This window comes from Pontibacter burrus (assembly GCF_010686685.1).
Taxonomy (GTDB): Bacteria; Bacteroidota; Bacteroidia; order Cytophagales; family Hymenobacteraceae; genus Pontibacter; species Pontibacter burrus.
Map to the genome: position 1 here is coordinate 230,687 of NZ_JAAGWD010000002.1, position 402,754 is coordinate 633,440.

At 45.3% G+C, this 402,754-nt stretch carries 346 protein-coding genes, 3 tRNA genes, 1 pseudogene and 1 riboswitch; of the genes and pseudogenes, 162 read left to right on the forward strand and 188 right to left on the reverse strand.

What is annotated here, in order from left to right:
- Nucleotides 1–36: 36 nt before the first annotated feature.
- Nucleotides 37–110 (forward strand) — tRNA-Arg (locus tag GXP69_RS05685).
- 211 nt (nucleotides 111–321) lie between these two features.
- Here GXP69_RS05685 and GXP69_RS05690 read toward each other — a convergent pair.
- The 5 genes from GXP69_RS05690 to GXP69_RS05710 form a co-directional block, all read right to left on the reverse strand.
- Nucleotides 322–1,218, reverse strand: a complete 897-nt coding sequence (locus tag GXP69_RS05690; protein WP_163913330.1) for a hypothetical protein — start codon at nucleotides 1,216–1,218, stop codon at nucleotides 322–324.
- A complete protein-coding gene (locus GXP69_RS05695; protein WP_163913331.1) occupies nucleotides 1,208–2,461 on the reverse strand; it encodes an MFS transporter in 1,254 nt (417 codons plus the stop codon). The genes GXP69_RS05690 and GXP69_RS05695 overlap by 11 nt, the downstream gene beginning before the upstream one ends.
- Nucleotides 2,462–2,463: 2 nt before the next feature.
- Nucleotides 2,464–2,868: a hypothetical protein gene (locus GXP69_RS05700; protein ID WP_163913333.1), complete on the reverse strand. Its 405-nt coding sequence runs from the start codon at nucleotides 2,866–2,868 to the stop codon at nucleotides 2,464–2,466.
- 412 nt (nucleotides 2,869–3,280) lie between these two features.
- A complete protein-coding gene (locus tag GXP69_RS05705) occupies nucleotides 3,281–3,967 on the reverse strand; it encodes a M48 family metallopeptidase (protein WP_163913335.1) in 687 nt (228 codons plus the stop codon).
- Complete coding sequence (locus GXP69_RS05710) at nucleotides 3,930–7,205, reverse strand: type I restriction endonuclease subunit R (protein WP_163913337.1); 3,276 nt, start codon at nucleotides 7,203–7,205, stop codon at nucleotides 3,930–3,932. Before GXP69_RS05710 ends, GXP69_RS05705 begins: the two co-directional genes overlap by 38 nt.
- A 143-nt stretch (nucleotides 7,206–7,348) precedes the next feature.
- Between GXP69_RS05710 and GXP69_RS05715 the strand changes: the two genes are divergently transcribed.
- On the forward strand, nucleotides 7,349–7,687 hold the full coding sequence (locus tag GXP69_RS05715; protein ID WP_163913339.1) for a hypothetical protein: 339 nt from the start codon (nucleotides 7,349–7,351) through the stop codon (nucleotides 7,685–7,687).
- Between the two features lie 60 nt (nucleotides 7,688–7,747).
- Here GXP69_RS05715 and GXP69_RS05720 read toward each other — a convergent pair whose 3' ends face one another.
- The 7 genes from GXP69_RS05720 to GXP69_RS05750 all read right to left on the reverse strand — a co-directional run bounded on the left by GXP69_RS05720 (nucleotide 7,748) and on the right by GXP69_RS05750 (nucleotide 24,147).
- Nucleotides 7,748–9,046 (reverse strand): restriction endonuclease subunit S, encoded by a 1,299-nt coding sequence (locus GXP69_RS05720; RefSeq protein ID WP_163913341.1) that lies wholly within the window; start codon nucleotides 9,044–9,046, stop codon nucleotides 7,748–7,750.
- Nucleotides 9,039–11,432 (reverse strand): type I restriction-modification system subunit M, encoded by a 2,394-nt coding sequence (locus tag GXP69_RS05725; protein WP_163913344.1) that lies wholly within the window; start codon nucleotides 11,430–11,432, stop codon nucleotides 9,039–9,041. The genes GXP69_RS05720 and GXP69_RS05725 overlap by 8 nt, the downstream gene beginning before the upstream one ends.
- 94 nt (nucleotides 11,433–11,526) lie before the next feature.
- Entirely contained in the window at nucleotides 11,527–12,363 is an 837-nt protein-coding gene (locus GXP69_RS05730) for a hypothetical protein (protein WP_163913346.1), read from the reverse strand.
- Between the two features lie 29 nt (nucleotides 12,364–12,392).
- Nucleotides 12,393–13,610, reverse strand: coding sequence for a PDDEXK-like family protein (locus GXP69_RS05735; RefSeq protein ID WP_163913348.1), 1,218 nt, complete (start codon nucleotides 13,608–13,610; stop codon nucleotides 12,393–12,395).
- Nucleotides 13,591–16,506 (reverse strand): phospholipase D-like domain-containing protein, encoded by a 2,916-nt coding sequence (locus GXP69_RS05740; protein ID WP_163913350.1) that lies wholly within the window; start codon nucleotides 16,504–16,506, stop codon nucleotides 13,591–13,593. The genes GXP69_RS05735 and GXP69_RS05740 overlap by 20 nt, the downstream gene beginning before the upstream one ends.
- The gene (locus GXP69_RS05745) at nucleotides 16,506–18,107 is read right to left on the reverse strand and encodes a hypothetical protein (protein ID WP_163913352.1); all 1,602 of its coding nucleotides are present in this window, start codon (nucleotides 18,105–18,107) and stop codon (nucleotides 16,506–16,508) included. Before GXP69_RS05745 ends, GXP69_RS05740 begins: the two co-directional genes overlap by 1 nt.
- 169 nt (nucleotides 18,108–18,276) lie before the next feature.
- Nucleotides 18,277–24,147, reverse strand: coding sequence for a DUF3320 domain-containing protein (locus GXP69_RS05750; protein WP_163913353.1), 5,871 nt, complete (start codon nucleotides 24,145–24,147; stop codon nucleotides 18,277–18,279).
- 285 nt (nucleotides 24,148–24,432) lie between these two features.
- Between GXP69_RS05750 and GXP69_RS05755 the strand changes: the two genes are divergently transcribed.
- The gene (locus tag GXP69_RS05755; RefSeq protein WP_163913355.1) at nucleotides 24,433–24,843 is read left to right on the forward strand and encodes a helix-turn-helix domain-containing protein; all 411 of its coding nucleotides are present in this window, start codon (nucleotides 24,433–24,435) and stop codon (nucleotides 24,841–24,843) included.
- 89 nt (nucleotides 24,844–24,932) lie between these two features.
- On the opposite strand, the gene GXP69_RS05760 is transcribed toward GXP69_RS05755, so the two are convergent.
- The 3 genes from GXP69_RS05760 to GXP69_RS19135 form a co-directional block, all read right to left on the reverse strand.
- Nucleotides 24,933–25,334: a hypothetical protein gene (locus GXP69_RS05760; RefSeq protein WP_163913357.1), complete on the reverse strand. Its 402-nt coding sequence runs from the start codon at nucleotides 25,332–25,334 to the stop codon at nucleotides 24,933–24,935.
- Nucleotides 25,327–25,608: a plasmid mobilization protein gene (locus tag GXP69_RS19335; RefSeq protein WP_394367356.1), complete on the reverse strand. Its 282-nt coding sequence runs from the start codon at nucleotides 25,606–25,608 to the stop codon at nucleotides 25,327–25,329. Before GXP69_RS19335 ends, GXP69_RS05760 begins: the two co-directional genes overlap by 8 nt.
- Nucleotides 25,609–25,706: 98 nt before the next feature.
- A complete protein-coding gene (locus GXP69_RS19135; protein ID WP_262887405.1) occupies nucleotides 25,707–25,838 on the reverse strand; it encodes a hypothetical protein in 132 nt (43 codons plus the stop codon).
- A gap of 391 nt (nucleotides 25,839–26,229) precedes the next feature.
- Between GXP69_RS19135 and GXP69_RS05765 the strand changes: the two genes are divergently transcribed.
- Complete coding sequence (locus tag GXP69_RS05765) at nucleotides 26,230–26,754, forward strand: hypothetical protein (protein WP_163913359.1); 525 nt, start codon at nucleotides 26,230–26,232, stop codon at nucleotides 26,752–26,754.
- A gap of 237 nt (nucleotides 26,755–26,991) precedes the next feature.
- Here GXP69_RS05765 and GXP69_RS05770 read toward each other — a convergent pair whose 3' ends face one another.
- Complete coding sequence (locus tag GXP69_RS05770) at nucleotides 26,992–27,834, reverse strand: hypothetical protein (RefSeq protein ID WP_163913361.1); 843 nt, start codon at nucleotides 27,832–27,834, stop codon at nucleotides 26,992–26,994.
- Between the two features lie 134 nt (nucleotides 27,835–27,968).
- On the opposite strand from GXP69_RS05770, the gene GXP69_RS05775 reads away from it, so the two are divergent.
- The 3 genes from GXP69_RS05775 (at nucleotide 27,969) to GXP69_RS05785 (ending at nucleotide 28,975) form a co-directional block, all read left to right on the forward strand.
- Nucleotides 27,969–28,250, forward strand: a complete 282-nt coding sequence (locus tag GXP69_RS05775) for a phage holin family protein (protein ID WP_163913363.1) — start codon at nucleotides 27,969–27,971, stop codon at nucleotides 28,248–28,250.
- 18 nt (nucleotides 28,251–28,268) lie between these two features.
- Nucleotides 28,269–28,439, forward strand: a complete 171-nt coding sequence (locus tag GXP69_RS05780; RefSeq protein ID WP_163913365.1) for a hypothetical protein — start codon at nucleotides 28,269–28,271, stop codon at nucleotides 28,437–28,439.
- Between the two features lie 149 nt (nucleotides 28,440–28,588).
- On the forward strand, nucleotides 28,589–28,975 hold the full coding sequence (locus tag GXP69_RS05785; protein ID WP_163913367.1) for a hypothetical protein: 387 nt from the start codon (nucleotides 28,589–28,591) through the stop codon (nucleotides 28,973–28,975).
- A 393-nt stretch (nucleotides 28,976–29,368) separates the two neighbouring features.
- On the opposite strand, the gene GXP69_RS05790 is transcribed toward GXP69_RS05785, so the two are convergent.
- Nucleotides 29,369–30,403, reverse strand: a complete 1,035-nt coding sequence (locus GXP69_RS05790; RefSeq protein ID WP_163913369.1) for a hypothetical protein — start codon at nucleotides 30,401–30,403, stop codon at nucleotides 29,369–29,371.
- A gap of 57 nt (nucleotides 30,404–30,460) precedes the next feature.
- A complete protein-coding gene (locus tag GXP69_RS05795) occupies nucleotides 30,461–30,637 on the reverse strand; it encodes a hypothetical protein (protein ID WP_163913371.1) in 177 nt (58 codons plus the stop codon).
- A 108-nt stretch (nucleotides 30,638–30,745) separates the two neighbouring features.
- Between GXP69_RS05795 and GXP69_RS05800 the strand changes: the two genes are divergently transcribed.
- From GXP69_RS05800 to GXP69_RS05810, 3 genes are read left to right on the forward strand one after another with little or no spacing between them, the layout of a single operon-like run.
- Entirely contained in the window at nucleotides 30,746–30,979 is a 234-nt protein-coding gene (locus GXP69_RS05800; RefSeq protein WP_163913373.1) for a phage antirepressor N-terminal domain-containing protein, read from the forward strand.
- Nucleotides 30,976–31,104, forward strand: coding sequence for a phage antirepressor N-terminal domain-containing protein (locus tag GXP69_RS19140; protein WP_163913375.1), 129 nt, complete (start codon nucleotides 30,976–30,978; stop codon nucleotides 31,102–31,104). Before GXP69_RS05800 ends, GXP69_RS19140 begins: the two co-directional genes overlap by 4 nt.
- Before the next feature lie 24 nt (nucleotides 31,105–31,128).
- Complete coding sequence (locus tag GXP69_RS05810) at nucleotides 31,129–31,329, forward strand: hypothetical protein (RefSeq protein ID WP_163913377.1); 201 nt, start codon at nucleotides 31,129–31,131, stop codon at nucleotides 31,327–31,329.
- A gap of 557 nt (nucleotides 31,330–31,886) precedes the next feature.
- Here GXP69_RS05810 and GXP69_RS05815 read toward each other — a convergent pair.
- Nucleotides 31,887–32,798: a hypothetical protein gene (locus tag GXP69_RS05815; RefSeq protein ID WP_163913379.1), complete on the reverse strand. Its 912-nt coding sequence runs from the start codon at nucleotides 32,796–32,798 to the stop codon at nucleotides 31,887–31,889.
- A 150-nt stretch (nucleotides 32,799–32,948) separates the two neighbouring features.
- On the opposite strand from GXP69_RS05815, the gene GXP69_RS05820 reads away from it, so the two are divergent.
- The 3 genes from GXP69_RS05820 to GXP69_RS05830 all read left to right on the forward strand — a co-directional run bounded on the left by GXP69_RS05820 (nucleotide 32,949) and on the right by GXP69_RS05830 (nucleotide 35,525).
- Complete coding sequence (locus GXP69_RS05820) at nucleotides 32,949–33,374, forward strand: hypothetical protein (RefSeq protein WP_163913381.1); 426 nt, start codon at nucleotides 32,949–32,951, stop codon at nucleotides 33,372–33,374.
- Between the two features lie 131 nt (nucleotides 33,375–33,505).
- Complete coding sequence (locus GXP69_RS05825; protein WP_394367357.1) at nucleotides 33,506–33,940, forward strand: phytanoyl-CoA dioxygenase family protein; 435 nt, start codon at nucleotides 33,506–33,508, stop codon at nucleotides 33,938–33,940.
- Between the two features lie 481 nt (nucleotides 33,941–34,421).
- Nucleotides 34,422–35,525, forward strand: coding sequence for a Fic family protein (locus tag GXP69_RS05830; RefSeq protein WP_163913382.1), 1,104 nt, complete (start codon nucleotides 34,422–34,424; stop codon nucleotides 35,523–35,525).
- A gap of 129 nt (nucleotides 35,526–35,654) precedes the next feature.
- On the opposite strand, the gene GXP69_RS05835 is transcribed toward GXP69_RS05830, so the two are convergent.
- From GXP69_RS05835 to GXP69_RS05850, 4 genes are all read right to left on the reverse strand, one after another.
- On the reverse strand, nucleotides 35,655–36,374 hold the full coding sequence (locus GXP69_RS05835; protein WP_163913384.1) for a hypothetical protein: 720 nt from the start codon (nucleotides 36,372–36,374) through the stop codon (nucleotides 35,655–35,657).
- 525 nt (nucleotides 36,375–36,899) lie between these two features.
- Nucleotides 36,900–38,180, reverse strand: a complete 1,281-nt coding sequence (locus GXP69_RS05840) for a type II toxin-antitoxin system HipA family toxin (protein ID WP_204281930.1) — start codon at nucleotides 38,178–38,180, stop codon at nucleotides 36,900–36,902.
- Nucleotides 38,180–38,500, reverse strand: a complete 321-nt coding sequence (locus tag GXP69_RS05845; protein WP_163913386.1) for a helix-turn-helix transcriptional regulator — start codon at nucleotides 38,498–38,500, stop codon at nucleotides 38,180–38,182. Before GXP69_RS05845 ends, GXP69_RS05840 begins: the two co-directional genes overlap by 1 nt.
- A 192-nt stretch (nucleotides 38,501–38,692) precedes the next feature.
- Nucleotides 38,693–39,163 carry a JAB domain-containing protein gene (locus GXP69_RS05850; RefSeq protein ID WP_163913388.1) on the reverse strand — a complete coding sequence of 157 codons (471 nt, stop codon included), beginning with the start codon at nucleotides 39,161–39,163 and terminating at the stop codon, nucleotides 38,693–38,695.
- 960 nt (nucleotides 39,164–40,123) lie between these two features.
- Between GXP69_RS05850 and GXP69_RS05855 the strand changes: the two genes are divergently transcribed.
- Complete coding sequence (locus GXP69_RS05855; RefSeq protein ID WP_163913390.1) at nucleotides 40,124–40,849, forward strand: DUF6088 family protein; 726 nt, start codon at nucleotides 40,124–40,126, stop codon at nucleotides 40,847–40,849.
- Nucleotides 40,850–41,830, forward strand: a complete 981-nt coding sequence (locus GXP69_RS05860; RefSeq protein WP_163913391.1) for a nucleotidyl transferase AbiEii/AbiGii toxin family protein — start codon at nucleotides 40,850–40,852, stop codon at nucleotides 41,828–41,830.
- Nucleotides 41,831–41,903: 73 nt separating this feature from the next.
- On the opposite strand, the gene GXP69_RS05865 is transcribed toward GXP69_RS05860, so the two are convergent.
- Together GXP69_RS05865 and GXP69_RS05870 are read right to left on the reverse strand one after the other, a co-directional pair.
- Nucleotides 41,904–42,113 (reverse strand): helix-turn-helix domain-containing protein, encoded by a 210-nt coding sequence (locus GXP69_RS05865; RefSeq protein WP_163913392.1) that lies wholly within the window; start codon nucleotides 42,111–42,113, stop codon nucleotides 41,904–41,906.
- Between the two features lie 3 nt (nucleotides 42,114–42,116).
- Nucleotides 42,117–43,595, reverse strand: a complete 1,479-nt coding sequence (locus GXP69_RS05870) for a site-specific integrase (RefSeq protein WP_235925571.1) — start codon at nucleotides 43,593–43,595, stop codon at nucleotides 42,117–42,119.
- 468 nt (nucleotides 43,596–44,063) lie between these two features.
- On the opposite strand from GXP69_RS05870, the gene GXP69_RS05875 reads away from it, so the two are divergent.
- The gene (locus GXP69_RS05875; protein ID WP_163913394.1) at nucleotides 44,064–44,945 is read left to right on the forward strand and encodes a carboxypeptidase-like regulatory domain-containing protein; all 882 of its coding nucleotides are present in this window, start codon (nucleotides 44,064–44,066) and stop codon (nucleotides 44,943–44,945) included.
- Between the two features lie 8 nt (nucleotides 44,946–44,953).
- On the opposite strand, the gene GXP69_RS05880 is transcribed toward GXP69_RS05875, so the two are convergent.
- The 4 genes from GXP69_RS05880 to GXP69_RS05895 form a co-directional block, all read right to left on the reverse strand.
- Nucleotides 44,954–45,376, reverse strand: coding sequence for a c-type cytochrome (locus GXP69_RS05880; RefSeq protein WP_163913395.1), 423 nt, complete (start codon nucleotides 45,374–45,376; stop codon nucleotides 44,954–44,956).
- Nucleotides 45,363–46,043 carry an SCO family protein gene (locus GXP69_RS05885; RefSeq protein ID WP_163913396.1) on the reverse strand — a complete coding sequence of 227 codons (681 nt, stop codon included), beginning with the start codon at nucleotides 46,041–46,043 and terminating at the stop codon, nucleotides 45,363–45,365. The genes GXP69_RS05880 and GXP69_RS05885 overlap by 14 nt, the downstream gene beginning before the upstream one ends.
- Complete coding sequence (locus tag GXP69_RS05890) at nucleotides 46,030–46,461, reverse strand: hypothetical protein (protein WP_163913397.1); 432 nt, start codon at nucleotides 46,459–46,461, stop codon at nucleotides 46,030–46,032. Before GXP69_RS05890 ends, GXP69_RS05885 begins: the two co-directional genes overlap by 14 nt.
- Nucleotides 46,462–46,609: 148 nt before the next feature.
- Nucleotides 46,610–46,939 (reverse strand): DMT family protein, encoded by a 330-nt coding sequence (locus GXP69_RS05895; protein ID WP_163913398.1) that lies wholly within the window; start codon nucleotides 46,937–46,939, stop codon nucleotides 46,610–46,612.
- A gap of 109 nt (nucleotides 46,940–47,048) precedes the next feature.
- Here GXP69_RS05895 and GXP69_RS05900 point away from each other — a divergent pair, with 109 nt between their 5' ends.
- The 10 genes from GXP69_RS05900 (at nucleotide 47,049) to GXP69_RS05945 (ending at nucleotide 58,479) form a co-directional block, all read left to right on the forward strand.
- Nucleotides 47,049–47,693: an SIMPL domain-containing protein gene (locus GXP69_RS05900; protein WP_163913399.1), complete on the forward strand. Its 645-nt coding sequence runs from the start codon at nucleotides 47,049–47,051 to the stop codon at nucleotides 47,691–47,693.
- 248 nt (nucleotides 47,694–47,941) lie between these two features.
- On the forward strand, nucleotides 47,942–49,897 hold the full coding sequence (gene gyrB, locus GXP69_RS05905) for a DNA topoisomerase (ATP-hydrolyzing) subunit B (protein ID WP_163913400.1): 1,956 nt from the start codon (nucleotides 47,942–47,944) through the stop codon (nucleotides 49,895–49,897).
- Nucleotides 49,898–50,067: 170 nt separating this feature from the next.
- Nucleotides 50,068–50,994, forward strand: a complete 927-nt coding sequence (gene lepB, locus GXP69_RS05910) for a signal peptidase I (RefSeq protein ID WP_163913401.1) — start codon at nucleotides 50,068–50,070, stop codon at nucleotides 50,992–50,994.
- Between the two features lie 38 nt (nucleotides 50,995–51,032).
- Complete coding sequence (locus GXP69_RS05915) at nucleotides 51,033–51,542, forward strand: GNAT family N-acetyltransferase (RefSeq protein ID WP_163913402.1); 510 nt, start codon at nucleotides 51,033–51,035, stop codon at nucleotides 51,540–51,542.
- A 102-nt stretch (nucleotides 51,543–51,644) separates the two neighbouring features.
- Nucleotides 51,645–52,286: a hypothetical protein gene (locus GXP69_RS05920; protein ID WP_163913403.1), complete on the forward strand. Its 642-nt coding sequence runs from the start codon at nucleotides 51,645–51,647 to the stop codon at nucleotides 52,284–52,286.
- A 135-nt stretch (nucleotides 52,287–52,421) separates the two neighbouring features.
- A complete protein-coding gene (ppk1, locus tag GXP69_RS05925) occupies nucleotides 52,422–54,524 on the forward strand; it encodes a polyphosphate kinase 1 (protein ID WP_163913404.1) in 2,103 nt (700 codons plus the stop codon).
- A gap of 392 nt (nucleotides 54,525–54,916) precedes the next feature.
- The gene (locus tag GXP69_RS05930) at nucleotides 54,917–55,711 is read left to right on the forward strand and encodes a nucleotidyltransferase (RefSeq protein ID WP_163913405.1); all 795 of its coding nucleotides are present in this window, start codon (nucleotides 54,917–54,919) and stop codon (nucleotides 55,709–55,711) included.
- Between the two features lie 3 nt (nucleotides 55,712–55,714).
- On the forward strand, nucleotides 55,715–56,455 hold the full coding sequence (locus GXP69_RS05935) for a metallophosphoesterase family protein (protein ID WP_163913406.1): 741 nt from the start codon (nucleotides 55,715–55,717) through the stop codon (nucleotides 56,453–56,455).
- 97 nt (nucleotides 56,456–56,552) lie between these two features.
- Nucleotides 56,553–57,737: a serine hydrolase domain-containing protein gene (locus tag GXP69_RS05940; RefSeq protein WP_163913407.1), complete on the forward strand. Its 1,185-nt coding sequence runs from the start codon at nucleotides 56,553–56,555 to the stop codon at nucleotides 57,735–57,737.
- Nucleotides 57,738–57,741: 4 nt separating this feature from the next.
- On the forward strand, nucleotides 57,742–58,479 hold the full coding sequence (locus tag GXP69_RS05945) for a class I SAM-dependent methyltransferase (RefSeq protein WP_163913409.1): 738 nt from the start codon (nucleotides 57,742–57,744) through the stop codon (nucleotides 58,477–58,479).
- On the opposite strand, the gene GXP69_RS05950 is transcribed toward GXP69_RS05945, so the two are convergent.
- From GXP69_RS05950 to GXP69_RS05975, 6 genes are all read right to left on the reverse strand, one after another.
- The gene (locus GXP69_RS05950; RefSeq protein ID WP_163913411.1) at nucleotides 58,480–59,340 is read right to left on the reverse strand and encodes a DUF4846 domain-containing protein; all 861 of its coding nucleotides are present in this window, start codon (nucleotides 59,338–59,340) and stop codon (nucleotides 58,480–58,482) included.
- Between the two features lie 67 nt (nucleotides 59,341–59,407).
- Nucleotides 59,408–60,073: a hypothetical protein gene (locus GXP69_RS05955; RefSeq protein WP_163913413.1), complete on the reverse strand. Its 666-nt coding sequence runs from the start codon at nucleotides 60,071–60,073 to the stop codon at nucleotides 59,408–59,410.
- A 105-nt stretch (nucleotides 60,074–60,178) separates the two neighbouring features.
- Nucleotides 60,179–63,478: an amidohydrolase family protein gene (locus GXP69_RS05960; RefSeq protein ID WP_235925572.1), complete on the reverse strand. Its 3,300-nt coding sequence runs from the start codon at nucleotides 63,476–63,478 to the stop codon at nucleotides 60,179–60,181.
- Nucleotides 63,479–63,641: 163 nt separating this feature from the next.
- Nucleotides 63,642–65,075 carry a hypothetical protein gene (locus GXP69_RS05965; RefSeq protein ID WP_163913415.1) on the reverse strand — a complete coding sequence of 478 codons (1,434 nt, stop codon included), beginning with the start codon at nucleotides 65,073–65,075 and terminating at the stop codon, nucleotides 63,642–63,644.
- Between the two features lie 121 nt (nucleotides 65,076–65,196).
- Nucleotides 65,197–65,646 (reverse strand): hypothetical protein, encoded by a 450-nt coding sequence (locus tag GXP69_RS05970; protein WP_163913417.1) that lies wholly within the window; start codon nucleotides 65,644–65,646, stop codon nucleotides 65,197–65,199.
- Between the two features lie 40 nt (nucleotides 65,647–65,686).
- On the reverse strand, nucleotides 65,687–66,988 hold the full coding sequence (locus GXP69_RS05975) for a M20/M25/M40 family metallo-hydrolase (RefSeq protein WP_163913419.1): 1,302 nt from the start codon (nucleotides 66,986–66,988) through the stop codon (nucleotides 65,687–65,689).
- 84 nt (nucleotides 66,989–67,072) lie between these two features.
- Here GXP69_RS05975 and GXP69_RS05980 point away from each other — a divergent pair, with 84 nt between their 5' ends.
- Nucleotides 67,073–68,128, forward strand: coding sequence for an AI-2E family transporter (locus GXP69_RS05980; protein WP_163913421.1), 1,056 nt, complete (start codon nucleotides 67,073–67,075; stop codon nucleotides 68,126–68,128).
- On the opposite strand, the gene GXP69_RS05985 is transcribed toward GXP69_RS05980, so the two are convergent.
- The gene (locus GXP69_RS05985) at nucleotides 68,125–68,691 is read right to left on the reverse strand and encodes a GNAT family N-acetyltransferase (protein ID WP_204281931.1); all 567 of its coding nucleotides are present in this window, start codon (nucleotides 68,689–68,691) and stop codon (nucleotides 68,125–68,127) included. The two genes, GXP69_RS05980 and GXP69_RS05985, sit on opposite strands and share 4 nt — an antisense overlap.
- 139 nt (nucleotides 68,692–68,830) lie before the next feature.
- Between GXP69_RS05985 and GXP69_RS05990 the strand changes: the two genes are divergently transcribed.
- Nucleotides 68,831–69,409, forward strand: a complete 579-nt coding sequence (locus GXP69_RS05990) for a porin family protein (protein ID WP_163913422.1) — start codon at nucleotides 68,831–68,833, stop codon at nucleotides 69,407–69,409.
- An 81-nt stretch (nucleotides 69,410–69,490) separates the two neighbouring features.
- Here the strand turns inward: GXP69_RS05990 and GXP69_RS05995 are convergent, their stop codons facing one another.
- Nucleotides 69,491–69,691: a helix-turn-helix transcriptional regulator gene (locus tag GXP69_RS05995; RefSeq protein WP_163913424.1), complete on the reverse strand. Its 201-nt coding sequence runs from the start codon at nucleotides 69,689–69,691 to the stop codon at nucleotides 69,491–69,493.
- Entirely contained in the window at nucleotides 69,688–70,158 is a 471-nt protein-coding gene (locus GXP69_RS06000) for a hypothetical protein (protein ID WP_235925573.1), read from the reverse strand. The genes GXP69_RS05995 and GXP69_RS06000 overlap by 4 nt, the downstream gene beginning before the upstream one ends.
- A 218-nt stretch (nucleotides 70,159–70,376) precedes the next feature.
- Here GXP69_RS06000 and GXP69_RS06005 point away from each other — a divergent pair, with 218 nt between their 5' ends.
- Nucleotides 70,377–71,345 (forward strand): YpdA family putative bacillithiol disulfide reductase, encoded by a 969-nt coding sequence (locus GXP69_RS06005; RefSeq protein ID WP_163913425.1) that lies wholly within the window; start codon nucleotides 70,377–70,379, stop codon nucleotides 71,343–71,345.
- Nucleotides 71,346–71,566: 221 nt separating this feature from the next.
- On the opposite strand, the gene GXP69_RS06010 is transcribed toward GXP69_RS06005, so the two are convergent.
- From GXP69_RS06010 to GXP69_RS06060, 11 genes are all read right to left on the reverse strand, one after another.
- Nucleotides 71,567–72,241: a pseudouridine synthase gene (locus tag GXP69_RS06010; RefSeq protein ID WP_163913427.1), complete on the reverse strand. Its 675-nt coding sequence runs from the start codon at nucleotides 72,239–72,241 to the stop codon at nucleotides 71,567–71,569.
- 28 nt (nucleotides 72,242–72,269) lie between these two features.
- Nucleotides 72,270–72,878: a GNAT family N-acetyltransferase gene (locus GXP69_RS06015; protein WP_163913429.1), complete on the reverse strand. Its 609-nt coding sequence runs from the start codon at nucleotides 72,876–72,878 to the stop codon at nucleotides 72,270–72,272.
- Between the two features lie 859 nt (nucleotides 72,879–73,737).
- On the reverse strand, nucleotides 73,738–74,181 hold the full coding sequence (locus tag GXP69_RS06020) for a hypothetical protein (RefSeq protein ID WP_163913431.1): 444 nt from the start codon (nucleotides 74,179–74,181) through the stop codon (nucleotides 73,738–73,740).
- A gap of 12 nt (nucleotides 74,182–74,193) precedes the next feature.
- On the reverse strand, nucleotides 74,194–74,631 hold the full coding sequence (locus tag GXP69_RS06025) for a hypothetical protein (protein ID WP_163913433.1): 438 nt from the start codon (nucleotides 74,629–74,631) through the stop codon (nucleotides 74,194–74,196).
- Nucleotides 74,632–74,666: 35 nt separating this feature from the next.
- A complete protein-coding gene (locus tag GXP69_RS06030; RefSeq protein ID WP_163913435.1) occupies nucleotides 74,667–75,206 on the reverse strand; it encodes an RNA polymerase sigma factor in 540 nt (179 codons plus the stop codon).
- A 549-nt stretch (nucleotides 75,207–75,755) separates the two neighbouring features.
- Nucleotides 75,756–76,715, reverse strand: a complete 960-nt coding sequence (locus GXP69_RS06035) for a transketolase family protein (RefSeq protein ID WP_163913437.1) — start codon at nucleotides 76,713–76,715, stop codon at nucleotides 75,756–75,758.
- Between the two features lie 56 nt (nucleotides 76,716–76,771).
- Entirely contained in the window at nucleotides 76,772–78,166 is a 1,395-nt protein-coding gene (locus tag GXP69_RS06040; RefSeq protein WP_163913439.1) for a vWA domain-containing protein, read from the reverse strand.
- Nucleotides 78,167–78,204: 38 nt separating this feature from the next.
- On the reverse strand, nucleotides 78,205–79,062 hold the full coding sequence (locus GXP69_RS06045; protein WP_163913441.1) for a transketolase: 858 nt from the start codon (nucleotides 79,060–79,062) through the stop codon (nucleotides 78,205–78,207).
- Between the two features lie 93 nt (nucleotides 79,063–79,155).
- Nucleotides 79,156–79,605, reverse strand: coding sequence for a thioredoxin-dependent thiol peroxidase (gene bcp / locus GXP69_RS06050; protein ID WP_163913443.1), 450 nt, complete (start codon nucleotides 79,603–79,605; stop codon nucleotides 79,156–79,158).
- Between the two features lie 99 nt (nucleotides 79,606–79,704).
- Nucleotides 79,705–81,597, reverse strand: a complete 1,893-nt coding sequence (locus GXP69_RS06055) for a M23 family metallopeptidase (protein ID WP_235925574.1) — start codon at nucleotides 81,595–81,597, stop codon at nucleotides 79,705–79,707.
- Nucleotides 81,584–82,195 (reverse strand): fumarylacetoacetate hydrolase family protein, encoded by a 612-nt coding sequence (locus GXP69_RS06060; RefSeq protein WP_163913445.1) that lies wholly within the window; start codon nucleotides 82,193–82,195, stop codon nucleotides 81,584–81,586. The genes GXP69_RS06055 and GXP69_RS06060 overlap by 14 nt, the downstream gene beginning before the upstream one ends.
- Before the next feature lie 365 nt (nucleotides 82,196–82,560).
- On the opposite strand from GXP69_RS06060, the gene GXP69_RS06065 reads away from it, so the two are divergent.
- Entirely contained in the window at nucleotides 82,561–83,355 is a 795-nt protein-coding gene (locus tag GXP69_RS06065; RefSeq protein ID WP_163913447.1) for a M48 family metallopeptidase, read from the forward strand.
- Between the two features lie 25 nt (nucleotides 83,356–83,380).
- A complete protein-coding gene (locus GXP69_RS06070) occupies nucleotides 83,381–84,028 on the forward strand; it encodes a hypothetical protein (RefSeq protein WP_163913449.1) in 648 nt (215 codons plus the stop codon).
- 900 nt (nucleotides 84,029–84,928) lie between these two features.
- Here the strand turns inward: GXP69_RS06070 and GXP69_RS06075 are convergent.
- Both GXP69_RS06075 and GXP69_RS06080 read right to left on the reverse strand, forming a co-directional pair.
- On the reverse strand, nucleotides 84,929–85,741 hold the full coding sequence (locus GXP69_RS06075) for a 3'-5' exonuclease (RefSeq protein ID WP_163913451.1): 813 nt from the start codon (nucleotides 85,739–85,741) through the stop codon (nucleotides 84,929–84,931).
- A gap of 3 nt (nucleotides 85,742–85,744) precedes the next feature.
- Nucleotides 85,745–87,130 (reverse strand): UDP-N-acetylmuramate--L-alanine ligase, encoded by a 1,386-nt coding sequence (locus GXP69_RS06080; RefSeq protein WP_163913453.1) that lies wholly within the window; start codon nucleotides 87,128–87,130, stop codon nucleotides 85,745–85,747.
- Between the two features lie 216 nt (nucleotides 87,131–87,346).
- On the opposite strand from GXP69_RS06080, the gene dnaB reads away from it, so the two are divergent.
- The 13 genes from dnaB to GXP69_RS06140 all read left to right on the forward strand — a co-directional run bounded on the left by dnaB (nucleotide 87,347) and on the right by GXP69_RS06140 (nucleotide 102,882).
- Complete coding sequence (gene dnaB, locus GXP69_RS06085) at nucleotides 87,347–88,927, forward strand: replicative DNA helicase (protein WP_163913455.1); 1,581 nt, start codon at nucleotides 87,347–87,349, stop codon at nucleotides 88,925–88,927.
- 767 nt (nucleotides 88,928–89,694) lie between these two features.
- Nucleotides 89,695–90,486, forward strand: coding sequence for a polysaccharide biosynthesis/export family protein (locus GXP69_RS06090; RefSeq protein ID WP_163913457.1), 792 nt, complete (start codon nucleotides 89,695–89,697; stop codon nucleotides 90,484–90,486).
- Nucleotides 90,487–90,499: 13 nt separating this feature from the next.
- Nucleotides 90,500–92,893: a GumC family protein gene (locus tag GXP69_RS06095; RefSeq protein ID WP_163913459.1), complete on the forward strand. Its 2,394-nt coding sequence runs from the start codon at nucleotides 90,500–90,502 to the stop codon at nucleotides 92,891–92,893.
- A 318-nt stretch (nucleotides 92,894–93,211) separates the two neighbouring features.
- Complete coding sequence (locus GXP69_RS06100; protein WP_163913461.1) at nucleotides 93,212–94,597, forward strand: lipopolysaccharide biosynthesis protein; 1,386 nt, start codon at nucleotides 93,212–93,214, stop codon at nucleotides 94,595–94,597.
- A gap of 68 nt (nucleotides 94,598–94,665) precedes the next feature.
- Nucleotides 94,666–95,919 carry a glycosyltransferase family 4 protein gene (locus GXP69_RS06105; protein WP_163913463.1) on the forward strand — a complete coding sequence of 418 codons (1,254 nt, stop codon included), beginning with the start codon at nucleotides 94,666–94,668 and terminating at the stop codon, nucleotides 95,917–95,919.
- Nucleotides 95,912–96,514: an acyltransferase gene (locus GXP69_RS06110; protein ID WP_204281932.1), complete on the forward strand. Its 603-nt coding sequence runs from the start codon at nucleotides 95,912–95,914 to the stop codon at nucleotides 96,512–96,514. Before GXP69_RS06105 ends, GXP69_RS06110 begins: the two co-directional genes overlap by 8 nt.
- A complete protein-coding gene (locus GXP69_RS06115; RefSeq protein ID WP_163913466.1) occupies nucleotides 96,507–97,724 on the forward strand; it encodes a hypothetical protein in 1,218 nt (405 codons plus the stop codon). Before GXP69_RS06110 ends, GXP69_RS06115 begins: the two co-directional genes overlap by 8 nt.
- A gap of 424 nt (nucleotides 97,725–98,148) precedes the next feature.
- The gene (locus GXP69_RS06120; protein ID WP_163913468.1) at nucleotides 98,149–98,943 is read left to right on the forward strand and encodes a glycosyltransferase family 2 protein; all 795 of its coding nucleotides are present in this window, start codon (nucleotides 98,149–98,151) and stop codon (nucleotides 98,941–98,943) included.
- Nucleotides 98,944–99,031: 88 nt separating this feature from the next.
- Nucleotides 99,032–100,147, forward strand: a complete 1,116-nt coding sequence (locus GXP69_RS06125) for a glycosyltransferase (RefSeq protein ID WP_163913470.1) — start codon at nucleotides 99,032–99,034, stop codon at nucleotides 100,145–100,147.
- A gap of 251 nt (nucleotides 100,148–100,398) precedes the next feature.
- Nucleotides 100,399–101,541 (forward strand): glycosyltransferase, encoded by a 1,143-nt coding sequence (locus GXP69_RS06130; protein ID WP_163913472.1) that lies wholly within the window; start codon nucleotides 100,399–100,401, stop codon nucleotides 101,539–101,541.
- 159 nt (nucleotides 101,542–101,700) lie between these two features.
- A complete protein-coding gene (locus GXP69_RS06135) occupies nucleotides 101,701–102,489 on the forward strand; it encodes a WecB/TagA/CpsF family glycosyltransferase (RefSeq protein WP_235925575.1) in 789 nt (262 codons plus the stop codon).
- A gap of 88 nt (nucleotides 102,490–102,577) precedes the next feature.
- On the forward strand, nucleotides 102,578–102,667 hold the full coding sequence (locus tag GXP69_RS19145) for a sugar transferase (RefSeq protein ID WP_262887414.1): 90 nt from the start codon (nucleotides 102,578–102,580) through the stop codon (nucleotides 102,665–102,667).
- Between the two features lie 11 nt (nucleotides 102,668–102,678).
- Nucleotides 102,679–102,882, forward strand: coding sequence for a sugar transferase (locus tag GXP69_RS06140; protein ID WP_262887406.1), 204 nt, complete (start codon nucleotides 102,679–102,681; stop codon nucleotides 102,880–102,882).
- Nucleotides 102,883–102,939: 57 nt separating this feature from the next.
- Here the strand turns inward: GXP69_RS06140 and GXP69_RS06145 are convergent, their stop codons facing one another.
- From GXP69_RS06145 to hppD, 4 genes are all read right to left on the reverse strand, one after another.
- Nucleotides 102,940–103,524, reverse strand: a complete 585-nt coding sequence (locus GXP69_RS06145) for a nitroreductase family protein (RefSeq protein ID WP_163913474.1) — start codon at nucleotides 103,522–103,524, stop codon at nucleotides 102,940–102,942.
- A gap of 3 nt (nucleotides 103,525–103,527) precedes the next feature.
- On the reverse strand, nucleotides 103,528–103,968 hold the full coding sequence (locus GXP69_RS06150; RefSeq protein WP_163913476.1) for a hypothetical protein: 441 nt from the start codon (nucleotides 103,966–103,968) through the stop codon (nucleotides 103,528–103,530).
- Between the two features lie 152 nt (nucleotides 103,969–104,120).
- Entirely contained in the window at nucleotides 104,121–105,878 is a 1,758-nt protein-coding gene (locus tag GXP69_RS06155; protein WP_235925577.1) for a phospho-sugar mutase, read from the reverse strand.
- 135 nt (nucleotides 105,879–106,013) lie between these two features.
- The gene (hppD, locus tag GXP69_RS06160) at nucleotides 106,014–107,108 is read right to left on the reverse strand and encodes a 4-hydroxyphenylpyruvate dioxygenase (protein ID WP_163913959.1); all 1,095 of its coding nucleotides are present in this window, start codon (nucleotides 107,106–107,108) and stop codon (nucleotides 106,014–106,016) included.
- A gap of 179 nt (nucleotides 107,109–107,287) precedes the next feature.
- Here hppD and GXP69_RS06165 point away from each other — a divergent pair, with 179 nt between their 5' ends.
- The 6 genes from GXP69_RS06165 (at nucleotide 107,288) to GXP69_RS06190 (ending at nucleotide 111,163) form a co-directional block, all read left to right on the forward strand.
- Complete coding sequence (locus tag GXP69_RS06165) at nucleotides 107,288–107,686, forward strand: hypothetical protein (RefSeq protein ID WP_163913478.1); 399 nt, start codon at nucleotides 107,288–107,290, stop codon at nucleotides 107,684–107,686.
- A gap of 164 nt (nucleotides 107,687–107,850) precedes the next feature.
- Complete coding sequence (locus tag GXP69_RS06170) at nucleotides 107,851–108,243, forward strand: DUF1801 domain-containing protein (RefSeq protein ID WP_163913480.1); 393 nt, start codon at nucleotides 107,851–107,853, stop codon at nucleotides 108,241–108,243.
- Nucleotide 108,244: 1 nt separating this feature from the next.
- Nucleotides 108,245–108,619, forward strand: coding sequence for a DUF2200 domain-containing protein (locus tag GXP69_RS06175; protein ID WP_163913482.1), 375 nt, complete (start codon nucleotides 108,245–108,247; stop codon nucleotides 108,617–108,619).
- 162 nt (nucleotides 108,620–108,781) lie between these two features.
- Nucleotides 108,782–109,501 carry an SIMPL domain-containing protein gene (locus tag GXP69_RS06180; protein ID WP_163913485.1) on the forward strand — a complete coding sequence of 240 codons (720 nt, stop codon included), beginning with the start codon at nucleotides 108,782–108,784 and terminating at the stop codon, nucleotides 109,499–109,501.
- Nucleotides 109,502–109,742: 241 nt separating this feature from the next.
- Nucleotides 109,743–110,660, forward strand: coding sequence for a hypothetical protein (locus GXP69_RS06185; protein ID WP_163913486.1), 918 nt, complete (start codon nucleotides 109,743–109,745; stop codon nucleotides 110,658–110,660).
- 137 nt (nucleotides 110,661–110,797) lie between these two features.
- Complete coding sequence (locus tag GXP69_RS06190; protein ID WP_163913488.1) at nucleotides 110,798–111,163, forward strand: hypothetical protein; 366 nt, start codon at nucleotides 110,798–110,800, stop codon at nucleotides 111,161–111,163.
- A 79-nt stretch (nucleotides 111,164–111,242) separates the two neighbouring features.
- Here GXP69_RS06190 and trpS read toward each other — a convergent pair whose 3' ends face one another.
- The 10 genes from trpS to GXP69_RS06240 all read right to left on the reverse strand — a co-directional run bounded on the left by trpS (nucleotide 111,243) and on the right by GXP69_RS06240 (nucleotide 121,009).
- Nucleotides 111,243–112,217 (reverse strand): tryptophan--tRNA ligase, encoded by a 975-nt coding sequence (trpS, locus tag GXP69_RS06195; RefSeq protein WP_163913490.1) that lies wholly within the window; start codon nucleotides 112,215–112,217, stop codon nucleotides 111,243–111,245.
- 99 nt (nucleotides 112,218–112,316) lie between these two features.
- Nucleotides 112,317–113,231 (reverse strand): EamA family transporter, encoded by a 915-nt coding sequence (locus GXP69_RS06200; protein WP_163913492.1) that lies wholly within the window; start codon nucleotides 113,229–113,231, stop codon nucleotides 112,317–112,319.
- 239 nt (nucleotides 113,232–113,470) lie between these two features.
- Nucleotides 113,471–114,391, reverse strand: coding sequence for a ketopantoate reductase family protein (locus GXP69_RS06205; protein ID WP_163913494.1), 921 nt, complete (start codon nucleotides 114,389–114,391; stop codon nucleotides 113,471–113,473).
- A gap of 25 nt (nucleotides 114,392–114,416) precedes the next feature.
- Nucleotides 114,417–115,211 (reverse strand): queuosine precursor transporter, encoded by a 795-nt coding sequence (locus GXP69_RS06210; protein ID WP_163913496.1) that lies wholly within the window; start codon nucleotides 115,209–115,211, stop codon nucleotides 114,417–114,419.
- A 67-nt stretch (nucleotides 115,212–115,278) separates the two neighbouring features.
- Entirely contained in the window at nucleotides 115,279–116,355 is a 1,077-nt protein-coding gene (locus GXP69_RS06215) for a hypothetical protein (protein ID WP_163913498.1), read from the reverse strand.
- 60 nt (nucleotides 116,356–116,415) lie between these two features.
- Nucleotides 116,416–117,348: a ribonuclease Z gene (locus GXP69_RS06220; RefSeq protein WP_163913500.1), complete on the reverse strand. Its 933-nt coding sequence runs from the start codon at nucleotides 117,346–117,348 to the stop codon at nucleotides 116,416–116,418.
- A gap of 15 nt (nucleotides 117,349–117,363) precedes the next feature.
- The gene (locus GXP69_RS06225; RefSeq protein ID WP_163913502.1) at nucleotides 117,364–117,741 is read right to left on the reverse strand and encodes an STAS domain-containing protein; all 378 of its coding nucleotides are present in this window, start codon (nucleotides 117,739–117,741) and stop codon (nucleotides 117,364–117,366) included.
- Between the two features lie 54 nt (nucleotides 117,742–117,795).
- The gene (locus GXP69_RS06230) at nucleotides 117,796–118,743 is read right to left on the reverse strand and encodes a phosphoribosylaminoimidazolesuccinocarboxamide synthase (protein WP_163913504.1); all 948 of its coding nucleotides are present in this window, start codon (nucleotides 118,741–118,743) and stop codon (nucleotides 117,796–117,798) included.
- Between the two features lie 217 nt (nucleotides 118,744–118,960).
- On the reverse strand, nucleotides 118,961–120,406 hold the full coding sequence (locus GXP69_RS06235) for an SDR family oxidoreductase (RefSeq protein ID WP_163913506.1): 1,446 nt from the start codon (nucleotides 120,404–120,406) through the stop codon (nucleotides 118,961–118,963).
- Between the two features lie 265 nt (nucleotides 120,407–120,671).
- A riboswitch (SAM riboswitch) is annotated at nucleotides 120,672–120,778 on the forward strand.
- Nucleotides 120,779–120,862: 84 nt separating this feature from the next.
- Nucleotides 120,863–121,009: a hypothetical protein gene (locus tag GXP69_RS06240; RefSeq protein WP_163913508.1), complete on the reverse strand. Its 147-nt coding sequence runs from the start codon at nucleotides 121,007–121,009 to the stop codon at nucleotides 120,863–120,865.
- Between the two features lie 36 nt (nucleotides 121,010–121,045).
- Here GXP69_RS06240 and GXP69_RS06245 point away from each other — a divergent pair, with 36 nt between their 5' ends.
- The 4 genes from GXP69_RS06245 (at nucleotide 121,046) to GXP69_RS06260 (ending at nucleotide 125,645) form a co-directional block, all read left to right on the forward strand.
- Nucleotides 121,046–122,374, forward strand: a complete 1,329-nt coding sequence (locus GXP69_RS06245; protein WP_163913510.1) for an O-acetylhomoserine aminocarboxypropyltransferase/cysteine synthase family protein — start codon at nucleotides 121,046–121,048, stop codon at nucleotides 122,372–122,374.
- Nucleotides 122,375–122,516: 142 nt separating this feature from the next.
- Nucleotides 122,517–123,578, forward strand: coding sequence for a homoserine O-acetyltransferase MetX (metX, locus tag GXP69_RS06250; RefSeq protein WP_163913512.1), 1,062 nt, complete (start codon nucleotides 122,517–122,519; stop codon nucleotides 123,576–123,578).
- Nucleotides 123,559–124,806, forward strand: a complete 1,248-nt coding sequence (locus tag GXP69_RS06255; protein WP_163913514.1) for a homoserine dehydrogenase — start codon at nucleotides 123,559–123,561, stop codon at nucleotides 124,804–124,806. Before metX ends, GXP69_RS06255 begins: the two co-directional genes overlap by 20 nt.
- Before the next feature lie 170 nt (nucleotides 124,807–124,976).
- Nucleotides 124,977–125,645, forward strand: coding sequence for a hypothetical protein (locus tag GXP69_RS06260; RefSeq protein WP_163913516.1), 669 nt, complete (start codon nucleotides 124,977–124,979; stop codon nucleotides 125,643–125,645).
- An 85-nt stretch (nucleotides 125,646–125,730) separates the two neighbouring features.
- On the opposite strand, the gene lysA is transcribed toward GXP69_RS06260, so the two are convergent.
- The 10 genes from lysA to bioB form a co-directional block, all read right to left on the reverse strand.
- The gene (gene lysA / locus GXP69_RS06265; protein ID WP_163913518.1) at nucleotides 125,731–126,873 is read right to left on the reverse strand and encodes a diaminopimelate decarboxylase; all 1,143 of its coding nucleotides are present in this window, start codon (nucleotides 126,871–126,873) and stop codon (nucleotides 125,731–125,733) included.
- Between the two features lie 11 nt (nucleotides 126,874–126,884).
- Nucleotides 126,885–128,195: an aspartate kinase gene (locus GXP69_RS06270; RefSeq protein WP_163913520.1), complete on the reverse strand. Its 1,311-nt coding sequence runs from the start codon at nucleotides 128,193–128,195 to the stop codon at nucleotides 126,885–126,887.
- A gap of 141 nt (nucleotides 128,196–128,336) precedes the next feature.
- Nucleotides 128,337–132,536 carry a T9SS type A sorting domain-containing protein gene (locus tag GXP69_RS06275; protein ID WP_163913521.1) on the reverse strand — a complete coding sequence of 1,400 codons (4,200 nt, stop codon included), beginning with the start codon at nucleotides 132,534–132,536 and terminating at the stop codon, nucleotides 128,337–128,339.
- Between the two features lie 609 nt (nucleotides 132,537–133,145).
- Nucleotides 133,146–135,521 (reverse strand): Ig-like domain-containing protein, encoded by a 2,376-nt coding sequence (locus GXP69_RS06280; protein ID WP_163913523.1) that lies wholly within the window; start codon nucleotides 135,519–135,521, stop codon nucleotides 133,146–133,148.
- A 402-nt stretch (nucleotides 135,522–135,923) separates the two neighbouring features.
- Nucleotides 135,924–137,132, reverse strand: coding sequence for a beta-ketoacyl synthase N-terminal-like domain-containing protein (locus GXP69_RS06285; protein ID WP_163913525.1), 1,209 nt, complete (start codon nucleotides 137,130–137,132; stop codon nucleotides 135,924–135,926).
- Between the two features lie 83 nt (nucleotides 137,133–137,215).
- Nucleotides 137,216–138,514: an adenosylmethionine--8-amino-7-oxononanoate transaminase gene (gene bioA / locus GXP69_RS06290; protein WP_163913527.1), complete on the reverse strand. Its 1,299-nt coding sequence runs from the start codon at nucleotides 138,512–138,514 to the stop codon at nucleotides 137,216–137,218.
- 8 nt (nucleotides 138,515–138,522) lie between these two features.
- Entirely contained in the window at nucleotides 138,523–139,095 is a 573-nt protein-coding gene (locus tag GXP69_RS06295; protein ID WP_163913529.1) for a hypothetical protein, read from the reverse strand.
- Nucleotides 139,096–139,173: 78 nt separating this feature from the next.
- Entirely contained in the window at nucleotides 139,174–139,788 is a 615-nt protein-coding gene (gene bioD / locus GXP69_RS06300) for a dethiobiotin synthase (RefSeq protein WP_163913531.1), read from the reverse strand.
- Nucleotides 139,785–140,906 carry an aminotransferase class I/II-fold pyridoxal phosphate-dependent enzyme gene (locus GXP69_RS06305; RefSeq protein WP_163913533.1) on the reverse strand — a complete coding sequence of 374 codons (1,122 nt, stop codon included), beginning with the start codon at nucleotides 140,904–140,906 and terminating at the stop codon, nucleotides 139,785–139,787. Before GXP69_RS06305 ends, bioD begins: the two co-directional genes overlap by 4 nt.
- A gap of 94 nt (nucleotides 140,907–141,000) precedes the next feature.
- Nucleotides 141,001–141,999, reverse strand: a complete 999-nt coding sequence (bioB, locus tag GXP69_RS06310; protein WP_163913535.1) for a biotin synthase BioB — start codon at nucleotides 141,997–141,999, stop codon at nucleotides 141,001–141,003.
- 624 nt (nucleotides 142,000–142,623) lie between these two features.
- On the opposite strand from bioB, the gene GXP69_RS06315 reads away from it, so the two are divergent.
- The gene (locus GXP69_RS06315; protein WP_163913537.1) at nucleotides 142,624–142,797 is read left to right on the forward strand and encodes a hypothetical protein; all 174 of its coding nucleotides are present in this window, start codon (nucleotides 142,624–142,626) and stop codon (nucleotides 142,795–142,797) included.
- Between the two features lie 146 nt (nucleotides 142,798–142,943).
- On the forward strand, nucleotides 142,944–143,792 hold the full coding sequence (locus GXP69_RS06320; RefSeq protein ID WP_163913539.1) for a T9SS type A sorting domain-containing protein: 849 nt from the start codon (nucleotides 142,944–142,946) through the stop codon (nucleotides 143,790–143,792).
- A 75-nt stretch (nucleotides 143,793–143,867) separates the two neighbouring features.
- Here the strand turns inward: GXP69_RS06320 and GXP69_RS06325 are convergent, their stop codons facing one another.
- The 4 genes from GXP69_RS06325 to GXP69_RS06340 form a co-directional block, all read right to left on the reverse strand.
- On the reverse strand, nucleotides 143,868–144,194 hold the full coding sequence (locus GXP69_RS06325; protein WP_163913540.1) for a HesB/IscA family protein: 327 nt from the start codon (nucleotides 144,192–144,194) through the stop codon (nucleotides 143,868–143,870).
- Nucleotides 144,195–144,206: 12 nt separating this feature from the next.
- Nucleotides 144,207–144,614 (reverse strand): hypothetical protein, encoded by a 408-nt coding sequence (locus GXP69_RS06330; RefSeq protein WP_163913542.1) that lies wholly within the window; start codon nucleotides 144,612–144,614, stop codon nucleotides 144,207–144,209.
- A gap of 12 nt (nucleotides 144,615–144,626) precedes the next feature.
- Nucleotides 144,627–145,040 carry a Fe-S cluster assembly scaffold IscU gene (iscU, locus tag GXP69_RS06335; RefSeq protein WP_163913544.1) on the reverse strand — a complete coding sequence of 138 codons (414 nt, stop codon included), beginning with the start codon at nucleotides 145,038–145,040 and terminating at the stop codon, nucleotides 144,627–144,629.
- A gap of 117 nt (nucleotides 145,041–145,157) precedes the next feature.
- A complete protein-coding gene (locus tag GXP69_RS06340; protein WP_163913546.1) occupies nucleotides 145,158–146,372 on the reverse strand; it encodes an IscS subfamily cysteine desulfurase in 1,215 nt (404 codons plus the stop codon).
- Nucleotides 146,373–146,487: 115 nt separating this feature from the next.
- Between GXP69_RS06340 and mce the strand changes: the two genes are divergently transcribed.
- From mce to GXP69_RS06355, 3 genes are all read left to right on the forward strand, one after another.
- Nucleotides 146,488–146,889 (forward strand): methylmalonyl-CoA epimerase, encoded by a 402-nt coding sequence (gene mce, locus GXP69_RS06345; protein WP_163913548.1) that lies wholly within the window; start codon nucleotides 146,488–146,490, stop codon nucleotides 146,887–146,889.
- 99 nt (nucleotides 146,890–146,988) lie between these two features.
- The gene (locus GXP69_RS06350; RefSeq protein ID WP_163913550.1) at nucleotides 146,989–147,561 is read left to right on the forward strand and encodes an L-threonylcarbamoyladenylate synthase; all 573 of its coding nucleotides are present in this window, start codon (nucleotides 146,989–146,991) and stop codon (nucleotides 147,559–147,561) included.
- Nucleotides 147,562–147,842: 281 nt separating this feature from the next.
- Nucleotides 147,843–149,270, forward strand: coding sequence for a CCA tRNA nucleotidyltransferase (locus GXP69_RS06355; RefSeq protein ID WP_163913961.1), 1,428 nt, complete (start codon nucleotides 147,843–147,845; stop codon nucleotides 149,268–149,270).
- A gap of 204 nt (nucleotides 149,271–149,474) precedes the next feature.
- Here GXP69_RS06355 and GXP69_RS06360 read toward each other — a convergent pair whose 3' ends face one another.
- Together GXP69_RS06360 and GXP69_RS06365 are read right to left on the reverse strand one after the other, a co-directional pair.
- On the reverse strand, nucleotides 149,475–151,979 hold the full coding sequence (locus GXP69_RS06360; RefSeq protein ID WP_163913552.1) for a GIN domain-containing protein: 2,505 nt from the start codon (nucleotides 151,977–151,979) through the stop codon (nucleotides 149,475–149,477).
- A complete protein-coding gene (locus GXP69_RS06365) occupies nucleotides 151,976–152,320 on the reverse strand; it encodes a PadR family transcriptional regulator (RefSeq protein WP_163913554.1) in 345 nt (114 codons plus the stop codon). The genes GXP69_RS06360 and GXP69_RS06365 overlap by 4 nt, the downstream gene beginning before the upstream one ends.
- Before the next feature lie 256 nt (nucleotides 152,321–152,576).
- Here GXP69_RS06365 and GXP69_RS06370 point away from each other — a divergent pair, with 256 nt between their 5' ends.
- Nucleotides 152,577–153,674, forward strand: coding sequence for a putative type IX sorting system protein PorV2 (locus tag GXP69_RS06370; protein ID WP_235925578.1), 1,098 nt, complete (start codon nucleotides 152,577–152,579; stop codon nucleotides 153,672–153,674).
- A 1-nt stretch (nucleotide 153,675) separates the two neighbouring features.
- On the forward strand, nucleotides 153,676–158,742 hold the full coding sequence (gene porU2 / locus GXP69_RS06375; protein ID WP_163913556.1) for a putative type IX secretion system sortase PorU2: 5,067 nt from the start codon (nucleotides 153,676–153,678) through the stop codon (nucleotides 158,740–158,742).
- Between the two features lie 60 nt (nucleotides 158,743–158,802).
- On the opposite strand, the gene GXP69_RS06380 is transcribed toward porU2, so the two are convergent.
- The 3 genes from GXP69_RS06380 to GXP69_RS06390 form a co-directional block, all read right to left on the reverse strand.
- On the reverse strand, nucleotides 158,803–159,291 hold the full coding sequence (locus tag GXP69_RS06380) for a dihydrofolate reductase (protein WP_163913558.1): 489 nt from the start codon (nucleotides 159,289–159,291) through the stop codon (nucleotides 158,803–158,805).
- Nucleotides 159,292–159,458: 167 nt separating this feature from the next.
- Nucleotides 159,459–160,388 (reverse strand): methionyl-tRNA formyltransferase, encoded by a 930-nt coding sequence (gene fmt, locus GXP69_RS06385; RefSeq protein ID WP_163913560.1) that lies wholly within the window; start codon nucleotides 160,386–160,388, stop codon nucleotides 159,459–159,461.
- 4 nt (nucleotides 160,389–160,392) lie between these two features.
- On the reverse strand, nucleotides 160,393–161,640 hold the full coding sequence (locus tag GXP69_RS06390) for an exo-beta-N-acetylmuramidase NamZ family protein (protein ID WP_394367358.1): 1,248 nt from the start codon (nucleotides 161,638–161,640) through the stop codon (nucleotides 160,393–160,395).
- Nucleotides 161,641–161,675: 35 nt separating this feature from the next.
- Here GXP69_RS06390 and GXP69_RS19270 point away from each other — a divergent pair, with 35 nt between their 5' ends.
- Nucleotides 161,676–162,890: an ABC transporter permease gene (locus GXP69_RS19270; RefSeq protein WP_163913562.1), complete on the forward strand. Its 1,215-nt coding sequence runs from the start codon at nucleotides 161,676–161,678 to the stop codon at nucleotides 162,888–162,890.
- Nucleotides 162,891–163,055: 165 nt separating this feature from the next.
- Here GXP69_RS19270 and GXP69_RS06400 read toward each other — a convergent pair whose 3' ends face one another.
- Together GXP69_RS06400 and GXP69_RS06405 are read right to left on the reverse strand one after the other, a co-directional pair.
- Nucleotides 163,056–163,757, reverse strand: coding sequence for a peptidoglycan DD-metalloendopeptidase family protein (locus GXP69_RS06400; RefSeq protein WP_163913564.1), 702 nt, complete (start codon nucleotides 163,755–163,757; stop codon nucleotides 163,056–163,058).
- A gap of 49 nt (nucleotides 163,758–163,806) precedes the next feature.
- Complete coding sequence (locus GXP69_RS06405; protein WP_163913566.1) at nucleotides 163,807–164,361, reverse strand: HNH endonuclease; 555 nt, start codon at nucleotides 164,359–164,361, stop codon at nucleotides 163,807–163,809.
- A gap of 268 nt (nucleotides 164,362–164,629) precedes the next feature.
- Between GXP69_RS06405 and GXP69_RS06410 the strand changes: the two genes are divergently transcribed.
- The 3 genes from GXP69_RS06410 (at nucleotide 164,630) to GXP69_RS06420 (ending at nucleotide 168,446) form a co-directional block, all read left to right on the forward strand.
- A complete protein-coding gene (locus tag GXP69_RS06410) occupies nucleotides 164,630–165,712 on the forward strand; it encodes a ferredoxin--NADP reductase (RefSeq protein WP_163913568.1) in 1,083 nt (360 codons plus the stop codon).
- Nucleotides 165,713–165,817: 105 nt separating this feature from the next.
- On the forward strand, nucleotides 165,818–167,548 hold the full coding sequence (locus GXP69_RS06415) for a M3 family oligoendopeptidase (RefSeq protein ID WP_163913570.1): 1,731 nt from the start codon (nucleotides 165,818–165,820) through the stop codon (nucleotides 167,546–167,548).
- Nucleotides 167,549–167,651: 103 nt separating this feature from the next.
- Nucleotides 167,652–168,446 (forward strand): copper resistance protein NlpE N-terminal domain-containing protein, encoded by a 795-nt coding sequence (locus GXP69_RS06420; RefSeq protein WP_163913572.1) that lies wholly within the window; start codon nucleotides 167,652–167,654, stop codon nucleotides 168,444–168,446.
- A gap of 77 nt (nucleotides 168,447–168,523) precedes the next feature.
- On the opposite strand, the gene paaD is transcribed toward GXP69_RS06420, so the two are convergent.
- The 5 genes from paaD to GXP69_RS06445 form a co-directional block, all read right to left on the reverse strand.
- Nucleotides 168,524–169,009, reverse strand: coding sequence for a 1,2-phenylacetyl-CoA epoxidase subunit PaaD (paaD, locus tag GXP69_RS06425; protein WP_163913574.1), 486 nt, complete (start codon nucleotides 169,007–169,009; stop codon nucleotides 168,524–168,526).
- Between the two features lie 107 nt (nucleotides 169,010–169,116).
- Nucleotides 169,117–169,872 (reverse strand): 1,2-phenylacetyl-CoA epoxidase subunit PaaC, encoded by a 756-nt coding sequence (gene paaC, locus GXP69_RS06430; RefSeq protein WP_163913576.1) that lies wholly within the window; start codon nucleotides 169,870–169,872, stop codon nucleotides 169,117–169,119.
- Nucleotides 169,872–170,510: a phenylacetic acid degradation b gene (locus GXP69_RS06435; RefSeq protein ID WP_163913578.1), complete on the reverse strand. Its 639-nt coding sequence runs from the start codon at nucleotides 170,508–170,510 to the stop codon at nucleotides 169,872–169,874. The genes paaC and GXP69_RS06435 overlap by 1 nt, the downstream gene beginning before the upstream one ends.
- A 112-nt stretch (nucleotides 170,511–170,622) precedes the next feature.
- On the reverse strand, nucleotides 170,623–171,609 hold the full coding sequence (gene paaA / locus GXP69_RS06440; RefSeq protein WP_163913580.1) for a 1,2-phenylacetyl-CoA epoxidase subunit PaaA: 987 nt from the start codon (nucleotides 171,607–171,609) through the stop codon (nucleotides 170,623–170,625).
- 83 nt (nucleotides 171,610–171,692) lie between these two features.
- A complete protein-coding gene (locus GXP69_RS06445; protein WP_204281935.1) occupies nucleotides 171,693–172,259 on the reverse strand; it encodes a TetR/AcrR family transcriptional regulator in 567 nt (188 codons plus the stop codon).
- 907 nt (nucleotides 172,260–173,166) lie between these two features.
- Between GXP69_RS06445 and GXP69_RS06450 the strand changes: the two genes are divergently transcribed.
- The 11 genes from GXP69_RS06450 (at nucleotide 173,167) to GXP69_RS06500 (ending at nucleotide 182,119) form a co-directional block, all read left to right on the forward strand.
- Entirely contained in the window at nucleotides 173,167–173,940 is a 774-nt protein-coding gene (locus tag GXP69_RS06450) for an enoyl-CoA hydratase/isomerase family protein (RefSeq protein WP_163913967.1), read from the forward strand.
- Nucleotides 173,941–173,995: 55 nt separating this feature from the next.
- Entirely contained in the window at nucleotides 173,996–174,481 is a 486-nt protein-coding gene (locus GXP69_RS06455; RefSeq protein ID WP_235925579.1) for a sterol desaturase family protein, read from the forward strand.
- On the forward strand, nucleotides 174,462–175,337 hold the full coding sequence (locus GXP69_RS06460; RefSeq protein WP_163913584.1) for a MerR family transcriptional regulator: 876 nt from the start codon (nucleotides 174,462–174,464) through the stop codon (nucleotides 175,335–175,337). The genes GXP69_RS06455 and GXP69_RS06460 overlap by 20 nt, the downstream gene beginning before the upstream one ends.
- 220 nt (nucleotides 175,338–175,557) lie before the next feature.
- On the forward strand, nucleotides 175,558–176,073 hold the full coding sequence (locus tag GXP69_RS06465; protein ID WP_163913586.1) for an RNA polymerase sigma factor: 516 nt from the start codon (nucleotides 175,558–175,560) through the stop codon (nucleotides 176,071–176,073).
- Between the two features lie 29 nt (nucleotides 176,074–176,102).
- Nucleotides 176,103–177,593, forward strand: a complete 1,491-nt coding sequence (locus GXP69_RS06470; RefSeq protein WP_163913588.1) for a phytoene desaturase family protein — start codon at nucleotides 176,103–176,105, stop codon at nucleotides 177,591–177,593.
- Between the two features lie 24 nt (nucleotides 177,594–177,617).
- On the forward strand, nucleotides 177,618–178,451 hold the full coding sequence (locus GXP69_RS06475) for a phytoene/squalene synthase family protein (RefSeq protein WP_163913590.1): 834 nt from the start codon (nucleotides 177,618–177,620) through the stop codon (nucleotides 178,449–178,451).
- Nucleotides 178,452–178,985, forward strand: a complete 534-nt coding sequence (locus GXP69_RS06480) for a hypothetical protein (protein WP_163913592.1) — start codon at nucleotides 178,452–178,454, stop codon at nucleotides 178,983–178,985.
- 71 nt (nucleotides 178,986–179,056) lie between these two features.
- Nucleotides 179,057–179,755 (forward strand): lycopene cyclase domain-containing protein, encoded by a 699-nt coding sequence (locus GXP69_RS06485; protein ID WP_163913593.1) that lies wholly within the window; start codon nucleotides 179,057–179,059, stop codon nucleotides 179,753–179,755.
- Between the two features lie 7 nt (nucleotides 179,756–179,762).
- On the forward strand, nucleotides 179,763–180,608 hold the full coding sequence (locus GXP69_RS06490) for a 4-hydroxy-3-methylbut-2-enyl diphosphate reductase (protein WP_163913595.1): 846 nt from the start codon (nucleotides 179,763–179,765) through the stop codon (nucleotides 180,606–180,608).
- 98 nt (nucleotides 180,609–180,706) lie between these two features.
- Nucleotides 180,707–181,396, forward strand: a complete 690-nt coding sequence (locus tag GXP69_RS06495; RefSeq protein ID WP_163913597.1) for a fatty acid desaturase — start codon at nucleotides 180,707–180,709, stop codon at nucleotides 181,394–181,396.
- A 126-nt stretch (nucleotides 181,397–181,522) separates the two neighbouring features.
- Entirely contained in the window at nucleotides 181,523–182,119 is a 597-nt protein-coding gene (locus tag GXP69_RS06500; RefSeq protein ID WP_163913599.1) for a hypothetical protein, read from the forward strand.
- Between the two features lie 56 nt (nucleotides 182,120–182,175).
- Here the strand turns inward: GXP69_RS06500 and GXP69_RS06505 are convergent, their stop codons facing one another.
- The 3 genes from GXP69_RS06505 to GXP69_RS06515 form a co-directional block, all read right to left on the reverse strand.
- On the reverse strand, nucleotides 182,176–182,526 hold the full coding sequence (locus tag GXP69_RS06505) for a heavy-metal-associated domain-containing protein (RefSeq protein ID WP_163913601.1): 351 nt from the start codon (nucleotides 182,524–182,526) through the stop codon (nucleotides 182,176–182,178).
- A gap of 26 nt (nucleotides 182,527–182,552) precedes the next feature.
- Nucleotides 182,553–184,757, reverse strand: a complete 2,205-nt coding sequence (locus GXP69_RS06510; RefSeq protein WP_163913603.1) for a TonB-dependent receptor plug domain-containing protein — start codon at nucleotides 184,755–184,757, stop codon at nucleotides 182,553–182,555.
- A 79-nt stretch (nucleotides 184,758–184,836) separates the two neighbouring features.
- The gene (locus GXP69_RS06515; protein ID WP_163913605.1) at nucleotides 184,837–185,232 is read right to left on the reverse strand and encodes a hypothetical protein; all 396 of its coding nucleotides are present in this window, start codon (nucleotides 185,230–185,232) and stop codon (nucleotides 184,837–184,839) included.
- A gap of 354 nt (nucleotides 185,233–185,586) precedes the next feature.
- Here GXP69_RS06515 and mraZ point away from each other — a divergent pair, with 354 nt between their 5' ends.
- The 13 genes from mraZ (at nucleotide 185,587) to ftsZ (ending at nucleotide 200,942) form a co-directional block, all read left to right on the forward strand.
- Nucleotides 185,587–186,054 carry a division/cell wall cluster transcriptional repressor MraZ gene (gene mraZ / locus GXP69_RS06520; RefSeq protein ID WP_163913607.1) on the forward strand — a complete coding sequence of 156 codons (468 nt, stop codon included), beginning with the start codon at nucleotides 185,587–185,589 and terminating at the stop codon, nucleotides 186,052–186,054.
- Entirely contained in the window at nucleotides 186,054–186,968 is a 915-nt protein-coding gene (gene rsmH, locus GXP69_RS06525) for a 16S rRNA (cytosine(1402)-N(4))-methyltransferase RsmH (protein ID WP_163913609.1), read from the forward strand. Before mraZ ends, rsmH begins: the two co-directional genes overlap by 1 nt.
- A gap of 41 nt (nucleotides 186,969–187,009) precedes the next feature.
- Entirely contained in the window at nucleotides 187,010–187,441 is a 432-nt protein-coding gene (locus tag GXP69_RS06530) for an FtsL-like putative cell division protein (protein WP_163913611.1), read from the forward strand.
- Complete coding sequence (locus GXP69_RS06535) at nucleotides 187,431–189,530, forward strand: penicillin-binding protein (protein ID WP_163913613.1); 2,100 nt, start codon at nucleotides 187,431–187,433, stop codon at nucleotides 189,528–189,530. The genes GXP69_RS06530 and GXP69_RS06535 overlap by 11 nt, the downstream gene beginning before the upstream one ends.
- Nucleotides 189,530–190,993, forward strand: coding sequence for a UDP-N-acetylmuramoyl-L-alanyl-D-glutamate--2,6-diaminopimelate ligase (locus tag GXP69_RS06540; protein WP_163913615.1), 1,464 nt, complete (start codon nucleotides 189,530–189,532; stop codon nucleotides 190,991–190,993). Before GXP69_RS06535 ends, GXP69_RS06540 begins: the two co-directional genes overlap by 1 nt.
- 42 nt (nucleotides 190,994–191,035) lie before the next feature.
- A complete protein-coding gene (gene mraY / locus GXP69_RS06545; RefSeq protein WP_163913617.1) occupies nucleotides 191,036–192,256 on the forward strand; it encodes a phospho-N-acetylmuramoyl-pentapeptide-transferase in 1,221 nt (406 codons plus the stop codon).
- A gap of 19 nt (nucleotides 192,257–192,275) precedes the next feature.
- Nucleotides 192,276–193,619 (forward strand): UDP-N-acetylmuramoyl-L-alanine--D-glutamate ligase, encoded by a 1,344-nt coding sequence (gene murD, locus GXP69_RS06550; protein WP_163913619.1) that lies wholly within the window; start codon nucleotides 192,276–192,278, stop codon nucleotides 193,617–193,619.
- Nucleotides 193,620–193,643: 24 nt separating this feature from the next.
- Complete coding sequence (locus GXP69_RS06555; RefSeq protein WP_163913621.1) at nucleotides 193,644–194,807, forward strand: FtsW/RodA/SpoVE family cell cycle protein; 1,164 nt, start codon at nucleotides 193,644–193,646, stop codon at nucleotides 194,805–194,807.
- A complete protein-coding gene (gene murG / locus GXP69_RS06560; RefSeq protein ID WP_163913622.1) occupies nucleotides 194,800–195,912 on the forward strand; it encodes an undecaprenyldiphospho-muramoylpentapeptide beta-N-acetylglucosaminyltransferase in 1,113 nt (370 codons plus the stop codon). The genes GXP69_RS06555 and murG overlap by 8 nt, the downstream gene beginning before the upstream one ends.
- Nucleotides 195,909–197,303 carry a UDP-N-acetylmuramate--L-alanine ligase gene (gene murC / locus GXP69_RS06565; RefSeq protein WP_163913624.1) on the forward strand — a complete coding sequence of 465 codons (1,395 nt, stop codon included), beginning with the start codon at nucleotides 195,909–195,911 and terminating at the stop codon, nucleotides 197,301–197,303. Before murG ends, murC begins: the two co-directional genes overlap by 4 nt.
- 115 nt (nucleotides 197,304–197,418) lie before the next feature.
- The gene (locus GXP69_RS06570) at nucleotides 197,419–198,066 is read left to right on the forward strand and encodes a cell division protein FtsQ/DivIB (protein ID WP_317164568.1); all 648 of its coding nucleotides are present in this window, start codon (nucleotides 197,419–197,421) and stop codon (nucleotides 198,064–198,066) included.
- Between the two features lie 10 nt (nucleotides 198,067–198,076).
- Nucleotides 198,077–199,384, forward strand: coding sequence for a cell division protein FtsA (gene ftsA / locus GXP69_RS06575; RefSeq protein WP_163913627.1), 1,308 nt, complete (start codon nucleotides 198,077–198,079; stop codon nucleotides 199,382–199,384).
- A 31-nt stretch (nucleotides 199,385–199,415) separates the two neighbouring features.
- Complete coding sequence (gene ftsZ / locus GXP69_RS06580) at nucleotides 199,416–200,942, forward strand: cell division protein FtsZ (RefSeq protein WP_163913971.1); 1,527 nt, start codon at nucleotides 199,416–199,418, stop codon at nucleotides 200,940–200,942.
- Nucleotides 200,943–201,271: 329 nt separating this feature from the next.
- Here ftsZ and GXP69_RS06585 read toward each other — a convergent pair whose 3' ends face one another.
- The 4 genes from GXP69_RS06585 to GXP69_RS06600 form a co-directional block, all read right to left on the reverse strand.
- Nucleotides 201,272–201,796: an NADPH-dependent FMN reductase gene (locus GXP69_RS06585; RefSeq protein ID WP_163913629.1), complete on the reverse strand. Its 525-nt coding sequence runs from the start codon at nucleotides 201,794–201,796 to the stop codon at nucleotides 201,272–201,274.
- Between the two features lie 135 nt (nucleotides 201,797–201,931).
- Entirely contained in the window at nucleotides 201,932–202,687 is a 756-nt protein-coding gene (locus tag GXP69_RS06590) for a succinate dehydrogenase/fumarate reductase iron-sulfur subunit (protein WP_163913973.1), read from the reverse strand.
- A 110-nt stretch (nucleotides 202,688–202,797) separates the two neighbouring features.
- Nucleotides 202,798–204,732, reverse strand: coding sequence for a fumarate reductase/succinate dehydrogenase flavoprotein subunit (locus GXP69_RS06595; RefSeq protein ID WP_163913631.1), 1,935 nt, complete (start codon nucleotides 204,730–204,732; stop codon nucleotides 202,798–202,800).
- A 21-nt stretch (nucleotides 204,733–204,753) separates the two neighbouring features.
- Nucleotides 204,754–205,428, reverse strand: coding sequence for a succinate dehydrogenase cytochrome b subunit (locus GXP69_RS06600; RefSeq protein WP_163913633.1), 675 nt, complete (start codon nucleotides 205,426–205,428; stop codon nucleotides 204,754–204,756).
- Nucleotides 205,429–205,651: 223 nt separating this feature from the next.
- Here GXP69_RS06600 and GXP69_RS06605 point away from each other — a divergent pair, with 223 nt between their 5' ends.
- From GXP69_RS06605 to fabD, 3 genes are all read left to right on the forward strand, one after another.
- Nucleotides 205,652–208,432 (forward strand): T9SS type B sorting domain-containing protein, encoded by a 2,781-nt coding sequence (locus GXP69_RS06605; protein ID WP_235925580.1) that lies wholly within the window; start codon nucleotides 205,652–205,654, stop codon nucleotides 208,430–208,432.
- A complete protein-coding gene (locus tag GXP69_RS06610; RefSeq protein WP_163913635.1) occupies nucleotides 208,432–208,854 on the forward strand; it encodes a thiol-disulfide oxidoreductase DCC family protein in 423 nt (140 codons plus the stop codon). The genes GXP69_RS06605 and GXP69_RS06610 overlap by 1 nt, the downstream gene beginning before the upstream one ends.
- Before the next feature lie 132 nt (nucleotides 208,855–208,986).
- A complete protein-coding gene (gene fabD, locus GXP69_RS06615) occupies nucleotides 208,987–209,865 on the forward strand; it encodes an ACP S-malonyltransferase (RefSeq protein WP_163913637.1) in 879 nt (292 codons plus the stop codon).
- Between the two features lie 72 nt (nucleotides 209,866–209,937).
- Here the strand turns inward: fabD and GXP69_RS06620 are convergent, their stop codons facing one another.
- Entirely contained in the window at nucleotides 209,938–212,391 is a 2,454-nt protein-coding gene (locus tag GXP69_RS06620) for a T9SS type A sorting domain-containing protein (protein ID WP_163913640.1), read from the reverse strand.
- 229 nt (nucleotides 212,392–212,620) lie between these two features.
- On the opposite strand from GXP69_RS06620, the gene GXP69_RS06625 reads away from it, so the two are divergent.
- Both GXP69_RS06625 and GXP69_RS06630 read left to right on the forward strand, forming a co-directional pair.
- Nucleotides 212,621–213,430 (forward strand): CPBP family intramembrane glutamic endopeptidase, encoded by an 810-nt coding sequence (locus tag GXP69_RS06625; protein WP_204281936.1) that lies wholly within the window; start codon nucleotides 212,621–212,623, stop codon nucleotides 213,428–213,430.
- Between the two features lie 20 nt (nucleotides 213,431–213,450).
- On the forward strand, nucleotides 213,451–213,753 hold the full coding sequence (locus GXP69_RS06630; protein ID WP_204281937.1) for a hypothetical protein: 303 nt from the start codon (nucleotides 213,451–213,453) through the stop codon (nucleotides 213,751–213,753).
- Between the two features lie 11 nt (nucleotides 213,754–213,764).
- Here GXP69_RS06630 and chrA read toward each other — a convergent pair whose 3' ends face one another.
- From chrA to GXP69_RS06655, 5 genes are all read right to left on the reverse strand, one after another.
- Entirely contained in the window at nucleotides 213,765–214,892 is a 1,128-nt protein-coding gene (gene chrA / locus GXP69_RS06635) for a chromate efflux transporter (RefSeq protein WP_163913642.1), read from the reverse strand.
- A gap of 5 nt (nucleotides 214,893–214,897) precedes the next feature.
- Nucleotides 214,898–215,737, reverse strand: a complete 840-nt coding sequence (locus GXP69_RS06640; protein ID WP_163913644.1) for a sulfurtransferase — start codon at nucleotides 215,735–215,737, stop codon at nucleotides 214,898–214,900.
- 56 nt (nucleotides 215,738–215,793) lie between these two features.
- Nucleotides 215,794–216,396, reverse strand: a complete 603-nt coding sequence (locus GXP69_RS06645) for a helix-turn-helix domain-containing protein (RefSeq protein ID WP_163913646.1) — start codon at nucleotides 216,394–216,396, stop codon at nucleotides 215,794–215,796.
- A 147-nt stretch (nucleotides 216,397–216,543) separates the two neighbouring features.
- Nucleotides 216,544–217,377, reverse strand: coding sequence for a M23 family metallopeptidase (locus GXP69_RS06650; protein WP_163913648.1), 834 nt, complete (start codon nucleotides 217,375–217,377; stop codon nucleotides 216,544–216,546).
- A gap of 35 nt (nucleotides 217,378–217,412) precedes the next feature.
- Nucleotides 217,413–217,868, reverse strand: coding sequence for a YhcH/YjgK/YiaL family protein (locus GXP69_RS06655; RefSeq protein WP_163913650.1), 456 nt, complete (start codon nucleotides 217,866–217,868; stop codon nucleotides 217,413–217,415).
- Between the two features lie 205 nt (nucleotides 217,869–218,073).
- Between GXP69_RS06655 and GXP69_RS06660 the strand changes: the two genes are divergently transcribed.
- Nucleotides 218,074–220,461: an endonuclease MutS2 gene (locus GXP69_RS06660; RefSeq protein WP_163913652.1), complete on the forward strand. Its 2,388-nt coding sequence runs from the start codon at nucleotides 218,074–218,076 to the stop codon at nucleotides 220,459–220,461.
- Between the two features lie 62 nt (nucleotides 220,462–220,523).
- Here the strand turns inward: GXP69_RS06660 and GXP69_RS06665 are convergent, their stop codons facing one another.
- On the reverse strand, nucleotides 220,524–220,988 hold the full coding sequence (locus GXP69_RS06665) for a lipocalin family protein (protein WP_163913654.1): 465 nt from the start codon (nucleotides 220,986–220,988) through the stop codon (nucleotides 220,524–220,526).
- A gap of 157 nt (nucleotides 220,989–221,145) precedes the next feature.
- Nucleotides 221,146–222,162 (reverse strand): UDP-N-acetylmuramate dehydrogenase, encoded by a 1,017-nt coding sequence (gene murB, locus GXP69_RS06670; RefSeq protein ID WP_163913656.1) that lies wholly within the window; start codon nucleotides 222,160–222,162, stop codon nucleotides 221,146–221,148.
- A 478-nt stretch (nucleotides 222,163–222,640) separates the two neighbouring features.
- On the opposite strand from murB, the gene GXP69_RS06675 reads away from it, so the two are divergent.
- On the forward strand, nucleotides 222,641–223,840 hold the full coding sequence (locus GXP69_RS06675) for a THUMP domain-containing class I SAM-dependent RNA methyltransferase (protein WP_163913659.1): 1,200 nt from the start codon (nucleotides 222,641–222,643) through the stop codon (nucleotides 223,838–223,840).
- A 103-nt stretch (nucleotides 223,841–223,943) separates the two neighbouring features.
- Here GXP69_RS06675 and GXP69_RS06680 read toward each other — a convergent pair whose 3' ends face one another.
- The 5 genes from GXP69_RS06680 to GXP69_RS06700 form a co-directional block, all read right to left on the reverse strand.
- Nucleotides 223,944–224,258, reverse strand: coding sequence for a hypothetical protein (locus GXP69_RS06680; RefSeq protein WP_163913661.1), 315 nt, complete (start codon nucleotides 224,256–224,258; stop codon nucleotides 223,944–223,946).
- Between the two features lie 123 nt (nucleotides 224,259–224,381).
- Complete coding sequence (locus GXP69_RS06685; protein ID WP_163913663.1) at nucleotides 224,382–225,188, reverse strand: DUF4349 domain-containing protein; 807 nt, start codon at nucleotides 225,186–225,188, stop codon at nucleotides 224,382–224,384.
- A 132-nt stretch (nucleotides 225,189–225,320) separates the two neighbouring features.
- A complete protein-coding gene (murA, locus tag GXP69_RS06690; protein WP_163913665.1) occupies nucleotides 225,321–226,628 on the reverse strand; it encodes a UDP-N-acetylglucosamine 1-carboxyvinyltransferase in 1,308 nt (435 codons plus the stop codon).
- A 3-nt stretch (nucleotides 226,629–226,631) separates the two neighbouring features.
- Nucleotides 226,632–227,300 (reverse strand): DUF4290 domain-containing protein, encoded by a 669-nt coding sequence (locus GXP69_RS06695; protein ID WP_163913667.1) that lies wholly within the window; start codon nucleotides 227,298–227,300, stop codon nucleotides 226,632–226,634.
- A gap of 176 nt (nucleotides 227,301–227,476) precedes the next feature.
- Nucleotides 227,477–229,729 (reverse strand): ATP-dependent helicase, encoded by a 2,253-nt coding sequence (locus GXP69_RS06700; RefSeq protein WP_163913668.1) that lies wholly within the window; start codon nucleotides 229,727–229,729, stop codon nucleotides 227,477–227,479.
- 248 nt (nucleotides 229,730–229,977) lie between these two features.
- Between GXP69_RS06700 and GXP69_RS06705 the strand changes: the two genes are divergently transcribed.
- Entirely contained in the window at nucleotides 229,978–231,657 is a 1,680-nt protein-coding gene (locus tag GXP69_RS06705; RefSeq protein WP_163913670.1) for an ankyrin repeat domain-containing protein, read from the forward strand.
- Between the two features lie 891 nt (nucleotides 231,658–232,548).
- Nucleotides 232,549–233,124 (forward strand): DUF3109 family protein, encoded by a 576-nt coding sequence (locus GXP69_RS06710; protein WP_163913672.1) that lies wholly within the window; start codon nucleotides 232,549–232,551, stop codon nucleotides 233,122–233,124.
- 162 nt (nucleotides 233,125–233,286) lie between these two features.
- On the opposite strand, the gene accC is transcribed toward GXP69_RS06710, so the two are convergent.
- The 9 genes from accC to GXP69_RS06755 all read right to left on the reverse strand — a co-directional run bounded on the left by accC (nucleotide 233,287) and on the right by GXP69_RS06755 (nucleotide 241,489).
- Nucleotides 233,287–234,633 (reverse strand): acetyl-CoA carboxylase biotin carboxylase subunit, encoded by a 1,347-nt coding sequence (gene accC, locus GXP69_RS06715; RefSeq protein WP_163913674.1) that lies wholly within the window; start codon nucleotides 234,631–234,633, stop codon nucleotides 233,287–233,289.
- Between the two features lie 123 nt (nucleotides 234,634–234,756).
- Entirely contained in the window at nucleotides 234,757–235,245 is a 489-nt protein-coding gene (gene accB, locus GXP69_RS06720; RefSeq protein ID WP_163913676.1) for an acetyl-CoA carboxylase biotin carboxyl carrier protein, read from the reverse strand.
- A 3-nt stretch (nucleotides 235,246–235,248) separates the two neighbouring features.
- Nucleotides 235,249–235,812: an elongation factor P gene (gene efp, locus GXP69_RS06725; RefSeq protein ID WP_163913678.1), complete on the reverse strand. Its 564-nt coding sequence runs from the start codon at nucleotides 235,810–235,812 to the stop codon at nucleotides 235,249–235,251.
- A 235-nt stretch (nucleotides 235,813–236,047) separates the two neighbouring features.
- On the reverse strand, nucleotides 236,048–237,046 hold the full coding sequence (locus GXP69_RS06730; RefSeq protein WP_163913681.1) for a beta-ketoacyl-ACP synthase III: 999 nt from the start codon (nucleotides 237,044–237,046) through the stop codon (nucleotides 236,048–236,050).
- Between the two features lie 130 nt (nucleotides 237,047–237,176).
- Nucleotides 237,177–238,118 (reverse strand): phosphate acyltransferase PlsX, encoded by a 942-nt coding sequence (gene plsX, locus GXP69_RS06735; protein WP_163913683.1) that lies wholly within the window; start codon nucleotides 238,116–238,118, stop codon nucleotides 237,177–237,179.
- Between the two features lie 48 nt (nucleotides 238,119–238,166).
- Nucleotides 238,167–238,364, reverse strand: a complete 198-nt coding sequence (gene rpmF, locus GXP69_RS06740; protein ID WP_163913685.1) for a 50S ribosomal protein L32 — start codon at nucleotides 238,362–238,364, stop codon at nucleotides 238,167–238,169.
- A 50-nt stretch (nucleotides 238,365–238,414) separates the two neighbouring features.
- Entirely contained in the window at nucleotides 238,415–238,963 is a 549-nt protein-coding gene (locus GXP69_RS06745; protein ID WP_163913687.1) for a YceD family protein, read from the reverse strand.
- Nucleotides 238,964–239,026: 63 nt separating this feature from the next.
- On the reverse strand, nucleotides 239,027–240,049 hold the full coding sequence (pdxA, locus tag GXP69_RS06750) for a 4-hydroxythreonine-4-phosphate dehydrogenase PdxA (RefSeq protein ID WP_163913689.1): 1,023 nt from the start codon (nucleotides 240,047–240,049) through the stop codon (nucleotides 239,027–239,029).
- A gap of 6 nt (nucleotides 240,050–240,055) precedes the next feature.
- Nucleotides 240,056–241,489 carry a leucyl aminopeptidase family protein gene (locus tag GXP69_RS06755; RefSeq protein WP_163913691.1) on the reverse strand — a complete coding sequence of 478 codons (1,434 nt, stop codon included), beginning with the start codon at nucleotides 241,487–241,489 and terminating at the stop codon, nucleotides 240,056–240,058.
- A 162-nt stretch (nucleotides 241,490–241,651) separates the two neighbouring features.
- Here GXP69_RS06755 and rsmA point away from each other — a divergent pair, with 162 nt between their 5' ends.
- The 5 genes from rsmA to GXP69_RS06780 all read left to right on the forward strand — a co-directional run bounded on the left by rsmA (nucleotide 241,652) and on the right by GXP69_RS06780 (nucleotide 245,954).
- Entirely contained in the window at nucleotides 241,652–242,431 is a 780-nt protein-coding gene (rsmA, locus tag GXP69_RS06760) for a 16S rRNA (adenine(1518)-N(6)/adenine(1519)-N(6))-dimethyltransferase RsmA (RefSeq protein WP_163913693.1), read from the forward strand.
- A 4-nt stretch (nucleotides 242,432–242,435) separates the two neighbouring features.
- Complete coding sequence (gene mgtE / locus GXP69_RS06765) at nucleotides 242,436–243,788, forward strand: magnesium transporter (protein ID WP_163913695.1); 1,353 nt, start codon at nucleotides 242,436–242,438, stop codon at nucleotides 243,786–243,788.
- A 113-nt stretch (nucleotides 243,789–243,901) separates the two neighbouring features.
- Nucleotides 243,902–244,840, forward strand: coding sequence for an NAD(P)-dependent oxidoreductase (locus GXP69_RS06770; protein ID WP_163913697.1), 939 nt, complete (start codon nucleotides 243,902–243,904; stop codon nucleotides 244,838–244,840).
- A gap of 238 nt (nucleotides 244,841–245,078) precedes the next feature.
- Nucleotides 245,079–245,552: a transcription elongation factor GreA gene (gene greA / locus GXP69_RS06775; protein ID WP_163913699.1), complete on the forward strand. Its 474-nt coding sequence runs from the start codon at nucleotides 245,079–245,081 to the stop codon at nucleotides 245,550–245,552.
- Between the two features lie 3 nt (nucleotides 245,553–245,555).
- On the forward strand, nucleotides 245,556–245,954 hold the full coding sequence (locus GXP69_RS06780; protein ID WP_163913701.1) for an HIT family protein: 399 nt from the start codon (nucleotides 245,556–245,558) through the stop codon (nucleotides 245,952–245,954).
- A 909-nt stretch (nucleotides 245,955–246,863) separates the two neighbouring features.
- Here the strand turns inward: GXP69_RS06780 and GXP69_RS06785 are convergent.
- The 4 genes from GXP69_RS06785 to ruvC form a co-directional block, all read right to left on the reverse strand.
- A complete protein-coding gene (locus tag GXP69_RS06785) occupies nucleotides 246,864–247,880 on the reverse strand; it encodes an MlaD family protein (RefSeq protein WP_163913703.1) in 1,017 nt (338 codons plus the stop codon).
- A complete protein-coding gene (locus GXP69_RS06790; RefSeq protein WP_163913705.1) occupies nucleotides 247,880–248,653 on the reverse strand; it encodes an ABC transporter ATP-binding protein in 774 nt (257 codons plus the stop codon). The genes GXP69_RS06785 and GXP69_RS06790 overlap by 1 nt, the downstream gene beginning before the upstream one ends.
- 17 nt (nucleotides 248,654–248,670) lie before the next feature.
- Nucleotides 248,671–249,480, reverse strand: a complete 810-nt coding sequence (locus GXP69_RS06795; RefSeq protein WP_163913707.1) for an MlaE family ABC transporter permease — start codon at nucleotides 249,478–249,480, stop codon at nucleotides 248,671–248,673.
- A gap of 925 nt (nucleotides 249,481–250,405) precedes the next feature.
- Nucleotides 250,406–250,978 carry a crossover junction endodeoxyribonuclease RuvC gene (gene ruvC, locus GXP69_RS06800; protein ID WP_163913709.1) on the reverse strand — a complete coding sequence of 191 codons (573 nt, stop codon included), beginning with the start codon at nucleotides 250,976–250,978 and terminating at the stop codon, nucleotides 250,406–250,408.
- 61 nt (nucleotides 250,979–251,039) lie between these two features.
- On the opposite strand from ruvC, the gene GXP69_RS06805 reads away from it, so the two are divergent.
- The 14 genes from GXP69_RS06805 (at nucleotide 251,040) to GXP69_RS06870 (ending at nucleotide 266,615) form a co-directional block, all read left to right on the forward strand.
- Nucleotides 251,040–251,993 carry a lysylphosphatidylglycerol synthase domain-containing protein gene (locus GXP69_RS06805; RefSeq protein WP_235925581.1) on the forward strand — a complete coding sequence of 318 codons (954 nt, stop codon included), beginning with the start codon at nucleotides 251,040–251,042 and terminating at the stop codon, nucleotides 251,991–251,993.
- Entirely contained in the window at nucleotides 251,990–253,123 is a 1,134-nt protein-coding gene (locus GXP69_RS06810) for a glycosyltransferase family 2 protein (protein WP_163913712.1), read from the forward strand. The genes GXP69_RS06805 and GXP69_RS06810 overlap by 4 nt, the downstream gene beginning before the upstream one ends.
- Entirely contained in the window at nucleotides 253,120–253,377 is a 258-nt protein-coding gene (locus GXP69_RS06815; protein WP_163913715.1) for a hypothetical protein, read from the forward strand. The genes GXP69_RS06810 and GXP69_RS06815 overlap by 4 nt, the downstream gene beginning before the upstream one ends.
- On the forward strand, nucleotides 253,378–254,553 hold the full coding sequence (locus GXP69_RS06820; protein WP_163913717.1) for an ABC transporter permease: 1,176 nt from the start codon (nucleotides 253,378–253,380) through the stop codon (nucleotides 254,551–254,553).
- Complete coding sequence (locus tag GXP69_RS06825; RefSeq protein ID WP_163913719.1) at nucleotides 254,546–255,769, forward strand: PP2C family protein-serine/threonine phosphatase; 1,224 nt, start codon at nucleotides 254,546–254,548, stop codon at nucleotides 255,767–255,769. Before GXP69_RS06820 ends, GXP69_RS06825 begins: the two co-directional genes overlap by 8 nt.
- A gap of 146 nt (nucleotides 255,770–255,915) precedes the next feature.
- Nucleotides 255,916–256,554 carry a polysaccharide deacetylase family protein gene (locus GXP69_RS06830; protein ID WP_317164569.1) on the forward strand — a complete coding sequence of 213 codons (639 nt, stop codon included), beginning with the start codon at nucleotides 255,916–255,918 and terminating at the stop codon, nucleotides 256,552–256,554.
- On the forward strand, nucleotides 256,551–257,642 hold the full coding sequence (locus GXP69_RS06835) for a glycosyltransferase (protein ID WP_163913721.1): 1,092 nt from the start codon (nucleotides 256,551–256,553) through the stop codon (nucleotides 257,640–257,642). Before GXP69_RS06830 ends, GXP69_RS06835 begins: the two co-directional genes overlap by 4 nt.
- Before the next feature lie 258 nt (nucleotides 257,643–257,900).
- Complete coding sequence (locus GXP69_RS06840; RefSeq protein ID WP_163913723.1) at nucleotides 257,901–258,671, forward strand: TatD family hydrolase; 771 nt, start codon at nucleotides 257,901–257,903, stop codon at nucleotides 258,669–258,671.
- A 2-nt stretch (nucleotides 258,672–258,673) separates the two neighbouring features.
- Entirely contained in the window at nucleotides 258,674–259,750 is a 1,077-nt protein-coding gene (locus GXP69_RS06845) for an asparaginase (RefSeq protein ID WP_163913724.1), read from the forward strand.
- Between the two features lie 61 nt (nucleotides 259,751–259,811).
- Nucleotides 259,812–259,899, forward strand: a tRNA-Ser gene (locus GXP69_RS06850).
- 251 nt (nucleotides 259,900–260,150) lie between these two features.
- Nucleotides 260,151–261,365, forward strand: a complete 1,215-nt coding sequence (locus tag GXP69_RS06855; RefSeq protein ID WP_163913726.1) for a site-specific integrase — start codon at nucleotides 260,151–260,153, stop codon at nucleotides 261,363–261,365.
- Nucleotides 261,366–262,928: 1,563 nt separating this feature from the next.
- Entirely contained in the window at nucleotides 262,929–263,378 is a 450-nt protein-coding gene (locus GXP69_RS06860; RefSeq protein ID WP_163913728.1) for a DUF6252 family protein, read from the forward strand.
- A gap of 35 nt (nucleotides 263,379–263,413) precedes the next feature.
- A complete protein-coding gene (locus GXP69_RS06865) occupies nucleotides 263,414–264,931 on the forward strand; it encodes an esterase/lipase family protein (RefSeq protein WP_163913730.1) in 1,518 nt (505 codons plus the stop codon).
- Nucleotides 264,932–264,935: 4 nt separating this feature from the next.
- Nucleotides 264,936–266,615, forward strand: coding sequence for a T9SS type A sorting domain-containing protein (locus tag GXP69_RS06870; RefSeq protein WP_163913732.1), 1,680 nt, complete (start codon nucleotides 264,936–264,938; stop codon nucleotides 266,613–266,615).
- A 156-nt stretch (nucleotides 266,616–266,771) separates the two neighbouring features.
- Here GXP69_RS06870 and GXP69_RS19340 read toward each other — a convergent pair whose 3' ends face one another.
- Complete coding sequence (locus tag GXP69_RS19340) at nucleotides 266,772–267,041, reverse strand: JAB domain-containing protein (RefSeq protein ID WP_163913733.1); 270 nt, start codon at nucleotides 267,039–267,041, stop codon at nucleotides 266,772–266,774.
- A gap of 942 nt (nucleotides 267,042–267,983) precedes the next feature.
- Here GXP69_RS19340 and GXP69_RS06880 point away from each other — a divergent pair.
- From GXP69_RS06880 to GXP69_RS06905, 6 genes are all read left to right on the forward strand, one after another.
- A complete protein-coding gene (locus GXP69_RS06880) occupies nucleotides 267,984–270,998 on the forward strand; it encodes a SpvB/TcaC N-terminal domain-containing protein (protein WP_163913735.1) in 3,015 nt (1,004 codons plus the stop codon).
- Between the two features lie 1,468 nt (nucleotides 270,999–272,466).
- Nucleotides 272,467–276,732: a DUF6443 domain-containing protein gene (locus GXP69_RS06885; RefSeq protein WP_235925598.1), complete on the forward strand. Its 4,266-nt coding sequence runs from the start codon at nucleotides 272,467–272,469 to the stop codon at nucleotides 276,730–276,732.
- Nucleotides 276,729–277,247, forward strand: coding sequence for a hypothetical protein (locus GXP69_RS06890; RefSeq protein WP_163913738.1), 519 nt, complete (start codon nucleotides 276,729–276,731; stop codon nucleotides 277,245–277,247). Before GXP69_RS06885 ends, GXP69_RS06890 begins: the two co-directional genes overlap by 4 nt.
- 382 nt (nucleotides 277,248–277,629) lie before the next feature.
- Entirely contained in the window at nucleotides 277,630–278,589 is a 960-nt protein-coding gene (locus GXP69_RS06895; protein WP_317164570.1) for an RHS repeat-associated core domain-containing protein, read from the forward strand.
- Nucleotides 278,579–278,989 (forward strand): hypothetical protein, encoded by a 411-nt coding sequence (locus GXP69_RS06900; protein ID WP_163913739.1) that lies wholly within the window; start codon nucleotides 278,579–278,581, stop codon nucleotides 278,987–278,989. The genes GXP69_RS06895 and GXP69_RS06900 overlap by 11 nt, the downstream gene beginning before the upstream one ends.
- 1,273 nt (nucleotides 278,990–280,262) lie before the next feature.
- Nucleotides 280,263–281,456: a hypothetical protein gene (locus GXP69_RS06905; protein ID WP_163913741.1), complete on the forward strand. Its 1,194-nt coding sequence runs from the start codon at nucleotides 280,263–280,265 to the stop codon at nucleotides 281,454–281,456.
- Nucleotides 281,457–282,022: 566 nt separating this feature from the next.
- Here GXP69_RS06905 and GXP69_RS06910 read toward each other — a convergent pair.
- A complete protein-coding gene (locus GXP69_RS06910; protein ID WP_163913744.1) occupies nucleotides 282,023–282,493 on the reverse strand; it encodes a JAB domain-containing protein in 471 nt (156 codons plus the stop codon).
- A gap of 910 nt (nucleotides 282,494–283,403) precedes the next feature.
- On the opposite strand from GXP69_RS06910, the gene GXP69_RS06915 reads away from it, so the two are divergent.
- Together GXP69_RS06915 and GXP69_RS19160 are read left to right on the forward strand one after the other, a co-directional pair.
- On the forward strand, nucleotides 283,404–283,643 hold the full coding sequence (locus GXP69_RS06915) for an Arm DNA-binding domain-containing protein (RefSeq protein ID WP_163913746.1): 240 nt from the start codon (nucleotides 283,404–283,406) through the stop codon (nucleotides 283,641–283,643).
- A 173-nt stretch (nucleotides 283,644–283,816) separates the two neighbouring features.
- Nucleotides 283,817–283,885: pseudogene (locus GXP69_RS19160) on the forward strand (Fic family protein); the annotation flags it as partial.
- A 243-nt stretch (nucleotides 283,886–284,128) separates the two neighbouring features.
- Here GXP69_RS19160 and GXP69_RS06925 read toward each other — a convergent pair.
- The 5 genes from GXP69_RS06925 to GXP69_RS06945 all read right to left on the reverse strand — a co-directional run bounded on the left by GXP69_RS06925 (nucleotide 284,129) and on the right by GXP69_RS06945 (nucleotide 291,579).
- Entirely contained in the window at nucleotides 284,129–284,572 is a 444-nt protein-coding gene (locus GXP69_RS06925; RefSeq protein WP_163913748.1) for a YybH family protein, read from the reverse strand.
- Between the two features lie 60 nt (nucleotides 284,573–284,632).
- Nucleotides 284,633–287,047 (reverse strand): TonB-dependent receptor, encoded by a 2,415-nt coding sequence (locus GXP69_RS06930; protein ID WP_163913749.1) that lies wholly within the window; start codon nucleotides 287,045–287,047, stop codon nucleotides 284,633–284,635.
- 115 nt (nucleotides 287,048–287,162) lie between these two features.
- Complete coding sequence (locus tag GXP69_RS06935) at nucleotides 287,163–288,329, reverse strand: serine hydrolase domain-containing protein (RefSeq protein ID WP_163913751.1); 1,167 nt, start codon at nucleotides 288,327–288,329, stop codon at nucleotides 287,163–287,165.
- 20 nt (nucleotides 288,330–288,349) lie between these two features.
- Complete coding sequence (locus GXP69_RS06940; RefSeq protein ID WP_163913753.1) at nucleotides 288,350–289,552, reverse strand: C45 family autoproteolytic acyltransferase/hydolase; 1,203 nt, start codon at nucleotides 289,550–289,552, stop codon at nucleotides 288,350–288,352.
- A 635-nt stretch (nucleotides 289,553–290,187) separates the two neighbouring features.
- Nucleotides 290,188–291,579, reverse strand: coding sequence for an alpha/beta fold hydrolase (locus tag GXP69_RS06945; RefSeq protein ID WP_163913755.1), 1,392 nt, complete (start codon nucleotides 291,577–291,579; stop codon nucleotides 290,188–290,190).
- Between the two features lie 195 nt (nucleotides 291,580–291,774).
- Between GXP69_RS06945 and GXP69_RS06950 the strand changes: the two genes are divergently transcribed.
- Nucleotides 291,775–292,716: a helix-turn-helix domain-containing protein gene (locus GXP69_RS06950; RefSeq protein ID WP_163913757.1), complete on the forward strand. Its 942-nt coding sequence runs from the start codon at nucleotides 291,775–291,777 to the stop codon at nucleotides 292,714–292,716.
- A gap of 196 nt (nucleotides 292,717–292,912) precedes the next feature.
- On the opposite strand, the gene GXP69_RS06955 is transcribed toward GXP69_RS06950, so the two are convergent.
- Complete coding sequence (locus GXP69_RS06955) at nucleotides 292,913–293,923, reverse strand: LLM class flavin-dependent oxidoreductase (RefSeq protein ID WP_163913759.1); 1,011 nt, start codon at nucleotides 293,921–293,923, stop codon at nucleotides 292,913–292,915.
- A 1,046-nt stretch (nucleotides 293,924–294,969) separates the two neighbouring features.
- Here GXP69_RS06955 and GXP69_RS06960 point away from each other — a divergent pair.
- A complete protein-coding gene (locus tag GXP69_RS06960; protein ID WP_163913761.1) occupies nucleotides 294,970–298,071 on the forward strand; it encodes a SusC/RagA family TonB-linked outer membrane protein in 3,102 nt (1,033 codons plus the stop codon).
- A gap of 14 nt (nucleotides 298,072–298,085) precedes the next feature.
- Nucleotides 298,086–299,504 (forward strand): RagB/SusD family nutrient uptake outer membrane protein, encoded by a 1,419-nt coding sequence (locus GXP69_RS06965; protein ID WP_163913763.1) that lies wholly within the window; start codon nucleotides 298,086–298,088, stop codon nucleotides 299,502–299,504.
- Nucleotides 299,505–299,606: 102 nt separating this feature from the next.
- Here the strand turns inward: GXP69_RS06965 and GXP69_RS06970 are convergent, their stop codons facing one another.
- Nucleotides 299,607–300,065, reverse strand: a complete 459-nt coding sequence (locus tag GXP69_RS06970; RefSeq protein WP_163913765.1) for a carcinine hydrolase/isopenicillin-N N-acyltransferase family protein — start codon at nucleotides 300,063–300,065, stop codon at nucleotides 299,607–299,609.
- Nucleotides 300,066–300,482: 417 nt separating this feature from the next.
- Here GXP69_RS06970 and GXP69_RS06975 point away from each other — a divergent pair, with 417 nt between their 5' ends.
- The gene (locus tag GXP69_RS06975; RefSeq protein ID WP_163913767.1) at nucleotides 300,483–301,526 is read left to right on the forward strand and encodes a carboxypeptidase-like regulatory domain-containing protein; all 1,044 of its coding nucleotides are present in this window, start codon (nucleotides 300,483–300,485) and stop codon (nucleotides 301,524–301,526) included.
- A gap of 559 nt (nucleotides 301,527–302,085) precedes the next feature.
- Here the strand turns inward: GXP69_RS06975 and GXP69_RS06980 are convergent.
- The 4 genes from GXP69_RS06980 to GXP69_RS06990 are packed head-to-tail and all read right to left on the reverse strand — an operon-like array spanning nucleotide 302,086 to nucleotide 304,244.
- Nucleotides 302,086–302,481 (reverse strand): cupin domain-containing protein, encoded by a 396-nt coding sequence (locus GXP69_RS06980; RefSeq protein ID WP_204281940.1) that lies wholly within the window; start codon nucleotides 302,479–302,481, stop codon nucleotides 302,086–302,088.
- Nucleotides 302,459–302,590, reverse strand: coding sequence for a hypothetical protein (locus GXP69_RS19165; RefSeq protein ID WP_262887409.1), 132 nt, complete (start codon nucleotides 302,588–302,590; stop codon nucleotides 302,459–302,461). Before GXP69_RS19165 ends, GXP69_RS06980 begins: the two co-directional genes overlap by 23 nt.
- 36 nt (nucleotides 302,591–302,626) lie before the next feature.
- Complete coding sequence (locus tag GXP69_RS06985) at nucleotides 302,627–303,394, reverse strand: alpha/beta fold hydrolase (RefSeq protein ID WP_163913770.1); 768 nt, start codon at nucleotides 303,392–303,394, stop codon at nucleotides 302,627–302,629.
- A gap of 34 nt (nucleotides 303,395–303,428) precedes the next feature.
- A complete protein-coding gene (locus tag GXP69_RS06990; RefSeq protein WP_163913772.1) occupies nucleotides 303,429–304,244 on the reverse strand; it encodes an SDR family NAD(P)-dependent oxidoreductase in 816 nt (271 codons plus the stop codon).
- A 655-nt stretch (nucleotides 304,245–304,899) separates the two neighbouring features.
- On the opposite strand from GXP69_RS06990, the gene GXP69_RS06995 reads away from it, so the two are divergent.
- The 4 genes from GXP69_RS06995 (at nucleotide 304,900) to GXP69_RS07010 (ending at nucleotide 308,660) form a co-directional block, all read left to right on the forward strand.
- Nucleotides 304,900–305,676, forward strand: a complete 777-nt coding sequence (locus GXP69_RS06995; protein WP_235925582.1) for a helix-turn-helix domain-containing protein — start codon at nucleotides 304,900–304,902, stop codon at nucleotides 305,674–305,676.
- Nucleotides 305,677–305,737: 61 nt separating this feature from the next.
- Nucleotides 305,738–307,099 carry an amidohydrolase family protein gene (locus tag GXP69_RS07000; protein ID WP_317164571.1) on the forward strand — a complete coding sequence of 454 codons (1,362 nt, stop codon included), beginning with the start codon at nucleotides 305,738–305,740 and terminating at the stop codon, nucleotides 307,097–307,099.
- Between the two features lie 12 nt (nucleotides 307,100–307,111).
- Nucleotides 307,112–307,780, forward strand: coding sequence for an ankyrin repeat domain-containing protein (locus GXP69_RS07005; protein ID WP_163913776.1), 669 nt, complete (start codon nucleotides 307,112–307,114; stop codon nucleotides 307,778–307,780).
- A gap of 223 nt (nucleotides 307,781–308,003) precedes the next feature.
- Nucleotides 308,004–308,660, forward strand: a complete 657-nt coding sequence (locus tag GXP69_RS07010; RefSeq protein ID WP_163913778.1) for a DUF998 domain-containing protein — start codon at nucleotides 308,004–308,006, stop codon at nucleotides 308,658–308,660.
- Here GXP69_RS07010 and GXP69_RS07015 read toward each other — a convergent pair.
- From GXP69_RS07015 to GXP69_RS07025, 3 genes are read right to left on the reverse strand one after another with little or no spacing between them, the layout of a single operon-like run.
- Complete coding sequence (locus GXP69_RS07015) at nucleotides 308,657–311,269, reverse strand: phosphatidylglycerol lysyltransferase domain-containing protein (RefSeq protein ID WP_163913780.1); 2,613 nt, start codon at nucleotides 311,267–311,269, stop codon at nucleotides 308,657–308,659. The genes GXP69_RS07010 and GXP69_RS07015 overlap by 4 nt on opposite strands.
- A gap of 25 nt (nucleotides 311,270–311,294) precedes the next feature.
- Nucleotides 311,295–312,365 carry an AI-2E family transporter gene (locus GXP69_RS07020; protein ID WP_163913782.1) on the reverse strand — a complete coding sequence of 357 codons (1,071 nt, stop codon included), beginning with the start codon at nucleotides 312,363–312,365 and terminating at the stop codon, nucleotides 311,295–311,297.
- Entirely contained in the window at nucleotides 312,366–313,250 is an 885-nt protein-coding gene (locus GXP69_RS07025; RefSeq protein WP_163913784.1) for a cyanophycinase, read from the reverse strand.
- Between the two features lie 261 nt (nucleotides 313,251–313,511).
- Between GXP69_RS07025 and GXP69_RS07030 the strand changes: the two genes are divergently transcribed.
- Nucleotides 313,512–314,030, forward strand: a complete 519-nt coding sequence (locus GXP69_RS07030) for an HdeD family acid-resistance protein (RefSeq protein WP_163913785.1) — start codon at nucleotides 313,512–313,514, stop codon at nucleotides 314,028–314,030.
- A 341-nt stretch (nucleotides 314,031–314,371) separates the two neighbouring features.
- Here GXP69_RS07030 and GXP69_RS07035 read toward each other — a convergent pair whose 3' ends face one another.
- The 3 genes from GXP69_RS07035 to GXP69_RS07045 all read right to left on the reverse strand — a co-directional run bounded on the left by GXP69_RS07035 (nucleotide 314,372) and on the right by GXP69_RS07045 (nucleotide 320,176).
- Nucleotides 314,372–315,325 (reverse strand): isoaspartyl peptidase/L-asparaginase family protein, encoded by a 954-nt coding sequence (locus GXP69_RS07035; RefSeq protein WP_163913787.1) that lies wholly within the window; start codon nucleotides 315,323–315,325, stop codon nucleotides 314,372–314,374.
- 508 nt (nucleotides 315,326–315,833) lie between these two features.
- Complete coding sequence (cphA, locus tag GXP69_RS07040) at nucleotides 315,834–318,464, reverse strand: cyanophycin synthetase (protein WP_163913789.1); 2,631 nt, start codon at nucleotides 318,462–318,464, stop codon at nucleotides 315,834–315,836.
- A gap of 479 nt (nucleotides 318,465–318,943) precedes the next feature.
- Nucleotides 318,944–320,176 (reverse strand): PAS domain-containing sensor histidine kinase, encoded by a 1,233-nt coding sequence (locus tag GXP69_RS07045; RefSeq protein ID WP_163913790.1) that lies wholly within the window; start codon nucleotides 320,174–320,176, stop codon nucleotides 318,944–318,946.
- A gap of 509 nt (nucleotides 320,177–320,685) precedes the next feature.
- On the opposite strand from GXP69_RS07045, the gene GXP69_RS19055 reads away from it, so the two are divergent.
- Both GXP69_RS19055 and GXP69_RS19060 read left to right on the forward strand, forming a co-directional pair.
- A complete protein-coding gene (locus GXP69_RS19055; protein ID WP_235925584.1) occupies nucleotides 320,686–321,165 on the forward strand; it encodes a cyanophycinase in 480 nt (159 codons plus the stop codon).
- Nucleotides 321,095–321,592 (forward strand): cyanophycinase, encoded by a 498-nt coding sequence (locus GXP69_RS19060; RefSeq protein WP_235925585.1) that lies wholly within the window; start codon nucleotides 321,095–321,097, stop codon nucleotides 321,590–321,592. Before GXP69_RS19055 ends, GXP69_RS19060 begins: the two co-directional genes overlap by 71 nt.
- Before the next feature lie 111 nt (nucleotides 321,593–321,703).
- Here the strand turns inward: GXP69_RS19060 and GXP69_RS07055 are convergent, their stop codons facing one another.
- Nucleotides 321,704–323,635 carry a KUP/HAK/KT family potassium transporter gene (locus GXP69_RS07055; protein ID WP_163913792.1) on the reverse strand — a complete coding sequence of 644 codons (1,932 nt, stop codon included), beginning with the start codon at nucleotides 323,633–323,635 and terminating at the stop codon, nucleotides 321,704–321,706.
- 527 nt (nucleotides 323,636–324,162) lie between these two features.
- Here GXP69_RS07055 and GXP69_RS07060 point away from each other — a divergent pair.
- A complete protein-coding gene (locus GXP69_RS07060; protein ID WP_163913794.1) occupies nucleotides 324,163–324,594 on the forward strand; it encodes a hypothetical protein in 432 nt (143 codons plus the stop codon).
- A gap of 88 nt (nucleotides 324,595–324,682) precedes the next feature.
- On the opposite strand, the gene GXP69_RS07065 is transcribed toward GXP69_RS07060, so the two are convergent.
- The 5 genes from GXP69_RS07065 to GXP69_RS07085 all read right to left on the reverse strand — a co-directional run bounded on the left by GXP69_RS07065 (nucleotide 324,683) and on the right by GXP69_RS07085 (nucleotide 329,310).
- Nucleotides 324,683–324,931: a hypothetical protein gene (locus tag GXP69_RS07065; RefSeq protein WP_163913796.1), complete on the reverse strand. Its 249-nt coding sequence runs from the start codon at nucleotides 324,929–324,931 to the stop codon at nucleotides 324,683–324,685.
- A gap of 243 nt (nucleotides 324,932–325,174) precedes the next feature.
- Nucleotides 325,175–326,239 (reverse strand): ABC transporter permease, encoded by a 1,065-nt coding sequence (locus GXP69_RS07070; RefSeq protein WP_163913798.1) that lies wholly within the window; start codon nucleotides 326,237–326,239, stop codon nucleotides 325,175–325,177.
- On the reverse strand, nucleotides 326,236–327,324 hold the full coding sequence (locus tag GXP69_RS07075; RefSeq protein WP_163913800.1) for an ABC transporter permease: 1,089 nt from the start codon (nucleotides 327,322–327,324) through the stop codon (nucleotides 326,236–326,238). Before GXP69_RS07075 ends, GXP69_RS07070 begins: the two co-directional genes overlap by 4 nt.
- 7 nt (nucleotides 327,325–327,331) lie before the next feature.
- Nucleotides 327,332–328,954: an ABC transporter substrate-binding protein gene (locus GXP69_RS07080; RefSeq protein ID WP_163913802.1), complete on the reverse strand. Its 1,623-nt coding sequence runs from the start codon at nucleotides 328,952–328,954 to the stop codon at nucleotides 327,332–327,334.
- Nucleotides 328,955–329,121: 167 nt separating this feature from the next.
- Nucleotides 329,122–329,310, reverse strand: coding sequence for a hypothetical protein (locus GXP69_RS07085; protein WP_163913804.1), 189 nt, complete (start codon nucleotides 329,308–329,310; stop codon nucleotides 329,122–329,124).
- A gap of 319 nt (nucleotides 329,311–329,629) precedes the next feature.
- On the opposite strand from GXP69_RS07085, the gene GXP69_RS07090 reads away from it, so the two are divergent.
- From GXP69_RS07090 to GXP69_RS07100, 3 genes are read left to right on the forward strand one after another with little or no spacing between them, the layout of a single operon-like run.
- Entirely contained in the window at nucleotides 329,630–331,111 is a 1,482-nt protein-coding gene (locus tag GXP69_RS07090) for a hypothetical protein (protein WP_163913806.1), read from the forward strand.
- Nucleotides 331,069–332,589 carry a hypothetical protein gene (locus tag GXP69_RS07095; protein WP_204281941.1) on the forward strand — a complete coding sequence of 507 codons (1,521 nt, stop codon included), beginning with the start codon at nucleotides 331,069–331,071 and terminating at the stop codon, nucleotides 332,587–332,589. Before GXP69_RS07090 ends, GXP69_RS07095 begins: the two co-directional genes overlap by 43 nt.
- A 49-nt stretch (nucleotides 332,590–332,638) precedes the next feature.
- The gene (locus GXP69_RS07100) at nucleotides 332,639–333,970 is read left to right on the forward strand and encodes an MFS transporter (protein WP_163913811.1); all 1,332 of its coding nucleotides are present in this window, start codon (nucleotides 332,639–332,641) and stop codon (nucleotides 333,968–333,970) included.
- Between the two features lie 465 nt (nucleotides 333,971–334,435).
- Here the strand turns inward: GXP69_RS07100 and GXP69_RS07105 are convergent, their stop codons facing one another.
- Together GXP69_RS07105 and GXP69_RS07110 are read right to left on the reverse strand one after the other, a co-directional pair.
- Complete coding sequence (locus GXP69_RS07105) at nucleotides 334,436–336,097, reverse strand: amidohydrolase (RefSeq protein ID WP_163913813.1); 1,662 nt, start codon at nucleotides 336,095–336,097, stop codon at nucleotides 334,436–334,438.
- Between the two features lie 9 nt (nucleotides 336,098–336,106).
- Entirely contained in the window at nucleotides 336,107–336,880 is a 774-nt protein-coding gene (locus GXP69_RS07110; protein WP_163913814.1) for an AMP nucleosidase, read from the reverse strand.
- An 89-nt stretch (nucleotides 336,881–336,969) separates the two neighbouring features.
- Here GXP69_RS07110 and GXP69_RS07115 point away from each other — a divergent pair, with 89 nt between their 5' ends.
- A complete protein-coding gene (locus GXP69_RS07115; RefSeq protein WP_163913816.1) occupies nucleotides 336,970–337,419 on the forward strand; it encodes a type I restriction enzyme HsdR N-terminal domain-containing protein in 450 nt (149 codons plus the stop codon).
- Between the two features lie 607 nt (nucleotides 337,420–338,026).
- Here GXP69_RS07115 and GXP69_RS07120 read toward each other — a convergent pair.
- The gene (locus tag GXP69_RS07120) at nucleotides 338,027–339,346 is read right to left on the reverse strand and encodes a glycosyltransferase family 4 protein (protein WP_163913818.1); all 1,320 of its coding nucleotides are present in this window, start codon (nucleotides 339,344–339,346) and stop codon (nucleotides 338,027–338,029) included.
- A gap of 279 nt (nucleotides 339,347–339,625) precedes the next feature.
- On the opposite strand from GXP69_RS07120, the gene ffh reads away from it, so the two are divergent.
- Nucleotides 339,626–340,966, forward strand: a complete 1,341-nt coding sequence (ffh, locus tag GXP69_RS07125) for a signal recognition particle protein (protein WP_163913820.1) — start codon at nucleotides 339,626–339,628, stop codon at nucleotides 340,964–340,966.
- Nucleotides 340,967–341,030: 64 nt separating this feature from the next.
- Here ffh and GXP69_RS07130 read toward each other — a convergent pair whose 3' ends face one another.
- Nucleotides 341,031–343,778, reverse strand: coding sequence for a cation-translocating P-type ATPase (locus GXP69_RS07130; RefSeq protein WP_163913822.1), 2,748 nt, complete (start codon nucleotides 343,776–343,778; stop codon nucleotides 341,031–341,033).
- Nucleotides 343,779–344,209: 431 nt separating this feature from the next.
- On the opposite strand from GXP69_RS07130, the gene GXP69_RS07135 reads away from it, so the two are divergent.
- On the forward strand, nucleotides 344,210–345,061 hold the full coding sequence (locus tag GXP69_RS07135; protein ID WP_163913823.1) for a universal stress protein: 852 nt from the start codon (nucleotides 344,210–344,212) through the stop codon (nucleotides 345,059–345,061).
- Nucleotides 345,062–345,168: 107 nt separating this feature from the next.
- Here GXP69_RS07135 and GXP69_RS07140 read toward each other — a convergent pair whose 3' ends face one another.
- Complete coding sequence (locus GXP69_RS07140) at nucleotides 345,169–345,642, reverse strand: nucleoside deaminase (RefSeq protein WP_163913825.1); 474 nt, start codon at nucleotides 345,640–345,642, stop codon at nucleotides 345,169–345,171.
- Between the two features lie 201 nt (nucleotides 345,643–345,843).
- Here GXP69_RS07140 and GXP69_RS07145 point away from each other — a divergent pair, with 201 nt between their 5' ends.
- Both GXP69_RS07145 and GXP69_RS07150 read left to right on the forward strand, forming a co-directional pair.
- Nucleotides 345,844–347,019, forward strand: a complete 1,176-nt coding sequence (locus GXP69_RS07145; protein WP_163913827.1) for a thioredoxin family protein — start codon at nucleotides 345,844–345,846, stop codon at nucleotides 347,017–347,019.
- A gap of 369 nt (nucleotides 347,020–347,388) precedes the next feature.
- Nucleotides 347,389–347,991 (forward strand): hypothetical protein, encoded by a 603-nt coding sequence (locus GXP69_RS07150; protein WP_163913829.1) that lies wholly within the window; start codon nucleotides 347,389–347,391, stop codon nucleotides 347,989–347,991.
- Here the strand turns inward: GXP69_RS07150 and GXP69_RS07155 are convergent.
- The gene (locus GXP69_RS07155) at nucleotides 347,988–348,593 is read right to left on the reverse strand and encodes a DUF429 domain-containing protein (RefSeq protein ID WP_163913831.1); all 606 of its coding nucleotides are present in this window, start codon (nucleotides 348,591–348,593) and stop codon (nucleotides 347,988–347,990) included. The genes GXP69_RS07150 and GXP69_RS07155 overlap by 4 nt on opposite strands.
- Nucleotides 348,594–348,650: 57 nt before the next feature.
- Nucleotides 348,651–349,184: a DinB family protein gene (locus GXP69_RS07160; RefSeq protein ID WP_163913833.1), complete on the reverse strand. Its 534-nt coding sequence runs from the start codon at nucleotides 349,182–349,184 to the stop codon at nucleotides 348,651–348,653.
- A 231-nt stretch (nucleotides 349,185–349,415) separates the two neighbouring features.
- On the opposite strand from GXP69_RS07160, the gene GXP69_RS07165 reads away from it, so the two are divergent.
- The gene (locus GXP69_RS07165) at nucleotides 349,416–350,132 is read left to right on the forward strand and encodes a class I SAM-dependent methyltransferase (RefSeq protein ID WP_163913835.1); all 717 of its coding nucleotides are present in this window, start codon (nucleotides 349,416–349,418) and stop codon (nucleotides 350,130–350,132) included.
- 145 nt (nucleotides 350,133–350,277) lie between these two features.
- Here GXP69_RS07165 and GXP69_RS07170 read toward each other — a convergent pair whose 3' ends face one another.
- A complete protein-coding gene (locus GXP69_RS07170; protein WP_163913837.1) occupies nucleotides 350,278–350,541 on the reverse strand; it encodes a hypothetical protein in 264 nt (87 codons plus the stop codon).
- 256 nt (nucleotides 350,542–350,797) lie between these two features.
- Here GXP69_RS07170 and GXP69_RS07175 point away from each other — a divergent pair, with 256 nt between their 5' ends.
- The gene (locus tag GXP69_RS07175; protein WP_163913839.1) at nucleotides 350,798–351,754 is read left to right on the forward strand and encodes a YihY/virulence factor BrkB family protein; all 957 of its coding nucleotides are present in this window, start codon (nucleotides 350,798–350,800) and stop codon (nucleotides 351,752–351,754) included.
- Between the two features lie 31 nt (nucleotides 351,755–351,785).
- Here GXP69_RS07175 and GXP69_RS07180 read toward each other — a convergent pair whose 3' ends face one another.
- Nucleotides 351,786–352,769 (reverse strand): pyruvate dehydrogenase complex E1 component subunit beta, encoded by a 984-nt coding sequence (locus GXP69_RS07180; RefSeq protein ID WP_163913841.1) that lies wholly within the window; start codon nucleotides 352,767–352,769, stop codon nucleotides 351,786–351,788.
- 74 nt (nucleotides 352,770–352,843) lie between these two features.
- Complete coding sequence (locus tag GXP69_RS07185; RefSeq protein ID WP_163913843.1) at nucleotides 352,844–354,619, reverse strand: tetratricopeptide repeat protein; 1,776 nt, start codon at nucleotides 354,617–354,619, stop codon at nucleotides 352,844–352,846.
- A 134-nt stretch (nucleotides 354,620–354,753) separates the two neighbouring features.
- Here GXP69_RS07185 and GXP69_RS07190 point away from each other — a divergent pair, with 134 nt between their 5' ends.
- Nucleotides 354,754–354,972: a PspC domain-containing protein gene (locus GXP69_RS07190; RefSeq protein WP_163913846.1), complete on the forward strand. Its 219-nt coding sequence runs from the start codon at nucleotides 354,754–354,756 to the stop codon at nucleotides 354,970–354,972.
- Here GXP69_RS07190 and GXP69_RS07195 read toward each other — a convergent pair.
- The 6 genes from GXP69_RS07195 to GXP69_RS07220 form a co-directional block, all read right to left on the reverse strand.
- On the reverse strand, nucleotides 354,967–355,989 hold the full coding sequence (locus GXP69_RS07195) for a glycosyltransferase family 2 protein (protein ID WP_163913847.1): 1,023 nt from the start codon (nucleotides 355,987–355,989) through the stop codon (nucleotides 354,967–354,969). The two genes, GXP69_RS07190 and GXP69_RS07195, sit on opposite strands and share 6 nt — an antisense overlap.
- Nucleotides 355,979–356,314 (reverse strand): YbaB/EbfC family nucleoid-associated protein, encoded by a 336-nt coding sequence (locus GXP69_RS07200; protein ID WP_163913849.1) that lies wholly within the window; start codon nucleotides 356,312–356,314, stop codon nucleotides 355,979–355,981. Before GXP69_RS07200 ends, GXP69_RS07195 begins: the two co-directional genes overlap by 11 nt.
- 183 nt (nucleotides 356,315–356,497) lie before the next feature.
- Nucleotides 356,498–358,414 (reverse strand): gliding motility-associated C-terminal domain-containing protein, encoded by a 1,917-nt coding sequence (locus GXP69_RS07205; RefSeq protein ID WP_163913851.1) that lies wholly within the window; start codon nucleotides 358,412–358,414, stop codon nucleotides 356,498–356,500.
- Nucleotides 358,415–358,562: 148 nt separating this feature from the next.
- A complete protein-coding gene (gene hutH, locus GXP69_RS07210; RefSeq protein WP_163913852.1) occupies nucleotides 358,563–360,056 on the reverse strand; it encodes a histidine ammonia-lyase in 1,494 nt (497 codons plus the stop codon).
- Nucleotide 360,057: 1 nt separating this feature from the next.
- Complete coding sequence (hisS, locus tag GXP69_RS07215) at nucleotides 360,058–361,461, reverse strand: histidine--tRNA ligase (protein WP_163913854.1); 1,404 nt, start codon at nucleotides 361,459–361,461, stop codon at nucleotides 360,058–360,060.
- 140 nt (nucleotides 361,462–361,601) lie between these two features.
- The gene (locus GXP69_RS07220) at nucleotides 361,602–362,981 is read right to left on the reverse strand and encodes an undecaprenyl-phosphate glucose phosphotransferase (RefSeq protein ID WP_163913856.1); all 1,380 of its coding nucleotides are present in this window, start codon (nucleotides 362,979–362,981) and stop codon (nucleotides 361,602–361,604) included.
- Nucleotides 362,982–363,280: 299 nt separating this feature from the next.
- Here GXP69_RS07220 and GXP69_RS07225 point away from each other — a divergent pair, with 299 nt between their 5' ends.
- The gene (locus GXP69_RS07225; protein ID WP_163913858.1) at nucleotides 363,281–364,249 is read left to right on the forward strand and encodes an alpha/beta fold hydrolase; all 969 of its coding nucleotides are present in this window, start codon (nucleotides 363,281–363,283) and stop codon (nucleotides 364,247–364,249) included.
- Nucleotides 364,250–364,368: 119 nt separating this feature from the next.
- Here GXP69_RS07225 and GXP69_RS07230 read toward each other — a convergent pair whose 3' ends face one another.
- From GXP69_RS07230 to GXP69_RS07270, 9 genes are all read right to left on the reverse strand, one after another.
- Nucleotides 364,369–365,928: a carbon-nitrogen hydrolase family protein gene (locus GXP69_RS07230; RefSeq protein WP_163913860.1), complete on the reverse strand. Its 1,560-nt coding sequence runs from the start codon at nucleotides 365,926–365,928 to the stop codon at nucleotides 364,369–364,371.
- A 191-nt stretch (nucleotides 365,929–366,119) separates the two neighbouring features.
- Nucleotides 366,120–366,776, reverse strand: coding sequence for a CoA transferase subunit B (locus tag GXP69_RS07235; RefSeq protein WP_163913862.1), 657 nt, complete (start codon nucleotides 366,774–366,776; stop codon nucleotides 366,120–366,122).
- Nucleotides 366,777–366,788: 12 nt separating this feature from the next.
- Complete coding sequence (locus GXP69_RS07240) at nucleotides 366,789–367,487, reverse strand: CoA transferase subunit A (protein ID WP_163913864.1); 699 nt, start codon at nucleotides 367,485–367,487, stop codon at nucleotides 366,789–366,791.
- Nucleotides 367,488–368,446: 959 nt separating this feature from the next.
- The gene (locus GXP69_RS07245) at nucleotides 368,447–369,376 is read right to left on the reverse strand and encodes a bifunctional riboflavin kinase/FAD synthetase (protein WP_163913866.1); all 930 of its coding nucleotides are present in this window, start codon (nucleotides 369,374–369,376) and stop codon (nucleotides 368,447–368,449) included.
- Nucleotides 369,360–370,055 (reverse strand): tRNA pseudouridine(55) synthase TruB, encoded by a 696-nt coding sequence (truB, locus tag GXP69_RS07250; protein ID WP_163913868.1) that lies wholly within the window; start codon nucleotides 370,053–370,055, stop codon nucleotides 369,360–369,362. The genes GXP69_RS07245 and truB overlap by 17 nt, the downstream gene beginning before the upstream one ends.
- Before the next feature lies 1 nt (nucleotide 370,056).
- A complete protein-coding gene (locus GXP69_RS07255; protein WP_163913870.1) occupies nucleotides 370,057–370,890 on the reverse strand; it encodes an undecaprenyl-diphosphate phosphatase in 834 nt (277 codons plus the stop codon).
- Nucleotides 370,891–371,106, reverse strand: a complete 216-nt coding sequence (locus tag GXP69_RS07260) for a DUF3098 domain-containing protein (protein ID WP_163913872.1) — start codon at nucleotides 371,104–371,106, stop codon at nucleotides 370,891–370,893.
- A gap of 2 nt (nucleotides 371,107–371,108) precedes the next feature.
- Nucleotides 371,109–372,008, reverse strand: a complete 900-nt coding sequence (locus GXP69_RS07265; protein ID WP_163913874.1) for a cell division protein FtsX — start codon at nucleotides 372,006–372,008, stop codon at nucleotides 371,109–371,111.
- 93 nt (nucleotides 372,009–372,101) lie between these two features.
- On the reverse strand, nucleotides 372,102–376,634 hold the full coding sequence (locus GXP69_RS07270; RefSeq protein ID WP_163913876.1) for a translocation/assembly module TamB: 4,533 nt from the start codon (nucleotides 376,632–376,634) through the stop codon (nucleotides 372,102–372,104).
- 3 nt (nucleotides 376,635–376,637) lie between these two features.
- Between GXP69_RS07270 and tsaD the strand changes: the two genes are divergently transcribed.
- The 9 genes from tsaD (at nucleotide 376,638) to cphA (GXP69_RS07315) (ending at nucleotide 386,994) form a co-directional block, all read left to right on the forward strand.
- Nucleotides 376,638–377,645: a tRNA (adenosine(37)-N6)-threonylcarbamoyltransferase complex transferase subunit TsaD gene (tsaD, locus tag GXP69_RS07275; RefSeq protein WP_163913878.1), complete on the forward strand. Its 1,008-nt coding sequence runs from the start codon at nucleotides 376,638–376,640 to the stop codon at nucleotides 377,643–377,645.
- A gap of 98 nt (nucleotides 377,646–377,743) precedes the next feature.
- On the forward strand, nucleotides 377,744–378,163 hold the full coding sequence (locus tag GXP69_RS07280) for a thioesterase family protein (RefSeq protein ID WP_163913880.1): 420 nt from the start codon (nucleotides 377,744–377,746) through the stop codon (nucleotides 378,161–378,163).
- Nucleotides 378,163–378,630 (forward strand): SsrA-binding protein SmpB, encoded by a 468-nt coding sequence (gene smpB, locus GXP69_RS07285; RefSeq protein WP_163913882.1) that lies wholly within the window; start codon nucleotides 378,163–378,165, stop codon nucleotides 378,628–378,630. The genes GXP69_RS07280 and smpB overlap by 1 nt, the downstream gene beginning before the upstream one ends.
- Before the next feature lie 130 nt (nucleotides 378,631–378,760).
- Nucleotides 378,761–379,540 (forward strand): C40 family peptidase, encoded by a 780-nt coding sequence (locus GXP69_RS07290; protein ID WP_317164572.1) that lies wholly within the window; start codon nucleotides 378,761–378,763, stop codon nucleotides 379,538–379,540.
- A 79-nt stretch (nucleotides 379,541–379,619) separates the two neighbouring features.
- Nucleotides 379,620–380,123 (forward strand): HNH endonuclease, encoded by a 504-nt coding sequence (locus GXP69_RS07295; protein WP_163913884.1) that lies wholly within the window; start codon nucleotides 379,620–379,622, stop codon nucleotides 380,121–380,123.
- A gap of 840 nt (nucleotides 380,124–380,963) precedes the next feature.
- Nucleotides 380,964–382,856, forward strand: a complete 1,893-nt coding sequence (rpsA, locus tag GXP69_RS07300; RefSeq protein ID WP_163913886.1) for a 30S ribosomal protein S1 — start codon at nucleotides 380,964–380,966, stop codon at nucleotides 382,854–382,856.
- Between the two features lie 228 nt (nucleotides 382,857–383,084).
- Entirely contained in the window at nucleotides 383,085–383,591 is a 507-nt protein-coding gene (locus GXP69_RS07305) for a cupin domain-containing protein (protein ID WP_204281943.1), read from the forward strand.
- 279 nt (nucleotides 383,592–383,870) lie between these two features.
- Nucleotides 383,871–383,941, forward strand: a tRNA-Cys gene (locus GXP69_RS07310).
- A 425-nt stretch (nucleotides 383,942–384,366) separates the two neighbouring features.
- Complete coding sequence (gene cphA / locus GXP69_RS07315; protein WP_163913890.1) at nucleotides 384,367–386,994, forward strand: cyanophycin synthetase; 2,628 nt, start codon at nucleotides 384,367–384,369, stop codon at nucleotides 386,992–386,994.
- A gap of 184 nt (nucleotides 386,995–387,178) precedes the next feature.
- Here cphA (GXP69_RS07315) and GXP69_RS07320 read toward each other — a convergent pair whose 3' ends face one another.
- Nucleotides 387,179–388,120 (reverse strand): hypothetical protein, encoded by a 942-nt coding sequence (locus tag GXP69_RS07320; RefSeq protein ID WP_163913893.1) that lies wholly within the window; start codon nucleotides 388,118–388,120, stop codon nucleotides 387,179–387,181.
- A 94-nt stretch (nucleotides 388,121–388,214) separates the two neighbouring features.
- Here GXP69_RS07320 and GXP69_RS07325 point away from each other — a divergent pair, with 94 nt between their 5' ends.
- On the forward strand, nucleotides 388,215–388,802 hold the full coding sequence (locus GXP69_RS07325) for a methyltransferase (RefSeq protein ID WP_163913895.1): 588 nt from the start codon (nucleotides 388,215–388,217) through the stop codon (nucleotides 388,800–388,802).
- Nucleotides 388,803–388,927: 125 nt separating this feature from the next.
- Nucleotides 388,928–389,737 (forward strand): 3-deoxy-8-phosphooctulonate synthase, encoded by an 810-nt coding sequence (gene kdsA / locus GXP69_RS07330; RefSeq protein ID WP_163913896.1) that lies wholly within the window; start codon nucleotides 388,928–388,930, stop codon nucleotides 389,735–389,737.
- A 143-nt stretch (nucleotides 389,738–389,880) separates the two neighbouring features.
- Here kdsA and GXP69_RS07335 read toward each other — a convergent pair whose 3' ends face one another.
- Nucleotides 389,881–390,666 (reverse strand): O-methyltransferase, encoded by a 786-nt coding sequence (locus tag GXP69_RS07335; protein ID WP_317164573.1) that lies wholly within the window; start codon nucleotides 390,664–390,666, stop codon nucleotides 389,881–389,883.
- Between the two features lie 130 nt (nucleotides 390,667–390,796).
- Complete coding sequence (gene apaG / locus GXP69_RS07340) at nucleotides 390,797–391,183, reverse strand: Co2+/Mg2+ efflux protein ApaG (protein ID WP_163913898.1); 387 nt, start codon at nucleotides 391,181–391,183, stop codon at nucleotides 390,797–390,799.
- Between the two features lie 100 nt (nucleotides 391,184–391,283).
- Here apaG and ung point away from each other — a divergent pair, with 100 nt between their 5' ends.
- Nucleotides 391,284–391,946 (forward strand): uracil-DNA glycosylase, encoded by a 663-nt coding sequence (gene ung, locus GXP69_RS07345; protein ID WP_163913900.1) that lies wholly within the window; start codon nucleotides 391,284–391,286, stop codon nucleotides 391,944–391,946.
- A 193-nt stretch (nucleotides 391,947–392,139) separates the two neighbouring features.
- Here the strand turns inward: ung and lepB (GXP69_RS07350) are convergent, their stop codons facing one another.
- The 6 genes from lepB (GXP69_RS07350) to GXP69_RS07375 are packed head-to-tail and all read right to left on the reverse strand — an operon-like array spanning nucleotide 392,140 to nucleotide 397,017.
- Entirely contained in the window at nucleotides 392,140–393,240 is a 1,101-nt protein-coding gene (gene lepB / locus GXP69_RS07350; protein ID WP_163913902.1) for a signal peptidase I, read from the reverse strand.
- A 20-nt stretch (nucleotides 393,241–393,260) separates the two neighbouring features.
- Nucleotides 393,261–393,974 (reverse strand): 4-hydroxy-tetrahydrodipicolinate reductase, encoded by a 714-nt coding sequence (dapB, locus tag GXP69_RS07355; RefSeq protein WP_163913904.1) that lies wholly within the window; start codon nucleotides 393,972–393,974, stop codon nucleotides 393,261–393,263.
- Entirely contained in the window at nucleotides 393,974–394,609 is a 636-nt protein-coding gene (locus tag GXP69_RS07360; protein ID WP_163913906.1) for a DUF5683 domain-containing protein, read from the reverse strand. The genes dapB and GXP69_RS07360 overlap by 1 nt, the downstream gene beginning before the upstream one ends.
- Before the next feature lie 10 nt (nucleotides 394,610–394,619).
- Nucleotides 394,620–395,534, reverse strand: coding sequence for a ParB/RepB/Spo0J family partition protein (locus GXP69_RS07365; RefSeq protein ID WP_163913908.1), 915 nt, complete (start codon nucleotides 395,532–395,534; stop codon nucleotides 394,620–394,622).
- A gap of 12 nt (nucleotides 395,535–395,546) precedes the next feature.
- Nucleotides 395,547–396,329 (reverse strand): ParA family protein, encoded by a 783-nt coding sequence (locus GXP69_RS07370; protein ID WP_163913910.1) that lies wholly within the window; start codon nucleotides 396,327–396,329, stop codon nucleotides 395,547–395,549.
- 7 nt (nucleotides 396,330–396,336) lie between these two features.
- Entirely contained in the window at nucleotides 396,337–397,017 is a 681-nt protein-coding gene (locus GXP69_RS07375; protein WP_163913912.1) for a metal-dependent hydrolase, read from the reverse strand.
- An 81-nt stretch (nucleotides 397,018–397,098) separates the two neighbouring features.
- Here GXP69_RS07375 and GXP69_RS07380 point away from each other — a divergent pair, with 81 nt between their 5' ends.
- The gene (locus tag GXP69_RS07380; protein ID WP_163913914.1) at nucleotides 397,099–398,775 is read left to right on the forward strand and encodes an ABC transporter substrate-binding protein; all 1,677 of its coding nucleotides are present in this window, start codon (nucleotides 397,099–397,101) and stop codon (nucleotides 398,773–398,775) included.
- A gap of 69 nt (nucleotides 398,776–398,844) precedes the next feature.
- Here GXP69_RS07380 and GXP69_RS07385 read toward each other — a convergent pair whose 3' ends face one another.
- The 5 genes from GXP69_RS07385 to GXP69_RS07405 form a co-directional block, all read right to left on the reverse strand.
- Entirely contained in the window at nucleotides 398,845–399,687 is an 843-nt protein-coding gene (locus GXP69_RS07385; protein WP_163913916.1) for a YsnF/AvaK domain-containing protein, read from the reverse strand.
- Nucleotides 399,688–399,740: 53 nt separating this feature from the next.
- Nucleotides 399,741–400,256: a YsnF/AvaK domain-containing protein gene (locus GXP69_RS07390; protein WP_163913918.1), complete on the reverse strand. Its 516-nt coding sequence runs from the start codon at nucleotides 400,254–400,256 to the stop codon at nucleotides 399,741–399,743.
- A gap of 376 nt (nucleotides 400,257–400,632) precedes the next feature.
- Nucleotides 400,633–401,382, reverse strand: a complete 750-nt coding sequence (locus GXP69_RS07395) for an arylamine N-acetyltransferase family protein (protein WP_163913920.1) — start codon at nucleotides 401,380–401,382, stop codon at nucleotides 400,633–400,635.
- Nucleotides 401,383–401,609: 227 nt separating this feature from the next.
- Nucleotides 401,610–401,867 (reverse strand): hypothetical protein, encoded by a 258-nt coding sequence (locus tag GXP69_RS07400; RefSeq protein WP_163913922.1) that lies wholly within the window; start codon nucleotides 401,865–401,867, stop codon nucleotides 401,610–401,612.
- Nucleotides 401,868–401,977: 110 nt separating this feature from the next.
- Nucleotides 401,978–402,754: hypothetical protein (locus tag GXP69_RS07405; protein WP_163913924.1), on the reverse strand; the 777-nt coding region annotated here is incomplete at its 5' end.

Sequence of the window (402,754 nt, forward strand, 5' to 3'; positions counted from 1 at the left end):
TTTTGTTTAAAGGATACAGTAACTAACTGTAACCATGGTCTCGTAGCTCAGCTGGATAGAGCAACTGCCTTCTAAGCAGTAGGTCTTTGGTTCGAATCCAAACGGGATCACTTGATAATCAAGCACTTATAAGGTAAAACTTGTAAGTGCTTTTTTTATGTGCACACAATTTGCACACAGCTTTTTTGAAGGTATTTTCTAATAATTGATCATTTAAAGTTCAAGAAATTTTTAACTTGAACTCCTCCAAAACAAAAGTCCTTCAATTTTTATTGAAGGACTTTTGTTTTAAATAACCTGTTTCGGAAGAACCCTTAAAGTTTATTTACTCCTGAAAAAGCTTTCAATTCGCTTCTCTGTATTTGACGGTAGATCAGTATTATATAAGGCTTTATCTTCAACTTTCATTTCATCAAACCATTTTCCTAGATAAGTGCGAATGATGTCTTCATCGTTCTTGTGAGCAGGAGATGGGTTAATTTCTAAGACCATTACATCTAAATTCTCATAACTCTGATCAGAAGCAATTAAGCCGTAATTTTCATTCTCGAATTTTTCCTTCCAGTTTGAGTTATTTCTGAAACCTTCCTTTTGAAAAAAGTTGGCAGTAATGAACGCAGTCTTGTTTGCTTGCCTGTCTTTGGACTGCGAGTGATATAAATAGCCGTCTGTTACTATAACCAGAACATTTCTGTACTGAGGGTCTGGATCAATGCATAGCTCTTTTGCATCATACTTAAAAAAGCGCCAAATATCAGATCCTGGCCAATTCTTAGTACTAATGGCTTGTGCATAGATTTCTTCAAGACCTTGTGTGAAAGTAGTGGTGATGTTGTCGTAAACTTCTTTCTTACCTTTGTTGTCCAGTTTTGTCAAATCAACTGACAAACTGTTAGCAATGTTATTTATGTTGGGGTCTTTCGGAGTAGGAGTGAACAATACTCTTATTTTATCCTTGGCTTGAAAAGCTCCCTTAGCCTTCATATTGTTTTTAAAGATTTCAGTAATCTTGCTTACTATCTGAATATCTCTTTCACTTTGTGACGGCTGCATTGGTTGTACTACTCTATCAGAAAGATCTAAAACAATACTGATATTAAGTAAATCTGGCTGAACAGTACTAGTTGATTTACCGGCAGAAGTTTCTACCTTATCTGTTTCTGTTTGGCAACCAAAAAGAAGTAAAGCAACAATGAAGATTGCTAGTCTATTTTTCATTTTCTTGAGTTAAGGCTTCTAAAGGTTTTACATTCAAGTTGATAAAGTCACACACAATGTTGTGCGCATTCTGCCTGTGTGTCTCATCCCTGCTATTAAAATTCAGGAACTCAAGCCAACCATCTAAGAATCTCATAAGAGAGTGTTCCAACTCTTTTGGCTTAATAACATCAGAGTGTTCAAGTATAGTCTTAAGCTTCTCTATTTCTGTGTTATTGGTTCCGATTAAGTAGGTGAGCTTGTTTATTTCTTCATCCAGTTTATGAACTTGCTCCTCTTTTTTCTGGATTTCTTCCTTCTTCGCATTAATTAATACACTTAGCTGGTCCAGTTTGCCATAAGCTTCCATTACAAAGTCGAAAACAAATCCCCAGATCAGGTATACAATAAATCCGGCAAAGATGATAAGCCAGAAATTTACAGACTGGAATGCCATTGCTACTGTATAAGGGGGCAAACTATCGAAACTATTTTCAGCTTTTATGTTGTAGATTTTTTCCGTGATCTCATAGGCTAGTATACAGTCAAAAATGAAGGTCACTAAAATCAGCATGGCTATTTTAGGATATTTTCCCCATCCTTTTACCTCCTGGAATTTGTGAATCAGGTAGCCTAGTCCTAAGAAAACAAAAGGGATTGTGAGGATCAGTACAAGCTCAGTAAAGCCATCATTGAACGCTATTGTAAGAGCATTGGGGTCGAAGATGGAGCTGGCAACTCCAATTTCATTTAAAGTAAACTCTTTGAAGAAAGCTGAAAAAGAGGCAGAGCTATAAAAAATAAATAGGTAAACAGTTAAGAATGTCAAGATAATGCACCCTACTATAAAGCCGGCTTTGCCCACTTTGTCACCTATAAATTGATCAGGATTCCTTTTGATTTCTCTTATCTCTTCCTGTAAATATTCTATTTTGTTGTCCAACTTTGGGAGCTCTTCACTCTTGATTTTGTCTATCCGTTCCTGAAAGAACTCATTTTTTTTGATGTATTCTTTAAGCTTTACCCTATAAGGTTGTTTAGCTTTCTCCTGCTCTATCTCATCATTCCGTAAAATCTCTTTATGGTTATGATAAATCTTTCCTATACAAGTTTTTAAGCCTGTCTCAGAGGCACCATGATTCTGAGCTTTTGCTTTACCTTCATCATACCAATCAACCAGGACAAACTCTTGATAAGAAGGCGTACGCTCAATAGTATCAGTCTGACTGGCATTATCGAAGATTCCTTTAAACAACTTAACCATAGTTAAAGAGCTTGTTTTACTTGTCCAATAATCAATTTCTTCTCTGTACCTTTTGTTGCTTCCTCAATTAGATATTGCATGATGGCTGGTATGTTCTGCTCCTCAAAGCCGAACTTTTTACAGAACTTTCTGAGCGTTAACTCTTCATGTTCATCTACCCTTCCGTCTGCTAGTATCATCGTTACATAATCATACAAATACTCTATTTTAGTTAAAGTATCTTGGGGAATGGTAAATTTAATGCTATCAGGGCGGAGTATGATTTTTTCAATTTCCTCTCGTTCTATCCCCCTGTTCTGTCCCAGCTGGAACAGCATTTCAAGTTCTTCAGAGTCGATCTGAGTATCAGAAAGTGCGAGAAAGTACAGGTTTAGAAAGTGGCTTTTCAGTTCCTGGTCAAGTATCATTGTTTGCATAACTTGTAATTAATTTATTTCTGGAGTATAAATGAGGCATATCAAAAGTGCAGCACTTGTATCTAAGTATAGAGTCTCTTGTTTAACTCTTGGGAGTTGACTGAACTTCTCTTTGCTTATAGATGGATACTGTTACATTTACTTTGTCTCTTTTGATGCAAAAGGACAAAGTTGGTCAATGGCTTAGTCTCGGTAAAAGAAAAGTATTAAGCTATAAAGTTCTAATATAGTTAAAATATATTATAGTCCTAATGTTTAAGCTGTTTTTACTATAATTTTATCAGAAGCTTTAACTGTTGTTATGTTGCCGTTGCTGATAGAATCTTATAATTTCAAAAAATGACAGTACTCCTGATTGGACAATTATGAAGGATTCATTAGTTCTATGTACAAAGGGTAATGATTACAAATCCATCCCCGCCCCATTTACCCGTAGCCAGTTCTTCCGCTCCCGGTAATCCGGCAGCACTTTATCTACTTCGTTCCAGAAGGCTTCTGAGTGATTGGCGTGGATCAGGTGGGCCAGTTCGTGCACGATGATGTAATCCAGCACCTTGAGCGGAGCCATCATACATTTCCAGTGGAAGTTGAGGTCGCCTTTGGTGTTGCAGCTGGCCCAGCGGTTCTGCAGGTCCATAATCCGGATTTCGCTGGTGGTGAGGCCCATCAGCTTTTCATAATAGCGCACACGCTCAGGTATGCGCTTGGCGCCTTTCTCCTTGTAATACTGTTTGAAGATCTGATCGGCTTTAGGGGCATGCTTCTTCTGTAGCAGGAAATAACCATCCTTCAGCTTAAGCGGGGTTTCCTGCTTTTCTACCAGCTCCAATCTGTAATTACGGCCCAAGTAAAGGTAGCTTTCCCCATTAACGGCTTCGCGTGTTTTCTTTACCTGGTTCAGTTCTTCCAGCTCTGCCTGGTGCTTAAAGATGGAAGCCGCTTTACTATCTACAAGTTCATCAATAGCAGTGTCAGACAGCTCTTTGGGAGCCATCACCATAACCTCGCCATCACGCTCTACATAGATACTGACTGTTTTGCGCTGGCTTCGTTTAAGATTGTACTGGATCAGGTGCTTGCTGCTCTTCATGTATCAACTCGTTGTGTCTGCGCCTTGCTAGGTCCAGCAGGTCATTTATGATCTTGTTCTCGTGCTCAATCAAGGCCTCTACATCCGAAGAAATCAGGATGTCAGATAGGTCGCCTTTAAGCAGGTCTATCTCGCTGCCCTTTTCCCAGAAGCTGGTAAACTTTATGGTCGCCCTCATCTGCTTTACAGCTTCTTTTAAAGTGGCTTTCGCTTTTTCTTCCTCTTCAGCTGAAGGAGCTTTGCTCTTGAAGGCGGTTTGCATCATCAGGTCGTAAAAAGGGGCTTCGGTGGCAGATAGACCGGCTATACCTTCCTGACGACCGGCTGCGGCTTCGTTACGCAGGTTTTCCAGCGCTTTTACCATCGCATCCCAATCATCGTGGTGCTGTTGCAGGAGTTTCTCCAGTCGCTCGCTCAGTTTGGTGTAAAAGGCAGGGTCATCGTCAACATTCACTTTGATGTGCTTACGTATGGCGTGCTCCATCTCGGAGGCCACGGCTTTCAGATTGCTGTTCTTCTTGGCTTCTTTCATGAAGTCCTTAGAGAGCAGCTCTACAGGCGGGATCTTCGGGTTAATGCCCAGGCTGACCAGGTGCTCGTTGATGAGTTGGCGGATCTTCTCGCCAGCACCTTCTATATTGATGGTGTCGTCTTTGTAGCGGTTGCGGATAAGGATCTGCAGGTGTCCCAGTTGCTTTGCCGGTATGCGGTACGGCGAAGCGGCGGGACGCGGAAGCACGATATCCATGCTTTCCATTAACTGCTTCAGGTATACATCAAAGCTGGAGCGGAACTTGATGTCTGCGGCCAGATCTATGCATTGCTCCTGTATCTTGAGCAGGGTAGGGATGTCCTTTATATGCTGGGTCAGGTACTTCTCAAAGTTAGCCACGCCTTTACCTTCGAAGAGCTGCACCAGCCTGCGGTAACGCGACTCCAGTACGGGTATCTCTGTCTCTACACCCTTCAGGTTCTCCATGATCTCTTGCACTTCGTCGGAGCCGTAAATGCTGAGGGCGGTTTGCAGGTTTTGGGTGTTGGTGGCGTAGTCTATCACATAGCCACGTGTTTTGCCTTTGTAGGTACGGTTCACACGGGCAATAGCCTGCAGCAGGTTGTGCTCCTTCAGCTTTTTATCCAGGTACATCACCTGCTCAATCGGGGCATCAAAGCCGGTCAGCAGCATGTCGCATACTACCAGAAAGGCAATACCTGTTTCCGGAACATCGTAGTTGAAGGCTTTCTTGAAATTGTCTACGGCGTTGGCTGCAGAAGCTTCTTTTCGAGCCTGGGTGATAATAGCCTCTTCGTTCGTACCTTGCCCGGAAACTACGGCGTATACCTGCAGGAACTCCAGCTTTTTGATTAGTTCTTCATCTGGCGTGGCTTCAGCCTTTAGCGCAGTTACTTTTTCTTGCAGCGTCTTTAGCAGGGCATCTTTGTAGCGCACAGCTGCCAGCACCGAGCTGGTTACCACCTGTGCCTTAAAGCCGTTAGGAAGAATGTTTTCGGTGTAGTGGTTTACTATGTCCCTTGCAACGGCTGCAATGTGTTCTTCTGCTTCGCGCAGGTCGCTGCCGATGGCGTACTTGCGCTTAATAAGCTCTTTCTCTTTCTGCTCTTTACTGCCGAATGCCTCCTCAAACTTCTGGTCCAGCCCGCTTTTGTCATTGATAGCGTTGTCGGGTTCACGGCCCTCGTAGAGGATAGGGATGGTGGCCCCGTCGTTTACGGCATCGCGCAGGCGGTACTGGTCTATGTAGCCGCCGAAGCGGTCGTGTGTCTTTTTCTTATGGCGCTCCGTGATAAGCGGCGTTCCGGTAAAGGCAATTTTGGTGGCGTTCGGGAAAGCCTCGAATAAGTTGTTGCCCAAATCGCTACTTTGGGTGCGGTGCGCCTCGTCTATCAGGATCAGGATCTTCTCGGATGGGTTAACCTCTCCGAATACATTGTACTGCTTTAGTGGCTCTGCTGCCTGGCTTAGTATCTCGCCGGCTATACCTGTCAGCTTATACTCCTTTGCCTGGAACTTGTGCATCATCACCATCACCGCGTTGCTGGTAGGGGTGGAGAGCTTCGGCTTTACGTCTTTTATACTTTCTATAAAGTCTATCTTCTCGCCGGTGAGCGTAGCGGTGTCGCTGAGCTGGTCTTCCAGATCGGTGCGATCGTTTACGAGCAGCACTTTGTAGTCGGCAAGCTTGGACTCGGTGCGCAGTTTTTTAATTAGCATAACCATGGTTAAGCTTTTGCCGGAGCCTTGCGTGTGCCATACTACACCAGATCGCTCCATGGGGGTCTGACCTGCCTTCAGGCGCTCTACTATCTTGCCCACGGCACGGTACTGCTGATAGCGGCACACGATCTTGGCTTCTTTGCCACCGCCTACCGGCATAAACAAGGTAAAGCTGCGGACAATATCCAGCAGGGTGTGCGGGGGTAGAATGCCCTGTACCAGCCGCTCCTGGCTGCGCTCCACATCCAGCGGCTTAATGTAGTTTTGGAAAGCTTCGGGGTAGATGTACTTCCACTCTGCAAAGAACTGTTCATTGAGGCTGGTGATGGTGCCGTAGCAGGCTTTGTCGCCGTAGGTGGCTACGCAGATCTGGTTGTACCAGAACAGGCTTTCTTCGCCTTCCTTCAGGCCGGCGGCATGAGTGGAAGGACGCTGGTTGCTGTAGCGCTGTAGTTGCTTCAGGGCCTCGTGCAGTGGGTTGGTGGTATAGGCATTGGTGTTCTTACACTCCACCACTACCAGCGGCAGACCGTTCACGAACAGCACCACATCGGGTATGATACAGGCTTTTGCCAGCCCCGGCGTATCCACCTTAAACTGGTTGATGGCAATGAAGCTGTTGCGCTCGGGATGGTCAAAATCTATGAGCTTGACAGGGCGCGGATCGGCGGGGTCGTCGTGGTAATCGGCGCGGAGGCTGTTGTTGAGAAGCGTATGCGTGAAGCTTTTGTTGGCCTCCAGCAGGTGCATGCGCCCGAAGTCGCTGATCTCATTGTAGAGCTCATCTACCTGCTTCTCGCTGAGCCAGGGCTGTCTGTTCTCATCCAGGTTTATACTTTGTAGAGCTTGCTTCAGCACACTGGGTAGCACCACTTCTTTAAAGTTGGTGCGCAGCGAAAGCGTAGCATCTGTAGGTATACCAGCAGACTGCTCGTATACTTGCCAGCCTAGGTTCTCCAGTTGCTTCAGGAAGGGTTGCTCTACTAAAGTATGTTCTGTCATAGCTTATGTGGTGATGATTTATATCGCTTTATTTTATTTTGGATAAATATTATTTTAAATATAAAAATTTTACTTAATTTAATAAGTACTATTGTTTAATACAATCCATATGAATCTAAATATTTTACTTAAAATTATAAAGTATGAATCAAACTACAACATTAGTAAACATTGGCACATGGTCTGCCAAAACTCTGTCTGACGAAAAGGGTTTCTCTTTGCGAGTAGAGGGTGAGTTCCCCACAAATGGTGAAAAGCCATTGTTCGAGCTAACTAAGGAATACCCACAAGGGCCAAATGAGACAGAATTAATTTTAACACTAAGTTTCTTCCATTGTATAGATCCTAATGGTAAGGAATTTGGACATGCATCTGATAAATTCCCATTGGAGCGAGAAGACCAGTATAAAACTGTTATGATTATTGGCAGCCACGAAGGTGAAACAATCGCAACCAATATTGAGGTTATAATACCAAAGTAGTCTACATTTACTTTACAATAGTACAGCTGGCTGCATAATTTGTAGCCAGCTGTACTTTATTTAACAGACAGCTTCCTCATCAATCTGCACTCGTACTTTGCCTGAAAGCAAATCAGACATCATGCCTTTCTTAATTTGTTGAATCTTGTGTCTATGATCCATTTCCTCTTCCAGAAGCTTATCTGCTCTTTCTAATCTTGACGCTATTAGTTCTTGCTCCTTTCTATCTTTAGGAGTTGGAAACTTTATTTTCCTAATGTCTGATAAGACTAGACGTTTAAGAGCACTTCCACTTTGAAGCTGATACAGTTGCACATCAAAATAACTTGTCTTGAATAGATAGCCTAAATATGTAGAATTGATGTGCTCGTAAGGGGTAAGTATTGCGATAGAGGACAATAGTACTAGTTGTTCATCATCATTGAAAACAATAACTCTACCTATCGTACCATCCTTAGATAGTAAGACATCTCCCTTTTTAGGAGAGCAGTTCTGCCTAGCGAGCTCTTTAAAATCATTCTGACTGATTTTGGTCATGCCTTCATAGTCAAAGCCATAATCAGTCATATCCTTTACGTTACCGATTCTGTAGCCATAGTCTAAAGGCTTTGGGCTGAAATGAGCTCCATCGGTGACTTTAGAACATAAGTTTTGAACAGCATCAATATCCCAATCCTTCGGAATCATACCCAGCGAAGAGGGTTTGTATAGTTCAGGAGCGTCCTGGTAGCGGGGGCGGAGTTTGCCTGTGGACACGTCTATACCTCTGGTGAAGAGGTCTTGCATAAGCCCTTGCTTAATGGCTTTATACTTGGCAATAATAGCCTCCGTCTTCTCTATCTGCCCATCAATCGTCCGCAGGATTTTGGCTATTCTTTGTTGTGCAGGTATGGAAGGATACTTTACAGTAAGCTTCTCAATCCTATATAAAGCTAACTTCGGTACACCTCCACCTACACCAATTTCCCTATAAAGCTGCTCTTCTAGGAAGATAGAATTGAGGTAGTACTTAAGATACTCCTTATCTAATTCATTAAAATCTATGGTTGTAAGCTTTGCAGCATTTTCTGTTAGTTGTGCATTGTCTAAATGATCGGGTATAGTACCAAATAGACCGAGAGTACCTGCAATTGTCACATAAATATCATTTTTAGAAATCTTATAGTTTCTAATGAATTTTTCTATTTCTGGCGTGACATATACTAAAGCGGAGTCATCTATAGAAGCATTAACCATATCAGTTACTCTAAGATATGGGTACGGCGTTTTGCCATTAGCAAATTCACTTCCTGCAGGTAATCTTTTGCCTCCTTTAACTCGGCAAAACTTACCAATTTGCTTTTGTTTCCAATTACTCATACCCCAGCTCCACTAAAAATTCCTGTAAAATAGCCTGCTCTTCCTCTCTGCTGCTCAAAAGCTCCTTCAGGTTCACCTGGTACTTCTCGAAAAGGTTATCCAGTTGTGCCAGCACGTCCATCTGGTTCTGCTTCAGGTGCGTTTGCAAGCCAACCCATAGAGCGTTTTGCCAGCGTTGTAGTATCAACTCTTCGGCATCGGCAGGCGTTATTTTCTGGCGGGCTGCTTCTACCAGCTCGTCTTTCTTCTTCTCTATTGTGCTGATGTCGGCTTTTAGCGTCTTCAGTTCTTTGGTTAGGGCCTCGTGCTTAGCCACCAGCGCTTTTATACTTTTGTCGGATTTAGCTTTTTCCTTCAGGTCTTTCAGCTGGTTTTTAGGTAAGGCACCGCTTTCGCTGTTTTCCCAGTCATAGTCTTCGCCTTCTGCTTCTTCCAAAGCGGCTTCTATTTCGGCTATGCGTGCCTTATACTGCTCTATCTTCTCCAATTGCTCAGGAAACTGCGAGGCCAGTATGTCAGCATCCGGTATAAGCTCCGGACCCCAGCCGCTGGCCGCCACCGATTTCAGGTCGCTGTTCAGGTCGCTCCAGAAGCCGGCAAAAGCACCACGCAGCTGCGAGTCGCTGAGCATCGGCAAAGGCTGGAAGAACTCCACCAGCGAAGTATAACCCTGCTGCTTTACCTCGTGCAAAGGCTTACCATTAGGCAGCTGCTGTAGCACCTGCTGGTACTGGCTCCACCACAGGCCAAACATGCTGTTGTACTGCTGCAGCACCTCGGCTACACCCGTATGCGCCTCCACCAGCGGCTTTATACTTTCTTTCTCGCTCATGTGCGGGTGGAACTGCAGGTAGTTTGGTTTAAGGTCGCAGAACAGATCCTCTTTCAGTCCTTTGTAATATGCCATCCCGTTCTGTTGCAGTGTCTCCACTTCGCTGGCAGGTATGCCGCCGTTCAGGTGCGCATGCACGTCATGCGGCTCAGGTACAGGAGAGTTGTCTACGTAGCGGCGGATGTTCAGGTTAAATTCTTCCTTCTTAAGGTCTTCATGTTTCACCAGCTTTGCGTATTTCTCCACCGGCAGGCGGTTGTGGTACACGTAGCTGATCTTCTCGATGTCTTCAGGGCGCAGCTTGTTCTGGTTCTTGCCCTCTTTGTATTCTTTGTCGGCGTTGATGAACAGCACCTCTTTGCGGTCGGCGGCATTCTGCTTGTTTACCACCAGCACGCAGGCAGGTATACCGGTGCCATAGAACAGTCCCGGCGGCAGTCCGATCACCGCCTCCAGCAGTCCGCTTTGTACCAGCCAGGTACGGCAGGCTTTCTCCTCACCGCCACGGAATAACACGCCATGTGGCATCACCACCGCCATACGGCCCGTAGTTTTGAGCGTGCTTACCATGTGCTGCACAAACATAAAATCGCCTTTCTTGCCGCTCTCTGGCATCCAGTACTTAAAGCGGTCTTTGTGCAGCATCTCCTTAGCGCTATAGTTCTGGCTGAACGGTGGGTTAGCGATCACGCGGTCGTAGCGGCGCAATTCTCCGTTCTCCTGCAGGTGCTGCGGGTTTTTCAGAGTGTCTTCATTGCGGATGTCTGCAGAGTAGAAGCCGTGCAGCAGCATATTCATGCGGCACAGCGCCCATGTAGTACCGTTCATCTCCTGGCCGTACAGCGCCAGGTCGCGGGTATTGCCGCCCATCTCCTCCACAAAGTTCTTACTCTGGATCAGCATACCACCCGAGCCCACCGTAGGGTCGTAAATGCTCATGCCCTGTGCCGGCTCCAGTATCGTTACCAGCAGGCGCACCACCTCGGCAGGCGTATAGAACTCGCCGCCTTTCTTGCCCGCGCTGTCGGCAAAGTACTTGATCAGGTATTCGTAGGCAGCGCCCAGCAGGTCCGGGAACTCAAAGTCAGAATCCTTCAGCGGGATGTTTTCGAAGTGCTGGATAAACTCCACCAGCTTCGCATCGTCCATCGCTTTCTGGCCGATCTTCTTGTTGTAGTTAATTCCTTTCAGCACGTCCTGCAGGGTGTTCGGATTGGCATCCTCAATGGCAGCCAGCGCCTTATTCAGCGCTGTACCCACGTCCTTCTTCAGGTGGCGGATGTTCTTCCAGAGCGACTGCTCAGGTATGTAGAAGTTATACTTGTTCGGGTTATCGAGCTGCTTCTGTATCAGCTCCTCGCTCCAGCCCTTCGCCTCGTACTCTTTCTTCAGGTTGGCTCTGTCCTCCTCAAACTTATCAGACAGACGCTTCAGGAACAGCATCCCGAAGATATGCTCCTTAAAATCAGAGGCATCCATGTTGCCACGCAGAATGTCGCATGCCTTGAGTAATAGGGATTCTAATTTAGGTAAGGTAAGTTTATGTTTGGTCATTTTACTTTCACGCTTTATAGCGTGAAAGTAATGTAAATATACTTAAACTAATAATTGATATTTTAATAATTTGTTGTATTATGAAGGGGCGTTGTTATGTTATTGAGCTAAACCTATCTGGGTTTTTCTGATGTCTCAGTCTAAACAACAAATCATCAATTTGGTCTAGTTTTGACTGAAGGAATTCGATGGTCTGATCTTTATTTATAAGGCTTTTAGAAGGATGGGCGACTGAATTTCTTAATTTATTCATTGAATATAGTTCTTCCCATTCTTCATTTGAGCTGTAACCTAAGAGTATATGGAGATTAAATTCTTTAACAATTTCAAAAAACTGTTTAAAGTATAAGTTTTCAGTTATACTATTTTCAAAATCTTCAGATAGTAACTTATTATAATTTTTAACTAATGATCTGATTTTATTATCAGTTTTAGCTTTCTCCTTCAAGTTTTGTAAGAGCACTTCTTCTTCTACATTATCCCGAATGAATTCACTTAATGTTCTTTCTAACTCGCATACTAGACTAAAAATATACACTTGTGCGCTCCTTGTATTTAGATTACTTAATGAAACTAAACCAGAAACTTTCCCATTTAAGGTTAAAAAAAAGTGGCTTCTAAACATGGAGCCAAACTTAAATATGAGTTCTTTTATTCCTGTATCTAGTGCTATAGTGTCTTTGTACGTAATGATTTCGCGAGTAGCAGCACTGTAGTCGTTTAGGGATACTGATTTAAAGTACTCATATGCCTGACCATCAGATGAAATTATTGGAAGAATGTTAAATCTGTTCTCCTGCATGATAGTAAGATAATTGTTCCCATCAATTTCACTTTCTCTAATTGCTACCCACTTGTTTTTGCTAACACCAATTGTTGCAGCGGTAATGTTTGGATTTATAACATCATGATAGTACAGTTCTTCAATCATAGCTTTCGCTGTGTAATTTAGCATAAGTCTTAGTTAGCAACTCTTGTTCTTAAAAAGTCCTCAATTTTACATTCTGCCAAATAAGCTTTTGCTTCATTCCAAAGATCGGCTATGTATTTTTTTCTGATAGAAGGGTCTGCTAGTAGTAAGGTTCTCTTATCAGAGAATGTCTCAAAATTTACAGGTTTACTAAAATACTTTTTTGCAATCCAACGTTCGTCTTTTCTTTCTATAGTTGACTTACACATGAAGGCCAATTGATCGTACTCAGAACTGCTGCTTTTGAGTCTGTCTTTACCGTTGCCTAGCACAGTTATGCCGCAATATATATTTCCAGTACCCCGTCTGATGTACAAGCAGATAATATCTTCCTTATGGTGCCCTAACTCAATCATAATTCCGAACCAAGGGTTACGGTTTCTGTTTTTGTGAATTACACTATTTAGCTTTTGTACATCAAATTTCTCATTCGGGAGTATATTGAAGCCGTCATTACTAATCCCAGCTTCAAGTTCATTCCAAAAATCCCACTCCGTGTACCATTTAATATGTTTCCAGTTCTTTACTATTTTAGAAGCTTTCAAAATGTTATCATTAACTGAAAGCAAATCTTTTATTTCATTTCGTTCTTCTGCAGGCATGGAGTTACCAGTTAATTCTTCGATTAGTTTTTTGTATTGGACTAAAGTTTCTCGGAGAGTAGGCTTTGTAGAAACCTCCTTTAAGCATGAATCCAGCCAAGGAAGAATATCATTGCCATAAGAACATAGATAAAGGTAAGTATAAAGTTTCGGATCATTTTTTAAGGTACCTAGACTGAACTCACTCGGCTCTTTTCCATCTAGTGTGAGGTAAATAATCTTTATTTCCTGTGCCCCTTCGGCTTTCATAATTTCGTAATACCTATCAAGCTGTCTTTTCTGATCTCTGGCCCAGATTTTATTTTCAATAATAATTGCCTTGGTACCACTTCTTATTAGGATATCGATGTCCTTATATTCTTTGTGTACTTGTGGGTTCGGGTATAGTAATACCGGCAAACTAGACATTTCGAGAAAGCTTTCTAAGAAGGTGCCATTCAGCCGATGGCTACCTTTTGGATTAAGTAACTCTGCAATGAATCTTGAGTGAACTCGTACTTCATCAGTTTTACTTCTGAGTATGCCGAATATATTAAAATCATCTTGCTCTCGCAGCTTTTTATACTTGAAATCAATGACCCCGATTTTATCTAATAGTGTCTGCAATGGTTTCTTCTTCTGAAGGTGTATGAATATTTATTTGCTTGTAAGCGGTAATTTTAGTCTGAGGGTAGGAGACTTTCATTAGTAATTCCCCCATACTTTCATCCCACAACAATCCTGGCTTTTTCAATACAAGGAAATCCTTGCCAGCCTGTCTTAGTGCAGCGAAGCCCAAACTACTACTACAAACCAATGAGCCTAATCGAATTGTAGAAGTTTCCTTTATTAATTGCTGCCTGTTTTCCTCAAAATTCTGTCGCCAAAGGTTGTAATTCGGAAGTTTCTCACGCTTGAAATAATCAAGGTTTTGATGAAAGTGGGTTCCTTTATGGGCTGCTCTTTCATAGAATGCATGTATGCTTTTGATGGCTGATTTAGCTTCATTCTTCTTCAAAATCTTAGGACATACAAAATGCAAAAGATCCAGTAAGAGTATGTCCCTATAGACCTCTTCATCTTCCTTCCAATTTACATTTAAGATCAGAAAAGTAGCAGTTTCAAATATATCCATCCGATATGCCGATACTTTGTCATCATAAACTTCATAACCGTAGTGCTGATACCCTGCATTTGCACAAATCAGGAAACTGCCTAACACTTCAATTAGAACCGCTTTTAATCCGGAACCATCTGTTGCATAAAAATGACCTTCTATTATGTAGGGTATTTTATGTGGAATAGGGGAGAACTCTTCCTGCTGAATTAGGAGTGTTTGGTTTATTGCCTGCAAGTCAGTTTTTAAACTTAAAAACAAACCAGAGTCAACTTCATAATAAACTATATTGAAATTAGTTGGGTCTGTTTTTTTGAGTCTTGTCAGCTTGTACTTCTTCTCTATGTCTGCAAGTTGATTACCGAACTTTTTACTGAATAGCACACCAAGCTCTGTCTTATAGATAGTATAGGTCTTTCCATAAAAAATATAGAGAAGATCTAGCATGATAGACATGTTTGAAAGATCTTTTAACTTAATAAGCCTTTTGGGTGAATCTCTTAGTGTTTTTTTATCATATAAAGAGCTTAACTCATTTCTATAAAATTTATAAAGAGTTTCAATGTGCCTGTAAATTGCTCTTTGCTCTTTCTCTCCTCTAAATCTGATTTTTGGGAGCGCTACAACCTCTTTTCCTTGTCCAGACTGTAATTCTAGATCTTCGATGGCAAGAGCCTCTTCCTCGTTTTCCTGTATTTCATTTTGCTGAGAGGCTAGTCCTTTAGAGACAAGTTTTAAAATATCAGCAATCTGGATGTTAGGGTTACTCATCAGTTCAATTTCCAATGACTGTACAGATGGTAACTGGTTTAACTGCTCTTCTGAGAGAGCTCCATATTGTTTGGGTGCTTGCAGGTTGGGCCCTTTTTTAGAAAATCCACCGCCTGATAAATTAGTATCATCAGCCAGTTCATCGTCTACCCAATTATAATCTGCATGTTTCAGAAGTTCTATGTAAAGATCATTATCAGGATCATATGATAGACCTTCGATAATTTGACTCAGTTCAGCTTGGTTAGGGTCTGGGTTACATTTAGCCTGATAAGCCACATTATGGATGAGGACAAAATTAGATTCGCGTTTTCCATGATAGAGCAAACACAATCTAAAAGCATCATTAGGAAATAGGAGATTAACTATAGCTTCTCTAGTTCCAGCTTCTATTGTATGCTTTTCAACTTCTGTATTATGTACATCAAGCACTTGCAGTTCCAGTACCTCTGAGGATGACCGCTGAAGATGAACCGTCAGTTTAGATCCATTTCTTTCTGAGTATATGATTCTGTACTCCCATTTCGCTGCCGTAATACTGTCCCCTCTGTTTGCTGCTAGTCTGTCATATATGCTAATGTTTAGTGGTGTCGCTTTTAATGTGCCTATACCGAGATCTGTAAGTAGGTTATTTCCTTTTTTTTGTCTTTTCAGTAGTAGGGCAGCTTCTCCATTTTTAGCTGATGAAGTTGGGCCGCCAAAGGCTTGGATAGTGGCATTAGGGCTGCCTAGCAACAAGTACTCCTCGTCATCATAATCGAAATGAAGCATCTTAGCATGCAGCCTGTTATACCTTTTGTCAAAGTTCTCCAAACAATCCTTCCAGTCATAGAACATAATTTGTTCTAGCAGGTCAGTACTGGCCTTAGTAGGTAAGAGTCCGAATTGACTGTCAGTAATACATTGTATTTCATTGATCGAGTAATCACTTCTGAACAGATCTAGCAGTTTAGCCTTATCATCAAAATAGGGGGAAATTACTGTTAGCTTCTTTATCCTATTCTGTGGTAGCCAGTCTTTCAGAGTTTGGTAAATAGAACTGTTTGGGTTATTGGCTAAGAACTTTACTTCCTGCTCCTTATTAATCTTTATGAAGGATGTGGGGGAAGTATTATCGAGCTCATTTATCCAGGCAGCGTACTGGTTAATCCAGCTTATTTTCTGCTTATTAAACCCTTTGGCTTGTTGTAAGTATGGCTGCAGGTACTGCCATACATCCGCAAAGATTGGGGCATTTAAACTCTCTAAAGAATTTAAATGAAAGGCTGCCCACACTTCATCATTCGTGCTTAGACCCGAAGATGTCAGGTTACCCGAACCGATGATGAGGAGTCCGTGCTTTACACCAGTTAACAGCATGATCTTTGGGTGAAAGATCCCGGTTTCGTAAACAGGCGTGAGGCTATATGTTTTGTGTGTCTTAAACTCATCACCTGTCACATTTTCTAATGTCTGCTCCAGGTGCTTTCCATCAAGAAAAACATTGATATTCTTGATGTTTGAAAGACGTAGAGTGGGAATGACGCGCTCTTCAAAGAAGGTAAAATCGAAGGTGTAGCATGTGATAATACACGAAGAGTATTTGTGCTTGTTTTTGCCAATCAGGTCTAAAACATTCTGTCTATCTATAACCATCAGTTGTTTTCAATTAGCACTAATTCACCATATTCTGTTAATTGCCGGGAGGAATCCAAAAGGTGTAGGTCCTGAAGGAAAGCAATGAGATTTCCTACTCTTGGACCTGTAAAACCCGGACCAAAATTTCCGATCTTTCGAATATAATTCTCCTCTATAATAAATTTCTGAGTTGACTGAGACCCATTACCCATCTTGTGATAAGCTACCTTTTGGTGTCTCTGTATAATCCTCTTAAGTAGGAAATCATCTAGAAAGCTTTTTATGGAAAAGTTTTTATACCTATCATAACCGAGATAAAAGGACAAGACATCATTTCCTCCACCGATTTCTCTTTTCTTGGTATAATCCTTTAGCCATATTAGATTTTCCTTATTCTCGTCATGCATCTTCCAGATTAGGAGAAAGCCTAAAATCACTCTTTCAATGCCTTGGAATGCTTCAATTTCAGAATACAACTCACTTTCAGGTAAAATTGCAGACGTGTTAATAGATGATATGGTGGCTGAGGTGGCTTCCTGCATACCTTCATTAACTAAAATCTCGATAATGGTATCTGAAGCTTGCTGAATTAACTCATGCACCGGCTTCCAACCCGGACCAGCTAACTCATCAAGAAAATCAAGAAGACCATTAAAGATGGCTGTGCAGGAGAACTGCCAGTACTCATTGAATTGGTAATAATACCAGCCGCTTAAACACGCATCAGTTGCGTTCTCATGTCGTCCTTTTACCTCATAGGCATACATAGTAAATAATCGTGACCCTACTGGCTTGTTATGGTTTTTCGAAAAGCGCAGCACATGCAGCAAAGTTTCATTGCGCATGCTCTCAGGGGGTTCCTTTACTGTTAATGGTTCATCAACATCTAGGAGTAGCATCAAAAGGAGCTGTGCTTCCTCTGTATCTGGCCTGATTTGAGCCATGTTGAAATCTGGCGTTAGATCAATTAACTGATCATGATCAATTGTTCCCTTCTCTAAGCAGTTAAAGAATAATTGCTTATTAGGGGCTGATATGTTTTTATCGAAAGCAGTTGCAAGTTCCTCCCCACTTACTTTTTGATTCTCCCGCTTTGCAGTTCTTCTATAAATACCCATTGGCTGCCCCTTGTCATTGATGGGTTCTTCAATCAAACCAATCTGACGTAATGAGCCTATATAATACTGGCCAAAGACTCCAGAATCATATTGCCAGTAGGTGCCTACAGTAGAGCCATCTGCATTGTATGTACCTGTATTCAGGTTAAACTCGGCTAAGTTCTCATTTAATCTGTGAGTGGCGTATAGGCTTCCGGATATACCAAGAATTTCGGACTTAGCTGCAATAAGGGCAATGATGTATTCTGCCTTGCGTATAAAAGCTTTCTGCTCCTTAGGGTCGGAGCTCTTAATTCGTTTTGCGTACTCAGCCAGAAGCCAGCAATAGAAGCTGTAGTTTCTAATCCGACCGGTAACATTGTTAAGTCCAGGAAGGAGGTATGAATAAGCTTGAGCAGAAGGGTTTTGTAATCCTAAAGGGTCTAAGCCTATAACAAAGCTCATTTTGTCTCCGAAAAATGGGAGCCTAGCCTCGTTCTTATCTAGTACTTTTGTAGCCATAAGTATGTTTTCTTGTTTGCTGATATCCAGTAAGCTTTAACATCATTTTGATCTACTGAACAGGTTATTCATGCATTCAATTTTATGTAATAACTACTTGAGAGCTGAAGGATCCTTCAGCTCTCAAGTAGTTATTGGACAGTCATATGTAGATTAAAATTTGAGGGTATCAATCCGCCAAAATCAGTCTTTCATTATCCTCAAGGGCGTATCCTAGCCTTACAGCATGCTCAATGCCAGAGGTCATGGCCATTTCCACATTGGTACCTAAACGGGCATAGCCAAAAAGTTTAGAGGTTTCGCGTATTAAGTCACTTTTTGGCAGACTTATCTGGTTGATTAGAATTTCCCTGATACCATTAGCAATTTCTTCAGGAGGCAAATCATCGGCTTCTCTCTTCTGAGTTTCCTGAACACTTACTCTAAAAGATGCATACGACTCAGGACTTTGCTCTTCTGTCCATAGAATTACACTTTTGCCCAGCTGTGTCTTATTAATAGGTAACTCTGAAAACAAGCTCTCTAAATGAGCATTTACTCTTGATCCATTTCGTGAAATACCCCAGGCCGCCAGCACACGCTTACACAACAGATTTTGGCTTATAGGGGATTCTGTGGTTAACACTTGCATAATCTGCTGTGCTATTTTATCACGGTTCCAAGGCTGCAGGAAGTCATCAGAAGAACTGGTTAGGACAGACTCAAGTTGACAAACTTCATAGGGAAGTGCAGCCGTAGCACAAGAAACTTCAGTAACAACATCAACATCCCCAACCTCCTCCATGAGGGGAGATGAGCCGAAGTTGATGCTTTTGAGCATCGGCTCACTATAGGAATGGGTAGTAGTGCTACTAGTTTCAACCTTTGGGTTGAAGAGCGTGTCTCTTTGTTCTTCAGCCTGTTTAACTGCCAAAAGAATATCACTGACTGTCTTTTGTGGGTTTTCCCACCAATCAATTGACCACACTTTATGTATGTTCCAGCCAAGTAGACGTAGTACATCAGCTTGCACAATTTCACGATCCCTTGATGTTTTGGCGCTAAAGTAATTATGCCCATCACAGAGTACTCCCAGTATATATTCAGCAGGGTTTGCCGGATTAATTATTCCGATATCGATTTTATAGTCAGAGCATCCGATGGCTGTGTGAACTTCGTATCCACACTTCCTGATCTCTTCAGCTATAGCATGCTCAAACGATAGCTCCTTACCGGCTGTGAGTACTGAGCGACCAGGTAGAGCTGACTTTCCTTTTTCTGCGTAGGCCAGGAAACCTTTCAGGCCGGCTACTCCTTCCGAAGCCGTGCGGGTAATGTCTATTTGGTCTGAGCGTAGGGTAGAGAAGACTTTCATTTCATAACGTGCCCTGGAGACAGCCACATTCAACCTGCGCCAGCCGCCTTCACGGTTAATAGGACCGAAGTTAAGACTTACCTTACCGTGTTTATCGGGGCCATATCCGATAGAGAATAGTATTACATCGCGTTCGTCACCCTGAACATTCTCCAAATTTTTGATGAACAACGGCTCTTCGCTTTCCAAGGCAATTGACTCCAGCTCAGGTCTTGCTTTGAATACCTCATTGAGTAAATCTTCAATTAGGTTTTGCTGTACCACGCTGAAAGTGACGATGCCGATACTTTTTTGCGCTAATACCGGGTCTGACAGGCGCTGAATGACTTCATCGATAATGGCTTTTGCCTCCTCTAGGTTTTGACGGGTCTTACCTTTGTCATAGTACCCTTCAACTGCTACATGCTGTACTTTGGTAGTAATGTCATCTGTTGAAGGGAAAGTGAGTAGCTGATTGTCATAGTACTTAGCATTACTAAAAGCAATAAGGCTTTCGTGCTTGCTTCTGTAATGCCACAATAAATAGTGAGATGGCATAGACAAAGCCAGGCAATCATCGAGGATACTCTCCAGATCTTCCAGTTCTATATTGTCCTCATCAATGGCGTTGGACCCGAAGAAGCTGGTAGGCGGCATTTGTTTAGGATCTCCGACCACAATAACGTTTGTGCCTCGGGCTATTGCTCCAACCGCTTCACAGGTTGGCATCTGTGAGGCTTCGTCAAAAATGACTAAGTCAAACTTAGTGGAGTTGACATCGAAGTACTGGGCTACAGAGATAGGGCTCATCAGCATGCACGGGCAAAGGCGAGGCAATAAATTAGGAATGGAGTCGAAAAGCTTTCGTATGGAGGTAGCCCGACCATTGTTCCTGATATTTCGCTGTAGGATACCTATCTCAGAACTCTGAGAGGCCTCCTGTGCAAAGGAAGGTATTTTGGCAGCTAGACGGGCATAAAGTTCTTCTTTAGTCAATTGTTCAAAGCTCTTGCTCAATTCTTTGAACTTCTTGATTTTCTCTTCAAACAGTTTTCCGTTGAAAGCTGAAAGCTGTGGTTCTTGATCGATGATATATTCTGAGCAGGCGCGGTAAAGGCTTTTCTTGAAACAAAGCCCTACTTCTTCGGTAGCTATGCTACCGTTTTCATAAAAGGTAATGAGAGGCTCCAAACCAATCGCTATTGCCTTCTCCCTTATCTGAAGCCAGTTAATCCAATCCCGAACCTCGTCGATGGCACTCATCCATCTATCAACATAAACTAAGTTATTCGTTACCCAATGAGCATCTTGTACTTTAAGCCCCTTAAAGTCGATCCCCAAAAGCCGTTGTAGCTCGCTCTCTTTTTGCCCAATCTCGTGGAAGAGTTGCTGCAAGCTTGTTAATTTTCTTTCATGGAAGGTAAAGTAAACCTTACTTCCCTCTCCAAATTCGCCAGCCAGGGCATTTCGCCATTCTTTAGATTTGGATGCTGTGTTGAGCGTGATTCCTTTTCGGTTGATCTCGATTAGAATATTGCAAATTTCAATCAGGCTGTCCCAGTTGCAGGTCTCATTCTGCCAAAGAAAGCCTAACAGTTGTGGCAGGTGGGTTGCCTTCTCAATTGATTCGTGCTCGGCCTGATACGCTATAATTTGTTTTAGAATATCGGGTACTTCCTGCTTTGCTAAGGTTCCTGTTGAGCTATGCTTCTTCAAATCCTTGGCAATAGAAGCTTGTTTCAGAAACTTAGGGAGAAACCACTGCTGATTGGCTATCGTCCAGCACTGTAAAGCCTGTTCCGCGGAAAACTCAAGAACTGACTTGCTGAACTTTTGGAGTAACTGTTGCTTTAAGGCATCTCTTTGCTTGCCATGAGCAGCCAACCCTATTACCTGGGACAAGCTCTGCTCCACATTTTCTACATTCAGAAGGGATGCAGGAATATCAGGCAGGCGGAGGAAAAGTGCAGTCAATTGAACCAGGTCTTCAGCCTCTTCTCGGCTTTTAAGTTGAGGATTTACTTTTAGAATACCACATATGGAGGTCATCTCTTCCTGGTATCGGAGAAGCAGATTTTTGTAGCTATCGATAATCTGACGTGCATCGCCCTTTAACTGTTGGGCATACTGCTTTACCTGCACCGCCTCCAGTGGGTGCTGGTAGGGGTGTCCACATACAGAGCCAATCACCTGTATCTGATCAACGATATCCTGCCACTCTGTGAGCTTAGATGGATTCAGGTGTTCTAACTGTGCTGGAGTAAATGTGAGGTTATCCTGTGCCTGGCCCAGTTGGCTGTATTGAGAGAAAGCATCGAAGAGTGAGAATCCAAACCTGTGCTTTTTGTGGAGAGCTTGTACATAATCATTCAGTTCCGATCGAGTAGCCAAAAGCCGTTCAGCTTCCGATTCAAAGTTCTGAGGCGATGTTTTACGATTTATTTCCGATGCCCTCTTCAATTGTTCCAGAACGGCAGACTTCTTTGATTTGTTGGAGTGGAGTTCCAGACAAAATGCACCTATGCCAATAGACTCTAAACGATTTTCTACAACCTCCAGAGCTGCTTTTTTGGCGGAAACAAAAAGCACTTTTTTGCCTGCATATAAAGCATTTGCAATAATGTTGGTGATAGTCTGGGACTTTCCCGTGCCAGGAGGGCCATGCAGTACAAAACTTTTACCCTGTGCTGAGTTCAGTATAGCCTCAAGCTGTGAGGAATCTGTACTAATTGGCAGGGCAACTTCAGTAGGATGCAATTCAGTATCGAGGACTTTTACTTCATGAGTTGTTTCCGGTTGCCACTCCAGCATTCCTGAGATAAGGCTCTTTACAATTTTGTTTTCACTTAGTTTATCGGCATTGTAGTGAATGTCATTCCAAAGGATAAACTTGCTAAAAGAAAAAGTACCCAAGAGTGCCTGTTCTTCCACATCCCATCGTGAATGGGACATAATACCTTTTCTGATAGTATTGAAGACGAGCTTCACATCTACGCCACTTTCGTCTTTAGGGAGATTTTCCAATCCTCCGATATTGATCCCGAAGTCCTGGCGAAGCATTTCCAAAAGTGTAATGTTCATCATTGTTTCCTCCTCCCGGCTGCGTATCACATAGCCCTTTTGTGCAGACTTTCGAATGATCTCTACTGGCAATAGCAGGATAGGGGCGTAACGCGGACGCTCGCTGGCCGGAGTTTCATACCATTTCAGGAGTCCTAGGGCAATGTAGAGCGTATTGGCTCCGTTCTCTTCGATAGCTTGGCGTGAACTTCGATAAATGCTGGTAATACTGTGCTGTAACTCTGTTTCGGTGAGATAGGAGCGAAGTCTCTTTTGTGTAAACTCATACTTTACTAGGTCAACAATTGGATCGGACTGATGTAGTGCCTGGTAAATGCCAGTATTACGAAGGGGGGGTTCCCAATCAGCTGGCTTTGAAAGAATCTGAAACTCCTTACCATCGGCCAGGCTGTCTTCGAACTGGCTAAGGTTAATTGTTATTAACTGAAGGGTGCTCTTTGTTAGCCTGATATTCAATAGATTGTTTCGAAGCGTCAGGTCCAGGAGCTTTCTTTCCCAAAGACGTTGTTTAGAGACTTTAATCTGTTCCACCTCAGGCACCTCAACACCAGCTGTTAAAGCTTCGGGTGCATCGTTCTTGCGTTCTTTCAGAGGTTCTACCTCCACAATTTCCCAGCCATCAGAGGTGTGAACTCTGAGAGGCAAAGGCCTGATGCCGCTAAAGCGGGTGCGATGAATGTCAACAAACAAGCCAAATTCATCATCTTTCTTCATATGATGGTTGGCAGCTGCTGACGCTGCGTCGAACGAAACAGGCCTTCCTGCATTCATACTGGTCGCCTCTACCAAGACTATTTCATTGATGCCGTCTGCAGTTCGCTTTGTTAGCAGAGAAGGATCATCATTGACAGGATCTGCAAAAGACTCTTCGATAAGCCACCCACCGACAAAGGCATGGCCTTTGGTAAATATCAACAGAGGATAAATACCAACCGCCTCCAGACAAGCGGCATAGAGTAAGGAGATATCCAGGCAGTTAGCGAGCTTATGGGTGAAAATGGTGTCACACATTCTGATGCGCTGGCCGTTTTCCTCAAAGCTGGCAGGAACACTGCAATAGACAATTTCTAAACTGGCAATAGCTTCATATAGTGCCGCCATCTGCTTTCGCACCCTGTCTGGGTTTCTGCTTTGATATTCATCAAATGAAGGGCTTCCTGTCCACCTTTCAAGAATGGTAGCGGCCTTTGAAATGATTTTCGAGATCTGCGCATGGTTGGGAGTGACAAAAGCGGCTATCATTTCAGGTAGTATAGCCGCGCCGCTCCATTGGTCATATGCCAAAACAGAAACAGGATAACTACCTGTGAATAGAATATTACTTTCTGATGTAATATTGAGCGTGAAGTTCCCTAATATTTTCTCAGAAAGATTAGACAAATAGGAGGATGACACTTTTAAATGAACAGCATCGAGCTCAAAACTCTCTCCTGCCTTCAATACATCAACTCGGTGCTCCCATGCTGTAATGAAATCCGGATCACTTGTTAGTTTAATGGAAATATTTCTAATGTCGAGCTCACTAGTGTTCTTTATCAATATCTTGCGAACAACCGATACGTGGTTTTGTTGCATGGCATAATTGATGAAAGGTGAGTATATAAACTCAATTTCTAAAGATGTCATTTAGTATGTAGAATATTAGTTGTAGATCTTGGATTACTTTATTGATAATTTTAATTATTTTATATCTTAATTACAACAATTTATATATCTATTTTAACATATTTAATAGTTGGAATTGAGGTTTGTGAGGAGGAGGGGATAGTTTTTTAGCGAGAAGAAATAACTCTATATTTATGCTTTATTTCTTATTAATAGCTTATTGAATTTGTGAAAAACCTTTACAATATTGTTTTATACAATATCGTGATTATTGCAGTAGAGAATAAAATTTAGTATATTAAGTATATGGAAACAGCAGACAGAAAACGACCGATCCACCTGGGGGACCACGTGCGAAGAATGCGTACAGCTTTGGGAGTGAAGCAATCCGCATTGGCCAATGAACTGGGCACCACTCAGCAGAACATTTCGCGAATCGAGCAAGAGGAGGAGGTGGATGATGCGATGCTGAATAAAATTGCTAGCGCTCTTGGAGTAACAGCAGAAGCTATTAAAAATTTTAGTGAAGATGGGGACGTGTTTAACATCCAGCATATGCAGGGACATGCTTCTGCTGGTAGTAGTTTCAACCAATGTACCTTCAATCCATTGGATAAGTTAATTGAGGTAATGGATGAAAATAAAAAGCTCTACGAGCGCTTACTGGCAAGCGAACGGGAGAAAATCGAAATCTTGAAACAGCAGAAGAACTCTTAGCTGTTAATGCATAATAAAGGTAGATAAGTAGTCCATACTAAACCACTTTTCTACTTTATACAGGACCATACTCAACGCTTATACTGCAGTTACAGATCAGAATCTTTAGCCTCTAATTGCCTGATTCTTCTATCTTTCTCATTTGGGTCAAGATGATAAACGGAATCTACCCAACGGCCTGTGTTTGGGTAAGTTTGCCGGATCATCCAGTACCTGACATCGCTTTCCCGCAACCTGCTGTTCTCCCGGTGCAGGCTTATGCAAAGTCCTTCTGAAATAGCAGTTACCAGCAAACACACAATTCCCCCGATCACAAAGCTCTTAGACTTATCCTCGAAATGGTGGTGCCGGACGGGCAGCACCTTCGGCAGCTTGGTGATCGTCTCCCGGAAGGAGGCGATCTGGGCATAGATCTGCAAGGCCTGCGCGCTCAGCTCATGCAGTTTAAAGAGTGCCTTCAGCTCCTCAAACTTGCTGCTGCAATCAGGCACCGGTGCTGCCTGTGGCGGAGTCGGTGCAGTCCCTTCTTCGAGTTTTTCCAGCCGCCGCCCGGAACCAGGCCGACAGGCTCATGCCTGCTTCCCGAGCCTTGCCTGTCACCAGCAGCCGTTCGGTTTCCGTAACCCGCACCACGAGCGTGCAGCTGCGCTTTACCGGTTTGGGGGGCGCCCGCCCTTTCTTTTTTCCTGGCTTTGTTGCCTGGCCTGTCCTGTTTCCATCTGCTTGCTTCTTTACTAAATAAGAAGGAATTCCTGCTGCGACCACCGGGAGTTGGAGGGGAGGCCCAGGGCAGGGAAGAGGTTTTTGTATGACAAAAACACAAACTTGCTCCCTGCACCTACGAGCATTCCCCGGCAGCGCCCTTACAGGCGTAGCCGGTGGCGATTTGCCTGCCGCTGCCCCGACAACAGGTATGCGTTCACGTCTTTGTAACCACAGTAGAGGGCAGAGACATCCTGGAATTTCAGCTCCGAGCGTAGAAGCCGCTCGGTCACCTTTCGGCCGGGTCATAGTTTAGGAACAGCAGCACCTGCCTGTGCCCGCCTAGCACCTCCAGACCCTTGCCCAACTAGGTGAGGGAGTTAAGAACCAGAAAGCTGGCGTTATCCTTCAGGTGAGGCCAGAGCTTCAGGAGGGACAAAAATCCATGAACCCTCCAGCAGGCAGATGGTGTTAGTGCCGCGGTCGATGAAGGTGACTTCCTTAGGGGATGAGGAGCCCTTGAACCAGGCGTTGCGCAACTCGCAACCCCCGAGTGGTTCCCGAATCCCACGGCCGTATACTGCCTGGCGTTGATGGAGAAGCTTATTTCCTCCCGAACCGGCAATAACATGCTGTTTGTATAGTTGGCTCTGAGGCAACAAAAAAGCCCTTATAATTAATCCGATGCTCAACATGAAGAGCCATGCCAATGATTGCAACAACAACGACTACATCATTGGCCTGGACTTTAACCTAAAAAAGCTATTAAAGCGTGACTCAAGGATGGATAGTGACTGTATTACCACCATGCCCATACGTAGTGCCGCGGACTGGGGCTCCATCAGTGCTATCCCTGGCGCAGCAGCACCAGACATAATACCGCTTCCTGAAGGTCATGTAGTAAAGCACCCGAAACTGATCAACGGCCTGGCTGATCAGTTCATCGAGTATTATGAGCACCACCTGAATAAGACCTTTATCTTTATCCAAGACTCAGAGTGGGGGAATGCCCGCAGGCCTGACGCAGATCTTACCTATAACGAACAGTTTGCTGAGCGTCTGAGCAAGGCCCGATGGACTGTGCAGATCGTGAACATGGGCAGAGTGCCACGGCACCAGACCAGGTACCACCTGGCGCATGAGTTCCTGGGGGAGAAGGATAAGGGCACAAAAAAACAGCGTACCGGTTGGAAACGCTGTTTTTGGTGAAAAACTTTGAGACTAGGTTTTACCGAGGTTATTAAATGTAACGGACGTGTCTTGCCAAAGGCAGAGGGGATTGCGAACTGATGGCAATGGTTGATTAAAATGTAGAGGTAACCTATAGCAAAAATGACAAGGTTTTGGTAAAGTTATGTAAAATGACATTTCCGTTCATTCTTTGCTTACAGCTAATCAACTTATGAATAACAAAATAGGAATTTGCTTGTTAAGGTGGGTTTTATATTAATTCCTGATTTTTAATCTACGCCATTTATCTTTTAAGTCGTATTCTTCAATTGCTTTGTCATAAGTAAAGCCAACTGGGTCTTCAGCAGAAATATTAACATTGAAGAAAACATATTCAGGTTCATACTGTAAGTAAATTTCTTCAATATCTTTTGTCTTAATATAGAAGGCTAATTTCTCTTGCGGTTTCCAAGGTTTTGATTTTGTAACCTGTCTCTTAAAGCCTGATTCCCAGTCTTTTGAACTCTCAAGAGCTTTATCCTTAAAGATAACTTGTAGTTTACCTACTATTTCAGCACTAGTTAAGGTCTTATCAGTATTATTGATAACATTCCCCTTCATAACATAGACTATATCTTTAGATTTGTCTCTCATATAGTAGCTTTTTTTACTTTCGAGTTTCAAGGTGTCTATTGTGATGTCAGTTATTTTAAATTTTCCGTCATTATCTAGACGAGAAAAACCATACTTTCTACTTAAGTACGGATTGACATTAATATGTCTAACTATTTGTTGATCAAGTGTTACTTCCCATTTGTGTCCCCAACCACTCTGGTCAGCAAATGATACTATATAGATACCTTCTTCTTCTGTCTTCTTAGAGGACCAATCATACTTTGTATTCGAGTCCTCCTTTGCTATCATATTTGCAAAGTCAAGCCAAGTTGCATCTGCAGTCAACCCTGCCAAAGAAAGACTCAATTGTCCCCAAATATTTGTTGCGTCAAGTTGAACCTTTGCTGATTTGCAGGTTTCAATAGCTTTACTTTCCTTGCTTATGAGCAGGTCACAAGAAGTTAATAGGGTTACTAGCACGAAGGTTTGTATTAATTGTCTCATTTTTGATAGGTTAATTAAATGTTGCATAATTACTGTACAAACGTAACTCACATAACGAATATACTATATATTATTAATTCTATACTAAGCCCCACAACGTAATTTTACTGTCTTTTTATTACCCCTATCATCTGATGAAATTCGCTTCAGATAAGCAAGCGCATTATCAGGTTGAAGGAAGCTTTAGAGCTGATGGTGAAGCCAACAGAGCCGTTTTTTATCCGCTTGCTGCCTGCGATTGGAAGCGGGAGGAGGGTGGGTACTGGAGCACCTATGAGTTCGACGGCTGGCAGATGATCAACTTCCTGCTGGTGCTTATCATGGTGGATACCGTGACAGGCGTGTATGCTGCCTGGAAAACTTCTACATCCGGGGTTTACTCCTTTAAGCTGCACTCCATATTCGAGAAGCTCTAGTGCTACTTTGTAGGCTTTGTGGTGGTGCATGTGCTCTCCAACCATTTAGTGGATGGCCAGCCGAACCCTGCCATGATCCAGGTGGTGCCTTACTTTAAGGGGCTGATCTACTTCTTGATGCTGGGTGCCGAAGCCCTGAGCATAGACGAGAATGCCGCCATGGTAGGCCGTGGCTTTCTGCCTGCCTAGTTCTGGAAGAGGTACGAGAAAGTGAAGGAAGATGGCCCTGAGGCTTTTAAAGAAACTACAGTTGCGCCATACCCGGAGCAAACCGAAACTATAACCGAACAACTATAGCCAAACCTTATGAGATCACTTTTATACCTGCTGCTGGCCCTGTGCCTTTTTCCTGCAACCGCCACTTGCAACTGCAGGAAACTGTTGTGCCATTGGATAGCCTGCACATTACGCCTGAAGCCGAAACCGAACTGGCCAAGTATAAAATTAAACTTACGTCCATTAAAGATACGCATGTGCTGCTTACTCAGCCAAGCCCGAAGAAGGGGAAGACCAAGTATAAAAACATAGGCAATACCGATATAAAGCAGAAGGATGTAGGTAATGTGGATGTTGGTAAGAAAGCCGGCCAGCAGCATGATGTTGGGAATACTGTGATAAAGGATGTTGGGAAGGTAGAACCAACAAGCCAGAGCTATTGGTGGCTCTGGCTTATTGGTGCTTTAATTATTATAATCTACAAAGCAATTAAGTATTTGCGGATTTGAGTTTTAATATCTTTATTTACTATAAATACCTACTAAATGGTAATTAAACTAAACCATTAAATGCTAACTTTTACAAAACAATGGAGCTACAAATCTGTTATATAAACAAACAAAAAGCCTAATTAATAGTATAAAAGGTTAACATTTTAAATGTTAGTAAGCTATTGAGTAAAGTTTTTACCTTTGTAGAAAAATGACAACAGCTTTAGTAATATTCTTCATTTGTGTACTGTTAATAGAAATGGCTATTATTTATAGTCCTCTCTATTATCTTTCTTACTCAGTACTTAAGCTGGATAAGAAAATAGGAGATTCTACATTAGTAGCAATCTTGATTGTGTTAACTCTTATCCTATCTGCACTTTTATTGAACAAGGCTTCTACACTAGCTTATCAATTATTTTTCTGATAAGTAGTGTCTACAGGAGTAGAAGTCTGAATAGTAGTTTCTTCAATTGGCTTTACTTTTAGACGCTCCATACTATCTTTAAAAATCTCGTACTTTATCTGCCTTTCTTGATTTCTGTCTAAGAAATCGCTTACAGATTCTAGAAACCCATCGCCCTTTCCAGATACTTTTCCCACATTTTCTATTTCGACAGATAACTCATTGTTGTTAGATAAGACCATAAGACCAGCAATACCCATGATTGCGCCAATCGCCCCAGCTTGTAATGCCATTTTACCTCTTGACTGGAGCTTGATCTTTATATAAAGGTCTTCATTATTTTTGAAACCATTCTCCTTACAAAATTCATCATAAAAGAAAGTAAGGCTGCTTAAAAATCTATTAAGCTCAAATGCATTTATATCCTCATCCTGGTTGATTTGAATCGTCAAATAAATACGCTCACCCTTGATGTACACGCTAGATAGATTACCTTCAATTATCTCACTATATGATCTTGCATTTGTTACTGCCTGATGTGAAGAGAGTAAACCACGTATCTCTGCTTGCAACACTTCCTTCTTAAAGGTTTTAATCCAATTTACTTTCTTACGCTTTTCTGGCAGAGCTTCGTACCTACCGTTAAATTTAAACGCACCAGGATTTTTATCTAAATAAGTATTACTCTCAACTATGCCAATAGCTAAAATGTCGGAATTTCGGCTGGGTGTAATTACTATATCATTGATTTTAACACCGTATTCAAAGTTCAATAATTGGTTTGCCCATTTTGTGGCTTCACCCTTGGTATACTCTGTATTGTTATCAATGAACCTTTGAAGATCTTTAAATGCATCCTTCTTTGGATCAGCAGAATCAAGAATTAGCTTATACGGTACATTATTCAGCCCTAAACCAACAAAACTATTATTGAAAAACGTATCGAAGAGTTCACCGCCATAAGATCTGATAAACCAGTAATCTCTGTTTGGGTCTACTGCTCTAACGTCTTCTATTCCGTGTTCTAAAAAAATATCCATCGTGACTTTTAAGTTTGCTAAAAATTGAAGTGAAATAATATTTATAAAGCCCCGATCTTACTTATTAGGGTTGTCTTTTTGTGCCGCCTTCTTGCCTGCTAAACAGTCTTGCAAAACATCACTTGCGATTTCAACTATAGTTGTTCTAGGCTGTCCATTTACCTTTCTTTCAAGTTGTATTTTAAGCAATTCTGCGTGTGCTTCAGCCGAGATTTGTATCTGCAATTTCTTCATAGCTCAAATATAATAAATGTTAGTTATAAAATATATTTTTAATAACTCCTAGTTATTGGTTGTAGATTATAAATATTTTACAACCATTTATAACTAATTATAAATTATATGGAAGCTCAAACCGAAATAGTTGCCAAGATCAACAAAGTTGAAATACTAGTCATTGAGAATGGGCAAAAGCTGGTGCCTATCAAGCCCATTTGTGAAGCATTTGGGATTGACGATAAAGCCCAGCGGCAGAAAATTCAGGATGATGAAATCTTGGGTTCAATTGGGGTGCTCAGCACCTCGGTTGGAGCTGATGGAAAGTCGTGGGAAATGCTCTGCACCCCTTACAAGTGAATGCCTTCGGTTGGCTCTTTTCTATCAACCCAAAAAACGTGAAGCCGGAAACGCAGAATGCGGTGCGCCGCTACAAGTCGCTCTGCTACGATATCCTGTACCAGAACTTCTCTGACCACACTTAGTTCCTAGAGCAGAAGCAGGCCGCTATGCAGCAGCAACTGGATAGGGTGCAGGAGATGCGCTCCAAGTTCCGCAACACGCAGTACTCCCTGAAGTATGAATCCGAAAAGCTGAATGGAATTAAAGACCTGACCTTTAAGAAATTGCTGGCCAACAACCGCCAGATGCAGTTTGAGTTTATGGAAGGCCAACCACAGGAAGATACCATCTCGAAGCTGGTAAAATAAAAAAGCCCGGAGGATGTTGGAGCATCCGGGCCCGTTCAACAAAATAATTGTCAAACAATATAGAGACGCAAAGTTATGCAAATAGCTGCTAAAAGAAACTTGCCCCGGTAGGGGTGTGGTACCTGCCTGCCAAGACCTTAAAGCCATCTGCCTCCGTTAACCTGCCGCGCTATGCAAGCAATAAACTATCAGAGCCGCAGCTGGTGCTAAACCCCTTCAGTCAGCGCTACATCAATATACAGCCCGCTGTTCCAGTACCTAAACGAGGTATGCCGCGATAGCCCGGCACAGGTAGAAGAAAGGCTGGAAGCCACCATCCGCTTCGTATCTCTCTACCACGATACCGAAGAAACAGACAGCATTGAGCTGAAGAACAGCCTAGGCTTACTGTTCGAAATGAAAGACGTGTTCAGCAAACTGGCAGAGTATAAAAGCTCATGAGTATTTCCAGGAGAATAGCGGATGGCCAGAAAGAGCTAACACCGGTAAAGTAGTGACACTATAGAAATATAGCATCCATTTCTAGGTGAAAATAGATGCTATATTATATTTCCTTTTTACTTATCAACTGACATTTCAACTGGTGTTTTAAATTCGACCCATTCAGGTAATCTCACCATAGCATTTGCAACTTCACCATCATTTGATTTATTGCTACTGATTGTAGCAGGCTTAATTTTGTTGAATTTAAGATATGTTACATCCCTAGAAATTCCTTTAAGCACGACTTCGAAATTATTTTGCTCGGATCCATTTTCTACAAAAATATCAGAGCCAGATTGAAATGCTAAACCATTGGCCTGTACATTACCTGTTACCTTAGTAAAGGTATTGTAGCTAAAAGAATTAAGGTTAGCAGACCTAACTATAAAGTATCCATAAATTGTAGTGTCGCCTCTTGCAGTTAGCTTAGAAATAATGCTGTCAGCTTTCTCCATATCGAGTTCATCAGGATTAAGAATACTCACCTGTATAGTTTTATATTCTATAAATGAACGATCATTAGCACTTAAGGTCGCTGCCACACTACTCATCGTTTCAATATTAGATGAAAAGCTTTTATCAATAAATCTTCTGAAAAACGGTTTGTCAAATTTAATTTCAATTTTAGGTACTACTTTAGGCTTTCTTACATAGTATCCTGTTTCTTCAATTTTAAATGCCCCTTTAGTCCTTCTAATCTGCATTATCATCCCAGGTAGCACATAGAGCTCATCTTTCATATTATCACCAGGAATAAAAATATTGTTGCTCTCTGGCCTCTCAAAACTTGTAGCAAGTTTAATATTACCCAGCTTTAGTCTGAGTAAACTATCTACTTTTACTTGGGCCAGACTATCTATATTTAGCCTTTGCTTGGAAGGTTTTCCATTAGATATTAGATCCGATTTAACAGGATTTACGCCTTCATTGCAGCCCATCCCAAAAGTGATAGCAGCTATGGCAATTAAGTTTAAAAAGAATTTCATAGGTGAGATAAATTTTAGGGATAATTTAATGGTATGTGTGACACAAAATTTATACATAAATATAACTAAAAATGTTTTAAATATTATTTATTTAATAAATTTAAATTAACAGATTATGGTGTTTTGGCTTTTTTATTACCAACATAACTAATGATTTTCGTGCAACAAATGCCACGAATGCACGAAGTCAGCTTAAAATTTGAAGTTAAACACCGGCCTTTCCCTTATCTCCGGAAGAAGGTTAAAAAGGTAGTTTTAGAACTGAAAGTACCAGGGAGGTGGAACGAGCTCACCAAAGAGCAGCTGCTAGAGATCATCAAGATCCAATTAAACTATAAGCCTGACCACTTGCAGAAACTCTTATTGCTGAAAGTACTGCTTGGTGTCCCGATGCCCCTGCTGCTATTATTTACCGATGCGCAGAAGATCGGACTTTACCCAACGCTCCGTTTCCTCAATTGCTTAGGGCTCACCAGGCAACTGTTTCCCACACTCCGGGCCTGCGCAAAACGCTGTACGCTCCGCTGGAGCGCTTCCGCAACCTCGATGACCTGTTTGCCATCAGGAGTTTACTAAAGTAGATCCCTAACCTAAAGCAGCATATCTTCAACGAGAACCTGTGCAAGATCATCCGGGAAGGATTTGGGGAAGGCTATTTTCTGACCAAAGCCATTTACTTTGATAAGCCACCAAAGTCGAACTGGTATGTGACTTGGCAACAGGATGTGCCGATTAATGTGGTCGAGAAAAAAGAAGTAAATGGCTTTAGTGGCTGGACCAACAAAGCAGGACTAGTGAGTGTGCGGCCACCGCTAGAGTACCTGCAGAGTGTCTTTACTGTGCGCATACATCTGGAAAACACAGACGAAAAGAATGGGGCTCTGAAGGTGATACCGAAAACACATTTTAACATTCTTTCAGATGCAGAGATCGCTGAATTAAGGGATTCTTCCGAAAGCAAATGCTGCAAAGTGCAGAAGGGTGGCGTGCACCTGATGAAACCGCTGACCTTACACGCTTCTTCGAAAACATTGAACGAAAAGCACCGACGTGTAATCCACCTGGAATTTAATAATCGGAGTTGCCGGCAAGGTTGGGATGGCTGGAGCGAGGAGAGGTGTGAACCTCTTTTTATGAAATAAGGCGTAGTAGGCAGAATGTGAGCTGACATTCTCTATCACTGAACAATATCTTACCGGGCATTTCTCACTTAATATTTAATCCTCTTTCACAAAGCCATGGAGGGGTTGCGAAAGAAAAATGTACATCTGTTGCCTTTTGGTGTTATATTCAGTCGTAAGTCATATAGTGGCAATTACTTTTAAGCCAAGTAGTAATTAATAAAGTAATATGTTAGCTAAATTATTTTAATGAGCAAGAAAGGAGTTATAAAAGCCCTTCACTACCATAGAATAATACGTATTGCTCCTCAGGATTAAGTAGTTCATCAGGACCATATCTAGTAGCTCAACATTTTTTCATCTTATGGGTCAGTTGCAGGTTCGCCATACCGGACTTTAAGGTATTTTTCTTAGTAAATTAAAATCTATGTGAGTCGATTAAATCTATTATTCGGCTCAAAGTATTCTGGTATTTGAGCCGAATAAATATTATATTCGGCTCATGATCTACAATTGGCAACAACCCGACTGGCCTGAATTCAGGTATGATGTAAGCAAAGTAGAGGATATGCTTTTCGAGTTCGCAGCGCTGGCGGGCCATGTCGGAGGGATGTTGAAAGCCTTGCCTGAAGCGGTCCGGTTGGAAGCTGTGCTTGATACGATGGTGGCCGAGGCTATCAAAACGTCAGAAATCGAGGGCGAATACCTCAGCCGTCAGGACGTGGTTTCGTCTATTCGCAATAACCTCGGCCTTAACCAGACCCCTGAAGCAACAAAAGACAAAATGGCGCAAGGGGCTGGTGAACTGATGGCCGATGCCCGTAAAACCTATGCGGGGGCATTGACAGTGGAAAAGCTCTTCCAATGGCACACGATGCTTTTAAAGGAACAAAAACGCATCCATGTCGGCATGTGGCGCAGCCATGAGGAACCCATGCAGGTTGTCTCAGGTGCGCTCGGCAAAGAAAAGGTGCATTTTGAGGCACCTCCCTCTGCCCGTATACCGGATGAAATGAGCAGGTTTATCCAATGGTTCAACCAGACAGCGCCGGGAGGAGACAAGGAGATCAGGAAAGGCCCGGTGAGGTCGGCAGTGGCACATTTGTATTTCGAGACTCTGCACCCGTTTGAGGATGGCAATGGCAGGATCGGGCGTGCCATTGCAGAAAAAGCTTTGTCGCAAACCTTAGGCCGGCCGGTGTTGCTGAGCCTTTCTAGGACCATAGAGGCAGACAAGCAGGCGTATTACAACGCCCTGGAGCAGGCCCAGAAAAATAACGACATCACCTCCTGGGTTATATACTTTGTTAGCGTTATATTAACCTCACAGCAACAGGCGATCAGCCTGATTGATTATATTCTGAAGAAATCGATGTTCTTTGACCAGTTCAGGGACGCGCTGAATGAACGGCAGACAAAGGCTGTAAGAAGGATGTTTGACGCAGGGCCGGAGGGTTTTGAGGGAGGTATGAATGCCAGGAAGTATATGGGGATCACCAAGACTTCCAAGGCAACGGCAACAAGGGATCTGCAGCAGTTGCTGGAACTGGGGGCGTTCATACAGGAAGGGGGCGGCCGGAGTACCTGCTATGTTTTAAATATTTAAGCTTATAAATCTGGTGAAATCACCTTGCCCTTTTACGTCAGCGAACAACTAGCACCTACGGGGAATATTCCAGGAATTTAGTAGCAAGAAGCTGCCGTGCGGGGAGTGACTGGAGCGTAAAATATTAATTTAATAGGCTGCGTAATGGGCCAAAACTCTTCTTAGTTTAATATCCAGCAGGAATATACCAATCTTGTCAAATTCTGGTGAAGTCACCGTCGGCCGGAAGAGAAAACACTCTTCGTTCAATACCTTTCCGATGACTTTGTCGATCGGGGCAGCTTCGTAATAGAAGGCAGACAAATCGAGTGAATCTAGTTTTGCCTCCTGGTCCCCTGCATGGAAGCGGAAGAAGTTTCCGGCTCGCGTGACGCTTATGGTGTCTGCCGTCTGGAGCAGTTTTTTTGCTTCTGCCTCAGTTGGGTAAACACCGGCATAGGCGCCACGCTGGTAGCTAAATAGGGTGGTCCATAATGCAACGGCCACGTTGTTGCCCTTGTTTACAAAGGGCTCACATCCTACTGCGATGCAGCCGGATGTGGTGACCGCTGCCCTGGTTTCCCGGTCTGTGCCGTGGTATAACTGGGGGCTACCGACTCCTTTGAGTGTGGCTGAACCTGTAAAGTAATTGAAAGAGCCTGTTACAAAACTGCAGGACGGTACAAATACCCAGGCAGATAAAAGCACATACTTCCAAAGGCTGACCTTTTTGTTGAAGAGGTAGAAGCATATTCCCGTCCATAGCAAGATGCCAGATGAAAGTAACAGGAAAAGCCAGAACGTGGTCCAGGAGATGAGAACGCCTGTCTTCGCCCACGCTTTTGCTTTATTGTCAGCTTTTCGGGTCATGTCAGTTTAATAATGTTGGGCTTCCAATCCTCTTGTCCAAAAGGATGCGCAGTCTTTAACGGTCCCCTTTCTTAATGCCAGGAATGCAGGAAGTGCCGACAAATTGTATGTGGAGTATGCCATTGAGGCCCTTAAGCGTTACAAAGGTCCGGAGGTTACTAACACCAAAGCTATAGACTGTTCCATCAAGTGGGCATCGTGATGTTCCACTTATTTGTTACCGGCCATCCCCTGTGATGGCCTTTTTTATGGAGCAGGTACGGTTCGAGTTTCGGTGCGCCAGGCGCCGCCACCCACTTTACTGCGATAAGTTTACATTTTTTCAAGCCATGTTCGTTTATGGTTTGATATACTATCGGTAAAATAGGTAACACAAATCTGTTGTGTGTATACTAATGTTTATTAGAATTTTGTTTAAAACCTCTTGATCAGGGATGACTACGGGCGCTAATAATAATGCCTCTACCTTATTTAGCCCCGGTTTTCTGTTTAGTAGTAATAGCCAACTGTCTCATTAAAATCGAATTAAACATCTTCTGCTCGCTGAAATGCGAGAGCTTTCAATTCCTGCTGTGCTTTTGAGATCCCGTACTTGGTTGCAATATCCCTCCAGCATCTGACAGCAGCTTTTACTTCTTCCTTAACTTCTTTGGCTCTTTCTTCCGTCAATCGAAAGTACTCGCTTACTTCCATTGCAAGGTCAAGGTCCAGCGCATTGTCATTATCAGATATGTTTAATTTCAATCCGCTACCATTTTCAACTGGGTTTATATCGTATGCTGGTGACAGTACCCAACCTCCCTCTGTTAACATAAATCCATGATTCCGAAGGTGATCATCCGTATTGGAAACACATATATGAAAGACTATTCTGCGCCAGAGCTCCTCAAGATCTCGATCTACGTTTGCGCCATTTGCTATAAGGAATTCAACCATTTCCAGATAGCTTGCCCCATCCTCATGGTCCTGGCCGTCTTTGTACCCTAACAATGTGATAGCCGAAGCAAAATGTATTCTTTCCCCGTTACTTGTTCGGTCGAATCTCTTCGTTAAAAATGTGTAGTTGTCAGAAGAGAATTTTTGAGCTTTGGACTCGGCCATGTCTATACCGGCTGCAATGGCCAGTTCATAGGTGACAATTTCCCACCCTCCAATATCTTCTTGATCGTTTCGACTTGGGAATTTTGCTATCCATAAGCCTCCGTCCTTATCTACAATGCTTGCTTTTGGCCGGGCTCCACCTAGCGATGCTCCTGGCGCCACCAATATACTCAGCCATTTTAGATATTCTGGATCCTCGATCACGTCATCTTCTTCTAATCGTAAGCTGATCTGTTCTAACTCGCGAAGAGAGGTCCAAGGAGGACTGGCCATTTCTCTGTTGTTGCTCATAAATGGACCATCTTCAGCTAATTTAAATCTGAGCGCACCCATCCTGTGGCCATCAAAAACACCTAAAAGATAATCTGTTTCAAACAGCTTCTGTTCGGGCCTTCTTTCTTTTCTAGCCATTGCTGCCTCACGTCTGCGCATCAATATCCGGCCCCATCTGTCCGGAGAAGAGTCTAGAAACATCCCGAAGTTTTCCTGTTCCTCATTTAAATAATGAAGACCCGCATACATTTTCAGGTTCGGATCCAGTAGCTGTGAAGGGCCGTTCTTTAGCCAGTCTTTATCATATTCGAAAGAGAATATCTCCTTTCCCTTCAATCTTTCAGAATGTAGCATTCCCATCAGCATGGGGTCGTTCAATCCTTGCCAGTGGGCATATACAAGTAGTGACCTTTTATTTTCCTGCTTTGCCATTACTTATCTATTCTTTTAGGAGCTCGCTCGCTAGTGATGATCTCAGCATCCTGTAACTTTCTTCCTAATAGATCATCCTTTGCAACTGAAAGCAAATCCTTTTCCAAGCCTAACACTTGTAACACGAGTAAATAAGAACCAATGCTAACAGTTGGAGAGCCTTTTTCAATTGCTACCAAGGTTGGTCGGCTGATATTTGCCCGTTCTGCCACTTGTTCTGAACTAAGTTTTCTTCTCAATCGGGCGAGTTTTATATTTTCACCCATTTCAGTTAGAATACGCTTTGTTTTAGGTAATATTATTATTTTCTTTTTGGTCATAATGTTAAATATAATTTGCAAATATACGTCTTTTTGTAAGTTATATTTAACATTATTAGGAATAAAGTACTTGTTGCAAATTTATAATCCATTCACACGACAAGATATGTCCAAGGGGTGCATGCTGCTGTGGTTTCTCCATATGAATTATGTGGTACAGAAAAGAATCACATGTGTATGAACATAAAGGGGCTATAAAAGCCCCTCATCTGCCATGGAATAATACGTTTCGCTCGTCAGGATCAGGTGGTCCAACAGGGCCATGTCCAGCAGCTCGGCTCCTTTTTTCATCTTCTGGGTCAGCTGCAGGTCTGCTGCACTGGGCTTGAGGTTACCGGAGGGGTGGTTGTGGCAGAGGATGATGCCGCTGGCGCAGGCTTTCAATGCGGCTACGAAGATGAGCTTGGGGTCTGCTACTGTTCCTGCTACACCGCCAGTGGATACTTCGAAGATGCCCAGTACCCGGTTGGCGCGGTTTAGCAGCAGCACCTTGAACTGTTCGACAAACTCTATCTTGCCGGTATCCCAGCTCGCTTTCAGCACCTTGTAGGAATCTGTCGAACAGGTAACCTGCGGTCTTTCAGAGGGCTTGACGCGGTTGCGGTAGGTGAGCTTTACTTCGGCTACTTTGGCGTGGGCAGAGGTTGTAACGATCTTTTCCATAATCTCAAATCTTTTAATGTGAGGAAATTGATTATGGTGCCCCCGCTGCCTTCGGCGCCGGATTAAGGGCATAGGTGGAGCCAAAGAAAATGTGGAGGGTCCCGGAAAAGGGATACCCATTTTGTTTGGACGACCTTGTCCCGTGTCCGGACCGTAAGGCTACCTTTGCCCCAAAATGAATGACGTTGGATTTTTGCTTTGAAGTGGCCTGTATGGTGCTGCTTACTGGGGTCAGGCGATTCTTTAACTATCACCTTTACTGTTATGCTGTTGAGATGTGGGAAACCCGGAGGTGTTTTCCACATCTCAACAGCGCTCTTGTGTTGCGGGACTATTGAAATCCTATAATGGTTATGTGTATAGTTGTTTTACATGTTTTACTAGAAGGTATATGCATAAATTTAAATAAGCTGTATCTCCTCTATACTCGTCTTGTCATGATAAGGAAGTCTCCTGAGTTGAATTTTGGAGGATAAGAGAAGGGAAGTTTATTCTTATTGCAGCCGTAGTGTTATTGATTTACTAATGCGTTTTTTGTTCGCGTTTTATTCTTGTTCGTCTTTTGCGAACACCGTCTATTTGCGAACATAGAAGGGAGTTGTTTCATGCTATTATCAGAAAACTAGAGAAAATTCCTGCTCTTGGTAATACAGTTAGGGTAGAATCACAACCCAACAATATATTATCTGATAGTATGCTGCACATTAGGAGGCGGACTTGGTACGTGGAAATAAGACTGGAATTGAGGGCTGGCATGGACCAGCGCCTGCTTCAGCAGCTTTGGTACGTTAAGCCACCCTTGCTAATAATTACCAATAGGTTGAATTATACTTGTCAAGTTAATTGCGCAGTAAACTTGACAACTTTATAGTCAAACTGTCAAGTTTTCCGTACACAAAACTTGACAATTAATAATCTTAGAGTTTTATTTGTGGTGTACTAATTGTAATTCATTGCTTTATGAACGTTGCAGAGAAGATAGAGAAGAAAATAGGTAGAATGGAGGAAGGACTTACTTTTAAGTATGAACAGCTCGGTATCTCCAAAGAAGAGTATAGTGCTGCCACTAAAGCAACAGAAAGGCTTATTCGCAAGGGGCTTATTAAACGGGTATCCAAAGGAGTGTTTTATAAGCCTAAGAAGTCCCGCTTTGGTGAACTCAAACCCCGGGAAGAGGAGTTGCTTAAACCCTACCTGTTTGAAGGTAACAAGCGTGTAGGTTATATTACGGGTAACAGCCTGTACAATCGAATGGGTTTGACTACACAAGTGTCAAACACCATAAAAATTGCTAGTAGATCAAAAAGAATATCAACTAAGCTGGGGAAAGTCGAAGTAAAGCCTTTAAAGAGTTATGTAGATATAAATGATAAAAATTATTATTTATTAGAAATTCTTGACGCCCTAAAGGATTTCAAAATCATACCTGATTTAGACAAGAAATCAGGTATAAAGCTTATGCAAAGCAGAATTCAGAAGCTGGATCCGAAAGAGAAAAAGACGCTGATTAAGTATGCACTGGAGTACCCTCCTCGCGTAAGGGCATTTCTTGGAGCAATCATGAGCGTTAATTCAAAAGGAGAGGACATATTGTCTTTGAAGGAAAGTCTAAATCCATTAACATCCTATAACTTAGGCATAGATGATGCTATACTTCCAACAGCTTCCCAATGGTTTATTGAATAAATGAGACTTCACGAAAACAAAGAGCTACTGCAGGATGCCATCCAGGCAGCATCACAGCAATTCGAAATAAGAGAGATCTATGTAGAAAAGGATTATTGGGTGACCGTAGCCTTATATCATATCTTTCACTCAGAATTTGCCAGTCAAGCAGTTTTTAAAGGTGGAACAGCGCTATCCAAATGCCATAAGTTAGTTGAACGCTTTTCAGAAGATATCGATCTGGTTGTATTAAAGAACCAAGGTGAAACAGATAATCAACTGAAAAGGAAAATTCGCTCTGTAAGTAAATCGGTTGAAAAAGTACTGCCGGAAATCCAGGTTGATGGGCTTACTAATAAATTAGGGCAGATCCGTAAAACGGTGCATCGATATGATAAAATATTTGAAGGTGATTTCGGACAGGCCCGGGAGCATATTGTCTTGGAGGCAACTTGGTTAGGAAACGCTGATCCCTATACGAATAAGCCCGTCAGTTGCTATATAACCGAAATGCTGAAGAGCAGAGGGGAAGAGGTTGTAATAGCAGAATATAAAATGGCTCCTTTCGAAGTTCAAGTACTTAGCGAAGAAAGAACTTTTTGCGAAAAAATAATGAGCTTAGTTCGTTTCTCCAGAACCGAAACGGCAATTGAGGATCTGAAAAAGAAAATAAGGCATGTGTATGATTTGCATTTGATGTTAAATGACGAGACAATAGCAAACTTTATAGAGGGAGATGGCTTTGAGGCAATGTTAGTACAAGTAGGAAAGGATGATATTGTTAGTTTTAAAAATAATAATGATTGGGTGTATGCTCATCCTTCTGAAGCCATAATTTTCGCAGAGCCAGAAAAAACCTGGGAAAGTATAAAGGTAACTTATCAAACATCATTTAAAGAGTTTGTTACAGGAGAGCTGCCGAAGGAAGAAGCGGTAATAAAATCACTACAGACTTTAAGCGATCGCATAAAGAAAGTTAAATGGGGGTTGGATAACGAATAAATCTTTAGTGATAGAATAGGTGGTAAAACTGAGTTAATTAATATATATGTACATGGCACCTTGCCAATACCCACTATACAAGCATGTGGCGAGGTATCGGTATAGGGCCAACCTGGTGACCGAAGAGCCGCAGCACCTGGTTTACCTTATCCAGACGCAGGGTCTGCTTCCCCTGATCCAGATCTCTTAAAAACCGAAGGCCAACCCCTGCCTTTAATGCCAGTTCCGGTTGTGTCAGGTTTGCTTGCTTGCGTCTTTCCTTTACAAATTCATTTAACTGCATGTCCTATACCTTATCGGGTATAAAAATAACATATGCGGCATTGCTTATACCCGATGAGGTATAGGATCTTGTTAAGCTTTGTAGGTTAAGCTGGTTATTATCTATAGGAACTGAAAGGCTCTCTTTATAAAGGGGGTAATCCCTTTTAGTCTTTTGCTGAGCGCTGGTCATTTTTAAGTGCTTCTGTTCCGGCCTCTTTTTTTCTGCTTGCTTTTTAAATGCTGTCAGATGGGCTGCATAGTGCCGTTTCACATCATCTTCAAAACTGTCAAGGTAGAACTCAGTAGTTTTAAGGTTGCTGTGACCCAGTGACTCTGATATGAATTCAGTTGGTGCACCAGCGCGCTTGAGGACGGTGGAGAAGGTGTGCCTGGCTGTGTATGTGGTTACGTTATGCTCAATGCCCACTTCGGCAGCGACACGCTTGATGTAGAGGTTAATGGTTTTGACTGTCTGCCTGACATAGGCCAGCTCCTGCTCAGGAGTGATGTCCTCCCTCAGTATAGGAAAGACGTAAGTATCTGGAGAGATTGGTTTGTTGCCCCACCGCTTAATGATGCGGTTTATCTCAGGTGTGCGCATAGCCACAATAGGCTTAAGGGCATGGCGGGTGGTACGTTCTGTTTTTGCCCGAATAAAAGTGATGCTCTCCCGGCTCAGCTGCTTGTACTTTAATCGAGCGATATCCTTGACATTGATGCCATTGCACAGGTAGGAGAAGATCCAAAAGTCTCGGGCCTTCGCCTGGCTATCGTGCTCGGGGTGGTAGTTGTATATTTTCTCAACGTCAGCAAGGGTCAAGGCTTTTTTAATATTCTTGCTTGCTGGCATTCTGTACTTCCTTCTCCCGAAAGGATAGAGATCCCTGCTTAAATCGCCTGCGTCTATGAGATCATTAAAGAGGGTGCGAAGTGTGCGCAGGTACATGCTTACAGTGGTGAGCGTTTTTTTACGGCTGAGCATCCACTTTTCATAGCTGTTGAGAAAGTCTACGGTGACATCGGTAAAGGGCAGCGGCTTTTTTCTCTTCACCAGGTCCTGTTTCCTTTCCTTAGATTTTTGAATAGAGAGTCTCCTTCGGTTGATGGGAGGCTCCTTAAGCATAAAAGAGATGAGGGAGATATAGGCGTTTTCGTAGAAGTTAGCATTCGCTGCCTGTCCATTCTCGCTCATCTGCTTAATACACTGCTCATAAGCGGCAAACACATCCTTTCTTGCATGCAATTCAAGAAACTTTCTGTCGAAGGCTTCAAACGTGAAGAAGGGCATCTTCTCAAGAATACGGACCGCCTTCTGTTCCAAAGCCTGCAGGGACAACTGGATTTCTTTATACCTTCCCCTTGGCTTATCCCCTTGTACCTTAGAAAAGTCTTCCTCAGAAAGAGAGTATTGGGTGCCATAATATTTTCGCTGCCTTTGGAAGGTAATCCTTAATTTTACCCGGAACGTCCCGTCTTTTAGTGGGCGTCTGGTGTCCAACATGATAGAGGTTGATGCGGTAATCATAGCTGTTTTCGTAGAGGTTTTGTGCACACAATTTGCACACAAAGGGTTAAAATAGCAATAATTACTTAAAATTAATTTTTTTACAAAAAGCTGTTTATCAGATAATTGTAAAAAATGTAAAAGTATATAAAATTAGAAAAATACCATTATTTGTCGCTTCTAAGCAGTAGGTCTTTGGTTCGAATCCAAACGGGATCACTGAAAACCCCTTCTAACTTGTTTAGAAGGGGTTTTTTGTTTTATAAGTGCCAGTTTTTCAATAGGGTTGGCACTTGTGCTTTCAGCCTTTTCCCTACCCTATGAGCGGCCTCAGTTTATACCGAAATGGTTGGTAAATTGCTCTCTAACGTCACACCCTGCGACATGCCCTACGACATAAGTTGTGCTAATTTATACTAAAGTTGCTGCCATGCTAGTTATATAGCAAATTCGTAATATTATGGTATGGGAAGAATCTTTGTTCTGGTAGTGTTCCTTTGTTGTCCGTTTATCTTACTGGCACAAACTATAGTTGTAAAAGGTAAAATAAGCAATGAAGTTACCGGCGAGCCTATTGCGTATGCTTCTGTTGGAATAGTAGGAAAAGAATATGGAACTGTTGCGGACGGCGAAGGGAAATTTAGCTTTAGTGTACCCTCAGCTGGTCTTAGGGCGTCAGACAGCGTGATAATATCCAGTCTTGGGTTTGAACGATTTGCACTAAGGGTATCCGGCCTGGATAGTAAGAGCCTGGATGTGAAACTGAAGCCGTCATCCATAGAACTAAGCGAAGTAGCAGTACGGCCTGTGAAGCTAAAATCGAAAGTGCTCGGTAAAAACGACAGAGAATATTTTACTCACGCAGTTTTCTTTAGCCGCAACGATAAGTTAGATGATAAACTGGGAGGAGAGATTGGTAACATCATCAACCTGAATGGAGCTTGCTTTCTGAACGATTTTAATTTCTACGTCACTTTTAATGAGTTTGAAAGTGTAAAACTCCGGTTAAACATTTATGCCGTACGGGACGACCTGCCAGCTGAATCACTTTTACAAGACAATATTATTATTGAAGTTAAGAAAGGGCAAAAGAAATGGATACAGCAGGACCTGCGAGAGTATAATATCCATGTGGACCATCTGGAAAAGGTAGGTGTAACCCTGCAGTGGATTGAAAGCAAGGTTACAACCGAAGAGAGTAAATTCTTTGGCTTCTCTACAGCTATTTCTGCAACGAAGCGTGGTATAAGAAGAGATAAAAGCGAGTCATCCTGGATTAAAGATAATGCCTATCACAGCATGTTCTTTAATGCAGATTGTTACAAACCAGCAACACAGAAACTATAGTTCTGGCACTAATGAGCTTCGTAAGGTACGGGGCAGGCCTCTAGCATCTGGGTTACCTCAGTTAAAGTATAGCGGGGGTTATTGTTGCCAAAGCTGGTCTGTATGTAGTTGAGCAGGTTAGTTATCTCATCCGGGCCAAGCTGGTGAGCACCTGGCATTTCCTTGTTATACTCAATTCCGTTCACAATCATAGGACCATCTGCACCATGTCGAATCAGGCAGGCCAGCTCGTCACGGTGGGTTTGCAGGTAATCAGCTTTGGCAATTGGCGGGATGAGTCCGCGCAGGCCCGAACCATCGTCCATGTGGCAGCTCTGGCAGTTCTGTGCGTATAGTTTCTGTCCCTGGTTCTGTTTATCTGTAAAGCACTGCGTCAGGGTGGTAAGCGCCATCAGCCCCAGAAAGCCTGTAACTAATCTACTTTTTTTCATCTTGTAATTCCTTCAGCAAAATGTCCATATCCTGCATCAAACGGTCTACATCTTCCTGCTCGGTACCATGGTAATGGCCACGAATATGGCGGTTATGATCTACTAGCATAAAGTCGCCGCTGTGTGCAAATCCACCTTCGGCCTCACTGTCTTCCTGCACGCCAATAAAGTACTTCAGGGCCATGTCGTAAATGCTGTCGCGGTCGCCGGTTAAGAAGTGCCACTTTGCAGCCGTTACATTCATGCGCTCTGCATAATCTTTTAGCACAGCTACCGTGTCGTGCTCCGGATCTATAGTATGGGACAGGATCACTACGTTCGGGTTGTCTTTGTATTTCTCGTATATGCGCAGCATCTGGTTTTTCATTTTAGGGCAGATGCTCGGGCAGGTAGTAAAAAAGAAATCGGTTACATAGATTTTTCCGGCTACCGTTTCCTGCGTTACCTGCTGGCTGTCCTGGTCCACAAAGGCGAAGTCCGGGATCTGGTGGTATACGGTATCAACTATAGTTTTGCCATCTACGCTGCGCTCTACAGGTTCGCGCGATCCTAAAATAGGTAGCTTTTGTTCGGCTGGGCTGCTCTGGCAACTATAGATAAGGGTAGAAAAAAGAACGAAGGCAGTGCCGGTCAGTAGTTGCTTCAAACTATAGTTACTTAATTTCATGTTGCTGGTAAACGTTACGGGCAGCATCTATAGTGCTGTCCATGGTTATTTTAACTTTCTCAATTTTCTGTAGTTCCTGGTTCAGGTACTGCATGGCTTGTTCGTGCTGCAGGGTATCTGTTGCCTTGTAGTTGCGCATCCAGTTCATCATGGCTTCATCGGCTTTGTTCAGGCTGGTAATGTTTTCCTGGAGCTGAAGTAAGAGGGTGCTGTCTGTTTGCTGTGTAGCCAGGGTATCGCGTAGTGCACGCAGGTCGCGGCGCAGTTTAAAGATACTCCCCAAGTCGGCCATGGCGCTGTCGTGCACGGCCATCACATGTTGCTCCAGTTCTGTTTTAAGTTCAGCCTGTGTCGGGCCTGTGTTACAGCCGCTAAGTAAGAGGGTAACAAAGGCCAGGTGCAGGATCGGCTTTTTCATGATGCCTTTAAATAAATTTGTGTTGTTTACACGAAGGTACACCCTAAAGCAGGAATGAAAAAATTAAATTGCCTTAACTCGCCGGAAAGCAAATACATAATGACTAATGACGAACGAGTAATGATTAAACTTATTAGTCATTAATTAACTACCATTCCTTAAACACGAAGAATACGGCAGCGAGAATAAGTACAAAGCCGACGATGTAATTCCACTTTATTTCTTCGCGCAGATAAAGCACCGAAAAGCCGATGAACACGACCAGGGTAATCACTTCCTGAATGGTTTTAAGCTGAAAGGCTGTGAACTGCCCATGCCCGATGCGGTTGGCCGGCACCTGAAAGCAGTACTCAAAAAAGGCAATGAGCCAGCTGATGAGTATAACTTTCCAAAGCGATACGTCTTTAAACTTCAGGTGACCATAACAGGCAAAGGTCATGAAGATGTTGGAGATGAGCAGCAGGACGATGGTTTTCATAAGATACAAACTATTGCCGGATTAACAATTAACAATACAGCAATTTAGCAATCAAATCAACTGGCACGGTTCTCGCTATAAAAATACTATATATAACAACTATACCACTATGAGAAAAACCTACCTGTGGCTGCTGACTCTTGCGGGCAGCGCCACACTTTTAGCCGGTTGCCAGCAACGCACTACTGCTGAAGACGAACATTACCTGGAAGTTATAGGAGAGTACGAACAGGTAACACCAGATGCAGGGTATCGCCTGAACCTGTCTTACAACGGCCCAATGGAGATGCGGCAGAAATTTGATGTATGGATTGATTCGCTGCAGAAAGAGTTGCCAGGTCTTGTTAAAACCAGCGACAATATTTACCTGAACTATATGCCCGAGCAAATGGGTAAACGCCCGACCCGCGACATGTACCAGGTTGGTGTATCGTATATGGTTAGCGTTACCGACAGTGCTACATACAACAGGCTTGCTCAGGACCTGCTGAAACGCAATATTCCGTTTGGGCTGAACATGATGGGTACCTTCATTAGCCCTGATAAGAAAGCCGAACTACAACAGCAGATGCTGGGCAAAGCAGTAGATAACGCCAAAAGCAAATTAAACTTCCTGAAGGCAGACAATAACCAGGCCTACGAAATAGTTAATATAGAGGAACTGGACAACCTGCTGCCCTTCGGGCACGACTACTATGAAGTTAACCGCCGTATGGTAACACGGGTAAAAGTAAAAGCCCGTCTTATCGAATAACCTTTCCTGTTTTTATTCTGTCAGCGAGCTGCCTGCAATAGTGGGCGGCTCGTTGCATTTTTATAGGGCAAAGCATTGTAAAACAGGCACTAAACCAACTATAATTTTGTTATTATTTAGTTGTGGTTGTGCCAAGGCAGGCAGTGCATTTCAGCGCTTTCGGAGGCCTGCTTTTTTAGGTACAACTTGTATAGCAAAAACGAAATAAAAGTGGTAATTTTACCTATTAATCTACCTTATTGACACACATGAGTGAAGTAGAAGCACAAAAAGCGAATAACTATTCAGCAGATAGCATACAGGTATTGGAAGGACTGGAAGCAGTTCGTAAACGTCCTGCCATGTACATCGGCGATATTGGTATCAAAGGCCTGCACCACCTGGTTTGGGAGGTAGTAGATAACTCTATTGACGAGGCCCTTGCCGGCCACTGCGATGAGATTAATGTAACTATAAACGAAGACAATTCCATCACGGTATCGGATAACGGCCGTGGTATCCCTACAGATTTTCACCATAAGGAAGGCCGCTCTGCCCTGGAGGTAGTAATGACGGTACTGCACGCAGGTGGTAAGTTTGATAAAGATACGTACAAAGTTTCCGGTGGTCTGCATGGCGTGGGTGTATCCTGCGTTAACGCGCTCTCTACGGATATGCACGTAACTGTACACCGCAACGGTAAGGTATTTGAGCAACATTATAACATTGGCGTACCTGCCTACCCGGTGCGTGAAATAGGTACAACAGATATAACGGGTACAACGGTGCACTTTAAGCCGGATGCATCCATTTTTGCTGTTACCGAATACAAATACGATACAGTTGCCAGCCGTCTGCGCGAGCTTTCCTTCCTTAACAAAGGAATCCGCATAAATCTGAAGGATCTGCGTGAGATGAATGAGCAGGGCGAACCGTTGAACGATACGTTTTACTCTGAAGGTGGCCTGAAGGAATTTGTAGCTTACCTGGATGAAACACGCGAGAACCTGATTCCGGAGCCGATCCACATTGAAAGCGAGAAGAACGGAGTGCCTGTTGAGATTGCGCTGCAGTACAACACGTCGTACAACGAGAACATCTTCTCTTATGTGAACAACATCAACACCATTGAAGGTGGTACACACGTGGCTGGTTTCCGTCGTGCGCTTACCCGTACCCTGAAGGCTTATGCCGATAAATCTGGTATGCTGGATAAGCTGAAGATTGATATTGCTGGTGATGACTTCAGGGAAGGTTTAACAGCCGTTATTTCTGTTAAAGTACAGGAACCACAGTTCGAAGGCCAGACCAAAACCAAACTGGGTAACTCCGAAGTATCAGGAGCGGTAGATGTAGCTGTTGGCGAAATGCTGAACCAGTTCCTGGAAGAGAATCCGAAAGAGGCCCGTATTATAGTTCAGAAGGTGATACTTGCTGCACAGGCCCGTAATGCTGCCCGCAAGGCGCGCGAAATGGTACAGCGCAAGAACGTACTGTCCAGCACCAGCTTACCTGGTAAACTGGCCGACTGCTCTGATAACAACCCGGAAAATTGCGAAATCTACCTGGTAGAGGGTGACTCGGCAGGTGGATCGGCCAAACAGGGCCGTAACCGTATGTTCCAGGCTATTCTGCCGTTGCGTGGTAAGATTCTGAACGTAGAAAAAGCACAGGAGCACCGCATATACGAAAACGAAGAGATCAAGAACATGATCCAGGCGTTTGGTGTGAGCTTTGGTACAGCAGATGGCGAGAAAGCCCTGAACCTGGAGAGACTTCGCTACCACCGCATCATCATCATGACGGATGCTGACGTGGACGGATCACACATTCGTACACTTATCCTGACGTTCTTCTTCCGCTACATGAAAGAGCTGATCGAGAAAGGATACATTTACATTGCTCTGCCACCGCTTTACCTGGTTAAAAAAGGTAAGGAAGAGCGCTATTGCTGGAGCGAGCAGGATCGTATGGATGCAATTGCTGAACTAGGCAAAGGCAAAGACGAAAGCGTGAACGTACAGCGCTACAAAGGTCTTGGTGAAATGAACCCGGAACAGCTTTGGACTACTACCATGAACCCGGAAGTAAGAAGCCTGAAGCAGGTAACTATAGAGTCTGCTGCCGAGGCCGATCACCTGTTCTCGATGCTGATGGGCGACGAAGTAGGCCCACGCCGCGACTTTATTGAGCGTAACTCGAAGTATGCACGTGTAGACGTGTAAACTATAGTTGAACTATAAATCTAAAAGCCGGCTGTACTGCTAAAGTACAGCCGGCTTTTTTTGTTGCAGTGATGATGGGGGCTTAATATTTAAAAATTAGAATATTTTACTGTATCTTTTCTCTGCAACAAAAGAATCTGCTAAGCAAACAAGTCTTCTTATGGATAAGCATGAGCTTTCTGATATTAATCCATGAGCTTTCTGATATTAATCAAAAGATGATATGCCAAAGAAAACCAATCATAGCATCTCTACTTTCAGTGATTCCTGGATTAGGGCAAATTTATAATGGTGAATTAGGTAAAGCAGTTCTTTTTTTGATGCTCGACTTACTAGTTCCTATCGTATTTGGTCTAACCGGTTTGCTCACCAAGTTCTATGGATATGTAGTGCTAGCAGTCTTTTCAATTTGTTTCATTCTTTACCGGGTTATAGATGGATTTCTGGCAGCAAAAAAACTTAATTCCTATCAACTGAAACCATTTAACAAGTTGCATATCTACTTGGCATATGTGGCAGTGATAGTAGTTTTCAGAATGATTTGGGATTTTTCTGACTTTAGTGGGGTTCAAACTTATAATATCCCAACACCCTCTATGCAGCCAACTTTACAACCAGGAGACAGAATAGCAGCTGATTTGAATTATTACAATCATAATCATATTGAGGCAGGTGACATTGTTGTATTTAATTCACCACAGGGAGGTGTCTGGACATTCAGAGTAATTGGTATACCTCGTGACTCGATTGAAATAAAAGATGGAAAAGTTATTGTAAATAATATTCTTATAGAGACAATGCCTACCAAAGAATATATTGCTGATGGTGTAGAAGCAATTGAGTATGAAGAAAAAATTCACCCTAATAAAACAATCAAGACTTTACGATATAAAGAGAAAAGAGATGATAATACTCTGTCGTATGGAAAAATGAAAGTACCGGATGATGAGTACTTTCTGATGGGTGATAACAGAGATAATGCACTTGACAGCAGGTTTATTGGTACTGTTAAAAAAGAAGATATTCTAGGCAGAGTCGTCTATAGTTACTGGGGAAATACAGTAGAAAGAATAAATATTAATTTCCTAAATAAATAATTACTAACTATAGCTGATTCATTTAACCTCATCACCACATGCCCACCCACATCCTACAAACCGAACGACTAAACCTGAGAGAGCTTACACTTCAGGATGCTGCTTTTATAGTGGAGTTGCTGAACAGTCCGGGTTGGTTGAAGTATATCGGGGACCGAAACATCAGAACCAGGGCAGAAGCGGAGTTGTACCTGCAAAGTGGCCCGATCAAGAGTTACAGAGTGAACGGTTACGGCCTATGGCTGGTAAAAACTAAATCGGAAGGTAAGGCAATTGGACTATGTGGCATCATTAAACGCGACATACTCGATCACCCCGATATTGGCTTTGCTTTTCTGCCTGAAGCAAACGGAAAGGGCTATGCACACGAAGCTGCGGCAGCTACTTTAGCTTATGCACAAACTCAGCTGAGGCTACCAACTATAGAAGCCATTACGCTGCCCGAAAACGACAGGTCGATCAGGTTGCTGCTGAAGATCGGGTTAAACTATAGCCGTACCATTATCTACCCTGATACGCAGGAAGAACTGCACCTTTATACCACCTAAAACAATAGCTATAGTTGGATTAAATAATTGTAGGATACCTCAGTAGCAGTCAGCCAGATTTTTAGTAGCATTGCACCAAATTTATAGTTTAGTCTGATTTTAATGAAAGTATTAAAGATTGCCACGCTGCTTATAGTTTCTGTTCTGGCACTTCCTGTCACGCTTTTGGCCCAAGAGGCAAGTATTTCCCTTAAAGGGCGGGTTTCAGGTTTTACAGGCACGTTTGGAGATACTTATTCTGCTATTGGTTATGAGCCTTCGGTAACTATAAAGCCAACTGCCAAACCATGGGCAGGTGGTATAAGCTACTCGCGCAACCTGCTTGTTTTTGAAGACCACTCGGATATGAAAGTGGATATGAGCCTGCTGACCTTTCATGCCGGGGTAAAAGGTACGGTAGCAAAATACTTTCATCCATTTGCCTATGCCTTGCTTGGGCTCAGGTTCGCGAGCTACGAAAACGAAGACCTGCCTGCTGAAAGCGATCCGGTGTTTAATTCCCTGTCGCTGAGTTACGGTGCCCGTACTGGTTTACAGATAGGCGGACCAAAGTGGCGTTTCGAGACAACTATAGAATACCTGAGCGGTACCAATGCACGCTATCTTACCCCGGAAACCTTCCGCAAAGCTACCCAGGAAGGCAGAAATTACCGCGATTTTACCGCATGCTCTCCTATGAGCGCCATTACAGTAGGAGTAGGGGTAACCCATGTTATCAGTTGGGCTGATGACACTATAGACTAGGTGAAGATATTAATGCCGAATAGCACGCCAAAAACTGTTTAATATCCGTTACAAGCTATATATTAGCATTTACGACCGTATAAAGACTATTGGCTGGCATTAAAAGTAGACCGCCTCTTAAATCACCCCGAAAGCATGCTTGTAAATAAGGTTTCTGACCAGATAAAGAAAAGTAAATACATTAGCCGCGACCTGAGCTGGCTACGCTTTAATTACCGCGTACTCGATCAGGCCCGCGACACCAGTCGCTCAATTTTCGACAAACTTAAGTTTCTGGCCATTACCTCTTCTAACCTGGATGAGTTCTTCATGATCCGGGTGGGCAGCTTGTACAACTACATCGACTATGGCAAGGAGCGACTAGATTACTCGGGCCTTCGCGAACTGCCGTTCCGCAAAAAGCTGTTAGACTATTCGCACCGTTTTGTAAACGACCAGTACCTGACGTACAATAACGAACTAAAGCCTGATTTTGAAAAGTATGGCTTTGATGTGCTGATGGTGGGCGAGCTGACTGAGATTGAGCAGAAAAAAGTGGATTCTTACTTTAAGAATACCATATTCCCGCTGCTTACGCCCATGGTGTTCGATAACTACCACGGTTTTCCGTTGCTTATGAACCAGCTGCTCACCTTTGGCGTGGTTACCCGCACCGAAGAAGAGCAGAAAGCTCAGGACCGCCTTACTTTTGTACAGATACCGCAGAACCTGGCGCGTTTTTACGAGATCAACCGCAAGGATAAGATCGTGTTTGTGCCGATTGAAGAGATCGTACGCTGGAAGATAAAAAAGCTTTTCCGCAACGTCGAGATCGTATCGGTAAACCTGTTCCGCATTACCCGTAACGGCGATTTTACCCTGGAAGAGTCGGATGATATTGATGCGGATTTTGTGCAGGAGATCAAGTCGAAGCTGAAAACGCGCAAGAAGGGCCGTGTAGTGCGCCTGGAAGTAGAGCGTAATCCGTCAGCGTTCATGATGAAGATCCTGAAAGAGCGCTGGACGATAGATAATGCTAACGTTTTTACGATCAATAGTTTAATGGACCTGCGCGGGTTGTGGCAGATCATCAACCACCGTCAGTTCCGCGATAAGTGCTTTAAACATCCTTCGTCGGTAATGCCGCCAAGCCTGCCTTCAGATGGTGTGGACCTTTTCCAGTACCTGAAAGACCACGATGTGCTGTTGCATCACCCTTACAACAGCATGGAGCCGGTGGTGAATTTGCTGGAACGCGCCGCCGAAGACCCGTATGTGCTGGGGATCAAACAAACCATTTACCGCCTCGCCGACCAGAGCCGTGTTACAGCTGCCCTGCTGAAAGCAGCCGAAAACGGAAAGCACGTATCGGTGTTGTTTGAGGTAAAGGCCCGGTTTGATGAAGAGCGTAACCTGAAGGAGGGCGACCGCCTGGAGAAAGCCGGCTGCTTTGTGATCTATGGCATCAGCAAGTATAAAACGCATACCAAAATGCTGATGATCATCCGGAAGGAAGGCGAGAAGGTAACGCGCTACGTGCATATTGGCAGCGGTAACTATAACGAGCAAACTGCCCGCCTTTACTCCGATGTAAGCTTGCTGACAACAGATGAAGTTTACGCGCACGACGTTTCGGAATTCTTTAATGTAATAACCGGCCACTCGCGCCCGAACGAGTATAAATCGCTTCTTACTTCTCCGAAGGCCATGCGCAACCAGCTGATAGAGCTTATTCGCAACGAGGCCCGCAATGCCAAAAAGGGGCTGAAGAGCGGTATCGTGATCAAGATAAACTCGCTGGAAGATAAAGAGGTGATGGATGAGTTTTATAAGGCATCAAAAGCAGGTGTTCCTATTAAGCTTATAGTGCGGGGAATCTGCTGCCTGCGCCCTGGCCGCGAAGACCTGAGCGAAAACATCTTTGTGAAATCTATAGTTGGCGAATACCTGGAGCACAGCCGCATCTATTATTTCCACAACTCCGGCGATCCGAAAGTATTCAGTGGCAGTGCTGATATTATGGTGCGCAGTTTCGATAGAAGGATAGAAGCTTTGTTTCTGATTCTGAACGAAGACCTGAAGCGGGAGGCCATGACAATCCTGCACTATAACCTACTGGATAACCAGAACTCATACATCATGCGCGAAGACGGTACCTACATCAAGAGTCGTCCGGCAGCCAGCGAAGCAGCGATAGACATCCACAAAGTCTTCTATAACCGGCAGATATTCGAGAATACAGATTTTGAGCTGGTGTAGATTTTAATGACTTCCAAGTTATAAACCCCATCTTCTCTGAGCAGGAGGTGGGGTTTATAGTTACCTTTCAGTTTAAAACTATAGTTTTAGTCACAACTACAGCGCTGTTTCATAACTATAGTTGCTTGCCGGTAGTTTTATTCAGGCGAGGTGCCAGATCATGCTCTAAACTATAGTTTCTGCCAGCTATAGTGGAGTGTTATGTTTCCTTTTAATGGAGAGCCGCGCCGAAAAATTGCATTATTTTTTGCACTAAACAGGGTAGAAATTGCCAAACAGGTTACAACCATTCTTCGTGAAATAAGTACATAATCTACCCCCTTGTTGTGCCTTCCTGCCTTATTTGTGACCAGACAAATACAACAAGACCTGATTTTTAGTACTGACTTAACATGAAAAAAATAAAAGAAGAGAAACCTGTGCTGAATGGCAAAAAAGTGCCTGCTGCCAATAACCCGCAGACGCAGCAGGAAATTGCCAATGAATTTTATAAGCAAACCCTTACACTACTGAAAGACAGCCCGACCCCATATTTGCTGGGCGGCGGTTATGCCATGTTTGAATATACCGGCATTGTGCGCGACATGAAGGACCTGGATATTTTCTGTAAACCAAGCGAATATCAGTATCACTTAAAATACCTGAACGATAAAGGCTACCAGACAGAAATTACAGATGCACGCTGGCTGGCAAAAGTGTTTCAGAACGGCCATTACATCGACATTATTTTTAATACGGTAAACAACATCTGTACCGTAGATGACAGCTGGTACGAGTATGCCGTGAAAGGAAAAGTATTTGGTATTCCTGTTAAATTCCTGGCACCCGAAGAGCTGATCTGGTGTAAGATTTATGTGCAGAACCGTGAACGTTACGATGGGGCTGACGTGAACCATTTGTTTCTGCGCTACGGAAAACAACTGGATTGGAAGCGCCTTTTCAGCAGGCTGGACCAGCATTGGGAGCTATTACTGAGCCAGGTTGTAAATTTCCAGTTTGTGTACCCAGCCGACCGTGACATCATACCGAAATGGCTTTTCGATGAACTGATTCAGCGTGCGCAGCACCAGTATGAGCTGCCAGCCTCGATAGAAAAAGTTTGCCGTGGCCCCATTATAGACCAGACCCAGTACAAAACCGATATTACGGAATGGGAGTACAAGGTGGTAACTATAAAAACCATTTAACGGATGGATAAAAAAAGGAAGAAAACCCGCATTGCAGCGGTTGGCGATATACACGTTCGGGAAACAGACAAAGGCAAGTGGACAGACTATTTTAAGGATGTATCGGCAGATGCGGATGTGCTGCTGATCTGCGGCGACCTGACCGACCACGGCCGTGCCTCGGAAGCCGAGGTGCTGAGCCAGGAGCTACGTGCCTGTTCAATACCTGTAGTGGCAGTGTTGGGCAACCATGACTACGATCAGAATGAACATACCGAGATCAGAAAAATTCTGGCAGAGGCCGGCGTGAACATGCTGGATGGTGATATGATTGTGCTAGAGGATGTGGGCTTTGCTGGAGTAAAAGGCTTTGGTGGCGGTTTTAACCGTGCCATGCTGGCCATGTTCGGAGAGCCGATGATGAAGCAGTTTGTACAGGAAGCTGTGGACGAATCGCTGAAACTGGATGGCGCCCTGTCGCGGCTGGAAACGGAACATCCTGATCTGCCAAAAATTGCTGTGCTGCACTATGCGCCTATTTCAGCAACTATAAAAGGTGAGCCCGAAGCCATTTACCCTTTCCTTGGGTCGTCGCGTTTAGCGGAGCCTTTGGAGCGGCGGCAGGTGTTGGCCGCTTTTCACGGGCATGCGCACGTGGGCACTCTGCAAGGCGAAACAGCCAAGGGGGTAAAGGTGTTTAACGTAGCCAGGCCATTGTTGCAAAAGCTGGATAAACCGCTTCCGTATTATGTACTGGAGGTGTAAACTATAAAATTTAAAAGCGGCCACTTGTATACACAGGTGGCCGCTTTTGCTTTCGGCAATTCTTGCCTACATTTAGTATCTAAACCGGATACAAACTATGCTCTTCAGAAATACCGCGCTCGTGGTTATGCTGATGCTTGGCTTTACAGCATGCCAGCAGCCACAGCAAACCACAACCCCAACTGCTCAAACACAAGCTGCCGAAAATAAATACTATTACCCGGGCAAAGGCGATAACTGGGAAAAGAAGAACCCAGAAGAACTTGGCTTAGATGCCACGCTTCTGCAACAGGCCGTGGAATGGGCCAAAACCCAGGAAACCACCCAGATCGAAAAAGACTTCTCTACCCAGAAAGAAATATTCGGAGAACCGCTTGGGCCACTACCAGCCAGCAGAGCCAACACCAACGGCATTATCCTGAAAAACGGCTACATTGTGGCAGAGTGGGGCGATACCGAAGCTGTAGATCCGACCTACAGTGTGGCTAAAAGTTTTTTGTCTACCATACTTGGCCTGACGATAGATCGGGGCATGATCAAAAGCATAAACGACCCGGTAGCAAACTATGTAAACGACGGCGGCTATAGTTCGGAGCAGAACAGTAAGGTTACCTGGGAGCAACATGCCCGCCAGACCAGCGAATGGGAAGGCGAACTATGGGGCAAAAAGCATGACTTTGTTGGTAAAGAAGCCTTCGGGCGCGGAGAGCGCAAGTCACGTGAGCTGCAGGCGCCGGGCAGCTACTATGAGTATAATGATGTACGCATAAACCGCTTTGCCCTCTCGCTGCTGCGCCTGTGGGAGAAACCACTTCCGGAAGTGCTAAAAAATGAAATAATGAACCCGATTGGAGCCTCTGAAACCTGGCAGTGGGTGCCTTACCGCAATTCTATAGTTGAGATAAACGGCAAGCAAATGCCATCGGTAAGTGGCGGTACGCGCTGGGGCGGTGGCCTCTGGATAAACACCCGCGACGAAGCCCGTTTCGGATACCTGTTCCTGCGCAACGGCCGCTGGAAAGACAAGCAACTGCTCTCTGAGAAATGGGTTAGGGAAGCTACTACCCGCGGCTCCGTTGGCCCGGATTATGGCTACCTGTGGTGGCTGAACACCGAAGGCAAAGCCTGGCCCGATGCCCCAACCACCAGCTACGCAGCCCTGGGCGCCGGCCAAAATACAGTATGGATTGACCCCGAGCACGACATTGTTCTAGTTTGGCGCTGGCACAATGGCAACCCAAATGAGCTGATAAAACGGGTACTTGCTGCGGTAAAGGAGTAGCCTGATGGAAAGGGATATCAAACCCCAAAAAGCTAAAGCAGATGACATCTATTCGAAAGACTTTGTTTCTGGTCTTTTTGATAGCATGGCAGCAACTTATGGTGTTACCAATTACTTCGCATCTTTTGGGTTTGCAGAGCGTTGGCGTCACCAGTTTATCAAACAGCTGCCGGATCACCCTTACCTGGAAGTCGGATATGATATGATGACGGGCATGGGAGAAGTCTGGGCATCGTTCGATAACAGATTTAAAGGAGCTGAAATAATTGCGCTTGATATTTCACCTGTAATGCTGGCCAAAGCTGAAAAGCGACTTCATAAGTATGAATTAACCATTACAGTTGATCAGGTTGATGTACTTGCTAACTCCATTCCTGATAATTCAGCAGACTTCATTGTCTCATCTTTCGGGCTGAAGACTTTTAACAAAGTCCAGTTAGGTATGCTGGCTGATGAAGTGGCGCGTATACTCAGGCCGGATGGGGTTTTCTCTTTTGTAGAGATTTCTGTGCCTCAAAATGTACTAAAGCCCTTTTACATGTTCTACCTGAAGCATGCTATCCCGGTTATCGGCAAACTGTTTCAGGGCAATGCAGAAAATTACCGGATGCTGGGGAAATATACAGCTAAGTTCAAAGACTGCAGGCTCTTCCACGATCTGCTTTCCGAACGTGGATTAGATGTGAAGTACAACAGTTACTTCTATGGATGCGCTACAGGCGTATCAGGAAGAAAGCTATAGTTACTTAAACCGCTTTAAGTGGCTTTTCTGAAAGGTCCACTCCGGTGTTAATAAAGGGCCGTTAAACTTTGTGCTATACCAGGGGCTAAGCTCCGGGTTCATGGAGTTCTGGAGTATTTGTATTTCCTGAGCGGGCATGTAGCTTTGGGCTAGTAGAAAGAGCTTTTCGCCGGTTTGTGTGTTTACAGCCATATCCATAATTATAACGGCATGCCCCGGACTTCCGCCTTTTATAAACACATCACCGATCTGTATCTCATCTATAGTTACAGGCTTCATTTCCTTTTCTAAAGAGAGCGTGCCGGCATAGGTAAACACAATTTTCAGGTAATCCCTAAACGAACTATAGTTTGTAGCCGGAGCTGCCTTTTTAAACCAGTTTACATCATTGCCTTTCACGTTTATTCTGTAGCCCTGCTGCCATTTGCTATAGTTTGCCGTAAAGCTGCTAGTAAAGTTGAAGTGTATAGAATCGTAGCTTTTCTGGCTGTACAGGTACTCCGCTCGCAAACGCATAATCGCATCTGCGCACTGTTGCAGGTCATAGTTACCTACATCAATATCCAGCACGGCATCATACACTCCATCGTTAGGTTTTACTTTGCCATTGTAGTAATGCACCACCGCACCATGTGGTTTCAGCTTGAAGTTCTGCAGATAAGCCTGGAAAGAATTTGCCTGTGCTCTAACCCGGGTAAAGCCAGTCGGAGCCGGATACCTTTCTGTTATCGTTTCACCAGACGGATTAACCTTTACTTGTGGTGCCGTCACTTCTTCCGTGGAGATATCCTTTACTTGTTCAGCATTGGAGTTGCAGGCAGTGAGCAATAGTAAAAGGAGAGAGGTGAGGCAGCGCGTCATAAGTTTGTCGTTTTATGGAAGATAATATAACCAGATAGCTTCAGTGTAATTAGAGCGTTTGTAATTGCTAATTCTTGCTCGTATTAAGTTCTTTTCTTAGATGATTTATTTCTTTCTGCAATGATTCGAGGTGGTCAGGAATACTCTGCAGCTTATTATGAGTAATACTTACATCAGTTTCGTTAACAAGCCTTCTAAAAGAAGTGAGGGAAAAGTTAAAATATTGGTGCTGTTTTCTACTAGATTTTAATTTTTCTGTAAACGATATTACTCCCGAATACTCTAAATCTGAATCTTTAAATTTATTATAAAAGCTAGCAACTCCATCTAAAAGAGTAGAAACACTTTCATTTTTCCCAAGCACAAGGATATCATATTTTTTAGTGCCTTTACTAAAAGCAAATGTCTCTTCTTTAGAATTAATAATTGGATTATGCCACTCAACAGAAATATTATAAGCGGGATTTTCTCCATGATTTTTAATAGTTATCAAGATCAACCCTGATCTATCTATAAAATTAGGCTGTATCACTAACTGGGGTCTTTGAGCCAATGTTTGATGGTAAAAAGTATCATAGGCAATCCATGCAGATATAACTGCAATTGTTAAGGATATAGTTGCTACCACTGTTTCCCAATCTTGATTTAGAATTCTATAGATTGTTAGTGTTAATGATGCAACAATTACAATCATAAAACTCAATCGGATCAAACTTGCTTTGTTAATGTTCATTTGGAACTTATTAATTTTATATAATAATGCTAATTAATTGTTATATAAACAAAACAGGCTGCTCCAGATGGGGCAGCCTGTTTGCTATAGTTTGAAATTTAATTCTTAGTGGCGGCAGGTGCAGTGCTCACCGGCTATGCCTTCGAAGCGGGTGTTGGTGCCTTCGTGCCAGTCAAATGCAGTGGCGGTACGGCTGTTTTCCCACCAGAACTTGCCTGGCTGCTTGTTATAGTTGCCGATCTCAGCCATAGTAGCTGCATCGTATAGACGGCCATTCACCATCGTATATTTCACGTGCTCGGTGTTCTGGATGTTCTCCAGCGGGTTCTGGTCCAGCACGATCAGGTCGGCCAGTTTGCCTTCTTCCAGCGAGCCCAGTTCCTTGCCCATGCCAATGTACTCAGCACCGTTCAGGGTTGCTGCGCGAAGTGCTTCCAGGTTGGTCATGCCGCCTTGCTGCAGCATCCATAGTTCCCAGTGTGCTCCTAAGCCTTGTAGCTGCCCATGAGCACCCAGGTTTACTTTCACACCTGACTTAGCCAATTTTGTAGTTGCTTCTGATGTCAGGATATGGCCATTTTCGTATTCCTCATCTGGTACCAATGTAACGCGGCGTGAGCGGCCATCGATTACAGAACGAGGTGAGAATTTCAATAAACGCTCTTTCTCCCAAACGTTTGTTTTCTGGTACCAGTAGTACTCACCTGAGTTACCAGCATAGTTCACGATCAGAGTAGGCGTGTAGCCTGTCTCAGATGCCTTCCATACATCAACCACGTCTTTGTAAAGCGGGGCAACCGGAATGTTGTGCTCAATACCTGAGTGACCATCCAGGATCATACTCATGTTGTGGAAGAACGTAGAACCACCTTCCGGTACCACGGTCATATCCAGTTCGCGGGCGGCCTGAATTACCTGCTGGCGCTGCTCACGGCGTGGCTGGTTGTAGCTCTTCACCGAGAAACCACCAACTGCCTTAATACGGCGCAGGTGTGAACGGGCATCGTCCAGGCTATTGATCACGGCTTTAAAGTTACCGTCGGCACCATAAAGGATGGTACCAGTAGAGTAAATGCGCGGCCCGATCATGTTACCGGCTTTCACAGCTTCAGACTGGCTGAACACCATTTCTGTAGTCGATGACGGGTCGTGCGTTGTGGTAACGCCGTAAGCCAGGTTCGTGTAGTACGACCACTGCTTCTGCGGGCTCATGCCGTTACGGAACGTGCCTAAGTGCGCGTGTACGTCCACTATACCAGGCATAATGGTTTTGCCAGCAGCGTCAATCACTTTCGCATCTTTCGGAACGGCTACGTTTTTGCCAACTGAAACTATACGGTTGCCTTCCACAACTATAGTACCGCCTTCAATCACTTCGTCGCCTTTCATGGTAATGATGCGTGCGTTCGTGAAAGCTACTTTACCTTCCGGTGTATCTGTTTTCAGCACAAGGCCAATTTTAGTACCAGTCGTATCGATTGCAGGAAGTTTATCAGGAGCACCTTCTACAAACGAGAAACGGTTTTTGATGTCGTTTGAGAAGTACTCATCGCCCAGCACCCAGTTTATTTTCTTGCTATCGCCAGACCAGTGCAGGCTTGTACCGGCGTCGCGGGTAAAGCGGGCAACCGGAACAGCTTTGGAATCAGCGCTTAGGTCCATACCAGAACCGTTTGCAGTAAACGGAACTACGTAGCCATTAAACAACTCTACAAACGCCAGCCATTTGTTGTCCGGGCTTGGGTAAAATTGGTCTGTATACTTCGAGGTGTAGTGTGTCTGCTCTTCTTTTCCGTTCAGGTCCACACTCTTGAAAGCAGATTTGCCAGCTTCATAACCTGTAAAGAAAATGCGGTCAGAAGTAGCGTTGAACTGTGGGTTCGACCCGCTTCGCTGTACAAAAGTAGGGTTCTTGCCTTCAGCGGTCATGTAGTAAATACCACGCTCGTTACCGTGCGCAAAACCCATGTGGTTGTTACCGCCTTCTTTGTTATAAACTATAAACTTACCGTTTGGCGAGAACGAAGCATTGGTGTAGAACCCTTTCTCAGCAGTAAGCTTAGTTGGCTTGGCATTCTTTTTACGGATATCCAGCTTCATCAGCGCGCTATAGTTGTCGTCGTTCCAGGTAGAGTAAACGATGTGCTTACCATCTGGCGAGAAAGCTGGGTAGAACTCGAAATCAGTGCCTTTGGTGATGCGCTCCGGCTTGCCGTTTGGCAATTCCTTTTTATAGATGTGGCCGGCGGCGTTGAATACCAAAATTTTTCCGTCTGGAGAAGTTACCGCATGGCGGATAGCTTTAGCTGTAAACTCTTTCGGAGATACGCCCCCGTTCTTGCTGAAATCATGACGCACTGCATCAGCAATGTAATGCGTGGCAGTAGCCTCAAACGGGATGTTGGTTACTTTCTGGTTGGCTACATCTACTTTGTTGATCTTGCCTTGTGCCCAGTATACTATGCTCTTGTTATCTGGTGTCCAAGAGAAAGACGGATACAGGCCGAAAATAGCCCATGCTTCCTGCTGGTCTTTGCTCAGGTTATCAACTATAGGCCACTGCTCTCCGGTTTTCAGATCCTGAATAAACAGCACTGATTTGGTACGCACGCGACGTACAAAAGCAATGTGCTTGCCATCCGGGGAAATAGTTGGGCGAACAGAACCACCGTTGCCGGTAACTATATTTTCGATCTGGCCTGTGTTGCGGTCCACTCTGCGGATCACATAAATCTGGCCGTTCGGGTCTTTGTTGTATTCAAACGTAGTACCACCGCTCATGTCTTCAGAGAAGTACACGTACTTACCGTCTGGCGATACAAATGGCTCACCAGCGTCCTGCTGGTCGTTTTTACGTTTGGTTAGCTGCACGCCTGCGCCGCCTGTGCGGTGGTACATCCACATCTCACCGGCACCCAGCGAGCGGGTATTGGTAAAGTGCTTTCTGGCGATCAGGTACTGGCCATCCGGCGTCCATACAGCGTTGTTCAAAAGCCTGAAGCTCTCTTTTGTGATCTGCTTCGCATCCGAACCGTCGCGCTTCATGATCCAGATGTTGTCGCCGCCACCTGCATCCGAAGTAAAGGAAATAAACTTGCCATCCGGGCTGAAACGTGGCTGCACTTCGTACGCGCGTCCGCTGCGCAACAGTTTTGCTTTGCCACCCGAAATCGGCATAATGTAGATATCGCCGAGCATGTCGAACACGATCTCTTTGCCATCCGGACTTACGTCCAGGCTCATCCAGGTGCCTTCGTCGGTGGTTACGGTTACTTCTTTCTCTGAACTATGAGGGGTATCCACAGTCCACTTCTTGTCATCTTTTTTGTCCTGAGCCAGGGTAGTGCTTACAGGTAAAGCAAGCGCGGCAGCCAGGAACATACTCAGATAAGTACGTTTATTCATGGTAGGGTGAAATTGGTTAGATTGTCGTTTACCAAAGATACTAAATAACACCAGTGAATAAAGAGCTTTAGCTGATTATGTATGATTTCGGGCCTGGGGTACCTTTGTAAACCTTCGCGCACTTAGTGGTTAAGTTTTACCGCAAGGTGCGCGAAGCTATAGTTCAGAATTTGAGCTTGCCGAATTTATAGTAGCCTATGCCTGACCCCAGCACTATAAACTCTTTGTTGTTGATTTTGTAGGCTGATGTTGGCACCAGGTAGAAGTCCTGGTGGCGGCCGGTTTGGGTATTGCGCAGCGGTCTTACGGTAATCTTCCCGTCAGGAGCCACTTTTGCCAATACAGGAGTTTTAAGAACAGCTCTTGAGGTTGCGATCATGATCTCGTCCTGCTCGTTATAGTTGTATTCAAAATCGAGGTATATGAGTTTTACCGTATCCTGGGCAGTGGTTGCAATGTATGAGCCCAGCCTCACCTGGTTTACATCACCTGTCTGGTGTTTGTTAGCGCTTGCAGTGTATAAAGCCTCACCATTCTGGTCAAAAGCAAAGAGCAGCACGTCATCGGTATGATGTTGATTTCTGTCTAAAGTGTAAACCTCTCCGAGCAGTACGGTATGGTTGCTGTTTAGCGGCAACAGATGTTGTAGTTGCAGGTAACGTAGGCGCTGGCTATGATCTTTGTCTGGTTTATAGGCTTTATAATCGTGCAGAAAAAGGCTGTCGATGGGAGCATAGTGGTGTATATAGTTGCGGAAGCGGCCTTTGGGGAAACGGTAGTAAAAAGTGCCTGTTGGCTCCGGAGCTAAACTGGCTACAAAAGGTGCCGGTACAGTTAAGCCTGCAACTATAAGGTCCTCATTCATAATTTCCATTTTGGCCTGTAGCGGGCGCAAAGCGGTGCTGCCCACGGGTTGTATGGTATTTCTGCCGCTTCTGCCATCGAACCGATACAGGAAAAAAGCTGCCTCGGGGGAATTGGAGGCCGGAAGTTCAGAGAGCACAAATATGTTTCCGGTTGCGGAGATTTGCATTTCCTTTATGAGACCTTTCAGGTGCAACTCAGCGGTCCAGCTTGGCTTAAATGAACCCTGATAGAGCATGACATCTGTTTGTTGTGGTTCTGCCTTTTGTTGCAGAATAAGCAGCAAACGGGTTTCTCTGGTTTGGGCGTGTATAGTTGCATCAGGGGTGGTACTGGCCAGGGTGTGAATGGCGGGCATGTAGTTGCCTTTTGCATCAATCTGCTGGGCGTAAATGATTTTTCTATAGTTTTCCGTAACCGATGATAAGAGGTATATCTGGTGGTTCAGCACTACCAGTTCTTCGAAGGCTGCACGCTTGCCTTCTGGGCTTAGCGGGGCAATGGCAATTGACCAGACACGTTGGTTGCTTCGGTTATAACGCTCCAGGGTAATTTGCCTGTTTTCGGTGTAGCGGGTATAAAAGGAGTTTTCGGAGCCGGTGCCAATTACCTGTAGCTGGTTCAGATTGCGGCTGTTGTGTGGTATTTCAGGTCCCCAGGCTATAGTTGGCTCCTGCGCCAGAGCCGGACACATGCAGAGGACCAGTACTAAAACGCGTAAAAATCTCACCATACAGCCAACAAAATGTTAACGCCAACTTATGTTGTACGCACCAGCAAATAAGGAGATTAAAAGTTGTACAGGTTTGTGGCTAACGGTATTAAATAAAGAGACACAACTTAGTGCTGCGTCTCTATTTGTTTTGGAATATCTTCTGAATAGCTGCTTCTAATTTTGGAAGGTCGGCTTGGTTAGTATGGAATCTGGTTTCGTAGGTGAACTCACCTTTATACATGACTAACTTCGAGTAACTGATAGGAATGAAACTATCAGCTTTCCACCACACATCTTTAAGCATTTTATCAGGTGTTTCCTTTATAATCTCAGCGTAGTCCAGGTTGTTTAATCTGTACTCTTCCTTAAAGAAAAATGGTCTGATAAAGTAAAAAGTAAGTGTATCGCCCTTTAGTTGAACAATACTATCGTGATAGTTGGTAAATACATGGATCAGAGTACCAGAAACTATACCAAGCAAAATTGGGAGCAGGAGATTATCAATTAGATAAGAAAACAGGATTACACAAACTATAACCTTCAGGAATAAACTATAGAAGTTAGCCGGTAATCCTGTTCTTAAAATCATCTGTGATATAATGATCTTTAAATTACCTTAATCACTGGCCTTATTGTACCTGTGCCTTGTCCACACGGGTAGGTGTTTCCTTACCGAAAACTACGTCGTAAGAACCCAGCGCAATGCCTTTTATCATGCTGGTCAGGTGGGCCATGTCCAGCATCTCAAATTCGTCGTTTACGGTGTGGTAAGTTTTATCCTGGTCTATCTGCACTGATGAAATGGTGTGTGCCGGAACACCCAATCGTGCCAGCGTGGCGTTGTCTGATCGGTAGAACAGGTTCTGGGTTGGGTAAGGGTCCTGGTGGATGCTGTAACCAGAGCCATTGAGGCGTTTCTGCATCAGCTCCCCTAAATTCGATTTATCAAATCCGGTCATGTAGGCGCTGTTCGGGCCGAACTTTGATGGTTTTCCTACCATTTCGATGTTGAACATCGCCACGATCTGGTCTGGGTTAAGCTGTTCTGAAAAGTACCTGGAACCGAAGCCGCCCATTTCTTCAGCTGCAAAGGCAACAAAAAGGATGGTGCGCTCAGGTTTACGCTGTTTTTTGTAAAAGTCGGCCAGCATCATCATGGCTGATGTTCCGGAAGCATTATCGTCGGCACCGTTGGCAATAGAGTCGCCATCTATCGGTTTCTGAATGCCGATGTGGTCGTAGTGACCGGAGAACACGACAAACTCGTCTTTACGCTTACCCTCGATCATGCCCACCAGGTTGGTAAGCTTCAGATCTTCAACCTTATTTTCCAGTTCTACAGCATAATCCTGAAGGTGCGTCTGTTCAGTCAGTACAAACACTTTGCTGGCCCCTCTGCCCATTTCCTGTACTATATTTCCGCGCGTAATGTAGCGCTGATAGTTTGCAAAAGTAGCGGCATGTTTCGGGTGGATCAGTACTAGAGCATCTTCCTGCAAACGGATGGCATGCATCAGGGCGTCGCGACTATTTTCGTTTTCTCCGATCGGGATGATGCGACGCTCACTGTTTGCTTTCCAGCTTAGCTGTTTGTGTGTACTTGAGGCAAAAACCTGCTCAGCAGCTATCGTTGCGCCGTTCAGTTTTACTTCCAGCTGGTGCGGGGTAAGGCGGTATAAGGTAAAGGTCTGTTTAAAGCTATCTGTACCAGGCAATGGCTTTAGTTTAGACTTTTTAAACTCTGAGGCTATAAAATCTGCGGCTTTATCGGCGCCTGGCGTAAAAGAAGCACGCCCCAGCATATCGTCGTCGCTAAGCGTTTTAACTAAACGGGTTGTTTTTTCTTGGGTAATGGATTTAAGGTTTTGGGCCACTACGCTCCCGGAAAGGCAAAAAAGCAATGCAGGCAGCGCTATAAAATGTTTATTCATAGTACAGGTTTGGTTATAGTTTAGTAGTTGAAGGTTGTTATATTAGGGTGTTGCTATACAACAGGACAACAAGATAAGAGTTTTATGGATACTGGCACCAAAGTGAACTGGCTAAAATTACTGCAATTCATTGTATTGGGTGGTGTAGTGCTTTATGTTGGCCGTTCGCTGTTTGTGCCGCTCAGCTTTTCGTTGCTGATCAGTTTTGTACTGTACCCGATTTGCCGCTGGCTGGAAAGCAAAGGCTGGCCGCGCTGGATAGCCATTGGACTGTGCCTGCTGGTACTGCTGGTTATTTTTGTGGGGTTGGGCTGGTTGTTGTTTAACCAGTTGCTGCGCCTGATAGATGAATGGCCTAACCTGCAACACAAACTACTGAACGCTTACCAGGACCTGAGCCTGTACCTCGAGCAAACAGTTGGCATAAAAGTTAGCCGGCAGGCTGTGTGGCTGGAGGGGCTGAGCAATAACCTGGGTGCTAACCTGCTGGGGATGCTGCGCGATGTGGTGTATACTTCGGCAGTATCGGTGGTGTTGGTCGTGCTCATTCCGTTGTATGTTGCCCTGATCCTGTTTAACCGCGAGCAACTGGCAAAGGCGCTTTTTTCACTTTTCCCGGCATCAGAGTACAACAAAATCAGAACTATCCTGCACGAAACGATCACTACCTACTATAACTTTATAAAGGGAATGGCTATCGTTTATGTTATAGTTGGGACACTGAACACTCTTGGGCTGCTGATTCTGGGAGTACCGCATGCGCTGTTCTTCGGAGTGGTAGCCTCAATTCTTACCTTTATCCCGTATGTGGGCATTACAATTGGCGCAATTCTACCCATGACGGTAGCCTGGATAACCTACGACTCTGCCTGGTACCCGATGGGCGTGGTGATTGTGTTTGCGGTGGTGCAGTACCTGGAAGCGAACCTGATTTTTCCGTGGGCGGTGAGTTACCGGCTACAGGTAAATATGCTGTTTACGTTGCTGGCTATAGTTGCGGGTGGCATACTCTGGGGCGCATCGGGCATGATTTTGTTCATCCCGTTCCTGGCAATACTTAAGCTCATTGCCGACAAGCACGAAAGCATGAAACCTATTTCCATATTACTGGGCGCAAACGAGAGGCCACGCAAAAGTTAATTCATTTGCTGTTGTGCCTGCCACTCTCTTTTAAGTAAACTATACACGCGCAGGTCGTGAAAATGCCCGTTCAGCAATTCGCCTTCGCGCTCAATACCTTCCAGGGTAAAGCCCAGCTTTTCAGGGATGTTGCTGCTGCGGTGGTTACCTATGGCCACTTTTAGCTGCACACGGTTCATGTTCATATGCTCAAAAGCGTGTTGCAGCAGGCGGCTGCAGCTGCGGCGCATAATGCCTTTGCCCTGCTGGTGCTCGCTCAGCCAGTATCCGATCTCCAGTTTGTGGTTAAAATATTCAATCGCCTTAAACCCGATCAGGCCCACCACCGCTTCTTCAAAAATTATCACGAAAACCTTATCTGCAGGGTTGGAAACGATTGATTGCAGATACAGGGCAGTATCACTTTGCTGCCGGGTAAGGTCCACGAAAGGGAGCCATTCGCGCAGGTAAGTGCGCTGGGAATCGATGATCTTATAAAGCGCAGTAGCATCATCAACTGTAACCGGGCGCAGGTACAGGTCAGGAGCAATTGTAAGGATGTTGGATTTAAAAGGCTTTTCCATAGTTTGATTCGTATAAATGAAGGTCAGGTGCATGCATTAAGCCGAAGCGGAAGAACTGAACATTTGCTTTGGCTTATAGTTTAATTTAAAGAAGCATAACTATACAAATATGAAAAAAAATATACAATACTGGCTAATAATGACTTTTCTATTACTAGCCTTTCAGCCTTTACAGGCACAGGATGAAGGCCCTGAGCTGCGATGGGGAGCCAAAATAGGTGTAAACCTTGCCAGAATATCAGACGACCCCGGCCTGCAGGACATGGATACCGGGCTTGGAACGGAGTTTGGTATTTATGGGCGTATCGGAGACCGGTTTTACATACAGCCCGGCCTCGACTTTATAACCTATAAATCACACATCATCAGAACAGTGCAGCCACGCCCCGGTGAGCGCGATGCTTTTGTTACCCATTACCTGCGTGTTCCGGTATTAGTTGGTTACCGCACCAATTATGAAGGCAGCGTACTCTCGCACCTAAGGTTTTTTGCCGGACCGGCTTTCGCTTATAATGTGGGAGTTAAAGACAATAACCTGAATGTACGGCGCCGCGATGTACGGAATGCCCAGTTTAGTTTGAATGGTGGTGTTGGTTTCGATATCCGTTTCCTGAATTTTGATGTTACCTACCACCACGGCTTAAGGACCATGTTTAATGATAATAATGCCGAAGGAAAAACAAGAGCTTTTTCGCTTACGGCAGGAATTGCATTTTAAGGCAGCTTATAGTTTGATTTGGTACAGTTAAACCAGAGGTATCCGTGCTAAACCTATAGTTAACACGGATACCTGCACGGTTCAATCTGTTTCTTCCAGGGTAAAAATGTCTTCTACTTTCCGATCGAAAACGCGGGCAATTTTTAAGGCCAGCACCGTGGAGGGCACATATTTACTGAGCTCCATGGCATTTATAGTTTGCCGGCTCACGCCTATCTTTTTGGCTAGTTCTTCCTGGGTAAGGTTATGGATGGCCCGCTGCACTTTTAGCGTATTTTTCATGCGTAAGAGGCTTTTGCTGAACGATAAAGCAGGAAGTTGAACCTGACAAGAAAAATAAGCAGCAAGGTAAGCATGTTGAGCAGCAACACCTGGTAAAACGCCAGTCCGTAAATAAACAGCACCGAAAAGATCAGGAAGCCATAGTTTATGTAAGTGGCCCAAAGCAACGACTCCAGCCTGATCTGTGAAATATACTCGTCTTCGTCTTTCTCTCTCGAAAAAGCTGCCAGCAAGCCGCCAATTATAGCCGTAATAGCTACTACCTCATCAAAAATGTTATTCTCAATAAGCCGGAATGCTTTTGCAGGCTCAAAAATGCCACCATCGTAAAGGGCAAAAACGGTGGTTTCTAACTCAAAAAGCGCGTTGTCGGATAAAATAGCCAGGAAGCCAGCTATCAGCGAAGGTACCAGCATAATCCAGCCCAGCATCTTATACCGGTGCGGAAATAGGAAACGTGTTTTCATGGTTTTATTTTGTGATGTAAAGAATACTTTACAAATGTAAAGCTTGTTTTACAAAAGTCAAGTTCATTTTACATTTTGTTTAATTTTTTTACAAGGTATTCTGTAAAGCCTGGGAATTTAGAGGCGAGTGAACTATGGGTACTGGCGGAAAAATTAACAAACTATAGCTGGATGTATAAACTTAGGGCGCGTATAGTTGTTGAACAAGAAAAGTAAAATTGGAGACATACGATATTCTAATAATAGGGGGAGGCCCCATTGGACTGGCCTGCGGACTCGAAGCTAAAAAAGCCGGCCTGACATACTTAATTGTAGAGAAAGGTTGCCTTGTAAATTCGCTGTTCAATTACCCGCTCAACATGACCTTTTTCTCTACTGCCGACAGACTAGAGATTGGTGGTTACCCGTTCCCGAGCATCTACCCAAAACCTAACCGCGCCGAAGCACTGGAATATTACCGCAAAGTAGCTGAAACCGGAGAGCTTGACATTCGCCTGTTCGAAGAAGTACTGGCTGTAACTACAGAAACGGATGAACTGTACCAGGTAAGCACCAGCAAAGCAAACTATAAGGCAAAGTATATCATTGTAGCTACCGGCTTTTACGACATTCCTAACCTGTTAGGGATAAAAGGAGAGGAGTTGCCCAAAGTACGTCATTATTACTACGACCCACATTATTACTATAAGCAAAAGATGTTGGTAGTAGGGGCCAACAACTCTGCCGCCGATGTTGCCCTGGAAACCTACCGCAAAGGCGCTGAGGTAACTATAGTTGTGCGGGAGCCGGAACTAGGGAGCATTAAATACTGGACAAAGCCGGACTTGGAAAACCGCATTTCCGAAGGAGCCGTGAAAGCATATTTCAGTTCCAGGTTACTGGAGATACGGGAAAACGTGGTAGATATACAAACTCCTGAAGGTGTGGTAACTATAGCAAACGATTTCGTAATGGCCATGACCGGTTATCAGCCCAATTTCAATTTCCTGAAAAAGCTGGGCATTACGCTGAGCCACGATGCACTGAAACACCCCACACATAACCCCGAAACCATGGAAACCAACATGCCGCGCATTTACCTGGCCGGCGTAGTTTGTGGCGGCATGGACACCCGTGTCTGGTTCATCGAAAACTCAAGAGTACACGCCGAAAAAATTGTGCAGCATATTATAGGGGCAAAGGTATAACTATAGAATTGCATTAATGCTGTCAAAACTACAGTCGCCACTATACTATAATACTATAGTAATGTCAAAAATCCCCTCTTGGGAGGGGTAGGGGTGGGTAATATAGCCAGCACTATTACAAGCTCTGTCTCTTCGAGCCAGTTGAGTTACAAACTCAACTTCATAAGTAGGCAAGAGTTACAAAACCGCGCCAGCAGAAGAGTGAAGCATTCAACCTACAGTTATCCCTTATTTGGCTTACGGAAGGGGCGGCTGGAGTTCTGGCGGCTATCGTAATGGCGGCCACCAGTGGATTTCTTGTTAAGCGGCCTGGAATAACTGCTACCTGCTACAAGGCTTTTCAGTTTACTTACTTCTTCAGAAGTGAGCTCCCGGTACTCACCAGGCTGCAGATCGCCTAATGTTAATGGGCCAATACTTGGGCGGATCAGGCGTAAGGTTGGGTAGCCTATAGCAGCTGTCATGCGGCGCACCTGCCGGTTCATGCCCTGCGATATCTTAATCTCTACCCAGGTAGCAGGTATATTCTTCCGAAAACGGATAGGAGTGGAGCGTTCCCAAACCTGAGGTTCCATTTCCAGAATGCTAGCTTTGGCTGGCGCCGTTTTAGTACCTTTTATAGTTACGCCACGTCTCAATTCTTCCAGAGCTTCTTCAGTTGGCACGCCATCTACCTGCACCCAATAGGTTTTCTCAATCTTAAATTTAGGGTCTGACAACCGATGTTGTAAGGCCTTGTCATCCGTCAGCAACACCATGCCCTCGCTGTCGTAATCCAGGCGCCCAACCGGGTAAATGTCATGTACTTTAACGTAGTCTTTCAGGGTAGCTCTTCCGGTTTCGTCAGTAAACTGCGTGAGCACCTCGTAAGGCTTATTCAGAATGATGTACTTCAAGTTGTAATTATGTATTATAAATTAAGAATTATGAATTAGATGTTGCAACCTGGCTTTTAATTTGAGCTGCCTGTAACTTCTCAAACTCAGGGAGCAGTAAAGATAGGGAGAGTGAATCTTCGTTGATGCCATCTACAACATAATGGCCGCGCGCGTTTCCTTCCACAGTAAAGCCGTAATGTTTCAGGAGTTTAGCCGATGGAATGTTATACTCCGCTATGTAAGCTTCAATGCGGTACAGGTTCATCTGCTCAAAACCATATTTCAGAATAGCTCCTAAGGCTTCCTTCATGTAGCCTTTGTTCTTGTCTGCGTCTGAAAATAACTCATAGCCAACTTCGGCGCGGCGGTGTGTGGGCACCCACGTATGGTAGCCACATTTCCCTAGCACGCGACCTGTTGCCTTCTCCAGTAAATGGAAAGACTTGAACGTGGCAAAATACGTCACCATACCCAGCGCATACTTTTCGCGTTCCACCTCTACTTCTTTGCTGGTAGTAAAACCCAGGTACTCGGCAATGCGCGAATTATTGAACTCCGTAAACAGGTACTGATACACCTCCGGGTTCAGTTCGCGCAGGTAGAGCCGTGGAGTTTCCAGGCAGGTTTGATTCGGTAAAAGCAGCTGTCTTTTCATAGCGCAAGGGGTTAGTAAACAAATATACTCAGATTAAGCCGGTGTTGGTTGTAGAGTAGGTGATAAGTTGTATTTATTGCTCTCCAGACCAGTGATTGAGATCTAGTCTGAACCGCATATTAAAGGGGAAGTGGATGAATTTATTTGATTAGGGCTATTGCTATAGTTGAGGCTATAGTTCCATAGTTAAGGATGTCTAACCACCCCTCAGAGCTACGCTCGCTACCTTCGAAATCGCTTCTTGGTAGTCTAAGGCGGGGAATTCCTTCTGCTATTACTATAGTTATCGATATCGTTCTATAGTTGGCAATTAACCCACCCCTACCCCTCCCAAGAGGGGAATTCTGCCTATGGTATAGTTGCTCTATCAATCTATATTTCCAGACCACGAGCAGGCAGGCGCAGCCTGCCCTAAGAAACTATAACCACGGAAAGACTACGAGCTATAGTTGATCAATTAAACTATAGATGAGCTATCGATTGATTTCAGTCTTTGGGTTGAGCGCCTTGTAGATTTCTGGTGGCGTAGCCATTGTGACGATAGGAGCAAAAGAAAGGTACACCGCGCGATGCCCGAAGACGAGGCCCCGCGGCCGTGAGCGCACGAAGCCAACTATAAAACAGTAGGCTGGTAGAGCTCCCAGGATTAGTGGTAACTATAGCATTAACTGCTTGTTCACGAGTTGCAACTATAGTTTGCTACGGGACATATAAGATGTCTCGACTAACGCTCGACATGACATACCGGTTAACTATAGGCAAAAGTTAAGATACAAATCTGTTATAAAAACAAAAGGCATCACCTTTTAAAGCGACGCCTAATGCCTTTTCAACTTAGCCAAAAATCTTATCTAAAATTTTATTTAGAAGCCCGGTTATCGTCCAGGCGTTTTAAAAGCAGTTTTGTGAAGTCACGCTCACCACGGTATAGTTTGATGAGCTGCTTGTATGAAATAACCCGAAGGTACTTGGCAGCATATTCCTGCTCCAGGGCAAGCTCTTTTTCGCGTGTTGCAAACATGCCATCAATACGGGCTTTTGCTTCCTGGTCTGAGAGGGCATCCACATCCTGGCGGTAGCCACTACGATACGACTTCATCAGGTCGCGACGTCTGCTTTCGTACTCGTTATACAGCGGCCAGAATTTTTGTGCCTGATCCGCAGTAAGCTCCATTTTATCGGTTAAGAAGGCAACCTTGGCAGCTTCCACACGCTCATTCGACTGACGGTTGTCCTGGGCCAATGCGGTAGTGCCGGCAAAGGTAAGGGCACAGAAAATCAGTAGAAAAAAATAACGCTTCATACGCTGGGTGAATTAGTAATCGGTATCTCTTAAGTGGTAGTATTCTAGTTCTGCTTCGGCATCGGCGGCACTAACATTCAGGAAATCTGCTGTCAGTTCCTGGCGTTTTAGTGCGTTTAGCTCGGCCAGATCAGCGCTTTCCACGGTGCTGTAGGCAGTCAGGTAATTTACTATGTCGGCATCCGGTACGTTGGCCAGGTTAAATTGCTGCTCCGTCTGCGACTTATCAGCAAGATAGAAAACACCAACAAAAAGCACCAGCAACACAAGCGGAGCCATTGCTACACGAACCGTTTGCCACACCTGTACCGGCAACCACTGACGCGTAGGCGCAGCAACTGTACGAGACATAATGCGGGTCGGCAACCGGTCAAAATAATCTTCCGGCACCTGGTACACATTGTGTTTGGGCAAGTCGCTCAGGTTAAAATCTTTATGCTTAATATTCATAATCTTCCTGTTAGATGGAGTTTGCTTCCAATAGTTTAATCCTGCTTCAGGAAATCTTCAATTTTTTTTACGGCCAGGTGGTAAGATGCCTTTAAGGCCCCTACCGAAGTACCCAGAATTTCCGAAATCTCTTCGTATTTCAGGTCGTCGTAATACTTCATGTTAAACACCAGACGCTGCTTGTCAGGCAGTTTGAGCAAAGCTTTCTGTAGTTTCAGCTGTATTTCGTCGCCGCTGATCTGTGGCGACGAATCTATTTTCTCGGATAGCTCGGCGGCTACGTCGTTGATAGGTAAAAAGAACTTTTTCTTTTTGTTCGACAAAAAGGTAAGACACTCGTTGGTGGCAATACGGTAAAGCCAGGTATAAAGCTGCGCATCCTGCCTGAAATTCTCCAGGTTCTTCCACACCTTCAGGAAAACTTCCTGGGTCAGGTCGTCGGCGTCGTCGTGGTCTATCACCATCTTGCGGATGTGCCAGTACACTTTTTGCTGGTACTTGCGCACAAGTTGGTTAAAAGCCAGGTTTCGGCTGTCAGGGTTGGCAAACTTTTCTAATATCTCTTTGTCTTCCACTTTTACAGGGAGCAGGGAACAGTAAGCAGTTACTGGCTTTTGTGTGTTGTTATTACAGTAGCTTTAAAATTAACTGATTTCAGTTAGAGTTTATAGTTGGGTGTGCAATTTTATGGCTTGTTTTAGAGTAGTTTATTGTAGAGAAGCAGTTGATGAGCGAATTGTTGTGCAGTTTTAACTATAGTTTAGGATTTAACTGTTCAGAATGTTGGTAAAGGGTAGGAGTGACGGAGTTTATAGTTTAGGCGAGAACTATAGTTGGTAGATCAGCTGGGGTTCAAACTATAGTAAGGTTAAGCTATAGTTTGAACTAATGTGATGAGTAATGCTATAGTTATAGTTTGGGCGTGCCGGCAAGCCGTCGGGCTCTCGCGGCTCGCTTTTTGGTTCGTACCTCACCAAAAGAGCTCAAACAACCGCTCCATCCCTCACGCTTTCTCAGTGAGCAGTAAACAGTTATCGGTTAACAAGTCACATATAAAAAAAACAGGCTGCACTACAAAAGCACAGCCTGTTTACTGATTATTGTTAACTGCTAACTGCTATATGTTAACCGTTTTTTCTGCTGATAACGCGCTCTACGGCAGCTACAATGTCATTCTCCGTCAGGCCATATTTCTCCATCAGTTGGTCTGGAGTACCAGACTCGCCAAAGGTATCGTTTACAGCAACATACTCCTGCGGAACAGGGTTGTTGGCAACCAGCACTTGTGCAACAGCATCGCCAAGGCCACCGAAACGGTTGTGCTCTTCTGCAGTTACCACGCAGCCTGTTTTAGCAGCAGATTTCAGGATAGCTTCTGCATCAATTGGCTTGATAGTATGGATGTTGATGATCTCAGCATTGATGCCTTTCTCAGCCAGGATATGGCCGGCCAGGATAGCTTTCCAAACCAGGTGACCTGTAGCGAAAATACTTACATCCGTACCTTCGTTCAGCATCACGGCTTTACCAATCTCAAATTTCTGATCGGCAGGGGTAAAGTTAGGAACCGTAGGGCGGCCGAAACGCAGGTAAACCGGACCTTCGTGCTCGGCTATAGCTATAGTTGCTGCTTTGGTTTGGTTAAAGTCGCATGGGTTAATTACGGTCATGTGTGGCAGCATGCGCATCATACCAATATCTTCCAGAATCTGGTGGGTGGCACCGTCTTCGCCCAGCGTAAGCCCGGCATGCGAAGCACAGATCTTTACGTTTTTGCCAGAGTAAGCCACCGACTGACGGATCTGGTCGTACACGCGGCCCGTAGAGAAGTTAGCAAACGTACCGGTAAACGGAATCTTACCACCGATGGTCATACCGGCAGCAAGACCGATCATGTTGGCTTCGGCAATACCTACCTGGAAGAAACGCTCCGGAAACTCTTTCTGGAAGGCATCCATTTTAAGCGAGCCGGTAAGGTCGGCGCAAAGGCCAACTATATTTGGGTTGGTGCGGCCAAGCTCCAGCAAACCAGCACCGAAACCAGAACGTGTGTCTTTTTTCTCTGTGTATGGAAAATCTTTCATTGTATGGTTCTTTCTAAAAAGTCTTTATAATGTAGCAAACTATAGTTTGCTGCTGTTTATCTGTTAAAAATCCTTAGGTTGGTTGTAGCCCCGGGACGTATCTCAAAATCCTGCACATCGGTAAATTTGCTCGATTGTGCGGTCTTCATGCGGTACACCAGTTTATACTTACCGGGCTGTAATGGTACGGTTACTTTACTGTTATTTTCAGGTATGTTCAGGAGCCAGTGCTGTGTGCCATGTTCATCTACGCTATACACGCTGCCGTAGCCTTGCATCTGCGATGTGATAGCAAGTTGTCCCGGAATCGGGATCGTCACCGTTCTGGTCTGTCCTTGCTTTACTTCCACATCATTCAGGTAAATGCGTGGCGTAGTCAGTACTTCCAGGTCGTAGGTGCCGGTCAGGTATTTGTGTCGCTCACCAAAAGGTTGCACGTTCAGCGTGCGGGTTTCGCCGTTTTGCCGAACTATAGTTTGCAACTGCCCATACGGCGATGGCCCATCCTGACGCAGATACAAAATGCCCTGCGGCGCTTTTACCTTGATGACGTTATGACGGCCCGGTTTTATAGTTACGCTGCGGTCTACAACAGCTGGTGTAGTATTTACCACCAGGTCATAAGGCATCAGCGCGTCTATTTCCAGCATGTCGGGCTTTCCTTTGTCATTCAGGTAATGCACAAAATTGTACTCCGGCGAACCTGTCAGCGAGTTCAGGAAGGTCATGTTCACGTTGGTTTCCACCGACCGGCCGTTCTCATCCTGCAACTCCACACTAACCGTAGTTTCGCTCAGCGTCTGCGTCACAATCTCGGTCAGTACGTTCTCGAACGTTTTTACATCGGCTGCATTAAAGTACTGGCCAATGCAATTTAGCTGTTGTTCGTACTCTGGAGCAATACCAATGCCGATCACGAAAGGGCGCAAAAAGATGCGCTTCTTCTGCAAAGCCAGCGACACCGCACATGGGTCTCCGTTACACGATTCCAAGCCATCTGTTATCAGAATGACCACATTTCGAGAACGCGGATCATCGGGAAAATCTCCGGCTGCCTGCTCTAAAGAGTAGGTAATGGGCGTATTCCCGCGCGGAACGATCTGGCTGAGCTTCTTCTTAACAGACTCAGCGTTTTTAACGGCAAACGGCACTTCCAGGCGTGTGTCTTTGCAGTCGTTACGCTCGCGGCCGTACTGGTGGCCATACGCGCGTAAGGCAACTTCCACGTTATCAAAGCGCTCCAGCGAGTCAACCAGCCCGGCCAGCAGGTTTTTAGCAACCGTCATGCGGTCGCTGCTTTCCCATTTGGCCAGCATACTTCCGGAAGCGTCCAGCAGAAACAGAATGCGCGTTTTAGGCTTTGGCTTTTTATCCTGGGCAATAGTGGTTATAGTTGCTGATAAAACCAGCAACAGCAGGAGTAAACCTGTTTTTCTTAACCAAGCACCCATGCGCAGCACGAACTATAAATTTTACCTGAAACTATAGTTTAGTAATCCGAAGCGTGTTTTACCATCAGCTGCTGCAGCGCAATTTCCAGCTGCTCGTCGTTTGGCGCTACACCGTGCCATTTGTGCGACCCCATCATAAAGTCTACACCATAGCCCATTTCGGTGTGCATCAGTAACATAACTGGTTTGCCTTTGCCGGTCTCAGCTTTGGCCTGCTCCAGTCCCGGAATCAAGGTTTCGAAGTTGTTACCGTCTGCTTCCAGCACCGTCCAGCCAAAGGCTTCGAATTTAGCGCGCAGGCTGCCCAGGCTCATTACTTCGTCTGTAGAGCCATCAATCTGCTGGCCGTTCAGGTCTATAGTTGCAATCAGGTTATCTACTTTATGGTGTGCAGCATACATAGCTGCTTCCCAAACCTGGCCTTCTTCCACTTCACCATCGCCCATCAGCACATATACCAGGTTGTTATCGCCGTTCAGTTTTTTGATCTGGGCAGCACCAGTAGCTACTGATAAGCCCTGGCCCAGTGAGCCCGAAGCGATACGAATACCTGGCAGACCTTCTTCGGTAGCAGGGTGGCCCTGTAACCTCGAGTTCAGCTTGCGGAATGTTGCCAGCTCAGCCACATCAAAGAAGCCGGAGCGGGCCAACGTGCTGTACCAAACCGGCGAAATGTGGCCGTTGGAAAGGAAGAACAGATCTTCGCCTTTGCCATCCATGTTAAAGTCGGTGCTATAGTTCATGATCTTGAAATACAGCGATACAAAGTAATCGGTGCAGCCAAGCGATCCGCCCGGGTGGCCGGAGTTAACGGCATGTACCATACGCACGATGTCGCGGCGTACCTGTGCGGCAATGTCCTTCAGCTCTTCGATGCTCTTGTTGTGTGGGTTCACGGTTTATTTGATTATGAATTAAGAATTAAAAATTGGTAGTCAAAGATACAAAAAGCGCAGCCACTTTTAGAGTAGCTGCGCCCGCGTTATGTTTTACTTCAGTATTTGAGCCGTATGGTCGGCGGTCTTTACTTTCGTGATGATATCCTGTATCACACCGTTCTCGTCTATCACAAAGGTGTAGCGCATGGTGCCCATATACTTCCGGCCGTACATCGATTTTTCTTGCCACACTCCGTACTGCTCTACAATCTGTTTCTCAGTATCGGCGATCAGGGTAAACGGCAGCTCATATTTGCCGATAAACTTCTGGTGCGATTTCTCGCTGTCGATGCTCACGCCTATTACTTCGTAGCCTTCTTTTTGCAGGTGGCTATAGTTATCGCGGAGGTTGCAGGCCTGTGCAGTACAGCCGCTGGTGTCGTCTTTCGGGTAGAAGTACAGGATTACTTTTTTGCCGCGGTAGTCGCTCAGCTTTACCGTATTTCCGTTCTGGTCTTTGCCTTCAAACTCCGGAGCCTTGTCGCCGATGTTGAGTGTCATAGTTATGTTGATGTTTTGACTGTGTGACAAAAGACAAAGGACTTTCCATTATTTCTGAAACAGTCTTTTGTCCTTTGTCAAACGGTCTTTTGTCAAGAATTAAATCTTCGTTGTGAAAGTGGCTTCGTTGCCGGCAATGTCTCTTACCTTCAGAAGCACTTCTCCAGACAAAGGTACACTTTTATCGAGTTTTTCGGAGTATATCAGCGCTTCTTTGTGTTCGTACTTCATCAGGATCCACTGGCCGTTTACCCATGCGTTAAAAGAATGGATGCCAGATAGATCGTCGCTGATCTTGAACCTGATCTGTGCCGGGCTTTTGCTAAGCAATTTTATAGTTGGCGGCTTTATGTCCTGCATTACTTTAAACTTGCCCATGTTGCGAGTGTTGAAAGTAATGGTGTTGCCATCCCATTTACCACCTGCATAGCCACGCCCACGGCCTGTACCCAGGAAGTAAACAGCTGCTCTGCTTTTATCAATACCGGTTGTGTCCACTTTCATAGTAACTTTCATGGTTTTGTGAAGAGGGGTAAAGTAATCGCCTATAGTTACTACATCGCCCACTTTGCTGGTGTGCAGGTAAAGCGTGTCGTATAGTGTCTCTTTATCGAAAGTAAGGTTCAGGTAATCTGTTTTATAGTTTACTTCACGGCCAGGTGGTATCATGGTTTTAAAGGCAAAGGGCTTACCCACATCACAAAAGCCGATCGAATCTGGCAAGCCGCCGCGCAGATCGTATAGTGCCACAGAAGCTGAGTTATCCATATAGCTTGGCACCAGGTCGAAACGCTTGCCTGCTACAAACAGCTCTACGTTGCGAGGGGTACGGCTGGTGTCGATAGCGCTTACTTTCAGCACGTTTCCTATGATCTCGTAATCCATTTCCGGCTGCTTCACGCTTTTAGCCAGCGTTTGTGTAAAGACCGGTTTCTGCCCTTTCACGATAAAGCTAAGCGTAGAGGTGTTGTTGTAAGAGTCGCGGGCGACCAGTTTTACCTGGTAAGTAGAGTCGGGGTGCACACTAAAGCGGCCCTGTTTGCCATTGGTTGTGTATAGCGGCAGGTCATTGCCATAGTCTACATACGCTTTCTGGAACGTACGCCCATATCTGCGGAAAACATTATAGTTTATGTGCTGCGATACCTGGCGCGACAACTCAAAAGGCACCTGCTCGATGTGATGGTTGTACACCGGCTTGTTGTTTACATACAGGGTTACTTCCTGCGTACCGTTGCGGTTAGTGGCACCATCCAGTCGGTCGGTTGTCTGCAGTTCCAGTGCGATCAGTCCGTGCGCAAAAACTGTATCAGCCAGACTATAGTTGGAGCCTGCTTTTTTAGGGCTGAACTCGGTGCGGCCAAAGGTATTGTTAATGCGTGAATGAATATTCAAAGGCAGCACAGCCAGCCCGAAAATATCTGGCGGGGTGGTGTCAATGATTTCTGTAAAGTTGTAGCGGAGCGGGTTGTATAGTCTGTCCTGCGCATCACGAATCTCGAAGTGCAGGTGCGGCCCGCCCGATCCACCTGTGTTGCCGGATAGGGCAATTATATCGCCCCGTTTTACCGGGAACTGGTCTTTCTCAAAAAACAGCTCAATTTCAAACGTCTGCTTTTCGTACTGTTTCTGTAACAGATAACTGCCCAGCGGATCGACAAAGCTCAGCAGGTGCGAGTAAGTGGTGGTAAGGCCGTTGGGGTGCGTAATGTAAATAATGTTGCCGTACCCGAATGTAGACTGCTTTACCCTGGAAATGTAGCCATCGGCTGCGGCATGCACATTCAGGCCAACGCGCTGGTCGGTTTTAATATCAAGCCCACCATGGAAGTGCGTAGCCCGTATCTCGCCCATCGTGCCCGACAGGTAATTGCGCTCGCCGGGTTTTATCGGGAACAGGAAATAGCCGGGTGTTGGCTGGTATTGTGCCGCCAGGTTAAGGGTGGAAAATACGGTAACTATAAAAAGCGGTAATATCTTATTTAATTTCAAAATCGAGCAGTTTTCTATCTTCAACATAGCCTTCTAGTCTGTCGCCAATTTTAACCGGGCCTACGCCCTCGGGTGTACCTGTAAATATAATATCGCCTTTTTTTAGCGTAATAAAGCGCGAGATATAGGCAATGATGTCGTCGAAGTTGTTCATCATCAGCTGCGAATTGCCTTTCTGTTTTGTTTCGCCGTTCACATCCAGCCTGAAGTTGATATTTTGCAGGTCAGGAAACTGGTCCAGTGGCAGAAATTCCGAGACAGGAGCGGAACCGTTAAAACCTTTTGCCAGCGTCCAGGGCAGGCCTTTTGCTTTGGCTTTGCTTTGCAGGTCGCGAGCCGTAAAATCTATGCCCAGGCCAATGGCATCATAGTATTTGTGGGCAAATTTCTTCTCGATGTTCTTGCCCTCGCGGCTAATTCGCAGGATCAATTCTACTTCGTGGTGAATGTCGTTGCTATAGTCCGGGTAATAGAATGGTTCGTTGTTGCGGAGTATAGCGGTGTCAGGCTTAAAGAAAATGACAGGTTCGTCGGGTACTTCGTTTTTCAGTTCGGCTATATGGTCGGCGTAATTACGCCCTATGGCTAAAATTTTCATGTAGTCTGGAATCGGTGTAAAGGGTTCTGTATTCCAAAAATAAGGTTTCTAACGAATTGTACAGAAAAAAGTAAGAGATTTATTGTGAACGGAACTATAGTTTCAGCTTATACTGCTACAGCATATCTAAAATCCACAAATCGACTATTGTTGCGTGTGAGCAGTTTACAACTATAGTATATATCCGGAACGTATAATTGTACAGGTAATTGTCTTTTAGCAGGAGTGCCTGATACTGAGCAGGTAACAGTAAATAGCCTGAAGTATAGCAATTTTCCTATTTATTTATCGTTGAATCCACTGGCTATGTTTATTTTTGGTTCAGATTTTGAACAAGTGAGTTTAGCCATTAAAATTTTAAAACTATGTACAAGAAAATTATTGCTTTTACAGCAGCTGTGGTGATGATGGTAGCCTGTACCACGGTGCCAATTACCGGTCGCCGACAGCTGAACCTGGTATCGGATGCGCAAATGCAGTCGCTTAGTTATGATGCCTACGCCCAGTTTCTGAAAGAAAATAAATTATCGAGAGATGCACAGGCCACCGCTATGGTAAAACGTGCCGGGCAGCGTATTCAGCGGGCCGTGGAGCAGTATATGGCGCAGCAGGGCTTATCGCAGGAATTACAGGGTTTTCAGTGGGAATTTAACCTGATCGAAGACGACCAGGTGAACGCCTGGGCTATGGCCGGAGGTAAAACTGTGGTTTACACCGGAATTTTACCAGTTGCGCAAAACGAAACCGGGCTTGCTGTCGTAATGGGGCATGAGATTGCGCACGCCATAGCCAAACACGGTAACGAACGTATGAGCCAGCAATTGGCACAACAGTTTGGTGGCGTAACACTGCAGGCACTGGCCGGAACACAGCCAGGTACAGCACAGAACTTAATTATGACTGTTTATGGAGCCGGCTCTACGCTTGGCTTATTAAAATACGGTCGTACCCAAGAAACTGAAGCTGACCGTTTAGGACTGATCTTTATGGCAATGGCCGGTTATGATCCGGCTGCAGCTATACCGTTCTGGGAGCGTATGGAAGCAAAAGCAGGTGGACAGGCGCCGCCGGAGTTTTTATCAACTCACCCAAGCGCTGGTACCCGAATCAGCAACCTGCAGAAATTTATACCCGAGGCACGGAAATATTATAAGAAATAAGCCTTAAACTATAGCTAAACCCTCTATGTCCGAGAACACCCTTATGCGCTTTTGGCAACAGTTGCCTACCGGCGCACGCCTGATTGCTGTGTTAGCAGTTGTAGTAATTCTGGCCGGGGCCTGTACCCGCCGCGAAGCGTTTCCGGAGGACAGCGATGAACCTTCTGAAATGGCTGAGGGAGATTCTGTAGCGTACGACGGGCAGTTACTGGCACAGGTGGTGTTCGATAGCATAGACTATATTGTCCCGCCTCTGGATCTGATGCAACCTTTTATTCAGGAGTTTGGAGATGGAACTGTAGTAGATAAGGTGATGATACATAAGGTGCAGGAATCCAGAAAAGATAAAGCCGGCTATTACCTGGTAGGCATGGGCATCCGGAATGGGTCTTATCGTGCGATGGCTTTACAACTGGATGTAGCTTCTGATAACAGCTTGTACCTAAGCAGCAAGAGTAAGAAATTTATTTGTGCTGCCACGGCAGGTTGTACTTTCTGCTTCTTCACCTTCTCAGGTAGCCAGATAACAGGTTGTGAATGCGAGAGCAGGGCAGCAGGCAGTTTCTGCGAACAGAAGTTCTCAGACTCCAACCAGCTCCTGAAAAATGCCAAGCTCCGTAACTTACGGGATGGAGAAACGAGAATTATAGAACCATTGAGAACTGCAAATTAAGATTTAAACAAGGCTGTCGTAAATGACAGCCTTGTTTGTTTTAGTTGTTTTATAGTTTCCTTTTTGTCATCCTGAGCATTCTTGAGACGTGAGTAGAAGAGAGCCAGCGCAGCTATGAAGGATCTTATATGTTCTATAGTTTCTCATCTGTCATTTCGAGCCGTAGCGAGAAATCTATCTCGGCTTATAGTTGCTAAACAGCTAGCATTCTATAGTTACTCCTCGACACGAGCAGTTTGTGCTATAGTTCTTGCTGATCCTGGGAGCTCTACCAGCCTATTGTGCTATAGTTACTTTGGTGCGCTCCCGGCCGCGAGGCCCCGTCTTGGGGGTAGGGGCCCTCGAAAGGGCATCGCGCTGCTGCCTTCTTGCTACCCTCGCTGCGCTCGGGTTGCCTTACGGCACCGCAACAAGTCAAAGGCGCTCAACCCAAAGACTGTGATCGCTCGATAGCTATAACTAAAGTTAGTTGAAGAGCTATAGTTGCTTGGCTTTTTCGTGGTTGTAGTTTCTTGTTCCGGGCTGTGCCTGCCTGTTCTGTAACTATAGAACATAGCCTCAACTATTGCAAAGACAGCAGAATTCCCCTCTCGGGAGGGGCAGGGGTGGGTTAAAAGAGAAACTATAGAACTATAACTTAACTATAGCAAGGGTAGAAAGTCCCCCTTTGAGGGAGTAGAGGGATGATTGACAGTAACTATATTACTATAGCTAATACTATAGCAGTAGTAGTAAATTTCCTGCCTTAGACAGGGAGGGGTAAGGGGTGGTTGGACAAAGTCAACTATAAAACTATAGCACCAACGATAGCCACAATCCTGTAAATCCTGTAAATCTGATTCAGACAAAAAGGCTCTCCTTCATCAAGAGAGCCTTTCATGCTTTATCAAACTATAAACCCTACGACACACTACTCTGCATACTGCGCAGCCTGATTCTTGTTAAGATCTTCTTGGTATAAAGCGGGAAGTCACCTTTCATCATCCAGTCGTAGTAGGTTGGTTCCTTTTGCAGTACTTCCTCCACAGCAATGTTCTTATGTTTTCCGAAGTTAAATACCTCTTGTCCGGCATTATTGTAAACAATGCGCCCGGCAAGATCGGCGGTTTTCTGAAACGTGAACTTGTGCAGCTGTGCCATGTCGTTCTGCACCGGAAACTCTTCTATACCTTCGGTAATTTCAACAGGCGTGTTCTGGTAGCGGTCCAGCTGCGCCATTAAAATATGGTAGGTAGCAACCGTGTCGGCTTCGGCGCTGTGGGCGTTGTCTAATGTTTTGTCGCAGTAATATTTGTAAGCGGCAGATAAGGTGCGCTGCTCCATCATATGGAAAATACGGCAGGCATCCACTACGTTGCGGTTATCCAGATCAAAGTCGATACCGGCACGCAGAAACTCCTCAGCCAGTAGTGGAATATCAAACCGGATCAGGTTATAGCCACCCAGATCGCAACCTTTCATGAACTGGTCCAGGTCTTTGGCGATCTGCGCAAACGTAGGGCAGTCCTTTACATCTTCGTCGTAGATCTTGTGTATCAAGCTCGACTCCAGTGGGATGGGAATGGTCGGGTTGATCTTACGGGTTTTCAGGATCTCTTCGCCGTCCGGTTTTACTTTCAGCACGCTAATTTCTACAATGCGGTCTTTGCAGATGTCGGTGCCGGTAGTTTCCAGGTCGAAGAAAACGATGGGACGTTTCAGGTTCAGTTTCATAGGTTATGCTTTTAGAACCGCCTGCGTTAGCGCCTCCATGTTAATGTTGTTATAGTTGCCCGAGCTCATCAGCAGTAGGTTAGCATGCTGCCAGCTATAGTTTAGCAGGTGTTGCTGCAGCGCTTCCGAGTCGGTGTACACTTTCAGGTTGGGGTTTTTAAAAGCTGCCTTCAGTTCATCTTCCGATAGCATTTCCATGCGCTTGTGCTCAATTGTCTTCGGATTAAAGTATACTATAGCTTCATCGGCCTTATCCAAAGCATCGGCATATTGCGGAATAAAATTCTTGTTCAGGCTGCTGAAAGTATGCAGTTCCAGGACAGCTACTAACTGGCGCTGTGGAAACTGTACTTTCACCGCTTCAGTCGTAGCTTTTACTTTTGATGGCGCATGCGCAAAATCGCGGTAAATAACCGTTGTGTCGGTCTCTCCTAATTTCTCCAAGCGCTTGGCGGCTCCTTTAAAGGTTTTCAGGGCGTTATAAAAATCATGGGCTTTGATGCCGATCTGCTTACACACTTCCTTGGCTGCGTTTATGTTGCGCAGGTTGTGCTCGCCGAACAGCTGTATCTCTACATCGCCATCCTTTTTAGTATGCAGTATAGTTCTGCCGTTTTTTATAGTATGGTCGTGCACGCCATACCCGATATAGTTGATATCAGCTGGGTTGCGTGGAACCGCCACTAACTGCACCTGCTCGTCGTCTTTGTTATAGATCAGCGTGCCGGCTTTTGGTGTCATCTCGGCAAAAATGCGGAACTGGTCGCGGTACATTTCCGGGTCCGGAAACACGTTGATATGGTCCCAGCTGATGCCACTGATCACGCCAATGTGGTGATGGTATAAATGGAATTTCGGAACGCGTTTGATCGGGTCAGAAAGGTATTCGTCGCCTTCGATAATGATGATCGGGGCATCTTCAGTCAGCTTCACCATGCGGTCAAAACCTTCCAGTTGCGCACCTACGGCATAATCAAACTTGCGGTTATTTTCCTTCAGCACATGCATGATGATGGACGTGATGGACGTTTTGCCATGGCTGCCACCAATTACGATGCGCTGTTTATCACGGCTCTGCTCGTAAATAAATTCCGGGAAAGAGTAGATCGGTAAACCTAACTCCTGTGCTCTCAACAACTCTGGATTATCCGGGCGGGCATGCATCCCTAGTATAACGGCATCTATAGTTGCATCCAGTTTCTCAGGGAACCAGCCTTCCTGCTTAGGTAACAAACCGGCTGCCGCCAGTCTGCTTTTAGCAGGCTCAAAAATCTCGTCATCCGATCCTGTTACCTGCAGGCCTTTGTCGTGCAGGGCCAGTGCCAGGTTGTGCATAATGCTGCCACCCGTTGCTATCAGGTGTATGCGTTGTAGTTCCTTCTTCTCCATAAATGCCGGGCAAATACTATTGTAAGCAGACAAAGTTAGAAGACCTTGGCTAAATAAAAATAGCTATACACTAATATGTGGATATTTTGTGGATATGTGTATGGAAATCTCCTTATCTTGTTGACAGGCCCGGGTAAAAATGTGGATAGCAGCGTGCGCAATTTTTAACAACTATTTACCTGCGCTGGCTATATAAGAAGCTATATATTTGTGCTTATGGAGGAAATGCAAATGAATGTGCGCCCGGCGGGACAACGCAACGGATGGCAGAAGAAAACGACTGCTATTTCGGAGCTTGGCAAAAAGCCACCGCAGGCGCTGGACCTGGAAGAGGCCGTGTTAGGCGCTCTGATGTTAGAAAAAGATGCCCTTACAACGGTAATCGATATTCTGCGTCCGCAGAGTTTTTACAAAGAAGCACACCAACGCATCTTTAAGGCTATACTTGCCCTTTTCGATAAGTCGGAGCCGATCGATATCCTGACCGTAACACACCAGTTGCGCGAGCAGGGTGAACTGGAACTGGCTGGCGGTGCTTATTATGTAACGCAGCTTACCACCCGTGTAAACTCGGCGGCCAACATCGAGTACCACGCACGTATCATTACAGAAAACTCCATTAAACGCGATTTGATCTCTATTTCTTCGGAAGTACTGGCCAACGCATATGAAGATACCACCGACGTATTTGAGCTGCTGGATAAAACCGAAGCCAAACTATACGAAGTATCGGAATCCAACATCCGCAAAAACTTCGACGACATGCGCTCGTTGATGCACGCAGCTATTAAGGATCTGGAAGAGAAGCGCAAGCAAACCGACGGCTTAACAGGTGTACCAACCGGCCTTACTGCCCTGGACCGTGTAACATCGGGCTGGCAGCCATCCGACCTTATCATCCTGGCGGCACGTCCGGCAATGGGTAAAACAGCCTTCGTACTTTCGGTAATGCGAAATGCAGCTGTAGATTTTAAAAAACCAGTAGCCATATTCTCTCTCGAGATGTCGTCGTTGCAGCTGGTTAACCGTTTGATTTCTTCTGAAGCCGAGCTTGATTCTGAAAAGATCAAGAAAGGCAGCCTGGAAGAATACGAGTGGGCACAGCTGAACCATAAAATCTCTAAACTGACCGAAGCGCCTATTTTTATCGACGATACGCCGGGTCTTTCCATCCGTGAGTTGCGTACCAAGTGCCGCCGCCTGAAAGCGCAGTATGACATCCAGATGATCATTATTGACTACCTGCAGCTGATGAGCGGCAACGCCGACGGCAAAGGGGGCGGTAACCGTGAACAGGAAATCGCGTCGATCTCGCGTGCACTTAAAATGCTGGCTAAGGAACTTAGCGTTCCGGTTATTGCGTTGTCGCAGCTCAGCCGTGCCGTAGAAACACGTGGTGGCGATAAACGTCCGCAGCTATCCGACCTTCGTGAATCTGGTTCGATTGAGCAGGATGCCGACATGGTTTGCTTCCTGTACCGCCCAGAGTACTATGGTATTACAGAAGACGAAATGGGCAACCCAACAGCCGGTGTAGGTGAAGTAATTATAGCCAAACACCGTAACGGTTCGCTGGAAAACGTACAGCTGAAGTTTATTGGTAAGTACACCAAATTTACTAACTTGGATGGTGATTTTGGAGGTGACGGATTTGGTGGAGGCTTCAACGCCCTGCCGAACAGTACCTTCGATGCTGAAGCGCCAGGCTCTATTCGTTTAGGCAGTCGCATGAATGATGGCGGTGGAAGTGGGGGAGGTTTCCCGGGTTCTAAGTTCGACGAAGAGCCACCTTTTTAAAGATTAGACAATATACAACCCATGTTAGCGTTTTAGCTGCATTGGTTTACGATATAGCCAAAGGAAGATTAGCCGCTGTGCCCAAAAGCCAGCGGCTTTTCGTTTTTTACCCCTTCCCATCCTTCCCCTAAAAACAGGCAAAGGAGCTAAGTTATAGTTCTATAGTTCCCCTTGTCATTTCGAACGCAGTAAGAAATCTATTTTAGACTATATTTTAATGAACAACTTGTAACATACGCAGCTCTTACGAGCGTCTTCCAGTTGTCTGCTGGCTATTGTAATGGCTGTAACAGGTATTATTTAGATGCTAATCATCCCAAGTGCTCTACGCTATAATGTAGGCAGCAAAACCGAATAGAGATTATAACTTTAGATGTTTGGAGTTGAAGTATGTTTCAGGTACCAAGTCTTTATATTACAATTTTAAATTAACAGTATTTGCCACTTTCTGATACTCTAAATTCAGTTAAATTTTTATTTTTTTCCTTATTTTATGTTTTAAAAATTGTAAATAGTATATAACAATCTAAAGTTGATTTAAACGCCGTAGTTAGAATTTTATTTAAAAAAAGATGGTTCTGGTACATGTAATTAGCTATTCTGGTTATTCTTTCCTGATATTTGAAATGTGAATTTTATTGTATTTTCGGCAAAGCGTTTTATTTTATAGAGGTAATTAAGTAGCTTTGTGAGATTTTATTTTTTGCCTTATACACTGGACTTTAAAGTGATGTATAAGTTCTGCGTGATTTGTTATACCATTTAATATGAAATCCAAACTTTTAGCCTTTTTTACCCTCATTTATCTTACATCCTGCACGCCGCGAAACTTAGCCTATTTTAGTGATCTTCAACAGCAGACAGAAAAAGCTGAAGAAATTAAAAATAGTAGAATTCCTAAAATTCAGCCGGATGATATTTTAAGCATCACCGTTACGAGTATCAGTCCGGAAGCAAATGCTATTTTTAACAGAGGTGAGGTAGTTGAGACATCTAATGCTATCCCAAACTACAACAATGCGGGTAATACTCCCCCTAGCAACCTATACCGGGAAGGATACCTTGTGAACGAAGATGGCTATGTGAACTTCCCTGTTTTAGGAAAGATAAAAGTAGCCGGGCTTACTAATTCTGAAGCAACTGAGAAGTTTACTTCTGAGCTGAACGCACATGTCAAGGATCCTATTGTAAACATCAGGCATCTTAATTTTAAAGTAACAGTGGTGGGGGAAGTTAACCGCCCATCAACTTTTACTATCCCCACTCAGAAACTTAACATACTAGAGGCGCTTGGTATGGCTGGCGACATGACTGCCTTTGGAAAACGGGAAAATGTTCTAGTAATCCGTGAAGTAGATGGCGTAAGAAAAATGATACGCCTTAACCTGAATAGTAGTGAAGTATTAAATTCTCCATACTTCTATTTGCAGCAAAACGATGTGGTATATGTTGAGCCTGACCGAATGAAGGAGGTACAGGCGAGCGCAAACACCAGATCCCTCTCTATTATAGCGGCTGCCGCTTCAATTGCATCTATATTCATTGCTAGATTATTTTAATACCTAAAGGGTTATGGCGGAGAAAGAAATGTCCGAACTTCAGAAAGTTCTGCTTGGACTTGAGTCTGAAGAAACAAATAAGGTTAATTTTAAAGAGTTAGCGCTAAAGTGCGCGCGTCTATGGTACCTTTTCGTGCTGGGCATTGTGCTTACATCAGGACTAGGGTTCTTTTACCTCAAGTATGCTTCACCTGTTTATTTAGTTAAAAGTAAAATACTGATAAAAGATGAAGAGAAAGGTGCCAGCTTATTAGGTGGTGGAGACTTAGATGCACTTGATATTTTTGGCGGTGCTAAAAATGTTGATAATGAGATAGAAGTATTAAACTCCATAAGTTTAATGGAGCGCGTACTAACAGAACTTTCGCTAAATACCACATATTACACTCCGGTCTTCTTTAAAAATCGGGAAATCTACGGGAAACAACTACCAATCAAAGTAGTAGTCGATAAGGTCGATTCTACGGCCTATGAAATGGATGTTACAGTCTTCATTAAAGACAATAATAGATTTGAACTTGTTACGGAAGATGAAGAAGGATCGGTAGAGAGATCTGAACATGAATTTGGAAAAAAAATTGTGAAGCCTTTCGGGATGTTCACAGTTTTAGCCTTACCCAAGATTACTGATCCTGAAGGTCCTAAAGAGGTTCATGTTAAGTTTAATGACATTCATGAATTAGCAGAGTATTACAACGAAGAAATTACCATAGAGGCTGTTAATAAAAAAGCTAGTGTGCTTTGGCTTAGCCTCGAAATTCCAATCAGAGATAAGGGAAAAGATATTATAAACAAGCTGGTAGAAGTTTATAATATTGAGGCTTTGGAAGATAAAAATGAAGTAGCCTCCAACACCATTCAGTTTATTGATGAAAGACTAACTTTCCTGACTACTGAACTCTCAAATGTTGAGAAGGATGTAGAAAACTACAAAAAACGAAATCAACTGACTGATGTAAGTTCTGATGCCCAGCTATTTCTCGAAAATGCAAGTGAGTATAATAAGCAGCTAGGAGAATTAGAGATTCAACTTGATGTACTAGGTTCAATTGAAAAGTATCTCCGTGAGAGTGGTACACAATTTAAGCTAGTGCCTAGTACATTAAGTATTAAGGATATTACCTTAATGAGCCTGATTGAAAGGTTTAATGCTTTGCAGCTTGAACGTGAGCGATTAGTAAGTACAACCAAATCAAATAGTTTACTTGTTCAAAATATAGAAGATCAGCTTACTAACCTGCGCGGTAATATTCTTGAAAACCTACAGAACATAAAGCAGGGACTAACCATTACCCGTAATAATCTTCGGGGCAATATGGCCGGATTTAAGTCAAGAATAGAGCAAATACCGGCAATAGAACGAGAGCTTCTGGAAATAAAAAGGCAACAAGGTATAAAGGAAGGTTTATACTTATATCTTCTGCAGAAGCGCGAAGAATCCTCGTTGTCTCTGGCCGCTGCTGTATCAAATACACGCATTATCGATTCTGCAATGGTTAGTAAAAAACCAGTTAGCCCAAAGAAAGGTCTTGTGCTGAGTGTGTGCGTGTTAGCTGGTTTAATTTTACCATTTATAGGTATCTATATCAGTTATATTCTTGATAATAAAGTTAAACTGAGAAAAGATATTGAGGATGCTACTGATACACCTATAATTGGAGAACTAGGGCATAATGATTCTGGTGAGACATTAATTGTCAGCAAAGGAAATAGGAGTCCGGTAGCTGAGCTGTTTAGCCTTGTTCGATCTAACCTGCAGTTTTCAACAATGGGTAGAGAAAATAAGGTTGTCTTGATCACTTCAAGTATGAGTGGTGAAGGTAAAACGTTTTTCAGCATCAACCTGTCTGCGAGTCTTGCCATGACTGGAAAGAAGGTTGTAATTCTAGGTTTAGACCTGCGCAAGCCGAGGCTTATGCACGACCTTAACTTACCTACAGAATTTGGTATAACTAACTATCTGGTTTCTGAAAAGATAACTATTGATGAAATTACTGTTCCTATAGAAGGTCACCCTGGCTTATCTGTAATTGGTTCTGGCCCGATTCCTCCAAATCCAGTGGAATTGATGACAAGCCCGAAATTAGGTTACTTGATTGAAGAGCTTAAATCTACCTACGATTACGTTATTTTAGATACTGCTCCTGTCGGCCAGGTAGCTGATACTTTTAACCTTGCTCCTTATATTGATTCTACTATTTATGTAGTTCGTTGTGGTTATACCTTAAAAGAGCAGCTAATTATAGTAGATGATATTTACCGAAATAAGAAGCTTAAGTCGCCGATGGTAGTATTAAACGATGCTGTTACAAGTAATGTAAAGGGGTATGGCTATGGCTACGGTATTGGTTATGAGCAGGCAGGGCAGAAGAAACGAAAGTCTAAAGTAGGTGCTCAGACTTCATAACCTATCTAGCAGGAAAGTATCAGGTATCACTGTACCGCTGAGTTGATAAAAACCATATGATCTGCCGAAACCAGAATTGATGTTACTTACATCAGATATGGTAAGCGGAAAACATAGACTCAGTAAATAGGTATGTTGCCGATCTACAAGCTAATCTTTAATACTCCGAAGGTGCTTATCTTATTGCGGTTTCCGTGTGAGATAATATTAATGCTAGAGAAAGTAAATAAATTTTAAGAAGGGCATTATATTATCATACCGGAAACTATGATAATAGGTGACTAGTTACATTCTGCAAGAATATTTTAGATAAAGCGTATGCTAATTAAAGGTATAAGAAGATTGCTTATTCCAAAAAGAATTGAATCCCGACTATTTGATGGACATGAAAGAAGTACTCTCGTCACAAAGAATATTTTTTTGTCTTTCTTTTATAAAGGAATCAATATATTAACTCAATTAGCTTTAGTTCCTTTAACTATTAATTATTTAGACGAAAGTCTATACGGAATATGGTTAACTCTTGCGGCAATTATAGGGTGGTTTAGTTTTTTTGATGTAGGACTAGGAAATGGTCTGAGAAATAAATTAGCAGAGGCTGTTGCGAGTGAAAAGTTTCATTTGGCCCGCATCTATATAAGTACCTCTTATGCTGTCATAACAGGAATATTCTTGGTAATTATTCTTTTGGTTTGGATATTAAATCCACTATTAAGTTGGGACTTATATCTTAATGCTCCATCATCCATGAGTGGTGAATTAAGCCAACTGGCTTTGGTTACATTTTCCTGTTTTTGTTTACGCTTCATTTTCGGTTTAATTAATAATGTTCTGTTTGCACTACAAGAATCAGCAATTAATAACCTGATTACTACTGCAAGTAATATACTTACTTTACTAGCGATTTACATTCTGACATTAATTATACCTGGCTCTCTTTTGTGGGTAGGTATAATTTATAGTTCTGTACCAGTATTAATATTGTTTATTGTAAGTGTAGTACTGTTCTTGAGTAAGTATAAGCATGTATGCCCTTCTATATCTTTAGTGAAATTACGTTATTCGAAAGACCTTCTGGGTCTAGGCTACAAGTTTTTTGTGATACAAGTAGCAGCCATAATTTTGTTCTCTTCCACTAATATAATTCTTGCTCAATTATTTGGTCCCAGTAGTGTAACTACATATAACATAGCATTCAGATATTTTTCTTTGCTAACAATGGTAGGAAGTATAATATCAACCCCATTGTGGAGTGCCTTCACTGATGCATATGTGAAAAGAGATAATGAATGGATTAAGGCAACCATGCAGAAGTTAAATAAGGTAACAATTGGGTTCATTGTAGTCGCAATTATAATGGCAGCAGTATCTAATGAAGTTTACAAAATCTGGATTGGTGAGACAGTACAAGTACCGTTATCTATTTCTATCATAATTTGTGTTTATGTGATTTTTAGTATGATCTCTTTGCCCTATAATACTTTTGTGAATGGGGTTGGTAAAGTTAAGTTACAGTATTACACTGCTATAGCGACAATAATAGTAACGGTTCCGTTGGCAATTCTTTTCGGAAAATATTTTGACTGGGGAGTTCCAGGTGTAGTTGCTGCAACTCTATGTACTACAATACCATGTACTTTACTTTGGAGGATACAGTTCGATAAAATTACTTCAGGTAAAGCAAATGGAATTTGGAACCAATAAAATAGTACATTAAGAAATACTTATAAGTTTGTTACTGAACTAATGAAGGTTCAATAATCTGGATTGAAATGAGAGTTTTGTGGTTTACAAATACTCCATCACTTTATAAAAAACCTAGTACGGGTTATAATGGAGGAGGATGGATTGAATCGCTTGAAGAACTTATTGGTAAAGAAAATGATATCGAACTAGGTATTGGTTTCTTTCATAATGATAGCTGTTTTAAAAGTAAAATTGGAAAAACAACTTACTATCCAATATCACTATACAGCACCAGAACACAAAAAGTCTTACACAATCTCTTCTATAGCAGATATGATAAAGATGAGGTTGAATCATTTTTAAAAATTATTAATGATTTCAAGCCTGATATCATACACATATTCGGTAGCGAAAGAAGCTTCGGACTCGTTTCATTATATACAGATATACCCGTAGTCCTACATATACAGGGTGTTCTGAACCCTTATTTAAATGCCTATTTTGCTCCAGGTAGTAGCATACTTGACTCAGCTTACCAGTATATTTTTAAACCTAAGAAAATGCTGGATTTGCTACGGAGCTACTCATTCTTTACATATAATGCGAAGAGAGAAGTAACAATTTTAAGGAATTGTAAATACTTTATGGGGCGTACTGCTTGGGATAAAAATGTGATTTCCCTATATGCGCCAAAAGCCAATTATTTTTATTGTGGAGAGATTTTAAGAAATGTGTTTTATAGTGCAACTTCTTGGAACATACATAATAGGAAGAAACTTATTATCTCTTCTACAATTTCTAAAACAGATTATAAAGGGTTTGACACAATACTAAAAACAGCTAGGCTATTGAAAGATTTGTCCGACCTGGATTTTGTGTGGAATATATTTGGAATAACTGAATACCGTGAATGGGAGAAGAAGTTAGGGATATTATGTAAAGAAGTAGGTCTGAATTTACAAGGTGTTGTAAGCGCCGATGAACTAGTTGAACAATTATTAAACTCTGATATATATATACATCCTTCATATATTGATAATAGTCCCAATAGTGTTTGTGAAGCTCAAATATTAGGCTTACCAACTATTGCTACAAATGTAGGAGGAGTTTCAAGTTTAATTACGGATGATGAAACAGGTATATTAGTTCCAGCTAATGACCCCTATAGTATTGCAAGTAATATATTAAAGCTAAGTAAGGATAAGGACAAAGCTTTGGATTTAAGTGAGAATGCTAGAAGAGTAGCATTAGCAAGACATAATAAAGAAAATATCTTATCGGAATTGTTGCAAGTCTATAATAGAATAACGAATGCAAAAGCTCTTAATAAGATTGTATAAAGCATTAAAAATGCTTAAGTATTTAATTTTAGTAAAAGTTCATACTAAGTGGTCTGCTTTAGTTTTCTGGTTAAATGGAGTAAAGTTTAACTCGTTTGTAACACAAGGTGTTCCTTATGTACATGTATCACTTGATGCTATTTGCATATTTGGTAAACGATTAACGATGAATAATGGAGTAATCTTTTCGAACTCTGGTGGAAATGGTAAATGCAGAATAGAAGTAAGGCAGGGAGCGGTGTTACTGATAGGTGAAGATGTGGGCATGAGTGATGTTACTATAACTTGCCATAACAAAATAACTATTGGTAATAACGTACTTCTAGGAGTGGGAGCGCAAATAAGAGATACAGATAATCACTCGCTGAACCCACAGGATTGGATTAATGGAAAGGATTGGGAAAATAAAAAAACAGCACCAATCATAATAGGGAATAATGTGTTTATTGGTGCATATTCACATATTTTAAAAGGCGTATCAATCGGTAATAATTCAGTGGTAGGTGCTGGTAGTGTTGTAACAAAAAATATTCCAGCCAGAGAGATATGGGCGGGGAACCCTGCTAAGTATATTAAAAAAATGGAAGATGAGTAACTTTAAAGCTCTATTTCAATATAGCTTAGCAATCCTTTTGGTGTTTGGAATTGTTGAGACACTTTATGATCCTAGTAATGGGAGCCTTGGTAAACTATTAATTAATATCTGTATATATATATCCCTTTTGTTTATTCCTTTTGAGAAAACGAGAGGGCTGACGCAAGATTTTAGCAAAGGCATAACAATAATAATTTACCTCTTAATTGGCTATGGTCTAATTAATATTTGCCGAAACTTAGATGATGGTCAATTCCTTTCCTTGTTTGGTAACCCTTATTATGGTCCATCATTTTTAATTCCTGTTTTTATTTTATGGGCGACTAAGAAAAATGCTTTATACTGGTTAAATAGGCTAAGTTTAATTTCTGTACAAATAGGTATAATACTATTATTTATTTCTCTTTCTTTTGATTTACCATTACCTGTACTTTGTTTCCTGCCTACGTTTTTTTTATTACTTAATTATCCATATGTTTCTAAAAATGATAAGGTATGGATCATTTTAAGTACTTTTTTAGGTGCTTTCGTATTCTGGCAAAGTGATATGAGAATAGGAATTGTGAGAATTATTCTGTGTTTCGGGATTTTTATCATATCACAACTAGATATAAAATGGTTTTACAAATTTTCTGCTATTGTAATGTTGTCTATAGTAGTTTTTGGGGCTACATTAGGTGTGATTACAGGTAAAAGTCTTTTCATAGAAATTTCTTCTGTGATTGAAAGTAATTTTAATGTCACTGATTTAGCAACTGATACTAGAACCTTCCTTTATACAGAAGTTTTTTCAGACTTAGATAAAACCGATTCTTTTATACTCGGAAAAGGTCCAATTGGCACTTATTACAGCGATTACTTTTACTTTTTAAATGATGAAGATGGTACAGGAGACCATCACATCAGGCATAATGTAGAGGTTGGTGTTCTGCATTACTTACTGAAAGGGGGAGTAATCTATTTGATATTAATCGCAATTATAAATATTTATGCCATATATAATGCTTTAAGCAAGGTTAGAAATAGATATGTAAGGTCATTGGGCTTACTTACTGCTGCCAACGTAATGGTTTTATTTATAGAAAACATACCATCTTATTCCATATTATTCGCACTAATCTGGATTATAACTGGGGTCTGTACTTCTAAGTGGTTTAAAAAATTAAATGATCGACAAATAAAACTTTTAACCCAAAGACTATTAAACTAACACAGGAATGTTACATTATACTATCGTCTCATAACTCAGGATGATAGAATGAAAGCTTGGAAATTATAATTAGTGGTAATTAACAGTTATATAACACTATACTCATTCAACTTGGATTTCCGAATTGGGAAAGAAGAAATCTATACCATACTATTAAATAGAGGTATCAAAATGGAATAACTAAATGAATTTGCTTCTTAAAATTGGACGTTATAGTACTGTTTATAGAGATTGATACATTCAATATGTGTTTAATACACCTATTTTTAAGATTTATTCAAAAGGTGAAACTATAGCTTTCTTCCTCTTACAATACTTGCTTATTAAATACAACTTTATAGTAAATGATAGTATGGCAATACTGGCAGAATGAACTAAGTACATTACCAGTTTAAGAAGCAGTATTTCTAAATAAAAATATTTTATGTCTTCACTACCTCTAGTAAGTATTATTACTGTTGTATATAACGGTGAAAAGTATTTAGAACAGACTATTAAGAGTGTTTTAAATCAAACGTATAAAAACTTAGAGTACATTATAATTGATGGAGGGTCTAAAGACGGCACTTTAGACATCATCAATAAGTATGAAGCTCAACTAGCATATTGGGTAAGCGAACCTGATAAAGGACTTTATGATGCCATGAATAAAGGTATTAAGTTAGCCAAAGGAGAACTAGTTGGTTTGATAAACAGTGATGACTGGTATGAAGAAAACGCTATAGAACTTATAGTAAGTGCATATGTGAATAATCCAGATAAAAGGATTTTTCATGGGGATAGATATGATGTTTTGGAAAGTGGCGAGAAAAGAATTAGGAAATTTAATCCTTCTAGGTATAAGTTCCTCTATTATGGAATGACTTACAATCATCCTTCGATGTTCGTCCACAAAGATGTGTATGCGAAAGAGACTTATGATATTAAGTTACGGGCACTGTCTGACTATGAATTTGTTCTGAAAAATTATCTAACTAACTCAGCGGCATTCTTTTATCTCCCTCAACCATATGTTAATTACAGGCTTGATGGTATAAGTGCTAATATGGCTTTTGGCGAAAGAATTAAAGAAGGTCTTGCTTCAAGAAGAAGTGCAGGCTTGGATTTTTTCCGCACCATGTTTTTTTTGGCATTTTACTCCTTGGTGAATCCATCTCATTTCTTGCTTAAAGAAGTAAAAGGATACATTCTTCCCAAAAGTTCTGATAGAAGTAAATAGGGAGCTGATGAGCACTTCAGCTATATTTCAAAAAGTGCTTCAACAAATACTAAGAATCAAGTAAGATTTATATAGCCAGGGACATAAAGTGAATAAGATCAAAGTATATCAACTTATCACATCTGTTAACCTAGGAGGCGCTGAAAATGTAGCCTTTAACATAGTACAAAGTAACGATGCAAGAATTGAGTTTACAATTGTAGAACTGTATCGCTCTCATAACAAATATGCTATCAGCAAAAGAAATGAGCTAAATCAAAAGGGGATTCAAATAAAGACTTTATTTCCTGGTCCAAAGAAAATAAGTTTACTTTTTGCTCCGCTTATGCTGTTTGTTTTCTTAGTAAAGGATAAGCCACTTGTTGTTCATTCACATACCGATCTTCCAGATTTTGTTTTAGGACTTACACTAAGGTTATTTGGCATATTAAGATTAAAAAAGCCTAGAATAATTAGAACAATTCATAATACAAAACTATGGCATACGCATAATACTATTGGGAAACTTACAGAAGCAGCCTTCTTGAATGATCATGTAATTGGGGTGTCTTTAGGTGCACTTAATGCTTACAAAGAGTTAAGAAGAAATTATAGATTACTTGAATCTAGTAGACTTGGAATTATTTATAATGGATGTGATATTCCATCTAATGCAAGTCTTAATTTTAACTTTAGGAGGGATAAAATTAATATTGCTTTTTGTGGAAGATTTGAATATCAGAAAGGTGTTGATATATTAATAAAGTGTATCGATAGTTTAAAAAGTAACTATTCTAACAAAATTGACTTCTATTTTATAGGTGATGGCTCCTTGAGAGATGATCTTTTTTCCCTAAAGAACCGTCAGCATAATATCTTTATCCATCCACCAATAGAAAATATCAATAACTATTTATGGGCATTTGACTATGTTGTAATGCCATCAAGATTTGAAGGATTAGGTTTAATCTCAGTTGAAGCTTCTTATGCCAATGTACCAGTTATTGCGACCAACGTTCCTGGGTTGAATGAAACTCTACCTCATGATTGGCCTCTTCTTTATGAACCTAATGACTTGTCATCATTAATACTTTTATTCGAAAGAATTGTAAGGCAAGAGTTTGATCTCCCTTTATTAAAAGGGAGCGCTTTTAATTTCGTAACTTCTAGGTTCGAATTTAAAAAGATGAAAGACTCTTATTTACAGATTTATAAGCAAAGTTAATTATACTTATTATTCCCTATTGAATATAAAGAGATATAGTTATCCTGTAAAGATTCATATTTGCATATCGCATGATTCTTTTTCTTGCCATAAATCTTAACCTACAAGGGTTAGTATGAGGATAATGGTTTATGGATTTACAATGCTTAAAGATACTGCTAGCTTAGAGTAGGCAACAAATTATGGTCTATAAGGAATCAAAAAAAACAACATTTCATTTTAAAGATGTTTTAACTAGTTTTTTTCTATGAATGGCAACTACAAATAAAATACTGTTTATTCTGCATACTCCGCCTCCCGTTAATGGTGCAGCAATGGTCGGGCAGTTTATCAAAGAAAGTGAAGTAATCAATTCGACGTTTGATAGTGATTATATTAATTTAACAACCTCCTTTAGCTTAGATAAAATTGGTAAAAGTGGGATAAGTAAGTACTTAACTGTTTTACAAATTCAGTTTAAAATCATTAAAGCATTGATTAGTAGAAAGTATGATCTTTGCTATATGAGCTTTACTGCTAAAGGTGCTGGTTTCTATAAGGACTTGTTTGTCGTTGCAATTCTTAAGCTTTTCCAACAAAATATAATATACCACTTCCATAATAAAGGTATTGCTAAAAGCAGCAAGAGTAGATTAAATAATATATTATATCGAATTGCTTTCCGGAATACAAAAAGCATTTTGTTATCTCCCCATCTGTACCATGATGTGGCAGGTTATGTATCTGAAAAGGATGTGTATTTTTGCGCAAATGGTATCCCAGAAACTGAGAGCGAGAAGAATTTAATAAAAGTAACTAAGCATCCCTGTAGACTACTGTTTCTCTCGAATATGATGGAGGAGAAAGGTGTGCTTGTTCTGCTGGAGGCCTGTAAATTATTAAAAGAGAAAGGACTTGATTTTGAATGCCACTTTGTAGGTGCTTGGTCTGATGTTTCGGAGGAGATGTTTACAACAACAGTACAAAAATATAACATCCAAGAAAATATTTTTGCACATGGTAAAAAATATAATGAAGAGAAAATAGCTTTCTTAAATCAGTCAGACATCTTTGTATTTCCTACTTTTTATCATAATGAATGTTTCCCTCTCGTCCTTCTAGAGGCGATGGAGAATGGGTTACCCATTATATCAACGCCAGAAGGAGGAATTGCAGACATTGTTGTAGATGGCGGAACTGGCTTTCTGGTGCCCCAGCAGAGTACTGAAATTCTTGTTGAAAAACTGAGCATCTTGATTCAGGAACCAGACTTAAGAGCGAAAATGGGCGCTGCAGGTCGTAAAAGGTATAAAGAACTTTTCACGCTTGAAAAGTTTGAACAAAAAATGGCGGAAATATTAGAAGATGCCATCGCTCATAAAAAACTCAAATCACCAGTATATTCAGCACTCTAAATAAGTTTGTGAGGCTTTCTTATTTAATATTACAAGGCCTATCTATAGTAACCATTCTTTTAGGCTTATAACTAGATTAAAAATCTCTGATATATAATTATCTTTACAAGCTTTTTAGCACATAATATTAGATAAACTTTTACTTTCCCTCTACCTTTAATGAAACAAGCTTTAACAGTAGATTGTATGGGCTACCCTGTGTTTGCAGCTAGCTTACATGCCTTACCTAGTTCTCAGAAAGTCCTTGTAAATACAATTAATCAATACTCTTATTGTATAGCAGAAAGAGATACAGATTTCAAAAGATCTCTTGTAGAATCTGATGTTTTGTTACCTGATGGAGTAGGTATAGTGGCAGCAGCTAATTTTATAGGAGGAAATAAGATTTCTAAAGTTGCTGGAGCTGATTTGCATTTACATTTATTAAAAAGATTGGAGAAGATTGGGGGGAGATGTTTCTATTTAGGTTCTTCTGAAGAAACTCTTACTAAAATTAAAAATCGGTTAGCAGCAGATTTCCCTGCCATTACAGTAGGCACATATTCACCTCCTTACAAACCTGATTTTTCTGATGAGGATAATGAGGAGATGCTTTTTAGAATTAATGTATTCAAACCAGATATACTGTTTGTAGGCATGACAGCCCCAAAACAAGAAAAATGGGCTCACAAACACAAAGAAGTTCTGGATACTAACATGATTTGTTCAATAGGTGCGGTATTTGACTTTTATGCTGGGACAATTGATAGACCAGGTAAATATTGGATAAAATTTGGTTTAGAGTGGCTGGGGAGGCTACTGAAAGAGCCTAAGCGCATGTGGAAACGATATCTCTATTATGGGGTGATTTTTGGCTACTATCTACTATTGCAGAAATATAAACAACTCATTGGCACACCTGCAGCTAAACCCACACAAGAGGAAAGAAGAATTCTACAAAATAATTAGGTGGGGACTCTGACAAAGAGCAGGCCTGTAAGGTCAATACGCGTATAACACGTGTGGGAGCTTTTATCAGAAAACCAGTATTGATGAACTGCCACAATTCTTTAATGTGCTTATGGGTGATATGTCAGTAGTTGGGCCAAGACCACATATTCTTAAAGATACTAAAGATTACTCCTGATTGATAAATTTATGGTACGCCACTTCCTGACACCAGGTATAACTGGTTGGGCCCAGGTAAATAGTTTTAGAGGCGAAACTACTAATCCGGATAGCATAGAACAAAGAGTTAAAGCGGATATTTGGTACCTGGAAAATTGGTCATTCCTACTTGATTTGAAAATCGTGGTACTAACTACCTGGAATGCGATTAAAGGAGAAGAAAATGCCTTCTAAATAAACTATAAGATGTTCAAAACAAAAGCTCCTGCAACTATAGCAGGAGCTTTTGTTTTAAACCCACTCAACTTTCTCACTTAGCGGTGTATTTCGCTTTCCTTCACCGGCATGGTTTTCAGCGTAGCCTAAATAAAGAATGCCCAACACAATATCTTCTTCTCGTAAGCTAAGCATCTCTTTCATGGCGGGGTGGTAAGCCATGCCGCCGGAACCCCAGTAACTGGCAATACCTAAGGCAGTAGCGCCAAGCAGCAGGTTTTGAATGGCGCAGGAGGTAGCAGCTATTTCTTCCAGAACCGGAATCTTGGGCAGGTCGCCGCGGCGCATATAGGCAACTATAACATGCGACGCCTTATCGCCCATGTGCAGCAGTTTCTCATATTTTTCAGGCTGATACTTGTCTTCCGGAGTTTTCTGTTGATACAGGTCGGCGTGCTGTTGGCAGAATTGCGCCACGTTGTTTCCGGCATAAACTATAAAGCGCCAGGGCTCCGTATGGCCGTGGGTAGGAGCCCAGTCAGCAAGTTCTAATAGTCGGTTTATCTGCTCATCGGGTACTTTCTGCCCATTCATTTTAGGCGGCTTGGTAGTACGCCGGAGCTTTATAAGGGTAGCAAGTTGAGAAAAATCCACATTCATTGGTTAATTATGCAGCACAGTGCTTTTGTTCGGTTCAGGTAAGCTGGTCAGCCAGTCGATCGCTTCTTTTTCGTTTTCAAAGATCTTTATTTCGAGCAGATTGCCGATGTGCTGGTGCAGCTGATGAAAGGACATTTGCCCATACACACCGGGTGCCAATACCTGTGCCATGTAGCGTAAACCCAATGTTACAGCAGCCGGCGTCCAGTACGTCGAGATCCAGTCGGTCGCGATATCCCATGGTCCGATCAGCTCTTTGTGGCTGTTCAATAACTTTGCGCACGCTTGCTCCTTCATCATATCCAGGTAAGCATAGCCACCTCTTCGCACGGTATCAAGGTCCTGCCTGCCAACCCAATGGGCAAAAATGTAAGCATTCTCAGGTACGCGTTCGTAGTAAAGGAAAACGTCGCCGTTGCTTTTCTTTAAATTATGTGTGAGCATTAGACTATAGTTTTGCTTTTAAAAACCGGAGCAAAGTTATATTTGGCTTTTGCAACGTTGTAACTATAACCGGAACAAGAGCAGAAGGTTATTGCTAAAAACAAAAACGCCCGATCCATAAATATGTTGAATCGGGCGTTTTGCAGCTGTTGTTATTTCAACTTCAGGTCGACCAGTATCTGCTGGATCTTGGCATCCAGTTTCTGCTCTACGGTATAAAAATCTTCTTTAGATTTTAACGGCTCGTTTACGCTGATGTAGAACTTGATCTTCGGTTCTGTACCGGATGGACGGGCTGATATTTTGCTACCATCTTCGGTCAGATACTGCAGCACGTTAGAACTCTCTAAACCCAGCTGACTCACTTCGCCGGTCACCACATTTCGACGGGCACTAATCTTATAGTCGCTGATTTCTACCACTTTGGAACCGGCTATAGTTTGCGGTGGGTTGCTGCGCATGTCGGCCATCATCTGCTGAATTTCTTCGGCACCGCGCTGTCCCTTTTTCGTGAACGATACCAGCTCTTCTTTGTAGAAGTTGTACTTGATATACATCTCTACCATCATCTCGAACAGGCTCTGGCCGTTGTCTTTTGCCACGGCAGCCATTTCCGCGATCAGGGCGCAGGCCGAAATGCCATCTTTGTCGCGAACGAAATCACCAATCATGTAGCCGTAGCTTTCTTCGCCACCGCCAATGTATACTTCCCTGCCTTCCAGTTCACGGATCTTCTCGGCGATGTACTTGAAGCCGGTCAAGGTTTCGTAGTGCTTTACGCCGTAGCTTTTGGCAATGTCGTTTATCAGGTCGGTGGTAACTATAGTTTTAACAATGAACTCTTTGCCTGTTAACTTACCGGCTTTCTGCCATGCCTGCAGCAGGTAGTTTATCAGCAAAGCGCCGGTCTGGTTACCATTCAGAAGTATAAATTCGCCTTTATCGTTTTTAACGGCTATGCCTACACGGTCTGAGTCTGGGTCGGTGGCGAAAACGATGTCCGCATCAATTTCCTTAGCCTTGTTCAGTGCCAGTGTCATGGCTTCCTTTTCTTCCGGGTTTGGGTAAACCACCGTCGGGAAGTTGCCATTTGGTTCGGCTTGCTCTTCTACCACATGCACATTACTAAAACCAAAACGCTTCAGCACTTCCGGTACCAGCGTAATGCCTGTGCCGTGAATAGAGGAGTACACAATCTTCAGGTCATGCTGGCGTTTGATGGCATCCTGCGAAATAGAAAGACCAAGCACTTTTGTAATGTAGGCTTCGTCCATTTCCGGGCCCAGCAGGTGAATGTTGTTTGGCTTCGGCTCAAACTTTACTTCATCAATGCTAGTGATCTTGTTTACTTCGGCTATGATGTTCTTGTCGTGTGGAGCAGTTACCTGTGCGCCATCGTTCCAGTATACTTTATAACCATTGTATTCTTTCGGATTATGCGATGCCGTAACTACCACACCGCTCTGGCAACCCAAATGACGGATAGCGAACGAAAGCTGCGGGGTAGGGCGCAGCGCCTGGAACAAGTACACTTCAATATCATTTGCCGAGAAAATATCAGCAGCAATGCGGGCAAACACATCGGAGTTGTTGCGGCAGTCGTGAGCAATAGCCACTTTTACGCGCTCCCCCGGGAAGTTCTGCTTCAGGTAATTGCATAGGCCTTGTGTTGCCATGCCTAGTGTGTAGCGGTTCATGCGGTTGCTGCCTGCACCCATAATGCCGCGCAGTCCGCCGGTACCAAATTCCAGGTCGCGGTAAAAAGCATCAGACAGCGCTTCGTGCTCGTTGCGCTCCAGTAATCCGTTTATTTCTGCTTTGGTGGCTTCATCATAGTTGCCGCTAAGCCAGGCGTTTATTTTTTGCTGTATAGCTGGTTCGATCATAGTTGGTTGTTGTGTTGTATTCATGGTAATGGTGGGGACAAAAAATCACACCAGCCCTTACAGTAACAGCGTACTTCGGGAAGAACTGGTGTGATATAGTTATATCAAGATAAAGTAATTTTAGCTCGGTTTTACACCGGGCTATACTTTAAAATTCGCTTAAAGGTTACCACGCAGGGCCTGCTCACGCTCGATGGCTTCGAACAAGGCTTTGAAGTTGCCTTTACCAAACGACTTGGCTCCTTTGCGCTGGATGATCTCATAGAATACAGTCGGTCTGTCTTCCACCGGCTTGGTAAAGATCTGAAGCAAATAGCCTTCGTCATCACGGTCAACCAGGATGTTGAGTTTACGCAGGTCTGCCATGTCTTCATCGATATGGCCAATGCGCTCTATCAGGTCTTCGTAATAAACTTCCGGTACTTTCAGGAATTCTACGCCACGGCGGCGCAGTTCAGCTACCGTATGCAGAATATCGTTGGTAGCAACGGCAATGTGCTGTACACCCGGGCCACGGTAAAACTCCAGGTACTCGTCAATCTGCGACTTTTTCTTGCCTTCAGCTGGTTCGTTTATCGGGAATTTAATGTAACCGTTTCCGTTCGATACTACCTTAGACATAAGTGCCGAGTATTCAGTGCTGATGTCTTCGTCGTCGAAAGTAAGGAGGAGTTTAAAGCCCATCACATCTTCATAGAACTTCACCCAGTCGTTCATGCGGCCCAGCTCCACGTTACCAACGCAATGGTCTACATACTTCAGGCCAACCGGCTCTACCTGCAACTCTGATGTACGCGCCACATAACCCGGCATAAACACACCGTTATAGTTTTTGCGCTCAACAAACGTATGGATGGTATCGCCATAGGTGTGGATAGAAGCTACTTTTACTTCACCAAACTCATCGGTTATAGTTTTAGGCTCCATGGCTGGTTTGGCGCCACGCGCCACCGTACCGCGGAAAGATTCTTCGGCATCATCTACCCAAAGTGCCAATACTTTTACGCCATCGCCGTGCTGGTGCACGTGCTGGGCAATTTCAGAATCCGGGTAAATGGCGGTGGTAAGCACCAGGCGGATTTTCTCCTGCTGCACTACATAAGATGCTCTGTCGCGCACGCCTGTTTCGGGACCGGCATAGGCTACCAGTTTAAAACCGAAGGCAGTCTGGTAAAAATGCGCTGCCTGTATGGCGTTGCCTACATAAAACTCAATATGGTCGGTACCATTCAGAGGAAGGATATCTTTAGCTATAGTTTCGGTGGTTAATGTGTTGGTATTCATAGTCTGCTGTAAATATTTAATAAAGTATTACGTAAAAATACAGCTTTTAACGGTTTATCAAAACCTGAACGGCATCTGGTAAATTATCAACGGTAATGTTTGCAATTGCTGCAGCATGTTTTCAACTTTGTAGAAATCAAACAGAAGCTATGGACGCGAATACGCTGAACAAAGACCTTGTTGCTATCTTACAGAAGAAAGAAGAGCTGAACAAGCTGGACTATAACGATGCCCGTTACGACGATGTAGAAGAAGAACTGCACGACCTGGAAGATGATTTTAATGAAACGTACGGCGATTACCTGGAGGATGTGCTGGAAGATGTGCACGGCAAAATAAAGTCGGATGCTGATATTTTACTGCCAACCGCTTACATTGCCAGCTCGCTGGATGGTAAAGAACTGGAAGAAGGCGAAGAATCAGAAGGCGTTTGGGTTGAGTCGGATAAGTTCCCGGGAGTAGAGATGCGTTTGGTGCTGGTAGCTAACCCGCCGCGCGTATTGCTTATTCTGTCAGACCAGGAGCGCGTACTCTGGACAGCTGAATAAAACAATAAACTATAGTTTATACTGCCGCACTTGCGAAGGCTTTATGCCTGGGTGAGTGCGGCATTTTTTTATAGTTGATTTACAGGTATTTTGGTATATTGTGTGAAGCAAACTATAGCAGTACAACTATAGTTTGTGGCTGCATAGCACGTACTACATACCTTATGAAAGAAACCATTCAAGCATACAACAACAAACAGTCATCTGCCGACCAAGAAATCTGCGATCTGCTTACAACGGAAATAGACCGAGAACTGACCGAAGCAGAAAGCAAGATATGGCACGCGCATCCTGTCTGGTTTTTGGATGGTAATCCTATAGTTGGGTACAGCAAGTTAAAGGATGGTGTGCGGCTTATGTTCTGGAGCGGTGCAGATTTTATGGAAGAAAAGCTCACTGTAGGAACTGGCAAATTTAAAGACGCATCCATTCGTTACACTACAGCAAACCAGGTTGATAGTGCCGATTTAAAAAGGTGGTTACAGAAATCCAGAGAAATACAGTGGGACTATAAGAACCTGGTTAAAAGAAAAGGCCGATTAGAAAGATTGAAATAACTTGAAAACGACACCCGAACACGATGCAAAAATCGCCAAGATGACATTTGCATCGGTATATCCGCACTACGTTACAAAAGTTGAAAGAAAAGGCAGAACAACAGAAGAACTGCACCAGGTGATTACCTGGCTGACCGGTTTTGATAACCAAAAACTGCAGAAACTGATCGAAACCAAGGCGACTTTTGAAACCTTCTTTAGCACTGCTGATCTTAACCCGAATGCGCACCTTATCACAGGTTCTATTTGCGGTTACCGGATTGAAGAGATCGAGAATCCTCTAACAAAACAGGTAAGGTTTTTAGACAAGTTGGTAGATGAATTGGCGAAAGGCCGCAAGATGGAAAAGATCCTTCGACAGGAACAGGTCAAATAATCTGGCCAAAGTACTTTTCAATCTAAACCAATAGTTTACAGCTGGTACAATTTTCCTATAGCCAAGCAAAGTTTGCCTGAAGTATAATCTGCTAGGTACCCCAGTTTAGAATGCTATAGTTTATAGCACTTTTATAAAGCGTTGACTTAAAGTTACTCCACCATGAAAAACATCTTTTGGGTTTTGATCGCAGTTTTACTGGTAAGTTGCCAGACCGATTCTACACTTGCACCAGCAAAATTCAAAACCATCATGATCAAATCGGTCGGGGAGGTGGAAACGCTGCCTGATATGGCTACTTTTCATATCAACCTGAACTGCCTGCAAAAATCTGTGAAAGGATCGAAACAATGCCTTGTCGAAAAATCAAACGAGCTGAACAGCAAGCTGCTGTCTTTCGGAATCAAGCAGGACGACATCCTGACCACTTCTGTTAACATGAACAAAAGCTACTCCTGGAAAAATAACTCCCAGGTGTTTGAGGGCTATAACAGTTCAACTTCTATTTATATCAAACTCCGAAACATCAGCAAATTAGACCAGATCTACACCGAACTGCTGGAGAACAGGAACCTTGAATTAAGCGGGCTAACTTATGCTCATTCCAAAATCGACAGTTTAAAGAACGAAGCTTATGTTGATGCTTTGAAAAAGGCTAATGCGTTGGCAGATAAACTTTTAACGGAATTGCCGGCTTCTGAAAAAGAAATCCTCAAAATCGGGAACGTTGAGATTTCAGCTTCGATGCCTGAAGCTAATCAATCAGGAGCGGCTGACGGTTACGCAGTAGCGGAAGTTGCTGCGCAAAACAGAGCTGTCAATATCAGCAAAGGCACTGTACTTGTAAATGCTACTTTGTTTGTGGAGTATCAGATAAAGTAAGTGCATATTATTTAAGCACATGCTGTACGAGGAAATCAGCTCAGGATCAGATTTTGGGTATACCCGTATTGTTGATTTGGGGAAGTATAACTATAGTTTTAGCTATTCGAAATCTTTCAGCAGTAGTGCAAACTATACTGTCAAGCCAATTTCAGCCGAACTCTAAGTTGTATTATTATAATTTTAGCACTCCTTAACGTAATTTGCTGATTCTATAGAATGATCTGATTTTTACCTTCTTATGAAGCAATTTTTACTTTTAGCCCTCACGCTTTTTATATCAATTACAACTTACGCTCAGCTCAATATGCAGGATTCTACCATGCAGGTAATTGGGTACTGGGACAAAAACGAAACGCAGACTTATATTATCACCCACGAGAAGTATAGAGTTACTGGTACCGATACGGCCAAAAGGGAGTTCTCGAAATACGAAGTAGATGTAACTATAAAAGACTCTACGGCTAATTCTTACACCATAGAGTGGGCATATCGTGGCATTAATACGAGTACCGATAATGAGTTCACAAATGAACTGGCCAAAATTTCAGAAAACTTAAAAGTGATCATCAAAACAGATGAGATGGGTGCTTTTAAAGAAGTGGTAAACTGGGAACAAATCAGGGATGAAGTGAATCGCAGTTTAGCACATCTTAAAATAAAATTTAAACACATTCCTAATATTTCAGCTATAACAGACCAAGTAGCAGCCATGCTCGGTACCAAAAAAGCCATTGAGTCCGCTGCTATAAAAGATATCCATCAGTTTTATACCTACCACGGGGGCAAATACAAATTAGGCCGGGAATTAACCGGGCAACTGGAAGTACCTAACCTGTATGGTAGCAAGCCTTTTGTTGCTGATGTCTCAATCATGATGGATGAGATGAATGAGGAAGACAACAACGCAATTATCCGGATGTGGCAAACTATAGACAGCGACCAACTTACTGCATCTACTGTAAATTATCTGCAACAAATAGGGAAATCTGTAAACGGGAAATCTCCAGATTTAAATGAAATACCAGCGCTGCAGAACGAAACCAGAGTTGCTGCCCGCATCCACGGGTCTGGGTGGATTATCTATAGTATGGAAACCAAGGAAGTTTGGGCTGATAATGTTTTAGCTTTTGAAGAACGAATTATTGAGATAAAATAAACGTTGGGGTAGAAGTATCGGGTTGATACAGTGAAATTTAGTTAGATAAGCCGTATATTCGTTCTTATAACTTTATTACATTTATATTATTTATACGTAAGGTGCAAATACGTATACTGCACTTAAAACCATACACCATGAAAATTACATCGCAGATTGCAGCAGCAGCTTTACTTTTTGGTTTAATGAGTTGCGCTGACTCCGGTAAAACGGATAACACAACAGCAACTACAACAGCTCCGGCTCCTACGGCGCCAGCTGCCACCCAAAACCAGGCTGCTACGCCATCATCAACGGTAGCGCTTAATCCGCCACACGGCGAACCAGGCCACCGCTGCGATATTGAGGTTGGTGCCCCGCTTGATGGTACTCCAAAACCAAACCTGAATGTTCCGTCATTTACGCCATCTACCAGCACAGTAGCGCCAGGTTTAAATCCGCCGCACGGCCAGCCTGGTCACGATTGCGGTATTCCGGTTGGAGCGCCGTTAACACAAAAATAATCCGGGAACGATAAACCGGTCCAAATAAAAAAGGTCAGCTGAATTAATTCGGCTGACCTTTTTAACTATAGGCTATAGTTTAGTATCCTAATTTCTGACGAACGCGCTGCAATACAGGTGTTGCAATGGCTTTCGCTTTCTCAGCTCCTTCCTGAAGCTTTTTGTCTATCTCAGGCAGGTTGTTCATGTAGTAGTTAAACAGCTCACGCTCTTTTGCATACTTAGTAATGATAAGGTCGTAAAGCGCCTGCTTTGCGTGCCCGTAGCCGTAACCGCCTGCCTCATAGTTCTGGCGCATGGTGGCTATCTGCTCTGGTGTGGCCAGCAAACTATAGATTTTAAACGTAGTGTCATCGTCCGGATTTTTAGGCTCTTCCAATGGCGTGCTGTCCGTAACAATACTCATTATAGTTTTGCGCAATGGCTTGTCAGCTTCAAAAATATCGATGATGTTGCCGTACGACTTGCTCATTTTCTCACCGTTGATGCCCGGTACAGTCATTACCGCCTCATCGGTTTTTGCTTCCGGCAGCACAAACGTTTCGCCGTAGATGTGGTTGAACGTGCTGGCAATATCGCGTGTAATTTCCAGGTGTTGTATCTGGTCTTTCCCTACGGGTACAAAGTTGGCATCATACATTAAAATGTCGGCAGCCATTAGTACAGGGTAAGTAAATAAGCCGGCATTAACATCAGCCAGGCCGCGGCGGCTCGACTTATCTTTAAAAGAGTGTGCATTTGCCAGCATCGGGAACGGTGCAAAGCAATTCAGATACCAGCTAAGTTCTGTCACCATCGGCACATCTGACTGGCGATAGAAAACGTGTCTTTCAGTATCAAATCCGAACGCCAGCCAGGCAGCAGCTACCGAGTACGTATTATGTTTCAAAACTTCCGCATCGCGGATAGTAGTTAGCGAGTGTAGGTCAGCAATAAAATACAAAGATGCTTCCTCTGATTTTTTAGAGAACTCCACAGCAGGGATGATCGCGCCCAGCAAATTACCCAGGTGCGGTCTGCCGGTGCTTTGTATGCCTGTAAGGTATCGTGCCATAGTTAGTATATGTGTTAAAGCTGCAAATTAATGCAAATAGCCGAAAAAGCCATTAAAATTGCAGTTACCACTATAGCATTATGCTAGGCTTAAAAGTGCTTAAGCGGCGGTCAGCTTTTGTGCAGGCTTGCCTTTTTTGCGAATCGAATTTAGGTTGGAAAGTACGATGGCTGCCAGGATAAGCAGCACGCCAAACCACTGCACAGGCACCACTTCTTCCTGCAGTATCAGGCTCGACATAAGCACAGCTACCGGAAGCTCAGCGGAACTAAGTATGGCACTCAGCCCAAGCCCGATGCGCGGTATGCCATAAGCAAAAAACAGCGGCGGAATTACGGTGCCAAAAACAGAAAGCACCAGCCCCCACTTAAACAGGCCATTCAGCAAAGACCCGTTTATCAGGAAAATAGGTGGGAAAATCAGGAAAATAAGGATACAGGCACCGGTAATCAACAGAGCACTTTTAGTAGCCGGGTGCATGTTATTGCCCGCAGCACCGTTTATCATCAGGAAACAGGTATAACACAAGGCAGCCAGTATTCCGAAGCCGATACCGGTTAAGCTGATGTCCTGAAAAGAACTTGAAAATACATTGCCGGCAAAGGCGGTACCTAGTAGAACAAGTAAAACAGTACCGATTTGAAGTGGCGTAGGAAGTTTGCGTTTTAGAATGGAATCGAGGACCAGGCTCATCCAGGTAAACTGCATCAGCAGCAGAATAGCGATAGAGGCAGGTACCAATTGCACGCATTTGTAATAAAACATACTCACCATGCCGGTGCTGGTTCCCATTGCTACCAGTTGGAGGGCTTCCTTAAGCGATGCACTGTTGCCGCGACTACTAAACAGCCTGCGCAACAGCACGATCACCCAAAGAATAATCAACCCAAAAAATACCTGGGTGCCAGTTACATCACCCAAAGTAAAGCCTTCGTTATAAGCTAATTTTACGAACGTCGAAAGTATACCGAAACTGCATGCGCCTAACAGCACAAAAGCGATTCCTCTGAACATGGAGGTGCCTTTTTAATTTAAATTGAACAAAAATTTATTTGAAAAAGAGAGGGCAGGAGTGCCCAAAAGCGGGTAAACCGGGTACTCTTACAGGTCGTGCAGTACGTATCCTGTGATAAAAATTTGTGTATGTGCTAAATGTGCATTCATTCGGGGTGCAAACATAACCCAAGATTATTTAGAAACAAAAAATAGTCGGTAATTTTTATCCTGTGTTATAGGTTAACCCCTTTACGAAGCTATTTGTTTTTAAGTTCTGTGTATAGTTTCTCGTAAGTAGGAGTAGGTATATTCAACTGCTTCCCAAGCTTCACAATATATCCCGTCAGCGAGTCGACTTCGGTGGCTTTTCCTTTCTGATAATCTGTGTGCATCGAAGAAGTGGTTTCGTAAGGCAACTTCCCCATTCTGTCGGTAATGGCGCTCAGACTGTTTTCAGAAAATACGATTCCTTTTGCTTTGGCAACCTGCTTAAACTCAGCTAAAAGGGCATACAGCAACTCCATGTTTTCAGGTTTAGCCAATATACCGCCTATGCTTGTATCAAGGTAAGAAGTGAGCGTGGCTATAGTTGATATAAACAGGTATTTCTCCCAGATCGTTTGTTGTATGTTTTGTGATAAAGTGGCGTTTATGCCGGCGTCTGTAAAAATACGCAGCGCTTCATCAAGCCTGGCCGAAGTGCCGTTAGTTGAGCCGAAGAACAATGCGTTGTTCTCGCCGGTTACGGTTACAAGGCCCGGTTCTGTAAGTCTGGAAACGATATACACGCAGCCTTCCCAAACTTCATTTTTTGGGTAAATGCTCTTTATTCTTTCATAGCTGTCGATGCCGTTCAACAGCGGAAGTATGATCGTGTTTTTGCCGATGCAGGGTTTAAGCTGCGTAATACTTTGCTCCAGGTCATAGCTTTTTGTGCTGCAGATCAGATAATCTACTTCACCGATTAGGGAAGAGTTAGAAGTAACCAGCTTTGGGTACGCGGTAAAAGTTGAGCCAGGAGTTTCTACTTTTAAGCCATGCTGCCGGATGGCGGTCTCGTTTTCACCTCTTGCAATAAAGTACACTTCTACTTCATCAGAGGTATGATAATGCCTGGCCAGGCGACCGCCAAAATAGCCACCAACACCACCAATACCTGCTACCGCTATCTTAATCATGCTTACTTTCTTTATAGTTTATAATTTAAGTTTCACTCTCTATCGCAGCTTCTTCTATCAGCTCTTCGGCATTATTATGCCCCAGGTAACGATCTATCACATAATGTGCAATGTAGAGCACGGGCGTAAGTAAAATGGCTACACAAAATTTGTAGATATAGTTGATAGCCGCCACAGAGAGCACCAGTTCCATAGACCAGTTGCCGAAGACATAAAAGGCAATGAACAGAACTACCACACTATCTATCAGTTGCGAAACCAGTGTAGAACCGGTCGCCCTGAGCCAGATCTTTTTACTGCCGGTGTACTTTCGCAGCCAATGGAAAACCGTCGCATCCAGAAACTGGGAAACCAGGAAGGCAACCAACGAGCCGATGATAATTCCCAGGCCCTGCCGGTAAATAGAGTTAAAAGCAAAGTCGATGTTAAATGGGTTGCCCTGCGGATCGGTGTTGTTTAACTGAATCCAGAATTGTGCTGGTGGCAGGCCGGTAACTATAGTTATAACCAGAAACGCATAAAGGATCAGTAGAACTGTAAGAAGGGTTATTTTCTTTACACCCTGCTTCCCGAAATACTCATTTATAATGTCCGTAGTAACAAACACGACCGGCCAGATTATTACACCGGCAGTCAGGTTAAAATCGAGTTTGCTGCCCAGTATGTTCAGTTGTGCGCCCGGCAAGTCGAACAAAGCTTCGCCCGAGAAGATCTTTACCCCGATAAGCTCTGCCAGCAATGCATTGGAAATAAATATACCGCTCAGTACTAAAAACAGATTGGTGCGTTTTTTCGACAGCGAGTAGGCGGTCACGTTCATGGGCTATAGTTTAGCGGGTGAAAAGTCAGAGTAAATTTAACTTTTATCGTGCGTTTACCAAAGCCTGCTATGGCAGGTTATAGAGCCGCGAAGTGCTCTGTCCGGTTTTGTGGTTTGTAATTTTTATTTCTATTTGGGTAAGATTCAGCTTTCTGAAGTGACTGGTGGCAACCATAATACTTGGGTTCTTTTTGCTGTAGGTGAGTTGGGTCGTTTTCAGGATTTGCTTGCTAAATGGGTGCAATACGTAAATACTAAGTGGGGTGCCCTCTCTATAGTTTAGCTGCAGCGAGATATGATTTTGGGTTGATTTACGCGGGAGTTGGTCCGGCCTGATCGTTACGGAGTATTCCCCGACCTGCGACTGCGAATCATCTTGGTGCTGTGCAATCACCTTGTAGTGGTATGTGCCTGGACTGCTGATACTGTCTTGTATGCTATAGTTGAGTACCGGTTGAGAGTAAGTATCGCGGACAAATGGGAGCTGCTCTTTTTGCGTAAACCGCTGTTCAGCTGCTGTTCGCTTTAAAACCTGGTAGTTAACTATAGTTTGTGCTTCGTGTGCGGCCGCTACCCAGTTAAGCTGAATTACACCATTGGCAAAGCTGGAAACAAGTTTGTTATCTTCTGCTATCGTTTTGGCAGGCAAACCCTTCGGCTCTGAGCTGAATTGTATGTTAAAATCGCAGAAATCATGCAGGTAACCATCCACATTTAAGAGATAGCTATAGTTTGATTTCAGAGAGTCGAGTTGCAGGTAGATGTCGTCCTGCGAGGCCAGCGAAACACATGAAATCAGCTTGTAGGTTTCAGTCTGACAGGGCACCCCATCAATAACCATCAATTGCACGCCCAGTATATCACGGCAATCCTGCCCGCTTACATTAAGGTAGTAGGTTCCAGCTTCTGCGGTTTTAAACCAGAACCACTGGTCGTTATGAAACTTTACACAGTTGCCTTCCAGGGCTTCGTTGATGCAGGCTTTATCAACAGTACAGTTGGTTGTGTTTGAGTTAAAAGGATCAGTATCCAGTATTAGCTCAATCCGGTTCTCTATTTTATCGTTGAGCACCTGCCCAAAACTATAGTTGCAGGTTAGCATCAGGCAGAAAAACAGGGCTGATACAAATAGCAGTGATTTCATTAGGTTATACACTAGAAGTTCTGCACTCAAAAGCTAATTGCTTTAAAGAGGTTATAGCATCTATAGTTCTGGTAACCGCTCCTGTACGCTAAATATGCTCCCTTCAATAGCCAGTTCTGTTCTCGGGAAAACTTCGCGGGCTTCGTTCAGCAGGGGAGTAAGGTCTTTGTATCGGGCCGAAAAATGGCCTAGCAGTAGTTGCTTTACCTCTGCAGATGCTGCCATCTGGGCAGCTTGTTTTGTTGTGCTATGGAAAGTTTGGCTGGCTCGTTCTGCCAGGTCGTGGGTAAAAGTAGCTTCGTGGTAGAGCAGGTCTACATGGCGTAGGTAAGGCAACAGGTCGGGTTTGTATTTGCTGTCGGAGCAATAGGCGTAACTACGGCTGCGCTTGGGCTCCAGCGTTACCTCTTTGTTAGCTAACAGCAGGTTGCCTTGCTCATCCATAATGTCTTCGCCCCATTTCAGGCGTACCAGTTGAGGCGGTGTCAGGTAGGAGGGGAGCCTCTCTTTTATAAGTGGCCGGGGTTTCTGTTTTTCTCTGAAAATAAAGCCACAGGTAGGAACCCTATGCTCCATTGGTATGGTGTGCACTGTTATCTGCTTGTCTTCATAAATCTTTTTATAGCAGCCAGTATCCAGCTCATGGAAAATAAGCTTGTAGCTCAGGTTGGTGCCGGAGTACTTGAATTGCAGGCTTAAAATTTCGGAAAGGCCAGGCGGGCCGAAAAGATGGAGTGGTGACAGCCTACCCTGTAAGTGCATGGTAGAGAGTAGTCCGGCAAGCCCAAAGTAATGGTCGCCATGCAGGTGGCTAATGTAGATATTGCAAATGCGCTGATGCTTAATTTTATATTGCATCAGCTGCATTTGCGTACCTTCACCGCAGTCAATCAGGTGTAATTGGTTACCAATGGTAAGTACCTGCGCGGTATGATGTCTGTTTGCCAGAGGCGTGGCCGACGAACTACCTAGTATCCTGAGTTCGAAATCCACGATCGGCGGGTGTTTTTAGTCTTCTTTATTTGTCAGGTCCTGCTCAATTTCGTGCAGGAAAACACGGTCAATAGCTTCTTCTACAGTAGGCAGAATGTTCAGCACAGACTCCAGTTTAGAGATAGAGATCAACTTCATAACGTGGTCCTGCAGGCTTGTCAGAATCAGCAAACCATTCGATGAATTGCAAAGGCGGTTTGCGATCAGGATAGAACTAAGTCCTGAAGAGTCAGTGTATTTTACGTTGTTCAGGTCCAGAATCAGGTTGTTAATCCCTTCGGCATTCAACTTCACGAACTCAGACTTCAGATCCGGAGCTATTGAAGTATCCAGCTTCTTCTCATCTATTGTAATTATAGTATAGTTCTCTTTCTTATCAATCGTGTACTTCATAGATCTACCAATATGGATTTATATGCGAATGTACCAAAATATACATTAAAAATTCTAATCTTTTAAGCTAAAAATGTTTTGCTCCACGCTTTGGGCAATGCGCTGAAGTACCTGGCTGTAATCGCTTTTCACGAATTGCTGGCCTGTAAATACTTCAAAAAGCTCAATGTATCGCTCCGAAATTTTCAGCACTACGTCATCGGTCATCTCAGGTATGGCCTGGCCATCTTTCCCCTGGAAACCGTTCTCAATCAGCCACTGGCGCACAAACTCTTTTGAAAGCTGCTTCTGCGCTTCGCCCTTCTGCTGTCGGTCACTATAGCCTTCGCTATAAAAGTAACGCGACGAGTCGGGCGTGTGTATTTCATCAATAAGATAAATCTGGCCATTATGTTTACCAAATTCATACTTTGTGTCCACCAGAATCAGGCCTTGTTTTGCTGCCAGTTCGGTGCCACGGGCGTAAAGTGCTCGTGTATAACGTTCTAAATTAAGGTAATCTTGTTCATTAACAATGCCTTTTGCCAGAATTTCTTCCCTGGAGATATCTTCGTCGTGCCCCTGGTCTGCTTTGGTGGTTGGGGTGATAACAGGTTCCGGCAACTTATCGTTCTCTCTTAATCCGTCCGGCAACGTAACACCACAAACCGTGCGTTTGCCAGCTTTGTACTCGCGCCACGCATGGCCCGCCAGGTACCCGCGAATAACCATCTCAACCTTAAAAGGTTCGCAACGAAGGCCTACCGTAACATTAGGATCAGGAGAAGAAAGTACCCAGTTCGGAACTATATCAGCTGTAGCTTTCAAGTTAAGGCTGGCTATCTGATTCAGCACTTGTCCTTTGTAAGGAATTGCGCGCGGCAACACCACATCAAAGGCAGAGATGCGATCGGTAGCAACTATAGCAAGCTTGTTGTCGAAGAAATAGACATCGCGAACTTTACCTCTGTAAAATCCGGTTTGGCCGGCAAAGGTGAAGTTGGTTTCTTTAATAACCTCCATTCGTGCGTTTAGTTTATCGGAGAGCAAAGTTAGCTATATTTTTAGAGGGCAAAAATTTTTACAACTGTACTTGTGGCTTTATGCAGCTTAAAAGCAAACTATAGCTGCATAACAACACCTGCATATACTGCCAAGTATAGGAATAGTTTTATATTATAAAATCTATAGTTTGCATTATTCAATGTATTTGAAGTTTCCGGATTTAAACTGCAGGATTTTACCCTGGCTTATATTGTGCAATATTAGTTACCATGCCCCTGAAAATGATAAAGTGAAATGGAAGCATAACATACCAGTAAAGTCTGCCGGATATACCGTTTGGCCTGAAGGCGGCGAGCTGTTCCAGGTAATCCCCATCAGGCATTGAAATAATGCGAAACTGAAGCCAGGCCTCGCCGGGTACTTTCATTTCTGCATATAATAAGAGTCGCCTGTGTGCCTTGTCAGCCACCAATACGCGCCAGAAATCGAGTGTATCGCCGGCCTGTATTTCGGTCGGATGCCGGCGGCCCCGGTTCAGCCCCACACCACCTGCCATTTTATCTAAAAGTCCGCGCATTCTCCAAAGGAAATCTGTTTTGTACCAGCCTCGTTCGCCACCAATGCTCCAAATGTTCTGCAGCACCTGTTCAGGGTCTTGTTCAATTTTAATCAGCTGTTTATCAGTAACTATACCATTCTGAGGCATTTGTACAAAATCCATATAGTTCAACTGCATGGTGCCACTTGCCAGGGCATCTTTCCAACTGGAGACAACCATGTGCTGCTCAATTTTGGTATAGGCCAGCTGTATGGCTTCATCATAAGTTAAATTCTGGTGCGGGATGAGCTTTTGTATGCTGTTATCAAGCACAATGGTATGGTTGCGCAAACTTTCTACTAAACTTCGGGCAATGGCAAAGCTGGTGCTGGTTACAAAATAAAGCCAGTAAGAAGATAGTCTTGGCGTAAGCACAGGCACAGTAAAAATAAAGCGTTTAAGGTGACGCGCTTTTGCCAGCCGCTGGAGCATCTGCTTATATGTAAGCACATCTGGGCCACCAATTTCAAAGCGCTGGTCATAACAGGCTGTGTTGCCAAGTACAGTAGTCAGGTAAAAAATAACATCGCGGATGGCAATGGGCTGACACTTTGAATTTAGCCAGCGCGGGGTGAGCATAACAGGAAGTTTCTCTACCAGGTCGCGGATGATCTCAAAAGAAGCACTGCCTGAACCAATAATAATAGAAGCCCGAAGTACGGTGAGGCTTGCCTTTGCCTGATCCAGAATATCTTCCACATGCCTTCTTGATGCCAGGTGCTCCGATAGTTGTGCCGCATTTGAAATGCCGCTTAGGTAAATGATCTGCCGGGCAGTTGTAGTGTTCAGGTAAGCGACAAAGTTTGCTGCTGATTCCTGTTCTGCTTTTGTAAAATCATTACCCCACGCTCCCATAGAATGAACCAGGTAATATGCTGCGTCTATAGTTTTGGGCAGCACCTTCAACGAGTCAGGTTGCAGTAAATCGCCTTTTGAAATTTGTACTTTATCTTTAAGGGTGTCGGGTAGTTCAAAGCGGCGGGGGTCGCGCACCATACAGATTACCTCATGGCCCTGCTCTACCAGAACTGGTAGAATCCGCTTGCCAATGTAGCCGTTTGCTCCTGTTAAAAGTATCCTCATAGTGGCTGTCTTTATTGCCGTGTCGCTTATGTAAAACAGCAAAGTTACAGCTATGTTCTGACCAAAACGAGAGATAGTTTCATGTAAAGGGTATAGTATAGAAGGCTTTGTTTTACAGATGCTATAGTTGTGTAAGTTGTTGGTTTATAGTTGATATAATAGGGGTTTGAAAAATAACTTTAAAAAATTTTCATCCATAATTTTGTTTCTTGAGTAAACCTATTCTAAGTTTGCATCATCAAGTCAATGATCCCTTGCGGTTATTGATTTATAAAGAAGCGTGGAGAGACAGGCTCTGTGAAACGCTAGCAACCTAACAACTCGGTTAAGGTGCTAATTCCTGAATCCGGAAGTACCGGATGAATATAAATTGATAAGAACATGAAAAAGGGAATTAAGCCAACACATCACAGTTTTGTATTTTATCCGGTAGGTCAACTACTCGGACTCTCTCATTTATTTGCCTTCAGGTTCATGCGAATGCAAACCTGTTGTTGCTGTCGCTAATCTTTTAGCTTCCCGAATTTTTTGTGCCCCGCAGGCTGCTGCAGGTTTATACCTGTAAGCCAACTGCTGTATCTGCACATCTATTTTGCCTTTCACAAATAACTCATTTTATACTTTTTAACCAGCATAATCATGTCTAATACACACCGATTCGAAACATTACAGCTACACGCAGGCCAGGAAATAGATCCAACTACACGTTCCCGCGCTGTTCCTATTTACCAGACCTCTTCGTACGCTTTTAAGGATGCCGCTCATGGTGCCAACTTGTTTGCGCTAAAAGAGTTTGGTAACATCTACACTCGCATCCAGAACCCGACAACCGATGTTTTTGAGAAACGCGTGGCTGCCCTGGAAGGTGGCGTGGCGGCAGTAGCAGTGGCATCGGGTCAGGCAGCACAGTTCATTGCACTTACCAATATTCTGCAGGCTGGCGATAATTTTGTTACTACAAGCTTCCTGTATGGGGGTACTTATAACCAGTTTAAGGTTTCGTTTAAGCGCCTGGGCATAGAGGTGCGCTTTGCGGCGGACGACGAATCGCAGACCTATGAGAAGCTCATCGATGAAAACACCAAAGCGATTTACCTGGAAACGATAGGCAACCCGCGCTTTAACATTCCGGATTTTGAAACTATAGCTGCATTGGCCAGGAAGCATGACCTGCCACTAATTGTGGACAATACATTTGGTGCAGGCGGTTACCTGTTCAGGCCGCTGGAACATGGCGCGAACGTGGTGGTAGAATCTGCTACTAAATGGATTGGCGGACACGGTACAAGCATTGGCGGGGTTATAGTTGATGGTGGTAATTTTAACTGGGGCAACGGTAAATTTCCGCAGTTCTCAGAACCATCCGAAGGCTACCATGGGCTTAACTTCTGGGAAGTATTTGGTGCAGACGGGCCGTTTGGCAATATCGCTTTCGCAATTAGAGCTAGGGTAGAAGGTTTGCGCGATTTTGGTCCTGCCATTTCTCCGTTTAACTCTTTCCAATTGTTGCAGGGCCTTGAAACACTCTCGCTGCGAGTAGAAAGAACGGTACAAAATGCACAGGCACTGGCCGAATGGCTGGAACAGCACGAACTAGTAGAAAGCGTGAACTATCCGGGGCTTGAGTCGAGCAGATACCACGAGTTAGCAAAGAAGTACCTGAAGCGCGGTTTCGGTGGCGTGTTGTCTTTTAAACTGAAAGGCGACAAGAAACAAGCCGAAACGTTCGTGAATAACCTGCAGCTGGTAAGTCACCTGGCTAACGTAGGCGATGCTAAAACGCTGATCATACATCCGGCATCAACCACACACCAGCAACTATCGGAAACAGAACAAATCAGTGCCGGTGTAGAGCCAACGTTGCTGCGTGTATCGTTAGGCATCGAACACATCGAAGATATAAAAGCAGATTTTGAGCTGGCTTTTGCTGCAGTTAAAACTGCTGTGGCCGAGCCGGTGCTTTATTAAGATAACATTTGCTGGCGCGAGTTTGCAACTCATGCTACATATAGTGTCGGATTTGTAATCCGGCTGGGCGGGACGCTCAACTATAGTTCGACACGAGCGAGGACGCTCGCGCCAGCATGATAAAGAGTAAAATATATTTCCAATGTCCGCACAACAACAAATTTTCCATTACCAACAGGAGTTCAGGTTGGAATCAGGCGCAGTATTGCCGGGGTTTCAGCTTGCTTATACAACCTATGGCAAACTGAGTCCGCAACGCGATAATGTAGTGTGGGTTTGCCATGCCCTAACCGGAAGTGCCGACTTTACAGCATGGTGGAGCGGCTTGTTCGGTGAAGGCAAACTATACGACCCGGAAGACTGGTTTATAGTTTGCGCCAACACGCTGGGCGGTTGCTATGGTTCCACAGGGCCACTATCTGTTAATCCCGATACGCTGAAGACTTATTTCCATAGTTTCCCGCAGTTAACCAACCGCGACATAGTGGCTGCATTTGAGTTGCTACGACAGGAGCTGGAACTGGAGCAGGTGCATACCCTGATTGGTGGTTCGTTGGGCGGACAGCAGGCATTAGAGTGGGCATTGCAGCAACCGGATGCGTTCCAGCGGTTGGTGCATGTGGCATCTAACGCACGCCACTCAGCCTGGGGGATTGCCTTTAACGAAAGCCAGCGCATGGCCATACGCCAGGACCCGACCTGGATAGAAAATAGTGAAACAGCAGGTCGGGAAGGTTTGAAAACGGCAAGAGCCATCGCTATGCTTTCGTACCGGCATTATAAGGGATATGAGCTTAGCCAGCAGGAGCCAGGCAACAGCATCACCGATAACTATAGAGCCGCCAGCTACCAAGTATATCAGGGCGAGAAACTGGCAACCCGCTTTAACGCCTATACCTACTGGCTGCTATCAAAAGCAATGGACTCCCACAACATAGGGCGTGGGCGCGGCGGAGTAGAAAATGCATTGCAGCGCCTGAAAGCAAAAACCCTTTTTGTAGGGGTTGATACCGACCTGCTTTTTCCGGTGGAGGAGCAGCGTTTTCTGCATGAGCAGGTACCGGGGTCGAGCTTCGCGTTGCTGCGCTCCGACTATGGCCACGACGGTTTTCTGGTGGAAACTGAACAGCTGGCAGATGCAATTAACAGGTTTTATCAAGCAGAAACTATAAATCAGGAATACTATGAAAAACAGGCAGTCTAACATCAGGCTTGGAATCTTTGGGTTTGGTTGTGTGGGGCAGGGGCTCTACAATGTGGTACAAACTATAGCGCAGGCAGGTATAGAGGTGGCCAAGATCTGTGTAAAAGACAGAGAGAAGCCACGCACTTTGCCGACAAGTGCTTTCACATACGATCCGCAGGAGCTGTTGCAGGATACCAGCATAAACATTCTGGCCGAACTCATCAGCGATGCAGACGAGGCCTATCATATTGTAAAGCAAGCCTTGCTGGCCGGAAGAACTATAGTTTCGGCTAATAAGAAAATGCTGGCCCGACACCTGCCTGAACTCATAACACTGCAGCAGAACTATGGCGGTACCCTGCTTTATGAGGCAGCCGTTGGAGGCAGTATTCCGATCATCCGTACCCTGGAGAGCTACTACAGTGCAGAGCCGCTAACAAAAGTGAGGGGCATCCTGAATGGGTCGTCCAACTATATACTCACCAAAATGGAAGCCGAAAGTTTGAGCTATAGTTTAGCGCTACAGCAGGCGCAGGAGCTTGGGTTTGCCGAAGCCATTCCTACCCTGGATGTTGGTGGTTACGATACAGTTAACAAACTGAGCCTTATTGCTGCACATGGTTTCGGAGCTACCGTGCAGCCGGAAGACGTACTACGCTTTGGCATTAATACCGTTACCGAAGCAGATCTGACTATAGCCCAAACTATAAACAGCAGGATAAGATTAGTAGCTACTGCAGCTGTAGATGAGGATAATAAGTTAACCCTGCGCGTACTGCCAACTTTTGTTACAGAAGCCGATGAACTGTACTATGTGCAGAACGAAACAAACGGCGTATCCATTGACCCTGTTTTTGCCGGGGAACAGTTCCTGAAAGGCAGCGGGGCAGGCAGTTTTCCTACTGGTTCTGCGGTCTGGGCGGATGTGTCTGCAGCCATAGCAGGCTACCGGTACACCTACCCAAAAGCAGCTAAAAAGACCGTAGCAATAAATCAGGAAAGCGAACTTTTTTTATACCTGCGTTGCACCGAAGAGGTAGAGTTAGCCCCAGCACTGAAACTTCGTCTGAATTTACTGCAAACCACCGCTGGAGATAGCATTTATAGTTTGCTTATCAAAGAAAGGGAATTACTTCGGTTACACTCGTATTTGTCAGATCAACAGGTTTTTGTAGCAGAAATCACCGCGGAACAGGCTAAGTTAATTGCATTACAGTCTGGGGTTGCTGAGGCAATGATTTACTAAAGTCTTCCATGTAGATTAACTGTGAGAATTTAGGAGTTGTTTTAATTGTATTATATAAAGGGGGTTGAGTTAGTAGGATAGTCTAAATAGTAAGTGAGGATTGTAGCTATAAATTGTAACTGCACGTACAACAAGTAATTACAGGTATCCAATTCTCAACGTTAGAAACTATGAAGACTATTCTACCCTTGCTCATTATTATACTCACTGTGTTTGCTGGTACCGGTTGCAGGCAGGAAAACGTCTCTCCGATACGCAACGTGCGCTTCGATCCGAAGCTGCTGAACCCACTTAAAATTGCGAACAATTGCACCAACTATAGTTATAAAGCCGGACGTTCACTTCGCCACCTGGGCACCGTACATACCGGCCAGGTAGTAGTAGCATTCCGTGATGGCATGACAGATGCACAGCGTACCGAAGCCCTATCAAAACATGGTTTCGTTACAGGTATTTTAAGCCAGCGCGCCAGCCAGTCGGGCATGATGTATACACTTGGTTTGGTAAGCGGCCTTAATTGCGCCCAGGCCGAACAGGCTGTACGCGAACTAACTAAGGATAAAGCTATAGTTTATGCAGGCCCAATGTTTTTGGTTGAAGGCGGTCAAGCTGTAGGGTTAAGCAACGAAGTATTAGTGCGTGCTGATGCTACTGGTATTGCTGTTTTGCAGCAGAAAGTAAAGGATTTTAATGGCAAAATTAGCGGCCCATTAGGTGCCGATACGTATATGGTGCAGCTCAACAAGCAAGCGAAAGGCAATGCACTGGATTTTGTGAATGTGCTGAACCAGGAGGCTGGCATACTGAATGCCTCACCTGACTTTATGCTGGCTCCATAGTTATAGTTTGATTTAGGATCAATAAAAAAGCCTGCTTCTATAGTTCGGAAGCAGGCTTTTTTTGCGCATTTAGCTTTTAGTTAAACTATAGGTAGATAGCATTTACCCGGTCGCGCAGGTTATAGCCCGATGCCATTACCTCGCCGTAAGCACCGGCTGTTCTGATGGCAACCAGGTCTCCGCGGTTGGTTTCGGGTAGCATCACAGCCTTGCCAAAGCAGTCACTAGACTCGCAGATCGGGCCTACCACATCGTAGCGTTCTTCCTGCTTATCGCTGGTCAGGTTCTCAATTTTGTGGTACGACTGGTAAAGTGCCGGACGGATCAGCTCGGTCATGCCAGCATCCAGAATGGCAAAATTAGTTGAGATCCCTTTCTTGATGTACAGTACTTTAGAAATCAGCGTACCGCACTGAGCTACCAGCGCACGGCCCAGCTCAAAGTGCACCTGTTGTCCTGGGCGCAGCTCCAGAAACTGATTGAATAAACCAAAATAAGCAGCGAAATCAGGAATCAGGTTTGCATCCGGATTATAGTAATCCACCCCAAGACCACCGCCTACGTTTATATGTTGTAGTGTAATGTTACGGGCAATAAACCACTCCTGGAATTCATTCACTCTTGTGCATAGGTTCTTGAACACATTCAGGTCTGTTATCTGAGAACCAATGTGGAAGTGAATACCGATCAGCTCTATGTTCTCAAGCGTCTTCAGCAGGTCTAGCACACTTTCGAGCTCCCAGGCATTAATGCCAAACTTGTTCTCTTCCAGGCCGGTGGTAATATACTTGTGCGTGTTGGCATTTACATTTGGGTTAATGCGCAGCGCTATTCTTGCCTTGGTGCCTTTGGCGGTTGCCAGCTCGTTCAGTACTTCCAGTTCGTGGCTCGACTCGCAGTTGAAGCAAAAAATATCCTGCTCCAGTGCGTAGTTTATTTCTTCATCCGATTTACCAACACCTGCAAATACCACATGTTCCGGCTTAAAACCGTTTTCGATGGCGCATTTTACTTCATTTCCGCTTACGCAGTCAGCCCCGAATCCAGCCTGCAGCATTTCGGCAAGGATAGGTGCATTTGCATTTGCCTTTAAGGCATAGTGTACGTGGTAGTTATATTTGGCTGCTTCGGCACTTGCATTTTGCAGGGTTTGCCTGAGCAGGTCTATATTATATACATAAAAAGGAGTGGTCTGCAGCTGCAGCTCCTGTAAATGTTGTTTCAGCATGGTCGCGTTTCTTAAAAAATCCCTTCGTTCAGCTTTGTTAGCGCCTCTACTTTATCTTTTGTGTTTATCAGCAAGGTAATGTTGTTTTTGCTGCCGCCATACGAGATCATGCGCAATGGTATGTTCTTCAGCGACTCGAAAATACGAAGACCGGCTCCGCTCTTTTCAGCAATAAAATCACCTACTACGCAGATAATAGTCTGGTCAAGGTCCGTTTCTACCTGGCCAAACTCTTTCAGCTCAGCTACAATCTCGTTCAGGAATTTATTATTGTCTATAGTTAGAGAAACAGCAACTTCTGACGTGGTGATCATGTCGATCGGGGTTTTGTAGCGCTCAAATACTTCGAAAACGCTGCGCAGGAAGCCATAGGCTAACAGCATTCTGCCCGATTTAATTTTGATTGCCGTGATGCCATCTTTTGCAGCTACAGCTTTTATACCACCACCTGCAGTTTCAGATTTAATGATCGTGCCATGTGCTTCGGGCTTCATGGTGTTGAGCAGGCGTACTGGTATGTTTTGCTGTTTTGCCGGCAACACACTGCTTGGGTGCAGAATCTTGGCGCCAAAGTAGGCAAGCTCGGCTGCTTCATCAAAAGAAAGCTCTGCAATCGGGCGCGTGTTTTTAACTATGCGCGGGTCGTTGTTGTGCATTCCGTCAATGTCGGTCCATATCTGGATCTCCGATGCGCCCACAGCGGCACCGATCAGCGATGCAGAATAGTCTGAGCCACCACGCTTCAGGTTATCTATCTCGCCAAAAGCGTTGCGACAGATATAACCCTGCGTTATGAAAAGCTTTGTATCCGGATATTTCTCCAGCTCTGTTTTGATGTTCTTGGCAATATAAGCGGCATCTGGCTCTTCGTTCTCATCGATCTTCATGAAGTTAAGAGCTGGCAGCAATACAGAGGTAATGCCCTGCTCTTCCAGGAAGAACTGAAACAGTGCCGTTGAAAGCAGTTCACCTTGTGCAAGTACTGCTCGCTCTTCATGAATCGTGAATAGGTCCTGTGTATAGGCCCTGATATTATCAAAATGATGATCGATCAGCTCGTTTGCCTGTTTCTTTTTATCGGAAGTGTTGTAGAGCGATTCTACAACCTGTTTATAGTTATCATGGAGCGCATCAATCAGCGCATTCGCGTTTTCGTTCTTGTTCTGGTACAGCGTTTCAGCTATTTCTACCAGCTTGTTGGTTGTGCCCGACATAGCAGACAGCACCACAATTTTACTGTCGCCGTTCTGAATCAGGTTCGCGACATCTCTCATTCTATCAGCAGACCCCACAGAGGTGCCGCCGAATTTCATTACTTTCATCTAAAAGCTATAGTTGTATTTTAAGGTAGCTGCAAAATTAACAAAAAGCGGGCAGCTTTCGGGTATTGGCAGGTGCGCAAAAATACAAAAAAGGCCAGCTTTTTTAGCTGGCCTTTTTCAGGTTATTATAGTTGCTCTAACTTATTGCTTCATTAGTTTAGTTGAAAGGTTATTTTGCGTCCCTCTCACTTTCAGAATGTAGATACCTGCAGGCAGGTTGCTCGGAAGAACCTGGTATGTATTGGCGCCGGCCTGTAATTTTATAATTGTGCTGTAAACTTCGCGGCCCTGCAAGTTATATAATTTAAGTGTTGCTGGTTCTGCTGCCTGGGTAACTATAGTTACAGTAAGGTTTTCGGAGAACGGGTTAGGATAAGCCTGTAGTTTACTGTCAGATAATAATTCGTTATTACTTAAAGCAATGGTTTTACTATAGTCGCTGGTGCCATCAAAATCTACCTGTTTCAGCCTGTAAAATGCCATACCCGGCAACGGTGACTCGTCAGTGAACTTGTATTTTATTGTCCGGTTGGTGGTGCCATTCCCGTTTACACTGCCAATTTTAACAAAAGTCTTGTTGTTGGTACTGCGTTCTACATCAAAACGCTTGTTATTCAGTTCCGAAGCGGTAGTCCATTGCAGTACTACTTTATAGTTTGAGTAAGAAGCTGTAAAATTCACTAATTCAACAGGAAGCGGGGTAATATCGCCCGGGCGTATAGATGGGCTGTAAAACCTGATGTATAACGGAAGGTCTGTTACCCGGCCTGTCATATCAGTTATGCGGATCGTAAAGTTATAATCCCGGTTTGCCATCAAACGCTCAACATTATCTACAGAAATGTTTCCGTTAGTAGTATTCAATACCGTACCGGAAGGTAAAGATCCTAATATCAGCTGAGCGGATTGTATACCCTCTGTGTCTGAAGCACTTGCAATAACTTCGCGGTAAGCATATTCAGTTACCAGCTTATTGGTTCTAACACTGTATTCTGAAGGGCAGTTAACTGTTATAATCACCTCGCTGTTTGTTGTGCCTGTGCACGAGGTAACAGCCCAGTTAAAAACATATTTTCCTGATTCAAGACCAATCACCTCAGTGTTATATCGGGTAGCATCTTTAAATTTAGGGTCTGCAGTAGCTGTTGCAGGTTTCGATACAAGAGTCCATCTGCCTGTTCCCGTGCCAGGGTCGTTACCCGCTAAGTACGTAAAGGCACAAGCTGTTTGAGCTGACCCGGCATTAGCAATTGTCCCACTTGTAACCTGTACCGTTACTTCCTGGGTCAGATATGGATTACAAGTGCCATTGTTTATTACCTGAACCTGATAAGTATAGATTCCGGCAGGGAGTGCCGCAGTAGTTACTGTCTGTACTCCGTTATTTCCAGTAATGTTAGAGCCCACCTGAGCGCCATTATCTTTTCTGACTACTTTGTAAGTATAACCAGTTTGGGTAGCTACAGAAATAGTTACTGTATTATTAACACAGATGGTGGTATTGCTTATAGTTACCGCTCTTGATACATCTGGGCCACCATTTACTGTTACCGTTCTAAGAAACGTGTTTTCGGTAGAGCAGCCGGTAGCCAGACTCTTGATCACAACACCAAACTCTGTAGTACGGGCAACTGGTTGTGCAGGAAAACTTAGATCGCCGGTGGCAGTAGGTACTATTACAGTAGAAAGTGCAGCCTTTGTAACGTTATTGATTAGCTGGTAGGAGTGCTGGGCATCTGCTGCCTGTACTGTTATAGTTACAGGAGTATTGGGGCAGGCAACATCTGTAGCTGAAGCTACTACAGAGAATGTTTTTGGTACCGTCGGGTGTAGTTCAACCGTCATCTCGCCTCCAATCGGGTCAGAGCAGTCAGCACCTACTTTTATAGTTCTTATCTGCACTATAGTGCCTGGAGTGTTTACTGGGTCTGATTGCAGCGTGATTGCAGAACCCGTACCCAGAACCGAAGGGCCAAATTGTGTGTATGCTCCGTTAGTTTCTTTTCTGTAAATATTGTAGATAACGCCACCCTGAGTTGATGGAATTCTGATAAATGCCGGAGTGCCCGGGCAGAATTTAGGCTCAGTAAACGTTGGTATAACTGTTGAGCTGACCGGATTACACTTTATAGTTACTGGCTGTGAGTGCGCACTGGTACAAGCGTCCTGGCCACCATTCGGGTCTTTTGCAGTAACAGTTAGTTTTGCCCCGGCATAAATTTCGAATGGAGAGATGTTGCTGAACAGGAAGCGGCCATTGGAATCTGCAATCTGAGTAATCGCAGCCCCGTCCTTATCTACATAAACAGAACCATTGATAAAGAGTGTAATAAGTGCTCCTGCAGGTGCAGTGCCTCTCACACTGGTGTTCCCTTCGAAAATATCATTACTGTTTTCAGTGCCAAGTACTGCAAGGTTGCTGGCATTATATAGGGTGCTAATACCTATGCTATTTGAAGTAACGCTCTCTGATTTACTAGGAGCAGTTGCCCTTGCTGTAATTGTACCTGAACTGCTCTGTGAGATAGTAGCCGTCCATGTGCCATGTGAGTTAACAGTTGTGCTGCCTACTTCCACATTATTAACATAAACCAGTATTGTTGTTCCCGCTACCTCTGTTGATATACCCGAAACGGTTGTTGTAGGGCCACAATAAATACCTGTAACTATAGGAGCTGACGTAACAGCCTGTACAATTAGTACATTCGAAGTTTCAGCTTGATTACATCTATTTACATCAGGTGTGGCTGTAATAGAAATCCGATCTCCAACAGCTAGTGTAACACCGCTTAAATTAATTGTCCAATTAGGATTTGTTGCTGTGGTATTTGCTGTTTTATTTGAAACGGCAACACCATTCCTAAAAAGTTGAATGATACCAGAAGCTGCGAAAGTGCCAGTGAGCTGAGTTGTATTTACTGAAAGCGTTGCGGTTGTAATTTTAGGTATCGGATTTATTATTCCATCATTCTTATTATAGCATACAGTATTTGATGGTCCAGACTCGCATCCACCTGTAGGGGTTACTCTAATCAGGTAAACTCCAGTATCAAAACATTGGCCCGTTTGACATGCGTAGCTATCTGAAAAAGGAGCAGTTGCAGGCGATATGGTTTTAGAAAATTCTAACACACCATTTTTATAAATTCTTACAACCTGTTCACCTGCAACAAAAGTTGTAAAGTTAATGCCTTTACCACCTGAAATGACGGATGTTATTTGCGGAGGTTGGGTATAGCAGCTACCCGTACCAACAGTTATTTCGTTGGAAAATTCGGAGATAAATTCATTGTCTGGCTTTACAGTGGCTTTAATTTTATCGCCAGTTAGTAGTAATGCAGCAGAAATTCCTTCTAGTCGCCAAGACCCATCTACTCTTACAGTAGTAATTCCAATATTAACATTATTTCTGTAAACAGTGATAAGTGATCCCTCTACTTCCTCTGAAAAGCCCGAAATTATAGTGCTGTTACTATAGATTGGGGAATTGATGGTTGGCGGAGTAGCCTTACTCGGTGTAAAGCCTGTATCCTTAATGTCAGTAGGAGTGGTTAGCGGTGTATTATTGATGATAGATTTCCATGCATCCACTATGGTACCTTTTATAACCCGGTCATCTATTCCGCCTAGATCGGATGCTACGCCAAAAATGCCACTTTTGGCACTGGTAATTGTCACCCCCGTCATGCGCAATAGAGAGGATTCGCTAATCGCCCCTCTGAAAGCAGTTAAAGGTACATAAAAGTCGTAGAAATAATCCGGGTCGCCGCCACCGGTCGAACCAGCAATAGACTTCTGGGAGTACTGATCTACCGAACCATTGAAGATGATGTCCCCTCCGGTGGTATTGGTGCGATGGTCGTAAACACGCACATCAAAGTTTGTTGCCAGCAATACCTCAAACTCAAAGCCGGGGTTGGGTGCATTTCCGTCTAACTTGTTATCTATATCAATCAGAATGCTGTAACCCTTGGAAGCTGTAGATTGGCCGGCAAGCCTGATTCGGAAGAGGAAGTTTTTACCATCAAAGTAAGAGGCCATTGGGGAGCCTACTATTTTGCCATTTGCATATACTCTGGGAGCAAAGTCAGTGTGGCCGTAACCGCCACCTGTTTTCAGGTCGGCTAGAGGCTCATCCATAAATACCGGAAACGGACGGAAAGGAATTTCACTATACTGAGGACCTTCGTCTAGTCTGTTGCCACCGACAAGCTGAAAACCTAGTGCTGTTTTAGAAACGTAACCATCACCGTTAGGGTCGAGTACCTTGTTGCCGCCATTAACGGCAATCTTATAGATGAGTCCCGGTGTCTGTGCCTGAGCTGTAGTAAAGATGCTCAAAATACACCACAGTAGTAGACTACTCTTTAGAGTAATCAGATAATTGCTTCTCATTTGGCTAAAAGTACACCGGTAATAATAGTTATAGGTTCTGCTTGCTTTATAGGTTGCCAGATAAGCCTGAACATACAAGCACCTTACTTGTTGTTTTAGATTGTTCTAATAATTCCATTGAACAATTTTAGTTTAAAGTCCATAAAGATTATTAGAAAAAGCTAAAGTTGCAACATGGATGCAAAGGTATGTTGAAAATTTCTAAAGTTAAATAGTAATATTTTGCTTTATTATTCTGGCTTTGTTTGATAAACTATAATATAGAGCTTCCTATATATTTGGTTGGATAAAGAATTTAAGCTGTTTAGTTAAAAGGTAATTTGTGAAGGTGAATTTGACTTTACCGGGAAAATATTTGTGAAAATAAAATAGCTCAGTCCGATATAGAAACTATAAGTAATAAGAAATCAGTGGTTTATAGGTTGTGATGATGTGGCAGGTGGTAGACTCATAAATTATACTGCTATGTTCTGTGAGGTCTGTCATAGTTCAATTCGCTCTGGCGCAGTAGGATTAAAAATAATAGTGCCGGCTCCATGGCCGGCACTATTATTTTTAATCCTTTAAGATTCGGGTTGTGTGATTGGTTTCAGGTGATGTAACCCGAAGCAGGTAAACACCACTCTCTAAATTGCTCATAGGCAAACTATAGGTATTCAGGCCTTCATCTAGCGTTATCGTTTCAGTTTTCAAGATCCTGCCCTGCATACAATAGAGCGCGAGCGTGGCCTGTGTTGTGGCTGGCGCTGTTATGTGTGCCACTGCGTCTGTCTTTACAGGGTTTGGGTAAGCCTGGATGCTGGTGTTATAGTTAAAGTTCCGGTTTTTGAGCGCAACCGTTTTGCTGTAAATGTAAGTCCCGTCGTAGTCGACCTGTTTTAATCTGTAGTAACTTTTGCTCTCTTTAAACCTGGCATCGTGGTACGAGTAGGATAGTTTAACAGAGCTGTTTCCAGCACCTTTTACTCTCCCTATTTCTTCAAAGGATTTCCCATCAGCACTTTTCTCAATCACAAAGTAGTCGTTGTTAAGCTCGGTAGCCGTAGTCCAGGTCAGGAACGCTCCATCGTTAACGGCTCTTGCAGAGAAACTGACAAGGGTAATAGGTAAAGGTATTATGGCGCCTGACAGTATGGTGTAAGTTGCATTTGTCAGCGCCTTTATTCCATAGTTATCTGTTGCTGTGTAAGTAAAAAAGGCTGGACTCACATAGGTGTCAAACATTTCAAAATGGAGCAACTCTGCCTGAGCAGGAGTCAGGACCTGGCCCGGTACCACACTAGAACCGTTTAAGGTTAGTCTTCCCTGAGAACCTCGTGGCACACTTAAAATTGTAAAGCTGGAAATACTTCCGTCAGGGTCTGAAGCCAGCAGAGGAGCGAGTAATTGAGCATTCTTGTTATCAGGGTCAATTGTAAAGCTTACATCTGTTACAGTAGGTGGTGCGGCTACCGGTATTATATAAGTGCCTGCGTTAGAACTTGCGCCATTGTTATCTATAGCTCTGAAGGTGATCAGCACATTGCCGCTATAGTTTGAAGCAGGCAGAAACGATAGGCCATTTAGTATCCCGCTCTCTGTTTGGTAGGTGTTGTTGCCGGTTATAGCTTTGCCGTTCAGATAAAGTGTGCCCGCCTGAGTTGGCGAAACCTGATCTATCTGGTAAGCTGTGATATAACCATCAACATCGGTACCAGCCAGTGGCGGCAGGTTTACATGCTGCTGAGCTGCATTTGATACTGCGGGAATGGTTTTGCTTTCAATAACCGGGATCTGGTTAACCGGAACCACCTCTATATTAAGAAAATAGTTTGCCGTCCCGGATGTAACGCCTTTGTTATCGGTAACGGTGTAAGTGAAGCTTGTTCTGATTGCTCCTTTGCCGCTCTGATTTGGGTTGTAGTATAGCTGACTTGTGTTAACTACACTGCCAACTCCTAAAACCGGAGATCCCGAAGCATTCGCAGAAAGCCAACCTGTGCTGGGCAGGCTTGTAATCGTGTACCTTTCTATAGTTCCGTCGAAGTCGACAGCATTGAGCGGGAATGGGAGTAAGCTGTAAGATTTGCCGGATGAGATGAGGTTTGATGTAACATTACGGGCGATGGGAGCACCGTTTATAGGTATGATGTACAAAACAACAGATGAACTGGCAGTACCTCCCTTGTTTATAGTTTGGTAAGTGAAAGTAGCATTGCCATAAAACGACAATTCCGGATCGAACGATAATTGGGCCGCATCTGCCGGTGAAATCTCCTGGCCTTTTAATACTTCATTACCTCTCATGTATAGTCTGCCTTGCACAGGATCGGGAATGGTTAAAATTTTGTAGCGCTCTATATCTGCTGCAGTTTCGGGGGCGATAGGTTGCAAGGAGTTAATTGGCATGGCAGGGTCGTTGCTCGAGATCAGCCCGATATGTTTAAGTGTGGTAAAGCTAACACCTTCCACTTTGGCCTCCACTTGTGCACGCGGTCCTTCGCAACCAGCCGGACTAACTGCAGACACATAGTAGAAGGTATTCGTACTTATTGGAGGTGTTGTGAAAGTACTGCTCGTGGCACCATCTATAGGTATTCCGCCGGCTTTCACAGCGTACCATCGGAATGTATGGTTTGCAGGCGCACTTGCAGTAAGTGTTACTGAGCCTATGCCTTGTGTTACACCATCTTTTACGGTTGGGACAGCTGGAACACTTTGTAGTAAGATCCGGAAAGCCTCACTTGAGTTGGGCTGGTTACCACCAGCGTTAGTGAAAAGTACTCTGAAATATTTGTTATGATGTTCCGAAGTTGTCGTGAAACTATATGCTAAACCTGTAGCCCCTGCAATATTAGTGTAAGGACCATTCTGTGCATTACTCACTTGCCACTGGCGGTTATCAGCATGATTAGAAGGTAAGTCGACCTGTAGGTTAATAACGCTGTTCAAGCAGGCCTCTACATTTACGACTTTAGGTGGGTTGTTTTGAGCATGAGCTATGACACTAAAAAATACAGACCACAATAATAAACTACCTCTGCAAATAGTGAAGAATTGTTTTTCCATTTTCAGCTAATAGTAAATACAACTTAAGTGTTTAGGGTATCGGATTTTGCTTACCTGTGCATCAACAATAAGGCCTTTGCTTTTAAAACAGGATATATTTTATATTTTCATTGTGTATGCCAAGTAAGGCGTTATATGAAATAGTTGAAATAAGATAATTATTTTGAATTGCGAATATAGTGCCCAGGCTTTATATAAAAAAACCTATTTTTCTTGTATTATGTCGGTAAGGCCCTTTTGGGGTTAAAAAAGAAGGGAATTTAAGTGTGGTATATTCGTGATCAACTACCTGATCGTGAGTATGATGCTGGAAGCATTTCCTCCAAATCCGGCAGCATTAACCAAGACACGTTTACAAGCAGTAAATTTTGTTCCGGCAGGCAGAATATTAGAGTAGGGGAAAGAATTTGATTTGTACTTTTTTAATGTTTTTAATAAATAAATTGCAAGCTGCAGACTTAAAGCACCAGACGCGCCTAACGTGTGCCCCAGTAAATGTTTGTTTGTAGTAATATTAGGAAGGCTACAGCCAAACACGCTTTTGATGGCATTTAATTCAGCTGTATCGCCGGCAAAGGTACCTGGGGTATGCGTTATGATTACATCAACCTGTTGGTCATTTTTCGGCAACTGTTGCAATGCATGGCGCATACTTTGCTGAAAATTCAGCCCTTCAGCAGAAATCCCGGTCTTACTTTTAATAGGCTCAAACCCGAGACCGATAGCCTCTACAACTATAGTTCCTGCTTCCAGCTTCTCTTCTGACTGTAGCTCTAAGGCCAGTACCGCAGCTCCTTCGCCTAATACAAACGTATTCTGCTTAACAGCGGCATACGGCTGACAAGGATATGGCTGATTATATAGCTTGGAATAAATACCAACCGCTTTCATCTGGGCGATGGTAAAGTCGGTGAGGGGGGCTTCGGTGCCGCCGGCTAAAAAGCGTTTTGCCATGCCCGCCTTTAGCCACGCAGTCGCATTGGCAACCGCCATAAGCGCCGTACTGCAGGTTATAGAATGACTGATCTGAGTGCCGCCCGCATTTACAGCATGTGCCACCCAGCTTGATAAGTTGCCTAATGTTGTAGTCGGTGAAGATGAAGAAGCCAACCGTCCATCCTGAAGATCCTGGAAATGCTGCTCCAGTAAACCTGTTGCACCGCGTGAAGAACCAATATTTACGCCCAGGTCATGGTCTGTATAGTTACTTTGCAGCCATCCTGCTTCTGCTGCTGCCTGTCGTGCAGCATTTACCGCCATCAGTACAGAACGGTCGAGGTGCTTATAGTTTGGGTTCTGCTTAATTAACTGTTGAAGCTGTTGTTCCGAAGCTTCTGAGAGAGCTGCAACCGGTGTAGGTTGGCCCTGGTGTAGTATCTTTTTAAAAGCTGGAACACCTGATGCATAAGCTGCAGCTATAGTTTCAGCGTCGTGCCCCAACGCCGAGATAGCGCCAATGCCTTTAAGTACGATATGTTGTTTGTCTGTTTGCAAACCGATGCAAAGGTAATGTGCCTGAACCGCAGGTTAATGAGAATTAGAGGATTTTAGATGTTGTCTGAAAAATCAACTATAGTTCAGTTGTTACTAACCAGCTGCTGCATGCCTTTTATAGTCTGATAAACTTTAGCTAACTGTTCGTCTGTAATGCAGTAGGGTGGAATGATGTAAATAATGTTGCCCAACGGTCGGAGGATCACACCTTGTTCCAGGGCATAGTTATAGAAGGTATCGCGCAGGTTGCTAAAGTAGGAGGTACTTTCATCGGCAAACTCTATGGCTATAATCGTTCCGCGCTGACGGACTTCTTTAATGCCCGGCAATGGTGCCAGTTCTGTTGCAAAAGCCTGGTGTCGCGCTGCTATGTGAGCAATGCGCTGTTCTGTTTCCGGGCTTGTAGTTAGCTCGAGGCTGGCAATACCGGCTGCGCAGGCCACAGGGTTAGCTGTATAGCTATGGCCATGGAATAAGGTTTTGCTTTTATCGTTTGCCAGAAAAGCCTCGTAAATGCGGTTGCTGCAGGTGGTTACACCTAGCGCCATCGTGCCGCCCGTAAGTCCTTTTGATAAGCACACCATATCAGGTTTTTGCTGCAGGTAATGGCTGGCAAACAATTTTCCTGTACGCCCAAAACCGGTCATTACTTCGTCGGCTATAGTTAGGATGTCATGCTGCTGGCAGATCGTTAGCAAGTTGTCCAGTACTGCTGGTTCATACATCACCATGCCTGCTGTACCCAATACCAGTGGCTCGTAAATAAAGGCAGCTATATCTCCGGAAGCTGCATGGGCTTCAAGCTGGACTATTGTTTCGTTCTCATTTCCGGGAATAGGCACATCTATAAATGCCACCTCAAAAAGGTAAGACCAGAACGGGGCTGTAAAAGCACTGCGGCTGCTCACCGACATGGCGCCAAATGTATCGCCGTGGTAAGAGTCTCGGAAAGCGATGATCTTTCGTTTAGGCGTGCCTTGATTTGCCCAGTATTGTATGGCCATTTTCAGGGCGACTTCTACGGCAGTAGAGCCATTGTCAGAATAAAACACACGACTTTGGCCTTCCGGCAGAATGCGAAGTAGGCCTTCAGCAAGTTCTACGGCAGGCTGGTGCGTAAATCCGGCAAAAATTACGTGTTCTAAAGTTTGCAGCTGCTCCGATACCTTTTTTGCAATATGTGGGTGGGAGTGACCGTGCAGGTTTACCCACCACGAGGCCACAGCATCAATATATTCCTTCCCCCTCTCGTCATAAAGCAACGCACCTTCACCGCGAACTATAGGCACAGGCAAAGCAGCAGTTTTCATTTGCGTGTAAGGGTGCCAGATAACCTGATTGTCGCGGGTAGCTAAGTTTTGTGAATTGCCTGTCGTGCTCATAATCCGGATTAGTTACTATAGTTGTATTTTAATCGTTTCAGAATTTTGCGGCCACGGCTCTGCATAGCCGGCGATCCATCCTTTAAATAAAACTCGGTCTGCTCTCTGAGCTCTTCCTTTATCCACTCAAATTCTGTTGAAAGGAAAAGTAGTATTTCCAGGCAATTTACCCGCACCGCAATGGGTGTTTCAGGTAGTATCAGCCATTCAAAAACTGTTTCAACAACCTGTTCGCGGTCGGCTATAGTTGCCCATGCTTCACGGCGTGGTGTGCTGGCTTTAGGATTGGTATAGCGCAGCAAAATATTTGTGAAATGGCGGCGACAGCTGGCGTTTTGCTGTTGGGGCAGGGAACGGATAAATGCCGGAAGGTGAGGCAGGAATACCTCAGGATGTTCAGTCTCTACATTTTCCAGCACCCAGGCCGCCCTGAATGCAACCGAGGTATTAGCTGTTTCAAAACAAAGCTCCAGCAACTCCGAAATGCTTATATTGCCTTTATAAGCTAAGGATGCAAGTTGCTGCACATCAGCCTTTGTTAAAGTTTGAGAAAGCGCTTTTTGTAATTGCTGGTTATTCATTGGCTGCGTACGTTACCTGTGCCGCCTGTTATGCTGAGTAAACAATGCTATAGTAGAGTTGTTTCGATATCGTAATATTTAAAGGTAATTCTTAAACTGTGCTGCGTATTCGGCTATAGTTTCCGGGCAGAAATCGGCTTCCTGGCGGATAGATGGCAACCTACGAAGCCCAGTGTATTTCACTATAAAATCTTCGGTAGAGCTGTTTTCTTCGCCGTTAAAAATAATGCCTGCTACCGGTACTTTTCGGTAACGCAGCACTTCAGCGGTTAGCAACGTGTGGTTGATACTTCCAAGGTAGTTTCTGGATACCAACACTACTTCCAGGCCAAGCTGCTGTACCAGGTCCAGGATCAGGTAGCGTTTGTTGAGTGGCACCATCAGTCCGCCTGCACCTTCCACAATCAGGTTATTGCTTGTTTCTGGCAGGCTGATATTGCGAACGTCTATCTCAATACCCTCGGCAGCTGCAGCCATGTGTGGCGATGCGGCCATTTTAAGACGGTAAGCTTCGGGGTGGAAAACAGAAACAGGGTTGGAAACCAGGCTTTTTACCGTGTCTGTGTCTGTAAAGTCGAGTCCGCCAGCCTGTACTGGTTTCCAGTAATCAGCCTGCAGTGCTTCGGTTAAAATGGCGGCAGCAACGGTTTTTCCCACTTCCGTACCGATGCCTGTTACAAAATAGCGTTTCATATAAAGTTAGCAATGGCCTGCGCGAGGCCCACAATTTCTTCTTCTGTATTAAATGCATGTACTATTATACGCAGCCGCTCGCTGCCTTTGGGCACCGTTGGCGATAGCACAGGCCGTATATCAAAGCCCTGTTGTTGCAGCAATAAAGCCATTGGCTTTAACTGCGTAGCATCCTGCAGCATCACAGAAAGTATAACACTATCTGCAGGTGTGCAACGGATGCCTTTTATGTTGTTTAATTGTCCGTATAGTTGCCTTGCCAGTTTATTTACCAGTTGCCTCTCGGCTTGCAACTGCGGAAGCAAACTATAGGCACATTTTAGTGCAAGCAATGTATGTGTTGGCAGACCTGTGGTATAAATAAATGCCCGGCTATAGTTTACCAGGTAGTCCCGTAGCACCTTTGGCCCAACTATAGCTGCACCGTGGTTACCGAATGCTTTTCCATACGTTATTACCTGCGCAAAAACCTTATCCTCTAACCCCAAGGCAACGGTAAGTCCTTCGCCTTTTTCCCCGTACAAGCCTACAGCATGTGCTTCGTCAACTATAAGGGCGGCGTTATGTTCCTGGCAAACTATAGCCAGTTCTGTAAGCGGCGCTTGGTCACCATCCATCGAGTAGACCGACTCCACCACCACGTAAACCTGACCATCAGCCCGCTGTAGTTTGTGGCGTAGATCCTGCACATCGTTATGCCTGAAACTATAGCTTTTGGCAAAGCTCAGCCGCAGACCGTCTTTCATAGATGCATGACTGGCCTCGTCGTAAAAAACGGTGTCGCCGCGTTGGGGCAGGGCTGATAGGAGACCCACATTTGCCATATAACCGGAGTTATATAGCAATGCCGATTCACCTTTATGGTAAGCCGCAACTATAGTTTCCAGCTCTTCGAAAAGCGGATGATTACCGGATAAAAGCCGGGAGCCTGTCGCGCCCAGTGGCAGGTAACTATAGTTGGCTTGTTCCTGCTGTATCAGTTCCTGCAGCCTCTCAGATCTGGCAAGACCCAGGTAATCATTAGAGCAAAAGTCAGCGAGGCCGGTGGTGGTTTTCAGTTCGCGCAAGGTGCCCTGCGCTGCCCGTTCCGCCAGCTTTAGCTGCAGTTTTTTTGACAAAGGACTAGTTGACAAAAGACAAAGGATTTAAAAGTAAGCAATATGTTAACTCAAAAGTCCATTGTCTTTTGTCAAGCAGTCTTTCGTCAAAAACTTAGCACACGTGCTGAACTTCTTCTTTAAATGATTTGCGTGGGGTTAAGCCAAGCAGCTCGAACATGGCTTTGTCTTGGTCAAAATCAGGGTTAGGAGTAGTTAACAGTTTCTCACCAGTGAAAATAGAGTTCGCACCAGCTAGGAAGCAAAGTGCCTGATCGGTTACGCTCATGCGCTCACGGCCAGCAGAGAGACGAACCATCGTTTTCGGCATCAGGATACGGGCAGTAGCGATCATGCGTACCATTTCCCAGACTGTTACCAACGGTTGGTTTTCCAGTGGTGTACCTTTTACCGGCACAAGCGCATTTACAGGCACCGATTCAGGGTGCTGCACAAGTGTAGATAAAGTATGCAACATGCCAATGCGGTCTTCATCGGTTTCGCCTAAACCAATAATACCGCCCGAGCAAACAGAGATACCAGCCTTGCGCACATTCTCTATAGTATCGAGACGGTCGTCGTAAGTGCGGGTTGTAATAATGTTGCTATAGTTCTCTTCTGATGTATCCAGGTTGTGGTTGTAAGCATACAAGCCTGCTTCTTTCAGCTTTTCAGCCTGGTACTCGTTTACCATACCTAATGTACAGCAAACTTCAAGGCCCATTTCGTTTACGCCTTTTACCATGTCCAGCACCTTATCAAAGTCGCGGTTGTCGCGTACTTCGCGCCAGGCAGCACCCATGCAGAAACGGGTAGAACCGCCATCTTTGGCACGTTGCGCAGCAGCCAGAACCTGATCCTGGCTTAGCAGTTTGTGTACATCTACTCCCGTATGGAAGCGGGCAGCCTGCGGGCAATAAGAACAGTCTTCGGGGCAGCCACCTGTTTTTACCGAAAGCAGGGTACAAACCTGCACTTCACCGGTTGCCTGGTGTTGCTTGTGCACATTGGCTGCTTCTACAATCAGTTCAAGTATTGGCTTATAGTATATGGCTTTAATTTCGTCCAGTGTCCAGTCAGTGCGGATGTCTGCGTTATTTCCGAATTGAGTCATGATAATACAGGTTTAAGCTGCTAAGGTAAGCTGTAGATTCAGGAATTAAAAATGAAGAATTAGGGGTAATTTATAAGAAAATTTGCTAATAAGAGCGAGCTGCGCGGCTTTTGTGCTAAATAATTTTTATCAGATGCCAAGCTTGGTGATTTTATAAGAGAATAGGTTTATAGCTGCCCATGTACCTTGTCAAAGTGCTACTTAATTAAAGAAAAACCTTTATCAAACCGAATAAAAAATTACAGTGTTGTGTGTAACCGAAGACAGGTCTAGTCATGTCAATTTGGGTATAATCTATAAACTATAGTAACGTGGTGGTAGACAGTGATTGACAAGACGCTGGGATATCTGCTTTGTGTATTACATTGTTTAAACATTGAATAAATTTCAGGTGCGAATTGAACTATAGTGAGATACTGAAAGTTAAGCTGGAAAATTTTAACGGCGTAAAAAGCCGCTATCGTTTTCATTGAAAGTTTAAGTAACAGTACATTATGGTAAAACCCTCTACCCGATTTGTTAGAATTTTGTGTGGATGCATTTTTGCACTGCTTTTTGCTTCAACAGAGGTTTTCGCTCAGGTTAGCCTGCACCCTTATTTATCAAGCTATTCCCAAAACTTTAATGGCTTACCTGCCTCCGAACATGGAACGTGGGCGCATGGTACACAGTATTTTCCTGGTTGGTACCTTTTCCGGACGGCACCCGAAACCACGACCATTACAGCCGGTACAGGCTCTCATAATGCAGGGGGCTTGTATAGTTTTGGCTCAGCCGGAAGCACAGACAGAGCTTTAGGTTCCATTGCATCAGCCACAAAAACCGTTGGGGAGTTTGCATGGGGTTTACTTGTACAGAATAATACAGGGCATACTATAACATCGCTAAGTATAACTTACACAGGAGAACAGTGGAGGAGTTCCCGACCAGCAAGCCCTCAGCATATGCTTTCGTTCTGGTATGCAACGGGTACGAGTGCTTCATCCTTTAATCTATCTCCCAAAACGGATACAGGCTGGAAAAACGTAAAAGAACTCGATTTTTATGGTCCGGTGTATTATGCTGCGGGCAGTGCATTGGATGGAAATAACCCAGCCAACCGAAAACAACTATCAGCAACTATAGAAGTGAATGTGCCTAACGGCCATTATGTGATGTTGCGTTGGAAGGACCTGGATGAATTTGAAAACGACCATGGCTTGGCTATAGATGACTTTAGCATGACCTGGAGAACAAATGCGCCAACAGACCCTATCCCAATGCCAGTGGAACTAGTTGAGTTTACTGCCCGCAACAGCGAACAACAGGTGCAGTTACACTGGGCTACAGCTTCAGAAAAAGATAATAGCCACTTTATAGTTGAGCGCAGCCAGTCTGGTAAAAATTTTATAGGTATAGCCACGGTGCCAGGCAATGGCAATACAAGTATGCGCACAAACTATAGCTTCACTGATGAACAGCCTGTCTCCGGAACACAGCATTACCGCCTGAAACAAGTAGATTACGATGGTTCTTCTACTTACTCTAAAGCAGTAGCTGTGCATGTTAAAGCACTTTCCAAAGCATTACTTTACCCAACTATAACTTCTGATGCCTTATACTTAGACCTTCCTGAAACAGCATTGTTGTTAACAATATATGATCGGATGGGTAAACGTGTGCATCAGGAAGAGCTCCCTTTCCAGGCTAGAAAACACCGCTTAAATGTAAGCCAGCTTGTGGCAGGTAACTATAGTTTGTTATTGCTGAATGGCGACGGCGAAAGGCAGGTACTACGTTTTGTAAAAAGATAGTAACTGACTTGTATAAAACAAAAAAGGCAGCTAACTATAGCTGCCTTTTTTTGCTCTGTATAAGCTGCAATATTGTTACACCGAGAAGCTGTCTCCGCAACCACATGTACGGCTGGCATTCGGGTTGTTAAAGAAGAAACCTTTACCATTCAGTCCGTCAGAGAAATCGAGTTCTGTGCCGGCCAGATATAAGAAGCTTTTCATGTCTACTACCACCTTAACGCCTTTATCCTCAAATTCTTGGTCCATCGGCTTTACTTCATCATCGAAGTCGAGCTGATAGGAGAGGCCGGAACAGCCACCGCCTGCAACAGATGCACGCAAACGGAAGGTATCATCCAGCTGCGCATCCTGCTTCAGCTTAATAACTTTCTCTTTTGCTTTGTCTGATACTGTTATCATAACTATAGTTCTTTAAGATACCGGGTTCATTACAACACTAAAAACAGTGATAGTGTTCATGTCGCGGCCAAAGTATAATTTATCAAGCGCCTCATACATATTACGTGCCCGGAAGTAGGAGGTGTTAAGTTCCTTGTCACCACGGGCCATCCATTGCACGGTATAAGAGCTTTCCTTATCGCGGTAATTCTGCACATAGTCCAGCATTTTGCGGAGTGCATCCACTTTGTCGTAACTGGTTTCTGTATGAAACAGGAACGACTGGTTGTGGCGCGGGTTTACCGTAATCAGGTCTAGGCGCGTTTTGTTATCAATCTGCCGGTATTCAAAAAGCAGACTGCTGCCGCCTATACCTAAGTGGCTCTCAATCTGCTTCTGAATGCGTGCACTTTCTACATGCACATCTGTTCTTGACTCCATCGAGTCTGTGTCTTAGTGGTGAGACTTAGGCAGCTCAAGAGCCGGTAAACCGTTCTTTACTCTGTAGTCGTTGATGGCAGATTTAATAGCATCTTCAGCCAGAACAGAGCAGTGAATTTTAACCGGAGGCAATGCTAGTTCTTCCACAATGTCCATGTTGTCGATAGCCAGTGCTTCGTCTACAGTCTTACCTTTTAGCCACTCAGTTGCCAGTGATGAAGAAGCGATAGCAGAACCACAACCGAAAGTCTTGAACTTCGCATCAGTGATTACTTGGTTATCATCAACTTCAATCTGAAGGCGCATTACGTCGCCGCACTCAGGCGCACCTACAAGGCCAGTACCCACGTTATTCTTCGCTTTATCAAGCGTACCAACGTTTCGTGGGTTGTTATAATGGTCGATTACTTTATCTGAATAAGCCATAGCTAATGTTAATTACGAATTATGAATTATTAATTATGAATTGAATCAGAAACTATGAACTATAGTGTTTGTTTTCGCAAGCCATTTATAATTCATAATTTCTAATTCATAATTATCTTAGTGTTCTGCCCACTCAATTGAGTTCAGGTCGATGCCCTCTTTGAACATCTCCCAAAGCGGAGACATAGAGCGAAGTTTGGCAACTGCCTCTTTCACGTGGTCAATGGCAAAATCTACTTCCTCATCGGTAGTAAAACGGCTCAGACCGAAACGCAGCGAAGAGTGTGCCAGGTCATCGCTCAGGCCCAATGCTTTCAGCACGTAAGATGGCTCCAAAGAAGCGGAAGTACAGGCAGATCCAGAAGAAACTGCAATATCTTTCACACCCATCATCAGGCCTTCACCTTCTACATACTTAAACGAAATATTTGATACGTGTGGTAAGCGGTGCTCTACAGAACCGTTTACATAAGACTCTTCTATAGTTAAAAGCTCCTTTTCTAAACGGTCGCGCATGGCGGAAATACGGGCTGTATCAGCTTCCATTTCCTGCTTAGCAAGCTCAGCAGCTTTACCCAGACCAACTATACCAGGTACGTTAAGTGTACCGGAACGCATGCCACGCTCGTGTCCGCCACCATCCATCTGGGCAGTAACTTTAACACGCGGGTTTTTACGACGCACATATAGCGCACCAACACCCTTCGGGCCATACATTTTGTGGCCAGAGAATGCCATCAGGTCAATACCATCTGCTTCCACGTCTACCGGAATTTTACCTACTGCCTGTGTAGCGTCGGTAAAGAACAGGATGCCACGCTTTTTAGCGATAGCTGAAATCTCTTTAATAGGCTGTATTACACCAACTTCGTTGTTGGCATACATGATCGAGATAAGAATTGTCTTATCTGTAATGGCTTCTTCCAGTTGCTTCAGGTCGATTAAGCCTTTATCATTTACTGGCAGGTATGTAACCTTACCACCAATTTTTTCGATGTGCTTGCAGGCATCCAGTACAGCTTTGTGCTCGGTGGTAGCTGTAATAATGTGGTCTCCCTTAGAAGCATACATTTCGAATACACCTTTGATAGCCAGGTTATCAGACTCTGTAGCGCCGGAAGTAAAGATGATCTCTTTTGAAGAGCAGTTAATAAGCGAAGCGATCTGCTCGCGGGCATAATCAACAGCCTCTTCTGCATGCCAGCCAAAAGCGTGGTTACGAGAAGCCGCATTACCAAACTTGTTTGTCAGGTAAGGCATCATGGCATCCAGCACACGTGGGTCCAGTGGCGTTGTTGCGTTGTTATCTAAATATATCGGAAATGTTAGCATAGCACTTTTATATCTCTTTTTATCTCTGAGTACTTAACAGTTTACAGAAATGATTAGTTTTGATTCAGTGCAAAAATACGAAATTTTACTTACTTAGACTAATTACAAATTCAAAATGAAAAAGGTAGAACATATTGGGATAGCTGTAAAAAATTTTAGTGAAGCAAACGGCCTGTATTACAAATTGCTGGGCGCAGAACCGTATAAGACAGAGTACGTGGATTCGGAGGGAGTTAATACATCTTTCTTTAAGGTGGGCGATACCAAGATTGAGTTACTGGAAGCTACAAATCCGGATTCTGCAATAGCCAAGTTTATAGAAAAGCGTGGCGAAGGCATCCATCATATTGCATTTGAAGTAGAAGACATTATAGCGGAAATGGAGCGCCTGAAGCAGGAAGGATTTACATTGCTGAACGAACAACCTAAAAATGGTGCTGATAATAAACTGGTTTGCTTTGTGCACCCCAAAAGTGCCCACGGCGTGCTGGTAGAACTAACGCAGGAGATAAAGTAAATTGTTGGATTGCTGGATTGTTAAATTGTTAACTCAACTATAGTTAAGCAATAGCAATACAGCAATTAAGCCATTTAACAATTTAACAACTATAAAACTATGAAAGACCTGGTAAGAGAAGTGCAGGCGGCGGAAGAAGAACTGCTGATGGGTAATGTGATTCTGTACCCGACCGATACAGTGTGGGGTATTGGCTGCGATGCGACTGATGCAAAGGCGGTAAAAAAGATTTTTAAGATCAAAGACCGTGATACGTCCAAAGCCTTGATTATACTGGTGGCCGATGAAAAAATGCTGTTGGATTACGTGGAAGATGTACCGAAATCTTTTGCAAAACTCCTGAAAGAGCATTCGCAACCAACTACATATATCTTTCCAAAAGCAAAAAATCTGCCCGAAACCCTTATTGCAGAAGACGGTAGCATAGCCATTCGTATCGTTAAAGATGAATTCTGCCATCGCCTGATCCGGCAGATCGACCATCCGCTTGTGTCTACATCTGCTAACCTGAGCGGCGGTAAATCACCGGCCACATTTGCTGAGATTGATGAAGAGTTAAAGAAGCGGGTAGACCATGTAGTGCGCTGGCGACAGGATGAGGCTGAACCTGCCAAACCTTCCCGCATTATTAAGATAAACGCTGACGGCAAAACAGAAACGATAAGAGAGTAGCTATAGACAATTTGACAAAGGACTTTATGACAAAGGACTTTTTGGTATAAGATATTGGTGCCAAAAGAAAGCTTATAGTTTGATATTGAATTGATAGAAGTATTAAACTATAGTTTGAGAACAGGTTAATTCTCTTTTGTCCTTTGTCAATCTGTCTTTTGTCAAAAGTTAATTAAAGCTGTCTTTTGTCTAAATGTCTTTTGTCATACTAAAATGCTTTCGATATAAAGTTTTAATTTTGTGCCTCAGGTGTGACACAACATCTGAGGCTTTACTTTTTAATGGAAACTATAAAACTTCCGGATAATCCTGTTTTTGATGTGGTAGCTTCTGCAGCGGCAGAGCTTGGGGTAGATGCATACGTAATTGGCGGTTTTGTGCGCGACCTGGTGCTCAAAAGGCCATCTAAAGACATAGACGTGGTTTGCATTGGTGACGGAATAGCGCTGGCAGAGTTGGTTTCTGAAAAGTTGCCGCATAAGCCGAAGGTTTCTGTATTCAAGAATTTTGGTACAGCCATGCTCCGTTCCGGCGATTGGGAAGTGGAGTTTGTAGGTGCCCGCAAAGAGTCTTACCGCGAGCACTCGCGCAAACCGGAAGTAGAACAGGGCACACTGGATGATGACCTGAAACGTCGAGACTTTACGATTAACGCACTGGGAATAAGCCTGAACAAGGAAAACTATGGCGAACTGATCGATGAGTTTGATGGCCTGAAGGACATGAAACGTAAGATTATCCGCACGCCCCTGGAGCCCGGCATTACCTTTTCTGACGATCCGCTGCGCATGATGCGCGCCATTCGTTTTGCAACCCAATTAGGGTTCGATATAGACCCTGATACATTTGATGCTATAGTTGATAATAAAGAACGCATTAAAATAGTATCGCAGGAGCGTATCACAGACGAGCTGAACAAGATCATATTGGCCAAAGTGCCTAGCTATGGTTTTAAGCTGCTGTTTACGTCCGGTTTACTGCACCTGATCTTCCCGAAAATGGTGGAGTTACAGGGCGTAGAGACTAAAAACGGCAACTCGCATAAAGATAATTTTTACCACACACTGCAGGTGCTGGATAATGTAGCCGAAGTATCAGATGATTTGTGGTTGCGCTGGGCTGCTATCCTGCACGACATTGCCAAACCGGACACCAAACGTTACCACACAAAAGCCGGCTGGACCTTTCATGGGCACGAAGACCGTGGCGCACGCATGGTACCCAAGCTATTTAAAGACCTGAAACTGCCGCTGAACGAGCATATGAAGTTTGTGCAGAAACTGGTAAAGCTACACCTGCGCCCGATTGCTCTGGTAAAAGATACCGTTACTGATTCGGCTATCAGAAGGTTGTTGTTTGAAACCGGCGACGACATAGATGCCCTGATGAAACTATGCCGTGCTGATATTACCTCTAAAAATGACAGCAAAGTAAAGCGCTATCTGCAGAACTTTGATAAAGTTGAAAAGCGCCTGGTTGAGGTAGAAGAGAGTGATAAGTTGCGCAATTTTCAGCCTGTTATTACTGGCGAGATCATTATGGAAACCTTTGACCTGAAACCTTCTAAAACAGTAGGGGAGTTGAAAGATATGTTAACCGATGCAGTTCTGGAAGGCAAAGTGAAAAACGAATTCGACGAAGCTTATAGTTACCTATTGCAACTCGGAGAAGAAAAAGGGCTGGCTATAGTTAAGAACATGCTTGTCTGAAAAGAAAATCTGCTTAAACCCCCTTATGTAAATAAGAGGGCCTGCAGATTCATCAAACAACTAAACAAAGGGTGTTGCACATTAAACGCGCAACGCAATACTTAAAATATATAGTTTTATTTTGTGCTAACTTTTGGCAGGAGCGGGCTAATCTTCTACAGATTAGCCCGCTTTGATTTTTAGGGTGATTAGCTATAGTTCAGGCTATTTACGTTTTACCTTGCTGGCACCGTTTGCATTAACCTGTGTGCTTTTCGGGCTTCCTGCATATGTTATGGTGCTGGCTCCCGAGGCATCGGCACGAAGTGAATTGTTCGCATAAACAGATGCTACAGTCATGCCGCTGGCATCTATAATTACATTTGAAGCACGAAGTCTGTCTGCGTTTATACTGCAGGCACCTGCAGCTTCTATTTCAAACCTGTCTGTAGTGCCGCTAAAGTGCGTGCTGGATGCGCCTGCAATATCAGCACGAATGGTTTTGGCTCTTGCCTGAATGGCTGCTTCAGTTGCGCCGCTCAGTTCAATATCCAGTTGGTTGGTATTAATGCCTATAACATCAGCTTTAATGGCTCCGCTCAGATCAAGTTCTCTTAGGTTTGGCACTGTAACTACAATCAACACAGGCTCTCTGTCATCAAACAGGTTTATCGTTTTGCGTTTCGATCTTATAGTTAGCTCGCCGCCGTTACTTTCAACTTCCATGCGTTCGATTTCGCGCTCTTGACCATGCACATTTACACTATGGCGGTTTCCTTGTTTTATCTGCACATGGAATGGGCCACCAATGCTGATGCGGTCGAAGTCTGATACCTGGAACGATTTGCTGTTGCTGCCATAAGAACGTAAGCTGTTCAGTACGCTTTCTCTTTCGCTGCCTTCCGAATCAGCAGTAAATTCATTGTTATTGTTAAATTCTGCGCCTACTTCTTCTGTATCCAGGGTATCTGTTGCACAGGTTATGCACTCCAGCATGTCTCCTTTGGCACGCCAGGTGTTACGTTCTATCTTTTCATAGCTATAGTCCCTGTCAAATGTAGCGTTAGGCAGTAAATAAGCAAACTCGCGCGTTAACCTGAAAGGCTTGTCTTTAGGTAATCTCAGAACAATGTTCAGGTCCTGTGAGCGGAAAGCAGCCCCTTCTTTAAAGTCAAAACTGTCATCGAAGCGCAGCACAGAATCCTGTTGTACTACACGGTATGATACCATGCGGGCATTCTCTTTGGCCTCTTCCTCGGTGCGTCCTTTCGCTTCAATATGCTGGATGATCTCGATATCTGGTCCGTTATGCTCGCGCACATCAATGTACAGGTTACCATATTCAAAGTCAGCATCATATGCATCCAGCATGGTAATGCCGGCTGCAGGTACTGTTTTGCTTATCGTTATCTCACCGGATCTTCTGAAGTTACCGGCAAATGCAACAGAAGATGCTACCAGAACTATAATGGCGGCTACCCACACCCCAAACATTGACCAGCCAACAGTAGCACGCATAAAGAAACGCTTGGTAAGTAAACCAAAGGCCAGCATTACCAGGAAAATCAGCGGAATAAGAATGGCAATAAGGCCGGCAACTAAACCGAAAGTAGGGAAGCCTGCCAACCATACAGAAGGAGTAAATGGCCCCATCTCAACAAAATCCGGATTTTGTGCCCAACCAATGCTATAGAAGAATGCGCCGAATAAAGCTACAATCATGCTTATAGATACAATTAAAAGCACAATGCCAGCAGCCACACGGATAAGCACAATCAGGAAAGCAAGTATAGGACCTAAAGCTCTGCCCAGCCAGTTAAAGATCTGAGAAATAAGTCTGATAGGAAGCAGGATAATTCTGGCGAGTGTACTTTCATTGCCATCCTGGTCCTTCATGTTCAAGCTGTCTTTTAAGGTTTGCTCAATACCCGCCAGTGTAACGGGGTTGCCCTGCATCTGCATGCGCTCGGTTAGCGTTACCGCTTCGGGTACCGCTATCCAGAGCACGATGTAGAGTATCAGACCAAAACCACCCAGAAAAAGCGAGATAATGAATAGGATGCGTACTACGGCCACATCTACACCAAAATATTTGGCGAGGCCGCTTGCTACACCACCCAGCTTTTTGTCTTCCGGGTCACGGTAAAGCTTTCTGACTTTTGTTTCAGGCAGATCTGTGCTCTCCGGCATTGCTACCCAAAGCACGACATAGAGAATAATTGCAGCCAGCGCAGATATACCTGCCGATAAAATGCCCAGCACAAAGAACATGATGAAGAACAGGCGAATCCAGACTACATCTACATTGCTATAGTTGGCCAGGCCGGCGCAAACACCACTTATTACTTTGCGGTTTATATCACGGAAAAGCTTTTTAGCGCCTGGGGCTGTATAGGCCTCCGATGCTGGTCCGCTACCTGTGTTACCGCTGGTTCTGCTATAGTTTGGAGCTTCTTCAACCGGCTCTTCTACTTCAAATTCGGTAACATTTCCCATTCTGCTGATCAGGTACTGCACATCTTCCTGTGTAATTACCTGCTTAACAGGAGAAAGCTTTGTCGAAAAAATTTCCGCAATTCGCAGTTCTATGTCAGCTACGATTTCCTCGTGGCCTTCATAGTTTGAGAAATACGAACGAACAGAAGCTAAATACCTGCTCAGCTGCTCATAGCCATCTTCTTCTATATAAAAGATGATGCCCTGTAGGTTGATGCTTATATTCTTTTTCATGACTGTTTGGCTTTCTTGTTTTGAATGATGAATTCGGTAGATTCTACCAGTTCCCGCCAGGTTTCGCGCAGCTGCTCCAGAAATTCGCGGCCAGAGTCGGTTAAGGTGTAGTATTTGCGCGGTGGCCCTGATGTGGACTCAACCCAGCTATAGTCGAGAAGTGCAGCGTTCTTGAGGCGGGTTAGCAACGGGTAAAGGGTGCCTTCCACAACGATCATTTTAGCTGCTGTTAACTCTTCCAGCATGTCAGACGCATATACTTCACCACGAGAGATAATCTCCAGTATGCAGAATTCCAGAATTCCCTTCCGCATCTGCACTTGTGTGTTTTCTACTTTCATGATGATGGGGTTATGATGTTGATGCAAATATAATATAAGGTACTATGTAAAGCAAGGTACTGTTTAGAATTTATTACGTAACTTTTAAATGCGGGTTTAATAGATGGGGCGATTTATACTATAATGTTGTATTTTTGACTTAAAAATATATTTACCGGAAATACAACTTATTAAATAAAGGCTGTGTTTAAGTGAGAAAAATGCCAGATTAGCTGTGCAGTTCCCGGTATTTAGCTGTAAATTCTTTTTTTTATTTATGCATAGATTTATACTCAAGTGCCTGTTGGCCATGGCGCTGCTTGCGTTCTGCCTGCCAGTGGCAGCTCAGGTATCTGCACCAAAGTATAGCAATGAGTTTCTGAATGTGGGAGTGGGAGCACGTGCCATAGGTATGGGCAATGTGCAGGTGGCTATTACCAGCGATGCCACTTCCGGCTACTGGAACCCGGCCGGCCTGCTTCGTTTGCCCGACAAGTATAACATCGCCCTGATGCACTCGGAGTTGTTTGCAGGGATTGCCAAAACCGATTTTGGAAGTTTTGCCATGCCAATTGATACAAATAGTGCGCTTGCAGTTTCTGTGATCCGGCTTGGTGTAGATGATATTGCTGATACTCGCCGCCTCCAGAATGAGTTCGGACATATCCAGTACGACAGTATAAAATTCTTCTCTGTAGCTGACTATGCTGTTTTCTTATCCTATGCCCGCCGCAGTAACCTGATAGAAGGCCTGATGTTAGGTGCAAGTGCCAAAATTATTTACCGTAACGTGGGTGATTTTGCAAACGCATGGGGCTTTGGTATTGATGCAGGAGCACAACTACAGCGTGGTAACTGGCAGTTTGGCCTTATGGCAAAAGATATTACCACTACTTTTACCGCCTGGACTCATAATGTAGAGGAACTGGAAGAGGCATATGAGCAAACCGGCAACGACCTTCCGGAGAACACTGCCGAACTTACGTTGCCACGTATAATACTCGGTGCTGCCCGCAACTTTCAGATCAACGATAAATTTACTGCCCTTGTCTCTGCTGATGTGGATCTGACATTTGACGGCAAGCGAAATGTGCTGCTCAAATCTGATGTAATGTCTGTTGACCCACATCTTGGGTTAGAACTGACTTATGCAAATTCTGTTTTTGTACGTGCCGGATTAAGCAATTACCAGCAAACTACCCGATTCGATGGTAGCAAAGCTTCACAGGTACAACCTAATTTTGGGGTTGGCTTTACTTCCAACGGCTTCAACCTGGACCTGGCCCTCTCGCGCATGGGTGACCACGAGAAGAATTCAATCACGAATGCCAATACATCTTCCGTTATAATTTCATTGGGTTATTCCTTCAGATAAGATGTTTGTAACTATACCACCTTTCAAGGCGCTCAGGTTTACTTTTTTACTTTTCTTTCTGTTGCTAGGGGCTGCTGCGCAGGCGCAAACCAACTATGGCAACGAATGGATCAACTATGAGCAGACCTATCATAAAATCAAAGTAACCCAAACCGGCATTCACCAACTGGACTACGCTTATCTTAGTCAGCTTGGATTAGCAGATGTAAATCCCCAAAACCTTCAGTTGTTCCGGAGAGGGAAGGAAGTTGCCATTTATGTTGCAGGAGAGCAGGACGGTAAACTGGATTCGCAGGATTACCTGGAGTTTTATGGCGAGCGCAATGATGGCGCGCTGGATAGAGAACTATACAAAGACCCGACACATCAGCATCATCAGTCCTTTAGCCTTTATACTGATACCGCATCTTATTTTCTGACAGTTGCGCCGAGCAGAGGTAAACGTGTACAACAGAAAAATACTGTGGCAACCGGACTAACTCCAGAGCCCTATTTTATGCAGAAGGCACTGCAGCTTTTTACGACCTGGTATTACCAGGAAAAGCAGTACAGCACAATTGCCAGAATGCCATGGATAGACGAAGGAGAAGGGTATACTTCGGCAAGAACTATAGCTGTAGCCAACCATAAAATTACAGGTATCACTAACGTTTATACTACCGGGCCCACACCCTTTGTAGATTTTAAAACAGTAGGTGCCTATAAAGAATATCACAAGTTAGCTGTAAATATTGTAGTGCCTGGTGGCGCCATCAGGAACCTTGGCCGGTACGAATATGACTTTTACGCCAGTGCCCGCGATATAAAGCCAATTAATTTCAATGAAATCAACAGCGATGGTAGTATAACTCTGCAGATAGCTCCGGATGCTACAGACACCCGAGGTAATGCGATCGTTATGTCATATGGGCAGGTGACTTATCCTCAGCGGTTTAACTTTAACAATAACCAGCATATTTTTTATACCGACTCCTTAAAGACTGGCAACTTTTACTATGAGTTTCCGAATGCAACGACCAGCTTAATTGCATACGATGCGACAGACCCCTTAAATGTGGTGCGTGTTGAAGTAATTACAAATACAAATGGCCGAAGAGGAATTGTAGTAGAGAATAATGGCCTTACTAAAAAGATAGTTGTCGCCAACGCTACCAGAATTTACAGACCGGCAGCTCTCGAAAAGAGCATCCGTTTTAGAAAAATAACGCCGGAGGCCCACAATTATATTATTCTAACTAACAAGCGCCTGATGAAAAAAGCGCTTAGCTCTGAGTTGAATGCTCCTGTGCAGTACGCGGCTTACCGGGCCTCCCAGGCTGGTGGTGGTTATGATACCCTTGTCGTACACCTGGATCAGGTAATCGACCAGTTCCATTATGGAGAATTCTCTTCTAACTCTATCAGGCGGTTCATGAAGTTCATGGCAACTTCACCACGCCAGAAACAACTGTTTATAATCGGGAAGGGGCTTAAATATGCGGCAGATGATTACAGGGTAATCTATAGTAACAGGTTCAGTTATTATCATATCGGGGCAAGGCACCCGAAAGTATATGAAATGGACCTGGTGCCTACGGGTATTACACCGGGGTCCGACTTATTTTTCACCATCGACTTCCATAATAACTCTGTTCTGTCTGATGTACCTACCGGCAGGCTCTCTGCAACAAAGCCGGAGGATGTGATCAATTACCTGAACAAAGTAAAAGAACACGAAAGCCTACCAGATGGCCTGCCCTGGAGAAAGAATATTCTACAGCTAAGTGGCGGAAGTTCACCTGGTCAGATCAGTAGGATGTCGAACTACATGAGTAACTATAAACGCATTGCCGAGGGACCATTATTGGGGGCGCATGTAATTGAAAAATACCGCCGGAATGTAAGTCAAGTAACGGAGCCTGTAAATGTAGTGAATGAAGTAAATGAAGGTGTTTCGCTTATAACTTTCTTTGGCCATAGTTCTACCAGCACAACCGACCTGGATATTGGGTTTGCTTCGAGCCCGGTGATGGGGTATAAGAACAAAGGAAAGTATCCTTTTATATTAATGAATGGTTGTGGAGCTGGGGATGCTTTTACAACCCAGCGATCTTTCGGGGAAGACTGGACCACAACGCCAGATAAAGGATCAATCGGATTTATTTCTCATATAGATTCCGGCGAAGAAACCAGGTTAAATGAGTTTTCTTATGCCTTCTATCATACCGCTTTCAGAGATGAGAATTTCTATGGAAAGCCTATAGGCGAAATACAGAGACAAGTAAACAAGACTTTGCTTAATAACGGCAGTGCTTTCTATTCTGAAATTGTGAAAGCAATGGTGTTGGAGATGGTATTGCAAGCTGATCCAGCGCTCATACTTTACTCACCTGCCAAACCTGATTATGCAGCGCTTGAGAACGGAGCCGATGTGGTGAGTGCTACAGAAGGGGAAATGCTTACTGCTTCTTCCGAGTCTTTCAATATTTTAGTGGACGTACGCAACTGGGGCAAGGCGATCACAGACTCTGTAACGGTTTCGGTAAAACGTACTTTAGCTGATAACACAGAGTTGGAGCCATTAACGATAAAGGTAGCTCCGATCATGTACAGCGATACGCTGGTTATACCTGTAGATAACCGTGGGATTGTGGCACAGGGCATGAACAGGTTTGAAGTTACCCTAGACGGAAATTTTGAAGTGGACGAACTGGACGAATCCAACAATACAGTCCGTTTTCAGCACTTCTTTCCGGCAGGTGGCCTGGTTGCACTTACTCCTTCTAAGTACAGTATAGTTAACAGTAAGAATGTGAAAGTGATGGTGCAAACCACACAGGTTGAAGATGACCGACAAGGTTTTTACCTGGAAGTAGATACCACGCATCATTTCAACAGTAAAGTAAAAAAGGCTTTTACGCAACCGGCAGGCCTGCTGCCTACCTGGGATCTTAACCTGGCGGTTTTAGGCGACTTGCCGGACAGCACTGTGTATTACTGGCGCGTTCGTTTTCAGAACTATAGCGAAGGAGAAGATACACTTTATGCAGGCAGCTCTTTCAGGGTGATTAATGGGGCAAAGGCAGGTTGGTCGCAAAGCCATGCCGGACAGTTTAAGGAAACAGAACTTAACGCGGTAGCTCTGAAAGACAAAAAACCACTGTGGGAATTTACTCCAATTAAGAGCGATGTAGAGATCAGGACCACCGGCGGAAGCAAACGATTTGTAACACCAGATTATAACCTGATAATAGACGGCAGACCGACTATTCATATGGGCTGTAGTAGTCCGGCTAGTAGCGCGACTCCACGCCTGATTATGGTGGTGATCAACAACAAGACGCTGAAATTAGTTGAAAACATTGTGCCGGCCTATGCCTGTACAGCAGAGCCATTTATGTATGAGTTTGGGGACTTGCGTACTGCTGCTAACCGTGTAAAGCTTGAGACTTTTATAAATGCTATTCCTGATAATTATTATGTAGCCGCCATCAGTATCAATAATGTTCATTTCAATGATTTTACTGCCGCACAAAAAGCAGCACTTGGCAAGATAGGTTCTGAGCTTATCGATAAGCTTAAAACCGGCGATCCGTTTGCGATAGTGGGGCAGAAGGGTGCTGCAAAAGGTTCAGCAGTTGAAGTTACTGCTGTTGGAGATGATATACCGGCAAACCAGCAGGATGTGGTGTTAACAACACGGATATTCTCTAACCAGGAAGCCGGCGAAATCACGTCTTCACTGATCGGGCCTGCGCTAAGCTGGGGTTCGTTGCACTATAATATTGAGAAGTACAAAGCCGGAGACGACCAATTTGCGGTGACTATAGTTGGTGTAGATGCTGAAGGAAATGAGACTGTGTTAACAGATGAAATCACTTCTAAATCATTCGACCTATCTAACATAGATGCGAAAGCCTACCCGTACCTGCAATTAAAGGCATCCCTTTCTGATGCAATAGATCGAACTGCACCGCAACTTGACCAATGGCTGGTATTTTATGATGTGGCCCCGGAAGGGATCATACGTCCTGATCTGGTACAGGTAAGCGAGGCTATATTGACAGAGCAGGCTAATAAAGGCAGAATTACAATGCCTATGATATTCCAGAATATTACCCCATATGCTTTCCGCGACTCGCTGGCAGTGGATGTAACCGTAACCGGAGATGGAATACAGCCTATCGAGAAACGCCTGAAACTTGCTCCGCTGGCAGGTAATGCCAATGCAACTTTCAATTTTGAACTGAACACGCTGGCGCTGGATGGTAACTATAAAATTACCATGTATGTGAACCCACGTCTGCAACCAGAACAGCATTACTTTAATAACATCTATGTAGTGCCGTTTAAAGTGCAGACCAAGCTGCATCCGATTATGGATGTGGCCTTTGATGGGGTGCATATTATGGACGGGGAACTAATCTCCCCGAGCCCACTGATCAGCGTGACGTTGAAGGATGAAAACAAGTTTGCGTACCTGGAGGATGCATCTGGTATGACCGTAGTGCTTGTTGATGGAATGGGAACAGAGCGGGAGCTTTCTCTGGATAAAACGTCGGAAGACATGGAGTATGTAGAGATTTTCCCGGCTACTGAAAAGAGTGACTTCAGAGTTGAATTTAAGCCAAAACGCTTGGAGGATGGCAAGTATACGATGGAAGTTAGAGGAAGGGATGTTTCCGGCAAACAATCCGGTATTTCGCCTTACCGCATCAATTTTGAGGTAGAGAATCGCTCGTCTATTACCAACTTCTATCCATTCCCGAACCCGTTCTCCAGCAAAACGCAGTTTATATTTACCTTAACCGGTGCCACCATTCCAGACCATATCAAGATCCAGATTTTGACGGTAACAGGTAAGGTGGTGAAGGAAATTATGAAAGAGGAACTTGGCCCGCTGCGTATTGGCAACAACAAAACCGAATATGCCTGGGATGGAACCGATATGTATGGCGATAAACTGGCCAACGGTGTGTACCTGTACCGTGTGGTGGTAAGCCAGAGCGAGGAACGGATGTTCCACAAACAGAAATTCGGCGATAAGGCCTTCAAGAACGGCTACGGCAAGATCTACATCCTGCGCTAACCGGGACAGACTAACTATAAAACAGAAAAGGAGCAACTATCAAGCTGCTCCTTTTCTGTTTTATAGTTTCCGTTTCAGTGTTACGAAACTATAGCTATACTTGTTTTTCTCGTCTGGTTCGTGTTTTTCTTCTGAGGTAACTTCCCATTGGCTTTCCACTATCTCCGGGAAAAAAGTATCGCCTTCAAAGGCATGGTGTACCTGAGTGAGGTAAATCGTATCCACTTTGTTTAAAGCCTGCTTGTAAATTTCAGCGCCGCCAATGATGTACACATCCTGATCTATAGTTTGGGCCTGGGTAATAGCCTCATCAATAGAATTCACAACAATACAGCCGGGAGCTTCAAAATCGTGCTGGCGCGTAATGATAACTGTTGTGCGCCCCGGCAATGGTTTGCCAATAGACTCATATGTTTTGCGGCCCATCACGATGGGGTGGCCCATGGTCAGGTTCTTGAAAAAGCGCATGTCGGCAGGCAAGTGCCAGATCAACTGATTATCTTTCCCGATCACGTTATTTTCGGCAACGGCTACAACTATAGCGATCATAGTTTTAAAGTACTGGTGGAATAATTTGTTTTAGACTAATGTGATGGTATGCTGTTTGTGTTTAGCCAATTTGGGCGTGCCGGCTGGGCCGTTGGGCTCTCGCGGCTTGCTCTGTAGTTTGTACCAAACTATAGGAACTCAAACAACCGCTCCATCCCTCACGCAAACTATAGACTAAAACTATAGCCACGTAGCAGGTCGGCCAGCGGCATGCGTTTTTTACCTTCCATCTGCAAATCAACTATAGCTACGGTGCTGTCGGCAGTTTTTATGTGGAGGTAGGTTTTGTTATCTGTAAATATGGTACCTGATGCGCCTTCATAAGCTGCATTATTCAGCACTTCTATTTTAAAAATCTTGAATGTCTTGTCACCTATGCGTGTCCAGGCAGTTGGGTAAGGGGAAAGACCTCTCACAAAATTGCGAACCTGAACTGCTGGTTGGTCCCAGTTGATCTCGCAGGTTTCTTTGAAGATCTTCGGTGCATGCTTCAGCTCGCCGGACTGCGGTTGTGGCATGGGCTTTACATTGTCATGTTCAATTGCTTGTACCGTTTGCAAAGCCAGCTTAGCGCCTTCGTGCTTCAGTTTTTCATACATCGAACCGAAGTCATCTTCTTCCAGTACAGGCACGCGGGTTTGCAGTAACAGGTCACCGGTATCAATCTCGTGTTTCAGGAAGAAGGACGTAACACCGGTTTCTTTTTCGCCATTAATGATCGCCCAGTTAATAGGCGCCGCGCCACGATACTGAGGCAGCAACGAACCATGAATGTTAAACGAACCCAGCGGTGGCATGCTCCATACCACTTCCGGCAGCATTCTGAACGCAACTATAATCTGCAGGTCGGCCTGGTAGCTTCGCAGCTCTTCCAGAAAAGCTTCTGACTTTAAGTTGGTTGGCTGTAGTACCGGTATGTTTTGCGAAACGGCATACTCCTTTACCGGCGACTGCTGTATTTTCTGACCACGGCCTGCTGGCTTATCCGGTGCAGTAATTACGGCAACCACGTTATAGTTGTGCTCAACCAATATTTGTAGCGTAGGCACCGCAAAATCGGGAGTGCCCATAAATATGATGCGTAAGTCTTTTGGCATAGTATTATTCTGCGTCGGGGTAGAGCAGGTATTTTTTTCGTAAGGTTTTATAGTTTGACAGGGCAGGCTCCCAGCTGGCACGAATCTCGGCTTCTGTTTTTCCGGCTATGATCTGCTTTCTTAACTCACTGGTACCGGCCAGTTTTTCGAAAAAGTTGTTGAAAAACTTATCCTGCTGCGTTGAGTTCTTATAAAAATCGATAAGGTAAGCTAAGGTGAATGGTTGTGCTGCGGCGGGATCGGTTAAGTTCTTTCCATAGCAAACCTGGTTCTTATGAGGCGGATCGGTAGCGCCCGGCATACTTACCGGCGTAAACGAAAACTCCTTAAACTTATAGTTCGGGCTGCCAATAACCTGGAAAGGAGTAGGCGTGCCGCGACCAACACTTACGTTTGTACCTTCAAACAGGCAAAGCGAAGGATAAAGCAAAATAGCCTGCTGGTTAGGCAGGTTTGGTGATGGCTTCACCGGCAAACTATAAGGCATGCTGTGGTTATAGTTTGCAACCTGTATAACTGTAATTTTCGCTTGTCGCTTGCCTTCCAGCCATTTCTCTCCATTTATCATGTTTGCCAGTTCGCCTACCGTAAGCCCATGAACGATTGGAATAGGGTGCATACCAACAAACGACTTATGCTCTGGCTCCAGCACCGGGCCATCTACATAGTTCCCGTTCGGATTCGGACGGTCCAGTATCAGTACTTCTTTGCCATTTTCGGCGGCCGCTTCCATTACATAGTGCATTGTGCTGATGTAGGTATAAAAGCGTGTTCCCACATCCTGGATATCAAAAACCAATACATCTACATTGGTGAGCTGCTCCGGCAATGGCTTTTTGTTTTTACCGTAAAGCGAAATGATAGGCAGGTTAGTCTTTGTATCTTTAGCATCCTTTACATAAGCACCAGCATCGGCCTCGCCCCGGAAACCATGTTCCGGCGCAAAAATGGTCGTAATTTTAACGCCATGGCTTAGCAGGGTATCCACTAAATGCGCATTACCAACTATAGAAGTCTGGTTCACAACCATGCCTACGCGCTTGCCTTGCAGCTTCGGCAGGTATAGTTTGAGTTGCTCTGCGCCGGTCTGCATCAATTCATCTTTCGATAGCTCAATTACTACAGGTGGCTCTTCGGCTTGCTGAGATTGCTCAGGCGTTTGCTGTGGCGTACAACTGCCCATAGCCAGCAACAACGAAGTATAAAGTAAAAACAGTGGCTGTATCATAATTGAGAAGAAGTCAAATTTCATACCTATCTTTAAGGCAGTTTATTCTGTTTTAACGCGTGAACATATCCAAGTATATATCCGAGAAAATCTCTGGCGTAAAATCCGGTTCGTTTACGGCGTCGGTTACAAAAATAGCAATTATAAGCATAGCTGCCGGCATCGCCATCATGATTGTATCATTTGCGATACTGGAGGGTTTCCGTGATGAGATTCGCAACAAGATTTTCAGTTTCGGAGCACACCTGCAGATAAGCAGGTACGATACCAACAACTCTTACGAGGGCGCGCCCATTAGTGTAAACATCGGTATTTCGGAAGATGACTCGATACCCGGCGTAAAACAGATACAGGCGTATGCCCGCAAAACGGCTATAGTTAAGTCGGAAGATGAGGTACTGGGTGTGGTGCTGAAAGGGGTAGGCAAAGACTACGACCTGAGCTCGATGAAGCAGAACCTGGACGACGGGCAACTGCTAAGCTACAACGATACAGCCTCCTCTAAAGAGGTAATGCTGAGCCGCCGGGTGGCCGAAAAGCTTAAGTTAAAAGTAGGCGACGAAGCCATTTTCTACTTTATACAGAACCCGCCCCGCGCCCGCAAACTGAAGGTATCCGGCATTTTTAACACGGGCCTGGAAGAGTTCGACGAAGTGTTTGTGATCGGTGATATAAAACTGATACGTGAGCTGAACAACTGGCCCGATTCTATTGCCGGTGGCATGGAGGTAATGCTGACCGACTATAACAAGATTGACCAGGTGGCAGATGAGGTGTTCGAAAAAATGAACTATGATCTGCAGCTGGAAAAGATAACCGACCGCCACGCCCAGCTGTTTGATTGGTTACAACTGCTCCGTAAAAATGTAGTTATTTTTCTGGTGCTCATTGTGTTTGTAGCTACATTCAACATGGTATCTACGGTGTTTATCATGATCATTGAGCGGATAAACATGATCGGGGTACTGAAAGCGGTAGGAGCTACGGATGCCCAGATCCGGAAAGTATTTTACTTCCGGGGCCTGCACTTAACGCTGCGCGGCATGCTATGGGGTAACATTATTGGTATCGGTTTCTGCGCAATACAATACTACTTCAAAATCATCCCGCTCGATCCTGAAAACTACTACATGGACACGGTTCCGATCAGCTGGAACTTCGGGATGATAGTGGTGCTCAACCTCATTACCCTTGCCATGACAATGCTGGCCATTCTAATACCAGCCGCTATGGTAGCACGCATTAAACCGGTTAAAGCTATTAAGTTTGATTAAACTATAGTTGTTCTAAAACAGAAAAGCCATACCCGCAAGTATGGCTTTTCTGTTTTATAGTTGGCAGTGACCTCACAGTGTGCGCAGCTCCTGTGAGCGTCAAATTTGCTTCGTAGCCTGACACTCACAGGTCCTCCAGACGCTGTGAGGTCTTACTTTTATAACTTACATCGGCAGCAGCGGGCACTGCAGTATCAGGTTCGGGTTAATGCAGATCTGCTCATAGTGTGCTCTGTCTGATGCAGCTGCTACGCCCGGAAAATCGCCAGTGCGGCCTTCCATCGTTGTCATGACCTGGAAATGCAGGTGTGGTGGCCAGTCGCCGTTTTCAGGGTAGTTGCCAAGCCAGGCAATTTGGTCGCCTTTCTTAAATTCCTTTCCAACTTCCATCCCTTCCAGCGACCGGCGGCTCAGGTGACCATACAGGGTATAAAACGTAACACCTTCCAGCTCGTGCTGCAGTATTATAGTTGGGCCATAGTCGCCAAAGTTGTTGTTGTCCTGGAAACTATGGACCGTGGCATCCAGCGGCGTGTGAATTGGTGTTTCGGCCTCCATCCATATATCTATTCCTAAATGCAGGTTACGGCTTTCGGCAGCAGCATCAAAGTGTGTACTGCGTCTGTAGATGGACCGGTCTTCAAAATAACCGCCTACGCCTATAGTTGCGTTTTGCTCAGCCAGCATCTGGTTTACAGCCTCGTTAAATGTTGCAGTATCAACTAAGTCGGTTTGCTGCAGTAGGGTGTTGGCAGCTGTAAAATCAAGACGGCACACTGCGTTGCTTTGCATATCGGCTTTAATTACCGGGGCAAAGGCAGCAGTGTGCCGTCTCAGCAGTTCGCTAAGTTCTTTCGTTGTTTTCATTCACTCTATCGTGCAGCTAATTTATAGCTGCGGGCGCAAGTATAAGAAGTTAATTCACTTCTTCCACAAACTTAGAGAGTGTTTTTAAACTTTTAGTTTTACCAAACAGCTCTTCCGATTTTTTGCTGTAAGCCAGGGCAGCTTCCTGCAAGGTCTCGAAAGTTCCCAGGTTAATGCGCTGCTTGTTATGATGGATAATGGCGCGGTATTTCTGGGCTTCTTTATGCACACCACGCACCCCAAGTTTATTCTCGGTTTTGGTGGTGTTGCGCACAATTTTGCAGAGCGGTGCCCACTCCAGGTTCTCGCGGCGGCAGTCCAGTTTGTTGCCGTTTTTGAAATGCACGTACAACTTAATGTTGCTTTCTGGTTTCTCCAGCAGCTGCTCGCCAATAAGCTTGTGCAGGTAAATCGTTTCGTTGCGGTACTTGCCATTCTTTAACGGCCAGTTCTTCTGGAAGAAGGCGTAGCCGTTGGAATGGATGCGCAGGTGCTTTAAGAATTCGATCTGCTGCAGGTACGTGTTCTTCTGAATGTACTCGTAGGTGTGGTCATCTACCACTACGGTTTTTTCACAGTTTTTTAGCGTGAGTTTATAAAGCATCACAGTTTTATTGTAGTAAGGTGTTAGAACGGTTTGTTGAGAGGGAGTTTATACGTCCCTTTTGCTTCTGAAGCTGCTCAACTGCACAAAGTTGCAGCTTTTTTTTAAATCTGCATGCAGCGCATTTTCAGATTTGCTCTTGTACGTATACTTAATAGAAAAACGTTATGTTTTGGCAAAAACTTTCTCACAACATGTAAGTTTATTGTAACTTTCAGTTTCAAATCAGGTTCTAATCCGAAATCAGAATTTCATAAAACAAGATAAAATGAGTAGCTCTTACCACACGCTGAAAATAGCGGACATCACCCGCGAAACTTCAGATGCTGTTACCCTCCATTTTGAACAACCCGCAAACCAAACTATAAACTATAAACCAGGCCAGTTTCTCACGCTCATCATCCCTTTTGAGGGCAAGAAAGAACGCCGGTCTTACTCCCTGAGCAGCACCCCGCACGAGCAAACGCTGTCGGTAACTATAAAGCGCGTACCCGGTGGAAAAGTCTCTAATTACCTGCTCGATAACGCACAGGTAGGGCAGGAGATAGAAGTGATGGAACCGCTTGGTAATTTCTGTATTACCTGCAGTGCTTCCGAAAACCGCAACGTAATTTTATTAGGTGCAGGCAGCGGTATAACGCCGCTTATGTCTATCCTGAAAGGCGTGCTGCGCGAAGAGCCAGACAGCAAAGTAACACTACTTTATGGCAACCGCGATGAAGACTCTGTGATCTTTAAAGAGCAACTGGAGCAACTGCGTGCTGAAAATCCGGACCGTTTACAGATTGCTTACATCTATAGTCAGCCGAAGCACGATTGCGAGCACCGCGGGCGCATGAACCAGAGCCTGATCATTAAAATTCTGGAGCGCTTGCAGCTTACAAAAATCAACAACGGGTTGTACTTTATGTGCGGACCTGAAGGCATGATGGATGAAGTGCGTAAAGCCCTCAACGTGTTGCATGTACCTGCTGATAAAATGTTCAGAGAAAGCTTTGTGAGCAACAAACTGATAGAACAGCAGCAGGAAGCAGACCAGCATGGCAGCGTAAGCGACACAGACAGCGACGAGATTACAACGCAGACTGTAACCATAATTTATGAAGGCGCAGAGTATAGCGTTGTAGTTAACCCGGACCAGACAATTTTAGAGGCTGCGCTGGATCAGGATGTGGACCTGCCGTACTCCTGCCAGGCGGGCTTATGTACTGCCTGTCGTGGCAAATGCCTGAGCGGAAAAGTGCACCTGGATGAGCGCGAAGGTTTATCGGATGCGGAGATGGATGAAGGTTATGTATTGAACTGCGTAGGCCATCCACTTACCAGCGATGTTGTCATCGAAATCGGATAACCGGTTTTTACGTATAAATTTAAAGCCATATCTTTTGTAGATATGGCTTTTTTTGTACTTTCAGGTGGAGTACTATAGTACACTCTTAGATTATATGGTAATAATATGACAAACATAAAGGCAAACTTAATTATACCTGAGCGCAAAACCCGGACTTACCTGCCAGAAAACTTTAAGGTAGAAACCTGGGAGGCACTTCAGCCTTACTTTGAAGAACTTAATAGCCGACAGATACATAATGTACAGGAACTGGAAAAATGGATGTCCGATCGCAGCGAGCTGGAAAGCATGCTTTCGGAAGATATGGGCTGGCGCTATATCCGGATGACCTGCGACACACAGAACGAAGAAAGCACGAAAGCCTTCCAATATTTTGTTTCTGAGATCGATCCGAAGATCGCACCTTATGACCATGAGCTGAACAAGAAGCTGATACAGTCGCTGTATGTAAAGGAGCTGGATGAAGAGAAATACAGAATTTACCTGCGTGGTGTAAAGCGCGCACTGGAGATTTTCAGGGAAGAGAACATTCCGCTTAACACCGAAATCAGCACCAAACAACAGCAATACGCCGCCATCACCGGTGCCATGACAGTAACGCTAGACGGCGAAGAAATGACCCTGCAACGTGCGGCAGATCGCATGAAGCAAAACGACCGAGCCGTGCGTGAGAATGCGTGGAAGACAATACAGGAACGCCGCTTTCAGGATAAAGACAAGCTGGATGAGCTGTTTAACGAGCTGTTAACCCTCCGCACCCAGGTTGCCAAAAATGCCGGCTTCGGTAATTTTCGCGACTACATGTTTGCTGCCATGGGGCGCTTCGACTATACCCCGCAGGACTGCTTCGATTTCCATACTTCGATAAAGGAAACTATAGTTCCGCTACTTACCAAGATAGACGAAGAACGCAAGCAGAAACTGAACGTGGACGAACTTCGCCCATGGGACCTGGATGTAGATCCGTCGGGTAAAAAACCGCTGGAGCCATTTAAGTCAGGGGAGGAACTGCTGGAGAAAACGGTGCAGGTATTCTATAAACTTGATACCTACCTGGGCGATTGCCTGGCTACGATGCGTGCTATGGGCCACCTGGACCTGGAGTCAAGAAAAGGAAAAGCTCCGGGCGGTTACAACTATCCGCTTGATGAGATTGGAGTACCTTTCATTTTTATGAATGCGACTTCGAGTCTTCGCGATGTGATCACGATGTTGCACGAAGGTGGCCACGCCGTACATTCCTTCCTGACCCGAGAGCTGGAACTGAACTCCTTTAAACATCCGCCTTCAGAAGTAGCAGAACTTGCTTCCATGTCGATGGAGCTGATCTCGATGGATTACTGGGATACGTTTTTTGAAGATGAAGACGAGCTGCGCCGAGCCAAGAAAACGCACCTCGAAAGTGTATTGGAGACCTTCCCGTGGGTTGCTACCGTTGATAAGTTTCAGCACTGGATTTATGAGCATCCGGAGCAGACAACAGCGCAACGCCACCAGGAATGGGTAACTATATTTGAGCAGTTCAACCACCTTATAGTTAACTGGAAAGGACTGGAGAAGTATAAGCCTATCATGTGGCAGAAGCAGCTGCATATTTATGAAGTGCCGTTCTATTACGTAGAGTATGCTATGGCACAGCTTGGGGCGATTGCCGTCTGGAAGAACTATAAGGAGAACCCTGCAGAAGGCCTGGCCGCTTACAAACGGGCTCTTAGCCTGGGCTATACCGTATCCATTGGCGAAGTGTACGAAGCAGCCGGCATTAAATTCGATTTCAGTACGGAGTACATTCGCAGCCTGGCCGATTTTGTGCAGCATGAAATGGATCAACTATAGTTTAGAGTCTTCATAAAGAATAGGGGACCCTGCTAGCAGTAGCAGGGTTTCTTTTTAGTTAAATTGCGAGACCTGTGGCGGTATTAGGCCGTAAGGTATAAGTATGAAAAGTGTATTTACAATAGGAGTGTTGGGGCTGCTGTTGGGGATTTCAGCCTGTACAACCAGCGATATCAGAACAGAACCTGTTGATGTAACAGTAGGAGAGGACAGGCTAACGAGTAGTTTGATAGGAACATGGCGTGGCGTAATACCCTGTGCTGATTGCCCTGGTATTAACTATAACCTGAGCCTGAAAAACGACAACACCTTTGAGGAAACCATGATTTATCAGGAGCGGGATGTAACACCTTACACCCGTAGCGGAACCTGGCAGATTCGCAATGGCATACTGCAGCTATCCGGTGCAGCTGCAGATACAAGCCAGACACAGTTTGATATGTCGGTAGGTGGCGAACTGCACTTGCTGGATCGGGAAGGAAAAAGGATTACGACCAACCTGGCTGATCATTACGTTTTAAGGAGAGACCTGAAGTTTGAAGAAGACAGTCCGGGGCTATGGGATGAGAAACGAAGACTAGGAATTGACTTTGTGGCAACCGGCAATGAACCCGGCTGGGCGCTGGAAATTGACCTTGAAAAAGGCATGTATTTCAGAACGCTTCCTACCGAAACTATAGTATTGGATACACCGGTGTCTGATCCGGAAGTGCGGGGCAGGACAACTATATATCGTGGAAATTCAGAGGGCAACGAGTTAACAGTAGAGTTTACTGAGCAGGATTGCAAAGATACCATGTCTGGGAAAGTGTCGCCTTACTCGGTGCGGGTTACTGCCAAGGGCATTCAGTTTAATGGTTGTGGCATTCACTTAGGTCAGAAGAATTCGGAAAGATAAACTATAGTCATAAACCAGAAACGCCAGCTAACTATAGCTGGCGTTTCTGGTTTATAGGAAAATGAATTCTAAAGCAATTAAAGCGGCTTGAACTGTTCGAACATTTGCTTACAGTTGTTACAGTAATGCATAGAGCGGCATAGCGTCGGCCCGAAAGGAGTTCTCAGATCTGTATTCTCGCTGTCGCAATAAGGGCATTTCACATGCTCCAGTATGTCCAGGTCCAGGATCAGGTCGTACTTGGGTGGCGGAGCCAGGCCAAACTCTTTTAAATGCTGACGTCCTTTTTCGCTGAGTTTATTACTATCCCAGGGCTTGTCGAAAGTCATATTAACCGTATAGTTAGCGATACCGTGCTTTTCCAGCGTACGCTCTACATCTTTTTTCATGTAGTCCATCGCAGGGCAACCAGCAAAAGTAGGCGTCATGTTCACGGTTACGTGGTCATCTTCCGAAACTTCCACACCCGTAATCACACCCAAATCTACCAGCGATAATACCGGTATCTCAGGGTCTTTTACCTCCTCCAACAGGGTTAATATGTGTTCCTTAGTCAGGTCCATTGTTGCTATAGTTAGACAAAGGACATTATGACAAAAGACAAAAGAGATACATCATTTATAAACCAAGTCAATTGTCTTTTGTCAAAAAATCTTTTGTCATAAAAGAACTACCACTCAGCAGTTGGGTCAATCTTAAATACTTCGGCCATTTCGTCCAGTAGCGGCTGCAGGTGTTCTGTATGTTCACCGTAGCGTCCGCCAAACTTAGGTTCTATAGTTGCCAGGTCTGGCAGTTTCAGGTCTGTTTTTTCGATCACTGCAGAGATTCGCTTTAGCCATTCTGCTTTCACTGCCTCTTCGCCAGCATACACACCAGTATCGACCAGTTCCTGCTCATACTTCGATTTTTCGAACATGCCCAGCGCATAAGGCAGCGCCTCATTCAGGGATGATTGCAAACGCAGGATAGCTTCTTCTGTAGAAGAACCCAGGTTTTTGATCCAGGTATTGGCGTGCAGCACGTGGTATTTTACTTCCCCTTTCAGTTTCGTGGCCACCTTAGCAATTGGCTCGTAGCTCGACTGTGACAGCATCTCAAAACGGATGATTTCAGCATTGTCGTACAGGAAGTGACGGATCAGGCTGAAATCATACTCACCGTTTGGCAGCTCCACTAACTGGCTGTTATGAAATTGGTTGGCGTTACGAGTGAAGGCTACGGTATCCGGGTCAGCTTCTCCAAGCTCCTGCAGCAGCGTGTAAAAAGCTAAACTATGGCCGATCTTATCCTGCGCCATTGACGAGAAAGCAATGTCCTCTTCCAATATCGGGCCGAAGCCGGTCCACTCAGAGTTGCGGTGGCCAAGTATCAACTGGTCGTCTGCCAGTTTGTATAGCAGGTCTTTTATCGCTAGCTCGTTCATTATTGCGCAGTTGTCGTTTTATTTTCTTCTTTATACTTCGTGATCTTGTCCATCACCTTGTAAGCAATGGCTTCGCGGTACTTTTTCTCCGGAATAGTGGTCCACATATCCTTATCCTCTTCCGCAGATTGCAAAACATCTTTTGATTTCACTACCCACACATTCACGATAGGGCCTTTCTCACCAAATGCTTTCTTAGCTTCTGCCAGTGCTTCCGGGTAGGATGTTGCCATTACACGACCAGCATGCGCATGTGCCTTGCCACGCTTTTTCAGGTGGAATATCTCATAAGGTTCCGCCTGCTCATTGCGCTCGGTCGGCTCATCTATAGTTATAGTTTCATACACATTTTCCTGGTCGCCCACATAAGGAGTTACCTGGATGTTCTCGGTACGCGCGATCCATAGTCCAACACACGGAAAACGGCGGCTATACTGCTCTTTTGCAAACAGGAAAGCTACATCTTCGTTAGGCGCGTGAACAGGGCCAACATAAGTATGGGCAGTGCCTTCTTTCTTTTGGTGGAAGGCTTCGTATGTTTCAAACTGATCCAGTTCCGGCTTCGGCTCCATGGCAGGAACTTCACCTTCCGGCAAATTCAGTCGCGTTACTCTCGGGTCAAGTGACTTTAAGCTCATCTTTCTTAATTATGAATTAAAAATTAGAAATTAGAAATGGGTGGTTCAAACTATAGTTCGGCTCTCCAGATCAATTTCTAATTCATAATTTTGAATTTCTAATTGCCACAGGCTATGCCAGTGGCTTCACGTATTTCGCTTTCGGGTTAAGCAGGGCTCTGCGAACCCAGGCACCGCGCTCTTCGGCAGTACGACGTACGGCAAGGCGTTCGGCGTTGCAAGGGCCATCGCCGTTAATTACGCGCTTAAACTCGTCCCAATCCGGCTCGGTGTATTCCCACTGGCCGGTTTCCATGTTCTTCTTCAGTTTCGGATCCGGAACAGTTAAGCCAAGCTCCCAGATTTTGGGCACATACATATCCAGGAACTGCTGACGGCATTCGTCATTAGAAGCCATCTTCACTTTCCAGCGCATCAGCGTTTCGGTGTGTGTACTCATCTTATCAGATGGACCGAAGAAGGTCATGATCGGAGGCCACCAACGGTTAAGCGCAGCCTGAATCATTTCGCGCTGCTTTGGTGTACCGGTTGCCATATGTACCACGGCATCGTGGCCATACTTCAGGTGGAAAGCTTCCTCAGCACAGATACGCTCCAAAGCTCTTGAGTAAGGGCCGTAAGAACCTTTGGCATTCGCCATCTGGTTAACGATAGCACCCGCATCAATCAGCCAGGAAATAATGTTAGAATCTGCCCAGGTAAAAGCAGGGTAGTTGAATACGTTCGAGTATTTTGATTTACCGTTGATCAGGTCAGTCAGCATCTGCTCGCGCGACTTACCCAGTGTTTCGGCGGCAGAGTAGAGTAACTGAGCGTGACCTACTTCGTCCTGCACTTTTGCCATCTGTGCCATTTTTCTGCGGAAGCCAGGAGCACGAGTGATCCAGGTTCCCTCGGGCAGGGCGCCGATGATTTCCGAGTGAGCGTGCTGCTCGATCATGCGGATCAGCTGCTTGCGGTATAGTTCGGGCATCCAGTCGGTTGGCTCGATCTTCTCGCCACGGGCGATGCGCGCTTCAAATTCTTCTAATTTTACAGGATCTTCGACCTGTACATCGTCGAACTTGGTAGCTTCAAAAACGTTTCCTCCTCCGTACATAATATCTATAGTTTAAAGGTTCAGTAAAGGTGCCGGACTGTAGGTAGCAGCCCGGCGATTAGTTAGTTTGTGTTTGGCGCGTATTAAGTTTGTTTCAGTCCGTTTAGTAACATAGTTGCCAGGTTAGCGGCAATTTCTTCTGCGTTCATTTTTCCATCGGGCTTGTACCAGGTATGTATCCAGTTCAGTCCGGAAAGTATCGTTAAAACAGCAAATTTCTCGTCAGGTACTTTAAACTCGCCTATGCTGATACCTGCTTTTATAATCTCCCTGAAATGCTTTTCGTAACGGTCTCGTAGGGTCAGGAACTCAGCGTGGTACGGTTCGCTCAGGTGGCGCCACTCGTACAGAAAAACTGCCGATGCCTCGGTATTTTTGGTTAGTACCTGCACGTGTGCGGTAATAGCAGCCTGCAATCGCGCAGAGGCGGTTGCCTCCGGATCATCTACTTTATCTATCGCCTCAAAAAACTCATTTGCCATCCGGAAGCAGACACGTTGCAGAATCTCTTCCTTGGAGCGGATATGGGAGTAGATGCTGGCAGCCTCGATACCCAGTTCATTCGCCAGGTCGCGCATAGAGGTGGCCGAAAAGCCCCTTTTTCTGAAAAGTGCTGTTGCGGTTTTTTCTATCTGTTCTTTTCTGCTCAAAGTTACTTCCATATATAACTAACAAATGTAAACAACCTAACGTTCGTTAGCAAATTTTTAAACGGAGAATTATGGCTGCGGGTTTTTTGTCAGAATCAGGATTTTCAGGATTAGAGGATTTACAGGATCAGGGCTTTTCCTATAGTTTTACCTCACCCCAGCCCTCTCCTTTTATCGAGAGCCCCTACCCCCAGAACAGAAGAGGGAGCTTTTAGTAGTTGCTATAGTTTGCGTTATAGTTCTATAGTTGGCAATTAACCCACCCCAACCCCTCCCAGGAGGGGAATTTCGGCTGCTGCTATTGTTTGTCTTATAGTTTTATAGTTACAAAACATGAGTAGGCAGGCGCAGCCTGCCACAAGGAACTACCACCACTAAAAGGCGATGCAACTATAGCCATTCAACAAACTATAGTTTAGCTATCGATTGATTTCAGTCTTTGGGTTGAGCGCCTTGTAGATTTCTGGTGGCGTAGCCATTGCGAGGAATGAGCAAAAGAAAGGTACACCGCGCGATGCCCGAAGACGGGGCCCCGCGGCCGTGAGCGCACCAAAACATCTATAAAATGATAGGTAAGTAAAGCTCACAGGATTACAGGAAGTTTGAAACTATAGCTTGGTGCCGGTTGGAAGAATCTTCAACTAAAGGACATATAAGATGTCTCGACTGCGCTCGACATGACAAAAAGCAACTATAGAACTAAAGTGCTTTAATACCAACAATAAGCTGGGATTGCTTTAAAGCTACACGCGAAATACAGTTACTCTACACAAGGCAAAGACTTTCTTTATAAACTCCCGAGCATTACATCAAGTCTTACGTATATTTGAACTCCAGCCTGTTTTACAATCAAACTATAAACTATACCGATATGAACGATACAGCAACATCTGCTGAAAAACTGGAAATGGACTTTGTACACTATAAAGTGCATGAACGGGTCGGCTACATCACCCTGGCCAGAGCAGAAAAGCGGAATGCCTTGAACTATGAAGTCGTGTCTGAACTGAAGCGCGCTTTTGCCGCTGCTGAGGAAGATGATGTCTGCAAAGTGATTGTGCTGCGCGCTGAAGGAAAAGTATTTTGTGCCGGTGCCGACCTGGAATATATTCAGAAACTACAGAGCAACGATTACCAGGAGAACCTGCTTGACTCTACACACCTGATGGAGCTTTTCCGGATGATCTATACTTTAAAGAAAGTGGTGATCGCGCAAATACACGGACATGCCATAGCTGGCGGTTGCGGACTGGCCGCGATCTGCGATTTTGGCTTTACTGTGCCGGAAGCCAGGTTTGGCTATACCGAAGTAAAGATCGGTTTTATACCTGCTATAGTTAAAGTGTTTCTGTTGCGCAAAATAGGAGAGGCCAGAGCCAAACAGTTATTGCTCACCGGTGATTTGATCTCAGCTGCCGAAGCGGCTAACTATGGCCTCGTAAACTATGTGGTGCCTGCTGAGGAATTGGAGCAGCGTGTAGAGGATTTCGCTCAGAAACTATGTGCCGAAAATTCACGGCAAAGCATGGAAGTAACCAAAGAGATGATTGCGCGTGTGCAGGAAATGACGCTTGAAGAAGGTCTGCAATATGCTGCCGAAATGAATGCCGTAGCCCGCAGCTCCGAAGATTGCCAGCGCGGCATTGCTGCTTTTCTTAATAAAGAGATCATCAGTTGGTGATTTCTGTTTAACTTTTAAAACTATTTCTTAAACTTGCTGTTCTTTGGGTATGCTGATGGGTGTCGGAATCATGTTCTTGACCTTTATTGGAATGGAAGCTATAGCCTGGGCGATGCACAAATACGTGCTGCACGGGTTTCTATGGTTCCTGCATAAGTCGCATCACACCCGGCACCAGCACACATTCGAGTGGAACGACCTGTTTTTTGCCTGGTATGGTTCGCTGGCAATGCTGTTTTTTATTTTTGGCAGCGAGCCACTGGATTACAGGTTTTGGATAGGTGCTGGTATAACCTTGTATGGCGTTGCCTATTTTCTGATCCATGATGTGTTCATCCACCGACGCATCAAAATGTTTGGCCGAACTTCTAACGTGTACCTGAAGGCGCTTAATATGGCGCACAGGGTGCATCATAAGGTAAAAGGCAAACATGGCTCAGAGTCGTTTGGCATGTTGTGGGTAGCGCCAAGGTATTTTAAGGCAGCAAGTGAAGTAGTTAATAAACAAGAACAGGATAAAAGTGGCGCAGTACACCATTAAAGAACTGGAACATCTTTCGGGCATTAAAGCCCATACTATCCGGATTTGGGAACAGCGGTATAACATCCTGTGCCCCAAACGGACGGAAACAAACATCAGGTATTACGATGACAAAGACCTGAAAACCTTGCTAAATGTATCGTTGCTGAACGAGAAAGGGTACAAGATCTCGAAGATCGCGCAAATGGACCCGGAGCAACTGGTGCAGGAAGTGCAGCAGATTTGTGAGGTGCCGGGCGAGTGCTCCAAGCCCATCAATGATATGATGGCAGCCATGCTGGACCTGGATGAGGATGCATTTGACAAGGCTATTTCGACAGTAACCCTGCAACTGGGCTTTGCTGAAGCGATGAACCGGCTCATTTATCCTTTCCTGCATAAGATCGGGATTCTGTGGCAGACAGGGAACATTACACCGGCACACGAGCACTTTGTAAGCAACCTGATACGGCAGAAACTCATAGTTGCCATTGACGGGCAGGTAACGCGCCGGCAGCCCGGCACTCCGTCTTACCTGTTGTACCTGCCGGAAGGAGAGCTGCACGAGCTGGGCTTGCTGTATATGAACTATATCGTAAGGCTGCACAACCTGCCGGTGATCTATATGGGCCAGAATCTGCCCTTTTGTGACCTGGAGCTTACCTATGAGCACTGTAAGCCAAAGTTTATATGCTCAGTGCTTACATCTATGCCGGAGCGCGATCAGGTGCAGAACTATATCCATAAACTGGGTAACAGGTTTCCGGACTGCACAATTTACCTGTATGGTTTGCTTGTGCAGCAGGAGCAACTGGTATTCCCGGAAAACGTTATCCGACTGAAGTGTATGCGGGAGTTTTACCAGTTATTTAGTTAAAAAAGAATTAAACTATAGTTAAAAGCCTGTCTGTAACGTAAGCGTACAGACAGGCTTTTCTTTTTTTGTTTCTTAACCAGCTCATTTTTATTTGGTTACTATTTAAAAGTCAATGTTTACACTTTGTTTAACGTTGTTGATAAAAAAATAAACAAAATAATTTTTTTTTCCTGAATCTTGCGTATATTTGTTTATAGTTTTAAAGTAAAGTGTAAACAAAATGACAGCCATAGAATTCAGCAACCTGATAGAGCGCGTTACCCAGTCCTTACGGCCGGTAGCATTTAACCTTACCCGCGATGTAGATGATGCAAAGGACCTGGTACAGGAAACGATGTTAAAAGCATTATCCAACAAGGATAAGTTTAAGGCAGGCACAAACCTAAAAGCCTGGCTCTATACCATCATGCGTAACACGTTCATCAACAACTATAACAAAATCACAAAACGCAGCAGCAACATCGACAGCACCGAGTATCTGCAGTACCTCAACACCAACGAAAACTACATTACGCAGAACAAAGGAACGGCAACTTTCGTCATGAACGATATTAACGAAGCAATTGCCGGCCTGAATGAAGAGCATCGCACCCCTTTTATGATGTATTACATCGGGTATAAGTATACAGAGATCGCTGAAAAACTACAGATCCCGATCGGTACGGTAAAAAACAGAATACACATTGCACGCAAAGAGCTCAAGCAATCGCTGAAAGTGTACCAGCAGGATGCTTGATAGGCTGTGCGGGCGCCAGAACTTACTGAATGGATGGAAAAGAAGTAATTGTAATTGGCTCCGGCTTTTCTGGTTTAGCAGCAGCTACCAGCCTTGCCGATCTAGGGTATAAGGTAACTGTACTGGAAAAGAACAGTACGCCCGGTGGCCGCGCGCGCAGCTTCAGCGCAGAAGGTTTTACTTTTGATATGGGCCCCAGCTGGTACTGGATGCCCGACGTATTCGAAACATATTTCCGTAAGTTTGGCAAATCCACTGCCGACTATTATGACCTGAAACGTCTGGACCCGTCTTATACCGTGGTCTTTGGCGATAATGATTTTGTGGATGTACCTGCCTCGCTAGATGCGCTTAAGACGCTTTTCGAGAAATGGGAGCCAGGCGGTGCATCCGCTTTAGATAAGTTTTTAACGCAGGCTGCTTACAAATACGAAGTAGGCATAAACCAGTTGGTTTACAAACCCGGGCGTTCACTCTCGGAGTTTATGAGCCTGCGTTTGCTGTTGGACGTGCTCCGGATGGATGTTTTCCAATCTTTTCATAAGCACATCCGCCGTTATTTCAGCCACCCGCGCATTATCAAACTCATGGAGTTCCCGATCCTGTTTCTGGGAGCTCTACCCGAAAATACGCCTGCTCTTTATAGTTTAATGAACTATGCTGATATCAGCCTTGGTACCTGGTACCCGATGGGGGGCATGCACAAAATAATTGAAGGCATGGTGCAGCTGGCAGAAGAAAAGGGCGTAACGTTTAAGTATAACCAGGGTGTACAGCAGATTGAGGTAGCTCAGGGTGTCGCTACAACTATAGTTACCAGTTCCACCGCCTTTGAAGCCGATGTTATAGTTGCCAGCGCCGATTATCACCATGTAGAAAAACAACTGTTGCCGCCGCAGTATCAAAGTTACTCCGATACGTACTGGGATACCCGCGTAATGGCGCCTTCATCATTGATCTTTTACCTGGGTATCAGTAAGCGCTTAAACAACCTGCGGCATCATAACCTGTTTTTTGATGAAGATTTCGGACCGCATGCCCGCGAGATTTACTCGAACCCGCAGTGGCCCACCAAACCTTTATTCTACGTTTCGGCGCCATCTGTAACCGACCCAAGCGTGGCTCCGGATGGCTGTGAGAACTTGTTTATACTGATACCTGTAGCTCCTGGCCTGCAGGATACCGAAGAAATTCGGGAGAAATACTATAACCTGGTAATGGACCGGCTGGAGAAGCTGACCAACCAGGAAATCCGCTCAAGTGTGGTGTACAAGCGCAGCTACGCGCACAACGACTTTATACACGATTACAATGCCTTTAAGGGCAATGCTTATGGATTAGCAAACACCCTGCTGCAAACCGCATTGCTGAAACCTGCCTTAAAGAGCAAAAAAGTAAAGAACCTTTTCTATACCGGTCAGCTTACCGTGCCCGGTCCTGGAGTGCCGCCTTCTCTTATATCGGGGCAGGTAGTGGCTACAGAGATAGCCAAGGAATATAGGTTTCCCGTAACAGTTTGATCAGCACCTACTACAGTTAAAACTATGGATTTATTTAAACAGACCTGCCTGAAGTGTAGCAAAGTAATTACAGAGGCATACAGCACTTCGTTTACCTTAGGTATCAAAACGCTGGACGCAAAATTCCATTTTCCGATCTATGCTATTTATGGTTTTGTGCGTTGTGCCGACGAGATTGTAGATACCTTCCATGAACATGACAAACAGGCGTTGTTGCAGGAGTTTAAAGAACAGACCTATAAAGCCATACAAACAGGCATAAGCCTGAACCCGGTGCTGCACGCGTTCCAGAGCGTGGTAAACGAGTATAAAATCGATTTAGTATACATAGAGGCCTTTCTGAAAAGCATGGAAATGGACCTGGACGAGCAGCAGTACGACCACCAGCTGTATGGCGATTATATTTATGGCTCAGCCGAAGTAGTAGGGTTGATGTGTTTGAAAGTTTTCTGCGAAGGCAATGATGAGCTTTTTGAAAAGCTGAAGAAACCAGCCTGCAGTTTGGGAGCCGCCTTTCAGAAAGTAAACTTTTTGCGCGACATGCAGAGCGATTACCTGGAGCGTGGTCGGGTTTATTTTCCTAAAGTAGAGTTTAAGCAGTTCGATAACATCAGCAAAGCTGAAATAGAAGCAGACATCTGCAAAGACTTTGAGGATGCATACAAAGGGATCATGCAGCTGCCCCGCTCAGCCAGGCTGGGCGTGTACCTGGCATACAAATACTACATGAAGCTATTCCGGAAGCTACAGGACCTACCTGCAACCCATATTCTAAGCAATCGCGTAAGAGTACCTGATAACACAAAGCTGGCCTTGCTTGTCAGTTCTTATGTAAGGTACCGGTTAAACGCGATCTGAATGAATAAATTTACTTTACTTTTCCTGTTTCTGCTTTGTGCTATTATGGCGCAAGGGCTTAATGTTACAAACTATAAACTGCCTGCGTTGCGTGCTGAGTACCTCGCTGCTAGTAAGGACGAAGATGCTGCCCGCGACTTTTATGCAAAAATGGAGAAGTACACTGGCAAAGAGGCAGTGGTGCTCGGTTATAAAGCGGCATCCGAGGCTGTAATGGCTAAATATGTCTGGAACCCTTACTCCAAATTAAAGCACCTGAATGCTGCTACAGACCTGTTTTCAAAAGCTGTAGCGCTGAATGAGCAGAATCCGGAGATCCGTTTTCTGCGCTTTGTAGTGGAATCGCATGTGCCGGCTTACCTGAAGAAGAGCAACAACCTGGAGGAGGATAAAGCGATTGTGATAGAAAGCCTGAAGGATTACAAAACTGCAGGATTGCAGCCATCGCTGGCGCGTATTATGCGCGATTTTTTAGTGGCTAAAGACCGCTGCACCCCCGAAGAAAAGGCAATGCTGCAGAATCTGAGAATATAATGACTAATGATTAGGTGTCAACCTGCCACCTATTCATAATTTTTAATTTTTAATTCATAATTAAAAAACCTGTGTACATCTATCTGTATCTGAACATTTTCACGATCCTGTTTCCATTGTTGCTGTCGTTCGACAGGAAAGTTTCGTTCTATAGAAACTGGCCTGCTCTGCTGCCGGCTATAGTTGTAAACGGCTTGTTCTTTATAGTTTGGGATTCGCTGTTCACAGAGAAAGGAGTGTGGGGATTTAACGATGAATGGCTGACAGGTATTTACATTGCTAACCTGCCATTAGAGGAAGTGCTGTTTTTTATAACGGTGCCTTATGCCTGCGTTTTTATTTACGATGTGCTGAACGCATATATCACCAAAGATCTGTTGCAGCCATATGCCAAAAGTATTGCCTTTATGCTGATTATGGTGTTGCCGGTTATAGCTGTTTTTAACATGGAGCGCTGGTACACTTCCGTTACATTTATGCTACTGGCTATCCTGCACCTGGTGCACCTGCGCTTTTTTGATACCCGCTATCTTGGACGGTTTTATCTGGCTTATTTAGTGCACCTGGTGCCGTTTTTACTGGTAAATGGTGTGCTCACTTATCTGCCTGTAGTATGGTATAACAACGACTACAACCTCGGGCTGCGCATCGTGTCTATACCAATAGAAGATAGCATGTATTCGATGCTGATGTTGCTGCTAACTATTTCAGTATATGAGGGGTTACGGCAACGGTTTAGTATAAAACAATATCAGCCCACAGTTGTATAACTTGTATATGCAGCGCCTGAACGTAACTATAGATGCCAACTCCGGATTTTGCTTTGGAGTAGTGTATGCCATCCAGATGGCAGAAGACATACTGGCGGAGCAGGGCTATCTGTATTGCCTCGGCGACATTGTGCATAACGATGTGGAAGTGGAGAGGCTGCAGCAGCGCGGCCTGCGCATTATAGATCATCAGCAGTTGCGTGAACTGCACCACGAAGCCGTACTGATACGTGCACACGGCGAACCTCCCGAGACTTACCAGGTTGCGATGCAGAATAACCTGACCCTGATCGATGCCAGCTGCCCGGTGGTGCTCAAGCTGCAGAACCGTATCAAATCATCTTACGACAAGAGCGAGCAGATTTATATTTATGGCAAGCACGGCCATGCAGAAGTACTCGGTTTGCTAGGACAGACAAGCAACAATGCCGTAGTTTTCGAGAACATGGAAGAACTGCTGCAACACGAGCTGCCACCAAAAATTACACTCTACAGCCAGACAACGAAAAGCACCGACAGTTTCTATAACATCAAAAATCAGTTAGAGGCCAAAGGATTTGAAGTAGATGCCAACGACACCATTTGCCGCCAAGTCTCGAACAGGGATAAAGAGCTACGTAGCTTTGCTGCTAAATTCGATAAAGTGATTTTTGTTTCAGGTACCAAATCGTCGAATGGCAGGGTGCTGTACGAGGTGTGTAAAAACACGAACCCGAATACCTATTTTATTTCCAAAGCTGAAGAACTGCAGCCGGAGTGGTTTGCTACAGGTGATACGGTCGGCATTTGCGGGGCAACCTCCACACCCATGTGGCTGATGGAACAGGTGCGTGATGAACTCGTGAAACTATAGTTTATAGTTGCTTCTGGTAAGATTCAGCTCCGGAATTAACAATACATATCACGATCGTAGTGCTACCTGATACGAAATACGTTAAAAGCAAAACCAACATGGCAATTGTGCGGAAAGACATACGCGGCATTCTGATTGCAGCAACTATAGTTGTCTGCTGGGCCGGCTTGTTGGCTTATCTCTTAACTTCCTATCCGGTAAACTATAGTTCTCCGTTTACTTACATGTTTATGCTGGTGCAAACGCACTTATACACAGGGTTATTTATAACTGCACACGATGCCATGCATGGCGTAGCTGCACCCGGCAGACCCAAGTTAAATAAAACGATAGGTACTGTTACTGCACTACTTTTTGCTTATAACTGGTATCCTCGACTGCTGCCGCGTCACCATCAGCACCATAAGTTTGTAGCCACCAGTCAGGATCCTGATTACCATCATGGTTCTTTCTGGCCCTGGTATTTCAGTTTCCTGAAACAATACATTACCTGGTGGCAACTGCTGCTGATGGCGTTAACGTTTAATGTGCTGCAACTTTTCTTCCCCACAGAAAATGTGATCCTGTTCTGGATGTTGCCAGCTATAGTTGCTACGTTCCAGCTTTTCTATTTTGGTACGTACCAACCTCACCGCGGCGAGCACACTGCTGATAATCCGCATAAGTCCACAACGCAGTCTAAAAACCATGTGTGGGCGTTTGTGAGCTGCTACTTTTTCGGGTATCACTACGAGCACCACGATAAGCCTTACCTGCCTTGGTGGCAGCTTTACAAAGCCAAACTATAGTTACGCGAATTTGTATTTTGTTTTTAAATTATTGCATGCAACAGTAGCTAAAGGGTGTGCGTAATAGGGTAGAACTTTCTCATAAATTCTACATCAATACACACTTCACCCTGTTACTGCATCCCTATGCGTTTATCTAAACTAACTATAGTTCTTTTGCTGTTGCTGTGCCTTTTTTCGGGCAGTAATAGTTTTGCCAATGGCTACGATCGCTTTCAGAACGGAGCCAATAAAGACCCCAATAACTTTAAAGCAGGCATTAGCTTTGTCTGGCTATCAGACTATGACAGCCAGGGCCTGATGTTCAGCAACAAGTTCGGGCATTACTTTGGAGAGCGTTTCTCGCTTGGCTTAAATGTAGGCATGCTGACAGCCTCCCGCTATGATGAAGGAAAGCAGATCTTCTCCATCAAGAACACCTTTTACATGGGTACCCTGGAAGCCGGTTTTGATGTGATCAGCAACGAAATGGTAACGCTGCGTCTGGGAGCAGGCGGCACAGCACGCCGTCGGAACGAAATTAACTCTGAGCCCGAAGACCAGGGAACTGTGGATGGCTCTGTGGTGCACATCAAAACATCGGACGTCGGCTTTAACGGCTTCTTGGAAAACGACTTCAGTTTTCTGCGCAGCGGTATAGTTGGCGGCCGTATCGATTACTTTTACTACTCCAGCGGCACGCCGGTCTTTGCAATAGGCCTGCATGTCGGCTTTAAGTTTTAGAACAAGACAAATAAAAAAGGGAGCTCCAGGGCTCCCTTTTTTATTTTATAGTTGGCTTACTGATGTGCGCCTTTTTTGCAGCAATCATCCAGCTTGTTATATGCGCGATCCTGAGCAGGTAATTCATCAGCATCATATCCTACCGCCGTTACGGCCTTTTTAATCTTGTTTGCATCCGTTTTACGGGCATCAAAAGTTACGGTCAGCATTTTGGAGTCAACATCCAAAGAAGATGACTTAACACCTTTTTCGTAGGCCATTGCCTTCTCCAGTGTAGTTTTGCACATGTCGCATACAGCCGAAGTTTTGATCTTGATGGTCTGCTGGTTGTTATTCTGCGCTTGTGTTGCAACGATACTTACCAGTGCAAGCACCATGGAGAGCAGGAGTACTTTTAACTTGTTCATGTTTTAGTTTGAGATTATAGTTAGGTTTAATTTATTCTGAATCTAAGGCCGGCATATATCACTCTGCCAGCAATCGGGCCCCATACCATGCTGGCATCAAAATCAGGGCCAAACGGGTTAGAGGCACCAACTATAGGCGACGGTTGCCTGTAATTTAGTAAATTCTCTACGCCGCTGTATAGTTCCCAACGTTTGAATGCACGCGATATTTGGCCGTTCACCACAAAAAATGCATCCGATTTTTCGGCTAGCTCCGCACTGTGGTGGGTGCCGGCATGCGCCAGCGGCATTATACCGAAATACTGGGTAGTAAGGTCAGCGCGCCATTTATCAAACGGTGTGGCAAAGCCCAGATTCACAAAAAAGCGGTGTTCCGGTATCATTGGTTTACGGCGCAGGTCGCCGTTGTAGGTTGCCTGCACATCGTAGTACTTGTAAGCTGCTTTTACATCAAAACCTTTCAGCACCTCGTACTGCAGTTCTGCCTGAAAGCTGCTTGCAAATGATCTGCCATCCAGGTTGTAAAATCTCACCTGGTTAGGAGTGGAGTACATATCGGCTACTACCTGGTTCCGGAATGTGGTATAGTAGTAGTCTGTGATAAAGGCGCCAGGTCTGCCGCCCAGTTCGAAATATTGGGTAAATGAGCCACCAATGTTCCAGGCTTCTTCTGGCTGCAGCTGTTCTGTAAACACAAAGTTGCGGGAGCTTACCAGGCTGGCAGTGTTCTCGGCAATCGGGTTGGCCACTCTAAAGCCTTTACCGGCGGCCAGTCTGAAGATGGTATTCTGGGTTGCATCGAACTTCACATTCAGGCGAGGGGAGAAAACAGTGCCGTACAGGTTATGAAAATCGGCGCGGCCACCAGCAACTATAGTTAAGTTGCTAAGATTGTTGTAGATGTACTCCAGGAAAGCGCCTGGTACATGTTCGGTGCGCTTAAATACTGCTCCTGCCAGTTCTTCCTCAACATCATCATAAGTATAGCTCAAGCCGGCTTTGTAAGTATGGCCTGTGTGCCCGATGATGGATTGGAAAATCAACCGGAGGTTTGCATTCTGTTGGCTGCCATCGTACTCCCGTCTGCCATATTTCGAGTCGAATTCATGATGGGATGCTGAACTGATTAACCCGATGCTCTGGTAAGGCTTGCCATCAAAAGTGTAGGATGTTTTATTGTAGCCTGAGATGCGCTCCGTCTCGGATGTGGTGCCATAGTATAGTTCAGATCCTTTCTCAAAATCCATTTGCCCGCCCAAGCGGTCTTCTCGTAGCGCGTTCACTCCAAACTCCGACACCCAGTTGCCGTTGCTGTATTTCCATTTGTTGTACACGTTGTACTGGCTGTTCAGCGGCAGATCCATAAAACCATCGTTGTTGCGGTCGGAGCGGTGGTGCAGTTGCGCGGTATGTAGCAGCAGGGCAGTAGACCACTGCTTGTTTACTTGCACCCCAATATTCACATTGGCATCGAACTTAGCCTGGCTGTTGCCATACAGGTTTACATACAGGCGCTCTGCTTTCTCCGGGTCTTTCAGTTTCACATTCACCTGTCCTGAAATCGACTCATAGCCATTCAGCACAGAACCCATACCTTTTATGATGTCAATCGACTCTATAAAAGTGCCCGATAAATAATTAAGCCTGAATGGAGTAGCCAGGCCCTGTAGCGCTGGCACGTTATCAGTGGTTAGCAGGGTGTAAGCGCCATCCAGCCCCAACATCTGTATCTGTTTGGCTCCGGAAACGGCATCGGTAGTGGAGACCTCTACAGAAGCATTCGTCTCAAAACTCTCCGCCAGGTTGCAGCATGCCGATTTTTCCAGGTCGCGGGTGGTGATGATCTGAGAATTGGTGGTGGTAAGTGCTGAGTAGCGTGTTTGTTGGCCTTCTACTACCACTTCCTTTAAATTGCTGTTAGGCTGCAGGGTAACTATAACCGACTGCTTGCCGGCCACATTTATTATTTGCTGCACATAGCCCACATAGCTCACTACAATCTCGGAGGTTAGGGAATCCGGGAAAGTAAGTGTGAAATTGCCATTCGCATTGGTTGTAGTGGCGTGTGTGGTGCCTTTCCAGGCTATGCTGGCACCGATAATGGGCTGGCCCGGGTTAGCAGCATCGGTAACCTGGCCTGTAAGCTGCTGCGCTGCCGCAGGAATAGCTGCAACTATAAACAGCAGCAAGGGCAGTAAATAAAAACTATAGTTTCTGAAATGGGATTTCATGGGAAATATAAACCTGAAAGTTTGAACACAAGGGAGCAACAGCTGCCGTCGGGGCAACTATTAAAGTGTAAAACCAGGTTTATACCTGCAGGCTGCGTTTCAGGAGCAATATGGTGCGCCCGCTTAGTGGTGGCGAACTATCGGAATAAGAGAGAACCTGTGCCGCTATAGTTGGGGCAGGAAGGTTGTATAGCGGTTGAGGAACTATAGGCGGAACTATAACATATAGTTTGTTCAGGAAATCCGCTTTTGCAGTTGAGATCAGGTCTAGCTTTTTGTAGGTAACTTCCAGCTTGCAGCAATCATCTTCCGTGCCGGAAGTTTCTGATTCAGAGCAGCAACCTTTTATTTCGGTGCTGGCGCTCTGCACCATTACCATCTGGCAGAGTTGCTGGCCCAGGGCAATGCCTACCGATCCCAGCGCTATAGTTAGCGCCAGCAGCAACAGTATGCCATGCCGGATTAGGTTGTTCATCAGCACAAAGATACGTAATCTCTGCCACTTTCTTCCACTTGCCCCACTTTCATCCACTTTTCATGTGGAAATCCGCTCCACTTTGCCTGTAAAACTCAGCTTTTTCGTAACTAATTGATAGTCATTGTGTTGACTACTGGTTGCCTCGTATTATAGTAGATTATATTCAAAAATTAAAATATAGTTATGCTCATTTGGAGTTGATAGGTATGTGGATAATGTGGATAAGTGGTGTGGATTACCATAATTTATCCACAAAGTGGTAAAAAGTGGGAGATTGTGGTTGTGGAGTATGCTTGAATCATTACATTTGTATACTCCGAGAACCACGCGGACGAAACCCTTATAAAAGACATGAACTTCCTGTCAGGCGAATTTGAATGCAAGATCGATCCGAAGGGAAGGTTGGTTTTACCTGCGAAGATAAAAGCCAACCTGCCGGAGGCGTCTGGCAATCATGTGGTGCTGATGCGTGGTTTTGAGCCTTGCCTGGTGTTGTATCCGAAGGCAGAATGGAAAGTGATCTACGATAAGGTAGCTGGCCTTAATGAGTTTAACGAGGAGTACCGTCACTTTCAGCGTAACTTTTTCCGTGGCAACACTGAGATTGAGCTGGATAGTGCTGGCCGTTTTATAGTTCCGAAAACAATGGCTCGCTTTGCCGACCTGGATAAGGAAGCTATAGTTGTAGGCCTGGGCAACCGTGTCGAGATCTGGAACCCGGAGAAGTATGACGAGTTCCTGATTAAGGATCAGCAGAATTTCTCGCAGCTGGCGCAGAAGTTCTTGGGAGATAAAGAAGAAAAGGAGCCGTTGCTGTAATGGAATACCATCGCCCAGTAATGTTAGAAGAATCGGTTGATGCGCTTGCGATAAAACCGGACGGTGTGTATGTGGATGTGACCTTTGGTGGTGGCGGACACTCCGCACTTATAGTTAGTAAGCTTACAACCGGTAAGCTGTATAGTTTCGATCAGGATAAGGATGCCGAAGAGCAAAGCAAGAAACTGGAGGGACCGAACTTTCAGTTTGTGCGTGCCAACTTCCGCGACCTGAAAAAGTACCTGCGCCTGTATGGTGTAAGGCAGGTCGATGGCATTCTGGCTGACCTGGGTGTTTCGTCGCATCAGTTTAACGAAGGTAGCCGTGGTTTTTCTACCCGCTTTGACGGTCCGCTGGATATGCGCATGAACTATGAGCATGGCGAGTCTGCGGCTGATGTGGTGGCAAACTATAGCGAAGAGCAGTTGCACCGCATTTTCGGAATCTATGGCGAAGTGAAAAACGCCAAAACGCTGGCCCGAACTATAGTTGAGCAGCGCTCGCGCAGGCCCATTGAAACGATAAACGATTTTAAGCAGGCAATACGCTCCTGTACGCCAAAAGGGAAAGAGAATAAGTACCTGGCCCAGGTTTTCCAGGCGCTCCGCATCGAAGTGAATGACGAGATGAAAGCCCTGGAAGAGATGCTGGTGCAGGCAGCCGAAGTGCTGAAGCCCGGTGGGCGGCTCTCGGTAATCTCTTACCACTCGCTGGAGGATAGGATGGTGAAGAATTTTATTGCGAAGGGTAAATTCTTCGGGGAGGTAGAGAAAGACCTTTTCGGAAACGAAATAAAACCATTAGATGCGGTAAGCCGCAAACCGATAGTGCCCTCAGAAGAGGAATTACTGATTAACAGTCGCTCTAGAAGCGCAAAGCTTAGAATAGCAGAGAAAAGAGAACTTGATGATTAAACCCCTGGCCTGAAAGGCTGCAAATTTGTAAAAGAGTAACTATGGCTTCTAACCTTATGACTAAGAGACCAAGCGCACCGAAAGCAAACACGGTGCGTCCGAAGCCAGAACAGGAGGCTCCAAAGCCAAAAAGACGTAAAGGTTTCAGTATCTTTGGGTTGCTGAGTAAATACACCAATGTTGATGCTCTTTTTGAAGAGGGCGTTCCGCTAAAATACCTTCCCCGCATTTTATTTCTTACGCTGCTGACGTTGTTCTACATTGGCAACAACCACTATGCTACCAAAACTATCCGCAAAATAGATAAGGTTAAGATAGAGACAGAAGACCTGCGTGCCGACTATACCACCTTGAAGTCGGATTACATGGGTGCCAGCAAGCAGTCGGAAGTGGCCCGTAATGTTGCGCCGCTTGGCCTGGAAGAAAGTTCAACTCCACCATATCAGGTTATAGTGCCGGCAGATGAATATTAAAAAGTCCATAGTGATACGTGTGCGGTTAGCCTATCTGGTTATCTGTGTTTTTGCGTGCGCTATTGTGTACAAGATCTGCATGATCCAATTTGTGGATGGAGAGAAATGGAAAGCTATTTCCAACGAGCGCCGCATCTTCTATAAGCCGGTATTTGCCACCCGCGGCAATATCTACTCTGATAATGAAAGCATTCTGGCGACCTCGCTGCCATTTTACCGCGTTGCCTTCGACCCAACTATAGCCGAAACCAAAGCTTTTAATTCCGGCATAGACTCGCTGGCTATGCTGCTTTCCCGTTTTTACGGAGACCGCTCAGAAGATTACTATCGACGTAAAATTAAAAATGCACGCCTGGCTGGGCGTCAATACATCCGTCTGAATAGCCGCCAGATCAACTATCAGGATAAAAAAAGGATGTCGGGCTGGCCGATCTTCCGGGAAGGTAAAAACAAAGGCGGGGTGATTTTTGAGAAAGTTGAGAAACGCTTTAAGCCATTTGGTTTGCTTGCTGAGCGAACCATTGGCTTTATAAACGAAGATAAGAACGGCGCCGGTCTGGAATATAGCTTCAACAACAACCTGTCTGGTACCGATGGCGAAGCACTTTTTGAGCGTATAGCGGGTGGTAGCAAACCTATTTACGACGGCACCGAGATAGAGCCGCAGAATGGCCTTGATATCAAAACAACTATAGATATCAACCTGCAGGACGTGGCCGAGAATGCCTTATACAAGGCACTTGAGAAAACAGATGCGGCCTATGGAACGGTGATTCTGATGGAAGTTAAGACCGGCGAGATAAAAGCAATGGCTAACCTCGGGAAAACCAAAGGCGGTTACATTGAAGACTATAACTATGCAGTTGGGGCGCAGGGCCGTACGGAGCCGGGTTCTACGTTTAAGCTGGCTTCGATGATGGCTTTGTTTGAGCAGTCGCCGGGAGTGAATTTAACGGATACCATCGACACCGGAAACGGCCGGTATAAGATCAAAAATACCTACATGACGGATGCCAAGCATGGCGGTTATGGCAAAATTACGGTGCAGGAAGTGTTCGAAAAATCTTCCAACATTGGTATTGCAAAGCTGATGGAAGCGCATTTCAGCAACAACCAGCAGGCCTTTGTGGATTACCTGGATAAGTTTGGTCTAGGCAATACACTTGGCTTTCAGATGGAAGGCGAGGCACGCCCGTTTATTAAGAGCCCGCAGGACAGAGCCTGGTACGGTACTACGCTTACCTCCATGTCAATTGGTTATGAGACAAAGCTTTCGCCTCTACAAACCCTGGCTTACTATAATGCAGTGGCCAACAATGGGAAAAAGATACAGCCGATCATTGTAAAGGAAATCCGCAAATCAGATAAAGTAATTCAAAGCTTTAAGACCCGCACGCTGGTAGAGAAGGTATGCTCCGATGAGACCCTGAAGAAAGTAAAAACTATGCTGGAAGGCGTGGTGGAGCATGGAACGGCCAGGAGTATCAGGAGTGCAGAATATAAAATAGCAGGTAAAACAGGTACGGCCCGTAAAGTAAAAGACGGGAAATATGTACGTGAATACTCCACATCATTTGCAGGCTACTTTCCGGCTGATAATCCGAAATACAGCTGCATCGTGATCATTGACAGTCCACAGGGTGTAAATGTGTATGGCTCGGATGTGGCAGCACCTGTATTTAAGGAACTGGCTGATAAAGCGTATGCCCGCGACCTGGAGATGCATAAGCCGCTGCACGCCCGCGTTACCCCGGAAAAATATACACTTCCACAGGTAACCGCCGGTAGCCTGGATGACCTCTCCACAATCTGCAACCGATTGGGTATAAGCAGCCATCCGAAAACCAACGACGAAGAGTGGGTAAAGGTAAAGACAAATGCCCGTTCACTGGATTTTGTGCCTAACCCGGTGATGGAAGGCAAAGTGCCTGATGTGACTGGTCTGACGTTGCGCGATGCCTTGTTCATACTGGGAAATCAGCAACTGAAGGTAAATGTGCAGGGGGTAGGCAAACGCGTACAAAAACAGTCTCTGGAGGCTGGTACGCAAATAAATAAAGTAAAACAGATAACGATTGTATTAAGCTAATGGCTTTGCTGCAGGATATATTACGAAATGTGCAGGTGCTAAACACCCAGGGGCCGCTTGATGTGCAGGTCGAGAGTATCACTTTTGACTCACGAAAAGTACAGGCTGGGGTGTTGTTTGTGGCTGTGCGTGGCGTGCAGGCCGATGGGCATGCATATATAGCCAGGGCCACCGAGGCAAATGCTGTTGCTATAGTTTGTGAAGAGCTTCCGGCTGAGATACAAGAGGGATTAACCTACGTTATAGTTAAAGACAGTGCTGAAGCGCTGGGGCAGATGGCCTCAACCTTTTATGGAAACCCATCGGCCAAATTACAGTTGGTTGGCGTGACGGGTACTAATGGTAAAACCACCTCTGTAACGCTTTTGCATAAGCTTTTCAGAGAACTGGGCTACCACGTTGGCCTGCTTTCTACAGTGCAGAACCAGATAGACGAGGAAGTTATTCCTGCGACACATACTACACCCGATGCGGTAACACTGAATGAGTTGCTTTCCAAGATGGTGCAGGCAGGCTGTACGCATTGCTTTATGGAAGTAAGCTCGCATGCCATGGTGCAGCAGCGTGTGGCCGGTTTAACCTTTGCGGGTGGTGTTTTTACCAACATTACCCACGACCACCTGGACTACCATGGCAGCTTCGATGAGTACATCAAGGCAAAGAAATCTTTCTTTGACATGTTGCCAAAAGGTGCTTTTGCATTGGTAAACGCTGATGATAAGCGTGGTGCTGTAATGGTGCAGAACACTAAAGCCAGTGTACATGAGTTCTCGCTTCGCAAAGCCACAGAGTTTAAGGCACGCATCATCGACAATACCATTCAGGGGCTGCATCTGGAGATTGATGGAAACGAGATCTGGTGCAAACTGATAGGAGACTTTAACGCTTATAACCTCCTAGGTGCTTATGGCGTGGCTGTGTTGCTGGGCGAAGATCCAACCGAGACACTAACAGTACTTTCTGCCCTCGATTCTGCTGCCGGCCGTTTTGATTATGTAGTGTCGGACACGCAGATAACCGGTATAGTTGACTATGCACATACCCCGGATGCGCTTGAAAATGTGCTTAACACCATTCAGCAGATCAGAACGCCACTGCAGAAAGTGATAACTATAGTTGGTTGTGGCGGAAACCGTGATGCAGCCAAGCGACCTGTTATGGCTGATATAGCTTGCCGCCTGAGCGATAAGGTAATTCTGACCTCAGACAATCCGCGCTTTGAGGAGCCACAAATGATACTGGCCGATATGCAGAAAGGAGTAAAGCCGCTGGACTATAAGAAAACGCTATCGGTGCTGGACAGGAAAGAAGCTATAAAAACAGCTTGTATGCTGGCAGAATCCAACGACATTGTGCTGGTAGCTGGCAAAGGCCACGAAACTTACCAGGAAATACAGGGAGTAAAATATCCTTTTGATGACAAGCAGGTGCTGCAGGAAACTTTTCAGCAACTGGGTAAATAAATCATATTAAAACTTTTAGCCAAGAGTAAAGAATTAGATTAAATGCTATATCACCTTTTTACATACCTCGATCGTGAGTATGATCTGTTAGGAGCAGGTGTGTTCCAATACATTTCCTTCCGTGCAGGTATGGCTGTACTGGTTTCGCTGCTGATCGCCATGATCTTTGGTGGCAAGCTGATAAGAGTGCTGCAGCGCAAGCAGGTAGGCGAGAGCATCCGCGACCTTGGTCTGGAAGGACAGATGGAGAAGAAAGGAACGCCAACTATGGGGGGGCTGATCATTCTGCTGGCTATTCTGGTGCCAACACTTCTGTTTGCCCGTCTCGATAATATCTACATTATCCTGATGCTGGTATCTACCGTTTGGTTAGGCGCAATTGGCTTTCTGGATGATTACATCAAGGTTTTCAGAAAGAATAAGGAAGGTTTGGCCGGCCGATTTAAAATCCTGGGGCAGGTTGGCCTGGGGCTTATAGTTGGTCTTACGCTGTACTTTAACGATGATGTAGTGGTGCGCCAGTACATTTTTGCTGATGGCAGCACCTCGGCGGTAAATGCTTCGCGCCATTATGTGGATGTACACAGCATGATCACCACTATCCCGTTCCGCAAAAACAACGAGCTGGACTACTGCAACCTGTTTGCATTCGCCGGCCCGCTTTTCCAGAACTGGTCCTGCTACCTATACATCCCATTCGTGATTCTTGTGATCACAGCCGTGTCGAACGGAGCAAACATAACAGATGGTATCGATGGTCTGGCAGCCGGTACATCGGCCATTATTGGTTTAACACTGGCCATTTTTGCCTGGGTATCCGGTAACACCATTTTCGCCGATTACCTGGACATTATGTTCATTCCGAACTCAGGCGAGCTGACCATTTTCTGTCTGGCCTTTGTGGGAGCGTGTGTGGGTTTCCTGTGGTACAACACGTATCCGGCGCAGGTGTTTATGGGCGATACAGGAAGTTTGGCTATCGGTGGTATTATTGCCGTGTTGGCACTTATAGTTAGAAAAGAACTGCTTATTCCAATCCTGTGCGGTATTTTCCTGATCGAGAATCTATCGGTGATGCTGCAGGTAAGCTACTTTAAATACACTAAAAAGAAGTATGGCGAAGGTCGTCGCATCTTTAAAATGTCGCCGCTGCACCACCATTACCAGATGCTGGGTTACCACGAGTCTAAGATTGTGGGCCGTTTCTGGATTGTAGGTATCATGCTGGCCATTTTAACATTGGCAACTTTAAAACTTCGCTAACGAGCAACGAATAACAATAATGAAGATAGCAATACTTGGAGCGGGAGAAAGTGGCGTAGGAGCCGCATTACTGGCACAGGCTAAAGGGCTTGATGTATTTGTGTCAGATATGGGGCAGATAAAAGACGAGTATAAAGCCAAACTGGCGACAGCTGCTATTCCATTTGAAGAAGGAACCCACACCCTAACCAAGATACTAGATGCTAACGAAATCATTAAAAGTCCTGGCATTCCTGATAAAGCTGCAGTTATACAAGAAGCAGCCAAAAAGCAGATACCGGTCATCTCTGAGATAGAGTTTGCAGGCAGGTATACAGATGCAAAATTCATTTGCATCACAGGCACAAATGGCAAGACTACTACCACACTGCTTACCTACCACCTGCTGAAAAGCGCAGGACTGAACGTAGGGCTGGCAGGTAACATCGGCGAAAGCCTTGCAGAGAAAGTAATCGACGATAAGCACGATTATTATGTGGTGGAGCTGAGTAGTTTTCAGCTGGACAACATGTACCAGTTTAAAGCGCACATAGCTGTTCTGCTGAACATTACGCCCGACCATTTAGACCGCTACGGCTATAGTATGGATAATTATGCGGCCTCAAAAATGCGCGTAGCGCAGAATATGACCGGAAGCGATTATTTCATCTATAACGCAGATGATCAGAATATTAAAAAAGCGTTCGATTCAGCTGCCTTTGGTGGTACAACTATACCGTTTTCACTGGAAGGGGCTGAAGGTGCCAAAGTAACTTACACAGGATCAACTATAGATGTAGCTATAATAAACCATACAGGAACTATAGATGCTTCAAAGTCGAGCCTGATCGGAAAGCACAACCAGTACAATACAATGGCAGCCGTAGCTGTAGCCAAGTTGCTCCAGGTGCCCGATGAAACTATAGTAAAGTCGCTGGAGACATTCCAAAACGCTGACCACAGGCTGCAGTTAGTAGGAGTGGCCAGAGATGTGAGTTACATCAACGACTCGAAGGCAACCAATGTGGAAGCCGTTTGGTACGCGCTGGAGGGCATTAAACAACCCATCATATGGATTGCCGGCGGTGTAGATAAAGGTAATGACTATAGTACACTGGAAGCATTAGCCCGCGAAAAAGTGAAGGTGCTGATCTGTCTGGGTAAGGATAATAAAAAACTGGAGCGCTCCTTTAACAAGGTGGTTCCGATCATTGCTGAGACGGATTCTATTGAATATGCCGTGCGTATGGCCAAATTGCTGGCTGTGCCTGGCGATGTGGTACTACTGTCGCCGGCTTGTGCTAGCTTTGATTTGTTCAACAACTATGAGCACCGCGGCGAACGCTTTAAGGAGGCCGTAGAGAAAATAGTTTTAAAAAAGTAAGAGATACAATTTTTAGCCAAAGGTATGGTAAAGCAGTGGTTACAGAAAAACCTGCAGGGTGATCCTATTCTATGGGCCATCGTCCTGATGTTCTCGCTGATAAGCGTGGCAGTGGTGTATTCTGCCACCGGCACACTTGCCTATAAATCACGGGAAGGGAATACTGAATATTTCCTGCTGAAGCACTCTTCGCTCATTTTCATGGGCCTTGCCTGTATGTGGGCAGCGCATAAGATCAACTATAGATATTACTCCAGGTTGTCTTTAGTGGCATTAGTTCTTTCTGTGCCTCTGTTGCTGTTTGCTTTTGTCTGGGGTTCAAACATTAACGATGCATCCCGCTGGATCACGATTCCGGTAATTAACCAGACTTTCCAGCCTTCGGATTTGGCTAAGCTGGCGCTTATTTCTTACCTGGCCAGCATGTTGGCAAAGGTGCAGCTGCAGGTAAAAGACTGGCGCAAAACGCTGGTGCCAATGCTGATCTGGACGGTAGCTATCTGTGCGCTTATTGCCCTAACCAATACATCTACCGCCATCCTGCTGTTTGCTACCTGCATGCTGCTCATGTTTATCGGGCGTGTGCCTTTCAAGTACCTGATGACGGTATTTTTCATCGTGATTATAGTTGGTGGCGGAGCACTGGCAATAGGGCAGCGTTTGGGTACAGCGGTAAGTCGTGTAGAGGCTTTTCTTGATAAGACCGAAACGCCTTTCCAGTTAGAGCAGTCTTACATTGCTATTGCAACAGGTGGTGTTGTGGGCAAGGGCCCGGGCAACAGCGACCAGCGCGACATACTGCCTCACCCTTACTCTGACTTTATCTTTGCCATTATTATAGAAGAATATGGCTTGTGGGGAGGTGCTGCTGTGCTTTTCCTTTACCTGGCTTTACTATACAGGGGCATGGTAACTGTAGTGAACAGTACAGGCGCCTTTGGAGGACTACTATCTGCCGGGCTAAGTTTCAGTCTTGTTATCCAGGGAATGATCAATATGGGGGTTGCTGTTGGGTTAGGGCCGATTACCGGTCTGCCACTGCCGCTTTTAAGTATGGGTGGTACATCCTTTATTTTTACAGGTATCTCGCTGGGAATTATACTTAGTGTGAGCCGAACTGATAATGAAGTGACGCGTGCAGCTGTGGGTGCGCAGGATATTAACGCCAAAATACCGGTACATGCCTAATACACACAAACCATATCGCATCATTATCAGCGGTGGTGGCACAGGCGGGCATATTTATCCTGCAGTAGCTATTGCTAACCAGATCAAGGCGATCAGTCCTGCATCGGAGATACTGTTTGTGGGTGCCAAAGGCCGCATGGAAATGACGCGTGTGCCGGAAGTAGGATACAAAATTGTAGGTCTTTGGATAAGCGGTTTACAGCGCAGGCTTACCTTAGATAACCTGTCGTTCCCGCTGAAAGTGCTTTCGAGTGTGCGAGCATCGCATAAGATCATAAAAGAGTTTAAGCCGGATGCCGTGGTAGGTGTAGGAGGATATGCCAGTGGCCCGTTGTTGTACGCAGCTACAGCAAAAGGCATTCCGTCGCTTATTCAGGAACAGAACTCTTATGCTGGTATTACAAATAAACTTCTGGCTAAGCGCGTGGGTAAAGTTTGCGTGGCTTACGAGAACATGGAAAAGTTCTTCCCGGCAGAGAAGCTGGTGTTAACCGGGAACCCGGTGCGTCAGGATTTACTGGATGTGTCGGAGAAAAGGAGAGAAGCGCTTCTACACTTCGGACTAACTTCAGAAAAGAAAACAATACTGGTGATCGGGGGTAGCCTTGGTGCCAGAACAATAAACAAAAGTATAGCATCCGGACTTAATAAATTTGCTGAGGGTGAATACCAGCTTATCTGGCAAACCGGAAAAGCATTTTATTCTGAAGCAAAAGAGCTGGAGCAAAACTATAGTGATAATGGCATCCGTGTTTTTGATTTTATCAAGCGTATGGATCTGGCTTATGCTGCTGCCGATGTGGTAGTGTCGAGAGCGGGCGCGCTGTCGATTTCAGAACTTTGCCTGGCTGCTAAACCAAGCATACTGGTACCGTCACCTAACGTGGCCGAAGATCACCAGACCAAAAATGCGATGGCGCTGGTGCAACAGCATGCTGCTATACTGGTGCGTGATGCGGATGCATTGCAGGAACTGGTTCCGGCAGCTCTACAATTGGTACAGGATGAGCAGGAGCAGCAAAGGCTTGCAGCCAACATTAGAAAAATGGCTCGTCCGAATGCAGCTTCTGAAATTGTGAATGAACTTTTAAAGTTGATAAAGTGAGACTGGAAGACTATAAGTATATCTACTTCTTAGGCATTGGCGGTATTGGAATGAGTGCCATTGCCCGGTGGTTCCATGCGAAAGGTTTTCCGGTTTGGGGCTACGACAGAACCCGTACCCCACTTACCCAGGCGCTAGAGCAGGAAGGAATAAAAGTGCATTATCAGGATGATGTAGCTAACCTGCCACAGGAAATTCAGCAGGACAAAGACAACACGCTGGTTGTTTTGACTCCTGCAATACCAGCCGAGCATGCTGAGTGGAATTACCTGAAAGGAGAAGGCTATACTATAAAAAAGCGTTCTGAAGTGTTGGGTATCATTACAGCTAATGCCTATACCATTGCCGTAGCTGGTACGCATGGCAAAACCACTACGTCGTCTATGGTAACGCATTTGCTGCACCATGCCGGTGTAGATGCTTCAGCGTTCTTAGGTGGAATTGCTACAAACATCAATTCAAACCTGCTCATCAGCAAAGGACAGCGCGAGCAGGAAGTAGTAGTGGTGGAAGCGGACGAGTACGATCGTTCTTTCCTGACGCTGTTCCCGGATATAGCTATAGTTACATCTGCTGACCCGGACCACCTGGACATTTATGGAGATGGAGAAGAACTGATCCGTACATTCCAGAAATTTATCAGCCAGATAAAACCCGGAGGATACCTGTTTATTAATAGCAAACTTAGTACAGGTTTAACAGCTTATGTGCAAGCGGGTGTACAGGTAATCAACTATAGTTTTGAGGATGGAGATGCTCATATTCAGGGGCTTAACATCGAGGGTAGGTGGTTTAAATTTGATGCTGTTAGCCCGTTCGGTAACATAGGTTCGCTGGAGTTGGGGGTGCCTGGTTTCCATAATGCCGAGAATGCATTGGCAGCTGTTTTGGTGGCGCAGGTGTTGCAAATTGAGGAACAGAAAATACGCAGTGGTGTACAGAGCTATAGTGGTGTAAAACGCCGGTTCGAGTTTGTGTATGAAGGGAACGGCAGAGTATACATCGACGACTATGCCCACCACCCGAAAGAGATCGACGCGTTCATGAATTCAGTGCGTGCGCTGTACCCTGAGAAACGAATTAAAGTGATATTTCAGCCACACCTGTTTACCCGTACCCGCGACTTCGCAGATGGGTTTGCAGAGAGCTTAAGCAAGGCAGATGAAGTGGTTTTGCTGGACATTTACCCGGCTCGGGAGAAACCAATACCAGGTGTTACTTCAGAAATGCTTCTGGAGCGGATTTCGTGCCCGGCAAAATCGTTGATAAACAAGAGCGAAATTGTGGATAATTTAGCCCTAAACCTTGATTTTGACGTGCTGGCAACCGTTGGGGCCGGTGATATTGATACCTTAGTGCAGCCTATCAAAAATATTTTAGAAAAAGTGTAGTATGGGCTTGAATAGTAAAATAAAATCTTTAATTTTTGCAGGTTGTAGCATTGTTACAATCGGCACACTTGCAAGCTTTGCTGCATCAAGGCAAAATGAAAAAGTTTGTAAAAAAGTGTCAATAAATATTGATAATGAGTACAATAATTACTTTATTGGTGATAAGGAAATAAAGGACCTGCTGACCCGCGAAGGGGAGCGTCATTTAGAGGGCTTACCCAATAAAAACATAGACCTGAAGAACCTGGAAAAACGCATTGAAGCGCATAAATTTGTAGCAGATGCAGATGTGTACCGGGACCTGAATGGCAATATCAAAGTAGAAGTAAAACAAAACAGGCCTATTGCAAGAATTATACAAGCTAATCAAGATGTTTACGTTGATGTTGAAGGGCGCATTCTGCCCCTCTCAGACAGATACACCGCTCGTGTAATCCCAATAACCAAGTCGGCAAATTTAAAGCCCCTTAACCAGGAGTTTTTTCAGGATTCGACCGGACAGGCTTATCTTTCTTTGCTGCAGTTTATCGAGAACGACAGGTTCTGGAAAGCGCAGTTAGCCCAGATGCACATTGATGGCAAGGGTAAGGTTTCTTTTTTGCCGCAGGTTGGCGACCATACCATTGAGTTTGGTAAACCTGTTAATACAGAACAAAAATTTAAAAAACTAATGATCTTTTATAAAGAAGTACTGCCTCTGATGGGGTGGGACAGATATAAGAGAGTTAATGTAGAGTACAAAGATCAGATCATTTGCGAATAAATATACAGATATGCAGAACGACAAAATAGTAGTAGGCTTGGATATTGGCACAACCAAAGTTTGCGCACTTGTAGGTCGGAAGAACGAATTCGGGAAGCTGGAAATCTTGGGGATGGGTAAGGCTGCATCGGAAGGTGTAGTACGAGGCATGGTCAGCAATATCGATAAAACGGTAGAAGCGATCACGAAAGCAGTGAAGCAGGCGGAAGATCAGGCACAGATTAACATCGGTGTCGTGAATGTGGGTATTGCCGGTCAGCATATCAAAAGCCTTCAGCACAATGGCAGCATTACGCGCCAGGTGACGGATAACGAAATAACCGTTGACGATGTAAAGCGTTTGACTAACGATATGTATCGTCTGGTTATACCGCCGGGGAGCGAAATCATCCATGTGATGCCGCAGGAGTACAAAGTAGACTACGAAGAGGGTATTACTGACCCTGTTGGGATGTCAGGCGTGCGCCTGGAAGGTAATTTCCACATCATTACAGCACAGTCCAACGCCATTAACAACATCAGCAAGTGCATTCAGCGTGCCGGTCTGGTAATGGATCAGCTTATTCTGGAGCCGCTGGCATCATGTATGTCGGTGCTTAGCGAAGAAGAGAAAGAAGCTGGTGTTGCTTTAGTGGATATTGGCGGTGGTACAACTGATATTGCGATCTTCAAAGACAATATTATCCGACATACAGCAGTTTTACCTTTCGGCGGCAACATTATCACCTCTGATATTAAGCAGGGCTGCCTGGTAATGCAGAATCAGGCTGAGCAGCTGAAAGTGAAATTCGGTAAAGCTATAGCCGACGAAGCTTCTGAAAACGAGATTGTATCGATCCCTGGATTGCGTGACAGAACGCCAAAAGAGATATCTTTGAAAAATCTTGCCTATATTATTGAGGCAAGAATGGAAGAGATTGTGGAACTGGTATATGCAGAGATCGTTCGCAGTGGTTATGCAAATAGCCTGGCTGCCGGTATTGTAATTACGGGTGGTGGCGCACAGCTGCAGAATTTAGTGCAGCTTGTAGAGTATATTTCGGGCATGGATACCCGCATAGGTTACCCGAACGAGCACCTGGGCAAATCGAAGATAGATGCTGTGAAGAGCCCGATGTATGCAACAAGCGTGGGACTGGTACTGGCAGGCTTCCACTCTATTGACCAGAATGGCCTGGAGCGCGACGAAGAGGTTCCGGAAAGAAAAGAATACCATAAACCGGCGGCGAAAACCGGCGGAAAAGAAGGTGGCGGCCTTATCAGCATGATTAAAGGCCTACTTTCAGATGATATTGACAACAACAAACAAAGTTATTAACCCATACAGAGCAGGAGAAATAAGCATGAGCATGTACACTTTCGACTTACCGTCAAGCAGTAAGTCTATCATTAAGGTGATTGGTGTCGGGGGCGGTGGAAGCAACGCTGTAAACCATATGTATAACCAAGGCATTAAAGATGTTGAGTTTATCATATGTAATACCGATGCGCAAGCCCTTAAAAGCAGCAGCGTTCCTACAAGACTTGCACTTGGTCAAAACCTGACGGAAGGTCTTGGTGCAGGAGCTAACCCTGAAAAAGGCAAACAAGCCGCTCTTGAGAGCAAGGAAGAAATTCGCGAAATGCTGAGCAACGACACCAAAATGGTGTTTATTACAGCTGGAATGGGCGGTGGTACCGGTACTGGTGCAGCGCCTGTGATTGCTAAAGTTGCGAAAGAGCTTGGTATCCTTACAGTAGGTATCGTTACAGCTCCTTTCGGTTTCGAAGGCCGTAAAAAGAAACAGGCTGCTGAAGAAGGTGTGCGCGAATTAAGCGAAAACTGCGATACCATTCTGGTGATCCTGAACGATAAGCTACGTGAGATGTTTGGCAACCTGACCATCCGCGAAGCATTTGCTAAAGCTGATAACGTACTGACAACCGCTGCAAAATCTATTGCAGAGATTATAACAGTTACAGCAGAGGTAAACGTTGACTTTGAAGACGTTAAAACGGTTATGAAAGATTCTGGTGCCGCAGTGATGGGTTCTGCGATCACGGAAGGCGAAGGCCGTGCCCTGCGCGCTGCTGAAGAAGCACTTTCATCGCCATTACTGAACAACACAGATATTCATGGTGCTCAGAAAATTCTTCTTTCTATTATGTCTGGTGAGCAGGCAGAACTGGAAATGGATGAACTGACTGAGATCACAGAATACATCCAGGACAAAGCCGGCCAGGAAGCTGAAGTGATTTTCGGCCATGGTATCGATTCATCACTGGGCCAGAGCATCCGCGTAACGGTAATTGCTACCGGTTTTGCCAGCAGCGAAAACCTGATGGAACCTAAAAAAACAGTTTTTGACCTGGAAAGCCAGAAGCCTATAGTTACAGAACAGGCAAAACCAGAAGTAGTAGAAGTTACTACTTTTGTGCCAAAGCAAGTGGTAGCACCTGCTCCTGTAGTACAGCCAGTTCCGGCGCCTGCTCCAATGCCTGCACCTGCTCCAGCACCTCAGCAGTACGATGCTGTTCGCAGACCAGTAGAGCAGCCACAGCAACAGCCAAACCGCATTGTATTTGATCTGGGATCTACAGACAACTCAGACGGTTTTTTCGCCCCTAAGGTAGATGATCGTGCTGCCAGGGAAATAGAAGAGCGTGAGCTGATGAAGCGCAGACAGGAAGAACGCCGCGAGCGCCTGCGCAGACTGAGCACAGAAATCACCTCAGAAGCGATCAAAGAAAAGCTGGAAGTACCAGCATACCTGCGTCGTAATGTTGCCCTGGAAAATGTAGCTCATTCCTCAGAGCGCAGCATTTCACGCTTTAACCTGAACGACGATAACGAAATATTAGGCGACAATCGTTTCCTGCACGATAACGTTGACTAACTATAATCTCCTGCTAAAAAAGGCTGCCAATAATGGCAGCCTTTTTGCTTTTAGACCCTACCTATAGTTTAGCGTGCAATTCTGTTAATAGAGTTATCTTTTGGTAGCCTTTCAAATAGAAGTAAACAAGCCACTTGCTTCAGACAACTATAGTTTGCTTGAACAACCGCTAGGTTATTGCAAGCAGGAATAGCTATAGTTTAACAGTAAAGTTGTAGGTTATATAGCCTGATAGATAAGTTAGCTAAACTATAGTTGTTCCTATAGTTTAGTCCTAAGCTTTCCGGAAGCGGGGTAGAGATTAACTATAGCTATAGTTTACAATAGTGTTAGAACTTGAGGAACTGCTCTACATGCTGCTCCAGCAGCTCCTGGTATAGTTTGTTCGTGAGCTGACTGCCATCGAAGTTTTTTTCAATATGAGCCAGTTTAAGGCGCATTGCCATCACGTGCATGCCCAGGTAATTCAGTACATCAGTTAAATGACTGAGTGCTGGCCCGCTGCCCTGCATCCCTGACGATAAACCAATTAAAGCACCCTTCTTGTGCCTGAATGAATTTGGGTAAGCCAGGCCGTCAATAAAGGCTTTTAACACGCCAGGGAAGGAAGAATTATATTCAGGTACCACAAACACAAACTTTTCAGAATCGGCGATCATAGAAGCCAGCTTATTAAACTGCTCGTTTTTGCCCGTGTTTCCGTATAGGGCCGAAACTATAAAATCAGCGGGGAGCTGTGCCAGGTCCAGTATCTGGTAAGGCTCGTTGTGCTGTTCCAGAAGGTTAGCATATAGTTTTGCAATCGCTAAACTGTTGGATTCAGGCCGGTTTGTACCTGAAATAAGTGTGATCATGTGCTGTAATGTTTATTCCTTTAACAGGAAAATAGAGGCAAGGTTATTCCGGAAAACGGCAATAATAACAACAAACAACTATAAAACAAAAAGGCGGGACATTTCTGTCCCGCCTCTTTTATGCTAACTATAGTATTAAGCAACGTGCTCAGAAGTTGCTTTTGCACTCAGGTACTCTCTGTTTAGGATTGCAATGTTCTCAAGCGAGATACCAACCGGGCATTCTGCCGCGCAGGCACCTGTGTTGGAGCAAGCACCAAAGCCTTCCACGTCGTGCTGTGCCAGCATGTTCTCAACGCGGGTCTTAGCTTCTACTTTACCTTGCGGCAACATAGCCAGCTGAGATACTTTTGCGCTCAGGAACAGCATAGCAGACGCGTTCTTACAGGCAGCCACACAAGCACCACACTGGATACAGGTAGCAGCATCAAACGCTTTGTCAGCTATAGTTTTCGGAATTGGAATAGCATTGGCATCTGGCACACCACCTGTGTTAACAGAAACGTAACCACCAGCCTGCTGAATTCTGTCAAGTGCAGAACGGTCAACAACAAGGTCTTTGTGTACCGGGAAAGCTGCAGCTCTCCAAGGCTCTATCGTGATCGTATCACCATCGTTGAAGTGACGCATGTGCAGCTGGCATGTAGTTGTGCCACGCTCCGGCCCATGCGGACGGCCATTGATGTACAAGCTACACATACCGCAGATACCTTCACGGCAATCGTGGTCGAAAGCGATCGGGTCCTGGCCGTTACGTAGCAGGTCTTCGTTCAGTACATCCAGCATTTCCAGGAAAGACATATCCGGAGAAATACCTTTAACAGGGTATGTTACCATAGCACCTGCTGATTCTCTATTTTTTTGGCGCCAAACCTTTAGTGTCAGGTCCATTGGTTTAGCATTTGGATTACTTCCAGCCATTTTCTTTCAATTATGAATTTCGAATTATGAATTACGAATGAAACTATAGATTTTATTCATTCATAATTATTCATTATCAATTACTTATAGCTACGCTGTGTTAGCTTCACGTTCTCGAACTTCAGCTCTTCCTTGTGCAGCACCGGCTCATTGCCAACGCCTGTAAACTCCCAGGCAGCTACATAAGCAAAGTTCTCATCGTCACGAAGGGCCTCGTTTTCAGGAGTCTGGTATTCTTCACGGAAGTGACCACCGCAGGATTCGTTTCTCTGCAGGGCATCTTCTACCATCAGTTCACCCAGTTCCAGGAAGTCTGCAACGCGGTTGGCTTTTTCCAAAGTGATGTTTAGTTCTTCGTTCACCCCGATCACTTTCACATCTCTCCAGAATTCTTCGCGCAGTTTACGGATTTCCTGTTTCGCAAACTGAAGACCTTCAGCATTACGGGCCATACCGCAGTAATCCCACATAATCTGGCCAAGTGCCTTATGGAAATCATCAACCGTGCGGTTACCGTTTATAGAAAGCAGTTGCTGGTTTTTATCGATTACAGCCTGTTCTGCTTCTTTAAATGCCGGATGGTCTGTGCCTATTTTGGCATATGGGGTCTGAGCCAGGTAGTCACCTATAGTATACGGAATTACAAAGTAACCATCGGCAAGACCCTGCATCAGGGCAGATGCACCTAGACGGTTAGCACCGTGGTCTGAGAAGTTACACTCGCCGGTAGCATACAGGCCAGGGATGTTGGTCATCAGGTTATAGTCAACCCAAAGGCCACCCATGGTGTAATGCACGGCAGGGTAAATACGCATTGGCTTCTCGTATGGGTTCTCGTCCGTGATCTTCTGATACATGTCGAACAGGTTACCATATTTCGCTGCAATGGCAGGCTGGCCTTCGCGCTTGATAGCATCAGCAAAATCCAGGAATACGGCAAGACCAGATGAGCCTACGCCACGGCCTTCGTCGCAAACCAGCTTGGCATTACGTGATGCCACGTCGCGCGGTACCAGGTTACCGAAAGCAGGGTATTTACGCTCCAGGTAATAATCACGGTCTTCTTCTTTAATGTCGTTTACTGTGATCTCGCCTTTGCGCAGACGCTGGGCTGTCTCTACAGTTTTAGGTACCCATACACGGCCATCGTTACGCAGCGATTCTGACATCAGTGTCAGTTTCGACTGGTAATCGCCAGAAACCGGAATACAGGTAGGGTGGATCTGTGTAAAGCAAGGGTTTGCAAACAGAGCACCTTTTTTATATGCTCTCCAGGCTGCTGTTGCGTTAGAGCCCATTGCGTTGGTTGAAAGGAAGAATACGTTGCCGTAACCACCTGTAGCCAGTACAACCGCATGCGCACTATGCGACTCAATTTTACCAGTAATCAGGTTACGCACAACTATACCACGTGCTTTGCCATCTACCATTACCAGGTCAAGCATTTCGGTACGTGGGTACATTTTTACTTTACCATAGGCAATCTGGCGGTTAAGTGCTGAGTAGGCACCTAATAACAACTGCTGTCCGGTCTGGCCACGGGCGTAGAACGTACGCGATACCTGCGCACCACCAAACGAACGGTTAGCCAGCAGACCTCCGTACTCACGTGCGAAAGGAACACCCTGCGCCACGCACTGGTCAATGATATCAACAGAAACCTGGGCCAAACGGTAAACGTTTGCTTCACGCGCGCGGTAGTCACCACCTTTAATCGTATCGTAGAAAAGACGGAAAATAGAGTCACCGTCGTTCTGGTAGTTTTTAGCAGCGTTAATACCACCCTGCGCTGCAATAGAGTGCGCACGGCGTGGAGAATCCTGGAAGCAGAATGCTTTTACATTGTATCCCAGCTCTCCAAGTGTTGCAGCAGCAGAAGCACCTGCAAGACCTGTACCTACTACTATAATATCGTATTTACGTTTGTTAGCCGGGTTAACCAGCTTCACGTTAAATTTATGCTTGTCCCATTTTTCGGCTAAAGGGCCTTCCGGGATTTTAGAATCTAGTATCATATCAACTATAGAATCTTGATGTTACACGAAGAAAAAGAAGTAGAGCGGGATAAGTGCAAAGCCCAGGCAGATAATAACCGAGAAAGCGTATCCAAACTTTTGGATGAACGGCGTATACTTCTTATGATTCAGGCCCAGCGACTGGAAAGCACTCTGGAAGCCGTGGATCAGGTGGTAAGCCAGTGCCACCATCGAAATTACATACAACGCTACGTAGATCGGGTTTTTAAATGCTAAAACCACTTCGCTGTACAGGTTCAGGTAATCTTTATCCGGCACACCTTCTAACTCGCCAAAGCGGGCAGGAACAAAGAAATTCCACAGGTGCACAAGCAGGAACACCAGGATAATAGTACCCAGCAGACCCATGTTACGGGAAGACCATGTACTGTTCTCTTCCGGGCGGCTGTTGTTGTAACCTACCGGGCGCGCAGCCTTGTTGCGGCGGGTTAGTACAATCGCATCGTAGATGTGGAACAGGAAGCCCAGTACCAACACTATTTCCATAGTACGGATAACAGGGTTGTTAGCCATAAAATGAGAATAGATGTTGAAAGCCTCACCGCCATCCTGGTAAAAAAGCGTAAGGTTACCTACAAGGTGTACCACCAGGAAAGAGCAGAGGAACAACCCCGTGATCGACATGATGATCTTACGCCCGATTGTACTGGAAAACGTTTTAGTAAACCAATTCATCTGTATTTGTTATAAGTTAGTAATTAAGCTTTTTTTAATTCTCAAAGGTAGCAGAGGGGCGGATACAAAACAATTTTAATAATGTATTTTGAATCAATCTAAATTGCAATGCGTAGGACAGAAAGTCTTACCTTAATAACCTGCTTTCGCTCCGATTGTTAACAATAAAAAGAGAGTTTTTGAGTTAAAGTTATACCTTTGTTTACTGCCTAACCCTACCTATATGCCAAAATTTTTACGCTTAAGGTACCTGTTGCCGGGTAGTTTGTTGTGGGGATTGATATTGCTGTTGGGTTTACTTACGGAGGCACAGGCTACACACATCAGGGCCGGAGACATTACGGCCAAACGCGATACGACTTCTAACCCTAATCCGCGTCGCTTCTTTTTTACCATGATCATCTATATGGATGCCACATCTACTGCCGACCATGCCCAGGTGGAAATGTCGATGGGAGATGGCAATACTATTACAGTTGACAGAGAAACAGGCACAAGCAGAGGACCAAACATCGGAAACGATACAGACCGGAACGTATATAAATGGGAGTATACCTATAGTGCCGATGGTAACTATACCGTTTCCTGGAACGGGATAAACCGGAATGGAGGTATCCTGAACATGACACCCCCGACAGATCAGCATTCCTTTCTGATCTCGACAACTATAAGCATCAACTCGCTTCGTGGCTTTAACAGTACACCTGTACTAACTGTAGCACCTATCGACAGGGCAGCAATTGGAAAGCGGTTCGTACATAACCCCGGCGCTTTCGACCGTGATGGGGATAGCCTTGCTTTTAAACTGCGCGTGCCAATGCGAAAAGATGCCGCTGGTAATATTGTGCCTGTGCCGGGCTATAGTTTGCCAAACCGTACCTTCGACTGCCGCAACTCTGCTGACTCGGGTGGTGCCATTTTTACGCTGGACCTGGAAACCGGGCAAATGGTATGGGATGCACCCTGCCGGGTAGGGGAATATAACGTTGCTTTTGTGGTGGAAGAATGGCGCGTATCACCAAATGGCGGAGCAGTGAAGCTCGGAGAAGTGGTGCGTGACATGCAGATAACGGTGGTGAATACAGAAAACAACCCGCCTGTGCTGGAGCCGCTAGATACCTGCGTAATTGCCGGAACTACCTTCTCGCACCTGGTGCGCGCCACAGATAAGGACGGCGACCTGATTAACCTGACAGCCACAAGCGGTATTATTCCGCCAGCCACCTTCACACGGGTTTCGCGCACACCTGGCGTATCAACCGGTCGTATTGTCTGGAATACACAGTGCACCGATGTGCGCGAAAGACCTTACCAGATCATCGTAAAAGCTGAAGATAACCTGCCGGTTGGCTCCAAACTAGCTGACCTGCAACCACTGAACATTCGGGTAGTAGGCCCGCCGCCTCAGAACCTGACTGCCGAAGGCAACAATGGCTCTGTTGTCCTGAACTGGGACCGGTATGTTTGCCAGAATGCCCAGACTATGCGTATTTACAGGCGTGAAGGCCCATCTAACTTTGTGCCGGATCATTGCCAGACTGGTGTTCCTTCCAGTACAGGCTATGTGCTGATAGGGGAGGTATCCAAACAGGCAAACGGAACCTGGGCTACTACCTTTACAGACAATAACAAGGGCGCTGGATTACCGGCGGGTGTGCAATACTGTTACATCATTTATGCTACCTTCCCGTCACCGGGTAGGGGCGAAAGTATAGCTAGCCAGGAGGTATGTGTAATGGTTGACCAGGACATTCCGTACATTACCAATGTAAGCGTAACCAGAACAAGTACAACCAACGGAGCCATACAGGTTAAATGGACGCAGCCACGCGAACTGGATGATCTTACGCCTCCATTCGAATATCGCCTGCTGCGCAAGGAAGGCCAGCAAAATGCAACTACAGGTTACGTACAGGTATTTAGTACACGAAGACTGTCAGACACTACCTTCCTGGACCAGGGACTGAACACGCTGGAGAAATCCTACAGATATAAACTGGAGTTTTACCAGTCTGCCACTGCGGGTGGCCAGCCAACTGTTTTAAGGGATACCACATCAGCATCGAGCGTATTCCTAACTGTTACGCCATCTGATAATGAGAACACCAACATTACGTTGAACTGGACATACAATGTACCGTGGCGCAACAATATACAGCAGCATACGGTTTACAGACGCGAAGGTACAACCGGTACCTACACCGAAATTGCAAAGGTTACTGCTTCAGCTTCAGGTGGAACTTACGTGGATAGTGGTTCTGGAACTGCCCCATTAGAGCGCGGCAAAACCTACTGCTATTATGTGCAGACCAGTGGTACATACCAGCTCGCCGAAATTGAAGATCCGTTGCTGAACAACAGCCAGGAAATATGTGCTGAATTGCCAAAGCTGGTTTGTCCACCGGTGCTAACGCTGGATGAGCTGAACTGCGATGCCTTCCTGGCCAATCCGACTGACCCGCCTTACCAGAATGTGTTAACCTGGCAGCCACAGATTACCGGCGACTGTACAGATGAGATCCAGTTCTATACAGTGTATTTTAAAGGACCTGGGCAGACAGAGTATACCGAGCTGGCCCAGGTGCCGCCTACCCAGACAACCTATACCCATACCGGGCTGGAGTCTTTTGCGGGTTGCTATGTTGTAACGGCCACCGATGTGAATGGCACAGAAAGCGAGTTCAGTAACGAAGAATGTAAAGACAACTGCTTCTTCTTTATGCTGCCTAACATTATCACGCCTAACGGTGATAACCTGAACGATGTGTTCAGACCGGACCCGCGTTCCCGCTTTATCCGCTCTATCAAGTTTATGGTATTCAACCGTTGGGGAGTGAAGGTATTTGAAGGCAACGATAAGAATATCAACTGGCCAGGCACCGATTCAGACGGCAAACGCCTGACAGATGGTGTTTACTACTACGAGGCACAGGTAGAATTCTTCACGATAGATCCGGCGAATGCTTCTAAAAAGTATAAAGGCTGGGTTGAGATAGTACATTAATGCAAACTGACCGGAAAAAGCTGCAGGATAAGGCTATTGTGTTTTATGATGGCTCCTGCGGCTTTTGCCAGGCCAGCGTACAGCTGGTCTTAAAATATAATATGCAGCAGAATCTATACTTTGCTGCTTTGCAGAGCGGCGTGTTAGAACAGGTTGCTCCTGCGGCCCAGGTGCCAGATCCGTTACCCGATGCCGTGTTGTTTTACGAGCATGGCAAACTATATTCCGCCTCCGAAGCAGCCCTGCGCATTACCCGTCATCTTAAGTTTCCGTGGTCGCTGTTTTCTTATTTCAGGTTTATTCCAGTATCTTTCCGCGATAAAATCTATAGTTTTATAGCCCGGCACCGCTACAAAATTGCCGGCCGCCGCGAAGCCTGTATGCTTCCGGAGCCGCACCAGCGGGCAAGGTTTATAAATTAGATTGCTAAATTGTTGATTGTTGAATTGTTGTTCTGGTATAGTACAAACTATAGTTTAAAACACCATTTAACAATTTAGCCTTTAACAATTTAACCTTAGAACGATCAACGAATAACGATTAACGAATTAAGAATGAAGAAAGCATACGTTTTCCCGGGACAGGGTTCTCAGTTTGTGGGTATGGGCAAAGACCTGTACGAGCAGCACGAAGTAGCAAAGCAACTGTTTGACAAAGCAAACGAGATCCTGGGCTTCAACATCACCGAGATCATGTTTAACGGCACCGACGAAGAACTGAAGCAGACCAAAGTAACGCAACCGGCTATTTTCCTGCATTCGGTAGCGCAGGCAGCAGTTGCCAAAGACTTTGCCCCGGACATGGTGGCTGGTCACTCGTTGGGTGAATTTTCGGCGCTGGTGGCAAGCAAGGTATTGAGCTTTGAAGATGGTCTTAGACTGGTGTCTAAAAGAGCACTGGCTATGCAGGCTGCTTGCGAAGCAAACCCGTCAACTATGGCCGCTATCCTTGGCCTGGAAGATGAGAAAGTAGAAGAGATCTGCGCTTCAATTGATGAGGTTGTAGTTGCTGCCAACTATAACTGTCCGGGTCAGCTGGTTATTTCCGGTTCTAACAAAGGCATTGAAGTGGCCTGCGAGAAGATGAAGGAAGCAGGAGCGAAGCGTGCGTTACCGTTGCCAGTAGGTGGTGCTTTCCACTCGCCGCTGATGAAACCAGCCGAAGAAGAACTGGCTAAAGCCATTAACGAAACCACTTTCAGCAAAGGGATCTGCCCGGTTTATCAGAACGTGGATGCCATGCCGCACACTGACCCAAGTGAGATCAAAGAAAACCTGATCAAGCAATTAACAGCTCCGGTTCGCTGGACACAGTCGGTGCAGCAGATGATTGCCGACGGTGCGACGCATTTCGTGGAGTGTGGACCGGGTAAAGTGTTACAAGGACTGGTGAAGAAGATTGACCGTAACGCGGAAGTAAGCTCTGCTGAGTAAACTATAGATTAATAAAACTATAAAGGCTCCCTTAACCAGGAGCCTTTATAGTTTTATTAATCTATAGTTGGGTTAGTTCTTGATGAATTTATAACTCTTTTTACCGGCCGCGGACTCAATCTGCAATATGTATAAACCAGTTGGAAGCGATTTGATATTTATCGTTTCAGGTCCGGACGTGCGTATTTTGCTGCGCTGTACTTCTCTGCCTCTGCTATCTACAATGCGCCAGGTACCGGTTGCTTCGTTCGCATCAGCCACAAAGCTGATCTGGCTGCTGGCAGGGTTAGGGTATACAAAGGCTTTACTAGCCTGCTTCTTAAGCAATTCCGAAGTGCTGGCTGTAAAAGGATCCTGGTCGCCGAAAGTAAAGGTCATCAGGTCGTCGTGTTCCAGCATAAAGCCATAGCCAATAACGTGTACACTAATTCCGATCTGTTCGCCTGGTTGCAGGTCGAGGCCGTACTGGCTCAGCCGGTTCAGGGCAAACTGAAAACTACTCCAGCCAACTTCGTGGCGTACAGTGGTGGCATAATTGTACGTAATATCCGGTATCCTGATATAGTCTTCGTGGCTGCCCACAGGCACGGCATTTACATCCAGTAAGTTAAGTTCCTGCACCAGGTCTCTGTCAAACACTATTTCAATGTTGTCGCTGCCGTAAAAAACACCGTCGTTGTTGGCATCTATAATAATTCTGATCTCGTGCCAGGCTGTGGGTAGTTTAGCACCTATAAACAAGCGTTCGGATGAGTAAGCGAGGTAAAAGGAGGCATCGCCGCTTACTTCGCGCTGGAAGAAATAAGTACCAGCCAGGGGCCAATCTGTTATATCTTCTGTTAACGGGAAATTCTCTGTGAACGGTATAGTAGCGTTAATAGGGTAAAGCGGTTCGGTATCCTGGGCATCAGGTATGCCATCCCCATCGCTGTCAGCACTGAGAGGGTTTAAGGTCAAAAAGATACCGGCCATAGCTTCTTCCAGATCCGGAAGTCCATCGCCATCTGTATCGGCAGTAGTAGGGCTGCTGCCAAACCTGGCTTCGTCAAAAGGTACGTTGGGCTCATTATCCGGAAAGCCATCCTGTTCGTTATCTACAGCCTGCAGTATAGATCCCCAGTTGCCTTTATAAAACAGCTCATACCATTGGTTTTTGTCCCAGTGCTGTATTATTTGTGCATTCAGGTCCCAGGAGTGGCTGCTGTTAGGTATAAATTCACCAAAAACGCGCGCCGAACCGGGGTGGTTAGAAGGGTATTCGGGGAGGCCTGCGTTATGGAACATGGCATCTACCACGTGGTTGAATTCATGCATAAGAAACGCCGAAAGTTGGTAGTGCTCTTCCCACCAGGGTACCTGAAAATAGGCACCTTTGCCCAATACCTGGTTTACACCCCAGGCATACGCACCGCCACCAACAACAAATGCGCCTACTGCATCATAGGTATCAACCGGGAAATTCCTGCTCCGGAGGTCTGCGTCTACTTCATGCGGGTAAACATAGCCGTTTTCGTGTACGCGCTCCAAGTACTCATCGATCACAAGCACCGTCCAATTCAGGTTGAGGGTCATGTGAGAGTGGCGCCAGTAGAACATATTCAGCTCTTCCAGAGCCTTGGCCAGCACATCGGCATAGTTGGCGGGCAGCGTGCCCCCGTTAGTATTAGTATACACTACCATCAGGTTATTTAGCTCCACGTAATCCCGGTAAGCATAATTCGGTTCCCCTTCGTCGCGGTTTACAGTAAACGATATGGTTTTGGTTGCTCCTGCCCGGCCATCAGCATTATCCTGACTATAGGCAGTAGCCATAAGGGTGTAAATACCTTCCGTAGGAGCCCAGCCATCTGCATCTTCCGCAAGCAAGGTATAAGGTGCGTCGTTATCGGTTCTGCTTGCCGGTACAATACCGGTCAGGTCCATGGTTACGCTTTCAGTTAAATTCCAGTCTACATCAGCCCGTATGTTCAGCTTTATGCCGCGCACCTGGGCAAGGTTCAACTCGGTCATATCGGTTAGTACCATCAGGTCCTGGTTCGTTTCGGCATTTATCAGCGTAAACGTTATATTGGGTGGGCTAACAGGTAACACGGTTAGCTGCATGGTAACGGTAGTTCCTTCTTTGCCGCGGGCACGGGTGTTGTTGTAAGGGGTAGCGCTTATAGTGTAAACCCCCGGCTCGGGCAGCCAGGCTCTGTAATCGCCATTTTGGTCTCCGGCTACACTATAGGGTTCGTCGTTGTCTATGCGGGTATCACCGTTGCTGATCGTTATCAGCATGCTTCTTACTTTGCCTTCGGTATTTACCCTGATGTTTATTGGAGTGCCGGCATTTATTACGTCATTCTGGGCTAAGGTTCGTATGTCACTGTCCGTGTCGGGGTCAATTAGCGTGAACGATTGGATGTAGCCTACCGCTTTGGGATTGTGCTCGAGCGGAGGAGCATTTTTTTTAGGTTCGGGTTGTGCAAAGCACTGAATGCTAAGGAAAAGCATCCATAAAGTTGCTGTAATAAGTGTTTTCATAAGTATGGAGTAAAGTTGGTGTCATAACATTTAAAAGTATAAGTAAATTGGTATTAATTTACGATCGTTTATTGTAAAAGTAATTTATATTTGGCGGGATCATCTGAGAATAGTGTAAACAGGATGATTGGAAAGGGCGGGAAGTTGCAGATGATCTGCTTCTAAAAAATATCTGACTACAAGTAATTTAAACTCATACATTTGCTATAAAACTGCTAACCAAACAACTATGAAAAATAAGGGCCATCTGTTGCTCTGGATCGTCGGCTTCCTGCTGCTCGATCTGTACTTCAATCTCATTCCAAGACTAATTACCCTGGATGTGTTGCCCTGGCTGGCCTATGCCTTCGGGTTTTATGCCGTGGCGCACCTGTTTGCCAGGTATGTTTTAAAGCTGAAAGGAGTAACCGATTTTGGCTTGCAGCTACATAAAGGCTGGTTTAAGTTTCTGATGCTCGGCTTTGTAATTGGTTTATTGAACTGGTGTGTGAAGTACCTGGCATTTTACCAGATGGGTAAGTTTGAGGTAACCGGCATGATGGAGACTGGTTACATCGTACCTATGTTAGCGCAGGCGTTGGTTGGCATGTTGCTGGCCTCAGCGATGAATGATGTGATCTGCAGAGGGTACTGGTTGCCTTATTTCAGGAGAAACAACCTGATGGCTTTTTACATCCTTTTCACAACTATAGTTTATGCGCTGGACGACTCCTGGAACGAAGGCATAACTATAACCAATTTCATTTTCTCGGCAGTATTAGGTATTTCGTTAGCTTATACGGTAGTAAAGACCGGAGCAATCTGGATGGCAATTGGCATACACTGGGGTGCTAACATGATGTACCGGGCCATGTTCGGCTTTAACGGGCAGGGCATGTGGCAGGTAAATCAGTTACAGGATGGTGTGGTGTACGAATGGGTAAGCATTGGTATTACAGCACTGATTTTCCCGGTAGTTTACCTGCTGCTCCGGAACAAAAAGCCGGCACAAGCCCCGGCTGATTTGCAATTAAAACCCTCCACCGGAGTAGCTGTTTAACACGGACTAAACTATAGACAATGAACCTGGGTAAACGCAAAGCAGTGCTGAAACTGGTAGATGACGCGCACGCAAAACTAGAGTCTTTCTACCCGGAAGAAGCTGTGTACAAAAACACGCCCGAGTGGATCGAAAAGCGACGTTTGCTCTTAGCCGATCTGGCTTTGCATCTGGCTCAGGACGCGCTGAAAGGAGAAACGATAAACCAGGAAAAGCTGAAACACCACCTGTTTGCCATACTCAAGATAAGCAAAGAATTCTTTCCGGAAGAGAACTATGGAGAAGCTGCTCTTCAGCTTGATAAGCCGGTTGAAATACGATAACTATAGTTTGATCAGATCAGGGTTAGCAGATAACCCAGCAAAGCACCGCCTATTACAATCAGCGCACTGTTTACTTTCCGGAAACCAAAGGTGATGGCAATGCTGAGGATGACAATAACTATAGTTCGCCAATCAGTTATAGTATCGCGGCCCATTTCCACACAAACAGCAACTATAACGGCCACCGAAGCTACATTTACCGCATCCAGGAATGCAGCCATCAGTGCGGAGTTTCGCATGTACTTTACAATGGGCTTGAGAAAGGCTACAAATACAAACGATGGCAGAAAGATACCTATAGTTGCCACTGCCGCACCAGTCCATCCATTTAACTGGTAGCCCACAAACGTAACCGACGAGAAGACCGGCCCCGGCGTAAACTGCCCTACCGCAATGGCATCTATCAATTGCTGTCTCGTCAACAGGCCGGTTGCTACCAGTTCAGTATCCAGGAATGCGAAAAGCACATAACCGCTGCCGTAAAGTATTGCGCCAATCTTCAGAAAAATCAGGAAAAGCTTGGTATTGCTTACCGCCTGTAGCACAGTGCCAGTAGCCTGAACAAGAGAGAGAAGTGAAAAACTATGGACTGGTACCGATCTGTTTTTATTCCGGATATAGGCCACCGCCAATGCCACAAAACCTGCTCCGAACATGACATAGATTTCGCTTACGCCAACTATAGCCAGTGCCAGGGCTACTGCTCCAATCACACCCAGCCAAACCGACTTCAGCGATTTCTTAGCCAGCGGAAAAACGGCGGCTAGTATAATGGCAATAATGGCAGGTTTAATGCCGTAGAGACAAGGCTGTAGTTGTGGTAGCTGCCCATAGGTTTTGTAGAGCCAGGCAAAACAGCCGGTTATAAAAACAGCCGGAAGGATGAAGCAAAGACCAGCCACCAGCAAACCCCTCCATCCAGCACGGTCGTAACCAATATGGATGGCCAGTTCGGTGCTGTTAGGGCCAGGGATCAGGTTAGTAGCGCCGATCAGGTCCAGGAAGTGCTGCTCGCTCATCCATTTTCGTTTCACCACCACTTCATCCTGCATCATGGCAATATGTGCGGCAGGTCCGCCAAAGGCTATAAAACCCAGCTTCAGGAAAAGCTTTGTAAGCTCTCTTAATTCTGTGCTCATTTAAACTATTGTTCGGTAGCTATTGGCCTGTCATTTCGCGACCATTCGCTCCAGGAGCCTACGTATAATTTGGGAATGCCCAGCCCGGCCTGCTCCATAGCAACTATAGTATGGCAGGCTGTAACCCCGGAGCCACAATGCACGATCACATCAGCAGCGGTGCGGTTGCCAAATGCCTGTTTATAGTTGTGTTTCAGGACTTCGGAAGGCAGAAAAGTACCGTCAGCTGCAAGATTTCCTGCAAACGGGATGTTAACCGCACCCGGAATATGGCCGGCAACAAGATCTATTGGTTCGGTTTCGCCACGGTAGCGGGTTGCCTCGCGCACATCAATCACCAGAGCATCGGGGCTCTGAGCGGCCTGCGCTACTTCGACTATAGTTGCGATAGGTAATTGCCAGGTGGTATGCGGATAAGGCGGTTGTTTTATAGTTTCTTCTGAACCTGAGTTTACAGGTATGCCGATAGCCAGTGCAGCAGCATAGCCACCATCCAGCACCTGCACTTTTGTGTGGCCCATAGCTCGCAGCATCCACCAGAATCGCGCAGCAGCATTAGCCCCATTTTTATCATCATACACCACCACATGGCTCTCCGGAATTATGCCTAGCTCGCCGACCAGCTTCGCAAACTCACTGATATCTGGCAACGGATGACGACCACCAATGGCGGGGTTTGTTGTTTTTTGCGCTAAGTCAGCATCCAGATCAACAAAAAGTGCTCCGGCCAGGTGTTCCGAACTATAGTTTTGTCTTGCCTGAGGGCCAGTTCGGGCATCAATCAGTATTAACTTCGCGTCTGAAAAGATAGTGGCCAGTTCCTGAGGTTTGATTAATGGGAGCATTGGCTATAATTAAACAGTGAGTTGTATTTGATACCTTAAAACAGATGTGATCATTTTTATCTCAGAAATGGGATAGAAAGGAAGTAGCTACTTTTCAGCCCTTTTCGGGTTCTCATTACATTAAAAAATATTAAACCTGTACTATATAAGTAGAGCAAGGTAATAACCAATGCTTCTATGGTAAATATGCTGATCAGATTTGCTAAAATATTGATCGCCGATATATCGAATGTAATATAGCTGCCTTTGTTAAGAATAAAGGTTAACGTATAGAGCACAAGCGCAAAAGTTAGCTGATAGTTAAGTAGCTTTTTCCCGGAATCATTCACTAGTATGATCTTGTCTTTCTTCAGAATCCAGACTAACAATGGCATAATAATCCCCAGCATTGGGTGAAAAATGAGAGCTAAACCTGTCAGATGTAATACAGTCAGGTACCCTTTGTCATCTACCGGAGCCCATTCCAGAATATCATCCGGAGTGACACTTAACGCAGCTGTTAATTTCCTTAAAGAATCTCCGTGTGGTACGGTTTCGCCTTTCTCAATTCGTTGCACAGTCCGCAAACTTAACATCGACTCTTCGGCTAATTGCTCCTGCGTAAAGCCCTTTCTTTTTCTGAGCACCCTGACCTTTGCTGCTAAATCTTCTCTGTTCATTTGTATCTCAATAAAGTTCAGCAGTAAAGATGACTAATAGTTTGTGTTGCTCTTGCGACACCTGTGCGACATGTTTATGCCAGTTCTGCCAAATCACTTTATTTACTTAAACTATAGGTTGTATGGTAACCGACATTAAACAAGTTCTCAGTTGTTTTCCAGATAATCACCATTCTTAAGTTCCTGGCTTTTGTATCCTCCTAAAAACTCAAAAGGTACTGATTTTAAACCATCATTTGTATTTGCCGGTACCAAACAGTTGAAGTGTAAGTGCGGCGCATTTGTTTGCCCGGTATTACCAGATAAAGCGATGGGTTGACCGCTCTCTATTATATCACCTATTTTTACCAGGCTCCCTTTGTAAACAAGGTGCACATACTGTGTAAATAGCCCGGAATTAGGTTCGTAAATGGTTATGTAGTTTGCATAAGGTTTCCATTCAGCTCCGGTGCCTCCCAGTTTATAGTCATCTATCACGCCCACCACAAACCCCCTGGTGGCAGCGCAAATGGTATCGTTAACAGCCATGTCAAAATCAACGGCATACCTGGCCCAGTCGCTGTTATGCGTATAGTTTGTGTTATTGGCTTGTATAACTCGGTACGCTTTGTTTTTAGGGAATGGTAATGCAAGTGCAATGGGTTTAATTTCCTTAGAAGTATCACCCAGGCGTGACGCAAAGGAAATGCTATAGTTGGTGTTACCAGCGACAGGGAAATACAACACAGTATCCTGTTGAGCTTTTATTACCACCGGATTGATCGCATCAAACACAGTTTGCATTTCCTTGTCCGGGCTCTTAACCCAGACCCTTAGAGGGCAATGCAGTGGGTTTTGAAGGTTGATTTGTAACTGGTTATTTTCTGTTTTATAAGATTTGTAATAGGAGTATTGGGTATGCACCACAGCAGGCAGTTTCCGGGTTTGGCAACCTGAAAAGCTAACGGTAACTAAAAGAAGTAACAGGAACAGTTTCTGCATGCTGTACTAACTAAGCGCTGGGAATACAACCATAGCTAAGCCTCTACCGCGATCTTCAATACCACCTTTCTCACTATACGCTCCCCTGTAACCATAGCAGCATGTGCATCATCCGGGTAAAAAATGGTGAAAGAACCGGCGGGCACATCAAACCAGTTTTCGGTCTTGTCGGGGAAAAAAGCAGCTTCTCGTTCTTCGTTGTAAGGGTCGTTGGGCTCGTCACAAAGGGCCAGGTCTTTCCAGCCCATGTGGTCGGTGCCCGAGATTACGTACTGTATGTCGATGTACTTGCGGTGCACTTCCAGTTTATATTTGTCTTTGGTTACACCGGCCGCTTCCGAAACAATCGCGAACAGTATTTTGCCTTCAATTTCGTGAACGCCGGTGGTTATAGTTGCCAGGTCGGTTTCCTGTAAGAATTTAAACGCCTGCGCAAAAAGTGGGTGCATGCAAACGTAACGGTCGGCATTGGCAAGTTTATCGAGAACCATTTATAGTTAGAAAGTTAAAAAGTTTGGAAGTTTGAAAGTTAATAATTTGACTTTGTGACAAAGGACAAAAGATTCATTCGGCTAAAACTTAAAGTCCTATGTCCTTTGTCAAAATTTCCTTTGTCATAATCGCATTCCATCGAACGAAACACCCGTTTATACTTGTTATAAAATGCTAAATTTGCCTTAAATTAAGAGATATCCATTGATCTATCCAGAAAATTTTGAAATAAAGATCGGGTTTGCGCAAGTGCGTGAAATGCTGGCTGAGCTTTGCTTAAGTCCGCTGGGCTGCCAGTTCGTAAACCGCATGCAGTTTCTGAACCGCCACGACCTGGTGCAGCGACTGTTACAACAAACCAACGAATTTAAACAACTGCTGGAGTCCGATGCCGAGATTCCGCTGAGCCATTATTTTGACGTAACGGCGGCGCTCGACAGAGCCGCCATTCCGGGCACGTTCCTGGATGTGGTGCAGTTCTTCGAGATAAAAATGTCGTTGCGTACCATCCGCGATTCGCAGCGCTTTATTTCGGGCACCGAAGAAGGAAAATTTGAAGCCTTAAAAGCCCTTGGTGCCGATGTAATCGTAGAGAGAACACTCATTGCTGCGTTGGATAAAGTGGTAGATGATGCCGGCGCCGTGCGCGACGATGCTACACCAGAACTACAACGCCTGAAACGCGATCTGATTTCGCAGCAGGGTGCCCTTCGTAAAACGATAAGCTCCATCATCCGCCACGCCAAAAACGAAGGCTGGACACCCGATGATGCAGAGCCAACTATACGCGGCGGTCGTTTGGTAATTCCTGTTATTGCCGAGCACAAACGCAGGGTAAAAGGTCTGATCCACGATGAGTCGAACACCGGGCAGACAGTTTACATCGAACCGGAATCTATTTTTGGGCTGAACAACGACATCAAAGACCTGGAGAACGCTTATCACCGCGAGCTGATCCGTATTCTGACAGGCCTGACCAATACGCTGCGCCATCACATTCCGGAGCTGCGCAAGGCCTACCAGTATTTAGGGTTGCTGGACTTTATCCGTGCCAAAGCAGCTTTTGCGCGTCGCGTAGAGGCTACCATGCCAACGCTGCACAAGCATCCACATATCGCCTGGAAACAAGCTGTGCACCCATTACTTTACTTGTCGCACCGCCAGCTGGGTAAACCTACTGTGCCCATGGATTTAGAGTTGAACCGCGACCAGCGTATTCTTCTGATATCAGGACCAAACGCCGGCGGTAAATCGGTAAGCCTAAAAACGGTAGGCCTGGTGCAATATATGCTGCAAACGGGTATGCTGATTCCGGTAGAAGATGGCTCCGAAGCGGGTATTTTCCACGACATCTTTATCGACATCGGGGATGAGCAATCGATAGAGAACGACCTGAGTACCTATAGTTCGCACCTGACCAACATGAAGAAATTTGTGACGGTAGCGGACAGCAAAAGCCTGGTGCTGATAGATGAATTTGGAACAGGTACTGAGCCGGTATTAGGCGGCGCAATTGCCGAAGCCGTGCTACAGACGCTTAACAACAGCAAAGTGTATGGTGTGATAACGACACACTATACCAACCTGAAAAACTTTGCCGAGAAAACGCCTGGCATTGTAAACGGAGCCATGCGCTACGACCATAAAAACCTGGCACCACTTTACCAGCTCGAGATCGGGAAACCAGGTTCGTCTTTTGCCATTGAGATTGCCCGTAAAATTGGTTTGCCGAAAGCTATAGTTGACAAAGCCAGCAGCCTGGTTGGTAAAGACAAAATTCGCTACGACCGCTTGCTGGAAGAACTCGAAACCGAAAAGCAGGAACTGGAAAAGAAACTGGCCGAAGCAACCAAACTGGAGCAGAAGCTGAAGCGCAATGTAAAAGAGTACAACGACCTGAAAAACTTCCTGGAGGAGAGCAAGCAGGATGTGATGCGCGAAGCCAAAGGCAAAGCGAAGCTGCTGTTAAAAGATGCCAACCAGAAAATAGAAGCAACCATACAGCAGATCAAACAAAGCCAGGCCGAGAAAGAGAAAACCAAAGAAGCCCGCCGTGAGCTGGAAACCTTTGCCAACGAGCAGGTGCGTAAAGAAGAACCGCGCCCGGCACATAAACGCATTGCAACAGGCGGCCCATTAAAAGAAGGCGACACTGTGGCGTTGGTTGGTCAGGACTCGGTAGGGCAGATTGTAAGTATAAAGGGCAAAACAGCTGAAGTACTTTTCGGTGGCCTTAAAACTATAGTTAAAATCGGAAACCTGGAGCGTGCCGAGGCCCAGACCAAAAAGCAGAAGAAAGCCGAAGAAGGCTATACCCGTGGCATGAACATTACGCAGCGCATGGCTGATTTCGGAAGCACGTTGGATGTTCGCGGAGAGTATGCTGAAGATGCGCTGACCAAAGTAATGAATTTCACTGACGAAGCCATTATGCTGGGCATCCCGGAAATCAAGATCATACACGGCCGCGGCAACGGTATTTTGCGCCAAGTAGTGCGCGATTACCTGTACTCTGTGCCGGAAGTAGCCAGCCTGGGCAGCGAAGCCGAAGAACGCGGCGGCGATGGTGCAACACTAGCTGTTCTGAAATAGCAACTACAAACTATAGCATTAAAAAAGGCTCCCATCATCAGGAGCCTTTTTTAATGCTATAGTTATTCTTTCACAAACCGGAATTCTATTGCCTGGCCCGTTCCGGAAAAATCACCTTCCAGCCATAGTTCAGTTGCTGTAAGCCGGTTAACAGTTAGAATAATATCATCGTCATCATCACTGCTGTTATCGTCATCATCGGTTAAGGTAAGCTTTGTGCCATCACTTGATAAAGTCCAGCGGCCTGAGTCTGTATCGTTCGAATTATCGTCATCAACCAGTGTTCCTGTAAATGTACCGTCGGCTTTAAACACAATGTTGATGGTCGTTACGTCAACCCCGCCTGGTTTTGTAGCTGTAAGATCCACACCATTTACAAAGATTTTGTCGCCACGCCATGTTTTACCAACCAGCAACCCCTCGCGGTCAGGTGTCACATTATCGTTATCGTCGTCGTCATTGCAGCTAACCATAGTTACCATAAACAGGGCTGCAAACAAATAGCTGAGAAGCTGTAGTTTTTTCATAGTTCAAAATATAAAGTGATACACATAGCAACTAAACGCTGAATTTTAGCCAACAGTATAATTTACCAGAGCCAGTATAGTTGCTGCGCAGGAAAAAATACGCCGCGCTACCTGAAATGTTCTACTAAATATCTGATGCCTTTGCGCGGACCCTTGGCTACATAATGTTCACTTCAGGCGTTAATCTGATCCCGAACTTTTCTTCTACAGACTGGATAATATCGAAGGCGAGTTGCTGTACATCGTGGCCGGATGCCCCGCCATAATTTACAAGTACCAGCGCCTGGTTCTTATGCACGCCATAGTTACCGATCACTTTTCCTTTCCAGCCGCATTGTTCTATCAGCCAGCCAGCCGGTACTTTTACCGTTAATTCCGATACAGGGTAAGCAGGCATTTCCGGGTACTGCGCTTTCAGCACATCAAACAATACAACAGGTATCTCCGGGTTTTTAAAGAAGCTGCCGGCATTGCCAATCTGTTTCGGGTCAGGTAGCTTACTCTGGCGGATGTGGCATACGGCGGCGCTTACATCCTGTATGGTTGGCTGCGTAATGTGCATTTCCTCCAGAGTGGTTTTAATAGCGCCGTAGCTAGTGTTTAGTTGGTGTGTTCTGTGCAGCTTGAAAACTACAGACGTAACAATGAACTTACCCTTCAGTTCGTTTTTGAAAACACTTTCGCGATAGCCAAACCGGCAATCCTGGTTGGTGAATACTTGTGTCTGACCTGTTTCGATGTGTGCGGCTTCCAGTTCGTGAAATACGTCTTTCAGTTCTACTCCATAGGCGCCTATGTTCTGCAAAGGTGCAGCGCCCACGGTGCCTGGTATTAGCGAAAGGTTCTCTACACCACCCAGGTTATGCTCCAGCGTGTAAAGTACAAACGCATGCCATACTTCGCCGCCACCTGCTTTTACGTAACTATAGTTCTCATCTTCCCGGATAATTTCGATGCCTTTTATGCCATTCTGAAGCACTACACCATCGAAATCCTTGGTAAACAGCAGGTTGCTGCCGCCACCCAGTATCAGTTTCTGTTCCTGCTTCAGCTCCGGCATTTGCAATAGCTCCTGTAGTTCCTGCACGCTGTCGAAGCGGGCAAAAAGCTTGGCTTTTACATCGATGCCAAACGTATTATAAGGCTTAAGCGGAAAATCAGACTGCAGTTTCATAAGCGGATTATTTGCTGTAAAGATAAAGCATTGAAGTTAGAAAGTCAGAAAGTTTGGAAGTTAGAAAGGTATGATGAACTATAGATGTTTTTGATTTTGTCTGAACCGGGATTAATGAGGATTTTATGGATTAAACAGATTGTAAAGACGCAAGATGTTGTGTCTCCGCTATGGAACGATTGATTTGACTGTAGTTCAGCGTCGTTTTGCAACTATAGCCTAGCGAGTCTGAAGACTCACGCGCACCCTGCGTCAGAGGTTAGATACCGGCGCCAGATTAAACTATAGTTTATATCACAGGTACTTTTTGAAATCCTGTTCATCCTAAAATCCTGATTCAGACAATAAAACGCAATTACGTAAATTGACATCCATCAAATCCTGATTAATCTGCTGTTTAAACAATCACTTTCTAACTTTTTAACTTCCAGACTTTCTAACTGCAATGTGTATCTTTGCAGAATTACAACTATAGATTATGGCGAAAACGAGTTTTAAACCGAAGCAGAAGCAAAAACCTACCGAGAACTTTAACATTATAGCCACCACGCTGGCCGGGCTGGAAGAAGTACTGGCCGAAGAGCTGCGTGCCCTGGAAATGGAATATGTGAAAGTCGGGAACCGGGTGGTAACCTGCTCTGGTAACTTGCGCCAACTATACGAAGCCAATTTGTGGTGTCGTACTGCTATTCGTATTCTAAAGCCGATCCGTAACTTTAAGGCCCGCAACGAAGACGATCTGTACGAACAGGTACAGAAAACAGACTGGAGCGAATACTTTGGGCTGGACCAGACTTTTGCTATAGATTCAGTAGTAAGCCACTCCACGTTTGAGCACTCGCTGTTTGTGGCCCAACTTACCAAAGATGCTATAGTTGACCAGTTCCGCAAAAAGACCGGAGAGCGCCCTTCGGTAGATAAAGTTCGCCCGGATGTTCGCCTGAACCTGCACATGCACGAAAACATGGTAACGCTGTCCCTGGATTCGTCAGGAGATTCGCTGCACCGCCGTGGCTATCGTTTGCAGACTAACGTAGCTCCGCTTAACGAGGTACTGGCTGCTGGCATTATTTCATTGAGTGGTTGGGATAAGAAATCTACATTTGTGGACCCGATGGCTGGTTCTGGTACCTTTCTGATTGAAGCCGCTATGATGGCACAGAACATTGCACCCGGCCTGTTTCATCGTGACCCGTTTGGCTTTGAGAAGTGGAACGACTACAATGAAGAACTTTTTGAAATGGTCTGGAAAACTGCTGAAGCCAAGGAAAAACGTGAGCCGCAAGCCGAGATCATTGGCTACGATATAGACGAAGATTACGTAGCAGCTGCCCGTACCAACATCAATAACGCTGGCCTCGAGCACGTGATTAGAGTAGAGCAGGCTGATTTCTTTAAAACCCAGGCTCCATCGGAGCAGGGGGTAGTGGTGATGAACCCGCCTTATAATGAGCGAATTCTTTCCGACGACATCTTTGAACTATACAAGAACATCGGCGATACCTTGAAGCAAAACTACCAGGGCTACGACGCCTTTGTATTTACCGGTAACCTGGAAGCTGCCAAAACCATAGGCCTGCGCGCCTCGCGCCGCATTCCGCTTTACAATGGTGCTATAGACTGTCGCTTGCTTAAGTATGAGCTGTATAGTGGCAGCAGGAGAGAAGGGAAGGAGTAGGTAGCTATAGTTTGACAGGAGCTTATGATTACTTTAATTTATCAGATTTAAAAGTAATCATAAGCTCCTGTTTTCATCTTTACAGCTAGTTACTTTTCTATTATCAGCCAGGTACAGCAGGAACCTCAATTTTTAGATTACCTGTTCCCTTGTTGAATGTAATATTCAGGAAGACCACTCTCTCTTTTTTACTGTTTGAGTCCAAGTGTTCAAATTTGTCAATCCCTACTATAGTTCTCAACGCATCATACAAATTATCAATTCTTGATTCCTCTATTTCGATCTTTATATTCAATGAGATGTCAGAGAAAAACGTAGTATCTACAATATCACCATAAGCTGAAACAACATGCTGTAATTTATTTATCGCAGCATGTCTTTCGTCATTACTATAGGCTGTCCAGAATATACTATCCATTCATATAGCTTTTAATTGCTTTTATTGTCTGCCCTCAGTGACTGGTATAAAGTCAACGAGGTTTGCCCTGAGTAGGATTCCTATTCTCCTTTAGATGCCAAAAAGAAAGATGAAACGCTCCTTCTAAACTACGCTTCTCTGCCTGTTCTTGTACCAGCGGAGTAAGGTAATAATAGCTATAGTTAAAACCAGCAGCGGCCAAAGGTAAACTGCTCCGACTAATAGCGTTTTGAACAACTGCCACCCACCACCAATCGCAGAAGTAATTCGGGAGCCAAAGCTGGTGCGATCAGTATAAGAGGCTGGCACTAACTGGTACATGGTCAGGTTTATGGTGCTGTAACTGGTTTGTTGTTGAAGTGCCTTCAGCTGGGCCTGCACCGACTCTAGTTCTTCCTGTACTTTATTTAACTCCACTTCAATAGCCAATACATCTTCCACCTTCTTTGCCTGCTGTAGCAATTCCAGGTACCTGTCTCTGGCAGCCTGTTTCGCTTTCACACGCGCTTCCACGTCCACATACTGCATTGTTACATCATCTGCAGTAACTGATTTGTTATCCAGAAATATACTTTCACTTTGTATATCTTTTACCAGCTTATCTAATTTAGCAGGCAAAACCTTTATCGTATAGTTGGATTCTATACGTTCTTCCTGGCTATAGCTTTGGTTGTTCGTGATAGTGCCACCATACTTAGCTACAAGCGCTTCTATTCTGTTGCTGCTAGCCTCTAAATTCTCCACCTGAAAATGCAGTAAAGCCTGCCTTATAATTTTTCTGTCTGCTATAGTTGAGGTTTCAGAATTTGGAGAGACCAGGGAATACTCAGCTCTTTCTGATGCATCCATTTGTTCAGCATCCATGTTTTTCTGGCAACCGAAACTGATCAGTAACAGCAGGATAACTATAGTATTCAGGAGATTGCGCATGATAGTATAGGTTTTACTGCTTTATACAGACACTTAAGAAAAGTAACCTATCAGCTTAAAAGTGCTAAAATAAAAGAGCATCACTCCAAACTATGGAATGATGCTCTTTTGGGTTAAACTATAAACTATAGTTTACTGTATTCGTCTTATCTGTGCGCCAATGGCGTTTAAGCGGCCGTCGATGTTTTGGTAACCGCGGTCAATCTGTTCTACGTTGTCTATGATGCTGGTACCTTCGGCGGAAAGTGCTGCAATAAGCAGGGCTACGCCGGCGCGAATATCCGGGGAAGTCATGCGGATGCCGCGTAACGGAATGTTGTTGTTATGGCCGATAACGGTTGCACGGTGCGGATCGCAAAGAATGATCTGTGCACCCATGTCGATCAGTTTATCTACAAAGAACAAGCGGCTCTCGAACATTTTCTGATGAATCAGCGCCGTTCCTTTCGCCTGTGTAGCTACCACAAGCGCCACGCTTAGCAGGTCAGGCGTTAAGCCCGGCCAGGTGTGGTCCGAAATGTTCAGAATGCTGCCGTCAATGTAAGTGTCAATCTCGTAATGGTCCTGTGCCGGAATGTAAATATCGTCGCCACGGAATTCCATTTTAATACCTAAACGCTGGAAGGTATCTGGTATCAGACCAAGCTCCGGAATCTGGCAGTCTTTTATAGTTATCTCAGAGCCCGTCATAGCGGCAAGGCCAATAAACGAACCGATTTCGATCATATCCGGCAGCATGCGGTGTTCGGTGCCACCCAGTTTCTCCACGCCTTCAATTACCAGCAGGTTAGAGCCAATGCCGCTGATTTTAGCGCCCATACGGTTCAGCATGCGGCAAAGCTGCTGCACGTAAGGCTCGCAGGCAGCGTTGTAAATAGTGGTTGTACCTTCGGCCAGCACGGCAGCCATCAGAATGTTAGCTGTACCCGTTACTGAGGCTTCATCCAGCAGCATGTAAGCGCCTTTCAGCCTATCAGCCGTTACACTGAAGAAGTTGTCAGAAGCATTGTACTTAAACTTCGCTCCAAGCTTTTCAAAACCTTCGAAGTGGGTATCCAGACGGCGGCGGCCTATTTTATCGCCACCTGGCTTTGGCATTTTAGATTTACCGAAACGTGCCAGCATCGGTCCCACGATCATCACCGAACCACGGATGGCACGGCCCTGCGCTACAAATGCTTCCGTATCCAGGTAGTCCAGGTCTACGTTATCTGCCTTAAAACTATAGGTATCCGCAGAAAGTCTTTCTACTTTAACACCTAAGCCCTGCAGCAATTCAATGAGTTTATTTACGTCCCGGATGTCAGGAATATTGGAAATGGTAACGGTTTCAGGTGTAAGCAACACAGCACAAAGTATCTGCAATGCTTCGTTTTTAGCTCCCTGAGGGATGATCTCGCCCTTTAGTTTATTACCACCTATTACTTCAAAAGAAGCCATGTACTATTTATTTCGTTGGTTGGATGATCGGGTATTCTTATTTCTGTTGCGGTTGTCGCCTCCGCGGTTTTGCTGCTGGTTACGCTGCTGGTTATCCTGACGGTTACTGCCGCCTACATTAGACTCAAACAGGTTGTTGCTCTCAATGTAAGCCAGGTCCATGTTCAGTTTGCCTTTCGATAACTGTCGGATATCGTTGAGGATCACATCGTCGGTTATACTGTCCTTGTTATAAGAGCGGTACAGCGTTTTCATCAGTTTACCGATGGAGATGATGGCCGCTTCACGTTCTTTTTCGTCTTCCAGCTCGGTTGCACGCTTTATCAGCAGCTCCACATTCTGGCCATAGTGTTTGTACTTTGGCGTTTCGAGCGGGTAGGTCATGCGCTGCGGCTTGTCGTTCAGGTACTCCATCGCGCTGAGCGGGTAAGGAGCATCCACATCCAACTGCGAGCCCGACATCACAAACAGGTGGTTCCATAGTTTCTGCTGGTAGTCCTGTGTGTCGCGGAGCTGTGGGTTTAGCTTGGCCATCAGGTTTATCAGCAACTGCGACAAGCGCGTACGCTCGGCTCTGTCCTGTATGGTCAATATATGATTTACAAGGTCCTGCACATTGCGGCCATATTCGCGCAACAGCAGTTCTTGTTTAAAGGAGGTACTTGCTTCCATTAGATTTTATATAAATTCAAAATTATGAATTAGAAATTAGAAATGGTAAATAATGCACCGGGTGCACCTATGAATTACGAAATTCGAGTCAGAAGTTTTGAGTCATGTCGTGTGTTCAGGGTAGGGCTGACAAAACTCAAGGCATCAATTTCTAATTTTTAATCCATAATTTCTAATTATTCATGTATTCGTAGTTTGGCAAAGCTCAGGAGAAGGGTTTTTTCGCCTACTTCGTCAAAGTTTATAGTTGCTTTAGAGCTGTTGCCTTGTGTATCCATTTTGGTTACTACGCCAAAACCGAATTTAGGGTGCTCTACCTTCATGCCGGCTGCCAGGTTGCTGGTGTCGCTTGGGGTGAAGTCGGCAGGGGCGGTGTAGGCTGTAGCGGCTTGTTTGCGCGGTGCCGGCTGCACTAAGCTGCTGATGCTGCTCTTGCGCTGTAGTACGCGTTCAAACACACTATTGGTTGCCGTGTTGCCCGAGTCGCCATACTTAAAGTTCAGGTACTTCGGATCAATTTCATCCAGGAAACGGCTTTTTTCGCAGGCACGCAGGTTGCCCCACTGGTAGCGGCTGGTCGCGTAAGTTAAGTATAGTTTCTTTTCGGCACGCGTAATGGCTACATAAAACAGGCGGCGCTCTTCTTCCAGGTCAGCACGGGAGTTCAGCATCATCTGGCTCGGGAAAAGGTTCTCTTCCATGCCAACTATAAACACGTTTTTAAACTCCAGACCTTTGGCTGAGTGAATGGTCATCAGAGTAACGTGTTCACCTTGTTCATCTGCCTTGGTATCGGCATCGGTAATAAGAGCAATATCCTGAAGAAACGCAGAAAGGCTTTTATCTTCCTTCTCCGGGTCATCTACATACTCCTTGATACCGTTTAGTAATTCCTGTATGTTCTCGTAGCGGGCAAGGCCTTCTACCGTCTTATCCTGGTACAGATCATCTACGATACCTGAGCGCTTGGCTACGTGTTTGGCCACTTCAAAAGCATCGTTCTGCTCAGCCATAATAGCGAATTCGCGGATCATCAAAGAGAAGTTCTCTATAGCCGTTCCAACGCGATTGCCCATGAACTCTGTTGCGTTCTGCACTACTTCCCAAACACTGTGGTTAGCCTCGTCGGCAGTAACAAATATCCTGGATTCAGTGGTCTCACCAATACCGCGTTTCGGGTAGTTTATGACACGACGCAATGCCTGCTCATCGTTATGATTAACCGTTAAGCGAAGGTACGCGATCAGGTCCTTTATTTCCTTGCGCTGATAGAAGGACAGGCCGCCTACAATTTTGTACTTGATGTTCATGCGGCGAAGGGCTTCTTCCATGGCCCTGGACTGCGCGTTGGTACGGTATAGAATAGCGAAGTCGTCGTAGGAGAGGTGGTTGTTCATCTTCTCCTCGAAAATGGTAGTAGCCACCAGTTTTCCTTCTTCGTTATCCGAATTCGCTTTTATTACTTCAATCAGCGGGCCCTGCTCGTTATCGGTAAAAACATCTTTCTTCAGCTGTGCCGAGTTGTTTTTGATAACTGAGTTAGCCGCGTTAACGATGTTTTTGGTTGATCTATAGTTCTGCTCCAGTTTGAATACTTCCAATTCCGGGTAGTCGCGCTCAAAATTCAGGATGTTCTGGATATCAGCTCCACGGAAGGCATAGATAGACTGGGCATCATCACCTACCACCACAATGTTACGGTTCTGGGCAGCCAGTTTACGCGTGATCAGGTACTGCGAGTAGTTGGTATCCTGGTACTCATCCACCATCACAAACTTGAAGATGTTCTGGTACTTATTCAGCGCATCCGGATGGTCGCGGAAAAGCACGTTGGTCTGGAACAACAGGTCGTCGAAGTCCATGGCGCCAGCCTTAAAGCAACGGTTCTGGTACTGCTCGTATATCTTGCCAATCTTCGGGCGCATGGCAGCATCGTCGTCGGCCTGTATTACCGGGTCGCTCATGTACTGCTTGTGCGATATCAGTTTGTTTTTGGCTGATGAGATACGGCCCAACACCACGTTTGGTTTGTATAGTTTGTCGTCCAGGTTCATCTCTTTCACAATATTGCGAATGAGCGTTTTGGAGTCGTCGGTATCGTAAATGGTAAAGCTCTTTGGGTAGCCAATTTTGTCGGCTTCGGCGCGAAGGATGCGTGAGAATACCGAGTGAAACGTACCCATCCAGATGTTTTTGGCTTCGTTGCCGATCACTTTCTCGATACGGTGGCGCATTTCTTTGGCCGCCTTGTTGGTAAAGGTAAGGGCCAGTATGTTAAATGGATCCACTCCCTGGCTAATGAGGTGAGCGATCCGGTAAGTAAGTACTCTTGTTTTTCCAGAGCCGGCACCCGCAATAATCATGGCTGGGCCATCGGTGTGCAATACTGCTTTGCGCTGCGACTCGTTCAATAAACTAATATAATCCATTTGTTCTCCTGGGCGTGCTAATAATCTTCGCAATTTACGAATACTAATCCGTATTCTGAACCGCCATTGCAAATTGGTGCTAACGGCATCCTATGAACAATAACTAAATCAAAAGCGTTTTATAACAGGTCTTTATTCAGGCCCGGAAATTGCAGGTAGAAGACAGCACCTGCATTCCATTTTGAATTAGAAGCTGTTAATGGCTATTTTTGCCTGAAACCTAACTTCTGCAGAAGAGTTTTTAACGAATGATATTTATACAACACCGCACCCTTACCCTTACAAAAAAGAACCTGTTGCTACTGGTCCTGTTCTTTTTAGCCGCCCAGCTTAGCATTGCGCAAAGCAAAACAGGATCTACTAAAGCTAAAGCCCCAGTTGGCAAAACCAGCACTGCAAAGCCGGCTTCGACTGCCACTAAACCAGCAACACAGCAGGCAGCTACTCCCGCTGCCCCAAAACCTGCCGAAAAACTGATCTGGCAAACTCCGGCTATGCAGGAGGCTATGGCATTTTATATTTCGCAGCAATACCAGCAGGCACAGCAGAAGTTCAGAGAAGCAGCTGCACAAGGCGAGAGCGACGCCTTATACTTTTTAGGCCGCATGCACCAGTATCGTGAGTTGAAATACGATACGGTACAGATCGACACGCTTATAGAGATCCAGAACCGTAGCAGGTTCTTTTCTGCCAATACAGACTCGGCGCGTTATTATTATGAGATGGCTCTGGAGCAAAACAGCCCATTGGGCCACCTGGGTATGGCCGAATTAATGGTGCTGCGCTCTGACGAAGACAAGCAAAATTTTTTGCAGAAAATGCGCGCTGCTGCTGTGCGTATCCGTGAAAAGGCAGTAGAAGGCGACGCTTTCAGTAACCGTATGCTGGGCAGCATGTACTACACTGGCTATGGCGAAATGAAAGACCTGGGCTATGCCTTTAATTACCTGAACCGCGCTGCCAACAAAGGCGACATTGTAGCTTATACAAACCTGGCAAACCTTTACCTGGATGGGGAAGGAGTAGAGAAGAATAGGGAAAAGGCGATTTTCTGGCTTAAGAAGGGCGTAGAATCCGGCGACCGCGAAGCGCTTTATACTTTAGGATTGCTATATGAAGAGGGAACAATGGGAGAACCGAACTTTGATGATGCCCGCAAACTATACCGACAGGCCATTTCGAAGGGTAGTGTAAGCGCATATGAGCAGCTGCGCTACATGAACCAGACAGCTGATCAAAAATTGGTAATTGCGTCTATTAATCGTAATCCGGACATGCTGGAGCGCGCTCTTAAAAGTAAGGCAAACGTAAATACTACTGCCATACCAGACGATTATGAAGCAGAGGAGTTGCATGGCCGCACACCCCTGATGAACACGCTTTATATACCGTTGCTTTTAGAAGACTATGGTGTGATTTATCAACCCGAAGTACGCCCGTTAATGGCTGGTATATTACTAAGAAATGGTGCCAACGTAAATGCTCAGGACTCAGATGGACGTACTGCGCTACACCACACGGTAGCTGGTGCCCGTATTAACAACTCGCAGTTATTTGAGCAGGAGCAGGTACAACTGCTGGATACCCTGATCAAATATAAGGCAGACCTGAACATAAAAGATAAAGAAGGCAATACGGCCCTTACTGCAGCGCTGCACTCTACCAGCGGACAGCACCTGGGTATTATGGAGCTGGAAAAATTACTTGCCTCTGGTGCTAATCCCAATATCCAGAACAACGAAGGGAAAACGCCACTTATACTTGCTTGTGAACTTAACTCCAATTTCGAGATCATTCTGGCACTGATACAGGCCGGAGCCGATCCAAAGCTGCGGGATCAGTCCGGTAAAGCAGCTATAGACTATACCAGCCACGAGAATGTGCAGAATATTCTGATGGCGGCAGGTTCTCCGACTAAACAGCAGTAATCTTTCCAGCTTTCCCCTAAAAACAGGTGAAGGAGTATAGCTATTGCTATAGTTGCTGCAGTAAAACATTCTGCTGGCGCGGGTTTGTAACCCGTGCTAACTATAGAGTTGAGTTTGTAACGCAACTGGTCCGGCAGGGACAGGTATTTGTCTGAATTGGGATTAGGGCTTTTGCTTTAGTTGACAACTATGGTTCTATTGTCAGCATGCAACACCCCTATAGTTCCCTCAAGGGGACATTCCTGCTATAGTTACAACTTGAGTTGTAGTTCTATAGTTGGCAATTAACCCACCCCTGCCCCTCCCAAGAGGGGAATTTTAACTGCTGCTAACTCATCGACTATAGTTTTATAGTTGCATACCATGAGCAGGACAGGTTTACCTGTTCCTTTAGAACTATCACCACGAAAAGCCAAGCAACTATAGTTACTTAATCAAACTATAGTGGTAGCTATCGAGTAATTTCAGTCTTTGGGTTGAGCGCCTTTGACTTGTTGCGGTGCCGGCAGGCAACCCGAGCGCAGCGAGGGTAGCAAGAAGGCAGCAGCGCGATGCCCAAAGACGAGGCCTCGCGGCCGTGAGCGCACCAAAGCTGGCTTGAAACGATAGATAAGTAAAGCTCCCAGGATCAAAAGCAACTATAGCACGAACTGCTTATGTCCAGTGGCAACTACAGCTAACTATAGAAAGATAACTTTAACTATAGTTTGGGATAGATTTCTCACGTCGTTCGAAATGACAATGCAGAAAAGGACATAAAAGATGTCTCGACTAACGCTCGAAATAACAAGTGATAAACTATATCCCACTATAACATAGAACCCTTCTAAACTATTTTCTCCTTACCTTTGTCTTTCTTAAGTGCACTTAAAGTACGTTTATAGTAGAATCATGATAGTCCTTCAGAATACCGTTATCAGCGACGACATCCGCGATAATTTCTTTGTTTGTAACCTCGAGAAGTGCAAAGGCGCCTGCTGCGTAGAAGGCGACCTGGGAGCCCCTCTGGAAGAAGATGAACTAAAAATACTGGCCGACAACTACGAGCACATTAAGCCTTACATGACAGGTGCCGGCAAACTGGCCGTAGAAGAGCAGGGGCTTTACATCACAGATTTTGAAGGTGATTACTCAACACCAACTATAGAAAACCGTGAGTGTGCCTACGCCTTGTACGATGAGCGGGGGATTTTAAAGTGCGCCATAGAACAGGCCTATTATGATGGCAAGATCAGCTGGAAAAAGCCAATCTCATGTCACCTGTACCCGATCCGAATCACGAAATATGATGACTTTGAGGCGTTGAACTACGACCGCTGGAGTATTTGTGCATCTGCCTGCAACTTTGGTCAAGACTTAGGCGTGAAAGTATACCAGTTTTTGAAAGAGCCGCTTATTCGCAAGTATGGTGAGGGCTGGTATAACGAGTTAACACAGTTGATGGAAGAAAAGCCTGAGAAAGTTTAAGGCAAACTATAGTTTATAACTTGGAAAGGGATGTAGCTACAAACTACATCCCTTTTTTATTTTGCAAACTATATTTGGTTGTTTTAATATGTTAAGTAGAGGGACGATTAATAAAAAAAGCCGGTACAAATGCACCGGCTTTTTATTTATAGTTTAACCTACTTAGTCAAGCGCTTTAAAATCGAAATTCTCTAAGTAAGCAGTTGTAAAGTTACCTTCTTTAAAGCCTTTGTCGTCCATCAGCTTCAGGTGGAAAGGAATCGTTGTTTTAATGCCTTCGATCACGAACTCGCTCAGGGCACGCTTCATTTTCACCAACGCTTCTTCGCGGGTCTGTGCGCTTACGATCAGCTTTGCGATCATAGAGTCGTAGTTAGCCGGAATGGTATAGCCTGAGTACACGTGAGAGTCTACGCGAACGCCGTGGCCACCTGGTACATGCAGGTTTGTAATTCTGCCCGGGCTAGGGCGGAAGCCGTTCTTCGGATCTTCGGCATTGATACGGCACTCGATGGCGTGCATCTTAGGGTAATAGTTCTTACCAGTGATCTTCTCGCCGGCAGCTACCTTAATCTGCTCCTTAATCAGGTCGTAATCGATCACTTCTTCCGTAATTGGGTGCTCCACCTGGATACGGGTGTTCATCTCCATAAAGTAGAAATCACGGTTTTTGTCTACCAGGAATTCTATCGTTCCAACACCTTCGTAGTTAATGGCTTTGGCACCAGCGATTGCAGCCTGGCCCATTTTGTCACGAAGCTCATCGGTAATGAATGGGGATGGTGTTTCCTCCACCAGTTTCTGGTGACGGCGCTGGATAGAGCAGTCACGTTCTGAAAGGTGCGCGGCATTACCATACTGGTCACCGATCAGCTGAATCTCGATGTGGCGTGGTTCTTCGATGTATTTCTCCAGGTAAATACCGTCGTTACCGAAAGCAGCAGCTGCTTCTGTACGGGCATCGTTCCAGGCTTTCTCGAACTCAGACTCTTCTTTGATGATACGCATACCACGACCACCACCACCAGCCGTAGCTTTGATGATTACCGGGTACTTTATCTTTTTAGCCAGTTTCATACCTTCTTCCACGTTCTTCAGAAGTCCTTCAGAACCTGGTATAGTTGGTACGCCCGCTTTTTTCATGGTGTCTTTCGCAGAGGCTTTGTCACCCATCTGGTTGATCATCTCAGGCGAGGCTCCAATAAATTTGATGTTATTTTCAGCACAAATGCGCGAGAACTCAGCGTTCTCAGACAGGAAACCATAGCCTGGGTGAATTGCGTCGGCGTTGGTGATCTCGGCAGCAGCAATAATGTGCGGGATGTTCAGGTAAGACTGTGAGCTTGGCGCCGGGCCGATGCAAACAGCTTCGTCAGCAAAGCGAACGTGCAGGCTTTCTTTGTCGGCGGTAGAGTAAACGGCCACCGTTTTAATGCCCATCTCTTTGCACGTACGAATAATACGCAGCGCAATCTCGCCCCGGTTGGCAATTAATATTTTCTTAAACATGATTTCAGATTAGAATATTTGAAGATTTGTAGATTTGAAAATTATGAACAATGAAAATGGAGAGGTTTATAAGACCATCTCCATCTCCAAATTTTCTCATTTCCAAATTTTCAAATTTGAATATTAGCTAGGATCTACCAGGAACAATGGCTGATCGTACTCAACTGGCGTGGCGTTATCTACCAGCACTTTCACGATCTTACCTGATACTTCAGACTCGATCTCGTTGAACAGCTTCATAGCCTCGATGATACAGATCACCTGGCCTTTTTTCACTTCATCACCCACATTCACGAAAATAGGAGATTCCGGGCTGGCGGCGCGGTAGAATGTACCGATCATTGGCGCTTTGATGGCTACATATTTGCTGTCATCAGAGGCTGGTGCCGGAGCGGCGGCAGGAGCAGCAGGCGCTGCCGGAGCAGCCTGTGGTACAGGAGCAACAGGAGCCGGAGCAGCAGGAGCAGCTTGTATTGGCTCGCTTACATACTTCACTTTCTGGTTTGGCTCACGCTGTACCGAAATTTTAAACTCTTCTGTTTCGATGTTGACTTTGTTCAGGCCGGATTTGGCGATGAAGTCGATAAGGTCCTGGATTTCTTTAGCTTTCATGTGTTATTTTACTCTTTCTGCGTAAGAATAAGTACGAGTGTCTACTTTTATTTTTTCGTCCTGGCCAATAAACAATGGCACCTGTATAGTTGCGCCTGTTTCTACAATGGCTGGTTTTGATGCGTTTGTGGCAGTGTCGCCTTTAATTCCTGGCTCAGTATAAGTTATCGTTAACTCTACAAACGGAGGAATTTCGCAGGTAAGCGGTGTTTCCGTTTCGGCATGGAACAGGATGGTTACTTCCTGGCCTTCTTTCATCAGGTCGGCAAATGGCACCATTACCTCTGGCAGGGCAACCTGCTCAAAAGTATTCATGTCCATAAAGTTGTAGCCCATGTCATCTTTGTAAATGTACTGGTGCGGACGCTGCTCTACACGCGCGGTTGTGATTTTATGACCAGCCGGGAAGGTGTTGTCCAGGGTTTTGCCGGTTTTTACGTTGCGCATTCTTGTTCTAACGAATGCTGGGCCTTTACCTGGCTTTACGTGCTGGAATTCTATAACCTGGTAAAGGTCGTTGTTGAATTCAATCACAACGCCGTTTTTTATATCAGCTGTGGTTGCCATATTCTATTCTGAGTCGTTTTACTTAAATGAAACGTTAAAAGTATAGCGCAAATCTATGTTCTGCAAACAAAGTTAGTCAATCTGCCGGAAATCTTATCAAAAACCCGTTGTTTTCGTGCTGATAAGAAACAGATTTAAACACTGATAGCTTGCTTTGTTTATTGTTTCTGCGCCTGATTGTTCAGGTTTATGGGTATTAAAAAAGCGGCTGTTGCGCCGCTTTTTAAGTGAATTCTTATTTCGGATCGTATGCCCATTTCAGGTAAATGGCACCCCAGGTAAAGCCGCCACCAAAGGCTGCAAGTACCAGATTATCACCTTTTTTAAGCTGGCTCTCATACTCCCACAGGCAAAGCGGAATAGTGCCACTGGTTGTGTTGCCATATTTGTGGATGTTAAGCATTACTTTCTCGTTGCTCAGGCCCATACGGTTTGCTGTTGCTTCAATAATGCGCTTGTTTGCCTGGTGCGGTACCAGCCAGGCTACATCATCGCCTGTCAGGTGGTTGCGCTCCATTACTTCGGCAGATACATCGGCCATGCCTTTCACAGCAAACTTAAATACAGCCTGGCCTTCCTGGTAAGCGTAATGTTCACGGGCCTGTACTGTTTCTATAGTTGCCGGCTTACGGCTGCCACCCGCTTTCATGTGCAGGTATTGTGCACCCGTTCCGTCAGACTTCAGTACAGAATCAAGTATGCCATAACCTTCTGTGTTTGGTTCCAGCATCACGGCTCCGCCACCATCACCAAAAATAATACAGGTTGCGCGGTCTGTATAGTCGATGATAGAAGACATCTTATCAGCACCAACTACAATTACTTTTTTGTACTGACCAGATTCTATAAACTTAGAGCCTGTTACCAGTGCATACAGGAAACCTGAGCAGGCAGCCTGCAGGTCATAACCAAAAGCATTCACAGCACCGACTTCAGCAGTAATCAGGTTAGCCGTTGCCGGGAAAACCATATCCGGGGTAGTGGTTGCACAAATCAGCAGGTCAACTTCTTCCGGTTTAGTATTTGTTTTCTTTAACAGTTCAAGTACTGCAGGTACAGCAATATGCGATGTGCCTTTGCCTTCGCCTTTTAAAATGCGCCTTTCCTTAATGCCGGTGCGGGAGGTTATCCATTCATCATTGGTTTCCACCATTGTTTCAAGTTCCTTGTTGGTTAGCACGTATTCGGGTACGTAGCCTGCTACACCAGTAATTGCGGCAGTAATTTTACTCATCTTAAAAGGTATTAGGTTGTTAGATTAAGGCGGACAAGATACAAAAAAACTTGGCACGTGCTCTCAGTTCTGTAAAAAGATAACTGAAACAGCCTGTGCCAAGTTCAAGAGGTGGATATAACCACCGATATTATTCGTTATAGTTCCTTCTGAAACGCTCTGAAAGGTTTGTGGCTACCATTTTCTGAGCTTGCTTTACCATGTTGCAAATAGCGATAGGAGTAGAAACCCCATGGCCAATTACAGCATTACCGTTTATTCCAAGGATCGGGCTTCCGCCTTCAGCTTCATAGTTAAACTTATCGAAGAACGGATCGCGGATGGCTTTCTCATTCAGGATATCATAGATCGACTCTGCCATTTTCAGGATGATATTACCGGTATAACCGTCGCAAACGATAACATCTGCTTTATCATTGAAAAGGTCGCGGCCTTCTATGTTGCCTATAAAGTTTATTGTCTGGTTTACCTTAAGGCGCTGGTGGGCGGCCTGTGTGTTCACAGTACCTTTGCCTTCCTCTTCGCCAAGGTTCATCAAACCTACCTTCGGGTTTTTAATGTCGAGTACATACTTGGCATAGATCGCGCCAAGCTCTGCAAACTGCTCCAGTACTTCTGGCTTGCAATCTGCGTTTGCCCCAACATCCAGCATAATGCCGTAACCACCACTTAATTTAGGCACTAGCCCTGCTATAGATGGTCTTAAAATTCCTTCTATGGCTTTAACGCTGAACATGGCTCCTACAAGCATAGCTCCGGTGTTTCCGGCGCTGCAGAAAGCATCTGCTTTCCCAAGCTTCAGAAGACCGTAACCAACAGCTATACTGGAGTCAGGTTTTTGAGTAAGTGCTTTTGTGGGGTGTTCCCCCATCTCAATAACCTGGGTGGCATTAACCACTTTTATGCCTGTACCAGTGTATCCATATTCTTGTAACAAGGCCTGTACAACATCTTCTTTGCCTATAAGCAAAATTTCAGATTGTTCAGGAAGCTGTTTCTCGGCAAGTATAGCACCTTTAACTACTGCCTCCGGTGCATAATCGCCACCCATTGCGTCTAAGGCGATCCTCATGTAGTGGTTGATGTTAAATTATACAGAACTAAAACAGAAAGCTAATGCTTATTGGGCGTTAGTTGTATAATTTTTGATTGCTAGTTTGCCTTTATGATACAGGTCGCCTTCCACTACATATGCGTGGTGGAACAGGTGTGGAGTATCTGTAGTAGGGCAGATCGCAATGGCCTTCTCAGAAAGTTTATAATGAGTTCTTCTCTTATCTCTTCTGGTCTTCGAGATCTTACGTTTAGGATGTGCCATTTTTTAGTTAAAAATTTATTTACTATTGTTTATAATTCATTTAAATACTTCTAGTTCAGGTTCCTGAGCGCGTCCCAGCGTGGGTCGATGTCCCCGTTGTCGTCATCATCGTCGCCACTGTCATCGTCCGCTCCTGATTTCTTGGATGAATAGATCAGGATATCTTCGTCACTATCCTCATCCATTTCTTCCAGGAACCGCGGGTGCAGCTTCTTCATCGGCAGCGACAGGCCTATATAATCATACAGGTGTTGCGCCAGGTTAATCTGCTGCGTTTCGAACGCTATCTGCCACAGGTCTTCATCCAGCTCTTTATCTTCAGGGCCAAATTTCATCCTGAACGTTTCCTGCACATCTACCGGCTGATCAAACTCTTCCAGGCTTCTGTCACAGGTAATGCGTACGGTACCTTTAATATTAAAATGCAGTGTGAGAATCGATTCCGTCTTCTCCAGCTCTACATCAGCGTGTAGTTTGCCGCCATGAATGATCTCTCCGCTAAAAAGGTCAAAGAAAGAATCATCCATGTCAAACTCGTACTGGTGCGTTTTATTGCTGAGTTTGGCAATGTTGATCTCGTATTCTTTTAACTTCTTCACTACCTTTTTTTATTGCAAGTTGCAAAATTAGAACATAATTCTGAGAAATAAAACACCTGTTTGCTAAACAACAGGCATTTGTTCTGCAGTTCTCTTTTTTATTATATCGCATGCCAGAAACAACGCTTCTCTGAAAGACGTTTCACTGGCTACATGTTTTGCCGCAATATCGTAGGCGGTGCCATGGTCGGGAGAGGTGCGAACTATAGGTAAACCGGCCGTATAATTAACGCCACTCTCAAAGGCAAGGGTTTTAAATGGTATCAGGCCCTGGTCATGGTACATCGATACAACAGCATCTACCTGCTTGTATAGTTGCTTCCCGAAGAAGCCATCAGCAGGGTAGGGGCCAAATATTAAATGGCCTTTTTCTTTCAAATGCATGATGGCCGGACGTATGATTTCCTGCTCCTCGGTACCCAGCAAACCGTTTTCGCCGGCATGCGGGTTCAGGCCTAGTACAGCAATACGCGGCTTCAGAATGCCAAAATCCTTGCGAAGCGACTCCAGCAGTATCGTTACTTTCCGGATGATCAGGTCGAAGCTTAATTTGCTCGGTACATCTTTAAGCGCCATATGGCCTGTTATAGTTGCCACGCGCAGGTCGCCGCTAACCAGCAACATCAGACTTTCCGGTGCATCGAAGTATGATGTAAGAAATTCAGTGTGCCCTGGGAAATTAAACTCTTCCGTTTGGATGTTCTCTTTATCGATTGGCGCCGTCACAATTCCATCCAGCAAACCAGCTTTCAGGTCTCTGCTTGCAGCCATCAGAGAATCCAGGGATGCTTTTCCGGACTCAGGAGACGGATGGCCTAGGTTTGTTTCCAGGGCTTCATCGAGGCAAGTAACCAGGTTTACCTTACGCGGAACTATAGCTTGTGCCGACTGTACCTGCTGATAATGGAAATGTTCTGCGCTCAGGGCCTTGCGCACTTTATTAAGCACACTAGCAGAAGCATAGATCACAGGTGTACAATAATTGAGTACACGCTGGTCTGATAATGTTTTGATGATCACTTCCGGACCGATGCCGTTGGTGTCGCCTATAGTTAAGCCTAGTCTGGCTTTAAATCTGTTGTCCATCGTTTACTAGTTTGCCTGCTCGCGAAGGTAGTTATATACTAAGCGCACGCCTGTGCCGGTAGCAAGTTTGCCTCGGTACGAATCTTCGGCGTGCAGGTAAGCTGTACCGGCAATATCAAAGTGTACCCAAGGGTAATCAGTAAAAGCTTCCAGAAACTTGCCAGCTGTAATATGGCCTGCTTCTGCACCGCCAATGTTTTTCAGGTCGGCAATATCAGACTCCAGTTGCTTGCCATATTCTTCGTAAAGCGGGAAATCTACAATGCGCTCATGCACCTTGTTACCCACCTTCTTCAACTCGTTCATTATTTCGTCGCCGGCAGTGCCCATGGCAGCTATCGCTTCTTTACCTAAAGCGCGCTGTGCAGCACCGGTAAGCGTAGCCAGGTCGATTACCAGTTCCGGGTTATATTTTTTAGCAAAGCTCAGGGCATCGGCTAATATCAGGCGGCCTTCTGCATCGGTGTTCAACACTTCTACTGTCATGCCGTTATGCATAGTGATCACATCGCCTGGGGCAACTGCCTGTCCGCCCGGGCGGTTATCGGTAGCCGGAATCAGACCAATGATATGAAGTGGTAAGTTGTTTTTAGCAGCAGCATATAGTACGCCTGTAACTGCAGCAGCACCCGCCATATCCGACTTCATATAGTCCATCGACATAGGAGTTGGCTTTAAGCTAAGTCCGCCGGTATCGTATACCACGCCTTTGCCAACCAGCACGTAAGGTTTGCTGTTTTTAGCGTTTGCGGGCTTCCACTCTAATATATTAAAGGTAGCAGGCTCTTCGCTGCCTTGGTTTACGGCTAACAGGCCGCCCATTTTCAGCGACTGGATCTTCAGTTCATCAAGCACATCTATGCTGAACCCGGCTTCGTTGGCCAGTTCAGTCAATTGCTCGCTAAACTGCGGTGCCGATTGGTGGCTGTGCGGCTCGTTTATCAGGTTGCGGGTTTTGTGAACGGCCTCCAGTACATTTGCCAGTTCCTGCACCTGCGCGGTATCTATAGTTTCATCAGCTATAGTTATAGTTTGCAGGGTGCTTGGCTTTGTGTCTTTGGTCTTGTGCTTAAAATACTGGTAGTTGCCCAGGTACAGGCCTTCTGCTAAAAACAGGCTGGCGTTGCTGTTGGTTTTATCAACTATAGTTATGCTCTCAGATTTATCGGTGCGGAGTTGCTTTAACAAAGTATGGCCGGCCACGCGAAGCGTTTCATTTCGCTGGTCTTCGGTTTTGGCCTGCGGGTTTACAACTATATACACGCGGTGCGAATAGCGGTTCAGGTAGATAAACTTGGCTTCCTGTTGCACCTGCTGCTGCACATAGTTCTGCTCTTCTGGCTGTAGTTCTGTCAGCTCATTTATCCTGTCCGGGGCAATAATCAGAGCCAGATCAGTATTTTTAGTAAAGCTTGTGTCGTATTTAAGTTGTGTTGGCATTTGTCGTTCGTATCTTTGAAGGCTGTAAATATAAGGCTGTAAATATAGTAACTATAAAACGTAATGCGAAAAGAGCTGCTGCAGCCACTTTCGCACAATAGAGTTATAACGGGTTTCAGGTAAAAAGTATATTACTGCCCTGCAAACTATAAAGTATATATCGTGAGCAAAGTAAGTCCGAAGAAACATTTAGGCCAGCACTTCCTGGTAGATCAGAACATAGCCCAGAAGATTGTGGACCAGCTGACCATGCCCGAGGGCGTGCAGGATGTGCTGGAAATTGGCCCGGGCATGGGTGTGCTCACGCAGTACCTGCTGCAGCACCAGGAGTACAGAACCACTGTGGTGGATATCGACCGCGAATCTATAGTTTATTTAAAAGAGCATTTCCCGGCGCTGCAGGATCGTATCATTTCAGCCGACTTTCTGAAGACTGACCTGAGCAAGCTGTTTCCCGGTAAGTTTGCCATCATCGGTAACTTTCCTTATAACATTTCGAGCCAGATATTCTTTAAAGTACTGGAGCAGCGCGATGTGGTGCCGGAAGTGGTTTGTATGATACAAAAAGAAGTGGCTGAGCGCATAGCAGCACCTCCGGGTTCTAAAACCTATGGCATTCTGAGCGTGTTGTTGCAGGCCTTCTATACAATAGACTATAAGTTTACTGTGCACGAGCACGTGTTCCATCCGCCGCCAAAAGTAAAGTCTGGTGTTATCAGTTTGGTACGGAACGAGGTGAAGGAATTGCCTTGTAACGAGAAGCTGTTTTTTGAGGTGGTTAAACTGAGTTTTGGAACACGGCGCAAAACACTGCGTAACTGTCTCAAAAGTTATAACTTGCCGCCTGAAATACAGGCGCAACCCGTTTTCGATAAGCGTGCCGAGCAACTTTCGGTGCAGGATTTTATAGCATTAACACAGCTGGTAGAGCAGAACAAATAAGCGTATGCAGGTAGAGATCACAAGAGAATATATTGACCAGGTAGAGGAAGCCATTGAACGTAAAGACTCGGAATTTATTCTGAGTACGATGGCCGACATGTACCCGGCCGATATCACGACGGTGCTCTACGAACTGGATGCGAACGAATCCAAATACGTGATGGACCTGCTGCCGCCTGAAGCGGGAGCCGAGATTCTGAGCGACCTGGATTACGATATCCGCACTGATTTTCTGCATTACTTTACCAGCGCCGAGATTGCCCGCTACATTAACCTGATGCACTCCGATGATGCCGTGGATATACTCAACGAGCAGTCGGTGCAGCGGCGCGAAGAAGTAATTGCCTTAATCGAGAACGAAGAAAAAGCCAAAGACATTCTGGACCTGCTGCATTACGAAGAAGATTGTGCCGGCGGTCTGATGGCTAAGGAACTTATAAAAGTTAACCTGAACTGGCGTGTTAGGCAGTGTATTGAGGAGATTCGCAGGCAGGCCGAAGATGTGGAACGCATCTACACGGTGTATGTAGTTGATAATAAAGATATACTGGTTGGCCGAGTAAGCGTAAAAGCGCTGCTGCTCTCAAAAGACGACGTGCTGGTAAAGGATATCTATAGTACCGATGTGATCTCGATCGAGTCATTCAGGGATGAGAATGAGGTGGTAAGCGTGATGCAAAAGTATGACCTGGAAGCGATACCTGTGGTTAACATACAAGGCCGATTGCTGGGACGCATCACCATTGACGACGTGGTAGACGTAATGCAGGAGCAGGCCGAATTAAGCCGTCAGCTCATGACCGGTATTACCGAGAACGTGGAAGAAGATGACAGTGTGTTCCGCATTTCGCGCTCGCGTATTCCGTGGCTGATCATAGGCATGGTGGGCGGCTTGCTGGCAGCGCAGTTCATGGGCCTGTTTGAAGAAGATATTGCGATACTTCCGGCGCTGGCGCTCTTTGTGCCGCTCATAACGGCTACGGGTGGTAATGTAGGCATTCAATCTTCTTCTATTATTATCCAGACGTTATCATCCAACGCGGTGATGTTCGAGAACTTTGCCCAGCGTATTTTTAAGCTTGTTATGGTAGCGCTGCTCAATGCACTCATCATTTCTATTCTTGTATTCTCCTTCACGTACCTGTTCCGGGCAGATTTTACGCTGGCAACTGTTGTGTCGGTAGCCTTGTTTTCGGTGGTGATGCTGGCCTCGCTGATGGGAACTATAACCCCTATGGTGCTCGATAAGTTTGGTATTAACCCGGCTGTTGCCGCTGGTCCGTTTATTACTACAGCCAACGACTTACTCGGTTTGGCCATATATTTTGGCGTAGCGCATCTGCTGTATAATCTATAGTTGATCACGAACTATAGATTATGTAAAACTATAGTTCATGCCTGGAGTTCTATAGGTAGCATTTCGTAAACTATAACTCTTAAACTCCCAAACCCATTAACTCTCAAACTTCCATGCGTGTTCTTATCATAGACGAAATGCACCCGAGTATTTTCCCGATGCTGGAGCGTATTGGTGTGCAGGCGGATTACAGACCAACTATAAAACCGATAGATGTTTGTGAAGCGCTGGCTGGTTTCGACGGGCTTATAGTTCGGAGCAAAATGCGCATAACAGCCGAAACTATAAAGTTTGCTGATAAGCTGAAATTTGTAGCCCGCGCCGGAGCTGGTGTAGATAATATAGATGCAGATGCGTTGGATACCCGTGGTATAGTTTTAATTGCAGCCAATGAGGGGAACAGGCAGGCGGTAGGGGAGTTTACGCTCGGATTACTGCTCTCACTAACACGCAACATAGCACGCGGCGACCGCGAAGTACGCAACAAAGTGTGGCTCCGTGAAGAGAACAGGGGCGAGGAGATCAGCGGGAAAACGATCGGCATTTTTGGCTACGGTAACATGGGGCAAAGCTTCGCACGCCTGCTGCAAGCTTTCGGCTGTCGTATTTTGGCTTACGATAAATTTGCTCCTGAAAAAGTAACGGTGCCAGCAGAGCAAGTGCCAATGGAAGTGATTCAGGCTGAAGCCGATGTTGTTAGTCTGCACATTCCTTACATACCTGAGAACTATAACTTTGCCGGTGATGCGTTTTTCAGTGGTTTCAAAAAGCCGGTCTGGTTCTTGAATACCTCGCGCGGCGAAGTGGTAGACCAGGATGCACTTGTGGAGCATCTGAAGAAAGGAACTATAAAAGGCGCTGCGCTGGATGTACTGGAGAATGAGAAGCTGAATACCCTTACCGAGAAGCAGTTATCCTCTTACAACTACCTGGCAAAAGCGCAAAATGTAGTGCTCACGCCGCACATCGGAGGCTGGACGCATGAATCGTACATCAAGATAAACGAAGTGCTGGTGCAGAAGATTGAAGCACTGCGTTTAGAAAAATTTTAATTGTACCGCTAAAGCGCTTGTAAATAAAAAATTCTTATATTTGCCTTAATAGCATGTAAGCGGAGTAGCTGCTTACCGTATAAACAAGACTACCAGCGTATGGTATAAATGGCAATGCTCGGCAAGGGTGTTGCTCCCAAAAGTAGAACTAATATAATTACATAGTTGGCAAAGAGAACGGTTATGGTTTACATAACCGTTCTCTTTGTTTTTGTGTTTTAAACGAAAGAACAAACGTATGAGCAAATTATCGTATTACACCGCCGAAGGACTGCAAAAGCTGAAAGAAGAGCTACACGACCTGAAAACAAAAGGACGCGCAGAAGTTGCCCGCCAGCTTGCTGAGGCACGTGATAAAGGAGACCTGAGCGAAAACGCCGAGTACGACGCAGCCAAAGATGCACAGGGCCACCTGGAGTTAAAGATTGCTAAAATGGAAGAGGTTGTGGGCAATGCCCGCCTGATAGACGAGTCGAGCCTGGATACAAGTAAGGCCCTGATCCTGTCTACAGTAAAGATCAAAAACCTGAAGAACAATATGGTAGTAGACTATACTCTGGTAGCTGAAGAAGAAGCCGATCTGGCTGCAGGTAAGATCTCTGTAAAGTCTCCGATTGGAAAAGGCTTACTGGGTAAGTCGGTAGGGGAGATAGCCGAGATAACCGTGCCAGCTGGCAAACTTCAGTTTGAGATTTTAGACATTAGCCGATAAACTATGGAAGCTTCGATATTTACCAAGATTGTTAATGGCGACATACCTGCTTACAAAATAGCAGAAGATGAGCGCTACCTTGCCTTTCTGGATGTGTTTCCGACAACCAAAGGGCACACCTTAGTAATACCGAAGCAGCAGATCGATTACATTTTTGATCTAGACGACGAACTGTATATCGGCCTGATGGCCTTTGCTAAAAAAGTAGCCGCCGCTATTGAAAAGGCGGTTCCCTGTAAGCGCATAGGTATAGCCGTTGTCGGGCTGGAAGTGCCGCATGCACACGTACACCTGATTCCGCTGAACAGCATGCAGGACATGAATTTTGCAAATAAAAAGCAGTTCAGCCAGCAGGAATTTGAAGAAACCCTTGAAAAGATAAAAGCTGCCTACCAGGCCTAGTTCACAAGTTTTAAAGTGCTATAGCAGCCGGAATGAAGTATAGCTTTGTTCCGGCTGTTTTTGTCTGTGCGGCAGATTAATGGGGATTTGATGGATTTGCAGGATTAGGGTTTGGCTATAGCTTGTAGCTATAGTTCTATAGTTACTGCTTATCCAACCACCCCTAACCCCTCCTTGTCTAAGGCGAGGAATTTATTCTGTTATAGTTGGATCTATAGTTTTATAGTTACGTTTTCAAACCACCCCTGCCCCTCCTTATTCAAGGAGGGGAACTCTGCTACTACTATAGCTTCAACAATAGTTCTATAGTTTCAGTCCACGAGCAGGCAGGCGCAGCCTGACACAAGGAACTACTACCACGGAAAGGCAATGCAACTATAACCATAGATCAAACTATAGTGGTAGCTATCGAAGGATCTCAGTCTTTGGGTGGAGCGCCTTTGACTTGTTGCGGTGCCGTCAGGCAACCCGAGCGCAGCGAGGGTAGCAAGAAGGCAGCAGCGCGATGCCCAAAGACGGGGCCTCGCGGCCGTGAGCGCACCAAAGCGGGAGATGAAACGATAGGCCAGTAAAGCTCCCAGGATCAAAAGCAACTATAGCATAAACTGCTTGTGTCCAGTTGCAACTATAGCTAACTATAGCATTAGACGCTCACAGGAGCTGCGCACACTGTGAGGTCTTCTCCAACTATAGAACATATAAGATGTCTCGATTAACGCTCGACATGACAAAGAATCTACTGTAGGCTGAAATAGATTTCTCACGCTGTTTGAAATGACAGAAGGAGTGAACTATAGGCATATGAGGTCACACAAGCTTCCACTCAGGATAGCAACAGCATACTACAAGGCATAAAAAAAGTGCAGCAAGTAAAACCTGCTGCACTTTTTTTGTTAGTTTGTATTAAGCTTAATTCGTTGTGCTATCCTGCTGCTGTTCCTGAAGCTGCTTCTGCTGTTTCTCCTGTTCTTTTGCCTGTTTTTTAAAGAAGCCTCGGAGCAGGAAATTGCTTTGCAGTGCTTCCATGTTCTGATCGAACTTCTGACTGCTGGTTTCCAGGTTCTGCATGGTTTTCTGCAGGTTACGTGCAAATTCCGGGTCATTCAGCAAGACGCCCATGGCATTGTTCTGGTTGTTCAGGTTGGTGCTGGCTTCTTGCAGGTTTTGCGTAAGTGTTGCTGCCGAAGTTGATGCCTCACGTAGCTGTGCCATCGAGGAGCGAAGCTGGTTAAATACTGTTGTATCAGTCAGCAATTCATTAGCAAGGCCGCCAGGAGTATTTAACTGAGCAGTAAAGCGGTTCAGGTCGTTTGAGGCGCGCATGGTGTTCTGCGATACGCGTTGCAGGTTGTTTACCATAGCCCTTAAATTATTCGCCAGAACAGAATCAGTGAGCAGCGCACCAACTGTGCCTTCGCCATCAACCAACTTGGACGATAGCTGCTTAAAATCACCAGTAATAGCTACCAGGTTTTTGTTGTTCTGCTGCAGGGTTTCCATCAGGTCATCAGTGTTCAGCGGGTTTACTGCGGCGAGTCTGTCGCCGTTTTCTACAGGCGGAGATTGCGGGCTGCCACTCTCGATGATGATGTTTTTGTTACCTATAAAGCTTTCGGAACTGATGCGGGCTACGGCATCTTTACGGATGTATTGCTGCACGCTCTCCTCAATGTTCATGATCACTTCAACCTGGGAATCGCCGTATAGTTTGATCGATTTTATTGTACCGATCTTTACCCCGGAAAACCACACGTTGTTGCCTTGCTTCAGACCTGCCACATCATCAAAAACAGCTTTAACAGAGATTGTGCTGATAAAGCGCTTCTGCTGGCCACCTAATGTAAAAATACCAACGATCAGGATGACCAGGGCGAGTAGTACAAAAATGCCAACGATGATAGCTCGTTTATTGTCTGCCGTATTCATTATTCAGTAAAGTTGTAGTTATAAAAAGCTTTCACACGTTCATCATTGGTATCAAATACCTCTTCAAAAGTACCTTGCCGCTGAAACTGCCCGTCCAGGAGCATAACAACGCGGTCGCCTACGGCTTTGGCGCAGGTAAGGTCGTGGGTAATGATAATGGATGACGTATTAAAGCGTCGTTGTACTTCGTTTATCAGCGTATTGATATCCTGGCTTGTAATGGGGTCCAGACCAGCAGTTGGCTCGTCGTAAAGCATGACCTCGGGACGCAGAATAAGGGTGCGTGCAATACCTATACGTTTACGCTGGCCACCCGATAATTCGGACGGCATCTGGTTTATTGTCTGGCTCAGCCCAACGGCTTCCAGCACAATATCAATGATACGGTCACGGTCACGGGCAGTCATTTCCTTGGAGTGCCTTATCAGCGGAAATTCCAGATTTTCCTTTACCGTCATACTATCGTACAGGGCACTGTTCTGGAACGAGAAACCAATCTTCAGGCGCAGAGCGTCCAGTTGCTTCGGCGTTAATTTATCTACTTCCTGACCCAGCACGTTTACCAGACCGCTATCCGGGCGCAGCAATCCTGATATGATCTTGATCAATACAGATTTACCTGTACCTGATCGGCCAAGCACTACCAGGTTTTCTCCTTTATACAGATCCAGGTCTACACCTTTCAGTACATCAAAATCATCAAAAGACTTGTAAAGCCCCTGTATGGTGATGACCTTTTCGTTATAATCTATTCTAGAGTTCGGTTTCTTCATCAGTACAAGTTATTACGTTACCTGATCGCGTTAATGACCTGCATGGTAAGAAGTTCCTCAATAAAGATCAGGAACATGGCCGTTACCACCGATGAGTTTGCCGCTTTACCTACGCCTTCTGTACCTTTAGAAGAATAGTAGCCTTTGTAGCAGCCAACCATGCCAATAGTAAAGCCGAACAGCACCGATTTTACAGCTGATGCAATGATGTCCAGGAAAGTAATGGCATCAAATACCTGTGTAAAGAAAGTGGTAAGTGTAGTAAGCTCATTCTGGTGTACATTTAGGTAGCCGCCTAACAAGGACACCAAAGTTGTATACATGGTTAGTGCCGGAATCATCAGAGTCGTTGCCAATACACGGCTCACTACCAGGAATTTATACGGGTTGGTGGCCGAAACTTCCATGGCATCGATCTGCTCTGTAACGCGCATAGAACCCAGCTCTGCACCTATACTGGAGCCAACTTTACCGGACGCAATAATGGCAGTTACCAACGGACCCATAGCTCGAACTATAGCTACAGATATAAGAGCTGGTAACCACGAGGTTGCACCGAATTCGGCAAGCGAAGGGCGCGACTGGTTGGTAAAAACGATACCGATAATAAAAGCTGTGATAGAAATAAGCGGCAACGATTTTACACCAACTTCATAGCATTGCCTGATGATCTCGCGGCCCTCGTAAGGTGGTACAAAAACTTCGCGGAAAAAACGGGCAACGAAGGAGTAGATCTGGTATAGCTCCAGGAAGAGGCGGTCTAACCTTTTGGTGATAAAGTATTTGCGGCGACGTGTGGTATTGTTATCTCTGTTACTATGATCCATTAGCTCTCTGCTGGTGCCGATTTTTGCTCAAGTTTACTACAAAAATGTGAAATTGGGTCTGTTTGTTTTCAAATAATAACTCCTACTACGTGCCACGGCAATTGAGGGGTGTACTTGGTGCAAAGGTACTCTAAAAGCTTACGGATACCTAACGTAGTAAAGCTTTAATATTGTTTAACCAGATAGGTTTTACGCTACAGTTGTCTGAACCGGGATGAAGAAAGAATGTTTGGATTTACCTCACCCCAGCCCTCTCCTAAAAACAGGAGTGGGAGCTTTGATGCTATTGCTATAGTTAAGGTTATAGTTTTATAGTTCTATAGCGGTCCAACCACCCCTAATCCCTCCTTGTCTAGGGAGGGGAACTCTGTCTTTACTATAGTAGGTTCTTACAGTTTTATAGTTAGCATTTTAACCTACCCCAACCCCTCCCAAGAGGGGAATTCCGACTAGGGCTATAGTTGGGCTATTATGTTATAGTTACTAGACCATGAGTAGGGCAGGTTTACCTGGCCCCTTGGAACTACTACCACGAAAAGCCACAGCACTATAGCTCATCAAAGCAAACTATAGTTGTAGCTATCGAAAGATCACAGTCTTTGGGTTGAGCGCCTTGTAGATTTCTGGTGGCGTAGCCATTGCGAGGAACGAGCAAAAGAAATGTACACCGCGCGATGCCTGAAGACGAGGCCCCGCGGCCGTGAGCGCACCAAAGCAAACTATAGCACTATAGGCCGATAGAGCTCCCAGGATAAGTAGTAACTATATCGAACTGCTTGTATCGAGTTGTCAACTATAGTTAGCTATAGAACGATAGTCTGAGATAGATTTCTCGTTACATTCGAAATGACAAAAAAGAAATTATTGGACATATAAGATGTCTCGACTGCACTCGACATGACAGAAAAAAATAATCCTACTCAACTTACTTCGTCGCTAAACGATCTGGATTCTCCGTTAAGAAACCTTTCCAGGACTTAGCACCCGACTTGGCATTGTTTCCCTTCTGGTAATGGTGACAGAGCGCAACCGACAAGGCGTCGGTGGCATCAAACATTTTCGGGTCTGACTGAATTTTCAGGATTTGTACCAGCATGGCAGCAACCTGTTCTTTAGAGGCATTACCATTACCGGTAACTGATTGCTTCACTTTTTTTGGAGCGTATTCTACGTAAGGTATGTCGCGGGAAAGGGCGGCGGCAATGGCAACTCCCTGGGCACGACCCAGTTTGAGCATACTTTGCACGTTGGTGCCGTAAAAAGGTGCTTCAATGGCCAACTCATCGGGCAGGTACTCGTCGATGAGCTGTATCATACGGTCGAAAATTTTCTTTAACTTGATGGCGTGGTTGCTGTAGCTTTTCAGGTGAATAACGCCATACTGCACCACCTTAACCTTGGAACCGGTTACTTCGATAAGTCCGTAGCCCATCACCTGGGTGCCGGGGTCGATGCCAAGAATTAATTTATTAGGCGGAAGCGCAGAAGAGTAAACCATAAGGCTACAAAAATAAGACAATATCTTGAACATTGCTGCTAACAGAAGGTTCCTTTTGCTCTTGGCTAAGTTGCTGGTGGTAGCGCTTACCCTTTACCTGCTCTACCAGGCCATTTTCACTGCACCCGTTACCTTCCTGAGCTGGCAAACTATAGTTGAAAATGCTTTGCAAAGCCCTGCCCGCTGGCTGTTTATAGTTACCGCACTACTCATTCCGGCGAACTGGGGCTTCGAAGCAAAAAAGTGGCAGCTATTGGGTCAGAAACTGGAATCAATCTCGTATTGGCGCGCCTACAGGGCCGTAATGGTCGGCCTTACCCTTGGCTTCATCACCCCAAACCGCTTAGGAGATTATGCCGGCCGCGTACTGGAGCTGAAAAGTAAACAACGCCTGGAAGCCATAGGTGCTATTTTTATAGGCCGTTTTTGCCAGTTGGTAGCTACGGTTATAGTTGGCTCTGTGGGGCTGTTATACTTTATAGTTACTTTTTTCTGGGCTGATTATCCCGGTGTTTCGCTGAGTCTGGTGTTTCTGCTGCTAACTATAGTTGCGGCTACGTTGCTGTTGTTATACAATGCACAGGCGCTTGTAGCAGTAATTTCAGCTATTAAGCCTTTAAAAAAACTGGTGTCGTATATGGCCATCATGGCAAACTATAATTCTGCTGAGATCTCAAAACTGCTGTTACTCTCACTTGGCCGTTATACTGTTTTCCTGGTGCAGTTTATTCTGCTTTTGATTCTGTTTGACGTGAAGCTGAGTGCGCTGCAATATGTGAGCGGTGTGGCTGGTACGTTTTTCATTAAATCTATCGTTCCGTCGGTTAGCTTGCTTTCTGACCTAGGTGTGCGGGAACTGTCGGCGATGTATTTGTTTGGCTTGCTGGGGCAGGAACGATTGCAGGTGCTGAGCGCCAGCCTGAGCTTATGGTTGCTGAACATTGCAGTGCCGAGCCTGATCGGGTTATACTTTGTGCTGCGCCTGCGTTTCTCACGGAAAGGAGTAGCGGCATGATGTGGCTTCTCATAGTTTCGCTGGCAAGCTATAGTTGGGTAATTATCCGCCGCTGGTTAGCCTGGGGCAAACTGCCTGAAACAAACATCCCTGAAAACTGGCAGCCAACTATAAAACTATCGGTCATTATCCCTGTCCGTAACGAAGGGGCTAATATTCTGCATTTACTTCAGGATGTGGAAAGACAGACCTACCCGAAGCACCTTTTCGAAGTGATTGTGGTAGATGATCATTCCGAAGACGCTACAATAACTATAGTTACCGATTTTGCCAATATATCAACTCTAACTATAAAATGTATTGAGTTGAATAATTATGTTAACTACATTGGTAAAAAAGCAGCTGTTCAAAAAGGAGTAGAACTGGCAGCAGGGGAGTTGCTGGTATTTACGGACGGCGATTGCCGTGTTGAACCGGAGTGGCTGCAACTATATGCCTATAGTTTCCAAGCGCATCAACCCAAATTCATCAGCGGACCAGTCAGTTTTTACAATACCTATAGTTTGCTCGAGCGGATGCAGTTAGTGGAGTTTGCAAGCCTGATCGGTATTGGCGGTGCATCTATAGGCTTAGGTAAGCCCAATATGTGCAACGGCGCTAACCTGGCTTATACCAAACGGGCTTTCGAAGAAGTCAACGGCTTTGCTGGTAACGAAACCATAGCCAGCGGCGACGATGAATTTCTGCTGCACAAGATCAGCCAGAAGCATCCGGAGAAGGTGTTTTTTCTGAAGCACAAACAAGCTATAGTCTACACCGAAGCCCGAAAAACCATCGGCAGTTTCCTGAGTCAGCGCATCAGGTGGGCGAGTAAATGGCGGGCGTACCAGCAGTGGCACGTAAAATTGCTGGCGCTTATCGTGTTTACCGTTAACCTGTTATTGTTTGTGGCACTGCTGCTGGCTATAGCTGGCGCGCTGCCTGCTTCGGTTTTTATTGGGGCTATAGTTGCCAAGTTCGCCGTAGATTTCTTATTTTTATCTCGTATTCTCAGTTTTTTAGGCCGAAGGCAGTACATCTGGTACATGCTTCCGCTGCAACTAGTATACATTCCGTATGTGGTGGTAACCGCCGTTTTAGGCTTAACCGGGCGCTACCGCTGGAAAGGCAGAACCATACAGAACCGATGACAGATATAGAGTTCGACATACTCGATGAATTATACTTTGTAGCGTCTTACCCGGACCTGCGCAGCACGCTTTCCTTAAGTGATGAAGAGCTGTGCCAGGGCCTGCAGTCGCTATTAGCCAAAGGCTACATCCGCATTATGTACCCCGACCAGGACACCGAGCACGCGTATGATCCGGGAGTTTTTGGGAAGCACTGCCAGGATTATTTTTACCTTGCTACCAAAGCAGGTTTGGTAGTGCATAACTCAATTTAAATGGCCGTACTTCAGAAAGATAAACCTGCAAATCGTCCGCCTTCCTATTACATCCGGCAGCGCCTGTTGCAGAACAAGCCAGCCATGGCTGGGCTGGGCATTATTGTACTGGCTATACTTGTGGCTATACTGGGTTACGCCATCATGCCCGACAGCACACCAAACGCCAACAACGGCCTGGTTCAGATCCAGAAGAAAACGCCCGGCTTCTCAACAAAAGTGCTGCGCATCTCCAAAGTAAATCCTGCTGCCGATGTTAATCCTGTGGAGTTCGTGCTATTCGGCGCACCCGAAGATAACAGTGAGGTCCCGATCGAAAGCTATCGTTTTAAAGGAGACAGCCTGCAAGTGCAACCACTGCGCAGCAACAATGCTATGGCCGACCAACCCCGTACATTTGGCCTAAACGAAATTGTATCTGAGCCCGGAAACTATAGTTCAACCGAACTTCAGAAACTGATTGAAGGGGACCACATCCGGAACAAAACCTTTTGGCTGGGCACCGATAAAGCCGGTCGCGATGTGCTGAGCCGTTTAATTCTGGGTACACGTATTTCGCTGGGCATTGGCTTTGTAGCGGTGCTTATATCGTTGATAGTAGGTATTGCAGTTGGCGCGGCAGGCGGTTATTTTGGAGGTTGGGTAGATAAACTGATGACCTTCCTGATGACGGTGGTGTGGTCGGTGCCGAGTATTATGCTGGTAATTGCCATTAGCCTGGCCCTGGATAGCAAAGGTGTTTGGGTAGCTTTTGTAGCTGTGGGCTTAACCATGTGGGTAGAAGTTGCCCGTGTGGTACGTGGCCAGATACTCGGTTTAAAAGAAAAGACCTACATCGAAGCTGCTCAGGTTCTGGGAGTTCCGGAAAGATTGATTATATTAAGGCATCTGCTGCCAAACATGATAGGCCCCTTAATCGTTATTGCCACAGCAAACTTTGCATCGGCAATTCTGATAGAGGCGGGCCTTAGCTTTTTGGGGCTGGGCGTACAACCGCCGGCACCAAGTTGGGGCATGATGGTGAATGAAGGTTTTCAGCTGATAGGGGCGAAGGCTGGTTTATACTTAGTACTTTTACCAAGTTTGTGCATTAGTGTGCTGGTGCTGGCATTTAACCTGTTGGGAAATGGCCTGCGCGATGCATACGATCCAAAAATACCGTTGACGAATGGCTGAGAGTAGTACACCAAATATACAACAGGAGCTTAACCTTAAAAAGCTGGAGCTCTCTGCTTTACTAGAGATAACAAAGGCGATAAACGACAACCTGCCGGAAGCGGCCTTGTATAAAATTTATCGTTTTACCTTGCTGGCCCAGCTGCATATCAGCCGCCTGGTGCTGTACGTGCACGACGAGCAATGGGAGTGTAAAGCCGATTTCGGTACGCAGCAGGATTTCAAAAAACAGGATCTTCCGGAAGCTATCACTTCGCTGAAAGAGATCACTTATATGAGTAAGCTGCAGGTAGATAAAAAGTGGCGTGCTTTCGAGATCGTGATCCCGGTACTGCACAACGGCAAAGTGCTTGCTTTTGTGATGATAGGCAAGATGCAGCCATTTTACACCAACCTGGAAGCTCTGAACTTTGTGCAGACGGTGAGTAACATTATGCTGGTTGCCATCGAAAACCACAAAATGGCCCGCCAGCGACTGGCGCAGGAGTCTATCCGCCGCGAAATAGAAATTGCCCGCGAAGTACAGAACATGCTTTTTCCGAAGGCCCTGCCCAACGACAAAGACATTGCCATACACGCCAGTTATATTCCACATTCATCCATCGGCGGCGATTATTACGATTACATTGAAATAGACCAGGACCGGTTCCTGTTTTGTGTGGCCGACGTATCGGGTAAAGGAGTGCCAGCTTCCTTGCTAATGTCTAACTTCCAGGCAGGCCTCAGAACGATTCTTCGACAAACATCTGACCTGAACACAGTAGTAGCTGAGCTGAATAACCTGATCTATAGAAACGCGATCGCAGAGAAGTTTATCACGACTTTTCTGGCGCTGTATAATCGCAAGACCCGCGAGCTGTGTTATGTAAATGCCGGCCATAACTCACCCATTCTGCTGCACGAGAACAACACGCACCAACTGCTGAATGAAGGCTGTACTATGCTGGGTGTTTTCGATGTGCTGCCGTTTATGGCGGTTACCAGCATTACAGTACCTAAAAACTCCGTGCTGCTTTGCTACACCGACGGCCTTACCGAAGTGTTTGACGAAGACGACTCGGAATTTGGTATTGAGCGAACTATAAACTTCCTGCAGACGCACCGCTACCTGAGCTCCAAAATGCTGCACCTGCAACTGCTCCGTGAAATAAACCTCTACAACGAAGACGCCACCCTGAACGACGATATTACCTTGCTCTCGTGCAGGTTCAAATAGTTTAAGAGTTAGCGAGTTTAGGAGTTTGTGAGTTAGAAATATGCTGTAGTCTTATGACTTACGAAGCTATAGTTTGAATATCGTAACGCAGTATTTAAGACGCACAAAACCATTCAACAATCAACAATTAGCCATCAACAATTAACGTGTTTCGCCTCTATAAAACGCCTTACCTGATGAAGAAGCTGTTGCCTGGCTATACCTGGCACCGTGATGTGGCGGATAAGAAGCTATTCCTGACATTTGATGATGGGCCGATTCCGGAAGTAACCCCGTGGGTGCTGGAGCAGTTGGGAAAGTATAAAGCGAAGGCTACATTCTTTTGTGTTGGGGACAACGTGGCAAAGCACCCGGATGTGGCACAACTGGTGCTGGCGGGCGGACATAAACTGGCAAACCACACTTTTAACCACTTAAAAGGCTGGCAGACATCGCTGGAACTATACCTGCAAAATGTGCAGCAGTGCCAGGATGCGTTGGAAACTATAGTTTCTGCTACTTCAGGTGAGAAATTGCTGTTCCGTCCTCCTTATGGGCGCATTACATCAGCACAGGCAAAAGCACTCAGGCCAACTTATGAGCTAATCATGTGGGATGTACTGACCAACGACTATGATGGTACATTAGCCCCGGAAGAATGCCTGAAGCACAGCATAGATAAAACCCAATCCGGCAGCATCATCGTATTCCACGACAGCCTGAAAGCGGAACGAAACATGCGCTATGCCCTGCCCCGTTTTCTGGAACATTTCACCGGGCTGGGCTATACCTTTGAGACCTTATGATCGTATCGGTCATCTACTTTATAGTTTACTTTTCCATTTTCCTGGGGCTGCTGTACCTGCTGTTTTACAACCGTAAAAGCTATACTTCTGCCTTCACAGAGCAACCCCGCATCAGCATTTTAATAGCCGCCCGCAACGAAGAACATTCAATACTGCGCTGCCTTACTGCCATCGATGCGCTGAATTACCCGAAAGACAAAATTGAAGTACTGATCGGTAACGATGCCTCAACAGACAACACTTGTGCTATAGTTAACGACTTCATTAAAGACAAGCCAAACTATAGTTGCTTTACCATTACTCAGACTATAGGCAACACACGCGGCAAAGCTAATGTGCTGGCACAACTCGCGCACCGCGCCACCACCGACTACTTTTTTTATACCGATGCCGACATTGCCGTGCCTAAAAACTGGGTGCAAATGATGCTCTCTGCGCTGGATGAAAGAGTGGGCGTGGTTACAGGCATTACTACTATAACCGGCAACCATTTTTTCCATCAAATGCAGGCACTGGACTGGCTTTATGCGCTCGGCCTGATACAAGTAGTTGCCGATGTAAAGTTGCCGGTAACTACGATGGGTAACAACATGCTTTTGCGCCGGCAGGCTTACGAAAGTGTAGGTGGCTTTGAAGGCATAAAGTTCTCCATTACAGAAGACATTGCCATTTTTAACGAGATATTAAGCAAAGGCTGGGAGTTCCGGAATATTTATAGCCGGGATACACTGGCCTTGTCATTGCCGGCGGATACGTTCTGGCAGTATTTGCATCAACGCAAACGCTGGATGAGCGGCTCCATGCATCTGCCCTGGTATATGGTTATTATTTTTATCCTGCATTCAGCTTACTATCCGGTGCTTATCCCATTCTGGGTTCATAGTTCGGTGGCCATTATGCTGGGCATTTTTGTGCTCAAACTTATCTTTCAAAGCATTTTTGTGCGTGAGTGCCTGCGCCGGGTGAACATGACCGTGCCCTGGTACTACTACATCCTCTTCGAACTATACCTCGTCGTATCATCCGTTATCCTCATTATTTTCTTCTTTATACCAGTTAAAACCGTCTGGAAGGGAAGGCGCTATTAGAAGTTAGAAGGTTTAGAAGTTAGAAAGTTAGAAAGGTATTGGAATTGTAGAGACGCAATACCTTGCGCCTCGGCAACCACGGAGCTATAGTTGCTCTGAATCTCATTAATCCTTCTAATCCCCATTAATCCCGGTTCAGACAAAATCCCGCTAATTCAGATCAACAATCAGCAAATAACAATCAGCAATTAAAGCTAACTTGCAGCTTTAAACTATAGTACCGCTTTGGTTACTGATTACTGTTAACTGCTAACTGAAATGTTGAGATTAGTTGATTCGCACGCGCATATTTATTCGGAAGAGTTTAAGGATGACCTGGCTGCAGCCGTAGCAAAAGCCACGGACGCAGGAGTAGAGAAGATTTACATGCCCAACATCGACCATACCAGTATAGATGCGATGCTGGAAGCTGAAGCTGCTTTCCCTGGAATATGCATACCGATGATGGGACTGCACCCTGCTTATGTGAAGAAGGATTTTGAGCGCGAACTGTACCTGGTGGAAGAGTGGCTGGATAAGCGAAAGTTTGCAGCAGTAGGGGAGTGTGGTATTGATCTGTATTGGGATAAAACGTTTTTCCCGCAGCAGCAGGAAGCCTTGAAGGTACAGCTCGAACTGGCAAAGAAGCACAACCTGCCTATCATCCTGCACACCCGCGATTCGTTTGACGAAACCTACGAATTAGTTGCTGCTGCCCAGGATGGTACCCTTCGCGGAATCTTTCATTGCTTTTCGGGTACGGTAGAGCAGGCTGCTAAAGTAAAAGAGCTTAACTTTTTGATGGGCATTGGTGGTGTTGCAACCTTTAAAAACGGTGGACTGGATAAAGTACTTCCGCATGTGTCGCTGGATAGCCTGGTGCTGGAAACAGATTGCCCTTACCTGGCACCGGTGCCGTACCGTGGCAAACGCAACGAGCCTGCTTACATTCCGCTGGTACTGAAACGTGTAGCTGAATTAATGCAGAAAACCGAAGAAGAAGTAGCGGAAGTAACTACCAAAAACGCCCTGAACCTGTTTAAACTATAGTTATGCAAACAGTAAAAGTCCACATCGATACAGCCGCACCCGACGACCCGGAAGCATCCATCCTGATCATTTACACCGGCGGAACGATAGGTATGGTGTTCGATGAAAAAGCGCAGCACCTGATACCGTTCAACTTTTCGAAGATACCGGATAGAGTGCCGGAACTGAAGCAATTCAATTACCTGCTTACTGTAATCAGCATCGAGCCGGTTATCGATTCGTCAGACATAACTATAAATGACTGGCTGATGCTGGCAAAGCTGATTGAAGAGAACTATAACGATTACGATGGCTTTGTGGTGCTGCACGGTACTGATACCATGGGCTATAGTGCGTCGGCGCTGAGTTATTTGCTGGAGAACCTGCAGAAGCCGGTGATCTTTACCGGAGCTCAAGTGCCAATTGGGCTGATACGCACAGATGCGCGTGAAAACCTGATCACAGCCTTACAGATTGCCGGAACCAAAGCGCATGTTAAGTGCAGAGTGCCGGAAGTGAGCATTTTCTTCCATAACCTGCTGTTGCGCGGTAACCGGGCTAAAAAAGTAGAGAGCAGCCATTTCGATGCCTTTAAATCCGAAAACTACCCACCTTTGGCCGAAGCCGGAATTGACATTGATTTTTACGACGAGCACATTCTGCCTTGCCCGCTGCTGCCGTTAAAAGTGCATCATCAACTGGAGCCGAATGTGGTTATCCTAAAGCTATTCCCTGGTATTACCGAGCAGGTGGTGCAGAGTATACTGCAGCTGCCAAACATAAAAGGCGTGGTGATGGAAACATTCGGTTCAGGCAACGCGCCTACAACACCATGGTTCCTTGATTTGCTAAAAGAAACTATCGACCGTGGCGTATACATCCTGAACGTGAGCCAGTGCGACGAAGGCCGCGTAGACCAGGGGCGTTATGAAACCAGCAAGTACCTGCTGAACATGGGCGTAATTGGTGGAGCAGATATCACTACCGAAGCGGCTATTACCAAACTGATGTTTGTACTAGGCCTTAACCTGGGGAAAGAGGAAACGATAAAGCTGCTGTCGGGGAACCTGCGTGGTGAAATTACCTTGCAAAGCAGCTAAACTATAGTTATGCGCTGTTTGCAACTATAGAATTTATTAGCGTATCTTTGCAGCCACAATTAGAGAGTTGTCCGAGTGGTTGAAGGAGCACGCCTGGAAAGTGTGTATACCTCTAAAGGGTATCGAGGGTTCGAATCCCTCACTCTCTGCTGGTAGAGATACCAAAATCAGCTAAAAGCCTGCAAATAAAGAGTTTGCAGGCTTTTCTGTTTTAACCCGCCTTCTAAATTTTGCATCTTTTCCTATAGTTTAGGTGAGTTGTCCGGTGAGTTCATTCAAAGATTCTATTGACTCACCGAATTGAGGTGTAACTTATTGATACACAAGGTGTACAAGGTGTTTACATCTTGACTGCGGTTGACTGCAAGGCTACTTTTGTTTAACCTTTAAAGTCACTGTTATGAGCATCAATTTCAGTCTTCTCTTCTACCTGAAGAAACCAAAGAATTACCAGATAGGCCCCGTTCCAATCTACCTGCGTGTCACGGTGGCCGGCAAGCGGGCCGAATTAACCACTAGCAGGTCCGTTGAGCCGGAGAGGTGGATTTCCTCAGCAGGTCGCGCCATGGGCACGAAAGCGACAGCAAAGTCTCTGAATATTTACCTGGACAACCTGCAGGCGAAGGTGTACGAGGCACACCGGCAGCTGGTGGAGGCAGGGTTGCCGCTAACGGCAGAGGCTATCAAGAACAGGTTCCTGGGGAAAGTGGAGAAGGGCAGGACGCTGTTGGAGGTCTTCTCAGAGCACAACAGCAAAGTGGAAGCCCTGGTCGGGGACGGGTTTGCCCCCGGCACCCTGGAGCGCTACATCACCTCGCTCAGGCACACGCAAGAGTTCATGAAGTGGAAATATGGTGTGGAGGATATGGAGGTCAGGGAAATCAACCATGCTTTCATCACAGACTTTGAGTTCTACCTGCGGAGTGTGCGCAAGTGCTCTAACAATACGGCCGTCAAATATATCAAGAACTTCGGCAAGATCATCCGTATCTGCCAAGCTAACGGGTGGATTTCCTCGAATCCATTCGCAAATTACAAGTTGAAGGTAAAGACCGTGGAGCGGGTGTTCCTCTCAGAGGAAGAGCTGCAGCGGCTGGCTGAAAAAGAGTTCCCTACAGAACGCTTGGCGCTGGTGCGGGATATCTTCCTGTTTAGCTGCTTTACGGGATTAGCTTATGTGGACGTGAAGCAGCTAAGGCACTTTGATTTGCATAAGGGGATTGACGGGGAGCAGTGGATCTACAGGAAGAGACAGAAAACTGACACCCCTTCCCGTATTCCCCTGCTGCCAACAGCGCTTCACATCATTGACAAGTATAGTCAGCACCCGCAATGCCTGCATGAAGGGAGGTTGCTGCCGGTGCCGAGCAACCAGAAGATGAACGCATATCTGAAAGAAATTGCCGACCTATGCGGGATTCAAAAGCAGATGACCTTCCATAACGCCCGCCATACCTTTGCCACTACTGTTACGCTTCTTAATGGGGTGCCTATGGAGAGCGTGTCGAAGATGCTCGGGCATACAAATTTGAGAACTACTCAGCATTATGCTAAGATATTGGATGTAAAGGTAGGAGAGGATATGCAGAAACTCCGGGAACGTCTAAAATTGTGATCTTATTTCTTGGGGAGTGGCCTCTATATCATAACTAGTGAGGGATTGTCCTGTTTTAGTTATATGTGCTTGTTAGGCAATTGATTGTAAATAAAAGTAAGCAAACATTTTTTGTTTGCCTACTTTTCCATGTAGATTCTATTTATATGACAACCTGATTAGGAGGGAGAGCAAGGGGATTTCTTGTAGAGTCTACGGGCATTTACATTAAGTCAGACACCTATTATTAGGGCCACAACTGTAGTATTATGTTTTTAGCCTAATAGCTCTTCCTTAGTTTCATCAATTATTGATTAAATGTTAGTAAACATTGTCAAAAGCCAGAATAGTTAGATTTTTCTTTTCAGCCGTGTGAAATAAATTCTAAATGTAGTTTTCTCAACAACAATTGTCTTACAGAAAACTAGCGCTACCTATAATAATTTCGAAAAAAGTGAGGGAATGATCTCTGAGCGGCTAAGCCAAGTCAGGGACACCTTCCTGTTCCGCCGCCTGATAGGGCCTGTTTACACCGACATATAGCAACACACCCAGGCAAACATCATTAAAGGCATTGACAGGGAGGCGACTCTCCTTTAGAATGCAGAAGTCCGGCATCACCCACTCGGCTTCCGCTGCTGTCTGCAGCCAAGCTCCTGCTCGATAAGTATACATATCACCCGAAGTGTTTGTATAAGTACCGCCTGATATCCGTGCTCAGCAACCAGAAGATGAACGAGTATCTGAAGGGGCCTTGGATGTGTGCGGCATCCAGAAATCAGCCACCTTCCACACTGCTCGCCATACCTTTGCTACTACATTCATGCTGTTGAACGGGGGTAGCGTTGTAGAGCATGTTCAAGATGCTCGGGTATACATCCATCAAAACAACAAAGCATTTATGCCAAGACACCTGACCTTAAACTTTGCCAGGACATGATGCTAGTAAAGCACAGGTACAGAGCAGAGGTGGAAACATCTAAATGACATAACTTCATTTTCTTTGCACTATGACAATGAGAATGCCTAATACAAGACCTCCAATTTCCATTTAACTATTGTATAAGGGTATTTTCTAAAATAGACTTTAGACAAATAATCATATTAAATTAAGTTATAAACTATAAGGCTAGATTAACAAGATTGACATGCGGTATAACCTGCTTTACTGCCTTGAGCCTGCATGCGTCACAAGAGCGGATGGAAATTTCACATTCATCATTTCAGACAACAGGAGTTGGGTTAGTGGCTTGATGAAACAGTAGTATTTAAAATACACCCAAGCAGATCAGTGACTAACTGTTAAGTTTTACTTTACTTCATTCGAAGAATAAGGTCCCCTAGAGCTGCCGATAATTCTAGGTTTATAATCTATGGAAATAACTGCATGTGAATATTTTATCATTATTCAATTGCTTATATCAAGCATTCTCTATATATTTATTAGATATAAATATTCACGCTATGAAACCCCTGAACTTAATCCTGCTTCTGTTCCTACTCTCAACCTTTATTTCCTGCAAGAAAAAGGACATATCACCAGCAAACCCTATCGATCAACTTCCCGCTGCCTCCACAAGTGGTATGAACACCATCGGCTGCCTGGTGAATGGAAAGGCACTTGTGCCTAAAGCAGATAAGTGGGGAAACATTACCTACAGTTGTTATTATCAGTACCTGGATGACAGCTTCGGTAAAGGCTATTACTTTAATGTATCAGTGATTAACAACAAAGACAAGCCTGTAACAGGGGTTTATGTTCAAACCAATAAATTAGAAGTTGAAGAGGGTAAGACCTACCCACTTGTTTCAGAAGATGAGGAGGGCAATGCCTATGGTTTTTTATGGACGAATAACGGCACCAAGTCCACCTACTACTTTACTAATGAGACTAACAAGGGCGAACTGACCATCACCAAACTCGACAGGTATAATCAGATCATCTCAGGCACCTTCTGGTTTGATGCCGTGGATGAGAAAGGGAATGTAGTGGAAGTACGGGAAGGACGTTTCGATATGAAGTACATGAAATAATGCCCTTTTATATATTTCACCCTTAACCCTTTTTCATGAAAAACAACTTGTACGCCCTACGGCGCACCATGCTATTGGTGTGCCTAACTTTGCTGTGTCTTCCCACAAGCATATACGCCCAGCAGCCCGATTACTACTACCCCAAGTATAATCTCACTTCCCCCATGCCTGCAGGCACGGAGCTCGACACCACCTTTCACAACCGCATGCGTCATATATTTGGCCTGCTGGAAACAAATAGAGTCCCAAAGGGAATTTTGCTAGATTATGCCATGGAGTTCACCAACATGAGCAACTACAATGGGAATGCCTTGACCGACACCAATTTCGTAGACCAAGCAGCCTACTGGGATATTTACCGTACGCTTTACACAGCCCGTATTCACACCAGTGCCGCAACTCTAGACCTTAACAACCTGGACAGTGAGTGGTATAACAACAGGCAACCCGGACGAATCACCCTAGCCGGTATGTATTTCCAATATGCCCGCTTTCGCAATGATGCCGTGAGTGCCAACAAACTTACCATATCCAACGAAAAATTAGTTGATAAATATGTGTCGGGCGCATGGCAAAATCCTTATCAAGTAGAAAGTGTTTTTGCCATGGCACCTGCCACCAAAGTGTATGAAGGCCTTACTCAGCAGCTATTGCTCCCCACAGCACTCTGGGAGAGCAATGAGATCGGGTCTGTAAGCAGCTTGGAGGTAGATGCCGGGGATGGTATGGGCTTCCGAATCATGAGCGCCGGACAAGCACTGAGCGTAGTATATCCGGACACAGGACGAAAGGAGTTAAAATATAGGTTAAACCTAATTAACGGCACCTCGTTAATAAGCCATTCAGAAATTGATATCAGGTCTGCGGATGATGACCTACTGACATTGCTTTCAGGCGATAACCCATGTCACCTGTGCCAGGTGACAGCAACAGAACCCTACCTTGGGCAATATGCACAAGGGTACATCAGGATCAAATACGCAAACCCAGACAACAAATTAAGAAACCCCCTGATTGTCGTGGAAGGTTTTGACCCCTACCACATATTAGAACCTGAGTCAAAGTTTGGGGATGATCTGATGGTAAACTTTGAAGCAAATCTAAATAATTCTGTGAATTTAAGGAGTCTAGTAAATAGTTCATACGATGTGATCTATGTGGACTGGAAAAATGGGACAGATGACATCAGGAGAAATGCTATGCTTGTGAAAGAAATCATACGCCTGGTAAATAGTAAAAAAGTAGCACTTGCAAATGGTTTGAAAGCAGACAACGTGATTATTGGCATAAGCATGGGAGGACTTGCCGTTAGGTGGGCGCTCAAAGACATGGAAGATAAAAATGAAATCCATGACACCCGTCTTTTTGTCAGCTTTGATACGCCGCATCAGGGCGCAACTGTTCCAATAGGCTACCAGCACTTGGCACGTCATGTAAAAGGACTTTACCTCAGAACCGGTCTCACCGCTTCCACCGCAGAAGCAATACAGTTTTTCAGGGGGGGGGATGAGTCCGCGCAGAGCCCTCAGCCTTGCAGACAGACCAGCAGCTAGGCAAATGCTCATCAACCGCATAAATGATTACGGTGTGCTGGATAACACAGCCCACCACCAGTGGCAAAGCGAACTACGCACCAAGGGGTATCCTGTTGGCAATGGCAACACCGCCTTTAGGAAAGTCGCTTTAAGCAATGGTGCTGAGTGTGGTTCTTTACAGGCTTTCCTACCAGGCGATCTACTTTTTGCCTTAATAGGCAAGGGTAATACTAGGTTCCTGGGAGACATTGCAGGGATGGTTGCCTTTCCGGTTGCTGGTAATCTACTTAATAGCACACCACTGTCAATGGGGATTATCCCAGGACGTAATGAGATCAATATAGATGTGAGGGTCTATGCTATTAATGTCAACGGAGGCAATATGGTGTATTATAACAAGATCACTTATAAGAAGAATATTCTTTATGTTATTCCCGTTACTAGCAACCTTACGAATGTCAGTAAATATGCACCAAGTGGGCTTCAGGCTTACGACAGCTATCCCGGCGGTTTCTACCGAGTGGGTTTGGACACCAGGAACATTTCTTCAGAGACGAATAATGACCTAGCTAAGTCACTTGCCAAGTATAATATCAACTTATCAGTTAGGTCCACATTTAACTTTGTGCCGACTACCAGCGCGCTGGACATTGGTGGCGGCGCAGTGGCTCTAACTTCCACCGATCATATAGCAACATATATCGGCTCATTACCACCTTTTGCTCCAAAAAGTACACCCTTTGATAATTTTACCACAGCTTTTGAGGACTCAAGGGTAAACGAAGAACATATGGTTTTAACAGCTAGGAGCGGGAACTGGATTGTTGCGGAGCTTAATAATGCGCCTGATCTTTCCCCGGACTGCACTTTCGTGTGTGGGTTAAACCCAGTAACAGGGCCTGCGATTTTATGCAGTTCTTCCACTTATACCTTACCTAATGTGCCTGCAGGAACAATCGTAAAGTGGTCTGCAGTACCAGCCCATCTGTTTGTAAATAGTTCAGGTTCTGGGTCTTCTGCGTTTATAGAACCTGTCTTTGGTGCTGGAGGACAAGCCAGGATAACATTTACAGTGGAAGGTGTATGTGATGTTGATGTAGTTAAAAATATACAGATTGGAAGTAGTCTCCCACAGATAAGCTTAGCTTATGATCCAAACTGCAACTGTTCTCTGGAAGGGAATCTCAACACCGGCAAAGCTTATGACTTTTACATGTTGACAGACAATCCTTCTACATATAATGGAGACTATATGTGGGTGATTACCCCGCCAATGGATTCTCAGAACCCTTTCCCAATGATCTTTGAAGGGAAGAAGCTGACCTTTACAGCTATGGAGCCTGGTTATTACAGGTTTCAGGCAAGGCAGAACTATGAGTGCGGCTGGAGCCACTTTTCTGAAAAGACATTTTATTTTACCGGGCAATATTTGAACACTTTTATGGTAACGGTATATCCGAACCCTACATCTGAAGAGCTTAATGTGACAGTAGATGATAGCACCTATTCAGAAGGTACAGCAGGGGATGCATATCAAGTAGTCCTCTACAACAGCCAACAGAAAGTCGTGTATGAAACAAGGAGCAGATCTAAGAATTTAAAAATAAGTGTCGACGAGTTAAGAGAAGGTTTCTACTATCTAAAGTTTATCTTCAAAGAGACTGTAATCACAAAGAGAATACAGATCAGCCGCAGAATATAATCCAGTTCGTAGTGTCAAGTTAAAATGACGAATGGGGCTTGTATAAGCCCCATTCGTCATTTAAGGGCTGAATCGATGCGCTGATATGTCCGCTATTCTTATACTCTTTTAATCATGAAATGATTACTTGCTAGCCACAAATAACCTAGGGATGACTTATAATATAAATAGTGTGTTTAAAGATGAACGAAGAAAGGGCTTCAGAAGCCTTTCATCTGCTAAAGAGTAATAGCTTTCTGTGATCCAATATGGCGAGACAAGCAATTCCCTGCCTGCTTTCATCTTCTTAGTGAACTGCAGGTCTGTTGTGCTGGGTTTGGTATAGCCTGAGAGATGGTGGTGACGCAAAACGATAGCTGAAGCACGGGCTATGAGTGCTGAAACGATTGGCCACCGTGCTTGCCATCCTGCAGGCGGAGAGCTCATGGAGGCCTAGTACCCGGTTGACCCTATTCAGGAGCAATACCTCGAACTGCTCGACAAACTCAAGTTTGCTAGTTTCTCAGCTGTTTTTCAGGCTGTGGTAGCTGTCATAGAAGTTTGGTACAAGAAAGGTATTTAGGCCAGTTGTGAGCAATAATGAGTCTTATTTAATGTCCTACTAATCATGTGAAATTAGCATAAGAATTCTAATGAGTAGATCTGCTGTAACACAGGGTGTTCGTCTTTTGTTTTTAAATGTTAGCTATAATTCAACCAAACTCTACAAATATTGGGAAGCTACTCTTAAGAAACCACTTGTCTACGTTATAGCTGTTCTAGTAAAAGTTATGAACAGGTTCCGCTTTAAATTTCTCAATTCAAAAAAACTGTTGTTGGAATTGTATTAGCTAAATTATATTTTGGAATTTGTGGATAATGTTTGCTTTTCAATGCCATTCACTAAAAAAAGGTTTGTAAAATAGCATAGTACTCCTACATTTGCCCGCACTTATGTATGACCCTATTCCGACCAACTATGTGACAAACTTTACCTCCCCGATTTTCATTTCCTAGAAATTGGCGTAGCCGCATTAGTGTGTATATTACATATTCACATGTGAATATGCTTGTGAGCTAACGCCTTTCATACCCTGCATACACTAGCTCCCTGTTTTGCTTTCAGCTGAATGAAGGAGATGGGCTTTTCGAAAAGCACGTATGTGCTATTTCCCGAACTATATGATAAGTTATTGCCACTTGTGCTGCGCTTTCTGAAAAGTGGCAGGATGGCAGAACTGTGTCCTCTTGTAATAATACTAACTACTTGTTTTTTCTATTGTGATAGCAAAACGTTTACTACTATTAATTTTACTGTCTTCTTTTTTCGCTTATCCTCAGGTACACGCGCAGAGCCAGCAGCCGTCTACCCCGCTGTACCGCCAGGAGATGGTCCCGCTTTCTCCAACGGCAGCGGCCCTGGGAAAGTATGTGGATATTCCGGTAAGCCTGTCCACAGGCACACCGGAAATTAGCATCCCGCTCTACGAGGTGAATGGGCGGGATCTGAGCCTGCCGATTTCCCTGAACTATCACGCAGGCGGCTTCAAGGTCGGGGAACTGGCCAGCTGGGTAGGCCTAGGCTGGTCGCTCAATGCAGGGGGGATGGTTGGACGCACCATTCGCGGTTTGCCTGACGATGGATCTTACTTGACACACTTTGCTACTCGGTCGGGACACCTGAATGAGGTTGGTGATTATTCCTTGTTGTCCTTTTTAACAAAAGGGACAGTTGACGGGCAGCCTGATGTATACTTTTACAACTTTGATGGTTACAGCGGGAAGTTTATACAGACAGACCGGGAATACCTCATGCCCAAACAGCCTTTACGGGTAACAGGAAGCGTGATCGCCGGATGGGAGATCACGAATCCAAAGGGGGATACCTACTTTTTTAAAGAAACCGAGAAAAGCCTGGTCAGAGGGGAAAACACAGCAGAAGCAAACGTGACCAGCTGGCTCCTGTCAAAGATTGTGTCTGCCAATGGAACGGATACAATCTATTTTGACTACAAGCAGGCCACATACCGGGAGAACCTGACGCTCTCTGAAACTAAAGTTTTTGACCAGGAAACATATATTCTCGGGGCAACCCCCCAGGTTCGGTATACCGATGTGAATGCCTCCTTAACTACTATGTACTCTAAGCAGTTAGAGCGAATTCGTTTCTCTCAGGGGCGTGTAGAATTTATTTCAAGTGCCAGCAGAGAGGATCTCCGACCGAGGGACAACCTCGATCCTCATCAGCCGCTGAGGCTGGATGCCATTAAAGTGTATGACAAACAGGATAAGCTTATCAAGCACTATAGTTTTCATTACGACTATTTTAGCGTAGGTACTACTCCTGAAGACAAACGTTTGCGGTTGAATACATTACTTGAAATGCCTGTGGGGAACGATGTCCTGTTCCAATCGCCCCGAACACATGCTTTTACCTATAACATGGACCAACAATTGCCCAGACGCACATCTAAGGCTATGGATCATTGGGGGTATTTTAATAAGGCTACCGGCAACACCAGTTTAATACCGAAGCATACCTTCAGCAACGGGACGGTTGCGCAAGGTGCAAACCGTGACCCTAACATGTCTGCACCATTGGCAAACCTGTTGACAAGAATTACCTACCCGACCGGCGGCTTTGCGCAGTATGAATATGAAGCGCACGACTATAGCTTTATAGAGAACAGGCCTGTTGAAGAAACCCTTTTAAAGACAACCCCTCATACCTACTATGCGGAGGCCTGGTATTATGATCCGAAAAAGTCCCCAGCGGAGAACACCCGTGCCACTTCTGCTACCTTCTATGTAGCCACAGCACAGGATGTGACCATAAGCACCAGCGTTTACACCCAGACAGCTCCATCTGCGATGAAAGCAAGTACTTTCTCTACCATGACAGCCAATGGTTTCCTGGGGGCTATGGTGCAGGTATTTGACAGCAAGGGTAGCCAAGTTGCGGTATTCGACCATGATGATAATAAAAGCCACACCCTCCGCCTGCAACCCGGACATTACTATGTAACAGCTACTGCTACCGATGCCAGTACTTATGCTTCCATTTACTTTACTTATTACTCTTATTCCAGTGAGATTCTGAAGCTTAAGCTGGCCGGAGGAGTACGTGTTCGCAAGACGGTCTTGCACGATGGCATGGATCCCCAAAAAGATATCGTAAAAACTTATCATTACCGGCTTTCCGAAGATAGTACCTTGTCCAGCGGTAGTTTGAATGCTGCCCCCAGCTATGACTATACCTATACGAACTGGGAATATGTTTGGCAGCACGAAAATCTGCCTGAACCTGATTTTGATGAGGGGGTACCTAAACACGAATACAGCTACATGGCCTTAACTTCCAGCGCTCCGAATGCAAGTGGTTCCAGCGCACCAGTTATGTACCGTGAGGTGACGGTCGTGCAAGGTAGCGGAGCCGGGAAAAGTACCTATGCCTTTACCAGCCACTTCGAGAGCCCGGATGGACAGGGGGGCAGGGCATATCCATTTTCGCCACCGACAGACAAAAGTTGGCAGCGGGGGCGTCTGCTTTCACAGACAGATTATGACATTAAAGGTAATATTGTCCGTAAGCTCCTAAATAGTTATACGGTGGATGGGGCAACCAGGAACGTACTGAGTGGTTACAAGGCTGTGTATGCCTCCAAACACCCCGATGCTGCATCAGAAACTTACAACGCGAACTGGTTCAACAACACTTTCTACCAGGAAGAATACCAGATGCTCTCAGAGTTCCAATACTTGGACCGTTCCGAGGAGCGAATATACACGCAGGATAATTCTGGCCAATATGTAGCACAAGTGACTACCTTCCATTATGACCGCTTGCCGGTGCATACCCAGCTCACGCGCCAGGAACAATCACTGGAAAACGGGATGACTAGGGTAACCAGGTACACCTATCCATCTGACTACGACTTTCCTGCTGGAGCACTCCTGACGCCTGCAGCTCAGGCGCTGCAGCAGATGAAGACCAACCATATCATCAGTCCGGTAATAGAAAAGACGACCTGGCAGCGAACCGTAGCCGGCATGGCCCTTGTTGGCGGAGAACTGACCGAGTTCAATACCTTCCATGTCGGTACCAGGCCATTGGTGCTACCACACAAGGTGTATTTGCTGGAACAGGCGGCTCCTGTCGCCGAAACGGCATTCACTCCTTTGAGCGTTGCTACTGAAGGCGGTAGTTACAGTGTGCGCCATGACAGCCGCTATGCACTGCGAACAACCCTGCTAGCTTACAATAGTTCGGGCAGGCTCCAGGAGCTTCTGGATGCAGACGGTCGCCGGTTTGTCTACCTATGGGGGTACCGAAATCAGTTCCCTGTCGCCGAGATCGAGAATGCAACCCTTGCCGGAGTGGAAACGGCGGATGACATCCTATGAGTACGACGGGATGGGCAGGCTACGCCTGGTTCGGGACCACGAAGGGAACGTGCTCAAAGCGTATGAATACCACTACAAGAATTAATACCTCAGGCATACAACGACGATGAAAAACATATACCCTTATTTCACTGCCTTTGGCCTTTGGCTGCTGGCATTCTTCTTCATGCCGGTTGCTTCCCTGGCACAAAAAACAGAAGAAGCCCAGATCACCCCCATGATCCTGTTGCCCGGGGACGGAGCTTCCCTGAAAATTGAAGGCCCTACCTCGGTCTGTGTTGGTAAATCCTACTCCTATTGGGTTTCGGGCGGGACCTGCTTTAATTATGAATGGAGCGTAACGGGGGGCACGTTCTGGTCCAGCGGGAGCGGGATCAATGTGACCTGGACCTCCACCCGCGGGAGTATCACCCTGGAGGGATACAGCTGCAAGGACAGCAGGGGGAAAACCATCGTGGGGCTGGCCGGCTTGTCGGTTGCGCCGGCTAACGCCCCGGAAATCGCCATCTCTTCCACGGCGACCACCATCTGTGCCGGCACAGCGGTTACGCTGACAGCCTCGGGTGCCAACAGTTACAACTGGGATAACGGGCTTGGCTCCGGGGCATCCAAGACGGTTTCCCCCCAGGTGACGACCACGTATACGGTGCGGGGACCAAACACGGCGGGCTGCTTTGGTGAGCAGCGCATCACCATCATCGTGGAGCAGCCGACCAACCCGGTAGAGGTAACCTTAAACAAGGGGTGTGGTTACACAGATCTGTTGCGAAGCTCCGGTACCTTTTACTGGCAGGGGACCAACCCGGACGGTACCAGCCTGAATGGAGCCACTTCCTACCGCGCCTACACCAGCGGCACCTATTACATCCGGGAGCGCACGCCGGCCGGGTGCTGGGGTACGGCCACGGCAATCGCAGTAACCGTGAATACGCCGCCAGCTACTTTTTCAGTAACGGGGGGCGGGTCGTTTTGTGCCGGGGGCGCCGGTGTTTCCGTCGCACTCAGCGGCAGCGAAAGCGGAGTAAGCTATCAGCTTTTGCGGGACGGCATAGCTGTGGGGGAACCAGTGGCGGGAACGGGGGCAGCCTTGCACTTCGGTCTGCAGGCACATTCCGGCAGCTATACCGTGACGGCCAGCCAGGCGTCAACCGGCTGTTCGCGTACCATGACGGGTAGTGCGGCCGTCACTGCGCTGGGCCCTGCAGCGGCTACTATTACAGCTGGCGGGACTACTGCCCTTTGCCCAGGGGGCAGCGTGACCCTGACTGCCAATGCGGGCAGGGCTTACAAATGGAGTACCGGCCAGACGACCCAAAGCATCACAGTGGCTGACCCGGGAAACTACAGCGTTGAAGTGACGAATGACGCAGGCTGTAAAGCGGTTTCCCAGCCTGTGCAGGTAACCAGGTTTGAGGCGCCTGCTGTTACGGTGACACAGCATACAGGCGTCGGCACAAAACCTGGGCTGATGCTGGAAGCCAGGGGCGGGGAGGGGGCTGTCTTCAGCTGGTCCCCGGCCAACGGACTGGACAGGCTGGTAGGCCCCCGAGTCAAAGTCACGGAGCCTACTGCTGGCAGGACCTATACGGTGACGGCAACGTACCCTTCCGGCTGCACAAGCACCGCATCCGTTGCCGTGGCTGTGGCAGCCAATAACCAGAATTACGTGATCGAAAACAGTATCCAGGTAGCAGGCATCACCGGAGAAACGCAGCTTGACTACCTGACCAGCGAGGAGCGCCAGCAAAGCATCAGCTACTTCGATGGGCTTGGTCGCCCTATACAGACGGTGCTCACGCAAGCCAGTCCCAAAATACAGGATATCGTCACGCCTGTAACCTATGACCGATACGGGAGAACGGATAAGACGTGGCTGCGCTATGTAATGGGCAGCACGGGCACTTACCGGCCGGAGGCGATTGCAGAACAGGGAACTTTCTACCTGCCCGATCCGTCCAAGAACTATAGCACCGATGCCGCCCCGTATGCTGTGCCGGTGTATGAGCCTTCGCCCCTGGGCCGGGTGCTCAAGCAGGGGGCGCCGGGTATTGCCTGGCAGCCGGACGCGCTGCCGGCAGGGCAGAGCCAGGACTATACCATCAAAACCACTTTTCGGGCCAACCTGGCCGGAGAAGTGCGCAGGTGGCAGTACGAGCATGTTTCCAATGCCTTCAGCAGCTCGGACCATTACGAACCGGGCCAGCTGTATGTGACCGAAGTACGGGACGAGCAGGGTTCGGTGACGGTGGAATACCAGGACAAGCAGGGAAGGGTAGTCTTAAAGAAAGTGCAGGAAGACGAGACAGGCGCTACCCCTGCCGCCACTTCAGGTTACCTGCTTACCTATTACGTCTATGATGCGCTGGGCAACCTGGTGCTGGTGCTCCAGCCCGAGGGTTACCGCCAGCTGCCGCCGGCCATGGACGGGACAATTACACTGGAGCGGGCTTTTACGGAGCGCTGGTGCTTCCGCTACCGCTACGACGGGCGAAGGCGCCTGGTGGAAAAGCAGGTGCCGGGTGCGGAGGCCGTGCTGCTGGTCTACAACTCGCGTGACCAGGTGGTGCTCACCCAGGATGCGGTGCAGCGACGGCAGGGAAAGTGGACCTTTGCCAAGTACGACGTGCTGGGCCGCTCAATCCTATCTGGGCAGCTTTCAGACGCCAGGGGTCAGGCTGCGCTGCAGGCACTGGCCGATGGCAGTGCGGTGCCGTATGAAACCAGGGATGCTTCCACGGCTGGGTACACCCTGACTCAGTCTTTCCCCGCCGTAACGGCTGACGACCTGCTGTCCATTACCTATTACGATGACTACGCGTATACGGCCCTGGATAGCTTTGGCTTTATACCAGAATTAGGACAGGGGGCTTTTAGCACCCAGGTGCTGGATCAGGTGACGGGTACCCGCACACGTGTGCTGGGGACCAATGACTGGCTGGTGAGCGTGAGTTACTACGATGAGAAGTACCGCCCGATCCAGGTCCTGGCCCAAAACCACCTGGGCGGGGTGGACCGGACCACCAACCGCTACGACTTCACGGGCAATGTACTGGCAAGCAGTACCACCCACCATGCAGGCACCCAGAGCTACGTGATTGCCAACACCATGCGCTACGACCACATGGGACGCCTGCTGGAGACAAAACAGCAGACGGGTAGCGGCCCGGAAGTGGTGCTCTCCTCCCTGGAGTACAATGCGCTGGGGCAGCTGGTGGACAAGAAGCTGCACAGCAGGCAGGTAAGTATGGCAGAAGAGCAGCGCACTTACCTGCAAAGTGTGGACATGCGCTACAACATCCGCGGCTGGCTGACAAGCATCAACAACGGCACGCTCACGGTCGATGCCCGCAACAACGAGGCCGGTGACCTGTTTGGCCTGGAGCTTGGCTACAACCAGAAACCGGAGCTGGGCCTTTCGGCCGGGCAGTTTAACGGCAATATCTCGGAAATGCGTTGGACAACGGCTAGCGACAGGGTACAGCGTGGCTATGGCTATGGCTACGACAAGGCCAACCGCCTGACCTCGGGCCTGTACCGGGCTAAGGGTGCAGCAGGGGGCTGGCATGCCGAAACGGGCAACTACGATGTGAAGGGGCTCAGTTATGATGGCAACGGCAACATCCGCAGCCTGGAGCGCTACGGCCTCACCGAAGGCAACGCCAATGACAAGAGCAGCTTTACCCAGGCCAGCTTCGGGCGTGTCGACAGCCTTTCCTACTTCTACCAGGGCAACCGCCTGGTAGGGGTGGACGATGCGTCCCCAGCTGCCGGGCCGGCCGGGGACTTCAGGGACAACGGCCGTAAGTACTCGGCGTCCGTGCCTGAATACCACTACGATGTAAACGGCAATATGACCCGGGATGAGAATAAAGGCATTACAGTTACCTACAATCCCCTGAACCTGGTGGAGCGGGTGGATGTGGCCGGAAAAGGGTATCTTGCCTATACCTATGCGGCAGACGGCCGCAAGCTGCGTAAGCAGGTCTATGAACTGGCAGAAGGCGCTGCTGAGCCCAAACTCAAAGCCACTACCGATTACGTGGGCCAGTTTGTCCACCAGCAGGACACACTCTTTGCCCATACGGCGGAAGGCCGCGTGCTGCTGGATGGAAACCAGTGGCGCTATGAGTACCACTTAAAAGACCACCTGGGCAACCTGCGGGTCGCCTTTGCCGAGCCGGACACGAGCCTGTACCTGGCCACGATGGAGGAAAACCGCCGCGCCGAAGAGGAAAACACCTTTGCCGGTTTTGTGGCACCGGGCAAGCCAGACGTGCGGGTTGGGGTGGTAGCAGCACTGGATCACACCCATAAAACCGCCCATGCACCGGATACCCAGCCGAAAGCGGTGCGCCTGAACGCGGGCCAGGGCACTACGGCCCGTCCGGGTCTCCTGCTGAAGGTGATGCCCGGGGATAAAGTCACGGCCAGGGTGCACGCCAAGTACGTGGACCTGCGGCGCAGCTCGCTGGATGCCTCGGTGCTCATGGCGGCCCTGTTGGGTACAGCCTCGGGCTATACGGTCATGCCCGACGGAACCGGCGCCACACTGATCAAAAACAGCGCCGGCACCACGCTGGCCACGCTGGGGGGCAGCCAAAGCGGGGGAGCACCTACCGCCAGCCTGAGCTATTATGTGCTGGATGAAAAGAAAGTGCCAGTACCGGGGGCTATGGGCTATGCGTCCGTGACCACAGCAGCTGCGGTGACGGACCAGGCCTCGCTACTGGCCCCGCACCAGGTGCTGGAGGTAAGCGTGCCGGCGATGGCCAAAGCCGGCTACGTGCTGATCGAGCTGGCCCACGAGGCGCCGGAGAACGTGGACATCTACTTTGATGACCTGTCAGTGGAGCACCAGCAAGGGATTATGGTGCAGGAGAACCACTACGACCCGTGGGGCCTGAACCTGGCCGGGCTGGAGCAGCAGCAAACCCCTGACCACCTCTTCCAGTACAACGGGAAGGAGAAACAGACCGAGCTGGGTTTGAACTGGATGGACTACGGAGCCCGGATGTACGACGCCCAACTGGGCAGGTGGCATGTGGTAGATCCTTTGGCGGATCAGATGCGTCGCCATTCACCTTACAATTACGCTTTCGACAATCCAATCAGGTTTATTGACCCGGATGGTATGGCGCCTGATGATTACTTTAATAGGAATGGTCAATATTTAGGTTCAGATGAAGCTACTAGCGACATTGTAAGAGTTGTAGACCAAAAGGTTTGGGATGAAAATAAGCAGGTAAGTGATAAAGGAGTAGAGAGCATTGATAATAAAAAGGGCGTTGAAATTTCGAATAAAGCATCTCAAGCTAATTTAACTGATCAAGCTTCTCTTGCTATATATGAACATTATAACCCAACAGATTTAAAATTAACAAAGGGGGATAGTGATAAAGGGGGTATGACATTTCAATATCAAAGAGCTAATGGAGAAACATCAGAAGAGATAGCAGTAAATATAGATGCAAATAAAAGAACTGAGATTTCAGACCACTCGAATGAAATAAGGAGCCTATTTAGCCATGAGGAAAGACATTATGATGACTACAAAGCTGCAGGAATCGATGCCTATCACTCATTATCTAAAGATTTTAAAGAGCAAAGGGGGTATATTAAACAAATGAGTGATTCAACTTTTTTAAAAACAAGAAGTAGCTTTCAGAAATCAATTATTAAATCCGCTATAGAGCATAATGTAATATTGCCACTTAAAACAAGGTCAGCCTTATGACACAAAAATTTTCTACCTGCTTCTTAGTTATACTTTTGATAAGTGTAATTAATGTCAATGCTCAAGTAAAACTGAGTATCAGTGAGATAGTACTGTCTAATTATAAGATAATTAGCAATAAAAATATAGTTAGCAATAAACACGATACTGATGGACCTTATGCTCTAATCTATTGTAAATTGACAAATGAATCAAATAGTAATGTAATCCTAAATCCTAGCAGTTCAAATATTTATTTGACTTACAATCTTAAAGGAGTTACATACAAGAAGGAATTGATAGCTATGCCTTTTGTTGATCAAAACAAAATATGTCTTCGAGAAAAAGAAGAAGCTTCATTTTCAGCAGGAGATCATTTACTACTTAGTACATCTTTATTAGCAGAATATGAGAATGTTGGTTTCAATGAAATATTACTGCAAATACTACCAACAATTAGAGTAGTTTATAATGAAGAAGACAATGGCTTATCAATTTCTTCAGATTTAATCGAAAAAGTAACATTAAAGAAATAGCAAACTTTGGTGGTATTACTTCTTATGCATACCAAATATTCCATAAGTTATAATGAACCAAAACTTGTGGTAAATATTATTTAAAGGACATTAACTTAATTTAGAAGGCCCCTCACGGATAAGGGGCCTTTACTTTTTAAATTCTTATATCGATAATTAAAAGTCTGAATAGAAGCATCATAGTTCTATAATTATACTCCGGGTTATGACAGGTACCTGTTAGAGATTAAATATAAATGTTTGAACCCTACGTTCTACATAAAATACTAGATTGCTATCTCATTTGGCCTCTATTTAATAGTATGATTAGTTAGTTACTTACTTGTCTCAATGCTTCCTAATCAAATTAGTATTTTCATCTAAGTAAAGCTACATCAGCCGGGTGCAGCTTTGTATAAAAGAACATTACGATCCGTGGGGCCTGAACCTGGCCGGGTTGGAGCAGCAGCAAACACCCGACCACCTCTTCCAGTACAACGGCAAGGAGCGTCAGACGGAGCTGGGACTCAATTGGATGGACTATGGTGCCAGGATGTATGACGCCCAGATCGGCAGGTGGCACGTGGTGGATCCACTGGCGGATGTTTCTCCAAGTTTAACACCTTACAGATACGGTTTCAATAATCCAGTCAGATTCATAGACCCTGATGGGATGTATGAAGGTGAAGCAGGTACTTATAATAATGGAGATGAAGACTTTGATGATGTCTTAAAGTATTTTGGTATAGGCCAGTCTCAAAGCAAAGATAGCCCTCGTAAAACTGCACATGATCTATATAAATCCAACACTCAAGTTCTACCAGCTTTGCCAGGGCAAGATAGTTTTTGGGGAAGAGTAAAGAATTCATTTAGCAGTGATAGAACAATAATTATTGGTGGTAGTGAATTTGAGGTTAATGCGGATGGGCATATCTCGAGGGAAAACTTTATGGATGTAGCAGTATTTCCAGAAGAAGCCATGCTCTTTACTCCTGGAGGCCAAATAAGTAGAGGGTTTTCGTTCTCAAGTAAAGCTGCCGCATTTAGACACTATGCGAAACACGTAAAGAATATTGAATTTATATGGAAAACAGGTGATTGGAAAGCTGCTAGTAAATTTGGAAGCTTATCAAATTATAAAAGCTTAACTGAATATACAAAAGCTGCTTCCGAATTTTTTATGAAAGCCCCAAGCACATCTATGACTTTTGTCTCACGCCAAGGAACAATTTTTAGATATGATCTAACAAGTGGTAATTTTGGTACAGCTACAGTTGATGGGGCAATCCAAACTTTTTATAGGCTAGACAAAGAGAAAGGTTTACAATATTTTATCAAACAAATAGAAATATATGGTAAATAGTAGCTTTTTAGATGCTTTTGAAAAAGCTTTAAGTAAGAATAAAATAAATAAAAATAATGGGCCTAATTATTTTATAGAAGGTTGGGGAGACTTAATTTCAGCTTGTAATAGTGGATTTCAGTTTTCATCTTCAGAATTTGATTATGAACTATTAATAAGAGATGAAATTGAAAAGATCCTACAATCGAAAGAGTTAGAAAAATATGCAGAGTTTCAATTGTTTAAAGATAAAATTAAAGAGCTGGATGATGAGTTTAGGAAATGTACACACCCTCAGTACAAACTTCCCATAAAGACTAATAATTGGTGGCAGAATAGCGTCTTAAAGTATTCTGGGGAATTATATGCAGAACAAATAAAAAAGCATTTCGGGTTTGATATCCAAGTTTTGAAAGATTAGAATTGCAACCGATAGAACTAATTCACTCAACCCACCTACATATTCAATTATAATAACAAAAGCCTTTTCCACTCTGGATTGGGCTTTTGCTTTTACCCCCCATCTAAAGTGCTAAAGCCATATTACCACTTGACAACCATTGACAGGTTAAGCGGGGTTTGTCTGCGTCCTCGGCCAGTCTTCACTGTAGCAAAGAAAAGTTGTACAAGCTCCTTTTGATTGGCCTTGCTTTTGCCTGCGTTCGCCAGCCTGTGGTACTATTGATGATAATATTTAATGCGTTTTATCTTACTGCCATGTTTGATGATTTTGTTAATGGCGTTTATGAGTTAGTTTCTTGTCTATCAGGTAGAAGAACTATAGGCAGTTATTGATCAGTATCATCAGTTCTAAACGCGTAATTTTGAGAAATAGCAAGCTCAATGGATACCATTTTAGGCTTTCTAAAAATCGAGGAACTAGAGCATCTTTTCGGTCTGTTTGAGAACGGTACGTGTATATGAACATGCTGGATTATTGTAGAAAAATTAACGATGCTTCTTTCCGTGGTGGTCCAAATGAGGGGGCAATCAATTTGACTGATATCAGAAGTGAAGCCACTCTTAACAGTTAATATAACAGGAATAGAGTGCAGTAATGAGTGAATTTATACTGCTGACAGAGTACATTCACTCATAGACCGATCGACTTTACCAAAGTGATCGATGCATAAGAAGTAAGAACATGCAAACTAAGACGAAAGCTGTACAAATGACTTATGATCTTAGATCAAATTTGAAGTAAATGGTATATCAGTTATCAAAACAAAGATATTGTATACTCGAGTAGTAGCTATTTTAAAGACCTTCCAACTTTTAACAGAGTAGGTACAGTTAGTAACCAACTGTATCACGCTGCTGGTAGCAGGTAGTTATCATTCACAGTTTAAATTATGGATACAGGGGAGGCTTTTGACTTTAATTGGTAAGACCCAATTGCATTTGCTTAATTTTTGAGCCCTGGTGTTGCGGCGAATAGCTTTTCCTAGTCTCATACTTGAATAATAAATCCCTCTCATAGTTAATTATTGCTGCAGCTTACCTTTAAGCTTGTAATCTTTTTTACTTCTGCTCACTGTCGGGATTATCTGCCTTATTCAATCTTTTAATGAAAAGTGGCTTTCTGATCAGGCAATTGTTGAATGGATTACTTACAAGGAAATTGGAAGAATTTAGTTAATGGCATGAAATACAGGTGACTTGTGCCTATCTTGCGGCTTTTAAATTTGCATTTCATGTCTATTAGATTCTACCTGCTGCTACTTTCCTTTGGCTTTGTACTTTCCATGCCAACTCAGGCCCAGCAACTGCCCGAGCAGGTAGAGCATTTAAAAGCTGAACTGGTAAAAGCCAAAGCCCTGCTACAGGAGATTGAAGAGCAGCGGGACAGCCTGCAGTCTCTTTCCGGTGCCCTGCAGGACTCCGCCTCATTTGAGGCAGCCTTAGACAGCCTACAGGCCCGGTATGAAGATCCGCTTTTATTCCAATCAAAAGCAGATAGCCTGACGCAGGCCTTCTCTAGCCGTCAGGCCACGCTCCTTGAACTCTCACAGGCCGAAGAGCAGCTCCAGGCAGCAATTGCAAAAGCCACCGCTGCCCTGGCCCGGGAACTGCTGGCCGGGGAAGCGGAGGCCGTGCTGGCTTCCCTGCAACAGGCCGGAAGTGCCGGCGCCCAGGCTTTGCCTACCCCGATTGGCCTGCCTTCAGGTGGGGCATTACCTCCTGGCCCCCAGGAACTGCAGGGGCTGGCCAAAGCACGGGCTATGAAAGCGGCGGGTAACCACCTCGCAGGTCAACAGGCCGAATTGAACAAAGCCCGCCGGGAACTGGACAAGTACAAAGGCCGCTTTGAAAAGGTGGAAAGCGTGCGGGATATGCCAAAGGGCTTTTTGAAGCTCAACCCCCTGAAGGGCAGGCCCTGGCAGGAGCGGGTGATTGTAGGGAGCCTGTGGCAGTTTGGCAGCCGGGAACGCTTTGTGGTGGACATGGCCCCCTATGCTGCCTGGCGCTGGACAGACAAACTCTCCACCGGTGCGGGCGGGCAGTACCGGCTGAGTTTGAGCCTGAAGGAGAAGCCCTGGGTAAGCGGGCAGGATAAGGTGGCTGGTGTGTTTGTCTTCACGGATGTGGACGTGTACAAAGGCCTCTTTGCCCGCCTTCACTATGAACACCTCTCTGCGCCGGTGCCAGTGAAAACTGCCCCGGGGCTGGCAGAGGCTCAGACGCAGGCCTGGGTGCCGGGCCTGTCACTTGGGGCCGGCAAGCGGTATACCTTCTACAAAGCCATTCAAGGCTATGCCTTGGTGGAGTATAACCTGTTGCACGAGCATGGAGTGACGCCCTACTTGCAGCCCCTGCAGGCCCGTATTGGTTTTTTTCTTTTGGCAAGTCAGCTGGGAGGAAAAAAGGAAAGGGGGGCTAGTCAATAGGATACGAGAAAAAGGGTCCATAATAGCTGCTTATCAAGTCTTACGAAGGCTGCCTGATACCAAACTATCATCTAACTTCTAGAGCTTTTTGAAAACCAGTTATTTGCTTGATCATGTTAGCTGTAAACAACGATGCTTGTAATATTAGAAGACGTATTAGAAGTGAATCCGCCGATGATTCGGGACGAAACTTACCTTGCAACTCGATTCTTTTCCAAAACAGCTTTACTATGGTAGTGGCTACACTCAAATTCAACCAATTGTATCCATTCAAATGATAGCACCCCCGAGCAAAGAAAGTCTATCCTTTAAAAACACAATCAATCGACAGGCAACGAAGATCTGTAGAATAGAGACAGTGCTAACTGGAGTTTTCTGTACTGCACATCGAAGCAACAATGATCAGTAATTAATTAAGCAAGAGGATGTGTTACAGTCTTCTTTCACCGTGTACGAGCTTAAACGGCAAACTTAGCTTAGATAAATGAAGAATGACTATTATGTAAACGATTGGTTTCCCCACAAGAAATTGGCTAGTTAAATAATTTGAATGAGCAGGAAAGGGGCTATAAAAGCCCCTCATCTGCCATGGAATAATATGTCTCGCTTGTCAGGATCAGGTGGTCCAACAGGGCTATGTCCAGTAGCTCGGCCCCTTTTTTCATCTTCTGGGTCAGCTGCAGGTCTGCTGCACTGGGCTTGAGGTTACCGGAGGGGTGGTTGTGGCAGAGGATAATGCCGGAGGCGCAGGCTTTCAATGCGGCTACGAAGATGAGCTTCGGGTCTGCTACCGTTCCGGCTACACCGCCAGTGGATACTTCGAAGATGCCCAGTACCCGGTTGGCGCGGTTTAGCAGCAGCACCTTGAACTGTTCGACAAATTCTATCTTGCCGGTATCCCAGCTCGCTTTCAGCACCTTGTAGGAATCTGCCGAGCAGGTAACCTGCGGTCTTTCAGAGGGCTTGACGCGGTTGCGGTAGGTGAGCTTTACTTCGGCCACTTTGGCGTGGGCGGAGGTTGTAACGATCTTTTCCATAATCTCAAATCTTTTAATGTGAGGAAATTGATTATGGTGCCCCGTCTGCCTTCGGCGCCGGAGGAAGGGCATAGGTGGAGCCAAAGAAAATGTGGAGGGTCCCGGAAAGGGATACCCATTTTGTTTGGACGACCTTGTCCCGTGTCCGGACCGCAAGGCTATTTTTGCCCCAAAATGAATGACGTTGGATTTTTGCTTTGAAGTAACTTTAGCAATTGGGCCTTTACGAATGTTACTGCTTCTATATTTAAAGCACTAGTGTTGTGCTTTATGCAATTTCAAAGATCGGTTAAGAGTAGCAGGTCTATGTAGCCCTAATCATGGAGGAGCCTAAGAAACCTTTGGGGCAGAATCAGATTAGAAGAATAAGTACCACTAATTGACCTATTGAAAAGATAGGCCTCTATAAATTGCAAAAGGCTTAGTTAAGCAATAGTTAAGATATTCATTGAGTGAAGATAAGTTTATCATTATTACAGTCAATCTAAAAACTATAATCCCGTGTAAAGTTGTTAAAATGGAAATCCTTATGTATTTTTAATACATAGCTTTTGAAGTTAATTATGCGGTGAGCGATTCGGTGAGCTGTGGTCTATGCAGGTTTATAAAATGTTGATTTTCAGTTAATATGTGAGCCGCGTAAAATCCCTCACTCTCTGCAGATAATATTGCCAAGAGATCAAAAAAGCCCTTAGATCATAGATTTAAGGGCTCTTTTGTTTCATCTCCTCTCCTGAATCATTCAGTTTTTCTTAATCCTTAGGGGATAATTCGGGTATCCGGAGTTAAAAATATTCTGGGTGATTGAATTCCTTTTAAGGTGTTGATTATCATTTAGATGTACAGGGTTTGTGCATCTAGTGGAGTCATGGTTTGATGTTTAATTTTAACCATATAAGGAGGAAATGTAATGGACACGAGGATTAGTATTCTTTTCTATGACAAGGAGTCAAAGCTTACAAGAAACGGATTTTTGCCGATTTACCTGCGCGTGACAATCAGTGGGCAGCGGTTTGAGACCATCACCCACCGCCATGTTCGACCTGTAAACTGGCTGGCAGAAGCAGGCAAGGTTAAAGGCAACTCAGAGCACGCACGTAGTGTTAATGCCTACCTGGATACACTCCGGGCGCAAGTTTATTCTTATTAACGGGAACTGCTTCAAGATGGCAAGCCGCTTACCACTGATACGTTCAGGGAAAAATGGCTGGGTTTGGGTAAGAAGTCCATCCTCTTACTTGACATTTTCAGCCAGTACCCGGGGGAGACAAGGAGATCAGGAAAGTCTCTGTCAGGTCGGCAGTGGCGCCTTTATAATTCGGGACCCTTCACCCATTTGAAGATGGCAACGGTAGAATCGGGCGTGCCCTAGCAGAAAAAGCGTTGTCGTAAACCTTAAGCCATCCGGTGTTGCTTAGCCTTTCCAGGAAAATAGAGGCAGATAAGCAGACATACTACAATATTGACGTCAGAGAGCTTGACTCTGGTTTTATCTCTGGCTATGAATTCTGGCTCAAAACTACTCGTGGCTGCGCGCACGATGTTATTTAATCTTTAAATAGCTATGTTGTCACTAATGCAATAAGGGGTCCTTTGCAAAGGGTCCCTTATTGCATTAGTTTTGATTTAATATCTCTATTGCGGTATAGAAAGATGCTCGTGTGCTATTTTCCAGTTGCCATTCTCTTTTACAAGTATAGTTGTACCACGCCCTTTGCCCTGTATGGATTTGCCGTTATGGGTACCCTGGTAGGTATAGGTATAAATGCAGGTAGCAATGCGCTTGTCTATTGATAACCATGTAATGTCCTCAATTCCGTATACCTCGTCTGGCAGGTAATTCCAGCTTTCGTTAAAACTTGCTTCTATTTCAGGTAATCCCCTGCTCTCTTTTTTATTGAACCAGTATACAGCATCGGGTTGCAAAAGCGGTTGTACATTGGCAAAATTGTGTGAGTTAGTGGCTGTCACATACTGTTGCATAAAGGTAGCAAGTTCCTGTTTGGTTTCCGGGTCTACCTTGCCTGCAAACCCAAGTACGGGAATGCTACATAAGAGGCAAAGAAATAGTTTAAACATGTTATTCAACATCGTTTTAGGATTGAGGTTAGGGAGTAGATAAAACTATAGATTAGACTTTTACTGTCCGCCAGCGCGGTTTAATTCCTCCAGTTTTATACTTCGGTTGCGGGCTTTAAAATTCTGGCCGTGCTGGAAGTTGTACCGCAGGTTCAGCTTTATACTTCTAACCATAAAGTAGTTCACAAACCGGAACACATCGCCGTTATAGCTGGCATCACCGCGCATATCTCTTGTCCTGAAAATGTCTGTAGCACCCAGGGTAACGTCCAGCTTATCTTTCATAAAAGATCTTTTAAGACCGGCATCGAGCCACCACTGGCGCTTAAACTGGTAAACGCCGTGGTTTGATGGGGAATTATACCCGGCCGTAGCCTGCAGTTGCAAATCCAAGGGCAGCAGCACGTTATGGGTGGATTGAAGCATCCAGTAGAGCTGGCTATTTTGTATCGCTTCCTCTTTTAAAAATATTTTGTTTTTCTGGTAACCAGCCACCAGGTTGTTGCTCACATCCCAACCCGATAGAAGCTTGACAGGTGCAATTAGTGTGGCGCTATAGTTTTCGGCTTTATCAATATTTCGTTCTTTGTAGACGGTGGTATTATCTTCTGAATTTTGCTCAGGCACTTCTGCAAAGAAGTCTTTTGTATAAGCATAGCCAAGCTGCAAACTATAGGTGTTGTGCAACAGCTGGTTTACCTGGAAAACACTGGTAAATTGCGGTCTTAAATCGGGATTGCCTTCTGCCCAGCTGTAAGGGTCCTGGTAAAAGATGAACGGGTTAAGCGAGCGGTAATTTGGCCTGTCGATGCGACGGCTGTAACTATAGGTTACCTGGTATTGCTGGCTTACCTGCTGCGTTAAAAACACACTTGGAAACAGGTTCAGGTAACGCTTGCGGATGGCATCTGAAGCCTCGGGTTTACCTTTGCCCAGGGTCTGCTCACCGCGCAGGCCGGCCTGCAATTTCCATGTATCACTAAGGTTGGTGTTCAGGTTTACATAACCTGCCAGTATACTTTCGGTGTAGCGGTACTGGTTACTTCTGTTCTCATCAAGCTCTTCCTGTTCCCCTTTCACTTCATAAAAACTGAGCTCATTATCCGATACCACATGGCTTGCTTTCAGACCTGCCTCCAGTTTTGCTTTTTGCCAGGCTTTCATACTATAGTCGGCGTTGGCAGAATAAATATGGTAGTAGCCGGGATTATAGGTGCGCAGCAACTCGTCTGTTATTGTGTTGTCGTTAAGGTTCTGGTATTGGTTCTCGTAGCGGGCGTTGGCTTTATTCTGTAGCTGAATGTAATCTATACTTAGCGCCAGGGTGGTTCCAACCGTATCGAGCTGACCGTTGTAATGCAGGTTAAAAGTATGGTTGGTGCTGCGGTTGTCGTTAAAGTTACCGGCCTCTATAAACGTATGTTTTCCGGTTTTACGGTCATTCATGTCGGTGCCTGAGTAAAAAGCACGGTCCATGGTATTCATGCTCAGGTTCACAACAGCTCCCAGACTATGGCGTGCGTTCAGGTCGTAATCAGTACCAAAACGCAGGGCAGGAGTATGCATTGTTAACGTTTCATCGCGCAGCTGGTGAAAATGGGCATCGGCCCCGTTGGCGTGGAATTCGCGGATCATGACTCCTTCGCGCAGGCGCGGCCGCTCGGCCATATCCAGGTTCAGAAAAGAATTCCAGTTGCCTGCTTTATAGTTCAGGTTCATCCCTGCAGTGTATCCTGAAGCGCCGTTATACTGGTAACCGGCATTTAAGCTCCCATTCAGGCCCAGGCGGGTGTTTTGTTTCAGTTTAATATTGATGATACCGGAACTGCCAGCCGCTTCATACTTTGCCGACGGATTCGAGATCACTTCAATCTCCTTTATATTTTCGGCAGACATGGCTTCCAGGTAACTTTGTAGTTCCTTACCTGTAAAATAAGTGAGCCTGCCATCCACCATCACGTTTGCACCCGCTTTTCCATTCAGTTGAATATTGCCATCCTGATCTACAAATACACCCGGTGCTTTCTCCAGCATTTCAAACGCAGTGCTGCCTGCTGCTAAAGCGGTACCTGCCACACTCACCACCATTTTATCAGCTTCAACGGTAATAGCGGGTCGTGTAGTTTTTACCGTTATTTCACGCAGTGTCCTCGCATCTTGTTTTAAAATAACTACGCCAACGTCTTTCTTAAACGAACTGTCTCCTACCCGGAATGCAGCAGTATACAGTTGGGTATAACCTATCGTGCTGATCCGTAAAATATAGCTGCCAGGTGTTGGCGTTGGAATTAAAAACGAACCGTCTACATTGGTCATCGCACCTGTTATGCCCGTGGAATCAGGTAGTTGCAGAACGGCTACATTGGCGTAGGGCAGGGCAGCGCCTTTCTCATCTTTTAATGTACCTGTTAGCTGTGCAAACGCATTGGTGGCAAGTATAAAGCACAGGCCTGTAGTAAGCAGCGGAAATTTCATAAATAAAGTTATAGTTTGGATATAGGTATAGAAGGGCACCGCGTAAACGGTGCCCTTCATGATGTATTCCTGAAATATGCTTATAGAAGTATAGCGTGCCGAACTGAGCTATACTTTATAGGGTCTGCAGGGCAGGGGTAATGATTTTTGCCATATCCAGCAGGTAAGCGTGTGGTGTTCTTTTCAGTAACCGGAAATTATCTGTATTAAACTGTATGGCCATTGCCAGGTCCAGTTCAGGGAAATATTCTGCATCCGTCAGGTAACCCGGAAACCAGCCGCTATGCCCGTATCCCATACCCGCAGCACCACCCGGCCTGATCTGCATGCCCAAACCATACAGGTGGTCTTTGCCGGTGTTGGCAGCCACGCCCTGGCGCATTTGCCCGCGTAAAGCCGGTGATATACTTTTAAGGTGATAGTAAGCTTTAGCCCAGGTTGCCAGGTCCGCAGCGCTCGAAACAAAGCCACCACCTGTCCACTCAAACTGTGGGTTTAAAGCAAGCTGCCCAGCTTTTACGTAAGCACCTTTCACCGGGAAGGGGCCAGCCGGGTTTACGTAGCCAACCACCAGGTTTTTATACTGCATTTTTACAGATGGTTCTGTTGCTTTCAGCTTGTAAGGTTTTACTACATACTTATCTGCCAGGTCATACATCTTTTTTCCACTGATTTTTTCGATGATGTACCCGAAAAGAATGTAGTTGGTATCGGCGTAGCCAAAGGCTGTTCCGGCTTCAAACAATGGTTCCCTGTCAAAAACATAAGCCAGAATTTCTACCGGGGTCCAGGTGTGGTTGGCCTGCAAACGCTGCATAAAATCGCCAAGCTCATAGTATTCCTCAATCCCTGAAGTATGGTTCAGGAGCATACGCATGGTTATACTGCTGGCATTCGGAATTCTGTTGAACCATACTTCTTTACCGATATGCTTTTCTATCTTATCGTCCAGGTGAAACATACCCTGTTCTGCCAGCACCATAGCCGAGGCTGCAAACAAGGTTTTGCCATTACTTCCTGAAAACATGCGGTTAGCAGGGCGCATCGGGGTGTTGTTTACAGAGTCTGCAAGGCCGGTAGCTATCGTTAGTTGTTCCCCGGATGGTAATACTACACTAAATGTAGCTCCCGGAAAGCCATTGGCTTTTTGCAGGGAGTCAAGTTTTGCCTGTAAGCGCTTTGTAAGGTCCGAAGTTTTTGCAGATTGCTGTGCCAGTACAGGCAGGTACGCGCAGCAGAAAAGGATAAGAATAACATAGCGCAGTTGGGGCAATCTTTTCATAGTAAATAGAGCGGTTAGCGTTAGATGATCTGTTCGAAAAAATATTCCTGGTAGTCGGCTGTGTCAGGTGAACCATAGGTAACCTGCACCGATGGTTTTCTGCCGAACGTGAAGAGTACAGAACTGAATGTAAAGGATGACGCTTTTTTGTTATAGGTAACACAAACAGGGCCTTGTGGATCGTCCTTCGAGCGCAGCGTTGCCTGTATTACTTCCGGAGAAAGTATTGTTTCGGGGTTTGCCAGGCGTGCTTGGAGGGCATTAAAACGTTTCTGGCTGTTGGTATGCGGGGTGGTGCCTGCCAGGATGCGGGCGTGATATTCCTGCTTCCAGGGTTTTACATCGTGGTTTGCCAGTGCGTGGTTGGTATGGTACACAACCTGCCTGCTGGCAACAGGATAAAAAGGCACGACCGTTGTTGCGGATGCTTCCAGGTTCACCACTTCCTTGTTGGTGCCGATCAGGTAGTTCTGGCCGGTGGCGTGTTTTACATTTTGAACAAAATCCAGCGCCTTTTCCCCGGAATTCTGATTCAGGATCCCTCGCGTTACAAAGGCAACCGGCAGGCCTTCGGGCTGGCTGCTCAGCTCGGTTAAAGCGTTGATGACTACGCCCACCCCATCGTAATTCATCCCGGCAAAACCAAGAAAACCGGCACAAGACATAATATACTGCTCGGGCACATCCTCTGCCGCTACAATGTGCAGGAGTACCTGATATCCTTGCATGAAGGTGTCAATATCAATGTTTTGAGCGATATAAGTAGGAGAGGATTTGGTGGCTGCCACCCCGATGGCACTGCAATGCTCTTTTGCCACGGAACCATTTTTCAGGCGGTCCAGGTATCCCCAGTATTCATCAATCAACTGAAAGGCAAGCACATCCTCTTCTTTTTGGCCAGAACCGGCTGCCATGCCCTGTATTTCCTGCCAGAGCGCAGGGGTATACTTTAGGATCGCGGCTTTGTAGTCGGAGGTATACAGGAAGTCGGCAATCACGGCATCGGGGTCTTTACCCGTGTCTTTGTTTATGGAAGCTTTCCATTTCTTGTATACTTCTGCAATTGCAGACCGCAGTTGCACCCCATGTTGAAAACCCCGCTGATATGGTGTTCCGCTTAGGGAAAGAACCGGTACTTTTTTCTGAGGTTTGCCAGCGGCAGATGTAACGGTGGCTGTTGCCAGTGCGCAACATAGTAAAAGTAAAAAGGTAATTTTTTTCATAATGGCAGGTTATATAGATGATAGGGAATGCTGTGAAATCAAAGTGTACAATCATTAAGATTTTAGCAGCTGCATCAAAGCTAGTTTAAAGGCAACAAACAGCTGTTGTCAAATCCTGCCAATTTTGCTGTCTCCCAGGTATATACTGCAAAGTTTAAGCTCAGCCAGTTGCATATAAAAGCCCACCATAGCCGATGGACTCAGACTTCGTAAATGTCTCAACTTATAAAGTGGTTATCCTTTACTCTATGCCGGGGGCGAGGTGCTGTAAAAGGAGAGAAATTAGCGCTGATGAAACTCCGCGAACTGTAACAAGTGTCACTTAATCACTCAGTTTTACCTGAAGTGTGCAACAAGACAGGTGAAGCAGCGAAATCTAAAAAATTATACATGGCAATTGGCAACCTTCTTTCAGAAATGAACGGCCTGAACAGCTGTAACCTCTTTGTGAAGTTTGAGGAATAATGTTAAAAGCTATGTCCGGAAGTATAAACTGAAGTTATACTAGGAGGAAGGTCCCATTTGCTGATTACCTACTTTTATACGCTTCTGTAGTTGGATCATCAACAAAAAAGTAAGCCCTGTTTGCGTTATCTTATGCAAACAGGGCTTATACTTAAAGAGCTATAGTACCTTTATTTTTTCATTACCCGCTTCATCCAGGTGTCCGTTTCTGTAATCAGGTTTTTGTTAAAGTTTGCTTTGTTATACGCCAGGTCGCGTTTATTCATTTGAGCTACGCCTTCGGCCATGCCCGGCACAAGAATCAGCGAGTGGTTTGTCTTCGGCATGGTCAGGAAAGTGGCGTGGCCGGGATGATAATGGTTTACCACTTCTACAATCCGTTTATGGTCTTCCGCGTTTACGATCTCAAAGTCATATTCGCCCCAGATAGAAAGTACATGTTCGTCGGTTTCTGCCCATGCTTTTGTTAGGTTCAGCTCGTCAATTTCCTGCCAGTAACGGTAATCCCTTGACCAGAAAATATCGCCGCCCATATGCTGAAATTCTTCCTGTAAGATCTTTTTATAGGCAGGGTCTGCTGCGGCTATGGTATCAGGGTGCTGGCCAAGTACAAAGAACCTGTACATCACATGGTGCAGCTGGCGCATGGTTTCTTCGTGGGCTACATAGTCTTTACCGGTTGCGGGTGCCTGGAACCTGAACATTTCTGTTGCAAATTCAAACCACGGGCGGTAAGGGCTGCCATAGACCATAACACCGTTCAGGCTATGTTTCTGGCTAAGGATAGGTGCCACTATTCCACCCATCGAGTGGCCAAAAATGAAAACATTCTCAGGGTTTACCTGCGGCAGTTGCTTGAGTTTTAGCAGACCCTGCTCAAACGCTTCTATCTCTGTGGAAAGGTCTATGTCGAAGCAGGAGGGTGTATTCACATTGTCGCCCAAACCCGGTTTTTCAACCAGCATTACTACATAGCCCAGATCGCTCCAGCCTTTTATAAGCTGGTTATAAGGAGAGGTCCCATAATCGTCAATGGATTGGCACGGAAAGCCAGGTATAAAAAGTATAGCCGGGTGGTTACCGGCTGCTTTGGGAGTATACGTAATGGTGCGTAACTGCCCGTTCCGAAAATCCACCTGGTCATAAACGACATTGGTACTTTCAGCTGTTTCCAAAGGCTTTGCAACTACTTTCCCTTTTAAACTTTTCTTTTTGCCATCCCGCAAAAGCTGCAAAGTTATAGTTTGGCCCGGGGTTAATAGCTGGTTTATACTGGCAACATCTGCCGGAGCTTGCACCGCCTGTTTGTTTACTGATAGTATAATATCGCCCTGCTTAATACCCAGTACCTCTGCTGTAGAATGTGAGCTGACCCGTGTAACAACTATACCTGATTTAAGTTGATGCACCCTGGCCAGCGAATCCGGAAGGATAGAAGTGCGTAGCCCGAGTGTGGCCTTGCGTTTCAGTTGTTGTGCTTCTGCCTGGCCGGCTATGAGTATAGCTAGTATAAAAAACAGTTTACCGAGTTGTTTCAGGTTGTCGGATAGAAAGGTGTTCATACAATATGATTTGGTTTATGCGTTAATGTTATGTTTTCAGTTAACATGAAAAAGGCCACGAGATATCAAAGTACAAAAGAAGGAGCTTTTTGATGTGGAGACTTGTAAAATCCTGCCTTTTTTATTCCTGTTAGGGCAGCCCTATAATCTTTCATAATATATGTTTTTATATTTAGGCTTTAAATACAATTGCAAATGGAAAGAGTGGAGGGAAGTCCTTCTAAGCAGCATACTTTAGGCTATAGCAATAGCTGTGAGATTGTGCATGTAACCGATAAAAATTACCATGCATTAAAAGGCAGGAAAAGTAAGAACCGGATCATGAGTTCGTGTCTTACCTCACTGGAGGATGAGGTAAAGCCGCTGGGACTGGGGATAAAGTTTGTGGCACAGGGTGAGGAAAGTTATTGGGTAAAGGATAAACGTTTTTGCGTTTCAAACGGCAAATATCTATTAGTGAACGAAACGTTTCCGACTGTTGATATTGCTATTAAAAAGGAGACAACCCGGGCTGTTTGTGTGGATATTGATGCCGCACTTGTAAATGATTTACTGCTACAGACCATTTACCCAAATGACCTGGATAACTATAACAGTACTGCCCAGTACCTGCTTACACCAGAGCTGTTTGTAAATGAGGCTGTTGCTGAAAAGCCCATGCAGGAGCTTTTGAACTTTATTTTATTCTCGTCAGCCTCCCAGGCGCTTGACAGGCCAGGCATCGAGCTGATTTACGAACTTACCTCACTGGTTGTTAAGAACAACGAAGAAACCATAAAATCCTACTACAACCTCGAAGCCGCAAAACTATCTACCCGTCAGGAGTTATTCAGACGCTTATTAGTCGGCAAAGAAGTGCTTGATGACAGCCTTTTCTCGAATCTGAGTATAAAACAGGTTGCTGAAACCTGCTGCTTATCTGAATTCAGGTTCTACAGGTTATTCAAACAATGCTTTGGTGATAGCCCTTATAATTACCTGTATAAAAAGCGAATTGAAAAAAGTGTAGAGTTAAAAAAGGACGGTCTTTCATGGGTAGAAATTGCCACACAGTTGAATTTTACTGATCTGGCAGCTTTTAGTAAAAGTTTTAAGAAGGTCAAAGGTGTAGCTCCATCCAAAGCTTTTATTCATTGAGCTTATAAAGACATAGCGTTCTAATTGATTAGATCTAAATAAATGGTAATAAGCAAGCTATAAGTCATAGTCTTAATTTTAAGCTACATCCTAGGGTGTTTTCTGGAGTAGGATAGGAGCAGTAAGATAACAGTTCTTAATAAAGCTTTAACTATTACAACAGCTCACTTTTCTATAAATGGTACCTACTCTCCTTTTACCCTTTTTCATTTAGCTCCTTCATAATTTCTGCAAATAACCGGGTAGATTTTAAGCGTTTATCCAGGTTGTACATAGTGGAGACCGTGATCAGTTCATTCACGCCAGTTTCTTCCAGGAATTCCTGAATCTGCGTTTTTACCGTCTGTTTACTGCCTACAAAGGAATACCGGAGCATTTGCTGCAGCGTTGGATGCTGCAGTATATCCTTCAACTCTTGAGTCATCTCGGTTGGTGGCTCTAACGGGGCTCTGGATCCGGTTAATACCCCTACAAACATCCTGATCAGAGAAGTGAACAGCTTTTGGGCTTCTTCATCAGTGTCAGCAACAATAACATTCACCCCGGCCATGGTATAGGATTTTTCTAAAAACTGGGAAGGTTGAAACTCCTGTTCATAAATGCGCAGGGCATTATGTAAATGTGTGGATGCAAAATGACTGGCAAAAGCATAGGGCAATCCCTTCTCTGCTGCAATATGGGAGCTATCAGTCGTCGAGCCTAATACATAAATAGGAACATCGGTTCCTTCTGCAATGGGTGCCCTCACCTTTGCAGTTTTATTGTATATGGAAAAATACTGCTGAATCTTTTCTATTTCCCGCGGAAAAGAATGAGCTGCTTCCATAAAATCTGACCGGATAGCACGCGCAGTGGCCTGGTCGGTGCCAGGCGCTCTTCCCAGGCCCAGATCAATGCGCCCAGGGTATAAATGGGCCAAGGTCCCAAACTGCTCGGCTACAATCAAGGGCGAATGATTGGGAAGCATCACACCACCTGAACCTACCCGGATGGTAGTGGTGTTTTCGGCCACGTAACCCATGAGCAGTGATGTGGCGCTGCTGCCAATATTATCGGAGTTATGGTGTTCGGCAAACCAAATGCGTTTGTAGTTGTGTGCTTCTGCTTCTTTTGCCAATGCCAGTGAATTGTGCAGGGTACGCTGTATGGTTTCTCCCTGTGATACAACGGCAAGCTCTAAAATGGAATAAGCAATTTTATGTTTCATGGTATTCAATTCTTATTTGCTTCTGGTAATTGGGTACAGTTGATTCCTACTGAAAATCAGAAAGGCCTGTTATTGGTTTCCTGCATGAGCGGTTCGGTAAATGGCCATTATTTATTCATATCAATGAAAATTTGCTGTATGTATTGATGCAGGCTTTAGTAACAGGAATGAAGGTACATAGTTTACATTACTATAACCTGATCTCAGAGAAGTATCCCAAGTATGAAAAATAAAGTGACCAACCATCTGGTGAACTATAAGGAAACGGAATGTAGAAAAACACCATCACATTCCTACTGGCTATAGAGACATAACATCTTCTGTTAAACACTTTCTTTAGTAAGCTGTAAGGCATTTGTTCACCATCTATGTTATCCCAGGAAGAATAATTATAAAGAGCTCCTTTATTACTGTCTGGCTGTTATTGTTGTAAAAGTTTAAAATGCCAGAGGTTCGATAACTCACCTTAGTAAACGTAGCTTAGTTTGTAAAAAGGCCCATCCCACCAAGATGGGCTTTTCTTTTGTATTGAGTAGTCGGGGCCTCCCAGCCGGAATACCAGGCAACCTACGTGAGTTTTTGGCCGGAAAATATCCTCGTATAACCCTGGCATTGTTGTCACCCGTGTAAAGACGAAACGCCTGACCTTTCAGACCTGGGTTCAGGCCCGGACTATAGGGCCGCAGTAATTGGCAGGATATTACAACTAATCTGCAGAAAAGTCTGCACTAATTTGCATAAGCAATAAACTAAATCAGCTGCAAGAAACTCAGCAATCCGGTCCTTACCAAGAGCTGGGCCTGTATATAATCATGCGCTGTAGGGGTTACAGGGGCAACTTGTGCATGGAGGTTGATACCTGCATTGAACAGTGAAATCCATTCCCTTTTCAGGGCAATATGGTTACCAATCTCTCTGAACAAAATCTGTAGTCATGTGCAACTGGTAAAAACAGGCAGCAGGGGTAAGATGAGGTTTGGTGTTGTGACATTGATAGCATATCACCTTTTTAACTATTAATAACCAATCTATTAACCAACCAATTTATGAGAAAAGTCATACTTATGAAATTGGCTCTGTTTCTTACGCTTGTTAGCCAGGCGTGGGCTCAGAGTCGGACTGTTTCCGGGACAGTTACGGATGCAGCCAATGGGCAACCGTTACCTGGAGTAGCAGTGATTGTGAAAGGTACTTCTATAGGTATCACCACGGGCTACGATGGCACGTACTCCCTCAACGTGCCGGAAAGCGGAAATACATTGCAATTCCGCTTTATTGGTTATGTCACTATGGAGCGTCCGATAACAGGCAATGTGTTAAACGTAGCACTTGCAGTAGATAGCAAACAGCTGCAGGAAGTCGTTGTTGTGGGCTATGGTGTTCAGGATGTCAAAGATGTAACCGGATCGATTACCAGCATTTCAGCTGCTAAAATTGAGAATCAACCAGTACAAAGCTTTGACCAGGCATTAAGCGGAAGAGCAGCCGGTGTGCAAATCACGAACTCATCCGGTATGCTGGCAGATGGGGTTACCGTGAGAATCCGCGGTGTCGGATCCATATCCAACAGCTCCCAGCCTCTTTATGTAATAGATGGCGTGCCAATGGCCCAGGTAAGTAACCTGAACACATTTAACGGGGGAAACGGTACCCGCTATAACCCACTGGCTGACCTGAACCCGAATGATATTGAATCGATTGAAGTTCTGAAAGATGCCGCCGCCGCCGCGCTCTATGGTAGCAGGGCAGCTAATGGTGTTATCCTGGTAACGACAAAAAGAGGTAAAACTGGAACCACCAAAATTACCTATGATTTCTACACAGGTTATAATGAAATTGTCAGACGTCCCGACCTGCTGAATGGGGATGACTTTATAACGATCCAGAATGAAAAAGCTTCCAATCGCTTTGGTGTGGATGACCCGAAGAGTGTGATTACCGGGAACGTAGACATCAACGGTGATGGAAAACCAGACAGAACAAACTGGGTTGATGAGGTTTTCAGAAAAGGTAAGGTGCATAGTCATCAGCTTTCGATGTCCGGAGGGAATGAAAAAACCTCTTATTACGGCTCTGTTTCCTATTCGGATCAAAGTGGTGTAGTGGTAGCTAACCGCCTAAGAAGGGGGGCAGCACGTTTAAACTTGGATGTAACTCCGAAGAACTGGCTGAAAGCGGGCATTAGTACGAGCTTCACAAAAACGTTGAATAACGGCGTGCTGGCGGAGGGATATCTGGCCGGTGTTGGTGTTGCAGGCCTGAATGCCCCTTCAAACTTGCCTGTTTATGGCAATGATGGCTTCTATTACCTGAATTCAACCGGTTATTTAGGCAATGGCGCCAACGACCAGACTTACCTGCTCAACAGGTTCTATCATCCCAGAGCAACCCTTGATCTGCAGCGAAATCAAAATACTTCCCAGCGAATGCTGGGTAATGCGTACATTGAAGTCCAGCCAGTCAGGAACTTAAAGGTTACTTCCAAGTTCGGTATTGACTATATTCAGAACTTCGAAGACCAGTACAGTGATCCCCGTATTGCAGGTTTGGGATGGAGTTACAACGGACTTGTACAGACCAACAATCTTAGCCGTAATCAATGGAACTGGTCAAATTATGCTACCTATAGCTTCTTAGTGGGTGAGCAGCATAATTTCGCAGCAACCGGGGGTATTGAATACCAGGAAGTAGTTCAAAACTCCATTGGCGCATACGCCGGAGATTTTGCAGATCCTTTCTTCAAAGATATCATTACTGGCACATTTGCAGAACAGATTGGTTCCGACGGAGCAAGGACGCATAACGGTTTTGATTCTTACTTTGGCCGCCTATCATATGATTTTGGTAATAAATATTATGCTGAAGTAGCCTTCCGTGCTGATGCATTTTCCGGCTTCGGTATGAACAACAAACGAGGCTATTTTCCCGCCGGTTCAGTTGGCTGGAGAATCTCTGAGGAAAGCTTCCTGGATGGGGTTGACTTCCTGAATGACCTGAAACTCCGTGCCAGCTATGGTATTGTGGGAAACTCTAATATCGCTGATTTTGCGTCCCGTACGTTGTATGGTGGCGGGTTATATGTGGAGCAGAACGGGCTAAGTCCGGTGCAGGTCGGAAACACCAATCTGAAGTGGGAGACTTCGAATAAACTGGACATCGGCTTTGACCTGTCCGTGTTGCAGGACCGTGTGGGGCTGACGTTCGATTATTTCAATACTTCCATTACCGACCTTGTCCTGAATGCACCGGTACTGAGAACGACCGGTATTCCGGGTGCTTCCGTAAGCACAAACATCGGCTCAATGAATAACAAGGGCTTTGAACTTGCCTTAAATACTGTAAATATTGAAAAGAACGACTTTTCCTGGTCGACCAACTTCAACTTTAGCAAAGTCAAGAACGAAGTCACAAGCCTTTATAATGATGTGCCGGTCGTAAGTGGCTCCAGCCAGGCAGCAGTAGGGTATGCCATAGGAGAATTCAAATTAATTCGTTGGGCTGGTGTGAATCCGGATAACGGAATGGCCATGTTCCTGTCTAAAGATGGTGTCGTAAAGCAGTACGATCCTGCGACTCAGAAGTATTATCTGTTGGACGGTTCTGAAACAACCCAGATCACCGGGGATGACGCTGTGTTTGCCGGTAATCCATACCCGAAGTGGTTTGGCGGTGTAGACAATACCTTCAGGTACAAAGACTTTGATATTGGCGTTTTCTTCCAGTTCAGCGGCGGAAATAAAATACTGAATCAAACCCGCGCCGGTTTGATGACAAACTACATGAACAATAACCTTAACGAGATTAAGGACAGATGGCAGAAGCCAGGTGATATTACAGATGTACCAAGACTGTACCTGCAGGATAACGTTTCAACCCGTCTATCTACCCGTTGGTTAGAGGATGGAGATTTTCTGCGACTACGCCAACTGAGCATAGGATATAATGTCCCATCTGAACTGACCGATAAAGCCGGTATAAGTACTCTCCGTCTTTATGCCCAAGCGCAGAATGTTTTTGTATTAACCGCTTATAAAGGGTTTGACCCGGAAGTTAACACCAACAGAAACGTGAATATTGCATATGGTGTTGACAACAGATCAATTCCACAGGCGCGTAGTTTTACATTTGGGGTGAATATTGGCCTTTAATTTTAATTTCAATCATGATTAAACCAGTTAGAAAAACGATTTCGACATCACTGCTGCTTGGCGCACTGGCTTTTGCCGCACCTTCATGTGACATAATTGAAAAGGAGCCGATTGAGAACCTGTCTCCCGATTCAGCATTTACGACACCTCAGAGAATTGAAAAGGCTGTTGTCGGCATGTACGATGATACTCAGAATGCAGAGTTTCTGGGAGGGCGTGCCCTGATTTATTCAGATATCCGGGGAGCAGATACGGACCCAGCTACATACTTTGGGAACATTGGCTTATTCAATACCTTATCAAGTGATGGTACGGTAACCAATGCCTGGACGGGAGGATACCGGGCCATTTACACGACAAATTTATTTTTACAGGCATTGGAGGCAAACCGGGCAAAGGTTCCTACTGAAGTTTTAGCAAAACAGTATGAAGCTGAAGCGAAATTTTTGAGAGCATTAAACCATTGGTATTTAGTGAACCTGTTTGCACAGCCTTATACCTTTACAACAGATGGGTCACATTTGGGTATTCCAATAGCACTCAAAGCGTTTGATGCCTCAACTGCTTTCACACCTGAGGCGCAGCTTGCCAGAAGCTCGGTTGCCCAGGTTTATGCACAGATAGAGAAGGACCTTCAGTTTGCCGCACAAAATCTGCCAACCAGGACCGGAGTAATGTTTTCAGATGTTGCCCGGGCAACCAAGGGTGCTGCAGAAGCACTGCTGATGCGTTTATACCTCTACAAAGGGGACAATGTTAAAGCTTTGGAGCAGGCGACAAAGGTGGATGCGATGGGATATAAATTAAATTCCTCACCAGTAACGGTATTCTCGAATTACACAACCTGGGAATCCATTTTCTCTGTCGCCCATAACCTTAACGATAACCCGAATACGAACCATGCTTTAGGACAGCATTATGGTAGACGTCGGGATATTTCAGTTGATCCTTACCTGAGTCTTTTTCCAGCAAACAGTACGGATCTTCGCGTTTATACATTAACGAAGAAAGAGGACGGTAAAACCTATACACTGAAGTACACAGATAATTCGCAGTGGGTACCGGTTATCCGATATGCAGAAGTTGTGTTAACTAAAGCTGAAGCATTAGCCAAACAATCGTTAGCAAATGGAACAGTGAATGAAACAGCGGTAGCATTTCTGAACGAAATCAGAACTAGAGCGAATGCCTCCACTTTTCAATCGTCCGACTTTTCAAACAATAGCGAACTTCTGGAAGCTGTGCTTCTTGAAAGAAGAAGAGAGCTGGCATTTGAAGGGCACGGGATGTTTGATTTGTTAAGAAATAAGAAGGACATTCCTGCTAACGGGAATAATAAGCTGCAAGTGTATGGATCCGATAAGACGATCCTCCCTATACCGCTGGTAGAGACTCAAGCTAATCCTAACCTGAAGCAGAATCCCGGTTATTAGTATTTTCATAAAAAAGAAGGCCCTCTATAGAGGGCCTTCTTTTTTATGAATGCTTTGTTGTATACGCCTCCGTTGTTCACCTACTGCTCATGGTAGCGGGGGCTACCGGAAGGCATTCCTTTGCCTGCATTTCAAATGTTGAATGTTTACGGTATCATGTCTTGTACTTGCCAGGCGTGCTTGGAGGGCATTAAAACGTTTCTGGCTGTTGGTATGCGGGGTGGTGCCTGCCAGGATGCGGGCGTGATATTCCTGCTTCCAGGGTTTTACATCGTGGTTTGCCAGTGCGTGGTTGGTATGGTACACAACCTGCCTGCTGGCAACAGGATAAAAAGGCACGACCGTTGTTGCGGATGCTTCCAGGTTCACCACTTCCTTGTTGGTGCCGATCAGGTAGTTCTGGCCGGTGGCGTGTTTTACATTTTGAACAAAATCCAGCGCCTTTTCCCCGGAATTCTGATTCAGGATCCCTCGCGTTACAAAGGCAACCGGCAGGCCTTCCGGCTCGCTGTGCAGGTCGGTTAAGGCGTTTATGACCACGCCAACCCCATCGTTATTCATCCCAGCAAAACCAAGAAAACCAGCACAAGACATAATATACTTTACTATTCTATACGGTAGTATTAAAGCTTAGCCAGGTGTATAGAAAAAGCCCACCATAGCTGATGGGCTTTAGCACAAACTAATGAAGGTTGAGTGTACTGCGTCAGGAATTTACTTTCTCCCCAACTTTAACTGTTTTCTTATCTGCTACAAAATTAGGTGAGACTTCGAGAGATATAGTTGTAGTTTCCTGCCATTTTAACTTGTTCCAGATTCCTCTTAGCAAGTGTTTGTAGTTATTTTTTCTGTTGTCTTCTCTACTTAGCTCAACTTTTGAATAAATTAATAATACCTGAAGATCTGAGCTCAATTCTGAAGTCAACTGAATATATTAATTGAATAATGTAAAATAGAGAGAGCCATGTTATGAGTAGAATGGCGCAGGTATCACGAAATGCAGTGTCTAAAGAATACAGGTGTATCTATCAAGGAAGAATAATATTTTATGGTGTATTAAGTTATATAGCAATAGTTAACCTAAAGCACATACCATTCTTGGCCATGTTGTCAATTGTCCCAAAAAGACTTATCGGAACATTGCTCTTCATGTTACCCTGTGTCATGTTGTATGCACAGACTTACTCAATAGAGGGAACAGTTAAAAGTGCAGAAAATGGCCAAAGTATACCTTTTGTAGCAGTAGGTTTAAAGAACAGCAGCACAGGCATTACAGCAGATGGAAGAGGCAAGTTTAAGTTATCGTTAAAGGCACAAAATTTAACGGATACATTATATTTTTCAGCTATAGGTTATAGCAATCTCTTGATTCCGGTAAAGAAGCTCATAGGTAGGGAATTTAAAAAGGAAATCTATGATTCTAACCAAAACTCCTATAACAAAGCATTCTACCTTTCTCCAAAGCCTGTAGCACTTGGGACCGTAGAAGTTAAGGCAAGCTCTGTGAAATGGAAAGAAGTTAGGGTTGGCTATAATATAAGCAAAGGGGCCTCTTCATGGCACGAATTTGAGCCGTTGGATACTTTATTAAGCGGAGTCACTGGGCAGGAAATAGGCAACAATTTTCGGACAAAAAAGTACCCGGTATACCTGAAGGATTTTAATTTCGGTTTACATGGTTCCGGGAATTTAGCAGTGACAATCAGACTTCGCATCTACTCCATTAGAAACAACCTACCCCATGAAAGCCTGCTTGACAGGGATATCGTGGTAAAGATACCGCGACACCACACAGGCTGGATTAAGGTCAATCTAGAGCAATACAATATTAAACTGGATCAGGATTTTGCTGTAGCACTGGAATGGATTAACGAGGCAAACAGCTTGAACAGGAACTCTTTAATGACTTTTGCAAAAATACCTAAAGATCAGATTACTTTTTATAGGGACGCTAAAACTTCACTCTGGAGAAAGCTTCATGCTACAAGCATTGGCATGTATGTCTCCTTGTTATATGAGTAATTGTGAAGTGCCTGAATAGTTGAGTTTTTATCAGCAAACAAGCTGGGATATGAAGCCTGTATCCTGGATTATGCCACTAATTTAAATGAGATCTTTCTCTGCGAGTTTCAGGGAATGTACTTTTGTATGAAGTACGAAGCATATTTCAATAGTCGGTATGCTTATATATGCATTAGCTAACATGCTGGTAGTTAATAGTTAATGATTGAAATTTCGACTTGTTATTCTTACCTTTACAAAAGAAATTTCTGAAGCTTAAGCGAGGGTGCAAATTAGGGATCTAAGAAAAAGCTTTTATGTTTTATATTGATAATTAGTAGGTAATGGTCTGGGTTCGAATCCCTTCCTCTCTGCAGATAATATTGCCAATAGATCAAAAAGCCCTTAATTTACTGATTTAAGGGCTTTTTTGTTTCATTCCTTTTTCTAAATTATTTAATTTTTCCTAATCCCTAAGAAGCTTATTCGGGTACCTGAAGCAAGGAGTATCTACCTATTAGTAATATACTTTTTAAGAGTGTCAGACGGCTGGTTCTAAACATGTGCTGTCTATGGTTGTTCAGGAAAAGTCGCCTGGTTTCGCATCATTCCATTTGGCATCAGTGAGCTGCACGATCATCAACACTGCGGGCTGTTCACCTACCGTTCCCGATAAATGCCCTTTACGGCCTTTGTCGTCTTTCTTTGTGTTTTGATCGCCCCCAAAAGATAAGTCACCCGCCCCCATTTCCACCCGCTGACCGTCCATCGTTTCCACGTACCAGCGTCCCGACAATGGGATGATCCATTGTGGTTTGGGGTTTTCGTGCCAGTTACCTACCCAACCGACAGGCAACTCTGTTAACAGGACCTTGGCACCGGAAGTTAGCAGATGATCGTTCCATTGCGGATCTGCACCGCCGCCCACACTTTCTTTAACAAAGGCAGTCAGCTCACAGTGTGTCTGCCGGCTCACACCATTCGCATCTGTCCAGACGTGCCAGTAGGAGAGTGCGGGCTTCTTTTCCTCTGCGTGTTTGCTTGCTGCCATAGTTTCGTTGCTTATAGTTCTCTACTTTTACCAAACTTTAATGCTGGTCCTATCATCTAATCTTCCGTGTTCATTCCTGATGCTTTTGTTGGGAAATTATCTTTCTGATCTGTTCTGCTACCCAGTCGGGAGCTTCCAAAGGGCTCAGGTGTCCGACTTCTTTCGTAGTAATAAGTTTTGCATGCTTTAGCACGTTCATTACCTGTTCCTGTATTACCCTGGCAAGTATAACCGGATCATCTTCAGAGGCGAGTACTGTTATCGGTACCTGTAGTTCCTTCAGGTTTTCGGCAATGGAGTGTGCCATCCCTTCCATCAGCCACCAGCGCCAGGTAGCTGGGTCGGTGGAGAGCTGCGTTTCGATGGCCACGTCATGCTGTTCTTTTGTCAGGGGGCGTTTTATGGCATTGGCTACATTTGTTTCGGCTTCTTGCCGGTCGGGGTGATGCAACATGCGCTTTTTCTCTTTCTCAGGCATGGGTTCTATAGTGGGAGGGGAGGGTGCAACTAAGATCAGCTGCCGAACTGTTCCTTCTAGTACATCGGCTGCTGCCTGCAAAGCAATTTTACAACCCATAGAATGTCCGATAAGACTATAGTTTTCAAGTTCCAGCTTATCCAGCTCTTCCCGAACAAAATCTGCAAAGCCTTTGATAGATGGCGGATGAAGCGCAGGCGTGTTTCCGAACCCCGGAAAATTCAGGGCAACGCAGCGGTATGTATCGGAGAGCTTTTCAGTTACCCACTTCCAGCTCCGAACCGATCCACCGAAGTAATGCAGGAATATCAGTATATCTCCCTTGTTTCTCCATTCCAGAACTGTATTTGTATCTGCCATAACCTATAGTTTGTGAAGGTGATAAGAGCTTGTTCTAACCAAAAGCTGTTGCTACCGAACCACCATCTACGCGGTAATTGCTGCCGGTAATATAGCTGGCGTGCTCTGAGCATAGAAACGCGATCACAGCTGCTACTTCACTGGCTTTGCCTCGCCGGTCAACCACAATGTTCTCACGCTTATTTTTCAAAAACCAGGTGACGGCTTCGTCCACAGAAGTTTTTCTTTTTTCTGCCAGCTCCTCCATCATGGCATCGGTCATAGGAGTAGCCACGTAAGCCGGCGACACACAGTTGATCAGGATGCCTTCCGGGGAATAAGCTTTGGACAGACACTTGGTCAGGTTGATGATGCCGGCTTTGCAAGCATTGTAAGGACTTTCTTCTTCATAAGGTTGCATAGCATTTTCAGATGCGATCAACACAATCCGGCCCCAGCCTTTTACTTGCATCTGTGGAATAAAAGCCCGGCATACCCGGACGGCTCCCATCAAATCAATGTCGATGGTATTATACCAATCTTCGTCGCTGAGTGTAAGGAAATCGCCGGCAGCGCCACGTATACCGGCACAGTTCACTAAGATGTCCGTACCACCAAATGCATCTTTAACTTGATAAGCCAGTTGCTGAACTTCATCAAACCTTGTCAGGTCTGCTGTAATGGCCATTACCTTTGCATCATCTTTAGCCTGGGCGCGAACCTCCTCCGCAGCCTTTTCCAGCCCCTCAGTTGTCTTATCACTCAGGATAATATTGACGCCTTCAGCTACCAGCATTTTAGCCGTAGCCAGCCCTATACCAGAGTCGGCACCTGTTACTACTGCCGTTCGGCCGCTTATTCTCAGGTCCATAATCAATTTTTTTTACTGCTGTGTTCTTTAGTTAGACACCTGTAATCGTAAAAGGTTACAGGGCTTAAAAATCGCTTTGAGATAGGCTTACTAAGGAGTGAGTTGCGAGATGGGACATTACAAGATGCTAACTGGATGAAATCTCATATAGTAGAAGGCGCTTCGAACAGAGGGATTGTTCTATTAAACATGTTTAAGTAACGAAAGGAGTAAGGGAATTTCCTTTGGGCTTTCTATAAAAACGGTTTAAATGTTATTTTGATAAATAACCATACCTATAATCTTAAAAATGGCTCAAGTGGTTTTCTACTGTGCAGCATTCTAATACCCCGCGCTTATGCGAATACCTTTGTACTTGTATAGATTATTTAGGATAGGGCTCTTAAGATAAGTAGCTTACCTTTCCTTCAACGATTTATGATTTTCAGATGCCTTGAAAATTCCAGGGCGGAATAGGGTAATAGGCATTACCTAACTATAGGTAAAGTCCATCGGGAATGATACATAACTGTTATCTTTCAGAAAAGAACTGAAAGAAGGTGGAAGCCCCGCTTAAGTGTTTCTGGTTTTTATATCTTATATCGTGAGTATGACAGGTCACTTTCCAATACTTGGCATAGAGAAGTTTCAGCCGGCGCTGCAAGCAAATCAAAGCTTGCAGTACATACAAGTGCAGGGGGAACAGCATATTGATAAACCTCACAAACACGATTTTTTAATGCTGCTTTTGTTCGAAGAGGGAAGTGGCACCCACACGATTGACTTTGAAGAATATGCCGTAGAGAGTGGCCAGTTGCACCTGTTGCTGCCCGGACAAGTGCATCGCTGGAGCCTCGGGCAAAATACATTGGCTTATCAGCTCATGATTAGCCGGCCTGTCTTTGAAATCTTTTCTTCTTCGCTGGAGCTTTCTTTTGTGCTTTACCAGAAGCAACCTGTTATCAGCCTTTCCTCTGAAGCTTTCCGTAAGCTGCGCTACGAGTTTCAGGCTGTGCGGGACGAGCTAAACTCAAAACCAATCGACTGGATTATAATCAAACTAAGGAGCCAGATAATAGCTCAACTAGTTAGCCATGAGGCAGAAAGCAGGAATGAGCTCTTCTCCGTGTACCGGGCTGCCCCTGCGCTTGTTAAGTATCATAACCTGATAGACAGGTACTTTCAGGAACAAAAAACTGTGGCATTCTATGCGGAAAAACTACATATTTCAGCTAATTACCTGAACATACTTTGTAAGAGGCACCTACAGGTATCGGCTATGTACCTCATTCAGAACCGCGTTATGTTGGAAGCCAAACGTCTCCTCCGTGCTACCGAATTATCAGTGAAGGAGATTGCGTTCGAACTTGGTTTCAGCGACCTGGCTTATTTCTCCAACTTCTTTAAACGCCAGACCGGCAGCTCACCGCGTTCATTCCGGGCTAAGTTATAAAATTCACAAGTTTTGACAGAAATCGTACATCCGGGCAAGTTTTAGGTGAGTTACCTTTGTTGTGACAAAATTAAATAAAATGGCCCTGCAACGCATTACACGTAAAGACTTTATCAAAAACTCATCCATCCTTCTTGCTGGCAGCAGTATGCTTTCCTGCAGTAGTTTGTTTGCTGGCAGCCAGTCAGAGCGCAACGATAATAACAAGTCAACAGCTATCGGTGATGCTTTTATGCTAAAGAACGTGCGGCTGGAAACAGGTTTTGAGTATGAGGAAGGTGAGGTAATTGCCACCAGAACCGGCTTGTTCCTAATTGAGATCAGCAATGGGAAAATAAAAGCTATCCAGCCTAATAATCCAAACGCCAATGCCATCGATGCGAAAGGATTGCTTCTGTTACCTGCTTTTAAGGACATGCACATCCACCTGGATAAAACCTTCTACGGCGGTCCCTGGCAGGCACGTCGCAAAAAGAACCGGACTGTGGGGGACATGATTACCTACGAGCAGCAAATTCTTCCTGCTATGCTCAGCACCTCTACCGAGCGGGCCGAAAGTCTTATCGAACTTTTGCAAACACATGGCTCCAGTTTTGCCAGAAGCCATGTCAATATCGAGCCTACTTCCAAGCTTGACTCCCTGAAAAACCTGCAGCAGGCTCTGGAAAACAAGAAGGATAGCTTTGCTGCAGAGCTGGTTGCTTTCCCTCAGCACGGTATCCTGCGTTCCAGGTCGCAGCACCTGATGCAGGAGGCTGCTAAAATGGGCATCGACTTTATCGGCGGCCTGGACCCGCAAGCGATTGATGGTGATATGGAAAAAAGCATGGACTTTGTGTTGCAGCTGGCCTTAGACCATCACAAAGGTATAGACATACACCTGCACGAGGGGGGAGAGAATGGTCTCAAAACCGTGAACTATCTCATTGACCGGGTAAATGAAAACCCTGCCCTGAAAGGTAAGACTTTCATCAGCCACGCTTTTGTGCTTGCCCGGCTCGACAAATCAAAACAGGAAGAAATAGCTGAGAAGCTGGCGAATGCACGCATTGGTATCATCTCTACTATACCTTTTGGAAGCATGATCATGCCTATCCCGACGCTTTACAACTATGGCGTAGACGTACGCACCGGCAATGACTCCATTGTAGACCATTGGGACACCTTCGGGACTGGCAGCGTGCTGCAAAAAGCGAATCTGATGGCACAGCTCTATGGCTACTCCACCGAGCTGGAACTTTCCCGGTGCCTGAAACTGGCCACACATAACATATTGCCACTGGATGAAAAAGGTAACCAACAATGGCCGAAAGCTGGCGACACAGCGGACCTAGTGCTGGTAGATGCCAGCTGCTCAGCGGAGGCTGTTTCCCGTATTTCACCAGTAAAATCACTCATTCATAAAGGAAGAATTGTGTATTAAACCCTGTTTCAGATGCGTTTCTTATTGCTATTTCATTTTCTCTTAACTTTTACCACCTGTAACACCGAAACAACTATGCAAACTACGGTTGCTCAAAACTCAATTATAAAAGCTGTTATAAAAGGAGAAGCACAAATGGTAGAATCGGCTTTAGAACGAGGTGCCGATGTGAATACTATAGATGCTCAGAAAAGATCTCTGCTGTTGTTAGCCACCCAGAACAGGGACCTGAAAATGGCACAACTGCTGGTAGCGCATGGGGCGGGTGTGAATCAGCAGGACATCATGAAAGACAGCCCGTTTCTGTATGCGGGAGCGACAGGGCAAACCGAATTGGTTAAGCTGTTTCTGGAAAATGGTGCCCGATTTGATGTATTTAACCGATACAACGGAACTGCGCTTATTCCTGCCTGTGAGAGAGGGCATCTGGAAGTAGTAAAATTGCTGGTTAACACCAAGGATTTTCCTATCGATCACGTGAACCGCCTGGGCTGGACTGCCTTGATGGAAGCTGTAGTACTGGGTGATGGCAGTGATACTTATGTTAAAGTGGTGAAAACGTTAGTAGATGCAGGGTGCGACATTAACATTCCGGATAATGAGGGAGTAACCGCACTGCAGCACGCCCGCAACCGAGGTTATACAGGTATTGTGGAGATGCTGGAAAAACCTGCTAAGTAAGTTCATTCCGGTTTTAGTCTGAAAGTAATTCTATCGCTCTTGAAGTGATATATTTGCTCATGAAATGCATGGCTATACCTAAACCAGGTGCGTACGTATGAATTAAAAACCCCTGGTGCGCATTAATGATGGAAAAGCTGCAATCCCTGCGTCTGATTCTATTACTGATATCACTAAAGAACTATAATCTGGTAGGTGTAGCTGGTCAAGGGAGGAGGCAACCATGCAAACAACCGCACAAAATCGAATCGTAATCATAGGAGTCATTAGCTGCTACATCGCCTGCATCGGAGATTTTGCCGTCACCTCGCTGTTAGCCACGCTTTACCCCGGCTATGATCCCCTGCAGCAGTCCGAAAGCTTGCTGAGCATTACCGGTAGTCCGATTGCCCATTGGATCACCATCTGGTGCATTTTCTTTACCTTTTTGTTTATCCTGTTTTCCCTGGGTGTAGAAGCCGCTTTCGGGAAAAGCCACCGGGGCATTACCTTACTGTGCTGGCTGATCGTGATCTATGGCATTGGAGAAGGGGCCATTTCCGGGCTGTTTCCCTATGATTTTGTCGACGGAGAACTTACTGTTCCGGGGCATATTCATGCGGTGGCAGGTATGGTGGGACAGGCTTGTTTATACTTTGTGCCGGTAGTTGCCTGGTATGCCTTGCACCGGGATTACCCAAGTATAAAAGTGCTTTCCATCCTGGTGCTGGCGGCAGGCAGCATTTTCCTCTTGCTCTACGGTGCAACAAAGTTAAATTTGATCGATTACCGGGGGCTGTGGCAACGGCTTTTCATGGGCGTATTCTTTGTGTACCTCATGTACCTGGCCTGGCTGAGCTACAGGCAGGTGGGTCGTATGTCCTCGATAGGGAGTACCTAAACAGAGGCTTCCGACACTTTTTTCAGGGCAACAGGCACCTGCAGCAACTGGTAATCGTCTTCATACACAAGGTATTTTTTCTCCCAGGTGGGCGAGAACTTCTCTTTATACTTTCGGAGACCTTTAAAATGCCCGAAAGCCCGCAGGTTTTCATAGGCATAGCGGATCGTCTTCTGTGGAATGTTCTTGCCATCAATGCCCGACATCGGCGCAAGCCCCATATTCACTTTTTCAAACCCTTTGGCTTTAAAGTATAAAAAGGTCTGGCAGAGCAGCATATCCAGGATGCCGTTGGGAGCGTCGGGTAGTTGCCGGATCAGATCGTACACGGCCATACCCGGTATGCCGGAAGGAACCACGTCCAGGAAGGCGTATACTTTTTCATCTGCTTTTTCAATTGTCAGGATTGGGTGGTTTATCAGAATAGCCGGATCAAAAACCCCTTCTGTAAACGACAGCTCCGCCTTTCCCTTTTCCTGTAGCCAGAGCGTGGAAACCTGTTCCAGTTTTTGCAACAGACCCGCTTTAATAGGAGGATCGTATACTTTAAAGATAAACCCCTCGGCGGTGAGTTTGCGCACAGCGTTCCGGTTGGCATGCATTTTACTTCCTTCCAGCGAGAAAGAAGGGAGGTCCACGATGGCTTCTTCTCCGATCGGAAAGCTTTTCTTGCCCAGCGAAGTATAAAGCGGCAGGTTTTCTTCGGGTACACGGTAATAAGCAGAGATAAACCCGTTTTCGGTACAGTATTCGTCAAAGGCCCGGATGGCCGCCTTTATAGTCTCCGAATTAGCGGCTACAGGGTCTTCCAAGGCAATGGCCACGTGCTGCCATACTTTAAAAGAGACAAATGCCTGCTTGTCCGGGGTGAAGAAGAAAAGCTTGTCGGGATAGGTCTTAAAGTAATTAAGGGAGGAGTGGCCATACTTGCCGGTTAGTTCGGTGGCCAGGGCTTTCTCTTCGGCGGAGTTAAAAGGCTGCTCAAAGTAGGGGCGCAGCAACCCATAGAGCACAAATACTAGGTACGCGGCCCCTGCCGTGTAGAGTGAAAAAATAAACCAGTGGGCAAAAGGGGTAAGGGGATTTATCCCGGCATTATCGAAGGTAAAAAAGAGCCGCAGCACTTGCCGCATCGACAGGTCGAGGCTGAAGTCCACGCCAAAATGCACCTTATCCATGAAGTAGAAACCAATGACCCCATACAGCAGGACCAGGAGCAGCCCGTAAACCAGTACCAGAATACTCAACCGGGTGTAGAGCGGGTGCGACCTTAAAATATAAGCTGAGCGAGTATAAAGCAGGCTGATCAGGGTAAAAGCAGCAAACAATGCTTCTTCATAATCAATGGCTTTGGTCAGGTGCCCGACGATGGAGAGCGAGACCAGTACAACCGCCAATACCCAAGCACGCCGGGAGCCCTGCAACAAGTATACGGCCAGCAACAAAAGTATAATGCCGGCCACCATCACCAACCCATTGGAAGCCGAAATAACCTGGTGCGGAAAGATCCCCTGGACAAACTGCAGACGGGCCGGCACGGCAGGCGCAATAACTGAGAGTATGTTCACGATGCCTGTTAAAAAGAGCAGCAGGACCGGAAACACCCGCAGCAGGAAGCTGTCTTTCCGGATAAAAAAGCTACCTACACCAGCCAGAAGTAGTAACCAGAAATCGAACAAGCGAAAAAGCAGGGTAACAGAGGCTGCGGCCACGACCGGCAAGCCATATTGGTTTAAGATAAAGGTCAAAGCAACCTCGATGGCCCCCAGGCCCCGCAGCACCGGCGAGGCAATCAGCAAGATCATCATGACCACATAGCCAATAAAAGCCGCCGGCCAGGAGGCGGGATAGTCCAGTGCCAGCATGGCGATGTATAGATGCGACACGCCAATGCATTCAATTCCTACAGAGGCCGCTAGAGCAGCCCATAACTGCGTTCGGTCCAGGGGCTCCCTGGTAATCTCGTCAAGCATGGTAGCCCATTGCGGCAGCCTTTTGTGAAGCAGCCCGTAAGCCCAGCCTTGCCGGAGGAACGAAACCAGCGCCGCGACCATGGCCGTTGTCAGTAACACCAGGAAGACAAAACCCAGTACTGCTGGCGTCTGTAGCTGGCCCCGCAACAGGGCAAAGCCCAGTGCCGGCACCGCAATGATGATTACCGACAACATGCCGCAGGTACCGTAGAGCGAGGAAGCCAGGTAAACGTGCGTTTTATTTACCTGCTCCGATTCGATCGGGCGGGAAAAAAAGGCGAGGGAGGAGAAGCCACCGGCCGGCAACAACACGCTGATCAAATTGCGTTTCAGGAACAAAAGTATAGTTTGAGACCGGGGTATGGTTTTACCCAATGCCCTGAAACTGCGAAAGTACATCTCGCCCTGCAGCAGGATGTGGCCGCAAACAAGCAGTCCCCCCAAGAGCAGGTAGAGCGTCTTGGCCTTCTGCAGTTGCTGTCGTATCGAGACCAGTTCTATTTGCTCATGCTGCACAAAGTATACGGCCATGGCCAGCAGAAACAAAGCAAACAAGCCCTGCCAGAAATACAGGTTGTGCAGCAGGCGGGGAAGTAAGGCTATCCCCTTGGATTTAAGCTCCGAAATGTTGTTCATACTTCATATCCTGTTCCTAAATACATTATGCCTGCTCTTTTCGGTTGCCCAGCAGCAGCCCCCAGGGCTTGAGAACGTCGATTCGATCGAAGAAAAGTTTAATGATGCCTGTCAAGGGTATAGACAGGATCATGCCGGCAATACCCCAGAGGGCATGCCCGGCAAGAACTACCGTGATGGCAACCAGGGCGTTAATTTGCACCTTGGAGGCGACCAGCTTGGGTATGATAAAGGTGTTGTCGATGAAGTGAATCAGGACCGCAAGCGCCAGGACCAGCAGGGAAGAAGTCATGGTGTCTTTGGTGATGAAGGTAACCATGAGCATGAGTGAAAGTGCAACCGCCCCGCCAATGTAGGGGATCACATTGAGAAAGGCAGCGATAACGCCAAGAAGTAAAGCAAATTCTATCCCGATCAGGTAGAGCCCTACCGCATACATTGAAGCCACGATGGCAGCCTCTAGTACCAGCCCCGTCAGATACTTTTGGACTAGGGCTCTGGTTTCTGTAAAAATCTCCGCCATCGCTTTTGTTCTTCTCTCGAAAAGTTTGTAGAGAAAGGTGACAATCAGCGGCTCGTAGAAAAGGAGGAGCACGATATAGATGCATGCCAGTAGGGTTTTTTCCAACGTATAACTAAGAGTAATAAAAATCTGGCCGATGGACGCGCTGGTGCTGAGGATGAGGCGGTCTTCGGTCTCTGTCGCCCACTTGGTTACCTGTAGTGCGTTTGTATGAAACAAACCCGAAATCCACAAAAGCAACTGGTGAAGTAATACCTGCATTTTGAGCAGAATTTTCGGGAAAAGGCTGCTCAGCAGCCCTGCCTGTGTGGTGATAAAGAACAGGATTATGCCTGTGAGCAAAATAACGGGTGCCAGCGTGATCAGGATGGCCAAGCCTCTGCTGATCCTTCTTTGGACCAACCAGTTAACGATCGGGTGGAGGACGATGGAAATAATCACCCCAAAAAGGAAAGGCACCAGTATAGCCTGCGTAATGGAGAGGATAGCGACAAATACATAAATGCCCACGAGCACCAAGGCCAGCTTGGCGTAGAAGACTAAGGGCAGAGAAGGGGGCTTTTTTTCCAGCATTTATGAAATTCGAAAGTTTGTTCCGTGCTGTTCTTTCAGAAACCTGCCAGAGCGTACCATAAAGCTTTTTCCTTTGGGCAGCACGTGCAGGAGCAGGTGTTCCAGGCACAGCGCCTCGCCATTAGGGATGGCAGGGAAGTTGTTTTCATACAGATGCCGTCCATCCATAAGGATGACCAGGCCAGAGCCGATGGTTTCAATCATATTCCCATTTCTGATCAGCACACCCGTATCTTCACCCAACCCGATACCGATCCGGTCAGGGTAAGCCGCGATCGATTCCATAAGGCGTGGCATGCGACGACGGTTGATAAAATGGGTATCAATAAGCATGTTGGGTAGCAAAGCGAGGCCTTCAGCTAGTCGTACCGTTCCTTTTGCCAGGATGCGCCGGTGCTCGGCCCTTTGGATCATGATGCTGCACAGTGCCATGGCCCCTGCACTAGTTCCAGAGATCAGGAATTTTTCTTCCTGCTGATAGCGCTCCTGAAGTATAGAGAGCGCCTGTGTCTGTAGAAAGGCTGCTGCTATTCTGCTCTGATCGCCACCCGTAAACAAAACACCATGGGCCTGGCGCAGGCGCTCCAGGTTTTCCGGCCTGTCTGCCTCCTCCCGCGTCTGGATGTGCATCACCCCTACATTGTGACTATCGAGCAGGTGAAAAGCCTGGACGTAGGCAGCGCCCATCTCCGCAGGTATAAGCGAGGCCGAGGTCACTACTTCCAGCCTGGATTCGGTGCCGTAAAGCTCCAAATGGATTCTCTCCAGAATACCCTGCTGAAAGAAGTTGATCTTCCTTCTCAGGTTAGGTAGAGTAGGCATTGGATAAGTGCCCTTATCCACGTTTCCACCAATGGCGATGATTAAACCTTTTGGAGTATGCATAATGAGTTTACTAAAGCCAAAACTGCACAGGAGAAAGTTGTTGCTGTTTGTATTTAATACGGTTAAAAGATAAACTAAACAATGTTTCTGGAGTAAAAATAAAGAGTGAGACTGCCCATCGCAGCTTTACTGATTTCCCGTTGCCTGCAGAATTTCCAGGCTTTTCGATGATTTTAATAAACTATAGCAACTGTTATTTTCTGGTAGATGGAACATGTTTTTTATAGACACTGGTGGCTACTGAGCTTAAAAGGTGTCGCAATGATTATTCTGGGGATTCTGGCCTTTGTGTATCCAATCAGTGTCATCATTGGTCTGGCATTCTACATTGGGTTGCTACTGGCCATTGTGGGTGTTTTATGGATGGTGACCGCATTTTCTAATAAGGATAAGAGTCAATGGGGATGGATTCTGGCTGTGGGGCTTTTTGATATGGTATTAGGGGCGGTACTGCTGTTTTTTCCGTTGCAGACAGTGATGGTTTTTGCTATCCTAACCGGCTTTTGGGCCATCTTTACAGGTATGCTTCAGATAATCGCTTTTTTCTCTGTACGTAAAGTACATTCTTCTACCTGGGGACTTATGCTGCTAATGGGAGTGTTGGCGATAGTACTGGGTATGTTCCTGATTTGGAGTCCGTTCGCCGGTGCGGTAGCTTTAACCTATGTATTAGGCATTGAGGCGTTCCTGATAGGCATCATGAGCCTTGTGTATTCGTTCCGGTTGAGAAAGATCGCTTCTCCTTCGGCAGGAGAAGGCCCCTACCAGTTTTCGCATTGAGGTAACAAAGCATTAACAGCTGAGACTCGAACTTTTATAAACGGTTGCAAAATCAACTGCAGCTTTTTACCTGATAGTCAATCTTCGAGATGTAAGACAACTGAAGGTATTAAGAAAAGCTCTTCAACTGAGTATGGTTGAGATCTCTTCTTCTCTGCTGATAATACTATAAGAATAAGTGAACCCCTGCAATTAGAAAATTACAGGGATTTTGGTTCGTCTATAGTTGGTTGATATTCAACATCCCTTAGAACGAACGCTGATAGAGACATCAACCAATTTTCAATAAATAGATTAGCTCTGAATAACCTCAATCTAAATTTAATACAAGAGGCTATAGTTTACTTTTGTTTCTTTTGATAGATCTCTATTCCCTGCTGCTTGGTGTTTGTTTTCCAACCCCTGTGCATTCGTTCGCTATTAAATACCAGCGCGATATTCCCCTGCGTATCAACCCCAATCACTCCAACATCCCCTTGATCTGGGTTTATCCGATCCAAAACAACTGTTTCGCAGGCTTTCTGCAGCGGCATATCTTTGTATTCCATTAAGGCAGATACATCATAGGCGACAATATTCTTCATTAATAGCTCACCATCGCCAGTACCTGATATAGCACAGGTTTTATTTTTGGCATAACAACCTACGCCAATGATGCAGCTATCGCCAATGCGTCCCATTTTTTTGTTTTCAACGCCACCCGTAGAGGTTGCTGCTGCTACATTACCATCCTGATCTAAGGCAACTGCTCCAACAGTACCATGCATGCGGGCATTTAGCTCATCCAGCCCAATACGGTCGCTGCTGGTAAATTCTTCTTCACGCTTTTTTGAGAAAGCATCGTACTGATGTTCAGTAATAAAATAAGAAGATGGCTCCATACGAATGTCTATCTTTTTAGCATATTCGAGTGCGCCCATATCTCCCAAAAATCTATATTTTGTATTCAGCATCACGGCTTTAGCTAGCGAAATAGGATTGCGGATGTTTCTGATCAGTGCTACCGCACCTGAAGCCTGATCTTCACCGCGCATGATGGCGGCATCCATTTCCACTTCGCCGTTTGCATTCAGAGCCGACCCTCTGCCGGCATTAAAAAGCGGATTGTCTTCCAGTGTCTTAACGGCAGTTTCCACAGCATTTACTGCCGACCCGCCTTCTTCCAATAGCTTGTACCCGGCATCAACTGCGTCCTGCAAGCCTTTCTGGTAGCCTTGCTTATTTTCTTTTATATGGTCTGAATCTGGTCCTGCACCTCCATGTACTACAATTGCAATTGGTTTCTTCTTGGCCATAAAAAATCTGTTCGTTTGTTAATGATGATTTAGCAATCCTGTGCAATGCTTCAGGACAGCATAGCGTATCTGCACCGGAAAACGCAATAAGTTGGTTAAAGTTAAGTGTCTGCTGCTACCCCTTTCAGTCTATTTTAGAGGGCAGCCTTGGTATTGGTTTTTCATGTTCATTGCCAACCTTCCGGCAATGCTACTGGTTTGTTAAGGCTGCTGCCTTACCTATAATTTGAAATGAATTTCCAATCAATCCGGGGTTCCCTGGCAGCAAATCATACTTTCCCTAATTTTCCTTTGCAGACCACTATAAGAAAGTGGATGGACAACTATAAGTCTTTTCTGGTGTGGGAATTTAATACCTGTTTCGTCTGCGTATCAGAAAAGTAGTAGTGCACTATGCATGGTGCATTTCTGAAGCCAGATTATTGATTAGTACTTTGCAGCCCCCGGGTCAACCTATAGTTGTCACCAAAATAATCTGTCAGAAACTATAGACTTCAGATGCCATCCGTTACTTATCAGCGTTTAATTCCCTGTGCTGGATAATCCTGAAATTCTCAACTAGTTTTACTGCTTCCTGAATGTTCTCTGAAAAAAGTGTGATAAAGGCATTTTGCGGGGCATACTCAATGGCATAGGCCAGTGCGCTGGACTCCTGCTTGATCTCGATAGGTTCCAGGTTGGGTTTTACGGCAAATATACCTTGTTTCAACAAGTCGTTGATTTCGCTGCCTTTGCGACCCCGCAGGTCTTTATCCTGCCTGATGATGATCTCGTCAAAGATTTCTGCTGCGATCTTGCCTACTTCTATCATGTCCTGGTCCCGCCTGTCGCCAACACCTGCAATGATGCCGATCTTGGTGGGCGCTTCTATGTTCCGGATAAAGTCTCCGATGGCCAGCATACTGGCAATGTTGTGGGCATAATCAATCAGTACCTCTACTTTAGGCAGCTTAAACAGGTTCATGCGGCCCGGCATGGTTTCGGCGGAAGGAATGAAGGTACGCAGAGCCGTTTTTATCTCGTTCAGTTCCAGATGCGACACATAAGCAGCCAACGTTGCGGCAAGCACATTATAGATATTGAACTTGGCTTTGCCACCGAAGGTAACTGGTATGTCGGCTACCCGATCGACACGGATTTTGTAGGTGTTTTTGAAGATGGAAACAAAGCCCTCTTCATAAACTGCAGCCAATCCGCCTTTTGAAATGTGCTCTGTTATACGTGGATTATGTTCCTGTAAACTAAAAAAAGCAACCTTGCAGTTCAGGCCGCTTGCCATGTCAAATACCAGGTCATCATCGGCATTTAAAATGGCATATCCCTCAGGGCATACAGTTTTAGGAACCACAGCTTTCACCCGCGCCATCTCTTCTACCGTATTAATGTCGCCCAGCCCCAGGTGGTCTTCAGATACGTTGGTTACGATCCCGATGTCGCATTGCCTGAAGGCCAGACCAGAACGTAACATTCCCCCGCGGGCAACTTCCAGCACGGCATAGTTTACAGTAGGGTCTGTCAGCACAAACTCGCTGCTAAACGAGCCCGTCGTATCGCCTTTAATGATCTTTTTGCCTTGTATATAGATTCCGTCTGTTGTAGTAAAGCCAACTTTATAACCTTTAAAGTTCAGGATATGCGATATGAGCCGCGAGGTAGTGGTTTTGCCGTTTGTACCGGTTATGGCAACTATAGGAATACGTGAGGGCGAACCATACGGGAAAAGCATGTCTATGATCGGTTCGGTCACATTTCTGCGTAGCCCTTCAGTAGGAGCGATGTGCATTCTCAGGCCAGGTGCCGCATTGACTTCTATTACGGCGCCCCTGGTATCGGGTAACGGTATGGCAATGTCATTGGTCATTACATCAATACCGCAGATATCGAGGCCAATAATGCCCGCAATACGCTCTGCCATCAGCACATTATAAGGGTCAACTATATCTGTTACATCGGTGGCTGTACCGCCAGTGCTCAGATTTGCTGTTTTCTTTAAGTACAGGATTTCGCCTTTCGGAAGAACAGTTTGCAGGGTCATGTCCTTTTCCCTTAATATGCCGCGGGTAATGCGGTCTACCTTTATGTGGGTGAGTTCTTTTTCGTGCCCGACACCCCTGCGTGGGTCTTTGTTAACTTTGTTTATCAGTTGCCTTATAGTTGAGCTGCCATCTCCGGTTACCATGGCTGGGGTGCGGCGGGCCGCGGCTATAAACTTGCCGTTAATCACAAGTAAACGGTAATCTTCGCCCTGTATAAACTGCTCTACCATCACTGCCTGGGAGTAGCGCTGTGCTTCGGCAAAACCCCGGGTTGCCTCTTTCCAGGTTTGTATGTTGATGCTTGCTCCTTTGCCCTGGTTACTGTCCAAGGGTTTGGTTACGATTGGGTAGTCCAGCTCGTCGATGGCATCTTCCAGTTCCCGATGATTAAACACAGTTCTGCCTTTTGGTACAGGTATGCCTGCTTCTTCTAGAATCCTTTTGGTCAGGTTTTTATCTCCGGCATTCTCGACAGCAAAAAATGAGGTGTTGCTGCTTAGGGCAGCCTGTATGCGCTTCTGGTAAATGCCATAACCCAGATGGATGTGACTGGTTTGCCTGTTCTGGATATAAGGGATGTTGCGGTTTACGGCTTCCCTTACAATGGCTTCTGTGGTCGGGCCAAAGTATTCGTCTTCCCTGATCTGGTGTAGTTTTGCCACATCCTGGATGATGCTTACTTTCTGGCCCCTGGCCAGCGCTTCTGTAATGCGCACCGCAGCTTCGGCAGCATACATCCCTGCACGTTCTTCCTGGTACGAGAATATAACTGTATCTACACCAGGCTGAGAAGTGGCATAACGCCTGCCGTAACCACTGTCCATACCGGCTATAGTTTGCAGCTCGAGCGCAATATGTTGTACCACCTTGCTGAGTGTTGTTCCTTCTTCAACTAACCGTAAAAAGCCTCCTTGTGTACCCTTTTGAGAGCGGTGCTTGTACATTCCCGGGAACAGTTTCTGAATCTTTTGTGAGAAGTTTGTAAGCTGGTTTGTCTCTACATCCTGCAAATCTTCCAGGTCGAGTTTAAGCACTATAATCTTGGGATGCTTGATGGACCAGTAATTTGGCCCACGCATTATTTTCAGTTCGAGGATCTTCATAAAACCGGGAATGGGTACCTATTGTAAACTTGGTATTAGGTAATTACTTAAAGCAAAAAGGAACAGGCTGTAGCGCGTCTTATTACTATACGAGTAATCAGGAACAGCCGGGCGGAAGAGGGAAATAATTACGTAATAGCACTTCAGAACTTAGTAGTTTAAATAAATTAGTAAGTATTTACACGCTCAGCTATAGTTTCTGAAGCTGATCTGATCATGCCATCTAATGCGAATGCGGTTTGCTGAGATCGGGTTGATATAGTTGGAAGGGAAGAGGTAAGGATGAGTGAATTAACTTTGAGATCATTTGCTGGTCTGGAAACCAAAAAACCCGCTTATCATTTAAAATAAGCGGGTTTTAGCTTTTATTGTTAGTAGCATCTAATTGCCTGACCGTGATTGAGGAAGCTGCTGGCTCAAAACTATAGTTCTTGCTGTGAGCATGGCATTATCGATTTAGTCAGCTTGTCTGGCTCATATTAAACCAGCTCAACATAAAAAGTGGTGCCTTTATTCTCCTTGCTTTCTACCCAAACTCTTCCCTGGTATTTCTGTACAATTTGCTTCACAATGTATAGGCCCAAACCTGTAGTTGTTTCACCTGAGGTACCAGTTCGGCGGGCTTTTGTGAACTTATCAAATATGTTTTCCTGTAATTCTTCTGGAATGCCTATGCCATTGTCGTGCACCTGCAACACGGCTTTATCATTTTCTTTTTTGAGGGTAATGGTTACCTGTTCTCCGGCCCTGGAAAACTTAACAGCATTCGAGAGCAGGTTTTCCAAAAGGCGCATAAACTTTTCCTTCTCAATGTGTGCAAATACAGGCTCATCTGAACTATGGAAAACTATTTTGATGCTTTTTTTTGTAGCGTCTGCATGATGCGTATGGAGGTAATGCCGGATAAGATCTCCTAAATTGATTTCTTCTGCCACCGTAGCCGATGACTCCACTTCACCAATAAGCAGCAAGTCCTGTACAATTTCGAAAGTGCGGTCGGAGGTAGCCATGATCAGGTTGATATATTCGAAAGCCTCCTTATTGCGCTCCGAAACTGCATTGTTACTGTTCTCCAGCGTGTCCTTCAGCAATTCGGCAGCCAGCTTGATATTGTATAGCGGGTTTTTCAGGTCGTGGGCTATCAGGTGCATTATAGTTTCCTGCTTCTCGTATTGCTTCTTCAGCTCCTGCTCCAGCGTCTTGCGGGTATTTATATCTTCAACTATAGTATAGCCCAGAACTTCATTCTGATTCTGAAAAAGAATAGAGGTTACCCGGCACCAAATGATAGCGCCGTCTTTCTTTATCATGCAAACTTCTATCTGGAAAGCGGGAATTTTTTTTGACCAAAGGTGGTCCTGCAGTTCCTTCCAGTGGCCAATAAAATCAGGGTGAGAGAAAGCGGTGATCTTGGTTCCGATCAATTCCTCCTGGTTGTAGCCTAACATATTCTCTAGTGCCTTATTAACACGGATGATTTTCAGGTCTGGAGCAATGATTTTGTTTCCAAGGATAGATTTGTCAAATATAGTTTCGAAAGGGGTCAGCTCGATTATATCCCTCTTTCCGGCTTCTACCTGGTTTTCAAGTCTGTTAGTGTCTGAAGTATTCTCTGCCTGTAAAAGCTTAATTTGCTTGCGAAGTGCAAGCACTTCCTTCTCGAGTTGTGCTACTTTATCATTTGGGCGTAACGTGCCTTTTGTGCTCTCCATAGTTTAAGCAATGTATTAATAAATAAAGATAGTTATAGTTAGCTGCCAAAAGCAAGTGCCAACCCGGCTTCTTTATGCTGTGTTATTTCTTTATCAGCCATCACAAAACCATCTTTTACGAAACTGTTTGCTAGAGCCTTCTGCCAAATTGCTCATACGCAAACTGAAGCTCCTGCTCTAATAAGTTAACTGAATAAATTTTTTGTCATTTTGTAATTTCCCCGTCTACGAACCGAAGGTATTTTAAGGTTGACTAAACATGCGTTTTGACATAAAAGCAATCAACATTTACTAGATCTTCCACCATACGCTAACTGTAAGCATTTGCTCATTTATGCGCTCCCGATGAAGGAAAATATGGATGCTGCAAAGAACAAATCACAGGAATCGTTTTTCCGTTTTACCAGTAGTAATTGTAGCTATAGCGAGGTAAGCAACCCAAACCATTAATCCTGTGTAGTAGCTTTTAGTATAACTATAGTTGTACCACGCAACAAAACTTCAAAAGTATGGCAGCTCAACATAAATCTTCTAAAGCAAAACCGCAGCACCTGGGGCTGCCTGTACCCAAAAGTATACTGCTGGCCATTGGCGGCAAAGAAAGTAAAAGTGAAGACGAACGCCCCGAGTCGCAGAAAGAGAATAACAGCTTTATAAGTGAGGAAATACTGAAGCGATTTGTAAAGGAACTGAAAGGCACTAAGCCGATGATCCTGGTTGTGCCGGCTGCTTCCAGCGATCCTGTTCCGGTTACCCGAGAGTATAAAAAATTATTTAAGAGCCTGAGAGTTGATAACATAAAAGTAGCAGACATAGCCACCCGCGAAGATGCCAAAGCCCCTGAGTTAATAGAACTTGTAGATAAAGCTGCCGGCATTATGCTAACCGGCGGCGACCAGCTACGGCTTACTTCTATACTTGGAGGTAGCCCGTTTCTGGAACGCATTAAAACGCTATACCAAAGAGAAGTTGGTAGTGGCAGGAACTAGTGCCGGAGCGGCAGTAATGTCTGCAAACATGATTTACAAAGTAGAAGCACAGGGAGGTATGCTGAAAGATCAGGTAAGCGCCACTGCAGGACTTGATTTGCTTAAGAATGTAGCTATTGATACCCATTTTATAGACCGGGGGCGCATTGTGCGTATGGCGCAGACTGTAGCGCAAAACCCGGGGTGCATTGGCATTGGCCTGGAAGAAGATACTGCGATACTAGTAAAAGACGGGCGGGAGATTGAAGTGATAGGCAGTGGCCTGGTTACGATCCTGAATGGAATGGATATAAGCAGTACCAATATTTATGAGATAGAAGAGGGAGAGCCTTTTACGATTTACGACCTGAAAATGCACTTACTGGGAAGCGGTAAAACCTATACCATCCCGACCTTTAATGCCGACCTGGATAAGAAGAGTAAATGAGTTTTCATTTGGCTGTTTTGATCTTCTAAAACATATTTATAATGAGAAAGCAAAATGTAGTTCCGTTTGTGGTACCGAGGAGATGAATACTTTGATGAGCAGCACAAACAATTATTTAAGGCGTTTTAGCTCCGGCAAACTGACAGGTTTTATCACCATCGGTACTTTTTCTACTTCCACATTGCTGGTATCAAGCCCGAACCATTCTACTTCTGATGGAATAAACTGCTTGATAAAGAAATACCATTCCATGATCTTTCTTTCCTTAAAAGGCAGGTCGTTTTCTTTGGATAAGAACTTTTCCATCACAACAAATCTGAAATCCCCCATAACATTATACCGGTTCAGCGACTCGTAGCGGCTCCGTATATCTATTTCTCCGTTATGAACCATTTCTTCTACCACTTTCCTGAAAAAGAGATTAATGCGCTGTTCTACCCTGAATCCCAGTTTAAAGTCAATGCGCACTATATCGTCCTTCTCAATAATTCTTACTTTATAGGCCATCGTGTAAGGGCTGTCGGTAGTAGAGACGTGTATAAACCAGTATATATCAGCCCGTTTGGGTCGCTTCTGAAATATAGAGTATATAATTTTTGATTCAATTTCACGGGGATGCTGGGCGCCCGTCATAAAAACCAGGTGTGTCGCATATTTCGGAATACTATAGTCATTGCTCAGCTCTTTCAGTGCCGGGAGGTATTCTTTAAACTTTACTTCATCATTCAATCTTCTCTTAATCTCAAACGCCTTTATCCAGATATACATGATTGTAATCAGTAAACCAGCAATAACTAGCGACACCCAACCTCCATGCTGAAATTTTTCGAGGTTGGCGATCATAAATCCACCTTCGATCAGTAAATAGAAGCTGAACAAACTACCTGCTATGGCAACAGATTTATACTTGAAGAACAGATAGAAGCTCAGCAAAGTAGTGGTAGACAGCATTGCCAGTGTAATAGCTAAGCCATAGGCGGCTTCCATGTTGGCAGATTCCCTGAAATAGAGTACAATGCCCACGCAACCTAACCACAAAAGCCGGTTGATGCTGGGGACATAAAGCTGGCCTCTTAAGTTGGTAGGGAACTCAATTTTAACTTTAGGCCATAAATTAAGCCTGGTTGCCTCGCTGATAAGCGTAAAAGATCCGCTGATAAGCGCCTGGCTGGCAATAATAGCAGCTATAGTTGCAATAGTGATTCCTATCAGTAAAAACCAGGAAGGCATGATCCCATAAAATGGATTTGTGTTAAGCTGTTCTCCTTCCTGCAGCATAAGCCAGGCACCCTGGCCAAAGTAATTCAGCAACAGGCAAGTCTTAACAAAGATCCAGCTTATCCGGATATTTGGTCTGCCGCAATGCCCTAAGTCAGAATATAAAGCCTCGGCGCCGGTTGTACACAGAAAAACCGCACCGAGCAACCAGAACCCGGAAGGATAATTGACAAGCAGGTTATAGGCATGAACCGGGTTTAACGCAGCTAATATTTCAGGATGATGCGCCAGCGATAAAAAGCCTAATAACCCCAGCATTGAAAACCAGATGAGCATTATGGGGCCGAATATTTTGCCAACAATTTCGGTTCCGAAGCTTTGTAGTAAAAATATGCCCGTGATGATGGCAAGTATGATGGGTATAGTAGGAAGTTCAGGGTAAAGAATGCGAAGCCCTTCTATAGCTGAGGACACCGAAATAGGTGGTGTAATGATGCCGTCTGCCAGTAGTGCAGCCCCGCCTAGTATAGCAGGTATTACAAGCCAGGTCGCCCTTTTCCGGACCAGGGTGTAAAGTGAGAATATGCCACCCTCCCCGTTGTTATCAGCCTGCAAAGTCAGGATCACATATTTTAGTGTAGTCTGAAGTGACAGGGTCCAGAAAACACAGGAAATACCTCCATAAATCAAGTGCTGGCTGATTGGTCTGTCGCCAACTATAGCTTTCATCACATAAAGCGGGGAAGTACCAATATCACCGTAAATGATACCCAATGCTACTAGCAAACCTGCCCCGGTTACATGCCTGGTACTAACACTGCTCATATGATTTTGTCATAGTATATAGAACAATGTGTTTACGGTAATGGCAATTTTTCGGGCTAATCCTGGTACACAGATGGTTTCAGTGATTTGGTTGCCCGCAGAACTATAGTGTAAGGTACTTTTGCCGTAGGATGTGGTATGAAGTACATGCGCACTGCTGCCTTCTAATTATCCGGGAGCCGGGGATAAACTATAGTATGGAGGAAGAAAATTAACTGGTTCGCATTATCATAATACCTACCAGTTATGTATTGCTTTCGATGAGTTGGGATGTACAGAGAGTATGTTTGACAAACTTAGATAGCAAGAACTATTTTATACACTTCGTGTCAAATCTGCTTTCGTTTGCTTCCATTTTTAAAGGCACCCGTATATTGCATCAAATCAGAACAAGCTTGATATGGCAGCTCATCCTATCCAATTGGTTAACTGCTTTATAGCCTTTAGCAAAAAAAATACTTTATGGATAACTATATATTCATGTTTAAGTGCAAGTATTTGCCAATTGTTATACGTATTTACGTTTTATGAATCTGCAAATCACCTCAACTACTAAATCGGTAGATACTACTAACCGACCGTACGCTATCCGTTTTAGTGAACCTCTAAGTCTGATCGAGATCCAATGGGAAAAAGCGGTGGGTTCTGAAGAGCTTCATGAATCATTAGCGCATCTTTTACAGGAAATTGACGAAAAGGAGCCTCGTTTTCTAATCGCTGATACCCGCCTTTTAAGTAGTTTGGGAGCTGATGACCAGAACTGGATCAGGAATTCATTTTTACCTGCTTTAAATACATCTACTGTTACAAAGTTTGGTCGGGTTACAGAGCCGGACGTATTCACACAGGCAGTTCTGGATAGTATCCTGGATTATGTTCAGTTTGAGAGATTCTTCGGTTGTAGCATGCGGTCATTTCCCGATCGTGAGTCGGCCCTGGAATGGATTTATGCTTTTTAAAAAATACAAAAGCCCTGCAGAAGACGCTACAGGGCTAAATGTATAACACAAACAACCAACAACTTTTGTATCACCAAACGGTGAGTGATTACTTAGACATAAATGTTTGCTGCTCATAGCACTGCGAAAATTCTGTAACTCCTACAAAATATCCGCCTATGAAAATACCAGCACCCCTGCTCACAGCCTGTTCGCAGGCATAATAATCTATAACACCTCCATCTATCGTCGCAAAGTCTACCACGTCAGCGGGCATTTCTACTGCCTGATATACCGGAGCAGCTACTTTTCCTTTCGGTTGGTTAGCTTTGTTCGCGAGGCTATAAGTAGATTCCATAGAGGGTGTCATTATGTTTTCCTTAACAATATTAGTTCATGGCAACTTCAGGGAATAGGAAATGTGTTGCGGGTTTTTAACTAGGATTAAACATATAAACCATTGTATAGTAATTTATATATAGCTCAATAACTATATTATGGCAATAAACTATAGGATGTGGTTTATGTAAAAAGTAACAAGCAACTAAATGATGTTAGTCAAAAAGGTGGGGTATATGGCAAAAAGTAACTTTTTGTACTTTTACCTAGCCTGATAAAGCCTTATTAAGTGATAGCTTATAGTCTGTAAAGCCAATACAGTAAGAGCCAGAAAGGCACCTGGAAAGGCCAGAAGCCACCATGCAGACAGGTTTTGCCTGATACTTCCGATCAGTCTGCCCCAACTGGCAAAGTCTGCCGGGAACCCGATGCCCAGAAACGAAAGGGTAGATTCGATAGCTAACAGGCTTGCAACTCCAAAAACAAAAGATACTACAACCGGTGTTACCATGTTGGGCAAAGCCTCTCTTATGATAACGTGACGGTGCCTCATGCCTGTACTGAGGGCCGCTTCTATGTAAGGTAACTGTACAATACGTAACATCTCGGCACGTGCAAGGCGGGCAGTGCCTGTCCAGTAAGTGCAGATAAAAACAACAGAAAGTAACAAAACCGAAGGACTTGCAAAGGCCGCAATACCTATAAGTAACATCATGCGCGGCAGGCTGGCAAGCAACTCAGTTAGGCGCAACATAAAGCTGTCGACCGGTATGGCTATAGTATAGCTGGAAGGCAAGAACCGTTTAAGAACAGGATAGAGTACAAGCCATAGAGCAAACCAGATTCCCAGTCCGGTGGCTATAGTTGTATAGGTAATATGAATAGGTAATGCTTGTATACTCGCCTGCACAGGCACATACCCCAGGTAATATAATCCAGAGACTATAGTGCAGCTAACTATAAAAGCTTTCAGGTAGCTTATTCTTAACTTATAGTTGCCATAGTAGCCAGCTACAACACCTATAGTTGTACCCAGAAATGCCGAAAGTAACATTACCGGTATGGCAACAGATAAGCCGTTTCGGGCGCCGTGCAGCAGGTTCGCCAGCACATCACGCCCTAGTTGATCGGTGCCAAGCAAATGCTGGCTGTTTATGAAAGGTTTCTGGAAGGTATGTTGCAGGTCCAACTCGTTTGGCAAATAAGGCAAAGGCAGCACCGGAAGTGCCAGAATAAGCATTAGCAGCAACAGCAGGTATACTGCTGCCAGTTTAAAACTCCACCTGGTTTTGTAGAGATGCCCGATGTTACGAATCAAAGCTTTCATGCAGCGCGCCTCCCAATTCTTGGATCAGTGGTTGCATAAGCAATATCAGCTAAAATATTGGAGAACATTTTGACAATCGCAACCAACACCATCACACCAATTATTACCGGGAAATCGCGGGCAAGTACACTACTAACCAGTAACCGGCCTAAGCCTGGTATTGCAAAAATAGTTTCGATCACAACAGTTCCGGCAACAAGTGCAGGCAGCATGTCGGATAGTACTGTGATTACCGGAAGCAGTGCATTTTTAAGGGCATGCTTTGTTACGACTTGCCCCGAAGGCAGGCCTTTGGCGCGCGCCGTCCGGATGTAGCCCGCCTGCAAAGTACCTGACAGGTAATTATAGAACTGGTTGGTAAGGTACGGCACATTATTTAATGTAAGGCAGAACACAGGCAATATCAGGTAGGGCGCCTGCGACAGCCAGATATGTTCGGAGCCGGGCAAGCTGATGCCTAGACCAAACACAGGGAAAACCTGCCAGGCATCAGGATTAGCCAAAAGCAATAAAAGCAACAGCGAGAAAACAAACAGCGGCATACTGTCCAGCACAACAAGTGTAGCCAGCAATGGCTTTCTAAGTTTCTTGCCCGTATCCTGTACCATCCAGATGCCTGCACCAAGTGCTATAGCTATAGTTAGCGCCAGGCTGACAAAGCTGATGACCAGCGTAGTGGTGCCTGCCTCCCGGATAACGATTGTAACCGGTTTTGCATTTACAAAAGAGGTTCCGAGGTTTCCCTGCAAAAGATCATTTAGCCAGAAATGATATTGATTGTGCAGGCCATGCCATTCTGGGTCAGGTACAAGGTAACTATAGCCTGTGTTATGCTGTAAGTTAATAGGTGCTAACGAGAAGTAGAATACTGGCAGATCTTGCCGCGTACGCTTAAGTAGTTCGTTATAAGCAGCTGCCCGGCTGGTATGGTTGCTCTGACTGTAAAAACCCTCCTGCGACTGCAGCATCTTTTCCTCGCCAAAAGTGCCCGGCAACATACGGCTCAGCATAAAAACAGCCGACAACATAAGCCAAACAAGTACAAGCGCCGACAGAAACTTTTTTACAAGTAAAGATGCGCGCATACACAAACTACTTTTTAAGCATAAAGGCACTCACATCGTAAGTAGGCTGCAGCCCCGATACTTTTGTGTTCTGGAAGCGGTTATGGATGGCAATACGCTCTTTCTGGTAATAAAGCGTCAGAAAAGTAGCTTCATCCTGCATCACTACCTGCAATTGCTTAAGAAGGGCAGCTTTTTCTTTTTTGTCTGATGCTTTGTTGATGTCGTCCAGTAACTTGTCTGTTGCTGCATTTCCGAAGCCTGTATAGTTTGTCCCACCTAAAGCAGCATAAGATGTATGCAGGATAGGTTTAAAGTTGAAGGCAAACGGATTACCATTTATTGGTCTGAAGAATAGTTCAAAAGTATGGTTTCGTGAGTTCTGCGAGAAAAGACCGCTTTCCTGAGCCTCTACCTGTACCGGAATACCCAGTTTACCTGCACTATCTTTAAAAATCAGCGCAGTGGTTTCTACTACATTGTTTCCGGCTTTGTAAATGGCGGTTATAGTTAGTTGCTGTTCTTTACCATCTATCGTTTTATACCAGCCCTTGCTACGCTGCTGCCAGCCAGCCTGCTCAAGCAGCTGTTTGGCTTTGGTAATGTCGTATTTATAAGGCTTTAATCCTGTGTTATAGTATTCTGTTACCGCAGGCGGCACTATGCCTACAGTTGGGGTGGCGTAAGACTGTTGTGTAACTTTTATGATGTTTTCAGTATCCAGCAGGTGCGCAATGGCCTGTCGCGTGCGCTTATCCTTAAACTTAGGCAACCGGCTATTCAGGCCGGTATAAATAGCTGCATATGAGTCCGGGGTATGCAGGTTATAGTCTTTTAAGACGCCTTGGTTCTGCTTTAGTTCATCAAAATCCAGTGCGGGAATATCGCTCAGTACATCCAGTTGCTGGTTTTTTAGGGAGAGGATGGCAGTAGTGTTATCAGGAATAACATGAAAGATGATGCGTTCTGGATTAGCTGTAAGGTTAGAGATCTCCAGATTGTTTCCCCACCAGTTTTCTTTCCGGCGAAGCATTACGGATTGCCCCGGTATCCACTCTTCAAGCAGATAACCGGCGCTACCTTGTAATATCTTGCCACTATTATTGTATACCGGTGTATTAAAGCGGGCCGCATAAGCCTTTAGGTAATCATTGTTCTCAAGCTTGGAAAGGCTGTCTGAGAATGCGGCTACCGGTATGTTCTTAAGTTGTTGTTCTGGATCGTATAGGTAGGCTGGCAGTATAAAGAAATCTCCGGAAAGCAATTCCATTTCAGGTGTGAAGCCATCACACACAAAAGTAAATTTCCGATTATTCGCTTTATCCGGCAACAGGTCCCTTATAAAAGCTACCTGCGGTTTAATGTGCTCGTTCTGCAATAAGGGTGCTTTAAGCACCTTAAGCGTAAAAGCTACGTCGTCCGATGTTACAGCCGTCCCGTTTGCCCACCTGGCTTCTTCGCGGATTTCGTAGGTAATGTAAGTTACAGCGTCTTTTTGCTCTATGTGTGGCATGCTCTTGGCCAACACTGGTTTAAGCTGTCCATCAGCCAAATCCGGTCCCAATAAGCTTTGGAACAAGAGGTTGTTGATCTGCATGCCGGCAGCATCGGAGAAGTTTATAGGGCTTAATGTGTGCGGCTCAGCGGCCAATCTTACCCTAACTACATCTGGTTGCTCCTGCGGTTGCGGTTGCGAGCAAAAAGAAAAAAGTAATACAAAACTTAAGAAAAATACGGAGAGGTTCCTCATCTCGAAAATGTCCTTTGGCTAAAAGTAATCTTCAGCAAGATAAGGAAAAGCGTATTAAGTTTTCTTAATTAATCATACCAGTTGCCTGTGCCACCTTCTACGTTGGTGCTGCCATCTGGAGGAGTTGTTGACTGGCTTGTCTGATGCGATTGAGCTTTGATTTCCTGAGCTTTTTTCTCGGCAGCAACTTTGTCCGGGTTAACGCCTCCTAAAATTGTTGCGATTTGCAGAATTACGGAAACTACGATTTCTATCATGGCTTTTTATGTTATTGTGTTTTAATTCCTGAACAAATATTTCGGAATTACTCGTTACAGCCAAGGAATATTAAACTATAAAAGTAACTATGATATAATAATGAAAGTGTTGAAAGGATTTGATGTAATAGCGTATTATATTATAAATAATACTAGATTTATGAATCTGTATATATTATTAAATTGAGTTTTATAACATAATGCTCTAAAAGCTAGCCAGCCTTTTACTGCTATTATCTTAAAATCAGGCAGCAGCAGCATTAAATTATGCTCTTTAGCAGGGCAATAACTATAAATAAATATAAAAAACCAACTGCTCATGCAGGAGATTCAGCAATTATTCAGAGTGCTTTATAGTTTGTCTTCCAAGCCTGGTGTGGGAACAATACCATACAAAAACAAGGGCTTGGAGGGTATATTTATACAGGGCATAACACAAGGCAAATTTGCTTCCGATTCTGAAGCAGCCACTCGTTTGTATGGCACAGATCAGACAGATGTGCGGTATAAAATGCTTAAGCACAGAGTAAAAAAGAAGCTTTACAATGCCCTGCTCACAGTTGAGATAAATTCAAACAAAAGCCAGCTGCAGAAAGAAGTAGAATGCGCACGTCTTATTACCATTGCCAAGTTGTTGTTTAAGCAAACTGAGTACAACTTGGTTTTGGGGTTATGCAGTAAAGCAATTGCCATCTCGCAGGAGTATCAGTTTAATGAGTTGCTGCTAAGCGCGTACGAGCTGGAACTGGCAACACTTACAAATCAGGGCACTCTTAAAACTTACAATGTAAAACGGGAGACATACCTAAAACAACTTAAGATTGTAACATTAGAGAAAGAAGCTTTAAGTTTTTATCAACTGGCAAAAGCGCACCTGCGGAGTACGGTAAAGGTGCGGAAAGCCCTGCTGAATGAACTACCCGGAATTGTAAACAGGCTAAGTGAGATAGTAGGGGAAATCAATTCTTTTGAAAGCTACCTGGCTTATTATAAAACTTCAATTCTATACTACGAGCTTATCGGCGATTTTTCTAAAATCATTACTATTACAAAAGAGGCGAATAGTAAATTAGAGAGCGGACAGATTAATGCCCAACGTTTTGATACTGCCTATAACGCTTATATATTAGTTTATGCTCATTTAAGGGCAAAAGACTACAGCCAGGGCTTGTTTTATGCGAACAACTACTATAGCCTTTTCGATAATACAACCAGAAACTGGTTCTCTTATATGGAGAATTATTTTCTATTAGCTGTGCATGCCAAACAGTATGAACTGGCCGTGATTTTATTACACAGGGTACGGATTAATACTAATTTTAATACAATTTCTAACGACGCAAAAGAGAGGTGGCAGCTGTATACGGCATACCTGTATTTTATAGACCCGAAAGCCCCTGTTTTAAAAGACTTCAATTACCAGAGTTTTATAAATTCAATTACAGAATACAGCAAAGACAAGCAGGGCTTTAACGTAGCAATTCTTATTCTGCAATTTATGTATTTTCTTAAAAAAGGTGATTCAGAAGGTCTTCTATACAGAATCGAGAGCCTTAAGAAATATATTTTGACGCACCTTAAAGACACATTCAGCTTAAGGAGTAAGCTTTTCCTAAAATTGCTCATGCTAACGGTTACCGAAGATTTTGATGCAGCATCGTGTCGGATTAAAGGAGCGAAGCATTATCAGAAACTGATCGAGACACCTACTCCGGGCGATGCTTATGCTGAGATAGAAATTGTGCCATATGAGCACCTATGGGAATTAATTCTGGAAGCAATGCCGAAAGGAGCTATTTAGCAATGGAAGAACTGAAGAGGCTTATTGATATCCTGGAAAACCATAACATAGCTGTAGGGCCAAACAGCGAGCTTGTCTCTGAATTAACCAGTTTAGACGTTCGTTTATACCAACTGGCGAAAGACTATAATACAGAGCTGGAAGAAGAAGTAATAAAACAGCTCTACGGCACAAATACCAAGGCCAGTGCATTCAGAATGCTTAAATCTAGGTTGAAAAGAAAGCTTTTTAACCAGGTCTTATTTATCGACATACAGAATCTATCGGTTTCGCCTGAGTTCAGAAAAGCCGAACTTGAATGCCAGAAAGACCTTTATATAATAAATACCCTGAGAGCGATAGGAGATGAAAAGCTTGCTCAGTTGAACCTGCAAAAGGTGCTGACACTGGCGCAGGATATGCAGTTTACCAAAGTTCAGATTGATATATACGAAACACTCAGGTTGCTATATGCAGCGGATGGATATAGTCGCAGAAAATTTTCAGAATGTACAGATAAACTGGATGAGCTATATAACCTTCGCAATATTGAGGAAAAAGCTGATCGTATCTTCTATAACATCAGGTTTATTCTAAAACTGGGGGTAGAAGAAAACAAAAAATACCAAATAGAGCTGCTTGACGCAAAGGAGCAACTACATGCTCTGTGGCAAGAATCAGGTCTGAACTCGATCTTCCGAAGGTATCACCGCCTGACACTTTTTTATCTGGAAGGAAAAGGAAACGCGGGGGAGCTTATAGATTTCCTGCAATACACCTTTAAACTATATGAGCAGGGCAAGATTCATAAAGCGTACTACTCAATAACTTTTAACAAATTTATGCTTGTTTATGCCTATCTGAAGAACCAGGACTATACAACCGGTTTAGCAGAAGCAGAAAAACTGGCACAGGTAATGGAAACCGGATCAAGGAACTGGTTTGCTCACTTGGAGAATTATTTCTTGCTGGCCGTACACGACAAAGATTACAAAAAAGCTGAAGCCCTACTGCTGGAGGTTTTTGAAAATAAATATTTTCAGGATAATAATCTTTTCAGCCAGGAAAGATGGTCAATGTATTACCAGGTTTACCACTTTATTTCTGGTTTTACTATTCCTGTAAAGCTGATAAAGAAACTGCAGGTAGTGCCCCAGGATAAAAAGGGCTTTAACCTCTGGCGGCTGATACTGGACTTTATGCTGGCACTGCAGGATAAAGATCCTGAAGCTATAGGGCGTGAAACGGAGCGTGTAAAAAAGTTTATGGCTAAATACCTGGTAAACAAAGAGGATGCACGCTCTAAATATTTTCTGAAGTTGTTGTTGTTGGCTGGCCGTGAATATGATAATGCCCAAACCTGCCGCAAAAAAGGAACCTATCTGTTTGAAAAATTGAAGGAGGCGCCTATACCGGGTTATGCTTATGCCGAAACTGAGATTGTTCCATACGAAGACCTTTGGGAAATCATTTTGCAAAAGCTGGACGCTGTTAAATAGTTAACTATAGTTTATGCTGGCATGAATCGGATTTTTAATATCTTAACGCATGCAAAAGAACAACCCAACTATAACCAATGCCTGGTGCTTTTACGACTGGGCCAACTCGGTTTACTCGCTGGTTATTACCTCTACTATTTTTCCAATATACTATAGCGCTGTAGCCACCAACCCTGAAACGCAGTCAACTTTAGTTAATTTCCTGGGGTTTGAGCTGGAGAGTTCGGTACTGTTCTCTTACGCTGTCTCGGGCGCATTTTTGATCATCGCGCTTCTTAGTCCGTTTCTCACAGCCATAGCCGACTATAGTGGCCGCAAAAAGCTGTTTATGCAGCTGTTTTGTTACCTTGGTTCGCTGTCTTGTATTGGTTTGTTCTTTTTTACGCGCGATACCTTTACATTGTCGGTTATACTTTTTGTTCTGGCATCAATAGGTTTTAGTGGCAGTATCGTTTTCTACAACGCTTACCTGCCCGAGATTGCTACCGAAGACCAGTTTGATAAACTAAGTGCCCGCGGCTTTTCTATGGGCTATGTGGGCAGTGTGCTGCTGCTGATCTTTAACCTGGCCATGATACAGCAACCGGAGTGGTTTGGAATTGCTGCTGATAACAAGAGCCTGCCGCCACGCATTGCTTTTTTAACGACAGGCCTGTGGTGGTTTGGTTTTGCGCAATACTCATTTTATCACCTGCCCAGCAATGTATACAACCGCAAACCAAAAGGCAGTTGGATTCTAAATGGCTTTAAGGAACTTCAGAAAGTCTGGGCCCAGGTAAAGCAACTACCCATGCTGAAACGTTTTCTGCTTGCTTTTTTCTTTTACAACATGGGTGTGCAAACGGTTATGTATGTGGCTACCATCTTCGGAATTGAAGAGTTGGACCTGGAAGAAAGCGCACTGATCTTAACAATCCTCATCATACAACTGGTAGCCATTGCTGGGGCCTATGGTTTTGCTTTTCTATCAGGTAAATATGGTAACATCAGGGCGCTTATAGTTGCTGTTATCACCTGGATTGGCATCTGTATAGGCGCTTATTTTATTCGTGGTGAATTTGATTTTTATGTGCTGGCAGCTATAGTTGGCTCTGTGATGGGAGGTGTACAGTCGCTGTCGCGGTCTACTTACTCTAAGCTGATACCGGCTACAACTATAGACCACGCTTCCTTTTTTAGTTTTTATGATGTTACCGAGAAAGTATCTATCGTTTTAGGAACGCTGGCTTATGGGTTGGTGGCACAGCTAACGGGCTCTATGCGCAACAGTATTCTGGCCCTGATTATATTCTTTGTGCTTGGGCTGATCTTCCTGTCGATGGTACGCTGGAAACGGGCAATAGGAGCAGAACAGGACGTAAAGGTAAATGTAGCCTCGTAAACTATAGTTTCAACTATAAACCTTCCAAGCCCCTCCTAAAAACAGGAGGGGTTTTTATTTTCTGATTCTGCAGCACTTTTTGCTGGAGCGGATCTGTAGTCCGGGAATAAATATAAAGTCGGATTTGCAATCCAACTGGGCGGGACGCCTAGCTATAGTTAGACACCAGCGTGGGCACTCGCACCATATTATAACGTAGCATCCTCGTTTCGAAAGCATTCGAAGTGTGAGCCATCTTGTGACATAACGCCAAGTAAATCGCAACTATAGTTTCGATAAATATCTAAACTATAAACTATAGCTTACGCGGCCAGATGCTGTGGGTAGCTCACACTCACCAGAGGTGAGCGTGGGCATTAAACAGATGCGAAAAACTAATTCGATAGTGGTATAAACAATAGCCTTTAAAACAAAAACGCTGCTGCAAATTATTGCAGCAGCGTTTTCTATAGTTTATAGTTGCTTTTACTTTTTGTAAACCTGCGTACCGTTAACATAAGTGTAGAGCACCTGCAGGTTGCGCATTTTCTCCGGAGCAACTGTCATCAGGTCATCTTCCAGAATCACAAAGTCAGCGAATTTACCGGCTTCTATAGTTCCTTTTTCATTCTCTTCAAAAGCTGCTTTTGCTGCCCAGATCGTCATACCGCGCAACGCATCTTCACGTGTCAGAGCATTCTCCATCTGGAAACCACCATTAGGCCAGTTTTTGGCATCCTGGCGGGCAACTGCCGCATGGAACGTGTAAAGCGGGTTAATGTGCTCTACCGGGAAATCGCTGCCTAGTGGAATCCAGTTGTTTTGCTGCATTAATTCTTTGAACGGATAAGCGTGTTTTATACGCACATTGCCCAATCTGTCGCCTGCCCAGTACATATCCGAGGTGGCGTGCGTAGGCTGCACCGATGGTACAATGTTATACTGTCCGAACTTAGCCATGTCTGCCGGGTTCACGATCTGAGAGTGCTCAATTCTCCAGCGTTTATCGTTTTTGCCACCTAGTACTTCGCCATAAATATCCAGCAACAATCGGTTTGTAGAATCACCGATCGCGTGCGTGTTCATCTGGAAATCTGACTTAGCCAATTGTGCAGCTATATCTCTGAACTCCTGCTCCGTAGCCAGCAGAAAACCATAATGGCCTGCTTTGTCGTGGTAAGGCTTTAGTAAGGCAGCACCGCGTGAACCAAGCGCACCATCACCATAGATCTTAAACGACCGTACATTAAGCCTGTCGGTTTTGTAGATACCGTTTTTCAGGTAGTAATCCAGGTTCGGTTTAGTCGGGTTCAGCATTACATACACACGCATCTGCAGCTCGCCGCTCTTGTGCATGGCATCCATCAGGTCGGCAGTACTTTTATCTAAACCGGCATCGGCCAGCGAAGTTAAGCCGACAGCAAAGCAGTTTTTCTGCGCATTAATCAAAGCCTGACGTTGCTCTTCTTCATCGGGCTCCGGAATTTTAGCAGTTACCAGGTCAATGGCATTGTCGATCAGGATACCGGTCATTTTGCCTTTCTCCACTTCAACCAGGCCACCCACCATTTTAGTAGTAGGCGTAATGCCAGCCAGGTCCAGCGCCTTTTGGTTAACTATAGCTGCGTGCCCATCTATGCGGGTAAGAATAACCGGCGTATCCGGGAAAAGCACATCCAGTGTATCCTTGGTCGGGAATTCCTTTACAGCCCAGTCGTTCTGGTCCCAGCCTCGGCCGGTAATCCAGTCTGTATCCGGGTATTTCTCACGCTGCTTCGTAACCCGCTGCACTACCTCCTTAAACGACTCCGTATCAACTAGGTCTGCAGACTGCAGCGACAAACCGTAGCGGTAGAAGTGTGCGTGGGCATCGTTAAAGCCCGGGTAAATGGCTTTTCCTTGCACATCCAACTCCTCCGTTGCCTTATACTTGTTGCGGATCTCTTCTGTAGTGCCAACAGCCAGTATTTTACCGTCTTTCACAGCAAAGGCCTCAGCTTTATAGAAGTTATCGTTTACCGTATAAACCGTGCCATTGTAAACTATAAAGTCTGCAGTTTCGGAGGCTGTTTGGGTGCTGGTACAACTGCTTAGTAGGGTAGAGCCGAGCAGTATGGCCGCAGCAAAGGTGCGTAGCATTTTTTTCATGTTTTTTGCTTATTCGAAGCGCATGTGTTTTACAGATTCACCAGAGTTCTTCAGCTCAATCAGCGAATCAATGCCAATACTTAAGTGCTTTTCAACAAAAGAAGTAGTTACCAGTTTATCGCTTTCTGATGTTTTCACGCCTTCAGGAATCATCGGGTTATCAGACACCAGCAGCAGTGCACCGTGTGGTATTTCATTAATAAAGCCTACTGTAAAAATAGTGGCCGTCTCCATGTCGATACCCATGGCGCGAATCTGGCGAAGATAATCTTTAAAGTCTTCGTCGTGCTCCCAAACGCGGCGGTTAGTGGTATACACCGTTCCGGTCCAGTAGTCAAGCTCGTGTTTTTTGATCATGGATGACACAGCACGCTGCAAACGAAACGACGGCAGAGCAGGAATTTCAGGTGGCAGGTAATCATCAGATGTACCCTCGCCACGGATTGCTGCAATCGGAAGTATAAGGTCACCGATCTGAGTTTTACGCTTCAATCCACCGCATTTGCCAAGGAACAAGGCTGCTTTTGGTTTGATAGCAGAGAGCAAATCCATTACTGTTGCTGCCATAGCGCTACCCATACCAAAATTTATAATGGTAATGTTATTGGCTGTTGCGGTTTGCATCGGCTTGTCTAGACCGTTGATTTCAACTTCAAAACGGTCGGCAAACATGCGCACGTAATTTATAAAGTTAGTGAGCAGAATATACTCACCAAACTCGTTGAGTGGCACACCCGTGTAGCGGGGCAACCAATCATTAACGATCTCTTCTTTCGTCTTCATAAAATAAATATACTTAATTAGATATAAAAAATCCGCCTTGGCAGCCGGTGCTGCGGGGGCGGAGCGTCAGAAAATGGCTAACTTGCACTATGGATGCACTCAATCTGCCACCTTTCGAACACAAAATTACAAAATCCGGGGCGAATTATCTCATTTTTGATATACTCCGTCGTAAGAATATAGTTCTAACCCCGGAGGAATGGGTGCGGCAGCATTTTTTGCATTACCTTCTAAACAGCCTTGGTTACCCCAAAAGCCTGATCAGTATCGAGCGCGGTACCACATACAACAAGTTGCAGAAACGCACTGATTTGTGTGTATACGACACTTCTGGTAGTCCTTATATGCTGGTTGAGTGCAAAGCAGCTGCTGTACCTATTACGCAGGATGTAGTAAAGCAGGTGTCGGTATATAATCAAACTATAAAAGCGAAGGTTGTAGTTATTACCAATGGTCTAGATCATTACTGCTGGCTTGTTGATTTTGAATCGCGTCAGTTTAAGCCACTTCAGGAGATTCCGGTTTATAATAAGTTATAGTATCTATATTGTCATGTCGAGCGTTAGTCGAGACATCTTATATGGCCTATAGCTATCTATAGTTGACAACTCGACACAAGCAGTTTGTTCTATAGTTTCCTCTTATCCTAAGAGCTTTACTCACCTATATGTTTCATCTCTAGCTTTGGTGCGCTCACGGCCGCGGGGCCCCGTCTTCGGGCATCGCGCTGCTGCCTTCTTGCTATCCTCGTGCCTCGGATTGGCTGCGCCACCGCAACAAGTCAAAGGCGCTCAACCCAAAGACTGAAATCACTCGATAGCTAAGCTATAGTTTAGTGAGCAGCTATAGTTGCATCGCCTTTCCGTGGTGGTAGTTTCTTGGGGCAGGCTGCGCCTGCCTATTCGTGGTCTGTAACTATAGCAAAAGCAGAATTCCCCTCTTGGGAGGGGTAAGGGTGGGTTAGAACACTAACTATAGAACTATAGATCAATTATAGTAGTAACAGAAAATTCCCCGCCTTAGGTAAGGAGGGGATAGGGGTGGTTGGACCAACGCCAACTATAGAACGACAGCCGCAACTATAGTAAATACCCCGATCCAAGAAATCCACTAATCCCCTTAGCCACCGGTTCAAAAAACTACACGTTACAGCAATTGCTTTATAACCTTAGCCAGCTCACCAGTTAATGCTCTTCGAGAGAAACGAGCGTGGTTAATGTAAGGAAGATCCAGGTTCGGATTGATTTTCCAGGCTTTGCTCATCTGGGTCATGTGGTCCAGCATCAGGTCGTAGGCTGTGTAGTGGAACAAGCGGCCTGCTCCGCATTCGTCTATGATCTGGTCCATGGCTGAGTGCACAGGGCCTAAAGCAACTATAGGTTTATTGGATGCTAAATACTCAAACAGTTTGCCAGGTACGTTAGCGTACACACTATCTACCTCTGCAATAGAGAGCAGCAGCACTGTACTTTCCATCATGTACTTTATGGCTTCCTGGTGCGGTACATACGAGATGTATTCTGTGATGCCTTCCAGCCCTGCTTTTGCAATTCTTTGTTTTACGCCATCCGATACCTTGCCTACAAAACGGAGTTTATAGTTTATTTCGCTGTGCGTTGAGAGCAAATTGGCAATCACTTTCAGGAACACATCGATGTTATAGTTCTCAGCAATGGTGCCTGTATAGGTGATCAGGAAGCAATCTTCCGGCGGATTGCTCTGGAAGATAAAATCGTCTTCGTCGTAACCATTTGGTATCACATGAATCTTATCGGCTGTAATGTTGGCCGGCTTGTTCATAAAGAGCCGTTTGGTATCGTCGCTGGTAACAATAATGGCATCGGCCTGCTCTAACACCTGGCGCTCATACTTTTCATCCAGACGGCGGGCAATAGGCGTATGCATCAGCTGGTCGTAGTAGTGGATGTTGGTCCACGGGTCGCGCAGGTCTGCAATCCAGGGTAGCTTGTATTTCTGCTTTAGCTTAAGCCCGATCAGCTGCGATGAGTGAGGAGGACTTGTGGTTATAATAGCATTGTATTTACCGGCAACTATAAGTTCTTCGGCTTTCTGAAGGGCATGCTTGTTCCAGCCAACACGGGCGTCCGGAATAAACATATTGCCGCGTACAAACTTAAAAACCTTGTCCAGGAAGCTGTCTTTGGTTTTCTGATTGGCAAAGCCGCTATAAGGAATTTCTTTTTTACCGGAAAGCTTTTTATAATACTCGAAAGGTTCGGAGGTAGCTGTTCGGTATACTTCAATTCCATCCGGAATCTCCTTTTCAAAAGTAGGGTCCAACAAAGCATAGGATGCCTGCTTTTCGTCCACGGTAAGTACACCCGGCTGCACACCAAACTGGGGCAGATATTTACAGAATTTTAAGCCGCGCTGCACGCCTGGCCCGCCCGAAGGAGGCCAGTAATAGGAGATATATAGTAAGTTCGTGAGATCAGTGTTCTTCAAAGCGGTATATTGCTTAGCTATTCGTTCAAATATAATAAATATAAAAACTAAATATGGCTTTACGGACCACAGATTAAGGAGATCGGAATGTTTTGCAGAAAGGAGGCCTTCAAAATTATAATGCAGTTTTAGCGGAATGGGCCATTTAAAAAGTAACTATAAACTATAAATCAGCGTGGTTTAATAACTTTGCATCCCGCAAAACCACTAAATCAGTTCTGATCTGTGGTTCAGACAAGTAAATTTGTTTATTTTTGTAGGTAAATCCAGAAGAAAGAGATGTTTGATAATTTAAGTAACAAACTAGACCGTGCCTTTAAAACGCTTAAAGGCCAGGGAAGCATTACCGAAATAAACGTTGCTGCAACTATAAAAGAGGTGCGCCGCGCCCTTGTAGATGCTGACGTAAACTATAAAGTTGCCAAAACTGTAACCGATAAGATCAAAGACGAAGCCATGGGCCGCGATGTATTAATCGCAGTTTCACCAGGCCAGTTAATGGTTAAGATCGTGTATGAAGAGCTGACCCAGCTGATGGGCGGCGAAAAGCAGGATATCAACATTAAAGGTGATCCGGCGATTATCCTGATCGCGGGTCTGCAGGGTTCTGGTAAAACAACTTTTACCGGCAAGCTGGCAAACTACCTGAAAAAGCAGGGCCGATCTGTAATGGTAGCTGCCTGCGACGTGTACCGTCCGGCTGCTATTAACCAGCTGCAGGTGCTGGCCGAGCAGGTTGGCGTAGAGGCTTACACTGAAATGGATAACAAAAATCCGGTTCAGATTGCCCAGAACGCCATAGAGCACGCTAAAAAAACAAACAAGAAAGTAGTTATCATCGACACCGCCGGTCGTTTGGCCGTGGACGAGGCGATGATGAAAGAAATAGCAGAGATCAAAGCGGCCATTAAGCCAACCGAGACACTGTTTGTAGTTGACTCGATGACGGGCCAGGATGCGGTGAACACTGCCAAAACCTTCAACGACCGCATCAACTTTGATGGCGTGGTACTTACCAAGCTGGATGGTGACTCCCGTGGTGGTGCAGCCCTTTCTATCCGTGCTGTAGTTGAGAAACCGATCAAGTTTATCTCTACTGGTGAGAAGATGGAAGCGCTGGATCTGTTCTATCCGGATCGTATGGCACAGCGTATCCTTGGCATGGGTGACGTTATTTCCCTTGTTGAGCGTGCGCAGCAGGCCTTTGACGAAGACGAAGCGAAACGACTGAACAAGAAGATCCGCAAAAACCAGTTCAACTTCGATGACTTCCTGACGCAGCTGGAGCAGATTAAAAAGATGGGTGATATCAAAGACCTGGTAGGTATGATACCGGGCGTTGGTAAAGCCCTGAAAGATGTAGAAATAGACGACAACGCGTTTAAGCCTATCGAAGCCATTATCCGTTCGATGACACCAGCTGAGCGCGAGAACCCGGATATGATTAACGGCAGCCGCCGTGCCCGTATCGCGAAAGGTTCTGGTACCGACATTACGCAGGTGAACAACCTGATGAAGCAGTTCAACGACATGCGCAAAATGATGAAGTCGATGAACAAGATGGCTGGCACCAAAGGCGGTATGGCCAACCTTGCTAAAATGATGGGTGGTCGCCGTTAAGCGATACTATAAACTATAATAGAGAAGGCTGAGCATGTAACGTGTTCAGCCTTTTGTTTTATAGTTACCTTTTTGTGCGCTCTAACCTGAACCTGATGCTTTTCTCGATAGTGATGATGGTGGAAAGGATAATACCGGCCCCAAAAATACGAAGCAGCTGCCCCAGCTCCAGCGGATGAGTGTCGAACACCGACTGCATAAACGGACTATAGATGAATAAAGCCTGAAAAAAGAACATGGCAGCTATACCATAATACACCCACATATTACTAAACACCCCGATCCTGGTAATTGGCCTGACAAGTGAACGGCAGTTAAGCAGGTAAAAGGACTCCAGCACCACAAATACCGTTGTAACTATAGTTTGCGCTTGGGCCATAGTGGCGCCCTGGTTCAGTTCATACAGGTACAAGCCATACGCTGCAATCAGTAAAAGAATACCGACCAGCAGTGTGCGCATAATCAGATCGAAAGTGAGGATAGGCCTGTTGGCAGGGCGGGGAGGACGTTCCATTATTCCCGGCTCTTTTGGCTCGAAGGCTAGTGTAAGCCCTAAGAGTACCGAAGTGGTCATGTTAATCCAGAGCAGGTGCAGCGGTTGCAGGGGCAGTTGCGTGCCAAGTGCAACAGCAGTAAGTATCACCAGGCTTTCGCCCAGGTTGGTAGGCAGCGTCCAGACAATAAACTTGGTAAGGTTATCGAACACTCCACGGCCTTCTTCCACAGCGCCTTCAATAGAAGAGAAGTTGTCATCCGTGAGCACCATGTCGGATGCATCTTTGGCCACATCGGTTCCGGTAATGCCCATCGCAATACCAATATTTGCCTGTTTCAGGGCAGGGCCGTCGTTCACGCCGTCACCGGTCATGGCTACGATATGGTTCCGGGCCTGCAGGGCTTTTACCAAACGCAGCTTCTGGTCAGGGGCAACGCGTGCAAAAACAGCAACTTCCTCAGCTATAGTTTCCAGTTCCTTATCGCTTTTCTGCTGTAACTCCTTTCCGGTTAGCGCTACCAGTTTGTCATTCTCTTTTCTTCCTGTCAGCCCGATCTGCCCGGCAATGGCCGTAGCCGTGATGGAATGGTCGCCGGTAATCATTTTTACATCAATACCAGCCAGCTGACATAGCTTAACTGCCTCAATCGCTTCTTTGCGCGGTGGATCAATCATGCCCTGTAAGCCCAGAAATACCATGCCTGTTCTCGTATCGTCGTGGGTGATGTCGCTTTTAGCTTCCGGTGCGGTAGCCATTGCAAATGCCAGTACACGCAAGCCTTCTGCAGCCATCTGTTCCACCTGTCGGTTCAACTCTTCGCGATTCAGGTCGGCCAGGTCGCCATTCGGTAGCAGCATTTTCCCGCACCGTTCCATCATGGCCTCTACTGACCCCTTCAGGTAAATAACCGTTTCCGGCCCAGTATGCAGGGTTGCCATGTACTGATATTCCGACTCAAAAGGGATTGTGTCTTTTCGGGGGAGTTCGGCCGTCAGCTTATCGGTTTCTATACGGGCTTTTTGGGCAGCAACTATAAGTGCGCCTTCGGTTGGGTCACCTTCGATAATCCATTGTCCCTCTTCCTCTTTCAGACAGCTGTTGTTGCAAAGTAATCCAGCTTTCAGGCATTGCTCCAGCGCTACATTACTGTTTAATTCCGTTTTTACATCGCCTTCCAGAATCTCGCCTTCCGGCCTGTAGCCAAGCCCTGATACAGTGTATAGCTTGCCACCAGCCATAAGTTGCTGCACCGTCATTTGATTTTCGGTTAGGGTGCCGGTCTTGTCAGAACAGATAACGTTGGTGCTGCCCAGGGTTTCTACGGCTACCAGTTTGCGGATAATGGCTTTACGTTTGGCCATCTTGGAAACGCCCAGTGCCAGCATAATAGTTACAGCAACAGGTAGGCCTTCCGGTATGGCACCAACTGCCAGTGCCACTGCCACCATAAAAGTATCTGCAACAGGTGCGCCCCTGGAATACTCAACTATAAAAACAGCCGCAGCCAGGGCAAGGATAACCCACAGCATCAGACTGCTGAATTCTTTAATTTTTATAGTAAGCGGTGTTTCTAAATCCTGGGCTGCGGAAATGGAGGTCTGGATTTTGCCTACCTCGGTCAGGTCGCCGGTAGCGGTTACAACCCCTTTTCCATGGCCATAGGTAACGACAGTAGAAGAGAAGCCCATGCCTATGCGGTCGCCCAGTACATCATCTGGAGCCATAGGTTCATCATGCTTCTCCACTGCTACCGATTCCCCGGTCAGGGCAGATTCATCCACTTTCAGATCGCGGGCATGCACCAGGCGCACATCAGCGGGAAACTTGTCGCCGGATTGCACCAGTACAATATCGCCGGGCACCAGTTCCTGGGCATCTATCTGCTGTTTCTGACCATTGCGGAGCACCATTGCCCGAGGCGTCATGCTCTTGGCCAAAGCGTCAATAGCATCCAACGCTTTGGATTCCTGCACATAGCCTATGATCGCGTTCACAAATACAACCGCAAAAATCACAATGGCATCGGTATATTCCTGCAGGTACAAGGTTATTACAGTAGCGGCCAGCAGAATGTAGATCAAAGGCTGATGGAATTGCAGCAGGAACCGCATGATGGCGCTCTGTTGCTTTTTAGGTGTCATGATGTTAGCGCCGAATTGGGCTCTTCGCCGTTCAACTTCCTCGCCGGTAAGGCCTGCGTCAGCTGAAACCTGTAGTGCTTGCAGAACCTGCTCTGCTTCCATAGCGTGCCAGGCGGGCTGCTTGCCTGCAACCAACACCTCTTTCTGTAGCTTTTGATCTTTGGTTAAATCCATCTTTTAAGGACACCTGTGGTAGTCATACGATATATGCTAACACCCGGCATATACAGAATTGTTGCTCTCTCAGGTTAACATGTAACTTATCTGCTACTTCCTAAACGCCCACCAACTATAGCTACAGGCTGCCAAAACATAATCTGCACCAGGGTGTTGATATTATAAATGCAACGATTTAAACTGTTGTATTTCAGTTTATTGGCTCCTGACTTATCAGATACTGTGTTCTTATATAGTTGAACATGCTCGCAGCCAGCTACACATAAATTTTAGCGAAGGCAATTATTCAAAGCTATTGCATAACTATAAGAACTTTGATGATAAGTATCAACTTAGTTAATGATAGTTGTTATGGTTAACCAGCAGAGAGCCAGGTAATTTTGTGTAATTAAAAAAGTAAATATTGTAGTACAAAAAACTATAAAACCATGAAAACATTTCTTGTTCCTGTTGATTTTTCTGAAAACTCTGAACGTGCACTTGAATACGCCATTGACCTGGCTGCTCAGGCAGAAGCCCGGATTGTAGTACTGCATGCCCTGGAAATCACGCCGATGCTGCCTAGTTTGCAGAATAACAGCGCTACAGATAATGCAGAGCAGAAATTGTTGTCCTTGATCGATCAGTTTGGCCAGCAGAATGTGCAGATAGAGTACATGATTACAGAAGGAAATCCTGTTGGAGATATCAGTAAAGCAGTTGAAGACCTTGAGGTAACCCTCGTTGTAATGGGAACAGGTGGTGCTAAAAACTTTACCAGAAAGATGTTCGGTACTACAACCGAAGCCATTGCAAAACGCGGCCTGTGCCCGGTATTAGCCATACCTGAAGGAGCCGAAATTAAACCATTAAAAAATATAGTTTATGCTGCTGACCTCGAGAATGGCGACCAGCTGACTGTAATGCAATTGATGCAGTTTAAACAACTGATGAACGCCGATCTTACCTTCCTGCATATCAAGAACGACAAACAGCCGGACTACATCGACAACGAATATATTAAAGGTGAGCTGGTGAAGCAGTTCCCGGAGGCAGAGATTAACTTCGTGGAGCTGGAGCATAAAGATGTGGCAGAAGGCATCTCGAATTACGTGCACGAGCAAGGCGCCGACCTGTTGAGTTTTACAATTCTGAACAGGATGTTCCTGGAGAAGATACTGCACAGCAGCTTAACCTCGAAACTGCTTCAAACGCTTAAACTGCCAATGCTTGCTTTCCCTGAAAACGGAAACCTACTGAACCTGCAGCCAAGAGAAGTAGCAGAAGTATATAACGGGTAACTATAAACTATCCGGCTCAAGCCTATAGTTAGTAGGAGTCTGAACAATAAAGTCCTTTACCAGATCAAGGTAAAGGACTTTTGCTTTCTATAGTTCGGAAGGCTTTTCTAGTATCCTGTTTTATCGACTTTGTTTACCCAACGGTCGAAGGCTTCTTTGGCTTCTTCGGTCAGGAGTTGCTCCATTGGTATAGCACGTTCGTTTTTGGGTTTGTCCAGTTCCTGGTAAATAAAGCGGTCGTCAAAACCAATGCGTTCGGCATCTTCGCGGGAGTTGGCATAATATACTTTTTTGGGGCGCGCCCAATAAATGGCACCCAGACACATAGGGCAGGGCTCGCAGCTGGTGTATAGTTCGCAGTCAGTTAGCTGGTGCGTGCCCAGGGCAATGCAGGCTTTCCGGATCGCTTCTACTTCGGCATGGGCTGTCGGGTCGCTGGAGCCGAGCACGTTGTTGTAGCCGCGTGCCACAATTTCGCCGTTGCACACAATTACGCAGCCAAAAGGGCCGCCGCAACCTTCTTCCATTTTCTCTACCGATAGCCTGATGGCCTCACGCATAAAGTCTTCTTTCTGGTTCATGGGTATTATTTCTTTAGAGTTACCTGTTGATCTCAAAGTGTACGAGGTTTATCTACGTGAAATGCACGTTAATATAAAATCAGGTTATTTTTATGATTATTTCCGTAGTAAAGTATAGTTTGTTTTATAACTTACGTTTAAGCTATATAGTTTGCAATTGATATAACTATAGGTAAATCAACTTTAAACCAACCAGTTTATATGGAAAAAAATATACTATGGCTGCTGACTTTGCTGATGTGCAGCAGTGCCTGGGCACAAACCAAGCAGATCAATTTCAGGAAGGGCACGGTTGCCGAAATTATGGCACAGGCTAAATCTGAAAACAAACCTGTTTTTATTGATGCCTATACCACTTGGTGCGGCCCTTGTAAATGGATGGACCAGAACGTTTTTGTAGACGAGAAGGTGGCTGAGTACTTCAATGCAAACTTTGTGAACTATAAGCTGGATATGGAGAAGGGCGAAGGAATAGAGCTGGCAAAAAAATACGAAGTGCAGGCTTATCCAAGCTTCCTGTTTCTTGCTGCAGACGGCAGTGTAATGCACCGCACGGTGGGCGCCCGGCCAGCCGAAATGTTTCTGGAAGTAGCAACTATAGCCAAAGACCCGGTACAGAACTTTGCGTCGTATCAGAAGAAATTTAACGGAGGCGAACGCTCCGCTGAATTTATGATGGGTTACCTTAAAGTATTAAACGAAGCTGCGCTGGATGCTGGCAAAGTGGCCGAAGCATACTTCGCTACCCGAAAGCCTGAACAGCTGCTGGAGCCCGGAAACTGGAAACTGATTTACACGAATGTAAATACGGTGGAGTCGCCAACGTTTGAACACCTGGTAAAGAACCGGGAGGCCTTTGCCAAAAAGTATACCGCTGACTCTGTAGATTATAAGTTGCTGAGCGTGTATGGCACTGCTCTGAGCCGTGCTGCATACGAAGGCAAAGAAGCAGACTATAGCAAACTGAAAACCCAGCTAACGAACCTGAAACTGAAAGATGGCGAGACGCAACTGCTGTTCTCGGAAGCCATATATTATGAGCGTAAACAGGATTTGCCAAAGTACCACGCCGCCAACACCAAACTATACGACACCTATTTCAGCAACGACCCAATGCGCCTGAACAGCATTGCCTGGAAATACTATGAAACGATAGATGACAAAGCCATGCTGAAAAAAGCAGAAGAGTGGGCGAGCAAATCGGTAAGCCTGGCACCGGGCTATGCCAACCTCGATACCCATGCAGCCTTGCTCTACAAACTGGGTCAGAAAGAGAAAGCAAAAGAGCAGGCCGAGAAAGCCATTGCAGCTGGCAAAAGATCCGGCGAAGATGTGTCGGGTACCGAGGCTTTGCTACAGAAGATCAATAAAATGTAGTGATACGAGAGCTTAAAACAGAAAAGCGTTGGCAACACAGGTGCCAACGCTTTTTTTATAGTTTACAGGTGCCATAAAAACCAAACCTATACTACACTTGTGCATCTTGAACGCGCATACTCGTAGTATAGGTTAGTACGGTTTTTGGCCCCCTAAGGGAGCTCGCATAATATTGGGTGTGTAGCTGTATAGTATAATAATAGCTTTTAAATACTGGATTCGTTTAAGTTTTTGTACGGTGTTATTAAGAACAGGTTCGTAAAACAGAATAAAAATTTGAAGATTTATTTAATGGAAGTAGTTGATATGTAATATCTTATAAAAATTAATTGCGTAACTGTGCGTATAGAGAATATAAACTATAGAATTATGAAAATTAATAGCTTGAACCTTTTTTTGGTATTGGGGCTAAGCCTGCTGCTTGCCTGTACTACTACCCGCGACCGTGAGGTGAACGATGAGCTCAGCGATTTCCGGAACTGGGTAAACCAAACCACAGCCAATATTTCCGAACGCACTGAAGAAGACTGGAAACGCGCAAAATCCGACTTTAATACTCGTACCCGTGAGCTTGACCAGAAGCAGGAAGGTTTTTCTGATGAACTGAAACAGGACTACGAGAGCCTGAAAGCAGAGTTCAGGACAGCTGATGAGACCTATGAGCGCAACCAGCGCGCTGCACGCCTTGCAGAGTGGGAGCAACGGTTGCTAGGCCCTTATGCCGATAAAACAACTATAAACCAGGCCAACGTACGACAGGTGTACATTACTTTTCTGGAAAATGTAAGAAACCAGCACAAGACCTGGAGCAACGGAGACTGGGAAATGGCCAAGATGGTACTTAACTCCCTGAACGAGCGGAAAGACGAGGTAGATGAGGGCCTGAATACAGATGATGAAGTAAAGATAAAAGCATTGCAAATGGAGTTTCGTGCCCTTGAAACAGCTGGAGACCTAGGCGGTAACAACTAAACAATGATCCGGCCTTCTTCCGGGTCGCCATATAGTGTTGATTGCTTCATCAGGTGGCGGTAGCCGCTGTACCAGGCTAGCTGCGCATCAAACTGGTGCCAGTCCTGCGGCTCATCTTTAACCGGGATCAGGTGCAGCTCCTGTAATTGCTGTGCCATTTCCGGAAGCAGTGTAATGTCTTTTTTATAGCCTTTCTGCTCCGGAAAAAGTGTTTCTGCCAGTTGGCTCGGGTAAGTTTCCAGTACACTAATTCCGTTTTCGCTAAGTATAGTTTTAAGGCGGATGGCGCGAGCCGTCAAACCTCCGATAAACATTGGCGACATGGCCTGCACTTCGCGGTCGCAGGCGCGGTAAAAGAAATCAGCATCTGATGTGTAAGGCGTTTGATTGTAGGCTTTGGGAAGGCTTAAAGGGGCATCTATAAAAACTATAGCCGGTCGTACCGCCTGTATTAGTTCCAGCAGAAATTCATCGGCATCCTGGCTACGGGCGCATCCCCAAATGTTAAGTGAGCCTTCGTGTAACATGGCAGCGGCAGTGGTGCCGGCAAGCCTGGCGCCATAGTCCACGCCCATAAAAACAGGTAAATCTTCTATCGGCATCTGTAACGTTTTAACTATAGTTGCCTACGAGACTAACCGTAAATTAGTGGCTTAAACTTATTTTTCGAGCTGTTGCCTGATGTGCTGGATCTGTTGCAGGTGGTGGTTGAAGTGGTCCTGAATAAAGGTTAGGGTCTGGCCTATACTCAGCATACCGGCATAAGGATGGCGGAACAGACATTTATCGAGCAGGGCAGGGGGCATCTCCGTGAGCAGGTCTTCCAACTGGTAGCGCGTGTTGTCCCACTGCAGGTTAAGTTGCTCCAGCGATACCTTTTCAGGTACGTTTGCCACTACGGCCGGGGCTTTAAATTTCATGCCTGAGTTCAGCGCCATTTTCAGGAGAAAAGCATTGATGCTGTTCTTCAGCGACGATGAGTGTAGTGCTTCCTGTTGTTGTACCTTTCGCTGCACATAGGCAATAGTAGCCTGTTCCACCTGCAGCAGGTGAGCCAAAATCTGCCCGATCGACCATTTTCCTTCGGCCGGAGACGTATTCAATACCGTATCATCTATATCTTGCAGGTCTTTAAACAATTTATTCCGCGACTTTTCAAGATATAAATACTTAACTTCCAGTTTTGGATTCATGAACAGAACGGGGCTAAAAACTGCTGAACTCATAAAAGGTAAATTTTGGTAGCGCGACTAAATCTACATATATTTTATTAAATACAACAACAGGACGGCTTTATTTTGTAGTAAACAGCTGATATTTAGAAGTGTAGCATAATATTAGTTGAAAACTATAGTTGATATTGTCCAATAAATAGCCTTCATAACCAAATTTATCATAAACTGTATATCTCGTAAAAATTACTTATGAGCCACAACGACCCGATCGGGGCAGCTATTCAGGATTACCTGAAAGGCAAAAAGAACGGAAGCATTACGGTAGCGTGTAACATTGCCGACGATGATATAATACCTGCTGATTACCTTTTCAGACAGGAAGAGGAAATGCCTGAGCTCGAAACGATAGCATTGGAAGCCTGCCGGGGGCACGTGCTGGATGTTGGTGCCGGTGCCGGTTGCCATAGTTTACTGCTGCAGGAGCGGGGCTTCCAGGTAACAGCCATCGACATTTCGGAAGGTGCTGCAGATGCCATGCACAAACGTGGTGTAACAAACGTGCAGCTTAGTGATGTGATGGAGCTGAAAAACCAGCAATATGATACATTGCTGATGCTCATGAACGGGATTGGTATAGTTGGCGACCTTTTCGGGCTGTACAAGTTCCTGGTGCACGCTAAAACGTTGCTCAACCCGGGCGGTCAGATTTTGCTGGAGTCGTCGGATATACTCTATATGTATGAGCAGGAAGACGGCTCTGTGCTGCTTGACCTGAATGCTGGCTACTATGGCGAAGTAGAATATAACATGAAGTACAAAACCCACGAAAGCGGCAACTTTAAATGGCTGTTTATAGATGCCAGCCTGCTGGAGCAATACGCCGAAGAACACGGCTATAGTTTTGAAGTACTCTACGAAGGCGAAAACGGGAATTACCTGGCAAAGCTGGTATTGTTGGGGGAGTAGGTAATATGTTAATTTTTAATCGATAAAATTCAGTAGCTTATTTAATTACTCATAGCATTGTATACAATGTTTTTACTGTAGATAAGAATTAAAACTTATTTAAAGTAGAAAGAAAGTCCTGCTACTGTGAACAGCAGGACTTTCTTTATTTGTTCTCCTTGTCTTCGGAACTTTTAAATCCCATAAGCTCATAAGTTGATTCTAGAGATGCTTTCAAATTTACTTCAACTCGTTCATACACCTCTTTTTTGACTTCTTCAAAATCTCTATTTTCTAGAAGAGATAAAATACGGGCTTGATTAGACAAAATTGATTGCTGTCTAGCAAAAACTCCTGCTTGATCAACATAGTAATCCATGATGAACTTATCGAAAGAGATTTCTACTGTTTGATTTTTAGGAATGCTCATGGAATTGGTTTTTAATGGAACATATTTTGTTAAATATAGCATTAATCTATTAGAACAAACTCTCTTACTTCTCTATTTAATCTATTTAATTCATAAGCCTGTTGACCCGAATTGCAAATCCGAAAGAGCAGAGCAAGACAATCGGGTGAGGAAAACAATAGAATCACCTGTCTAACCATATCAAGGCATCAACAAACTATAATTCTCCGTACCTATAGCTGTTTCAGCTTACCGTTGCAACTATAGTTACAAGCACATGAACAAACGTGTTGCCTCTACCTGGCAGATCACCAAGCAAACCTTTAAGGAGTTTATCGACGATAACCCGCTGGATTACGCGGCTATTATCGGCTTTTATACCATTTTCTCGCTACCTGCAGTGCTCATTATTACTATTCGTATAGCAGGGGCGGTGTTTGGGCAGGAAGCTGTTCAAGGTGAAGTAGTAAAGCAGCTCGGCGGTATAATTGGCAAGAACAGTGCGACACAATTCCAGAGCATCATTGAAAATGCAGCCGTATCGGATGCGACAACCATCGGAACTATAGTTGGTGTGGCCACTATGCTCTTCTCGGCTACCACGGTGTTTGTTGCCCTGCAGGACTCGCTGAATGCGATGTGGGAGGTTAAGGCTAAAGTTGAGAAGGGGTGGCTGAAGTTGCTGATCGGGCGTGTGCTTTCGCTGGCGATGGTGATCAGTATGGGCTTTCTGCTGTTGGTTTCGCTTTCTATTGATGTGGCACTAGGCATCGTATATGACTTTCTTCGGCAGCAATTCTCAGGCATTGCCGTTTACTTTATCACAATCGGCAACATCCTGGTTTCCACCATCATCAGCACAGTTATTTTTGCTGCCATTTACCGGGTGTTGCCTGATGCTAAAATTCGCTGGAAAAATGTGTGGGTAGGAGCTATAGTTACAGCCATCCTGTTTGTGCTGGGCAAGTATGTGCTCAACGTTTACTTCCAGCACGATCCGCTGGCCGATACCTATGGCGCAGCAGGCTCGCTGGTGCTTATACTCGTGTGGGTATACTATACGGCCGTTATTTTCCTGTTCGGGGCAGAGTTTACGCAGGTATACTCCAAAGCGCACGAAAAGAAGATTGAACCCGATGACACGGCCGTAAAGGTGAAAAAAAAAGAAGTAGAGATTGATACCGATACCGGCAAAGTAGAAGTTAAGGAAAAAGAAAAAGGCGACTCGTTATAAGTCGCCTTCTCTTATTTAGGGTTTAAAGCAATTATGCTTTTGTATACATTACTTGTTTTACGGCCTCAATAGTGCGCGCTACGTTTGGCAACGATGCCTCTATAAGCGTTGGCGCATAAGGAAGCGGAACGTCGCGGCAGGTAACACGCTTCACCGGAGCATCCATGTAATCGAACGCGTTGCTCTGGATGTGGTAAGCCAGTTCAGAAGAGATAGAGGCAAGTGGCCATGCTTCTTCAACTACAACCATGCGGTTTGTCTTCTTCACAGACTCGATCAGGGTTTTATAGTCGATCGGGCGAACAGTGCGCAGGTCGATAACTTCGGCATTGACACCGTCTTTTGCCAGTTCTTCGGCAGCAGCAAGCGCTACTTTCATCATCTTACCGAAAGAAACAATCGTTACATCCGTACCTTCGCGCTTGATGTCAGCAACGCCGATCGGGATCAGGTATTCTTCTTCAGGAACTTCGCCTTTATCGCCGTACATCTGCTCAGACTCCATAAAAATAACAGGGTCGTTATCGCGGATGGCAGACTTCATCAGGCCTTTTGCATCGTATGGGTTAGATGGCACAACAACCTTCAGACCTGGCGTGTTAGCATACCAGTTCTCAAAGTTCTGCGAGTGCTGCGACGACAACATACCGGCGCTACCAGTAGGGCCACGGAATACGATAGGGCAACCATACTGGCCACCTGACATCGACATCATTTTAGCGGCAGAGTTGATCACCTGGTCGATGGCAACCAGCGAGAAGTTGAAGGTCATGAACTCGATGATAGGGCGTAACCCGTTCATGGATGCACCCACACCAATACCGGCAAAACCAAGCTCGGCAATTGGGGTATCTATTACACGCTCCGGACCAAATTCGTCCAGCATGCCTTGGCTCACTTTGTAGGCTCCATTGTATTCTGCTACTTCTTCACCCATCAGGAACACGCTCTTATCACGGCGCATTTCTTCCGACATGGCTTCGCGCAGGGCCTCTCTAAACTGTATAGTACGCATATCAGATCTTATATTCTCGATTCAGATGGTAAAATTAAGATAACTCTTCCAATTTACAAGGCATTTATAGTTTGTTATGGCCGGAAAGCATCTTTATAAGCCTGTGCGCTGCGGTATGCATCAAATTCCTTGTCTTCTATGGCCTTCAGCGTAAAGGCATTATCAGCTTTTATGGCGTGGCGCAGGTGGCTGGTAAGCATGGCTTCATTGTTGGTGCGGGCTGCTATGATGGCTAAACTATAGTTGGCCAGCCCGTCGTTTGGCTGCAGCTCAAGGGCTTTGTTGTAAAAGCTCTGTGCGCCATCGTAGTTCTCCTTAAGCAGGTAGCTTAGGCCAAGGTTCATCTGCGTCTGGTAGTTGTTTCCGGCATATTTCAGGCTTTCAATAGCATCGTCATACTGGCCAATTTCTATTTCCAGTGCGGCTTTGTCGGCGAAAATGCGCTTCAGTTCCTCGGGGTTACCGCCCAGCTTAATGGCATAGTCGTAGTATTGCAGTGCTTCCAGTTTATCGCCGCGCACATGGTAAGCGCTTGCCAAGCTATAGTATACCGGGGCAGCAGGGTTCCGGAAACCGGCATAAGTCAGGTTGTGGATAGCCTGGGCCAGCAGGGCCTGTTTTGCCTTGTGGCGATACTCTTTGCGGGCCATTTCCACATACACTTTGCCCAGGTTGTGGTAAGCCGGCCATTTGTTGGTGGTTTTAACTGCAGCTTCATAAATCTTCTTCTTCTCGACAAGAAGTGGGGTAAGCGTGGCTGCGTGTTGCAGTTCCTGTTCTGTCAGCGCATCGGCAGGGGCTTTTTCTTCAGCAATTTGCTTGGCCAGCAGGTATAGTTCGTAGTCGGCTTTCTGGTTGAGGTTATAGTTTATAGTTACACCACCATAGCGCAGGCCCGGGTACACATATAGTTGCAGGTACTCGTAAGCAGCGGTTTGCTGTAAGGCTGCCTCTTTTTCTTTGTCTGATTTGTTGCTATTAACTATAGTTAGTACTTCCTGCACCTGCGCTTTGGGCAGGGCAGAGGCTTTGATTTTTTCGGTGAGCTGCTCCCAGGTGCTTTTTACAGGCAGTATTTTTATAGTTACTTTTTTGTTGTTATAGTTCAGCACTTCCAGTTTGCTGCGGTAGTAGTTATCCAGCGCTTCCAGGCGTTTCTGTGCCATGCCCGGTGCGTCATCCGGAGACTGCGAGGCGGTAATGGTCACTTCCTGCGAGGCTACATTATCGGCAATATACTGGTCCAGCACGGCCAGGTTGGAACCCAGGTGGTTACGAAGCCGCGAGTTGCTTTCTTCAAAGTAAAAGGTAAGCTGTGCCGGCTGATTCACTTCGCTGGCATAGTTGTCCGGAATGAACAGGATCTCGTTGGTACGCACCATCAGCAGGGGCGTAGTATTCAGTCCGGTGGCGATGGGTTTGGGTTCGCTGTATTTTACGTCTTCCGTTTCTTTATTAATGGCCATGCCCTGCACATACAGGGTGCCTTTATTCTTTTTAGGCGTGTAAGGGAAGGAGAACTGCTTGGTTATAGTTGGCTGGCCATGTTCGTAGAGGAATTCACCAAACTCAAAGTTTATCGCCCCAATCTGTTCCCGATGCTGATCTCCGTACTCGTAATACAGATCCAGTTTATAGCGGTAGCCGTCTTTTACAATTTTGGGCGGCATGGTTACCTTTACTTCAAATTCAACGAGCTGCCCGTTAGCTACCAATGGGTTTGGCTGCACAGTTATCTCCTGTTTTTTTGCTGCGCGCACCATTTTCTGCAGGGTGCAACTGCTGGTCAGGGTAGTCAGTAACAGGGCAAGTAGCAGTGTGGTAAGAGAGCTCTTTCTGTAAGTGCGCATAGCTTGTTCTTATTTTTTTCCGTAGAAGTAAATCATTACACCACTTTTTTGCGTTTGTACTGTATTTGCAGCGGCGTCCCGTTTTGAAGAAATAAGTTTATAGTATAATTTTAGAGACTGATAAGCACATGCTCATGAAACGTTTCCAATACTTTATCGAATCCCGTGCATTTGGCGTTTGCACCATGCTGGGCGAGAAACTAGGCATAGCCAGCAGCAGCATCCGTCTTTCGTTCATTTATGTTTCGTTTCTCACTATGGGCTCGCCGGTAATTATTTACCTGATGCTGGCCTTTTGGATGAACGTGCAGAAAAGTCTGCGTCGTGAGCGAAGCACCGTCTGGGACCTATAGTTCCTGCGCAGTTCGCTTCTGACGCACAAAGTACTCCCAAACTATACTTCCTTTGTAAACGCCTGCCATACGTGTATAATTGCCTTTAGGTTGCTGCAGCTTACGGCGTTTGCGCCAGTAATTGCTGTTTCGCAGCACATCAGCGTGCGCATCCAGCACGGCGCGTGCATCTGCTGTTTGGCCGGCCAGTAACATCCTGAAAGCCGCTACCCAATCCAGTATAATGCGCAGGCTTATAGTTGGTATCAGTTCAGATCCCGGTAGGTTTTTATAAAGCAGGGCCAGACCGTTCCTGAAATTCAGGTATGTTTTACGTGGGTTTGATTTGTGCAAAGTTCCTCCGCCAACATGGTATACACGGCTGTGGCCATTGTACATGATTTTGTAACCTGCATTTTTGGCGCGCCAGCAGAGGTCAATCTCTTCCATGTGCGCGAAAAAGGCCGGCTCCAGTCCGCCCAGCTCGTGGTATAGTTTTGCTCTTACAAACATGCAGGCTCCGGTTGCCCAGAAAATTTCCTGCACATCATTATACTGCCCACGGTCTTCTTCCACGGTTTCAAAAAGGCGGCCACGGCAAAAGGGGTAACCCAGGGTATCAATCAGTCCACCGCCAGCTCCGGCGTGTTCCAGGAAATCGGGGTGCTGCTGTGCGTTTATCTTAGGCTGTACGGCAGCAATCGTTTGGTCGGCGTCCAGCATGGTAACGATAGGTTCTACCCAGCCCGGCGTTACTTCCACATCTGAGTTCAGCAGCACGTAATAGTCGGCATCCACCTGTTTCAGGGCTAGGTTATATCCTTCGCAGAAACCGTAGTTCTGGCTATGCCGGATGATGCGTACATTCGGAAAATGCTGTTCTACATAAACTATAGAATCATCCGAAGAGGCATTATCGGCAACTATAATATCGCAGCCCGGGCTGTTTGCCAGCACCGACGGCAGAAACTTTTGCAGGTAGCGTTGCCCGTTCCAGTTAAGAATAACAATAGCCGTGCGGCTGGTACTATAAGCCAAAGTTGCCGAAATCTAAACCAGGGATATTAGGTAAAAGTCCGGAAGTGTGCTTTTTCATTTCTTCCTGCGCGCGTTCGGTAGCGGTAAGCATGGCATTGTTCACGGCGGCAACCACCAGGTCGTTTACCATTTCGCGGTCGTTCGCATTCAGGATCGATTCATCAATCTCAATTTTCAGGAGCTTGCGCTGTCCGTTTACAGTAGCTTTTACCAGTCCTGCGCCGGCTTCAGCAGAAACGGTTATGTGTTGTAGGTTGTCTTGTGCTTCTTTTAGTTTGGCCTGGACTTCTCTCATTTTGCCCATCATGCCCATCATATCAAACATAGTCGTGTGCTTTTGTAGTACAAGTGTGTTATTTGGTATAACGCATCAACACATCAAATATACTAGCATAATTTCAGATTACAGAAAAAGTAGCAACCTAACTTGGCATTGTATAATATTTACCGGAAACTATTCATAAACTATTGTTATAGCCAATTTAGGTATTAAAGTGCGGGACTTTAATTAACGGATTAGTGTAACAGTGCCGGTACGCCGCTTTGTGGTGCCATCCTGCAGGGTTATAGTTACTTCGTAGGCATAAACGCCTGCTGGTTGCGGTTTGCCGTTATAGTTGCCATCCCAGCCTGTTGTACGGTCTGCGCCTGTATACACCACCTGACCTGCACTGTTCATCACTTTTATAGCAAAGTTTTCGAAGCGTTTGCCCTTCACCTCAAAAAGGTCATTCAGACCGTCGCCATTCGGGGTAAAGCCACTTGGTACGAACAGGGCATACTCCAGCTTTATAGTTTCGTTGTTAGAGTAAGTTACCTCTCCTGTTGTTGCTATTGCTTTAATCCGGTAACGAAAAATCTGTTCCTGCTGGTCGGCCAGTTGTGTGGTGTGGCGGTTCCCTCGCACTGGTGTACTGCTTATCAGGTTACCGCTTTCGTCCAGCAACTCCAGACTATAGTTTGCAACACCCCCTGTAAAACCACTATAGTTGGTCCAGGTAAGCAGCACAGTTTCGTCGGGATTTTGCTTTACGGTGAGTATTACCGGGCAGGCGGGAGCACTCTCTACAGATGTTTTGTCGCAAAGGTTAACAAACGACGCGCGATAGCAAACCGGGCCTGTTTTCTGAAGTTGATCGGTTAAAGTTAGTTGCTGAGTTTCCTGTAGTTTTGTGAAAGGAGCTCCATTCATACTTCGCAGGTAAGTCGCAGTTTTTAAACCCTGCCCATCCGGAAGCTGTAATGTAAGTTCTACCTCGTTCTGAAGATTAAAAGTAGCCAGCAAGGTAGGAGCAGGTGGCGTAGCAGATGATATAACCCTAATGCAACTACCAGCACTCTGCGAAACTGATTTTCCATCTGCGGCAATTCCTCTTACCTCATAGCAATATTCCTGGGCGCAGCTTACAGCCTCGTCAATAAACTGATTCTGGTTGCCAGCTATAGTTTGCAGCAGTGTGCCGTTCCGGTAAATCTCGAATTGCCGAAATGTACCGGCTATACTTGACCAGTCTATAGTTGCCTGCTCGTTGCCATCTCCAGGGGTAACCGGAATGCTGGTAACCGTGTTGGATGGGGCTAATGCCTGGCTGCAGGCATCAGTAGCAGTTATGCGAAACTGCAATGGTACCGTAGTATCGAGGGTTGTGAGTGTCAGGGTATTTTCTGTAGCTCCAACAGTTCTTACTGCCTGGAAACTGGTGCCATCCTTCCGCTCTAACGTATAGTTGTATGCCGGTTGTAAACCATCTATAGTTAGCCTGATGGCTCCGGTAGTGGCATCCTGAACCTGAACTATAAGTTGGCTTATTACTGGAGGCATGTAAGCGGGCAGGTTGCTTATAGTTTGACGGACAGGTATGGAAGAACAGAATGCACCAACGTAGCCTCCTGTTACAGTAATTTCCTTCGGTACTCCTGTGTATTTATGTTTAATAGGATTGGCTATAGCATTTTTAAATACCGTCGGGCTATATTCTGATTGATTCTTATCATTCAGAAATCTGATGATGTAAAAATCATAGTTACTGTCGTTGAGGTTTACTGTGAAGTTATTATTGGCGCAGGCTATAGTTGTAAAAGTTGGGTCAGGCGTGGCCACTACCTCAAAAGTTTGTTCAAATGCGCCCTGATTACCTTTTAAGTTTCCGTATTGGGTTACTGTAACAGACCCGGGTTTAGTGTAAGTAAAGTACTTTTTACTGTCGTATACCGGTCCATCTGGTTTACCATCTCCGTCTTTATCTTCCTTATCATCAGCCTTGTCGTAATCGTAGTACTCTTTATCAGCATCCACGCCACCGCAGTCGCGGAAGGTAATGCGCTCACCAACACAAAACTTTGTTACTTCCCTGCCGAGCCTGTCATAAGCTTTAAAGCACCTGTTCTGGGCATTTGTAACAAAACCGGTCAGAAGAAGAGCCAAGATTAGTAACAGTTGTTTTCTCAAGGTAAGTGTAAATAAAGCAGTGGATATACGAATTTACCTAAAATCACAGAAGTATAAACTATAAAACGAAAACGGCTACACTTTTTGTAAAGTATAGCCGCCCGGTGAACTATAAACTATAGTTTTATACTTGCTGGTATTGTCGTAAAAAAGCGATACTCTTCATAATGTCGTCGTGTAGCACACGGTCTGTCGATACAAACGGGACCACTTCGCGGAACGAACTATAAAGTTGCTCTAGTACTGATGAAGTTTTTAATGGCCTTCTGAAATCGATTGCCTGTGCTGCGTGCATCAGTTCTATAGCTAAAACGCGCTCTACGTTCTGCACCACCTGGTATAGTTTGGTTGCAGCGTTGGCACCCATACTCACGTGGTCTTCCTGCCCGTTTGACGATGGAATGGTATCAATAGAAGCCGGGGTGCACAATTGCTTGTTCTGGCTAACGATGGAGGCCGCTGTATACTGCGTGATCATGAAACCGGAGTTCAGACCCGGCTCAGCAACTAAAAAGTCAGGTAAGCCACGCGTTCCGGAGATTAATAGATAACTGCGGCGTTCCGAAATACTGCCGAGTTCGGCCATTGCGATAGCTGTAAAATCCAGTGCCAGCGCCAGCGGTTGCCCGTGGAAGTTACCACCTGATATGATCTCGTCTTCGTCGGGGAAGATGTTCGGGTTATCGGTTACAGAATTGATCTCGGTCAGGAAAACGTCTTCGGCGTAGCAAAGCGCATCTTTGCTGGCACCATGCACCTGCGGGATGCAACGGAACGAATACGGGTCCTGCACATGCACTTTGTCCTGAACGATAAGCTCACTGCCTTGCAGCAGGTTTCTAAAGTTTTCAGCAGTCTGCAGCTGTCCTTTGTGCGGACGAACCTTATGTATCAGTTCATTAAAAGGCTCAATTCTGCCATCAAATCCATCTAAAGACAACGCTCCAATTAAGTCAGCTTGTGCGGAAAGGCGGCGGGCTTGTAACAGGTTGTAAACGCCATAAGCGCTCATAAACTGCGTACCGTTCAGCAGGGCAAGTCCTTCTTTTGCTTTGAGGGCAATCGGTTCCCAGCTAAACATTTCCAGTACATGCTTACTTTCCAGTTTATAACCCTGGTAATGCACTTCGCCCAAGCCGATCAGCGGCAGACAAAGGTGCGCCAACGGAGCCAGGTCACCGCTGGCACCCAGTGAACCCTGTTGGTAAACTATAGGGTAAATGTCGCGGTTATAGAAATCGATCAGCCTTTTAACCGTCTGCAACTGCACACCACTATGCCCGTACGCCAGCGACTGCACTTTTAGCAGCAACATCAGTTTCACCACTTCCTGCGGAACTTCCTGGCCGGTGCCGCACGCATGCGACATCATCAGGTTGCGTTGCAGCTGCTCCAAGTCATGGTTTGAGATCTTGTTCTTGTAAAGCGAGCCAAAACCAGTGTTAATGCCGTAAATGCTGCGCTCGTTTTGCTTCATTTTATCCTGCAGGTAGTCGTAGCATTTCTGTATGCGCTGCTCGGCATCGGCGGATAAAGCTAAACTATAGTTACCAGAGATGATCTCTTGTATGCGCTCCAGGCTCAGGTGCTCGCCGGAGATATGGTGTACGTTGCTCATGTTAGGCTATTTCTTTCAGCTGGGCAATAATGTCGTCAATGTATAGTTCGTCCTGTTCGCCGGTCTGCATGTCGCGCAGCTTCAGTTTACCGCTGGCCATTTCTTCGGAGCCAACCAGCAGCACGAACGGTATATTTTTCTGATCGGCGTAGCCCATCTGCTTTTTCAGTTTGGCCGCTTCCGGGTATAGTTCTGAGGCTATGCCAGCATCGCGAAGTTTCTGCAGCAACGGCAGCGCATATACTTCCGACTCTTTATCAAATTGAACGATAAGAAGCTTAGTGCTCATCTGTGCATTAGCCGGGAATAGGTCCAGTTCTTCCAGCACGTCGTAAATGCGGTCTACGCCAAACGAGAAGCCTACACCTGATACGCCCGGCAAACCGAACATGCCTGTCAGGTTGTCGTAACGGCCGCCGCCACTGATGCTGCCCATGCTCACGTTGTTCACCTTCACTTCAAAAATGCATCCGGTGTAGTAGGAGAGGCCACGGGCCAGCGTTACATCCAGTTGCAGGCGCGGCTTACCGGATGGGTTTGCTGTAGTCAAAGCATTGCTGCCCAGGTTATCGAGATAAGCCCATACTTCATTCAGGTCTTTCAGGCCGCGTTGTCCTTCTTCAGTATTGCCCAATATAGTTTGCAGTTGCTGTAGCAGGTTCTGATTGTCGCCTTCCAAACTATAAAGTGGCTCCAGTTTGCCTACCGCATCTTCCGAAATGCCACGCTCCAGCAGCTCTTTACGCACGCCTTCCGCACCGATCTTATCCAGCTTATCTATGGCCACGCAAATGTCGCCTTCACGGCCTTTCTCGCCAATGGCTTCGGCAATGCCGGCCAGTACGCCGCGGTGGTTTATCTTTATCGTGAAATCGGTCAGGCCAAGGGTAGTCAGCACTTCGTCAATCATCTGCACAATTTCGGCTTCGCAAAGCAGCGAGTTGGTACCTACCACGTCGGCATCGCACTGGTAAAACTCGCGGTAACGGCCTTTCTGCGGACGGTCGGCACGCCAAACCGGCTGTATCTGGTAACGCTTGAACGGGAAGGTGATCTCGTTGCGGTTCATCACCACGAAACGGGCAAATGGCACGGTCAGATCGTAACGCAGTGCTTTTTCAGAAATCTTCCGGATCAGGTGTTTGGAGCCTTGCTCGATATCGGTTGGCGTGGTTTTGCTAAGGTAATCGCCCGAGTTCAGTATCTTAAAGATCAGCTGGTCGCCTTCGTCGCCATACTTGCCCGTCAGCACCGACAGCTGTTCCATGGCCGGGGTTTCGAGGGGCAGGTAGCCAAACTTTTGGAAAGTGCTGCGGATGGTGTTAAATATATAGTTACGTTTAGCCACTACAGCAGGGCCAAAATCGCGGGTTCCTTTTGGTAAACTTGGTTTCTCTTTGCTCATGCTAAAAAACTTTGCTGGCGAAGTTACTAAAACCTATGCAAAAGGATATATGCTTTCAGTAAATAGGTGTGATAACTATAGAGAATAGCAAGTTAGCTATAGTTTGAAATACAAGAAAGAAGATAAATTTAAGTACAATGTTAAAAGGCGTTGTCTTCTCCAGTGAAGATATTCAATACAGTAAATACAATGATCTTCAGGTCAAGAAGAAATGACCAGTTCTCCAGGTAAAAAATATCTATCTTAACTCTTCCTCGCATCTGATGCACATCTGTAGTTTCACCTCTGTAACCTCTGATTTGGGAAAGACCTGTTATTCCTGGTTTGATAAAATGCCGCACCATAAACTTATCTACTATTTGAGAATATTGTTTGGTATGTTGCAACATATGCGGTCTAGGACCAACAACAGACATGTTACCTAGCAACACATTAAAAAATTGTGGCAATTCATCTAAGCTGGTTTTTCTCAGGAATGCTCCAACTGCAGTTATTCTGCTATCACCACGTACAGCTTGTTTGGTATCAGAGTCAGAGTTAACAGTCATTGTCCGAAGTTTCCAGCATTTAAACTTTTTATTGTCTATACCGGTGCGGTATTGCTTAAAAAATACAGGTCCCCTTGAGTCTAACTTTATTAGAATCCCCAAGATCGGTAGTAACCATGATAGCAGAAATATAATTACAGTTAGCGAAAAAAAGATGTCAAAGGCTCTTTTGATGAATTTGTTGACTGCATCATCAAGTGGAATAGACCTGAAAATCAGAATGGGCAGGACATCGTAAAAGTCCACCTTCATTTGGTTGAATGGAAGTTCACCAGGTTCAGGTAGAAATTTCATTCGTAGCAAATTGTTATCCACAAAATCAAGTAGTTCAACAATCTGCTCTCGCTTCAGGTTATAAGGGCTGCAGTAGATTTCATCGACTCCGTTCTCCAGTGCGAAATTTTTGATGTCTTCAAAGCGGCCTAAAACAGCAGGTTTTCCAACATTATGATCATCAAAAAAGCCTAGGAATCGGTAACCGTGTTCAGGGCGAGAGGTAAAAAAGCGTTTTAAGTCGAGAGCAGTTTTACTATAACCTACAATGATGACTGTCCGGTAGTTATACCCTTTTCGACGGGCATAGCGAAGAAATGTTACTACTGTTATTCTCCAAGAAACAATTAAAACAGCTAGTAGTACATACTGAGCTAATAAGAAATGTCTATTGATTTCAGCAGCCGAGATGTTTAGCGCTGCTTCACATAGCAATATAAAAAATAAGACGACTTTAAAGGCATTGATTGCTACTCTAGAAACCTTGGATACTCTATAAAACTTATAAGATCTAAGAATGGAAGAGCAAAAAAACCAGGCCAGAATTGCGAAAATAATGATCTCAACTAATCTTCCAGTAGTAAAAGGGCCGATTTTTTCCTGTAATAAACTATATGAAGTAATAATGGAGATGGCAATTGCAGAAGCATCGCCAATGGCGTGTACTGGTTTAATGTACTTGGAGTAAAGGCCGGGCACTACTTTCTAATTAAGCTTGTTGGATTTAGTTGCAGAAACGAAAGTAATATATATTAATCTAATTATTACAACATCACTATTATTTTAATTGTAATAATGTGTAATAATCTAGAGTAGATAAGCCTTGGTTGATGAACTTGGCTTCAGTTGTGGGTCGCTTTATATATTATTAAATTCACAATTATTTTAATTATCACAAAAGGGATTTTTAGATCTCTGCCAGTTATTTTAGCTTAAAAGAGTAAAGTGCAAGAGGTAGTTCTCTAACATATTAGATCTTTAATACTAACCCCTGTAACATGAAATATCTGTACAGCTTTTTACTAGTAGGCTTGTTGATTTCCTGTGCCAGACCGCAGGCAATAAGTACTTTTCCTGCAACCAAAGCACACCTACAGGATGGAGAACAGTTTTATACTATAAATGGCCTGAAACACTGGGTTAAAGTAAAAAACAGCCAGCAACAAACTACACCTGTTGTTATTTTGCATGGCGGTCCGGGAGGAAACAACTATAACTTTGAAAGAACCGCAGGCCCCTTACTGGAGAGTTTCGCTACTGTTGTATACTATGAGCAGCGAGGCAGCGGCAGGAGTGAGGCACCCAAAAACCCGGAAGACTACACACTTCCGATGCTTATAAACGACCTGGAGGTACTCAGAGACTCATTAGGAGCTCAAAAGCTTGTACTTCTGGGTTACTCTTTTGGAGCCGAGTTGGCACTCCGTTATGCCCTGGCGCATCCAGATCGGGTAGAGAAGCTAATCCTATCTGATCCGGCTGAGTTATCCAGATCTAATATGCTGGTACAGATACAGGGATTCTATTCACTTGGCGACAGCGTTGTTAAAACCGGTATAGATAAGATTTTAAAGGATACAACTGAGCTTGAAGAGAAATATGGGTGTGTGTGGGGGCTTAGTAATTCTGCTTTGGTTGACAGGTTTTTGTTCGTGAATCAGGAGATAGCCGCACGTAACAGGGAAATGTGGAAAGAGAGCAAACTGGTGAATACTGGCCTGATGGCGAAGGTGTATATCAAAAATAACAAAATGGACCTGGTAGAAAAAGCAACAGGCTTGCCAATTCCTACTATGCTCATTAGTGGTGTATACGACAGGAACGGAGGCCTGCATACTGCTCTAGAGTTAAAGAAAGTACTACCTAACAGCACAATCAAACTATACGAGAACAGCGCTCACTTTCCTGATATGGAAGAGCCTGAACGGTTTGCTGCAGATATTAAAGCTTTTCTATCAGGTAAATAGCAGTATCAGTTTGCTATAGTTATAGCCTGTATACAGACTCTTTGAAACGGAAGTATGAACTACAAAAAAGGCTTCTTCCATATCCGAAGAAGCCTTTTTTGTTTTATAAACTATGGTTGTTAATCGTCTTTACGGGTAATCCAGCTCAGGTTGTACAGGTCACGGCGTCGGTCTTTCAGGTTACGTACACTGCCTGCTGTGTTCAGGTCCTTGAGCAGGTTCAGGTCAAGGTCAGCGATCAGTGTCATCTCTGTGTTAGGGGTGGCTTCAGCAACTACAGCATCGTGTGGGAATGCGAAGTCGGACGGGGAGAAGACGGCTGACTGCGAGTACTGGATGTCCATGTTCTCTACTTTCGGCAAGTTACCTACGCTGCCGGTAATAGCAACATAACATTCGTTCTCGATAGCGCGGGCCTGGGAGCAAAGGCGTACGCGCAGGTAAGCGTTCTTTGTATCGGTCCAGTACGGTACGAAAAGGATTTTCATATCCATATCAGACAGCATACGTGCCAGTTCCGGGAACTCTACATCATAACAGATCAGGATGCCGATTTTACCAATGTCAGTATCGAAGATCTTTAGTTTATGACCACCGCGCATACCCCAGTAATGCGACTCATCAGGCGTGACGTGCAGTTTGTACTGCTTGTCGTAGGTACCGTCGCGGCGGCAAAGGTAACTTACGTTGTATAGTTTATTGTCGTAGTACTCGGGCATGCTGCCGGCAATAATGTTGATGTTGTACGACAGCGCCAGGTGGATCATCTGCTCACGGATCTCATCTGTATACTCGGCCATCGTTCTGATAGCCTCAGATGGTGATTCCTCTTTGGTAAGGGCCATTAGCGGAGCATTGAAAAACTCCGGGAACATCACAATATCAGATTTGTAAGAGCTCACCGTATCTACATAGAACTCGATCTGCTGCATCATGTCGTCCAGTGATTTTACGGCGCGCATCTGCCACTGTACAATGCCGATACGAACGATCGTTTTCTTACCACCAATGAGCTCTTCCTTCTCTTCATAATACACGTTCACCCACTCCAGCAACGTAGCGTAGGCACGGGATTCTCGGTCGTCGGGCAGGTAGCCTTTCAGTATTTTACGAACGTGGAAATCGTTGCTCAGCTGGAAAGACAGTACCGGGTCAGCCAGTTCCTTGTTGCGCACCATCTCGATGTACTTAGCCGGTGTTAGTTTGTCAGCGTAATCCTTATATCCCGGTATGCGACCACCGGCAATAATGCCGCGCAGGTTCAGATTCTCGCACATCTCCTTGCGGGCATCATAAAGGCGTCGGCCAAGGCGCAGGTTGCGGTATTCCGGGTGCACAAATACGTCTATGCCATACAGGGTATCGCCTTCCGGGTCGTGCGATTTAAAGGAACCACGATCCACAATCTGCTCATAGGTATGTTTGTCGCCGTAGCGGGCGTAATCAACTATAAGACTGAGCGCAACGGCTATTACACGTCCTTTGTCTTCAATACAGATCTGCCCTTCCGGAAACTTCTTCAGCAGGTTAGAGAACTCTTTTCTGGTCCAGGCGCCGTCTATGTTAGAGTACACCGTGTCCATGATTTCCTTCACTTCCTTGTAGTCTTTCAGCTCGAGCTGGCGCAGTAATAATTTGTGTTCGGTATGCTCAGTACTTTCTTCGTTCTTATCGCTCATAGGTACATTTTGTCTTTATGCTACTGATATACGTGCAGTAAGTATAGTTTCGATACAATTTACCAGTTTTAGCAACTGCCGTAATCATAAACCAAAGTTAAAAAGAAAGCGCAGCTTATGTAGCTGCGCTTTCTTTTTAACTGTTTTCGTGTCTAGTCCTTTTACAATGGGGGGATGATTCACCCTTAAAATTATAGTTCTACTTCCGGAATTTCGCCTTCAATTATAAGCGTACCTTCCGTTGCCTTCTGAATATCCTCTACAGTAACACCTGGGGCGCGCTCCAGCAGTTTAAAGCCTTTATCAGTTACTTCCATTACGCATAGGTCGGTTACAATCTTTTTTACGCATTGCAAGCCTGTAATTGGCAATGTACATTCTTTGAGGAGCTTAGAGGAACCATCGCGGGCAGTATGCTGCATGGCAACTATAATGTTTTTGGCCGAGGCAACCAGGTCCATAGCCCCACCCATGCCTTTTACCATTTTGCCCGGTATCTTCCAGTTGGCAATATCACCTTTTTCCGAAACTTCCATTGCACCCAGAATGGTCAGGTCCACGTGTTCGCCGCGGATCATGCCAAAACTATCGGCAGAGCTGAAAATAGAGGAGCCTGGCAGCGTGGTTATAGTTTGCTTTCCGGCATTTATCAGGTCGGCATCCACCTGGTCTTCGGTAGGGAAGGGGCCCATGCCCAGCAATCCGTTCTCTGACTGCAGCACTACCTCAATACCGTGCGGAATGTAGTTCGCCACCAGGGTCGGTATGCCGATGCCCAGGTTCACATACATTCCGTTCTTTACTTCCTTCGCGATTCGTTTCGCTATCTGATTTTTATCTAAAGCCATGTTGTTCGTGATTTAAGCCTGTCTTACCGTTCTCTGCTCGATGCGTTTTTCGTACTTTTCGCCCTGGAAAATACGCTGCACGAAAATGCCTGGCGTGTGGATCATGTTCGGGTCCAGTTCGCCGGCTGGTACCAGTTCTTCTACTTCAGCAACCGTAATTTTACCGGCAGTAGCCATCATTGGATTAAAGTTGCGAGCGGTACCTTTGTAGATCAGATTCCCGGCTGTGTCGCCTTTCCAGGCCTTTACAAACGCGAAATCAGCTCGTAGCCATTCCTCCATCAGGTACATTTTGCCGTTAAACTCACGGCTCTCCTTGCCATTGCCCACCTCGGTTCCATAGCCGGCCGGCGTGAAAAAGGCTGGAATTCCTGCCCCACCTGCCCGAACACGTTCAGCCAACGTTCCCTGCGGAATCAGCTCTACTTCCAGTTCGCCACTCAGCAGCTGACGCTCGAATTCGGCGTTTTCGCCTACGTAACTGGCAATCATTTTCTTCACCTGGCGCTTCTGCAGCAATAACCCGATACCAAAATCATCCACACCGGCATTGTTCGAGATACAGGTTAAGTCTTTCACACCCAGGCGAAGCAGCTCTGCTATTGAGTTTTCCGGAATACCGCACAGGCCAAAGCCGCCCAGCATCAGCGTCATGCCATCTTGTACTCCTTGCAGAGCTTCCTGAGCGTTCTTTACAGTTTTATTTATCATAGTTATGGTAATGTATTATTATGCTTTTCAGGTTGTATTATGTTCTAGAAGTTATTGATCTAAGTAAAGTTTGATCAGAAAATATGGTATAGGGTAAGTTAGATATAATAAAAGCCATATACAATGTATGGTTTTACTTTTTTGGGTGAAATGGGTTTTGTTTTAGGTGAACTATAGTTGATTGTTGCATTGAAACTGGTAACTATAGTTTAAAAATAGGATGTCATTTCGGACATTGAGAGAAATCTATTGCAAACTATAGTTACTTTTTGTCACCCTGAGCATTCTTGAGACGAGAGTCGAAGAGAGCCAGCGAAGCTGTAAAGGATCTTATGTGTCCTATAGTTGCCACTTGCCACAAGCAGTTCGTGCTATAGTCACCTCTGATCCTGGGAGCTCTACTTACCTATCGTTTTATAGTTGGCTTTGGTGCGCTCACGGCCGCGGGGCCCCGTCTTCGGGCATCGCGCCTTGTACATTTCTTTTGCTCCTGCGTCGCAATGCCTTACGGCACCAGAAATCTACAAGGCGCTCAACCCAAAGACTAAGGCGCTCAACCCAAAGACTGAAATCACTCGATAGCTATAGTTTATCTATAGTTTGATAAGCTATAGTTGCATCGCCTTTCTGTGGTTGTAGTTCCGAGGGGCAGGCTGCGCCTGTCTGTTCTCTGGCTGTAACTATAGCACAATTGCTGAAACTATAACCATAGCAGGATTCCCCTCTTGGGAGGGGTAGGGGCGGGTTAACCCAGCAACTATAAAACTATAGCTCAACTATAGTAGTAGCTGAAATGCTTCCCACCTTAGACTACCGAGAAGCGACTTCGAAGGTAGCGAGCATAGCTCTGAGGGGAGGGGTGGTTGGACCAACAGCAACTATAGAACTAGAGCAGCAACTTTAGCAACCGCCCAATCCTAAAAATCTGGAAAATCCCCTTAATCTGCGGTTCAGGCAAACTATAGCGAAAGAGCTTTCGCTGTTGCTGCTTTATCTTTTACTAGTTGGGCTTTTAAGGCATCCAGGCCGTTGAACCTTTGCTCGTCGCGGAGGTAGGATACGAAGGAGACTGTAATGGTCTGGCCGTAAATGTCCTGATCGAAATTGAGCAGGTGGACTTCCATGGTCAGATGTGCGCCGTCTATCGTTGGGCGCACGCCGATGTTCATCATGCCAGGGTAACGCTCGCCATCTATAGTTGCCCAAACAGCATATACGCCATTGGCAGGTATTAGCTTGTGGCTGTGCGGAATGGCCAGGTTAGCTGTTGGGTAGCCGATAGTGCGTCCAAGTTTGTTGCCTTCAACTACTACTGATGTTAAACTATAGTAGCGTCCCAGGTAACTGGTCGCAGTTTCCAGGTCGCCGGTCTCCAGCGCTTTCCGGATTTTTGTAGAGCTCACGCCTATATTGTCTATATCTTCACGCGGAATTTCTTCTACTTCAAATCCATACTTGCCTTTCTGGGCTTTCAGGTGTTCAAAGCTGCCTTCGCGGTTTTTCCCAAAACGATGGTCATAGCCAATTACAAGTACCTTCGTATGCAGTGCCTTTACCAGAATATCGGATATAAAGCTGCGGGAACTGGTGCGCGAGAAATCTTTGGTGAACGGTATGATGAGCAGGTAGTCGATCCCAAAGCTACGCAGGTGCTCAATACGCTCGTCTATAGTTGAGAGAAGGCGGAGATCATTGTCTTCGGGGAAGAGCACCAGGCGCGGGTGAGGCCAGTATGTGATAACAACACTCTGGCCGTTATGCTGGCGTGCACGCTCCATTACGCGCTGTAGTATTTTCTGATGGCCAACATGCACCCCATCAAAAGTGCCGCTGGTAACCACCGGGAAACTAAGTACGGGAAAATCGGCTATGTCACGAATTACTTCCATTCGCTTCCAGCTGTGCTTTTCTAATTTCCTGTATATCTTCTATAGTTAAGGCATCTTCCAGCTTATACGTACCAATGCGTGTACGCACCAGAGAACCCAGGTGCGCACCAACGCCAAGCTTTACGCCCAGGTCGTAGGCCAGACTCCGGATATACGTGCCTTTTGTACAAACTACCCTGAAGCTTACCACTTCGCCCTCAATACTGGTAATATCAAACGCTTTTATAGTTATGGTACGCGGCTTCAGTTCAGCGGCCTTGCCACGACGGGCAAGGTCATAAGCGCGTTTGCCATCTACCATCACAGCCGAATAAATAGGGGGCACCTGTTCTATAGTTCCCACAAATGTATCGGCGGCAGCTTTTATAGTTTCCGGTGTCAGGTGGCTGATGTCTATGGTTTCTGTTACCTCTGTTTCCTTGTCGTAAGATGGTGTGTACTGGCCCAGAATGATGGTGCCGGTATATTCCTTCTCCTGCGCCTGAATCTCATCAATCCGTTTGGTGAACTTGCCGGTGCAAAGTATCAGCAGCCCGGAAGCCAACGGGTCAAGTGTTCCGGCATGGCCAATCTTTTTTACGCGCAGGGTATTGCGTACTTTCTTCACCACGTCAAACGACGTCCAGGTAAGCGGTTTATCTATAAGCAGGACTTCGCCTGCTTCAAAGTTGTAGGTCATGCTATACTCTTAAATCTACACCTAAAGCCAGCAGCGCAAGCAGCAGCATACCTAAAGCAATACGGTAATAACCAAAAAGTTTAAAACCATACTTGGTCAGGAAGCTGATAAAAAAGCGGATAGCCAGCATGGCAACTATAAACGCCACAAAATTACCGATCAGTAAAAGCTGTAGGTCATCCTGAGTAATCATTTCCAGGCTATTTTGAATCTTAGGTAAGTTAAACTTCAGGATGTCGGAAATCTCGAGGTGCAGCAGGTCGGTGATGAGTTTGTAAGTTGATGCCGCCAGCATAGTTGGTACTGCCAGGAAGAACGAAAACTCGGCTGCTGACTTACGGTCGATGCCCTGCGCCATACCACCTATAATAGAGGCCGCCGAACGCGAAACACCCGGAATCATGGCTATACACTGTGCCAGACCGATCATGAACGCATTTTTATAGGTAATGCGTTCTCTGTCTGCATTGGCAAACCACTTGTCTACAAACAGGAGTACCACACCGCCAGCCACCAGCATTACGGCTGTAACCACCACACTTTCCAGCATGGCATCCACAAAATCCATCAGCACAAAACCAATGGCTACGGCCGGTATAAATGCCAGCAGCAGTTTCTGGTAAAACTCGAAGCTCTGTAAAAACCGGCGCCAGTACAATACCACCACCGACAGGATTGCTCCAAACTGAATGTTTACGGTAAATATTTTGGTAATCGGTAATTCATTTATCCCCATTAGTGCCGATGCAATGATCATGTGGCCGGTAGAGGAAATAGGTAAAAACTCGGTAAGTCCTTCAATAATGGCTAAGATGATAGCCTGCCATACGCTCATCTAGTCGTGGTTTTTGTCTTTAACAAGGATTGCAAAAATTTCGATGATAAAGCCTGCCAGCACAACTATAGGCCCGAGCGTGATGCCCATGAAACCTAGGCCGTATTGTTCGTTGTCCAGCGTCATAATGATAAAGCCTATCACGAGTACCACAATGCCAACCAGCATCAGGATGTAGTTCTTTCTGCCAAAGGCAAGTCTGTCTTTATTTTCCATTGTTAGTATAGTTCGTCTAATGAGAGGCGCAGGTATTTACGCACCGCGCGGTAGGAGCTCAGAAAACCGATAATGCAGCCAATTACGAGGAGTGCACCCATCAGGATGTAAGTTTGTTCTTCGTTTTGTAGCTCTTTCAGTTCTTCTATCTGTGTGTAAGCGTATTGCATTAAGGCAAAAAGTAACGCCGAAGCTATAATGCCGCTCATAACGCCCTGCCAGGCTGCCCGGTTCAGGAACGGCCGCTGTATAAAAAAGCCTGTTGCCCCAACCAACTGCATGCTCCGGATGAGGAAGCGCTGCGAGTATAACGCCAGTTTTATGGTATTATTTATAAGGATAATAACTACCAGGATAAGGATAATGGCAAAGCCAAGCAGGATAATGCTGATCTTCTGGATGTTGCTGTTGATGGACTCTATAAAGCCAACCTCCACATACTGCACTTCAAAAACACCTTTAATTCCTTCCAGGTCATTCTGGATACCCTTCATCTGGGCAGGTGTAGTGCTTTCGGCTCTGATGTTGATCACATAGGCATCGCGCAGCGGGTTCTCACCCAAAAAAGAAGTAAAGTCTTCACCGGATTTACCTATAAATTCTTCAGCGCCTTTCTCTTTCGATACAAAACGTACCTGGGCAGTATCGCTTTTAATGGCTACATAATCTTTGGCAGCCAGCGTTTTTTTAATGTCGGCAAGCTGTTTTTGGGTCAGGTTACGGTCCAGGTATAGCTGCATCTCAATGCTTTCCTTTACCTGCTCCGATAATCTGTTTGCATGTATAAGCAGCAACCCGAACAACCCGATCACAAACAAGGCCAGCGAAATGCTGAACACAACCATGGTATGCGGGTAGTTGCCGAGCTTCTTCTTCTTTATTGATTTGTGTTGCTTTGCCATAGGTACTCCTTCCATACAAAAGTAGGAATATATTTTAAATATAGGGAAAGCAGTAGCGCTAAAAGAAAAGTCCAGCCTTGAGGGGGCAGGACTTTATTGTAATGGTTGTTGATTAAATCGTGGGTCAGAGTCCAGGATGATCTGCTGGCGTTCCTGCTCCTCGAGGCGACGCTGGCGACGGTTACTCCTGAACAGTTCACGCAGGTTATCGAACCGTTTGGTGTGCAGTAAGCTGAAGCTTTGGCGGTTGGTGCGTCTGTCAATCAACCCTCTCGGAATGGTATTGTATTCCAGCCTTGCCCGTAGTTCGCCACTCTTTGTTATATAGTACTCCAGCGACCAGTCGCCCTGGTAGCCGTTGTCGCGGGAGGTGCCTGCTTCGTTGCTGGCCCCAAGGCCGGCTTCACTTGTAACCCGCAACCTGCCCTGGAAGAACGAGTAACTTAAACGCACCTGCAACGATGAAAGCGCATCCTGGTCTATATTGCCCAATCCAATATCTATTTCCAGGTTACTATCAATACTATTCAGGAAACTGCTGAGCTGGTTCGATAATAAGCTACCCAATGATCCGCCTACAGCAGTAGTGCCGGCATCAACTGTACTAAAGGTACCCTGCGGAGATAAGCGCCCCAATACCATCAGACTGAACACCTGTCGGTTCAACTCGGCTTCGTCGTTTTTAATGGAGCTGATAAGGGCTTCGGTTTCGGCGGTTTGCGGTACCTGGTCAAAATCCATTCCAAGGCTGATCTGTGGTGTAAGCAGGGGGCCATCCAGGTCTATAACTGCCGTTACCGGGTAGCGGCCCTGTATACTGCTGGTTTCGGTCACAGGCAACGATGCCATCTGGGTATAGTTACCGGTAATGTTCATAATGCCGCCCAGCGGGTCGCCGTTCCAGGTAATGGTGCTGCCCGGCTGTACGTTAAATTCGCGGGTTACAAGCCCCTCCAGCAAGTTCAGGTTATAAGCTCCCTTTGATATCTCAAATGTACCGAACATGTTAAAGTCGCCACGTGTGTCAATTGTCATGCGAATGTCGCCGCTACCCGAGCCTCGTATTACGTCACCAGTTGTTCGGTCTATGATAATCTCAAAATAAGCGTCGTCAGTTACATTCAGGTTAAAATTCATGTTGATGCCCGACAGGTCCACTTTTTGGTCGTCAACGGCAACGGCAAGGCTATCTGGGGTGCGGGTTACAAACCGGATAAAGTCTTTTCGGGCAACGTTCTCCTGGTTATCCAGCGGTACAACGATACGGGTGTTCTCTTCGCTGCGGGCGTCCACGTTTATGCGCAGGTTATCTACCGGCCCAAGCACGCTGGCCGTACCTGTTCCGAAAGCGGTACCATAATAGAGCTCGTTCTGCTCGGCAGTGGTGTTCAGGATCATGAAATTACGGTATCGGGCACTCAGGTCTATCACCATATTAGAGAAGCCATCGTGTGCAATGCCGCCTGTAACCGTGGCCGTATTGCCAAAAAGATCACGCAGCTGGGCATTTCGGAAGCTTATGCTGTTTGGACCCAGGTAAATGCGGTCGTTGAAACGGTAACGGGTGTTCAGATAATCGAACCGGAACTGGCCATTGCTTACCATTACGGAGCCTTTGAGAATAGGAGAGGTAAGCTTGCCAAGCACCCGCACACGCCCTTCCAGGTCGCCCTCCAGGTCTGAAAGTATGGGTTTGATTAGAGGCTCTGCCAGTTTTAACTGTGCCTGGTCCATTACGGCCAGCAGGTCCAGTTGGTCTTCCTGGGCTTCGGGGTTATAGTTACCGGTAACCGATAAAACTTTTTTGTGATTTCGGTCTATCCCGATATCCACTACCATCTGCTTGGCTGTGTTATTCCAGTTCGCTTTGCCGGTTATATCCCCAATCAGAAAATCATCCAGGTGAAAAGAGTCTACACGGGCATTCAGGTTAAGCAGGGCGCGGTCATATATATCCTGCACCACCACTTCGCTGCTTAGCCGGCCGGCAATTTTTTCTGTAATGAGGGTATTGAGGTTGCGAAGGTCAAAGTTCTCCACACGCAGGTTTAAGGTGCTGTTCGGGTCTTCTGAGATGAGGCCTACCGCACGAATAGTCTGTTCCTGGTTTGTGATGGCAAAGTTCTCAAACAAAAAGGACTTACCCGCATCACCGATTACAATGGTATTGCCTGGTGTAAATGCCCAGGGCATATCGCGTAGTATGATGTTAGACTTATCGAACACAAGCTGAATCTGATTCTCTAGGAAGTTAAGGTCGCCGGTGATGGTGGCACGGTTGTTAAACTCAGGCTGACGCACGCTAGTGGCAAAGTCAATTTTACGTTCGCTCCAAATACCTTCCAGGTAAAAATCCTGGGTGCGGCCGGCAGTAGGTAACTGCTGCTCCTCTGAGGTGTAGATAATACTTGCCAGCACATCCGGACTGTTCTGTAGTTTAGAAGAGGTCAGGTCGAAATGGCCGCGGTACAGGTCGAAGTCGGAATAGGAAAGGGTATCTATATCGCCAGCCATTTCCAGGATCACCGTATTGCCATGCCGGAAGGAGCCTTCCAGGGTAGTATTGCGGGACAAAGACATTTCCGGTAGGAACAACGCCAGCAGCGGATCCATGTTTTTTAGCTGGAGTGTATAGTTCAAACTATAGTCCTTAATCTGTGAAAGCGATTTGCGCGCATAGTATGCGCTGGTGGCGGCATCGTTACTTTCGAAATTAAGTCTGTATTCATGCGCCAGCTGATCCAGGTCAGCTAACAGGGTGCTATAATCAAAGTTGCCATCCACAAATACTGTAACCAAATCCGATACCAGGTTAAGCGCGCGCTGGCCTTCCACAATTTCAGAATTGATATAAAGGGAGTCGAGCACGAGTTCACGCCCCTTATAGTTTATATTAGCTTCATTAAAACTGGCGATGCCTACAAATTCATCCAGCCGCAGGCCTGTAAAGTTCAGGTTAGTGTTGGCACTAATTGTAAACGGCACATCTGAGAAGCGTAATGCCTGCAGGTCTACTTTACGGAGCTGGGCCTTCAGGTTAAAGGCCTGCTGACCACTGTTCAGGAAAATTTCCCCATCCGCTGATACATCCAGGTTCGGGTCTTTTATGCTTACCTGCCCTACAAACTTCTGGCGGCTCAGGTTTCCGTTGGCAATGATGTTCCTATAGTTATAGTTCTTAAACTCTATCTGGTTAATGGTAGCGTCCATGTCCACGTGAGCATCTTCCAGGGTAAAGCCGGAGCCAGCCACATTTCCGCTCATCGAGATGGTGCCCAGCAGATCGGTTCTGTTAATGAGTCTTCCGAGGTTAAAGCTGTTTGTGCTCAGGTAACCTTTATAAGAGGAGGTTCGGCGGTCATCGTCTATTTTTAAATTAATATCTGACCGGACGTTACCCAAAGCAGTAGCAAAATTGCCGTTCGCTACAAAGTCGTTGTAGAAACCAAGAAAGCGGCCATCCAGTTTTACTGTTCCTAGGCGGACTGCCACCTGGTAGGCGTCCTTCGGCAGAAAATGCTTCAAATCGTCTGCATTTATAGTTGAGGGCTTCAGGCGCAGGTTGGCAAAGGTCTCTTTATAGTTTGGCAAACCATCGGCTTTCACCTGGCCTACTATATGTGTATTCCGTCCGTACTGCAGGTCCACGCTGTCAGCGCTGAAGTTGGAGACCTTGCCCTTAAAGTTGACGGAGTTGACCCGGATCTCCTCGTTGTAATCTTTCAGTACTTCAGTAAACTTGGCTATGTCGTCGGAAGTAACATAGGAGTTATAGAGATTGGCGGTAAGGGTAACGCTGTCGTTAAAGCTGGTGAAGTTCTTGAACCGTTCAAAATCAAAGCGGACATAGTTCTGCACATTGCTGTTCTCAACTTTCAGATTCAGGTCGGCCCATTCCCAGAAAGTGGCGGCATAGGTCATGCGGGTGTCGAGGTGGCGCAGGTTGGTGTTGGAGCGTTTCTCGATGGCACTGAAGTTGGTGATGGTAGCCTGAAGTGTATCAGCCAGTACCAGTTCGGTGAAATTACCATAAATACTGTCCACGGTGAGGTGGGCATAGTCCATGGCTTCTGTAAAGACAGGCTTGTTAAAATCGTCGTAGGTAAAGCGACCGTTCTGTATGATCAGCTCCTGCAGGTCAAACTTAAAGGGTTTAGATACCTTGGTAGTGTCTTTTACAAACAGCTTGCCCAGCGCATTGAAAAATGCTCCGGCATTCAGCGAATCAGATCCTTCATAATATACCAGGTTTGCACGTGGCTCCTGAAGTTCCAGGGTGGCAATACTAAGTGAATTTGGGTTAAAGATAGAGAAGGAGGCAATGTCTGCTTCGATGCGGCCTACATAAAATAGCTCGTTCTTTTTAAAGTCGCGTACTTGCACCTGCTCCAGTATCACGTTACTGAAAAATTCGATGTCGACACGGCCTACGCTTACATCATGCCTGGTGGTTTCGGAGAGCCAGGCGGCAGCGCACTGGGCAACTTTGGTTTGAACGGCAGGAATACGGATCGCAAAAAAAACAGCAATAAACAGCAGCAAAAGGAATGCAAACAGCCCTAAAACTATTTTAAGAATAGCTTTTCCTATAACTTTGAAGTAATTTATGGACTGTTCTTTTTCCAAAAGATGACCGAACCTACAATATTAGCTATTGAATCTTCCTGCGACGAGACCTCAGCTGCCGTTATACGAGGCGGCAAAGTTTTGTCGAATATAATTGCTACTCAGGCCGTTCACGAAAAATATGGCGGCGTGGTACCAGAACTTGCTTCCAGGGCACATCAGCAAAACATAATTCCTGTTGTAACCGAAGCTTTAAACAAGGCAAATGTAACTAAAAATGAGTTAAGTGCAGTAGCTTTTACCCGTGGCCCAGGCCTTTTAGGTGCACTGCTCGTTGGTAGCTCTTTTGCCAAGTCATTTGCACTGGGTTTAAATATACCGCTTATAGATGTAAACCACATGCAGGCACACATTTTAGCGCATTTTATAGATGACCCGAAGCCAAATTTTCCATTTCTGTGCCTGACCGTAAGTGGCGGCCACACCCAGATTGTGCTCGTAAAAAGCCACCTGGATATGGAAGTGATTGGCCAGACGACGGATGATGCCGTGGGCGAAGCCTTCGATAAAACTGCCAAAATGCTTGGCCTGCCTTATCCGGGCGGCCCCATGCTGGACAAAGCTGCCGCACAAGGCAACCCAAAAGCGTTTGAGTTCCCGGTTGGCAACATGCCCGGCTACGACTACTCATTCAGTGGTATTAAAACATCGGTGCTTTACTTCCTGCGAGATAAAACGAAGGATAACCCCAATTTTGTACAGGAAAACATCAACGATATTTGCGCCAGCGTGCAGCATACCTTAATTAAGACCTTGCTGAAGAAAGTGGTGCAGGCTACAAAAGACCTGGGCATAAAAGAAGTGGCTATAGCTGGTGGTGTATCAGCTAACTCCGGTTTGCGTGCCGCCCTGCAGGACTATGCCAAGCGCTATAGTTGGAACGTGTACATCCCAGCTTTCCAGTACTGCACCGACAATGCCGGTATGATCGCCATGGCTGCACACTTCCAGTACCTGGCTGGCGATTTCGCCGACCAGTACGCCAGCCCGGATCCTAGGATGAAGATATAGTTGGTAGTTATTGATTGATGGTTATAAGCTATAGGGGGTAGATTTCGATCAAAATCCTGTTGATCTTTAAATCCTGGAAATCCTGATTCAGATAAAAAATGCGAACTACGAATAACGACCAACTAATAACGAAACCCAAAGTGGGCGACACCCGGGTTTATCAAAAGCTTGTAACTGAAGCTGACTTTGCGCGTTTCGAGGATGGCCTGGTGCATGCGGTGTGCTCTACGTTTTCGCTGGCGCAGGCAGCCGAGTGGGCCGGCAGGTTGTTCGTTTTGGAGATGAAAGAAAAGGATGAAGAAGGGATAGGTACTTTTCTGACGATCAATCACAAAGGTCCTGCTTTTGAAAGTGAAACTATAACTATAGTTGCCACCCTGAAAGCAGTAAATGGGCACGAAGTAATTTGTAGCTATGAAGCCCGCGTTGGCGACCGCTTGGTGGCCGATGGAGAAACCGGACAGAAAATTTTGAAAAAAGAAAAATTAGCCAAAGTTTTGGCACCTAAGCAAGCATAATGGCCAAAGACAAGGACAGAATACAGAAACACGTAAACATCGTTAACCGCAGGGCCTCCTTCGAGTACCAGTTCCTGGATAAATATACCGCCGGTATTATGCTGATGGGTACCGAGATCAAATCGATACGCGAAGGCAAGGTAAACATGCAGGATGGCTATTGTGTGTTCCAGAAAGGAGAACTATGGCTGCACAACATGCACATTTCTACCTACACCGAAGGCACACACTATAACCACGAGCCCATGCGCGCCCGCAAACTGCTGCTGAACAAGCGCGAACTCGCTAAACTCGAAAAAGGTACACAGGAGCAGGGGGTAACCATCATCCCGACACGGGTATTCATCAACGACCGTGGCTTTGCCAAAGTGGAAATAGCCCTTGCCCGCGGTAAAAAGCTGCACGATAAGCGCGAAGACATCAAAGCCAAAGATGTAAAGCGTGAAATGGATAGAAGCGGATACTAAGCGCGGCAGCGCGCAATTATGAATTAAAAATTAAAAATTAGAAATTAGGGCCATATTAGCTGGCTCTTTTTTGTTGCACAAGCAGGAGTCATTTCTAATTTTTAATTCATCATTACTAATTTGAAAAGTCGTGGACTACGGAATAAGTATGCTGAGCCTGGTGCCGATGCGCGCCGAACCATCTAACAAAGCTGAACTGGTTAGCCAGTTGCTGTTTGGGGAGTGCTACGAGATCATCAGTCGCCAGGAGAAATGGGTGCGCATACAACTCGCTACGGATGGCTACCAGGCTTGGATCGACCTGAATCAGCATACACCAATTTCTGCAGCATATTACCAGGAGTGGAAACAGACCCAGCACCCACGCACAATGGACCTGGTGCAGATTATCAGCAATTCCGAGGAGCGCATTCCGGTAGGTATTGGCGCGTATCTGCCATTTTTTGATGGCATGAATGTGCGTATCGGGGAGCAGGTATATCACTACAGTGGCCGAGCCTCTAATCCAGAGGCTGAAGCAACTATAGCACAGCTAGTAAAAGTAGCCCATAACTTTATGAAAGCGCCTTACTTGTGGGGTGGCAAATCGGTGTTTGGTATAGATTGTTCCGGGTTTGCACAGCAGGTGTATGGCATTTGCGGTGTGCAGCTACCCCGCGACGCCTATCAGCAGGTAACTGTTGGCGAAGAAGTGCATTTCGTGAACCAGACACAGCCCGGTGACCTGGCCTTTTTCGATAACGAGGAAGGTCGTATCATCCATGTGGGTATTGTGCTTGAGGATCAGAAGATCATGCATGCCAGCGGCGAAGTACGCATTGATACCCTGGATCATAATGGTATTTACAACGCTGCCCGCAAGCGTTACTCCCATAAACTCCGCATTATCAAGCGAATCTTTCCTTCATAGAATTTAATTTTCTGGGTGCTGGCACCGTAAGCTACCGGTTTTTTCCGTAGAAGCTTATGTTAAAGCTTACTGTGCTCCCATGAAAGATAAAGTTCTCATCCTGAACCAGGACTTCAGTGCCATTGCTGTATGTTCCATTTATAAAGCTTTTCTGCTCGTGTATCTGGAGAAGGCAGAGATGATTACCAGGTCAGAAGCCGGTGCTCTCCGAACCATTACACGAACCTATCCGGTGCCTTCTGTAATCCGGTTGCAGCGCTACGTACACGTTCCCTATCATGGCATTGCCCTGAGCCGGCATAACGTGATGCGCCGCGATAACTATACCTGCCAGTACTGCGGAACTATAAAGAACCTGACGCTGGACCACCTGCTGCCAAGAAGCAGGGGAGGAGAGACTAACTGGCAAAACCTGGTAACTGCCTGCACCCGTTGTAACTCCCGCAAAGGCGATCGCACCCCCGAAGAAGCCGGGCTCAAACTACTCCGTAAGCCCATCAGGCCATCGCTCCAGTATTTCCTTAAAATGCACCTAGATACCACCAACCAGGACTGGGGGATGTACCTCGGCGTGAAGGAATAATATAACTATAGCTGTGCTAATATATTTAGTTTGTTATATATAAGTTACAGTTAATCAGTATGTATGAGTTTGTGTGGTAAAGTATAACTATAGGTTAAAAGTATGAAAAGGGGTTTTGAGGGTAAGACTGCTGTAGTGGTTGCGGCCCTGATCAAAAACCTGTAGAGCTATACCATAACTGCCCGAACTATAGCAGAAACTATAGCACTATAACCGCAACTATAGCTTGCTCTTTCTGGAGTAGAACGCGGACTTGGAAGCCTGCAGCAGTTTGGTTTCGGACACGGATGCCTGAAACAGCGAAGTGGTGCTAGATGATTGGAACTACAGAACTGTCTTTTCTAACTATAGCGAAGTCAGAAATTCCCCTCTTGAGAGGGGTAGGGGTGTGTTAATTTGTAACCACTAAACTATAGCTTCAACTATAGCCATTGCTATAGCTTTACCTGTCCCTGTCGGGCCAGTTGAGTTACAAACTCAACCCCATCGTTAGGCACGGGTTACAAACCCGCGCCAGCGAAATTTACCAGCGAAGTGTATTGCTGCAGCAACTTTAGAACTATAGTCCGAACTATAGCAAAAGCCCAAATCCTAAAAATCCATTTGTCCTGTAAATCCTGATGCAGATAACTCTCCACCATCAACCACCAACTAAACACTTAACCCCCTTTGCTACATAACTTTACATATTCACTTATAAGCGTTGGTTTTTACGAATAAAAAGATTTACTTTTGCGCTTTCATCCGGGTGGATGAGCCCTGGACTTCAGGGAAATGTAAAACTAAACCAAACCGGCCCATTGCTCTAAGCCGGTGGCTACTCCAGAGCAACAAAACAATATGAGTAATTCTCCAGAAAATTTCGATTGGGACAAATTTGAGTCTCAAGGTTTCGGCGGCGGCTACAGCAAAGAAGAGAAAGCCGAAATGGAAAAAATGTATGACGACACCCTGACTACCGTACAGGAGCAGGAGGTTGTTAAAGGAACTGTTGTGGCTATCACTGATCGTGACGTGATCCTGAACATCGGTTTCAAATCAGACGGCTTGGTTGCTGCTTCAGAATTCAGAGATATGCCTGAGCTGAAAGTTGGTGACGAAGTTGAAGTATTTATTGAAGATCAGGAAGATCCAAACGGTCAGCTTATCTTGTCTCGCAAGAAAGCGAAAATCGTTTCTGCCTGGGCTAAAATCTACGATGCACTTGAGAATGACAACATTCTGGAAGGTATCGTTAAGAGAAGAACCAAAGGTGGTCTTATCATGGACCTTTACGGTGTTGAAGCGTTCTTACCAGGTTCTCAGATCGACGTTAAGCCTATCCGCGACTTCGATGTGTTTGTAGGTAAGAAAATGGAAGTGAAAGTTGTGAAAATCAACGCCGCTTTCGACAACGTGGTTGTATCTCACAAAGTACTTATCGAGAAAGACCTGGAGCAGCAGCGTGCAGCTATCCTGAACAACCTGGAAAAAGGTCAGGTTCTGGAAGGTGTTATCAAGAACATGACAAACTTCGGTGTGTTCATCGACCTTGGTGGCGTAGACGGTCTGCTTCACATTACAGATATTTCATGGGGACGTATCAACCACCCAGAGGAAGTATTGCAGCTTGACCAGAAAGTACAGATCGTAGTTCTTGACTTTGATGAAGACAAGAAGCGTATTTCTCTTGGTATGAAGCAGCTTACGCCACATCCGTGGGATGCACTTCCTGCTGAGGTTGAAGTTGGTTCTAGAGTTAAAGGTAAGATCGTTAACGTAGCTGATTACGGCGCGTTCCTGGAGCTTATGCCAGGTGTAGAAGGTCTTATCCACGTTTCTGAAATGTCATGGTCGCAGCACCTGCGCAACCCACAAGACTTCATTAAGCAAGGCGACGAGGTTGAGGCAGTTGTGTTGACACTGGACAGAGAAGAGCGCAAAATGTCCCTGGGCATTAAGCAGCTTACTGAAGATCCATGGACAAAAGAAGATGTGTTAACGAAATATGCAGTAGGCACGAAGCACACTGGCGTAGTTCGTAACCTGACAAACTTCGGTCTGTTCCTGGAGCTGGAAGAAGGTGTTGACGGTCTGGTACACGTTTCTGACCTTTCTTGGACTAAGAAAATTAAGCACCCATCTGAGTTCGTAAAAGTTGGTGATAACCTGGATGTAGTTGTTCTGGAGCTGGATGTTCCTAACAGAAGACTTGCTCTTGGTCACAAGCAGCTTGAAGAGAACCCTTGGGATACGTTCGAGTCAGTATTCAACGTAGGTTCAGTACACAAAGCTACAGTTCTGGAGAAATCTGAGCGTGGTGCTGTACTTGAGTTACCATACGGTATCGAAGGTTTTGCTTTCCCTAAAGGCTTAGCGAAAGAAGACGGTTCTCAGGTTGAAGCTGGCGAGAGCCTTGACTTCAGAGTAACTGAGTTCTCTAAAGACGATCGTAAGATCATCCTTTCTCACACTTCTACGCACACTGAGAGCGCAGATGCTGCCCGTGTAGCAAAAGCTACTAAGAAAGCTGCTCCTGCTGGCGAGAAGAAAGAGAAAGCTCCAAAAGCACCTAAAGAAGTAGAAAACAAGTCTACTCTTGGTGACCTGGATGCCCTTTCTGCCCTGAAAGAGCAAATGATGGAGAACGAGAAAGAAGCTGGCGTTAAGAAGTTAGAAGCAGCTGCTGCTAAAAAAGCAAAAGATGCTGATAACAACGAAGGCGAAGCTTCAGCAGAAGAGAACAACGCTTAATTATAAGCTTGTTACATAGCAAAAGGCCCCGGAGCAATCCGGGGCCTTTTTTGTTATCTATAAATATATTTTTATTAACATTTTTTATGAAGAATAGTATATTGAAGCTGTTTTTACTATATTCCTAGTATAATCAGTTTTTTAAAGGCTGATAAACTATAGTTCTCCCTTATATAGATTTATTATGAGACCAAGTTTAAAATGCTGATACCAGGCCAAACCTTAGACATGACGCCGATCGGTATGATTCTTAAGGTTGTGAAGACCGCTGCCGATACCCAGGGCAAATCGCTGGAAATGGAATGGAAACTGCTGCCGCAGACAGATGGCACACCACCTCATATCCACCCATATGCTTCTGAAACCTACAGAGTGCTGGAAGGGATGATCGAAGTTAGTCTGAACGATCGCTGGCATCAGTTGCACCAGGGGGAGGAGCTAACAGTGCCTGCAGGAGTGCCGCATACCTTCCGTAATCCATCGGAATATGTAACCCGGGTTTATAATATACATGCGCCTGCTATGGAGTTTGAGGGCTATTTTGAAGACTTGGGCTGCATGGTAACAAAACTGGCAGGGGAAAGCCAGGAAAGGCTGCACATGAACTTTAAGACAGCAACATACCTGGCCATGCTCATGAAGAAGTACTCGAAAGAAATCGTTTCGGTTAATCCTCCCGATTTTATAGTTTCGCTGCTTAATTTTATAGGAAAGGCAAGGCATTTTAAGATATAACAGATAATTGCATAACTATAGCTTAAGGAAGAACGGGATATACAGATAAGCAATTACTATAGTTGAAAGTCATCTGTTACTACTGTGCAGTCAGTTTACTTTAACTAATCTGAAAGTTTGCAGGAAGACATACTAATGCACTATGGTAGGTATGAGCTACTGGCAAAAAAGTTAGCCTGAAGAACAGGGAGTTATGAAATGAGGGAATTTATCTCTAAAAAATAACCCTGCTTAGTTTGACAAGTATACAAGTGTTTGTATATTTGCACTCCCAACAACGGTAACGTGGCCGAGTGGCTAGGCTCAGCTCTGCAAAAGCTGCTACAGCGGTTCGAATCCGCTCGTTACCTCTCTAAAGCCCTGATTGTATAAAAACAGTCAGGGCTTTTTGTTTCCCCAAATCATTTCTGCTATAATACTCCTCGCCTTGATACCATCGGGGCAGATATTAATTGGGCTTTTCTTCCAAAGCACTTAGAATCAAGACCTTTTACATAGTCACTTCCGGTATGTGATTGCTATCTGTTTCAGGCTCTGCTATTTAATATTTCACTTCCAAAATGGTACTCATTTCTTATAGTTGTGCTAATCTTTTGCACCGGAATTCCGTAATGAGCGTATCTAAAGAGCAACAAAACCTGCGTAAAAATCAAGATACATGTACCTATCAGATTACAACTGCTGCACCAGAAATACAGGCAGTTTATAGTTATGTAAATGCAGCAACCTGTAACAACTACCCATAGAAACTAACTAGGCTTACGAATACCACTATATGAAAATAGTAGACCTGCGTGTGATGCGTGGACCTAATTACTGGTCTGTGAAGCATCCGAAAATTATTGTTCTAAAACTGGCCCTGGATGAACTTAGCAATACCCTCACCAGCGACGTACCAAACTTTTATAACCGGTTACAGAAAATGTTTCCGGGGATGATCAGCCACCGCTCCTCCGAGGGCGTTGAAGGAGGTTTTTTTAAAACAGTAGAGGGAGGCACCACCTTCGGGCATGTGGTGCAGCATATTGCACTGGAACTGCAAACTCTGGCCGGCATGGATTCGGGTTATGGCCGTTGCTATCCAACCCGCGAGGAAAATGAGCTATATGTGGTGTTTTCTTACCAGGAAGAACGTGCGGGAGAATATGCTGCCTATGCCGCCGTAAGAATTGCCAATGCACTTGTAAGCGGTGAAAAGTACCGTTTGTGGGATGACCTTGAACGCCTGCATGAGATACGTGAAGATGAATACTTCGGACCGAGCACTTATTCTATAGTTTCAGAAGCAGTGAGCCGTGGTATACCCTACATTCGACTAGACAAGCACTCACTGATACAGCTAGGTTACGGTAAGCACCAGAAGCGCATACAGGCCACCTTGACCTGCCGGACCGCCTGCTTTGCCGTTGAAATTGCCGGAGATAAGAACGCAACAAAAGACCTGCTTAAGGATGCCGGCATACCTGTACCAAAAGGAACAACGGTTTACTCGCCGGAAGAACTGCGCCGTGCCATCACCTGGCTCGGATTCCCGGTTGTAACTAAGCCGTTAGACGGCCATCACGGAAAGGGGGCTACCATTAACATTACGAACCTGAATGACGCCAGAAAAGGCTTTACAGAGGCGCAGAAATACTCTTCAGGTGTAATTGTGGAGCAGTACATTACTGGCTACGACTTCAGGTTACTGGTAATCAATGGCAAATTTGTGGCGGCAGCCAAACGTACCCCTGCTATGGTGGTAGGCGATGGCATATCAACTATAAAGCAACTTATTGACAGGGAGAATAAGGACCCGCGTCGTGGTATTGGTCACGAAAAAGTGCTTACCAAAATCAAGATCGACAGCCATACCAAGGCCTTGTTAAAGCAAATGGGCCTGACAACGCAGTCTGTGGTTACAGAAGGGCAGGAGGTGTACCTGAAGAGCACAGCCAACATTAGTACTGGAGGTACTGCTACCGATGTAACCGATTTGGTAGACCCATATAATATACTGATGGCTGAGCGCATTGCCGGCATAATAGGGTTGGATATATGCGGTATAGATATAATGGCCACTGATATTGCCATTCCACTTAACGAAGGGCGCGGCGCTGTACTGGAGGTTAATGCGGCCCCAGGCTTCAGGATGCACATTTCTCCAACTTACGGCCTGCCGCGCAACGTAGCCGAACCGGTTCTGGATATGCTGTTCCCGCACGGTCAGCCGGCCCGTATCCCGATTATAGCTGTAACTGGCACAAATGGTAAAACCACTACTACCCGCCTGATTGCCCATATGGTAAAACACAAAGGCTACCAGGTTGGCTATACAACTACAGACGGTATTTATATACAGGATAAACTGCTTGAAAAAGGCGACACTACCGGAGCTTATAGTGCAGAGTTTGTGCTGAAGGACCCTACCGTGAACTTTGCAGTACTGGAGTGCGCCCGTGGCGGCCTGCTACGCTCAGGCCTGGGTTTTCAGCAGTGCGATATAGGTATCGTAACAAACGTAAGCGCAGACCATCTGGGGTTACGGGATATCCATACTCTGGAAGAACTGGCCCAGGTGAAAGCTGTGATACCGAAAAGTGTAAGTCCCGATGGATACGCCATCCTGAATGCAGACGATGACCTGGTTTATGCAATGGCGGAGGATCTGCAGTGTAAAGTAGCACTCTTCAGTATGGATGAAGAAAATCCGCGCATTCTGAAGCACATAGCCAAAGGCGGACTGGCGGCTGTGTTCGAGAATGGCTACATCTCCATTTTCAAGAACAGCTACAAACTGCGTGTCGATCGTGTGGCCGATGTTCCGCTTACCTTTGGTGGTAAGGCCAGATTTAACATCGAAAACATTCTGGCGGCTACGCTGGCAGGTTATATCTCCCATTTCGATATAGAAGACATTAAAACATCACTACGCACTTTTATTCCTTCTCCGGCCAAAACACCGGGCCGAATGAACCTGTTTAAGTTTCCTAAGTTTGAGGTGCTGGTAGACTATGCGCATAACGTAGGCGGCCTGAAGGCAGTTGGCGACTTTATCAGGAGCCACGACACAGGCCATAAGGTAGGCATTATAGCTGGTGTAGGCGACCGTCGTACCGAAGACTTTTATGATCTTGGTTTTGTAGCTGCACAGGTTTTTGATGAGATCATTGTAAGGCTCGACAGCGACCTGCGTGGTAAAACAGCTGAAGAGATTACAGGACCGATTTTACAGGGAATTGAAGACGCTGACCCGACTAAAAAAGTGACACTGATACCTGAGGAAATGCGTGCTATAGCTTATGCCCTGGAGCATGCTCAACCAAACTCCTTTATAGCCATTTTTACAGAAGACATATCAGAATCGGTGAAGATGGTGGAGCACTTTAAGATAATACAGGACCGGAATGTGCTGGTAGAATAATAAAAATGTACTAGAGCTTTACTTGTGAACGATGGACTAAGCCCTTTTCTAATAAAGAAGAGGGCTTTTTTAGTACCTGAACTATAGTTTAAATATCAAACTATAGTTGCCTTGTAAACTATAGCTCACAAAAAAGCCCCTGCTTTGCAGCAAGGGCTTTCCAGTATTTCAGAGCTTATAGTTATTACTTCAGCACAAATGTAGTTCTCCCGATCAGGAATCCGTCAACGTATAGTTCTATCGTATGCTGGCCTTTTTTATAAGCAGCGTTCTTGTCGTATACATAGCTCACCTGCTGCTGCGTGTTATCAAACACGATGTCGCGCTTTGCTGTGTAGTACATGTCTTCTCCGTCAATCTGGAAAGTTCCTGAGCCTGTAGCCAGGTTATATAAAGCAGCTCCATCCGGTTCAATAAGGCGCATGTAAATCGTTTTAGGCTCTTTAGCCGCTACATCGTTCTGGCCCAAGGTAAAGCTGATCTTAATTTTATCAACCGTCTTGGCTCTGTACTCGTTATCGTTGTCGTCCTTCTCCTTGCCGCGCTGGTTAATTATGTTAACACTAACATTTCTGGCTTCCAGGCGCGAGGCTAGTTTTACCTTCTCGGTCAGGTCCTGGTTGGTCGACTTCATCGTGGTAAGGCTGTCAGAAAGCTGGTTCTGCGTAGTTTTAAGAGAAGTGTTTTCTGTAAACAATACCTCGTTATCCTCTTTCAGCTTAGCAATTTCGCGGTCTTTCTCTATAAGCTGTTTCTCAAAGACCTGAGCTCTTTCACGGAATTTACGCTGGTCGGCAAGGCTATAGCTGCTGTTACGGAAGCCGCGCAGTTTTTCCAGGTCAGAAGTAATGGCCGCAATTTGCGACTCCAGCGAGTCATTTTCAAGTCCCATTGCCTGTAACTCCTGGCTCTGACGCTCAAAGTCAGCTTTCAGGGCTTCGTAAACTTTTATCTGGTTCTCCAGTTCAACATCTTTAACCTTGATAATTTCGGCCTGCTCTTCATTCTTCTCTTTTTTCTGATAATTCATATAGAGCAGAATCCCGTTAATACTAGTCAGGATCACGATAAAACCCACGATCAGGAGCTTACGGTTGCCTCTGTTTTCAGATGTATTCGTCGACATATGGTTTTTATAGTTATTTTAATGCAGATGTTATACTACTATATGTAAGTATAATTATCAAATATAAGGATTTTGAATTATAATTCTAAAACGCATGAAGCAAGAATTTAACGCTGCGTACTGGCAGGAACGTTATTTAAGTAACCAGACTGGTTGGGATACTAACGGGATAACGACACCATTAAAGGATTATTTCGATCAGCTCAAAGATAAGGACCTGCGCATACTGATACCGGGTTGTGGCAATGCCTACGAAGCAGAATACCTGTTTAATAAGGGCTTTACGAATGTGTTCGTAGCCGACGTAGCCCCAGCTCCCCTCGAAAACTTTGCCCGAAGGGTACAAAACTTTCCGAAAGACCAGTTATTGCTGCAAAACTTTTTCGACCTGCAGGGCCCGTATGACCTGATAGTGGAACAAACCTTTTTCTGTGCCCTTAACCCGGAGCTACGCGCTGCCTATTCCCGCAAATGCGCCGAATTATTGGCTCCCGGTGGTCGCCTGGTAGGGTTGCTGTTCGATACTACTTTTGAGCACGACGGACCACCTTTTGGCGGATCTGCTGAGGAGTACAGGCAGTATTTTGAGCCCTATTTCCGGTTTGTGCACTTCGAGCGGGCCTATAATTCCATTGCACCACGGCAGGGGCGGGAGCTGTTTATAAACCTGCAGAAGAAGTAAACTATAAACTATAGTTAAGGCTAAGGCTATAGTTGCTCACGCAGAATTCGGGCTTCATAATTCCTAATTACCTATAGTTCGCCTACCTTTGCTGTGCCGTAAGGCTTAAATTAAAGAATAGAATCATGTTTGAAATACCTAAACTAAAGCATACCGATAGCGGAAATTTCTTTTTAATGGCCGGACCATGTGCCATTGAAGGCGAAGAAATGGCCATGCAGATTGCAGAACGCCTGAAAGTGATAACTGACAAGCTGGAGATTCCGTGGATATTCAAAGGCTCTTACCGCAAAGCAAACCGCTCACGCCTGGACTCTTTTACCGGCATCGGCGATGAAAAAGCGCTGCGCATATTGCAGAAGGTAAGCCAGGCTTTTGATGTGCCAACCGTGACGGATATACACGAGGCTGATGAAGCGGCCATGGCTGCCGAATATGTAGATGTGTTGCAGATTCCGGCTTTCCTATGCCGCCAGACCGACCTGCTGGTAGCGGCAGCCAAAACCGGTAAAGTTGTAAATATTAAAAAAGGCCAGTTCTTGTCGGGCGATGCCATGCGCTTTGCTGTGGATAAGGTTCGTGAGTCGGGCAACGAGAAAGTGATCCTGACTGACCGTGGCAACAGCTTTGGCTATTCTGACCTGGTAGTGGACTTCCGTAACCTGCCGGAAATGCAGGCAACAGGCGTGCCGGTGGTAATGGACGTAACACACTCGCTGCAGCAGCCAAACCAAAGCTCAGGCGTTACAGGTGGCAAACCAGCGTTAATTGAAACTATAGCCAAGGCTGCCATTGCAGTAGGAGCAGATGGTTTGTTTATCGAGACGCATCCGCAGCCTAGCATTGCAAAATCAGATGGAGCTAATATGTTGCCTTTAGATCAACTGGAAAGCCTTCTGCAAAAGCTAATCAGAATCCGCCAGGCAGTTAGCTAACACTTGACATAAGATTACTCGACAAAGGACAAAAGACTGTAGTTTTTTGTCCTTTGTGTTTTATAGTTGGCAAGAAACCCACTTGCCTGAAAGATGCTGCGAGGTTAGCCATTCCAAACCTCTTTTGTCAATCAATCCTTTGTCTAATAGAATAGCGTAAAATGCTCTTTGGGTTGGGTTGTCCGGAAGAAAACGAGACCCACAAAGTAAAGATCTATAGTTTGGCACACTGCCGGATGTTGCTTTATTTCCTTCCAAGCCCGCTTCATTTCCGCAGACCAGTAGATATCATCCATCACAAACACGCTTCCTTCATGCGCTTTGGCAAGGCATTGTGTAAAGTAGCGCATCGTTGGCTCGTAGCGGTGGTTCCCATCAAAAAAAGCGAAGTCGAGTTGGGGGATTTGCTCTAACTGGGGTTGCAAAGTTTCGTCCAGGTTTCCGGTTATTTGGGTTATGTTAGTCAGATCCAGGAAGCTGAAATTGCCTCTTGCCACTTTTGCTATAGTTGGGCAGCCTTCAAATGTATAGAGCGCTGCATTACGCGCTGCTGATGCCATATAAGCTGTTGTTATGCCCAATGAGGTGCCCAGTTCGAATACATAGTTGGGCCGGAACCTGTTCACCAGCCTGAACAGCAACTGGCCATATTTAGCAGGCTTTAATGAAGTGCGGGCAATGTCGCTGATTTGGCGGGTTGTATAGTTTATTTTTTTGGAGCCGGCACCAAAGTCGGTCACTTCAATCGCGCTGTAATCAGATAGCATTTCCTGCCGCACAGCTTCTATTTGCGAAAAACTATAGTAGGAGCCATCATGCAAGATTACCTGCTGGTATAAGTCGAATACGAAAGGGGAATGCACACCGTGCAACTTCACGGCCTTCATTCGGTAAAGCAGGTAATCAACAGCTTGGCTCAGGTTAGACACTGTAGGGTGGTTGTTTGCCGGGTGGTTAGATGGTTATATCTTATTATTGTTAACAGCTGGATGTCTGAATTACTATAATTTGACAACCGAAATTAAGAATTTAACAGTTAAGCCATCTAACCATTAGCCATTAGTTTAATTTATATGGCACAATCAGGGTAAATTCGGGTATAGAGGCATGGAATTGCTTGCCATCCACGAGGCGCTCCATCAGGTAGGTTCCGCACATTTTGCCCACACCTGTTTTCAGGTTGCAACCCGATACATATTCATGAGATTCTCCTGGTTCCAGCGTGGGCTGCTGTCCTACAATGCCTTCGCCTTCAACTTCGCGTACAGTGCCGGTTGCATCGTGTATGTACCAGTGGCGGCGTAACAGTTTTACAGTAAACTCGCTTTTATTCTCGATTTTAATCTTATAGGCAAATACATAATGCTGCTGTACCGGACTGGAATAGTCTGGAAGGTAGTTGGTAGTAACCGAAACTTTTACCCCTTCTGTCGTTTTTGTATCCATGTTACAGAGTTTATTGTATATTTAGAAACTGCCGAGGTGCCAAAGTGTTGCCACCTGTAGCAAAATTTCCGGAAAAAGGTTACACTCCTTCCATTTCAATATGAATGTAAAGATAGAAGAAAGCTGGCAAAATGTGCTGCAAGATGAATTCGAAAAACCGTACTTTAAAGATCTTGTAGCTTTTGTTAAAGACGAATACAAATCAGAAAAAGTTTATCCGCCGGGTAATCTCATTTTTCATGCCTTCGAGATGTGCCCTTTTGAGGATGTGAAAGTGGTAATACTGGGACAGGACCCTTACCATGGGCCCAATCAAGCAAACGGGCTGGCTTTTTCTGTACGCGACGGAATCCGCACACCACCTTCGCTGATCAATATCTTTAAGGAGATAAAAAGCGATTTGGGGAAAGATCTGCCTCCAACCGGTAACCTGGAGCGTTGGGCACAGCAAGGTGTATTGTTGTTAAATGCCACACTTACCGTAAGGGCAGGTCAGGCAGGATCTCACCAGAAGAAAGGCTGGGAAGATTTTACAGATGCTGTAGTGCGCAAAGTAAATGAGTTGAAAGAACATGTTGTGTTCATGCTATGGGGAGCATATGCCCAGAAAAAGGGCGCTTTTATAGATACCAGCAAGCACCTGGTACTGCAGTCGGCACACCCGTCGCCGTTTGCTGCCGATCGTGGCTTTTTTGGTAACAAACACTTTAGCAAGGCCAACGAGTATCTGGTTGCACATGGCAAAGAACCGATAGACTGGTAGGTGGCACAGTTAGAAAGTTATAAAGTTTGGAAGTTAGAAAGTTAAAAGAGTGGGCAGGGATTTTACAGCTTGCTGGCTATAGTTCGAACTATTTGATAACTATAGTTTAGCATTCTCATTTCACATCGGGACACAACTATAAAACAAAAAGCCGGAGTCACCTCCGGCTTTTTGTTTTATAGCTAACTATAGTTTATTCGATGATTTTGAACAGGCGGTTCCAGCGGATCTTGTTCAGGAAGCTGCCATATGGATCTGAAGACATCCAGATCATCACCGCTTTGCCTACTATATGGTCTTCCGGCACAAAACCCCAGAAGCGAGAGTCAGCAGAGTTATGGCGGTTATCACCCATCATAAAGTAGTAGTTCTGCTTAAACGTATACTGGTTAACTTCTTTGCCATCCAGGTAAAGTTTGCCGTCGCGTACTTCAGCATTATCATTATGCTCGTATTTCAGGATAACTCTTTCGTAAAGCGGCAACGTTTCAGGTGTAATCGCAATTGTAGCGCCTTCTTTCGGCACATAAAGTGGTCCGAAGAAATCCTGGTTCCACTTATACTGACTCGGGATATGAGGGAAAACAAGCGAATTTCCCTGATCCTTTTCTTCCTTTACAAGCCTTACCTCATCTATAAAATCCAGTTTGGCAAGTTCTGAGGCACGCTCCGGGGTGGTGTGAATCAGGAATCCACCTTCCCAGGCATTTACATCCGTAATATCACGGTCCAGGAAAAAGTCTTGTGTCAGGATCTTGGATGTTGCCATGAAATACTCAAACTGCAGCATCTCCGGGTTATCCATTACCTTCCCGTTTACAATTACCTGCATGTCACGCACTTCAATAGAATCGCCTGCTACAGCAACACAGCGTTTGATATAGTTGATGCGTAGGTCGGCAGGGTGGTGCTCTTCTGGTGGATAGTTAAATACTACCACATCTCCCTGTTTCACTTCCGAAAAGCCCGGTAAGCGGTAAGACTTAAGCTGGATGGCATCGGAATAAGAAGGAATATTTGTACCCCAGATCGTTTGGTGAGTAAGCGGGACCTGTAGCGGTGTAATTGGCGTACGCGGCCCATAGTGCAGTTTGCTTACAAACAGGAAATCGCCGACAAGCAACGACTTTTCCATAGATGGAGTAGGAATGGTATACGCTTCAAAAGTAGCCCATCGGATTAAGCTGGCTGCCACAACAGCAAACAGGATGGCATCGCCCCATTCGCGTGCGAAGCTCTTCTTCTTTTTAGGCTCTTTTGTAGCTGGTTTCTTCTCCCAGAACTTAACTTTCATGCAGGGTTAGCTATGATCGGTTACAGATTCAGCATGTCTTTCATGCCGTAAACACCTTCTTTGTCTTTCAGCCACTCGGCAGCCATTATGGCTCCTTCGGCAAAACCGGCACGGCTGTGTGCTACATGTGCCAGTTCAATTTTATCTACTTCAGAACTATAGGTAACAATGTGAGTACCTACTACATCCGGCTCACGCTCCGAAATAATGTTCAGTTTACCTTCCGTTTCTTCGTCGGCCACCCAGCCACTCAGAATAGGGTAGTTTGCCAGTATGCCTTCGGCTGCCGTTATGCCGGTTCCGCTTGGTTTATCAACTTTCTGCAGGTGGTGTATCTCGCGTATGCCTACCTTGTACGCCTTGTAAGCCTGCATTTTAGCTGCAATATACTCGTTAAAGTGGAAAAACAAATTTACGCCAACGCTAAAGTTAGATGCGTAAAAGAAAGCGCCGTTATGCTCGGAGCACAGCTTTTTAGCTTCGTCAAACTTATCCAGCCAGCCCGTAGAGCCTGAAACTACAGGAATGCCATTTGTAAGGCAGTAAGATATATTACCAAATGCAGCTTCAGGGTGTGTGAACTCAATGGCTACATCTACGTTAGCGGCGGTATATTTCTGAAGGGTTTCGGAGTTGGTATGATCTATTGTTCCGACGATCTGGTGGCCTTTAGCCAGGGCCATCTGCTCAATGGTTTTACCCATTTTGCCATAGCCGATTAAAAGTATTCTCATTATTTTTTAGTGTAAAGCGTCAATCTCAGACCTGGGGTGTAGCTCAGTTGTGTGGGCACGTGCATTACATCAGGCTGCACTTTTAAGGTCAGGTTATCGCTTATATCAAATTCTTTCATGTGGGCATGCACGTACGCTTCTGCTACCTGCAAGCCATAAGCACCTATTGATAATAAAATAGTAAGGTCTCGGTTACGACGGTAAAAGTCGCGGGCACGACGCAGGTTTGCTGTACCGTTTAGCCTTTGCTCACCGTAAATATTACTGTCGGCATATTTATCGCGGGTATTTTCATCGCCGTCCAGACGAATAAGTAGTGCTTGGCGATAATCCTGATAATTATTGTGGTGGCTAATCAGGAAATAACCTAACACACCTCCCGTAGCATAAATGATAGGCAGCTTCCAGTAGCTTTTGTTGTAGGCTTGCCCCAGGCCGGGAACTATAGCCGAAAACAAAGCTGCTTTGGCAGGTCTGTTCCATTTGCTTAGGAAAAAGCTGTTATCATCCTCAGTAGCTGTATCAGGTACTGGTACTAAAACCGAATCGGGGCCAACCGTTATAACCTGTGCATGGGCAGGTGCCGCAAAAGCAAGTATACTTACCAGTAATGCAATGCCAACGGTTAGCCTCATAAGTGGTTTATTAGTAGTTAAGTATTTCTAAGATACGGTTCAACTCATCAACTGATACAAACGGGATCTTAATTTCGCCTTTGCCATCGTTGTTAGCCTTTACCTGAATCTTAGTACCGAACTGCGAAGACAAACGGGTCTCAACCCGCTTGATTTCCTCTTCATACTTGTTGAAAACCAGTTTCTGCTGCGGATCCGGCTTTTTATTAGCATTCTGCAGATTGCGCACCAGTTCTTCCACTTTACGCACCGACAACTCTTCAGCAACTACTTTCTTGAAAACCTCCAGCTGGTTCTCAATAGTATCGATGTTGATCAAAGCACGCGCATGGCCCATCGAAATCACGTTATCGCGCAGGGCGATCTGGATATCTGGTGGCAGTTTAAGCAGACGCAGGTAGTTGGTAACAGTTGTACGTTTTTTGCCCACACGGTCACCCAGTTCTTCCTGCTTCAGATTACATTCTGATAACAGGCGCTGGTAGGAGAGGGCAATCTCGATCGCATTCAGGTTTTCGCGCTGAATGTTCTCAATCAGGGCCATTTCCAGCATCTGCTGGTCGTCGGCCTTGCGAATGTACGCTGGTATAGTAGTAAGGCCAGCCATTTTAGCAGCCTGGTAACGGCGCTCACCCGATATTAGCTGGTAGGTATTCTGGTCCAGCTGACGAACGGTGATTGGCTGAATAATGCCCTGTATTCTGATAGACTCCGCCAATTCTTCCAGTGCGCCCTGATCGAAATGAGTACGCGGCTGGTATGGGTTCGTCTGGATCTGGTCTATGGCTATATCTGCGATAGTATTGACTTCATTAATGGTGTTCGAATCAATTTTACCTGTGTACTTGTTACCCTCCAGAAGAGAGCCAAGGCCTCTGCCGAGGCCTCCTGTGCGTTTAGGTGCTTTATTCTTGTTGTCAGACATGTAAGGATAAGGTTATTTCTCCAGCGCCACGCTGTTTTTTTCTGCAATCTCACGGGCCAGGTTCAGGTAACTTACAGCACCCTTGCTTTCGGCGTCGTGTAAGATAGCAGGTAAACCAAAGCTCGGCGACTCACTCAACTTCACGTTTCTTGGAATGATCGTATCAAAAACCATTTGCTGGAAGTGTGTCTTCACTTCTTCCACCACCTGGTTGCTCAGGCGCAGGCGCACATCGTACATGGTAAGCAGAATACCCTCAATGGCCAGCTCCGTGTTCAGACGCGACTGAATGATTTTGATCGTATTCAGCAGCTTGCCCAGACCTTCCAAGGCAAAGTACTCGCACTGCACAGGAATCACTACCGAATCAGCAGCAGTAAGGGAGTTAACCGTGATCAGGCCCAGCGACGGAGAGCAGTCAATGATGATGAAATCGTACTTCTGGCGTAGCGGGTTAAGCACATGGCGCATTTTCTCTTCGCGGTTATCCAGGTTGATCATCTCCACCTCGGCACCAACCAGGTCGATGTGCGATGGGATCAGGTCCAGATACTCGATATTAGGCGCTGTCAGGATGATGTCTTCTACTTTTACATCCTCTACCATGCACTCGTAAATGCTGGAGGTGATGCTGGCCGGATCGAAGCCAAGACCTGAAGTGGCGTTGGCCTGCGGGTCAGCGTCTACCAGCAGTGTTTTATATTCTAAGGCTGCCAGGCTTGCCGCCAGGTTTATGGCTGTGGTGGTTTTGCCCACGCCGCCTTTTTGATTGGCAACCGCAATAATTTTTCCCATTCTATACTTATAGGTTTATAGTTTGACCTATTTCCATCAATATCAGTTTTTTGCCAGCCAGCTGCGCTACTTCCTTCACCTCTTCGTGGTCTATGGCAATATATGGAAACGTGTCGTAATGCATACCGATAAATGTATCAACCTGCACAAAGTCAGCGGCGATAACAGCATCATGTATATCCATTGTAAAGTTATCACCGATCGGCAGTAAAGCAAAATCCAGGTCAAACTGCTCCGGAATCAGCTTCATATCGTAAGTTAAAGCCGTATCGCCGGCAAAATAGAACGCTTTATCTTCTGTTTCTACCACAAACCCGGATGCTACGCCAGCATATGTGCCATCAGGCAAAGAGCTTGAATGCACAGCCGTAACCATCTTTACCGTTCCGAAAGGCAATGTAACTTTACCGCCTATGTTCATCGGGTGTGTTTTCTCGATTCCCTTCTCACCGTACCAGGTAGTGATCTCGAACGTAGAAACTATAGTTGAGCCGTTGTTTTTGGCAATGCGCTCAGCATCGTGCACGTGGTCCTGGTGGCCATGCGACAGTAAAATGTAATCTGCCTTGATGCTGTCTACATCAATATCCTTCGCCAGTTCGTTCAGAGAAATGAACGGGTCGAATAAAATGCTGTGATCGCCAATCTTAATTAAAAAGCAAGACTGTCCGTAGTATGTTATTTCCATGATTTACTGATTAGTGCTTACTTATCTACGCAAGTTATCTTTATCTTGCACAAAGATACATTTTTTTGACCACTTTACCGGATGCAAATCACAACAAAGCGCCTTTATTTATCCACCGTTTTTGCCCTGTTATCCACCGTTTTGTTTCTGTGCCAGTCCTGCAACAGCAGCTCAGGTAAAGGAACGGACAAAACCGTTTTCAGGTATAATCAGCCGGAAGCTTTATCGTCGCTGGACCCTGCTTTTGCCCGTAACCAGGCCAATATCTGGGCCACCACGCAATTGTACAACGGGCTGGTTGAGCTGGACCACGAACTGAAAATAGGACCCAGCATTGCCAAAAGATGGGAAGTGTCGGAAGATGGCAGAACCTATAGTTTCACGCTCCGCAATGATGTGTATTTCCACGACCACGAGGTTTTTAAAGGAGGAAAAGGCCGCAAAGTAACCGCGCAGGACGTAGCCTATAGTTTCAAGCGTATAGTTGACCCTGCCACAGCCAGCACCGGCGCCTGGATCTTCAATGATAAAGTGCTAACAGACAAGAACGGAACTATAGCTGACACTGCTTTTCTGGCAGTAAACGATACTACCTTTAAGATCTACCTGAACGAGCCTTTCATCGCTTTCCTAGAGATTCTGACCATGCCGTACGCCTTTGTAGTGCCACAGGAAGCCGTAGCAAAGTATGGCAAAGACTTTAGAGCGAACCCGGTGGGTACAGGGCCATTTGTATTTAAGCAGTGGGACGAAGGCAACGCCATTGTGATGCACAAAAATCCGAACTACTGGAGAAAAGACGAAAATGGCCAGCAGTTGCCTTACCTCGATGCCGTGCAAATTTCTTTCATTACCGACCGCAAATCGGAGTTCCTGACCTTTATGCAAGGCAAACTGGACTTTTTATCTGGTGTTAGAGAAGGCTCCCGCGACCTGATTCTGAATAATGATGGCACCGTGCAGGACGACTTTAAAGGCAAGTTTACTGTGCGCAAAGAACCTTATCTTAACACAGAATACATCGGTTTTCAGCTGGACCCTGCCAACGTGAAGAACCCTAACCCGGCGGTGCAGGACAAACGTGTACGACAGGCGCTGAACTATGCCATCAACAAAAAGGAAATGATCGCTTATTTCCGGAACAACATTGGTATCCCGGGCCACTCGGGTATGGTACCGCCTTCGTTGCCATCGTTTAGCCAGGAGAAAGTACCGGGCTATAGTTACAACCCTAAAAAAGCACGTGAGCTCCTTACCGCAGCAGGCTATAGTTTGCAGAAGCCCCTTAAAATGCGCCTGGGCACCGTGGCAGAGCACAAAGAACTGGCCGAATACATGCAGAAAAAGTGGGCAGAAGTAGGGGTGCAGGTAGAAATTGATATTAATCAGGGGCCGGCGCACCAGGAAATGGTAGACAACGGCCGTGCTGAGTTCTGGATGAAATCGTGGCTGGGCGATTACCCGGATGCCGAAAACTACTTGGCGCTGTTCTATAGCAAAAACTTCTCGCCGGCCGGGCCAAACAAAACCCACTTTGTAAACAAGGAATTCGATAAACTATACGAGCAGGCCAAACTGGAACGTGACGTGCAGAAACGATGGGAGATGTACCAGGCCATGGATAGGATAGTGGTAGAAGAATGCCCGGTTATAGTTTTATACTACGACGAAGTGCTTCGACTGACCCAGAATAACATCAGAGGCCTGGAGCCTAACCCCATGAACATGCTGAAACTGGAACGGGTAAGAAAACTATAGTTTAGCAGTAACAAACAAAAAGCCCCGGCTGATCTTTCAGTCGGGGCTTTTTTTTGAACTATAGTTTACTTATAGGTTTCTGCCTGAAGGATTATTTCTGTTCGGATCATTCCAGTTGGGATCATCTTCCGGTCTGATGTTTTTGTTCTTTGGATTTAACTTATCCACCTTTACATCAGTCTTGCGAACTGTCCCGCGTACTGTTTCATCGCGCACGGTCTGTTCTTTGCTCAGGCGCACTTCTTCTACCACACGGGCTTCTTTGTTTACAACAGGCACCTCTGCGTGTTCTGTCATCTCAATGCTGCCTTCCTTAAAATTCTGGAAGTCGCGTTCTGTAGCAGGTCGGTTAACAGGGTTGCGCTGCACGTTTACATGTTCTTCGCGCAGGCGCAGATGTTCCTCTACCGGGCGCTCTATAATGCGGCTTCTTAAGCGTACACCTCCTGTTTCTACATCGCGTTTACCAACGTTCATGCGTTCTTCCACAACAGGAATAGACTGATCGGTGTTGGTGTTAAAGTCTCTTCTCTCGTTTATGTTGCCGGTTGGTGTTGTGCCGCTTCGGAACTGATTAGCCCGTTCATCCACGTCAACTGCGCCACACTGGTCCAGGGTGCGGGCAGCTGCTTCTGCTTCCTGTTTAGAGTCTGCATGCACTGTAACTACCCAGCCTTTGCGGGCAACATCAGAATATTTTCTGGTTTCTTCTTTGTCGCTACCGAACAGGGAACCGAAGAAACTGCTCACCCTGTCTTTATCCTGATGTGTGGTAGTTCCTGCTACTTTATCGCTGGTACTCTGGTTTGAAATATCTATATGATCTGAAGGTATTCTACTACTTTCGAGCTTTTGCACAGCAGTTTGCGCGTCTATACCTTTTTCGAAAATTCCTATCACTGTTTGTGCCATAGTTTTATAATGTATTTAAGTTAAACATTAATTGAAAGATTAGTAGCAGTGCTTCATGCAGGTGGGCTGTTTAGGTTTTCGTTACGGGCTCGCTCTACATTTATTTCTTCTCTTCGCAGCGTTACCGGCTCAGTGCGATGCTCTTCAATGCGGCGGTTGGTGATGTGTAGTTCCTCTACCAGTTTTATGCGTTTTACCAGAACCAGTTCTTCGCGTAACACCGATACAATCATTTTATCGCCCTCGTAGCGTACTGCGGGGGGAGCCTGTTCTACATACTGGTCAATGGGTACGCGTTGTACATCTACTTCTTCGTGCACAACAGGCATGTCGATCAGCACTTCGTCTTCCCTCACATTTTTTGAGATTCGCACTCTGCCAGACTCTACTGTCTGCTTCGTTACGTGTGCCTGCTCCTCAATTACCGGAATCACCCTTTCATCAGTCTCTTCCTGAAACGTACCGGCCGGACCAGTAGCCGGTGGTATGGAGGCTTCAGGGTTCTGTGCGCTTTCCTGTAACTTTTCCTCAAACTCTGATAATTGTACTTTCTTGCTCTTGCTGCTCATATTTGTTTAATATGATATAGTTAAATAGCTTTTTTTCGAGGCTTTAAATATTCCTGAAAGCCCTTTTGTTCTACGCCCCAAGGGTAGTGGGGTTATTTAATTCACTCTATTGAGCATTCTGAAAAAGACGATTAACTACAGATAATTTTAGTGAAAAGAGGTGCCATCTGTGTGAGCAGAACTATAGCAGGTATAAAAGGCAATTCAATAAAATTGATAGGTTACTCCAAGACATTAAATTATTAGCGTGCATCAGCCCTACGCTATAGTGCCGATATGCGTGCTTTTTGAAGTATTCTGGTGGAAGGCAATGGATTGTGGCGTACCTGAGTATGTGTATTGGCAACACAAATATGCAAGAGTATTGAGCTGGGTTTTAAATTTTGATTTTAAAGTATTCTTTGAGCTTGGCTTCAAATTCAGTCTCCTCAAAGTTTAGTACGCTTTCGGTTTTGCCGTCGGTAATTTTGAGCTGGTTATTGTTCAGCGTTTTACGTCCATTTTGGGTAGCTATCGAAATTACCTTCTTGCCTGTAAAATGAGATTCGCTGCTTGTTTGGTGAAACTTACACATGCCCTCAAATTCAGAGAATTCCCTTGCTTTTGTATCAAACAGATATTGTGGAACCAGCTTGCTGCCTTCAAGGAGGTTAATGGTCAGGTAATTATCATGTGCCTTTTCAAACCGGAATACACCATATTCATCCTTCAGATCCACTCCAAACGTTATCTCCAGTGGTTTAAAAGAAAACTTTCCAAAGCCGACATCAACCAGGTATTTCCTGCCATCCACATGGGCTATTAGGGCGAGGTGGTCATATTCAGCTCCGTAATTTCCATCTTTAGAATAAACCCTCCCAGAGATCATCTGGACATCAAACCCAATTTCCTTGAGCAGATGGTAGAACAACCCGTTCAGCTCATAGCAGAAGCCACCTCTGCGGTTAATAACTACCTTTTTATAGATTGATGCGATGTCTAACTTTATCTCATTGTTGTAATGGATATCCAGGTTCTCGAAAGGAACACTCAGCAAATGGGCTGCCTGCAGTTCAAATAGCACCTCTTTGCTAACTGAAACCGGGCCTTTGTAACCAATCCTATCAAGATATAACTGTACGTCCATTTTAAATCTTCGAGAATAATATGGGTTGAGCTTGGTATAACCGGGTTACACGTCAACATATTGGGTTTTGCTGCGGCAGAACTGTTATAAACGAACTGACTTTAAAATACATCTATAGGTCCAGCAATAAAAACGCGAAGCTCAATTCTGCAAGGAAAGGGCTTTGCATTTTTATATATGAATGATTAGTATCTTTTGTATGCTTTACTAGTGATCTTCAAGCATTTTCATCTCTTTCTTTTCATTCTCTCTTCAAAAAATCGCCTTATTTTACCAAATGGAGGTAATGAAAAATAAGCTACTACCAAAAAAATTAATCCTCCTAATATCAAATAATGTCCTCCAAAACCAGTAGGCATAAGGGTTCTACTATTGATTCCATAAGCAACAGCACCATTTATAATCATTAGAGCACCACTTATAATAAATAATAGTGATAATGATAGGAAAAGGAATACTCCACTATGGTCACTTTTAAATTTCACTTTGATTTAGATTGAATTCTTCAGGGTATTTTTCTATATATTTTTTTCTTCTTAACGGTCTGGGCTTTGCTATGGCGAAGCTATGGTTAAGGTGTGGTTAGCAAAAGAATTTATAATCCATCAGAGTAGTCAGGATTAATGCAAGTGACACGCTCGGAATTCTTCACCTTCACAAACTTACCAGCAATAAGGTCTACAGTCCACAAGTCATAGATTTCCGTGAGCTCAGCCTGCCGCTGGCGTTTAAAATGTATCACATAAAATTGCTCACCGTCAGCCCCTTTTATTTCACAGGTTGTCCAGCTGTATTCTTTTTCAGGTTGGTTTGACTGAATGTTGATTTCATCTATGACTTCAAACACAGCTTTGTCCCCAGTTCTCCTAACAAACCTTTCAAGCAGAATCTTACCTTCGCCGTTTCTACATTCCTTTTGTGATTTAGCAAGTTGGGAGACGACGTACTTAATCTCGCTTTTTTCAGAATCGATTACAGTGCCAGCGCAATTAAACCAACCCATGCTTTCTATATCAGTACTGGTTTTGCCTATCAGGCTGCTACTCTTTTGTTGCGTGGACTCGCTTTCTCCCGTTGTCAGAGCGAAGTGGGCAGATTGAGCGTCTGAATTCGCAACTGCCGTTTGATTAATACTATTACTAAGAGTTTCTGTTTTTACGTCAGCATTGCATGAGCTCAAGGCAACAGCAATAAAAATGGCTTGAAAGATTGTTTTCATATTTAATTTATAGTTCATTTTCATGCTAACGAACAAGGCCAGAAAGCGCCAAGGCTTGCCTGCTGGCCTTGGTGGTTTATGGGCGTAGTTATCCGTGCTTGTTTTTCCTTTTTTGTAGTGACTGCTGATCTTAATTTCTTTTTTATTCAGGGA

Excerpts from the sequence above, each read along its gene's own strand:
- GXP69_RS05690 (WP_163913330.1), bottom strand. The coding sequence starts at position 1,218 with ATGAAAAATAGACTAGCAATCTTCATTGTTGCTTTACTTCTTTTTGGT.
- GXP69_RS05695 (WP_163913331.1), bottom strand. The coding sequence starts at position 2,461 with ATGGTTAAGTTGTTTAAAGGAATCTTCGATAATGCCAGTCAGACTGAT.
- GXP69_RS05700 (WP_163913333.1), bottom strand. The coding sequence starts at position 2,868 with ATGATACTTGACCAGGAACTGAAAAGCCACTTTCTAAACCTGTACTTT.
- GXP69_RS05705 (WP_163913335.1), bottom strand. The coding sequence starts at position 3,967 with ATGAAGAGCAGCAAGCACCTGATCCAGTACAATCTTAAACGAAGCCAG.
- GXP69_RS05710 (WP_163913337.1), bottom strand. The coding sequence starts at position 7,205 with ATGACAGAACATACTTTAGTAGAGCAACCCTTCCTGAAGCAACTGGAG.
- GXP69_RS05715 (WP_163913339.1), top strand. The coding sequence starts at position 7,349 with ATGAATCAAACTACAACATTAGTAAACATTGGCACATGGTCTGCCAAA.
- GXP69_RS05720 (WP_163913341.1), bottom strand. The coding sequence starts at position 9,046 with ATGAGTAATTGGAAACAAAAGCAAATTGGTAAGTTTTGCCGAGTTAAA.
- GXP69_RS05725 (WP_163913344.1), bottom strand. The coding sequence starts at position 11,432 with ATGACCAAACATAAACTTACCTTACCTAAATTAGAATCCCTATTACTC.
- GXP69_RS05730 (WP_163913346.1), bottom strand. The coding sequence starts at position 12,363 with ATGATTGAAGAACTGTACTATCATGATGTTATAAATCCAAACATTACC.
- GXP69_RS05740 (WP_163913350.1), bottom strand. The coding sequence starts at position 16,506 with ATGGTTATAGATAGACAGAATGTTTTAGACCTGATTGGCAAAAACAAG.
- GXP69_RS05745 (WP_163913352.1), bottom strand. The coding sequence starts at position 18,107 with ATGGCTACAAAAGTACTAGATAAGAACGAGGCTAGGCTCCCATTTTTC.
- GXP69_RS05750 (WP_163913353.1), bottom strand. The coding sequence starts at position 24,147 with ATGACATCTTTAGAAATTGAGTTTATATACTCACCTTTCATCAATTAT.
- GXP69_RS05755 (WP_163913355.1), top strand. The coding sequence starts at position 24,433 with ATGGAAACAGCAGACAGAAAACGACCGATCCACCTGGGGGACCACGTG.
- GXP69_RS05765 (WP_163913359.1), top strand. The coding sequence starts at position 26,230 with ATGCTCAACATGAAGAGCCATGCCAATGATTGCAACAACAACGACTAC.
- GXP69_RS05770 (WP_163913361.1), bottom strand. The coding sequence starts at position 27,834 with ATGAGACAATTAATACAAACCTTCGTGCTAGTAACCCTATTAACTTCT.
- GXP69_RS05775 (WP_163913363.1), top strand. The coding sequence starts at position 27,969 with ATGAAATTCGCTTCAGATAAGCAAGCGCATTATCAGGTTGAAGGAAGC.
- GXP69_RS05790 (WP_163913369.1), bottom strand. The coding sequence starts at position 30,403 with ATGGATATTTTTTTAGAACACGGAATAGAAGACGTTAGAGCAGTAGAC.
- GXP69_RS05795 (WP_163913371.1), bottom strand. The coding sequence starts at position 30,637 with ATGAAGAAATTGCAGATACAAATCTCGGCTGAAGCACACGCAGAATTG.
- GXP69_RS05800 (WP_163913373.1), top strand. The coding sequence starts at position 30,746 with ATGGAAGCTCAAACCGAAATAGTTGCCAAGATCAACAAAGTTGAAATA.
- GXP69_RS05810 (WP_163913377.1), top strand. The coding sequence starts at position 31,129 with ATGCAGCAGCAACTGGATAGGGTGCAGGAGATGCGCTCCAAGTTCCGC.
- GXP69_RS05815 (WP_163913379.1), bottom strand. The coding sequence starts at position 32,798 with ATGAAATTCTTTTTAAACTTAATTGCCATAGCTGCTATCACTTTTGGG.
- GXP69_RS05820 (WP_163913381.1), top strand. The coding sequence starts at position 32,949 with ATGATTTTCGTGCAACAAATGCCACGAATGCACGAAGTCAGCTTAAAA.
- GXP69_RS05830 (WP_163913382.1), top strand. The coding sequence starts at position 34,422 with ATGATCTACAATTGGCAACAACCCGACTGGCCTGAATTCAGGTATGAT.
- GXP69_RS05835 (WP_163913384.1), bottom strand. The coding sequence starts at position 36,374 with ATGACCCGAAAAGCTGACAATAAAGCAAAAGCGTGGGCGAAGACAGGC.
- GXP69_RS05840 (WP_204281930.1), bottom strand. The coding sequence starts at position 38,180 with ATGGCAAAGCAGGAAAATAAAAGGTCACTACTTGTATATGCCCACTGG.
- GXP69_RS05845 (WP_163913386.1), bottom strand. The coding sequence starts at position 38,500 with ATGACCAAAAAGAAAATAATAATATTACCTAAAACAAAGCGTATTCTA.
- GXP69_RS05850 (WP_163913388.1), bottom strand. The coding sequence starts at position 39,163 with ATGGAAAAGATCGTTACAACCTCTGCCCACGCCAAAGTAGCCGAAGTA.
- GXP69_RS05855 (WP_163913390.1), top strand. The coding sequence starts at position 40,124 with ATGAACGTTGCAGAGAAGATAGAGAAGAAAATAGGTAGAATGGAGGAA.
- GXP69_RS05860 (WP_163913391.1), top strand. The coding sequence starts at position 40,850 with ATGAGACTTCACGAAAACAAAGAGCTACTGCAGGATGCCATCCAGGCA.
- GXP69_RS05865 (WP_163913392.1), bottom strand. The coding sequence starts at position 42,113 with ATGCAGTTAAATGAATTTGTAAAGGAAAGACGCAAGCAAGCAAACCTG.
- GXP69_RS05870 (WP_235925571.1), bottom strand. The coding sequence starts at position 43,595 with ATGTTGGACACCAGACGCCCACTAAAAGACGGGACGTTCCGGGTAAAA.
- GXP69_RS05875 (WP_163913394.1), top strand. The coding sequence starts at position 44,064 with ATGGGAAGAATCTTTGTTCTGGTAGTGTTCCTTTGTTGTCCGTTTATC.
- GXP69_RS05880 (WP_163913395.1), bottom strand. The coding sequence starts at position 45,376 with ATGAAAAAAAGTAGATTAGTTACAGGCTTTCTGGGGCTGATGGCGCTT.
- GXP69_RS05885 (WP_163913396.1), bottom strand. The coding sequence starts at position 46,043 with ATGAAATTAAGTAACTATAGTTTGAAGCAACTACTGACCGGCACTGCC.
- GXP69_RS05890 (WP_163913397.1), bottom strand. The coding sequence starts at position 46,461 with ATGAAAAAGCCGATCCTGCACCTGGCCTTTGTTACCCTCTTACTTAGC.
- GXP69_RS05895 (WP_163913398.1), bottom strand. The coding sequence starts at position 46,939 with ATGAAAACCATCGTCCTGCTGCTCATCTCCAACATCTTCATGACCTTT.
- GXP69_RS05900 (WP_163913399.1), top strand. The coding sequence starts at position 47,049 with ATGAGAAAAACCTACCTGTGGCTGCTGACTCTTGCGGGCAGCGCCACA.
- gyrB (WP_163913400.1), top strand. The coding sequence starts at position 47,942 with ATGAGTGAAGTAGAAGCACAAAAAGCGAATAACTATTCAGCAGATAGC.
- lepB (WP_163913401.1), top strand. The coding sequence starts at position 50,068 with ATGAGCTTTCTGATATTAATCCATGAGCTTTCTGATATTAATCAAAAG.
- GXP69_RS05915 (WP_163913402.1), top strand. The coding sequence starts at position 51,033 with ATGCCCACCCACATCCTACAAACCGAACGACTAAACCTGAGAGAGCTT.
- GXP69_RS05920 (WP_163913403.1), top strand. The coding sequence starts at position 51,645 with ATGAAAGTATTAAAGATTGCCACGCTGCTTATAGTTTCTGTTCTGGCA.
- ppk1 (WP_163913404.1), top strand. The coding sequence starts at position 52,422 with ATGCTTGTAAATAAGGTTTCTGACCAGATAAAGAAAAGTAAATACATT.
- GXP69_RS05930 (WP_163913405.1), top strand. The coding sequence starts at position 54,917 with ATGAAAAAAATAAAAGAAGAGAAACCTGTGCTGAATGGCAAAAAAGTG.
- GXP69_RS05935 (WP_163913406.1), top strand. The coding sequence starts at position 55,715 with ATGGATAAAAAAAGGAAGAAAACCCGCATTGCAGCGGTTGGCGATATA.
- GXP69_RS05940 (WP_163913407.1), top strand. The coding sequence starts at position 56,553 with ATGCTCTTCAGAAATACCGCGCTCGTGGTTATGCTGATGCTTGGCTTT.
- GXP69_RS05945 (WP_163913409.1), top strand. The coding sequence starts at position 57,742 with ATGGAAAGGGATATCAAACCCCAAAAAGCTAAAGCAGATGACATCTAT.
- GXP69_RS05950 (WP_163913411.1), bottom strand. The coding sequence starts at position 59,340 with ATGACGCGCTGCCTCACCTCTCTCCTTTTACTATTGCTCACTGCCTGC.
- GXP69_RS05955 (WP_163913413.1), bottom strand. The coding sequence starts at position 60,073 with ATGAACATTAACAAAGCAAGTTTGATCCGATTGAGTTTTATGATTGTA.
- GXP69_RS05960 (WP_235925572.1), bottom strand. The coding sequence starts at position 63,478 with ATGAATAAACGTACTTATCTGAGTATGTTCCTGGCTGCCGCGCTTGCT.
- GXP69_RS05965 (WP_163913415.1), bottom strand. The coding sequence starts at position 65,075 with ATGGTGAGATTTTTACGCGTTTTAGTACTGGTCCTCTGCATGTGTCCG.
- GXP69_RS05970 (WP_163913417.1), bottom strand. The coding sequence starts at position 65,646 with ATGATTTTAAGAACAGGATTACCGGCTAACTTCTATAGTTTATTCCTG.
- GXP69_RS05975 (WP_163913419.1), bottom strand. The coding sequence starts at position 66,988 with ATGAATAAACATTTTATAGCGCTGCCTGCATTGCTTTTTTGCCTTTCC.
- GXP69_RS05980 (WP_163913421.1), top strand. The coding sequence starts at position 67,073 with ATGGATACTGGCACCAAAGTGAACTGGCTAAAATTACTGCAATTCATT.
- GXP69_RS05985 (WP_204281931.1), bottom strand. The coding sequence starts at position 68,691 with ATGGAAAAGCCTTTTAAATCCAACATCCTTACAATTGCTCCTGACCTG.
- GXP69_RS05990 (WP_163913422.1), top strand. The coding sequence starts at position 68,831 with ATGACTTTTCTATTACTAGCCTTTCAGCCTTTACAGGCACAGGATGAA.
- GXP69_RS05995 (WP_163913424.1), bottom strand. The coding sequence starts at position 69,691 with ATGAAAAATACGCTAAAAGTGCAGCGGGCCATCCATAACCTTACCCAG.
- GXP69_RS06000 (WP_235925573.1), bottom strand. The coding sequence starts at position 70,158 with ATGAAAACACGTTTCCTATTTCCGCACCGGTATAAGATGCTGGGCTGG.
- GXP69_RS06015 (WP_163913429.1), bottom strand. The coding sequence starts at position 72,878 with ATGAAAAGACAGCTGCTTTTACCGAATCAAACCTGCCTGGAAACTCCA.
- GXP69_RS06020 (WP_163913431.1), bottom strand. The coding sequence starts at position 74,181 with ATGAAGCGTTATTTTTTTCTACTGATTTTCTGTGCCCTTACCTTTGCC.
- GXP69_RS06025 (WP_163913433.1), bottom strand. The coding sequence starts at position 74,631 with ATGAATATTAAGCATAAAGATTTTAACCTGAGCGACTTGCCCAAACAC.
- GXP69_RS06035 (WP_163913437.1), bottom strand. The coding sequence starts at position 76,715 with ATGAAAGATTTTCCATACACAGAGAAAAAAGACACACGTTCTGGTTTC.
- GXP69_RS06040 (WP_163913439.1), bottom strand. The coding sequence starts at position 78,166 with ATGGGTGCTTGGTTAAGAAAAACAGGTTTACTCCTGCTGTTGCTGGTT.
- bcp (WP_163913443.1), bottom strand. The coding sequence starts at position 79,605 with ATGACACTCAACATCGGCGACAAGGCTCCGGAGTTTGAAGGCAAAGAC.
- GXP69_RS06060 (WP_163913445.1), bottom strand. The coding sequence starts at position 82,195 with ATGAAAATTTTAGCCATAGGGCGTAATTACGCCGACCATATAGCCGAA.
- GXP69_RS06065 (WP_163913447.1), top strand. The coding sequence starts at position 82,561 with ATGTACAAGAAAATTATTGCTTTTACAGCAGCTGTGGTGATGATGGTA.
- GXP69_RS06070 (WP_163913449.1), top strand. The coding sequence starts at position 83,381 with ATGTCCGAGAACACCCTTATGCGCTTTTGGCAACAGTTGCCTACCGGC.
- GXP69_RS06075 (WP_163913451.1), bottom strand. The coding sequence starts at position 85,741 with ATGAAACTGAACCTGAAACGTCCCATCGTTTTCTTCGACCTGGAAACT.
- GXP69_RS06080 (WP_163913453.1), bottom strand. The coding sequence starts at position 87,130 with ATGGAGAAGAAGGAACTACAACGCATACACCTGATAGCAACGGGTGGC.
- dnaB (WP_163913455.1), top strand. The coding sequence starts at position 87,347 with ATGGAGGAAATGCAAATGAATGTGCGCCCGGCGGGACAACGCAACGGA.
- GXP69_RS06090 (WP_163913457.1), top strand. The coding sequence starts at position 89,695 with ATGAAATCCAAACTTTTAGCCTTTTTTACCCTCATTTATCTTACATCC.
- GXP69_RS06095 (WP_163913459.1), top strand. The coding sequence starts at position 90,500 with ATGGCGGAGAAAGAAATGTCCGAACTTCAGAAAGTTCTGCTTGGACTT.
- GXP69_RS06100 (WP_163913461.1), top strand. The coding sequence starts at position 93,212 with ATGCTAATTAAAGGTATAAGAAGATTGCTTATTCCAAAAAGAATTGAA.
- GXP69_RS06105 (WP_163913463.1), top strand. The coding sequence starts at position 94,666 with ATGAGAGTTTTGTGGTTTACAAATACTCCATCACTTTATAAAAAACCT.
- GXP69_RS06115 (WP_163913466.1), top strand. The coding sequence starts at position 96,507 with ATGAGTAACTTTAAAGCTCTATTTCAATATAGCTTAGCAATCCTTTTG.
- GXP69_RS06120 (WP_163913468.1), top strand. The coding sequence starts at position 98,149 with ATGTCTTCACTACCTCTAGTAAGTATTATTACTGTTGTATATAACGGT.
- GXP69_RS06130 (WP_163913472.1), top strand. The coding sequence starts at position 100,399 with ATGGCAACTACAAATAAAATACTGTTTATTCTGCATACTCCGCCTCCC.
- GXP69_RS06135 (WP_235925575.1), top strand. The coding sequence starts at position 101,701 with ATGAAACAAGCTTTAACAGTAGATTGTATGGGCTACCCTGTGTTTGCA.
- GXP69_RS06140 (WP_262887406.1), top strand. The coding sequence starts at position 102,679 with ATGGTACGCCACTTCCTGACACCAGGTATAACTGGTTGGGCCCAGGTA.
- GXP69_RS06145 (WP_163913474.1), bottom strand. The coding sequence starts at position 103,524 with ATGAATGTGGATTTTTCTCAACTTGCTACCCTTATAAAGCTCCGGCGT.
- GXP69_RS06150 (WP_163913476.1), bottom strand. The coding sequence starts at position 103,968 with ATGCTCACACATAATTTAAAGAAAAGCAACGGCGACGTTTTCCTTTAC.
- GXP69_RS06155 (WP_235925577.1), bottom strand. The coding sequence starts at position 105,878 with ATGAATACAACACAACAACCAACTATGATCGAACCAGCTATACAGCAA.
- GXP69_RS06165 (WP_163913478.1), top strand. The coding sequence starts at position 107,288 with ATGGACGCGAATACGCTGAACAAAGACCTTGTTGCTATCTTACAGAAG.
- GXP69_RS06170 (WP_163913480.1), top strand. The coding sequence starts at position 107,851 with ATGAAAGAAACCATTCAAGCATACAACAACAAACAGTCATCTGCCGAC.
- GXP69_RS06180 (WP_163913485.1), top strand. The coding sequence starts at position 108,782 with ATGAAAAACATCTTTTGGGTTTTGATCGCAGTTTTACTGGTAAGTTGC.
- GXP69_RS06185 (WP_163913486.1), top strand. The coding sequence starts at position 109,743 with ATGAAGCAATTTTTACTTTTAGCCCTCACGCTTTTTATATCAATTACA.
- GXP69_RS06190 (WP_163913488.1), top strand. The coding sequence starts at position 110,798 with ATGAAAATTACATCGCAGATTGCAGCAGCAGCTTTACTTTTTGGTTTA.
- trpS (WP_163913490.1), bottom strand. The coding sequence starts at position 112,217 with ATGGCACGATACCTTACAGGCATACAAAGCACCGGCAGACCGCACCTG.
- GXP69_RS06200 (WP_163913492.1), bottom strand. The coding sequence starts at position 113,231 with ATGTTCAGAGGAATCGCTTTTGTGCTGTTAGGCGCATGCAGTTTCGGT.
- GXP69_RS06205 (WP_163913494.1), bottom strand. The coding sequence starts at position 114,391 with ATGATTAAGATAGCGGTAGCAGGTATTGGTGGTGTTGGTGGCTATTTT.
- GXP69_RS06210 (WP_163913496.1), bottom strand. The coding sequence starts at position 115,211 with ATGAACGTGACCGCCTACTCGCTGTCGAAAAAACGCACCAATCTGTTT.
- GXP69_RS06215 (WP_163913498.1), bottom strand. The coding sequence starts at position 116,355 with ATGAAATCACTGCTATTTGTATCAGCCCTGTTTTTCTGCCTGATGCTA.
- GXP69_RS06225 (WP_163913502.1), bottom strand. The coding sequence starts at position 117,741 with ATGAAGTACACGATTGATAAGAAAGAGAACTATACTATAATTACAATA.
- GXP69_RS06230 (WP_163913504.1), bottom strand. The coding sequence starts at position 118,743 with ATGGAGGTTATTAAAGAAACCAACTTCACCTTTGCCGGCCAAACCGGA.
- GXP69_RS06235 (WP_163913506.1), bottom strand. The coding sequence starts at position 120,406 with ATGAGGATACTTTTAACAGGAGCAAACGGCTACATTGGCAAGCGGATT.
- GXP69_RS06245 (WP_163913510.1), top strand. The coding sequence starts at position 121,046 with ATGTCTAATACACACCGATTCGAAACATTACAGCTACACGCAGGCCAG.
- metX (WP_163913512.1), top strand. The coding sequence starts at position 122,517 with ATGTCCGCACAACAACAAATTTTCCATTACCAACAGGAGTTCAGGTTG.
- GXP69_RS06255 (WP_163913514.1), top strand. The coding sequence starts at position 123,559 with ATGAAAAACAGGCAGTCTAACATCAGGCTTGGAATCTTTGGGTTTGGT.
- GXP69_RS06260 (WP_163913516.1), top strand. The coding sequence starts at position 124,977 with ATGAAGACTATTCTACCCTTGCTCATTATTATACTCACTGTGTTTGCT.
- lysA (WP_163913518.1), bottom strand. The coding sequence starts at position 126,873 with ATGCTGAAACAACATTTACAGGAGCTGCAGCTGCAGACCACTCCTTTT.
- GXP69_RS06270 (WP_163913520.1), bottom strand. The coding sequence starts at position 128,195 with ATGAAAGTAATGAAATTCGGCGGCACCTCTGTGGGGTCTGCTGATAGA.
- bioA (WP_163913527.1), bottom strand. The coding sequence starts at position 138,514 with ATGAGCACGACAGGCAATTCACAAAACTTAGCTACCCGCGACAATCAG.
- GXP69_RS06295 (WP_163913529.1), bottom strand. The coding sequence starts at position 139,095 with ATGAATAACCAGCAATTACAAAAAGCGCTTTCTCAAACTTTAACAAAG.
- bioD (WP_163913531.1), bottom strand. The coding sequence starts at position 139,788 with ATGAAACGCTATTTTGTAACAGGCATCGGTACGGAAGTGGGAAAAACC.
- bioB (WP_163913535.1), bottom strand. The coding sequence starts at position 141,999 with ATGACTCAATTCGGAAATAACGCAGACATCCGCACTGACTGGACACTG.
- GXP69_RS06315 (WP_163913537.1), top strand. The coding sequence starts at position 142,624 with ATGGCTTACCTGCCTCCGAACATGGAACGTGGGCGCATGGTACACAGT.
- GXP69_RS06320 (WP_163913539.1), top strand. The coding sequence starts at position 142,944 with ATGCTTTCGTTCTGGTATGCAACGGGTACGAGTGCTTCATCCTTTAAT.
- GXP69_RS06325 (WP_163913540.1), bottom strand. The coding sequence starts at position 144,194 with ATGATAACAGTATCAGACAAAGCAAAAGAGAAAGTTATTAAGCTGAAG.
- GXP69_RS06330 (WP_163913542.1), bottom strand. The coding sequence starts at position 144,614 with ATGGAGTCAAGAACAGATGTGCATGTAGAAAGTGCACGCATTCAGAAG.
- iscU (WP_163913544.1), bottom strand. The coding sequence starts at position 145,040 with ATGGCTTATTCAGATAAAGTAATCGACCATTATAACAACCCACGAAAC.
- GXP69_RS06340 (WP_163913546.1), bottom strand. The coding sequence starts at position 146,372 with ATGCTAACATTTCCGATATATTTAGATAACAACGCAACAACGCCACTG.
- mce (WP_163913548.1), top strand. The coding sequence starts at position 146,488 with ATGAAAAAGGTAGAACATATTGGGATAGCTGTAAAAAATTTTAGTGAA.
- GXP69_RS06350 (WP_163913550.1), top strand. The coding sequence starts at position 146,989 with ATGAAAGACCTGGTAAGAGAAGTGCAGGCGGCGGAAGAAGAACTGCTG.
- GXP69_RS06355 (WP_163913961.1), top strand. The coding sequence starts at position 147,843 with ATGGAAACTATAAAACTTCCGGATAATCCTGTTTTTGATGTGGTAGCT.
- GXP69_RS06360 (WP_163913552.1), bottom strand. The coding sequence starts at position 151,979 with ATGAAAAAGAATATAAGCATCAACCTACAGGGCATCATCTTTTATATA.
- GXP69_RS06365 (WP_163913554.1), bottom strand. The coding sequence starts at position 152,320 with ATGAAAGTAGAAAACACACAAGTGCAGATGCGGAAGGGAATTCTGGAA.
- GXP69_RS06370 (WP_235925578.1), top strand. The coding sequence starts at position 152,577 with ATGCATAGATTTATACTCAAGTGCCTGTTGGCCATGGCGCTGCTTGCG.
- porU2 (WP_163913556.1), top strand. The coding sequence starts at position 153,676 with ATGTTTGTAACTATACCACCTTTCAAGGCGCTCAGGTTTACTTTTTTA.
- GXP69_RS06380 (WP_163913558.1), bottom strand. The coding sequence starts at position 159,291 with ATGATCGCTATAGTTGTAGCCGTTGCCGAAAATAACGTGATCGGGAAA.
- fmt (WP_163913560.1), bottom strand. The coding sequence starts at position 160,388 with ATGCCAAAAGACTTACGCATCATATTTATGGGCACTCCCGATTTTGCG.
- GXP69_RS06390 (WP_394367358.1), bottom strand. The coding sequence starts at position 161,640 with ATGAAATTTGACTTCTTCTCAATTATGATACAGCCACTGTTTTTACTT.
- GXP69_RS06400 (WP_163913564.1), bottom strand. The coding sequence starts at position 163,757 with ATGAAAACAACGAAAGAACTTAGCGAACTGCTGAGACGGCACACTGCT.
- GXP69_RS06405 (WP_163913566.1), bottom strand. The coding sequence starts at position 164,361 with ATGCTTTATAAACTCACGCTAAAAAACTGTGAAAAAACCGTAGTGGTA.
- GXP69_RS06410 (WP_163913568.1), top strand. The coding sequence starts at position 164,630 with ATGAGTAGCTCTTACCACACGCTGAAAATAGCGGACATCACCCGCGAA.
- GXP69_RS06415 (WP_163913570.1), top strand. The coding sequence starts at position 165,818 with ATGACAAACATAAAGGCAAACTTAATTATACCTGAGCGCAAAACCCGG.
- GXP69_RS06420 (WP_163913572.1), top strand. The coding sequence starts at position 167,652 with ATGAAAAGTGTATTTACAATAGGAGTGTTGGGGCTGCTGTTGGGGATT.
- paaD (WP_163913574.1), bottom strand. The coding sequence starts at position 169,009 with ATGGACCTGACTAAGGAACACATATTAACCCTGTTGGAGGAGGTAAAA.
- paaC (WP_163913576.1), bottom strand. The coding sequence starts at position 169,872 with ATGAACGAGCTAGCGATAAAAGACCTGCTATACAAACTGGCAGACGAC.
- GXP69_RS06435 (WP_163913578.1), bottom strand. The coding sequence starts at position 170,510 with ATGAGCTTAAAGTCACTTGACCCGAGAGTAACGCGACTGAATTTGCCG.
- paaA (WP_163913580.1), bottom strand. The coding sequence starts at position 171,609 with ATGTACGGAGGAGGAAACGTTTTTGAAGCTACCAAGTTCGACGATGTA.
- GXP69_RS06450 (WP_163913967.1), top strand. The coding sequence starts at position 173,167 with ATGGACTTTGTACACTATAAAGTGCATGAACGGGTCGGCTACATCACC.
- GXP69_RS06455 (WP_235925579.1), top strand. The coding sequence starts at position 173,996 with ATGGGTGTCGGAATCATGTTCTTGACCTTTATTGGAATGGAAGCTATA.
- GXP69_RS06465 (WP_163913586.1), top strand. The coding sequence starts at position 175,558 with ATGACAGCCATAGAATTCAGCAACCTGATAGAGCGCGTTACCCAGTCC.
- GXP69_RS06470 (WP_163913588.1), top strand. The coding sequence starts at position 176,103 with ATGGATGGAAAAGAAGTAATTGTAATTGGCTCCGGCTTTTCTGGTTTA.
- GXP69_RS06475 (WP_163913590.1), top strand. The coding sequence starts at position 177,618 with ATGGATTTATTTAAACAGACCTGCCTGAAGTGTAGCAAAGTAATTACA.
- GXP69_RS06480 (WP_163913592.1), top strand. The coding sequence starts at position 178,452 with ATGAATAAATTTACTTTACTTTTCCTGTTTCTGCTTTGTGCTATTATG.
- GXP69_RS06490 (WP_163913595.1), top strand. The coding sequence starts at position 179,763 with ATGCAGCGCCTGAACGTAACTATAGATGCCAACTCCGGATTTTGCTTT.
- GXP69_RS06495 (WP_163913597.1), top strand. The coding sequence starts at position 180,707 with ATGGCAATTGTGCGGAAAGACATACGCGGCATTCTGATTGCAGCAACT.
- GXP69_RS06500 (WP_163913599.1), top strand. The coding sequence starts at position 181,523 with ATGCGTTTATCTAAACTAACTATAGTTCTTTTGCTGTTGCTGTGCCTT.
- GXP69_RS06505 (WP_163913601.1), bottom strand. The coding sequence starts at position 182,526 with ATGAACAAGTTAAAAGTACTCCTGCTCTCCATGGTGCTTGCACTGGTA.
- GXP69_RS06510 (WP_163913603.1), bottom strand. The coding sequence starts at position 184,757 with ATGAAATCCCATTTCAGAAACTATAGTTTTTATTTACTGCCCTTGCTG.
- GXP69_RS06515 (WP_163913605.1), bottom strand. The coding sequence starts at position 185,232 with ATGAACAACCTAATCCGGCATGGCATACTGTTGCTGCTGGCGCTAACT.
- mraZ (WP_163913607.1), top strand. The coding sequence starts at position 185,587 with ATGAACTTCCTGTCAGGCGAATTTGAATGCAAGATCGATCCGAAGGGA.
- rsmH (WP_163913609.1), top strand. The coding sequence starts at position 186,054 with ATGGAATACCATCGCCCAGTAATGTTAGAAGAATCGGTTGATGCGCTT.
- GXP69_RS06530 (WP_163913611.1), top strand. The coding sequence starts at position 187,010 with ATGGCTTCTAACCTTATGACTAAGAGACCAAGCGCACCGAAAGCAAAC.
- GXP69_RS06535 (WP_163913613.1), top strand. The coding sequence starts at position 187,431 with ATGAATATTAAAAAGTCCATAGTGATACGTGTGCGGTTAGCCTATCTG.
- GXP69_RS06540 (WP_163913615.1), top strand. The coding sequence starts at position 189,530 with ATGGCTTTGCTGCAGGATATATTACGAAATGTGCAGGTGCTAAACACC.
- mraY (WP_163913617.1), top strand. The coding sequence starts at position 191,036 with ATGCTATATCACCTTTTTACATACCTCGATCGTGAGTATGATCTGTTA.
- murD (WP_163913619.1), top strand. The coding sequence starts at position 192,276 with ATGAAGATAGCAATACTTGGAGCGGGAGAAAGTGGCGTAGGAGCCGCA.
- GXP69_RS06555 (WP_163913621.1), top strand. The coding sequence starts at position 193,644 with ATGGTAAAGCAGTGGTTACAGAAAAACCTGCAGGGTGATCCTATTCTA.
- murG (WP_163913622.1), top strand. The coding sequence starts at position 194,800 with ATGCCTAATACACACAAACCATATCGCATCATTATCAGCGGTGGTGGC.
- ftsA (WP_163913627.1), top strand. The coding sequence starts at position 198,077 with ATGCAGAACGACAAAATAGTAGTAGGCTTGGATATTGGCACAACCAAA.
- ftsZ (WP_163913971.1), top strand. The coding sequence starts at position 199,416 with ATGTACACTTTCGACTTACCGTCAAGCAGTAAGTCTATCATTAAGGTG.
- GXP69_RS06585 (WP_163913629.1), bottom strand. The coding sequence starts at position 201,796 with ATGATCACACTTATTTCAGGTACAAACCGGCCTGAATCCAACAGTTTA.
- GXP69_RS06590 (WP_163913973.1), bottom strand. The coding sequence starts at position 202,687 with ATGGACCTGACACTAAAGGTTTGGCGCCAAAAAAATAGAGAATCAGCA.
- GXP69_RS06595 (WP_163913631.1), bottom strand. The coding sequence starts at position 204,732 with ATGATACTAGATTCTAAAATCCCGGAAGGCCCTTTAGCCGAAAAATGG.
- GXP69_RS06600 (WP_163913633.1), bottom strand. The coding sequence starts at position 205,428 with ATGAATTGGTTTACTAAAACGTTTTCCAGTACAATCGGGCGTAAGATC.
- GXP69_RS06605 (WP_235925580.1), top strand. The coding sequence starts at position 205,652 with ATGCCAAAATTTTTACGCTTAAGGTACCTGTTGCCGGGTAGTTTGTTG.
- GXP69_RS06610 (WP_163913635.1), top strand. The coding sequence starts at position 208,432 with ATGCAAACTGACCGGAAAAAGCTGCAGGATAAGGCTATTGTGTTTTAT.
- fabD (WP_163913637.1), top strand. The coding sequence starts at position 208,987 with ATGAAGAAAGCATACGTTTTCCCGGGACAGGGTTCTCAGTTTGTGGGT.
- GXP69_RS06620 (WP_163913640.1), bottom strand. The coding sequence starts at position 212,391 with ATGAAAACACTTATTACAGCAACTTTATGGATGCTTTTCCTTAGCATT.
- GXP69_RS06625 (WP_204281936.1), top strand. The coding sequence starts at position 212,621 with ATGAAAAATAAGGGCCATCTGTTGCTCTGGATCGTCGGCTTCCTGCTG.
- GXP69_RS06630 (WP_204281937.1), top strand. The coding sequence starts at position 213,451 with ATGAACCTGGGTAAACGCAAAGCAGTGCTGAAACTGGTAGATGACGCG.
- chrA (WP_163913642.1), bottom strand. The coding sequence starts at position 214,892 with ATGAGCACAGAATTAAGAGAGCTTACAAAGCTTTTCCTGAAGCTGGGT.
- GXP69_RS06640 (WP_163913644.1), bottom strand. The coding sequence starts at position 215,737 with ATGCTCCCATTAATCAAACCTCAGGAACTGGCCACTATCTTTTCAGAC.
- GXP69_RS06645 (WP_163913646.1), bottom strand. The coding sequence starts at position 216,396 with ATGAACAGAGAAGATTTAGCAGCAAAGGTCAGGGTGCTCAGAAAAAGA.
- GXP69_RS06650 (WP_163913648.1), bottom strand. The coding sequence starts at position 217,377 with ATGCAGAAACTGTTCCTGTTACTTCTTTTAGTTACCGTTAGCTTTTCA.
- GXP69_RS06655 (WP_163913650.1), bottom strand. The coding sequence starts at position 217,868 with ATGGTTCTCGATAAACTTGCCAATGCCGACCGTTACGTTTGCATGCAC.
- GXP69_RS06665 (WP_163913654.1), bottom strand. The coding sequence starts at position 220,988 with ATGAAAAAACTACAGCTTCTCAGCTATTTGTTTGCAGCCCTGTTTATG.
- murB (WP_163913656.1), bottom strand. The coding sequence starts at position 222,162 with ATGAAACTGCAGTCTGATTTTCCGCTTAAGCCTTATAATACGTTTGGC.
- GXP69_RS06675 (WP_163913659.1), top strand. The coding sequence starts at position 222,641 with ATGGCGAAAACGAGTTTTAAACCGAAGCAGAAGCAAAAACCTACCGAG.
- GXP69_RS06680 (WP_163913661.1), bottom strand. The coding sequence starts at position 224,258 with ATGGATAGTATATTCTGGACAGCCTATAGTAATGACGAAAGACATGCT.
- GXP69_RS06685 (WP_163913663.1), bottom strand. The coding sequence starts at position 225,188 with ATGCGCAATCTCCTGAATACTATAGTTATCCTGCTGTTACTGATCAGT.
- murA (WP_163913665.1), bottom strand. The coding sequence starts at position 226,628 with ATGGCTTCTTTTGAAGTAATAGGTGGTAATAAACTAAAGGGCGAGATC.
- GXP69_RS06695 (WP_163913667.1), bottom strand. The coding sequence starts at position 227,300 with ATGGAAGCAAGTACCTCCTTTAAACAAGAACTGCTGTTGCGCGAATAT.
- GXP69_RS06700 (WP_163913668.1), bottom strand. The coding sequence starts at position 229,729 with ATGGATTATATTAGTTTATTGAACGAGTCGCAGCGCAAAGCAGTATTG.
- GXP69_RS06705 (WP_163913670.1), top strand. The coding sequence starts at position 229,978 with ATGATATTTATACAACACCGCACCCTTACCCTTACAAAAAAGAACCTG.
- GXP69_RS06710 (WP_163913672.1), top strand. The coding sequence starts at position 232,549 with ATGATAGTCCTTCAGAATACCGTTATCAGCGACGACATCCGCGATAAT.
- accC (WP_163913674.1), bottom strand. The coding sequence starts at position 234,633 with ATGTTTAAGAAAATATTAATTGCCAACCGGGGCGAGATTGCGCTGCGT.
- accB (WP_163913676.1), bottom strand. The coding sequence starts at position 235,245 with ATGAAAGCTAAAGAAATCCAGGACCTTATCGACTTCATCGCCAAATCC.
- efp (WP_163913678.1), bottom strand. The coding sequence starts at position 235,812 with ATGGCAACCACAGCTGATATAAAAAACGGCGTTGTGATTGAATTCAAC.
- GXP69_RS06730 (WP_163913681.1), bottom strand. The coding sequence starts at position 237,046 with ATGAGTAAAATTACTGCCGCAATTACTGGTGTAGCAGGCTACGTACCC.
- plsX (WP_163913683.1), bottom strand. The coding sequence starts at position 238,118 with ATGAGGATCGCCTTAGACGCAATGGGTGGCGATTATGCACCGGAGGCA.
- rpmF (WP_163913685.1), bottom strand. The coding sequence starts at position 238,364 with ATGGCACATCCTAAACGTAAGATCTCGAAGACCAGAAGAGATAAGAGA.
- pdxA (WP_163913689.1), bottom strand. The coding sequence starts at position 240,049 with ATGGACAACAGATTTAAAGCCAGACTAGGCTTAACTATAGGCGACACC.
- GXP69_RS06755 (WP_163913691.1), bottom strand. The coding sequence starts at position 241,489 with ATGCCAACACAACTTAAATACGACACAAGCTTTACTAAAAATACTGAT.
- mgtE (WP_163913695.1), top strand. The coding sequence starts at position 242,436 with ATGCAGGTAGAGATCACAAGAGAATATATTGACCAGGTAGAGGAAGCC.
- GXP69_RS06770 (WP_163913697.1), top strand. The coding sequence starts at position 243,902 with ATGCGTGTTCTTATCATAGACGAAATGCACCCGAGTATTTTCCCGATG.
- greA (WP_163913699.1), top strand. The coding sequence starts at position 245,079 with ATGAGCAAATTATCGTATTACACCGCCGAAGGACTGCAAAAGCTGAAA.
- GXP69_RS06780 (WP_163913701.1), top strand. The coding sequence starts at position 245,556 with ATGGAAGCTTCGATATTTACCAAGATTGTTAATGGCGACATACCTGCT.
- GXP69_RS06785 (WP_163913703.1), bottom strand. The coding sequence starts at position 247,880 with ATGAATACGGCAGACAATAAACGAGCTATCATCGTTGGCATTTTTGTA.
- GXP69_RS06790 (WP_163913705.1), bottom strand. The coding sequence starts at position 248,653 with ATGAAGAAACCGAACTCTAGAATAGATTATAACGAAAAGGTCATCACC.
- GXP69_RS06795 (WP_163913707.1), bottom strand. The coding sequence starts at position 249,480 with ATGGATCATAGTAACAGAGATAACAATACCACACGTCGCCGCAAATAC.
- ruvC (WP_163913709.1), bottom strand. The coding sequence starts at position 250,978 with ATGGTTTACTCTTCTGCGCTTCCGCCTAATAAATTAATTCTTGGCATC.
- GXP69_RS06810 (WP_163913712.1), top strand. The coding sequence starts at position 251,990 with ATGATGTGGCTTCTCATAGTTTCGCTGGCAAGCTATAGTTGGGTAATT.
- GXP69_RS06815 (WP_163913715.1), top strand. The coding sequence starts at position 253,120 with ATGACAGATATAGAGTTCGACATACTCGATGAATTATACTTTGTAGCG.
- GXP69_RS06820 (WP_163913717.1), top strand. The coding sequence starts at position 253,378 with ATGGCCGTACTTCAGAAAGATAAACCTGCAAATCGTCCGCCTTCCTAT.
- GXP69_RS06825 (WP_163913719.1), top strand. The coding sequence starts at position 254,546 with ATGGCTGAGAGTAGTACACCAAATATACAACAGGAGCTTAACCTTAAA.
- GXP69_RS06835 (WP_163913721.1), top strand. The coding sequence starts at position 256,551 with ATGATCGTATCGGTCATCTACTTTATAGTTTACTTTTCCATTTTCCTG.
- GXP69_RS06840 (WP_163913723.1), top strand. The coding sequence starts at position 257,901 with ATGTTGAGATTAGTTGATTCGCACGCGCATATTTATTCGGAAGAGTTT.
- GXP69_RS06845 (WP_163913724.1), top strand. The coding sequence starts at position 258,674 with ATGCAAACAGTAAAAGTCCACATCGATACAGCCGCACCCGACGACCCG.
- GXP69_RS06855 (WP_163913726.1), top strand. The coding sequence starts at position 260,151 with ATGAGCATCAATTTCAGTCTTCTCTTCTACCTGAAGAAACCAAAGAAT.
- GXP69_RS06860 (WP_163913728.1), top strand. The coding sequence starts at position 262,929 with ATGAACACCATCGGCTGCCTGGTGAATGGAAAGGCACTTGTGCCTAAA.
- GXP69_RS06865 (WP_163913730.1), top strand. The coding sequence starts at position 263,414 with ATGAAAAACAACTTGTACGCCCTACGGCGCACCATGCTATTGGTGTGC.
- GXP69_RS06870 (WP_163913732.1), top strand. The coding sequence starts at position 264,936 with ATGCTCATCAACCGCATAAATGATTACGGTGTGCTGGATAACACAGCC.
- GXP69_RS19340 (WP_163913733.1), bottom strand. The coding sequence starts at position 267,041 with ATGAGCTCTCCGCCTGCAGGATGGCAAGCACGGTGGCCAATCGTTTCA.
- GXP69_RS06880 (WP_163913735.1), top strand. The coding sequence starts at position 267,984 with ATGGTCCCGCTTTCTCCAACGGCAGCGGCCCTGGGAAAGTATGTGGAT.
- GXP69_RS06885 (WP_235925598.1), top strand. The coding sequence starts at position 272,467 with ATGCTGGAAGCCAGGGGCGGGGAGGGGGCTGTCTTCAGCTGGTCCCCG.
- GXP69_RS06890 (WP_163913738.1), top strand. The coding sequence starts at position 276,729 with ATGACACAAAAATTTTCTACCTGCTTCTTAGTTATACTTTTGATAAGT.
- GXP69_RS06900 (WP_163913739.1), top strand. The coding sequence starts at position 278,579 with ATGGTAAATAGTAGCTTTTTAGATGCTTTTGAAAAAGCTTTAAGTAAG.
- GXP69_RS06905 (WP_163913741.1), top strand. The coding sequence starts at position 280,263 with ATGTCTATTAGATTCTACCTGCTGCTACTTTCCTTTGGCTTTGTACTT.
- GXP69_RS06910 (WP_163913744.1), bottom strand. The coding sequence starts at position 282,493 with ATGGAAAAGATCGTTACAACCTCCGCCCACGCCAAAGTGGCCGAAGTA.
- GXP69_RS06915 (WP_163913746.1), top strand. The coding sequence starts at position 283,404 with ATGGACACGAGGATTAGTATTCTTTTCTATGACAAGGAGTCAAAGCTT.
- GXP69_RS06925 (WP_163913748.1), bottom strand. The coding sequence starts at position 284,572 with ATGTTTAAACTATTTCTTTGCCTCTTATGTAGCATTCCCGTACTTGGG.
- GXP69_RS06930 (WP_163913749.1), bottom strand. The coding sequence starts at position 287,047 with ATGAAATTTCCGCTGCTTACTACAGGCCTGTGCTTTATACTTGCCACC.
- GXP69_RS06935 (WP_163913751.1), bottom strand. The coding sequence starts at position 288,329 with ATGAAAAGATTGCCCCAACTGCGCTATGTTATTCTTATCCTTTTCTGC.
- GXP69_RS06940 (WP_163913753.1), bottom strand. The coding sequence starts at position 289,552 with ATGAAAAAAATTACCTTTTTACTTTTACTATGTTGCGCACTGGCAACA.
- GXP69_RS06945 (WP_163913755.1), bottom strand. The coding sequence starts at position 291,579 with ATGAACACCTTTCTATCCGACAACCTGAAACAACTCGGTAAACTGTTT.
- GXP69_RS06950 (WP_163913757.1), top strand. The coding sequence starts at position 291,775 with ATGGAAAGAGTGGAGGGAAGTCCTTCTAAGCAGCATACTTTAGGCTAT.
- GXP69_RS06955 (WP_163913759.1), bottom strand. The coding sequence starts at position 293,923 with ATGAAACATAAAATTGCTTATTCCATTTTAGAGCTTGCCGTTGTATCA.
- GXP69_RS06960 (WP_163913761.1), top strand. The coding sequence starts at position 294,970 with ATGAGAAAAGTCATACTTATGAAATTGGCTCTGTTTCTTACGCTTGTT.
- GXP69_RS06965 (WP_163913763.1), top strand. The coding sequence starts at position 298,086 with ATGATTAAACCAGTTAGAAAAACGATTTCGACATCACTGCTGCTTGGC.
- GXP69_RS06970 (WP_163913765.1), bottom strand. The coding sequence starts at position 300,065 with ATGAATAACGATGGGGTTGGCGTGGTCATAAACGCCTTAACCGACCTG.
- GXP69_RS06975 (WP_163913767.1), top strand. The coding sequence starts at position 300,483 with ATGGCGCAGGTATCACGAAATGCAGTGTCTAAAGAATACAGGTGTATC.
- GXP69_RS06985 (WP_163913770.1), bottom strand. The coding sequence starts at position 303,394 with ATGGCAGATACAAATACAGTTCTGGAATGGAGAAACAAGGGAGATATA.
- GXP69_RS06990 (WP_163913772.1), bottom strand. The coding sequence starts at position 304,244 with ATGGACCTGAGAATAAGCGGCCGAACGGCAGTAGTAACAGGTGCCGAC.
- GXP69_RS07005 (WP_163913776.1), top strand. The coding sequence starts at position 307,112 with ATGCGTTTCTTATTGCTATTTCATTTTCTCTTAACTTTTACCACCTGT.
- GXP69_RS07010 (WP_163913778.1), top strand. The coding sequence starts at position 308,004 with ATGCAAACAACCGCACAAAATCGAATCGTAATCATAGGAGTCATTAGC.
- GXP69_RS07015 (WP_163913780.1), bottom strand. The coding sequence starts at position 311,269 with ATGAACAACATTTCGGAGCTTAAATCCAAGGGGATAGCCTTACTTCCC.
- GXP69_RS07020 (WP_163913782.1), bottom strand. The coding sequence starts at position 312,365 with ATGCTGGAAAAAAAGCCCCCTTCTCTGCCCTTAGTCTTCTACGCCAAG.
- GXP69_RS07025 (WP_163913784.1), bottom strand. The coding sequence starts at position 313,250 with ATGCATACTCCAAAAGGTTTAATCATCGCCATTGGTGGAAACGTGGAT.
- GXP69_RS07030 (WP_163913785.1), top strand. The coding sequence starts at position 313,512 with ATGATTATTCTGGGGATTCTGGCCTTTGTGTATCCAATCAGTGTCATC.
- GXP69_RS07035 (WP_163913787.1), bottom strand. The coding sequence starts at position 315,325 with ATGGCCAAGAAGAAACCAATTGCAATTGTAGTACATGGAGGTGCAGGA.
- cphA (WP_163913789.1), bottom strand. The coding sequence starts at position 318,464 with ATGAAGATCCTCGAACTGAAAATAATGCGTGGGCCAAATTACTGGTCC.
- GXP69_RS07045 (WP_163913790.1), bottom strand. The coding sequence starts at position 320,176 with ATGGAGAGCACAAAAGGCACGTTACGCCCAAATGATAAAGTAGCACAA.
- GXP69_RS19055 (WP_235925584.1), top strand. The coding sequence starts at position 320,686 with ATGGCAGCTCAACATAAATCTTCTAAAGCAAAACCGCAGCACCTGGGG.
- GXP69_RS07055 (WP_163913792.1), bottom strand. The coding sequence starts at position 323,635 with ATGAGCAGTGTTAGTACCAGGCATGTAACCGGGGCAGGTTTGCTAGTA.
- GXP69_RS07060 (WP_163913794.1), top strand. The coding sequence starts at position 324,163 with ATGAATCTGCAAATCACCTCAACTACTAAATCGGTAGATACTACTAAC.
- GXP69_RS07065 (WP_163913796.1), bottom strand. The coding sequence starts at position 324,931 with ATGGAATCTACTTATAGCCTCGCGAACAAAGCTAACCAACCGAAAGGA.
- GXP69_RS07070 (WP_163913798.1), bottom strand. The coding sequence starts at position 326,239 with ATGAAAGCTTTGATTCGTAACATCGGGCATCTCTACAAAACCAGGTGG.
- GXP69_RS07075 (WP_163913800.1), bottom strand. The coding sequence starts at position 327,324 with ATGCGCGCATCTTTACTTGTAAAAAAGTTTCTGTCGGCGCTTGTACTT.
- GXP69_RS07085 (WP_163913804.1), bottom strand. The coding sequence starts at position 329,310 with ATGATAGAAATCGTAGTTTCCGTAATTCTGCAAATCGCAACAATTTTA.
- GXP69_RS07090 (WP_163913806.1), top strand. The coding sequence starts at position 329,630 with ATGCAGGAGATTCAGCAATTATTCAGAGTGCTTTATAGTTTGTCTTCC.
- GXP69_RS07095 (WP_204281941.1), top strand. The coding sequence starts at position 331,069 with ATGGGAATTAATTCTGGAAGCAATGCCGAAAGGAGCTATTTAGCAATG.
- GXP69_RS07100 (WP_163913811.1), top strand. The coding sequence starts at position 332,639 with ATGCAAAAGAACAACCCAACTATAACCAATGCCTGGTGCTTTTACGAC.
- GXP69_RS07105 (WP_163913813.1), bottom strand. The coding sequence starts at position 336,097 with ATGAAAAAAATGCTACGCACCTTTGCTGCGGCCATACTGCTCGGCTCT.
- GXP69_RS07110 (WP_163913814.1), bottom strand. The coding sequence starts at position 336,880 with ATGAAGACGAAAGAAGAGATCGTTAATGATTGGTTGCCCCGCTACACG.
- GXP69_RS07115 (WP_163913816.1), top strand. The coding sequence starts at position 336,970 with ATGGATGCACTCAATCTGCCACCTTTCGAACACAAAATTACAAAATCC.
- ffh (WP_163913820.1), top strand. The coding sequence starts at position 339,626 with ATGTTTGATAATTTAAGTAACAAACTAGACCGTGCCTTTAAAACGCTT.
- GXP69_RS07130 (WP_163913822.1), bottom strand. The coding sequence starts at position 343,778 with ATGGATTTAACCAAAGATCAAAAGCTACAGAAAGAGGTGTTGGTTGCA.
- GXP69_RS07135 (WP_163913823.1), top strand. The coding sequence starts at position 344,210 with ATGAAAACATTTCTTGTTCCTGTTGATTTTTCTGAAAACTCTGAACGT.
- GXP69_RS07140 (WP_163913825.1), bottom strand. The coding sequence starts at position 345,642 with ATGAACCAGAAAGAAGACTTTATGCGTGAGGCCATCAGGCTATCGGTA.
- GXP69_RS07145 (WP_163913827.1), top strand. The coding sequence starts at position 345,844 with ATGGAAAAAAATATACTATGGCTGCTGACTTTGCTGATGTGCAGCAGT.
- GXP69_RS07150 (WP_163913829.1), top strand. The coding sequence starts at position 347,389 with ATGAAAATTAATAGCTTGAACCTTTTTTTGGTATTGGGGCTAAGCCTG.
- GXP69_RS07155 (WP_163913831.1), bottom strand. The coding sequence starts at position 348,593 with ATGCCGATAGAAGATTTACCTGTTTTTATGGGCGTGGACTATGGCGCC.
- GXP69_RS07160 (WP_163913833.1), bottom strand. The coding sequence starts at position 349,184 with ATGAATCCAAAACTGGAAGTTAAGTATTTATATCTTGAAAAGTCGCGG.
- GXP69_RS07165 (WP_163913835.1), top strand. The coding sequence starts at position 349,416 with ATGAGCCACAACGACCCGATCGGGGCAGCTATTCAGGATTACCTGAAA.
- GXP69_RS07170 (WP_163913837.1), bottom strand. The coding sequence starts at position 350,541 with ATGAGCATTCCTAAAAATCAAACAGTAGAAATCTCTTTCGATAAGTTC.
- GXP69_RS07175 (WP_163913839.1), top strand. The coding sequence starts at position 350,798 with ATGAACAAACGTGTTGCCTCTACCTGGCAGATCACCAAGCAAACCTTT.
- GXP69_RS07180 (WP_163913841.1), bottom strand. The coding sequence starts at position 352,769 with ATGCGTACTATACAGTTTAGAGAGGCCCTGCGCGAAGCCATGTCGGAA.
- GXP69_RS07185 (WP_163913843.1), bottom strand. The coding sequence starts at position 354,619 with ATGCGCACTTACAGAAAGAGCTCTCTTACCACACTGCTACTTGCCCTG.
- GXP69_RS07190 (WP_163913846.1), top strand. The coding sequence starts at position 354,754 with ATGAAACGTTTCCAATACTTTATCGAATCCCGTGCATTTGGCGTTTGC.
- GXP69_RS07200 (WP_163913849.1), bottom strand. The coding sequence starts at position 356,314 with ATGTTTGATATGATGGGCATGATGGGCAAAATGAGAGAAGTCCAGGCC.
- hutH (WP_163913852.1), bottom strand. The coding sequence starts at position 360,056 with ATGAGCAACGTACACCATATCTCCGGCGAGCACCTGAGCCTGGAGCGC.
- hisS (WP_163913854.1), bottom strand. The coding sequence starts at position 361,461 with ATGAGCAAAGAGAAACCAAGTTTACCAAAAGGAACCCGCGATTTTGGC.
- GXP69_RS07225 (WP_163913858.1), top strand. The coding sequence starts at position 363,281 with ATGAAATATCTGTACAGCTTTTTACTAGTAGGCTTGTTGATTTCCTGT.
- GXP69_RS07230 (WP_163913860.1), bottom strand. The coding sequence starts at position 365,928 with ATGAGCGATAAGAACGAAGAAAGTACTGAGCATACCGAACACAAATTA.
- GXP69_RS07235 (WP_163913862.1), bottom strand. The coding sequence starts at position 366,776 with ATGGCTTTAGATAAAAATCAGATAGCGAAACGAATCGCGAAGGAAGTA.
- GXP69_RS07240 (WP_163913864.1), bottom strand. The coding sequence starts at position 367,487 with ATGATAAATAAAACTGTAAAGAACGCTCAGGAAGCTCTGCAAGGAGTA.
- GXP69_RS07245 (WP_163913866.1), bottom strand. The coding sequence starts at position 369,376 with ATGGAAGTAATTCGTGACATAGCCGATTTTCCCGTACTTAGTTTCCCG.
- truB (WP_163913868.1), bottom strand. The coding sequence starts at position 370,055 with ATGACCTACAACTTTGAAGCAGGCGAAGTCCTGCTTATAGATAAACCG.
- GXP69_RS07255 (WP_163913870.1), bottom strand. The coding sequence starts at position 370,890 with ATGAGCGTATGGCAGGCTATCATCTTAGCCATTATTGAAGGACTTACC.
- GXP69_RS07260 (WP_163913872.1), bottom strand. The coding sequence starts at position 371,106 with ATGGAAAATAAAGACAGACTTGCCTTTGGCAGAAAGAACTACATCCTG.
- GXP69_RS07265 (WP_163913874.1), bottom strand. The coding sequence starts at position 372,008 with ATGGCAAAGCAACACAAATCAATAAAGAAGAAGAAGCTCGGCAACTAC.
- tsaD (WP_163913878.1), top strand. The coding sequence starts at position 376,638 with ATGACCGAACCTACAATATTAGCTATTGAATCTTCCTGCGACGAGACC.
- GXP69_RS07280 (WP_163913880.1), top strand. The coding sequence starts at position 377,744 with ATGCGAACTACGAATAACGACCAACTAATAACGAAACCCAAAGTGGGC.
- smpB (WP_163913882.1), top strand. The coding sequence starts at position 378,163 with ATGGCCAAAGACAAGGACAGAATACAGAAACACGTAAACATCGTTAAC.
- GXP69_RS07295 (WP_163913884.1), top strand. The coding sequence starts at position 379,620 with ATGAAAGATAAAGTTCTCATCCTGAACCAGGACTTCAGTGCCATTGCT.
- rpsA (WP_163913886.1), top strand. The coding sequence starts at position 380,964 with ATGAGTAATTCTCCAGAAAATTTCGATTGGGACAAATTTGAGTCTCAA.
- GXP69_RS07305 (WP_204281943.1), top strand. The coding sequence starts at position 383,085 with ATGACGCCGATCGGTATGATTCTTAAGGTTGTGAAGACCGCTGCCGAT.
- cphA (WP_163913890.1), top strand. The coding sequence starts at position 384,367 with ATGAAAATAGTAGACCTGCGTGTGATGCGTGGACCTAATTACTGGTCT.
- GXP69_RS07320 (WP_163913893.1), bottom strand. The coding sequence starts at position 388,120 with ATGTCGACGAATACATCTGAAAACAGAGGCAACCGTAAGCTCCTGATC.
- GXP69_RS07325 (WP_163913895.1), top strand. The coding sequence starts at position 388,215 with ATGAAGCAAGAATTTAACGCTGCGTACTGGCAGGAACGTTATTTAAGT.
- kdsA (WP_163913896.1), top strand. The coding sequence starts at position 388,928 with ATGTTTGAAATACCTAAACTAAAGCATACCGATAGCGGAAATTTCTTT.
- apaG (WP_163913898.1), bottom strand. The coding sequence starts at position 391,183 with ATGGATACAAAAACGACAGAAGGGGTAAAAGTTTCGGTTACTACCAAC.
- ung (WP_163913900.1), top strand. The coding sequence starts at position 391,284 with ATGAATGTAAAGATAGAAGAAAGCTGGCAAAATGTGCTGCAAGATGAA.
- lepB (WP_163913902.1), bottom strand. The coding sequence starts at position 393,240 with ATGAAAGTTAAGTTCTGGGAGAAGAAACCAGCTACAAAAGAGCCTAAA.
- dapB (WP_163913904.1), bottom strand. The coding sequence starts at position 393,974 with ATGAGAATACTTTTAATCGGCTATGGCAAAATGGGTAAAACCATTGAG.
- GXP69_RS07360 (WP_163913906.1), bottom strand. The coding sequence starts at position 394,609 with ATGAGGCTAACCGTTGGCATTGCATTACTGGTAAGTATACTTGCTTTT.
- GXP69_RS07365 (WP_163913908.1), bottom strand. The coding sequence starts at position 395,534 with ATGTCTGACAACAAGAATAAAGCACCTAAACGCACAGGAGGCCTCGGC.
- GXP69_RS07370 (WP_163913910.1), bottom strand. The coding sequence starts at position 396,329 with ATGGGAAAAATTATTGCGGTTGCCAATCAAAAAGGCGGCGTGGGCAAA.
- GXP69_RS07375 (WP_163913912.1), bottom strand. The coding sequence starts at position 397,017 with ATGGAAATAACATACTACGGACAGTCTTGCTTTTTAATTAAGATTGGC.
- GXP69_RS07380 (WP_163913914.1), top strand. The coding sequence starts at position 397,099 with ATGCAAATCACAACAAAGCGCCTTTATTTATCCACCGTTTTTGCCCTG.
- GXP69_RS07385 (WP_163913916.1), bottom strand. The coding sequence starts at position 399,687 with ATGGCACAAACAGTGATAGGAATTTTCGAAAAAGGTATAGACGCGCAA.
- GXP69_RS07390 (WP_163913918.1), bottom strand. The coding sequence starts at position 400,256 with ATGAGCAGCAAGAGCAAGAAAGTACAATTATCAGAGTTTGAGGAAAAG.
- GXP69_RS07395 (WP_163913920.1), bottom strand. The coding sequence starts at position 401,382 with ATGGACGTACAGTTATATCTTGATAGGATTGGTTACAAAGGCCCGGTT.